This is a genomic window from Gemmatimonadaceae bacterium (genome assembly GCA_020851035.1).
In the GTDB taxonomy this organism is placed as follows: Bacteria; Gemmatimonadota; Gemmatimonadetes; order Gemmatimonadales; family Gemmatimonadaceae; genus JACMLX01.
The window spans coordinates 173,015-634,387 of the sequence record JADZDM010000021.1 but is presented as its reverse complement, the minus strand read 5'-3'; the positions used below and the strand labels follow the sequence as shown (position 1 = coordinate 634,387).

Sequence of the window (461,373 nt, the reverse complement as noted above, 5' to 3'; positions counted from 1 at the left end):
GTTAGGCCGCACGATGTGCTCCACGAGCGGTCCCCACTCTTACGGTGAGGTGATGCATGCGCCAGCGTCGTCAGATCCTGTTGTTGTCCGGCACCTTATCCGCGCTCGGAGCCTGCACGAACGCGGTCGCGCCGCCGGCCCCTGCTGCCGTCACCGTCACCGTGACCGTGCGCGCCGCGTCGGTGGACCCGGTCGTCACGGCGGCCGGCAGTGTGACTTGGGTGCGGTTCACGCTGCCGTTGCGCTTTGAAAACACAGGCGCGACGTCGGTGAGCGTAGAGCCGTGCGCCTCGTACATCGAATCGCGATCGGGCGGGACGTGGCGCTCGGCATGGATGCCCGTCTGTGCGACGGGAGGCGCCTCACTCCGAGACATTCTTCCGGGCGAGATACGGGATGCCGAAATCCAGGTGGCGGCGGCGCTCGCTGGGCCAGGCGCCCCGCGCTGGGACGCCGCCTCACTTGACGTGCCGCTCCGCTACCAAGCCGGCTATGTCTGGCACGGCGTCAGCGGCAGGATCCCGACGGTCGCGTCGAACGAGTTCACGCTCGGTTCGTCGCGCTAGGCTCCGTCGGGAGCAGACTCGAGCACCGACGTTCGGCGCGCAGGATCGACGGCGGTGGCGGGGCAAGGGTGCGGACGGCGTGCCACTCATCGCTACATATCGCGTGATTGGCAGCCTTCTTGAATGCGGGTTTCCAAAGCGCCGGTGTCTGTCGACCTTGCGCGCGAGCGCGGCCTAACGCCGGTTGCTGATGACGAAGCGACCAGAGTATTGTGATCAGGACAGCGGTCGGTTGGCCGCTTCGCAGCAGTACCATGATAGTGAGTCGGCCCTGCACTCTTGCGTCCGTGTATATACAGGCGTAGTTTTCCGCGGTGACCTTCGACTGGGATGCCGCGAAGAGCGATCGGAACCTGGCCCAGCGCGGATTCGACTTCGAATTCGCCAGCCAGATCTTCGCGGCGACCTATGTCGAGTTCGATGACACGCGCCGGGATTACGGCGAGCGCCGCGTTGTGGCGCTCGGGGTGGCCGATGCGATCCCACTCACCGTGGTCTTCACCGACCGGATCGCTGCTGACGGCGCAATTGTGCGCCGCATCATCAGCGCCCGGCTCAGCCACCGCAAGGAGCGCCGCCGCTATGCCGAAGCCATCCGCGAAGCCAGTCCGCCGCGCGACGACGACGAAGACGCCGTCGAAGGGGCGCGCTGACCTCGCGCGACTGCGCCGGACCTCCGACGCGGAGATTGCGCGCACCGCACCGCCCGAGCTTCGCGCCCTGCCGGACGATTTCTGGCAGGGGGCCCGCGTCGTGACGCCCGTGACGAAACAGGCGATTTCAATTCGCTTGGATGAAGACGTGATCGCGTGGTTCCGGGAGACGGGGCCGAAGTATCAGACCCGGATCAACGCCGTGCTGCGGAGTTATGTCGAGCAGGTCGGTGCGGCGGAGCGGCCGTCGTCGCGGAAGCGACGGGCCGTCTAACGCCGGTTGCTGCTGCCAAAGTGGCCAGAATGTGGTGCGCAGGATAAAGTTCTCGAGGCCACTTTGCAGCAGAACCATGTTCGTCAAGCAGAACGCGTCATGTGCAAATTGGCCAAACCTTTGAAGGAGCCCGCAGTGGTGCACGTTCGAAGGGTTGCTCGAATCGGCGTGGCCATTTCGGCCCTTGCCGCATGTTCCTCGGCGCCCAAGGAGGAAGGGACGCCCCTCCGCGTTCCGTCAGATGCGAAGGCCGAGTACTTCGTTCTTGAGAAGGGCGGCACTCCGGAACGGCCGACCATCCTGACCAAGCGTGTGGGTAGCAGCGGCACATCGTTCTCTCGCCGAGAAGTTGATTGTGCCGCCCAAACGGTGCGATATCTCGGTACGGGCGACACGCGCGAGCAGATGAACGCGAGCACGCCGGACGCCGCGATGGCGCCGATCGTTACGGGGGCTATCGCGGACTACGTTGCGAGGGAAGCGTGCCGTAAGTGAGGATGCGAATGGCGGCTATCTGCCCTCCTCGGCAATGGCGTGTACGCGTGGCTGCACGAAGCAACGGGCCGGCTAAACCGCGGGTTGCTGCTGACGCTGCGGCCGGGCTATTGTGATCAGGCGGGCCAGTGTTCGGCCACAGCCGCAGCAGCACCCTGCCTAGGCAGGCGGCAGCACGGGGCAGACTCTCGAGAGGTTCGGTATGAAACGTCGATGGCGCTGTCTCCTCCGGGGTATCGGCGCGATCGCGCTGCTCACGCGCGTGACGGGCGTCGCGGCGCAGGGCGCGCCGCCCGACGGCGAACCGACGCCCCACACGTACCGTCGCACGGCCGACACGGCGTTGCACGCCTATGTGTTCTCGCCCGCGCGCCGCGCGCCGTCGCGGCCGGCGGTGCTCCTGTTTCATGGCGGAGGCTGGACGGAGGGCGCCCCGGACTGGGTGTTCGACGCCGCGCGTCAGTTTGCCGCGAGCGGGATGGTCGCGATCGCGATCGAGTACCGATTGGCGAACGATACGCTGACGCCGCGCGACCAGCGCGACGATGCGTGTGCGGCGTTTCGGTGGGCGCGCGACTCGGCGCGCCCCCTCGGTCTCGATCCCACGCGGGTGGCGGGGTATGGCGTCTCGGCCGGCGGCCAACTGGTGGGGCTACTCGGAACGCGCGGCTGCGCGGATGCGCCGGGCCGGGCACCGCAGGGCGGACCGGACGCCATGGTGCTGCTCTCGCCCGCGCTGGATCTCGCACGGGACCCCTACTTCGTGCGGTTGCTGCGCGGGCGCGGCGTCGTTGCGGACTATTCGCCGGTCGCGCAGCAGCGGGGGCGCGGCGTCCCGACGCTGATCGTCCACGGGGAGCAAGATTCGTTGACACCAGCGGGCGCGGTCCGTCGGTTCTGCACCACGCAGCGCGCCGCCGGTGGTCGATGCGCCCTGCAGATCTACCCCGGGGTGGGGCATCTGCTCACGCGCAATCTGTCCAATCAAATGTCCGAGTACGATCCCGACCCGGCGTTGCGCCGGACCGGGCTGGCGGCGCAGGTGCAATTCCTGCGGACGCTCTGGCGACTGGGCCCGCCCGCCCGTGGCCGCTGACAACGGGGCGCGCGGGTACGCCCGCTTGGTCCCTCGGCAGCGGCGGAAGTGGCACGCGAAGCGCGCCTTCGTCATCCGAGAGCCCCGGTTTCGTCACGAGGTGCTGTGACTTTCGATGCCGCTCACGACCGGGCACGTGTCAAGCCATGGTTACTCGGACTTCCCATCCGTGACGGAGCGCTGGTGCTCGTGTCGTGGGATGTCTCGTCAGCGGTAGCCACCGACTGGGAGCTGTTCACTCATGCATGGGATTCATTCTGCCGTGACGCGTCGGACGATGTCACCGTCTGGGCGCCGAGCGCCGGGTGGACGTTGTGCTTCTGGCACTACGGTCATCTCAGGTTCGAGAGTGCGCTGCAGGCGGTCTAACCCAGATTCTTGCAGCCAATGCGCCCACGGTATCGTGAGCAGGAGTACGATCAGCGGGCCGCAATGCAGCAGGACCCCGGTTCGTCATGTGGCTGGCGGCTTTCGCGTGTCGCCAGGAGGCGTGCAGAGATGCAGCGTGTCATAGTTCTCGGCAATGCGGGATCCGGCAAGTCCACGCTCGCCACGAAACTTGCGCAAATCGTCGGCGTGCCGGTCGTCCATCTCGACGCCTTCTTCTGGCAGCCGGGTTGGCAGCCTTCGCCGCGACTGGAATGGGCCGAGCGTGTTCGAGCGCTGGCGGAGCAGGATGCGTGGATAATGGACGGCAACTACGCAGCGACCCTGCCGCTGCGTTTGGCGCGCACCGATCACGTGATCTTGCTCGACGTACCGCGGGTCCAGTGCATTTACCGGGTCGTGCGTCGCGGGATGAGGACGCGAGGCCAATCGCGGCCGGATCTTGCTGCAGGCTGCCGTGAACAGTGGCCAGAGCCGAGTTTCATTCGTTGGATCTGGCGCTTCCCCGTCGACGAACTGCCGCCGATGCTCAGACATCTCGCTGAGTTCGCAGCGCCTCATTTCGCGGTCACGCGCCTGTCGGCCTCGCAGGTGGCTCCGTTCTTGGCACAGGTCGCTGCGGGCACAGGATCCAGTGCCACGTTGGCAGCGCGCGAAGCCACTTGACCCGGATTGCTGCAGAGTCGACGAATGCGTCCAGCCCTTGCTGCAGTTCCGTCACGCTCGTCCACGCGCTGCGTCGCCTCCTGACGCAAGACATGCCCGTACTCGATCGTGCCGACCAGCCGCTGCTTCACCCCCGCGCGGTGGCGATGCTGCACGCGGTCCATGTCGCTTGTCCCCTCCCGGGCGGCGTGGCGAGGAGACCATGCTCAGGACGGGACACATGGCCCTGGCGTTCTCCTCGCCCGGGTCAACCTGACACCGAAATCGCGCGTCCAACTGCGTCTGCGCTGGTCACGCAATCGAGCGCGAACTCCGCGACATCGGCCCGGGAAATGCGGGACCACCAGTGCCACGGCAATCCGACGGCCGCACGAACTTTTCCGGTCGCGGCCCCGTTCGTGAGCCTGACTGGTCGCACAATGGTCCAATCGGTGTCGCTTGCGCGAATGATCGCGTCCTGCGGTTCCTTGTCGTTCATGACATCGCGGAGCACCCGCCGTACGGCCCAGCCGACCCCGAACGATCCCGTCTGCCGACTTTCGCCAACGGAGGTGGCGGAAATGACGATCAGTCGTCGAACGGCACATTCGCGCATGGTCTCCGCGATGAGGCGAGTGCCTGTCGAGCACACGGGAATCGTCGGCTGGCGGCGCGCAGCATCGCTCCTGGCATCCGGCATCGTACCAAGCGCCACGATGACCGCATCTGCGCCCTGTACCGCACGATGCGTGCTTCCTGGAATCATCACATCGCCGGTGACCACCGAACAACGCGCGGCCAGGTCGGGTGGAAGGCGCGCCGCCTCGCGCACAAACGCCTGCACGCGCCAGCCGCGCTGCAGCGCGCTGGCGACCAGTGCGCGCCCTGTGGCGCCGGAAGCACCAATCACGGCCACGGTGAGCCTCACGAATGCCTCATCCCTTGACCTGTTGGGTGATTGCACGGAACCGCGCATCCGTGCGCAACGACTCGAACAGTGGCTCGAAGCGTAGAAAGACGACGGTGGAACTCCGTGCCGACGCTGCCTCCTCGAGACAGGCGATCGCCGTGGACGTGTCACCAAGGGCGAGCCACGCGGCGGCGGTGTGCACGCCGATGGCGCCAGCCAGGGACGGTGACGCAGCCAGGTGCTCGAGGACAGCCCGTGCCTGTGTTTGTCGTCCAGCGCGCGCCAGCACGACAGCGCGAAAGGCCGTGAACATCGGACTGCCATGTGTCAATTCCACGAGCGTGTCCGCGTGCTCGAGCGCGTCGGCATGTCGTTCCGTCAACGAGTATGTGCGCGACATTGCCCAGTGCGCCACCGTCATCGCGGGGTCGAGCAGCAGCGATTGTTCCGCAAATGCTCGCGCCTCCTCGTATGCACCAACCACCGAGGCGCCGAGCGCCGCGTAGGCCAGCGACAGCGTGTTCACCGGATCGAGCGCGAGCGCCCGCCGGGACGCTGACAGTGTCGCCTCACGGTCACCACGCGCGCAGTGCACGTACATCGACGCAATGACGTGCACGGCGGCTTCGCACGGCCCAACACGAATGGCCTCCTGCAGGTGCGCGGCGGCCGCGTCCACGTCCCACTCCCATGTGGCAGCGAGCAGGCCTCGGTGGGCGTGTGCCAGGGGCAGCGATGCATCAAGTGCCAGGGCACGGTCGACCGCCACGATGGCGCGCGGCAGTGCGTCACGCGGCGGATAGCCCGCGTAGATCGGCAAGGTGATCCAGACATCTGCCAGGAGATCCCATGCCGACGCGAACGACGGATCGATCGTGGTGGCACTCTCGAGATGCTCGAGCGATCGCTGCAAGTCCTGCGGCGTGCGGCGCCAGAGGTGATGCATGCCGCGCAACCAGTGCTGGTGTGCCTCCACGCTTCGGCTGCGACGTCGTGCCGTCATCCAGCGGCCGTCCTCTGGGACGAGGATACGGAGGGCCCCGGCGACGTCGTACGTGACGCGATCGTACAACGCGAGGAAGCCATCGTCCGCAAACGAGTAGCGACGCGCCCACACCGTGCTGTCGCCCGCAACGTCGTGGACGCGCAGGACGAGTCGTCGCGAATCGGCGGCGCCGGTTCGCACTGTACCGGATACCACGAAGTCCGCACCAACGCGCCGTCCGAGCGTTGACTCGCCCGTCGCATCGCTCCGGAGCGCCGCACTCGATGCGCGGGCGAGTACCTCCAGGCCATCCAGCTCCGCGAGGGCCGCGATGAGCTCATCGGTGAGACCCTCTGCCTCCACGTCGAGATCGCCCTCATGGGTCAGTGCAAGCACTGGAGTGACGCAGACCCGGATGCGCGGACGCGCCATGACGACACCGGGCGCCGCGCTGGGACCTTGCGGTACCGTGAACTCGGGTGCGTGCTGCTTGCGTCGCAGCGCAGCGGTCGCCACTTGCACATCATCACCCGGTGCGACATCCAGCTCACGACGCAGCTGCTCCGTGAAGCGTTCCAGCGCCCCGAATGCCGCACGCTCCTCACCCGCCCGTTCAAACAATTCCACGAGTCGTGACGTCGCACGGGACTCGAGTGGCAGGAGCTGCACAGCGCGGCGTGCCCAGTGCAGTGCGCCGGCGGCGTCCCCGTTCGCTTCCGCATCCTTCGACAGGCGCTCGGCCGATTCTGCGACACGTTCGTGCAAACGACGACGGGTGGCGTCGAGCCAATCCATGAACGGGGCTGCGCCCGGCACCACCAGCCCTTGCAGGAGTTCTCCCCGGTAGAGCGCATTCGCGGTGGCGTGATCGCCTGCGTTGAGCGCGTCGGTGATGGCTTGCAGGTCTGACCAGCAGTGGGCCGGATCGACGAGCACACCTGTCCCGCGATTCGGGATAGCGGCCGCGCCAAGGACGCGTCGCAGCACCTGGAGCGCCTGGCGCAGCGCTGTCCGCGCCTGGGTCTCGCTGGCATCGGGCCAGAACACTGCCAGGATCTCGTCGCGCTGTCGCACACCAGCCGGGCCTGCCCCGATCAACCAGGTGAGCAACGCCAATCGCTTCGGGCGAGCCAGCAGCGCCGAGGGGGACACGTCGGCGGAACCGGTGACGCGGAGTGGTCCGAGCAGGTGCAGTTCGGTCACGCGTGAGGCGGGCGGGGAGGGCAGATCACGGTGCGATCACGGTGAGTTGGTAGCATAGCGCGGGATAGGCTCGCAGAGGAAGAGCACCCCGTCACCTTTCGCTGGAGGACACATGCTGCGCCAAATGTTCTACGGGCTTGCGCTATCGGCCGCACTACCCGTGGCCGCGCTCCACGCGCAGGCGTTCAACTTCACGACCTCCGGGGGGTTCGTCGGCAACCCGACGCGTGTCCCCCCTGCAGTGATCGATCACGGCACCGTCACCGGACCACTCAATCCCTTTGGTGTCACTCGTCAGGTGTCTCTACAGTTCATAAGCCCGACGGCGAACCCAACCGTACTCAGCGTCAGTGGCACCTTCACGTGGTTCACCGCCGACCCGCTCAACACGATTCTCGGGAACTACTCCGGTTTGGTGCAGCTTGGGGCGGCGGGCGCCTTCTCGTTCGCGAACACGCTCGTCACAATCATCGACGGCACTGGAATCTTTGCGGACTTGCGTGGGAGCGCCCTGGCTTCGGGTAGCGGTCAATTCTTCGGCGACCCGACACTACCGGTCGATGTATCCGGAACGTCTACGATCACCTGGATCGGGACTGCGACCACTGTTCCGGAGCCGGGCAGCAGCGCGCTCCTGTTGGCAGGCCTCGGCGCAGTGGCGGTCTTCGCGCGGCGGCGAGCCGGCGCGAGGTTCGGAACGATCGAACGAGGCCGAGCGGGATAGGAACTTCAATCGGGGCGGGTCGACTCTCCGTCGAGTATAGGGCGCGATCACCGACCGCGCGAGCTCCGTCCATCCGGCGGCGGGGTGCACGCCGCTCGTTCGCGCGCCTCGACGACCGTGGGATGGGGAGAGCGATGCCGGCAGGGCCCTCTCCGTCGCGCCGGTGGGACGGCGGCGCACACGGAAGGTCCCCGCGTCCGGCGCGCGTCGTGGCGCCGAGACGGCGGCGGGCGGCGCAGAGCGGGCGGGCTCGGCCTGACGCCGCAGCCCGCGCGAGCGGTTGGCAAACCATGCCATGATTCGGTGTTGTGAAGTGCCCGTTGTCCGGGATGTGCACGAGCACTCCGGAGTGCGGCCACGTCAGCATGCCGGCGGCTTGGTACTCATCGAACAGCTCCAGACGCAAGAAAAACCGAAGCACGGCGCGGCGGAACGCCTGGGCCAACCGGGCGGTGTCGTGCACTGGCCACGACACGAACGCCACGTCCGGTCGGAGCCGCCGTCGGTGACGAGCAGGTGCCGGTGCGGATGCCAGTTGCGCCGAGAGCCATGCGACTGCAAGCAGGCCACGATGCCGACCGCGAGGTATTGCTCGCCGCAGGCGAGGGCCGCGTCGGGCATGCGCGCTCCGGGACCCAGGACCGCCGAGCATACGCCCACCGAGCGCGCCGCCTGTCACCGTTCTGTTGCGCGCCGGGCTGTTTCGACGCAACGTCTGCGTGGCGCCGGCCCAACGATGCTCCCTTCGGAGGATGGAAGCCAAGCGGACCCCAGGTCACCGTTCCTTGCTGGACCGGCGTTGCGCTCAGTATGGGAGTTCGCCCCATCCACCGCCAATCGCTGCTGACGACGCGTCCGAGGTATCGTGAGCAGGAGCGGCATCGCGAGGCCGCATTGCAGCAGACCCCTGTGTCGGTAGAACGCTACGGCGTTCACTTCTCATCCATGCGTCAATTCGGACACTTTGGCATTCGAACTGACGCGAGACCTCACAGTGAACGGTGACGCCGCGCTCGAGGTGATCAAGGCCAAAGTCGGTGTTTGGCGCGAATCCGAGATCCCCGTCTCGCTCCGCGATCGCAGCGTGTTCGGCACCGAAGTGCGAATCGAAGCACAGGGGTTCCGGGTGATGGCGTTCACGAACCGGCGCGGGTCGTGGGCGCGTGCAGTAGGTTCGTTCGCTGAGCGCCCGGATGGTGTGACGACCATGACCGTTCGCATCGGCTGCCCGTCGGTGAAGTCGCCGCGCAGCTGAACCCTGACTCGTAAGCCAGTCCCGGCTGATGCCACCTTGGAGAGTGCATGGACATGGATGACCGCTGGCAGGCGGTTGACGCCTACTTTGCTGGCGCGGTCCTCGCGGCTGACCCGGCGTTGGCGTCCGCACTGGAGTCGAACGCAGCGGCTGGGCTTCCTGCGTACGACGTCTCACCGCTCCAGGGTCAACTGCTTGGCGTTCTCGTCGAGGCCGCGAATGCGCGACGCGTGCTCGAGATCGGAACGCTTGGAGGGTTCAGCACGATCTGGCTTGCGCGGGCAGTCGGTCCGAGTGGATCGGTCACGACGCTGGAACTCGAGCCCGACTATGCGCGGGTCGCGGCAGTGAATGTTGCACGGGCTGGATTGGCGGACCGCGTGAGCATCCGAATCGGACGGGCCGCCGAGTCACTTGCCGCGCTCGCCGCAGAAGGTGTGGAGCCATTCGATCTCGTCTTCATCGACGCCGACAAGCCGAGCAATCGTGAATATCTCTCCTGGGCCCTCAAGCTGTCCCGTCCGGGCACGATGATCCTCGTGGACAATGTCGTACGCGACGGCGCGGTCGCTGATGCCTCGAGTACAGATCCCGAGGTGCTTGGAGCCCGTGACGCAATCGCCCTGCTCGCGCGCGAGCCGAGAGTGCGCGCCACTGCTGTCCAGACGGTGGGCGTGAAGGGATACGACGGGTTTGCGATCGCCATCGTGCGGGAAGTCTGAGCGAACCGCTCGCGCAGACGCTTCGGAGCGCGCTGCCTGAAGTCAGAGTTGAAGTGTACGGACCAGTGTCGGGTGGCGCAGAGAGTTCCAGCGAAGTGTGATGGTCGCAGCGCTTGTGGGGCCGGCAAATGAAGTCGTCCGCGATCCGATCACAGTCCGCCTTCGAGAGGCGCTCCATGCGCGCGCGTCTCGGGAGGTACTGTCGCAAAGCCCTGAGGTAGGAGGGGAGCTTGTCGGCCCGCCCCGGTGCTGGCTCATCCGCCGGCACGACGGCCAGGGTGGTGGACTCCTTGTGCACATCGAGTCCGACGAAGATTGTTGCGGGAGAACGCCCGGACGGCACGACGGCCCGGGCGGAAACGGACATGGGCTGGTCCCCCGATCGGGGCGACACGCACGACCGTCGCCGGCGGCTCTGTTACCTCGGCTTGCATCCGAGGAGCGAACCCACGCGAAACCGGGGGGCCAGCTCAGTCGTATTTTCCGGGCGGCCCACCACTGTCGTAACAGCACACTGTCTCCATGACTGTCCGGGCACCCGCCGTGGTGCACCAGCCCCGAGGAAGCCGTGATTGATATTGCGCTCGACGCGACCATTCCAACGCTGCGCGTCGTCGATGTCTCGTGTTCGTTGCCTACGTACACGGCGCTGGGGTTCGCCCTCACGTGGCAGCATCAGCTGACACCCGATGCGCCGCGGCTGACGTCGCTGCAGCAAGGCGTGGCCCAACTCTTCCTGACTGAGCATGCGGTCGCCCCCGTCGGCGCCGTGGTGTACTTCGACACCCGGGGCCTTGATGCGCTCGTGGCGCGGGCCGCGGCCGCGGGGGTGCTCCCCACGTTCGGTCCCGAGAATCGCCCTTGGGGTAGCCGTGAAGCGTACTTCACCGACCCGGACGGGAACGTGCTGCGCTTCGGTGAGCGTCTCGTCTGACCGCGAGGGCGCCGGAGGTGCTTCTGTGCCCCCTTCGCGCGGGTGAACATCCGGGAACATGATCGAAATTTTGGTCCGGTAAACATGCTATACACCCGGGTCAGCTTTGGATGACTTTGTCGCGTTCGACGAAGCTGGCCAGCAGGACGGTGTGGAAGTAGATCGCCCACAGGCCATCATCGGCCGCTTCCATCCCAATCCGTTGGTCCGTCAGTGCATTGGCGAGGTACACCAACCGCTTGCCGAATCGGAACGTGCCGCCGCGCCGCATCAACGAGACCGTGCACGGGACGTTCGCGATCGCGGCGGATGCCGCGGTACGGCTTGGCCGCTACTATGGGACTCAGCGCGACCGTTGGTGTGCTGCTGATCTGTGTGACGCTTGGCTATGTCGAGCTGCATCTCAATCATGAGCGCGACCTCATCGGAAATCTCGGGATCAAACGGCGACAGCTCTTCGGCTACTTCCTCGGACCGGCACTCCTCGGCGAACTGGTCGTTCGTGGCGTGGCTGCGGCGGTATGACGCCCATCCTCACCGCCTATTGCGTGGCGAAGTCCTACGGCAATCGACGGATTCTCTCGTCAGCCACGCTCCGCGCCGAGTCCGGCCAGCTTCGTGTGCTCTTTGGACGGAACGGCATCGGAAAGTCGACACTGCTCAAGATCGCCGCCGGCCGTATCGCACCGGATGGCGGCTCTGTGCAGTTCGCCGGGCGCGCGTATCTCGTCCCGCATCACGCGGAACTCGCCGCGCTAGGACTGTTCTATCTTCCCGATCACGATCTCCTCTCACGCGCGTACACCGTACGGGTTCAGCTGGAGATGCTTCGCCGCCAGTTCGGCGGTGGAGATGTCGAGGCAGCGGCAGAGCGGGTTGGCATCGCAGCGCATCTCGACAAGCGGCCAACCCGGCTCTCGGGTGGTGAGCTCCGTCGCGCGGAGCTGGCCGCGGTGATCGTGCGCGAGCCGCGCTGCCTTCTCGCCGATGAGCCGTATCGTGGCATCTCGCCGAAGGATGCGGCTGACATGACGGTGGTCCTGCAATCGCTCGTGGCGTCTGGAACGGCAGTCCTGATCACGGGGCATGAAGTCCCCACGCTCCTCGCAGCGGCGGACCACATCAGCTGGTGCACCAACGGGACGACGTACGAGTTGGGTGCGCCTTCCGTGGCCGTCAATCACGAGGCGTTCCGGCGGGAGTACCTGGGAAGCGGGTGGTCTGGCGTGACCAGCCGGGAACATGATTGACTCTCTGGTCCGACAACATGCCTTCCACGTGGGTCAACCCTGGATGTCGTGGACCCGTTCGTCGAACGTGGCCAGCAGAAGCGTGTGAACGGAGATCCCCCGAAGGGCCACAGCTCGGCCATGGCGAAGCGGTCACTGAGGGTGTCTTGCGCGAACTTGGGCCGTTCATTCATGGGGTTCGTCTGCAACCCGGGCGTCGCGACCTCGCGCAGAGGAATGTCGCCGCGCAGAGTCGAAGGAGTGGCAGCCATGTACGCGGTTCCGAGTGTGACCTATGTTCCCGGACTGTATCCACTGCGGAGCCAACCCACGCAGGACCGGTGGGACAGTGCAGGCATGTTCCCCGCGCTTCACCTTCATCGCGGCACTCTTCACAGGACACAACGCTTTGGGGACCAGGCAATGAGGAATGGAGACGGAGCGAGCTTGGCGGATTCCGGTCACGCTTCCCGAGGACGGAATGCCGGCCAGCCGAGAAGTGCGAACACTCGGCTGCTTCTGGGCGGTCTTCCGTTGGCGCTGCTACTCGGGTGCTCTACGCTCACCCCGGGTACGCCCCGTGGTGGGCCGCCGGCATCCCCCGCGATCGAGCAGGCCCGGTTCGACGCATTGGTTCCGCGACTGCTTCGCGACTATCACAGCGCTGGCGTTGGGATTGGCATAATCAGGGGAGGCGAACTCGTCTGGACTGGCTACTACGGCGAGCAGGCTCCGGGTGTTCCTGTCTCTGCGAGCACGGTATTCAACACCGCCTCGGTCGCGAAGACGGTGACCGCAGAGACGATCATCTCGCTGGCTTCCAAGGGGTTGATCAACCTCGATGAACCGATAGCCGCGTACGTCAAGCACCCGGACCTGAAGGATGATCCGCGCTATGGTCTGCTCACGCCGCGTCTCCTGCTCTCGCATCGTTCCGGGCTGCTGAATTGGTCCTACGAGTACAAGGACGGGCGCCTTGCGTTCGTGCGTGATCCCGACACTCGGTTCGGCTACTCCGGTGCGGGCGTCGAACTGGCGGCTCAATACGCCGAAGCCAAGGGCGGGCACGACTTCGAGGCGCTGGCATCCGAGCACCTCCTCGGTTCACTGGGCGTGACGGAGATGTCGATGGGCCGGCTCCGAACATGGCTCGACGGACGGCTCGCCGTGCCGATGAATGCCAAGGGCGAGTACCGGCCCCTGGGCGAACTCAATGGCAGGTTTGCGGAGAACTCCGGTGGAAGGTGGAGCGCCGCCGACGACCTGCTGACGACCGTGGATGCCTACGCGACCTTCCTGACCGGAGTCATCCGCAGCAACTGGCTGACCACGGCGCAGGTAGCCGAGCGTTCGGCGATTCTCACGAGCCTCAGCGGCGATCCGACCTGGAACTGTGACTCCGGCCCCGAGGTGCGCTGCGCGGACGCCTATGGCCATGGGATCGGCTGGATGGTCTACCGGTATGGCGACCATACCGTCCTCAAACATGGTGGTAACGATGCCGGTGAGAACGCGTTGGTCTACTTCTCCCCGGACACGAAGAATGGCGCGGTGATCTTCGTCAATGGCGGCAATGGGATCTTCGTCACCGTCCGCGTCCTCGAATTGATCGGCGACGAGCCTCATGTCGCCGGATATTACCGGCAGCTCGTGAAGAAGCACTATGGAGTCTCCATGCCTCCACTCGCCGATATCGACTGAAGCAGAACGCATGCGAGTCTCACCGCGAGGCATCCGTCTCTGGCGATTCTGCGGCCACCGGAAGTGGCGACCGCGGGGTGAGGACGCCTGCATCGTGGGTGGTCGTGTCCGCGAGGTTCGGGCACTTCCGGCGCGACTTCAGCACCGCGCAACCGCACGAAGCACGTCACCCCTGGACCACGTTCGAGTTCGCTCAGACCTTCGCCACACCTTGCGATCAGTTGTCAGCATGGAACCGGAGCTCGGACGGGGGGACCCTCGCAGGGGTCGAGCGTGACGTACACGACACCCGCGCTGAACTGAATCACCGGACGTCGGCCGGCAGGTTACGGCAGCCAGACCAGGCGGTTGCGCGACTCGAGTTCGCGACCCTGATCGTCCTTCGGCACGAACGCGGTGTCCGCGCTGACGTTCACGATGAAGACGAATGACCTCGCGACGCCGAACCGGGGTGTCACGATCGACAGCGCCGCGATGAAGCGCCCGTCGGGCGACCATGCCGGAAACGAGGCGGTGCCGCCGGTGAGCACGGACACCAGCCCGCTGCCGTCCTGCTGCACCCTCCAGACCTCGTCATTCCGCACGAACGCGATCGACTTTCCGTCGGGGCTCACCGCCGGCATCGCGGCGTCCTCGACGGACGGTGCGATGCGGCGCACCGTCTGGAACCCGGGCTCGATGCGATAGAGTCCGCGCTTCGGTCCGGTTCCCGCCGCGATGATGCCGCCATCCGGGCTCCACGCGGCCTGCGTCAGGTACCGGTGCCGGGCAACGACGCGACCGTCCCGCGCCATGATCACGAGCTCGACACCGTCACTGACCAGGTCAGCCAGCCCGCCGGTGGTCGTGTGATAGCCTCCGGTGAGGGCGACGAAGTCACCGGCGTGCGAGATGGCTGGATACAGCTCGTCGAACTGGAGCTGGGGCTTGTCGATGAGTTGGGCCAGCGTGCGCGTGCCGCTGCGATCCGTGATCGACACCCTGGCACTCCTGTCGAAATGCACGATCTCGCCGCGCGGATTCTGATTGGCCGCACCATCCGGGAACAGGCGGCGGAATGCCCCGGTCGCGAGGTCGAACTCGCGGACCGCGCCTAGGAAGTGGTTGTATGCATAGGACTCCGTGACGAGGAGCTTTCCTCTCGTGCCCTCGTTCCGCGCTCCCACGCCCCTGCCGCCGGCGGGCTGCGGTGCCGTCGTCGTGGGCTGCGCCGGGATGCCGTTGGTTCCCGGCGCCGTCCCGGTGGACCTCGCGCCTTCAAGCGTGCAGATGAAGGCGATGCTGCCGTTCGTGAGCGTGAAGGCGTGCTCGCTGGCGGAGTAGCCCTCGCCGCGCATCGAGCGCATGTCACCAGTGAAGGTGAGCCCCGTGCGATCGGGGGTCAGCGCAGCGCGCCCGCCGCCGGGGCGGCGCGTGAAGCGATAGGTGCCGTTCGCCTGGAACACCAGCCCACCGAAGAACGCCGGCATGACCTGCACACGATCGGTCTCGGTCGCCACCCGCCCTGCGGCATTCTGCGTGGTGTAGCAGTAGTAGGCCCCGGGCGTCGGGCCCTGTGCGCGCGCGTGCCCGGCGCACAGGAGCAGCAGGATGGGCGCAGCCATCGTCGGTCGGCAGATGCGACGGTTCATGCGTGCGCTCGCGGTGCTGCAAGGCGAGGGAGTCGGCGCTCGTCGTTCTGCGCCACGGGCGCGCCGCGTCATGGGGCGCGGGAAATGACGAAGCTTCCCGGACGGCCATCCGTCCGTACCGTCCACCCATCCTGGAGTTCGACAATCCAGCCCGTGCCGCCGAGCGTGCCGCGGGCTCCATCGGCAAGTGCCGCTCCCGCCGCGCTCACGCGAATCATCCCGCCATCGTCCGACAGCAGCGCGCCGCCGGCACTGACCACGAGTCGCCCCCATTCCGCCTCGAAGCTCCCCGTCGGGTACACCGTCCCGAGTGAATCAAGCGGAATGAGTGTGTTCGGATCGAACGACCGTGATGCTGATGTCTGCCGGAACGTCAGTGTCGGCCCGCTGACCAGGAGCGTCACGAGGCGAGCATGCGTGGCGCGTTGCTCGCGCGCTCTCGCCCGTTCCTCGTCCGCGATCCCGGCATAGCCGTACATCGCACCGAGGGCAGCCAGCGAGTCGGACGGCAGCGCGTGGACGGGTGCGCGGATGGCCGCTGCGAGGCGCGCCGCCATCGAGCGCGAGGTCCGGACCGCGGTGTGCCATCCCGGTGCGACATCATCGAGCAGCAGGCCGAGGGCGGGCCCGGTGGCGTAGGCGGCACTGCGCACGAGGCTTGGCGCACGCTCGACGCTCCGCATCGCGTCCACCGTGGCGAGTCGCCCCAGCGGCACCGCTCCGTTGGCGATGCGCTGTCCGACGTACTCCGCCGTGCCCTCGAAGAACTCCAGCGCGTCCTCGGCGGCCGCGCTGCCCGGATGCTGGCGCTGCCGCTCGCGGCGGAACGCCATGGCCGCGCGGAGATGACGCCGCTGCGCCGGTCCCGACGTCGTGAGCGCGAATTCCAGTGCCCGGAGCTCGAGGCGCCACCAGAGGCGGCCTGTCTCGGTGCTCAGGTGCACGTTGTCGACATCGCGTCCGTCCCAGCGCTGCTCCGACTGCAGGCGATGCATCGACTCATGGGCGAGCAGTGCCAGCGTGCTCCACCGGCGTTCGGGGAGCGGGAGCATGATCACGGCCCATTGCCGGCCGTTCCACGCAAAGGCGGTGTTCGCGTACGGCGCGGATGCTGGCGCCGGCCCAGAATAGACGCCGGCGCTGTGCGTGAACGTGCCGTCAGGATCAGGGCGATTCGCAAACGCCTGTCGCGTGCCCCGGTCGATCAACACCACCGGACCACACAGGTCGCGACTCCAGGCGACGGCAGCGGCCGAATGGCAGGCGGTTGCGAAGTCGGCGAAGGCTGCGCGCACTCCTGCGCTGTCTGCCACCTGGCCATTCGCGAGAGACGGGCACAGGAGCGGCAGACAGACCAGGGACGCCGCGTGTCGGAGAGACGATTGCATTGGGGTCGCTGCCGTGTGCCAGGGCTCAGGGGAATCCGGGGGCGGGGGACCGCTTGTCAAGCCGCATCGGGTGCTGTGGCGCTCCAGTGGTGCCATGCGCCGGTGCCGGACGGGGATCCCAGCGGATCGCCCCGCGGGGGTCGAGCGCGAGCGTCAACACGCGTGCGCCGCTGGGATCACGGATCGCGACCGAGTCACCGGCGACGGTCACGCGCGACGGGGACACGGGGGACGAGTCCATCGTGACGTGCTCGACGCGCCCCCTCCGCATGGCCAGCGCAAACGTCCCGGCGGGATCCACGGCACGCACGGTGATCAGCGTGGGCGGAGACATCCAGCTCCGCGCGAACGAGCGGGTGGTGCGCTCGTGCGCGCTGGCGGCGACCGCGATCATGCAACACGGCACGGCGCCGAGGAGCATTCGGGTGACGAGAGCAGGCGAGGCCATCCATCGCGAGCGCCGGGACGGGAGCGCTGGCGCCAGGTCGCGGCTGGCGCCCGGTGCATCGAGCAGGCGGTGCACGCGTGCCACCAGGGGATGGGCCGTGGCGGTGAGTGCCGTGCCCGTGCCGATGGCTGCGCGTCGCACATCCGCGAGCGCCACCAGCGCTTCCGCCAGCGCCTGTGATGCGCCGCCCTGCTGCGCGACCACATCATCGCACGCGAACTCGCGGTCGTGTTGCGCCGTGCGAATGGTGTGGCGGACCGACGGATGCCACCAGAGCAGTGTCGCGGCGGCGAGTATCGCGACATTCGACCACCGGTCACCGCGCTGCAGGTGCGCGAGCTCGTGCAGCAGCAGGGCATCACAGTGCGCCTCGCTTCCGTACCAGCGGAAGCGGGGGACCACGATGATCGGCGTCACGCGACCGATCAGCATCGGAGAATCCACGGGCCCGGTGCCGATGAGCACGCGTTGTGAGAGCCCGAGCCGGCCACAGGCGTCGTCGAGTCGGCGTTGCAACGCCGGTGGCGCCGGCCGTACCGAACGCCGAACCCGGCGTTCCCAGCGCAGTCCTGCGCCGAGGCGAACCATCTGCCACACGAGACCCGCCAGCCACGCGACCCCGAGGACGAGCAACGCACCTTCGATGGCGCTGGCATCGAGCGCGTGCCGCAGGATGCCGGTGTCACCGCTCGCCGGCGCGAGCATGGCCTCGGCGGAAACCCGCCTCACCGCCTGTGCGACTTCACGGTTGAGGAGCAGTCCCGTAGCCGGCACGAGTGCGACTGCGGCGGCGAGTCGTCGGGTGAGCACGGCGTAGCGTCGCGCCGGGTCGTCGCTCAGCACGGCAGCGCCCGACACCGGTGCCAGGAGCGCCCACGCCAGGACGCTCAGCGACAGGGCTCCCCACCCGGCCAGCAGCAGCGGATACCGGTCCACGATCAGAGACATGCGCGCGACGTCATCGTGACTCGCGTGCCTTGAGGGTGGCAACCATGCGCTTCAGCTCTGCCAGTTCGCTCGCCGAGACCGGGCGTGCCTCGAGGGCACGCATGGCCAGTTCCGCCGCGGACCCGTTGAACGTGGCATCGATCAGGCGGCCGACGTGCTGTCGCACGGTGGCGGCTTCGGTGACGATCGCCTCGAAGACATGCTGCTTCCCCGTGTCGTCACGGCGCACGAGGCGCTTTGCGTGAAGGTTCTGCAGCAGCTTCAGCGTCGTGGTGTAGCCCACGTCCGAATCGTGATACAGCGTGTCATGCACCGCGCGCACTGTGGATGGGCCCTGGTCCCAGAGCACGCGCAAGGCGGCCAGTTCGGCTTCGGTCGGTGGCATGCTGGATCGCATGGCACCATCATGTACGATGGGCATCGTAGGTGTCAAGCCTCGAGCGCGGGTGCACCTGGCGGGGCCGGGGATCGCACGGGCTCCCCGGGGCCGACGGGGGCCGCTGGATCGCCACGGGAGGCCGCGGGCCAGGCCCGCGCGACCTCGGAGTCAGCGCCCCGGCAGGGAGCCTCCGTCTCGCGTCGTGAAACGCCAGCGCGCCGCAGGAACGTCATCCAGGTCACGCAGTGATGCACACCCTGGCACCAGGCGGAAGATCCGCGTGAGGGCATCCAGCGCCTCGCCCGTCCACGGATCATTCCGGCGGTCGGAGCGGCCGGCCAACGCCTGCACCGTGTCGCGCGTCACACACTCGCCCGTGCGGGCATGCACGTGTTCCGCAAATTCCCCAAGCGTTGCGCTCGGCTCCGGCCACGCGAGAATCGCATCGGCCAGCAGCCGACTCGCGAGTCGACACCGCCGTGGCAGCCGCAGGTCGCCGGCCTGACGGAGCAGCTGGGCAGGGCTGAGTGACTGGTTCATGTCGACGGTGTGCCGGCGTACGCGCAGCAGGTGGATGCGCGCCGCGGCGTTCCTCGCGGTTGAGTGCTCTCGGATGATGGCGTGCGCAGGTAGCACGGGAATACTCCATCGCGGCAGTATGGGTCACGCGAGCGCGCTCGCAGCCGAACGCGCCGGCACCGAAGCGGCAACGGGCTCCCCGGGCGGGGCCGTTCCGGGTGGACGGTGTGTGGCGCCGCGCGCATACTTGTCAGCGGCGTTGCGCGTCACTGCTGGCAGCCCGGGCACACCCACTCACCGTCTCGCGAGCGGCATGCGAATCCTGGTCACCGGTGCGTCCGGCTTTGTCGGGGGTGCCTTCGTGCGTCGCTTCGCAGACCGCAAGGATCTGCACCTGACCGGACTGGGGCGACGGGAGTGCAACCTGCCGCGCTACCACCGGGTGGACCTGACCCTGCCATTCGACCTGCCGGATACGCCGGACGTCGTGATCCACGCCGCCGCGCGGGCATCACCGTGGGGCACGCCCGCCGAGTTCGACCGGCAGAACGTCCGTGCCACGCAGCATGTGATCGACTTCTGCCGGCGGCGCGGCCATCCGCGACTGATCTATGTGTCATCCAGCTCGGTGTTCTATCGCAACGCCCATCAGCACGCGCTGACCGAGTCGAGCCCGATCGGTCCGACGTTCGTCAACGAGTACGCGGCGACGAAGTACCGGGGCGAGGAGCTGCTGCGCGGCTACGAGGGTGAGTCTGTGGTGCTCCGCCCACGCGCGGTTTTCGGGCCGGGGGACACGGTGCTCTTTCCGCGCGTGCTCGCGGCCGCACGGAAAGGAGTATTGCCACTCCTGGTGGGGTCGAGCGAGGTCGTCGTCGGCGACCTGATCTTCATCGACGTGCTGTGCGATTACCTGTTGCAGGCCGCCACCGCCATGGCCATCAGCGGCAGCTACAACCTGACGAATGCCGAGCCCGTGCCACTGCAGGCGCTGCTGCTCGACGTGCTTGCGCAACTCGGAGTGCGGGCGCCACGGCGCCGGCTGCACATCTCGACCGCGATGCGTGCCGCCGGTGCCCTGGAGTGGCTCTTTCGGGCGCTGCCGCTCCCCGGCGAGCCGCCGCTGACTCGCTTTGGCGTGGGTGTGTTCGCCTACTCGAAGACGTTCGATGTGGCGCGGGCGCTGGCCGACCTCGGCAAGCCAGGTGTGGGGCTGCGGGAAGGCGTGAGCCGCTTCGTCGCCTGGCAGCGGGCGCAATGGCGGCGCTGATTGCCGCGGTGTGCAGCGCCGCATACCTGCTGCTGCTGGCGCTCAAGGGCGCTGGCGTGTGGATCAGCATTCGCGAGAGTCGGCAGCGTGCCCGGCGCGCGGCACCGCCCCCGGCAGACTGGATGCAGTCGGTCTGCGTGCTGCAGCCGATCCTGAGCGGCGATCCGCGACTGCCGGAGGTGCTGGCCGACACTGTCACGGCATTGCCCCATGTGCAGTTTCTCTGGCTGGTCGACCGCAATGATCTTGTCGCGGGCCGCATCGTCAGTGCGATCCGCCGCGCGCACCCGTCCGTCGCCATCGACGTGCAGCACTTCGACGCGGCGCCTCCGGGCGTGAACCCGAAGCTGTACAAGCTTGCGCCTGCGCTCGACACGGTCGCGAGGCCCATCGCCGTCGTCCTGGACGACGATGCCAGGCTGAGCCCGCGGAGCCTGCAGCAGATGGTCACGGAGCTCGACGATGCAGATCTCGTGACCGCCTTGCCGTTCTATCGTGACCACGGCCGCGACCTGGGCGCGGGGGTGCTGGCGCAGTTCGTGAACAACAACAGTGCGCTCACGTACCTGTCGCTGCTGCCGGTGATGGCGCCCGTCTCGATCAACGGGATGTGCTACGCGGCGCGGACGGTGCAAGTCTCTGGTGCTGACTCGCTCGCGCCCGTGGTGAGATGCCTTGCCGATGACCTCGCGGTCGCGCAGCTCTTTCGCGGCCGGGGGCGGCGCATCGTCCAGTCCACCGCGCCGGTGGCACTGGAGACCAGTACGCCAACGTTCGGCAGGTACTGGCGGCAGATGCACCGGTGGTTCGTGTTCGCGTGGCTGCTGCTCCGAGATCAGGGGCGCGCGGTGCAATTGCTGATCGTGATCCTGCATGCGGCACCGCCAGCGCTGTTGCTGGTGATGCTCGTCGCCACCGTACTCGCGGGGAGCCCGTTGCCATGGGTCCTCACCGGCATCGTCGTGCTGCTGCGCGCCTTCGTGGTGATCGGAATCCAGCGTGCCCTGACAGCGCGCCATCGGCACCGTGTCGTGCTCTCGCTGGTGTCGGAACTGCTGCAGCCTTTGCACCTGATGCATGCCCTGCTGGATCGGACCATCACCTGGCGCACCCGGACGTACCATGTGCGCGCGAACCGGGATTTCTCGGCAGTGTGACATCGTCGGCCGGAGCACGGACCGTGCCCCCCGTCCGCTCGTGATGGCACGCCAGAGCGTTTCTGCCCCCGCCGGCCGCCCGCAACGGACCGTCTGTCGATGACGTCTGCGCTAATACCGCGCTGGTGTGGATGGCTATTCCGCCAGTCTCAATCAACGACGGCGCAGGCTCACACTCGGAACACGGCCTGGCGGCCGAAGGTCAGCGCTCCAACGGGTGACCACCCCCCGCGTCGAGCGGACCAGAGTCAGCAGGTGGCCGCCGTCCGCAACCGTCCGTATGCCATTGGCATTGGTGGTGCGGCCATCGGGGTAACTGCGAAAGGCAACCCGAAGGCCCTGACCCTGCATGCGCGCAGTGCACAGCATCTGCTCGCTGGTCTGGTACCCTTCCACCTCGATGCGACAGCCATCGTCGCCAAGGTGCAGCCGATACGTGAAGGTGATGGGTGACCCCCCAACGGTTCTTCCGGCGTAGTGCTCATAGCGATAGTCACCATACCAGGCGGCAGCGCGAGCGTTGCCCTGCGCTGGCGCGTCAACGGCAACGGTCAGGCTCGACAGGCTGACGAGGCCTGTGTAGATGGTGCGTCTGGCGCATTGGAGTCGAGTTCGCACGGTCCGCCGCCGCTGATGCGGTTGTCGGGACGGGAATTTCGATCGGTGTCGGTTGACGATTCGCCCAGAGTACGACGCGAACGCCCACCCCGCCATGGCAGGACGTGGTGTATGCCGAGCAGTACACACCGTCCATCGATCCGGTGGATCGGGACACCCGATTTCCGCTGGCGTCGATGAGCAAGTGGTTCACCGCCTACGCCGTGATGCAGTTGCTGGAGGCGGGCCGGGTGGACCTGGATGCGCCGGTGACGGCCCATCTCAGGCAGTGGCAACTCCCGGCTGGGCCGTTCGACGCACGGCAGGTCACGATCCGCCGGTTGTTGTCACACACGGCCGGGTTGACGGATGGACTGGGCTTCGGCGACTACCTGCCCAGCGAGGGTCGCCTTCGCCCAGGCGCAGGTGCGGTCCGATGCCGGTGCCAGCGTGCTGCTGCAACGGGCGGCCCTCGATCGCATGCGGCTCCCGCACGGCCGCAAGTTCGGGCTCGACATCCGGGGGCTTGGCGTGGCGCTTTACGCCCCGACGGCCAGCGGCGCGTTCGTGTACGGCCACGATGGCGCCAACGCACCAGCCATCAACACGTCGATGCGGATCAACCCGGACAATGGAGATGCCGTGATCGTGCTGGTCACAGGGCACCCCACGCTGGCTTCCGCGATCGGCAGTGAGTGGACGCTCTGGCAGACGGGAGTCGCGGACGTCCTGTCGACCGGTCGCGCCGTGCGCTCGCATTCGTGCCGTGGCTGCTCGGTCTCGCGACCATGGTCGCGCTGTGGGGGTGGCGGGTGATGCGCCACCGCCGCAGAATTCAGCCGTGACACACACCACCGAACAGAGGAACTTGATGCGACCAGTCCTCGGCGTGCTCGGCGTGATGGTGCTCGCGGCGGGTTGCGCGCATTCCCGGCCGCGGGACGCGCACCTGCCGGCCCGCGAGGCGCTTGCCGCGACGAGTGTCGCGATCCGCGCGGCGTTCGCGCGCGGTGATGTCGATGGCATCATGGCGTATCATCACCCCGATGTGGTGAAGGCCCTCAGCGCCGGGCCGCTGCTCGAGGGCAGCACTGCGGTGCGTGCGAACCTCGTCGCAACGCTCGGGGAGTTTCGCCTGGAGTTCGTGGAGAACCGCACCGAGAGCCTCGTGATCACGGGCGAGACGGCGACGGAGCTGGCGGTGTTCACGATTCGTGGGACGCCGAAGGCAGGTGGCACGTCCTTCGTGTCGCGCGGCCGCGCCATGGTGGTGTACGTGCGCTCGACCGCAAGTCCGTCCGGGTGGGCGTCAATCCGGGAGCTCATCCAACCCGGCGCGCCATAGCGTGCCCGGGTGCGATGTCGTGGCGGCGGCGATCGAGCCGGGCCACTGATCGATCGGGACGGAGCACCTCCTGCCGGCGCTCATCCGTGACGCGCCCGTGCGCTACGACCTGCCCGTCGGAGGCGCGGGCATGGCTGCCGGATCCCCAACGCAGATGAAGGCACCCCAGAAGCGCGGATCAGGATACGCGACCTTCAGCGCCAGCTGCGCGTCACGCAACGCCTCTGCCCGCGGCGTGCCCTGCTGCAGGCGCCGGTAGAAGTCGCACATCAGCTCCTGCGTCTGCCGGTCCGGCACCGGCCAGAGACTGACGATGAGCGTCGCGGCGCCCGCCAGCACGAAGGCGCGGCGCAGCCCGAACACCCCTTCGCCGGCCTGGTAGTCACCGAGACCTGTCTCACACGCCGAGAGCACCACCAGCTCCGTTGCCGTCAGGTCGAGGCCCGAGACGTCCTCGCCATTCAGCAGTGCATCCTCCGCCGCACCGGGCAACTGGCCGCGGGCCAGCCACGTGTTCGCCCCGGCCAGCGCCAGGCCGGAGCGAAGCATCGGGTTGCGCAGCCTGCCCATGAGCCGTGCCACCGGGGCGCCGTCGTCTGGCGCATCCTCGCGATCCGGCAGGAAGAAGCCGTGGGTGGCGAGGTGCAGGATACGCGGCGAGTGGCACGCCTTGATCACGCGTTCCACCGCATCGGCGCCGAAGTGGCACGACGCACCAAGCAGTGCGCCAACCTGCTCACCCTCACGGCGCGTGCCTGGCAGGCGACCGAACGACAGGCTGCCGCGCCTGGCCGATGCCTCGGAGGCGTTGCTGGTGACGGGTGCAGTCGGCGACAGCGACAGGTCGAAGTCCGGATCGGCGAGCACGATCGGTCGAGTCGCCACACCGGAGCGCGCGATGCCGAATCGCAGCACGTCGCGACCCGCACCGACGTAACTGATTGTGTAGTCGTCGATCAGGCGCCGACCTGCTGCCGTCGGAAGGATCTCGAACGGGAGGCGGTTCAGGGCACCGTCGGCCGAGATGAAGAGACGACGGATCTCACCCAGGTCCGGCCGCAGTGGATCGAAGAGTGCGGCGCGGAGCCACGCACCCGCTGCGGCGGACCGGGCGGTGCCCCCTCCCTGTTCCGGCCCACTCACGTCCTCCTCCTCGAGGACGTCGCGCGTCTCGCCATTCCCGGTCACCGACGTGCGCAGGCCGGCAAGCTGCGCCTCGATCGGCTCCACGACGCCGAGATCGTGCAGTGGCACGCGGCCCACGGTGCCGGCGACGAGCACGAAGGCCAGCAGGCGCGGCGCCTCACGCGATTCCCTCGCCAGGTCGACCGGCGCGAACTGCACGAACTCGACCAGCGCCGACCCTGCGGGGAGCGCGGCACGGACCGCGGCAACATCGGCGGTGCGAAGCCTGGCCGCGAGCGCCAGTTCGGGCACGTCACGCGAGAGCGCGATCTCCTGAGTGGTGCGCTGCGCCTCCAGCTCCGTCAGCAGGCGTGTGTGCACCTCGAGGCCTTCCTGACCCGGGCCTGCCAGCGCGAGCTGCGCGATGCGCTCGCGCAACGTGCGCAATGCGAGCAGTGCCTCCGCCTGCGCTGGATGATTGCCGGCGTGAATCGTGCTCCGCTCCGCGCTCAGCGCCTCCACGCCCATGCCCTTGCGGCGCAGCACGTGATCGACCGTGGCGTTCACCGCGGCCGCATCCTGCGGGTCCTGCCGGGAGACGAGTGTCAGCAGCGCATCCAGCGCCGACTCCTGCGCGAGCAGCCGACTGCGCTCGTCCTGTGCCGTGAGTGCAAAGAGCTGGCAGACCATCTCGAGCTCGCCGTCGAGTGCCTCGAGCGTGAGCTGGATGGCCAGTGCGGTGCGATCCGTCGCCGCGTAGAGGCCAGCGAGGCTGCGCAGGGCCGTCCGGATCCTGTGGTCCGTTCCGCGCACCGTGTGGCGCATCATCTCGAGCGCACGCGTGAGCTGCGGCTCGGCGTCGGCGAGGTGACCTTCCAGGCGGTTCAGGTCACCCAGGCCATGGAGGTGGTTGGCGAAGAGAGGATGGTGCTCGCCGAGCGCCGCGCGCAGGGCCGGCAAGGCGGCCTCGAACGTGATGCGTGCCGCCGCCCGGTCCCCACTCGCCAGCTGGATCACGCCGAGATCGCGCAACGAGCGCGCGTAGGCCGGATGCGCCGTCCCGACCGCTCCCTCGATCACGTCGAGCGACGCGCGCATCAGTCGCTCGGCTTCTGCACACTGGTCGCCCGCGAGGTGCACGGCCGCCATCTCGCTGAGCACCTGGCCGTACGCGAGCGAGTGCACGCCGTCCGCGGCGTAGAGGTCGCGGGCCTCGGACAGTGCCATCATCGCGTCTGCGAGATGTCCTGTCTGCCGGTGCAGGTTGCCGAGTCCGTTGAGGGCCTGGGCCAGGTTGTCGGCACGCCCAGGGACTGTCCGGAAGATCTCGATCGCCTGCCGGAACTGCCGTTCTGCCTCCTGGATGTCAGCCATCGCGACACTGATCTCCGCCGACTCCCACAGCGCATTGGCCAGCGAGGCCTCGCCGAGTTCCGGTGTCTCGAGGCAGATGGCAATCGCGCTGATGGCATGTCCCTGGGCCGCGTGAAGCTGCCCGAGCGCACGGCACAGCGATGCCAGCCGGCCGAGCGCGGAGACGCACTCGGCTGACCCCCGTCCGAAGAGCGACTCCGACAGCGTCACCAGCTGCGTCGCGGCTGACTGCCCGTCCGCATAGCGTCCGCAAGCCTCGAGCACGAAGGTGTACTGCGTGAGCATGTGGTGGTGGAACGCGGAGTCCTCTCCCACCCGGACCGCCACCGTGGCCATGTGCTCGTCGAGCACTGCCTCCGCGGCCCTGATCCCTGACGCCGAGAGGTGGTGGTCGACCAGCGCCCGGACCGCGCCGGGGTAGGCGTCATGCATGCCGCCGTCGAGCTGGCGCGAACTCTCGATGAACCGGGTCAGGTAGGGCGCGGCGTGATCGACCTCCCCCGCCTTCAGGAACAGGTCGGCGATGATGAATGTATCCGCGACGAGACGTGGGTCGGGGCCACCGGTGCCGAGCGACAGGATGCGGACGGACTCGGCGAAGTACTGGAGCGAGTCGGGTTCGCGGCCGGAGAGGCAGTAGCAGATCGCGACGGTGCGCAGGAGATCGATGCGGCGCGCGTCGTCCGGCTCGAGCAGCTCGTGCGCGATGGTGAGGGCCTGCTCGGCGCAGGGGACGGCTGCCGCGTAATCATCCGTCGACATGAGCGCGCGGGCACGGGCCCCGAGCGCCTCGGCGTCGGCGAGCGTCGGGTGCGTGGACCGGCCGGACCCGAAGGAGGCGCTCACGGTGTGGCTCGAGGGGGCGCCGCTTCGGGGCACGGGGGCATGGGTCGAAGATGCGGGAGTGCGCGCAGCGCTGGTAGCCATGGCGCGCCGGTGGCGCCGCGAACGATCTCCCACCCATCTTCCGGCATGCCCCTCACACCCGGTGTCGTCCACGCCACGATTGCCCGTCACTTCCTGTCCCACGGCACCGCGCCGTCGATCGCGGTGCTCGCCGAGACACTGGGGGTTGCGGTGGCGGTGATGGCGGAGGCATTGCGGGCCCTCGCGGACGATCACGGCGTCGTGCTGCATCCGGTGAGCGGCGAAATCTGGGCGATGCATCCATTCTCGGCCGCACCGACGGCGTTCTGGGTGGAGAGCGGCGGACGCGGCTGGTGGGGCAACTGTGCGTGGTGTTCGCTCGGGATTGTCGCATTGCTGCGGGCGGACGCCACGATCACCACGTCGCTCGGCGGCGAGTGCACGCAGGTCGTACTGCAGGTCCGCGACGGCGCGGTGACACCCGCGGGCTACTGCGTGCACTTCCCCATCCCCATGGCGCGCGCGTGGGACAACGTGACGTACACGTGCAGTACCATGCTCGTCTTCGCGTCGAGCAGTGCGGTGGACGCGTGGTGTGCCCGGCACGCGATGCCGCGAGGGGATGTGCAGGCACTCGACGTGGTGTGGGCGTTTGCACAGGCGTGGTACGGGCGTCATCTCGATCCGACCTGGACCAAGTGGACCACGGAGGAGGCACGAACCCTGTTCGACCGTTTCGGGTTCACGGGCCCGACCTGGGCGCTGCCGGTCACGGAGGAGCGCTTCTAACCTGCGCGCGACTTGGTGGAGATGTGGCGGCGACCGCATTGTGGTCATGCCGCGCCTTCGGACGGCCGTCAGGGCGCTCGACCACGCTTCCGGCGCGGGAGACCCGCGTGAGTGTCGCATCACAGTCGAGCCGTCCCGCGCGACGGGCTCGATGGCGGGCGGTGCGATGGACCAGGAGTGGTGGACGGGTGTTGTCGCCCGCAGCGCGTGCGTCGACGACACCGACGCTCGCCAGCGCACAGGTGGTGCGCGACTGTGGCGGTGTGCGGATGGTGCGGAATACCGCGCCCATGCACGCGACCAGACCTCCGACGCGCGTCACACGCGGAGACTGGGATCGCCGGGTGACGCAGTGGAGCCGGCGCGGTGCGGCGCGAGGTGGCCGTGCCACCCCGGGCGCTTCGCCGGGCATGGTCACTCGGGCGCTGTTCGCCATGATGCGGCCCGGTCCGCGTGACACGTGAGGGCGAGACGCGTGACCGCAGGGGCACGGTCAGGGTATGTGTCCGGGAGTTGCCTCGGTGCGGCCCTCGGCCGCGTGTCAGACCAGTACAGTGGAGCAGTGTATGCCCCGCAAGTCACTCAGTGTGTTGCTCCTGCTCGGCGCGCTTTCAGGCTGCCACGAGCCGATCGGCCCGGTGGTCCCGTCCGGACTGTTCGTCCTCGAACGCGTGTCGGGGGAGTCCGTCCCTGTGCTGGCGTATGTGGACGCGACGTATCGCTACATCCGTGTCGCCGACTCGCTGGTGGTGCGCGGCGACGGGAATGGGGAACAGGCCACCGTTCAGCGCGTGGAGCGCATCGACGGCACGAGTACGCCGAACACGGTCACGTGGCGTGTGCCGATCCGGTTCGATCGTGCGAATGGGACGATCCGTTTCGGGCGCGGCTGCCCGATCAACGCCAGTTGCGCCGTCGCGGATCCGGTGCCGGTCACGATCTCGGCAGGTGGCCTGGCGTTCACCATCGACGGCGGGCGGCATGAATACCGGAGCGCAGCGCCGGCGCCCTGACCGGCCAAGGTCGTGGCACACCCTGTCTGGCACTCAGGCAGGCAGCCATGATGTGTGTGCCCGTCGCGGGATGCGGACCTGACGCCCGTGGCCCGGGCGGGGTTCCGCCTGGGCGTGGTGGCAATGCGGTACGCGTCGCGCAACGGAGCTACGTTGTCGACGTCGCAAACCTCACCCACCGGCATGGAGCGCCCCGATGACGAAGGTCACCCCCTTCCTGATGTTCAACGACCAGCTCGATGCGGCCGTGGCATTCTATACGGCCACCTTCCCGGACTCGGAGATCCGGAACGTTGCGCGCAGCGGGAGCGACGGCCCGGTGACGTCGGCCGAGTTCGTCGTCGGCGGGCAGTCCTTCATGGGGTTCAACGGCGGGTCGTACTTCACGTTCTCCAACGGCGTCTCGTTCTACGTGGATTGCGCGAACCAGGCCGAGGTGGACCGGTACTGGGACGCACTCGTCGGGGCCGGTGCGACACCGATGCAGTGTGGGTGGATCCAGGACCCGTTCGGCCTCACCTGGCAGATCGTGCCGCGACGCTTCATGGAGCTGATCCGCGACACGGACCCGCGACGTGTGCAGGCGGTGATGGCCGCGATGATGACGATGGAGAAGCTGGATGTCGCGGCGCTCGAACACGCGGCCGACACGGCGTGACGACACCCCGTGGTGCACGCCGCTCATGTGCACTGCCTGCCGCGCCGCCGCGCCTCACCGCAGCGCGAAGAGCTCCTGATGGAAGCGCGCACCGACATCCAGGCCGGCACCGGCAAAGTCGCGCCGCAGGATGGTGCCAAGCGCCGCCGGCCCGCAGTACCAGATGCTCGTGCCGCGCCATGCCGGCACGGCGGCGCGGATCCTGTCACCGCTGAGGAAGCCATCGCGCCTGTCGACCAGCAGGTGCAGGTGGACGCCTGCGGCGCTGGCATCCGCGGTGAGCTTCGCGAAGGCGTCGGGATCCTCGTCCGCGGTGGCGTGAAAGAGGTGGATCGACTGGCCGGTTCGTCGCGCAGGGTCGGCAAGGAGCGCCATGCGCGCCAGGAACGGTGAGATGCCGATCCCGCCGCCAACCCAGACTTGGCCGGGGCAGTCATCCGCGAAGGTGAAGCACCCGTAGGGTCCCTCGATCGTCACGGGCTGGCCGACGTGGAGCGTGTCGCGCAGGTGGCTGGTGTGGTCACCGAGCTCCTTGACCACGAACTCCATCCGTCGCGTCGAGGGCGTCCAGGCCGACGCGAAGGTGTAGGGATGCGCCCCTTCGGTGGTGTCGGAGGTGACGAATGCGAACTGCCCCGGCTCGTGCCCGTGCCATCCCTCCGCCACGGTCACGGTGATGTCGAGCGTCCGCACGCCGGCGAAGTAGCGCATGGACTCGATGACCCCGCCGACCTTGCGGCCGGTCGCGACGCGCCCGCTGAGCACCAGCGTCGCCGCCACGACACCCGCTGCCATCAGCGGCACGACGAGCAGGCCCACGGGCGAGCGCCAGTAGGTGAATGTCGTGAGCACGACGGAGTGGCAGACGAGCCCGAGATAGCAGGCCGCGAGGATGCGGTGCGTCCTGCGAAAGAGCCGGTAGGGCACACGCTGCACGAGGGCCACGACGATCAGCAGCACCGATGCGTAGAACATCCACTCGCCAACCGACTCGGCGGCACCGCGATACTCCATCAGCCAGCGCTCGACCGGATCGGCGTGTGGCACGCGCGGGGCGTGTGCGCCACGCTCCAGCAGCCCCAGCGCGCTCGCCCATTTCGGCGCGTTGGAGGACATCCAGTGCAGCAGTGCCGTGACGAGGGCCGTGATGCCGAGCCACTTGTGCAGCCGGTACATCTTGTCGAGCCCACCCAGTCGCTGTTCCGGCCAGCGCGGTCGGGCCGCCATCACCATCGCGATGCTCATGACGGCGATCGTGAGGAGGCCGCTGTACTGGACGAGCAGGTTGCGGATCGGCACGAACCCGGTGACGGTGAACAGCGCCGGCTCGGCGGTCATCCAGGCGAGGGTGACCGCCGCGACGAGTGCCCACCACGCCCACGTGATTCGCTGCATCGGCGCTGCCTGGACCGGGATGCCGGGCGGGGGCACAGGCGCCGGTCCGGCGATCGGCGAGGGCCGTGCGCCGGTGTCGTCACGCGAGGTGCCATCTGATCGCCCTGCAGCGGCGTGTTGCCGTGCGTGCCTGATGCCGCTGCATCAAAGCTGCGGGAACATCGGTGGGCGCAGCAGCGTCGGATTGTACGTAAGGCATTCGCGTCCGCGCCACCGTCCGACACACGTCGCGATCGGCGGTTTTCAGCGCCCGGCGGCCCACAGGAGGAGAGTCGGCCCGAAGACCGGGCGTATACAGGCCGGCGCAGAAAACGGGTCGGGTGCTGCTGCAGGACTCGTCCCGGCGGCAGCGGCCCGACCCGCGCCTCCAGAGTGTCAGGCCGCGTTCGCTGCCGAGTGCTGCGGTTCGTGTTCGCGCGCGCCATGCACCGCGTCGAGCACGCCGTCTCTGACGGCCTGGGCGACGAGCTGCGATCCCAGCGGCGTGAAGTGGAACTGGTCGATGTAGGTGGCCGTGGACGGCTCGAGGTGCGCGTTGACGTTCACGGTCGGCACGCCGGCCCGCTCGGCGACGACGACGACGCGCTCGTCGAGCTGGCGACAGAGCTCGGCGACGACCTGGTGTGAGAAGAACGTGTCACAGGGCGTCATGTAGGCGTCGCCGATGCTGCCGTTCCAGAACTGCGCCACCTCCTCCTCGGAGTACTCCGCCTTCTCGAACCAGGGCTGCCGCACCACGACCACGTGCTCGACGTGCTCCAGTGCGCGGTCGACGAGGCTCTCGAGGCGCTCCTCGAAGCGTTCCATGACGAGCGACGCATCCGGCACATCGGTGATGGTGCGGGCCTCGGCGCGCATCCTCCGTGCGGCGCCGTAGCGCTTGCCGAAGTTCGTGCGGGTCCAGCCCTTCGCTTCGCGGTGCCGCCGATAGAGCGTGGCGAGTGCGAGCTGCTTCGGCTTCCAGCCGAACCGGATGTCCGGGCGCTCGGCGAACGCATCGTCGATCGGCAGCAGGTCGGGCAGCTCGTGCACGGGGGCACCGAGTGCGAGCCAGCGCAGGATGTCGCTCGCGCCGACCATCACGACCAGCACGTCGAGCCCATCCTCCTGCGGCAGCACCTTCGACAGCATGTAGTCGAGCGTGGCGCTGTCGATGCTGGACTTCCCGATGTTGCCAACGTGCACGGGACGGTCAGCGAGCTCGGGTGCCGACTGCAGCTGGCGCTGCATGATGGACGGCCAGGCGACCTCCTGGTCGAGCAGGAAGCAGCTCACGGCGCTGCCACCGGCGACGAGCACGCGGAAGGTCCGCGGGTCTGCCGGACGCTCGCCGCCGCGCTCGCCGTGCGAGTTCACGGCATGGGCAATGTGCTGGTCCAAGGTTGGAAGCGTCTCATGATGAAGGCTCATCCGGTCCACGCGGCCGGGAGCCAGCACCCGGTAGGGACTGCGGCGCACGTGGCGTCGCGCGAAGAGTTCTGCACAGACGGCGAGGGTGAGGCCACCCAGCATCGGGAGGAGGAAGCTCATCATTTAGCGAACCGGGCGCGAACCTGCGCAAAGGAGTTTCCGAGGTATTTATCGCCTCGAACGATGACGCCGAACCAGAGAGCGACGCAGAGAACAGCAGAAGTCGTGCCCGCTACGGCCAGCTCGACAAACGTCCGTGCATCCAACCCGACACGGAACGCGTAGAGCACTGCCATGACGGGGACGGCGGCGATGCCGGCCCGCCCATACACGTACCGGAAGTACGTCGCGAAGGGCAGTTGAATCGCACGGCAGGTGACGGACGCGAGGTAGATGGCATAGGCCGCATTCGGGATCGCGGTGCCGAGTGCGACGCCGGCGATGCCGTACTTCTGGGCAAGCGTGATGCTCAGAATGAGATTGCTGACGCCCGCGACGAGGAACCCCATGGCGGGCTTGTTGGGCATGCCGAGCCCGATGAGCATGGGCTGCGAGACGGCCCTGACCGGCAGGTAGACCAGGTAGCTGGTCATGAGGATCTGCAGGACGCGTCCGGCGGGCTCCTCGAAGGTCGGTCCGACCCACCAGGCGAGGAACCGCGGGCCGAGGACGATGAGGAAGAGGCCGCCGATCATCGAGAGGCCGAGGGCGATCTTCGACCACTTGAGGAAGAGCTCGCGCAGGCCGTCGTGATTGCCCTCGGTCTGGAGCCTGGTCGTCATGGGCATGACCACCGAGGCGATGCCGACCAGGAACTCGATGTAGTAGAGGGCGAGGTTGTTGGCGACGGCGAAGAACGCGATCTGCCCGACGTGGAGGAACCGGCCGATCACGAGGGCATCGGTCTGGTAGCTGAGCTGGGCCCCGACGCTCAGCACCATCACGAAGAGGCTGAACCCGAGGATCTCCCGGAGCGTGGTCCAGCGGAGGGCGCCGAACCGCAAACGGATGTGTGGGTACTTCCGTCCGATCATGGCCCAGGCGAGCGCGAACTCGAGCACCAGTGCCACGCCCTGAATGGCGGCCACCACGATCACGCTCGGCCACCAGCGGAGGAGGGCGAACGTGGCGACGAAGCGGAAGAGCGTCGTGGTCGCGAGGACCGTGTTGGAGCCAACGAACTCGTGATGCGCCGAGAAGATCGCGTACGGGAGCTGGAGGACGAAGCCGGCGGCGGTGGTGCCGATCACGATCGCGAAGGCGGCCTGCGCGTGCGACTGGAACTCCGCCGGGATCTCGAAGAGGCGGGTGAGGGCGAAGTAGAGGCCAACCCCGACCGCCACGCAGATCGCGCCGAGCAGGAGGTACAGGCTGGCGAAGCTGGCGATGTAGTCGTTGAGCTTTGCGTGATCCTTCTCGGCCGCCGCCTTGGCCATGAACCGCGCGCTGGCCGCAGGGACACCGAGGATCATGAGCGCCATGTACCCGGTGATCGAGCCGATGAGGATCCAGACGCTGTACTGCTCCGTGCCCAGCATCCGGATGGTGTAGGGCATCAGCACGAACGCCGTCGCCATCTTGAGCAGGGCCAGCGCCCAGTTGGCCCCGATGTTCTTCAGCATCGCGTCAGGAGTGCACGTGGCAGGACCTGTTCATCCGCACCGAGCGGTCCGGGGTGCGGGCAAGCCATGTACGTGCAGGCATCAGGCGGCGTTCAGTGAGTGAGTTCTAATTCTGGATGTTTCCATCTCTTGGTCGGCGGTGCACGAAGTGCGCCCGTGCCAGAGGGACGAGGCGTTGACACATCAGGTCACGAAGCCGCGAGGGACGGGTGACGCGGCGGGCGCGGCGTGACCGTACCGGACGGGGTGGTGCATCGCCGCCGGCATCGATGGACTTCCGGGTCTGGTGAATCAGGGACGGGCGCGGACGGCGGGCGCGACCTCGCGGCGACCGGCGTCGCGTGCCGGTTTCCGGCGCCCGAGGGGAGGTGGGATTTGCCGCTGGCCTGCTCGCACGTGTAGAGTGCGGACCGCAGTGATGCCGGGGAGCCACACCACCTGTGGCGTCCGAACTGCGACATCCATGTCCGCTGAACCGTGCCTGACCCGCTCCCCGTCCGACTGCGATTCCTGCTGCTGGCCGTGCTGACGATGGCGGTCGGGTTGTGGGTGCACCGCGGGGGCGGGACGTCGCCGGCAGTCCGGGACGTGCTCGGGGATGCCCTCTGGGCGATGATGATCGCCTGGGGGATGGGGACCCTCGCACCGGGATTGTCGCCGGGGCGTCGCGCGGTCCTGGCCCTGGCTGTCTGCGCGGCGGTGGAGCTCAGCCAGCTCCTGCACAGCCCCTGGCTGGACGCCGTACGGCGGACGGCGGCCGGCCGGCTGGTGCTCGGCAGCGACTTCGACGGGCGCGACCTGCTGGCCTACGCGGTCGGGGTCGGCGTGGCGTGGGGGCTGGAACGGACGCTCCGGTCGGGACGGCGCTGACGCGCGACCCGGCCGGCCTCGGCCTCGTAGCCTCGATCGGCACTCCACCCAGGACCCGCCCGCCGCGCACCGCCGCGTGTCACGAACGTGTCACGGCCGCGGCGGTCTGCGTGTGTCATCGGGGCGGAACGTCGTGCCGTCATGTCACGGCCCGGTAACAGCGCAGTGACAGCCTTCGCCCGTGCAACGGTCCTGTTACGTCTGTGTCACGATGACAGGACACTCCCGCCCCGCTCGTTGTCGCCGTTTTCTGGCAGCCGCTGGTCTCCTGTCGCTCGCCGCCGCCCCCGTATCCGGTGCGCAGGACTCGGTGCCGCGCACGGCGCCACCGCCGGCCAGGCCGTGGTACGAGAAGATCAGCGTGCGCGGCTACGGACAGGTGCGCTACAACCGCCTGCTCGAGACGAACCCGCAACTGGCCTGCGAGCAGTGCGACCGCAGCTGGGGTGACCTTGGCGGCGTGTTCATCCGCCGCGCGCGCATCATCTTCTCGGGCCAGGTGCACCGCCGCGTGTTCGTGTACCTGCAGCCCGACTTCGCCAGCTCGGCCGGCACCACCAACCATCTCGGCCAGCTCCGCGACTGGTACGCCGATGTCGGCCTCGATGCCCGCAACGAGTTCCGCGTGCGCATCGGCCAGAGCAAGGTGCCGTTCGGCTACGAAAACATGCAGAGCAGCCAGAACCGGCTGCCGCTGGACCGCGCCGATGCGACGAACAGCGCCAGCGCGAACGAGCGGGACCTCGGTGCGTTCGTCTACTGGGCGCCGGCGCGGGTGCGTGAGCGACTGCGCACGCTGGTGAGCGAGGGGTTGAAGGGAAGCGGCGACTACGGTGTGCTGGCGCTCGGCGTGTTCAACGGGCAGACCGCGAACCGTGCCGAGGCGAACAACGGGCAGCATGTCGTGGCGCGGGTGGCATACCCGCTCCGCGCCGGGCACCAGGTGATCGAGCCTGCGGTGGCCGCCTACACCGGCCGGTACGTCGTGACCGCCGACCAGCGCAGCACGGGCGTGAAGGGCCGCCGCGACTGGAACTACCGTGACGAGCGCATGGTGGCATCACTGTCGATCGCGCCGCAGCCGTTCGGGGTGCTGGCCGAGTGGAATGCCGGGCGCGGTCCCGAGTTCAATCCTGCCACCGACAGCATCGAGACGCGCCGGCTGCGCGGGGGATTCGTGACCGCGACCTACCGTGTGCGGTCGGGGACGCAGCTCTTCTTCCCGTTCGTGCGCTACCAGGTGTACGACGGCGGCAAGAAGCAGGAGCGCGATGCCCGCAGCTACCGCGTGCGTGACGTGGAGGCCGGGGTGGAGTGGCAGCCGTCACCGGCGTTCGAGCTGACGGCGGAGATGTACTGGGGTGACCGTCGCTTCGAGGACTTCCAGCGGCAGGCCAACACGCAGCGCGGACGGCTGCTGCGGCTGCAGGCGCAGTTCAACTACTGAGTGCTGCCCGCGGGCGGCCGGGACAGGTGCGGTGCGGCACGCTATCATCAGGTGTCCGCACGGGTCCGCGTCCCGCACCTGCCCTGACCGTCGACGACACCTGCCATGCCGTTGCTGCTGCGCACCGCCGCCTTCCTCCTGTGGACCGGCTTCGCCATCCACGACCTGACGCAGGCCGGCTTCGATCCCGCCGCGCAGCTCGGGGCAGGGTACGTGGCGCGCACGGAGCCGGCGCGCCTCACGATGCTCTGCGCCGAGTGTGCCGGTGCACCGATGCTCGACGTGCGGCTCGGACGGCAGGATGACGGCACCGAGGGTCGCGTGCGCGCTGGCACGACGACGATGGCGGACCTCGAGGCGGTGTGCCGGTCGCGGTCACCGTCCTGCCGCATCGAGGCGGTGCGTGTGGCGCCGGCGGTGGGATGGATGAGCAGCTACCGCTTCGGCGAGCAGTACGCACACACGGTGATCGTGCTGCGCGATGGCGACCTGCTGACGATCCGGTCCCTCGCCGCCGACTCCGTGGTGGCGCGGCGGAATGCGGACCTGCTGGTGGCGCGGCTGGTGCCGGCCATCGTGGGGCCCTGATCGCGCGACCGCGCCGGACGCGCACACTGCGGCAGGGGCACACCGCGTAGTTTCCGCCGCCATGCGCAGTCCATCCCTCCGCGTGCTGCTCGCCCTGGCCCTCGGCCTTGCCCTCGGCATGCTCGTTGCCTGCGGGGCCGGTGGTGCCTCGTCGACGCTGGTGGCGGTGGCGGACGTGGTCGGCACGCTCTGGACCAACGCCATCCGCATGACCGTGATCCCGCTGGTGACCGCACTGACGATTGCGTCGGTGGCCGACACCGCGGCCACGGCCGACCTGCGTCGCGCGATGGGCCGGGCCTTCGCGGTGTTCGTGGTGCTGCTGGTGGCGGGCGGCGTGCTGGCGCTGGTGATCGGTGAGCTGGCGTTCGCCGACTTCGTGCTGCCGGCCGACGTGGCAGCGCGGGTGCGTGAGACGGCGGCGCCGGCGGGACGCACGCCGACAGTGCCGACGCTGGGACAGCGGATCATGGAGATCGTCCCGTCGAACCCGGTGAAGGCGGCGGCCGATGGCGCGTTGCTGCCGCTGGTGGTGTTCGCGCTCGCACTGGGCTTCGGCGTGAAGCGGATCGCGGCAGACCGGCGCGCGGCGGTGATCACGCTCTGCCGCGGCATTGCCGACGCGTTGCTGGTGGTGGTGGGCTGGGTGGTGGCGGTGGCGCCGCTGGGCGTGTTCGCACTCACGTTCGCGCTCGGCGCACGGCTCGGTGTGTCGAGCGTGGGTGCGCTGGCGCGCTACATCGCGACGCTGTCGCTGGTGCTGGTGGTGTTCACGCTGCTGCTCTATCCGGCGGTGATGCTGGCGGTGGGAATGCCGCTGCGCCGCTTCCTCGCGGCGGCGGCACCGGCGCAGGCACTCGCGGCGGGATCGCGGTCGTCGCTGGGCGCGCTGCCGCTGATGATCCGTGCGGCACAGGAGAAGCTGGGTCTCGATGCCACGGCGAGCGGCTTCGTGCTGCCGCTCGCGGTGTCGATCTTCCGCGTGAACGTGCCGATGGCCTGGGTGGTCGGCGTGATCTTCCTCGGAAAGCTCTATGGCGTCGAGGTGAGCGTGGTGACGCTTGGCCTGGTGATCGTGACCAGTACGCTGCTGAGCTTCAGCGTGCCCGGCATCCCGTCCGGCAGCCTGTTCATCCTCGCGCCGGTGCTGGTGGGCCTCGGCTTGCCGGCGCAGGCGGTGGGGATCCTGATCGCGGTGGACGTGATCCCCGACATCTTCAAGACGACGGCGAACGTGACCGCGCACCTCGTTGCGGCTGCGGTGGCCAGTGGTCCGGCGGAACCGGCGCCGCGCGCGACTGCGTCCTGATCGCGCGCGGCGTGCGGCCGGCGGTCAGGGGGTGGGCATGGCCGCGTTGCACTCGATCTCGAGCTTGGCGCCCGGGACGACGAGGCCCTTCACGATGACCGTGGTGCGCGCGGGCGGGGCCGACGTCCAGAAGGTGCGATAGACCTCGTTCATGCCGGCGAAGTCGGCACCGTCGATGATGAACACCGTGCACTTGGTGGCGTGGGCCATGGTGGTGCCGGCCGACTCGAAGACCCGCTTGATGTTCTCGAGCGTGGAGCGGGTCTGGGCCTGGATGGTGGTGTCGGTGCCGCGAGAGGGGAGCTGGCCGGCGGCGTAGACCATGTTGCCGACGCGGATGGCCTGGGAGAGGATCGGTGATGGCGGGCCGATGGCCTCCCGCGCCTGGGCGCGAGCCGGCGCCGCGCCGAGGGCGATGACGGCGGCGATGACGGCAGCACGACGGATGGAGGAGAACGTGGAACGGTGCATGGGGCCTCGTGGTCAGCGGTGGTCGGTGCCGGCGGCGGCGGGGAAGGCGAGCAGGATCGAGGCGAGGGCCGTGCTGTCGGACGAGACGCGTCGCGTGCCGACCGGCAGTCCGTTCACCTTCATCAGGTAGGCGACGATCGACGCGTAGGTGCCCTGCGTGAGCGTGCCCGGCTTGTTCTGGGGCATGGTCGAGCGGATGCGCTCGAAGAGGTCGAATGCACTCTTGCCGCGCCAGGCGAGCCGGAAGTCGGGGTTGGTGAGGTTGCCGGTGGCGTGACACTCCATGCACACCGAGCGGAACCACTGTTCACCGACATCGAGCTGTCGTGCGGCGGCCGCGGCGAGCGAGTCGGCGTCGGCCTGCGCATCCTGCGCCCGGGCGATCGCGGGCAGCAGGGCGAGCGAGACCGTGGCAAGCAGCAGTCGGGAGGTGCGGCGCGGAGGCATCGGGCCGGAAGCTGGAGCGGGTCTCCACAGCGGGCAAGGCCACGCCGCGTGCGCCTCGGTGTCTGATTGCGCAGCCCTTCCTTGCAGGCGAGCTTGCCAGCCGGAGGTCTTTCCGCCGTACCGCGCACTCCAGCCAAGGACCCGCCTGCGATGTCGGACGCCCATGACCCGCTCGGCACGCCCGTGCCGCGCCGCGACTTCCTTCGCCTTGCCGGACTCGGCACCGGCGCACTGCTGGCCGGTGGACTGCCGGCGACCGCCGGCGCGGCGGCGGGCCCGGCGCCCGCCACGACGATGGGCGCCGGACGTGCCCGCGCCTCGAGCCACGTGATCGTGGTGGGTGCGGGGGCGTGGGGCGCCTTCACTGCCCTGAACCTGCGCCGCGCCGGCCACCGGGTGACGCTGGTGGACCAGTACGGCGCGGCGAACTCGCGCGCGACGAGTGGTGACGAGACGCGCGGCATCCGCTCGTCGTATGGTGATCGCACGGTGACGCCCGAGCTGTGGACCGACTGGGCGCGGCGGAGCATCCGCAAGTGGCGGGAGTTCGATGCGGAGCACGGGCGGCGGTTCGGCACGCGCTTCTACTACACCACCGGCGACGTGATCCTGCGCGAGAAGCCGGAGGCGTTCACCACGCGCACGCAGGAGCTGTGGACGGCGCAGGGGGTGCGGTTCGAGACACTGTCGGCCGAGGAGGCGACGCGCCGGTGGCCGCAAATTGCGTCGGCGGGGCACCAGGTGGTGCTGTACGAGCCGGATGCCGGCGTGGCGCGGTCGCGGGACGCGGTGCAGGCGGCGGTGGCGATCGGCCGGGATGCGGGGGTGGGGTTCCGCATCGGGCGGGTGACGCCGGGCGCGGTGTCGGGCGGCCGGATGGACGGGGTCACGCTGGCCGACGGCACGAAGTTGACAGCAGACTCATATGTCTTTTGTTGCGGGCCGTGGATGGAGAAGGTGCTGCCGGTGGCGATGAAGAACCGGATGCGGGTGCCGATGGGCCACGTGTGTTACTTCGGGGCGCCGGTGAACGACGAGCGCTTCAGCGCGCCGAACATCCCGAGCTGGAACGTGCCGGGCGTGACCGGGTGGGCGTCGCTGCCGGCGGACAGCTTCGGCTTCCGGGTGCGCGGCTCGATCGCGCCGCCGCCGCCGCCGCGCGCCGCAGGTGACGACGACACGCCGCCCCCGCCCCCGCCGCCGCAGGCCTCCCCCGACCCGCGTCAGCAGGATCCCGACCTCAGCTCGCGCTGGTCGAACCAGGAGCGCATCGACGGCTCGCGCCGCGTGCTGCAGAAGTACTTCCCTGCGATGGCCGACGCCCCGCTGCTGGCCACGCGCGCCTGCCACTACGAGAGCAGCGTGAACCGCAACTTCATCGTGGACCACGTGCCCGGGGCCGACAACGCCTGGATCGCCGGGCTGGGCCAGGCGGAGGGGTTCAAGTTCTCGATCGTGCTGGGCGAGTACATCGCGAAGCGGGTGACGGGTGATGCCGGTGACCCGGTGATCGCGGCGGCGTTCAGGTGGCCGGAGAAGGAGTACGAGCCGACGTTGCCTGGCCAGCCGCGGCGGGAGTGGGAATGATGCAGATCCTTCGGGCAGGTCTCGTCGCGACGCTGCTGCTGGCATGCGCGACACCGCGTGCCGCTGGGGCGCAGGGCGCCGCCGCACCGCAGAACGAGTTTCCCAACCCCTATCGCACCGTCGAGGGGTGGGCGAAGATGCCGGCGGGACGCACCTGGGGCAGCACCAGTGCCGTCGCGATCGACAAAGATGGCGAGAGCGTGTGGGTGGCCGAGCGCTGCGGGCAGAACAGCTGCGTGGGATCGGACCTCGATCCCGTGCTGCTCTTCGACCGCAACGGGACGCTGGTGCGGTCGTTCGGGAAGGGGATGGTGAACTGGCCGCACGGCATCCATGTGGACCGTGACGGCAACGTCTGGATCGTGGACGGGCGCGACAACAAGGCGGTGGTGCCGCGCAACGCCCCGGCGGGCACGCCGGCGCCACCGATGCCGTCACGGGTGTTCGGGCACCAGGTGCTGAAGTTCTCGCCGCGCGGCGAGCTGCTGCTGCGCCTTGGCACCGACGGCGGAGCGCGCGAGCCGGGCTACTTCTTCCAGCCGAACGCCGTCCACACGGCGCCGAACGGCGACATCTTCGTGGTCGAGGGCCATGCCTCGGGGCCTGACGCCAACGCACGCGTGCTCAAGTTCGACCGCACCGGCCGGTTCCTCACGAGCTGGGGGCGGAAGGGCACCGGCGTCGGTGAGTTCGACCAGCCGCACGCGCTGGCGATGGACTCGCAGGGCCGCCTGTTCGTGGCGGATCGCGGCAACAACCGCCTGCAGATCTATTCGCAGGACGGCCGGCTGCTGGACACGTGGCTGCAGTTCTCACGCATCAGCGGGTTGTTCATCGACGCGAACGACGTGCTGTACGCGGCCGACTCCGAGTCGGGCTCCATCGAGCCCGCGCGTCCCGAGTGGCAGCGTGGCATCCGCATCGGCAGCGCACGCACGGGCGCTGTGACGATGTTCATCCCCGATCCCGTCGCCCAGACGCGCAACACCAGCGCGGCTGAAGGGGTCGCGGTGTCGCGCAGCGGCGTGATCTACGGCGCCGAAGTCGGCCCGCGCGCGCTCAAGCGATACGAGCGGGCGCCGTAACTGCGACAGCAACAGCTTTGACGCAAAGGCGCAAAGGGACGCGAAGGATCCAAAGAGGTCGGTGCGCTGTCCAGCGGTCGCTTGCACTCGAAACGAAGGAGTTGAGGGGAAACTGCGGTGGCTGTTGCCGTTCCCAAAGCATTGACGAGGCCCCGATGCGCAGGGAGGATCGCTCCGCGCACCGGGGCCTCTGTCACAGGCACTTCTTTGCGTCCTTCGCGCCCCTTTGCGCCTTTGCGTCAAAGCCGTTCGCAGTTCGCAGTTCGCAGTTGCAGTTCAGGGCAGCCTGAGCGCGACGAGCGAGGTGGAGCTGCCGGCGCCGGTGGCGAAGACGATGTATTGCTTTCCCTTGTGCATGAACGTCATCGGCACGGCGGTGGTGCGGGACGGGATCTCGACGGCGCCGACCTGGCGGCCGGTGGCCTTGTCCACGGCGAAGAGCTGCGGGGTGGCGTTGGGCACGCCGCCGCTGCGCCCGGTGCCGTAGATGAGCAGCGACTTCGTGACCATGATCTGTGCCTGGCCGCTGGCGGGGCGGGGTGGGAGCGTGACGCCGGCGAAGAGCGGGTCGGTGCTGCGCACGGGGATCGTGCCGCCGTTCGGGGTCCACCACTTCTTGTCACCGGTGTTCATGTCGTAGGCGGTGATGCCGCCCAGCTCGCGCGGCTTGAGGATGGAGACGCCGCCGAGCATCGCCATGCTGCTGCGACCCTCGAACCCGCCGCCGCGCGAGGTGGGGGCGACGTAGCCCGGCGGCGGGGCGAGGGCGCCGATCAGGCCGCAGTTGTCGCGCGGGGAGCTGTAGCGAAACTCGCTGCACGGATCCTTCTGCAGGCTGATCGTCGAGAGCCCGCTGAGGGCGGCGACGTAGATCATGCCCGTCTCGGGGTCGAAGGCCGCGCCGCCATCGATGTTGACGCCGCCGGAGGCGCCGGGGGCGTACCACGAGCACTTCGGGCCGGTGGCCGCATCTGCCGCGGCACCCGGAATGAAGTACGGGCCCATGCGGCAGCGCTGCGCGAGCTTGAGCGCGGAGTCGCGGATGGCCGGTGTGTAGTCGATCAGGTCCGTCGCGAGCAGCCCCTGCTGCGAATACGGCGCGGGCCGGCTCGGGATCGGCTGCGTGGGCGACGTGCGCTCACCCGGCACGGTGCTCTGCAGCACCTTCGTCTCCACGATGGGCCAGATGGGCTGGCCAGTGACACGATCGAAGGTGTAGAGCCAGCCCTGCTTGGTGGGCTGGGTGACCGCCTTGCGGCGCTGGCCGTTGACGGTGATGTCGATCAGGTTCGGCGCCATGGGGGCGTCGTAGTCCCAGATGTCGTGGTGCACCATCTGGAAGTGCCACTTCCGCTGCCCGGTCTTCGCGTCGATGGCGACGAGCGAGTTGCCGAACAGGTTGTTGCCGGGGCGATGGCCGCCGTACTCGTCCATCAGCGGCATGCCGACGGGGATGTAGACCATGCCGAGTTCGGGGTCGGCGGAGTAGGTGGCCCACGCGTCGTTCTTGCCGACCCCCTCGGTGTTCACGGCCGAGCCGTTGGTCCACGTCTCGGCGCCGAACTCCCCCGGCTGCGGCACGAGGTTGAACTTCCACACCTGGCGGCCGGTGCGCACGTCGAAGCCGCGCACGAAGCCGGGGATGTTGCGCACGCGGATGGGGTAGTAGCCGTGGATCGACGAGTTGCCGACGATGATCATGTCGCCGACCATGATGGCCGGCGAGCTGGCGCCGATCTGGCCGTTCACGGGATCGATGCCGATGGTGCCGTCGGCGCCGGTCTTCGTCACCGGGTCCCAGGTCTCGCCTGGCTTCGCCTTGCGTGCGGGCGCGGCGTCGGAGATCACGAGCGAGCCGGAATCATCCACGGCCAGCGCCACCAGCGGGTACCCGAGGCCGTCCTGCAGGTCGACGACGCCGTTGGTGCCGAACTTCGGGTCGGGCACACCGGTCTTCGCATCGAGCGACACCATGTGGTAGCCAGGCGTGACGACGATGACGCGCTCCTCGGTGCCGTCGGTCCAGTAGGTGGGGCCGCGACCGGCGAACTGACGCGGCGCCTTCTGCCACCGGATGCCTTCCTCGAGCCGGTACATCCAGAGCGTCTCGCCGGTCTCGGGCTCGATGGCCATGACCGAGCGCCGGGTGGTGGCCACGGTGAACAGGCGGCCGTTGGCGTAGAGCGGCGTGGTGCGGTAGTACTCGTCGGGACCGAAGGTGCCCGCGTTCCACTGCCACGCCTGCTCCAGCCGGTTGAAGTTCGACGCGTTGATCTGGTCGAGCGGGGAGTAGCGTGTGCTGTGCGCGTCACCACCCCAGTAGCGCCACTCGCCGGTGGCGTTGCCGCGCACGAGGCCGGCCATTTCCGGCCGGGTGCCGCCGGGTGCGCTGGCGGGGCGCGGCCCCTGCGCGAACGCCGGGGCAGCGAGGAACGGGGCAGGTGCGACCGCGCAGGCTGCAACCGTGACTGCGACGGCGAGGAGACGCGTCTTCATCAGCGGGCTCTGGGTTCAGGGAACGGCGGGGACGGAGTCGAGACGGATACTCTGCAACGCGGCGGAGTCGGCGGCCAGAGGGACGGGCCCGGTGGGCATGCCGTTCATGCGCAGCAGGAAGGCCAGGGCGAGGGTGTATTCCTGGTCGCTGAGCGAGCGCGGCTCGTTCTTCGGCATCTCGCGCCGGATGTACGTGTACAGGTCGCCGAGCGACTTGCCGAACCACTTGTTCCGGAACGGCGGGCCGCTGTGCTGGGTGGGCGTGTGACAGCTCTGGCAGCGCATCGCGAAGAGGTCCTTGCCCTTCGTCGCCTGCGCGAGGGTGTAGACGCCGTCCATCGTGGTGCGCGTCGAGTCGCGGCGCGTGGCCGGGCGCACCCGGCCGGCCGCCTCCGCCTCGCGGGCGGAGCGCAGGCCGGAGAGTCCCGCCGCGCCAAGCAGGGCAGCCACGACCGGAAGAACGAGGCGACGGAGAGGGGCCACGGTGTGTGCGCGGGTCGTGTGGCGGGCCGGAGGGTCCTGTCAGGACCGGCGGGAGACGCGCAGAATCTGCCGCATGGACAGGGCCACGGCCAATGCCACGGCGGCGAGCAGCGACAGGCGCATGGCCACCAGTGCCGTGGCGGCGTCTGCCGCAGGCCATCCGATGCTGCCCCGGAAGCGGCCCAGCTCGGCCGCACGTGCCGTCATCCAGTGCCATGCCGTGTGGGCCACGATCACCGACAGCACGATGGTCAGCACCCGCTCCCGAGTGCGGCCGGCATGGCGACGAAGCAGCCACAGCAGCGGCACGGCGACTGCCAGCGCCGTGACCTGCCCGGCCTCGACTCCGAGGTTGAAGGCAAGCAGCGCGCTCACGAGGTTGCCGCCGGCGAATTGCAGCGAGTCGGACAGCGCGAACGAGAAGCCGAAGCCGTGCACGAGGCCGAAGGTGAAGGCGATGGCCCAGCGCGATGCCAGCCGCTCGTCGGTGAGCACGATGTTCTCGATCGCGACCCAGATGATGGAGGCCGCGATCAGCGCCTCCACCAGCGGCGGGAACCAGAGCCGGCCAGGCACCACGCCGAGCGCGGTGGCGGCGAGCGTGATGGAGTGGGCGACCGTGAAGGCGGTGATGGTGGTGACGAGTGACCGGAGCCCGCGGAGGCCGAGCACCAGGCAGCAGACGAACAGCAGGTGATCGTATCCCGCGAGGATGTGGAGGAAGCCCGCGCGTGCGAACCGGACGCCGGTCTGGTACCACGCCGGGTCGAGGGGGACCGCGCCGGGGTTGCCGTCATACACCAGGGTGCGTGTGCGGCCATCCGCCATCACCACCTGCAGCAGGCTGGTGGTGCGGATGCCGAGTGAGGCCAGTGCGGGGTGGAGCACGAGGCGCGCGCCTGGTGACGGCAGCGTGTACTCCAGCGCGACGTCGAGCAGCACCTGCTGCCACTGGATCCGCTGGGAATCGATGGGTGCGCGGGCGAAGGCGGCGCGCGCACTGCGTGGATCATCGAAGCTGCGGTCACTGGGCAGGGCCAGGCGCGTGCCGGTGATGCGTGGGGCGCCGAGCGTCGTGCCATCGGCGGTGATGTCGATGGCAGTCACGAGCCAGGTCTGCGCGGCGCCGGGGAGGAGGGTGCGCGCGCGCACGAGGTCGAGCGAGCCGTCGGCCCGCAACGGGAAGTCCACGTCGCGCATGGCCTCGAGCGGCACGCGCAGCAGGAGATGCAGCGTGCGGCCCTCGCGCTGGACGACGCCGCGGATGGCCACGCGCTCCGGGACCTCGTGGGCGCGCGCGGGTGTGGTGGCGAGGAGGAGGGCGATGGCCGCGCAGAGGCTGCGGCGGGCGACACACCAGCCCGCCGCGAGCCGCGATGTGATGCCGGGCCACTCTCTCTGGTGCATCATTGCGGTGAGATATAGCATTGCTCGCAGTTTCGCACCCAGTGGCGGTGGGGAATGCGCGCGGGGATCCTGCGTGGACGCAGCGGTCGGGCCCTCACAGCAGCACCGGAGCATCGCGATGAAAGCCAGGCGTATCCCACGGGCCGTGCCGATCCTCGGCGCGGTGATCGTCTCGCTGGTGCTCGGGCAGCGACAGCTGGCACGGGCGGTGGAGCGCCAGGCGGTGATGGCGCCGTCGTTCGAGGTCGATCCGCTCTGGCCGAAGCCGCTGCCCAATGGCTGGCTGCTGGGGATGGTGATCGGGCTGGGGATCGACTCGCGTGACCATGTCTTCATCGTGCATCGCGGCGGCGCCACGCTCAATGCCCGCACCGAGGCGGGGTATCCGCTGGTGGGGCCGTGCTGCTCGGCGGCGCCGCCGGTGCTGGAGTTCGATCCCGAGGGCAACCTGGTGAACTCGTGGGGCGGTCCGGCGGCGGGATACAGCTGGCCGAGCAGCAACCACGGCATCGCGATCGACCACCTCGACAACGTCTGGATCGGCGGCAACGGCACGCCGGATTCCACGCGTGGCATCGGGTTCGACTCGCACATCCTGAAGTTCGCGCATGACGGGAAGTTCCTGCAGCAGATCGGCGTGCCGGGCCGTCCGGCGGACTCGAAGTCGATGGACTCGTTCGGGCGCGTGGCGAAGGTGTCGTTCGACGTGCGCGCGAACGAGGCGTACGTGGCCGACGGCTACGGCAACCGGCGGGTGGCGGTGCTGGACATGAACACGGGGGCGATCAAGCGGTTCTGGGGCGCATACGGCAACGTGCCGAGCGACTCGAACTACGGCCCGTACATCCCGGAACGCCCGCTGATCCCGCAGTTCCGCACGCCGGTGCACTGTGCGGAGCCCACGCCCGATGGGCTGGTGTACGTGTGCGACCGCGTGAACAACCGCATCCAGGTGTTCCGCAAGGACGGCACGTTCGTGAAGGAGGTGCGCGTGGCGCCGCAGACGCGCGGTGACGGGGCCGTCTGGGACATCGCCTTCAGCCGCGACCCGCAGCAGAAGTACCTGTACCTGGCCGACGGCAAGAACGAGCGGGTGTACATCATGGATCGGGAGAGCCTGTCGATCCTGACCGCGTTCGGGGATGGCGGCCGGCAGCCGGGGCAGTTCTTCGCGGTGCACTCCATCGCCACCGACTCGCGCGGCAACATCTTCACGACCGAGACGTACGAGGGGAAGCGGCTGCAGCGGTTCGTGTACAAGGGGTTGAAGCCGGTGGTGAAGGCCGACCAGGGCGTGTTGTGGCCGCAGGCGCGGTGATGCCGCGGGGGGACGCGTCCAGCCCCGTCGCCGCGTAGCGCGCGATGCCGACCCTCGACGTGCAGGCGGTGCTCTTCGACCTCGATGGGGTGCTGGTGGACTCGACGGAATGCGTCGAGCGCACGTGGCGCACGTGGGCCGCGGCGCACGGACTGGATGGCGACCTGGTCGTGCGCCACGCGCACGGCCGGCGGACCGCGGAGACGATCGCACTGGTGGCACCACAGCTCGCGGCGAGTGCGGAGGTGGCCGCGCTGGCGCAGAGCGAGGCGGCCGAGGCGCGTGGTGTGTACCCGGTCGCGGGCGCGGCGGCGCTGCTGACACAGTTGCCGCGTGATCGCTGGGCGATCGTGACCTCGGGGGTGCGTGCGGTGGCCGAGTTCCGGATCGGGATCGGCGGGCTGCCGATCCCGCGCGTGCTGGTGACCGCCGATGACGTGTCGCGCGGGAAGCCGGACCCCGAGGGATACCTGCGCGCCGCGGCGCTGCTCGGGGTGGATCCGTCGCAGTGCGTGGTGGTGGAGGATGCGCCGGCGGGGCTGGCGGCGGCGCGGGCCGCGGGCATGCACGGGATCGGGGTGCTCGGCACCGTCGATGCACGTGAGCTCGGTGATGCCGGGTTCGTGGTGCGATCGGTGGCGACGCTGGTGGTGGCGGAGCTCGTGGCCGCGGCGGGAGCCGCGGCGGGACCAGCCGGGCTGCGGATCAGCACGACCGCCGATTGACGCGTTCGCCCGCGAGGGCGTAGCATGGGAGCAGGACTCCCCACCCCCGAGGCGACTGCCGGCACGTGCGCGAGGCCTGCGCAGGTGCGGCGGTGCGACTCCGCGCCCCACGAGGTCATGATGCCCCGCACGCTCCGCGCCCTGCTTCCCGCGGTGATGGCGCTGTCTGCCATCCTCGCCCCACCCGCCGGCGCGCAGGGACCCGCTGCGCCAGCGATCCCCACGTCGGCGTTCAGCCAGTTGCACTGGCGCACGGTCGGTCCGGAGGGGAACCGCTTCACCTCCGCCGCCGGCATTCCCGGCGATCCGCTCACGTACTACGTGGGCGCGGCCTCGGGCGGGGTGTGGAAGACCACCGACGGCGGCGTGAACTGGAAGGCGATCTTCGATGCGCAGCCGGTGCAGTCGATCGGGGCGCTGGCCGTGTCACGCTCCGACCCGAACGTGGTGTGGGCGGGCACGGGCGAGGCGCACATCCGGAGCCACATCTCGATCGGGCAGGGGATCTACAAGTCGGTTGATGCCGGCCGCACCTGGACGTTGATGGGCCTGGAGAAGACGGGACGCATCGCGCGCGTGGTGGTGCACCCGACCAACCCGGACGTGGTGGTGGTGTGCGCGCTGGGACATGCGTACGGGCCGCAGCAGGAGCGTGGCATCTTCCGCACGGCCGACGGGGGCGCGACCTGGACCCGGGCGCTGTTCGTTGACGAGCACACCGGCTGCTCGGACCTGATCGCGGACCCGAAGAACCCGCGGACGCTGTTCGCCGGCATGTGGCAGATCGAGATCCACACCTGGGGCCGGACGAGCGGGGGACCCGGGGGTGGCCTGTTCATCTCGCGCGACGGCGGCGTGACCTGGACGCGCCAGGTGGGACACGGGCTGCCGGTGAAGCCGGTGGGCAAGGTGGCGGTGGGGATCTCGACGTCGAACCCGGACCGGGTGTTCGCGATGATCGAGACCGGCGACGGCCTGCCCTGGGAGGGGCGCGAGACGGAGAGCGGCCAGCTCTGGCGCTCGGAGGATGGCGGGGCGAACTGGGCGCTGGTGAGCCGTGACCGCAACGCGATGGGTCGCGCGCACTACTACTCGCGCATGGTGGTCGCGCCCGACGATCCCGACGAGGCGTACTTCCTCACCGCGTCGTTCGCGAAGACGATCGACGGCGGCACCACCATCGCGGTCCTGCAGCGCAACGCGGCGCCTGGCGGCGACCATCACGACATGTGGATCGACCCGACGAATGCCCAGCGGATGATCGTGGCCCACGACCAGGGGCTGTCGATCTCGCAGAACCGCGGGGCGACCTGGTTCCGCCAGCGGCTGCTGAATGCGCAGATCTACCACGTGACGGTGGACAACGAGATCCCGTACAACGTGCTCGGCAACAAGCAGGACGAGCCGTCGTACCGCGGGCCATCGAACAGCCGCGTGCAGGGCTTCGGCGGCGATGGCGGCATCTCGCGCGGGATGTGGCACTCGGTGGGCGGCGGCGAGAGCGGCTGGGCCACACCGGACCCGACCAACAGCAAGCTGATCTGGTCCACCGCCTCGGGCTCCGGGATGGTGGGTGGCATCGTCGTGCGCTTCGAGGAGGAGCGGCGCCAGTTCCGCAACGTGGAGGTGTGGCCGCAGCAGTCGAACGGTCCTGCCGACGGCGTGAAGTACCGCTTCGTGTGGGATGCACCGCTGCTGATTTCCCCGCACGACCACAACACGCTCTACACGGGGAGCCAGCACCTGCACCGCACGCAGGACGGCGGCCAGAGCTGGCAGGTGATCTCCCCCGACCTCACGCTGAACGATCGCAGCCGCATGGGCAGCTCTGGTGGCCTCACGCCGGACAACATCGGCGTGGAGTACGCGGGGGTGGTGTACGGTATCGCCGAGTCACCGCTGGCGAAGGGCACGATCTGGGTGGGGACGAACGACGGGCAGGTGCAGCTCACGCGCGACAACGGCGCGACGTGGACCAACCTGACGCGGAACATCACCGGCCTGCCGGCGTGGGGATCGGTGCGCAGCATCGCGGCCTCGCGGTACGATGCAGGCACGGCGTATCTCACGGTGGATTTCCACCAGGTGAACAACCGCGACCCGTTCATCTACCGCACCACCGACTTCGGGCGCACCTGGAAGCTGATCGTCAATGGCATCCCGAAGAGCATGCTGAGCTACGCGCGGATCATCATCGAGGACCCGGTGCGGCGCGGCCTGCTGTACGCGGGCACGGAGAACGCGATCTACGTGTCGTTCGATGCCGGCGAGAACTGGGCCCCGCTGCAGAACGACCTGCCCCGTGCGCCGGTGTCCGGGATCGTGGTGCAGGAGCACTTCAGCGACCTCGTGATCTCGACCTACGGTCGCGGGTTCTGGATCATGGACGACATCACGCCGCTGCGGCACATGACGCCGGCGATCCTCGCGTCGGATGCGCACCTGTTCCCGGTGCGCGACGCCTATCGGTTCCGGCCGATCACGGCGCCGAGCACCACCTACGACGACCCGACCACGGGCGAGAATCCCCGCTATGGCGCGTCGATCAACTACCACCTGAAGGCGCCGGTGCCGGGGGGCGTGAAGGTCACGATCCTCGACGACAAGGGCACGGTGGTGCGGAGCTTCGCGGGGACCAACGCCGCCGGCGTGAACCGGGTGTACTGGGACCTGCGCCACGAGCCGTCGATGGAGGTGCGGCTGCTCACCAGCCCGTTGTACGCGGAGCACATCGTGACGGGTCCGGCGGGACGCGCGGCCCCCGGCACGGCGCGCCTGAGCGTGCTGGCGGGGCCCGGCCGGTACACGGTGCGCATCACCGCCGGCGCGGTGGAGCAGTCGCAGCCGCTGGTGGTGCGGAAGGATCCCAACTCCGGCGGCACCGAGGCAGAGATCCTCGAGCAGAACCGCGCACTGCTGGCGCTGCGGAAGGACCTGAACGACGCCGCGGATGCGGTGCAGCGGGTGGAGTCGGCGCGGGTGCAACTGCAGGGGATCATCCGTGCCGTGGAGGACTCGACCGTGCGGCGCGCGGCGATGCGCATGGCGCAGCAGCTCACGGACCTGGAGATGAACCTGGTGGACCTGCGCCAGACGGGCACCGGCCAGGACGGCGTCCGGTTCGCGTCGAAGCTGATTGCGAAGCTGGGCTACCTGGCCAACGGCATCGCCAGCAGCGACTATCGCCCCACCAACCAGCACGGTGAGGTGCAGGCGATCCTCGACACCGAACTCACGGGCCACCTCTCGGCGCTGGAGACGCTGGTGAGCCGGGACCTTGCCGCATTCAACGAGCTGCTGAAGCAGCGCGGCATCCCGAACGTCGTGATCCGGGGGCGCGGGCCGGTCTTCTGAGGGACCGCGCCGGAGGGTGACCGGACCCGGGTGCCGCGGATGTCGCGGTGCCCGGGTTCGTGCCTACGCGAGGTAGCCCTGCAGGCCGGGCACCAGGGTGTCGACGGCGGCCGGTGCGAACACATTGAGGTGGTCGCCGGGCACCATGATCATCTCGAGCTGCCCGATCCATGGGCCCCAGCCGTAGTCGGCCGGCAGGTCGCACCCCTCGATGTCGGCCGACGACTTGACCAGCAGCGCATTGCTCACGCGGCGTCGCGGCGCGTAGTCCACCAGCAGCTGCTGGTGGAGCTCGTTGAGGTAGAACGCGCGATCCTCGAGCGACGTGAGCGTGCCGTTCGTCCACGCGGCGCTGCAGCGACGGACCTTCTCCTGGTGCGCCCGCTCGTCCGAGCGCCGGGTGGCGATCCGGCCGAGGATCTTGCCGCAGCGCACCAGCAGCGTGTCGGAGCCGAAGCGCCGCCAGGCCACCGTGACGCGACGCGCGAACCCGTGACGGTTCTCGACGCTGGTGACGGGGTTGGCGGAATCGAAGATCACGAGCCGGACGGGAATGCCCTGCGCCTCCAGCCGGCCGGCGATCTCGAACGCGATGATGCCACCGAAGGAGTACCCGCCGATGCGGTATGGCCCCTCCGGCTGTTTCGCGCGGATCATCGCGAGGTAGTCGCTGACCAGGGTGTCGAGGTCGGGCACGTCCAGGTCACGCCGGTTGAGCGAGGGCGACTCGATGGCGTACACGGGGCAATCCACCCCTGCCAGCTTGGCGACCAGCGCATGGTAGAACATCACGCCACCGTCGCCGCCGTGGATCAGGAAGAGCGGTGCGTCGCGGCCATCCCTGCGCAGGGTGGCGAACAACTCGTTCGTCGGTGCCGATGGCGCCGCGTTGACCGGCGCGGCAGGGGATGTCACCGGCGCTGCCACGGGTTCGGTCGGCGCCGGTGCCGACGCCACCGTCGCAGCAGACTTGCGATCGATCTCGGTGGCCAGCGTGCGGATGGTCGGATGCTCGAAGAGCACGGCGAGCGGGCTCACGAACCCGAACTCGGTCTCGAGCCGGTTGAACAGCCTCAGTCCGAGCAGGGAGTGCCCGCCGAGGTCGAAGAAGGTGTCGGTGACGCTGAAGCGCTGCCGGCCGAGCAGCTCCGACCAGATCCGGTGCAACGCCCGTTCGGTGGCGGTGGCCGGCGGCTCGTCCGTCGTCGTCGTTCCGTCCGCCGCCGCCGTCGGCGCGGTCATCCCGGCCTGCATCTGCGCGAGCAGCGCACGGTTGTCCACCTTCCCCGTGGGCGACAGCGGCAAGGCTTCGACGAAGACGACGGATGCCGGATGCATGTGGCGCGGGAGCGCACGCTGCACGGCATCCATGATCTCACCGAGCGCCGACGCATCGCCGGTGCAGAAGGCGACCAGCGACTTGCCTGCCACCGCATCGTCCTGCACCACCACGCGGCACGCGCTCACGCGGGGATGCGCCGCGATCACCGCCTCGACCTCGCCGGGTTCGATGCGGAATCCGCGGATCTTGACCTGCTGGTCGATGCGGCCGACGAACTCGATCTCCCCGTCGGGGAGCATGCGGCAGCGGTCGCCGGTGCGGTACAGCGTCGGCGCGGTCGTGGTGGCGTCGGGATTGGGCACGAAGGCGGCAGCCGTGAGCTCCGGACGGTTCAGGTAGCCGAGTGCCAGGCCGGCGCCGCCGGTGCACAACTCACCGGCCACGCCGGCCGGCACCGGGCGCAGCTGCTCGTCGAGGATCACCACGGTGGTCCCGGGCACCGGCCTGCCGATCGGGATCGAGGTGCGCGACAGGTCGGCGCGCGTGACCTCGTGGAGTGTGGTGAAGGTGGTGTTCTCGGTGGGACCGTAGCCGTTGACGAGGCGTGTGGCCGGCATGAGGTCCAGCGCCCTCGCTACATGGCGCATGCTGAGCACGTCGCCACCGGCGAGCAGGATGCGCAGCGGGGAGAGCGCCGACGGCCGTTCATCGATCATGGCCTGGAAGAGCCCCGACGTGAGCCACATGATGCTCACGCCATACCGGCCGAGGCTCTCCGCGATCTCGTGGATCGTGAGGGTGCCGGGTTCGGGAATGGCGAGGCAGGCCCCGTTCAGCAGTGCACCCCAGATCTCGAGCGTCGAGGCGTCGAACGACAGCGGCGAGGCGAAGAGGAACACGTCGCTGCTGCTGATGTCGATGCACCCGGGCCGCTGCACGAGGCGCGCGATGCCGCGGTGCGGCACCATCACACCCTTGGGCCGCCCGGTGGAGCCGGACGTGAACATCACGTAGGCCAGGTCGTCGGGGCGGATGGTCGCGCGTGCCGGTGGCGGCGACTCCTCCGGCAGGAGGCCGTCGAACAGCCGCGACATCGTCGCCTCGTCGAGCGTGAGCGACGGCGAGGCATCCTCGCGCAGGTGGCGCTTGTGCTCCGCGGGATAGGCCGGATCGATGGGCACGTACGCGGCGCCGCACTTGAGGATCGCCACCACGGCGATCACGAACTCTGCCGAGCGCTCCACGTCGAGCATCACGCGCGACCCCGGCGAGACGCCTGCCGCGGCCAGCCGCCGGCCGAGCGCATTCGCGAGGCGGTCCACCGCCGCATACGAGTATTCCCGATCGCGCGAGCGCAGGGCGATGGACGCCGGCGCCCGCCGCGCCTGTGCCTCGAACAGCGAGACGACGTCGACGGTCTCGGTGCCGATGGACGGTGCCGCGGCCACGTCGGCCGGCGCCAGGTCGGGCACGCGGCTCGCGATCGGCAGTGCCGCCAGCGGCGTGGCGGGATCCGTGTGCACCACGGCCGCCAGCCAGTCGATCATCAGGTCGAGCCAGCCTTCCACGCGCGCGCTGCTGAACCGGTCGGCCCGGGCGTTGGCCAGCAGCGAGAAGCGGCCGTGGTCGTCGGTGGCGTAGAGGCTCAGGTCGAAGGTGGAGACGAGCTTCGGGTTCACCTGCAGCCGTGCGGCGATGCCGTCGCCGGTCCACGACGGCGAGGTGGTCTCGAGCGTGAACGTGACCGACACGGGCGGGAGCCGCCGGCCGGCCGGCAGTTCGCGCAGGATCCGCGAGAGCGTGGTCTGCTGGCGGTCGAGAGAATCGAGGATCAGCCCGCGGTTGTCGGCGAGGAAGTCACCGACGGAGATGCCGGGCGTGGCGAGGCAGGGCAGCGGCAGGAAGTGCACGCCATGCCCGCAGAGGCCCGGCAGGCCGGCGGCGGCCTGGCTGGCGACGGGGGTGCCGATGCAGAAGGCGTCCTGCGCGGAGATCCGCGCCAGCGTGTCGCGATACGCGGCGAAGAACAGCGTGTAGGGCGTGACGCGCCGCTCCCGGCAGAAGGCCAGCAGCGCGCGGCCAAGGTCGTCGGGGACGAGTCGGGTGGCGGCGCGGCTGGCGAACGAGGTCGTGCCGTCGCGCAGGTCGGCCGGCAGTGCCAGCGTCGGCGGGAGCGACGCGAGACGTTCCACCCAGTACGCGGTGTCCTCGGCCCGTGCCTGGACGACGTCGGGGAGCGCCTGCCGGTCGACGAAGTCACGGAATGGGGTTGCCGCCGGCACGTCACCCGGCACGCCGGTGGCGACACGGTACTGCGCGAGGAGGTCCTCGTAGATCACGCCGAACGACCAGCCGTCGCAGACGGCGTGGTGCGCGACGATGAGCAGCTCGTGGCTGGTGTCACCGAGTGCGAGCAGGTGGAACCGCACCAGCGGCCCCTCGTGCAGGCGGAACTCGGCGGTGATGACGCCGTCGCGGTACTGGCTGACCGCGTCGTCGGTCGCGTGGCGAAGGTCGATGTCGGTGACCGTCACCCCGCAGTGATTCGCCGGCACGAATCGCTGCGCACTGCCATCTCGCTCGAACACGGCACGCAGCGACTCATGGCGAGTCACCACGGCACGGACTGCCGTGTCGAGCGCACTACGGTCGAGCGTCCCGTCGAAGCGGATCGAGATCGACTCGTTGAAGGCGCGCGAGTGCTCCGCGCCCATTGCCGAGGTGACGACCAGTTCCTCCTGCTCCGGGGTGACGGGGGACACATCGCCGCCCGCCCCGCCGGGGAAGAAGCCGCCATCCTGCAGCGCGGTGATGCTGTCGCGGAACGCCGCCAGCACCGCCGCCACGTCATCGTCGGTGTGTGCGACCGAGAGGAAGCTCGGGCGCGTCTCCCAGATGTGCACGCCGCGCAGCCGCATGTGATAGAAGAACAGCGACGCGTACTTCAGCCCCGGGGCGAAGTTGATCATGAACATCGAGCTGAAGCGCGTGACCTTCACCGGCACGCCGGCGCTGTCGGCGAACGCGTTCATCGCGAGCACCAGCGCCTCGGTGCGGCGGTCGAGCGTCTCCTGCAGCGCCGGACCGCGCGCCTTGAGCTCCATCAGCACCGCCTTCGCCGCCGCCAGCACCAGCGGGTGGCGCACGAAGGTGCCGGCGAAGAACGTGACGCTGGCATCCGGCCCCGAATCGTCGCCGTAGTTCCACGCGCCGCCGTCCAGCGCGTCCATGTACTTCTTGCGGCCGGCCAGCGCACCGATCGGCATGCCGCCGCCCATCACCTTGCCGTAGGTGACCAGATCGGCGTCCACGCCGAACACCGCCTGTGCACCGTTGGGGTGGCAGCGGAAGCCCGTCACCACCTCGTCGAACACCAGGGCGATCTCGTGCTCGGCGGTGAGCGCCCGCAGCTGGTGCAGGAACTCGCGCGGCTGCAGGTCGGGACGCCGGCTCTGCACCGGCTCCACCAGCACCGCCGCCAGTTCATCCGCGTACTTGCGGATGAACTCCAGCGACTCGGGATTGCCGTACTCGAGGATCAGGATGTTCGCGAGCGAGTCATCGGTGATGCCCGGGGCGATCGGCGCGGTGGTGAGTTCACCGTTGCGCACCGTCGGGCGGCCCAGCACCTCGTCGAAGATGCCGTGATACGATCCCTGGAACACCGCGATCTTGTCGCGCTGACTCACCGTCCGTGCGATGCGGATGGCGGCGGTGACCGCCTCCGAGCCGGTGTCGCAGAACGTCGCGCGATCCTTGCCCGACACCTCGCACAACAGCTTCGCCACTTCACCCGCCAGTGGCGACGACGGGCCGATCTCGAAGCCGGTTGCCAACTGCTCCGCCACCGCGTTGACGACGAAGTCGGGGCGATGCCCGAACAGGCCGAGTCCGAAGCCGAGCGTGACGTCGATCCAGCGGTTGTCATCCAGGTCCCACAGCTGCGCACCCTGCGAGCGGGTCGAGACCACCGGATACACCATCTCCTTCCACAGCCGGTTGAAGCCGGCGCCCGCGCGCGGGTCGGCCAGCATCGCGCGGCTGTCGGCGATGTTCGCTTTCGACTTCGGCGTGCGCGCGGCGTAGGCCGCGATCAGCGCGTCGAGGTGCGCCTGCTGCTGCGCGGTGAGCGAGTGCGCCGCTGCGCCGCCGGTGGCGACTGGGCGGAACGGGCCGAAGGTGACCGGCGCGTTGCCCGCCTTGTGCAGCTGGCCGGCGGCGTAGCTCTTCCGTGCCGGCGCGGGAGCGACGGACGCGGACATCCCCACGTGCGCGCCGGGCATCAACTGCTGCAGCATCGCCTCGAGGCGCGCGACGCGGTCATCCAGGCTGCCGTCGCGTGCGACAGGCAGCGCGCCCATCGGCATCGTGAACGCCGGCATCACCGGCGCCGACTGCACCGGCTGGAACCTCGACGCGTCGAGCGTGGCATCCAGGAACCCGGCCAGCTTCTGCACCGAGTCGTGGTCGTCCATCAGGTGCTTGAAGGTGATGCGCGTGCCGAAGTGCCGGCTGAGCGTCGCGGCCGCCTGGCCGATCAGCAGCGAGTCGAGGCCCAGGTCCAGGAAGGTCGTGCCGATGGCGACGTCGTCGAAGCCGGTGACGCGCCCGATCTGCTCGCGCACCTCGGCCACGAGCCGGTCGCGGCGTGATCCAACGGGCGCCGGCGGACTGGCCGGAGCGGGCGGCGTGGCCGCGACGGTCGGGGTCACGGCCATTGGTGTGGCCTGCTGGCGTGCCGCGAGCGGCAGCACGAGGGTCCGGGCATTCGGCCAGAATCGCTTCCGTTCGAACGGGTACGTCGGGAGCGAAATGCGTCGTCGCACCTCGCCCGCGAAGTACGTGGACCAGCCGATGCGGCCACCGGCGGCCCAGAGGGTCCCAACGGTGTCGAGGAATGTCTCACGTGCAGTGTCCTTCGCCAGCGTGGTGATGGCGGGATAGTCGCCGCCATCGGTGATGGATTGCTTCGCGAACGTGGTGCAGCTGCGGCCGGGGCCCACTTCCAGCAGCGCGATGGTGCGATCGGCGGCGAGCGTGCGCACGCCCGCCGCGAACTGCACCGTGGCGCGGATGTGGCCGGCCCAGTAGTCGGGTGAGGCGATGTCGTCGGCGGTGGCCCAGGTGCCGGTCACGTTCGACACGAACGGCACCTGCGGCGCCGCGAACGTCGCGCCGGCCACCTCGGTGCGGAACGTGTCGACGACGGGCGCCATCATTGCGGAGTGGAAGGCGTGCGACGTGCGCAGGTCGCGGTGCGGCACGCCATCGCGCTCGAGGCGCGCCGCCAAGGCAGCGATCGCCTCGTTCGTGCCCGACACCACGGTCATGACGGGCGAGTTGATCGCCGCGATCTCCACACCATCGGCCAGCAGCGGGCGTACCGCGTCGGCGCCGAGTCGGATGGAAAGCATCGCGCCACCCGGCAGTGCGTTCACGAGCCGTCCGCGCGCCGCGATCAGGCGCAGCGCCGCGTCGAGCGGCAGCGCGCCCGACAGGCACGCCGCGGCATACTCGCCCACGCTGTGCCCCAGCATCGCGTGCGGCTGCACGCCATGGGCCTGCCAGAGCTTGCCCAGCCCGTACGACATCACGAACAGCGCCGGCTGCGTGATGCGCGTCTGGTTGAGCAATGCCTCGCCCGCCTCCGATGCATCGAACAGCAGCACGCGGATGTCGGCATTCAGCAGCGGCTGCAGGATCGTGGCACACGCATCCACCGCATCGCGGAAGACAGGCTGCGCCTCGTACAGCTGGCGACCCATGCCGGCGAACTGCGCCCCCTGGCCCGGGAACAGGAACGCCACCGGTAGGTCGCCCAGCGGTGAGGTGTGCCCCTGCGCGTCCGCGGCGCGCAGCTTCGCCACCGCCTCGGCCGTCGTGGCCGCCGTGATCGCGAACCGGTGCGAGAACAGCTCGCGGCCGGTGGCCAGCGTGAACGCCAGGTCGGGCAGCGAGGTCGCCGGGTGCCGCTCGAGGAAGTCCGCCAGCTGCTCGCGCTGCCGCTGCAGTGCCGCGCCGGTCTTCGCCGAGAGGAGGATCAGCTCCCGTTCACGCGGCGACGGCGACGAGGGCTCGCGTGCCGGTGCCTCCTCCAGCACCACGTGGGCATTCGTGCCACCCACGCCGAAGCTGCTGACACCCGCGCGCCGCGGCGCGCCGATCGAGACCCACGCCTCGTTCTGCGCCACGATGCGGAACGGCGACTGCTCGATGCGCAGCGACGGCAGCGGGCGCTGGAAGTGCAGCGTGGCCGGGATCACGCCTTCGCGCAGCGCCAGCGTGGCCTTGATGAACCCGGCCATGCCGGCCGCCGCATCGAGGTGGCCCACGTTGGACTTCACCGACCCGAGGCCCGCGAACTGGACGCGGTCGGTGTGCTCGCGATACGCCTGGACCAGCGCCTCGAACTCGATCGGGTCACCCAGCGCGGTGGCGGTGCCGTGGGCCTCGACGTAGCCGATGGTGTCGGGCGACACACCGGCCTGCTCGTACGCCTCGCGGATCGCGCCCGCCTGGCCTGCGACGCTTGGCGCGGTGAAGCTCACCTTGTCCGAGCCGTCGTTGTTGATCCCCACGCCCTTGATGACGGCGTGCACGGTGTCGCCATCGGCGAGGGCACGGTCCAGCGGCTTGAGGATTACCGCCGCGATGCCGTTGCTGAACACCGTGCCGGCGGCGCTGGCGTCGAACGGGCGCACGTGGCCGTCGGGCGAGGTGATGCCGCCGTCCTCGTGGTAGTAGCCGCGGTTCTGCGGGAAGGTGACCGACACCGCTCCCGCGATCGCCATCTCGCAGCGCCCGCCGCGGAGGGCATGGATCGCCTCGGCCATCGCCACCAGCGACGTCGAGCAGGCGGTGTAGATGTTCAGCGCCGGCCCGCTCAGGTTCAGCTTGTAGGCGGTGCGCGTGGCGAGATAGTCCTTCTCGTTGCCCATCATCACCAGCAGGTCGCCGAGCGACGCCCGCAAGCCGGTGTCGCCCTGCACGTACTGGTCGTAGTACGTGTTGTTGCTCATGCCGGCGAACACGCCGATGCGGTCGCGCACGCGTGAGGGCGCGTAGCCCGCGTCTTCGAGTGCGGACCAGGCGGTCTCGAGGAACAGGCGCTGCTGCGGGTCGGTGGCGGCGGCCTCGTTCGGCGAGATGCCGAAGAACGCGGCGTCGAACAGGTCGGGGTTGGCCAGCTGCCCGCGCCGCTGCACGTAGTGCCCCGCCGCGCGCATCGCCACCGGGTCCAGTCCCTCGGCGCGCAGCTCGTCATCGCTGAACGCGACGATCGATTCCACATTGCCGAGCAGGTTGCGCCAGAACTCGTCCACCGACGCGGCGCCGGGGAAGCGGCCGCTCATGCCGATGACGGCGATGTCGTCAGTGGCGGTCCGGTCGCGCGTGGCGCGGGCCACGCGCGGTGCGGCCTGGGGTGCAGGCTCCAGCGCAGCGGCCAGCTTCCGCACCGTGGGGTTGCTGAACACGTCCACCACGCTCAGCTCGCGATCCAGCTCGCGGCAGAGCAGCGCGTGCACGCGGATCAGCAGCAGCGAGTGCCCGCCGAGGTCGAAGAAGTTCTCGTCGATGCCGACGTCGCTGATGCCGAAGGCGCGCTCCCAGACCTTCGCGATACGGCGCTGGAGCGCGGTGATGGGCGGGTGACGCTCGGCGCTGCGCGGCACGTCGGCCAGCGATGGCGCGGTGACCGGGGTGATGGCCATCGCATCACGCAGGGCTGACACCGGCTGCGACGGCACGGCGGCCACGCGCGTGAGCACGTCGCACAGTGCGTCGAGCAGCGCGCGGGCGCCGGCATCGTCGAAGCGGCCGCCCTGGAAGATCAGGTCGAGGTCCAGCGACGGGCGACCCGGCTTCACCACCAGCGTCAGCGGGTAGTTCGTGCGCACCGGCGAGGTGAAGTCGCGGATGCCGACCTCCGGCGTCCACTGCATCGCGCTGTCGTCGATGGCGTAGTTCTGGAACACCAGCAGCGACTCGAACAGCTGCGCGCGGAGCGGCACCTGGCCCAGCTCCTGGATCTCGCGCAGCGGCAGGTGCTGGTGCTCGGAAAGCGCCACGGCGTCGGCCTGCAGGCGCAGCGCCAGAGCCTCGAACGGCTGCGCGTCGTCGAGCATGACGCGCACCGGGAGGTTGTTCACGAACGCACCGACCATCCGCTCCACGTCGTCCAGCTCGGCCGGCCGGCCTGAGAACGTGGCACCGAACACCACCTCGCTGCGCTGGGCCAGCTCCGCCAGCACGATCGCCCATGCCGCCTGCACGATGGCGTTGAGCGGACAACGCAGCCGCTTCGCGATGGCGGTGAGCTGCGAGGTGGTGCCGTCGCCGAGCGTGGCCGACAGCTCGCTGAACGTGGCGGTGCCGCGCGCCTGCGACGAGATGGCCGTCGGCTCGCGGAAGTGCATCAGGTAGTCGCGCCAGAAGGTGCGTGACGGTTCGAGGTCTACGGACTGGTACCAGCGCAGGTAGTCGCCGATCGAGGGGACCGGCTCCAGCGCGGGCTCGCGTCCCTCAGTGATGGCGCGGTACGCGGCCGAGACGTCGGCCAGCAGCAGCGGCCAGCTCCAGCCGTCGATCTGCAGGTGGTGATGCGTCCAGATCACGCGTGTCGGCGCGCCGGCCATCTCCACCAGCGTGAGGCGCATCAGCGGTGCCGCGTCGATGCGCAGCCCCTTCGCCGCGTCGGCGGCCAGCAGCGCCTCGAACTCGGCATCGCTCGCGATCTGCACCACCGACACCGGGATCGACACGCGCGGCCGCACCACCTGCACCGGGGCAACCATGCCGCGTCCGTGGAACTCGGTGCGCAGCGCGGCGTGGCGCGCGGCGGCGTGCTCGAAGGCGCCGCGCACGGCGTCGGCGTCCGCGCGCCCGGTGAGCGTCCAGTGCCACTGGTCCAGCGCCGCACCGGGCCGCGCCATCTCCAGCGTGTAGTAGAGCTGCTGCATCGGCGTGAGCGGCAGCACCGCCTCGACGTCGCCATCAATGGTCGCCTGCGATTGCGGCGCAGCGAGGGCGCGCGGTGCCGCAGGCTCGCCCGCTCCAGAGGCCAGGGTCCGCAACGCATCCGCGCACTGCTTCGCCATCGCGGCGACCATCGCCTGCGGCAGCGCGGCGAACGTCCACGTGAACTCGAGGCAGCCGTCCTTGATCCAGCTGTTCACTTCCAGCAGGTGCGCGCGCGACGAGCCGGCGTCGTACCACGACCCCGAGTCCTGCTTCGCGAACGCGAACAGCGTGCTGTCGGCGGTGACCTGGTCGAACCGGCCGAGGAAGTTGAACAGGACGTCGCGCGTCGGCTCGACGGGGCCGAGGAGGCCGAACGCGAAGCCGCGCTCCGGCACGGCGCGCATGGCGACCTTCGTGCGCTCGATCAGGTCGGCCAGCCGCGGGTCGCGGCCGGTGGTGAGCGCCAGCGGGTAGATGGTGGTGAACCACCCCACCGTGCGCGAGAGGTCGAGGGGTGACGCCTCGCGACGGCCGTGTCCCTCGAGGTCGATGGCGAGCGCATCCACGCCGGCCGACTGCGCGATTGCCCCAGCCACGCTGGCCACCAGCACCTCGTCGAGCTGCGCCCGCGCCGCCGGCACCGCGACGGACGTGAGCCGCTCTGTGTCTTCACGCGAGAGGCGCACGGTGATCGACCGTGACTCGCCGGCCGTGGTGGTCACGGCGGGCACGAACGGCTGCAGGCGGAAGCCACCCGCCTGGTGCGCCCAGTAGTCGCGTTGTGCGGTGATGGCGGGATCGGTTGCCAGCGACTGCACGTGCTGCGCCCACTGCACGAACGGGGTCGGCACCGGGTCCAGCGCCGTGCCGGTGAGCAGTGCCTCGAGGTCCTCGAGCAGGATGCGCCACGACACGCCGTCCACCGCGAGGTGGTGGATGGCGAGGTAGAGCTGGCGCCGCCCCGTGAACAGCACCACCGAGAGCATCGTCCCCTCGCCGATGCGCAGCGCGCGCTGGGCCTCGAGGCAGGTCGCGGTGAGCACGGTGTCGTCAATCGCCTCGGTCACCTCACGGAACGCGAACACCGGCGCGTCCTGCACCACCTGCTCACCCGTGCGGAACGCCGTGCGCAGTGCGGCATGGTGCCGAACCAGCGCCTCGAGCGCCGGCCGCAGCGCCGCTGTGGTGAGCGGCGTCGCGAGGTCGAAGAGGAACGACTGCGTCCAGTGATTCGGGTCGGGCAGGCGGTGCCGGAAGAACCAGTGCTGGATCGGCGTCAGCGGAGCGGCACCGCCGGGAGGCGCTGCCGCGACCGGTGCCGCGGCGGCGATGATGGGCTGGGCCACCAGCGCCAGCTGCCCCACCGTGCGGCGCTCGAACAGGTCGCGCGGCGTGAGCTTCAGCCCCGCGCGGCGCGCCTGCGACACGACCTGGATGCTGAGGATGGAGTCACCACCCAGCTCGAAGTAGTCCTCGTCACGCCCGACCCGGGGGAGCTTGAGCGCGCGGGCGAGGATGCCGGCGAGGATCGTCTCGGTCTCGCCCTGCGGCGGCTGGAAGGCGGCCCCGTCGCCGGGACGGACCACGTCCTCCGGGCGCGGGAGCGCCTTCCGGTCCACCTTGCCGTTGTTCGTGAGCGGGAACCGGTCCACGAACACAATCGCCGACGGGATCATGTACGGCGGCATGGACTCACCGGCGTGCTCGCGCAGCGCCTTCAGCGTGGCGGCCTCGCGGTCACCGACGACGTATGCCACGATGCGCTTCTCGGCGCCCGTGCCGAGCACCGTGACGAACGCCTCGCGCACGGCAGGGTGCCGCGCGAGCACCGACTGGATCTCGCCGAGCTCGATGCGGAAGCCCCGGATCTTCACCTGGTCGTCGCTGCGGCCGAGGTACTCCAGGTCCTGTGTCGGGAGGAAGCGTGCCACGTCGCCGGTGCGGTAGAGCGTCTCGCCGCCACGGAACGGGTGCGGCAGGAATCGCGCGGCGGTGAGTTCCGGCCGGTTGAGGTACCCTGCCGCGACGCCGGCGCCGCCGACGTGGATCTCTCCCGGCACCCCCACCGGCACCGGGTGGCCGGCCGGATCGAGGAGGTGGATCTCGAGGTCGGGGATCTGCCGGCCGATCACGCTGCCGCTGGCCAGGTCCGCGCGGCCGATCGGGCGGTACGTCACGTGCACCGTCGTCTCGGTGATGCCGTACATGTTCACGAGCTGCGGCTGCTGGTCCCCGTGCCGGTCGAACCAGGTCCGCAGGCTCTCCAGCTCCAGCGCCTCGCCGCCGAAGATCACGTAGCGGAGGGCCAGCGCCGACGGGGCCGCGGTGGAGCGCTCGTCGGCCGCGATGAGCTGCCGGAACGCCGATGGCGTCTGGTTCAGCACCGTGACCTGTTCGCGCACCAGCAGCGCGTGGAAGTCGTCGGGGGAACGCGTGACGTCGTACGGCACCACCACCACGCGTCCGCCGTAGAGGAGCGCGCCCCAGATCTCCCACACCGAGAAGTCGAAGGCGAACGAGTGGAACAGCGTCCACACGTCGTGCTCGCCGAAGTGGTAATACTGCTCGGTCGCCGTCATCAGCCGCGCGACGTTGCGGTTGGTGATGCGGCACCCCTTCGGCTTGCCCGTCGAGCCGGAGGTGAAGATCACGTACGCCAGGTCGTCGGGGTGGGAGGGCACGACCGGCGTGCCGCCGCTGCTGTCACCCGCGGCCTCGATCGCCTCGAAGGTGACGACCGTCGCCGTCGTCTCCGGGAGGGTGTGCACGAGGGCCTGCTGCGTGAGCAGCACCGGCGCCGCCGAGTCCTCGAGCATCCAGCGCAGGCGATCGGCGGGGTAGGCGAGGTCGATCGGGAGGTACGCCGCGCCGGCCTTGAGGATGCCGAGGATCCCGATCACGATCTCCGCCGATCGCTCCACGCAGAGACCGACTATGTCGCCGCGCTGCACGCCGTGCACCGCGACCAGCATGCTGGCCACGCGGTTCGACGCCACGTCCAGCTCGCGGTAGGTCCACGACTGCGACCCGAACGAGAGGGCGATGCGATCCGGGGTGCGCTCGACCTGCATGGCGTACCACTCGGCCAGCGTGCCGGGCACCGGATACTCGGTCGGCGATGCCCACACCGCATGCAGTGCCTGCAACTCGGCAGGCGTGGTGAGGCGGAAGGTGCGGAGCGCCGCATCGGGCGCGGCGGGGAACTGCACGAGCAGCGACCGCAGGTGGCCGAGCAGGCGCTGCACGGTGGCCAGGCTGAACCTCTCCTGGTCGAACTCGACCTTGAGGCGCAGCCGCTCGGTACCGTGGTAGGCGGCGACGGTGAGCGGGAAGTTGGTGCGCTCGTAAAGCTCCACCTCGCGCTGCGTCCACTCGCCGCCGCGTGCCTGCATCACCTCGCCGAGGTCGAAGTTCTCGAACACGAGGATGCTCTCGAACAGCGACTGCCCCTTCTCGATGTCGCTCCACGCCTGCACGCGGCCCAGCGGGGTGTGCTCGTGGGGCCGCATCGCAACCCACTGCGCGCGGAGCTCCGTGGCGAGCTGGGTGAGCGGCTTGTCCGGGTCCAGCGAGGCGCGCACCGGCAGCGTGTTGATGAAGAGCCCGATGGCGTCGTCCACGCCGTCGATCGACGACTTCCGGCAGGCGCGCGTGCCGCCGAAGACGACATCCGTCTCCGACGCGTAGCGGGAGAGCAGGAGCGCCCACGCCGCCTGCACCAGCGCGTGCACCGTGACCTCGGTGCTCTGCGCGAGTGACTCGAGGGCCGCCGTCTCGGAGGGGGAGAGGGTGATCTCCTCCTGCCAGTGCAGCGGGTCGGCGCCGCGATCGGGGAGCCCGTCCACCATGAGTGGCGTGGGCGCGGTGAAGCCGCGCAGCCGCTCCGTCCAGAAGGCCCGGGACCGCGACTCGAAATCCTGGCTGGCGCTCCACTCCGCGAAGCGGCGGAACTCCAGCCGCTGCGGCGCTGTCGGGGCGGCGATCCCGCGCCGGTGCGCGGCATGGCAGCGGAACAGGTCCTCCAGCAGCACCGGGAAGCACCGACCATCGACGATGGCGTGGTGCACCGTGAGGAGGATGCGCGTGTCGCCCGGCCCGTACTGCAGCACCGTGCCGCGGATCAGCGGCGCGTCGGCGAGGGAGAGGCCCTCCTGCCGATCGGCGAGCAGCTGCTGGCGGAAGTCGAGGGCGCGGGCGCCGGCCGGCACGGTGCTGCGGTCCAGGAATCGCACGGCAGGCTCCACGCCATCGACGATCTCCTGCCGCGGCTCCGCGCCGGTGTCCCAGAGGAAGCGCGTGCGGAGCACCGGATGCATCGCGGTGAGCGACGCGAGCGCCTGCGTGAACGCAGCCGGCTCGATCCGTTCCGGTGTCCGGCAGACGATCTGTTCGAGGTCCACCCCGCGGATGCCCCGGACCTCGTGGAACAGCATGCCCCCCTGCAGCGCGGTCAGCGGGTAGCCACGGCGCGGGCCGGCCGTGTCTCCCTCTCCCTGCTCCAGCGTTGGCGTGCGGTGTTCGAGTTCGTGGGGCATGGTGCGGTGAAAGCGTGAAGAGCAGGGCCGGACCCGCCGGCCTGCCCGCCTCGATGGGCGTGCGAGCCGGCGGCTGGACCGGGAACGGCAACGGACGAAACGCGGGAGCCGGCACGCCTGCGGCGACGCCCTGGGAGGCGGACGGTCCGCCTCCCCGGTGCTGATCACCCGACGTGACAGCGCGCAGGCCGTCAGTGCAGGGCGACCCTGTGTGGCTCGCCCTCCGGGTCCGACTTGCATCGTCGCAAGCAGGTCACAGGTTCGCGGTGGCGCGAATCCTGAGTCTCGGTACCGCCGACCTGCGGGTTGGGCGCCGGAGCGCCACCGATTCGTACCGCCCTCCAAAATTGACGTCCAAATCGCCCGATCGCTTGCGACACGAGAAACGTGACGCAAATGCGCGAATCCGGCCGGAGTACGCTTGCAGGCCACGACCAAGCGGATGAGCCCGCCAGACCCGGCGAAAGCTATCTACCTTTTCCCCCGACCGCTGGGGTCGGCCACGCGTGCCCCGCGGTTGGCCGGGGGATCAGGGCGAGTGTGCCCGGGCGAGATCCCTCGTCGGACCACCGTGCGCGTCGGTGTGTCCCATATAGTGAGACATTGAAAGCTCACGTCCACGTTCCATCCGGACAACCATGCCCAGAACACTCGAGCTCGTCCGGATCACGGGGGAGTGGGCGGACCGATTCCACGAGGAAGCCGCCCGGATCACGGATGTGCTCGGCAGGCTGGCGTTGGCGCTCGAGCACGTCGGGAGTACCGCGGTGCCCGGGATCGCAGGCAAGCCGGTCCTCGACGTCGCCATCGGCGTGAGCGACGAGGCGGCGGCAAACGCCTGCATCGAGCCACTGACGGGGCTGGGCTACGACTACCGGGGCCTGAACGGCAGCGATCCCCGGCGGCGCTACTACACGCTGACCACAGGCGAGGTGCGGTCCACGCAGCTGCACCTCTACCTGCTGCCGGCGGCGGGATGGGACGAGAAGCTGCGCTTCCGGGACGCGCTCCGCGCCGATCCGGCACTGGCCGCTGCCTACGCCTCGGAGAAATACCGGGTGGCTCGCCTGGTGGGGTGGGACAAGGGCGCCTACGCAGTGGCCAAGGAACCGTTCGTGGCCCGCGTCCTGGCTGGCTGGCGCCCGCCGGCGTCCTGACGGGCGTGCGGCGTCCGTGCCCTGCGCTCAGGCCGGGATCTGCGCGGGCAGGAGGACCTGCACCACCGTGCCCTCTCGCGGCGCACTGATCGTCACCACCCCCCCGCCGTGGGCGTCGGCGATGCCGAGCACTGCGGGAAGTCCGAGACCTGCGGCGTCGTACGCCCGGCGGGTGGTGAAGAAGGGCTCGAAGAGCCGGCGGAGTGTCTCCGGAGACATGCCCACACCGGTGTCTCTGACCGCGAGCTCGACATACGGGCCGGCCGGCAGGATGCGCGAGGCGGTTTCCACCGGGCCCGCTGCGTCTCGCATGCGGAGGGCGATGGTGAGCGTGCCCCCGGCGGGCATGGCGGCCACGGCGTTCTCCACCAGTTGCGAGACCACGAACGCGACCTGTTCCGGGTCTGCCAGCACCTCGTGCACCGGTGCGATTGCATCGGTGTCGAGCGTCACGCCGGCCGGCAGTGACCGACGCAGTGCCGGCACCAGTCCGAGCACTGCGGCCTGGAGGTCACAGCGCACTCGTGTCATGCGCTGGCGCCCGCTGAAGGCGAGCAGGCGGCTCGTGAGATGCACCACGCGCCCCGCCGACGCCTGGATCGTCGCGAAGTCCTCGCGCACCGACGCCGAGATCGCGGCGTCACGTGTCCCGAGCTCGGCGCAGCCGATCACCACCGTCATCGCGTTGTTGAACTCGTGCGCCACGCCGCCGGCGAGGAGCCCGATGGCGTCGAGTTTCTCGCGCTGCTGGCGCAGCGCCGCCGCCGTCTCCTCCGCCGCCAGTCGCGCGTTCTCGCGACCGGACAGGATCACGCGGGCCACCAGGAGCGCCGAGGCGATGACGAGCATCACACCGAACGGCACGATCCGCTCCGGCGGTCCGGCGAACACCGCCATCAGCAGGAAGATGCTCAGCGCGAGCGGCGAGGAGAGCGGGATCGGGTTGAGGTCGGCGAGCCAGTCGGGCTGGCGCGCCGGCGGTGCGACGGGGAGCGGGTCGGTCCGGATGAAGTACGCGGCGGCCATCATCGGCAGCACGCTCAGGAAGTAGATGGAGGCCGACCAGCCGTAGCGCACGGCGTGCGCGTACTCGAGCTGGTCCAGCACCAGCATCGGCAGGTACGACGAGATGCCAGCCACGAGGCACCAGAACGCCCGACGCGACGGGATGGGCACGCCGCGCATCACCAGCACGTTCAGGCCGACCAGCATGAGCACCTGCGTCACCGCGCCGGTGAGCACCGTCCATCGCGCCGCGTCCGGCACGGCCCTGAGGCTGGGCAACGTCACCAGCACCAGCATCAGCGTGCCGTAGCCCGCCAGCGAGATGAGCACGTCGATCACGAGGGTCGCCCAGCCGCCGGGCCGTTGGGCGAGCGGATACATGAGGACCGCCGCGACGAGGAGCGCGAAGGCGAGCATGGCCCACGTGACGCTCATCCAGACCGGCAGGATCGTGTAGCCGAACGAGTCGATCCACTCGAGGATGCTGACGATCGTGGAGACGGCCCCGATGCCGGCCAGCGCGATGAGCACCTGGCGCAGGCGCCGCGGCAGTTCGCTGCGGCGGCTGGCCCACCACTGCGTCCAGGCCTGGATGGCGATGCGGCCGATGAAGCAGGCACCGACACCGATGTCGAGCGCGCGGTCCGATTCCCATGGCCAGAAGGCCGGCACGCAGCACGCCACCAGCAACACGCCCGCCGCGAGCATCCACCAGGGTACTGGCGTGCGCCCGGCGTGCGGCCGGAGAGGCCGGCGGAAAGGCACGGCAGCAGTGGTCATGTAGATCTCGACGGGCAACATAGCTGCGGCCCACCGTACCTGCGCGACGACGTGGTCGACACGCGCCGGCACGGCGGGGCCGGCGCGTGGGTACACACCGCACGCGTGGCGGCAGCCGGGGCCGTGGTCGCTCGCCGACCGTGAACGCTTCCTGCGCACCGCCGATCGCGCCGCGCTGCAGGTGGCCAGCGAGCTGCCACTGGACGGCTTCACGCTGATCGCCGAGCACCGGGGATTCGCCGGCTGATCCCTGTGGTGCACGCGGCTACTGTTCGTGAGCGTCGGCATGCCGCGCGCGCGACCCCCGACAGGAGACCGATGACCGAACCACAGATCCGCTTCGTGGATGGCGCCTCGTACGAGCGCTTCATGGGTGCGTGGAGCCAGCAGGTGGGCACGGAGTTCCTGGCCTGGGTGGCCCCGGAGCCGGGATGGCGCTGGCTGGATGTGGGGTGCGGCAACGGTGCGTTCACCGAGCTGCTCGTGGACCGCTGTGCGCCCGCTGCCATCGACGGCATCGATCCCGCACCGGCGCAGCTCGAGTACGCCCGCGCGCGCCCGTCGCTGCAGCACGCCACGCTGCGGCAGGGCGACGCCATGGCGATGCCGTACGCCGGCGCCGCGTTCGACGCTGCCGTCATGCCGCTGGTGGTCTTCTTCGTGCCCGAGCCGGCGCGCGGCGTGGCCGAGATGGTGCGGGTGGTGCGGCCCGGCGGGGTGGTGGCTGCCTACGCGTGGGACATGGCGAACGCCGGCTTCCCGTATGCAGCGCTGCACGACGAGATGCGTGCGTCCGGCATGACGATCGGGATGCCCCCCAGTCCCGAGGCGTCGCGCGACGACCTGCTGCGCGCGCTCTGGATCGACGCGGGCCTGGTGGATGTCCGCACGCGCGAGATCACCGCCACGCGCCGTTACGCGAGCATGGACGAGTACTGGGAGATCATCTCGGGGTGGCGCACGATCGCGGCGCAGTTCGCCGAGCAGCCGGCCGGCGTGGTCGAGCGGCTGCGGGCCCGCATGGAGGAGGTGCTGCAGCCGTCGGCGGATGGCAGCGTCACGCGGACGGCGACGGCGAATGCGGTGACGGGGCGCGTGCCGGCATGAGGCGGCCGGCGGACGGTCGCACGTCACGGCGGTGCCACCACGGGTTCGACCACGCACGCTGAACCCTCCTGCATCGTCCTCGTACCCTGTCCCGAGCCGGTTGCGCCGTGCTGATCGCGACACCCCGGTGGAAGGAAGCGCTGATCCTCACCGATGAATCCGGCCGCACCTTCACGTTCGACTGCGGCTGGGGCGTGACACCGCCGGTGGTCTGCGTGCCGTCGGAGGCGGAGTGGTGCGCCTGTGTCCCGGCGTGGCTGCACGACCGGCGAAACGACGCTATCGTTGCCCTGCAGGCCGCAGGACATGCGGTGGCGGTCGGGGTGTATCCACGCATTCACGGGAACGGAGGGTCGTGACCATGCAGTTCGCGTACGCAATCCTGTACGTCCCGGATGTCGGCGCATCGCTGGATTTCTGGGAGACGGCGTTCGGGCTCACCCGACGCTTCCTGCACGAGTCCGGGGACTACGGAGAGCTCGAGACCGGTGCCACTGCGCTGGCATTCGCCGCCCACGGCCTCGGCGACATGAACTTCCCGGGCGGGCATGTGGCGGCACACGAATCCGCGAGACCGCTCGGCTTCGAGATCGCGCTGGTGACCGCGGACGTCGCAGCCGCGCACGCGCGGGCCGTGGCCGCCGGCGCGCGCGAGATGGCGGCGCCCGTGATGAAGCCGTGGGGACAGGTCGTCTCGTACGTGCGGTGTCCCGATGGCGTGCTGGTGGAACTGTGCACGGCGATGGCGGGGTGAGCAGGCGCCGCTGGTGCGGGGTCTCACCGCGCCAGCGGCGACCGGCACCGGCAGAGCCACCCGTTGACCCACCTGCCGGACCGGGCTACGGTGCGACATGCGCCTTCTCGTGCGGCACCGCAGCCTGTGGACCTATCCGTCGCCGGCGACGCTCGGGCCGCACCTGATCCGGCTGCGTCCGGCCAGCCATGCGGCGGTGCAGGTCCTGGACTACGAGCTGCTGGTCGAGCCGGAGGGCGCCCTCCACTGGCAGCGCGATCCGGTGGGCAACCACGTCGCGCGGCTCACGTACGCCAGCGGCGCCACCACCAACGCGCTCGACATCTCGGCCGCGTTCACCTGCGACGTGCACACGGTGAACCCCTTCGGCTTCCTGCTCGACGCTCCCGCCGCCGTCGCGCCGTTCTCCTATCCCGCGTCGTGGCAGCCGGAGCTGGCCCCGTACCTCGATCTCGCGCCGGCGTACCTGCGCGGCGGCGCGCTGCTGCACGACTTCCTCGCGACCGTGCCCGGCCAGGGTGACACGGTGCCGCTGGTGGTGGCGCTGAACGCCGCGATCCACCAGCACATCGCGTACGTGGAGCGTCACGAGGCGGGCATCTGGACGCCGGCCGAGACCCTCGCGGCGGGGCGCGGGAGTTGCCGCGACTCGGCCGTGCTGCTGATGGCGGTGCTGCGGACCCGAGGTCTCGCGACACGGTTCGTGAGTGGCTACCTGATCGAGCTTGCGAACGAACCCTCGGTGGTGGGCGCCACGCCGCACGGGTCCACCGATCGTGTGGCACTGCACGCATGGGTGGAGGTGTACCTGCCCGGCGCCGGCTGGATCGGGCTCGATCCCACCAGCGGGCTCCTCTGCGGCGAGGGCCATGTGCCGCTCGCGTGCACCGCCGATCCCGCGCTGGCCGCACCAGTCGAAGGCAGCAGCGACCTGGCGGAGTCGGGCGTGTCCTTCACCATGTCGCTGCTGCGCCTCGACGCCACCGTACTCACCCCCCACTGACGAGGTCACGCCACCGGCCGCAGTCCCGACGCACCCTCACCGCAGTCCCTTCGATCACCTGTCACGCGCACCACCGATGACGAGCCTGTTCGAGCGGTACCAGCCACACCCAGGGACGTATGACGAACTCTTCGAGGCACCTGGCGTGCCGCGCGCCGGATTCCAGCGCGTCCTGGCCGAACTCGGTGCGTCGTCGGCGGAGGAGTTCGCGACGTGCCAGGCACTGGCGGAGATGGCGATGCTCAACCAGGGGGTGACGTTCTCCGTCTATGCCGACGATCGCGGCACGGAGAAGGTGTTCCCCTTCGACCTCGTGCCGCGCATCGTCGCGGCGCAGGACTGGCAGGTGCTGGAGCGCGGGTTGACGCAGCGGGTGCAGGCGCTGGGGCTCTTCCTGGACGATGTGTACGGTCCGCAGCGCATCCTCGACGCGGGGGTGGTGCCGCGGGAACTGGTGCTGGGCGCGAAGGAGTACCTGTCGGTGGTGCACGGCGTGACGCCGCCGGGCGGGGTGCGCGTGCACATCTCGGGGATCGACCTGATCCGGGATCCGTCGGGTGTCTTCCGCGTGCTGGAGGACAACATGCGCACGCCGAGTGGCGTGAGCTACGTGGTGGAGAACCGGCTGGCCACCAAGCGCATCTTCCCGCGGCTGTTCGACGCGTCGTCGGTGCAGCGCGTGGACCACTACCCGGCGCAGCTCGGGGCGACGCTGCGCTCGGTGTCGCCGCGCGATCCCGACACCTCCACCGTGGTGGTGCTGACCCCCGGGTCGTACAACTCCGCGTACTTCGAGCACAGCTTCCTCGCGCGGCAGATGGGGCTCGAGCTGGTGGAGGCCCCTGACCTGTTCGTGGACGACGATCGCGTGTGGATGCGCACCACGCGCGGGCCGAAGCAGGTGGACGTGATCTACCGCCGCACCGACGAGGCGTACCTCGATCCCGAGGTGTTCCGGCCCGACTCGATGCTGGGCGTGCGCGGTCTGATGCGCGCGTGGGCACGGGGGCACGTGACGCTGGCGAACGCGCCGGGCAACGGGGTGGCAGACGACAAGGCGATCTATCCCTTCGTGCCCGACATGATCCGCTACTACCTGGGCGAAGTGCCGGTGCTGGAGCAGGTGCCGACGTACGTGTGCCTGCGCGATGCCGACCGGGAGTACGTGGTGGAGCACCTGCACGAGCTGGTGGTGAAGGCGGTGGACGAGTCGGGGGGCTACGGCATGCTCATGGGCCCGCAGGCGTCGCGGGCGCAGCTCGACGAGTTCCGGCGGCGCATCCTGGCGGAGCCGCGGAAGTACATCGCCCAGCCGCGGATCGAGCTGTCCACCTGTCCCACCTGGGACGGTGACCGGCGCTGCATGGAGCCGCGGCGCGTGGACCTGCGCCCGTACATCCTGACCAGCCGCGACGGGCCGTGGGTGCTGCCCGGCGGGCTCACGCGGGTGGCGCTGGTGGCCGGCTCGTACGTGGTGAACTCGTCGCAGGGCGGCGGGTCGAAGGACACCTGGGTGCAGAAGGAGGTCGCATGATCTCGCGCGTGGCGGATTGCTGCTTCTGGCTCGGGCGCTACATCGAGCGGGCCGAGGCCACGGCGCGGCTGCTGTACGTGACGCGGAACCTGTCGCTGGATGCGGAGCTCGAGGCGCGGCAGTGCTGGCTGCCGGTGGTCATCGTCAGCGGCGAGGAGGCGAACTTCGCGGAGCGGTTCGGCGCCGACGTGCCGAATGCGCAGGTGGGGGAGGAGGTGGAGCGCTACATGACGTGGGACGAGGCGAACTTCGTCTCGATCACGCGCTCGGTGGCGGCGGCCCGCGAGAACGCGCGGCAGATCCGCGAGGTGATCAGCCTGGAGGTGTGGGAGGCCGTGAACGAGCTGTACCTCTGGCTCGGCAGCGCGTCGGCACGGTCGGAGTATGCGCAGGCGCGGTACTCGTTCTACAAGCGGATCCGCCAGGGGTGCCAGGTGAGCGCCGGGCTGCTGCGCTCCACCATGCTGCACGAGCTGCCGCTCAACTTCATCTGGCTCGGGATGCTGCTGGAGCGCGGCTCGCAGACGGCGCGGGTGGTGGACGTGCACCATCATGCCCTGATGCTCCGCGAGCGCACCCACCAGGTGGTGGAGACGGCGCTCTGGCTCTCGCTGCTGCGGGTCTGCTCGGCGTACGAACCGTTCACGAAGCGGTACCGGGGCCGGGTGACCGGTGCGGCGGTGGCGGCGTTCCTGAGCTTCGAGCCGCTCTTCCCGAAGTCGATCGCCTACTGCCTGCACGAGGCGCGGGGCCGCTTCGCGGTGATCCGGCCGCCGGTGCAGGCGGAACTGCCGGGCGGCGCGTCGCAGGCGCGGCTGGCGGCGCTCGAGGAGTGGCTGGCCGCGCATGCCTCCGGGGAGTCCGGTGACGATATTCATGGGATCCTCACGCATGTCGTCGACGAGATCGCGGCGATCTGCAGCGAGGTGAGCCGGGAATTGTTCTGGCATGCCCCCGTCCAGGCCCAGGAGTCCGCGCAGTGACGTCCCCGTCCGCCGCCTGACCGTCAGATGCCCAAGTACCTCGCGATGTCGTTCGAGGGCGATTTCGCCCCGTCGTTCGACCTGCACTGCCTGCGGCCCGGCCGCCGGCCGCCGGACGGGTGGGGGATCGGCTACTACCCGGGAGGCGGGCCGTCGGCGGCGGTGCTCAAGGAGCCCACGCCGCCGCACGGCAGCATCCGCAGTGAGCTGATCCGGGCGTGGGAGCACCTCGAGTCATCGCTCTTCATGCTGCACATCCGCGTGGCCACGTGGGGGCCGATCACGGATGCCAACACGCAACCGTTCGCACGGAGCTGGGGCGGGCGTGACTGGCTGGTGGCGCACGGCGGGAGCCTGTCACAGAAGCTGCCGCCCAGGCCCCACGCGCGTTTCGAGCCGGTGGGCTCCACCGACACCGAACAGCTCTTCTGTGAACTGCTGGAGCGTATCGCGGGCCGCGGCTGGCGCAGCATCGGGGACTGCGATCCGGTGGTGCTGCGCGGCTGGTTCGCGGCGCTGAACGAGCGCGGCTCGCTCACCACCTGCCTCACGGACGGCCGCGACCTGCTGGTGTACGCCGACCAGCGGGGCGTGGGTGAGGTGCACGTGTGGGAGATCGTACCGCCGTACACGGCGCTCACGTTCGGCGACGAGGATCTCACGGTCGACCTGACGCAGCGCGGTGCGAAGCCGCGGAAGGGCGTGGTGGTGGCGTCCGACCCGCTCGAGGTGACCGGCATGCCAGACGCCCGGTGGCGCACGGTCACGCCTGGTCACCTGCTGATCATCCGGCAGGGGGCGGTGCGACACGAGGTGGCGCCCCCGGTCGCGCCGGATGGTGTGGCGCCGGTGCTCCCGTCACCCGCCGCCACCGGGGCCGCCGCGATCCCGCATCCCGTGGTCTCGCCGGTGCGGCAGCTCGAGGTCTGCCACCGCACCGTGTACCGCTACCTGCGGGCGGTGGAGCGGAGCACGCACAACCTGCGGCTGGCGCCGATGCACGACACCCGCCAGCGCGTGCTGCGGCACGACGTGCGGGTAGCGGTGGACGGCGAGCCGGTGGGCGGGCTGCACGACCGCGAGTACGAGGACGTGTTCGGCAACCATGCGCAGCGGCTGTCGATCGAGCGGCCGTACACGGAGCTCGTGATCGAATCACGCTCGTCGGTGGAGCTGCTCGATTGCGACCCGCTCGGCTTCCGGCCGCTGCGCGTGCGCTCGAGCATCCCGCTGCCGTGGATGCCGTGGCAGCGCCAGGTGCTGCAGCCGTTCCTGCTGCCGCCGGAGCTGCCGGAGAGTGAACTGAACGAGCTGCTGGACTACGCGATGAGCTTCGTGAAGCGCAACGACTCCGACCTGCTGGAGACGCTGCTCGACATCAACAGCTCGATCCACCGCGAGTATGCGTACCGGCAGGGCACCACGACCTTCAGCACAACCCCGTTCGAGGTGTACGTGAACCGGCACGGGGTCTGCCAGGACTTCACCAACCTGTTCATCTGCCTGGCGCGGCTGCTTGGCGTTCCGGCGCGGTACGTGTGCGGGTACGTCTACACCGGCCCGAAGCACGAGAACCACCTGCAGAGCGAGGCGACGCATGCGTGGGCGCAGGCGTACCTGCCGGACGTGGGGTGGCGCGGGTTCGATCCGACGAACGGGGTGCTGACGCAGACGGATCATGTGCGGGTGGCGGTGGGGCGGAACTACGTCGATGCGACGCCGACGTCGGGGACGATCTACGTGGGAGGGGGGTCGGAGACGCTGTCGGTGACGGTGACGGTGGAGCCGGCGGAGGCACCGGCCGCGGCGGGTGCCGAGGCATGCGTCGGCGCGGAGTGAGGCCAGCCGGGATGTCACGGCACCGCCTGCTCACGCCATGACGACGCGCCTTCCCGACACGCGGGACAGCCTGGTCATGGCGCTGGGGTCCGACCAGCCTGCCGACCAGGCGCGCGCCGTCGACCTGGTCGTGCGGGCGTACCGCGCCGCCGTCGTGGCCATCGCTCGCGGGAGTGGAGATGAACAAGCCGGTCCTGGGGTTGCTGCTCGGGTGTGCTCATCGGGTTCTTCGCCCGCAAGGTGAACAACACGGCGGCGGGGATCCTCTTCGGGCTCGTGATGGGTGCGCTCTTCGCATATCCGATCGCCATCCAGCGCATGCCGCCGAACAACACGGTGTACTTCTGGGAGATCCTGATCCCCGGGTCGCTGGTCGGCCTGATCGTCGGCTTCGCCACCCAGCGGTACGGAACCCGTCCCGCGCCACGAACCTGAGAGAGAGACACCATGGCTGATCCCAAGGCAGACACCGAATCGATGATCCGGAACCTCGAGGAGAAGACCGGAAAGGACCTCGAGACGTGGAAGGCGCTCGCGCGTGCGAGCGGAGAGTCGAAGCATGGACGGATCGTGTCGCACCTGAAGGAGTCGCACGGACTTGGCCATGGGTACGCCAACCTGGTGGCGCACATGACGCTGGAGTCGAGCGCCCTCAGCGCCGACGCCGGCGACCTGGTGGCGGAGCAGTACGGCGGTGCCAAGGCGGCGCTGCGTCCGTGGTACGACGCGCTGGTGGCCCAGGTGTGCGCGCTCGGCCCCGATGTGGAGCTGTCACCGAAGAAGGCGTACGTGAGCCTGCGCCGGTCGAAGCAGTTCGGGCTGATCCAGCCGAGTACGGCGACCCGACTCGACGTGGGGCTGGTGCTGAAGGGCGTGGAGCCGGAGGGACGCCTCGAGGCGGGCGGGAGCTGGAACAGCATGTGCACGCACCGGATTCGCATCGAGTCCGCGTCACAGATCGACGCGGACCTGCTGGCCTGGGTGCAGCGGGCGTACGCCGGCGCGTAGGGCGGGTCGAGTGCGCGCACGATCGGCGAGGTAGGGGCATCGCGGGTTCCCACGGAGCCACGAAGCCCACGGAGCGCACGGAGGAACGACAAGGGCATGACGGGAACGGCTCGAGCGACGCGATGTCCGCTCCCGTGAGTGCAGTTCCTCCAAGCATTTCTTCCGTGGCAACCGTGGGCTCGGTGGCTCCGTGGGAGCCGAAGTTGCCAGATTCTCTCCGGTGAGCCGAGCCATCGCAGCTGCTCGGAGCCTCCCGGCTCCGTGACCCCCGCTCCAGATTGGTCCCCCAGACCATCACGCGGAGCTGCCCCCAGTGACCCACCCCTTCTCACGCCGCGACTGGCTCAAGACTGCCGCCGCCGCCGGCGTGGGCGCACTCGTGCCGCTCGATGCCGCGCACGCCGAGCCCGGGCCCGCCGCGCCGCCGGTGACCTTGGAGACACCGCTCGCGTGTCCGGCGGCGACGGTCACCAGCCACGCCGCCACCGGCGACATCGTCGACCTGGTCTCCACCAGCGACGTCCACACCCCTGCCCGCGGCGAGTCGCTGATGCGCCTCAGCTACGACTCGCCCGAACCGGGCGTGGTCTTCGGCGCGCACCGCTTCTCGTTCCTGGTCTTCACGTCGGAGAACATCTACGCCATGGATCGGGCGACGATGCGCGCCACCGGCTCGGCCGACGCCCTCGAACTGACCTGCACCGGACTCACCTGCGCCGGTGGACAGGTGAAGGCCCCGGGCACCGTCACCGTCCGCTTCGCGAAGGCCGGCCGCACGATCGAGTGGGACATCACCGCCCGGATGGACCAGCCCATCCGCACCATCACCACCGTCATCCGCGACATGCCGCGCGGGAAGATCTCGATCGGCGGCAGTGAGCTGCGAGACGAGAAGGACGACGACGTGCTGGCCGGCTACACCTTCGGCGCCGGTGACCTGCATGGCGCGCAGACCCCCCGCAGCATGACCACGCCGGTCACGATCATCCAGGCCGGTGACAGCGACTTCGTCTGGCTCACCTGCGCCGACCCGCGCGTGCGCACGAAGCGCTTCTACCACCAGGCCGGCCCCACCGCCTACCGCACCGAGGCGATCTACGAGCACGATGCATGGAAGAACGACACGCGCGTGGTGGTGCCGCGCTGGCGCCTGGGTCACGCCGCGAGCTTCGACGACGCGATGGCGCCGCACATGCAGCACGTCGAGACCGCCTTCAAGCTGACGGCGTGGGAGGCCCGCACCGACGTGCCGGCGTGGATGCGCAACACCGCGCTCGCCGTCACGCTGCACGGCATGCACTACACCGGGTACATCTTCAACGACTATGCCCAGCAGCTCGCCATCCTGCGCTGGATCGCGACGCAGATCCCGGCCGAGCGCGTGCTGGTGTTCCTGGCGGCGTGGGACGGCCGCTATTACTGGGACTACCCGAACTACGTGGTGCCGCCACGGATGGGCGGCGAGGCGGGCTTCCGCACGCTCATCACCGAGGCGCGCAAGTTTGGCTTCAGGATGATGCCGATGTACGGCACCAACTCGGCCAACCGCAAGCAGCCGGTGTTTCGCAGGATCGCGAACGGGGCCACCGCGAAGCTCGACGGCGACGTGTACAACCTGAACTGGGTGGACTGGAACAACGACCGGCACCAGGACGGCTGGCTGGCCTACATGAACCTCGGCGAGGACTCGTGGCGCCAGCACCTCGAGGGGCGGATCGCGGAGATGATCGACCGGTTCAAGGTCGACGCGTACTTCCTGGACATCGTCGGCGGCCATGTGAACAGCACCAATGGCGACATGCACGAGGGCACACGCCGGCTGGTCCAGAACCTGCGGGCGACGTACCCGGACGTGGTGCCGGTGGGTGAGATGCCGTACGACGCACTCTACGAGTTCATCCCGATGTTCCAGGTGGGCCTGGGTGCACGCTGGCGCAAGTACGCGAAGGCGTTCCAGCACCTGAGCACCCCTGCGCCGGGTCGTGGCAGCACGGGTGTGCACGAGGCGGGTTTCTGGGAGAACAAGGCGCAGCCGCTGGGGCTGTCCCCGACGTCGATCCCCACGCTGCAGGTAGTGGACGACACCTTCGCGAAGCACAAGGAGAGCATGGCGGCGATCATCGCGGTGGCGAAGGTCCGGGCGGGCATCGCATGACGCCCGTGAAGAAGAAGTCCGCGGTACGGGCGTCGAAGGCGCTGCGCGAGGCGGTGTGCGAGGCGAACATCGCGTTGTTCCGCCTTGGCCTCGCGAAGTTCACCTTCGGTAACGCCAGCGGCGTGGATCGCGAGCAGGGGCTGGTCGTGATCAAGCCCAGCGGCGTGGGCTACGATGTGCTCACGCCGGCGATGCTGGTGGTGACGGACCTGAACGGCACGGTGGTGCAGGGCAGCATGCGCCCGTCATCGGACCTGGCCACGCACGTCGCGCTCTACCGTGCGTTCGGCGCCATCGGCGGTGTGGTGCACACGCACTCCCAGTACGCCACGGCCTTTGCGCAGGCGCGGCGCGAGATCCCGTGCCTCGGCACCACGCACGCCGACTACTTCCACGGCGCGATCCCGGTGACGAAGCTGATGACACCGCTCGCGATCGCCGAGGACTACGAGCTGAACACCGGTCACGCCATCACGCAGTGCTTCCGCACGCTGGACCCTGCCACCATGCCGGCGGTGCTGGTCGCCAACCACGCCCCCTTCTGCTGGGGCCGCGACGTGAGCGACGCGGTGCACACCGCCCGCTACCTCGAGGAGGTGGCGACGATGGCGTACCACACGCTCACGCTGTCACCTGACGCTGCGCCGGTCTCGCGAGAGCTGCTGGACAAGCACTTCCTGCGGAAGCACGGGAAGTCTGCGTACTACGGGCAGCCGTGATGCAGCTGTCGGCGCCTGTCTGAGAATCTTGAACGGCTTTGACGCAAAGGCGCAAAGGGCGCGAAGGACGCAAAGCACTGCAGGACGGTGCTCGCGGCAGCGATTCGTGATCGCGCGACCATCCCTCTCGAGGGGAACAGCAATAGCAACCAGACCAGCCGTTTCCGTTGCGCTTGCCGTTGCTGTTCCAAAAAAGACTGCACCATCACCCGCCGCCGAGAGGCGCGCCACGCGCAGAGCGCCTTAGCGTCCTTCGCGCCCTTTGCGTCTTTGCGTCAGGCAGTTCAGCGATGGAAGTCAGCGCACCGAACCACGAACCTGCGCACCGATGCGACGCAAGGCGGGAAGGACGTGCCCGACGGATGCAGGCGCCGAGTCAGGCGCACCGAGGCTGAAATACAGGTCGCGGTACAGCGGATAGAGCTGCTCGTACACCGCGACCTGTTCCGGCTGTGGCTCCACGAGGCGATAGGCGGGGCAGAGCGCGGCCTGTGCGTCGGCGATGGTGGCATGTGCGCCGCACGCCACCAGCGCGAAGATCGCCGAGCCGAGGCTCGTGATCGATGACGACGGCACCAGCACCGGCATGTTGAGCACGTTCGCATAGACCTGGTTCAGCACGTGCGCGTGCTGCGGGATGCCGCCGGCGTGGATCACGCGGTGCAGCGGCACGCCGTGCTCGCGCATCCGGTCGAAGATCACGCGGGTGTGGAATGCCGTGCCCTCGATGGCCGCGAACAGCTCGTCCTCGGCGGTGGTGTTGAGCGTCCAGCCCAGCGTCACGCCGCCGAGGTTGGGGTTCACCAGCACCGTGCGGTCGCCGTTGTCCCAGGTCAGGCGCAGCAGCCCCGTCTCGCCGGCGCGATGCGCCCCCAGTGCGTCCGACATTTCGCCCACCGTGCGACCACTGCGGGTGGCGATGGACTCGAAGATGTAGCCGCAGGCCGAGAGCCCTGCCTCGATGCCCATGTACTGCGGGTGCACCGACCCCGGCACCACGCCGCAGACACCGGGCACCAGTCCCGCATCCTTCGCGATCGCGATGATGCAGGTGGAGGTGCCGATCACGTTCACGATGTCGCCCTCGGCCACGCCGGCGCCGATGGCGTCCCAGTGGGCGTCGAACGCGCCCACCGGCACCGGGATGCCGGCCGTGAGGCCGAGGTGCTGCGCCCAGTGCGCGCTGAGCTGGCCGGCGATGTGGTCCGAGGTGCGGTACGGCCCATCGAGCTTGTCGCGCACGCCGGCCAGCAGCGGGTCCACCGCGACGAAGAACTCCTCCGGCGGGAAGCCGCCGAGCGAGGCGTTCCAGAGCCACTTGTGGCCCATGGCGCAGATGCTGCGCGGGACGTCGTGCGGTGTGGTGATGCCGCAGAGCGTGGCGGCGGCCATGTCGCAGTGCTCGAGCGCGGTGGCGAAGCGTGGACGCAACGCGGGGTTGTGGCGCAGCCAGTGCAGCAGCTTCGCCCAGCCCCATTCCGACGAGTAGGTGCCACCGCACCAGTCGATCGCCGGCACCTGCATCGCATGCGCCACCTCGGTGATGCGCGCCGCCTCGTCCTTTGCGCGATGGTCGCACCACAGGTAGTACTCGCCCAGCGGCTGCAGCGTGTCGTCCACCACGACCACGCTGGAGCCGGTGGTGTCGAGCGCAATGGACTGCACGGCGCTGCCGGGCACCCCGGCCGATGCCAGCGCCAGCGGCATCGCCTCGGTGAGTGCGCGCATGTGCTCCGCGTGCGACTGGGTCGCGAAGTCGGGGTCGTGACGGTCACGGCGCAGCGGGTAGTCCGCCACGCCGTGCCCGATGACGCCCATCACGCTGTCCACGATCGACACGCGCACACTGAGCGTGCCGAAGTCCACCCCGGCGACGATCGCCATCGTCAGCCGTGCCTCATCACATCCCAGCCGAGGTAGGTCGTGACGGCCTCGTGGACCGAATCGGCGACGTGCGAGAAGGTGCCGGCCACGTGGTGCTCGAAGCCGTTGCGGCAGATGTGCTTCAGCAGCGGCTGCAGGTCCCGGATCTCCACCACGCCGGCGCCGCCGAAGGTGTTCAGCTTGTCCCGCGTGAACTTCCCCTCGCCCACGTAGCCGCGGATGGCGCCGGTGCGGTCGTCGGTGCTGAAGCGCGCGAAGGTCATGTCGCCCGCCTTCACCTTGCCGACGATGGTGCCGAAGGTGTTCTCCTTGCCCACCGTGCCGGCGATGATCTCCTGGAAGTCCATGGTCGGCTTCTCGAAGAAGTCCTTCGGCAGGTTGCTGCAGTGGAAGCAGACGGCCTTGTCCGGGTCATCGCCGTAGTTGTTGTTCCAGTCCAGCAGCGCGGCTGGCGTCTGCGAGGCCAGTGTCAGCGCGTGCATGCTGATGGTGCCCATCACGTCGACCTCGCAGGCGCTGGGCAGGTTGGCGTTGCTCAGCATGCTCATCACGGTGCAGGGCACCACGCCGAAGTACTCCTCCATGGACGTCCAGCACTGCACGGCGCTGACCGTGACGTCCACTTCCTTCATCCAGCGGTCCATCACCAGGCCGAGCTTGGCCATCTTGATGAGGGCCTGGTGGGGGACGTCGCTGGTGTCCACGTAGGCCATCATCTGCTGCAGCTGCTGCTGCACGGCGCTGTCCGAGTCCTTCAGCCGTGCGATGCGGCCCATGATCTCCGACAGGTCGATCGGCTCGACGCTGATGCCGGCGCCCTCGAGGATCTTCTCGGAGTAGCGCACGGTCTTGAAGGCGGCCGGCCGGGCGCCGATGGCGCCGATGCGCGCGCCGCGCAGTCCGCGCACCACGCGGCAGGTGGCGGTGAACTGCCGGAGGTCACGCCGGAACGACGGCGAGTCAGGGCGCTGCGTGTGTTCCGACGTCAGCGAGTACCTGATGCCGTACTGCGACAGCACGTTGCAGACCGACATCTTGCCGCAGAATGCATCGCGGCGGTGGTCGATCTTCATCTTCGCCGGGTCGTCGGACGTGGCATGGACCAGCACCGGCACGTCCAGGCCGGCCAGGCGCAGCGTGTCGGCCACCGCGCGCTCGTCGCCGAAGTTGGGCAGCGTGACCACGACGCCGTCGATGCGGTCGCGGTGCTGGCGGAAGAGTGCGGCACAGGCCTTGGCCTCGTCGCGGCTCTCGATGGCGCCGTGGTTGGTGGCGGCGGCATCGATGATCACGGCGTCGATCCCCTCCTCCTCCAGTGCGCGGAGCATGTCGGTGCGTCCAGTCGCCGCCAGGTGGCCGGGAAAGAAGCCGCGGTTGCCGACGATCACGCCGAGGGTGACACGGCGGGCCGGTGTCGCGGGGCGCGCGGCGGCCTGCGTCGCGCGTGCGGTGGCGGCCTTGCCGCCGACGTTGGACTGCAGCTTGTGGAGACGCATGTCGCGGGATGGTATGGGCAGGGACTCGACCTCCATCACGCTACAGGCCGGCGCGTTGACGCGCCATTGCACGCCCGTAGCTTTCCGGATCGGTCAGCCTTCCCCTGTCACCACGGATGCTGTGGCCCACGCGGACCCCACCACGCCCTCGATGTTCAGCCGCGCTGCCGCCTCCGTGCTGCGGTCGCAGCAGTTCGGCCTCGTGCTGGTGCTGCTGGTGCTCGGCACCGCACTCACCATCGGCGCCGGGTCACACCCCGACCCGCGGACCGGCGAGGACGTCAACAACTTCCTCAACCGCTACACGCTGATCCAGATGGCGACAGACGCCAGTGCGTTCGCGATCATGGGTGTCGGTGCCACGCTGGTGATCATCGCCGGCGGCATCGACCTGTCGGTGGGCGCGATCTACGCCCTCGCCGGCGTGGGGATGGCGATGGCCCTGCGTGCCGTCGGCCCGATGGACCCGGCCGTCACCGTCCTGCTCGGCCTCGGCACCTGCCTGGCGGTCGCGCTGGTCTGCGGGCTCGCGAACGGCGTGATGATCATCGGCCTCGGCGTGCACCCGTTCATCATCACGCTTGGCACGATGTGGATCCTGCGCGGGGTGGCGTTCGTGATCAGCCGCGCCGAGAGCATCCTCGTGCCGGAGGCGCTGACGGCGGTGGCGAAGGCCCCGCTCGGCCTGGGCACGGCACTCTATCCGGTGCCGCTGCTCTGCATGCTCGGGGTGACGGCCGCCGGGGCGATCTACCTGTCGCGCACGGTGGCGGGGCGCCACATCTTCGCGGTCGGCGGCAACGTCGAGGCGAGCCGCTACTCGGGCCTCAACGTGCCGCGCATCACGCTCGGCGTGTTCGTCCTCTCCGCCCTCGCGGCCGGGTTCGCCGCCTTCATGGGCGCATCGTTCTATGGCTCGGCGACCTCCTCCGACGCCAACGGGTACGAGCTGTACGTCGTGGCCTCGGCGGTGGTGGGCGGCGCCTCGCTGTCGGGCGGCAAGGGCAGTGCGGTGAGCGCCATGCTCGGCGCGCTGCTGATCGTCATGATGCGGCAGGCCATCCGCACGCTCCACCTCGACCAGAACTACGAGTGGATCATCATCGGCACGGCGCTGATCGTGGCGGTCGTGCTCGACCAGCGCGGGTCCAAGTTCCTGTCCGACCGGCTGTCTGCCGCGCGCTAGCCTTCCCTCACGCCCTCACCCCGACTGCCATGCTGACGAATCCGTCCCGTTCACAGGTGCTGCGTCGCGTCGTGATGCTGGCGCTGCCCCTCGGCCTCGCTGCCTGTGGCGGCACGGGTGGTGATGCAGCGAAGCCCGCCGAGGGGGGCGCGGCGGCAGCCACGGGGAGGACGTTCACCATCGCGATGATCGCGAAGAGCTCCACCAACCCGGTGTTCCTGTCGGGTCGCCAGGGTGCCGAGGCGGCCGCGGCCGAGCTCTCGAAGGCACATGGCGTGACGGTGAAGATCGACTGGCTCACGCCGCCCAACGAGGATGGCGCGGTGCAGGCGCAGCGCATCTCCGAGGCGGTGAACTCGGGGGCCAACGCGATCCTGCTCTCGGCCAGTGACGCCGGGAAGGTGACCGGTGCGGTGAACGAGGCGGTCGATCGCGGCGTGCCGGTGATGACGTTCGACAGCGACGTGCCGAACTCGAAGCGCTTCAGCTTCTATGGCGGCGACGACCAGAAGATGGGCGTGCAGGTGATGGAGGAGCTGGCGAAGCAGCTCGGTGAGAAGGGCAAGGTCGCGATCATCGCCGGCAACCAGAACGCGCCGAACCTGCAGAACCGGGTGCGGGGGGTGCGTGAGACCGCCGCGAAGTATCCCGGCATCACGATCCTGAACGCCTTCTACCATGCCGAGACACCGCAGGATGCGGCGGCCGAGGTGCTGCGCATCAAGAATGCCTATCCCGACGTGCAGGGCTTCGCGATGATCGGCGGCTGGGCGCTGTTCACCCGCACGCTGCTCACCGACCTCGACCCGGCCCGCATCAAGATCGTCTCGATCGACGCGCTGCCGGTGGAACTGGCGTATGTGGATGCCGGCCTGGCGCCGGTGCTGTTCGCGCAGCCGACGTACAGCTGGGGCTACGTGTCGGTGAAGACGATCTTCGACCACGTGTACCTGAAGAAGGATGCGCCGCCCAAGGTGATGATGGAGCTGGTGCGCGTGTCGAAGGAGAACCTCGGCACGTGGGCGCGGCAGCTCCGCGACTGGGGCTTCACCGACGTCGACCCGAAGTACATCGCGCTGCCGAACTGACCCCGTGTCCGTCCCGCGCGTCCGCTTCCGGGGGATCACCAAGCGGTTCCCCGGCATGACCGCCCTGCGTGACGTCAGCTTCGACGTCGCGCCGGGCTCGTGTCACGCCATCTGCGGCGAGAACGGCGCCGGCAAGAGCACGCTCGGCAAGATCCTCGCCGGGCTGCAGGCCCCCGACGAGGGCACGATGGAGCTGGACGGGGCGGCGGTGCGCTTCCCGTCGCCGCGTGATGCGCTCGCTGCCGGCGTCGCGATGGTGCACCAGGAGCTGGCCTTCTGCGACAACCTGACGGTGGGTGACAACCTCTGCCTGCGCAACATCCCGCGGCGCGGCACCTTCGTGGACGCGCCGGCGATGCGGGCGCGCGCACTGGAGCTGCTGGGCGCCGTCGGCGCGCAGATCGACCCCGCACGCCCGATGCACTCGCTCAGCGTGGCCGAGCAGCAGATGGTGCAGATCGCGGCCGCGGTGGGTGAGGGCGCGAAGGTCATCATCTTCGACGAACCGACGAGCAGCCTCGGTGACGCCGAGGCGGAGCGGCTGTACGCCCTGGTCGGCCGGCTCCGGGAGCGTGGAGTGACGCAACTGTACGTGTCACACCGCATGCACGAGATCTTCGCGCTGTGCGACACCGTCACCGTGCTGCGTGATGGGCAGCACGTGTCTACGCAGCCCGCTGGTGCGCTGACCGAGTCGGCGCTGGTGGCGCAGATGATCGGCCGGGAGCTGGGCGAGTACCTTCCGTCCCACACGGCTGGCGCCCGCGGCGCGGAACGGCTGCGGGTGGCGGGGCTGTCGTCGCGGGGGCTGTTCCACGACGTGTCGTTCACGGTGCACGCGGGCGAGGTGGTGGGCCTGGCCGGGCTGGTCGGTGCGGGACGGTCCGAGGTCGCGCGCGCCATCTTCGGGCTCGACCCGCGCGCGACGGGGAAGATCTTCGTCGGCGGCCGCGAGGAGCGGATCGCGAACCCGCGCGATGCGATGCGGCTCGGCATCGGCTTCGTGCCGGAGGATCGCAAGAAGCAGGGCCTGGTGCTGGGCATGCGCAGCCGCGAGAACGCCACGCTGCCCACGCTCCGCCGCTTCGCGAGAGCGGGGTGGATCGACCGCGCGCGCGAGGCGAGTGCCGTGGCGACCAGCTTCCAGCGCGTGGGGCTGCGCAGCGGGCGCGAGTCGCCGGTGCAGTCGCTGTCGGGAGGGAACCAGCAGAAGGTGGTGCTGTCGAAGTGGCTGACGGCGCAGAGCGAGCTGCTGATCCTCGACGAGCCCACGCGCGGCGTGGACGTGGGCGCGAAGGCAGAGCTGCATGCGTGGATCGACCAGCGGGCCAGCGAGGGGGCGGCGGTGCTGCTGATCTCGAGCGAGTTGCCGGAACTGTTGTCGCTGTCGAGCCGCGTGCTGGTGCTCCGCAACGGCCACCTGCGTGGCGAGCTGCCGCGTGCGCAGGCGACGCAGGAGTCGGTGCTGCGCCTGATGGCCGGGCTGGACTGACGACCGTCAGCGCCAGACCAACGGGCCAGTGCTCCGGACCCCGTTCCCCGCAGCATCCTGCACGGGCACGACGCGACCATCCGGCATCACGACCTTCACCACGTCACCGTCGGCGAAGGCGAGGCTGCGGCCATCGGGGGACCAGGCGAGCGCGCCGATGCCCGGGGAGGAGCCCTCGGCGAGCCGTGCCGGCGGGTTGGCACCGCTGAGCGGCATCACCCAGATGCGGGTGCCGTTGACGAACGCCACGCGTCCGTCGGCGCTGACGGCCGGGCTGTGCGGTGCGTCGAATCCCGGGTCGATGCGGCGCACCGCGGATCCGCTCGCGCCGGAGAGGAAGATGCCGGTCGCGGCGTTGCCGGCCAGGCTGCCCCGTGCCTTCGCGCCGGCCATCACCAGCCGACCGTCGGGCGTCCACGCCGGCTGGGTGTACGGCGACCCGAACGCCGCGATCACGCGGCCATCGCGACCCACGATGAGCGGCTCGAGATCCGCGCTCGTCGTGGCGCCGATGATGGCGGCGGCGACCGACGTCGGTGGCTGGCTGCCGAGCAGCACGATGCGCCGGCCGTCGGGGGAGAAGCGCGGCGCCTGGTTGCCGGTGCCGTAGACCGGAACGGGGCGGCTGCCCGCACCATCCTCGTTGGTGATGCGCAACGCGCCCGTCGCATCGACCAGCAGCACCTCCGTCCCGCGCACGTCGAATTGCCAGGTGCTCGAGAGGGTGGCCTGCGTGCCATCGGTGAGGGTCAGCTTCTGCAGGCCGGTCCGTCCCGCGAAGTAGAGCGTGCCCTGGAGCGGCGTGCGTGCGGCAGGGGTGGCGGTTGTGCCGGCGGGAGCCTGCCGCTGGCCCTGCGCGTTGCCGCGGTCCACCGTCGTGGTCAGTGCGCAACTGAAGGAGATGGCGCGGGAGGCGAAGTCGAAGAAGAGGTCCTTTCCACGCGTGCCGTAGGTGTTCGCGAACGGGGCCAGCAGGCCGGCGAACGTGACCGCACCGCGTGCCGGGTCGAACCGGAATGCGGCGGCGCGCGCACGGCTCGAACTCATGCGATAGGTGCCGCCGCGTTCGATGATGAGGTTGCCGAACGCGGATGGCATGGACACGGCGGTGAGGGACTGCGCCCGTCCCGCATCGGGTATCGACGCGGACAGCTCGGTCTGCGTGCAGACGTACTCACCGGGAGGGGGGCCCGGGAGCTGTTGTGCGTGCACCGCGCCGACGGGTGCGAGCGCCGCGGCGGCGACGCATGCCGCCCTGCATGCGCCGGTGAGCAGCGGTCGTGGTCCCAGTGCCATCGGATCGGATCCTCCCTCGACTCGCCGGGTGTCGTGACGGGGCCGCCCCGTGCTGCGGGGCGGGGGGCGCGTTCCGGATGCTACCGCCGGGTGTGCCGAAAGTGCCAGCACCGCCCTTGGGGAGTCCACGTGCCGGCGCATACGTTGCTGGCTGGCTCCGTGCCCACGCCCGACCCCCCGGAACGTCGCTCATGATCACCCGGCTCATCCCCAAGATCTTCTACGACACCCTGGCCGAGGGCCTCGACCTCTGGGTGGACGGCCTCGGGTTCCGCGTGATGCACAACGACGGAACGCTGGCCGTGGTGGAGCGCGACGGCGCCAAGGCGTACATCGTCGAGAGCCCGGAGTACGCGGCGAAGGACCGCCCGGAGATCGCGCTCGAGACCGACGACATCACGGCCCTCCACGCCGAGATTGCCGCCAGGCGCCCCGACCTGCTGCATCCCGGCTCTCCTCGCGTGTCGCGCAAGCCGTGGGGCGCGCGGGAGTTCGCCGTGCTCGATCGCAGCACCGTGTGTGTCGTCTTCCGCCAATGGTGAGCCTGACATGACTGCTGAACCCGCCTACGACGCCCTGCTCGACGCGCTCCTCGACTCGTGGGACCGCAACAACACGATCCTCGTGAACCTCGTGCGCGCGCTGCCGGCAGGGTCACTCGACCTGTGCGTGACGGCGGACTCGATGAGCATCCACACGATGCTGATCCACATGCACTACTGCCGGCTGGTGTTCGTGGAGGAGGATGTGCCCGAGTGCGCGGTGCCGATGCGGAAGGCGGAGTGGAAGCTGGTGCGTGAGCCGGACGCGATCATCGCGCTGCTCGACGAGAGTGCCCGCGTGCTGCGCGAGGCGGTGCGCAGCCGCATCGCGTCAGGCAGGCCGATGGACCGGCACTACGACCACCCCCTCCTGATGCTGCAGCACTTCATCTGGCACGAGGGCTACCACCACGGCCAGGTCAAGCTGGCGCTGAAGGCGGCGGGGATGGCGTTCGACGACGAGGCGATCGGGCAGGTGACGTGGGACGTGTGGATGGACAAGGGGCCGGCGTGAGGCCGCGTCAGCGGCGGCAGGCGTTCGCCGGCGTGTAGCGCGCCCACACCGGGCGGCCATCCGGTCCCGTCCGGAACCCGTCCACCTCGTCGAAGAAGGTGCTGTAGTCCTCGACGGCGTTCCACTGCTCACCGAGCGTGAGCACCTGGGTGAACTGCCGCTCGAGGCACGGGCACCACTCCCGCCCCACCTGGGCGCCGCGCTCCGCCACCTCGCGCTGGCAGGCCTGCGCGATGGTGGGCGGCCATTCGGCGGCCGTGAGCACCGACCGGGGGGCGCGCTCCATCTGCAGCGTGGGCAGGCGCAGCGCGAGACGCCGCATGTTCTCCATGAACTGCTGCACCACCGGCGCCTCGCAGCCGCCCTCGAACAGGACGGCCATGTCCTCACGCATCGCCACCTCCACCTTCACCAGCAACGCCGTGGCGCTCAGTGCCTGCGCTGGGTTCGTCAGCGTCCGCAGCAGCGCCATCACGTCATCGATCGTGCGGGCGGAGAGTCCGCCCGGTGCCAGTGGCAGTGCCTGCGGTGCATTCGTCTCCCACCAGCGGAACGGCTCCGCAAAGGCGGACAGGATGAAGGTCGTGTCGCTGCCGTCACTGCTCCAGCGGTTGCCTGCCGCGTCGCGCGTGATCCACTTCGAGGTGATCATCGGGGACCCGCGTGGAATGAGGCGCCGGCAGCGGTTGGAGAATGCGCGGATGGTGCGGGAATAGATGCTGCCGAACTCCCACTGTGACGTGGCGCCGGGCCAGCTCCCGTCGAACACGGCGCGCATCTCCGGGCCGAGCTGGTAGCGCGTCCACGTCGTGGCAGGGAGGTACAGCAGTCCTGCGGCGGTGATGAGGCGCTGGCGCTCTGCCTCGCGGGTGCGCCTCGCGGTCCGGCGCGCCTCGAGCGCCTGCGCCTCGCGCGCATACATCGCCGCGCGGTTGGTGGCGTACACCGCCTGCTGCGCGGCGATGCCGCGTTGCACCGCCTGGATCGCCGCCAGCGTGTTCAGGTCGGTGGCGGACGCGCCCTCGGAGGTCCAGGTCCAGGCACCACCGGGAGCCGGGCGGCGCCCCACCCAGCGCTCCACGGCCACCGGCACCTCCACCGGTGCGCCGGTGCGGAAGTGACGTTCGCCGTTCCACGGGAACCGCGAGTCGGGCTGCCGGTCGATCGTGACTCCGCGCGCGAAGTGGTGCACGGTCACATCGATGAAGACTCCGCCCTGCTCACGCAGCACCGGCACGACCTGCGTGAGGAACCGGGTCTCGGTGCCCGCACCATACCTGGCGGTCCTGAGGCCGGACTGGCTGGTGCCGGTCACGTAGTCGAGGATCGGCTCGTCGGGTGCGATGGTGCGCACGACCGCGTAGTGGCGTCGATAGCCGACCTCGCCGAGGAACCAGATCGCGAGGTCCCCCGCAGCGCGCACCAGGACCGCGCCCGGGTAGCCGCGTGCGTCGAGTGTGCCCGCGGTGCCCGATGGCGCAGGTGCTGCCGCAGCCGTCTGCCCGGCGTAGAGCGGGTGCGCGGGGGTGACCGGTATCGCGACCATGTACCGCGTGCCGACGCGCGGGCGCGCACCGAAGAGCTCCTGGTGCAGCGCGTCCCGCAACACCTGTGTCGCACCGGCCACCACCTGCCTCGCGTAGTCCGTGCGTCGCAGCTGCAGTGCGAGTGCCGGGTGACTCACGGTGACCAGCCCCGCGTCCTCGACGAACACCGCGCCATCGCGCTGGCCGAACTGCACGCTCAGCAGCACGCACACCGGCGACGGGATTACAGCAGGCAGCGGAATCTGCGCGGCCGGAGCGCGTGCGAGCGGGGCGATGCCGTCGTACAGCAGTGGCATGCGCACGGCCGCGTTGCGCTCACGGGCCTGCAGGATCGTGGGGTGAGCACAGGGTGGCGCGGCCTCTGCCGACGCCTGGCCGCGCAGCACCGCGGCACGGGCGGTGAGCAGGAGGAGCAACAGGCAGGCCTGTCGCAGCAGGGCGCGCGTTCCCGGCATCGTGAACCCCGGCGAGAAGACTGCGGCACGATACCGCGATGCCTCGCCTGCATCAATCGCGCGAACGGCAGCGGGCTCATGCGAGATGCGGCGCCGCCGCGGTATCCGCACGCGGGGCACGACGGCTACGCACCCACCACCGCAGCGGCATCGAAGGAACATTCCGCCGCACCGCCTGCCCGAGACACGCACCGGAGCCATCCATGCCGACTGCGCCACGCACGCCCACGCGACTCACCCTGCTCGCCGCCCCGTTGCTGGTGGCGGGTGCACTCCATGTCGGCACACTGCGCCCCGGTGCCGCCGGCCTGTCGCATGGCGCGGGGATGAGTGCCGCGCGCGCCGCCCACACCGCAACCACGCTGCGCGATGGCCGCGTGCTGGTGGCGGGCGGGTTCACCGAGAAGGGCTCTGCGCGTGGCGCGGAGCTGTATGATCCGTCGACCGGACGGTTCGCACCGCTCCCGCCGATGGTCCACACGCGGCACAGTCACACCGCCACGCTGCTGGCGGATGGCCGGGTGCTGCTGGCCGGTGGGTACGCCGCCGGAGGGGTGCCGGTGGCCGACGTGGAGGTGTTCGATCCTGCAACGAACCGCTTCGCGGCCACCGGCGCGCTCACCGAGCCGCGCTCGGATCACATCGCGGTGCCGCTGCCCGGCGGCAGGATCCTGTTCGCCGGTGGGCTGGGGCCCGACTGGACCTTCCTCTCGAGCGCGGAGGTGTACGATCCGGCCTCGGGGCGCTCGACACGCACTGGCGCGATGAGTGTGCCGCGGGAGAGCCACGTGGGCGTGCGGCTGCGGGACGGGCGCGTGCTGGTGGTGGGCGGGCACGCCGGACGGCGTGCCGCGATCGTGCTCTACGCCTCGGCCGAGATCTACGATGCGACCACCGGGCGCTTCACGCGGACCGGTGACATGGCCTCGCGGCGCCACAAGCACGATGCCACCCTGCTCGCGGACGGCAGGGTGCTGGTGAATGGTGGCTCCGATGAACGCGACATCCGCGGCATGTACAACACCACGGAGATCTTCGACCCTGCCCGCGGCACCTTCTCGCCCGGGCCGGTGATGCACCGCGGGCGCTACAAGCACGCCGGTACCGCAACGCTGCTCGCCAACGGTCAGGTGCTGCTGGCGGGCGGCGCGCCGGAGGCTGAGCTTCTCGATCCCGTCACGCGACGTTTCGTGCTGGTTCCCGGCACGTCCACCATGGCCGGAAACTTCTCGGCGGTGGCCGCGCTGCAGGACGGTGCCGTGCTGATCACCGGCGGCTACGGCAACGGGCGCGGGCCACAGGCGGCCACCTGGCTGTTCCGCCCGTGAGGGTGTGTGCACCGACCGGCGGCGCCGTCTCGGCTGGGGATGAGGCACCGCGAGCCGTGTGACTGGGTGAATCGGGCGCGCGTCTGTCCCGCATGCCATGGTTCCCGGTGATCCCCGCCGAGCTGGCGCAGGCCGAGTCGGCGCTCGGCATCGCGCTGCCGATCCAGTATCGCACCGCGCTGCTGGCCCCGGGGCTGCGCCAGATGCTGCAGCATCCTGTGCTCGGGGCGATCGATCCTACGCTGCACATGCACGACTTCGTGCGGCTGACTGCGGAGGTCCGGCGTGACGTGCCGGAGTTTCCGGCGGATGGCGTGGTCGCGACGGTGCCGATGGGGCGCTACTTCAGGTTCTGGCTTCCCGATCCACGGAATCCCTCGCGGCTGGCGGACGTGATCTACTCGTGGGACACCGTCGCGCACCGCAAGGTGAAGGACTGCACGACCGATGCCTGGGTCCGCCTGAGTGCGCAGATCGTGCGGGAGAGTGACCCGCAGTTCTTCGTGCGCAGCGGCGCGGTGGTCCGCGAGCGCCCCGCACCCGAACCAGCCGTGCGATTCCGCGCGGGCGACGTGGCGCTTGCGGCGCTGCTTGCCGCCCAGGGTGCCGCGGCGGCCGTTGAGGTGGCGGGAGCGGCCGGCCGGTGGCTCCCCTGCGCCCGCATGCATGTCAGCGGCAGGCACCTCGTGCCGCGCGACCTGGGACAGCTGCCCGATGGCACGGGCGACCCCGCCGTGACCGTGGTGCCGGGGGAGTACGACGCGCTGGTGCAGGTGGCGCTGTCACCCGCTGGCGATGCTGTCGTGGTGTCGGCGCTGCGCCTGGTGCGCGCGGGCGTGACGGACCTGGTGGCGGAGCCGCACTCGGTGCTGGACGTCGACCTGGCGGCGGTGGCGGTGTTCGACCGGCAGGCGTTCTTCCGGCGGGTGCCGGTGGAGGCGCAGGATGCCGTGGCCGATGCACTCTGCGCGCCCCCATCGATGCCGTGCGTGGCGGTGGCAGGGCGGTCAGCCGAGGTGCTGCTGGTGCCTGCGGGCGCGGGGGACGGGAGCTATCCCGTGCTGGTGCTGCGACGTGAGGGGGCGGTCGTGGGGCTCGAGGTGCGGTTCACCGGGCGCGGCTGAGGCCCGCTAGCGCACCATCACCATCCCGGTCATGCCGGCGTGCAGGGTGCAGTCATAGGGGAAGTCGCCGGTCGCCGGAAATGCGCGTGCCACGCTGGTGTTCGTGCTGCTGGCGATGTTGGCCGGCGCGCCGGTGGTGCTGCGGAACGTCACGTTGTGTTGCAGCGCGCCGAACGCGAAGGTGACGGTCGCCGCGCGGGCGACGACGAGTGTCGGCGGGGTGAAGGTGTTGTCGGTGGCGCCGGCGCTGACACTCGCCGACACCGGCAGCGAACCGCTCACGGTGATCGTGGACGTCGCGGTGGCGGTGACGCCATCGCGCGTGAGTGACACGGTGACCGTCGCCGTTCCCGCCCCCACACCGAGCACCACCCCGGTGGGCGACGCTTCGGCCACGGCGGGATTCGAGCTGGTGTACACGTAGCCGGTCGCACCGGTGATCACGACGCCCCGTGCATCGAGTGCGGCGGCGCCGAGGCTGGTGGTGTTGCCCGCTGCGAGGCTGGCGGTGGCGGTACCGAGGCGAAGCGTCGACAGCGTCTGTGCCGGGTTGTTCACCGGCGGGGTGACGGTGCCGTTCCCGCCCCCGCCGCCGCAGGCGCTGGCCGCGAGCAGGGACACACAGGTCACGAGATGCCGCAGGTGCATGACACGTCTCCAGGTTGCAGGCGGTGTGAGTGGCGGGTGACTGCGCCGGCGGGTGGGCCAGCCAGGTGCAACCGGTGGACATGCGGTGCCATGCTGCGTGCGTGCCGTGGGTGCTCGGCAGGTGCGTCCCCACCGCTGACACCGCTGACGGCGCGGACGCCGGCGGCATTCCCGGCAGTGTCGTGCGCCGTGCGTGGAGCAGGCACGGAACATCGACAGACATTTCAGGTGTTCGGGAGTGGCGCCGATACAGCCCGCACGTGATTCTTCCGCACACGTCTCGTGCGGTGGTGGTAGGTTCGCGCCACGAGCGCCGCACGCCTGGCCGACGATGGTCACCGATGATGGAGTCAGAACACCATGAGCCCCCTCGCAATGGATCGCGACGCCGCACCGCCACCCCCCTTCGAGGCGAGTGCGCTGGCGGCATCGCTGAGCTGCACCGACCTGGAGGTCAGCCTCGACTGGTACCAGCGCGTGATCGGCTTCGCGATCGAGACGCGTCACGAGCGTGAGGGGCGCCTGTCCGGCGTGTCACTGCGCGCGGCCGGGGTGACGCTGCTGCTCACGCAGGACGACTTCGCGCAGGGCACGGATCGCGTGAAGGGCACGGGATTCTCGCTGCAGTTCACGACGGCGTTGCCGGTGGATGCGATCGCGCGGCGCATCGTGGATGACGGTGGTGTGCTGTCCACCGCGCCGACCGACACGCCGTGGGGGGCACGGGTCTTCCGTGTGAAGGACCCCGACGGGTTCATGCTGGTGTTCTCCTCGGGGGCGTAGGCCGCACGCGCGGCGCCTGTCCCTCCCGTCGCACAGCGAAGCATGGGATTCGCGCGCACCGCCTCTTCACGCACCGCCTCCTCACCCCGGCCGACATGTTCCCGAGCAACCTGCAGATCGTGCTGACCCGCCGCGCGGCGCGCGCCATGGTGGCCGCGGCACTGCTCACGGCGTGCAACTCCGATGGCGGGGACGCACCCGTCGACCCGGTGCCGCAGGGCACGATCGAGGTGCGGCTCACGCCGGCCAGCGTGACCCTGGCGGCGGGCAGCAGCGGGAGTGTCGGGCTGGGTGTCACCCGCGGTGGCGCCTTCTCAGGACCCGTGACGCTTGCCGCGTCGGGACAGCCGAGCGCCATGACAGTGACGTTCGGCTCGTCGCCGGTCGCGGCCGGCAACGTGTCGACATCGGTGACCGTGGTGGTGGGGGCGGCGGTGGCGCCCGGCACCTACGGCGTCACGATCACCGGCACGGGCAGCGGCGCCACTGCGCAGCCATCGACGCTGACCGTCCGTGTGAACTGACCCAGGTGCGCCACCCCGAACGCTCCCGCCCGTCCGTAACGGGGCGTACCGGAGTTGTAACGTGACATTGCAGCGGGAATAGTCGCCGCGACGGGTGTTCAGGTGCTCCAAGTCGTTCATGAGTAACGACTTGTGAGTGTGTCGACGGGGGCCGTGGCGATCGGCCATGCCCTTGCCTTGGTGGAATGCAGACGATCGCATCCCCCAACCGGCCGGCCCCATGACACAGCGCCACCTGCGCATAGCGCTCTACTCGCACGATACGATGGGCCTCGGCCACATGCGGCGGAACCTCCTGCTGGCTGAAGAGCTCGCCGCGAGCCCGCTCCGGCCCAATGTGCTGCTGCTCTCGGGATCGCGTGAGGTCACCCGCTTCGCCGTCGCGCGCGGGATCGACGTGATCAGCCTGCCGGCGATCTACAAGGACTCGTCGGCCACCTACCACGCCCGGTCGCTGGAGGTCCCGCTCGAGGACGTGATCGCCCTCCGCGCCGCGACCATCCTCGGCGCCCTCCGCGCCTACGAGCCCGACCTGTTCGTGGTGGACAACGTGCCACGCGGTGCCGTCCGTGAGCTCGATCCCGCGCTCGCATACCTCCGCCGCCGCGGCCGCACCCGCTGCGTGCTCGGCCTGCGTGACATCCTCGACGACGCGCAGCAGGTGCGGAAGGAGTGGACGCGCGCCGACAACTACACCGCCGTGCAGCGCAACTTCGACACGATCTGGGTCTACGGTGACCAGAGTGTCGCCGACCTGTCGGAGGAGTACTCGTTCCCTGACGACATTGCCGCGCGGATCCGGTACACCGGCTACCTCGACCAGCGCGCGCGTGTGGCGTCCAACGCCCCCGTCACGGCGGCCGAGCGGGTGGATGCGGATACGGTGCTCTGCATGCTGGGTGGCGGGCAGGATGGGCTGGCGCTGGCGGAGGTCTTCGCGCGCACGTCGTTCCCGGCGCCGCTGTGCGGCCTGCTGGTGACGGGGCCGCTCATGTCACCCGCACGGCGCGAGGGGCTGCTGCAGGCGGCGAGCGCCAACCCGCGGCTGCAGGTGGTGGAGTTCATCGGCAACCCGGCCGCCGCCATCCGCGCGGCGCACTCGGTGATCACGATGGGGGGCTACAACTCCGTGTGTGACGTGCTCTCGACGCGCACGCGCGCACTGGTGGTGCCGCGGGTGGTGCCGCGGACCGAACAGTTCATCCGCGCCGAGCGGCTCGCGGCCCGCGGGCTGGTGGACATGATGCACCCCGACGCGGTGTCGGCCGGCGCACTGGAGGCCTGGCTCGCGCAGCCGGTGTCGCGGGCGGCGTCACGCGGCGTGCGGATGCACACGCCCGAGGGGCTGCACGCCCTGCTCCGCGATGCGCTGGACACCGCACCGCGGCACACCATCGCCCGTCGCGGTCCGGAGGCCGTGGCCCATGCGAGCTGAGAGGCCGGCGCGCATCGCGTACGTCGTGAAGCGGTACCCGCGCTTCTCCGAGACCTTCATCGTGAACGAGATCCTCGCCCACGAGGCGGCGGGAACGGAGGTGTCGATCTTCTCGCTCTACGCACCGAACGACACCCACTTCCAGGACGCGATCTCGCGGGTGCGGGCCCCCGTGACCTACCTCACGGCGGACGGACTGCGCGGCGTGGACCTGTGGGGCGCCATCGAGGGGGCAGCCGCCGAGCTGCCGGCCATCTGGCGTACGATGGACCGGGCCCGCGGCTCCGACGCGCGCACGGTGCACCAGGGCGCCACCCTGGCGCGGGAGCTCGTGCGCCGCGGCATCACCCACGTGCACGCGCACTTCGCCACCATCGCCGCCGAGGTCGCGATGCTGGCGTCGGCGTGGGCCCGGGTGCCGTTCACGGTCACTGCGCACGCCAAGGACATCTACCACGAGACCGTCTCGCTGCCGCGGCTGCAGGAGGTGCTGGGGGCGGCGCAGCAGGTGGTGACGGTGAGTGACTTCAACGTCGAGTACCTCGCGCAGACGGTGGGCATCGATCGGGGTCGCCTGACGCGCATCTACAACGGGCTCGACCTCGAGCGCTTCGCGTACCGCGCCCCCGTGCAGCGCGCGCCGCGGATCGTGACGGTGGGCCGCATGGTGGCGAAGAAGGGGCTGGACGACCTGGTGCGGGCCTGCGCGCTGCTGCGTGCGCGTGGCGTGCCGTTCGAGTGTGCGATCATCGGCGGTGGCGCGGAGGAGCCGGCGATCCGTCACCTCGTCACCACCCTCGGCCTCGACGCCTGCATGCTGCTGCCCGGCCCGCTGCCACAGCCCCGTGTGATCGACGAGGTGCGCAACGCGGCCGTGTTCGCGGCCCCCAGCGTGGTGGCGGGGGATGGGGATCGCGACGGGCTGCCCACGGTGCTCCTGGAGTCGATGGCGCTCGGCACGCCGGTGGTGTCCACCGACATCGTCGGGATTCCCGAGGTGGTGCGGCACGACGACACCGGGCTGCTGGTGCCCGAGCGTGATCCGGCCGCGCTGGCCGATGCGCTGCAGGCCCTGCTGCAGTCGCCGGCGCTCCAGCTGCGCCTCGCGCGCCACGCCCGCGCGCTGATCGAACGCGAGTTCGACGTGCGACGCAACACCCGCCAGCTGCGCGCGCTGTTCGGCGGGCGGGTGGCCCATCCTGTCGCGAGGGCCTCCTGATGCGCATCGCGTACGTCTGCATGGACGCGGGCATTCCCGTGTTCGGGCGCAAGGGTGCGTCGGTGCATGTGCAGGGGGTGATCGCGGCGATGCTCCGGGCAGGCCACGAGGTACAGCTCTTCTGCGCCCGGGTGGGCGCCGATGCACCGCAGTGGGCGGCGCAGGTGGCGGTGCACCAGGTGACGGTGCCTGCCGCCGCGGACGCCGGCAGCAGCAGCCGGTGGATCGCGGCCGTGAACGAGTCGCTCGTGGACGCCCTCAATGCGCGCGGGCACTTCGACGTCGTGTACGAGCGCTATTCCCTCTGGAGTGCGGCCGGGATGCAGTATGCCCGGGCACATGGCGTGCCGGGCATCCTGGAGGTGAATGCGCCGCTGATCGAGGAGCAGGCCACGCACCGGTCGCTCGCCGATCGCGAGGGGGCGGAACGGGTGGCGTCCGAGGTGTTCGCGGCGGCGTCCAGCATCGTGGCGGTGTCGCACGAGGTGGCGGCGTACGTGAACGGCTTCCCGCGCCGTCGCACGGATGCGGTGGTGGAGGCGAACGGTTTCGACCCGGTGCGGTTCGCCGGGATCGAGCGGCAGGCCGACGAGCCGTTCACGATCGGCTTTCTCGGCACGCTCAAGCCGTGGCACGGCATCGAGACGCTGGCGGCGGTGTTCGCCGGGGTGCAGGCGCAGCTCCCGTCGGCACGGCTGCTGGTGGTGGGTGATGGCCCGGAGCGCGGCGCGCTGCAGGCGACACTCGGTGCGGCGCACGACGCCGGCGCGGTGGAGTTCGCCGGGGCCGTACCGCCGGAGTGGGTCGGGCCGTGGCTGGCGCGCATGGACGTGGCGCTGGCGCCGTATCCGGCGGATGCCCCGTTCTATTTCTCGCCGCTCAAGGTGGTGGAGTACATGGCCGCCGGCATCGCGGTGGTGGCCAGCGACATCGGGCAGATCCCGTCGCTGATCGACCAGGGGCGCACCGGGGTGCTGGTGCCGCCGGGCGACGTCGGGGCCTGCGTGGACGCGTGCCTCGCGCTGCATGCGGACCCCGCACGGCGTCGCGCGCTGGGCGAGGCAGGCCGGTGCGAGGCGATGGCGACGCGCACGTGGGACGCCGTGGTGGCGCGCATGCTGGGCCGGGCCTGCCGTGCGCAGCAGGCCACGCGGGTGAGCGCATGAGCCGCCGCATCGATCGCTGGGCGATGCTCCGGCTGGCGCGCCATGTGCGGGAACCGCTCCGGCGGGAACGATGGACGTTGCTGGTCGGCGCCGTCGCGCTGCTGGGCGAGGTGGCGTTGCGCGCGCTGGAGCCGTGGCCGCTCAAGCTGATCTTCGACCAGTTGCTGCCCGGCACCACGGCGCACACCACGCGCTGGGTGCCGGCCCTGCCGGTGGAGCAGCTCGCGTTGTCGGCCGCCGTGGCGCTGCTGCTGGTGGTCGCCCTGCGGGCCGTGAGCGGATACGTGCAGACGGTGGCGCTGGCACTCGCCGCCAACCGCGTGCTCGCCTCGCTGCGCGCCTCGCTCTATCGCCGGCTGCAGTTGCTGCCGCTGTCGTTCCACACGGCGGCCCGCACCGGTGACCTCACGGTGCGGCTCACCAGCGACGTGGGCATGCTGCAGGACGTGGCGCTGACGGCGGCGCTGCCGCTGGCCGCCGACGCCGGCATGCTGGTGGGCATGCTCGGCATGATGTTCTGGATGCAGCCGTCGCTGACGGCGCTGGCGCTGGTGCCGCTGCCCTTCTTCCTCCTGCGCTGGGCGCGCACGCATCGCTCGATCCGCGAGGTCTCGCGGGCGCAGCGCCAGCGCGAGGGGGCGATCGCGGCCACGGTGGCCGAGTCGTTCTCGGCCATCAAGACCGTGCAGGCCCTCTCGCTGGAGGAGGTGCTGGGCAAAGCGTTCACACGCCAGAACACGAAGAGTGCCAGCCAGGGCGTGCAGGCCAAGCGGCTGTCGGCGGGGCTCGAGCGCAGCGTGGACGTGCTGATCGCCATCTCCACCGGCGTGTTGCTCTGGCAGGGGACGCTGCGGGTGATGCGTGGCACGATGTCGGCCGGCGAGCTGGTGGTGTTCGTGTCGTACCTGAAGGCGGCGTTCAAGCCACTGCAGAGCTTCGCGAAGTACACCGGGCGCCTCGGCAAGGCCACGGCGGCGGCGGAGCGCGTGCTGGAGGTGATGGACCACGAGATCGGCATCGGTGACAGTCCAGGTGCCGTGGCCGCACCGCCGTTCCGGGGGACGATCGAGTTCCGCAACCTCTCGTTCGCGTATCCCGGCGGCCGCACGGTGCTGTCCGACACGTCGTTCCGGATCGAGGCCGGCGAACTGGTGGCGATCGTGGGGGCCTCGGGTGCCGGCAAGTCCACCATCGCGAACCTCCTGCTGCGGCTCTATGAACCGACGGCGGGGAGTGTGCTGGTGGATGGCATCGACGTGCGGGACGTGACCGTGAGCTCGCTGCGCGCGCAGGTGGGGATCGTGCTGCAGGACACGGTGCTGTTCGCCGGCACCGTGCGCGACAACCTCACGCTCGGTGCCACCCGCGTGGATGACGCCCTGCTCGACATGGCGCTGCGGGTGGCCAGTGCCGATGCGTTCGTGCGTGCGATGCCGGACGGGCTGGACTCGCGCGTCGGCGAGCGGGGCGTGACGCTGTCCAACGGGCAGCGGCAGCGGATCGCCATCGCCCGTGCGGTGCTGCGCGCCACGCCGATGCTGGTGCTGGACGAGCCGACGGTGGGCCTGGACGACGAGAACGAGCGCCTGGTGAGCGAGGCGATCCTGCGGCTGACCAAGGGGCGCACGACGCTGCTGATCACGCATGCGCTGCACATGGCGGCGCGCGCAGACCGCGTGCTGGTGGTGGGCGATGGCGGGATCGTCGAGCAGGGTGCCCCCGACGTGCTGCTCCGGTCGGGCGGCGCCTTCGCGGCCTGGTATCGCGAACACGCCTCCCGCATGCCCGATTCCCCCGTTCCCCTCCCGGTGACACATGCTCTCGCCATCTGACCGCGTCGTCGCCGTGCGCGACCGCGCGCTTCCCGGCCTCGCCACGGTGCTGGACGTCGAGGCGGCGGCCGCGCTGGTGGCCGCAATGCTGCCCGACCCGCCGGCGGGCGCGCCGCGCATGACCTACACGCGCTACAAGCCCGGGGCGAGTTGCCTGGTGTCGCTGCAGTACGACGATGGCGAGGCGGCCGCGTTCGTGACGCTGAAGGCGGTCGGCACCGAGGCGCACGAGAAGTGGGCGAAGTACCGGGAGAGCTCTCGGGTTGTGTCGTGTGCGGACGAGCGCATCGCGATCCGCCGATTCCCGAACGACGGCGAACTCGCCGGTCCGCGGTGGCTGCTCGACCCGGCGCGACGGGAACAGGTCCTGGCCACACTGGGCCTGCCGGCGGCGTGCACGTTCCGCGTGATCGCCTACAAGCCGGAGCGGCGGCTGGTGGCGATGGCGCAGGTGCGCGGCGAGCCGGTGGCCGTCATCAAGTGCCATGACGGAGTGGCGTTCGCGAATGCCCTGACGGCCCATCGCGCGCTGGCGCGCCTGCCGCACTTGCCCGTGAGTCCCGCCACGGCATGGGAGGCAAAGCGGGGCGTGATCGTCGCACCGTGGATCGGCGGCCGCCTGCTGGACCTGCGTGCCGATCCTCTGGACCACGTCAGCGCGGCGGGCGCGGCGCTGGCGGCGGTGCACGACGGGACGATGGATGTGCGGGCGGGGGAGACCGACGCCGATGCCAACGTCGGGCTGCACCGCGTCGCGGCTGCCGTGAGCGGCTGGTCGCCGGTGGTACGCGAGCCGCTGCGCCTGCTGGTGGGCCGGCTGGCGCAGTTGCGCGCCGAGTCGCCGGCACCGGTGACCCCGATCCACGGGGACTTCTACGCCAAGCAGGTGCTCGTGCACGACGGCACCATCTCGCTGCTCGACTTCGACGAGTGCACACTCTCCGACCCCCACATCGACCTCGCGATCTTCGCGGCGCACCTCGAGCGCGACGTGCTGCGCCGGGGGTGCACGCGCGAGCGCGCCACGGCCCTGGTCGCGGCGCTGCTGGACGGCTACGGCCGCAGCCGTGCCGTGGACATGCGGCGGTTCACCTGGCGCACCGCCGAGGCGCTGATGCGGCTCACGCCGCATCCCTTCCGCCACCGTGACCCCGACTGGCCGACGTTGACCGAGCGGCTGGTGGCGCGCGCGCAGTCGCTGCTCGACGGCATTCCCGGTGCGATCCGGCCGCGCCGCACCGGTAGCTGCACGCCGGTGAAGCCGGTGGAGCTGCGCGCGTGGGCCCGGCTCGGCGACGACACGGCATTGGCATTCGCGACCGCGCTCGCCAGTCCGGAGACGGCGACCCGGGTGCTCGCGCAACGGCACTCCAGTCCAGCCGTCGACGACGTGCAGGTTGCGTCGACCGCGCTGGTGCGGCACAAGGCCGGCCGCCGCTGCATGGTGTCGTTCGAGGTGTGTGACGGCGGCGCCACGTCCACCTGGCTCGGCAAGGTGCGCGCGCGGGGTGTGGACTCACGCGCCGCCATCGTGCACCGGATGTTGTGGGATGCCGGCGCCCGCGACGTGATCGCCGAGCCGCTCGGCGTGGTGGACGGCCTGCGGATGACCTTGCAGCGGCGCCTGCCCGGTGTGCCGCTGGTGACGGCGCTGGCGCAGGGCGGAAATCCGGGCACGCTGGCAGCGGCACTGGCACAGTCGGTGAGCCGTGTCCACGAGCTCGACGTGCATCCCGGTCGTGCCTGGACGCTGGACGACGAACTGCGCATCCTGCGCACCCGCCTTGCGTCACTGCGCCTGGCGCAGCCGGAGCACGCCCGTCCGCTCCTCTGGATCATGGAGCGGCTCGACGGTGTGGCCGCGCCGCTCGCCGCGCGGGACCATGTCGCCGTGCTGCACCGCGACCTGTACCACGACCAGGTGCTGGTGCACGAGGGCCGCTGCCTGCTGGTGGACCTCGACCTGGTCGCGACCGGCGATCCGGCGCTCGATTGCGGCAACCTCGTCGCGCACCTGCTCGAGCTCCAGTGGCGCGGCGGGATCGCGGCACGGGTGGTGTCCGAGTTCTGCGTCGCCTTCTCGGCCGAGATGGTCGTGCGCGCCGCCGGGAGCATCACCGAGGATGCGATCGTGCGCCATGTCTTCCTGGCACTCGGCCGGCTGCTGGAGATCGCCTCACGTCACACGGACCGCGCGGCGTTCCTGCCCGCCCACCTGTCGATGCTGGGCGACCGCCTGGCGGAGTGCGGTCCGCGACTCGAACTCGCGGCATTGATGGAGGTGCCGGCATGGCTTGCGGCCTGAGGTCGTCGTCGCGGATGCTGGTGGCACTCGTGCTCATCGCTGCCGGCGCCGCCAAAGTGCATGGGCAGGCGCGTGTCTCGCCGTCGCGGCGGGACAGTCTCGCCGCGCCCGCGGCGCCGTTCCATGCGCTGTCGGTCGGGTCGTACGTGCTGTCGCGGCTGGACGACAACGTGAACCGCGACCCGGTGGGTGTCTCGTCGGTGGGAGTGATCGGCGGCGGCACGGTGCGGCTGGCGAGTGGCGCGGTGCGCCCGCTGCTGCAGCTCGAGTACGATGCCGCAGTGCACCGCTACACGGCCACCACGCGGTTCAACCGGGTGAGCCAGCGCTTGCGCACCACACTGTCACGGCGGGTGGTGCGGTGGTGGACGCTCGAGCTGGTGACCGAAGGCGCGCTGAAGGGGTCGTCCGAGGACCGGGACGTCTCCAACCAGCTCCAGCTCGTGCCGACCACCGAGTTCCGGCTCGGCAGTGCACGCCGGCTCCGCCTCGGCGCAGCGCAGCGCTGGCGGCGCTTCCCGTTGGACTCGATGCAGGATGCCACGAATCGCTACGTCACCGCCGAGTTCCGCCACCGCTTCATGGATGGTGCCGAGTTCGAGACGGAGGCACGCATCGAGCGGAATCTCGCGGTCGGCGACCGGTTCGACTACCGGCGCTCCAGCTACTCGATGAGCTACGACATGCCGCTCGGCCGTGCGGTGCGCGTCGAGTTCGGCATGCAGTACCGACAGCAGCGCTACAGCGGCCGCTTCGCGGAGGTGGACGACCGCGATGTGCCGCGCGTGGACCACCGCCTGCAGCCGGCCGCGGCACTGCAGGTGCGCCTCGGGGCGTCGGAGCTGAACGTGTCGTACGAGCCCGAGTGGCGCCGATCGAACGATCCCGACAAGGCGATCTCGCAGAACCTCGTGATGCTCGGGGTGCGTCGCCGCTGGTTCTGATCCAGCTCAGTGGTACGGATACACCGCGAAGAACACCACCGACATCGCGGCCAGCACCCAGAGCGGCGGCGGTACCTCGCGCGCCCGGCCCGTGAGCAGCTTCATCAGCGGATACAGCAGCAAACCTGCCGTCATGCCCACGCCCACGTTGAACGTGAAGCTCATCAGGACGATGGTGAGGAAGGCGGGTATGAGCTCGGTGTAGTCGCTGAAGTCGAGCTTCGCGATCGGGGCCACCATCAGGATGCCGATGGCCACCAGTGCGATGCCGTAGGCGTGCGGCGGGATGATGGTCAGCAGCGGGGCGAAGAAGAGGGCGCAGAGGAACAGCGCCGCCACCACCACCGCGGTGAGGCCGGTGCGCCCGCCTGCCTCGATGCCCGCGGCCGATTCCACGAACGCACCGCAGGTGGTGGTGCCCACGAACGGGGCCACCAGGTTCACCAGCGCATCGGCCATCATCGGCTTCTCGATGCCCGGCAGGTTGCCCTCGGCATCCAGCCAGCCCGCGCGCGCCGAGAGCCCGATCAGCGTGCCGATCGTGTCGACGAAGGCGAGGATGAAGATGATCACCACGATCGGCAGCCCCTGCACCGACAGGGCGCCGGCGATGTCGAGCTGCCCCAGGATCGGCGCCAGGCTCGGCGGCGCACTCACGAACGTGGCCGGCAGCGGCGTGACGCCGAGCAGGAACGACAGCAGCGTGGTGACGAGGATGCCCGCGATCAGCGCGCCGCTCCAGCGTTTCACCAGCAGCAGCGCCGTGACCACGAACCCGGTGATGGCCAGCAGCGTGGTGGGCGCCGCGATGTTCCCCAGCGCGACGGGCGCCCCCGGCACGCCGAGCGACACCACGCCGACCTGGTTGAGGCCGATGAAGGTGAGGAACAGCCCGATCCCCACCGCGAAGCTGTGCTTGAGCGAGACGGGAATCGCGTTCGCGAGCCAGCTCCGGACCTTGAACACGGTCAGCACCGTGAACAGCACGCCGGCGAGGAAGATGGCGCCGAGTGCCGTCTGCCATGGGAAGCCCATGCCCTTCACCACCGTGAAGGCGATGAACGCGTTCTCGCCCATGTACGGGGCGATGGCGAACGGCTTCTTCGCGTACACCCCCATCACCAGCGTCCCGAATGCCGCCGAGATGATCGTGGCGGTCATCGACGGTCCGCGCGGGATGCCGGCCGCCTCGAGAATGGCGGGGTTGACGATGATGATGTACGCCATCGTCAGGAACGTGGTGAGGCCGGCCAGCAGTTCGGCACGGTAGCTGGTGCGGTTGCCGGCGAAGTCGAAGTAGCGGTGCATGCGGCCTGGGATGGCGTGGCGAAGGGACGTCGCTGAGGCGTGTTGGACGCTGTGGCGCGGCGGGCGGCGGCTACCGCGCCGGCAGCGCCCGGAGATAGGCGATCACCAGCGACGCCGAGTTCGCCGCGGCGAGCCGCCCGAACGTCGCGACCTCGTTTCGTCCCGGCCCGCCACCGGCCAGGTCGGAGAGTGACCGGAACGCGATGTACGGCACGCCATGCTCGTACGCCACCAGCGCCACCGCGGCCGTTTCCATGTCGAGGGCATCGGCACGGAAGGTGCGCCACGCGTACTCGCGATAGGCGGCGTTGTCCACGAACGTCGGTCCGCTCACGCCGTTGCCGCCGGCCACGACCTGCGGCGTGTGCTCCAGGCAGGCCCCACTGGCGGTGCACCGCGCCAGCGTGACCGACCGCGCCACCAGGCGCGCGGTGGCGAGCGCGCCGGAATCGACCGGGAACCAGAACCGCCGTTCGAGCGAGTCGGCCGGGGCGCCGGGGACCGCGACGGTCATGGCGCGGGGGAACATCATGCCGAAGTTCGGCACGCCCCCCGTCTCGCGGCCGGGATCGAAGCCGGTGGGTGTCTCGCGGGCGAAGACCTGCTCCTGGTAGGCACCCCACCGCGCCGGCACCGTCACGTCACCCACATGCAGCCCGGGATTCACGCCGCCGGCGATGCCGGAGAAGACGATGCTGCGGATCGAGAACCGGTCCAGCAGCGCCTGGGTGGTCATGGCGGCGTTGATCATGCTGAAGCCGCTCAGGAGGAGCACCACGTCCTGCCCGGCCAGGCGTCCGATGTAGTGTGTCCGGCCGTTGATGACGCGGGTGCCGGTGACCTGGGTGGCGGCCCGGAGCTGCTCCCACTCCGCGTCGAATGCCGACATCACGGCAATACGCGGCACCGCGTCGCGGGTGGGCGCGGCCGGCCGGACGGAGGCGCAGGCGGTGAGGCCGGCGACGGCAGCGACGAGGAGGGTGGCACGCAGGGGCGGGAACCGCAAGGCACGAACTCCGGGCGGGGTGTGCGTCCGAGCCCCGGTGCGGTGGCACCCGGGCGACGACACCACACGATAACGCCGCCCGGGCCGGGCAGCGCCGGCCGGCGGCGGACTGTTGCACCGTGTCACCTGTCTGGCGCCCGTGCCGGGCCATACGTTCGTGGCGTCAACGGTCGGTGCGGTGCCTGCGCGTCACGGGCCCGCGCCGCCATTCGGAGTGACGCACCCGCGGAGGGAAGGTCATGGCAGTCGCCAAGGTGATCGAGATCATTGCCGGCAGTGCAAAGAGCTTCGAGGATGCGGTGGCGCAGGGTGTCGCACGCGCCTCCGAGACCCTCGAGGGCATCTCGTCGGCGTGGGTGAAGGACCAGAGCGTGGTGGTGGAGAAGGGCAAGGTGGTGGAGTATCGCGTGACGATGAAGGTGACCTTCATGCTGCAGGGCGCCGCACCGGCAGCGAAGAAGAAGCGCTGACCTTCCATTCCCAGCACAACGGAGTCGGTACATGGCTCGCACGAAATCAGGGCCGATGGTGATCGGGATCGGCGGGCACGCCGTGCGGATCGATGCCAGCACGGGGAACGAGGTCTGGCGCACGAAGCTCAAGACCACCTCGTTCACGACCGTGATGGTGGAGGACGGCCGCGTGTACGCCGGTGCCGGGGGGGAGCTGTTCTGCCTGGACCTGCGCACCGGCGAGATCCTCTGGCGCAACAAGCTGAAGGGCCTGGGCATGGGTGTGATCGCGTTCAGCGGCGCATCCGATGCCGCGGTGCAGGCCGCAAACCAGCAGCAGCAGCGCGCGGCCATCGCTGCCGCCACCTGACCGGTTGCGCCGATGCCGGTGCACGGCAGCGGAACGGGACGATGCAGTCCCGTTCCGCTGCGCCGGAATGACACCAAGGGGACGGGGATCTTGATGTTGTTTCCGCGCACGACACCGACCGCCTCCGCGCCGCCATCGTGACTTCCCAGCAGGGCCTCGTCCGCAGCCTCGGCCAGGTCCAGGCCGTCGCGCTCAACATGAGCAACATGGTCGGCGCCGGCCCGTTCATCACCATCCCGCTCATCATCGCGGCGATGGGTGGCCCGCAGTGCATGCTCGGCTGGGTACTCGGCGCCGTGCTCGCGCTCAGCGACGGACTGGTCTGGAGTGAGCTCTCCGCCGCGATGCCCGGCACCGGCGGTACGTACGTCTACCTGCGCGAAGCCTTCCGGGGCACGATGCTCGGCGGGGTGCTGCCGTTCCTCTTCATCTGGCAGTTCATCCTCTCCGCGCCGCTCGAGATCGCGTCGGGATACATCGGCTTCGCGCAGTACGCCGGCTACTTCCTGCCCGGCATGACCACCACCACCGCGCGGCTGATCAGCACCGCCGTCGGCCTGATCGTCATCGCACTGCTCTACCGGCGGATCGCCTCGGTGGGCAAGCTCACGGTGGTCCTGTGGGCCGGCATGCTGCTGACGGTGCTGGTGGTGATCGTGAGCGGGCTCACGCACTTCAACGCCGCCCTCGTCCTCGACTTCCCGCCCGGGGCCTTCACCTTCTCGGTGGGCTTCGTGTCCGGCCTCGGCAGCGCGATGCTGATCGCGATGTACGACTTCAGCGGCTACTTCGACATCTGCTACGTGGCCGGCGAGGTGAAGAACCCGGCGAAGGTGATCCCGCGCGCGATCCTCTGGTCGGTGGTGGCGGTCGCACTGATGTACGCCCTCGTCAACCTGAGCCTGATGGCGGTGATCCCGTGGCGCGAGGCGATGAAGTCCACCTTCATCGTGACGGAGTTCATGCAGCGGCTGTACGGGCCGAAGGCGGCGGCGGCGGTGACGGTGCTGGTGATGTGGACGGCGGTGGCCTCGGTCTTCGCGCTGCTGCTCGGCTACAGCCGCATCGCCTGGGCTGCCGCGGCCGAGGGCGACTTCTTCCGGGTGTTCGCGAGGCTGCATCCCACCGGGCAGTTCCCGCACGTGGCGCTGCTGGTGCTCGGCGGGCTCTCGATCCTCTGCAGCTTCGTCCCGCTCGGGGACGTGATCTCGGCCCTGCTCACGTCGCGCATCCTCATCCAGTTCGTGGGACAGATCGCGGCGCTGCACGTGCTGCGCCAGCGCAAGGGCATGGAGTTCCCGTTCCGGATGTGGTTCTATCCCGTACCGTCGCTGATCGCGCTCACCGGCTGGCTGTACATCTTCGCGACCTCCGGCTGGGGCTTCGCCGGGCTGGGCGTGGCGACGGTGGTGGCAGGCGTGGCGGCGTATCATGTGTGGGTCCGGACACGGGGCAGTGCGGCGGGCGGATGACCGCCGCGACCGCCGGTGGTGCAGTCGCGGGTTCTCGCTGACAGGAGCCGGGATGACGGGACGCAGAGGACTGCTGACGATGGCGCGGCTTGTACGCGTGCTCGCGGCCGGAACGGCCGTGCCGGCGCTGATGGGTGCGCAGACCGTTCCCACGACCGATGCCGCAGCGTCGGCCGTGGCCGCCTGGCTGCACCTCGACGCGCCCCCCGGCGGCGAGCAGCGGGCGATCGCCGGGCTGCGCCCCGTGCTGACCGGCTGGAGCAGCGACGCGTTCGGGAACCTCGTGAGGCGAAGCGGCAGCGGGTCGCCGCGCCGCGTCGTGGCCTGTGCGATGGATGTGCCGGGCTTCGTGGTGAGCCAGGTCACCGACGACGGCTACCTGCGACTGCATCGCGCCGGTGTTCCGTCGCATCCGCTCTGGGACCAGTTCCACGAGGCGCAGCAGGTGCGCGTGCTCACGCCGCGCGGGGACGTCACGGGCGTGGTGGCCATCACGAACGGGCACTTCGCACGACAGCACCGCGGCGACACTGCCGTGGCCACCGTGGACCAGCTCTGGGTGGACGTCGGTGCAGGCTCTGCCTCGGGGGTGTCGGCGCTCGGCATTTCGCTGCTGGATCCCGTCGTGGCCACGCGTCCGGTGTGGACCTACGCCGGCCATGCGGCCGGTCCCGGCGCCGGTGCTCGCGCCGGGTGCGCCGCGGTGGCAACGGCCGCCACCGCGCCGGTGGCGACCGGGGAGACGATCTTCGTGCTCAGCACCCAGCGGAGCTTCGGCTGGGTGGGCCTGGCGGCGGTGCTCGCACGGGCCGGCGCGGTGGACGAGGTCACGCTGCTGGACGAAGGACGGGGCACCGCCAGTGACCAGCGGGTGCCCTCGGCGCGCCTGGGTGCGCTGCGGAAGGCGGCGCTTGGCCGCGTGCGCACGCGCGACAGTGTGCGCATCATCACACCGCAGGTGCGCTACGCCGGCTCCCTCGTCGAATCCGTCACCGGAGCCGAGGCGCAGGCGCTCCTGTCCCGCGCGCTGCGTGCCGCTGGCGCCACCATCACCACCATGCCCTGGGTCGCGCCGCCCGTGGACACCGTGCCGCGGGATGCCGCACGCCGTGATGCGTACGCGCTCACTGAGTCGGTCTTCCGCAGCATCGCCGACCTGCCCGGTGTGCCGGGCCACGAGTTCCGCGTGCGCGACGCGATCAGCGCGCTGCTGCCGTCATGGGCGAGGGCGGTGGCGGTGACCGACACCGCCGGCAACCTCGTGATCGGCGCCGGTCCCGAGCGGGATTCGGTGGCGTTCATCGCACACATGGACGAGGTGTCGTTCGAGGTGGAGGGTATCAACGCCGACGGCACCGTGCGCCTCACGCGGAAGGGCGGGGTGGTGCTGAGCGCCTGGGAAGGACAGCCGTCGTACCTGCACTTCGATCGCGACGCCGCGGGAACCGTCGCCCCGTCGCTGCGCGGCGTGTTCGTGCCGCGCGACTCGGCACGGGTGCGTGCGCCGGCAAGCCTCGTGGCGTGGTACGGCGTGGATTCCGCCGGGCTGGTGGCGCGCGGCGTGCGCGTTGGCATGGGCGTGACGGCGTACAAGCGTGCCGCACGGCTGGCCGGCACGCGGCTCACCGGTCGCGGCAGTGACGACCGCACCGGGAGCACCGCCCTCCTGCTGGCGATGCGGCGCATCGATCCCTCGGCGCTCAGGCATCGCGTGCTCTTCGTGTTCTCCACCCGCGAGGAGGGTGGCCTGTTCGGCGCCAGCGCCTTCGCGGCGGAGCACGGCCGCGGGTTGAAGCGGGTGTACAGCATCGACACCTTCGTGAGCTCCGACACCCCGCTCGAACAGCCGATGTTCGCGCTCACGCCGCTGGGGCGTGGCGCCGTGCTGCGCGGCCTCGACGACGGCTCGATCGTGCCGCCGGCGGAGCGGCAACGCATCATGCGCATCGCGGCGGCACAACGCATCCCGCTGCAGGTCGGCACCACCCACGGTGCGACCGACGGCTCGGCGGTGGCCGGCTTCGGCGCGCCGAACGTGGGCCTCTCCTGGCCGGGCCGCTACTCGCACACCCCGGGCGAGGTGCTCGACCTGCGGGACGTCGATGCACTGATCCGCCTGATCGCCGCCGTTGCCGTCGCGCCCTGAGCGCCACGCGCCGCTCGCAGACCCCTCCATCCTTCCCATGCGCCTTCCGCTGCTGGTCCTGCTCACCTCCGGTGCCGTCGTGCCGCTGCAGTCGCAGTCCGCCCCTGCCGACTCGCTGCCAGCCGCCGCCTTCGCACTCTCCGCGCGCCTGCCCATCGACACCAGCGTGCGCATCGGCACCCTGCCGAACGGCCTGCGCTACTACGTGCGCCAGAACTCGCGTCCCGAGGACCGCATCGAGCTGCGGCTGGTGGTGAATGCCGGCTCGGTGCTGGAGGATGCGGACCAGCAGGGGCTGGCGCACTTCACCGAGCACATGGCGTTCAACGGCACGCGCAGCTTCGCGCGCAACGACATCGTGAAGTACCTCGGGTCGATCGGCGTGCGCTTCGGCCCCGACCTCAATGCGCAGACGGGGTTCGACGAGACGATCTACATCCTGCCGGTACCGGCCGACAGCGCCGCGATCCTGCGGCAGAGCTTCCGCTTCCTCAGCGAGGTGGCCAGTGGCATCCTCTTCGACTCGGCCGACGTGGTGGCCGAGCGCGGCGTGGTGCTGGCGGAGTGGCGCACGGGGCTGGGCGCCGGGGAGCGCATCCGCGCGAAGCAGTTCCCGGTGGTGTTCCGTGGATCGCGCTACGCGGAACGGCTCCCGATCGGCAGGCCGGAGATCCTCGAGACGGTGCTGCCGGCGCCGCTGCGGCGCTACTGGCGTGACTGGTACCGCCCCGACCTGATGGCGGTGATCGCGGTCGGCGATGCGAACCCCGACTCGCTGGTCTCACAGATCCGGCAGCACTTCGCCGGCCTCGCGGCGCCGTCGGTGCGTCGGCCGCGTCCTGCGGTCACCGTGCCGTCGCATGGCGGCACGCTGGTGTCGATCGCGACCGACCGGGAGGTGCCCACGTCGTCGGTGAGCGTGCTCTGGAAGCGCCGGCCGACCGTCATCCGCACGGTGGCGGACATGCGTCGGTCGATGCTCGCCACGCTGCGCGACCAGATGTTCAACGAGCGCCTTGGTGAGCTCACGCGCCGGCCGGATGCGCCGATCGTCGCCGCGCAGGCGGGTGGCGGCGCGCTGGTGCGTGCGTCGGAGTACTCGTCGCTCGATGCGGTGGCCAAGGAGGGGAGGGTGCTCGAGGCGCTGGAGCTGCTGCTGACCGAGGGGGCGCGCGTGCTGCGGCACGGGTTCCTGCCGGCGGAGCTCGACCGCGCGCGCACGGAGCTGCTGCGCGACTACGAGCGTGCCTACGCGGAGCGCGACAAGACGCCGTCGGCTTCGCTGGTGGGATCGTACGCCGGTCACTTCCTCTCGGGCGAGGCGATCCCGGGCATCGCGTTCGAGTACGAGCTGGCGAAGCGCCTGCTCCCGGGGGTCACGCTGGCGCAGGTGAACGCCACGGCGACGGTGCGCTCGGGTGCGGCGAACCGGGTGGTGACGGTGACCATGCCGGAGAAGGAGGGGCTGGTGCCGCCCACCGAGGCCGCGGTGCGGGCGGTGTTCCCGAGAGTGGACGCCGCGACGATCGCACCGTGGACCGAGACCGTGGCCGATGGCGCACTGGTGCCACAGCCGCCGGTGCCGGGTCGCATCGTCGGGGAGCGCGTCGACGTGGCGCTCGACATCACGGAGTGGACGCTGTCGAACGGGGCGAAGGTGTACGTCCGGCCCACCGACTTCAACGCCGACCAGGTGCTGATGACGGCCTGGTCACCCGGTGGGATGAGTGTGCTCCCGGACAGCGACGTGTTCCGCGGTGCGATCGCCACCACGGTGATCGGCAATGGTGGTGCCGGTGCGTACTCGCAGGTGGACCTCGGGAAGAAGCTGTCGGGCAAGGCGGCGGCGGTGACACCGTTCATCGGCGACCTGTCGCAGGGGCTGAATGGCCGGGCCTCACCGAAGGACCTCGAGACGATGCTGCAGCTGGCCTGGCTGCGGCTCACGGCACCGCGCCAGGACAGCCTCGCCTTCCGTGCACTGCTGCAGCAGTTCGAGGCGGTGCTGAAGAACCGCGATGCGAACCCGATGGCGGTCTTCCTCGACACGGTCACCATGACACTCGGCAACGGCAGCCCGCGCGTCACGACGCTCTCCCCCGAGCGGCTGCGCGAGCTGGAGCCCGACCGGCTGCTGTCGATCTATCGCGAGCGTTTCGCCGATGCGGGCCACATGACGTTCCTGTTCGTGGGGAACGTGAACGCCACCGAGCTGAAGCCGCTGGTGGAACGGTGGATCGCGCCGCTCCCGGTGGCGCAGCCGGCCGCCTGGCGCGACGTCTCGCCGCCGCGGCTGGCGGGGCAGGTGGAGAAGGTGGTGCGGAAGGGCGTGGCTCCGCAGAGCCGCACGCTGCTGGTGATGAGCGGCGCGGGCGCGTGGAGCCGTGAGGAGTCGGAGACCTTCACGGCGTTGGGCGAACTGCTGGAGACGCGCCTGCTGGACCGGCTGCGCGAGGCGCTGGGTGCCACCTACTCGGTGAGCGTGAACGCGGTGTCCGCCCGCCGTCCGCGCGAGGAATGGCAGCTCCTGGTGGACTTCGGCTCGGCGCCGGCGCAGGCCGACACGCTGTTCGCCATCGTGCGCCAGGAGCTCGACTCGCTGCGCCGCGTGGCACCGTCGGCGGCCGAGGTGGACCGGGTGAAGGAGCAGCGGCGCCGGCAGCTGGAGCTGGCGCACCGGCAGAACAGCTACTGGCTGGAGACGCTGCGTGACCGGCTGGAGCATGGCGAGGATCCCGGGAGCCTGTTCGCGGCCGAGCCGATCGTGGCGGCGCTCACGCCGGAGCGGCTGGCGGCGGCGGCGAGGCGGTACCTGACGGAGCAGAACCGGGCGCGGTTCGTGCTGCTGCCGGAGACTCCACCGCGCCCGTAACCACGGGAGGGAGGTCGTCTGGCGTCCAACGCCGGCCACCTGCACCTTTTCCCCATGGCCACCGACGCGGATTTCGCGGATTACGTATGTGAACAGGCGCGCCTCCCGCACGCGCTCACCGTCCGGAAGATGTTCGGCGAGTACGCCGTGTACGTCCACCGGAAGGTCGTCGCACTGCTGTGTGACAACCAGGTCTACGTGCGTCCGACGGACGCCGGTCGCGCGGTGCTTGGTGCGGTCACCGAGGCACATCCGTTCGCGGGGGCGAAGGCGCACTTCCTGGTCACCGAGATCGATGACGGTGACCTCCTCCAGCGCCTCCTGCTCGCCACCGCCGACGCGATGCCGTTGCCGAAACCGAAGAAGCCGAAGGCGGCGGCGCGTGGTGCGGTGCCGACCGGTACGGCGAAGAAGGCACCAGCGAGGAAGGCGCCGGCGAGGAAGGCCGCAGCGAAGAAGGCCGCAGTGACCAAGACTGCCGCGAAGCGGTCGCGGTAGGTCTTTTGAGGTGGTGCTCTCGCGGGACGCCGGGGCTGGTGCGGGTGAAGGTCCGCTGGTTCCCACGGAGGCACGGAGACCACGGAGCGCACGGAGAAACGGCATGGGGGAACAACTCGCGCGCGGCAGCGCTCAACCCGAGCGAGTTGTTCCCTTCAATGCCTTTGTGTTGTCCTCCGTGCCCTCCGTGGTCTCCGTGCCTCCGTGGGAACCCACGACTTCCCACTCGGTCCGACCTCCGTGTTGTCCCTCGTGCCTCCGTGTGAACCCACGACCTTCCACTCCGTCCGACCTCCGTGTTGTCCCTCGTGCCTCCGTGGGAACCCACGACCTTCCACTCGGTCCGACCTCCGTGTCGTCCCCCATGCCTCCGCGGGAACCCACGACCTTCCACTTGGTCCAACCGCCGGACGCGCGCACCGACACCGCCCACTCACGAACCGGGCGCGTGGTGCTTGATTGCGGCAGCCTCCCTGCCCACCCCGGACGTCACCAGATGCGGTTCCCCTCCATCCTCGCCGGCGCCCTCAGCGCCGTGTTCGGCCTCCTCGCACTCCGGCTGCTCGTCACGACGCAGGGCATGCGCGGACTGCGCTCGCTGGACGAGGGCGCGCTGGTCGGGTCGGCGGTGTTCGCGCTCCTCGCCCTCCTCTTCGGCGTGCTCGCTGCCAGGCTCTGGCGCATGGCGTCCGCGAGCCGGCACGAAACGTGACAGCCGGGCGGCAGGCCACTATCGTCGCAGGAGTGCCAACGTGAAACCCTGACTCCCGCCCGCCCGCATGCCCGCCTCGCCACCGGCCGGATACTCCGGCACGCCACTCGCGAAGAAGCTCGGCATCGGCGAAGCATCGCACGTGCTGGGCATCGACGTGCCGGCAGGGTACCGCGAGCTGCTGGCACCGCTGCCCGAGGGCGTCGTCTTCGACCGGCGCATCAGTGCGCGCACTGACGTGGTGCACCTGTTCGTGACGAGCCGTGCCGAGCTGTCGCGCCGGCTGGGCTCACTTCGCACCGCCCTGCGCGCGGATGCCGCCGTGTGGGTGTCGTGGCCGAAGAAGACCGCCAGGGTGCCGACCGACATCACCGAGGACACCATCCGCAGCGTCGCGCTGCCGATCGGCTTCGTGGACATCAAGGTCTGCGCCGTGGACGAGACCTGGTCCGGCCTCAAGCTTGTCATCCGGAAGGAGCTTCGCTGACCCATGCCGCCGGCATCGTCCCCCGCGCCGACGATCGACAGCTACATCGCCGGCTTCCCGCCGCGCGAACAGGCCGTGCTGCAGGGTCTGCGCGCACGCATCCGGCAGGTGGTGCCGGATGCGGACGAGGCGATCAAGTACGGCATGCCGACCTTCGTGCTGCACGGCAACCTCGTGCACTTCGCCGGCTGGAAGCAGCATCTCGGCATCTACGGCATGACCCCCGCCGGCGACCTCGCGACGGCGATGGCGCCGTGGACCGGACCGAAGGGTGCGCTGCTCTTTCCCTGGGACGAGCCGTTGCCGCTCGAGCTGATCGAGCGCGTGATCGCCGCCGCCGCCGCACGCCGGCGCGCCACGTTCGAGGCCGGGCTCCACTGACACCGCCGCGCGGCACACGCCGCGCGCACACGGAATCGAGACATGTGCCGCAACATCAGGACCCTCTTCAACTTCGAGCCTCCCGCCACCGAGCAGGAGGTGCATGATGCCGCCGTCCAGTTCGTGCGCAAGCTGAGCGGATTCACTGCACCATCCAAGGCCAACGAAGCCGCCTTCGACCGGGCGGTGGACCAGGTCGCGCTCGCCGCGCGTGACCTGCTCGCGGCGCTCGTCACCACGGCCGCGCCACGGGACCGCGACATCGAGGCCGCGCGGGCGAAGGCGCGATCGGCGCTGCGGTTCGGGTCGCGCCCGTGACGGCGTGCCTCGCGCCGGCGCACTCCCCCGCGGGGCGATCCTGCCGGCGGCATCCGCAGACCTAGATTCCGGGATGCCAGTCAACCGATTGCTCGTCGCGGCCGCCCTCGCCCTCGGTGCGCCAGGCCTGGTCCTGCTCTTCGGTGCCGACGAACTGCTCACGCGCGGCGGACCAACGCCCTCCGGACTCGCGACCTGGCTGGTCGGCCTGCTCGGCGGCACGCTGGTGGCGCTGGCCCTCATGAACTGGTTCCAGCGGCACACCATGATCGGGGGCATCTACGGACGCCCGCTGCTGCTGGCCAACACCCTCGTGTTCACCAACGCCTTCTTCTCGAGCCTGCGCGCATGGCGCACCGGACGTGCTCCGGTGTACGCTGCGGTGGCGGTGGTGGCCGGGCTTCTCATGGTCGCGTTCGCCAGGAAGTTCTTCAGCACCCCGGCTGCGGCGCGGTCGGGAGATGCGGGCACCGCGTAGGGGGCGGCTCCTGACCCCTCCGGCGACACTGCGTCCTCACCTGCGAGGAGAGATCGGCATGCGACATCGTGCGATCGTCACGATCCTTGGCTGCCTTGCGGCCACCGTCCCGGCCGGTGGGCAAATCATGTCCAACCCGGGACAGTGGTACATCAACAACCAGATCTACTCCACGCGCGTGTTCAACGGCGTGGTGGCCAATTCCATGCTGGCGCGCAGCCGCGGCACCACCGGCCGGGCCGGTGCCCGTGGCCCGGCGACGCCTGCGCCGGAGCCGACGCAGTTCCGCGAGTCTGCGTCCACCACCATCCCGGCGATGCTCGCCGCCAACAGCAGCGGCATCACCCGGACTCCGGACGAGGCCCGCCGCCTCTTCACGTCGTACATCGACCTGTACAAGGCCACCGCCCGCAAGGACCGGTTCCCGGCCAACGACCTCGCCTACGCCTTCGAGTACTTCGTGGTGAACAACTGGCAGATCTACCACGACCTGGTGGATGTGCCATACGAGAAGGATCCGCGGGCCCGCCGCGCACGCGACGGCTTCGACCGGATCTCGGTGATGGCGCTGAAGAAGACCGAACAGGTCACGCCGTTCCAGGAGCGCGCCATCTACGAGCAATTCAGCGCACGACTCGGCGCCAGCGCCGACATCCGCGCCATGACCGATGCCCAGAAGCAGGAGGCCACCGAGCTCATGGCCACCCTCTTCGGCGTGAACTTCGCCGTCTACATGAAGGGCGTGGACGCGCTCGACGATGCCACGGCGCAGCAGGGGCGCGACATGGCGCGCCAGGGGCTCGAGAAGCTGCTCGGCGTGCCGATCACGAGGATCCACCTCACCAACCGCGGAATCGAGATCGATCCATGAGTGACGCCCTCGCCCTCCTGAAGGCCCTCGGGCACCCGATGGAGCCCGTGATCCTCGCCATCCGCGAGCTCATCCTTGGCGTCGATCCCGCGGTCACGGAATCGGTGAAGTGGAACGCGCCGAGTTATGCCACCAGCGAGCACTTCGCCACCTTCAACCTCCGCGCGAAGGGGGGCGTGCAGCTCGTGCTGCACCTGGGTGCCGCCGTGCGCGCGGGCACGGGGCTGCGCGATGCGGTGCCGGATCCACTTGGCCTGCTGGAGTGGAAGAGTGCGGACCGTGCGCTCATCACCTTCGCCTCCGGCGCCGACGTGCAGTGTCACGCCGCGGCGTTCCGCGACATCGTCGCCACCTGGATTACGTTCGTGCAGGCGCCGGCGACGGCACCGGCGAAGCGGCCGGGCCGGAAGTCATCCGGGGCGAAGACGCCCTGATTCCGTCCCGCTGCCCGCGCCATTCCCACGACAGCAGACCGGCATGCCTCGATACGTAGCGCTGCTCCGCGGTGTGAACGTCGGCCCGAACAAGCGGGTCCCGATGGCCGAGTGGCGGACCTTGCTCACGGGCCTCGGCTACACGGGGGTGCAGACGCTGCTGAACAGCGGCAACGCCGTGTTCGACGCCAAGGCGGCCCCCACCGCCACCATCGCCAGCCGCATCCGTGAGGCGATCCTCGACGGTCTCGAGCTGGACGTCCCCGTGATCGTGAAGTCCGCGGCGGAGTTCCAGGCGATCGTGGACGAGAACGTGCTGGCGGCCGGGTGCACCAACGACACGCGGCTGATGGTCTCATTCGGCGCGGATACCCGCGTGATCGCACCGCTGGCCGGCTTCCAGCAGTACCTCACGCCGCCCGAGGCCATCACGGTGACCGCCAATGCGCTCTACCTGTGGTGTCCGAACGGCGTGCTCGAGAGCAAGGTCGCCGCCGCGCTGCTGGGGCGGCAGGGGCAGAACGTCACCACCCGGAACTGGGCCACGGTGAAGAAGATCGCGGCACTGCTGGCATGACGCTCCCCGCACGCGACGCGGCCATCGACGAGCGCGAGACGCAGCGCGAGGCGATGATCACCACGCTCTACTACTCGTTCAACGCCCGCGACGTCGACACGCTGCTCGGCACCATGCACCGCGACATCACCTGGCCGAACGGCATCGACGGCGGCACGGTGTGGGGCCGCGACGCCGTGCGCGAGTACTGGGAACGCCTCTGGACGATGCTCGACCCGAAGGTGCGCGCGCTGGGCTTCGCGCACGACCACGACCGCGACACAGTGTCGGTGCGCGTCAGCCAGGTCATGCGCAACATCGCCGGTGAGGTGCAGCTCGAGCGCATCGTGCACCACGTGTTCAGCTTCACCGACGGCCGCATCGCACGGCTCGAGATCCGCGACTGAGCGCGCACTGACTCAGCGGCGCGCGCCACCATTGTAGCGGGCGAGGATGGCGCGCACCTCGTCGATCGGCAGCGCCTGGACGGTGGAGAACGCCCCCGTCACCGTCGTCGCGCGCAGCAGCGAGTTGTAGATCGCCTCCTGCGTGGCATCCACCACCGGCTCGAACAGCAGCGACGCCCGCTCGTTGCCGAGCTCCACCAGCGACACCGAGTCGGGTGGCGTGCCACTGGAGCCGATGCGGCCGTTGCGGCGCACCGCGGGGTGCGTGGAGAAGGCGATCACGTAGTCGCCCGACCCGTTGCCGGCGTAGCCACCGCTGCGGCCGATGCCGAGCAGCGCGCGTGCGGCCATGCGGCGCAGGTTGCGCTCGGAGACCGGCGCATCGGTGGCCACGATCACCACGATCGAGCCGCTCGCCCCCTGACCCTGGTTCGGCGTCACGCCGTTGCGCCCCAGCTCACGGCCCACCGGCACGCCCTGGATCAGCAGGTCGGTGCCAGCGCCGAAGTTCGACTGTACCAGCACACCCACCGTCCATGGTCCGCGCGGGATCACGCGCGAGCTGGTGCCGATGCCGCCCTTCCACTCGAAGGCCACGGTGCCGGTGCCGGCGCCCACGCTCCCCTCCGCCACCGGGCCGCCGCGCGCACTGGTGAGCGCGGCACGCACATCGGCGTCGCCGACGGGGATCGTGCGGATGGCGTTCAGCGCCCAGCCGTCGTTCGTCTCGCCCACCACCGGGTTGATCGAGCGCACCCGTTGCATGCCCGGCTGCTCCAGCATCCACTTCGCCATCCCTTCGGCCACCCGCCAGGCGCACAGGGTGCACGTGAGTGCGATCGGCGTCTCCAGTTCGCCCAGTTCGGCCACCTGGGTGGCGCCGATGAACTTGCCGAAGCCGTTGCCCACCACCACGGCGGCCGGCACGCGGCTCTCGAACGGGTTGCCGGCGTGTGGGAACACGACCGTGACGCCGGTGCGCACCGAGTCGCCGCGCACGACGGTGGCGTGGCCCACGCGCACGCCGGCCACATCGGTGATGGCGTTCAGCGGGCCGGGGCTGAAGTGGCCCACCACGATGCCCAGGTCACGGGCCCGGGGACGCTCCTCCTGCGCCGCCAGCGGCGCGGCCACGACGAGGACGATGCCCTGGAGGGCGATGGCGGTGGTGACGATACGGGTGCGGACGGTCATGGGGGCTCCGGCGGGACGGCGTCGGCGGCGGGGGTGCTGCCGCCGCGGAACGTCACCGGCCGCGGTGTCGTCGCGCAACCGCGCGTATGTTCTGCGCATGACCCGCCTCTCCGTGCTGCGCGGCGCGCTGCTGCCGCTCGTGGTGATCGCCGGCGCCGTGGTGCGCCTCCCGGCCCAGCGGCGTCCCGCGCCGCCACTGGATGTGCTGATCACCGGCGGCACCGTGTACGACGGCAGCGGCAACCCGGGGCGGCGGGTGAGCGTGGGCATCCGGGGTGACCGCATCGTGTTCGTCGGCACCGTACCGGCCGGCACCACCGCCAGCACGCGGATCGATGCCACCGGATTGATCGTGTCACCCGGCTTCATCGACCCACACACGCATGCCTACGAGGGGTTGCCGCGCCTCGGCCCCGACGGACGACAGAACGCGAGTTCACTGATGCAGGGCATCACGACCGTGGTGCTCGGCGCCGACGGGCGCGGCCCGGTGGAGGTGGCATCGGTCCTGGCGCAGGCGGAGCGCGCCGGGCTGGGCACCAACACCTATGCCTTGGTGGGCTTCGGCACCGTCCGCGAGCGGGTGATGCGCGCCTCGTCGGCGCCGGCGACGGCGGCGCAGGTGGCGGCGATGCGCACCCTGGTCACGCAGGCCATGCGCGAGGGGGCGTTCGGCGTCGGCTCCGGCCTGTTCTACGCGCCACAGAGCTACGCCAGCACCGACGAGGTCATCGCGGTGGTGTCGGCTGCGAAGCCGTTCGGCGGCGTGTACGACACGCACCAGCGCGACGAGAGCTCGTACAGCATCGGGCTGCTGGCGTCCGTGCGTGAGACCATCCGTATCGGCTGCGAGTCGGGGCTGGTGGCCAACGTGGGCCACATCAAGGCGCTGGGCGTGGACGTGTGGGGCAAGGCCGACAGTGTGCTGCAGATCATGCGCGAGGCGCGCGGGCGCGGCTGCGTGGTGACGGCGGACCAGTATCCCTGGACGGCCAGCGGCACGGCACTCGGCGCGGCGCTGCTGCCGCGCTGGGCGCAGGCGGGTGGCCGGGACTCGCTGCGTGCCCGCATCGCCGACACGGTGCAGCGCGCCCGGATCCTCGGGGAGATGCGCGAGAACCTGCGGCGCCGCGGCGGCGACAGCACGCTGCTGCTCACCGGCGGCAGCGGGTCGGCGCGCGCGCTGGTGGGCCGGACGCTGCAGCAGGTGGCGGCGTCGCGCGGGATGCCGGCGGTGGAGACGGCGCTCGAGATGATCCGCGACGGGCAGGACATGAGCGTGGCCAGCTTCAACATGACCGAGGCCGACATCGAGACGTTCATGCGCGACCCGTTCGTGATGACCAGCTCCGACGGCTCCGGGGGCCATCCGCGCCTGTACGGCACCTATCCGCGCAAGATCCGGCGCTATGTCCTGGACCGGCCCGTGCTCACGATGGAGCGCATGGTGCAGTCGTCCGCGGGGCAGGTGGCGGCCACGTACGGCCTGTCGGAGCGCGGGGTGCTGCGGGCCGGGGCGTTCGCGGACGTGATCGTGTTCGACCCGGCAACGATCCGGGACGTGGCCACGTACACCGAGCCGACACGGCTGGCGACGGGAATGCGGTGGGTGTTCGTGAACGGACGGCCCGCCGTCCGCGACGGGGCGCTGACCGGCATCCTGGCCGGACGCGGCCTGCGGCGCGTGGTGCGCCGGTAGCGGCGCGGCCGGCCCGGCCTGCCCGCTGTAGACTGTCGGTCCGCGCCGGCCCCCGTGGCGGCGCGGCCGGCGCCCGACCCACCCGACCTCCCGACGCATGTCACGCCCCTCCGCTGGCCGTTCCGCCCTCGCCTTCGTCGCCCCGCTGCTGGCGTCTGCCGCACTCGCCGCGCAGTCCATGCCCGCGCCCCCGCGCACGGGCAGCGGTGGCGCGGTGCCGGCGGCCCGAACCGGACAGCCACATGTGGTGACGATGGCGCCGGTGATCGACGGGAAGCTCGACGAGGCGGCCTGGAAGGACGCCGCGCCGTTCGATGGCTTCGTGCAGCGTGAGTCGCGCGAGGGGGAACCCGTCACCGAGCGCACCGAGGTGCGCATCCTGACCGACGGTGAGGCGCTCTACGTCGGGGCGTGGCTCTTCGACCGCGATGCCCAGGGGATCGTGCCCGGCGAGAAGCTGCGCGACGTGCTGCTCACCAACAGCGACAACTTCTCCTTCATCATCGACACCTATCTTGACCGGCAGAACGGCTTCGTCTTCGCGACGACGCCGGCGGGCGTGGAGTACGACGGCCAGGTGGTGCGCGAGGGTGAGGGAGGCGGCGTGCAGCAGGCGGGCCAGGCCCGTGTCACCACGGGCTCGCTTGGCGGCTTCAACCTGAACTGGGACGGCAGCTGGACGGTCGCCACCACGGTCGATGGCAACGGCTGGTACGCCGAGTTCCGCATCCCGTTCTCCACGCTCCGTTACGGCGGGGGGCGGGAGCAGACGTGGGGCTTCAACATGGCGCGCGGCATCCGGCGCAAGAACGAGGAGTCGCTCTGGTCGTTCGTGCCGCGGCAGTTCTCGCTCTACCGGCTCTCGCGGGCCGGCACGCTGGCGGGGGTGACGGTGCCGGTACGTCGCGTGGCGACGGTCACGCCGTACGCGCTGAGCTCCACCACGCGCAGCTTCGCCACCGAGACGCAGTACCGGCATCCCACCGAGTTCGGCATCGATGCCAAGTACGGGCTGACCCCGAGCCTCACGCTCGACCTGACGTACAACACCGACTTCGCGCAGGTGGAGGTGGACGAGCAGCGCACCAACCTCACGCGCTTTCCGCTCTTCTTCCCCGAGAAGCGCACCTTCTTCCTCGAGAACGCGGGTGTCTTCTCGGCCGGCACGCCGCAGGCGGTGGACCTCTTCTTCACGCGCCGAATCGGCATCGATGCGGTGGGGAACCCCGTGCCGATCCTCGGTGGCGGGCGGGTCACCGGGCGCGTGGCCGGCCTCACGGTGGGGCTGCTGCAGATCTTCACCGACGATGCGAGCGCCACGCAGCCGGGCAACTCGTACTCCGTGGCGCGGGCCACGAAGGAGGTCGGGCGCCGGTCACGGGTGGGCGTGATCGGGGTGCAGCGCATGGGGTTGGGCGACGCGGATGGTGACCACAACCGCACCTTCGGCATCGATGGGCGGCTCGGGCTCTCCGATGCGGTGACGTTCGACGCGTGGGGCGGCAAGACGCTCACGCCGGGCCGCGGGCATGACGACCTCGCCTTCAGCACGCTCGCGACGTACAGCACGCGCGACTGGAACAACTCCGTCCGCTACCTGCAGACGGGTCGCGACTTCAACCCGGAGGTCGGCTTCCTCAACCGGGCCGGCGGCTATCGCTTCATCGAGACCACCGTGCTGCGCAACGTGCGCAACCCGTCGTGGACGCACGTGCGGCAGTGGAACCCGCACACGTCGGTCCGCGGGTACTACGGGCTGGACGGGTTCCTGCAGAGCGGGCAGGTGCACATCGACATGACCGAGGTGACGTTCAACAACGGCGGTCGCGTGGGTCCCGAGGTGAACATCTATCGCGAGGGGCTGCAGCAGCCGTTCGAGATCGCGCCGGGCGTGGTGCTGCCGGCGGGATCGTACACCTTCGCCGTGTACGGCTTCGACTGGGACACGGACCCGAGCCGCAGTCTCTCGGTCACCACCCGCGGCGACTTCGGGCCGTTCTACAACGGCACCCGGAACGGGGGCCGCGTGGCGGTCACCTTCCGCCGCGGCGCCGCGTTCACGTCGTCGCTGGTGCTGGACCACAACGACGTGCACCTGGACCAGGGCAACTTCACCCGCACGCTCATCGGCACGCGCCTCGGCTACAACTTCACGCCGCGGCTGTTCGTGAACTCGCTGATCCAGTACAACAACCAGGCCCGGATCTGGACCGCCAATGCGCGGCTTGGCTGGCTCAACACCGCTGGCACGGGCCTGTTCATCGTGTTCAACGACGGCGAGGAGGCGAACTCCTTCTTCCGCTGGGTGCGGCCGCAGTCACGCTCGTTCGTGGTGAAGTACACGCGCCAGATCGGGACCGGGACCTGATCCGCGCGTTCTCGCTGCGCGGTGTGCGTGTCGGGGATTCGTGGTGGTGGGAGATGCCGGTTCCCATGAAGTCACGGCGGCCACGGCGGCCACGGAAAACAGCAACGGCCACTGAGGGGAACTGCGCGTGCGCATCCTGCGCTGCCTCACGCACGCATTTCCCATCAAGCCGTTGCAGTTCTCCGTGCCCTCCGTGAGCTCCGTGGCTCCGTGAGAATCACGGAGACCGCGAGCCTCACGGAGCCATCCGAACGAGCACGCCACGCTGGTGCCGCGACCCGGTGCGGTCGCGCGGAAGCGCCACTCGTGCCGCACCGGACGGAGCGTTGCCGCCGCAGTCCTGGCTCGCAATCTTGCGAGCGAGCGAGCCCGATCGGCTTCGGCGCAGGATTCCCCGGACTGCGGAGCGCGAGATGAGCGACAAGCCAGCGGTGATGGTGCGGGAGGTCACTGCGGCGGACGCCGGGGCCCTGGCCGCGATCTACAACCACTACGTGCGTGAGACGGTGATCACGTTCGAGGAGGAGCCGGTGACGGCGGCCGAGATGTGGCACCGGATCGAGGAGGTGCACCGGACCGGGCATCCCTACATAGTGGCCGAGGAGGACGGGGAGGTGATCGGCTACGCATACGCGTCGCTCTGGAAGAGCCGGAGTGCCTACCGTCACACGACCGAGTCGACCGTCTACCTCGCACCGGGCGCCACCGGTCGCGGCGCCGGCACCGCGCTCTACGCCGCGCTCCTCGATGCCCTCACCACGCGCGGGTTTCATGCCGTGCTTGGCGGCATCGCGCTCCCCAACGCGGCCAGTGTTGCGCTGCATGAGAAGCTGGGCTTCAGGAAGGTCGCCCATTTCGAGCAGACGGGCTTCAAGTTCGGTGGCTGGGTCGATGTCGGGTATTGGGAGCGGATCCTGTGATGTGGTTCGCGGCGGGCCGTTGGTCTGCGTCGATGGGAGATCGTGGTTCCCGCGGAGTCCCCGCGCCCCACGGATCCCGCCGAGGGAGCGCCTCATGCCGGACCCGTGCCCCCGGCGCTGCGCCGGACCCGGTCGAGCCGCCCTAGAGGTCCCGCTCCCAGGTCTGCCCCACGAGCTCCGGCCCGAACATCGTGTGCGGCTCCTCCGCGACCAGCGTGAACCCCTCGACATCGTAGATGTGCTTCGCCGCGTCGAGGTTGGCGTTCGTCCAGAGCGTCATCCGGCGGTAGCCGGCCTCGCGGGCGAACGACAGGCACTCCCGGACCAATTTGCGGCCGAGCCCGGTTCCGCGGGCCTTCGGGTCCACGAGGAGAAGCCGGAGTTTGCAGACCCCCTCGCGGTCCGGGTGCCGGACCAGGAACACCGAGCCGACGTTCTCGCCGGCACGTTCCGCGATCCAGACCCGGTCGGTGGACGGATCGGCCGTCAGGGCATACTCACCGATGACCTTCGCCACCAGATCCTCGAACGCACGCCCCCAGCCGTACTCGCGCTGGTAGAGCTGGGCGTGGCTCTGCAGCCCCCCGGCCCAGGTCACCCGTCTGCAGCCCGCGGATGATGACCGGCGGCGCACCCGGCACCGGGTCCGGCCCCAGGTCCCGACCGAGGATGTCTTCGATCGTTGTCATCGCCGAGACCAGCTGCTGTCGGTCTTTCGAGCTCAAATGGCGTATTTGTGTCGATATGCTGGCGTCAGTCACCGTCAGGAGTCGCTGGTACACCTGTTGGCCGTCCGGCGTCAGCCGGAGCTCCTGACGCCGGCCATCGGACGCCGACACCGTGCGTTCCACCAGACCACGCTCCTCGAGGGAGCGCAGCAGCCGGCTCAGGTACCCTGCGTCCAGGCGGAGCTCTCGGGTCAGGTCCGCCGCAACCGACGACTCGCGCGTCGCCAGTTCGTAGAGCAACCGCGCTTCGGTGAGCGACAGCGTCGAATCCAGGTGGCTCTCGTCCAGGGCACCGACCAGCCGGGTGTAGAACCGGTTGAACCGGCGCACCGTGGCAACGTCCCTGGCTGCTGCTTCTGCTGTCGGTTGGTGCTGCGGCATCGCGTCCCTCCGGTTCAGGCTTTCCCCGAAGCTGGGACAATCGCTTGCTTTTGTCAACCAACTCTGGTCGCGAAGCGCGAAGTGCCTGTGCCGCAAACAGTTGGGGCCACCGGCTGGCCGTGACCCGGAGCGGGTTTGGCCCGTCTCTTCCGGCAATGTCAGCCTCCGGCACCGCCACCCCACGGTCGTCTCTCTCCGTTGCGCCCAGCGCCGACGGTGGCCTGCTGGCGTTCCTGACCCAGTTGCACGTGGCGCTCAACCGGCGACGCACGTACGGCGCCGGCCACCCCATGGTCGTGCGCAGCGAGGAACTCGCGCTCGCGGCCCTGCACACCGTGCTGCACACCCGCTCCACGTTCACGATCGGCGTGGCACGGCACGAGCTGATGCTGAACGGCCAGGCCATGCCGAGCGCGATGAGCGTCACGAAGGAGCTGGCGGCGCGCCTGCATCGCCGCGGCGTCGGCGCCCTCACCTTCCACGACGGCGTGGACCTGCTGCGCCTGCAGGCGCTCCTGGCCTGGCTCGCGAACGAGCCGGTGAAGGATGCCGATGGCAACGTCCAACCGGACGAGTTGCCGATGATCACCGGCATCATCATCGGGCGCCTGGCCTACGACGCGCTGATGCTGGATGACGCCGAGAAGGTCGCGGATGCCTCGATGGCGGCGCTGTGGCAGGCACTGGCGCAGATCGCCTCCGACGGCACCGGGCGCCAGTACGGCTTCGGCACCTCGCGCAACTCCGAGGTCGCCGCGGCCGTGGGTGACGACGAGGCGGCGTTCAACACCATGCTCCGCGAGGAGGAGCAGGTGAACGACATCGCGCACTCGCTGCAGCAGATCGTGTCGCAGCCGGAGTTCGCGCGTCGCACCGCGGTGGCGCTGATGAACCTCGCCGCGCAGGGGGCGCAGGCACCGCCCGAACTCCGCTCGCGCATCGGGAAGCGCCTCAGCGACGTGATCGAGCGGCTCGGCGACTCCTCGTTCGCGCCGATCATCCGCGGCCTCGGCAAGCGCGCCGAGCAGCAGGAGTTCGTGCTGCAGGTGGTGGACGTGCTCCCGGTGCTGGCGGTGAGCAACTGGCTGCAGGTGGCGGCGCGTGCGTCCGAGCAGGAGCTCTCGCACCACCTCGTGCGCCTGATGATGAAGCTCTCGCAGCACGCGGTGCAGAAGCGCGAGGGGCTCACCGACGCCACCTTCCGCTCCGCCGCCAAGGAGCTGGTGGAGGGGTGGGGGCTGAGCGACCCCAATCCCGAGGAGCACGTGCGGCTCCTCGACCAGATCGCGCTCGTGAACGAGGTGCACCGCGCGCTGCCCGACGACCTGCCGGTGCACGAGGAGTCGGGGATCTCCGAGGCGGCGCGGCTGGTGCAGATGGCGCTCGAGATCGACGTCGTGGGCGAGGACACCTTCGCCGCCGTGGATGCGCTCAGCGCCAGCGGCGCCCTGCCGTTCATGCTGCACTGGCTCGACGACGCCGGCCTGACCGATGCCGCGCGCGCGATCCGCGCCCGCATCATGTCGCCCGACGCCGTCAAGAGTGTGCTGCAGCAGAACCCGGTGGACCACGACGCGGCGCGGGCGCTGCTCGGCACCATCGACATCACCATGGCCGACACGCTGCTCGAGGCGCTGTCGGAGGCGGAGTCGCGGGATGCGCGCGAGCTGATCCTCGAGCGGCTGCGCACCTTCGGCGAGCCACTCCGCGCCAAGCTGATCTCGCGGCTGGATGGTGCGAGCTGGTTCTTCGCCCGCAACCTGCTCAACCTCCTGCGTGACCTGCTCGCCGAGCAGAAGGGCACCAACGACGTCGGCGTGATGCTCAAGTTCCTCGACCACGAGAACACGCAGGTGCGGATGGTCGCGGTGCGGATGATGCTCGACGTGGACGCCGTGCGTGACGCCGCCATCCGCCGCGGGCTGCAGGACCACGACCCGCAGGTGGTGGAGACGGTGCTGGACTTCATCGACCGCTACCTCCACGTGCCGCACGAGGGGCGTCCGCACCAGCTCTCCAGCGGGGCGGCCAACCACCTCATGCGCTTCGTGGACACCGGCAGCCACAGCATGCCGCTGCGCGTGATCGCGATCCGCGCCGCCGCCACCACCGCGCTGCCGGCGGTGCGCGACTGGCTCCTGGACCGGGTGCTCACCCGCAGCACTTTCCTCCGCCGCCAGGTGCTCGCCAAGCCCTCCCTGCTGAACGCCACCGCGCTCAGCGCCCTGCAGCGGTACTACAGCACGGACCCGGCCGTCCAGCACGTGCTGGCACTCGGCAAGGCCGTGCGCGGCAATGCGCACTGGCGCGCGCCGGCCCCGGCCCCGATCAGTGCAGAGAGTGCGCGATGAATTCCGTCATCAACTTCCTCACCGCGCTCGGCCAGGCGCTGGCCACCATGTCGCTGTACGGCGACGAGCACCCCATGCGGCACACCGTGCTCGCGCGCACGCACGCGGCGATGCTCCGCATGCTCGCCGACCAGGGCACCATGAAGCTGTCGCTGATCGATGGCGACATCGTGCTCGGCACGCGGGTGGTGACCGAGCTGCGGGCCTGGGAGTGGAGCGCGCGCCTGGCGGCCGTCGGCATCCAGCGCATCGAGATCGATGCCGCGCAGCCCCCCAACGGCGTCGACCTGCAGAACTTCCTCGCCGCGCTGCGTGTGCGGCTGGTGATGCTCGGCAAGATGGCGCCGGCGTGGTCCTGCCAGGGCATCCGCATCGGTGCGCTGGCCGTGGCGACCGGTGACGCCGACGTCACCGAGTCGATGGCATCGGTGGTGGAGTCGCTCTCGCTCACGCAGCTCGAGCTCGAGGAGGAGACCGAGGCGGTGGGCTACGTGCACGACGAGGTCTCGGCCGGCCGCGCGGTGCCGATGGCCGAGGTCGAGGCGATCGTGCACGGGCTGGCGGTGACCATCCACCGCGAGCAGCACCTCGTGCTCCCGCTGCTGGACCTCAAGACCTTCGACCAGTACACCACCACGCACTCGTGCAACGTGTCGATGCTGTCGATCGGCCTCAGCGAGGAACTCGGCATGAGTGCCTCGCAGGTCCGCGCCATCGGCACCGCCGCGCTGCTGCACGACATCGGCAAGGTGAAGATCCCGCTCGAGGTGCTCATCAAGCCGGGCAAGCTGACCGACGAGGAGTTCGCCTACATGAAGGCACACCCGGTGGAGGGGGCGAAGATCCTCAGCCAGCGCGGCGGCGGCAACGCGCTCGCCTCCACGGTGGCCTACGAGCACCACATCTGGTTCAACGGGCAGGGCGGATACCCGTCGGTGAACTTCCGGCGCGAGGCGCACTTCGCGAGCCGCATCGTCCATGTATGCGACATCTACGACGCGCTCTGTTCCAAGCGGCCGTATCGCGACGCCTGGAGCCAGGAGCGCGCACTGAACCTGCTGCGCGGCCTGCAGAGCACCGAGCTCGATCCCGCCATCTATCCCGCCTTCGAGCGCATGGTGCAGCGCGCCGTCTCGGCCCGCGTCGCGTACGATCCGCAGGAGCTGGCCGGCGCATCGGCGGCGCCGATCGCGGCGATCGCGGCGGCGGCCGCCAGCGCGGCGTCGTCGCCGGTCACCGCACCGGCGGCCACCGTGCCGGACCTCGGTGCGTCCGTGCCCGCCTTCGAGCCACCCTCGACCGACGAGTAGCGTGACCATGACGCACGGTGCCACTCCCGCACGGTCGGACGGCGAGCTGCGTCCTGCGGCACCGCCCCTGCGCGCGGACCTGAGTCCGTACGAGCGCAAGGGCACGGGATGGCAGGAGGCGCTGGTGCGACTCGGCCACCTCCGCGCCCTGCTGCTGATCAGCGGCACCTCGGTCGGGTTGTCACTGGCGATGACCTGGTTCTTCGTGCTCGGTGACGACGTGACCGCCGAGCTGCGGCGTGACTCGATGCTGGTGGCACTCGGCATCCCGCTCCTGGTGGCCCCGGTGGCCAGCCACCTCGTGCTGTCGCTCGCGTTCGCCCTCGATGCCGCGCATCGCCAGCTGGCCGAGATCGCGCGGCGCGACGTGCTGACCGGCACGTACAACCGCCGGTACTTCATGGAGCGCTTCACCAGCGAAGTGTCGCAGGCGAAGGTGACCCTGAATCCGCTCACGATGCTGCTCATCGACGCCGACCACTTCAAGCGGATCAACGACGAGCACGGCCACACGACCGGTGACGAAGTGCTCCGGCATCTCGCGGCGGCCATCGCCAGCTCGATCCGGCCGCATGACTGCCTGGCGCGCTACGGGGGCGAGGAATTCGTCGCGGTGCTGCCGGGCACGACGCTGGAGGAGGCCTGCGCGGTGGCGGAACGGGTGACGCGCACGGTCTCCGACACGCCCATCACGCTGAGCAGCGGGTCGGCGCTCACCCTCACGGTGAGTGTCGGTGTGAGCGTGCGGCACACGGACGATCCCCGCGGGACCGCGATGTTCGACCGCGCAGACCTGGCGCTCTACCGGGCCAAGAACGCCGGACGCAACCGCTGGATGGCAGAGGACGCACCACTGGCGGCCGCCGCGGCGTAGTCGGCAGCGGCGCACGTCCGGGACACGTCGCGGCACGGGTCAGGGTCGCGCGGTCACCTTCCAGATCTCTCCGGCATCGGTGGCCACGTAGAGCGCGCCGTCGGGACCCTGCGTGAGTGCGCGGATCCGCGCCGACGGCAGCGGACCGGCAATCACCGACGTGGCGGTGGTGGCCGCGGCATCGATGTCGAGGATCTCGATCCGCCGGCTGACCATCAGGCCAACGGCGAGGCGTCCGTTCCACGTCCCCCACTGCGCGCCCGCCAGGAACTCGGCGGGACCGGCGCCCAGCGACACGGCGCCGGTGGACCACACCGGGCGCATCGCATCGGGAAAGCGCGTGAGGTCGGTCATGGGCATCGTCACCGGCGTGCCCGCATACCCGCAGTACGCATCGGGGCAGGTCAGTGCGGGGTGGTCCTTCGGATCCCAGCCGCCGTTGCCGCCGTTGCGCAGCGGCGTGACTTCATCGCTGTGGTTCGGCCCATGTTCCGCGATGAACGGCTGGCCGCTCCCGGGCCGGAACGTGATGCCCTGCACGTTGCGGTGGCCGTAGGTGTAGATGCGGCGATCGAAGCCGGCGGGTGGCGCATTCCCCGGTGCCGCCGCGCCATCGGTGGTCACGCGCAGGACCTTCCCGCCCAGCAGCGCCGGGCTCTGCGGGAGGGTGGCGTCATGGTTGTCGCCCGTGGTGACGTAGAGCAGGCGGTCGGGACCGAAGCGCAGCCGGCCGCCGCTGTGCGCGCCGGGCCCGTCGAGGGCGTTGCCGACATGCTTGTACGGGATGTCGGTGACGATGTCGGTCCGGCCGCCGGCGGTGCGCAGGTCGGCATCGAGCACCAGGCGCACGACGCGATTCCGCCGCGGCGTGGTCTGGGTGGAGGGCATGTAGACGTAGATGCGCCGGTTCGTCGCGAAGTCGGGGTCCAGCGCCACGCCGTGCATGCCGCTCTGGCTCTCGCAGAAGAAGTCGGGGGCCTCCAGCGCGGCGCCGGTGGTGCCGAAGAGCCGGGTGACCGTGCCATCGGGCCGCCGCACCGAGAGGCCGCGGCACCGCTCCGTGAAGAACAGCACGCCATCGCTGGTGAAGGCGATGTCCCATGGGCCCGACAGGCCTGAGGCAACGACGCTGTGTGTGAGGTCCGGCTCCACGCCGCTGCCGGGCGTGCCGGCATCGGTGGCGCGCGCGCTGCATCCGGCGACGGTGGCGACACCGGCGGCCAGGAGTGCCACTGGCATGCACGTCCTCGTCATGGTCCCTGCCTGGAGGTCGGGCGGTTGGTGCCGTGCCGGATCAGGGCCTGGAGGGCGACGGCGGCACCGGTACAACGCCGCCGGTGGCCTGTTTGGTCCACACCACGACCACGCCGCAGCCGCCCGACACCGTCAGGAACTCCGGCGGCACCAGGTTCGACCGGGGGTACACCTCGATCGCGGCCACGTTGTCGCGCTTCACGTAGTCGTCCAGCACGAACTCGCCATTCCCCGACGTCTGCACCTTGAGCCCGTCCACCACGATGTTGGCGGCGCATTCGGCGCCGTTGAAGGGCGAGCGCATCATGATCATCTGCCCCGACCCGCCCACGCCGGCCACCGACACGCCATTGATGCCGCGCAGCGCGTCACTCACGAAGACGGTGGCGCGTTCCTTCACCGTGTTCGCGTTGAGGATCACGCCCACGCCGGCGCGCATGCGGCGCTCGATGGCGCGCACCTCGGGGGCAAGGGTCTTGCCGGCCACCACGCGCACGGTGTCCAGCTCCACGCGTCGCACCGAGAGCCGCAGCGTGACGGTGACCGGTTCGCCCTCGCGCAGCGTGACGGCCTGCCGCTCGGGGTTGTGGCCGATGGCCCGCGCCTCGACGGTCTGGGTGCCCGAGGCCGCGTCGGCCACGGCGAATGCGCCGCTGTCGTTGGTGCGCACCTGGGTGCCACTGCCGATGACGCGCACGACCGCGTTCACGACCGGTTGGCCGGCCAGCGTCCGCACCTGGCCGCGCACCACCGCGCGACCGCGGCGGACGGTCGTGGTGAGGGGTGCCGGCGCGCCGGGGGGGCCGGGAGGCGTGCGCCCGCTGGCCGGCACCGGGGTGCCGGCCGAGTCGAGCAGCACGGTGAGCCGCTCGACCGAGCCGACGTGGAAGTCCTGCACGGTGTAGCCGGCCTCGGTCACGGGGAGCTCGATGGCGCCGGTGGTGTCGCCGGCGCTCCACGCGAAGGCACGCAGGGTGGTGCCGGTGGGCACGCCGCACATGGCGTAGCGGCCCGCCGAGTCGGTGCGCGCGACCATGCGACGCAGGTCGGTGACGAGCCGGCCACGCTGCAGCACCCATTCCGGCCACTCGACGTGCACGGCGGCACCCACCAGCGGGGCATCGTCGCTCACCTGGCGCACCTCACCCACCACGGTGCCCAGGTCGGCGGCCATCGGCGCACGGCAGCTCAGCGCGATCATCGTGCGCACCGACGGGGTCGTGAGCGGCACCTCCACCACCCCGGGCTCGGTGATGTCGATGCGGATGATCCCGGGCTCGACGCGCAGGGAATCGAGCACCGGGTGCAGGAAGGTGGCGAGCCAGGTGCCGGCGGTGACGCTGTCGTAGTGGAACTCGCCGGTGATGTCCGAGGCGGCGGTGCGGCCGATGGCGGGGTTGTCGGCGCGCACGATGCGGATGGTCGCGCGCGGGATGGGGCGCATCGCGACACTGTCGAACACCCGGCCCTGGAGGCGCGCAACGACGGGTGCGGCGCCCTGTGCCCGCAGGGTGGCGGAGACGGCCGGCAGGGTGACGGCGAGTGCCAGCACCCGCAGGAGTGTCGACGTCGGTGTTCGCATGGGGCCGGCGGTGTGCTGAAGTGGGCGGGGGGGTGTGACGACCCCCCCGCCCAACACTACTGCAGGACGGCGGTGGGTGGCAGACACGGGTGCGGTGCCGGCCCGTGTCCGCGTGCTGCCGGTCAGAACGCGAAGCCGATGTTCGCGCGCGCGGTGGGGAGCAGCGGGATGTTGATCGGGTCGAAGCTGCCCTCGGTGCCGAGGTAGCGCTTGACGCCCACGCCGAGCACCATCGCGAAGCGGCGGGTCGGGCCGAGCAGCCACTGGTAGCTCAGTTCCGTGCCGATGGTGGGCCGCGAGACGCGCACCGGATCACCTTCGAATGCGGAGGTGCCGCGTGCGGTGGCGACGCCGGCGGTGGCCGCCACCGAGAAGCCGACGGGGGCCTTCTGGTTCGGGTAGTAGCGCGCCTTGGCTTCAAGCGCGCGGTAGTTGTTGTAGTCGTTGATCCCGACCGCGCTCCACCCGGCGCCGACGGTGACGGTGGGAGAGACGGTCGTCTCGATGTCGCCGGCGAAGTACTCGGCGAAGAGCGCGAACGGGTTGAGGGCCACCACCGTGCGCCGCTCCGGCGGCGCGGCCTGCTGCGCCCGGGCCGGTGTCGTGGAGGCGAGCGCCACGAGGGCGCCCGCGAGGAGGGTGTGTGCGGGTCTCACTTGTACAGCTTGTCGAGCATCGGCTGCGTGATCAGCACGGTGCCGCGGTCGGTGCGCCGGAAGCGGCGCGCGTCGAGAGCCGGATCCTCGCCGACCACCAGTCCTGGCGGGATGACCACGCCGCGGTCGATGACCACGTTGCTGAGGCGGGCCGAGCGGCCGATGTCCACGTACGGCTGCACGACGGCGCCGTCGAGGTAGGCGTAGGAGTGGACCTTCACGCCGGTGAAGAGCAGCGTCTTGTGGATGCGGGCGCCCGACACGATGCAGCCACCCGAGACGAGCGAGTTGAGGGCGAGGCCGCGGCGGCCATCCTCATTGTGCACGAACTTGGCCGGCGCGGTGATCTCGCCGTAGGTCCAGATCGGCCAGTTGTGGTCGTAGAGGTCGAGTTGCGGGATGACGGTCGTGAGGTCGATGTTGGCCTCCCAGTAGGCATCCACCGTGCCGGCATCGCGCCAGTACGCCTCGCTCTCGGTCTCCGACTTCACGCACGAGGTGCTGAAGCGGTGGGCGACGGCCTTCCCGTGCTCGACGACGTACGGGATGATGTCCTTGCCGAAGTCGCGGCTCGAGGCCGGGTCGGCGGCGTCGCGCTTGAGCAGGTCGAACAGGAACGTCGTCCGGAAGACGTAGATGCCCATGCTGGCGAGCGCCATCTCCGGGTTGCCGGGAATGCCCGGCGGGTCGGCCGGCTTCTCGAGGAACGTGACGATGCGGTCGGTCTCGTCCACGTGCATGACGCCGAAGCCGGTGGCCTCCAGGCGCGGCACCTCGAGGCACCCGATCGTGACGTCCGCATTCTGGTCCACGTGCTGCTGCAGCATCAGCTCGTAGTCCATCTTGTAGATGTGGTCGCCGGCCAGGATGATCATGAACTCCGGGTGGTACGCCTCGATGATGTCGATGTTCTGGAAGACGGCGTCGGCGGTGCCCTCGTACCACTGGGTCTCGGAGACGCGCTGTGACGCCGGCAGGATGTCGAAGCTCTCGTTGCGTTCCGGGCGGAGGAAGTTCCAGCCGCGCTGGAGGTGGCGGATGAGGCTGTGTGCCTTGTACTGCGTGGCCACGCCGATGCGGCGGATGCCCGAGTTGAGCGCGTTGGAGAGGGCGAAGTCGATGATGCGTGTCTTGCCGCCGAAGTACACCGCGGGCTTGGCGCGGCGGTCGGTGAGCTCGTAGAGACGCGACCCGCGCCCCCCGGCCAGGACGTAGGCCATGGCGGTTCGGGCGATGGTGCCGGAGCGGAGCGGTGACGTCATGACGGGAGCACTCGCATTCAGGGAAGGCACGGGCGGTCTCGCTGGCCGTGCGTTCGTGATATTGGCCGCCGGCCCAGTCCGGCGGTAGGGTGTCCGGCTCACCAGTTACGCCGCATTGCATGCGCTGGCGATGGCCGTTCCGCGGGTACTATTGTGCCGCAGGCCCCCGCCGCCGTCAGGCACCGGCGCCTCCGGCTCCCGCGCCGGCCACCACCCGCCCTTCCCTGACGCGCCATGAACGTCCTTTTCGTTGCCGCGGAAGTCGCGCCGCACATCAAGACCGGTGGACTGGCCGACGTGGCCGGCGCACTCCCGGCCGCCCTCCGCGATGCCGGCCACGACGTGCGCGTCGTGATGCCGTACTACCGGCAGCTCCGCGAGCAGGGGCTGCCGGTGGATGGCCCGGTGGCCGCCAGTTTCCTCACGGTGCTGGAGCGGAACGAGGAACTGCGCGTCTGGACGATCCGTGACAGTGCCGTGCCCATCTACCTGCTGGACATTCCCGCCGCCTTCGAGCGCGGGAGCATCTACGGCGACGGGGACGACGACCGCCGCTTCATCCTCTTCGCGCGTGGCGTGCTGGCCCTGATGCAGCACCTCCGTGAGGTGGCGGGGTGGCAGCCCGACGTGGTCCACGCGCACGACTGGCACGCGGCACTGGTGCCGAACTACATCCGCACCACGCACGAGTACACTTTCGGCCACATCGCCACCGTGTTCACCATCCACAACCTGGCCTACCAGGGTCAGGTGCGGCCGGAGGCGATCAACATGGCCGGCCTCTCCGAGCGCGGCCTGGTGGAGAACGCGATGGGCCCCGGCATCGCGAACACCTTCAACTTCATGGGACGGGGGCTGGTCTACAGCGACGTGGTGACGACCGTGAGCCCGACGTATGCGCAGGAGATCATGACCCCCGAGTACGGCGAGCGCCTCGATGCCGTGATGCGCAGCCGCCGCGACCGCGTCACGGGCATCCTCAACGGCATCGACGGTGTCGCCTTCGACCCGGCCACCGACCGCGCACTCGCCGCCACCTACGACGCCGACTCGCCGTCGGCGAAGGCCACCTGCAAGGCGGCGCTGCAGCGCGAGGTGGGCCTGGCGGTCGCGCCGCGCGCCCCGCTGCTCGGCATCGTCTCGCGCCTGGTGGAGCAGAAGGGCCTCGACCTGCTGCACGCGATCATCCCCACCCTGATGGCGCGCACCGATGCCCAGCTGGTGCTCCTTGGCTCCGGTGCGCCGTACCTTCAGGATGCGATGCGGGGGCACGCGGCGGCCAATCCCGGGCGCGTTGCCGTGCGGCTTGGCTTCGACGCCGCGCTGGCCCAGCGGATCTACGCCGGCAGCGACATGTTCCTGATGCCGTCCCGCTTCGAGCCGTGCGGCCTCGGCCAGATGATCGCGCTTCGCTACGGCAGCGTGCCGATCGTGCGCGCGACGGGGGGGCTGAACGACACGGTGCGCGAGGGGTGGGAAGGGAATGGCTTCGTGTTCCACCAGTACGAGGCGCGCCACTTCATGGACGCGATCGACCGCGCACTGGCCGCCTACGCCGATGCGAAGAGCTGGACGATGCTGCGCACGCGCGGCATGCGCGAGGACAACTCGTGGACGAACGCCGCCGAGCGCTATGTCGGGGTCTACCGCTGGGCTCTGCAGCTCCGCGGGCGTTCTGCCTGAGCTTCGTTCCGCACGCGCGACGATCCAGGACGGCTTGGACGCACGAACAGCTCGAACAGCACGAACAGCTTGAACGCAAAGACGCAAAGGCGCAAAGGCGCGCGCGAAGGACGCGGAGACGTCCGTGCGCGTGGTGATCGTTGTGCGCGGGGTCAGACAGCATCGAGGGGAACTGCGGGGGTGCCGCAGTTCCCCTCGAGCCGTTCCTGTGCGTCTCCTGTGCGTCCTCTCAGGCCCTTTTGCGTCTTTGCGGTTGCGCTGATGCTCGTCGCTGTCGAGCGACTGGACAGGGACCGGCAGAAAGGCCCGGGTGGCGGAAGGGGTTGCCCTGGGCGGGCGGCAGGTTGTGCCCCGGCCACCTGTGAATCGTCAAACCATTGCCCAGGCCTTCCGAGCGGGCTGGTGTGCCGCTGCATGGTGGCATCCCGGACCCCGGGCGGGGGGTGCAGGCGAAGACACGGCTGGCGGCACGACCTCTGAGTACGAGAGCTAAACGCTTGAGGGACAAGAGGATAGACCGCGGCTCCGGATGGGTGAGCACGTCGACGGCTGGTGCCGGCCCGTGCAGGTCCCACCGACGTTGGCACGCTGAAGTGCTGAAGACCGAAGCATCCCCGCTGTTCAGTCACCCCTCAGGAGGTCCCATGAAGTTCGCACGCCTCATCGCTGCAGGTGCAGCACTGCTGGCCAGCGCCGGCACCGTCCAGGCGCAGGTCACGCAGAACTGCAACGGCACCGCCGTCGGCATCGGCGCCGGCTGCGCGGTCACCAACACCGTCACCAGCACGGTGCCCTACATCGCGCGCCTGATCCTCTCCAACGCCGCCACGTCGCTCACCGCGCCGGTGGCCGCCGACTTCGGCACCCTCGGGGGCGTGAACACCGCCGCCGCGATCACGCTCGAGGTCCGCTCGAACTCGCAGTACACGGTCACGGCCGCTGCGGCCGCCGCGAACTTCACGGGCGGCTCGGGCAACAAGCTCGCCAGCTCGCTCACGTTCACGACCGACGGCAGCATCTACAAGCCGGTCGCCGGCACCGGCTCGGTGCTCGGCACGGGTGTCGCCGCGACGGCATCGACCGTCTACACGATCGGCTACAAGACGCTCTACGACTGGGTGATCGACACGCCCGGTGCCTACACGCTGGGCATCAACTACACGCTGACCGCACCGTAAGTCCGCGCTCCGCAGCACGTCGCACCATGCGGCGTGCTGCGGGGGCGGCGGCGCCGGCCGCACCCCCCGTCTCCTCTCTGGCTCCGCGATGCCCACCCGCGTCCCACGCCTCCCCGCCCTGCTCGCCGCGCTGCTCGCGGCCGTCCTGCCCACCGCCACCTGCGCGGCGCAGGTCACGTGCACCGGTGTGCCCGGGTGCACCGTCTCGATCTCCGCGGCGCTCAGCAAGGCGTACGTCGCGAAGCTCGTGCTCTCGTCGGCGACCACGACCCTCGCCGCACCGGGCGCCAGCAGCTTCGGCGCACCCGCCGGCGTGAACACGCCTGCCGCCGTCACGCTGGCGGTCAAGAGCAATGCCGCGCACACCATCACGGTGGCCGCGGCTGCCCCCACCTTCAGCGGCGGCTCGGGCATCAAGCCTGCCAGCTCCCTGCGCTACAGCACCGACGGCTTCGCCACGCTCAAGGGCGTGAGCGGCACCGGCTCCTCGCTGGTGACCGCCGCCGCACCCACCGCCGGCACTACGCACACCATCGGCTACAACACGACCTACGCCTTCGTGCAGGACACGCCGGGCACGTACTCGCTGGCCGTCACCTACACGCTCACCGCCCCATGACCACACGCCACGTCGCGCGCCATGCGCACCGGTGCCGCACGCGCCGGTGTGTCGCCGCCGTGCTGGTGGCGCTCGCGACCGTGATCGTCGCCGCACCGGCCCGCGCCCAGATCGCCGTGGACCGGCTCGAGCTCTTCCTGCGCCCCACCGCACCGGACGGCCGCAGCGGCCTGCTGATGGTGCGGAACGAAGGCAGTGAACGCTCGCAGGCCGTGGTGAAGGTCGAGGACTGGGATCGTGCCACCGACGGCACCAATCGCTTCTTCGCCGCCGGCACGCAGCCCGGAAGCTGCGCGAGCGCCCTGCGCGTCTTCCCCTCCACACTCTCGCTCGCCCCGGGCGAGTCGCAGGCGATCCGCGTCGACATCGACTCCGCCAGCGCCGGCCGCATCCGCGCCGAGTGCTGGAACGTGGTCATCGTCCAGGCGCAGCAGCCGGTGAAGCAGGCGGGCGGGCGCACGCTGCTCTACACGCTGCGCACCGGGATGAAGGTCTACGTCACCCCTGACGGCCTCACGGCCGAGGGCGAGGTGACGGACCTGCAGATCGAGGCGGCCGCACGAGGTGACACGGGTGCGGCGCCGAAGGCCCGTGTCACCTTCCGCAACACCGGCGCCCTGCACGTCGCGGCCCAGGGGCGCCTCGAGATCCGGCGCGAGGACAATTCGCTGGTGGCGGTGGCAGCGCTGCCGGCGATGCATGCGCTGCCCGGCGCGGAGGCCGTGGTGACGGTGCGCCTGCCGGCCTGCCCGCCCGGCCGCTACACGGTCGTGGCGATCGTGGACTACGGCGGTGCCGAGCTGGCCGCCGGTGAGCTGGAACACGAGATCCCGTGATGATCGCCCGCCTGGTGCGCTCCGCTGCCGTGCTCCTGCCGGCGCTGCTGATGGCAGCGCCGCAGGCGCGTGCGCAGGCCAGCACCGTGGCGGTGGCGTACACGCCGCTGCTCGTCGGCAACCCGACCGGCGCCGACTTCGTCGCCGGCCGCGTGGTGGCCGGGTTCGCGACGATCACGGTCGGCGTCTGCGGCCGCGGCACCTGCCAGGTGCGCATGCGCGTGACCGCCTCGACCGGCAGCACCGCACTGCGGTACGTGGTGTCGGCCGCCACGCCGGCACTGGCGTCGTGTGCGAGCACCGTCACCACGGCCGCTGCCGGCACCACCGTGCTCTCGGTGCCCGCCGGCGCCACGGCCACGGCGCGCGTCTACTTCTGCTACAACCTGAGCTGGACGGCCTCACCACCGGCGTCGTACGCCCCGGTCGTCACGTTCCAACTGCGGAACGGGCTCTGACATGGCACGCTGGGTCATCGTCATCGGGCTGCTGCTCGCACTGCTCGCGGCCGCCACGGCCACGCTCGGCCGCGGGCTGCGCGAGCTACCGGCGCCCGTGGCAACGGGTGCGGCGGCGACGACCAGCTCCGCGACGACGACCACCGCGCCGGTCACCGCGCCGGGCACTGCGTCGCGGACCACTGCCTCGACGACCACCGCTGCGCCGCGTGCCGCGGTCCCGCTGGTGACGGCGCCGTCCACGCCGGCACGGTCGCGCGCCGGTGCGGTCGCGAGCGCGGCACCGCTGCTCCTGCCGATCGCCCGTGCGCCACGGGCGCTGCGCGTCCGGCGCGCTGCGTCACGCACGTCACGTGGCCGTGAGAACGCCAGCGGCCCGGCCGTGGCACCGGAACCGGCCATCGTCGCGCAGCCGGTGCCGACCGTGCTGCCCGACGCCACCGCCATCGCGCCGGTTGCAACGACCGCCGAACAGCAGGCCGACGCCATCTTCGCGAACGACGCGCCGGCCGAGGCCCTGGTGCGACTCTCGGCGTACCGTTTGCCGGCGGAGCGGGCGAGCGTGCTCATCGTGAACGTGCCTGTGCCTGAGGCGCTGCGCGCGGACTCCGCCGAGGGGCGCGCGGCGGTGGCCTACCGGATCGCCTCCGATGGTGCGGCACGCGTGGTCGGGCGGATGCGTGGCATGGTCGCTCCCGGCGGCAGTGTCGTGCGCGCCACGATCAGCGTGCGCCGCAGCGCCACCGCCGGGCGCAACAAGGCGGCCACGGTGGAGTTCCGCGACACGCGCGGCCGCCGCTACCTGGTGCCGGTGGAACTGAACGTGCTGGCGGAGCAGCGTGCGACACTCGCACTGGACGACGAGTACATCTCGGCCGTGCGCGGCGGCTGGACCGGCGTCGGTTTCCTGGTGCAGAACGGTGGCAATGCCCCCGATGCGCTGGGCCTGCACGTGGAAGTGCCGCTCGGATGGCGGAGCGTGGTGTCCGGCATGCCGCTGCAGCGCGAGATCGAGGCGGGGGCCACGGTGCGTGGACTGGTGCGGGTGTGGATCCCGTCGCAGTACGCGCCGGGACAGGCGCGCGTGCGCGTGGTGCTGCGCCGCGGCGCGCAGGTGGTCGACAGCCGCGACCTGCACGTCTCGGTGGATGATGCGCGCGGGCAGGCGCGGCCCGGACCGTCGGTCGGCCTCACGGTGGCCACGGCCTCCGGCGCCGACGGGTCGCGGGCGACGGGGTACGCCATGACCGTGGACGGATCGATCGCCGACTCGGTGTCGATCAGCGCCCGCGCGACGTTCAGCAGCAGTGGTGTCGGTGCCGCAGGCTACGGCCTGGCGCGCGCCGGCGTCGCCGACGGCCCGCCCTCGCTGGCCCTCCGCTCGCCGCGTGCCGGTGCGATGGCCGGCGCCATCGGCGTGCAGCGCTCGGAGCTCAGCGGCTACTTCGTGAACGGGCTTGGCGCTGCCGCCGACGTGAAGGTGGGACGCACGACCGTGGCCGCCTTTGGCGGACGCCCGTTCGGCTTCAACCAGCAGTCGATCTTCAGCGCCGGGGCGGGTCGGCTGGCGGGCCTGAGCCTGGCCCGCAACGGCGGCCGTCTCGGCGACCTGAGCCTGCAGGGCGTTGCGTTGCGGGACGAGGTGGGAACGCGGCAACTCTCCGCGCTGACGCTCGAGTCGCGCATCGCGTCGATCGGCGGCGGGGAGCTCACCAGCGAGGTCGGCTATCGTGCGCACGCGGATGGTGCCGGCGCCGGTGCTGCCGTGGCCTTCCAGCGTGTCGTCGGCGGCTCGCTGCTCGACCTGCGCGCGGTGCATGCGCCCGGCGGCAGCCTCGCCTACGCGCGGGCGACCGACGATCTCTCCGCGATGTTCTCCCAGCGGATCGGGAGCACGGTGCTGCTCTCCACCGGCGCCTGGCACCAGCGCGATCGCAACGCCGCCCTCGGCCGGTTCGCGGGTGATGGCTGGTTCGTGATGCCGACGATGGACGTGCCGCGGATCAACAGCACGGTCGGCGTCGAGTTGCGTGGCAGCCGGTTCGCGTCGGTGTCGCAGGCGGGCCGCTTCGCGAATGGCGAGCAGCAGGCCACGGCGATGTTCGACTCGCGGTACCGGGCAGGCTACCTGACCGTGCGCAGCGGCGTGGCGCGGCTGACGCGCTCGATCGACTTCACGGGGACCACCGTCCCGGCCGTCTCCGGCATGCGTGCCGACCTGCGCGCCGCCCTCGGTGTCACCTCGGATGGCGGCCGGTTCGAGGCCACCTGGGTCTCGCAGCAGTTCAGTGGCGGCGCGCGCTTCTATCCGCGCCAGCAGTCCGTCGGCGCCCGGGTGGATGGCCTGCGCGTGCCACGCCTCGCCGCCGCGGCCGTCACGGCGAATGCCGACGTGCAGCGCCTCGTGCTCGGCGCCACCACGGGTGCCAACTGGTCCGCGCGCGGCGGCGTGTCGGCCTCGCTGCCGGGGCGGCTGGGCCAGGCCTCGCTGCAGGCGGAGTACAACCCCTACCTGCTGTCGAGCGTCGGCGGGCGCAACGGGCTGCTGTACACGCTGCGGCTGAGCCGCGGATTCGCGATGCCGCGCATGACTGCCACGCAGACGCACCGCGTGTTCGTCGATGCCAACGGCAACGGGGCGCGGGACGGTGGCGAGCGGGGGGCCGCCGGCATCGCGCTCAAGTGCGGTGACATGGTGGTGGTCACCGATGCCGACGGACGCTTCTCGTGCCAGTCGGGCCGCGACGCCGTGCTGGATGTGCGGACGCTGCCGGCCGGTGTGGTCGCGCCATCCGCCAGCGGTCCGCGCGCGCGCAGCAGTACGGACTTCGCCCTCCGCCCGCTCGCCAGCCGCGTGGTGCGCCTCGTGCTGGCCGCCGGGGATTCGCTGCAGGTTCGCAGCAGCGACCTCGAGGCGATCGTCGTGACGGCGCACGATTCGTCGGGCGCCACCTGGGTGGCGCGCTCCGTGGGGAACGGGGTGTTCTCCTTCGATGCGCTGCCGGTCGGCCGGTTCGAGATCGAGATCGACGCGAGCGCGGTGGCCGAGCCGCTGCGCCCGGCGACGGCGCGTCCGGTGCTGCTGGTGCGGCCGGACGAGATGCCGGCCACGATGGAGATCGAGATGCGCACGCGGAGCGTGCGGGTGCGGCAGCTCGGGACGCGCCGCCTGCCGGCGCCCGGCTTGCCGGCGCGCGGCGACGGGGTGATGGTCGGCACGCCGGCGGTGACCCAGGAAAACCACACGAGGCAGCGTCAATGAGCCTGACCCGTCGCGTCGCCGTCGTCGTTGCCGTGCTCCTCGCTTCCGGCGCGGGCACCGCGCTGCAGGCGCAGGGCAGCTGCACCACTGCCGCCACGGCGTCGGCCACCTGCAACACGACTGTCACCGTCCCGATGGTCATCGGCAAGACGACGCTGCTGCAGACGTCGTCCGCCACCACGTTCAACCTGCTGCCGGCCAGCGGCGTGCTGACGGTCGCGGACTACGAGGCCGGCGCCTACGACGTGGCCACGGCAATCACGGTCACGGTGCGTGCGAATGCGACCTGGAACGCCACCATCGCTGCCGCCACGCCGTCGTTTGCCGCGCCGTGTGCCACCAAGCCTGCGGCGCACCTGCTCTGGGGCCGGAGCACCACGGTGCGGACGACGCCCATGTCGGTCACGCCGGCCGGGGTGTTCACCGCCACGTCGAACGCGCGCACCGCCGGCCGGTCGCAGGTGCTGTACTTCCGGATGTCGAGCCTGGGGTGGACCACCGATCCCGTCGGCCTCTGCTCGCTGGGTATGGCCTTCACCGTGCAGGCGCTGTGAGCGGGCTCGCCGTCCGGGTGGTGTGTGTTGCCATCGTGTCGGCGCTGGGCCTCCCGCGCCTCGGGGCGCAGGCGGCGGGGAGCGCCGTGCCCGTGCCGGCGGTGCCGCACGAGGCGAGCGTCGTCGTGGCCGGAATGTTCGTGATCTCGCCCGAGGCGCCGGTGCTGGTGCAGACGCCGCAGCAGGGACTGCTCTGCACGCCGGGAGCCTGCTACACCGGCGGCGTGATCGTGCGGGCCAACCAGCGCTGGCAGGTGCAGGTGCGGCTTCGCCCGACCGCCCCGGGCACGTTCACGGCTGCGTGGCTGTCGCCGTCCCAGCGGCAGCCGCTGGCACTCGGCCCCCAGTTCACCACGATCGCCACCGGCCTGCTGCCGTCTCCCAGCACGCCGCTGTCGCTGACGTTCCACGCCGCCAACCGCGCGTCGCGCACCGGCGGCGTGGTCCCGAGTGCCGCCCAGCTCTCCGCCAGCCTGGAGTTCCGGGTCGTCGCCCTGCCCTGAGGTGTGGTGCCGCCGCGGCACCATCGCACCACTGGTTGAGACTGCTGTGGGTTCGCCGCCACACAATGGATGAGTTCGTCGACTAAGCGGACGCAACAATTTGCGTTTCACGGCCCGTAAGTCGTTGCTGGAGAACGGCTTGGCTACGCCAGTGATATTGAAGAGTCCGTTGGTATGATCGTGGCATCCGGTTCAGGCATCCCCGAAGGATTGCCCGATCGCCCTGCCCCCGGAGCCCTGCATGCGCCTTTCGTCCCTGACACGCGTTGTCGCCGCCGCTGCCCTCGTCGCCCTCCCCTCGGTCAGCCAGGCGCAGATCACGACACACTCGTCGCTCGCCTCGCTGCTTGGCGCGACCAGCAACGCCGGCACCGACGACTTCGAGTCGCTCTCCATCACCGGAAGCACGCCGACGCCGATCACGCGCACGGCCGGCCCGCACACCTACACCGCCGCCGTGGTGAACAACTTCTTCGGCGCCGGTACGTCCGCGGACCACTGGCTCTCCTCCAACACCGCCACCGAGACCATCACGTTCAGCGGTTTCGGCACGAACATCCGCGGGATCGGCGCGAACTTCTTCGGCTCGGACCTCAGCGGCAACTTCCTGGCCAACACGAGCATCGTCGTCACGCTGAACACCGCCGCCGGGAGCCTGACGCAGACGCTCACCAACACGACGCTCGGCACCTTCCTCGGCTTCACGACCACGTCGAACATCCTCACCATGACCGTCGCCGCCGTGCAGCCGACCGGCGCGTTCGCCTGGCCGACGATGGACGACCTGGTGCTGGCCGAGGCGCCGACGAACGTGGTGCCTGAGCCGTCGACGTACGCGCTGATGGGCACGGGCCTGATCGGCCTGGGTGCTGCCGCCCGCCGCCGCCGCGCCGCCACGGCGTGAGTGTGGCCCGATGGGTGCACGGATGGATGAACGTGATTGACTGAGGTAATGCGGCACGGGGCTCCGACAGGGGCCCCGTGCTGTTTTCCGCCTGTGGGGGACGCAGCGCCATCATGATCCGCGCGCGTGTGCGTGTCATGACGGTGCCGTGGTCCGGGATCCGCCATGCGGTGCCGACGGATCCCCGTGCTGCGGGCGCGCCGGGGCGCGCACGCCCATGTCGCGCCGCGTCACACTCGTCAGGTGTCACCTGACTGACATGCCGACCGGGCGCGATATGCATTGGCTCCCGCCACGCCTGCCGTGGACCACGCCGCGAGTTCACTCCCGCGCGTCACCCCATGCCCCCGAGGAGCACGATGGAGCCTGCCGCGCTGAAGGACGAAGTCGCCCAGTTCCTGAACGGTCACCGCAAGGCGGTGTTCGCCACCGTCGACGATGACGGGCACCCGCACACCTCGCTGATGCTGTACGCCGTGGACGATGCGTTCAACGTGTACTTCGGCACCCGCCGCGCGTTCCGGAAGTTCGAGCAGATCATGGCGAACCGGAACATGTCGCTGTCGGTCATCGAGGAGGTGCTCGACCCGCTGATGGCGGTGGACATCCGCGGCACCGCGGAACTGCTCGAGGCGGAGGAGCGGCGCGAGTGGTTCGCGTACTTCAAGTCGAAGAACCCCAGCCGCTACTACGTGGAGGATGCGGAGGACTACGAGATGTTCCGCCTCCGCCCGACGATGATCCGCTGGCTCGACGCGACCTCGGGCGCGCTCACGATCACGAAGTTCGACGACTGACGCTCGCGGGCGGCGTGGCGCTTCGGGGTGGCGCGGCGGGTGGTTAACCTTCCGCCCGTCGCCCCTCCCGCCCGCACCGCACCCGGTATGATCACCCTCGGCATCGACATCGGCACATCCGGGGTCAAGGTGGCGCTCGTGGAGCATGCCACCGCTGCCGGCGATGTCGTGCTGGGCAGCGCCAGCGCGCCGCTCACGGTGCAGCGCCCGCAGCCTGGCTGGAGCGAACAGGATCCCGCCGAGTGGTGGCAGGCCACGCTGGAGTGTGTGGACGCGCTGCGCGCGCTGCATCCCGCCGCCACCGCCGCCTGTGGCGCGATCGGGTTGTCGGGGCAGATGCACGGCGCCACCCTGCTGGATGGCGCCGGTGCGGTGCTGCGTCCCTGCATCCTCTGGAACGACGGACGCAGCAGCGACGCCTGTGCCGCCTTCGAGGCGGCGTGGCCGCAGTCTCGCGCCGTGACGGGGAACCTCGCGATGCCCGGCTTCACCGCGCCGAAGCTGCTCTGGGTGCGCGAGCATGAGCCGGCGCTGTTCGCGCGCATCGCCACCGTGCTGCTGCCCAAGGCGTACGTGCGGCTGCAGCTCTGCGGCGAGGCGATCGAGGAGATGTCCGATGCCTCCGGCACGCTCTGGCTCGATGTGGGGCAGCGCCGCTGGAGCGCTGACGCGCTGGCCGCGACGAGCCTGACGGAGTCGCAGATGCCGCGGCTGGTCGAGGGGACGGAGCCGGCGGGTCGGTTGCGTGCGGCGCTGGCGGCGCGATGGGGGATGATCGTGCCACCGCTGATCGCCGGTGGCGCCGGCGACAACGCGGCTGGCGCGGTGGCCGTGGGCGCCGTGCAGGCGGGTGACGCCTTCGTCTCACTTGGCACGTCCGGCGTGCTCTGGTGCACCACCGACGGATTCGCACCGAACACCGATGGTGCCGTGCACGCCTTCTGCCACGCGGTGCCGGGCACCTGGCACCAGATGGGCGTGCTGCTCAGCGCGGCATCCTGCCTGGGCTGGTGGGCGGGGATCACGGGTCGCACCGAGGAGGAACTGCTGGCCGAGCTGGAGGGCCGCGAGCGGACGACGGCCGCGTTCATCCCGTACCTGAGCGGGGAACGCACGCCGCACGACGATGCGCGGGTGCGCGGCGGGTTCGCGGCGCTCGACGCCGCACACGACCGGGCCGACATGACGCTGGCGGTGCTCGAGGGGGTGGCCCATGCGATGCGGGATGCGCGCGACGCACTGGCCGCGGCCGGCACGCACCTCACCGAGGCCGACCTGCTGGGCGGTGGGGCCCGGTCACCCCGCTGGTGCCAGGTGATGGCCGACGTGCTGGGCATCCCGCTGCACGCGGTGACGCAAAGCGAGATCGGCTGCGCCGTTGGCGCGGCACGGCTGGCGGCGATGGCGTTGCTGGGCGGGGGCGCGTCGGCCGTGGCGCAGGTTGCCACGCGGCCGGCGCGGACTGCCACCTACCTGCCGCGCCCGGACGCCGTCGCGCACCACGATGCGCGCCATGCCGCGTGGGCCGCACTCTACCGGCATGCGCACGACTACCAGCGCCACCTGCCCTGACCGCAGATTGCGGTGCGCTGCAGCGCCCCTCCTTCCACCGACCATCACCATGCCTGCCACCGTCAAGGGTCCCGCCATCTTCCTCGCCCAGTTCGCCGGCGACGCGGCACCGTTCAACTCCTGGGATGCCATCACGCAGTGGGCGGCGGGGCTGGGGTACACGGGGGTGCAGCTTCCCACCTGGGACGCGCGATTCGTCGACCTGAAGAAGGCGGCGTCGTCGAAGACCTACTGCGACGAGCTGGCCGGGATCGCGCGGCGAAACGGCGTCGAGATCACCGAGCTCGCCACCCACCTGCAGGGCCAGCTGGTGGCCGTGCACCCGGCGTACGACGAGGCGTTCGATGCCTTCGCGCCGGCCAGCGCGAAGAAGAACCCGAAGGCACGCCAGAAGTGGGCGGTGCAGCAGATGCTCTGGGCGGCGAAGGCCTCACGCCATCTGGGGCTCGGCACCAGCGTGAGCTTTCCCGGCGCCCTGGCGTGGCCGTACCTGTATCCCTGGCCGCAGCGGCCCGACGGGTTGGTGGAGGCGGCGTTCGACGAGCTCGCGAAGCGCTGGCGCCCGATCCTCGATGCCTATGACGAGGCGGGATGCAACGTGGCCTTCGAGCTGCACCCGGGCGAGGACCTGCACGACGGCGTGACGTTCGAGATGTTCCTGGAGCGCGTGGGGCACCATCGTCGCTGCCACATCAACTACGATCCGTCGCACTTCGTGCTGCAGCAGCTCGACTACCTCGCGTTCATCGACATCTACCACGAACGGATCAAGGCCTTCCACGTGAAGGACGCCGAGTTCCGGCCCAGCGGACGGCAGGGTGTGTACGGCGGGTTCCAGCCCTGGCTGCAGCGCGCCGGCCGGTTCCGGTCACTCGGTGACGGGCAGGTGGACTTCAAGGCGGTCTTTTCCAGGCTGGCACAGTACGGCTACGACAGCTGGGCGGTGCTGGAATGGGAGTGCTGCCTGAAGCACCCGGAACAGGGCGCGGCCGAGGGGGCACCGTTCATCGCGAGCCAGATCATCCGCGTGACGGAGAAGGCCTTCGACGACTTCGCCGGCTCGGCGACCGACAGGAAGCAGATCCGGCGCATGCTCGGCCTCTGAGCCGGCGTGGCGCCGGCGGCATCCGCGAGACTTCACGAATCACAAGCGAGGGCGGGCGTGGCAATCGAGGCGAAGGACGGCGCGACTCCAGCGGAGGCGCGGCGCATCCGGCTGGGCATGGTGGGTGGTGGCGAGGGTGCGTTCATCGGCGGCGTGCACCGCTTCGCGGCGCGGCTGGACGGCCAGTTCGAGCTGGTGGCGGGCGCGCTGGCCTCCACGCCCGACAAGGCGCAGCGGTCGGGTCGTGCCCTCGGCCTGGCCGACGATCGCATCTACAGCGACTACGCCGCCATGGCGCAGGCCGAGTCGGCCCGCGTCGATGGCATCGAGGCGGTGTCGATCGTGACGCCGAACCACATGCACGCGCCGGTGGCCGAGGCTTTCCTGGCGGCGGGCATCCACGTCATCTGCGACAAGCCGCTGGCCACGACGTCGGGTGATGCACGGCGGCTGCACGCGCTGGCGACGCAGGCTGGCCTGCTGTTCGCCGTGACGTACAACTACACCGGCTACCCCATGGTGCGGCAGGCGCGGCAGATGGTGCACGAGGGGCTGCTGGGTGACCTCCGCGTGGTGCAGGTGGAGTATCCGCAGGACTGGCTCACGGAGTCGGTCGAGACGTCGGGGCAGAAGCAGGCCGACTGGCGCACCGACCCGTCGCGCGCGGGCGCGGGCGGCTGCATCGGCGACATCGGGACGCACGCCTACCAGCTCGCGCATTTCGTGACGGGCCTCACGGTGCGCGAGCTGCTGGCCGAGCTGAGTGCCTTCGTGGAGGGCCGCCGGCTGGACGACAACGCACAGGTGCTGCTGCGCTTCGATGGCGGCGCCCGCGGTGCGCTCTGGGCGAGCCAGGTGGCGCCGGGCAACGAGAACAACCTCCGCCTGCGCGTCTACGGCTCGAAGGGCGGCCTGGAGTGGCGGCAGGAGCACCCGAACCAGCTGCACTGGTCGCCGTTCGGCCAGGCGACCCAGGTGATCTCCCGTGGCACCGGGGCAGCCGGCGCGGCGGCGGCACGGGTGACGCGCATTCCGAGCGGGCATCCCGAGGGCTACCTCGAGGCGTTTGCAACCACCTACACCGAGATCGCCGCCGCCATCCGCGCACGTCGCACCGGCGCGCCGCCCGACCCGGCGGTGCAGTTCCCCACGGTCGTCGATGGGGTGCAGGGGGTCGTCTTCGTCGAATCCGTCGTCGCGTCTGCTGCTGCGGGTGGCAGCTGGGTGAGTGTGCCTCCGCTCTAGGGAGCCACAGCCTCGACGCAAGGCAGCTGTGTCGAAGCGGTTGCCCCGTCAGGGCCTGGGCATCGCCGCGACGGCCGCAGCGGTCGCAGCGAGGAGTGCGTCCAGCGCCGCGCGATCGAGGTAGGTGCCGCGCTGCACCAGCGCGTGGATGGCGCGCGTGGCGGTGATGTCGGTGAGCGGATTGCGGTCGAGGAGGAGGAGGTCGGCCGCCTTGCCGGTCGCGATCGTGCCATGGCGTGCTGTGCTGCCGAGGAAGGTCGCTCCGTTGATCGTCGCGGCGCGCAGCGCCTGCAGCGGGGTGAGGCCGCTCTCCACCATCAACTGCAGCTCGTCGTGCAGGCCAATGCCGGGGTAGTCGAACGAGTTGAGGAACCCGGCGTCGGTGCCGGCGAGGATCAGCACGCCGGCACGCTGCAGCATCGGCAGGCGGGCACTGGTGAACGCGTAGCTGCGGTGGCGCCGCTCGATGGCCGCTGCGTCAGCCTGTGCCGCGCGCGTGACACGGCCCTGATAGGTGGCCTGCAGCCCCGGCCCGATGTACCGCAGGTAGGGATCGTTCGCGTGGGTGTCCATGTCCAGGAACGCCAGCGTCCGGCTGATGTTGAGCGTCGGCGTGATGGCGGTGCCGCGCTCGGCCATCAGGCGGTACGTGCCCATCGCCGTGGCGGAGTCGAACGCGGCGATCACGTCGGCCGGCGTGGGGCGCCCCTCACGCTCGGCGCCGGCGCGCACGGCATACGCCAGGTGCTCGATGGAGCCGAGGCCGAGCGTGACGGCCTCGCGCACGGACACGGTGGCGGGGATGTGCGCGCTGCTGCGAAGGCCGCGGGTGCGGATCGCACCGAGTGCGTAGCGGAACAGCGCGGGCTGGAGTGTGTTGTCGGTGAGCTTCACGAAATCCACCCGCATGGCCTGCAGGCGGTCCAGCGCGCTGTCCACGCCGGCGCGGGTGTCGATCTCGATGTCACCGGGCCACACCGAGTTGATGCCCTCGATCTTCGGTCCGGAGGTGAAGAGTCTCGGGCCCGCGAGCGTGCCGGCCGCGATCGAGTCGCGCCACGCGAGCACCTGCGCGGACAGGTCGCCCGCGGCATCGCGCACCGCCACGATCCCGTGTGCCGTGTAGAGCGGCAGCAGGGCGCGGTTCTCCGCCACCAGCGAAGGCCCGCCACCGAAGTGCACGTGCATGTCCCAGAGCGCCGGGATCACGAACTTCCCCGTGCCGTCGATCCTGCGCGCGGCACGCAGCCCGCGCATGCTGCGCGCCGGGCCGATGCGCAGGATCGTGTCACCGCGGGTGGCGATCGACTGGCCGGCACGCACCCGCCCCGTGACCACGTCCACCAGGCTCACGTTGGAGACGAGCAGGTCGGGGGGCCGCGGCTGTGCACCGGCGCCGGTGGCCGCGCTGGCACCGAGGGCGAGCGCGGCAAGCCCGGCCAGGACGGGACGTTCGAGATGACGCGCGGGACGTCGCATGAATCAGGCGTGGCGGAAGGGAGCCCGGTGGCGCAGGGGGCAGTCGCGTGAATCAGGACGATGCGGTCGTGTATTGATTCGTGCCAGCCGTCGACCGGACTATTCCCGCCCGGCATGTGCAAGTCCCTGCCCCACAGGGACTTCGCATTCGTCATGACGGTGGAACACGTGGTGCGAAGGAGGCGTGCACCGGGGCCCGATCCCCGCCAATCCACCGCGCCAGGAGAACCCCCATGTCCGTCCGCACGACGTCCGGCCTCGCGGCCACGCTCATCTCGTTCACGCTCATCTCGTTCACGCTCGTGGCCTGTGCCGATGCCACCGCGCCGGCTGCCGACGCCGCCCCCCTGCTGAAGGGCGGGTCCGGCAGTGGCGGGGGCGGTGCGTCCGTCGGACAGATCCAGGCTGTGAGTGGCATTGCCACCTGCGACAAGGGTTCGCGGTACGCCATCACGGTGCGGAAGGGCTTCCAGAAGCGCGCCGAACTGGTGACGACCGCGAGCGCGTCCCCCGTCCCCACCGGCCCCGCAATCGCGCCGGGCACGCTGCGCGGCACATCCATCGGCGGGTACACGACGTTCACGATGAGGAACGACGCCAGCGGCGCGCTGCTCTACGGCCACGCGGCCGGCTATCCCTACGCCGCGCCGAGCTACACGCAGACCGAGTCCGCCGGCACGCTCCCCGTCGGCACCACGCCGATCCGCTTCGAGTGGATCAACCAGCAGCTCGACGGCGTGACCTTCCAGCCCGACCTCAGCACAATTCCGGTCTACGAGACGTGCACGCTGGTCCTGAACGTCGTCGCCCGCTGACCTGGTCCTGGCGCGGCGAACGGCTGTGACGCGAAGTCGCACAGGGCGGAGAGGACGCGAAGAGGTTCGTGTGTGTGTGGCAGGCTCCACTCGCACCGACCTCCTTGCGTCATTTGCGCAGTTTGCCGCTGTGCGTTGACGCTGTTCCAGCGATGTCGGCAAGGGTAGTATCCTGCGATGCAGAAGATCGTGGACTTCATCCTGGAGCTGGACAAGCTCAAGGGCGTGACGCGAAGGACGCGGCCGCTGGGACTGGATCGCCAGGAGAACTCGGCTGAGCACAGCTGGCAGATCGCGATGCTCGCCGCGACGCTGGCGCCGCATGCGGCCGAGCCGGTGCAGGTGGACCACGTGATCGCGATGCTGCTGGTGCATGACATCGGCGAGATCGACACCGGGGACACGATCTTCTACGCCGAGAGCGGGCTGGCCGAGCGGAAGGCGGCCGAGCGGGTGGCGGTGGAACGGATCTTCGGCCTGCTGCCAGCGGGGCAGGGGGCGCGATTCCTCGCGCTGTGGGAGGAGTTCGAGGCGGGGGAGACCGCCGAGGCACGCTTCGCCAATGCCGCCGACCGCGTGATGCCGGTGCTGCTGAACCTCGCCAACAACGGCCAGAGCTGGCGGGAGAACGGGATCACCGTCGATCGGGTGCGTGCGCGGGTGGCGCCGTCGATCATCGCCGGGTGCCCGTCGATGTGGGCCTACATCGAGGGCCGGCTGGCCGAGGCCGAGGCCGCGGGGTGGTTCGGGCAGGGGACGGGGGCTGGCTCGCCTGTGCCCTGACCATCGATTACATCGCAGGGCGTGGCAGGTCAGTCGTTCCCCCCACTGCGCCCGGATGGACTGATGACGATCCAGCGTCCCGCTCGTGACGAATCCTCTGCAACGCTGCCGCGCCGCGAATTCATCCAGGCTGCCGCGCTCGGGCTGCTCGGCGCGGGTGCGCTGCCGCTGGTGTCGTGCGCGAAGCCCGCGCCGGCACGTGGTGCGGACAGTGCTGCTGACCCGGAGCCACCGCGTCCCGGAGCCACCGCCGCCGTGCCAGCCGCCGGCATCGCACTGCAGCTCTACACGGTGCGCGACGCCATCAAGGCAGACCTTGCCGGCACGCTGCGACGTGTCAAGTCGATCGGCTTCGACCACGTGGAGACCGCGTTCTGGCCCGAGGGCGTGACGCTCACGCAGGCCGCGCAGGCGCTGCGGGACGCCGGCCTCACCGCCGTCGCGTCGCACATCGAGATCCCGCAGGGCGCCAACCGGCAGGCCATGCTCGACACCGCGAAGGCCTATGGCAGCACGCACATGATCTGGCACGGCTGGCCCGAGGACAGGCGCTACTCCACGCTCGAGGGGACGAAGGAACTCGCACGGATCTACAACGAGTCGAGCGTGATCGCGAAGGACAACGGCCTCACGTTCGGCGTGCACAACCACTGGTGGGAGTACCGCAACACGGTCGGCGGACGGCACCCGTACGAGGTGCTGCTCGAGGAGCTCTCACCGGATGTGTTCTTCGAGGTGGACACCTACTGGGTGAAGGTGGCCGGCCACGTGCCCGCTGCGGTCGTGGCCAAGCTTGGCGCGCGCGCGCAGTTCCTGCACATCAAGGACGGTCCGGCGGTCTATCATGACAACCTCGCCGCCGACAATCCCGACCCGATGTCGCCGGTGGGCAGCGGCACGCAGGACTTTCCCGCGATCGTGAAGGCGGCCGCAGGCAACACGAAGTGGATGGTGGTCGAGATGGACAAGGTCAGCGGCGACGTGTTCTCCGCGCTCGACCAGAGTTACAGGTACCTCACCTCGAACAAGCTGGTGCGCGTGGGGTCTCCCACCGCCTAGCGGCGCGGACGCGCACCCCGCGTGCGCGCCGCGACCCGACGTCGCCTGTCCGCCCATCGATGCCGTTCCACCGCCCGTCGGTCCACACCCACTCCGCTCCCCATCAGATGCGCGTGTCCCGCACGTACCTCGCCGTCCTGTGCCTCGCCGTCGTGGCCGCCTGCACGCCGGCCGACACGCCTCCACCGGCCGTGCTGCCGGGCCAGCCGCGGGTGCTCGTCTTCTCGAGGACGGCGGGGTACCGCCACGAGTCGATCGACACTGGCAAGATCGTCCTGATGCAGCTCGGCGCGGCGAACGGCATCGCGGTGGACACCACCGAGGACGCCGCGCTCATCACCGAGGATTCGCTGAAGCACTACTCGGCGGTGATCTTCCTCAGCCCGACCGGCAACATCCTGAATCGTGCGCAGGAGATCGACCTGCAGCGCTTCATCCAGGCGGGTGGCGGCTACGTCGGCATCCACGCGGCGTCGGATGCGGAGTACGACTGGCGCTGGTACGGGCGCCTGGTGGGTGGCTACTTCATCAGTCACCCGCAGATCCAGGAGGCGACACTGCGCGTGATGGACGCAAAGGACGCGTCCACCGCGCACCTTCCGGCGGAATGGAAGCGCACCGACGAGTGGTACAACTTCAAGTCGCTGGTGCCAGACCTGCACGTGCTGCTCACGATCGACGAGACCAGCTACACGGGCGGCGAGAACGGCGCGACGCACCCGATGGCATGGTACCACGCGTTCGACGGCGGGCGCGCCTGGTACACCGAGCTGGGTCACACCAGGGAGTCGTACGCCGACTCGCTGTTCCTGAAGCACGTGCTCGGCGGCATCAAGTACGCGATCGGTGAGCATCGCGCGCTGGACTATGCGAAGGCCACTGCCGAGCACCCGCCCTCCGACTCACTGTTCCGGAAGGTCGCGCTCACGATGGGCACGCTGGCCGAGCCCACCGAGATGGCCGTGCTGCCGAGCGGCGACGTGCTGATCGCACAGCGTGGCGGCGAGGTGGTGCTGTTCCGCGCGAAGGACAAGTCGGTGAAGCCGGCCGGCAAGGTCGCGGTGTACAGCAAGAGCAAGAACGGATCGAATGTCGAGGAAGGGCTGCTGGGCCTGACGATCGACCCGGGCTTCGCGACCAATCACTACGTGTACATGTTCTTCAGCCCGGCCGACACCAGCGTCAATCGCCTGTCACGGTTCGAGTTCGACGGGGACTCGCTGAAGATCGGCAGTGAGAAGGTGGTGCTGCAGTTCTACTCGCAGCGCGAGATCTGCTGCCATACCGGGGGCTCGCTGGCGTTCGGCCCGGGCAACCTGCTGTACATCTCGGCCGGCGACAACTCGACGCCGTTCGACGAGAAGGACGTGAAGTTCGCGAGCCATGGATTCTCACCGACCGATGATCGTCCCGGGCACGAGCCATTCGATGCGCGCCGTTCCTCGGCCAACTCGAATGACCTGCGCGGCAAGATCCTGCGCATCCGCATCAAGCCCGATGGCACCTACGAGATTCCGCCTGGCAACCTGTTCGCACCGGGCACGCCGAACACGAAGCCCGAGATCTTCGTGATGGGCAACCGCAATCCGTACCGGATTTCGGTGGACCAGAAGTCGGGGTTCCTGTACTGGGGCGAGGTGGGACCGGACGCTGCCGACGACACCCTCGCGACGCGCGGTCCGCGCGGCTACGACGAGGTGAACCAGGCGCGTGTGGCGGGCAACTTCGGCTGGCCGCTGTTCGTGGGCAACAACTACGCCTACCACAAGTGGAACTACGCCACCGGCGAGAGCGGGCCCGTGTACGACGCGGCCGCGCCGAAGAACGAGTCGCTCAACAACACTGGCATCCGCGACCTGCCGCCGGCGCAGCCGGCGTTCATCTGGTACCCGTACGGCGACAGCCATGACTTCCCGCAGGTGGGCAAGGGGGGCCGTACGGCGATGGCCGGCCCGGTCTATCACTTCGACCTGTTCACGGGCGCACGCGGCACCGCCCTCCCACAGTACTACGACGGCAAGTTCTTCATCTACGACTGGATCCGGCACTGGATCATGGCCGTGACGCTGCGTCCCAACGGTGACTACGAGGCCATGGAGCCGTTCGCGCCGCGCGACTCGTTCTCGGCGCCGATCGACATGGAGATGGGGCCGGACGGGCGGATCTACGTGCTGGAGTACGGCAAGGCGTGGTTCGCCAAGAACGCCGACGCCGGCTTGTCGATGATCGAGTATCGCGGCAAGCGCTGAGTTCCTGCTGCGACAGCAACGACAACGATAAGGCAACTGCAACTGCTTCAACGCAAAGGCGCAAAGGGGCGCGAAGGACGCAAAGCGATCTGCGCGCGCAGCAGAGTTCCTCGTCGTTCGGGGAAACGCTGTTGGAACTGCGAGCCAGCTCATGCAGTTCCTGCAGTATTTTCAGCATTGGGTCACGCAGGCCGTTGCCGCACGCACAGAGTCCTTTGCGTCCTTCGCGCCCTTTGCGCCTTTGCGTCAAAGCTGTTCATGGTGCACGAACCGCACCGACCCCAAGGCGCGCGAGCCTGGTGTTGAGCGCGGGGAGGTCGCGCTGGAGCACGCGCGCCCAGGCGGCTTGCGCGGTGGTGAGCTGGCGGGACGCAGCGGCGAACGCGGCGAGCATGGGGGCGTTGGGGGCGTGGTCGGCGTGTTCCTGGCCCCCGAGTTGACTGGCAAGGCTCTCGTTGATGCCGTGGAACGTCGCACGGCGCTCGGTGCCGACGGCGGAGTCGAGCGTGGCGCGGAACGAGGTGATCGCTGCCGTGACGTCACCGTTGGTGCCCGTTGACGCCTGCATCAGCGAGGCGCGGAGCGCAGTCACCTGCGCCTGCGCCGTGTACGCGGCACGCATGCGGTCGGTGATCTGAACCTGCAGTGCGTGTTGTGCCGTCAGCGCCGCCGCGGTGGCTCGCGAACGTGGATCGTTGCGCACCGCCGCGCGCGCGGTGCTGGTGACGCCGTTCGCCGGGAGACGCAGCGTGTACGTGCCGGGCAGGGCGAGCGGGCCTTCCGGCGTCGCGGGAGTGCGCCCCGGAGTGGCGTTGATCTCGAACCCGTGCGAGAACGCGGGCGGTGCATCGTGCCGCAGGTTCCAGTTCACGCGATGCGGACCGGCAGTGGTGGGAAGCGGGTGCAGGACCTCGACCCAGAAGTTCGGATGCGGAGGCCGCGCCGCCTCCGGCACCGGCGTGATCGCGTCGCTCGAGTAGTGCCGGATGATCGTGCCGGAGGCATCGAGCACATCCAGCGTCACCGCGCTGGCCGCGGACTCCAGCCAGTAGTCGATGATCACACCATCGAGCGGGTTGTCGGCATGCGGCACTTCCGGCGGGAGCGGCGTGTCGTCGTTCACGTTGCGGCGCACGCGTGTGGCCAGACCGGGTGTGAAGAGATGCACGGGCGATGCGGCGATGGCGGGCGTGACCTGCCGCAGCCGCGAGATGTCGTCCATCACCCAGATGCCGCGCCCGTGCGTGGCCACCAGCAGGTCGTTGCCCTTCACCAGCAGGTCGCGGACCGAGGTGTTCGGCAGGTTGTTCGCCAGCGACTGCCAGGTGTCCCCATCATCGAACGAGACGTAGACGCTGCTCTCGGTGCCGGCGTAGAGCAGCCCGCGCCTGACCGGATCGGGGCGCACCACACGTGCCAGGCTGCCGCTCGGCTCATCGACCGGCAGGCCGGTGATGATCTTCGTCCAGGTACGCCCGAAGTCGCGGGTGCGGAAGAGGTACGGCGTGTGATCGCCGCTGAACGCGTACTCCACCGCGGCGTAGGCCGTGCCGGCCACGTGCGGTGAGGCCTCGATCGACGAGATGTTGGCACGACGCGGGTCGGGCAGCGCGGCGATGCTCACGTCGGCCCAGGTGCGACCCCGCGTTGCGCGTGACATGGATCATGCCGTTGGTGGTGCCGACCCAGATCTCGCCCGCGCTCCTCGCCGATGCGGAGATCGACTCGATCGCGCCGCGGCCACCGTGGGTGCGCGCTGCGGTCGCCGAGTCCATGCCGGCGGGAATGCCAAGCTCGGGGCTCATGCGCGTCCAGTGCGCTCCGGCGTCGGTGGTGCCGGTCACGAAGTTCAGGCCGGCCAGCAGCAGGCGCTGGTTCCACGGGGCCCAGGCAAGCGGCAGGGAGCCCGACGAGCGCGCCTGCGCGGACGGATCGATGCCGGGGCTGACGTTGATGTGCTGCTCGCTGGGGTACGTCACCTTCACCACGCCGGTGCCGGTGGAGTACACCACCTGCGGGTCCAGCGGGTCGGGCACGATGCTTCCCCATTCCCAGCCGTTCACTGAGTTCCAGTCGAAGATCGTGACGGCGCCGTAGTTGCCGCGGCTGCGCGTCCGGATTGCGCCGGCGTCCTGCTGGGTGGCGTAGACCCAGTACGGGTAGGTGTTGTCGGCGGCGAGGTGGTACAGCTGTTCGGTGGACTGGTTGTACCATGGGCTCCACGTCGCACCGCCGTCGAGCGACACCGTCGCGCCCTGGTCCAGGCCCATCAGGATGCGCGAGCCGTTGGTGGGATCGATCCACAGCTGCTGCGGATCATCGCCGCCGGGCGCGCCCTTGATGCCGGTGAAGGTCAGGCCGCCGTCGGTGCTGCGGTAGGCGGCGGTGTTGATGGTGTAGACGACGTCGGGGTCCTTCGGGTCCACGTAGACGCCGCACGAGTAGCCACCCTGTCCGTTGCGGATGCGCGCGTCGTCGGCCGCCACCTGGCGCCACGTCGCGCCGCCGTCATCGGAGCGATGCAGGGCGGTGTTGGTGATGAGGTACACGCGCTGCGCGTCGGTGCCGATGGCCACCGCCAGCGAGGTGCGCCCCTCGAGGGCCGGGAGCCCGGTGCCCGGGAGCTTCCTCCACGTGACGCCGCCATCGAGCGACTTCCAGAGGGTCGTGCGCGTGGCGCTGGTGTCACCGGCCATGCGGGCGGTGCCGAACTGCCACGAGCGGTACTTGCCGACGGTGTAGCCGGGCGGGGTCCAGTGGCGCACGGTGGTGGCGAAGATCACGTCGGGCATGTCGTGCGCGCGCGCCAGCTTGGCGATGCCGGTCTGGTCGTCCAGGTACAGCGTCTTCGTCCATGAGCGCCCGCCATCGGTGCTGCGGAACACCCCGCGCATGTCATTGGCCGTGATGTGGTCGCCCAGCGCGCCCACCAGCACCACGTCGGCCGCGCGCGGGTCCACCAGGATGGTCTGGATGTGCTTCGTCGCCTCGAGGCCGATGGACGTCCAGGTCCGGCCGGCGTCGGTGGACCTGTACATCCCGTTCCCCAGGTCGAGCGTGCCGCCGGTGATCATGTCCCCGGTGCCGACGTAGACCACGTCGGGGTTTGACGGCGCGACCTCGACGGCACCGATGGACGACGTGGCGCGCACCGCGTCGAACACGGGGACCCAGGTGGTGCCGGCGCTGGTCGTCTTCCACAGGCCGCCGCCGGGGAAGCCGGCGTAGAACGTGCCGGCCTGTCCGATCACGCCGGTCACCGCGCTGACGCGTCCGGCGCGGAAGGGTCCGAGGTTCCGCCAGGGCAGTGACGCGGTGAGGCGCGGATCCACGGTGGCGCGCGGTGCCTGCGCATGGGCGTCAGCGAAGCCGCCGAACAGCACGGCGCCGAGCGTCAGCGTCGTGAGCCGGCAGGCCACACGATGGAACGGGGAAGGGGACATGCGAGGCATCCGGGTGTGGTGGCAGGGCGGTTCCGGCCTGGGCCACGCGGAACTTGCCCGCGCGCGCGGACGGCGGCAATCGACGTGTCGCCGTGCACGGCAACCCCCAGGACGTCGCACTGCGTCGCAGCCTGGTCCATCTTGTGGCGGGACCGACTTCTCCTGGGTGCTTCATGCGATCACTGCTGCTGGCCGCGCTGCTCGCGGTCGTTCCGGGCGCGCCACTCTGCGCGCAGGACATCACGCTGCCTGCGGGCGACCGAGTCAGGCTGGCCGAGGCGTTCCGCCTCGTGCGGTCGATCGGCGACAGCGCCTGGCGCGGCTGGGGCACCGCGCCGTTCGCGGTGCTGCTGCTCACCCCCGACGCGGAGTTCCTGCTCCACCACCCCGCACCGACGCCGGACTTCGTGCGCGCCGGATTCGATTCCGTGCTCGGTACGGAGGTGTACCGGCGCGCGCCCACCCTGCCACCAACGCTGCTGGCCACCTTCCCCGCCGTCGGGGGCGTGAACACGGTGGTCGTGGGCGGGGCAGGGCCCACCGGGCGGCGCTCCACGCAATGGGTGCTCACCGTGATGCACGAGCATTTCCACCAGCTGCAAATGTCGCACCCGTCCTACCAGCCTGCACTCAGGGCGATCGACCTCGCGCGGGGGGACGAGACGGGTCAGTGGATGCTGTCGTTCCCGTTTCCATATCAGGCGCCGCAGGTGCGCACGCGGTTCGCGGCGTTCACCGCCGCGCTCCTGGCCGCCGCGTTCGCGCCACCACCCACGGGCACGGCGTCGCCGGTGCCGGCGGCCGCGCTGGGTCAGGTGATCGCCACCCGCACCGCGCTGAAAGCCGCACTCACGCCAGCCGACTACCGCTACCTGGGCTTCCAGATGTGGCAGGAAGGGGTGGCCCGCTACATCGAGCTGCGCGTGGCCCGACTCGCCAGCCGGCTGGCCGAACCCTCCGCTGCCATGCGCGCGCTCCCGGATTTCACGAGCTATGCCGACGAAGCCGATGCGCTCGAGCACGAGATCCGCACCGCGGCGACCGTGCTGCCGATGGCGGTGGCACGGCGGGTGGCGTTCTATCCCGTGGGCGCGGCGTACGCGATGCTGCTGGACCGCGTGCGTCCGGCGTGGGCCACCGACTATTTCAGCGGGGCACTGACGCTCGATGGTGCGCTGCTGCAGGCGCCGGTGGCGCCACGGAAAGCGAGGCGACACGCGCGCGTCAGGTAACCCCCATGCAGGGTGCAACCCCTACACCGGTTACGTGCGCTGCCTGACTGTCGGTGAGGGACAGGTGCGGTAGAGTGACGGTACGAAGTTCAACCGTCACATGGAGTCCTGAATGCGCTTCCTTCGTTCCTCCCTCGTCCTGGGTGCCCTTCTCACCATCACCCTCCCGGCCGCCGCGCAGACCAAGGCCGCGGAAGGCCCTTGGATGATCCGCCTGCGCGCGTTGTCGCTGACGCCGGCCAACCAGTCGGATGCGATCCCGTCGCTCGGCGTCGCCGCCGACAAGATCACGATCAACAGCAAGATCTTCCCCGAAGTCGACATCTCGTACTTCTTCGCGCCGCACTTTGCCGCCGAGCTGGTGCTGACGTATCCGCAGAAGCAGGACGTGAAGCTCAATGGCAACAAGATCGGCACGTTCTACCACCTCCCGCCGTCGCTGCTGGCGCAGTACCACTTCCTGCCGGCCGGCGTGGTGCGCCCATACGTGGGCGTCGGCGTGAACGCGACGCTGATCATGAAGGACAAGATCGCCGTGCCGGGTGTCGGTGCGCTGACGCTCGACGACTTCTCGCTCGGCGTGGCTGGCCAGGTGGGTGCGGATGTGCAGGTGCGCCCGGGCCAGTTCATCAACTTCGACGTGAAGAAGGTGACGATCGGCAGCGACGTGAAGTCGGCCGGCACGACGGTCTCGAAGGTGAAGGTCGATCCCTGGCTGCTCAGCGTCGGCTACGGCTTCCGGTTCTAGCTCGCGCGTTCTGCGGGCATCCTGAACGGCTTTGACGCAAAGGCGCTAAGGGCGCGAAGGACGCAATGGTTCTGTCGCGCTCCACATGTTGGTGAAGCGATGGGTATGAAGGGCTGGGGGAACTGCAACGGCAACTGCAGTTCCCCCAGCCCGTCTTGTGGTGTGCCTCGCAGAAACCGACCTGTTGCGCGGACCTCATTGCGTCCTTCGCGCCCTGTGCGTCTTTGCGTCAACGCTGTTCAGCGATGCCCGACACTAGCGAAGCCAGGTGTCCCGGATGAGGCGGGCGAAGTTGCCCCCGAGGATCTTCTCGATCCGCGCCGCCCCGTGCCCGCGCTGCTGCAGCTTCTCGGCGATGCGCTCCATGCGCCGCGGGGTGTTGAGGTCCGAGACGAACATCGGCACGTCGGGGTCCTCACCCGGCGCGGCGATGCCGGCCTTGAGCCGGCCCTCGACGAAGGTGCGGTGCGTGCGCATGTACGCGTCGTCCACCACGTGCGGCGTGATCGAGAGGTCGCTCCCGATACCGACATGGTCCTCGCCGCACACGTTCACGGCATGCTCGATGTGGCGCAACAGGTCGTCGGACGTGGGCTGGCCCTGCATCGAGAGGAAGGGCATGAGGTAGAGGCCGATCACGCCGCCCTTGTCGGCCATCGCCTTCAACTCGGCATCCCGCTTGCTGCGCGGCCGGTCGGCGATGGCCCGGCACGCGGAATGGCTGATCGCCACCGGCCTCCCCGAGTGCGCGATGGCCTCGGCGGTCGTGCGCTGGCCGCAGTGGCCGAGATCCACGATCACGCCCTGCGCATTGAGCCGCTCGACCAGCTCGCGGCCGAGGGGCGTGAGGCCACCGTTCTCCGGCTGCAGGCAGCCGTCGCCGAACAGGTTGCGCACGTTGTAGGTGAGCTGCACGATGCGCAGCCCGAAGGCGTGGTACAGTGCGACACGGGACAGGTCACGGTCGATCGCCACGCCATCCTGGAAGCCGTAGATCAGGCCGAGCTTCCGCTCGCGCTTCGCCACCTGCAGGTCGCTGCTGGTGCGGATCTTCATCAGCACGCCGGGATGACGCTCGAGGTCACGCTCCCAGCGCGCGATGGTGGTGAACACCTCCTCCGGATTGCGGCCGCCGATGGTGAGGTTGATCGCCGTGATGCCGGACTCCTGCACATTGCGCAGCATCTCCGGTGTGAGCGCATCCACGGAGACTGGGGTGTTGAACGGCCCGGCGCTGGCCAGGAAGTCGATCACCATGGCCCCGTCGTACCCGGGCCACGCCGCCGTGCTGGCGGCGTGCGGCGCCGGTGTCGCGAGGTGTGACTCGATCAGCCCGGGCGCGAGCGCGAGGCCCGCGGCCACCTTCGAGAACTCACGGCGGGTGAGGGCGTCGCGAGGCGGTGCCGTGCCCTCGCGCGGTGCATCGGTCGACATGTATACCCCAGGGCAAGGGTGAAGTCGGGGCATCCCGCGTGCCCCGCCGGATCCAAAATGCCCCCTGACACCACATTGGCAACACTCTCAGGCGTCTGCGTCGCGATGGCATCTCGAACCGCGTTGACGCAAAGGCGCAAAGGGCGCGAAGGACGCAAAGCGGTCTGCGCAGACGGTCCGTGTCTGCGGCATGCGAAAGAAGGGCATTGGGGGAACTGCAGTTGCCGTTGCAGTTCCCCCAGCACGTTCACGCCACGCGCTTCGCCGACAGCTGCAGCGCGCCGGGACTCTTTGCGTCCTTCGCGCCCTTTGCGCCTTTGCGTCAAAGCCGTTTACGATCTCCGCACGGTCACGGAACGACCGTCGGCTTCACGACGGTCACCGTGATCGTGGACGGGTACCGCGCCGAGTGGTGCACCACGTTGTTGGCGACCACGCCCTGCGTCTCGCTGAAGTTGTCGCCCCCGGTGTTCAGGTTGCGGTCGAAGCGCGGGAAGTTGCTGCTCGACACCTCGATGCGCAGGCGATGGCCCGGGGCGAACCAGTTGCTGGTGTTCAGCGGCTGGAACGTGACCTTGTACACCTTGCCGTTCTCCATCATCACCGGCGGCTTGTCGTATCCCTCGCGGTAGCGCATGCGCTGGATGGACTCGTCCAGGTTGTAGGCGCGGCCGTCGGGGTAGACGTCGATCACCTTCACCGTGAAGTCCGTGTCCTTCGCGTCCGAGGACACGTAGAGCGTCGGGATGATCGGCCCACTCAGCTCCATGCCCTCGGCGAAGGGCTCGGAGGTGTACACCAGCACGTCGGGACGGGCCTCGGTCGGGCGCTGGTCCATGGCACCGGCGCGCACCGCGTTGCCCTGGCAGCAGACGTTTCCACCGAGCGACATCACGGGCTTCATCGGGTCGTAGGCGAACCGGTCCGGCTTGTCGCTGCGCTGCGGGGCGAGCGCCAGGCGCCCGTCGCCATCGAGCGTGTTGGCATTGCCGCCGCTGCCTAGGTGGAAGGTCAACGGTGACGCGTCCTTCACCGGCCACCGGTCGGAGGTCCGCCACTCGTTCTTCCCCATCACGTAGTAGTGCACCTTCGGGATGGTGTCCATGCCGCGGCTGCCGTTGTCCTTCAGGAACTGGTCGAAGAAGGTGTAGACGATGTTCTGGTAGCCGAGGCGGGCGTCACCCATGTCCCGCTCGCCGACCACGGTGTGCTCGGTGGCGCGCGTGTACGAGCAGTGGGCGACCGGGGCGATGATCATCCACTGGTTGCCGGCACCGGTGCCCTTCGCCGTCTGCACGACGTGGTTGTACATCGCGATGTTCGGGCCTGTCGACACGTCGTACCACGACATGAACCAGAGGCCGGGGATGTTGATCGGCATGTCCTCGTGCCACAGCCCGCCACGGCGCCAGGCGGGATCGTTCGGCGCGCGCCGGATCATCGCCCCGCCGGTGGCCACGGGCATCGAGTCGGCGAAGATGCCGTGCGGGCCGTCCAGGTTCTTGATCAGGTCCATGGTGGGCAGGTGCCAGAAGGCCTTGGCCCAGTCCACGGGGGGCAGCCGCTGTGCGAGGTCGAACGACTTCGACACGCGGATCAGCTCTTCCTGCGTGGTGCTGGCCGGGAACATCGGACGCACCTGGTTCTGCTCACCCATCAGCCAGTCGATGAAGAGCATCTGCACCGCCCCGCCGCGGTACCAGTTCCCCATCTCCCAGTAGGGCCCGATCTTGCCCACGCCGGCGCCGAACCCCTGCACGTTCATGGCGGCGAAGCCGGGGTTGCCGAGCGAGGCGACGGCCGGCTGCCACTCGGCGGTGGAGGAACAGCCGGTCGCGCCGACCTTGCCGTTCGACCAGCGCTGGCTGGTGAGGTACTTCAGCTCGTCATCGCCATCGGACAGCGGTGCGCCGAGGATGTCGTAGTTCCCCTCGGCGAAGAAGTGCCCGCGCTCCTGCATGTCCACCCAGGCGTACCCGCGCTTGATGGCGTAGAGCGCCGCACTCATGTCGCGCGGCACGCCGTTCTGCACGTCCCAGTAGTTGAAGTTGTACGGCGTGCGCGACCAGATCGCCGGGTACTTCTTCGTCGAGTCCCTGGGCACGTAGATGTCGGCCGGGATGCGGATGCCGTCGCGCATGCGGATCATCACCTTGCGGTTGACGACCGCCAGCGACTGGAGCTCGTTCTCGGTGGCCCAGCGCCTGGCCTTGATGCTGTCGGGGAGCGGGCCGCCGCCTTGGGCGATGGCCGGGGTGGGGACGGCGCCGAGCGCGAGCCCGGCGGTGAGGAGCAGCCTGCGGAGGGTGGATCGGGTCATCGGGTGGGCTCCGGCACGGTGGATGGGCGGGGACGACGGTCCCCGATCGCCAAACGTGCGCCGGTGCCCGGGCGCTGGACAGTCGGGGGAACGCCCGATGTCGGGGAATGACCGACTGGCTGCCGGTGTCCAACCGTCGCCCTGCCGTGACCGGCACACTCCACCCCAGAGGCTTCCATGCGCACCACGTCCCTCATCGCCCTCTGCGGGCTCACCGCCATGCAGGCGTGCGGTTCGTCCGACGACCCCACCACCACGCCCACCGATCCCGGCACCTCACTCGGTGTCGCCTGCGGCCTCAGCATCTCGGAGTTCAACGGCAGCACGCGGGTCAACGCCCCCAGCACCTCGCAGTGGACCTGCGCCGGCATCACACGCACCCTCACCGCGAACGGCATCCCGAACCACCCGGTGACCTCCGGCTCGTTCGCAACTGCCATGTCGGTGCAGTCGGTTCACGTGTCCATGCGCCTCGCGCCGGTGCTCCAGTCCAGCATCACGACCGGCCTGACGTTCGTGCCGGGCTACGCGCTGAACGGCGTGAAGCTCGATCCCGCCACCGCCGGCTCGTGTGCGCCGACGGCCACCTCCACCGCACCGGGAGCGGGCTGCAACGCGATCGGTGGCACCACGGATCCGTGGCGGCTCGAGGCGATCGGCGGCGCCTTCGTCTTCGGCACCGACGAGAGCAATGCCCACACGCAGCCGAACGGGCAGTACCACTACCATGGCATGCCGGAGGCGTACCTCACGAAGCTGAACAAGGGCGTCGCGATGACGCTCGTCGGCTTCAGCGTCGATGGCTTCCCCGTGTATGCCCGCTACGGATATGCGACCGCCACCAGCGCGACGTCCGCGGTGCGCGCGATGGTGCCGAGCTGGCGCCTCAAGGCGACGCCGGAGGCGGGCCGCCCGGCGGTGTCGATCTTTCCGATGGGCACCTTCACGGCCGACTACGAGTACGCGGCGGGCAGTGGTGACCTGGACGAGTGCAACGGGCGCACGGGCGTGACGCCGGAGTTCCCGAACGGCACCTACCACTACTACATCACCGACACGTTCCCGTACATCCAGCGCTGCGTGAAGGGCGCCGTCGGGGCCGGGTGATGCGCAACGTAGATCGGCTGGTGGCGCTCGCAGTCGCCCTGCTGCTTCGTGCGACACCGGCGCATGCGCACCTCATGCCGGCGCAGCAGGGCACGCTCAACGTGCGCGACAACGCGGTGTTCGCCGCCCTTTCGGTCCCCGTCTCGGCGCTCCATCGCTGGGACGCGGACGGTGACGGCCGCATGTCGCCATCCGAGCTCGACGCGCGGCGTGCCGAGATCCTGGTCGAACTCGATGCCGGCATCACCATCCGGTCGGATGGCACGGCGGGGCGGCGCGACCTGCTGCTCCCGTCCGTCGCGATCGACGAGGGTGATCCGCTCGCCGCACGTGGTGGCACGCACCTGCTGGTGCTGGTGCGCCAGTCGTTCGACACCGCGCCGGGCACCGTGCAGCTGCGCCTGTCGCTCTTCGGCCGCATCGCCGCCGAGCGCGAGTTCCTCGTGAAGGCATTGCACCGTGGCACCGGCCCCGAGGTGGCCATCATCACGCCCGCTGACGCCATGCACGACTACTTCGCGCCCGACTTCTTCGCGAGCGCGAAGGGCATGCTTTCGCGCCTCGTCGCGTGGTGTCACGGTCTGCTTGCGTCGTCCTGACGTTCGTGATCGGCGGGCATCTTTGAACAGCTTTGACGCAAAGACGCAAAGACGCAAAGACGCGAAGAAGCGCAAAGCACGCAAAGAGTCCTGTCGCACGGCATCTGTCGGCGAAACGAGGAGCCCAAGAAGGCTGTGGGAACTGCAACCGCAACCGCAGTTCCCACAGCCTTCTTCATGGCGTGGCACGCAAGACGTGGCACGTGGCGCAAACCTCTTTGCGTCCTTCGCGCCCTTTGCGTCTTTGCGTCAGAGCCGTTCACGATGCCAGACTGCGCTCGAGCCGTCGGGTCAGTGCGCCTCAGAGCCGTTCACGATGCCAGACTGCGCTCGAGCCGTCGGGTCAGTGCGCCTCAGAGCCGTTCACGATGCCAGACTGCGCTCGAGCCGTCGGGTCAGTGCGCCTCGACGACCGGCTTCGGTCCTGCGCCCGGCTTCCGCAGCAGCAGGATCGACGGCGACACCAGCAGGAACACCAGCAGCACGAAGAACCACGCGTCGTTGAAGCTGAGCATCATCGCCTGGCGCTGCACCTGCCCGTTGAGCGCCGAGAGCGCCGCCTGGTGCGCGGCCTGCGCATCCATGCCGCGCGAGAGGAATGCCTGCGCCATCATCCGCACCCGTTCCTCGGCCAGCAGGCCACCGGCGGTGACCGAGGCGATCAGGTCGCCGCGATGGATGGCGGTGTGCTTGGCCACCTGGTTGGCCAGCACCGCGATGCCGAAGGCGCCGCCAAGCTGGCGCGAGAGGTTGATCAGCCCCGCCGCCTGCTGTGCCTCGCTCGGCTTGATACTGGCGTAGGCGACGCTGTTGATCGGCACGAACAGCAGGCCCAGGCCGAAGCCGCGGATCAGCAGCGCCGTCTGTACGTCATCGGCGCCGGCGGCGGTCGTGAGTGACCCCATCTGCCACATCGAGATCGCGAAGAGCAGCACGCCGAGGGCGATCAGCACCCGCGGGTCGGCCTTGGGCTTCGCGCCGTTGAGCAGGGCACCGCACAGCAGCGCACTGGCCATCGTGGCCAGGCCGCCTGGCAGCATCACCAGACCGGTCTCGGTCGGCGTGAAGTGCAGGATGCCCTGCGCGAACAGCGGGAACAGGAACACGCCGCCGTAGAGCCCGAACCCGAGTGCGATGAACAGGAACAGCGACGATGACAGCTGCCGGTTCTTCAGCACCCGGAAGTTCACCACCGGGTGCGTGTTGCGCGGGTGCAGCTCCCACCAGAGCATCGTGCCGATCGACACCGCCGCCACGACCGAGAGGCGCACGATGAGGCCATCCTCGAACCAGTCCTTCGCGTTGCCCTCCTCCAGCACGTACTGCAGGCAGCCCACGCCGACGGACAGCAGCGCGATGCCAAGCCAGTCCACGTCACCGGTGTGCGCCTGCTGGTCCGGTGGGTCGCGCAGGAAGCTGCTCACCAGAAACATCGACACGATGCCGATGGGCAGGTTGATGAAGAAACACCAGTTCCAGGTGTAGTTGTCGGTGATCCACCCGCCAAGGGTGGGGCCAAGCGTCGGGGCCACGATCACGCCGAGCATGAACACCGCCTGCACCAGGCCCTGCTCCTCCTTCGGGAAGATCTGGCGCAGCGTGGCCTGTGCGGTGGAGAGCAGCGCGGCGCCGCCGGCGCCCTGCACGATGCGCCAGAACACCAGCTGGATCAGCGAGGTCGAGAAGCCGCACGCCACCGAGGCGACGATGAACAGCAGGATCGATGCCGTCAGGTAGCGCCGCCGCCCGAACCGGGACGCGAAGAACGCCGTCATCGGCAGGAAGATCACGTTCGCGAGGATGTAGCCGGTGCTGACCCAGCCGATCTCCTGCTGCGTCGCACTCAGGTTGCCGGCCATCTGCGGCAGCGCGACGTTGACGATGGTGGTGTCCAGCACCTCCATGATCGCCGCCGTGATCAGGCCGAGCAGGATCAGCCAGCGATACCTGCGCACGAACGCCGCGGCGTCGGCCGCGCGGGACTCGGGCGTGCTGATGGTCGCGGTCGCGTGCGGGGTGCGGGTCCGTCCGGGCATGCCGGAATGTACCCGCGTCCGTCAGCGCTCCGGCGCGCGCGCCCCGCGACCGGGAAACACACCGGAGACCAGTGCCCCGTCGGACACGACGGGCACACCGTGGACCAGCACGAACCGGAACCCGGCAGAGGGCAGCGCCGGCTGCGCGTACGTCGCGCGGTCGATCACCGTGGCGGGATCGAACACGGCGATGTCGGCATCGGCCCCCACCCGGAGCCGTCCCTTGCCACGGAACACGGGCGCCCGCCGCTCGAGCCGCCGCGCCGGCAGGAGCGTCATCTTCGTCACGGCCTGCATCAGCGTGAGTTGCTGCGTCTCACGCACATAGTGGCCGAGCACCCGTGCGAAGGTGCCCGCGGTGCGCGGATGTCCCTTGCCGTCCTCGATCCGCCCGTCGCTGGCAATCGCGGTCAGGGGACTCGTGATCGCCATCGCCTCCATCGCCGGCGTGTTCACGAACAGGATGACCTTCTCACCGGGATTCTTCCGGTTGCGCAGGAAGGTCTCCCGGGTCAGGCGCTCGCCGGTGCGCACCAGCATCAGCGAGCCGAAGACGCTGTCGGGCGCGTTCATGTACCGGTCGAGCAGCGGCGACGAGAGCTCCGTCGCACCGGCCACGTACGGGTACGCCTCCGTCGTCACGTCCAGGCCGCGCTGCCGTGCCTCGGCCACCATCGCGAGCGTGTGTGGGGTGTTGGACAGGCTGGTGCTGTTCAGGTGCACGATATGCAGCGGTGCGCCGGTGATCGCGCTGGCGCCGATCACCTCGAGGTAGCTCTCCACCGAGCTGCCCGGTTCCGCATCCCCCCACGAGCGTGTGTGCACGAACACCGGCGCCGCGCGGCTGGCGGCACTGCGGAACGCCTCGAGCACCTCCTGCCGCGTGGCGGCCGGCGTGTACTGCAGTCCCATGCCCACGCCCAGCCCGCCGGCGTCGAGTCCCCGCTCGATGAAGCGGCGCATCTCCGCCACCTGCGCCGCCGTGGCGACGACGTAGCCGGCCGAGTCGAGCGGGAGGAGCGTGTTGCTCGCGATGCCGGCGTCGTGCAGCACCGTCATGCGCGCCTTGATGTGGCTGGCGGCGGCACCGAAGTTGATCAGCGCCCGTCCCGCGCGGTCGGCATAGAACTTCGCCACGTCGGCGGTGCCGGCCTCGAGCTCCAGCGCGGTGGTGACGCCATCCATCGCCATCACGCGGTAGTTCTCGTCGTCCTGGCCGTGCGAGTGGAGGTCGATGAAGCCGGGTGAGACGACGAGCCCGCGGGCGTCGATCACGCGCCGCCCCGTGAGCGCCCCGGTGCTGATCGCCGCGATGCGCCCGCCGCGGATGCCGATGGCCCGGATGGCGTCGAGCCCCGACTCGGGGTCGAGCACGCGGCCGCCGCGGATGACGATGTCGAAGGGGGTCGGCTGGGCGGACAGCGTGCAGCCGACGACCAGCGCCGCAGCGACGCTCGCCACCGAGTATCCGGACAGGAACGTGCGCATGTGACGGCTCCATCGGTGAGGCAGCTGTCTCAGGACGTCGCCCGCCTGTGGCGCCGGCCTGGCCTGCTGGCGGTCTCGGTGACACTCGTGCCAAATCTATCCGTAGGTGGCGATGCCGGTGCTCTGGTCGCCGATCCCTCTTTTGCTCCCGTGATCATGGTGTCACGTCAGGCTGTGTCTGCGCCCGCGCCGTCGCTCTCGCTCGGCACCAGCGTCGCGCTCGCGCTTGGGTGCGGGGTGCTCCTTCGGCTGGTGGTGCAGCTCGAGCCGGTGGCCTGGCTGGCCTGGGTCGCACCGGTGCCTGCACTGGTGCTGGCAAGTCGTTCGCCACACGCGCGCACCCGCTGGCTCATGGTCCTTGCTGCGTTGGTCGCGCAGTCGGGGAACCTGTCCGCCTTGACGCGGATAATGCCAGCGGGCCTGGCGATCGGGGTCAGCGGGGCGCTGGCACTGGTGCTGGCCGGGATCCTGAACGCGGCGCAGCGACACCTGCGGCACGCGTCCGTGGTGCCGGGCATGCTCGCGTTGCCGTTGCTCTGGACGGCGGTCGACACCGTGATGGCCCACGCGCTGCCAGACGGCAACTGGAACAGCTACGCCTACACGCAGGTCGGGATGCTGCCGCTGCTGCAGGTCACGTCGATACTCGGAGTGCCGGGCCTGCTGTTCGTGCTCACGCTCGTCCCGTCGGCCATTGCGTTCGTGCTGCTGCACGGTCGTCGGCCACGGGGCACCGTCAGGGCGTGCATCGCCGTGATGCTCACGCTCGCCGTGACAATGGCGTTCGGCGCCGCGCGCCTCCGTCAGCGTCAGGCCGGCCCCTCGGTCACGATCGGCCTCGTGGCGATCGACGACGCGATCGGCCTGCAGGCCAGGGCTCCCTACATCGGGGCGATCCGGTCGGCGTACGCGGCCAGGGTGGCGGAACTTGCGGCGCAGGGAGCACGGCTGGTGGTGCTGCCGGAGAAGATCGCAGTCACGACACCGGCCGGTGCCGGCGAGTGGCAGCGGTACTTCAGCGACCTGGCCGCAGCGCAGCGCGTCGGCCTGCTGGCCTCGATTACCATCGATGGTGGTGGCCCGCCGGAGAACTTCGCGTGGCTGTTCGGTGCGGACGGCAGGCTGGACGATGCCTACCTGAAGCACCATCTCGCCCCTCCGGAACGCGCCTATCGGGCAGGCACGAACTTCGCCGTCCGCGACGTGAGCGGATTCCGGGCCGGACTGGCGATCTGCAAGGACATGCACTTCGCCTCGTTTGCCCGTGAGTACGGTGCGCGCGACGTGGCCGTGGTGCTGGTGCCGGCATGGGATTTCACCGTCGACCGCACGCTCGCCGCGCGCATGACGATGGTGCGCGGCGTCGAGAACGGCTTCATGGTGATCCGATCGTCGCGCGATGGGCTGCTGACGGTGTCGAGCGCGTACGGGCGGGTGATCGCGGAACGCCCGAGTGCCGGGATGCCCGGCGCTGGCCTGCTGGTCACCACCGTCGTCCCCCCGCCAATCCGCACCGTCTACACGCGCTTCGGTGACTGGTTCGGGTGGCTCTGCGTGGCCGGTGCGGCCGTGCTCCTCGTCGCCGGCCGCCGTCGTCTGCGTGCCCTGACCGGCTGAGTCAGGCCCGGTCGGTGTGCACCGACGTCGGCCCCGTCACCGCACTCCGCAGCGCATGCACCTTCTCCTCGCTGTCGAGCCCCGTCACGAGGTCCTTCAGCAGCCCGTCGTGGATGTCGTACACCAGGCCGTGCAGGATCGGGCGCTTCCCCTTGGCCCACGCGCGCTGCACCACCGGGGTGCGCGAGAGCTGGTAGACCTGTTCCACGACGTTCAGCTCCACCAGGCGGTTCACCCGCGCCGTCTCGTCGGGCAGCGCGTCCAGCTCCGGCAGGTGCCAGCGGTAGACGTCGCGGATCACGTGCAGCCAGTGGTCCACCACGCCGTGGCCCTGCGCCCCCGTGGCTGCCTTCACGCCACCACAGCCGTAGTGGCCGCACACCAGCACGTGCGTCACGTCGAGGAACTCCACCGCGTACTCCAGCGCCGCCAGCATGCTCAGGTCATTCGGGTGCGCCTGGTTCGCGATGTTGCGGTGCGTGAAGATCTCACCCGGCTTGGCTCCCGTGAGCACCTCGGTGGGCACCCGCGAGTCGCAGCAGCCGATGAGGAAGAAGTGCGGCTCCTGGCCGGCGGCCCGGCGCTCGAAGTACATCGGGTCGGTGGCGACGGCGTTGGTGGCCCACTTCCGATTGTTCGCGAACAGCTCTTCGTAGTGCTTCATGCTCAGTGCCTGTGGGTGGGCGTCGTCAGGGCGGCCGGGACGTTCACGAGCCGGTAGTCGATGTCACGGAGCGCGGCAGTGGCGGTGAAGCCGTGCAGCAGTTCCAGGACGTCATGGTCGAACCGTGTGGTGTGACTGCCGTCGATCTCGATCCGGCTCCCCTCCGGCAACGCGCTCAGGGTCCTTTCGAGGTTTGCCTTCGACAGGAATGTCGCCTGGTCCGGAAGGGCATAGCGCTTCAGCACGGTGCCCTGCGGACTGATCAGGCGCAGGGCCGGCTGCCGCAGGTACTGCGCCAGGATGAACGCCGCCGCCACCGACAGCCCGATCGCGATCCCGATCAGGAGGTCGGTCAGCACGATCGCCACCACCGTCACGGTGAACGGGATGAACTGCGCGCGCCCCTGGCGCCAGGCCGTGCGGAACAGCGCCGGCGCCGCAAGCTTGAACCCGGTGTGAATGAGCATCGCCGCCAGGGCGGCCAGCGGGATCAGGTTCAGCACCGCGGGAATCGAGAGCACCGCCACCAGCAGCAGCACGCCGTGCAGGATGGCCGACCACCGTGTCCGCGCGCCGGCGTCGATGTTCGCCGCGCTCCGCACGATGACGCCCGTCAGCGGGAGCCCGCCCACCAGCCCGGACAGCGTGTTGCCGACGCCCTGCGCCATCAGCTCCCGGTTCGTGTCCGATTCCCGCTTGTACGGATCCATCTTGTCCGTGGCCTCGAGGCTCAGGAGCGTCTCGAGACTGGCGACGATCGCCAGCGTCACCCCGAGCTTCCACGTGGCGGCCGCGGTCAGCGCGCCCCAGGACGGCGTGGTGAGGAACTCCGCCCACCCGGCGGGAGACGATGCCACCGGCAGCTGCACCAGGTGGGTCGACCGCACGGCGAGCGCGGGCCAGGACGCCTCGAAGAGCTGGTTCAGCGCCACGCCCAGCACCACCACCACCAGCGGCGCCGGCACGACGCGCAGCACTTTCAGTGCCGGCCGGCTCCACGCGATGAGCACCGCCAGCGACACGGCGGCAATGAGCACCGCGCCGAGCTGCGTCTGCTGGAACATGTGCGCCAGCGCCGTGAAGGTGTTCTCCGCGTTCGGCTGCGCGAACGACTCGTCACCCACGAAGTCGGCATCGAAGCCCACCGCGTGCGGCAGCTGCTTGAGGATCAGGATGATGCCGATCGCCGCCAGCATTCCCTTGATCACCGCACTCGGGAAGTAGTAGCCGATCACGCCGGCGCGGGCGACGCTCAGTCCCACCTGTAGCACGCCGCCGATGACCACGGCCACCAGGAAGTTCTCGAACGAGCCCAGGGTGCCGATGCCGGCGAACACGATCGCCGTGAGGCCGGCGGCGGGCCCGCTCACCATCAGCTGCGAGTTCGACAGTGCCCCGACCACGATGCCGCCGATCACGCCGGCCACGAGTCCCGAGGCGAGCGGGGCGCCCGACGCGAGCGCGATGCCGAGGCAGAGTGGCAGCGCGACGAGCACGACGACGAGCGAGGCCGGGAGGTCCGCCCGCCAGCTGTCGCGCAGGGACGGGGCGTCGTGATGACGAGCGGTCATGTGCGGGAGGACGATGGCGAGTGTCGGTGCAGCGGGACCGCAGCATGCAGTCGCGAAACGCGGCGGGGCGACGACACGACCGCACCGGGAGCGTGAAGGCGAGAAGGTAAGTACGCGGTACGGTCGCGACCGTTCCGGTCAAACCATTGTTACCGATGGCGGGGATTTGCGCGCGTGTCGTGCGCCGGATACCCGGGCACGGCTGCCGCACTCAGCCCGCGTAGCAGCCGATCGTCACGGGCAGCGGCGGCTCCAGTGCATCGTCCACGCGGACGCGGACGCGGTGCACCACGCCGGCCTCCACCCTCGCCAGGCGACGGTAGCCGATGGTCGTCCCGCGCTGCAGCTCGCGCCATGCCGAGCCATCGTGCACGTCGAGCGTGTACTGCGCCACCCGCTGGCCCTGCGCGATGTCCTCGCGCAGGTCGATGATCCCCACGCGGGCCGGCACCGGCAGCGTCACCTCGGCCGTGCCGCGACCCGCGATGTCGCTGCGCCACCTGCGCAGGCCGCCGCGCGTGAGATCGCGCGCGAACATCGCATCGAGCTGCGCCCGCATCGCGAGCAGGTTCGCCACGTCGGTGGCGTGGAACCGCCCGTCGCGACCCGGCGGCACGTTCAGCAGCAACTTGGAATTGCGCCCCACCGACGTGAAGTAGAGCTGCACCAGGTCGTCGGCCGTGCGCACCTTCGCGTCCTCGGCCGGATGGTGGAACCACCCCGGCCGGATCGAGACGTCGGTCTCACCCGGGCGCCACACCGTGCCGTCACGGTCGCCGTCCTGGAGCGAGCGCATGACCTCGTCGCCGCTCATCCCGGGCACCGTCACGATCCGCGGATCCACCGTGGACCAGTTGGTGGTGCCCGCCGCGCCGCGCTCGTTGCCGATCCAGCGCACGTCGGGCCCGGCGTCGGAGAACATCACCGCGTCGGGCTGGAGTGTCCGCACCGTCGCCCAGGTGCGCGGCCAGTCGTAGACCTGTCGCCGGCCGTTCGGCCCCTCGGCGTTCGCGCCATCGAACCAGACCTCGTGGATCCGCCCGTACTGCGTGAGCAGCTCGGTGAGCTGCGCGACGTAGACGTCGTTGTACGCCGGTGAGTCGCCATAGCGCGGTTCGTGCCGGTCCCACGGTGACAGGTACAGTCCGGGCCGGAGCCCCTCCGCGCGGCAGGCGTCCACGAACTCGCGCACCACGTCACCGCGCCCGCCCCGCCACGGACTGGATGCCACGCTGTGCGTGGTGGTCTTCGTCGGCCAGAGGCAGAATCCGTCGTGGTGCTTGGCGGTGAGGATCATCGCCTTGAAGCCGGCCATCTTCGCCGTGCGCGCCCACTGTCGCGCATCGAGCGCCGTGGGCTGGAAGATCGACGGGTGCTCGCTGCCGTCACCCCACTCCCGATCGGTGAAGGTGTTGACCCCGAAGTGGACGAACATCGCCAGTTCGTCGCGCTGCCACGCGAGCTGCGCGCGCGACGGGCGCGGGCGGTCGATGCCCCCGCCGAGGCGGGGCACGGTACCGGTGCCGAGCAGCGCGAGGCCGGCGGCGGTGGTGCGGAGGAAGTCGCGACGGGGGATGGGCATGGCTCGGTCAGCGGCGTGCGGTGGCCAGTGTGCGGATGGCCTCGACGAAGAGGTCCACCTCGTCGAGCCGGGTGAAGACGTTCGGGGTCACGCGGATGCACTCGAACTCACCGGCCACGAAGCGCGGCCGCACGTGGATGCCCCAGCGCTGCTGCAGCGTGTCGGTGAGCTGCTGCGCGCCGATGCCGTCGAGGCGCATCGCGCCCAGTGCACACGCCTGCTGCGGGTCGTGGCTGGTGAGCAGGTGCACGCCGGGCAGCGTCTCCACCGCGCGCATCCACCGCTCGCGCAGGAAGCGCAGCCGTGCCGCCTTCCGCTCGCCGCCGATCTCCTCGTGGAACCCGACGGCATCGCTCACTGCCGTGCGCAGCGCGATCGGGTAGGTGCCAATGGCCTCGAACTTCCGGATGTCGCCGTCCTGGGAGGGCTCGGCCGCCAGCAGCGGCCAGATCGTCGGGATGAGTGGCGTGCGCACGTACAGCAGGCCGTTGCCCACCGGCGCGCACAGCCACTTGTGCAGCGACGAGCCGTACACGTCGCACCCCAGGTCGTCGCGCGTGAAGGGGAAGTGCGCGAAGGTGTGCCCGCCATCCACGATGCTGGTGATGCCGCGCCGCCGCGCCTCGTCACAGATGCGCCGCACCGGGAAGATCTGCCCGGTGGTGTACGTCATGTGGCAGATGTGGATGACCTTCGTGCGCGGCGTGACGGCGGCGAAGATCCGCGCGACCAGGTCATCCATCGACGGCGGGGGCACGGGGAACGACACCAGCTTCAGCACCACGCCGTCGCGCCGTTCGCGCTGCCGCCATGCGGTGAGCATGCGCGGGTAGTCCTGCGTGGTGCTCACGATCTCGTCACCGCGCGACAGCGGGAGCCCCATCTGCACGATCTGCAGCGATTCGCTGGTGTTGCGCGTGAGCGCGAGCTCGCCGGGGTCGCACCCGAACAGCGCCGCCAGCCGCCGGCGCACCAGTTCCACCTCGGGGTAGAGCAGCTCGTCCACGTAGTACGAGGGGCTCATGTTGGTCAGCGTCCAGTAGCGCTGCATGGCGTCGGAGACGACACGGGGCGCGGGGCTGACGCTGCCGGAGTTCAGGTTGACGTGGTTGGCATCCAGCGAGAATGCGGCGCGGACCCTGAGCCAGTACGTCTCGTCCTCGGCGACGAGATCGGGTGCCAGTCCGGCGACGTGCCGGTTCGCCTCGGTCACGATGGTGCGGGCGGCAGCATCGAGGGTGAGCGGCATGCCGCCGAGAGCGGCCACGAAGGCGCGTCGATCCATGCCCGAAGCTATCCCGCCGCGATGGCCGGCACAGCGCGCCGGCCGGGATCCGGCGGGTGATACGACACACGCCACGATCCGGGTTGGCGGATCGTGGCGTGTGGTGTCCAGCGCTGGGCGGACGCGGACCGATGGGGCCGGCCCGTGGTCACTGGTGCGGTCAGTACCCGCTGGGGAGTGACCGCTTGATGTCGCGCTGGCCGTTGGCGACGCCGATGCCGACGCTCACACCGAAGGCGATGGCGGTCCCGGAGCCGATCAGCGGCAGCAGGGCGGCCAGCGGGGTGGCGATGATGGCGGCGCCGAGTCCGGCGAGGATCGGGGCCCAGCCCGACTGCGCTGCGTCGACGAAACGCAGCCGCTGGCGGACGAAATTGCGGGCGGCGGTGTAGCCGGCCCAGGTGACCGCCAGGCTGGCGGCAATGGCCAACAGTCCGAACATCGTGAGCTCCTGTGAAACGGGCGAGTGGTGCCTGGAGAACCATACGTGCGGTGTCGCGGGGAGTTTCGCGCGGGGGAATCCGGGTGGGGGCGAGTGGCGCTGGGGAACGACTCAGAGTCCTTTGGGCCGGCCTGACTCAGAGTCCTTTGGGCCGGCCTGACTCCGAGTCCGATGTGGCCGCCTGACTCGGAGTCCTTTGGGCCGGCCTGACACAGAGTCACGCGGCGGCCGGAGTCACGCGGCGCCGCACGTTGCCGCAGCACGTCGGGACGACAGCCAGCCGGCCGCCACTCCTGATATGCGTGTCTTGACACTCGGTGTTATAACACCCATATATGCACATATGACCCCCGACTTGCGCCACGAGATCCGGCAGGACCGAGCCTTCGACAGCCTCCAGCAGGAAGCCTTCCTCAACCTCGTTCGCTCGGCCGCGATCCTCGAGGACGCGCTCGACCGGGTGCTGCGCACCTACGGACTGAGCAGCGTGCAATACAACGTGCTGCGCATCCTCCGCGGTGCGGGCGCGGACGGGCTCTGCCGCAACGAGATCCGCGATCGCCTGGTGTCTCGCATGCCAGACGTCACACGCCTGCTGGACCGGATGCAAGCCGCAGGGTTGGTCACTCGCGTGCGATCGGCCACAGATCGACGCCAGGTGTCCACATACATCACCGATGCTGGCTCGAAGGTGCTTCGGAATGCGACCGGCCCTGTCGAGGCGGAACACGCCCGGCAACTCGCCGCACTCACCCCGGACCAGCTCCGTTCGCTCATCGATCTGACCACGCTCGCAAGAAAAGCAGCGGTCACATAAAAGCGACTCGCCTTTGGCCAGCGCCACGGGCCGACTCGAAAACCCACCTCCCACCGGATCCACCACATGGGCGCCAGCCTCGACGAACGCTTCGGCAACGGGAACGCCAGCGCGCCTGCCTCCGCCGGCTCCTACGGCATCCAGCCGCCCAGCTACCGGCTCCCGGACCAGACCCGCATCGCCGGCGTCACGCTCCAGGTCACCGACCTCGCCCGCTCCCGCGCCTACTACGAAACGGTGCTCGGATTCCGCGCACTCGCCCAGTCCGCCAACCGCGTCACCCTGGGCACTGCCGCCCCGGACTCCGATCCGCTCGTCACCCTCGTCGAACGGAGGCGTACCACGAGCGCACCGAAATCACTCGGCCTGTACCATTTCGCCATCCTCCTTCCCACCCGGGAGGCGCTCGGTGCATTCGTCCGACACCTCGGCGAGATGGGCGTGCGAGCCGGAGCCGGCGATCACCTCGTCTCCGAAGCCTTCTACCTCCAGGACCCGGACGACCTGGGCATCGAGGTCTACGCCGACCGGCCCCGCGACACATGGCAACGGCGGAACCGCGAGCTCGTCATGGCCACCGACCCCGTCGACGTCCCCGCACTCCTCACCGCCGCCACCGGAACCCGCTGGACCGGCATGCCCGCCGGCACGACGATCGGGCACGTCCATCTCCACGTCGGCCACCTCGACGAAGCCGCCCGCTTCTACAGCGATGCCCTCGGCTTCGATCGCATGGTCTGGAGCTACCCCAGCGCCCTCTTCCTCGCCGCCGGCGGCTACCACCACCACCTCGGCACCAACACCTGGGCCGGCCCCGCCGCCCGCCCGGCGGCACCCGATGCCCCGCAACTCCTCGAATGGCGACTCGAACTGCCGTCCGCCGAGGACGTCTCAGCGGCCGCCGCCAGCCTGAGGTCCGCCGGCTATGCCGCGGACACCGACGGCACCCACGTCACCACCCGCGACCCCTGGGGCACCGGCCTTCGACTCCTTCCGCGCTAGCTGCCACGGCTCAAACTGCATCTGCTTCGACGCAAGGACGCCAAGGTACGCGAAGAACGCAGAGTGGTCGGCGGTCCTGGCCAGCTCCACACGCACCAGGAGCATCGTCGCCAGTGGAACTGCGGTGGCGGCTGCAATTCCGGCAAGAGTACGATGCTGCAGTGCGCACGGAGGACTGCCACGCGCCGCGATCACCTTGCGTCCTTCGCGTCAAAGCCCTTGCAGTTGCCGTTTCGGACGCCAGTGCGGACCGCCTATTCGAGGTTGCGCAGCCAGACGTTCCGGAAACGCACCGGGTGTCCGTGGTCCTGCAGCGTGATCGGCAGCCGGTCCGGATGCGCGCTGTAGGGGGTGCGCTTCATGTAGGTCGTCGGGCCGACCGCCTCCATGTTGTCCTGGATCAGCACCCCGTTCAGGAACACCGTGAAGCGCGCCGCCGACTGCAGCGTGCCGTCCGCGGTGAAGCGGGGGCGGTGATAGACGATGTCGTAGACCTGCCACTCCCCCGGTGCGCGCGTGGCGTTCACCAGCGGCGGGAACTGGCCGTAGATCGAGCCTGCCTGCCCGTCGGCATACGTGACGTTGTCGCGGCTGTCGAGCACCTGGATCTCATACCGGTCGCCGCCGAAGAACACACCGCTGTTGCCGCGGTCTTGCCCCTTGCCCACCGGCGGGTTCGGTGACGACCACTCGATGTGCAGCTGCACGTCCCCGAAGCTGTCGCGCGTGGTGAGCGTCCCCGATCCCGGCACGGCGACGAAGGCGCCGTTCTCCACGCGCCAGCGGGCCGGCGCGCCGTTCGCCGACATCCAGCGGTCGAGTGACGTGCCGTTGAACAGCACCACCGCGTCGGCCGGCGGCGCGATCGTGTACGGCGCGCCTGGCTCCACCACGCGGGGACGCGGACGGTCCTCCGATTGCTGCGGCCACTCGCTCAGCTTCGACTGCGCGGTGAGTGACGCGCTGCAGAGCGCGATGGCGGCGAACGTCGTGGCTAGTTTCATGGCTGGACCCAGACGAAGAGGTGACATGCGGGGCGGTGAGGCAAGCGGCAGGGGCATGCGTGTGGGTGTGGGCACGGCGATGCGGGTTCCACGCGAGGCGCCTGCGGCGGCAATCTACCCGCCGGGCCGGCCGCGGATTGACCGCCGCGTCGCCCCGGTCCCGGCGCCTGGCCACGACCGCCGCTGCCGGTGAGCGCGAGCCCCGAGGCCACCGCTGGCGCCGCCTCGTCACCCGGGTCGAGTGCGCGCACCGGATTCACGCTCGCCGTGCTGTTCGGCCTCAACTTCATGAACTTCTACGACCGCCAGGTGATCGGCGCCGTTGGGGAGAAGATCAGGCAGGAGTGGTCACTCACCGACAGCCAGCTCGCCAGCCTCACCACGGCCTTCGTGCTGCTCTACGCGCTGGTCGGCATCCCGTTTGGCCGGCTGGCGGACACCGGCCGGCGTCGGGTGATCCTCGCCGGTGGCGTCGCCGTGTGGAGCTTGTTCACGGCGCTGTCCGGTGCGGCGGGAAGCTTCGTCGCGCATTTCTGCTGTCGCATGGGTGTGGGTGTCGGCGAGGCCAGCCTGGCGCCGGCGGCGAACGCACTGATCGCAGACCTCGTCCCCGCACACCGGCGAGCCCGCGCGATCAGCATCTTCATGCTCGGGCTGCCGCTCGGGCTGGGCGCGAGCTACCTCGTCAGCGGGATGGTCGCGCAGGCCACCGGCGGCTGGCGTCCCGCGCTGTACGTCGCCGCCGTGCCTGGCTTCGTGCTCGCCGTGCTGGCGTTGTGCATCCGCGAAGCCGCACCCGGGCACGTCGAGGCGGGCCCAGGAGTGGTCGCGCCTGGCGAAGGCACCTGGCAGGTGGTGCAGACGCTGCTGCGGATCCCGTCGCTGCGATGGATCATCCTGTCGGGCGCGCTGCTCAACCTCGTGCTGTACGCCGTCAGCGCGTTCTCCACGTCACTCTACATCCGCTATCACGGGCTCGACATCGAGCACGCCAACCGCTGGAACGCCCTCGTCTTCGGCGGCGGAGGCGGGCTCGGGATGCTGCTCGGCGGGTGGCTGGGTGACCGTGCCGGTCGACACGGTCCGGCGGGGCGTCTCCGGCTTGTCGCCGCCGGGGCCGCCATCGCGACGCCCCTCTTCTGGTTCGCCGTGTCGCAGCCCCGAGGGGCCGCCGCGGGGTACGGGCTCCTGCTGTTCGGCGGCGTGGTGGCGATCTACCCGTACTACAGCACCACCTACGCCGCCATCCACGACCTCGTGCCGGCGCGGATGCGCGGCACCGCCATGTCGGTCTACTTCTTCGTCTTCTATCTCTTCACCGCCATCGGGCTTCTCCTGTTCGGGCGGCTCAGCGATGCGATGGCCGCGCGGGCGCTGGCGGCCGGTGCCACCGCCGCGGAAGGGAGCGCCACCGGGTTGCACGATGCGATGGTCGTGATACCCTGGTTCTGCGCCGTGCTGGTGGCCGTGCTGGTCCTCGCTGCGCGGGCGGCTGCCCGGGAGACGGCGCCGCCGCCGCGTGCGGGTGCCCGGTCGCCGGGCCCGTAGCGCCCTCCGGTCCCGTCGCCACCTTTCACGACGCGCCATCCGTGCCCGTCGCGCGCTGGCGAGGCTGTCTCACTCCCGCATCTCCGCTGCCATGCCGAAGCCGTCGCCCGACGTCCCGCTCACACGCCGTGACTTCCTTGCCCGGACGGGCGCTGGCGCGGCCCTCCTTGCCACCACCGGGACGCTGGCCGAGGGGCTGCTGGCCGGCACCGCACAGGCCGCGGGCAGGCCGGTGATCGCCGGTGGTGCGCGGCAGTTCCCGATCGGGATCGAGATGTTCGCGGTGCGGAAGGAGATGTTCCGCGACATGCCGAACACCCTGCGCACCGTGAAGCAGATCGGCTACCAGGCCGTCGAGTTCTTCGCGCCGTACACGTCGTGGACGCTGCCGCAGGCGAAGGAGATGCGGACGATGATCGACGACATCGGCCTCAAGTGCTTCTCCACGCACAACGGCATGGCATCGCTCACGCCCGGCGAGACGATGTCGAAGGCCATCGAGATCAACCAGATCCTCGGGGCGAAGTACGTCGTGCTTGCGTCGCCGCCGTTCCCGTCGGCCACGCGTGACGGGTGGATGCAGTTCGCGGGACAGCTCACCGCCGCGGCCGACATCCTGCGCCCGCACGGCCTCTTCGCCGGCCTGCACAACCATGACGCCGAGTGGGTGGCGCTGGAGGGCGGGGGGCGCCCGATGGAGCTGATCGCGGCCAACACGCCCTCGGATTTCGTGCTGCAGCTGGACGTCGGCACGACGATGAAGGCCGGTGCCGACCCGGTGGCGTGGATCCGCGCCAACCCGGGCCGCATCCGCAGCGTACACCTCAAGGACTGGGCGCCGGGGACCGAGGCACAGGAGAAGTCGTATCGCGTGCTCTTCGGCGAGGGCATCTCGCCCTGGCCGGCGATCATCGCCGCGCTCGAGTCGGTCGGTGGCGTGGAGTTCTACCTGATGGAGCAGGAAGGCAGCCGGTTCGACGAGTTCGAGACGGCGCGTCGCTGCCTGGCCTCCTGGAAGCAGCTCCGCGGCAATCGCTGACAGCCGCGCGGCGTCCCGCGTGGCAGCGCCACGCCACGCGGGTGTGCACACCTGACCTGGGAACGACATGGCGATCCACGCCTGCCGGATCCTCGTCCTGCTGGCGGCAGGCGCCACGGCGGTCCGGGGACAGCAACTGACCAACGAGCACCTGCGCGCCCGCTTCGGCCCGCGCGGGTTGACGTCGATCACGGACGTCGTGGCATCGCACACCGATCACCTCGGGCGTGACGGCTTCGCGATCACCATCGGCGGCACCACGCTCGACAGCCGCACCCTGCCGGCACCGGAGCGCGAGCGCACGGCCGACGGGATGGTCTATCACTTCCGTGGCAACGCCTGGCAGGTGCACGTCACCTACGCGCTGCGGCCCGGGTGGCGCTTCGTCTCGAAGCAGCTGCGCATCACGGCGCTCGCGGCACGCACCTTCAGCGTCGACAGCGTCACGCTCCTCGACCTGTCGCTGGCCGCGCCACCCGTCAGCGTCTTCCGTCCGATGAGCCCGAAGCCATCGCTCGGCACGCTGGAGTACGGCGCGGCGCTGCGATCCGGCGCGCGGCGATCGCTGCTCGTCGTCGCGCAGAACCCGTTCCTCCGCGTCACGACCAGCGGCAGCGACGTGACGATGCGGTACGCACCGCAGCTGGAATGGCGCGTGCAGTACGGCACGTTCACGTCCGACCGCGCGCTGATCGCGCCCGTCGCGCTCAGCGGCCGCCGGATCGCCGCCGAGATGACGGCGGAGTGGAAGCCGCTGGAGCAGGGGACGCCGGGGCTGGATGAGGCCGAGGTGGCGGCGTTCACCGGCATGGTGCGATCGAGCTTCATCTACGAGCCGCAGGCGCCGCTCAATGTGTTCGTGGGCTGGTGTGCGAATGACTACCAGATCGACGTCGGCACCCAGGCGGGGCGGACGGAGTACCTGCGGCTCTTCGACCAGGCCGCCGCGGTGGGTGCGCAGTATGTGCTGTACGCACCATCGAACTCCGCCATCTCGCGGCGTGAGCAGAGCATGGACGACTGGAGCTGGGAGCATGTGCTCTGGCTCGGGTTGGGGCAGAAGATCCGCAGCGGCGAATGGAAGACGCGCAGCAGCCAGATCCCGCCAAGCGTGCAGCAGATGCTCGATGCGGCGAAGCAGCGGAAGCTTGGATTGCTCGCGTACGTCTATCCCGTCATGCCGTTCTCGCAGGACTCGCAGTGGCTGGTGCCGGCGCGCGGTGATGCGAAGCGCAAGGCGGCAAGCCTCGGCAATCGTGCGCTGCAGGACTGGCTGATCGAGGAGCTGGTCGCGTTTCACGATCGCACCGGTATCGCGGGCTACTCGTTCGATCACACGTTCCTCACCTACGAAGGCACGAGTCGCTATGCGCAGTGGTACGGATGGCGGCGAGTGATGGAGGAGTTGCGCCGTCGCGTGCCGGGCATCGTGCTGGACGGGCGGCAGGCGCATCACCTGTATGGGCCGTGGAGCTACCTGGCCGGCAGCTATCCGCATCCGACGTTCCACGACGAGCAGCCCGAGAGCTTCACGCCGTACCCCGACCTGCACTTCGATCGTGTGTCCGCCAACCGGGAGCGTTACACCGCGTATCGCTATCGCAACTACGAGTTCACGCCGAACGAGATGGTGCCCGGCTTCATGACGCACCAGACGCCGCGGCTGGACGAGACGGACGACATGCCGCAGGTCATGACGGCCGACCGCGGCAAGGTGATCCTGCCGTTCCGGGCGCGTGACTGGGACTACCTGGGGTGGAAGTACTCGGTGCTCAGCAGCATCGCGGTGGGTGGCTGGAACAACGTGATCAACCTGCTGCCGGGCCGTGACTCGGCGGAGTTCGCGCACTTCGGTGAGCGCGATCGCGGGTGGCTGCGCGGGTGGCTGGAGTGGACGGCGACGAACAAGGACCTTCTGCGGCATACGCGGCAGATCCTCGGGCAGCCGGCGCTGGGGAAGGTGGATGGCAGCGCGATGATCGACAGGGATCACGGCTTCATCTTCCTGTTCAATCCCGATCCGCGAGCGCTGGGTGCGCGGGTGCCGCTGGATGCGTCGATCGGCCTGCTTCGGGCGGGAGAGTATGCGATCACGGAGGTCCACCCGCGTGTCGCCCGCAGCGTCGCGCCGCGCATCCTCCGTGGTGACACGCTCTCGATGGATGTGCCGGGCGGCTCGGCGATCGTGCTCGAGGTGCGCCGCCGCGGCACCGGCGTTGTGAACGCGCCGTTGCGTCGCGCTGGGCGGGTCGTTCCCAGTTCGGGGAGCGACGGTGATGACATGCGCGGCCCCATGCACCCGGTCGTGCCGTGGGACTCGACGTTCACCGGTGGCCGGCTGACCGCCACCCTCCGCATTCCGCAGGCGACGCTGGACCGGCAGGCCGCGATCCGCCGGGAATGGCCGCTGCCGTGGACGGCAACCGACTCGCTGGTGCCGTGGCTGGTGCCGGAGCGGCTGCTGCTCTGGGCACCGATCGTCGGTGGTGATGACGCATCGAGTGCCGAGCTGCTGATCGACGGGCAGCGGGTCGAGTTCCGGCGTGCCTACACGTCCATCCAGCCTGAGAAGAGCACGTTCATCGGTTTCTGGGCTGACCTTTCGCGGCTCGCGCCGGACCAGCCTCACCGCATCGACCTCACTCTACCGCCGCTCAGGCGGGGGCAGTTGCTCGGGGTCTACCTCGAGAACGTCGCGCCGCAACCGTGATCAGCGTTGAATCGCTTGCTCGCGCAGTGGTTCGGTTGTCTGCGTTTGGCCGGCATCGTCAACATTGTTCACGCGGAGGGGCGGAGAGGCGGAGGGTGCCGTGAACGTTCGGGGTCGTCGATGTCGAAAGAGACGATGTTGATTGACGATGTCACTGATCACGTCATCGGCGCGGCGATCGAGCTGCACCGGGATGCGGGTCCGGGGTTGCTCGAGTCGTTCTACGAGGCGGCGCTCGCGTTGTATCTCGAGCGCCGCAGGCTCAGGTCGCGACGGCAGGCGGCGGTGCGATTCGAGTTCGCCGGTAAGCTCTTCGACGAGGCCTTCCGCGCCGACTTGATCGTGGAGGATGCCGTCATCGTGGAGGCGAAGTCGGTCACGAAACTCGATCCCGTCTTCGCCCGGCAACTGCGCACCTGTCTCAAGCTGACCGGCCTCTCCGTCGGCCTGGTCCTCAACTTCGGTGGCAGCTCGCTGATCCACGGCCTCCGTCGTGTCGTGAACAACCTCGTCCCCTCACCAGATTCGCGTCTCAGAATCAACCAAAGAAGAGAGGCGGAACGGTAGCTGAGTTCTCGTGATCGCGCACCGACAACTCGAGCAACTCGAAACCCTCCGCCCCTCCGCCCCTCCGCGTGAACACTGTTGACCCACCCTCAAACCGCACCGACCCGACGAATCAGCGCTCCACCCCGAACGTGAACACGGTCCGCGACACGTGCTCCGCCCCAGGCTTCAGGATCGTGCTCGGGAACGCCGCCTGGTTCGGCGAGTCGGGAAAGTGCTGCGTCTCGAGGCAGAAGCCGTTCCGGTACTTGTAGACGTGGCCTGACTTCCCGGTGATGGTGCCGTCGAGGAAGTTGCCGGTGTAGAACTGGACGCCCGGCTCGGTGGTCTCGACGTGGAGCGTGCGTCCGCTGGTCGGCTCGTACACGTGCGCCGCCGCTGAGAGCCCCTCGCCGTTGCGGGTGAGCACCCAGTTGTGGTCGTAGCCGCCACCGTTCTTCAGTTGCGTGTCGGTGTCGTTGATGCGCGCACCGATCGCGGTTGGCTTGCGAAAGTCGAATGGCGTGCCGGCGACCGACTGCAACGCGCCAGTGGGAATCAGCGTGCTGTCCACCGGCGTGAACCGGTCGGCGTTCAGCGTCACTTCGTGCTTCAGCACGTCACCGCTGCCGTCGCCGGCCAGGTTGAAGTAGCTGTGCTGCGTGATGTTCACCGGCGTCGCCTTGTCGGTCGTGGCGTGGTATTCGATCTGCAGCTGGTTGCTGTCGGTGAGCGTGTAGCGCACCGTGACCTGCAGCGTGCCGGGATACCCTTCTTCGCCATCCTTCGATGTGTAGCTGAACTCGACCGCCTGGCCGCCTGCAACGGTCACCGGCTTGCCGGTCCACAGCACCTTGTCGAAGCCCACCACGCCACCGTGCAGCGCATTGGGGCCGTTGTTGGTGGCGAGTGTGTGTGTGGTGCCGTCGAGCGTGAACTTTCCCTTGGCGATGCGATTGCCGTAGCGGCCCACGATGGCGCCGAAGTACGGCGTCGTCTTGAGGTATCCGTCGAGGTTGTCGTAGCCGAGCACGATGTCGGCGAAGGCGCCGGTCTTGTCGGGTGTCTTCAGCGACGTGATGATGCCGCCGTACGTGATGGCGCGCAGCTCGATCCCGTTGGCGTTCTTCAGCGTGTACTGCGTCACCGCCTGGCCGGACGGCAGCGTGCCGAAGGGTGCTGTCTGGACGCCGGCGGGCGTTGGTGTGGAGCTGGCTGCCGGGGCCGCGTTGTCGGTGGATGGTGCCTTGTCGGCGGGCATGTTGCGGCAGGCAGTCAGGGTGAGGAGCAGTGATGCCGCGCACAGTCGGGCGGTCCGGAACGTCACAGTGGCACCTGCGTGAAGGTGAGTTGCATCGTCGTGAAGCCGTCGGCATTGGCGCCGGACGCTGGGAAGGTGAACGTGGCGTCGCGTTGGCCGGCGCGTCCCGCGGCCGCCGGCGGTGCGGTGCCGCCACCGCCGCCCTGCGCCCGCACTCCCATGCCGGCCGAGGGATCCGGTGGCATGATGGCCAGCGTGCCCCGGCTGCCGGCCAGACCCTCGACCGTGACGGTGTACTGGCCGTCCACCAGGCGCTCGCTGATCACGCGCTGATGTTGTGAACGGGCCCCCGGCCGCGGGGCGGCGGGGCGGATGCCGACCAGTCGCCATCCGCCGGTGTACGGCACGTGGAGCTCCGCCGTCGCGGCGTCGAAGCGCCTGCGCACCGTGGCATGCACGTCGCCTGGCGTCTGCACCACGGCATCGGCGGGCAGCGACACGGCGGCACCGAGGGGAAGGGCGGGCGAGAACTCGACATCGAGCGGCGTCGCGAGCGTGCGCGGTCCCGTCCACGCCACCCAGGGTGGGCGCGGCGACTCGGACAAGACCAGCCGCAGCCCGGTGCCGTCGCGCACGATCAGGAGGCTGATCCGGTCCGGCCCGACCGGGATGTTGTCCACGCGCACCGTGTCCCAGTCCGCCGGCAGGTGCGGCGCGATGCGCAGCCGCCGCCGCGGCGCATCCACGTCGATGCCGAGCAGCCCGCGGATCAGTGGCGTCAGCACCATCGACGTCGCGAAGAACTGCTGTGGCACGGCGGTGTCGAGGGGCTTGTACAGGCGACCCGAGAGCACCTCCGGATTGCGCCCGCGGGCGAAGTCGAACCCCGTGCGTGCGATCGCCTCGAGCGCGAACCGGCCCGCACTCGCGTTGTGGTACGTGTACTGGGCCAGCGCCGTGAACCCGGTCACGAACGGCCACACCGCGCCGTTGTTGTAGTGGAGCGGGTCGAACAGCGTGCTGGCCGCGCTCAGCGGGCGCGCCCCCCAGTCGGTCATCACGTTCGACGAGGCGATCTTCGTCGCCATCTCGGCGCCCCGCACCTCGTCCAGCACGCCGAACGCCATCGCGGTGGCCGCCCACGCCGTGACGTTCGGGTTGAGCGAGCCATCCTCGAGCAGCGCGAAGGCGTACTGGCCCAGCTGCGGCATCCAGAACTTCGCCTCGAGCGTGGCCAGTGCCTTCGCGCGGGTCGCGCGCGCCTGCGCGGCAAGGGCCGGCTCCTTCATCACGTCGGCCATCCGTGCCACGCGCTCCAGCGACGCGGCCCAGACACCACTCATGTAGATGTCCGACAGGATGCCGACCTGCAGGTCACCCAGCTCCAGCGCCCCGGCGCCGGCACTGGGGTTCTCCATCAGGCCATCGCCGTTCCGGTCCGTGGCCAGCGACCACTGGTAGGCCCGCTTCAGGTTCGGCCACAGCTCGCGCAGCAGCGCGGTGTCGTCGGTCTGGCGCCAGTACTCGCTGAACGCGAGGATCCAGAACGGGCTGGTGTCGCCATGGTAGAACGCGTAGGGATAGCTGAACCAGTCCACGCGGCCGGCACTCTGCGAGATCTCGTGCGTGATCTTGCCGTCGGCGCGCTGGTACTTCGCGAAGAAGCGCAGCACACCGTCCCGCACCAGCGCGGACTGGCCGGCACCGCTCATCGCGAACGAGTTGATCGCGGCATCACCGCCGAAGAACCAGCCGAACCCCGGCCGGTCGCTGGCGCCACCACTCAGGCCGTAGCCGGCGATGAGGCCGCATCCCATGTCGGGATTGCAGGCCATCGACTCGTCGAGGTTGACCTTCGCATACTCGACGGCGCGGTTGAGCAGTGCATCCGGCGTGTGCACCGAGAGCTGCGTGTTGGCGATCTCGAACTGGTGGTCCTGTCGTGCGCGCCACTCGCGCTCGGCCGCACCGGGGGCCAGCAGCGACTGGTACAGCGCCAGCGCCGAGTCGCGTGACATGGCCCCGCCGGCCAGCACGACCGGGATGTACGCCACGCGGGTGTTGATGTTGCCCCCGGGCGGCTCGCCAAGGCGCGGTGCGGTGTAGCGCGCGCCCTCGCCGCCCACGCCCAGCACGAACTGCGGTGGCGCCGCGGCCAGCATGTGTGCGGGCACGTCCGAGGCCTGCGTGATCGCCGGGGACCCGAGGAAGGCGTTGACCGTCCGCTTCGACTCGGAGAAGAGGAACGCCTTCGCCGCCTGGTTCCAGACGAGGTACTGGCCGCCGAGTCCCGCCGGCCACATGTAGTGCACGTCGGGGGTGAACGACGCGATGATGTCCATGGGCCGGATCGCGTCCACCTCGAGCAGCATGATCACCGCCGGCTTGTCCAGCGGCACGAAGATGTGCTGCTTCACCGTGAACTGCTCGTACGTGTACTCGATGGTCACACCTTCGGGCCGCTCGATGACCGCGGTGGCGATGGTGTGGCCGGCGATCGGTGCGGTGTACTTCGGCACGCGGAACGAGAGCTCGAAGTCGTGCAGCCACTTCACCGGCCAGCTCCACAGCTCCAGGCGCCCGTCCTCGGTGCCCATCGCAATCGCGCGACGCCCGACGGCAGCGAGGTAGGTGCCGGGCCGGGCGGGGCCGGTGAGCGCCGTGAGCGGGTCGGCACCGATCGCGAAGTACGGAATGGTCGGCTCCGCCGCCGTCGTGGCCGCTGCGGCCTGTGCGCCGGCGGTGTGGTGCGGGACGCAGGTCGCGAGCGCGAGTGCACAGGCGAGTGCACAGGGGAGTGCCGGAGGCCGGCGGTGATTCGATCGAAGCGGTGTCATCGGAATCGGGAGGCTGGGGCGCACCGGGCTGGCCGGAGAATGTGCCACGGCGCAGTGCGGCGGAAGGCGGCTGCGTCTGGCCGCCACCGATGCGCGCTGCAGATTTGGTCCATGCCTTTCGTCACGCGCTGCCGGACCCTCCTCGCCATCCTGCTGCTGGCCAGCCAACCGGGCTGCCGCCGCGACGCACCGGCCCCGCCGCCGCGCACCTCGGTCGAGATCAAGGGGACCGCGGCCGAGCGCATCGCGGCGGTGCAGAAGATGCTGCGGGTGCCGCCGGCGCTCGCGGCAACGATCCTCGATGCCCAGGCGATGGAGGAGCGGGTGGGGGATGGGCGGCTGGGGCCGGCGGACTTCGCCGGCTTCCAGGTGATCCGCGTGGCGCCGGGCCACGTGGCGGAGTGGCGCACCCGGCTCACGCCCGTCACCACCGGCACCGATGCCCCCGCGTTCGTCGAACCCTCCACCCCGGTCTCGTGGTGGGTGAGCGGGCCGGAGTTCGCATCGCTGGACTTCTTCGCGCCGGAGGCGCTCACGGGGCGCACCACCGGCTGGATCGGCGTGCACGCCGCCAGCGGGACGATCTACATCTACTCGTTCACGATGTGACCGCCGTGCTGCGGCGGTGCCCGGGCGTCGCGTGCCACACCGACGCCGCCAGCCTTGCCGCACTGTTCCGCGCGGGGTAGCGTGACCCTGCCTCGACCGTCGACGGCCGCGGCACGGCCCGACCACCCGAACGCGGACTCCCGATGCGCTCCCTCCGCCGTCTCCTGGCGACCAGTCTGGTCGCCGGCCTCACTTCCGGTGCCGCGCTCGCGGCGCAGGCCCCCCGGCCGAACCCACGGGTCGAGGCGCTGAAGGCCGAGCTGGCCCGCACGATCGACGCCCGCGCGCAGCTCGCCCAGCGCATGGTCGACCAGGTGTTCTCCTTCGGCGAACTCGGCATGCAGGAGTTCGAGACCTCGAAGTACCTGACGGGCGTGCTGGAGCAGAACGGCTTCACGGTCGAGCGCGGGGTGGCCGGCATGCCGACGGCCTGGGTGGCGAAGTGGGGCAGCGGGTCGCCGGTGATCGCGCTCGGCTCGGACATCGACGGCATCCCGCAGGCGAACCAGCGCCCGGGCAGCGCCGGCCGCATCCCGCTGGTGGCCGGTGCGCCGGGCCATGGCGAGGGACACAACAGCGGCGTGCCGCTGAACATCATCGCGGCGCTGGCGGTGAAGGACATCATGGTGCGCGAGAAGATGTCCGGCACCATCGTGCTCTGGCCCGGCGTGGCCGAGGAGCAGCTGGCGGGCAAGGCATACCTCGTGCGGGCCGGCGTGTTCAACGGCGTGGATGCCAACCTCTTCGCACACGTCGGCGACGAGTTCGGCGTCGCGTGGGGCGACGAGTCGGCGCTGGCGCTGATCTCGGCCCAGTTCCGGTTCAGCGGCACGGCATCACACGCCGCAGGTGCGCCGTGGCGCGGCCGGAGCGCGCTGGATGCGGTGATGTCGTTCGCGAACATGTGGGAGTTCCGCCGCGAGCACATGGAACTGGCGACACGCTCCCACTACGTGATCACCGACGGCGGCGACCAGCCGAACGTGGTGCCGGCCACGGCCTCGATCTGGTTCTTCTTCCGCGAGCGCGACGTGGAGCGGGTGACGCGCATGTACGAGGAGGCAAAGGTGATGGCCCGCGCCGCCGCGGCCGGCACCTTCACCCAGCTCGACACGGTGCAGGTGATCGGGTCGGCCTGGCGCCCGCACTTCAACAAGCCCATCGCGCAGGCGATGCACGCCAATGCCATGCGCGTCGGCATGCCGGCGTGGAGTGCCGACGACCAGGTGATGGCGAAGTCGGTGCAGCGCCTGATGCAGCAGCCAGACAGCGGGCTGGTGACGCGGGTGGCCCCGCTGCGCTCACCCGCCGAGACACCATCCGGCGGCACCGGCAGCGACGACATCGGCGACGTGTCCTGGACCGTGCCGAGCGTGACGCTCTACTACCCCAGCAACATTCCGGGGACGCCGGGCCACAACTGGGTGGATGGCATCGCGATGGCGACCCCGATCGCACACAAGGGCGTGGTGGCCGGCGCCAAGGTGCAGGCGATGACCCTCCTGGACCTGATGATGCAGCCGACGTTGATCCGCGATGCGAAGGACTACTTCGTGAACGTGCAGACCCGGACGACCAAGTACCACCCGCTGATGGCACCCTCCGACCAGCCGGCGACGTGGCTGAACGCGGAGAAGATGGCGCGGTACCGGGAGGCGATGCGGCCGTTCTACTACGACCCCGCGCGGTTCAGCAGCTACCTGGAGCAGCTTGGGGTGAAGTATCCGGCCGTGGCTCCTGGCGTGATTCCCTGATGCCGGTTGTGGGAAGGTCGCCGGTGGCGACTGTCGTACGCGCGGGCGTCGTGACCGGCGTGTCGGATTTCCTCTGGGCCTGCGCGCTCAGCGTGGGTGTCTACGGTTCGACGTTCGCGCAGCTGTGGCAGGGCGTGGCCAGCGTGCCGCTCGGTGTGGCGGCACGCGATGGTGGCGTGGCGACGGTGGTTGCCGGCATCGCGCTGCATTTCTGCGTGGCCTTGGCGTGGACGACGCTGTTCGTGCTCCTGTGCCGCGCGCTCCCGGCGCTGCAGCAGGCGATCCGCTCTCTCCCTGGCGCGCTGGCTGTGGCGGCGGTGTATGGGCCGATGATCTGGGCCGCGATGTCGCTGCTGGTCATCCCGCTCTTCACGCACCGGCCGCCGACGGTGGCGCTGCGCTGGTGGATCCAGCTGGCCGGTCACTTTGTGTTCGTCGGCGCGCCGCTCGTGCTCACGGTGCGGCAGGCGGGAGATCGTGGTGCCTTGTCTCCGTGAGGTCGGCGCGCGTCGGGGGATCGTCAACAGGATTCACGCGGAGAACGCGGAAGACGCGGAAAGGGTCACGACGCTGGGCGGCGGTCAGGAGTGTGGGAGTCGGATTTTCCGGGGAACAGCAGTCGCGGTGACCTGAGGGGGTCTTTCCCCGGCGCGTCGCCCTTGTAGTCGTTGACGACGCGCCTCGTCTGGCCGGCGATGGAGTAGGCTCCGAAATTGATGACGAGCCCGACCTCGATGCCGGTCAGGCGCAGGTACGTGAGCAGCTGGCGGGTGAAGACGGGTTCGAGTCGGGCGGCGGCCTTGATCTCGACGATCACGCGATCGTCGATGATCAAGTCGGGGCGAAAGGCCTCGTCGAGACTCATGCCGAGGTATCGCAGGCGAATAGGCTGCTGCCGGCGCACGTGCAGCCCGCGCTTCTCGAGGACGCAGGCCATGACCGCCTCGTACACCGATTCCAGCAGGCCAGGACCAAGCTCGCTGTGTACGGCAACCGCAGCGCCAAGCACATTGTCAGTCACGTCATTCACGTGCATGTATGTCTCCACCGTGCGGGATGGACTTTTCCGCGTTTTCCGCGTTTTCCGCGTGAACATTGTTAACGATGCCGACCCATAGCCGAAACCCGGATTCGCGCACAGCGAATCAATCGAACCCACTCGGAGTTGCCATGCGAGCGTTGCTCCGGACGCTGCTTGCGATGACGCTCTGTGCCACCACGCCCGCAGTCGCGCACGCCGCACCGCCGGTGGTGCGTGAGTACGAGAAGGTCTTCACGACCTACCCCTTCAGCGACCCGAACCCGATCCCCGTGGTCGGGCGCATCTATCCGTACTTCCGCTTCGATGGCTTCACCGACACGCCCGTGCGGCAGTCGTGGAAGGTGGTGGAGCTGGAGAACGACTACCTGAAGGTCATGATCCTGCCGCAGGTGGGTGGCAAGATCTGGAGCGCGATCGACAAACGCAGCGGGCGCTCGTTCATCTATGCGAACAGTGTCGTGAAGTTTCGCGACATCGCCATGCGCGGCCCGTGGACCAGCGGTGGCATCGAGGCGAACTACGGCATCATCGGGCACACGCCGAACGTCGCCACACCGGTGGACTACGTCACGCGCACCAACGCCGACGGCAGCGTGAGCTGCATCATCGGCGCGCTCGACCTCCTCACGCGCACCCCCTGGCGCCTGGAGGTCCGGCTCGGCGCGGATGACGCGGCGTTCAGCACGTCGTCGTCCTGGTACAACGCGTCACCACTCGAGCAGCCGTACTACTCGTGGATGAACGCCGGCATCCCGGTGGACGGGAAGCTCCAGTACATCTACCCCGGCACCAGCTACCTCGGCCACGGGGGCGAGCATGGACCGTGGCCGGTCGACAGCGCCGGTCGCGACCTGTCGTGGTACGACAACAACAGCTTCGGCGGATACAAGTCGTACCATGTCTTCGGCACCGCCACCGACTTCTTCGGCGCGTACTGGCACGACCGGGACTTCGGCATGGTCCGCTGGTCGCCGCGCGACGAGAAGGCGGGGAAGAAGATCTGGATCTGGGGGCAGTCGCGGCAGGGGATGATCTGGGAGGACCTGCTCACCGACACCGATGGACAGTATTCGGAGGTCCAATCCGGGCGCCTCTTCAACCAGGCCGCGGAACAGAGCACCTTCACGCCGTTCCGGCATCGCGGCTTCGCGCCGCACACCACGGACCGGTGGACGGAATGGTGGTACCCGGTGTCCGGCACGAAGGGCATGGTGGCCGCAGGGCGCACCGGCGCGCTGAACGTGACGACACGTGGTGCGGCCATCGTGCTGACGTTCTCGCCGACGGTGCCGGTGGCCGACACCCTGCGCATCTACGACGGGGCGCGGCTGGTGCGCACCAGGTTCGTGTCGCGACAGCCGCTGCAGCTCTGGGCCGACACCATCGCCACCGCCGACGTGCAGCCGAACGCACTGCGCGTGACGCTGGGTGACGTGCTGCTGGACTGGCGCGCGGACCCGCGTGCCGGTGCACTGGCGCGGCCGCTGGATGCGCCAGCGGCGCTGGACTGGAGCTCGGCGGTGGGGCTGCACGCGCAGGGGCGCCAGTGGATCCGGCAGCGTGAGTACCTGAAGGCCACCGCGTACGCGGACAGTGCCCTGGCCCGCGACCCGCACCTGGTGCCGGCGCTGGCCGACCGCGCCATGCTGGCGATCCGTGCCGGCCAGTACGCCGACGCGCTGCGCCTCGCCCGCACCGCGCTCAGCGTCGACACGTACGATCCCGCGGCCAACTACTGGTACGGCCTGGCGAACCGCTGGCTCCGCAACACCGACGACGCGCGGGACGGCCTCGAGATCGCGGCCAACTCGCCCGAGTTCCGCGGTGCCGCGTGGACCGAGCTGGCACGCCTCTCGCTGGCCGAGGCGAACACCGTCGCAGCGGAGTCCTACGTGGCCAAGGCGCTGGCGGTCGACGGGGCCAACCTCGACGCGCTCGGCATGGCCATCGTCGCCGCACGCCGGCGTGGGGATTCCGCAACACGCGACCGGCGGATCGCGGCCCTCGAGGCGGCCGATCCGATCAGCCATCAGGCCCGCGTGGAGCGGATGCTGGCCTCGAACGATGCGGCGTTCGCGTCGAGACTCGCCGCCGGTATCCGCGCCGAGCTGCCGGAGCAGGTGCTGCTGGAGCTGGGGTCGTGGTACGCGCAGGCAGGGGAGGCGGCGGTGGCGGGCCGCGTGCTGGAGGCCGCCGGTGACCACCCCGAGGCGCTCTACCTGCGGGCGTGGCTCCGCAGCGAGACCGGTGACGCAGGAGGCAATGCCCTCATCGAACGCGCCGGCAGGCTGTCGCCGGGCTACGTGTTCCCGTTCCGGGCCGAAGTGGTGCCGGCGCTGGAGCATGCCGCGCGCATCTCGCCGCACTGGCAGCCGCGCTACTACCTGGCCCTCGCCCGCTGGGGACAGGGGAACCTGCGCGACGCCGCGCGGATCCTCACGTCGCTCGCCGACCAGCCGGACTACGCGCCGTTCTACGCCGCGCGCGCCACGCTGCCGGAGCGCAGCGCCGCTGATTGCCAGCGTGACCTGGAGCGTGCCGCGGCGCTCGAGCCCGCCGAGTGGCGCTACGGTAAGCTGCTGGCCGATCACCTCATCGCGAACGGGAACGCCGCCGCGGCGGTGGAGGTCGCGGCTCGGTATCACGCGAGATTCCCGGCCAGCTACATCCTCGGCCTGACCCACGCCAAGGCGCTGGTGGCGGCTGGGCAGTACGCCGCGGCCGACGCGCTGCTCGGCCGGCTGTCGATCCTGCCGTATGAGGGAGCGGCAGATGGACGCCTGTTGTATCGCGAGGCGAAGCTGATGCTTGCCGCGCAGGCGATTGCGGCGGGACGGTGGCGCGACGCCTCGCGCCAGGTTGCGGCCGCACGCGAGTGGCCGGAGCGCCTTGGCGCGGGCAAGCCATACGCCGCCGACGTGGATGAGCGCCTCGAGGACACGTTGCAGGCACACGTGAAGGCACGGCGCGTGAACCGCGACGCCCCGGCGATGGTCCAGGCGGCGCTGCATCCGGGTACGCAGGTCACGGGCGGCGCCGGTGCACCGTCCGACAGCCTGCGCCATGGCGTCGGCACCTGGATCGCCGACTCGCTCGGCAATCACCGCGCCGTCGTGCGGGTGGCGAACGCCGCCGACGCGGTGGTCGCACACATCCCCTGGCGCCGGCGCGATGCCACGCCGCAGTCAGTGAACCTGGTGGTGATCCAGGCCGCCACGCAGCAGCGCATCCGCAACGTCGCCCGCCTCGACATCACGCGCGAGGCCGGCGATATCGCCTTCCAGGCGCCGGCGGCCGGCGAGTACCACGTGTACTACCTGCCGTACACTGGCACGTTCAAGTCCAACTACCCGAAGATCACGTACCGTGTGGTCGAGCCCACGGCTGAGCCCACGTGGCTGTCGGCCCATGGGCTGAACGAGGGTGCGGTGCGATCGGGCGCGCTCAACGAACTGCCACGTGCGACGATGGTCGGCTTCGATGCCGTGAACGAGTTCTCGCGCTTCACGCCGATGGAGTACATCGCCACCGCGTCGGAACTGGCGGCGCTGCGTGGCGCGCATCCCTCGGCGCCGTTCCTGGCGTTCGCCGAGGACCGTGCGCTGTCCATCCGCATGACGCGCGACATCCCGGCGGCGTGGGCGCAGCGCGGGGCATTCACGCCCTTCACCGGCACTGCGCGACGCGGGGAGTTCTACACCTTCCAGGTCGGTGTCTGGGCGCACCGCGGGCCGCTCGACTCACTGCGCTACCGTATGAGCGCACTGCGGCGGAAGGGCGGTTCGCAGGTGATCCCGTCGCGCGCCATCACGGCCTTCAACCTCGAAGGGACTGACTGGTCGGGGCGTCGCTTCACGCGTGCGCTGCACGTGGACTCGTCACGGGTGCAGGCGCTCTGGTTCGGCGTGGACCTGCCCGCGGCCATCACGCCGGGGGACTACGAGGGTGACCTCCGGCTCGTGACCGCAACCGGCAGCGCGCCACCGGTGCGCGTCACCATCCGGGTGGGCAGCGGGCTGGTGGCGAACCATGGCGACGATACCCCGGCGCAGCTCACGCGCCTCCGCTGGCTCAACTCGCAGCTGGCAGCGGATGACAGCGTGGTGGCGCCATACGTGCCGATGCGCGTGTCCGGCACGACCATCTCGCTCCTCGGCCGCGCGCTCACCTTCGGCAACGATGGCATGCCCGTGAGCATCCAGTCGTTCTTCTCGCCGGGCAACACCAGCATCGGCACCACCCCGCGCGAGATCCTCAGCGCACCGATCCGGCTGGTCGTCCGCGACTCGGCTGACCGCGCGGTGGCCTGGACCGGCGCCGACCCGGTGATCACGAAACGCGCCCCCGGTGCGGTGGCCTGGGAAGCACGGAAGTCGGCCGGAGCGCTGCGGCTGCAGACGAACGCCGTGCTCGAGTTCGACGGCACGGCCGAGTACACGGTGGCGCTGAAGGCGAGTGCGCGGACGTCGTTGCGCACGGTGACGTTCGAGCTGCCGCTCCGCGCCGACGCGGCGAGATACATGATGGGCCTGGGCCAGAAGGGCGGCTACCGCCCCGAGGATTTCCACTGGACCTGGGACGTCGCGAAGCAGAACCAGGACGCCGCGTGGCTCGGTGACGTGAACGCGGGCATCCAGTTCACGCTCAAGGACGAACACTACGTCCGCCCGCTCAACACCAACTTCTACCTCTCCAAGCCGCTGGTCGCGCCACGCTCGTGGGCCAACGACGGCAAGGGGGGCTGCGACATCGTGCGCACGGGCGATCGCGTGCTGGCGTCGTGCCACAGCGGTGCGCAGGTGATCGAGGCCGGCGACTCGCTGCGCTTCGACTTCCGGCTGATGATCACGCCGTTCAAGCCGCTGGACACCGCCGGCCAGTGGTCCACCCGCTTCTTCCACGCCTTCGTGCCGGTGGATTCGGCGAAGCGGCGCGGGGCGAACACGCTGAACGTGCACCACGCCAACCGCGTCAACCCGTGGATCAACTACCCGTTCATCGAGACGGCCGGGATGCGGGCGTTCATCGACTCGGCGCACGCGGCGGGCATGCGCGCCAAGATCTACTACACCGTGCGCGAGCTCACCAACCATGCGCCGGAGCTCTTTGCGCTGCGGTCGCTGGGTGACGAGGTGCTCTCGCACGGCCCGGGTGGTGGATACTCGTGGTTGCAGGAGCACCTGGGGGACGACTACATCGCCGCCTGGCACGTGCCGGAGATCACGGACGCGGCGGTGGTGAACAGCGGCGTGTCACGCTGGCACAACTTCTACATCGAGGGGCTGGACTGGCTGGTGAAGAACGAGCGGATCGATGGCCTGTACCTGGATGACGTGGCGTTCGACCGCATCACCATGAAGCGCGTGCGGAAGGTGCTGGACCGCGGCAACGCCAGCGCACTGCTCGACCTGCACAGTGCCAACCAGTACAACCCGCGCGACGGCTTCGCGTCGAGTGCGAACCTCTACCTCGAGCACTTCCCGTTCATCAACCGGCTCTGGTTCGGCGAGTACTTCGACTACGACGCGCGTCCCGACTACTGGCTGGTGGAGGTCTCGGGCATCCCGTTCGGCCTGATGGGTGAGATGCTGGAGAAGGGTGGGCACCCGTGGCGTGGGATGACGATGGGCATGACCGCGCGCCTGCCGTGGGCGGGCGACCCGACGCCGCTCTGGAAGGTGTGGGACGAGTTCGGCATCCAGCAGAGCCGGATGCACGGCTGGTGGTCAGGTGCCGCTCCCGTCACCACCGGGGATGCCGACATCCTCGCCACCACCTGGACGAAGCCCGGCTCGGCGATGGTGTCCCTCGGCTCGTGGAAGGCCGACGACACTCCCGTGCGGCTCACCATCGACTGGCAGGCCCTCGGCCTCGACCCCGCGCGTACCCGCATCCGGGCGCCAGCGATCGCGAACTTCCAGGCTGCTGGCACCTACGATCCTGGCGCGCCCATCACGGTGCCTGGCAAGAGGGGGCTGCTCCTCATCCTCGAGCCTTCGCGCTGAACGGAGATCGTGAACGGCTTTGACTTAATGGCGCAGAGGGCGCGAAGGACGCAAAGGGGTAAGTGCGCTTGGTCACGCTTCCATGCGCGTGGGAGCATCGCCTTGCTGTAGGAACTGCAACCGCCGCCGCGGTTCCCCTCAATAATGATGCTCCTCATGCGCGTGGAGACTGCCCCCGACGCAGAACTCTTTGCGTCCTTCGCGCCCTTTGCGCCTTCGCGTCACGCCGTGGTAGTTGTTCTTCTGGTAGGACTACTGGATGGTCGCAGGATCCATCCAGACGACCTCGAAGTGATGCCCGTCGGGCGTGTGGAAGCTGGTGCTGTACATGAAGCCATGGTCCTGCGGCGGCATGGCGGTGGTGGCGCCTGCGGCGAGGGCGGCGTCGGTCAGGCGCGTGACCTCCTCGCGGCTGTCGCAGGAGAACGCGTACAGCGCCTCACTCACCCGGGTCGTGTCGGCCGGTTCGCGGTCGGTGAAACGGCGGAAGAACGGGTCGGTGAGCAGCATGAAGAACGCGTCGTCATTCACGACCATGCAGGCCGCGTTCTCGTCGGTGAACTGCGGGTTGAAGGTGAACCCGAGTGCGCCGAAGAACACCTTCGACTGCTCGAGGTCGGACACGCGGATGTTGACGAAGAGCTTGCGGGCTGCCATGACGGGACTCGGCGTGAGCGTGATGGGGTAGACGACCGGCACGGGCATCGGGATCTGGTCTGGGGGAGCGCGCCCCGCAGCGATGCGCGGCGTGCCTTCGACCCCCGGGCCGGCCGGAACTCATCGGCCGGCCAGCTCCTCCAGCCGCATCGGCACGTCGAACCTCGGGAACAGGTGGGCCGTGTCGAGGAAGAAGGTGCTGTGTGCGATGCGGTCGCCGTCGAGATCCAGCACCACCAGCGCCCATGGGTCCGCGCCGCCGTTCCGGTACTGCGCGAACGCCGGCTGGCCGTTGGCGGCGGTGCGCACGAGGCGTGAGCCGCGGCATCCCGCACCGCGGCCGAGCAGCCAGCGCGCGATGCTGTCGGGCCCCTGCAGCCAGAGCGCGTAGGGTGGCATGCACATCGTCGCGTCCTCGCGCATGAGCGAGGCGAGCGCCGCCACGTCGTACGCCTCGAACGCGTCGAAGTAGCGCTGCACCAGTGCCTCCTGCGTGGCGGTCAGCGCGGCCGGCACGTACTGCGAGTCGCGGGCCCGCTGCGGGAGCTTCATGGCCAGCGTGGCGCGAGCGCGCTGCAGCGCGCTGTTCACCGCCGGCACGGTCATGTCGAGGCATTCCGCCACCTCGGCCGCCGACCAGTTCAGCACCTGCGTCAGCAGCAGCGCGGCGCGCTGCCGCGGCGGCAGGTACTGGATCGCCGCCACGAAGGCGAGCCGGATGCTCTCGCGCTGCACCGCAACCTCGTGCGGGTCCCCATCGGCCGGGATCGCGCGCGCATCGGGCACCGGCTCCAGCCAGTGCGTGCGTGGCAGCTCCACGAGGGTGTCGTCGACGGTGCCGACCGGGCCCATCTCCATCGGCATGACCCGCGGCTCCCGGTCGGCGATGGCGTCGAGACAGACGTTGGTCGCGATGCGGTGGAGCCAGGTGCTCATCTTCGAGCGGCCGTCGAACCGGTCGAGCGCACGCCATGCCCGCAGCATCGTCTCCTGCACCGCGTCGTCCGCATCCATGACCGAGCCAAGCATCCGGTAGCAGTGGCCGGTGAGCAGTGTGCGGTGCGCCTCGAGGAGGGCTGGGGTCGTCATGGTCGATGGGCCGGGGAGTCGCGGGAATCTGTTGGACGCTGCGTGCGGCGTGAAATCATCGGACGCGGCTCCGCGTCCGACAAGTCAGCCGTACGGCACCCGGTGCCTCAGAGCTGCGAGTACGCCGTCGGCACGAGGAAGCGGCTGGTGATCTTCGAGACCGTGTCGTCGTACTGGTGGTCGGCCACCAGCGCCTTCCAGGCCGGGTGCTCGCCGAATGCCTTCCAGGCGGCTGCGGCCGCAGCACGGTCGGGGGTACAGAGCATGTACGTGAGCTGCGGCAGGTCGCGGCCGGCCAGGGCCTGGCCGTAGAACACCGGCGATTGCTGCAGCGACTGCATCAGCTCGATCTCGCCGGCGTTGAACATCGCCACCTTCTTCAGCGCCTTCAGCTCGGAGAAGCTCTCGTAGATGCGCAGTTCGAACACCCGCGGCTGGTTGCCCTCCGTCAGGCGGGGTACCGCGAGGCGGGGCATGCCGGCGAAGGCGAGGAACACCCAGCTGTCGATGCGGTCGAATGCGGGATTCTCCTTCGTGGGCGCGCCCAGGTAGTCTGCACCGGCGGCGATCACCGCCGGGTCCGTGTTGATCGCGGCCGTCACCGCGCCGATCGACTCCATGCTGCGGTGCGCCATCAGCACCCAGACCGCCGGACCGTCCGGTGCATCGGGCTGCGTGAACACGCCGACGTTCCGGATTCCGCGCCGATTGAGCGCCGGGATCAGCGCCGACCGGAGGTAGCCGTCGAGCCGCGTCTGCGGTGTGCCCGGCCGCAGGCGATAGGCGCGCAGCTCGTAGTACTCGCGTGCATCGCGCGCATCGACTGGCGCAGAGGCCTGCGCGGCGGCAGCTGGCAGGGCCGCCGCCGCAGCGGCGATCGCGGCGGACTTCACGAAGGTGCGACGATCGGACATCTCGGGCTCTCATGGAGGCGGTTGGCGTGCCGGCAGGTGTGCCCTGCGGAGGGCGCAAGCTACCGGCATGCTGCAGTGCCGGTCGGTGCGCTGGTGCTCCCGCGCTCGACTGCCGTCGAGGGGAGACCACCTTCGAGAGGACGGGGATGCTGAACCGGTCATGCCCCGCTCATGACCCGCTCACCGCACCACCGGCAGCTGCACCTGGCACCCCTCGATGCCGAACTGCAGCCGCTGCGATCCGGCGGCGGGCACCCGCTCGAATGCCCCGGCGTCGGCGCCGGCCACCGACAGCCGCAGCGACCACCCTGCCGGCAGCGCGAACGCCGTCGGACGGATCCGCACACGCGCCACGCCCCCACGGATCCGCTGCACCCCCTCGGTCAGCAGCCGTACGCGCCGCGCCGGATCCACCGACTCGAGATAGACGTGCAGCGCCGCCTCGGGTACGTCGAGCGCGACGGGGCAGGTGAACTCCGCGGCGCCGAACACCGAGAGCGGTGCCTCGAGCGGCGCGCTGTGCCACGAGAGCAGGCCGCGGGCATCGGCGCGCTCCGGCGCGTCCACGGGGCGCGCCAGTCCGGTCGTCCAGCGCGAGTTGCGGCCGGTGGAGGCCGCCCAGTCCACCACCAGCGTGCGAGGCGACGCGGCGCCTGCGGTCACCGCCGATGCGGCGGTGAGCCGCTCGCGCACCAGGTGCAATGTGTCGGACCGCGTGTCCGGCCATCGGTCGCCGGAGTGCCAGCGCTCCGCGCCGGCCACGTACCACGACAGCCGTGGTGACGAGGCCGTCGTGTCGGCCGGCAGCAGGTGCCGGCGGAAGAAGGCGACCACCGCCTCGACGTCGACCGTCGCACGCTCGCTGTCGTTGCGGCGCAGCGGGCTCGCGTTCGTCTCCCCTTCATGGGCCCACGGCCCGATCACCGCCTCCGCCACCGGCATCGCGGCCTGCGCGCGGAACACGGCATCGGCCGTCGCGCCATCCCACCAGCTCCCCCAGATCCCGACCACCGCCCGCGTCGTCGCCAGCTCGGACGTGTGACCGGCGGGACCCAGCGAGTCGGTGGGCGGGGCGTCGGCGCCGAAACGATCGTCACCGCTGCGGACCGCGGCTGCGCGACGGGCCACCGCCGTGGCCGGACGCGCCGACATGCGGGCGTGCAGGGCAGCCCCCTTGGGGTCGTCCGACGTGGGCGACACGCCCCGGATCCCGAATCGCGCCAGGCGTGGGAACAGCTCCGGCACCCTGCCATGATCCAGCGCATCGACAGACCGGCTCCACGCATCCACGAAGCCGATGTTGCGCACCGCACCGGGTGCGATGATCTCGTCCACCAGGTTCCACTCGATCTCGCGCGCCAGCACGGCGCGCAGCGCGGGGCGACCGGTCGTGGCGGCGAGCAGCGCCGTCGTGCCCTCGTACGACGCACCCGTCGCACCCACCGCGCCGTTCGACCAGGGCTGCGCCACGATCCAGTCGATGACCGGACCCATGTCGCGCACCTCACCGGCCGACCACGGCCATGCCCACGTGCCGGTGGATGCGCCGGTGCCGCGCACGTCGGTCACCACCACGCCGAAGCCTGCCGCCACCAGCCGCTCCACGGTGGCATCGCGCGGGCCCATCGGCACGCGGTTCGACCGCCCGCCACCGCGCAGCTGGAAGCTGCGCCAGTACCGGGCCTGGATCAGGATCACCGGCACGCCATTCGGCGGCACCTGCGGCGGCAGCACCACGTCGGCCGCGATCCCGACATCATCCGCCCCCGGGATGACGGGCCGCGTCACCGTGGCCGGCACCGCGCGACACCCGGCGACCGCAGCCACCGCGCACACGCCCAGCAGCACGCGACGGGCGCGGCCAGCCAGGATTCCGGAGAGTGAATTCATTATATGTTTGCTCATATATAGGATAGATCACATAATATCCGCACCCTATATTACGGGCAACTCCTCCCCCGATCCATGTCCCTGCGGTACGCCGTACTCGGTTTCCTCTCCATCAGTCCGTACAGCGGCTACGACCTGAAGCGGTTCTTCAACGCCTCGGTCCGCCATTTCTGGTCCGCTGACCAGGCCGCCATCTACCGGACGCTTGCCGAACTCGAGGGCGAGGAGCTCGTGGTCTACGAGCGGGTCGAACAGCAGACTCGGCCGGACCGGAAGGTCTATCACATCACGCCGGCGGGGGTGCGCGCGCTCGACGCATGGCTCACGCAGCCGGCGCCTTCGCAGGTGCGCCGTGAGCCGCTGCTCCTCAAGCTGTTCTTCGCCAGCCGCGTGCAGGGCGATGACCTCGCCGCGCTGCTTGGCGCCGAGCTGGCCGCCACCGACGCCGAGCTGGCGAGCTTCCGTGCCATCCTCGCGTCGATCGAGCAGGACACGGCCGCGGTCGAGCGGGATGCGGGCACCGCCGAGGCCATCGCCGCGCACGCCCGACTGCTCGTGGGGCCGCTCATCACGCTCTCGAACGGCGTACGGCTCGGTGTGGCGTATCGCGACTGGCTCCGCAGCCTGCTGGCAGCGCAGGCCGGCGGCACGCTGACCGCGTCAGCGCTGCTGGCCGACCTGCACGGGCAGCTCGACGGGGCGTAGTCGGCGCGTGCGCCGCGTGGCCCGGCTACTGCGCTGGCGCGCCCCGTCGCTGCCCATCCCACCCCGGCCCGTACACCGCCCGTCCCGGCTTCGCGCCGGTGTGCCGGTTGTTCCGCCACACCCCGACACCGTTCACGAACACGTCCCGCACGCCCACCGAGAGCTGGTGGGGCTGCTCGAAGGTCGCCTTGTCGATCACGGTGGCCGGATCGAAGACGACGATATCGGCGAAGCTGCCTTCCTTGATCAGCCCCCGGTCCCGGAGGCCAAGGATCTGCGCAGTGGACCACGTCATCTTCCGCACCGCCTCCTCGAGCGTGAAGAGGCGCTCGTCGCGGGCATACTTGCCGAGTACGCGCGCGAAGGTGCCGTAGGAGCGGGGATGCACGAGGGCCGTCGTCGTGTCGGGATCGTGACCACCGGCGTCGCTGCCGAGCACCACCCACGGGCGTGACAGCATCGACGAGACGTTCGCGTCCGACATGCCGAAGGTCACCTTGCCGAGCATGTTCTTCTCGCCGACCACCAGCGTGATGACGGCATCAACCCAGTCCATCTTCAGCGCCGTGGCGATGGCATCGAGCCGCTTGCCCTCGAACTGCTTCCACTCGGGCGTCTTGAACCCGGCGATCTGGTAGGCGCCGGGCGGGTTGTCCTGGCAGTAGCTGATCACGCCCGTTGTCAGGTCCGTCATCTCGCGCCGGATGCGCGCGCGCAGCGTGGTGTCCTGCAGCCGCTCGATCAGCTTGCCATCGGCGTGCACCCAGCCGGGAATGCAGGCGGAGAGGCTGTTTCCCGATGCGGGGTACGAGTACATCGTGGCCTTCACATCCTGGCCGGCCGCACGCGCCGAGTCGACCTTCGCGATGGCCGGTGCCGCGAGGGGCCAGTTGCGCTGCCCTGAGGCCTTGAAGTGGTAGATCACCACTGGCACGCCGCCGTCGCGGCCGATCCGGATCGCCTCGTCCATCGCCGGCAGCAGCGCTCCCTCCTCACTGCGGATGTGCGTGATGTAGGTGCCGTGCAGCGGCGACATCGCCTTCGCGGTCTCGATCAGCTCGGCCGTGTTGGCATAGCTGCCTGGCGGGTAGATCAGTGCGCTGGAGATGCCGAAGGCGCCGTCGCGCATTGCGTTCCGGACGACGGAGCGCATCGTGTCGAGCTGCGCTGGTGACGCCGCGCCCTCCACGCGGCCCATCGCGTACCCGCGGACCGTGGTGGCACCGAGGTAGCTGCCGGCGTTGACGGAAATGCCGTTCCGCTCCATTGCCGCCAGCCACTGGCCGAAGCCATGCTCGCCGCGGAAGGTCCTCACCCGTTCCAGCATCAGCGCATCGTCCGGGTCGCCGCCGGCGAAGAGTGAATCGACGTTGGCGTTGGAGGGTGCCGGCGTGGTGGCCTCTCCGAGGATCTCGGTGGTCACCCCCTGTGACACCTTGCCGATGACGCGGCCGTCGGCAAACAGCAGCGCGTTCCACGAGTGCGACTGGATGTCGATGAAGCCGGGGGAGACCACCAGCCCCTTCGCATCGACGGTGGTCTTCGCCGCTGCTCCCGCCAGTGCGCCTGCCGGTGCGATGGTCGCGATCCGGTCACCACGGACGCCGACGTCACCGTAGTAGAACGGGTTGCCCGTGCCATCCACGATCCGGCCATGCGTGATGACGAGATCGTAGGCGGCCGACGTGTCCGCGGTGCGACTGGTGGCGCAGGCGGTGGTGACGGCGAGGCTGGCGAGGGTGAGCGCGCGGCGTGTGGCGCGGCACCGTCGGCTGGCGGTCGGGACGCTGGGAGTCATGGGGACACCTGGGGGTGGCGGACCGGCGGAGGTGCGTGGTGGGCTGAGTCTAGCGTCGGGTGCGGCGGTCTGCGCACCTTCCGGCACCCCCATGTCCTCCATCCCCGGGAGCCGGTTTCATGCTGCGCCTGCGCTGTGCGATGCTGTTCGTGAAGGAGATGGCCCCGATGCTCGCCTTCTATCGTGATGCGATGGGGTTCGCCGTGCTCGGGGATGCGTCGGACCCGAACTGGGTGGAGCTGGATGCCGGTGGTGCGACGATTGCACTCCATGTCATCCCACCCGCCCATGCGGCGGACATCGTTATCACCGCGCCGCCGGCGGCACGCGAGGATTCCCCGGTCAAGCTGATCTTCGAGGTGCCCGACGTGGCGGAGGCCCGTGCCCGTCTTGCGTCGCGGGGCGCCGTCATGCACGCGCTCCGGTCGTGGGGCACCTGTGACGGGCTCGACCCGGAGGGCAACGTCTTCCAGCTCGCACCGTCGCGTCGCTGACGGTATGGCCCGAGGCGGGCATGGTGCCGGCCGTCGTTCCACGCTACGCTCCCGCATGACCACGAACTCCCTTCCCGGCGGGACCTCGCGCCGCGCGTTCGTCTCCGGCATCGGGGCGGCGCTGGCCGCGACAGCACTGCCGCCGGGACTGGGCGTGGAGGACACGGCACCATCGCGGGGCCTCGCGCCGGACGCGCGCGACTTCCTCCTGGACCGGGGCCTGACGTACCTGCAGACGGGTTCACTCGGCCCGTCGCCGCGCCCGGTGATCGACGCCACGATGCAGGCCTGGCGCGAGCTCGAGCGCAACCCGGTGCTGTACGGGTATGGCGCGCACGAGCAGGCGCTCGAATCGGTTCGAGCGAAGGCCGCCAGCTTCCTCGGTTGCACCACGGGCGAGCTGGTGCTCACCAACTGCACCACCGAGGGGATGAACTGGGTGGCCGAGGGGCTGTCGCTGGCGGCGGGCGATCATGTGCTGACGACCGACCAGGAGCACCCCGGCGGGCGCGCCTGCTGGGACTGGGCGGTGCGTCGCAAGGGCGTCGTGCTGGATGTGGTGCCCATCGGTCCGACGGATCACGATCCTGCCGTGATCGTCGCGCGCGTCGCCGCCGCCATCACGCCGCGCACGCGGGTGCTGTCGTTCTCGCACCTGCTCTCATCCACCGGACTGCGCATGCCTGTGGCCGAGCTCTCGGCTCTCGCGAAGGCACACGGATGCGTTGTGGTGGTGGATGGTGCGCAGGCTGTCGGCGCCATCGACGTGAACGTGAAGGCGCTCGGGTGCCACGTGTACGCCACGAGCGGGCACAAGTGGTTGCTGGCACCGAAGGGCACAGGGCTGCTGTACCTCAGCGCCGACCTGCCCGCCGGCACCATCGACCCGGTCGTGTTGCAGGGTGGACGCAATGCGTACACGGCGTCCACGGGCGTCTGCTCGCTGCCGAGCGTGCACGGGCTTGGTGCGGCCATCGGCTACGTCGAGCGCATCGGCATCGCGGCGGTCGAGCGGCACAACCTCGCACTGCGCGCGCGCCTCGTGGCCGGCCTGCGCACCCTGCCGCGCCTGCGCCTTGCGAGCGTCGAGTCAGGACCGATGGCATCGCCGCTCACGTCGTACGTCCTGCCTGACACCGTGACGGCGCGCGCCCTCTACGAACGCCTCCTCACCCGGCATCACGTGGTGGTGAAGGTGGTGCCCGGCCAGTGGTTCAACGGTCATCGCATCTCGACCCACCTCTTCAACACCGCGGCTGATGTGGATGCACTGCTCGCGGCGCTGTCGGTGGAGTTGGGCTGACGTGCCGTGGGGGAGGTTCTCCTTCTGGTCCGGGGCGTCGGGCGGGGTGGGGGTGGTGGGTTCCCACGGAGTCACGGAGCCCACGGAGCGCACGGAGGGCTGCCACAGCGATTGAAAGGAACTGCGTGCGCGTGGGCAGAGTACCGCCCCACACGTGCGGTTCCTCATCGTCCTTCTCCGTGCGCTCCGTGGACTCCGTGGCTCCGTGGGAACAGGTCACTTCCCCCGCGCACGCCGCAACGCCGTGGGAACGAGTCGCTTCCCCCTGCGCACGCCACGGCGCCGTGGGAACAAGGCACTTCCCCCACGCACTGACCACCCGAGCCCCGCAGGCCCCGCTCCCGGACCCCGCCATGGCACCCGACTACAAGAACAGGTCGCAGACGTACTTCGCGGTGGCGTTCGTGTGTCTCTGCTTCGTCGCGGAGACCCTGAACTTCGCGCGCGGGAATCCCTACCGTGCGACGGTCGTCGTGCTCACGCTCCTCGGCGTGCTGGGCGTGTACTCCCTCGGCGCAGGCATCTACTACCACCGCAAGGCGAAGGCGCAGCCACGACGCTGATCGTGTGGCGTGCCGGCGTGTAAATTCCGCCGGATGCCAGCCGCCGCCCACCCGGAGGGAACCGTCGCCCTGCAGATGCACGGGATCCGCAAGGCGTTTCCGGGGGTGCAGGCGCTGGCGGGTGTCGACCTCGTGGTGCGCTGCGGGGAGGTGCACGTGCTCCTCGGCGAGAACGGCGCCGGGAAGTCCACGCTGATGAAGGTGCTGAGCGGGTCCGTGGCCCGCGATGCCGGTCGCATCGAGGTCTTCGGCCGGGATGTGGACCTCGCGTCGCCCCGTGCGGCCCGGGATGCCGGGATCGCGATCATCCACCAGGAGCTGGCGCTGGTGCCGCAGATGACCGTGGCCGAGAACGTCTTCCTCGGGCGGGCCCCGGCGCGGTTCGGCGTCGTGGACCAGCCGCGGATGGTGCGTGAGGCCACTGCGCTGCTGGCACAGCTTGGCGCGACCATCGACCCGAACGCGCTGGTCGGGTCGCTCAGCATCGCGCAGCAGCAGCTGGTCGAGATCGCGCGGGCGCTCTCGTTGCGCGCGCGGATCCTGATCATGGACGAACCGACTTCCGCCCTCACCGAGCGTGAGACGGAGCGCCTCTTCGGGACCATCGAGGGGCTCACCGCCACCGGTACCGCGATCATCTACATCTCACACCGGCTCGACGAGATCTTCGCCATCGGTGACCGGATCACCGTGCTGCGCGACGGGCGCCATGTCGCCACCCGCGACGTGCAGGCCGCCGACCGCCGCGAGCTCGTGCGGCTCATGGCTGACCGCGACGTGGAGGAGCTCGTGCCCGCCGGCACGCACACGCCGGGCCGGCCGTTGCTGCGCGTGGAGGGGCTGTCGCGCGGGGAGGCGCTCAGCGACGTCTCCTTCAGCGTGCGGGCAGGTGAGATCGTGGGCTTCTACGGCCTGCTCGGTGCGGGCCGCACGGAGATCGCGCGCGCCGTGTTCGGACTCGAGCCGTTCGACCGCGGCACGATCCTCGTGGATGGGCAGCCGTGCGAGATCCGGTCGCCGCAGGATGCGATCGCGGCGGGGATCGGCTTCGTGACGGAGGATCGCCAGCGCGAGGGGCTCGTGCTCGAACGGTCGGTGCGCGACAACGTGGCGCTGCCCATCCTGTCGCGGCTCGCACGCCTCGGCGTGGTGCACACGCGTCGCGAGCAGCAGGCGGCCGACACGGCCGTGCGCGACCTGCGCATCCGGACCCCGTCCACGCGCCAGCTCGCGCAGCACCTCAGCGGTGGCAACCAGCAGAAGATCGTGCTGGCGAAGTGGCTGGCCACCGGCGCCCGCATCCTGTTCCTCGACGAGCCCACCCGCGGCATCGACGTGGGCTCGAAGCAGGAGATCTACCAGCTGATCCAGGACCTGGCCCGTGCCGGCGTGGCGATCGTGCTGATGTCGTCCGACCTGCCCGAGGTGCTGGGGCTCGCCGACCGCGTGCTGGTGATGCGCGCTGGGCGCATCGCGGGACAGTTCACGCGCAGCGAGGCGACCGCGGAGCGAGTGATGGCGTGCGCGGTGGGGTCGTGACGCGATGATCTCCCGCACCACCCTCCGCCGGATCATCGCCGGACGAGAGGCCGGCACGGCGCTCGGGCTGCTGGTGCTCTGCGTCGGCCTCTGGATCGCGACGCCGTACTTCGCCACCGCTGCGAACCTCGCCAACGTGGCCGAGCAGAGTGCGATCGTGGGGGTGATCGCGATCGGGATGACCTGCGTGATCCTCACCGGTGGCATCGACCTCTCGGTCGGCTCGCTGGTGGCGCTGGCCGGTGTGGTGATCGGCGTGGCGCTCCGGCGCGGCATGCCGGTGACGGTCGCGGTCGCGCTCGGCCTGGTGGCGGGCACGGTGAGCGGTGCGCTGAACGGCCTGATGGTCACGCGCGGGAAGCTGCCGCCCTTCATCGCCACGCTCGGCATGATGAGCGTGGCGCGTGGTGCGGCGCTGATGGTCTCCGACGGGCGCCCGATCTCCGGCTTTCCCGGCACGCTGCGGGCGCTCGCAACGGGTGAGGTGCTGGGGGTTCCCGCCCCGGTGGTGCTGATGCTGGCGCTGTACGCGGTGGCGTACGTCGTGCTGACGCGCACCGTGCTGGGGCGTTACCTCTACGCCATCGGCGGCAACGAGCAGGCGACCGCACTCTCGGGCGTGAACGTGCCGCGGTACAAGACCCTCGTGTACGCCATCAGCGGCCTTTCGGCGGCCATCTGTGCGACCCTGCTGGTGGCGCGGCTCAACTCGGCCCAGCCCATCGCCGGCATGGGCTACGAGCTGGACGCCATCGCGGCCGTCGTGATCGGCGGGACCAGCCTCCTCGGTGGATCGGGGTCGGTGATGGGCACGCTGATCGGGGCGCTGATCATGAGCGTCTTGCGCAATGGCCTCAACCTGCTCGGCGTCTCATCGTATCTTCAGCAGGTGGCGATCGGGGTCGTGATCATCGCCGCCGTCCTGATCGACATGGCGCTGCGGCGCCGTGTGCAACGCACTCCTCGCTCCGCCCGGTAGCCCGCATGCGCCCTGCAGCGCTGTCCTTCCGTCGCCTTGCGCTGCTGGCTGGCGCCTGCCTGCTCCCCGTTGCGTGCAACCGCGGGGCACCGGCGGCGAAACCCACCGTCGCGCTGGTCGTGAAGACGCTGAACAACCAGTTCTTCATCGACATGGAGGCGGGGGCGAAGGCCGCGGCCGACAGCCTCGGGCTGGACCTGGTGGTGCAGGCGCCGGATCGCGAGATCGACGTCGAGCGCCAGATGCAGATCGTGGAGAACCTGATCCAGCGCAAGGTGCAGGTGCTGATGCTGGTGCCGAACGGCTCGAAGGAGATCGTGCCGGCGATCGTGAAGGCGAACGCGGCACGGATTCCGGTCGTCACGGTGGACACGCGGGTGGATGCGGCCACCCTGGCCGCGGACGGAGGCACCGTCGCGACCTTCATCGGCTCGGACAACGAGGATGGTGGTCGCATGGCGGGTGCCTACCTGGCCGAGCGCCTCGGCGGGACCGCGAAGGTGGCGGTGCTGGAGGGCGTGCCCGGGCACGAGACGGCCGATGCGCGGCTGCGCGGCTTCCGGAAGGCGATGGCCGCCGCCCCCGGCATGACCGTCGTCGCGTCGCAGCCGGCGAACATGGAGCGTGACCAGGCCTTCAACGTCACGCAGAACATCCTGCAGGCGCACCCCGACATCACCGCACTCTTCGCCTGCAACGACGTGATGGCCCTCGGAGCGCTCGAGGCGATCGCCGCGGCGGGGAAGGGCGGGGCCGTCAGCGTCGTGGGCTTCGACGCGCAGGACGATGCCCGCACGGCGATCCGCGAGAAGCGGATGGCGGCCACCATCGCGCAGAACCCGCGCGAGATGGGACGACTGGCCGTGATCACCGCCATGCGGCTCATCCGTGGTGAGGCCGTGCCGGCGGAGCAGCCGGTGCCCATCAGCCTCGTGAAGTGACCGAACCCAAGACCGAGGAGTGCCCGCATGCACCAGATGATCCGCCCCGCTGACCCCGCCGCCGCCGCGCCTGGCCTGTCACCGATCGTCGCCGGCGCCTGGCGCATGGGCGACTGGCACTGGACCCCGCAGGAGCGCCTCCGCTGGATCGAGCAGTGCCTCGACCTCGGCGTCACGACGTTCGACCATGCCGACATCTACGGCGGGTACGCCGTCGAGCAGCTCTTCGGCGAGGCGCTGGCGCTGGCCCCGGGGCTCCGGCAGCGCATGCAGCTGGTGACCAAGTGCGGCATCTGCCTCACCCTGCCGGCGCGGCCGGCGCACCGGATCAAGCACTACGACACGTCGTTCGCACACATCGTGGGCAGCGTGGAGCATTCACTGCGGATGCTGGGCACCGAGCAGCTCGACCTGGTGCTGATCCACCGCCCCGACGTGCTGATGGATGCGGATGTCGTGGCCGAGGCGTTCACGCACCTGCAGTTGCAGGGCAAGGTGCGGCTGTTCGGCGTGTCCAACTTCACGCCCTCGCAGTTCGAGTTGCTGGCCAGCCGGGTGCCGCTGGTCACGAACCAGGTCGAGCTGCATCCGCTGCACCTGGCGCCGCTGACGGATGGCACGCTGGACCAGGCGCAGCGGCTGCGGCTGTCGCCGATGATCTGGTCGCCGCTGGCTGGTGGCCGGCTCATGACGGACGAGGGCGGCGTGGCGCACCGCGTGCGGGTGGCGCTGGCGGCGGTGGGTGCGCGCCACGGGGTGGGTGTCGCCACGATGGCGTTCGCGTGGCTGCTGCGGCATCCGAGCCGGCCGATTCCCGTCGCCGGTTCGCGGCGCATCGAGGCGATGCAGGAGGCGGTGGCGGCGCTGGGGGTCACGCTCGATGCGCAGGACTGGACCGAGATCTGGATGGCCGCGAGCGGGCACGAGGTGGCGTGACGTGAACCAGCCGGGCGCTGCGGTGTTGACTTGATGTTGGTGTCGACGTAGCTCCAAGGCGGGCCGGCGTGCACATCCCAGGAGGGCCGTCCATGACCACGAAGGCGCAGTCCGCAGCGGTGCTGCTGTCGCTCGGGCTGGGCGTCCTCCTCGGCACGGCCTGTGGCTTCGGTGGCGGTGGTTCGGAGTCCCCCAGCGGACCGATCACCGTGCCGCCGCGGACCAGCAACCCCGCCGGCATGGCCGCGGTCTTTGCCACGGCCAACCGCAGCGATGGAGTCTGCGCTGCGGCGCGGCCGTTCTATTGGGAGATCGGTGACCGGAGCGGCCTGATCACCGGTGGCTCGGTGGACGGGCCGTCGGGGGCGACCGCGAGCCGGACCGTCGTGCTGCCGGTTGGATCGGCGGGTGAGTGGCTCTATTCGGCCTTTGTTGCGTCACGCCGCGGATACGTGCTGACGCCGCAGGATGTCGAGTTCCTCACCATGCGCAGTGGCTTCGTGAGCGCCTCCGACGCCTGTCGCGCGAGTACCACCATCGGCAGCTGCGCGGCAGCGGGTGGCAACGCCGTGCGGGACGCCGCCGCCGTCGGACGGTTCGGGTACGGTGGGTCGCACCTGCAGCAGCATGCGAGCCAGCCGGCTCCCGGGATGGACTTTGCCGCGAAGGACAACGTGGCGCTCGAGATCGCAATGCGTTCCGCACTCGGTGTCGGGACGGCGCTGTCGGTCGCCGGGCAGCGCATCCCCGAGGACATCGCGATCAGCCCGACCGGCTATGCGAGTTTTCTGCGCAAGGTGCTTGCCGGTGAGCTGCGTTTCGGCGCGTTGCTGGGCACCAACCTGACCTGCACCGATCCCGCGACCTGTGCAAGCGCGGTGCCAACGGCAACGCCGCTACCCGTCACGCCCGGTTCGCGCTGGTCGTACTCGGTTGGTCACTGGGTGGAGAATGATCCCGTCACCGGGGACGGGGCATACAGCAACCCGGGAGCGCGCGGCTTCTATCCGTGGATCACGGCGCGCGCTGACATGTATGGCATGGTCGTGCGTGCAGACTCCGCGGGGGGTACCGCTGCGTCGGTGCGGTGCGGCAGAGTGCTGCGGGCGGCGTGGGTGACGGGCGTGGTGCAGTAGGTGCAAGCCGCGTGGCGATGGGCGCCCGTCCCGTCCCGTCGCCGCCCGCTTGTCGGCTTTCGGTGGCGCGAAAAGGGGTCTGCGCGAAAAGGGGTCTGAGTCACGCGGGTCCCTCGGACTCTGAGTCGTTTGCCGTGGGAAAAGGGGTCTGAGTCACGCGGGTCCCTCGGACTCTGAGTCGCTTGCCGGGCCCTCTGCGGGAGCCATCGAGTCCGCATCGTTGGGATTGGCCACGCGCGAAAATGGCCATGGTCGCCGCGGCGGACGCATACTCGATTCGCCTGACGACCGGGCGTGCGCCGCGCTAGACTCTGGCGATGCACCGGCGCCGGTGCCGTTCCTCCACCCCGGTTCGTGACGACCATGACGCTGCGGATTGCCGTTCGGTGCCTGCTCGCGGGCTTGTCCCTCTGCGCGCTGCCCCTGCGCGCCGACCCGTACCCGCGCCAGCCGATCGACGTGGAGCACTACCGCTTCGTGCTGACGCTGGCTGACAGCACCGACCGCATCCACGGCGACGCCACCATCCGGGTCCGCGCGGTGGGCGCCGGCCTGGCCAGCGTCTGGTTCGACCTCGCGTCGATCACGCCGGCGCGGCAAGGCAAGGGCATGCGGGTGAGCGCCGTCACGGTCGCGGGCGCACCAGCCGACTTCCAGCACGCCGGCGACCGCGTCACGATCACGCTCGGGCGCAGCCTGGCCAGCGACGAGGTGATCGAGGTGCGCCTCCGCTACGCTGGCCTCCCCGCCGACGGGCTGTACATCAGGCCGACGCCCCTTGGCGATCGCGCCTTCTTCTCCGACAACTGGCCGGACAAGGGCCACCACTGGATCCCGCTCATCGACCACGTCGCCGACAAGGCGACGATGGAGATGTCGGTGCTGGCACCGTCGCACTACCAGGTGATCTCGAACGGCCGGCGCATGGAGACGACCGACACCACGGCCGGCCTGCGACGCACCGTCTGGCGCGAGTCGGTGCCGATCTCGCCCTGGCTCTACGCGCTTGGCGTGGCAGCGTTCGCGGTGCAGCAGGTGGACGACTACGCCGGCATCCCGATCGAGACGTGGGTGTTCGCGAAGCAGCGCGACGCCGGTTTCCACGACTTCGCCGTCCCCACGCGTGATGCGCTGGCGTTCTACAGCGAGTACGTCGGCCCGTTCTCGTACGAGAAGCTGGCGAACGTGCAGTCGAACTCCGTCAGCGGTGGCATGGAGGCAGCGTCGGCCATCTTCTACAGCGCCGGCAGCGTGGCCGGCACGCGCCCGGTGCGGTGGCGCAACGTGGTGATCCACGAGATCGCGCACCAGTGGTTCGGCGATGCCGTCACCGAGCGTGACTGGAACGACGTCTGGCTCAGCGAAGGCTTCGCGACCTACTTCACGCTGCTGTTCATCGAGCACGCGTACGGGCATGACGAGTTCGTGGCTGGACTGCACGCATCGCGGAAGACGGTGATCGAGGTCGATGCGAAGACGCCGGACAGGCCGGTGATCCACCGCGACCTGACGGACATGGCGCAGGTCACCAGCGCGATCACCTACCAGAAGGGAAGCTGGGCGCTGCACATGCTGCGCAGCGAGATCGGTGACGATCGCTTCTGGGCGGGCATTCGCGACTACTACGCACGGCATCGCGACCGCAACGCCACCACCGCCGACTTCCGCGCCGCGATGGAGCGTGCCTCAGGCCGCGACCTGGGCGCGTTCTTCGAGCAGTGGCTGCGGCGCGGTGATGTGCCAGCGGTGACCGGACGCTGGCGCTGGGATGCCGGCGCGAAACAAGTCGTGCTGACGCTCCATCAGGCACAGGCAGGTGCCGAGTACGCGCTGCCGATCGAAGTCGGCATCACGATGGCGGATGGATCGACGCGCATCGAGCGCGCCGACCTGTCGGCTCGCTCTGCCGAGTTCAGGTTTGCTGCCGGCAGCGCACCACGCTCGCTGGAGCTCGACCCAAGGGTCCGCCTGCTTGCGGCCCTGTCCCTCGACCCACGCTGACATGCACATTCGGCGACTCGTTCCGTTCGTCCTGCTTGCTGCATGCACGCCGTCGCTGGTGGCGCGCAACGACGCTGGGGCGGGGCTCGCGACATCGTCGGCGCTGAGCGCGGCCGACCTCCGCACCCGCCTCTTCGCCATCGCGCACGACTCGATGATGGGCCGCGCCCCCGGTGACGCCGGCAACTACAAGGCCACGGCCTACATCGCCTCGGAGTTCGCGCGCCTCGGTCTACGACCCGCCGGCGACGATGGCGGCTGGTTCCAGGTGGTGCCGTTCTGGCGACGCACCGCCGACCGGCGTGACACGATCCGGGTGGACGGCTACGCGGCGAAGCTGGGCACCGACTATGCGCCATCACCGGGCAACGCGCGCAGCCGCGACATCGATGGGCGCCAGGTGGTCTACGCCGGCCTTGCCTCGGATCCGTCCACCTGGATCGATGCGGCAACGGCTCAGGGCAAGGCACTGCTCTTCAGCGTGATCCCGGTGTCCCAGCGCACGGTGGCCACGCGCCGCACCGACCTCAACGCCGTGCGACTCGCCCCGCGATTCGCGGGCGCGGCGACGATCTTCGTGTCGGAACTGGACGCGGCTGGCGCATCGTCCGCCGCCGCGTATCTCACCGGCAACCTGGTGCTCGATACGACCTGGCGTGACGTGCCCACGATGGCGCTGGTGACGAACGCCTTCGCCGCCAGGCTGCTTGGTCGTGCGCTGGATGAGGCCACACCGGGCACCCTGGGCCGCACGCTGCGCGGCGCCATGCGCGTGGGTGTGTTTCCGCTGGAGTTCACCGCGCGCAACGTGGTCGCGGTGCTGCCGGGCTCCGACCCGGGCGTCAACGGGCAGTTCGTGTCACTCACGTCGCACAACGATCACGTCGGATTCGACCACAATCCCGTCGACCACGACTCACTGCGCGCGTTCAACGCGGTGGTGCGACCGATGGGTGCCGATTCGCCGGCGCGCGATGCCACGCCGGAGGAGGCGCGGCGCGTGAAGCAGATCCTCGACTCGCTGCGCGCCATCCGTCCCACCGCACGCCCCGACTCGATCCGCAACGGCGCTGACGATGACGGCACCGGCACCGTCGCCCTGCTGGAGATCGCCGAGTTGCTGAGCCATGGACCGCGCCTGCGCCGCTCGATCCTGTTCGTCTCGCACACCGCCGAGGAGTTCGGACTGCTCGGCTCGCGGTGGTTCACGGACCATCCGACCGTCGCCCGCGACTCGATCATCGGCGAGATCGACATGGACATGATCGGCCGCGGCAGTGTGCACGACCTCCCGGATGCCGGCCCGACGTACCTGGAGGCGATCGGGCTGCGACGGCTGAGCACCGAGTTCGGCGACGTGCTGGCGGCCGCCAATGCGAAACAACCGCAGCCGTTCGTGTTCAACATGACGTTCGACGCACCGAACCATCCGCTCCAGTACTACTGCCGCGCTGATCACTACTCGTATGCGCGCTACGGCATCCCGGCGGCGGTGTTCTCACGGGGCGAGCACATGGACTACCACCAGGTCACCGACGAGGCACAGTACATCGACTACGATGCGCTGGCGCGTGTGGCGACGTTCGTGAAGGATGCCGCGATTTCACTGGCGACGCGGGCGGATCGGCCACGGCTCGACAAGCCAAAGACGGACCCGAACGCCCCCTGTCGGCAGTAGCGGCGGTCGCTGTTGATTTGGAGATCGTGAGTTTCACGCGACTCCGCGTGAAACTGACGGTCTTCCACCGCGAGCGACCGTCGCGATCAGCGCCTCGGAATCGGCTCCCCGAGTGACGCCTGCGCTCGCACGTACTCGGCCGCCGCGGCGTGTGTCGCGTACCATGCACGCGGGCCGGCGACGGCGCGGATGTGCGCCAGCAGCAGCTCGAGCGCGATGATGCGCGAGCGATGCCCCGACACATGCGGGTGCATCGTGAGCAGGAACATCCCGTGCTCGGCGTACGCCTTGTCGAACTCGTCCATCCAGACCCTCGCCACGTCGCGGGGGTTCATGTAGGTGTTGCCGCGCGGGTCGAACAGCGGCGCGTCATCCAGGATCCACTCCACCGGGAGCTCGACGAGGCCAGTGGGCGCGCCATCCTGCAGCAGCTCGTACGGGCTGTCGTCGGCCATCAACGAGCTCTCGTACCGGAAGCCCATGTCGCGCAGGATCGAGAGCGTGTTCGGGCTGAAGTTCCACGAGGGCGCGCGATACCCGACCGGCGTCGTGCCCGTGAGCTGTGTGAGCTCCGCCACCGCCTTCGTGAGCAGCGCGCGCTCGGCACTGTCGGGCAGCGTCGCATTCAGCTCGTGGATCCAGCCATGCACGGCGAACTCGTGCCGGCCGCTGCGCCGGATGGTGTCGGCCATCGATGGCGTGAGCGCCAGGCTCACCGACGGGATGAAGAACGACGCGGGAATCCGATGTGCATCCAGCAGGCGAACGAGGCGCCCGAGTCCGCGTCGCGCGCCGTACTGCGCCGAGGCGAGGGTGCCGACGGTCGGCTCGCCGAAGCGGAGGGGAATCGTCTCGTTGTCCACGTCGAACGAGAGCAGCACGGCCACCTGCGCACCGCCGGGCCAGGTGCGCGGCTGGAGTGACCGGCCGGCGCGCACGGCATTCACCACCGTGCGGACGGAGTCCATGGTCCATTTCCAGCCCGGCCGTGCCGGTGGGGGAGCAGCCTGGGCGTGCAGCACGAGCGGGACGGCGAACAGCAGGGTCAGTCGGCGCAGCATGCGGGCTCCGGACACGGAAGTGGGGACGTGCGTGAGGCTACGACCTGCACCGGCTACCGCAGCGCACCGAGTTCGCGGAGGCCCTGCCGCATGGCGCTCACGATGTGGTCGGCATCGGCGCGTGTGAGCACCATCGGCCCGCGGATCTTGATCACGTTGTGGTGCGGCCCGTCGGTGCCGACCAGCACGCCGCGCTCGCGCATGCGGTGCACGACGAACGACGCCTCGCTGGCCGCCGGCTCGAGTGTCCCGCGATCGCGCACCAGCTCCACGCCGAGGAACAGCCCGGAGCCGCGAACGTCGCCGATGAGCGGGAATTCCGGCATCAGCGCGGCGAGGGACGCGCGGAGGTGTGCGCCGACCTGACGGGCATTCGCCTGCAGTTGCCGGTCCCTCGTCTCCTGCAGCGTGGCCAGCCCCGCCACGCAGGCGGCGGTGCTGCCACCGAAGGTGCTGAAGAACTCCATGCCGTTGTCGAACCGCGCGGCAATGGCGCGCGTCGTGATCACCGCGCCCATCGGGTAGCCGTTCGCGATCGGCTTGCCGAGCACCACGATGTCCGGCGTGACGCCGTGGGCGTCGAAGGCCCAGAAGTGGGTGCCGATGCGACCGAACCCCGTCTGCACCTCGTCGGCGATGCACACCCCCCCGGCAGCGCGCACGCGGGCATAGGTGTCCGCGAGGAATCCGTCGGGCAGCATGACCTGCCCGCCCACGCTGGGACAGGTCTCCGCGATGTAGCCGCAGAGCCGCCGCCCGCGGGCGTGGATGCCGTCGATCACCTCACCGACCCGGGCCGCGAACCACGCCCCCGGATCCCCCGTGATCCCGCGTGTGCGGTACGTGTCCGGGATGGGCGACGTGTGCACCCAGTCCGGTGCGCCCTGCCCGCCGGGACCGTCGTGCTTGTAGGGGCTGATGTCGATCAGCGTGGTGGTGTGGCCGTGGTAGGCCGCCTCCATCACGATCAGGTCCTTCGCGCCGGTGTACGTCCGCGCGAGCCGCAGCGCCAGCTCGTTCGCCTCGCTGCCCGATGCGGTGAAGTAGCAGGTGCAGAGGTCGGGCGGGAAGAGTGCCGTGAGCTCCGTCGCGTAGTGCGTGAGCTGCGACTGGAGGTACCGGGTGTTGGTGTTGAGCACGCCGAGCTGCCGGGCCACCGCCTGCGTGACGCGCGGATTCGCGTGGCCCACGTGTGCCACGTTGTTGTAGCCGTCGATGAAGCGGTGCCCGTCCTCGTCGTACAGGTACTGCATGACGCCGCGCACCGCCTGCAGCGGACGGGCCCCGTACGACACGCTCAGGTTCGCGCCGACGTGCTCGCGGCGCTGGGCAGCGATCTCGCCGGTGGAGTCGCCGGCGGGGGCGACGATCCACGGCGCGAGGCCCAGGACCAGGTTCGGGTCCGGGCAGAGGCTGTGCCACACGCGGCGCTGGCTCGCGCGGCAGGCGCCGTTGACGTTGCATGGCACGTCGAGCATGTCGGTGATCACCTGCACGTGCACGTGCGACCACCAGTCGCCGTTCGTCGGTGCGCTGCCGATGCGCGCGAACTCCGCGCCCCGCGTGACGGTGCCACCGATCACCAGCCCGTCGAGGGAGTCGGGCGTGAGGTGACCGTACAGGGTGAAGAACTCCACCGGCGTGGCGTCGTCCGTGACGTGCCGGAGCACGACCACCGGCCCGTAGTCGTGATGGCTGTCGGCGAACTCGAACCCGTGCACGACGCCATCCAGCGGGGCGAAGAGCGGCGTGCCCGGCGCGGTGGACAGGTCGATCCCGAGGTGGATCGTCCGTGGTTCCGGTGCCGCCGGCTCGTCGGGCCAGTGGTAGATCAACCGCGCCTCGTCGTAGCCGCCCACGCCGTATGCGGCACCATTGGCCGCGAGCAGGGCGCGGATGCGCGCGTCGAGCAGCACGGGCGCGTTGCCGGCGGGGTCGCCGTCGAGCAGGGCACTCCCGACGCTGAAGTCGAGCGGGATCGGGCCACCATCCCGCATCGCGTCGCCGAGGAGCGGTGCGAAGCCTGGCTGGTGCCGCGCCAGCCATCGCACCACCTGCGGTGCGTGTGGCACGGGGGGCAGCCCGCAGGCATCGCGCAGCAGGTAGTGCGCGAAGCGCGGATGGATCGAAGCCAGGCGCGGCAGCACGCGCGCGATCGGCCCCTGGCTGATGCCGAGGTACGCTTCATCCGGCCGCTCGGACCACTGCTTCGCGGCCACGCAGGCACTGGTGCAGAGCCGCATGGCCAGCAGCGGGAAGAGCGCGCGGATCTCGGGTTCGGTGAGCGGGTGTACCGCATGGTAGCCCGCCGCCACCTCGGCGGCCGCCGCGAGCGGATCGTCGGGCGACTGCAGCGCGATGTAGGCCATCGCGATCGCGAGGTCGTTGACCACATGGCTGTGAACCATGTCGCCGAAGTCGATGACCCCCGTCACGCGCTGCGCGCGCCCGTCCACGAGGAGGTTCCAGTCGTTCGCGTCGGAGTGGATCATCCCGCGCCGGAGCTGCGGGAGCAGCGGCACCACCTCTGCGGCGTGCAGCGCGGTGAAGTGCGCGATGTGGCGTCGCAGTGCTGCATCGGACACCAGCGGGAGCAGGTCCGGCACCACGCGCCCCGCGTTGGCCAGGTCCCAGTGGAAGTCGCGGTGGAACGCCGGGTGCGCGAAGGAGGCGAGCGCCTCGTCCACCGCGGCCAGCGCCCTGCCGATGTCCTGCCGCAGGCTGGCGGTCTGGTACCGGGTGGCGCCAAGCGGCGTGCCCGGCAACGCCGTGATCAGGCGGACCATGTGGCCGTCGTGGTGGCCGATCTCGTCACCGGTGAGCGTGCGCACCACGCGCGGGGTCAGGCCGGTGTGCGAGAGGTGCTGCATCACGGCACACTCCGCCTCGAGCACCGCGCGCGCCTCACCGGCGTTGGCGACCTTCAGGATGTGCCGCGCGCCATCGCCGGCCAGCAGCATCACGTTCTGGTCGCGCTCACTGGGGAGCGGCGTGGCGGTGGCGGCCAGGCCGTAGAGCTGCGCCGCGAGCGCGCCCGCGTCGGCCGGGGAGAGGTTGGGAACGCCGTGCATGCGGGAGCGGGTGGTGCGAAGGCCGTGTCGCACGTGGCGTGGCGCGAGGTGCGGCCCCTGCGTGGTGTGCGCGAACCCCGGAAGCTACCGCCCTGCGCCACGCACGCCGCCTCGCCTCCGCCCCTACCGCGTCCAGATCCCGATCGTGCCGCAGGGGTTGGACGGTCCCATCGTCAGCTCGGCCGGCACGCCGCCGATCCCGTTGTAGACCTCGATGCCGGCCAGGTCGAGGGTGTTCACCATGTCGTCGATCCCCATGCCGCTCAGCTGCGGTGCGGGGAAGCCGTTGATGAACACGCCCATCAGGCACCCGCCGCGGCCCGTCACCATCGACGAGCGGCGGGAGTCGAAGTTCACGCGCACGCCGGGGATCATGCGCAGCAGGTCGGTGGTCTGCAGCGGGTGCCGTTCCAGGATCTCCTTCTCCGTCATGATCCGCCCCCACCCCGAGCGACGCTCCGCACGCTGCAGGAAGCCGCGCATGCGCACCGGCATCCGCGTGGCGCGCACCACCACCAGCCCCAGGTTCTGGCCCGCGAACTGGCGCACCACGATGCGCGCGCGGGTGGCGGTGCTGTCGGTGAGGTCGGCGAAGAGGAAGGTCGGCGAGTAGCCCACGCGGCGCACCCGCACGATGTGTCGCCGTGGCGGCAGGTTCCGGAACGCGAACCGGCCGAGCGAGTCGGAGCGCTGCTCGAGCAGGGCGGTCACCACCTCGATGGTCGCGTCTCGCACCGGTGCACCGCTGGAGTCGACCACGGTGCCGAGCAGGGACCGTCGTTCGGTCGGGTTCGGTATTGCCTCGACCACCACGCTGGGCGTGGTGTCGCTGGTCACGTTCGCCTCGATCTCGCCGAGCAGCAGGCCGTCGCGCTCGAACCGGACGGTGATCCGTCCCAGTGGCACCGGCACGAGCAGGAACCGGCCGACCGAGTCGGAGGTGGTCTTCGTGGTCTTGTACGAGACGATGACATCCGGCAGCGCGCGGCCGGTGCTGTCCCGGACGGTGCCGCGGAGCATCGGCACCGTCTGCGCGATCAGGGGGGCGGCAGCGCAGAGGAGGGCGATGGCGGGGACGGCGAGGCGGGCGGCGCGCATGCGCATCGGTGGCTCCCGGAGGGAAGGTGTTGTCCGCTGCATCCTACCCGGGCTGGACGGTCCGGTGCCGGAAGTCCGCGGCGACCTGCGCCCGATCGGCCCGCCGGTGTCACGCATCGGGGATGCCCGTCGGCTCAGCCCGCCGCGGCGACGGCGGACGGCACGCGGCGGGATGGTACGTCGGCGGGGGCACGGTCGTCAGTCCGGTGCCTGGCTGCGACCGCCCGGACGTCCGGGCGTGTCCACGCATGCCACCCCACGCTCCCCGCCCCGCCCGTTCCTCGCCATGCCTGCCGCACCCAGCGTCTCCTGCGCACCACTGTCCGGACGCCAGGCTGCCTTCGACACCGCCGCCAGCGCCCTCGCGCCGGCGGCGTGCGACGGTGTCGGCACGACGCTCCTGATCGGCGGGGACGCCGGCTCCGGCAAGACGCGACTGGTCGAAACGCTCGCAGGGCAGGCCGCCGCGAGCGGCTTCCGCACCCTCACCGGCACCTGCTTCGACGCCGACCAGGCGCAGCCGTACGCGCCCATCCACGACCTCGTCAGCTCCCTCGCTGCCGTCCGGTCGCCGGCCGCCGCCGCACAGGGGTTCGCACCGGCCGCGGCCGACCTGGTCACCCTCTTCCCATGCCTGCGGCACCTCTTCCCGGACACCGCGCCACTGACCTCACTCGGCCCGGAGGACGACCGGCACCGACTGCGCCTCGCGCTCAGTGCGGCGATCGAGGGGATGGCGCGGGCGGAGCCGCTGCTGCTGGTGCTGGAAGACGTGCACTGGGCCGACGAGGCGACCCTCGAGCTGGTGCAACACCTCGCTCGCCACGTGGCGGGCATGCCGGTGGTGCTGGTGCTCACCTGTCGTGCCGGTAACGCGGGCCCCGCGCTCGCGGCGCTGAAGGGGGAGCTCCGGCGTGCGCCGTCCGCACGCGTGATCACGCTCGACGCACTCGACGTCCGCGAGGTCGGGGCGCTGGTGGAGGCCATGCTCGGTGATGCGCTGCCGCTCGATGCGCAGGTGGCGGACACGCTGCACCGCGTCACGTCGGGGAACCCGTTCTTCGTGCGCGAGGCGGTGGCGGCACTGCGGCTGACCGGCGACCTCGTTGCCGATGACGGGCGCTGGACGCTGGGCGAGACGGCGCGTGTGCCACGGAGCGCGGCCGATGTCGTCGCGCCGCGCGTCGCGATGCTCACCGATGGAGCCCGCCGCGTCGCGCTGCTGGCCGCGGTGGCGGGTCGCCGCCCCGACCTGGCGCTGCTGCAGGCGATCACGGGGTATGACGACGTGACGCTGGCGGCGCGCGTGCAGGAACTCGTCGACACTGACCTCGCGATGCGGCTCCCCGACGGTCGCCTTGCCTTCCGGCACGCGCTGCTCCGCGATGGCCTCCGCGCGCAGCTTGGCAGGCGCGAGGAGCTGGTCCTGCACCGGATGATCGCGCGAGCGCTGGAACTGCGGTCCGGCGAGGATGACCCTGCCGTGGACGTGGCGCTCGCGGCACATGCCTACGCCTGCAACGACTGGGGTGTGGCGCGCCGGTGCAGTGCGCATGCCGCGGAGCGTGCGTGGGCGCTGGGCGCTGCACGCGAGACGCTCCACCACCTCGACCGCGTCGTCAGTGCCACCGTCCGCGCCGACGACGCCCCAACCGCCGCCGTGCTCGCGTCACGCGCCCGTGCGCACGAGGCCCTCGGCCAGTTCGACGATGCCCACACCGACTTTGCCGCGTCGGTGGACACGGCCCGCGCGACCGGCGACCGCCATGCGCTGTGGGCTGCGCTGCACGCCCTTGGCGGGCTCTGGGCGACGCGCGACTACGAGCGCGCCGGCCAGTACCGGCGGGACGCGCTGGCCCTGGCCCGCGCGATCGAGGATCCTGCGCTGGTGGCCCGAAGCCTGAACCGCATCGGCACCTGGTACGTGAGCCGCGAGGATCCTGCCTCCGGCATCCCGCATCACCAGGAGGCGCTGGCACTTTTCGACCGCATCGGTGACACGCGCCGCGTGGCGGAGACGGTGGAGCTGCTGGCGATGGCGCACCACATCGCCGGGTTCGCGATCGAGGCGGCCGAGCTGTATGCGCGGTGCATCGTGCTGCACACGCAGCTGGCGGACCGGCGCGGCGTGGCCGGGGCGATGGCCATGCTCGCCGTGTGCGGTCCGAGCCATCACTCGTCGGCGGCCGAGGTGGCGGTGAGCGGGCATGCGGGCGAGCTGCTGGTGCACGAGCGCGCCATTGCGCTCGCCACCGGCATCGGCTGGCGTGGTGGCGAGGTGCGGGGACGCTACCTCGCGGCGGACTGCCTGGCCTGGCGCGGGGAGTACTCGCGTGCGCTGCAGCTGGCGCGCGAGGCGCTCGCGATGGCCGGCGACCTGGCGAATCCCGAGTGGCAGTGTGGTGCGCTGCGCGTGCTGGGCGTGATCTCGCTCGAGCTCTGCGCGCTGGACGATGCGGTGGAGCAACTCCACGCGGCGCACGAGATCGCGCGCGGGATCGCCTCGGCCACGTGGACGCGCTGGACCGGGGCTCCGCTGGCCATCGCGCTGGTGCGGGCGGGCCGGCGCACCGAGGCGGTGGCAGTGCTCGACATCGTGGACCACAGTGTGCGACGCCCGCACGGCAACACCGCCTTCCCCGACGACACCCTCGGCACGCGTGCGCTGGCCATCGCGCGGGCGGAGCATGCGCTGGCCCGCGACGATGGCACGGCGGTCCTGGCGCTCCTGCCGCGCGACGCGTTCCGGAAGGTCCCGCGCGCCCAGCTCCTCCGCGCGCAGGCGCACCTTGCGCTCGGTGATGTCGCGCTGGCGGTCGATGCACTCGATGCGGCCGAAACGGAGGCGCAGCGGCAGGGCGCTGCACCGCTACTCTGGCGGATCGAGGCCGTGCGGGGCTCGATCGCGCTGCACGAGAAGCAGCGCGCTGCGGCGCGACTCGCCTTCGAGGGAGCGCGCTCCATCGCGGCGCGGCTGGCCGGGGCCCTCGACGCCACCGAGCTGGCGCAGTCGCTGCTCGCCGGGCTCGACCTGGTGGCGCCGGACGCGCGCGTGCGCCAGACGGAGGCGTCCGTGTCGCGTCGGGTCGCACGCCCGCCGACGGCGGCACCGAGACCGAAATCGAAGGCGAAAGCGAAAGCGAAGGCGAAGGCGAAGGCGCGGACTGGGTCAGGGCGGCGCGGCTGACCCGGGCCGCGGCGGCTGGACGAGCTGGAGGCTAGGCCTTCGGGGTGAAGTGTCCGAGGAACTGCCGCTCCTGCACGCTCAGGCTGCGTTCACCGGTGGCCTTGATCTTGTCGACGATGCGCTGGACCTCGCCGCGATTCAGTTCGTGCACGCTGGTGAGGTCGATGGCGTTCCAGTCGCCGATCGGGATGGCGTGTGGCGCCGGTCCCTCCACCTTCTTCACCCACTGTTCCTTCGGCAGGGACTTCTGGATGGCGAGCAGGTAGAAGAAGGCACCGACGTAGCCGCCGAGGTGGGCGAAGTGGGCCGTGCTGCCGCCGCCGGAGAGCCCGCCGAAGACGGAGATGACGGTCATGATCAGCACCAGCAGCCGTGCCTCCACCGGGATCACGCCCCAGATGAAGATGCGCTCGCGCGGGAAGAACTTGGCGAAGGCGAGCTGCACGCCGAAGATCGCGCCCGAGGCGCCGACGATGGGCGAGTACGGGGTGAAGACGAGCGAGAGGAGGCCGCCGCTGATGCCGGCGATGAGGTAGAGGGTGATGAACCGGGTGCCGCCGAGTCGCAGCTCGACGCGCGGCCCGAAGATGTAGAGCGCCAGCATGTTGAACGCGATGTGCGAGAACCCCATGGTGCTGTGCGCGAACATGTAGGTGAGGATCGTCCACGGGCGCTGCAGCAGCAGGGCGGGGACCAGCGCCAGCTGTCCGGTGGCCCCCTTGAGGGAGAGCTGCAGGAAGTAGACGAGGATGTTGGCGATCAGAAGCCGGGAGACCCAGGGTGTCATGCCGTACATTAACGGAATCGCGGGCGGGCGATCACCGGCCGGATGGTCGGGCCGCGCCGATCTGCGCCGGCGTGTCACGGTGGCCTGGTGCCGTCGCGTCGCTTCCCCGTGGTCCAGTGGCGGTCTTCTCCATGCGCATCACGATCATCGTCGAATCCGACCGGCCGGAGGCGCTGGCGTGCGTGGATGCCTGGATGGCGCGGTGGCGGGAGCGGCTGGCGTCGTGCAGCGACAACCGTGGGTGCGGGTGCTGCGTGCACATCTGGGAGGTGGAGGCGCCGGACGAGGCGGTGGCCGAGCTGCCGGCGGCGGTGTGGTCGGTGGGGTGAATCCGGTCCGCGCGCGTGGGAACGGTACCGCTGTTGGCGGGTCGCGCAGAGGGCAAACGACTCAGAGTCAGGCCCCCTGGCCTGACTCTGAGTCGTTCTTTACACTCGTGCACATCCGGGAGGTGGACGCACCGGCGGAGACGGTGGGGAACTGCCCGGGGAGGTGTGGTCGGCGCGTGAGTGAGCCGTGTGCACGGGGACGGGGATCGTGAACACCCCGCGTCAGGGCGGCGTGATCTCCGCCACCGCGCGCACGCGGACGGCGCTCCGGAACACGGGCGCGCCGACGATGACCTGCGCACTGTCCAGCCAGGCGTTGGTGACGGGTGGGCGGGCGACGCTCCACACCGCGGGCCGCAGCGTCCACACCACCTGCGCGGCTGTGAAGCCGGGCATCCCGAGGCTGTTGGGATAGCCCTCGACGCCGCTGCGCAGCGGCAGCAACTGCCGTCCATCGCCGGAGAGCAGCGCAAAGCGGAGCTGCAGGTGGTTGAGGCCATTGGGCAGTGGCCAGGGCGACTCGTCGCGACCGCCCAGCATCAGCCAGCGTTCGCCGAGGTGGATGCGCGGCCCCGCCGTGTCACCGCTCGCGCCCGAGAGCCGCACCGTGCGCACGCGCCCGTCGGCGAGCGCCGCCCGCTGGCCGCGCGTGGGAAAACGGTCGATCTCGTGCACGTCGTACGTCTCGAGCCGTCCCTCGACGATGAACCGTGCGACGCCGTGCACCTCCCGGCGTGCGCGCGTGCTGTTGTTGACCCAGACGGCGGCGTAGCGCGTGATTGCAGCGGGCGCGGGCTGGCCGCCGATCACGACCGGCGTGCCGGCGCGTAGCGTCACGCCTCCCATATGGCCGTCGGCCCGCTCGAGCGCGCGAGGCCCGGTGATCTCGAGCTGTTCACGTGTGCCGTCCCGCAGCTCCGCGATGACGACGCCATCGTGCAGCACCCGCAGGCGACCGTGATCGTCATCGGTGGTGGTGAGGGCGATCTCGAGGCGATCCTCGGTCACGGGATCCCAGTGCGCCTGTGCACGGACCGACGCCACGTCCAGGCCGTGCGACGAGAGTGGGCCGGCGTAGATCTCACGCGCGACCATCAGGCCCGGCGCCGTCAGCGCGAGACCGACGGCGGTCTGCAGCGTGCGAGAGGCCTCACGCACGCGGTACAGGCGCACCAGTGCCCAGACGAGTGCGCCTGCTGCCAGCAGCCACGCCGCATGCGGCACGGCATTCGCGATCCGATGACCGAAGTCGACCGCTGCGGTGGACCGTCGAGCGATGATGGCTGCCCATGACCCGAAACTCAGGTAGAGGCTCGTCACGATGATGAAGTGCGGCCGGCCCCCACGCGAGAGGCCGAAACCCAGCCCAACCGAAGTGAGCGCGAGCATTGCGCCGAGCAGGCGTGGCATCGTCGCGATGATGCTCGGGATGCTCGCGCCCCACACCTGCGAGAGCGCGACGAATGTGCCGGTGACGAGCGCCATCGTCGTCACGATCGCCAGCAGCTTGGATGCCGCCACCGCTGACGGTTCAAGCGGCAGTGTGCCCCAGAACTCCAGCGGCGTCGCGGGGTTGTCCGAGAAGACGACCGCCAGCGTGACCGCCGGCGCCGCGTACAGGAACAGCATGCCGGGGACGATGCCGCCCATCCCGAGGTCTACCCCGCCAGGCAACGCGAGACTGGCGTTGATCAGCGCAGCCACCGCCACCAGAAGGTACAGCGCCCAGAGATTCCGGCAGTCCTTCCGGAACACATGCCACACCTGTCCGCGCCACGTCATGCCGACGCTCGCCGTTCGGCCGGCAACTCCCGCCGCGCCAGTGTGGTGAAGAGCTCCCGCACCGACGGCTCCTGCACCTGCACGTCCGCGCCGGGAAACCGCGCCCGCAGCATCTCCGGGTGCAGCGGAACCACGCTCGCGTCGGCAAGGAACGACAACCGTCGCGCGCTGCGTTCCACGCCAAGCCATGCACGCTCGTCCCCACCGGCATCGAGCACCGCACCCGTCGCGCTCACGGTCACGCGCTGGAACCGTTCGCGCAGCGCATCCATCGCACCGCTCACCACCATCCGCCCGCCGGCGATGATGCCGAGGTGGTCGATCATCGTCTCCAGCTCGGCCAGGTCGTGCGAGGCGACCAGCACCGTCGTGCCGGCGTCGGTGGCCGCCCCGAGCAGCCCGCGCACGAGGTCATCGCGCACCAGCGCATCCATGCCGGTGAAGGGCTCGTCCATCACCAGCAGGCGCGGCCTCGCGGCCAGCGCGCAGAGCAGTGCCGCCTTCATCTGCGATCCGCGCGAGAGGACGCTGACGCGCTGCGATGGGTCGAGCGAGAAGCGTTCCAGCAGCGCCTGCAGCAGCGCCGCATCCCAGCGGCGGTGCAGCGGCGCGACGTAGTCCAGCACCGCACGCAACGTCATCCGCTGCGGCAGCTTCACCGCCTCGGCCACGTAGCTCAGCACACCGGCCACGATCGGGCTGTCGGCGAGCACCGGCTTACCGAAGACCTCGATGCGGCCGGCCGACGGCACGCGCAAGCCGGCGCAGCATTGCAGCAGCGTGGACTTGCCGGCACCGTTGACGCCGATCAACCCGTAGATCGCGCCGGTGGGGACCGCCAGGTCCAGCGCATGCAGCGCATCGGTGCCGCGCTTGTAGTGGTACGAGCAGCCCGCGACGTCGATGGCGTTCATGCGCGCCGCCGGGCCGCGCTCGTGCCACTGCGTGCCTGCGGCACCGGACGCGCGCCCTCGTCGCCGAAGAGTCGACCCCACTGCGCGTCGACGGCATCGTGCAGGTCGGCCACATCCACGCCCAGCCGGCGCGCCTCCACCAGCAGTGCCTCGACCCCCGCCGCCAGCAACCGACGGCGCTCGTCGGCATGGCCCTTCGGCGCCCGCGCCACCAGCGTGCCCACGCCCGGCTGCACCACGAGCAGGCCGTCGCGCACCAGCTCCGCCACCACTTTCTGCGCCGTGTTCGGATTGATCTTGAGCGCCTGACTGAGTTCCCGCACCGACGGGAACGCATCGCCCGGCACCAGCACGCCGCCGAGGATGGCCTTGGTGGCGGCGTAGACGACCTGCCGGTACGGCGAGTCGCCGGGGGCGATGCTGACGTCGAAGGGGAGCATGTGGTGTACTATATGATCTAGTACACACAAGGTGTCAAGCGATCCCGAAACGCACCCCTCGGCGCGCCCGGTCGCGGCGGCGTTCGCGCTACGAATTCGATGATGCCGCGCGCTTTTGCTGACGGGTTGGGACCGGCTGCCAGAGGGAAATGACTCAGAGTCCCGCACCAGCATTTCACTCTGAGTCCTTGTGAAGGAGTCCTTGTGAAGGCGCACAAATCCCGCCCCCCTGACCTCACACCGTCGGCAGCACGTACCCGTTCTGGTACCGCGCCCCGATCATCGCGTTCGCCTCGGCGTCCCCCGTGAACCGCCCGGCGGCCGCATCCCAGTGCACCTTCCGCCCCGTCCGCAGCGCAATGTTGCCCATCGAGGCGTTGATCGCCGCCACGCTCCCGGTGTCGATGCCGCACGCCAGCCCCGACGCATCGTTCTTCCGGATCGCCTCCACGAAGTTCAGCGTGTGCCGGTCCAGGATCTCCTCGTTGTTGTACTGCATCGGCAACGCCGGCGTCCGGTACCCGCGGACGCCATCCACCGTCACCACCTCGGGCAGCACTTCCCACCCGCCGCGGTTCACCACCAGCGTGCCGTTGTTGCCCACGAACGCGATCCCCTCGGGCCGCCCGTACGGCCCGCCGTCGATGCCCGTGGCGTGCTCCCACAACATCGTGAAGCCGTCGTACTCGAACACCGCCTGCAGCGTGTCCGGCGTCTCGCTGGCATCGTCGGGATACGCGAACTTGCCACCGCTCGCCACCACCGACTTCGGCGCGCTGACGTTCATCGCATAGAGCGCGATGTCGATCTCGTGCACCCCCCAGTCGGTCATCAGGCCGCCGGCATAGTCCCAGAACCAGCGGAAGTTGAAGTGGAAGCGGTTGGGGTTGAACGGCCGCTTCGGCGCGGGGCCCAGCCACATGGCGTAGTTCACCCCCGCCGGCGGCGCGCTGTCCGGCTGCACCGCCACGGGCTTCATCCACCCCTGGTACGCCCACACCTTCACCACCCGGATCTTCCCCAGCTTCCCCGAGCGCACGTACTCGATCGCGTTCGCGTAGTGCGTGCCGCTGCGCTGCCACTGGCCCACCTGCACCATCTTCCCGTAGCGACGCGTCGCCGCCTGCATCACCTGGCACTCCTCGATCGTGTGCGCGATGGGCTTCTCCACGTACACATGCTTGCCCGCCGCCAGCGACTCCACCATCGCCAGGCAGTGCCAGTGGTCGGGCGTGCCGACGATCACCGCATCGATGTCCTTCGACTCGAGCATCTTCCGGTAGTCGTCATACGTGCGCGGCACGGTGCCCTTCAGCTTGCGCGCATCCTCGGAACGCTGCGTGAGCACGCTGCGGTCCACGTCGGCCAGTGCCACGAGGTTCACGCCGGGGATCTTCAGGTGCGAGCGCGCATCGCTCCAGCCCATGCCCTTGGCGCCGATCACGGCCAGGTTGACCTGGTCCGACGGTGCCACGCGACGCTGGCCGCCCTGGGCCTGCGCGGCCGGCGGCAGGGCGGCGCCGAGCGTGGCGCCGGTCACGGCGGCGGCCGACTGCTTGATGAAGGTGCGACGGGAGGAAGCCACGACGGTGCTCTCGGCTGAGGAGTCGGTCACGCTGAGGGGAGCGGGGAAACGATCCGGGGCGGGACGGCGATAGTCAATGCATGGGCAGGGCACGGCGCCGGCGTATCTTGCGTCGGGTTTCCCGCCTGGCTCCTCACGGGGTTTCCGCACCGGTCCACATGCGTCGCTTCCTCTCCGGCCTCTGCGCCGCCGTCATCGCACCCGCACTGCTCGCGCTCCCGACGCGCGTCGCGGCCCAGCGCGGCCGCCCCGCCCCCGACTCGGCCACCCGCGCGGCGGTGGACTCGTTCGTGGTCACGATGCGCGACATGGCGGCGTGGGCCGTGCAGACGCCGGCGGCACACATCCCCGTCGGCGGCCTGCTCGATGCCGCGGGCAACGTGTCGTCGGTGGTCGGCAGCGGCAAGGAAGAGCCGTACACACGCGAGCCGGCGCTGGTGGAGTTCCGCACACTGCTCGGCGCCGCGGGTCGTACGCAGCGCAGCCCGGCGATCGGACTGGGCTACCGCATCCGGCGCACCACGCCGTCCGGTCCGCAGGCCGACGCCATCATGGTGGAGTTCGAGCATCGCAGCGGGTATCGCGCGAACGTGATCTTCCCGTTCACACGCACCGAGGCGGGTGACGTGGTCTTCGAGACGGAGCAGTTCATGGCCGGAACTCTGCGCGAGCTCGCGCCGAAGCGTGACGTGGCAGCCGTCACGCGCACGCGGCCACTCGTCGTACCTCCTGCAGCGGCCGAGGGCGACTTCCAGGTCATCACCAGCGGCACCACGCGCCTCGAGCAGGTCGCGCGCCTCATCGTGCGGGCTGCGCCGTACCCCACCTTCATCACCACCGACGCCACCGGGCGCCCGCAGGCGCGCACCGTGCAGCCGCTGGCGCCCGACAGCACGTGGACCGTCTGGTTCGCCACCAACCCGCGCACCCGCAAGGTGACCGAGATCCAGCGTGACCCGCGCGTGGTGCTGCACTACTTCGACCAGGCCACGCTGAGCTACGTCTCGCTCATCGGCCGCGCCCGCGTGGTGCGCGACCGCGCCACCAAGGCCGCGCACTGGACGCCCGCCTGGGACGCGTTCTATCCCGACCGTGACGCCAGCGTGGTGCTCATCGCCGTCCAGGCCGAGCAGCTGGAGGTCGTGAGCTCCACGCTCGGCGTGAGTGGCGACTCGGCCACGTGGCGGCCGCCGACCCTGCGCGTGCAGCCAACCCGTCCCGTGCGGGCACGCCCGCGCTGACGGGCGATGCTGGCGCGCCCCGCACCGCCGATCAGGGGGCGATGGTCCGCAGCTCGAACACCGGCGCGATCTTCCCGCCGCTGGCGGCCTCCAGCCTGAACGTCACCGTCGCCTTGCCGCGCGTGATCGCATCGGGCAGCGGATACCGCACGCGGTAGAACCCGGCGCGCGCATGATCGGGCGCATAGTGCGCCACCAGCGTGCCGTCGCCCGTGATGTCGAACGGGCCAAGCGGCGCCGGCAAGCCCGGCTCCACGAAGTAGGTGGCGACGAGCTCCGTCGGCTTCGTCGCGCTCACCGGCAGCGTGAAGCTCATCCACCCCGCGCCGTTGCGCTGCGTGCGCCCCTCGCTGCGCGCAACCGGGCGCGTGTCCGGGTCGCTGCGGTACGACGCGGCGCTCTCGCTGGCCGTGTCACCCAGCACCACGAAGCCCACCGTCGCAGCCAGCACCGCTGCCTCGGCCTCGCGCGCTGCGGTCATCGCGGCAACACGCGCGTCGTACTGTGCGGGCGTCACCACGTCGAAGTACACCGCGTAGCGCTTGCCGTGCGTGCGGTGGAAGGGTGCCAGCGTCAGCGCGGCGGCGGCGCCGGTCGCGAAGGGCACCCGGGTCACGCCGCGTGTGCGGAAGTCACCGGTCGGGGTCACCGGCTCCAGCAGCGCCTCGGGCGCGCGGGTGTCGCTCACCAGCATCGGCACCACGCTGGCCGGCGTCGTCTGCGCGCTGTTGTCGGTGTCGGGATGCCGCGGGCCGTGGTCGGCCGCCAGCGCCAGCGGGCCCCACATGATCGCGCTCACGGTGGGGTCGTCCGGCGTGGGCTCCAGCCGCAGCGCCTTCGGCAGCGACAGCGTGACCAGGTCGCCCACGCGCCACTGGCGCGTGATGCGCACGTAGCTGCTGGACGGCTCGGTGGACTCATTGCCGGGACCGCCTGCGCGCCCACCCGCCACCAGGTCCGTCAGTGACGCCAGCGGCGGCTGGGGCAGCGGCGTGCCGTTCACCGCGATCGTGAAGCCGTCTCCCGCCCACCACGGACGCCGCACCATCAGCGTGAAGGTGGCCGGCGCCGGCAGCGTGACCCGGATCGTGGCGCTGTCCCCATCGGGAAATGACGTCGTGAGGTCCATTCGCGCGCCCTTCACCGTCGTGCGTGCACTCGACGGCACGAACTGGTTCAGCCACACCGTGTCGTCGGACTCGTACCACACGCCGTGCGCGTGCAGGGCGTGGCTCTCCATGCCGCTCCCGACGCAGCAGGTGAAGTCGCGCTGCATGTCCTGGTACTCCTGCTGCTCGGCGCGGCCCACCGGCACCATGTACGACATGCGCCCGTCCGACGGGTCCATCGAGGCGAGGATGTGGTTGAACAGCGCGCGCTCATGGAAGTCGGCGTACGACGCGTCCGGCCGGAACGCGAACAGCCGCCGCGTCAGCTTCAGCATGTTGTACACGTTGCATGTCTCGGCCGCGCGCCCGTCCACCCGCGCGGCGAGATGGTCCGGCTGCCCGAAGTACTCGTTCAGCCCATGGCCGCCGGTGGCGTAGCTGTGGTGGCGTACCACCCGGTCCCAGAAGAACGACGCCGCGATCAGGTCGTCGGCATCGCCGGTGTAGCCGTAGCGGCCGGCCGAGCCGATCAGCTTCGGGATCTGGCAGTTGCCATGCTTGCCCGTGAGGTTGTCCTGGTGCCGCCGCATCGGGTCGATCACGGCGTGGTGCTCGAATCGCCGCGAGAGCGCCAGCCAGCGCGCCTCGCCGGTGTCGGCGTAGAGGTCCACCAGCACCTCGTTCATGCCACCGAACTCGGTGTTCAGCATCCGCTGCACCTGGGCGTCGTCCATCGGGGCCAGCACCCCCTCGGCCCAGGCCGCGAAGCCCACCTCGAGCTGCAGCGCGCGCGCGTTGCCGGCGTGCCGGTACGCATCGCGCAGGCCGGCGAACGTCTTGTGCAGCGTGTACCAGGGCGACCAGAGCCCGTTGAGGTCGAACGACGCGGCGCGGATGTCGCCCGTCGACACCGCCGCGAACGCCTCCCGCAGCCCGCCGATCGCACCGAGGTAGCCATCGCGGTTGGCCTGCTGCACGAGGTCCAGCTCCTGCACGATGTAGTTCGCACGGTCCAGGAATCGCCGGTCACCTGTCGCCTCGTACATCAGCGACACACCGGAGAGATGATGCCCCGCGATGTGGCCGGTCAGGTTCTTGCCGTCGCCATCCCACCCGGTGTACGGCTCGGCGCGTGCGGCGAGGCCGGCGCGGGTGCGGTAGTACGCCAGCATCCGGTCCGGCTCGAGCGCGAGCAGGTATTTCGCCGTCACCTGCTGGGCGGCGAGCAGCGGACCGCCGGTGAGGCGCACGCGGTCCAGCGGCACCGGGCGGGCACGCTGGAGACGGCGTTCCGTCTCCTTCGGTGTGGCCCCGGCGCTGGGCGGTGTGACCGCACGCGCGTCGGCCGCCGCCGGCAGGGCGAGCGCGGCCGCGGTGGTGGCCGTGGCCTTCAGGAACGTGCGGCGATCGTGGGACATGGCCGGAGTGGCGAAGGTACGCGGTCGGGAACCCCGGCGAAGCATTCCCGCGGTGCCGGGCCCTGACAAGTCGCGACACGCCGGACGCGCGCGCCGGTCCGCGTGGCATACTTCCGCGATGAAGACCACCCCCCCGATCCCCCGCTGCCTGCGCCTGCCACGGGCACTACGCCCCGGTGTCGTCGTCCTCTCGCTGCTGCCCTGTGTCACGGCGACGGCGCAGGCACCCGACCGCTCGTGGATGTTCGGCCCGTTCGACAAGCCACGATCGGTGAACCCGGTGATTTCGCCGAGCCCCGCCGCCACCCTGCGCTCGCCCATGACCGACAGCGTGGTGCAGTGGGAGGCGTACGCCACCTTCAACCCGGCCGCGGTGGTACGGAACGGGCGTGTCTTCCTGCTCTACCGGGCCGAAGACGCCACCGGTGCGGCGCAGATCGGTGGGCACACGTCACGGCTCGGGCTGGCCGAGAGTGCGGACGGGCTCCGTTTCACTCGCCGGCCGCTCCCCGTGCTGCAGCCGGACCGTGATGCGCAGGCGCGATACGAGTGGACGGGCGGCGTGGAGGACCCGCGCCTCGTCGAGTCGGAAGACGGGCGCTACATCCTGACCTACACACAGTGGAATGGCGACGTGCCGCGCCTCGCGGTCGCGACCTCGACCGACCTGGTGACCTGGCAGAAGCATGGGCCGGCGTTCGCGAAGGCCGCAGACGGCCGGTTCCTGCGCACCGAGAGCAAGTCCGGGGCGATCCTCGTGCGGCAGGTCGGCGACCGGCTCGTGGCCACCCGCGTGAACGGCCGGTACTGGATGTACTTCAACGTGCCGCACATCCAGGTCGCCACGTCGGACAACCTGATCGACTGGACGCCGCTTCAGGACGATGACGGCAACGCCCTCCGGGTGCTCTCGCCGCGCGCCGGCTACTTCGACTCCTGGCTGGTGGAGGCGGGGCCGCCGGCCATCCTCACCGACCGCGGGATCGTGCTCCTCTACAACGCCGGCAACCTGGGCACCAACGGCGATCCCTCCTTGCCGAAGCGGATCTACACCGGCGGGCAGGCGCTCTACGATGCCCGGAATCCCATCCGCCTGCTCGATCGCGCCGACACGCCCTTCATCCGGCCCACCGAGGACTACGAGAAGACCGGACAGTATGTGGAAGGGACGACCTTCACCGAGGCGCTGATCCCGTTCCGGGGACAGTGGCTTCTGTACTACGGCACGGCCGACTCGCGGGTCGGGGTGGCCGTCTCGCGGCCGGCCAGGACGCCGTAGCAAGCACAGTAAATCCCGAAAAGTGAGACTTGCGGGCTCAGATTTCGGGATTTGGGCCCTGCCAGCCTCTTTCCCTCCTCGAGACACCACATAGATTAGAGACTTCTTACTCGTCATCACCCGATCAGGTGAGCGGGCCGCAGGTGCTGCAGCCCGCAAACGAACCGGATCCGACGCCATGTCCTCGCTCCTCAACGAAGCCGCGAGCCTCCTCACCCCCGAGTTCGTACAGGGTGCGGCGCACGCGTTCGGGGTGCCACCCGACGGCATGCGGAAGGCCCTGGCCGCCGCCCTGCCGACGGTGCTTGGCACCGCCGCGGACCGGAGCGCCGACGCGGCGTTCATGCGCGAGTTCCTGCAGTCCGCGACCCACGCCGCCAACGCGGGTGAGGCGTCGACGGCCGCGGCCGGGCTCGCGGAATCGCTGGCCAACGGCGGGCGCTCCTTCCTGCTCGAACTGGGCCACGACACCGCCGTGACGCTCCTCGGCGGATCGGGCGATGCCATCGCCGGGATGGTCGGGCGGATGGCGGATGACGGCGAGGCAGGCGCTGGAATCGTGGACGTCACGGCAGGGCTGGCCCTGAGCCTGATCGGCAACCGGGTTCGCAGCGAAGGCCTCGATGCAGCGGCGCTCGCCGGCCTGCTCGCGGCCGAGAAGGAGCGCTTGATGCGCGCGGTGCCGGGACCCATCGGCGGGTTACTGCAGATCAGCCAATTCGCCAACCGCAGCCCTGCGGCGGGGCGGACTCCCACCCCGACCCCCACCCGCAATCCGCGCCTGCCAGCCCCCGTGATGCCGCTCTCCGCCGCGGCAACGGTCGGGAGCGCGATGCCTTTCGTTGCCGGCATCATCCTCGGCCTCGCGGTGCTCGCGTGGCTCTACCTGAAGCGCCCCGAGCCCATGTCGACCGCCACGCGGGCATCCCTCGCCGGCGTCGTGCCGCGGCCCTGAGGCCGGTCCGCGTCACGCCGCCATCGGCGGCCTGACGGCGCCTGTCGCACGCCTGTCGAGGGTCGCGGTCGTGCAGGCCGCTGGCTCCGTAGGTGATTCACCTGGCGCACCGCCCCGCGGCGCCGGAAGCACGGCGCTGACTCAGCGGGCCGCGCACAGCGCATCGTACGCCACCGACGTCATCGATCCACCCATCACCGTGCCGAACGCCGGCTGGCCGCTCCGGCTGTGGCTGGCCACGCGTCGCCAGAGGGTGTCGGCGTAGTACCAGTTCTCGAGGATCTTCACCTGGCGCGCGGAGCAGTCCAGCGTGAGCCGCGTGCGTGAGCTCCACCAGTCGCCACCCGGCGCGCGGACCGCCTTCGCGAACTTCACGCGCACCACGCCGTCGACCAGTGGCGACTGGCGACGCACGGATCGCGGTTCCACGAGCACGGGATTCCCGGCGGCGGTCCGACCGATCTCACGCGGCGCCTGCGCCCCTGCAGCGGCGGCGAGGAGCACGAGTGCGGCGGCGAACATGATGTGTCGCATATGGTTGCGTGATGATATGAACGTTCTCATGAACACCCCCCCGGACATGGAATGGGTGCCGTGCCACAGCCTGTCCCACGGACTGCGCCGGCGCAAGGTCAGCGTGCTCTCATGATGGGCCGTGGCCATTCAGGTCACGTGGCGCACGACCGAGAATCAGGACACGACCCGCGCATTCCTGCGCGACCACCACCCTGGCCCGAGCACAGATCGATGGCATTCCCCGGATTCGGCAGTTCAGCGGCGCTCACGAAGCTCCAGGCGGCGTTCACCGAGGTGAAGGAACGCTCCGACGTGCTCGACGATGCCTGCGGTGTGGGGCTCTGGGCGGCGGTGCTCCACAACGCCGACGCGCTCGACCCGCGCAGCACGTGGGTCTGGTCACCGGAGTTCCGCCGGCTGATCGGCTACAGCAGCGCGGCGGACTTCCCCGACGTCTGCCAGTCGTGGTCGGACAAGCTGCACCCCGATGACGTGCCGGCCACCTTCGCCGCGTTCGGGGGCCACCTCACCGACACGTCGGGCAGGGCCCGCTACGACGTGACGTACCGCCTGAAGATGAAGGACGGTGTGTACCGCTGGTTCCGGGCCACCGGCGGCTGCAAGCACTCGGCAGACGGCCGGACCATCCGTGCCTGCGGCTCGCTCACGTACATCCACGAGCAGAAGCTGGTGGAGGAGAAGATCGCGCGTGACGCGGCGCAGAACGAGGTCGTGATCGCGGCGCTGGCGGAGGGGCTCACCGCGCTCGCCGATGGCAACCTGCTGCATCGCATCACCGCCGACTTCCCCCCGGCCGCGCAGTCGCTGAAGGCGAGCTTCAACACCTCGATGGAGCGGCTGCACGCCACGATCGCGCAGGTGAGTGCGGCCTCGTCCGAGGTGCGCAACGCCGGCGGGGAGATCACCAACGCCAGCCGCTCGCTGGCCGACGGCGCCACCCGCCAGGCCTCGAGCCTTGCCGACGTCTCACTGAACCTCGATGAGCTCACGTCGATGGCGGGCACCAATGCCGAGCATGCGCGCAGGGCGAACATGCTGGCCGAGGAGGCACGTGCCCACGCCACCGATGGCGAGGCGCGGATGGAGACCCTCACGGCCGCCATGCGCGACATCAAGGCCTCCACCCAGGAGACGGCGCGCATCATCAAGACGATCAACGAGATCGCGTTCCAGACCAACCTGCTGGCGCTGAATGCGGCGGTCGAGGCGGCGCGTGCCGGTGATGCGGGGCGTGGCTTCGCGGTCGTCGCTGACGAGGTGCGTGCCCTGGCCCTGCGGGCGGCGACCGCGTCGCAGAGCACCGAGGAGATGATCGAGAAGAGCGTGGCCGCCACCGAGCGCGGTGTCGTGCTCAACGACGAGGTGCTCGGCAGCCTGCAGAAGATCTCGGGCCAGATCGCGCAGGTGGTGACCGTGGCCAGCGAGATCGCGACGGCGAGCGTGAGCCAGGTGGAGAGCGTGACGCAGATCACGCACGCGGTGGCGCAGGTGAACACGATCACGCAGCAGGTGGCGGCCAGCGCCGAGGAGTCGGCGAGCGCGGCCGAGGAGCTGAACGCGCAGGCGGCCACGCTGAACGACACGGTGTCGACGTTCGAGCTCGATGTGGCGGAGGCACACAACGTCGGGCGCGGTCGACCGCCGCGTCGTCACCAGGCGGTGGCGCGGTCACGCCCGCCGGCGTACGCGGGCTGACACCGCCGGGGCCCGCGTCACTTCGTGAGCGCGAGGCGGATCGCGTCGTACTGCGGGGCGCGCGGCTGGCGCCGCCGCAGTGCGTTCGCCGCCGCGTCCCCCGGGAACGACTCGTCGCGGGGATCCCAGACCACCGGCCGGCCCAGCTTCATGCTGATCCACGCCGTCGCGCAGGCCTGCAGGCTGCGCACCGACTGCTCGATCGGTGCGACCGGGTCGCGACGCGCCGCGATCGCCTCGAGCCAGTTCCGGTAGTGGTTGTCGCTCGGCGCCCAGCGCACGGCGCCGGCCGGGTGTGGCTCCGTGAGCAGGCGCGGATCACTGGCGTCGAGGGCTTTCGCGCCGTCCGGCGTGGCGGCACGCGGGTCGCTGGCCGTGACGGGCACGTCCCCGCGCGCGCAGAACACCCAGCCGTCACTGCCCTCGAAGCGCAGGCCGTTGGTGTACCGGTCGTCGAGGATCACCGTCGCGCCGGTGGCATACTCCATCTCGATGTGGTAGCCATGGTGCACCGTCCACACGTCGCGCCGCATGAAGTCCGCGCGGGCACTCACCCGGGTCGGCCCGCTGAGCTCCATGCCCATTGCCCACTGCGCGATGTCGATGTGGTGCGCGCCCCAGTTGGTGATCATGCCGAGCCCGAAGTCCTCGGTGGTGATCCACCCCGGCCGGCCGTACCCGGACTGCGGGTGCACCCGGTCCTCCATGTACGGCTGCTCCGGCGCCGGCCCGAGCCAGGTGTCGTAGTCGAAGCCGGCCGGCACCTGCTGTGGGACCGGGGGGCGCCCCTTCGGCTCGTCACGACCGATGCCGATGCGGATGGTCCTGAGCGTCCCGATGCGCCCGTTCCGCACTGCCTCGCTCGCGATGCGGAAGGTCTGCCAGGGCGTCGACGAGCGCTGCTGGCTGCCGGTCTGCAGGATGCGCCCCGTCCGGCGCACCGTGGCCCGCAACGACACCGACTCCTCGATGTCGTACGTCACCGGCTTCTGCACGTACACATCCTTGCCGGCCAGGAGCGCGTGCGTGGCCAGCAGCGCATGCCAGTGATCGGGCGGCGTGATGATCACGGCATCGATGTCGGGGCGGGCCAGCACCTCGTGGAAGTCGTGGTACGCCTGCACCGCCACGCGCTGCTCACCCCGCGCGCGATAGAACTGCTCGACCTCGGCCTGCGCCGCGGTACGACGGGTGGCGTCGAGGTCACACACCGCGACCACGCGGCAGAGGTCGTGCACGATCGTGCCGCGCAGGTCCTCCATGCCCATCCGCCCGCAGCCAACCTGCGCCACGGTGATGGCGCGGCTGGGTGGCGTGCCACCGCCGAACAGCCAGGTTCGCGGGATGTACGTGGGGAGCAGCAGCGACGCCGCGCCGGCCGCGGAGGTGCCCAGGAACTGCCGTCGCGACGGGGCGTCGGTCACCGGAGCCCCGTGGTGTCGGCGGCTGGCAGCACGCGCAGCTTGATCGAGCGGAAGGAGACGTCGTTGCCGTGGTCCTGCAGGAGGATGCGGCCGCGGCGCGCCTCGCCGAATGCGGGCCAGACGGCGTACTTGCTGTGGCTGACCAGTGCGCGCCACTGCTGCGTGCCGCGCTCGTACGCCACCGTGCGGAAGCCGTTCAGCCAGTGCTCCACGTGGCGGCCGCGCACCACGATGCGGGCGCGGTTCCATTCGCCGATGCCGTTGACGCGCTGGCTGACCGGCGGGATGAGGTCGTAGAGGCCGGCGTTGGTGCGGTTGCCACCCAGCCCGAGCTTCGCATCCGGGTGCACCGCATCGTCGAGGAGCTGGAACTCGCAGCCGATCGCGCTTCCCTCGCCCTGGTTCAGGGCGGTGTTCACGAAGTACTTGATGCCACTGTTCGCGCCGCGGGTGAGCCGGTACTCCACCTGCAGCTCGAAGTTCTCGTACTCGGCCTCGGTCACGATGTCGCCGCCATCGGCCGACTCCTTTCCCTCGGCGCCCAGCACGGAGAGCGTGCCGTCGCGCACGGCCCAGCCGTGGTCGGGGAAGGTGGTGCGCTTGGCGCCGCGCCAGCCGGCGGTGGTCCGCCCATCCCACAGCAGCATCCAGCCCTCGGCGTGCTCCCGCGGGGACAGGGTGTTGGCGACGTGGTTGTACTGCGGCGTGCCGGCACGCACGGGGGTGCGGGACGCGGGGAGGTTCGCCGTGCGGATACGGATGTTGCGGAACCGGATCGCCGCGCCGGCCATCGCGGTGTCGGTGCCGATGTTGTGCACCTGCAGCGCGATGATGCCACGCGGAGTGAGGTCGTCGAGGATGTCAGCGGCGGGGACACCGTTCACCCAGGTGCGGATGGAGTGGCCGATGGCCTCCACGCGGAAGTGATTCCACTGGCCGCGCCGGAACGCCCGCTGCGCGGCGGGCTGGCTGTCCAGCGTATGCAGCCATCCGCGGCGCGATTCGTCATAGATGCCGCCGGTCCAGCGCCGTGGCGACGGATCGATCTCCACCTGGTAGCCGTGCACGCGACCCTCCTTCACGGCGGGGTCGACGATGCTGCGGATCTGCACGCCACCGTTGAGTTCGGTATCCTGCTGCGTCTCGTACTCGAGGATGAAGTCGCCGAAGCTGTCGCGCGTGCAGAGAAAGCTGTTCGGTGATCCGAGCACGGCGCGCCCGATGATGGTGCCATCGGCCGCCTCGTATCGTGCGGTGCCGTTGCACTGGTGCCATCCCTCAAGCGACCGGCCGTCGAACAGGACACGCCATTCGCCGGCGCGCTGGGCCCCGGCATCCATGGCCACCGCGCATGCCACGGCGGACCAGAGGCCAGCCTGACGGAGATGCCTCCCGTTGTACGCCGTCGGCACCGCGTGGCCACGTGTTCTCATGACCCGATGCTACCGTGCGTGTCCGGGTGATGCCAAGGCCGCGGCGCGGTGTGGCGACGGCTTCGACAACCAAGCACGGGGTGGTGCAGGTGGCCGCACAAAACGTTACGAGCTCTGCCGTACTTCGGACGCCCCATGGTGCCGGTGCCGGCACTCGCGCACAACTCGTTTCCTGCCATCGACTTGCGCGCTGGACGCGTGTCACGCGAACGGCACCGCTCCGGTTGGGATATTCTGATATGACACGCTGGCGCGAAAGATGCAAAAGCAATCGTCAGCAGACATCCGGGTGCATTGTTGATGCGCAGTAATCCGGATGTTCGCCCAGCGCGCAGAGAATTTGGCCGCAGGTTCGTTGCGGAACGGCCTGCGGTTTGGAAGCGGCAGTCAGCGTGGCGGGAGGGTCACGATGGCTGCCGTTTCGCGTGCGCGTCTGTCAGCCCGTCGCGCCCGGCGATGTCCGGTGGCACTCGCGGCACGGGCGTCGGCGAGTGGCGGCGACCGTGTGCCGTGCGCCGCGTTGCATCATCCGACGGATGTCCCGAAGAGGCGACCCACGAGGGCCGTTGCGCCCATCGCCACAGCGCCCCAGAAGGTGACACGGACGGCACCCCGCAGCATCGGCGCGCCGCCCATCCAGGCTGCCAGTGCACCGAGGCCCACCAGCAGTGCGATCGTGACCCCGGTCACTGCGAGCGAGACCGAGGCCAGCGGCACGAACAGGACGATCAGCAGTGGTGGCAACGCACCGACGGCGAAGGCCGCCGCCGACGAGAGTGCGGCCTGGATGGGTCGGGCCTTCGTCATCTCCGAGTGTCCGAGTTCATCACGCAGGTGCGCGCCGAGTGCGTCCTTCGCCATGAGCTGGTCGGCGACCTGTGCGGCGAGCTCCCTGGTGAGGCCGCGCGCCTCGTAGATCGCCGTCAGCTCCGCGCGCTCGAAGTCGGGCTGCATCTCGAGTTCCTTCCGCTCGCGCTCCATGTCGGCCATCTCGGTGTCCGACTGCGAGCTGACTGACACGTACTCTCCGGCCGCCATCGACAGTGCGCCGGCCACCAGGCCGGCGAGGGCTGCCAGCAGCACCGGCGCCCGATCCGACTGTGCCGCCGCGACGCCGACCACGAGGCTGCTGGTGGAGATCAGGCCATCGTTCGCGCCCAGCACGGCGGCGCGAAGCCAGCCGATGTGCGAGGTCCTGTGTCCTTCGGTGTGGACGAGCATGACAACCCGGTTCAGGAAGCGGACGACTGCATAGCGCGCGCTGCAGTCGCACCGGTACGCCGATGCGGCATCCTACCTCCTTCCGCAGTTGGATGTCTGTCGGGCAGCCGGAGGGGAGCGCCGTGGGCCGGTGGGGCGCAGGATGCGTGGAGTCTGACCGCCGTCACGCATCCCGTCCGAGCGAGGAGGCAAGGGGGGAGGTCCGCCCTTGCGTAAGCCGGGGCGTCGCACAGATTGGTCTTATGGTTTAATCAAACAGTTAACACGATGGCAACTGGCAGAATGGAGACGAGGCGTTCGAGGGTGACCCGGTCAGCGCGGGGGGCGGATCTCGACACGGAGGCACGCATCCTGGAGGGGGCCCGCAGGGTCTTCATCCGGCGTGGGACGGCCGGTGCGCGGGTCCAGGAGATTGCGGCCGAGGCCGGTGTGAACCAGGCGCTGATTCACTACTACTTCGGGTCGAAGGAGGCGCTGGCCGAGCGAATCTTCCTGGAGGCGGCGGGGCGCCTGTTCCCGGCGTTGGCCGTCGTGGCGGACCCGACCGCAAGCCTCGAGGAGCTGATCCGGCGGTTCGTGCAGGTCTACATCGACACGGTCCGGGCGACGCCATACCTCCCCGGGTACCTGCTGGCCGAGGCGCAGCAGAATCCGGCGCGGCTCGAGCTGCTGATGCAGCGGGCGGTCGGATCGGCACCGGCGTCGGTGGCGGGCCAGGCCATCACACGGCTGCGGACGCTGATCGACGCCGAGGTGGCGGCCGGGACCATGCGGCCTGTCGCGCCCCGCTTCCTGTTCATGAACGTGATGTCGCTGGTCGCCTTCCCGTTCGTCTTCCGGCCCATCATCTCGACGGTGCTGGGGGCGAGCGATGCGGAGTTCGAGGCAATCCTCGACGAGCGGCGCCGCGAACTGCCGGGGTTCATCATGCGAGCCCTGCGAGGCTGAGATGCATTCATCGAACCACAATCAAATCATCAAAGCGACAGTTACGGTCGCGCTCATGCTCACGGCGACGACCGCACTCGCGCAGGTACCGCGTGACACGCTGTATCTGGACGAGCTCCAGCGCGCTGCAGAACAGGCCGACCCGCGCGGGATCCAGCTTGGGTTGTTGTCCCGCCAGTCAGCGAGCCGCCTCGAGACGCTGCGGCGCGAGCGGCTGCCAGCCGTGGGAGTGACGGGAACGGCCCAGTACGTTTCCGATGTCGTGTCGGTGGGGGCACTGATGCCGTCGCTGACGGTCCCGGCGCCGCCGCACGACCAGTACGACCTGTACCTCACGGTCCGACAGCCCCTCATCGATCCGACGCGTGCCGGTCGTGCCGCAGTCGAGAGAGCCGGTGAAGCCGAGTCCGCTGCCAGGGTCCGGACGGCGCTCTGGCAGCAGCGCGTGGCGGTGAACGAGGCGTTCTTTGGCGCGCTGCTGCGATCCAGTCAGCTCAGCTCGCTGGATGCCGCGATCGGCGACCTCGACGCGCGGCTGACGATGGCGCGCACGCGGGTCTCGGCCGGAGCCGCCCTGCCGAGCGAAGCGCTGCTGCTGGAGACCGAGCTGTTGCGCCGCCGGCAGGCGCGAGACGAGATCGTCAGTGAGCGAAATGCGGCCCGCGAGGTGCTCGGCCTCCTCACCGGGCGCAGCATCGTGTCGACGGTCGTCCTGGCATCGCGCGTCGCTGCCGGCGGCGCATCGGCCGGAACGACGGACACTCCGGGTCGCGATCGACCCGAGTTCGCGCAGTTCGACCGGGCGCGTGCCACGCTCGACGCCCGCCGCGCCGCGACCAGCGCGCAGGACCTGCCGCGCCTGTCGGTCTTCGGGCGGACAGGGTATGGGCGGCCAGGATTGAACGCCCTCAATCGCGCCTTCGACGCCTACTTCCTGGCGGGCCTGCAGGTCGAGTGGAGTCCGTGGACGTGGGGGCGCACCCGCCGCGAGCTGGAAGTGCAGGCACTGCAGGCGGAGCTCATCGGTGCCGACGAACGCGCGTTCCGCGACGCGCTGCGCCGTGCCGGCGTCACGCAGCGGGCGCAGATCGGCGCGCTGGCCGGTGGGCTCGCGGCCGACGACTCGATCGTCGCCCTGCGCGCGCAGATCCTCCGCGAGACGCGCGTGCGCCACGACGAGGGCGAGGTCAGTGCCGCCGACTACATCGCCCGCCTCACCGAACATCTCTCGGCGCAACTCGACCGCGACGCACGCCGCGTCCGGCTCGAGGAGGCGCGTGCACGCTACCTCACGACCATGGGGCTCGAGGTCCGCTGATGCAGATCATCCATGCAATGCTATCGGGCGCCCGTGGCCGGCGCGTCATGCTGGCGGGTACGCTGCTGCTGGTGGCCGCGTGCACGAAACCGGCACCTGCCGACGCCTATGGCAACTTCGAGGCCGAGGAGGTCGTGGTCGGCGGCGAGGTGGCGGGGCAGCTCACCGCATTCGCGCCGGTCGAGGGGCGCGAGCTGGCCGCGGGTGCGGTGGTCGCGCAGGTGGACACCGTGCCGCTGGCGCTCGAGCGAGCACAGCTCGTGGCGCAGCGGGCCGGGCTCGTGGCCAGGCGGCGGGAAGGCACTGACCAGCTCACGGCGCTGCAGGTGCAGCGCGAGATCGCGACACGCACGCGTGCCCGCGTCGAGCGCCTGTTCGCCGCACAGGCGGCCACGGCGATGCAGCGCGACCAGGCCGAGCGGGACGTGCGAGTGCTGGCGGCGCAACTGGAGGGGGGCCGCGCCGCCATCGATCGCAGCCGCGCGGACATCGACGCCCTCGAGGCCCGCATCGCCAGCCTCTCCGATCGCCTGGCGCGGACCACGGTGCACAACCCGGTGGGTGGCACCGTGCTCGCGACCTACGCCCGCACCGGCGAGATGGTGGGGGCCGGACAGCCGCTCTACCGCATCGCGAACCTCGACACGCTCACGCTGCGTGCCTGGGTCACCGGCAGCCAACTCACGTCGTTCCGGCTCGGCACGCGCGTGGCGGTGACGGTGGGCGACGCCGGCGCGCCCGAGTCCTTCACCGGCGACGTGACGTGGGTGTCGTCGCGGGCGGAGTTCACGCCGACGCCGGTGCAGACGCGCGAGGATCGTGGTGACCTCGTGTACGCGGTGAAGGTGCGCGTCGCCCATCGCGATGGTCACCTCAAGGTCGGCATGCCGGCCGACGTCACGCTGTCCGCCGCACCGGTGGCCGCGTCCACGCCGTCGCGATGACCGCGCCCACCGTGATCGTGCGCGACGTCGTGAAGCGCTACGGCGCCGTGACGGCGCGGGCCGGCGTGTCGTTCGAGGTCGGGGCGGGCGAGCTGTTCGGGCTCGTGGGGCCGGACGGGGCGGGGAAGACCACGCTCTTCCGCATCCTCACGACGCTGGTGCTCCCAGACGCCGGCAGTGCGAGTGTGCTCGGCCGCGACGTGGTGCGCGACCTGTGGGACATCCGGTCGCGCGTGGGCTACATGCCCGGCCGCTTCGCGCTGTACGCGGACCTGAGCGTGGAGGAGAACCTCGCGTTCTTCGCCTCGGTGTTCGGCACCAGCGTGGCCGAGGGGCGCGCGCTGATCGACCCGATCTACCGGCAGATCGAGCCCTTCCGCGACCGTCGTGCCGGGGCGCTCTCGGGTGGCATGAAGCAGAAGCTGGCGCTCTGCTGTGCGCTGGTGCACCGCCCGGAGCTGTTGCTGCTCGATGAGCCGACGACCGGTGTGGATGCCGTGTCGCGTCGTGAGTTCTGGGACCTGCTGGCCGAGCTGCGCGGGTCGGGGCTCACGATCGTGGTGTCGACGCCGTACATGGACGAGGCGGCGCGCTGCGACCGGATCGCGCTGATGCAGGATGGCGGCGTGCTGGCGATCGATGCGCCGGCCGATGTCGGCCACCGGTTCCCGCGGCCGCTGCTGGCCGTGCGGGGGACGCCGCGCGCGGCGCTGCTGCGGGCGTTGCGCGCGCACCCGCACGTGGCGTCGGCGTACCCGTTCGGTGAGTCGGTGCACTTCAGCGACACGCGCACTGGGCTGCCGGTGGCGGCGCTGGTGGCGGAGCTGCATGCGCACCTCGCGGCAGCCGGCATCGGCGGGATCGGCATCGACCCGGTGGCACCGGGGATCGAGGATGCGTTCATGGAGCTGATGGGCACGCGCGAGCCGGCCGCCGCGTGACCGACACCGGAGCGGCACCGTCCATCGTCGCCCGCGGGCTGACGCGGCGTTTCGGGAGTTTCACGGCGGTGGACGATGTCTCGTTCGCGGTGCAACCCGGCGAGGTGTTCGGCTTCCTTGGCGCCAACGGTGCCGGCAAGACCACGGCGATCCGGATCCTCACCGGGCTGCTCGCGCCCAGCGACGGGGAGGCGACGGTGGCCGGCTTCGACGTGCGCACGCAGACCGACCAGGTGCGGGCACACATCGGGTACATGAGCCAGCGCTTCTCGCTCTACGACGACCTCACCGTGCGCGAGAACATCGAGCTGTACGGCGGGATCTACGGCCTGGACGATGCCACCATCCGCGTGCGGCGCGAGCGGATGCTCGGCGAGCTGCAGCTCGACGCGTCGGCGACGGTGCTGGTGCGCGCGCTGCCGCTGGGGTGGAAGCAGAAGCTCGCCTTCTCGGTCGCGCTGCTGCACGAGCCGCAGGTGGTGTTCCTCGACGAGCCGACCGGGGGCGTGGATCCCGTGACGCGCCGGCAGTTCTGGGAGATGATCTACGAGGTGGCGGCGCGCGGTACGACGGTGTTCGTCACGACGCACTACCTGGACGAGGCGGAGTATTGTGACCGGCTCTCGATCATGGTGGACGGGCGGCTGGCGGCGATCGGCACGCCGGGCGAGTTGAAGGCGACGTTCGGCGTGGTGACGCTGGACGAGGTGTTCGTGCGGCTGGTGCGGGGGCCGGCGGTGCCGGTGCCCGGGTGATGTCGCGCCGCGGCGGGGCCTGGCAGGCGCTGATGGCCTTCATGCGCAAGGAGGTGCGCCACCTGCTGCGGGACCGGCGCACGCTCGCCATCCTGCTGCTGCTGCCGCTGGCGCAGCTGCTGCTGTTCGGGTTCGCGGTCCGGACCGACATCACCAGTGTGCGCGTGGGGGTGGTGGCGCCGGCGCCGGATGCCGCGGCGGCGGCGCTGCGTGCCCGCTTCGAGCATGGCGGGCGCTTCCTCCTGCTGCCGCCGATCGCGACGGCGGCGGCGCTCGAGCCGCTGTTGCGTGCCGGCCGGGTGGACGTGGGGGTGGTGCTGGAGCCGGCGATGGCGGCGTCACTGGCGGCGGGCCAGGCGGTCCGGGTGCTGGTCGTGGCGGATGCGGTGGACCCGAACACCGGGACCATGATGCAGAACTACGCCAGCGCCGTGCTGCGCGACTGGCAGGCGTCGCTGGGCGCCGCACCGGGGGCGGTGACGCTCGAGACGCGGGTGCGGATGCGCTTCAATCCCACCCTCGAGAGCGTGAACCTGTTCGTGCCCGGACTGATCGCGCTGATCCTGACGATGGTCACCTCGCTGATGACGGCGATCTCACTCTCGCGCGAGAAGGAGCAGGGGACGTTCGAGCTGCTGCTGGTCTCGCCGCTGCACCCGTGGCAGATCATCATCGGCAAGGTGCTCCCCTACCTCGCGCTGGCGATGGCGAACGTGGTGACGGTGCTGCTGGCGGCGTGGCTGGTGTTCGGGGTGCCGTTTCGCGGGAGCGTGGTGCTCCTGCTGGCAGCGAGCATGCTGTTCGCGCTGGTGGGGCTGGCCGTGGGCGTGCTGATCGCGGCGGTCACCTCCTCGCAGCTGGCCGCCATGCTGGCGGCACTGGGCGGGATGATGCTGCCGAACACGATGCTGTCGGGGCTGATCTTCCCGGTGGCGAGCATGCCGCGCCCGTTGCAGTTCGTGACGGGCATCGTGCCGGCGCGCTGGTTCATCGAGATCGTGCGCGGCATCATGCTCAAGGGTGTCGGGGTCTCGCTGCTCTGGCCGCAGCTCTCGGTGCTGCTGCTGATGCTGGTGGTGCTGCTGGCGCTGGCGATCCGGCGCACCTCGGTGCGGCTGTCCTGATGTGGCGCGCGCTGCGGGTGCTGCTGCGGAAGGAATTCCTCCAGATCCGGCGGGACACGGTCATCCTGCGCATGCTCTTCATCATGCCGATGATCCAGCTCCTGGTGCTGTCGAACGTGGCGACCTTCGAGGTGAAGACGGCGCAGTTGTGGGTGGTGGACCAGGACCACACGCCGGCGGCGCGGGCACTGGCAGACCGGTTCACGGCCAGCGGCCGGTTCGCGGTGGCCGGGTGGTCGGTGGTGGCGGCGCCGGGCGAGGATGCGCTGCTCTCGGGCGCGGCGACTGCGATGCTCGTGATCCCGCCGGGATTCGCGCGCGACGTGGTGCGGGACCGGCATGCCGTGCTGCAGCTGGTGCTGAACGCCGAGAACGGGTCGCAGGCGGGGGTGACACAGGCGTATGCCGCGGAGATCATCTCGCGGCATGCGCGCGAGCTGGGGGGAGAGACGTGGCAGCCGGCTCGGCGCGGTGGCGTGGTGCACGGCGCGGGGGATGCGGCGCCCGTGCGCGGAAGGCCGGTGATCGAGGTGCGGACGCGCTCACGGTACAATCCCTCGCTGGACTACCGCCGCTTCATGGTGCCCGGGATCCTGGTCCAGCTGATCACGCTCATCGGGACACTGATGACCGCGCTGAACATCGTGCGCGAGAAGGAGGCCGGGACACTCGACCAGCTGAACGTGACGCCGGTTCGGCCGGCGGTGTTCATCGCCGCCAAGCTGCTGCCGCTGTGGGTGATCGGGCTGGTGGAGTTCGCGGTCGGCGTGCTGGTGGCTGCCGTGGTCTTCCGCGTGCCGATGGAGGGCAGCCTGCCGCTGCTGTTCCTCGGCGCCGGCGTGTTCCTGCTCGCCGCACTCGGCGTTGGGCTGTGGGTCTCGACCGTCTCCGACACGCAGCAGCAGGCGCTGTTCGTGACGTTCTCGCTGATGATGGTCTACATCCTGATGAGCGGGCTGTTCACGCCGGTCCGGGCGATGCCGTCGTGGGTGCAGGTCGTGGCGCAGCTCAACCCGATGATGCACTTCATCGCGATGGTGCGCGCCGTGCTGCTCAAGGGGGCGGGCATCGCCGATGTGTGGCGGCAGCTGCTCGCGCTGGCGCTGCTCGGCACCGGCATCCTCGCGCTGGCGGTGGCACAGTACCGGAAGCGGGCGGCCTGAGTGGCGCGGCACACGGGTGGCACGAGACACGGGTGGCACGAGACACGGGTGGCACGAGACACGGGTGGCACGAGACACGGAGACTCGTGCGGGTCGCGCGGGGGCGGTGTGGCTCGGGCAATCCTGGTTCCCACGGAGCCACGGAGCCCACGGAGTGCACGGAGAACGACAACTGCCTTGTAGGGGAACTGCGTGCGTCGACGCGGCCCTCGAGTCGCGCGCGCAGTTCCCCCAAGTTCTTCTCCGTGCACTCCGTGGTCTCCGTGGCTCCGTGGGAACCAGCGATCTTCCCCCCCCGAACCGTACATTCGCGGCACGCACGTTTCGCATGGGCACACCCCGCACTGGCGCACCCCGGCCACGACGTTATGCATTGACTGCTGCGCGGCGTCATCGCCCGCGGCATGGACCCGCGGCGCAGAGGTGAGGGCATGACCCCGTTGCTGAACATGCGTGACTTCGAGGACCGTGCGCGCGAGGTGCTGCCGCAGCCGGTGTACGACTACTACGCCGGCGGCGCCGGCGACGAGATCACGGTACGTGAGAACGAGGCGGCGTGGCAGCGCGTGCGGCTGCTGCCACGCGTGCTGGTGGACGTGTCGGCCTGCGACCTGCACACCACCGTGCTCGGACAGCCCATCACGATGCCGGTGATCACGGCACCCTGTGCACTGAACGCCCTCGCGCACGACGACGGGGAACTGGCGGTGGCCCGGGCGGTGTCCGCCGAGGGGATCGCACAGGTGCTCAGCACGCTCAGCTCGTACTCCCTCGAGGCGGTGGCGCAGGCGGCGCCGGCACCGCGCTGGTTCCAGCTCTACGTGTACCGGGATCGTGAGGTCACGCGTGCGCTCGTGCAGCGCGCGGAGCGGGCGGGATACGCGGCGCTCTGCGTGACGGTGGACGTGCAGCGCCCCGGCAACCGCGAGCGCGACCACCGCAACGGCTTTCGCGTGCCCGCACACATCCGTGCCGCGAACTTCGACGCGGCCATCGAGGACACCGAGTCCGGCTCGGCCCTCCTCAAGTACATCAACGACCAGTTCGACCCGTCGCTGAGCTGGGAGGCGTTGCGCTGGCTCTGCAGCATCACATCCCTGCCGGTGGTGGTGAAGGGCGTGCTCGCCCCAGCCGACGCGCGGCGCTGCCTCGAGCACGGCGCCAGGGCCATCGCCGTCTCGAACCACGGCGGGCGGCAGCTCGACACCGTCATCGCCTCGTGTGACGCGCTCGCGCCGATCGTGGATGCCGTCCGCGGCGAGGCGGAGGTCTACGTCGATGGGGGCATCCGCCGCGGCACCGACGTGCTCAAGGCGATTGCCCTCGGTGCGCGGGCCGTGCTGCTCGGCCGGCCGTACCTCTGGGCGCTCGGCGTGGATGGCGAGCGCGGCGTGCGGCGGGTGCTGTCGCTGATCCGGGACGATCTCGCGCTCTCGATGGCGCTGGCCGGGGCGCCGAGCCTCGCGTCACTCGATCGGTCGCTGATCGTCTGAGGAGTGGCATGCACCCCGGCGCGCGTCCGGAAACAGACGGCGCGACCGGGTGGGCGAGCGACACGAGCGGCTCGAGTGTAAAGGATGAGCCCGCTAGGGTCGAGACTGGCAGGGAGTCCTGCCAGGCGCACCGCGGCGCCGACGTGCGGGCTTCTCCCCTGTCGCCCGACTCCCATGCTCATCGCCGCCGCGCTGCTCGCCGCCACGCTCCAGTCCCAGCAGGTCACCGATTCCACGCGCGACCTGCCCGCCTCGCCCGGCACCCTGGCTCCCGACCGACCGGGGTTCACCACCGGCCCGTCCGTGATGCCGCGCGGCTTCAGCGAACTGGAAGCCGGCACGTCGCTGCAGCGCCAACCCGGGTTCCAGCATCTCGCGATCGGTGAGTCGCTGCTCCGGATCGGACTCAGCTCGCGCGCCGAACTGCGCGTCGGCTTCAGCTCGCTCGACTTCGATCGTGCCGGCGGCACCGTGACGCACGGCTTCGAGGATGCCTCGATCGGCACCAAGGTGCGCCTCCGGTCGGCGCCGGCGGGTGTGTCGCTGCTGCCGGCCGTCTCCATGATCGCAAGCTCGAACATCCCGACCGGCGGTGCCTTCGGGCGCTCCGGCGTCGAGCCGCAACTCACGGCGTCGCTTGGCTGGCAGCTCCCCGCGAAGCTCGCGCTCGTCACCAACACCGGCGTGGCGAGCCGCGTGGCCGGCGACGGGGCGCGCACGCGCGAGTTCGGCGGCGGTGCGAGCCTGTCGCGCGCCCTGACCGGCACGCTGAACACGTACGTCGAGTACAGCGGCACGCGCCGGAACGGCCCGGACTCGCAGTACCTCAACACCGGGCTGACGTTCGTTCCCGCCGCCCACCTCCAGCTCGACACCTGGGTGGCCCGCGCCATCTCCGGCACACCGTCCAGCTTCCAGCTCGGCGTGGGCGTGTCGCGACGCTGGTAGCGGAGGCGGTTGCCGCGGCGCTCCGCACGCGCCGCGGCGTGTGACCCCCCCCGGGGCGCCGCAGTACCCACGCCGGATGCGCAGTGTCGCGCATCATGGCACCGGCAACGGGGGGAGTCATGCGGGACGTGCAGCGGTGTGGGCGGATGGTGTGGGCAGCCGGCGCGATCCTCGTCGCGGCGTGCAGCGGGAGCACGGAACCCAATCCCGTGCCACCCCTGATCACCACCCTCCCGCGTGCGCTCTCGGGTGCCGAGCAGGTGGCAGCCACGGCCACCACGTCGTTCGGGCTCACGCTCTTCCGCAGCGTCAATGCGCAGACCGCGCGCGACCAGAACCTCGTGCTCTCGCCCGTCTCCGCATCCCTCGCGCTGGGGATGCTGCTCAATGGCGCTGAAGGGGAGACCCTGGCGCAGGTGCGCAGCACGCTCGGATTCGGGAGCACCGGGCTGGGCGAGGTGAATGCCGCCTACAAGGCGCTGATCCCGCTGCTCGGCACGCTCGACCCGTCGGTGACGATGACGTTCGCGAACGCGGCCTGGTTCGATCGTGGGTCGCCGCCGTCCACCACGTTCTCGCAGCGCGTGGCGGAGACCTTCGGGGCGACGGTCGACACCGCGTCCCTGGTGGATCCGGCGACGGTCACGCGGATCAACGCCTGGGTCTCGGCCGCGACGAATGCCCGGATCCGCACGATCGTCGACGGGTTCGATCGCCTCGACATCGCGATCCTCGTCAACGCCACCTACTTCAAGGGAAAGTGGCGTGCGCAGTTCGCGCCGTCCGCCACACGCAGCGCACCGTTTGCGACCGGGATCGGCGCGTCGGTCCCGGTGCAGATGATGAGTGCGCCCGCCGGACTGGCACGGGCCACGCTGCTCGGGGACGGGACCGTCGTCGGCGAGCTGCCCTACGGGGGCGATGCATTCGTGATGACCATCGTCATGCCGCCGCTCGGCCGGATCGAGGCACTGGTGGACACGCTCACGCCGGCCGGCTGGCAGGCGACCGTCGCCGGGCTGCCCGCGGCGAGCACCACGATGCTGGTCGAGCTCCCGAAGTTCCGGCTCGAGGTCACCCGTCAACTGCAGCGTGCGCTCTCCGACATCGGCATGCCGCGCCCGTTCGCGACCGCCGACCTGAACCCGATGTTCCGCGACCCGAGCACCGAGCGGTTCGTGTCGAGCGTGCTGCAGAAGGTGTTCGTGGACGTGAACGAGGAAGGCACCGAGGCGGCGGCCGTGACCGCGATCACGATCCGGACCACCTCGGCCGGGCCGATCCCGGCGCTGGTGATCGACAGGCCGTTCCTCTTCGCGATCCGTGACCGCCTGACCGGCACGGTGCTCTTCCTCGGCAAGGTCGTGAAGCCCGTCGCCGCCTGACGGCGGCCGGCCGGGCGGTCGCCGCGCCGTCGGGCCGCCGCCCGGCGCGTGCTCCGGCGGTCGCGTCATTGCGGGCGCCTGTGCGCGCGGTGTATGCTGCGAGCGCTGCAGGGGATCGTGCCAATCTGCGCCCTGTGAGGCGCCCGGTGCCGGGTGCGGGAGCCCGCGCCCGGAGACAGGCCACGGTGACGGCGCCGTGCACCCCCTGAGCCTGTGCCGGCCTCACCGACGCCTCCACGACCATGCTGCCACCGCTCCTCCGCCTCCTTGCCGCCGCACCGATGGCCGTCCTGCTCGGGTGCGGCAGCGCGGCGGCGGCGAGCAGCGCGGATGCCACGGTGCCGGAGCCGATGAGTGATGCCCCGTCGATCGCGATCGGGACCCAGACGGCGGTGTTCGCAGGTGGGTGCTTCTGGGGCGTTGATGCCGTCTTTCGGCACGTGAAGGGGGTGACCGGCGTCGTGTCCGGGTATGCCGGCGGCACCCGCCAGACGGCGATGTACGAGGAGGTCGGCACCGGGACCACCGGGCATGCGGAGGCGGTGGAGGTCACGTACGATCCGGCGGTGGTCTCCTACGGCACGCTGCTGAAGGTCTTCTTCACCATCGCCCACGACCCCACCCAGCTGAACCGGCAGGGGCCGGATGTCGGGTCGCACTACCGCTCCGCGATCTTCTTCGCCAACGACGCGCAGCGGACCGCCGCGGTGGCGTACATCGCGGAGCTGGGCAAGGCCCGGGTCTTCCGGCAACCGATCGTGACGTCGCTGGAGCCGTTGCACGGCTTCTTCGCGGCCGAGGCGTACCACCAGGACTACCTGGCGCAGCATCCCGACCAGCCGTACATCGTGCTGAACGACCTGCCGAAGCTGGAGCTCCTCAAGCGGCGTCTCCCGGAGCTGTTCACGGGGAACTGAGGAGGCCCTGCGGCCGGCGCACGCCGGCGCGCGGGATCGGACGTGGCGTGCGTCGCGGGGCCCACTGGTTCGCACCGGTCCGGGAGGGCATCGTACAGGAGCCGTGGCGCGCACACTGCCCGGTCATTCTCCCGTCCGGCGGCCGGTTCCCGTGCCGCACAGGTCACCACACAGCTCGACTCCGATGACTGTCCACGTTGCCCGATTGCTCCTCGGTGGCGCCCTCGCCCTCGCGACCGCCCCGATCTCGACGCATGCGCAGGGAGCGCCGCCCGCGTCGCCGCGCGCGGACAGCCTGCGCATGGCGTCGCGTCTCGACACCGATGGCCAGCACATCGCGGCGCGCGTGATCTTCCAGCGACTGATCGACGGGGCCCCGGATCCCGCCGCGAAGGCGGCCGCGCAGCGTCGCATGGCGCTGTCGCACGCGTTCGAGGGCCAGTGCCGGGAGGCGGTGCGCTACGAGGAGCTGGTCATCGCCTACTGGAAGACGCGCGAGGCTGCCGAGCCGCAGAACGCGTTCTACCAGCAGGGGGAGATGGCCAACGAGGCGGCGCGGGTCTGCATCGATGCGGGCGACATCGACACCGCCGAGCGCATGTATCGTCGCGGGACGGAGCTGGGCCTGCGCGAACCCACCCCGCGCACGCACCCGGTGTCGCTGTGGGAATTCAGGCTGGCGCATGCGCGGGCGCGCATCGCGGCACGGCGCGGCCGGGCCGCCGAGGCGAAGCAGCAGGTGGAGGTGGCGAAGTCGCTGCTGGACGCAGACACCGCCATGGCATCGCAGCAGGCGCGGTTCTACCCGTACCTCGTCGGCTACGTCGCGCTGTACACCAACGACCTCGCCACCGCCGAGGCGGAACTGTCGCGCGCGCTGGCGATGCCGGGCAACACGAACGACCCGTTCCTGCATGCGCTGCTGGCGATGACGTACGAGAAGAAGGGTGACGCGGCGGCTGCCGCGCCGCTGGTGCAGAAGGCGTATGACCTCTCCACCGGCCACAACCCGCCAGCGGCCTTCGCGCGTCCGTGGGCGCGGAAGAAGCTGGGCACACGCTGAGCATCGCCGGCAGCAGCACGCGACCCCATGCGCTCCACTGCCTCGAAGCCCGCCACCATCGACGAGTATCTCGCGCGCCTGCCCGCCGCGCAGGCTGCCGCGCTCACGGCGCTGCGCCGGCAGATCCGCGCGGCCGCGCCGTCGGCCGAGGAGACGATCAGCTATGCCATCCCCGCGTTCCGGCAGGATGGCATGCTGGTCGGCTTCGGTGCGACGAAGAAGCACTGCGCGTTCTACACCATGAGCTCGACGCTGGTGGCGCGCTTCGCGGCCGAGCTGGCGGCGTTCGACACGAGCACCGGCACGATCCGCTTCACGCCGGACGCGCCGCTCCCGGCGGCGCTCGTGAAGAAGCTGGTGCGGGCGCGGATTGCCGAAAACGCCGAGGTGGATTGACCCGCCGCGGGGATGCAATGGTGACCTGGCGGGCGACGGTCCGTCTCCCGTGATGAGCCGCCGCCCCGTGTCGATCCTGTTGCCGTTGCTGCTGCCGCTGCTGGCCGCCTGCGGCGACGGCGGCGCGGCGACACAGCCGGTGCCGGTGGTCACGCCGGTGATCGTGCATGGCGATGCCGCGACCGTTGCGCGTGAGCTGGGCCGCGGGGTGAACCTCGGCAATGCCCTCGAGGGGCCGTCGGAGGGGGCGTGGGGTGTGCGCCTCAGCGACGCGCTGTTCGACGCGGCGAAGGCCTCCGGCGCCACCACGATCCGGCTCCCGGTGCGGTTCAGCAACCATGCGGCTGCCACGGCGCCGTATGCGCTGGACGAGGCGTTCATGCTGCGGGTCGACTGGGCGGTGGATGCGGCACTCGCGCGCGGCCTGCGCATCGTTCTCGACATGCACCACCACCGGCAGCTCGACGGCGATGCCCTCGATGCCGGCGAGTTCGCGGTGGCACCGGCAGTGATCGAGGCACGGTTCGTCGCGATCTGGCGGCAGCTCGCCACGCGCTATCGAAGCCGTCCCGTGACGGTGCTGTTCGAGCTCTACAACGAACCGCATGGCGACATGACGGCGGCACGCTGGAACATGCTCCTGGCGCAGGCGCTGGCGGCGATCCGCGCCGTCGACACCGCGCGGTACGTCGTGATCGGTCCCGTAGGGTGGAACAACGCCTCGCAGCTCGACAACCTCGCGCTGCCGTCGGTGGACCAGCGCCTGCTCGTGACCATCCACAACTACGAGCCGTTCACCTTCACGCACCAGGGCGCCGGCTGGGTGGGGCTGCAGGACCAGGTGGGGGTGACCTGCTGCAGCCTGCCGCAGCTGGCCCAGCTCGAGGCGCCGCTGGACCGCGCGCAGCGCTGGCGCGAGGCGTCGGGACGCCCCGTGTGGATCGGCGAGTTCGGCTCGTACGACAGGGGGCCGTACGCATCACGCGTGGCATACACGCGTGCGTTCCGCACCGCGATGGAATCGCGTGGCATGACGTGGGCGTACTGGGAGTTCGCGGCCGGCTTCGGCTTCTTCGATCCCGCTACCGGCGACTACCGGGTGGCACTTCGCGACGCCCTGTTCGGCGAGTGACCGCGTGGTGGGACGCCCGAACGTCCCCGGCGCGCACGGTCGTTGCGCAGGCGGGGGCGGCACCGGGGTGGCATGGCGGCGTGGCGACTGTCGTGCACGCGCGACATTGACGCTGACGCTGCGCCCGGGCTGATTCTTCCCGCTCCCCTCGCGCCGGCCCGTCGTGATGGGGGACCGGTCCACGCGCGGTGTGCGGCGTGGCACCGCCGCCGTTCCTCCCCCGAATCGCCCGCGCCCGCCGTGACGACACTGCGCTTCGCACACATCGCCGCCGTGGTCCGCGCCAGCCTGCTGCTGGTGCTGCCGGTGTGCACCGCGGCAGCGGAGGCGCAGGCGGTGGGCGGCAGCACGGCGCGCGCGACGTGGCAGGTCGGTGCCTACCTCGGCGCGGCACGCAGCTCACCGGGCAACGGCGTGCTGGGGACGATGCCGGCGCGCGACCACGTCATGCTGGGCCTGCAGGCGGGAACGACCGTGCTGCGGATGGGTCGTGTGTCGATCAACTACATCGCCCAGCTGCTGCCGCTGGTGGTGGTGAGCGACCGCCAGGCCGCCCGGTTCGACGCCGACCTCGATGAGGCAGGGCTCCCGCGCCTGCCTCGGCGGGCGTATGCGTTCGGCGTGGCCCCGTTCGGGCTCGAACTCTCCACGCCGGCGGGGCGGCGGGTGAGCGCCTTCCTCACCTCGGCGGGCGGCGGCTTGATCTTCTCCCGTGCGTTCCCCGACGTGACCGGGCGTCGCACGAACTTCACGCTCGAGGCGGGCGGCGGCGTGCGCATCCGCACCGGTCGTGACCAGTGGACGCAACTCGGCTACAAGTACCACCACCTCTCCAACGCCGGCACGGCATTCGCGAATCCGGGGCTGGACGGCAACCTCGTGTACGCGGGATACCAGTGGACAGCGCGCCTGCCGCGATGACGTGGCGACGGATCGCACTCGTCGGTAGCCTGTTCTGCGTCGGCTGCCAGGACGCGGCGCCGGTGCAGGTGGGTGCGGCATCCGTGCACGCGAGCGGGCACATCACGGTGGACAGCATGCGTCGCGAGATCGCGATCCGCCTGGACCGCCAGGCGTGCGTGCAGCCGATCGGCGTCAACTTCCGTGATGCGAGCGGGCTCGGTGTGCTGGTGATCCAGACGCCGTTCTCCGGCTGGGCCGTGGGCACCTACACGCTGCCGCGGGTGCGGTTCTCCACGCGCGGCTACCTGAATGTCTCCGGGATCGGCTCGAGTTTTCCGCTCGTGCGTGGCACGACCACCATCACGCGTGCCGACAGCGTGGCGGTGGATGGCCACATCGACTGGACGGTGGGCCACCCCGTGGTGACGGGCGCCATGGACACGGTCCGCTCGCGGGTGCGGGTGGTGGGCCGGTTCCACGCGCTGCGGCAATCCTGCGACTGACCGCTGGTGAGCGTGTTCACGATCCCCGTCCCCGTGACCGCGGGGATGAAGTCCCGGTCCCCGTGACCGGTCAGCTGGGTGTCGGCGCGACGACCGATGCCGTGGCCGGTTGGCCGGCCGGCGCGGGCACGCGTGCCGCGGTCGCCGCCGCATCGCGCGCTGCGCTGCGGCGCCGGACGCGGCGGCTGACGCCATCGAAGTAGGTGTACACCACCGGCGTCACGTACAGCGTCACCAGCTGCGAGAAAGCCAGCCCGCCCACCACCGCGATGCCCAGCGGCCGGCGCGACTCGGCGCCGGCGCCGGCCCCGAGGGCGATCGGCAGCGTGCCCACCAGCGCCGCCATCGTCGTCATGCTGATCGGGCGGAACCGCACCATGCAGGCCTCGAAGATGGCGTCGAAGGCACTCGTGCCCTCCCGCTTCTCCGCCTCCTGCGCGAAGTCGATCATCATGATCGCGTTCTTCTTCACCAGCCCCACCAGCAGGATCACGCCCACCCAGGCGTAGACGCTGAGCTCCGTCTTCGTGAGGATCAGTGCGAGGAACGCGCCGAAGGCCGCGAACGGGATGCCGCTGAGGATGGTGATGGGGTGGATGAAGCTCTCGTAGAGGATGCCGAGCACGATGTAGATCACGAAGATCGCGACGATGAAGAGCACGCCCAGGCCGCGCTGCGTGTCCTGGAAGGCCTGTGCGGCGCCGGCGAAGCCGGTGGTGATGCCATCGGGCAGCACCTCGCGCGCGGCGCCCTCGACCTGCTCCACGGCCTCGCCCAGCGCCACCCCCTCGCGCAGGTTGAACGACAGCGTGACCGACGGGATCTGGCCGGTGTGGTTCACGAGCTGCGGACCGATGGTGGTCCTCGTGGTCGTGACGCTGCTCAGCGGCACCAGCGTGCCGCTGCGCGACCGCACGTACAGCAGGTCCAGCGCTGAGAGGTCGGTCTGGAACTCCGGCAGCAGCTCCATGATCACCCAGTACTGGTTGTTCGGTGTGTAGATCGTGCTCACCTGGCGCGAGCCGTAGGCGTTGTAGAGTGCCTGCTCGATCTGCTCGGCGGTGACGCCAAGGCGCGCCGCGTGGTCGCGGTCGATGGTGAGGGAGGCCTGCGGATTGCGGATCTGCAGGTCGGTGGAGACGTCGGTCAGGCCGCTGAGTGACTTCATCCGGGTCTCGAGCGCCTGCGCGGCCGGGTAGAGCGCGTCGAGGTCGGCACCCTGCAGCGTGTACTGGTAGAGCGCCTTCGCCGAGCGGCCGCCGAGCTGGATGATCGGCGTGTTCTGCCAGTACACCGACATGCCGGGGATGTCACTCGTCTCCCGCGACAGCATGCGCACCATCTCGTCGGCCGGCGGGCGCTGGTCGCGCGGCTTGAGGCGCACCGTGAGGCGACCCTGGTTCGGCAGCCCGGTGGAGTTGCCGGAGCCGGTGCCGATGTTCGACAGCACCGCATCGACGTATGGGTTCTGCCGCACGCGCTCGGCGGCCCGCTGCTGGTGCTGCACCATCGCCTCGAACGAGGTCCCCTGCGCCGTCTCGGTGCTGGACCGCACGCGCCCCGTGTCCTCGCTGGGGATGAAGCCCTTCGGCACCATCGCGTAGAGGACGAACGTGCCCGCCAGCGTCACAGCGGAGAACACCATCACGCTGCGACGGTGCCCCATCGCCCAACGCAGGGTGCGCTCGTAGAAGCGGAGCACCGCCTCGTAGCCGCGCTCGAAGAGGTCGAACAGCCGGTTGTGGATCTCCTGCTCGCCATGCGACCCGCCGCGCAGGAAGCGCGCGCAGAGCATGGGGATCAGCGTCAGCGAGACGAAGCCCGACACCAGGATCGCCGCCGCGATCGTGACCGCGAACTCGTGGAAGAGCCGCCCCACGATGCCGCCCATGAACAGCAGCGGGATGAACACCGCCGTCAGCGAGACGGTCATCGAGAGGATCGTGAAGCCGATCTCCTTCGCGCCATCCAGCGAGGCCTGCAGCGGCGTCTTTCCCATTTCGATGTGGCGCACGATGTTCTCGAGCATCACGATCGCGTCGTCCACCACGAAGCCCACGGCCAGCGTGAGCGCCATCAGCGACAGGTTGTCGAGGCTGTAGTCCAGCGCCCACATCACGCTGAACGTCCCCACCAGCGACATCGGCAGGGCGAGGCTCGGGATGATCGTGGCCTGCACGTTGCGCAGGAACAGGAAGATCACCAGCACCACGAGGCAGAGCGTGAGGACGAGCGTGAACTTCACGTCGGCCACCGACTCGCGGATGCCCTCGGAGCGGTCGAAGAAGGTCTCGATCTGCACCGAGGCCGGCATCTGCGCCCGCAGCACCGGCAGCAGCGCGTTCACCGCCTCGGCCACCTCGACGGTGTTGGTGCCCGGCTGCTTCTGCACCGCCAGCGTGATCGAGCGGGTGTCGTTGAACCAGGCGGCCACGCGGTTGCTCTGCACGTCGTCCTTCACGCGGCCCACGTCGCGCAGCCGCACGGGATTCCCGTTGCGGTAGGCGATGATCAGCTCGCCGAACTGGGCCGCGTTCTCGAGCTGCCCGTCGGCCTTGAGCGTGTAGGCCTTGTCGGCCCCCCAGAGCACGCCGGTGGGAAGGTTGACGTTGCCCTGGGCCGCCGCCGTCGCCACCTCGTCGATGCCGATGCCACGCGCCGCCAGCGCGCGCGGGTCCACCTGGATGCGCGCGGCGTACTTCTGGCTGCCGAAGATCGTAACCTGCGCCACGCCGCTGATGGTGCTGATGCGCTGGCCGAGCACCGTCTGCCCGTACTCGTCGAGCGCCGAGAGTGGCAGCGTCCGCGAGCGCAGGTTGAGGTACAGGAACGGCTCGTCGGCCGGGTTGGTCTTGGTCAGCGACGGCGGCACGATGCCGGGCGGCAGCTCGCGCATCGTCTTCGAGATCGCGGCCTGCACGTCCTGCGCGGCGGCATCGATGCTGCGGTCGAGCGTGAACTGCAGGGTGATGCTGGTGGCACCGAGCGAGCTGCTGCTCACCATGTTGTCGATGCCGGCGATGGTCGTGAACTGCTTCTCGAGCGGCGTGGCCACGGCGGCGGCCATCGTCTCCGGACTGGCGCCGGGCAGCGACGCCGCCACCGTCAGCGTCGGGTAGTCCACGTTCGGCAGGTCGCTCACCGCGAGCTGCCGGTACGACATCGTGCCGAAGGCGAGGATCGCCAGCATCACCAGCGTGGTCATGACCGGCCGCTTGATGAACAGGGCTGTGAAGTTCACGGCGTGCTTCCTCCCCGGGTTTCCACCGGCCGGGCCGTCGCGCCGTCACGGACCGGGGCATCGCCGCGCACCGGGGCGGGCGCGTCCTTGACCGCCACCTTCGAGCCCGGCGCCAGCTTGCCCTGGCCATCGGTCACCACCCGCTCACCCACCGCGATCCCCTTCTCGATCACCGTGCGCTCCCCCACCTGCCGGCCGGCGGTCACCGGGCGCACCACGGCCTTGCCCTGGCCGTCGAGCGTGAACACGAACGTGCCGCTCTGGCTGGTCTGCACGGCGGTCGTCGGCACCATCACGGCGTCAGTGTCACTGTAGAGCTCCAGCTCCACGCGCACGAACTGGCCCGGCCAGAGCTGGCGGTCGCCGTTGTCGAAGCGCGCCTTGAGCACCACGGTGCCGGTGGTGCTGTCGACACCGTTGTCGACGAAACTCAACGACCCCACTGCGGCGGACCCATCGCCGTTGCTGTGGATGGCACGCGCCGCCAGCGCCTTCCCCCGGGCATACCGCTGCACCGCCGGGAACTCGCGATCCGGCACCGCGAAGCGCACCAGGATGGGCCGGATCTGGTTGATCACCACCAGCGGCGGCGCGGCACCGGGACGCACGAGGTTGCCCGCGCGCACCAGCAGGCTGCCGGTCTTGCCGCTGATGGGCGCGCGGATAGTGGCGTTGTCGAGGTTGAAGCGTTGCGTCTCGACCGTCGCCCGGTCCGCCTCGACCACGGCGGCGAGGGCGGCCGCGTTCGCCGCAGCCTGGTCGGCCTGCGACTTGGTCACGTAGTCCCGTGCCACCAGCGCCGCGAAGCGCTCGGCATCGCGCTTCGCATTCTCGGCCTGGGCGATGTCCCGCGCGAGCAGGGCGCGCGACTGCGCCAGCGCCGCCGCGTAGGGCCGCGCATCGATCGAAAAAAGCACCTGTCCCTCGGTGACCTCGTCGCCCTCGCGGAAGTGCACCCGCGTGAGCTGGCCCCCCACCTGGCTCTGGACGGCCACCGACTGCATCGGTTCCACCACCCCGTTCGCGGCCACCACGTACGGGGCCTCTCCCCGCTCGGCGACTCCCATCGTCACCGCCACGGGTGGCTTCACCGGGGCCGCCGGCTTGGCGCAGCCAGCGACGGTGAATGCCGCCGCCGCGAGCGTGGCGAGCGGCAGAGTCGGGTGCACGTACGGTCTCATCGGGGCGTCCCACCGGTGGAGTCCTGCGAAAATCGGAAGCCGGCGGGGCCGGCGGGAGTGAGCGCACCGGCGTCGCGCGCCAGTTGCGCGAGAGCGGAGAACCAGGTCCAGCGCGCGGTCACGGCCTGCGCCCGCGCATCGGCGAGCGCATTCTGCGCCAGCAGCACGTCGAGGATGTTGCCGACCCCCTCGGCGTAGCGCCCGCGCGCCACCTGCTCGGATTGCGTGGCCGTGGCCAGCAGCGCCTGCGACGTGGTCACGCGCAGCGCAGCCGTTCGCAGCGCGTGGTACGCGGTGTAGACCTGCGCCGCCGCCAGGACCCGCGACAACTCGGCGCGCGCGGCGGCGGCGGCGGCGTTCTCGCGTGCAGTGACCACGTCGTACTGTCGGGCGTTGCCGCTGAAGATCGGGATCTGCAGGCCGAGCGTGAGGGCGTAGGTCTGGCCCTCGAGGGTGGCGACGTTGGCGAAGTTGCGGCCCGCCGTGCTGCCCATCGTGAGCGTCGGCCGCAGCGCCGAGCGGGCCACCGTCACCTGCGCCTCACCCTGGCGCACCAGGGCACGCGCGGCCGCGAGGTCGGGACGATCCCGTTCTGCGCGCGCGATGAGCGAGTCCACGCTCTCCGCCAGCGGGCGGATGGGGAGCTCGGTGCTGTCGGCGCGCACCGTGAACGGCCGGTTGGCCTCGATGCCCATCGCCAGCGCGAGGGTGGCGCGGGCGGCCTGCAGTGCGCCGTCGGCACCCTGTGCGGTGAGCTCCGCCTGTGCCAGTGCGGTGCGCGCCTGGAGGACGTCGGCGATGGTCGCCAGGCCCACCTCGTGCCGACGGTCTGCCGCCTCGAGGTTGCGGCGCGCGGTGGTGACCGTGGCCTGTGCGGCCGCCAGCACGCCGGTGGCCGCCTGGTGTGCGAAGTACGCCTGCTGTGTCTGCAGCATGACGGCCTGCAGGTTGGCATTGTGCGCGAAGTCGGCGGCGAAGAGGGCCTCGCGTGCCGCGCGCGAGGTGCCGGTGCGCCCGCCGAAGTCGAAGAGCAGGTATTGCAGCGAGACGGACGGCACGAGCGTGCGGCGATCGGCGGGCAAGCGGGCCGGGTTGGCCGAGATGGCGCGTGCGGGGCCGCCGGTGACGTCAGCCGTGATGGTGGGGAAGAACCGGCCGTTGGCGGAGCCGTATGCGGCCGCGGCGGCCCGGGCCTGCGCCCAGGTGAGCCTGGTCGCGGGGCTGTTGCCGAGGGCCAGGTCCACCGCGTCGGCCAGGGTCAGGTCGCCGGGGCCGGACGGCGTCGATGGTGGCGCACCGTGGGTCGAGAGGGCGACTTCGCCGGCGCTGAGCCGTTCGCCGGCCCGGGGTGCCGGGGCCCACGCACGGGCCGGCGACGGGCTGGTCGCCGCCACGCCGCCGACCGTCGCCGGTGGGGCCGTGGCGCATCCAGAGGCAGCAAGTGCGACGGCAATGAGCACCGTCGCACGGAAAAGAGCGGGAGTCGGGAGGGCGGGACGCCGCATGAATCGTGGTGAAGGGTGTCACGTAGCCGTCACCTGAACTTACCGGCGTGCGTTCCGGCCTCGATGGCTCTCCTCCACCTACGCCCGCGGCGCGGGCAGCGTTGCCGGCCGTGCGTCACTGCGCCGCGCGCACACTCCCGGCCGGCAGGTACCCGGAGCGCCCGTCGTCGAGCTGCACGCGGTAGGTGCCGGCCGCCGCGCCCATGACCCGGAGGCTGTCGGCGGGCCGGAGTGCGCCGGTGGCGGCGGTCCCGCCGCCGGGGGTCAGCGCGAACCGCGACGGCGCGCCGCGGCGCAGCGTCGCCCGTCGTCCGAGCAGGGCCGTATCGGCGGTGACGGCCAGCGCCGCATCGCGCACTTCCCAGACGAACGGGAGCGGGTCGATCGGACCCTCCGGGCGGCGGTAGATGCCGAAGTGCAGGTGCGGCGGGGTGGTTCGCGCGTTCCCGGTGTTGCCCACGAATCCGACGGTGTCGCCGCGGCGCACCCGTTGGCCCGCAACCACGTTGTGCCGGTCGAGATGGGCGTAGTACAGCACCTGGCTCCGGCGTTCGTCAGCCAGCCAGACCACGTTGCCGCCGAGCGGATTCGGGTCGATGCTGCGCACGACGCCGTCCGCGCCCGCCAGCGCCGGCGTGCCGCGCGGCGCAAAGATGTCGATGCCGTGGTGCGCGCGGCGGCCGCCGTCGCGGTCCACCCCGAACAGGCTCTGGATGGCAGCGTTCGAGCGCCCCGAGACGGGAAAGGCCAGCGTCGGCTCCACGCGGAAGGAGAGCTCGAAGCGGCCGCGGCGCAGCAGTTCCGGCTGCAGCCGGAGCGCGAACATGCCGGTGCGCGGCGCCTCGACGTCGAGCGTGAGGGCCGGCGCCGCGCTGTCGGCGGGTGTGGCCGGCCCCGCCGACGCGAGATGGTCGAAGGGGCGGAGCGAGTCCGTGCCGACCTCGAACAGGTCGAGGTAGAGCCGCGACGCCTCTCCCTCCGCCCGCAACTCGACGCGCAGCCGTTCGCCGGCCCGCAGCGGAAAGCTGTAGGCCACCGCACGCGCCTCGTCACGCGAATAGACCCCGATCTCACGCCTCGGCAGCGTGACCTGGTACGGCGAACGCAGCGCACTGTCGCCGGCCGCCAGCCACTCGCGTCCCATCGCAGTGGAGTCCAGTCCCGCGTCGCGCAGCGACCGCGCGTACCGCTCGTGCGCGCTGCGCGGCTCGGACCGCAACCCGCGAAGCGATCCAGCCGGTCCGCACGCGGCGAGACCAGACACGAGCGTGACACCGGCGACGAGCACGGACTGGATGCGCATGGGCTCTCTGGTGCCGGTGTGCTGCGGATGTGCTGCGATGTGCCGCGGACGTGCGGGCGGTGAACCAACTTCTACAGCACGGTGCCGCCCACATGTTCCGCCACCCTCGACAGCGTCTGCCGCGGACGCGAAGTTGGCGCATGCACACGACGGGCCGCCGCGCCCGGCTGCGTGTCCACATCTCGCCCGCTGCCCGTGACCACTCCGTACGTCAGCGCCTATGCCAGGTCCATCAGCGATCCCGAGGGATTCTGGGCCGAGGCCGCATCTGCGCTGCACTGGGACCGCCCCTGGGATCGCGTGCTGGACGACAGCGCCGCCCCGCTGTACCGCTGGTTCCGCGGCGGGGAACTGAACACCTGCTTCAACGCCATCGACCGGCACGTGAACGACGGTCGCGGCGCGCAGGCGGCCGTGATCTGGGACAGCCCCGTCACGCAGCAGCAGCGCACGATCAGCTATCGCGAGCTGCGCGACGAGGTGGCGCGGTTCGCCGGCGTGCTGCAGTCGCTGGGCGTGGCCCGGGGCGACCGGGTGGTGATCTACATGCCGATGGTGCCGGAGACGCTGATCGGCATGTACGCCTGCGCGCGCATCGGGGCGGTGCACTCCGTGGTGTTCGGCGGCTTCGCGCCGCAGGAGCTGGCGGTGCGCATCGATGACGCGCAGCCGAAGGTGGTGCTCACCGCCAGCTGCGGCATCGAGGTGCAGCGCGTCGTGCCGTACAAGCCGCTGCTGGACGAGGCGCTCACCCTCGCCACCCATGTCCCGGCCGCCTGCGTGGTGCTGCAGCGCTCGGTGCACCCGTGCACGCTGACGCCTGGGCGTGACCTGGACTGGCGCGAGGCGGAGGCCGCCGCAGCACCGGTGCCCTGCGTGCCGGTGCAGGCCACCGATCCGCTCTACATCCTGTACACCTCGGGGACGACCGGCAGTCCCAAGGGCGTGGTCCGCGACAACGGCGGTCACGCCGTCGCGCTGCTCTGGTCCATGAAGCACGTGTATGGCGTGGAACCGGGCGAGGTGTTCTGGTCGGCCAGTGACTTCGGCTGGGCGGTGGGCCACTCGTACATCGTGTACGCGCCGCTGCTGGCCGGCTGCACCACGGTGGTGCACGAGGGCAAGCCGGTCGGCACGCCGGATGCCGGCGAGTTCTGGCGTGTGATCGAGGAGCACGACGTGCGGGTGCTGTTCACGGCCCCGACGGCGTTCCGCGCGATCAAACGCGAGGATCCGACCGGGGCGCTGCACGGGAAGTACGATCTCTCGCGCTTCCGCGCCTTGTTCCTCGCTGGCGAACGCCTCGATCCCGACACGTACCACTGGGCCCGGGCCCTGCTCCAGCGCCCGGTGATCGATCACTGGTGGCAGACGGAGACCGGCTGGGCGGTAGCCGCCAACTGCATCGGGCTCGGCATGTTCCCGGTGAAGCCCGGCTCGCCGACCATGCCGGTGCCGGGGTACGTGGTGGAGATCCTCGACGAGGACGGCGCGCAGCTCCCCGCCAACAAGGAGGGCGCGGTCGCGATCCGCCTGCCGCTGCCCCCCGGCACGCTGCCGACGCTGTGGCGCAACGATGCGCGCTACATCGAGACGTACCTGGCGAAGTATCCCGGCTACTACCTCACCGGTGACGGCGGCTACACCGACGAGGACGGCTACCTGTTCATCATGGGGCGGGTGGACGACATCATCATCGTGGCGGGGCACAACCTCTCCACGGGGTCGATGGAGCAGGCGCTGGCCAGCCACCCCGACGTGGCCGAATGTGCGGTGGTGGGGGTGAAGGACCCGCTCAAGACGCAACTGCCGCTGGGCTTCGTGGTGTTGAAGTCGGGGGTGAGCCGCCCGCATGCCGCGATCGTGGACGAGCTGGTGCAGCTGGTGCGCTCGCAGGTGGGGCCGGTGGCGAACTTCCGGCAGGCGCTGGTGGTGTCGCGGCTGCCGAAGACCCGGTCGGGGAAGGTGCTGCGCAAGACGATGCGGGCCATCGCGGATGGCGAGGCGTGGACGATGCCGCCGACGATCGACGACCCCGCGGCGCTGGACGAGATCGCCGCTGCGGTGGCGACCCGGGCGCGGGCGGCCGGCCCGATCTCACCGAGCGGCGGCTGAGTCGCACCGGCCGTTCAAGGGGACGGGGATCTTGAACGGAAAGCGGTTCAAGGGGACGGGGATCTTGAGTTCAAGGGGACGGGGATCTCGAGTTCAAGGGGACGGGGATCTTGAGTTCAACGGGCCGGGGATCTCGCGTTCAAGGGGACGGGGATCTCGAGTTCGAGGGGACGGGGATCTTGAACGCCGTGCAGCCCCTCGCTCCACGATCGCCACCGCATACCGCCGCGATACGCGCTGTATCGGCACGTTACAGCCCGGCCCGGCTCCGGTGGTGAACGGAGTTGTCCAAGTCATTGTCCGGCAAGCACTTGTGTGATCCGTGCCGGTGGGAACCGTTCGTGCTCAGGTGGGGGGCGTGGCGTGCCGACCGGTGCGCCGAACCGATCCCACTCTGGAGTCACCATGAAGCTCTCCGTCCGCGCCGCCCTCGCCCTCCTCGTCCTCGCGAGCACCGCCACCGCCTGCACCGACTCCTCGTCATCGCCGCTCGAGCCGGTCTCGCTGAAGGGCGGATCGGGTGGCGGTGGTGGTGGTGGTGGCGGTGGCGGGAAGGGCGGCGGCACGCCGGCGCCGGTCGTGCCGGTCTATGCGGTGATCGACCGTGTCTCGGCCGCAGCCACCTGCACGGCCGGCTCCAGCATGACGGTGTCACTCCGCAGTGGCCGCGACAACCGGATCGAGGCCGTCATCGTGGGCACGGCAGCCGCGGCGCCGACCGGGCCGGCGGTGTTCCCCAGCCTCTTCCCGCAGACCTCGCTGGGCGGCTACGAGACCTTCCGCATCGCCGACGATGCGCAGGGCGTGACGGCGATGAGCTTCGGCGGGACGCAGGGCCTGAGCACGGTCGGCTACACGATCACGAACCTGGGCCGCGGCGTGCAGCCGGGCACGTACACCTTCACCTTCACGGCGACGAACTACCAGCAGAACGGCGTGATCGACTACATCTACCTGCAGACGCTGCCGCCGCACGAGACCTGCACCGCGACGCTGACGACCACCGCGCGCTGAACCAGGCGACGCGGGACACCTGCGGGGCGTGCGGCTTCGGCCGTACGCCCCGCTGACGTCTCGCCACGCACGGGCCGGCACATCCGCATGCAACTTGCAACGCTGCGCGCCGGGCGTCGCGCGGAACGGGTGCGGCATGACGGCGGTCACGCGGAGGTGGGATGCGGCAGGGATGGCTTGGCCTGATGCTCGGCGCCGTGCTGGCGACGGCTGCACCGGCGCAGACACTCGACGTGAATGACCGGACCTTCCTCGTGTCGGCCGTGGCGGTCATGGGCTACGACATGTTCGCGGCCCGGTGCACGGCGCAAAACGCCTTCACGCCGGCCGAGCAGGAGAAGGTGAGCACGTGGCAACGCGTGAACGAGGTGGCGCTGGTCCGGGCGCGGGTGGCCGAGCTCGAGCGTGACGAGGCGCTGCATGCCCGGTTCGAGCAGTTGCGCGCCGGGTTCGAGAAGCAGTTCGCGAGCTACGAGGATCGCGCAGCCTGCGCCGCCGCGGTCTCGCTGGTTGGGGAGCGGCAGGCCCAGTTCGCGGCGAACTCACCGGAGATGCTGCGCGCGCTGCGGGCTCGCAGCGGAGCCACTGTGGCAGCAGGGGGCCGGAACGCGGGCGCCGGGACGGAATCTCCCCGCAGCACCCCGTCGTCGTCGCCCCCCGCCGCCCCGCCGCGGCCCGCCGACCCCGCCGCGCGCGCCGCGACGTCGGCGCTCGTCCAGCGCATCGAGTCCTTCGGCTTCGACACCCGCCCCGAGATGGGCATGGGCGGCTGGATCGGGATCAAGGTCTATCCCGTGGTGCTGTTCCGCGACGGCACCGCGCTGACCGATGTGGCAGGGCTTGGCTTTCCCGGCGGGATCGACGCGCACCGCCGCGCCGATGCCGGTGACTGGACGCGCTGGCGCCGAGCAGGCGGCGAGGTGCAGTTGCTGAAGGACGGCAAGTGGGACAAGCTCGAGTTCCAGCGCACGTACGGCACCCTGCCGCGTGACTTCCGGCTGAACGGTCGCTTCCGGCGGTCGGCCGGGACCGGCAACATCGCCATCGGCGGCACGGCATCGGTGACGGTGGTGTCGCAATACCTGTTCGCCCCCGACGGGCGCGTGGTGCGGGACGGCAGCACCGGGTCCACCGCCAGCGCCGGTGACATCAGCGTCGCGACCAGCGGCGCATCGCCGGCGCAGCGGGGGCGCTACACGATCGATGGGATCACGCTGAACATCCGCTACGACGACGGCAGCGAGGAACGCCGGATCCTGGTCACCGATCCCACCGACCCGAAGAGCGTGATCTGGCTGGACGGGGACAGCTACGTGCGTCGCTGACCGTGGTGCACGACGGTGCGGCTCAGCCGTCGGTGTTCCGCATTTGGTCGGCGAGCGCCTGCATCCGCTGCTGCAGGAAGGCGCGGAGCGCAGGGTCCATCTCATGATCGTCCAGCGCGCGATTCATGCACCAGAGCCACTCGTCGCGCTCGACCGTGCCGATGGCGAACGGAAAGTGGCGGCGGCGAAGCATGGGGTGGCCGTACTGCTCGACGTAGAGCTGCGGCCCGCCGGTCCAGCCGGTGAGGAAGAGGCGCAGCTTCTCTCGCGAGGCCTTGAGGCTCGTCGCGTGGAGCGCGCGGACGTGCACGGCCTCCGGCGCGCTGTCCATCAGGTCGTAGAACCGGTCCACCAGCGCACGGATGCCGGCTTCTCCGCCCAGGTCCTCGTAGTGCGTTGGTGCAGTGTCCATTCCGGAATGATACGCGGTGAGGTGTGCCCGGCGGCATGCTGCGGGCGCCAGCCGCGACAGCTATTCTGTAGCCGGGAGCGGCGGCGCAGGCGGACTTCTGCGGAGAGCAGCGGACGATGGCGGTGAAGAAGGCAGCGGTGACACGGCGGACGGCGGCGACGGCACCGGCGCGCAAGGGCGCCGCCGGCACGGGCCAGGCGACGAAGGGCTCGGCGAAGCCGCGCGCGGGAGGGAAGGTCGCTCCGGCGAGCGGCGCTGCCGCCCGCCCGAGGGCCGGCGCGGCGTCGCGCCCCGCGGCCGCCTCCGTCGCGAAGAAGGCACCACAATCGGCACCGTACGAGCAGGGGAAGTGGGCGCACGTCTTCGCCCCGCGTGCGCCCGGCGAGACGCGGTACTGGCTGCTCAAGTCGGAGCCGGACGTCTTCTCGTTCAGCGACCTGCAGGCGGCACCGAAGCAGACGACCTGCTGGGACAGCGTGCGGAACACGGGGGCGCGCAACTTCCTCCGCGACGGCATGAAGTGCGGTGACCTGGCCTTCTACTACCACTCCAACGCCGAGCCGTCGGCGATCGTCGGCATCTGCGAGGTGGTGCGCGAGGGGTATCCCGACCACACGGCGCTGGATCCCACGCACCCCTACCACGATGCCGAGTCGGTGGCGGAGACGCCGACCTGGTTCATGGTGGACGTGCGTGCGGTGGAGGCGCTGCCACGCCCGGTCACGCTGCCGGAGATCAAGGCCAGTGAACGGCTGAAGGAGATGGCGCTGATCAAGGTGGGTCGCCTGTCGGTCGTGCCGGTGACGGCGGACGAGTGGGCGATCGTGCTGGAGATGAGCCGCGGCGCCTGAGCGGCACGCGTGCGTGCGCGGCGCGACGCCGGCACACGCACGCCGACGTCTCAGATCTCGCCCTTGCGGGCGAAGTCCGCGATGTGGTCCGCCGCGCGGAACGCCAGTGCCTGGATGGTCATCGTCGGCTGGCCACGGCCGCTGGTGACGAAGCTGCTGCCGTCCACGATGAACAGGTTCCGCACCTCGTGGGCGCGATGGTACCGGTCCACCACCGAGGTCGCGGGATCGTTGCCCATGCGCGCGGTGCCGAGCAGGTGCACCGCGTTGCCCGGCGAATCGGGGATGGGCCCCGAGTGCACCGCCTTCGCGCCGGCGGCCGTGAGCAGGTCACGCCCCAGCGTCCGGAAGTGCGCGAAGAGCCGCATGTCATGCTCGTGCTCGCGGAAGGTGATCCGCATCGCCGGCACGCCCCACGCATCCTTCAGGTCGGGATCGAGTTCCACCCTGTTGGTCGCCTGCGGGAGCTGGGTGGTGTGGCCAAGGCACTCGATCGAGTTGCGGAACCAGGGACGCATCCGCTGCTTGAAGGCGCTGCCCCACATCGGGCCGGTGTCCTCCGGCATGCCGAGCGTCCACATCAGCGCCGGCACCGACATGCGGAAGTCGTAGCCGCCGCCGCCGATCAGGCCGAGCGTCTCGTCCAGCTCATACGGCTCCTGCGTGATCCGCGTCACGACCGGACCCTTGTGCGCGGACACCTCGTGCTCGAACTCGGCGGTGGACGAGACATTCCCGTTCGTCATCAGGTGCCGGCCGACCATGCCGCTGCCGTTGGCCAGCCCGTCCGGGAAGCGGTTCGAGATGGAGTTGAGCAGCAGGCGCGGTGTCTCGGCGCCGTTCGCACAGAGCACCACGGCCTTCGCCTGCTGGACGATCTCGCGCCGGTCCTTGTCGAAGTAGACGACACCGGTGACGCGTCCGGCGTCGTCGGTGTCGATCTTCCGCACGTAGCTGTGCGGTCGCAGTTCACACCGGCCGGTGGCCAGCGCCTCCGGCACCATGGTCCAGTTGGCTCCCGACTTGGCGCCCCACTCGCAGGGAAAGCCCAGGCAGAAGCCGCAGTTGTGACAGGGCTGGCGACCCTTGTACTCGCGCGAGAGGATGGCCATCGGTGCGGCCTTCGACGCCCAGCCGAGCTTCTTCGCGCCGACCTCCAGCAGCACGCCGGGGCCGGTGGCGTTCAGCGGCGGCAACGGGAACGGCTTCGAGCGCATCGGCTCGCGCGGGTCGTCGCCGACCTCACCCGACACGCCGACGGCATATTCCACCGCCGTGTAGTACGGCTCGAGTTCCTCGTACGTGATCGGCCAGTCATCCAGCGCGGCGCCGGGCACCCCGCCGCGCGCCGACCGCTCGCGGAAGTCGATGGGGCGGAAGCGCCAGAAGTTGCCCGTGAAGTGCAGCGTGGTGCCGCCCACGGCGCGCGCGTAGGCCGCGAAGTTGTGGAGCTTCGCCGTGTCGGCGGCCGACTTGCGATACGTCTGCGGCGAGACGGCGGGATCGTTCGTCCAGCGCGGCCACGCGAACGCCCCGAGTTCGTCGTGCTCCATGTCCTCCACACCCACCGAGCGTCCCTGCTCGAGCAGCACGACGGCATACCCGCTGCGCGTGAGCTCGCGGGCCACCGACCCACCGGCGATGCCGGAGCCGATGACGACGAAGTCCACCGCGTCGGTGGTCGGGTAGGACGGCTGCCGCACCTGTGGCGCCGCGGCGGCGCCTGGCATCGACATCGGCGCCTGCATTCAGAGCACCCGGCCGAGCAGTGCCTGCTGGTTTTCGGGGCGGTCATACCAGCCGAACGGTGCGCTGTGCTGCATGGCACGTTCCTGCCCGATGAAGTCCCACCCGACGTAGTCACGGTTCCCACCGTACTTCGGCAGCGAGAGGAAGCCTGCGAGTGTCGCGAAGCGGATCGCCTGGAAGAACGGTGTCTTCTCGATGCCGCGGAGCATGGCATCCTGCTGCGCGGCGGTGAGCGACGCGAAGGTTGCGGTGCTGCCGTGCTGCCTGGCGACAGCCTCACCCAGCGCCGCGAGCCCCTCGGCAAAGAGCGGCGCCTGCTGCTTCGCGAAGCCCTTCAGTGACTGGTCGATGAAGCTCACCACGCCGGCCTCGCGTGCGCCAGGCGTGTCGTCGGTGGGCAGGATGCGCGCGGTGATGGCATCGACCTGCGCGGCTTGCGCGGCGGTGAGATGCACCAGCGGGGCGGAAGCCGGCGTTCCGTCGCTGCGCGCGCAGGCGGTTCCGGCGGCCAGCCAGGCGGCGCCGAGTGCCGCGAGTCCAACGAACTCGCGCCGCGAGACCGGCGGCGGAGCCTGCTCCCAGTCGTTCATGTCCATCCCCGCGGTGAAGGGAGCACGCCACTCGCGATAGGCTACTTTTTCAACGTAGCCATCTCCGCAAGTGCAGGCGACGGGAGGCGCACTGCGGATTGTCATGGCAGCTTTCTTGGCATCACGATCCGCTGTCGGGCCCGCTCAGGTGCCTGCTCCGCCGTCCGCACATCACCTTGCCACCCGGTGCCCTTCATGCGCGTCAGAATCCGCTGCGCCGCCGCATTGCTCGCCCTCGTCACTGCCACCGCAGCGCACGCGCAGACCCGTGCCGACATGATGCGACTCGCGCCGGCGGCGCGACGCATCACCGCGGCGGCCCTCGCGGATTCGGTGCCGTACAAGCGGCTGGGTGCGCTGGTGGATGGATTCGGGCACCGGCTCAGCGGCTCCGCCGCACTCGAGCGCGCGATCGACTGGATCCTGGCCGAGATGCAGCGCGATGGCCTGGAAAACGTGCGGGGCGAGCCGGTGATGGTGCCGCACTGGGTGCGTGGCAACGAGTCCGCGTCGTTGGTGACGCCACGCGAGGTGCCGCTGCACATGCTGGGACTCGGCGGCAGTGTGGGCACCGGGCCGGACGGCGTGACCGCCCAGGTGCTGGTGGTGCACTCGTTCGACGAGCTCGAACGCCGCAAGGCGGAGGCGGCCGGGAAGATCGTGCTGTTCAACGTGCCGTTCCCGGCCGACTCGGCGCCGTTCGCAGGCTACGGCGTGGCGGTGCAGTATCGCGGGTCCGGGGCAACGGCGGCAGCGAAGGCCGGCGCGGTCGCGTCGCTGATCCGTTCGGTGGCGACCTTCTCGATGCAGACACCGCACACCGGCGGCATGCGCTATGACGCCACCACGAAGCGCATCCCGGCGGCAGCGCTCAGCGTGGAGGATGCCGAGATGTTGGACCGCATGCAGGCGCGCGGGGAGACGGTGACGGTGAAGCTGGTGATGCAGGCCGAGATGCTGCCGGATGCGCCGTCTCGCAACGTGGTAGCGGAGCTGCGTGGGCGGGAGCGTCCCGAGGAGGTGGTGGTGATCGGCGGCCACATCGATTCGTGGGACGTGGGGCAGGGGGCGATGGACGATGGCGCCGGGTGCGTGGCGGCCTGGGAGGCGGTGAAGCTGCTGAAGCGGCTCGGCCTGCAGCCGCGCCGCACGATCCGCGTGGTGCTCTGGACGAACGAGGAGAACGGCGGGCGCGGTGGTGCCGGCTACCGCGACGCCCATCGGAGCGAGCTGGCGCAGCACTTCGCTGCCATCGAGACCGACAACGGCATCTTCGCGCCGAAGGGATTCCGCTTCCAGGGCACGGCGGCTGCGGCGCGACGTGCCGCGCTGCTCGCGCCGCTGACGCGGATCGCGGGTGCCCCGACGGTGGCGCCGGGCGAGGGTGAGGCCGACGTGGGGCCGATCCTCGAACTCGGCGTGCCCGGCTTCGCGCTCGACGTCGATGCCTCGCGGTACTTCTGGTACCACCACACCGCCGCCGACATGCTCGCGGCGGTGAACGAGGCCGACCTCCGTCGCAGCATCGCGGCGATGGCGGTGCTGGCCTATGCGCTGGGCGAGATGCCGGGGACACTGCGGTAGCGACGGGTCTTCCCCGCGGAACCAGGGAGCGTCCGACCGCCTATGTACACGGCCTGTCTCTATTGCTCGCACGCCCTCGGCACGAACGCCGTGATCGAGGAGTTCCCGATCGGGCGCCGGCTGGCGTTCGACGGGGCGAAGGGGCGCCTGTGGGTGGTGTGTCCGTCGTGCCAGCGCTGGTGCCTGGTGCCGATCGAGGAGCGATGGGAGGCGATCGAGCGGTGCGAACGCACCTTTCGTGATGCACGCCTGCGCGCCTCGACCGATGAGATCGGGCTGGTGCGAGTGCGGGAGGGCCTGGAGCTGGTGCGAATCGGCGCGCCGCTGCTGCCGGAGCTGTCGGCGTGGCGCTACGGTCGCGAGTACTCCGCGCGACGAAGGAAGGCGATCGCGGTGGGGCTCACGGCGGCGGGCGTCGCGGCGGCGGGTGGGGCGCTGGCCGTCGGCACCGGTGTGGCCGGGGCGTGGTTCGGGCTGCTCGCGATGGGCGTGACGCCGGTGATCCATGTCACCGCCCTGGGGGGATTCGCGCTGTACTCCGCGATCGACAGCGCGCGGGCAGTGGAACTCACGCATCGGGGCAAGAGGCTGGTGGTCTACGCGGCCGACCTCCGACAGACGCACCTGGTTGCGGGTACGGATGGTGCCGGCTGGGGCCTGTACCTCAGGCACTCGTACGGTCACCTCGAGCTGTCGGGCGACGACGCCGCGCGCATGACGGCGCGGCTGCTGGCGCGCGCGAACGGTGCCGGTGCAGCTGGTCACATGGTGTCCAGTGCCGTGCGCCGCCTCGTGGAGTCGCCGTCGCTGGCAGCGTTCCTCGCGGAACACGCCGCGTACTCCACCACGCTCGCCGCCGACTTCGCCGAGCGGAAGCGCGAGTGGAACCGTGCGATGGATCGCAACGCGTTCACGGCCGGGAAGTTCGACGAGACCGCGAACCCGGCGGGCCTCTCGCGCCTGGCGCCCCCGCTGCGGCTGGCGCTGGAGATGGCGTTGCACGACGCGAGCGAACGGGTGGCGCTGTCCGGCGAGCTGGCACCGTTGCTGACGGCGTGGCGCGAGGCGGAGGAGATCGCGGGGATCGCGGACACGCTGCTCGTGCCGCCGGCAGTGGCGGCTTCGCTCGAGCGGTTGCAGCGACGGCGCACCGGCGATCCGTCGCGCTAGGTCCGGCCGCGTGCCTCCGTCGTCGCCACGTTCCGGTGGCGTCGCACCGCAGTCTCGCGCAGCATGGCCCGGAAGGCGTGAGCCGTCTCCACCGCCGCCACACGCGCGGCAGGCGCGATCGTGGTCAGGTGCATGAAGGCATGCGGGAGCCCGCGCGCGCGTCGCGTGCGAACGTCCACGCCTGCGGCGCAGAGCCGCTCGGTGAACGCCACCGCCTCGTCACGCAGCGGATCGAACTCCGCCGTGGCGACGAGCGTGGGGGGGAGCAGGTGGAGGTCGGGATCCCGGACCGGACTGGCACGCGGGTCGAGCCAGCGTGTGGTGTCGCCCGCGACATAGATGGTCGCGAACGCATCCATGTCGGCCGCCGTGAGGAGGAACCCCTCGCCGAAGGTGTGTCGCGACGGGAGGTCTGCCGTGAAGTCGGTGGCCGGATAGACCAGCAACATCGCCGCCGGCGTGCGCTGTTCGCGTGCGAGCGCGAGCGAGGCTCCGATGGCGAGGTTGCCGCCACCGCTGTCACCGCCGATGCACACGCTCCCCGGGTCGGCGCCGAGGCTCGCCGCGTGGTCCTGCGCCCAGCGCATCGCGGCGCAGGCGTCGGCGAGCGGCGCCGGGAAGGGGTGCTCGGGCGCGAGGCGGAACGCGATGTTGAGCACCTGGATGCCGGCTTCAGTGCAGAGGATGCGGCACGGTTCGTCGTGCGTGTCGAGGTCGCCCAGCACGAAACCGCCGCCGTGCAGGAAGAGCAGCAACGGCACGGGTGTGTCGGTGTCGACCAGCGGCGGCAGGTACAGCCGTGCGTCGAGCATCCCGTCGCCGCCGGGCACCTGGAGGTTCCGCACGGAGCGCACGCGGGTGGGGCGCGCGCCGGAACTCTCGGCAATCGCCTGGATCTCGCGGCGATAGCGGCGGCGTGCCGCCTCCGGCGTCGGTTCCACCAGCAGTTGTGGCGGGCGCCGGCGGCGCGCGGCGAGCAGGAACTGCACGTGCGGGTCGAGCGTGGATCCCTCCACCACCGCCGGCGCCTCACCGATCAGGCGCAACAGCCAGCTCCCGGGCAAGCCGGCGAGCAGGCGCGCGAGGCGGCCCTCCACGCGTTCGCGGGTGGTCAGCGACTCCGGCCAGAGCACCTCACCGGTCATGGCATCACGACGCCGCGGCGCGGTCCACGAGCAGCCCGGCGCGTCGGCACTCGTGGATCACGGTGGCCGGCCAGCCGGGCTCGTACGTGGAGGTGGCGCGCATCCACTGCACGGTCTCCTGCTTCCCCTTGCCCCATGCCACCATCACCGCCTCCCGTGCGTCGGCGATGGTGGCGATGCCGACCGTGACGCCATATCGCGGCACGTCTGCGAGCGTGCCGAGCGCGGGGAAGGTCAGCAGGTTGTCGCGGCGGGTCTCCTCCGAGAGTTCGACCACGCGGGAGCGGCTGTCGCGCGCGCTGCCGGGCGGATTGAAGGCGACATGGCCGTCGCTCGCCCCCGACGCGAGGAGGAAGAAGTCGATGCCGCCGGCTGCCTCGATCTGCGCGTCGTAGTCGGCGGGGTCGCGCGGATCGGGGTACCACACCGAGGCCTCGCGCAGGTGCGCGCCGGCGCCCGGCAGCGCGGCGTTGAGCTGGTCCACGATCTCGGTGCGGGTGAACTCGTGGCAGGATGGCGCACCCGGCTCGAGGGCGTAGGCGTAGCCACCGTCCTCCTCCACCAGGTACTCGTCCATCATGACGAGGGTGACGTGTGCGAGCGACTGCGGCGTGCGCGCGAGCTGTGCCGCCATGGCCGCGTACACGGGCCGCGGTGTGCGCCCGGTGGGCAGGCCGAGGAGGTAGCGGCGTCCCTCGCGGGCCGCCTCGGCGATGCCGGCCAGGATGCGCCCCGCCACCAGCGTGCCGATCTGCTGTGGCGTGTCGAGGACGCGAAACGGGGTCTCGCTCACCCGCGCGTGAGCGCGGCCTGCGCGAGCTGCGGGTTCTTCCAGAGGTCGATCGGCTTGGTGATGCCCATGGGCCGGAACGGCAGCTCGACCTTCCGGCCGAGCCCGGCCGAGGCATAGGCGGCGTAGAGCACCTCCTGCACCACGCGGCCCGTCTCGCCGTCAGCGATGGGCGTCTCCGTGCCGCGCACGCAGCGCGCGAAGTGCCGCATCTCCTGCGGGAAGCCGTAGTTCCAGTGCTCCTCGAACACCGGCCAGGTCCAGCCGGTGGTGGCACCGGCCTTCTCCACGGAGTAGCCGAAGCCGGTCTCGGAGTACGTCGGCATCGCATTGCCCATCAGCAGGTCGGCGTAGCACTGGCCCTTCTCGCCGTAGATCTCGATGGTGTCGTCCATGCCACCGGGCTTGCTCCACGAGTTCTCGACCACCCCGGTGGCGCCGCCCTCGAACTCGATGATGCAGAGCGCCTCGTCCTCGCCCTGCGTGCGGTGGCCGTTCACCTGCGTGCTGAGGTGCGCGTAGACGCTCTTCACCTTCGGCTTGCCGAGGAACCACCAGCAGAAGGCGATGCCGTGGCAGCCCAGGTCCATCAGCGCGCCGCCGCCGGACTGGTTCACGTCCCAGAACCAGTCGCTGTGCGGGCCGTTGTGCTTCTCGCCCTGCTTCACGAGGTGCACGCGTCCGAACGCCCCCTCGTCGGCCATCTGCTTCGCCTTCACGTACTTCGGCGTGAAGAACAGCTCCTCGGCGTACATCAGCAGCACGCCGGCCTGCTGGCAGGCGGCGAGCATGGCGTCGGCCTCCTCGAGCGTGACGCAGAGCGGCTTCTCGCAGACGACATGCTTGCCGGCGGCCGCCGCGGCAATGGTCATCCCGGCATGGAGGCGGTTGGGCGCGGTGATCGACACCATCTCGATGGCCGGGTCGCGCAGCATCTCGCGGTAGTCGGTGTAGTGCCCCGCGATGCCGTGCCGCTCGGCGAACGCCTTCGCATTCCCCGGCGTCGGCGACGCCACCGCCACGACCTCGGCCTCCTCGGGCATCATCTTCACCGAGTGGGCGATGCAATCGGCCTGGAAGCGAGAGCCGATGATGCCGATCTTCACCTTGGACACGTGCTCATCTCCATTCTACCGTGTAGTCGTTCGTGCCGTCGTTTCCGTGGAAGCTTTTCAACTGCTTTGACGCAAAGGCGCAAAGGAACGCGAAGGACGCAAAGGGTTCGAAGCGCGAGGCTGCGTCCGTGGTCGTGCGCAGCAAAGATATTGAAGGGAACAACGACAGCGGTGCCGCGCGCGCAGTTCCCAAGGAAATCGATGGTCGTCCGGCGCAGGGTGTAGCAGCAGGCGCAGAGCTCCTTGCGTCCTTTGCGTCCTTTGCGCCTTTGCGTCAAAGCTGTTCAGCGATGCCAGCATTGCAGAGATGCTCAGGCCCACGCCGGCTGTCCGGGAGCGAGCGTGACACAGCCCTTGAAGCCACCGGGCTCCATGACGTAGCGGAGGGCCTTGGTGGTGCCGGTCTCGCTCGCGAAGTAGGCGCGTTGCGCCAGGTCTCGCAGGGCATGGAACCAGTGCGTCTTGCCTGCGCGCTCCGCCTCGCCGTGGACCTCCGTCAGCAGTCGTTCGCGGTCGGGCCGCGCCATCGTCTCGAAGGTGTACGCGCGGGTGCGCAGGGCGACGATGCCCTCCATGACCGCCTTGTGCGACGCGGCGTCGTAGCACTCGCTCAGCAGCATGTTCATGATCGGGCCGCAGCCCGCCGTGCGGGCGCCGGGCGAGGCGGGCGTGTCGGGGAGGAGCGTGTCGGCAAAGGCGACCAGCAGGTCCTCGTCGGCGCCCGCCAGCGAGCAGCAGCCGCTGATGACCACCTTGCTGCTGTCCGGCGTCGCGGCGGGCTGGCGCGGGCCGCAGCCGGGGAGCGCGCCGAGCACCACCACACCGCCGAGCAGGGTGCCGGCGGCCTTCACGGCCTCCCGTCGGTTCATGGCAGCCATGCGCGTGACCTCACCTCAGAGTGCCTGTTTCGCCAGCTCGTCCACGGCATGGTTCACCGCGCGGGCGGTGAGCGCCATGTAGAGGATCGACGGACTCTGGTTGCCGGTGCTGGTCATGCACGCTCCATCGGTCACGAACACGTTCGGTGCGGCGTGCAGCTGGTTGAAGCCGTTGAGCATCGACGTCTTCGGGTCGCGGCCCATGCGGCAGCCCCCCATTTCATGAATGTCGAGGCCCGGCGCCTGGTGGTTGTCCCGCGTCTCGACCTTCACGCAGCCGGCCACCTTCAGCATCTCCTCGGCCTGCGTCCGCCAGTCGCGGATCATCTTCTCGTCGTTGTCGTCATAGCCCACCGACGTCACCAGGCGCGGGATGCCCCACTGGTCCCTGAGCGTGGGGTGCAGGCGCACATGGTTGGCGTGCTTGGGGATGGTCTCGCCCTGCATGTACATGTAGAGGCCCCACGGTCCCGGGCGCGCCTGCGCATCCTTGTATTCGCCGCCCGCCGCGGCGCCGGTCCACTGGCCGCGGGTGCGATAGCCGCCGGTGAATGTCGTGTAGCCGCCAACGAAGTCGGTGTCCTGCTTCCCCAGGTTGCGGAAGTTCACCAGGATGCACTCGGTCGGGTTGCGACCGGTGACGTACTGGTCCTCGTATCCCGGCAGCTCGCCGTTGGCCGATGCGCGGTAGTTGTGGTGCGCGACGTAGTGGCCAAGGATGCCGTGGTCGTTGCCCAGGCCATTCGGGAAGCGCTTCGACGTGGAGTTCAGCAGGATCAGGTTCGAGTTCAGCGCCGAGGCGTTGACGAAGATGATCCGCGCGAAGTACTCGGTGACGGCGTGTGTGTTCGCGTCGATCACCCGCACGCCGGTGACCTTGCCCTTCGCATCGTCGTGGATGATGGACTCGACCACCGAGTCGGGGCGCAGCGTGAGGTTGCCGGTGTTCTTCGCCCAGGGCAGCGTGCTGGCGTTGCTGCTGAAGTACGCGCCGTAGGGGCAGCCCCGCATGCAGAGGTTGCGGGCCTGGCAGGTGCCGCGCCCCTGCTTCAGGTGCAGCGCGGTGGGCTTCGAGAGGTGGGCCCAGCGCCCCTGCACCACGTGACGGTTGCCGTAGTGCTTCAGCAGCGCATCCTTGAGGTGCTGCTCGGCACAGTTGAAGTCGAACGGCGGCAGGTACTCGCCATCGGGCATCGCCTCGAGGCCGTCGCGCGTGCCGCAGACGCCGATGAACCGCTCGACGTGGCTGTACCAGGGGGCGACGTCGTCATAGCCGATGGGCCAGTTCATGCCGTAGCCCAGCTTTTCCGGCGATACGAACTCGTGCTGGCTCCAGCGCTGACACGCACGCCCCCAGAGGATCGACTTGCCGCCGACCTGGTAGCCGCGGATCCAGTCGAAGGGCTTCTCCTGCTCGTACGGGTGATCGGCGTCCTTCACGAAGAAGTGCGCCGTGTCCTCGCCGTAGCCGGCGGCCTTCGAGATCAGTGGGTTGGGGTCGAGCAGCGAGCGCGGTGTGGCGCCCTTGTGCGGGAGCTCCCACGGCTTGAGGTGCGCGGTGGTGTAGTCCTTGACGTGCTCCACGTGGCGGCCGCGTTCGAGCACCAGCGTCTTGAGTCCCCTCTCGCAGAGTTCCTTCGCGGCCCAGCCGCCCGAGATGCCGGAACCGATGACGATGGCATCGTATGTCGGGGAACCCTGGGACATGGTGGCGGGCACGGGAGCGCGGGGGAGGGTGTGCGGCGTGACGGGAACTTGTCACGGAGTCGCGACGAAGCACAGCACCCGCGGCATATGGTCGAGGCAGTTGGCCGAAACGCAGACCGCCAACCGGACCTCGAGGTCCGGTTGGCGGTGGAGACCGCAGGAGCGGTGCTGCCGATCAGGGCTTTCGGCGCGGCGGTGCCGGCGGGGCGACGATCGTCATTTCCGGCTCGTCCGAACGGGCGCTTTCGCTCGGGCCCGAGGTGCCGCGGCGGCGGGCTGCCGGTGCGCCACCCGACCGCTCGAGGCGGATCGTGTAGCTGCCGGTCTTGCCGGCGCCGATCGTGTTGGCACGGATCAGGTACTCGCCGGCGGCCTCGAAGGTGTGCTGGATCCGGGAGTGGTTGCCACCGGCACCGTCGTCGTCGTGGGCCGTCTCGGACCACTCGCCGTCGGTCATCTGGCCGAGCACGAGGTAGCTGTCCACGGCGCTGGAGCGCATGGTGATCGTGACCGTCTCGCCGGCGCGGGCCGTGATGCGGTACAGGTCGAAGAACGAGCCGTCGTCCGCCTCCTCGTCGGTCTCGGTGAGCTCACCGGTCACCGGCGCACCGGCGGTGATGGCCACCGGGGTCGAGGGGCGCACCACGCGCTCCGTCACGACCAGCGTGTAGGCACCGAGGGCGCCGGCATCCAGCCCCTGGGCGCGGATGATGTACGTGCCATCCTCGGGCACGGTGTAGCGCAGGCGGGCATCCTTGTCGCCGCCGCCGTCATCGTCGGTCTCGGTGATGTTGAGGGAGTCACCCTGCATCTGGCCGATGCCCACCACGGCGTCGAACTCGGTGGACTTCATGTTGATCACGAGGCGCTGCCCCTTGCGGGCGGTGATCCGGTAGAGGTCGAAGTATGCGCCCTTGTCGTCCACCGACGGGTCGGTCTCGGTGAGGTCGCCGCGGTAGGTCTCGGCCAGCGCGACGTTCCGCGGCGGCGTGTTGATCACGGCCGGCAGCGTGTCCATGCGGACGGTGAAGTTGCCGACGCCCTCGACCTTCAGCGACTGCGCCACGAGGTAGTAGGTGCCGGGATCCTTCGGGGTCCAGCGCAGGCGGGCGTTCGAGTTGCCGGCGCCGTCGTCATCGCTCGCGAGGTAGTCGGTGAGGCCGTTGACCTGCCGGGCCACCGAGAGGTACGAGTCGAAGTCGTCGGCGCGCATCACGATCGTGTAGCGCTGGCCGGGCTTCACGTCGATGCGGAAGACCTTGAACCGGCCGCGCTCATTGATCGTGGGGTCGGTGCGGGCGAGCGTGCCGTCCTGCGTGCGCCCGAGCGTGAGCGGCGGGGCGTCGATGCCCTGAGCGGAGACCGGGGCGGCGGCCAGCGCCACGCTGCCGGCGATCAGGAGAGTGCGGAGGGTCTGTGGATGTGCCATGGCTTGGTAGGGGGAGATTGGACCGTCTGATCGTATCGGATCGTGCGCCGGGCGACAACGGCCGGGAGAAGCGGCAGTCCCGGGAGTTGACACACCCCGATTGCGCCGTTGTCCCTCCCAGGCAGGTTTCCCGCCATGCGATCCGCCCTCGTCATCCGATTCCTGCTCGCCGCCAGCTGCCTGGCGTCGTCCGTCGCTGTCGCGCAACCTCCGGCCAGCCGCACCGGGGCCAGTCGCCGCGGGATCGACGTGATGCAATACGTATTCCGCGTGGAATTCCCGCGTACGGGGTTCCCCGACACGGTGCGCTTCAGTGCCGCCACCACCGCGCGGCGTGCCCCGGGCATCGATGCACTCTGGCTCGATCTCGCAGCCGCGATGCAGGTGGATTCGGTGCACCTCGGTGTGGCACGGGTGCCCTTCACCCGTTCAGGTGACAGCGTGCGCGTGGCACTGCCCGGCGCCGGTGGTGACACCATCTCGGTGACCGTGCACTATCGCGGCACGCCCACCGACGGCCTGATCATCCGTCGCGATCCCGCCCTCGGCTGGACCGCCTTCGGCGACAACTTCCCGGACCGGGCGCGCCAGTGGCTGGCGGTGGTGGATCACCCCTCGGACAAGGCGCTGGTGGCGTGGGACGTCGTCGCGCCGGCCACGCATCGCGTGATCGCCAACGGGGCGCTGCTCGAGGAAACACCGCTCGCCGCGGCGGACGGTGGCGTGCGCATGGTACGCACGCGCTGGCGCACCGAACGTCCGATCTACACCGCCGTGATGGTCATCGGCGTGGCCCCCTTCGCCGTGCTGGAGCTGGGCCCCACGGCCTGCGGCCTGGCGGAGCTGCCGGGGTGCGTGGCCCAGTCGGTGTGGACCACGCCGGCGCAGCGCAGCACGGTGCCCGGCAGCTTCGAACGCGCCGGCGAGATCGTGGCGCTGTTCGCGCGGCTGGCGGGGCCGTTCCCGTACGAGAAGCTCGCGCACGTGTCCTCGTCCACGCGGTACGGTGGCATGGAGAACGCGGGCGCCATCTTCTATGCCTCGCCGCTCTTCCGGCCAGGAAGCCCCGGTGAGTCGCTCATCGCCCACGAGACGGCGCACCAGTGGTTCGGCGATGCCGTCACGGAGCGCGAGTGGCCCGACGTCTGGCTGTCGGAGGGCTTCGCGACGTACTTCGCCGCGCTCTGGACCGAACATGCGCACGGGCAGGCAGACTTCCGTTCCGAGCTCGCGCGCATGCGGGAGCAGGTGCTGCGGGCGCCGGTCACCGCCAGCACGCCGGTGATCAACGAGGAACTGAGTGACCTGCGGAACGTGCTGAACTCGAACGTCTACCAGAAGGCCGGCTTCGTGCTGCACATGCTGCGGCGCGAGATCGGTGACTCGTCGTTCTTCCGGGCCATCCGTGCGCACTACGTGGCGCACCGGCACGCCAACAGCAGCACGGCCGAGCTGCAGGCGGCGTTCGAGGCAGAGGCGGGACGCCCGCTCGACTGGTTCTTCACGCAATGGCTGCGTCGACCCGGGTTCGCGGAGGTCACACCGGGATGGTCGTGGGATGCGGCGCGCCGCACGGTGGTGGTGACGGTCGCGCAGGGAACGCGGTTCGCGCCGTACCGGCTCTCGCTCTCGGTGGACGTGACGGACGCGGATGGCCAGGTGCGGCGCGTGCGGCTGGCCGTGCCGGCGCAGGCCACTGCCACGCTCGACGTGCCGGGCCCGTTCAGCGCGCCGCCGCGGCGCGTCGAGTTCGATCCTGACGTGTCGATCCTGGGCGTCGTGAGCGCGCCACCGGCGCGGCCTGCCACGCCCGGCCGCGGTCGCCGGTGACCGCGGTGATGACACACGCGGACCCGGCACGTCGATGACCCTGTGGCTCGACGCCGACGCCGCCCCGCGCGACGTGAAGGAGGTGTGCTACCGCGCCTCCGAGCGCCTGGCGCTGCCCACGATCCTGGTGGCCAACATGCGCCTGCAGCTGCCGGTGGGCCACGCGCACCTCTCCGCCGTGCGCGTCGAGGGTGGCCCCGACGTGGCCGACCGCTACATCGCCGAGCATGCGATCGCGGGTGACGTCGCGGTCACCGCCGACATCCCGCTGGCCGCGCTGCTGGTGCCGAAGGGCGTGGTCGTGATCGATCCGCGTGGCGAGGAGTACACGGCCGAGACCATCGGCGAGCGCCTGTCGGTGCGCAACTTCATGGAGGGGCTGCGGAGCAGCGGGGTCGAGACCGGCGGCCACGCCAGCTACGGCGCGAAGGACAAGCAGCAGTTCTCGAACGCGCTCGATCGCGCCCTGACGCGCGTGCGCAGGCGCTGACCGCCGTCAGACGAGGCTGGGCGCGTCCGAGTCGATGGCCGCGCTGTCGCGCAGGAGGGTGGCCAGCCGCGACGTGAGAGCACTGCCCGAGAACGGCTTCGCGATCACGGCGCGCCCCGCGAGGCCATCCACCAGTGTGCCCAGCTGCTCCTCGGCGTACCCGGTCATCAGCAGCACCGGTGTGCCGGGAAACCGGTCGCGCACGCGCTCGGCCACTTCCGGGCCCGTGCAGCCGGGCATCATCACGTCCGAGAGCACGAGATCGAACGGCGTGGTGGCGGCATCGAGGATCGCGATCGCCTCGGACCCGTCGCCGGCGGTGCGCACCTGGTAGCCGGCATGGCGCAGGATGCGCTCCACGATGCGGCGCGTCCCGCTGTCGTCCTCCACCACCAGGATCGACCGGCCGCCTCCCGTGGCGGGCACGAGCTCCGCCGCCCCCGACACCAGCGTGGCCGCGTCGTCCACCGCCGGCAGCTCGATGGTCACGCAGGTGCCCTCGCCGCGCGCGGAGTGGAGCCGCGCGGTGCCGTCGCTCTGCTCGGCCATGCCGTGCACCGAGGCCAGGCCCAGGCCCGTGCCCTGGCCACGCGGCTTGGTGGTGAAGAACGGCTCGAACGCGCGCGCCGCCACGTCCGGCGACATGCCCACGCCGTCATCCGTCACGGTGAGCTGGATCTGCGACGTTGCCTGCGCGTCGAGCACCCGCGCGACCCGGATCGTGCAGGTGCCGCCATCCGGCATCGCATCGCGTGCATTCGACACCAGGTTCACCAGCACCTGCTCGAACTGTGCCGGATCCACGCGCACGCGACAGTCCGGCGCCAGCTCGAGGCGCAGGCGCTGGCGATCGCCCGCCACGCGCTCCAGCAGCCGCTCGAGGCCGCGCACGTGCGTCGCGACGTCGATGATGCGCGGTTGCGTGACCTCCCGACGGGCGAAGGCCAGCAGCTGGCGGGTGAGCGCCGCGCCACGGTCGCGGGCGGCGATGATCTCGTCGAGCAGTGCCGTGCGTTCCGCGGGATCCTTCTCGAAGCGCAGCATCTCGGCCGAGCCGCTGACGGCGGTGAGGATGTTGTTGAAGTCGTGCGAGAGGCCGCCCGCCAGCCGTCCCACCGCATCCAGGCGCTGCGAGTGCGCGAGCTGCGTCTCCATCAGCTGGCGCTGCTCCTCCGCCCGCACCCGTGCGGTGACGTCGCGCAGCAGGAGCTGGTGCCGGCCGCCCTCCATCGTGCGCCACGCCGCCTCGACGTGCACTGGCGCCCCGTCCGCCGCGTCGAGCTGCACCGCGACCGGCACCGTGATGTCGCCGCGGCTCCCTGACGCGATGCGGGCGAGCGAGGGACCGGCACCATGCAGCACGGTGGCGAGGGGCGCACCGACCAGCGCCGCGCGCTCCCGTCGCAACAGCGTCTCCGCCATCGGGTTCGCCAGCACGATCCGGTCCTGCGGGTCCACCACGAGGATGCCGTCGGGCGCGAAGCGGATGGTGTCGGCCAGGTCCTTCTCGTTGGCGAGCATCGCGCTGAAGACATGCATGAAGCTGGCGACGCTGAGCGAGAGCAGGCTCCAGCCCACCAGCATGGCGACCGCATGTAAGACGAGCCAGTAGATGCTGCTGCTCGTCACGCCGGTGGCCTGCATCGGGGGCGAGAACCAGTGCGTGACGGCGGTGGTGGCGATCGTCACGATCGTGGCCCAGAACGCGATGCGCCGCCCGAAGAGCAGGCCGATGCCGATCGTCAGGATCGGCAGCACCACCACCGAGGGCGATGGAAACTCGGTGACGGTGAGGAAGGCCGTCTCGATCTCGATCCAGCTGGCGAGAATCGTGATCGCCGCACCCGCCAGCGGGTCCCGTCGTGCCGCGATCAGCATTGCCGCCAGGACGACGACCGTCATGATCGCATCCCGTCCCACCACAGCCTGCGCCACGCCGGACTGCTGCGCATCCACGACCGCGAGGAGGGCGTAGCTGAGGGCAGTCAGGCCGGTGAGGCCGAGCACCCACCGGCGGAAGCCGGTCGGGGCGAGGCGTCGCGCATCGGCGAGGGAGAGTCTGTCACGCACGCGTGACAATGTGCAGAAAGTCGCATTCCGTCGCCATCGGCACGGCGACGATTCGTGCGTCGCCGACGCCTGTGCGTGCTTCCGGCAGGTGATACAGCACGGCGGAAGGCCGCAGCGTCGCGACCCCCCGCCTCACTGTCCGGCGTGCGCAGGATGGCGCCCGCTCACACCGCCGGGCGTTCCCGCCCGCTGCGATCACCACCGCGTCCGCCACCCTGGCTGCCACCACGCTGGCCACCACCCTGCTGCGGCTGCCCGCCCCCCTGCGGCCGCCCCTGCGACTCGGCGCGACGGGGATTGATCATCGGCGCCTCGCGGCGATCCTGCTCCTGGCGGGCGCCCCCGGCGGGACCGCGATCCTGGCCGCGGCCGGCGTCACGGGACCGGTCCGGCACGCCGTAGCCCTGGCGGGCCTCCTGTGGCGGCGCCTGTTGCTGGCTGCGCGACGGCTGCCCGCCCCGGGTGTCGTCACGACCCCACGTCCCGGCGCGGTTCACGCCGCGATCCCAGCCGCTGCGATCGGTCGCCGGCGCACCGGCCTGCCGGCCGTCGCGTTGCGGCTGTTGCGACGGCTGCTGCGGCGACTGGCGATCACGGTTCCAGGCATCCTGGCCGCGACCGGCGTCACTCCGCCCGCGGCCGTCACCGGCGTCGGACCGCGACCGGTCGGGCGTGGTGCTGCGGCGACCGGCATCGTAGCGCGGGCCATCGTCGTAGCGCACGTCACTGCGGCGCGAGTCACTGCCGCGCGAGTCACTGCCGCGCGCGACATTGCGGCGCGAGTCGCTGCCGCTGCGGTAGACCGAGCCGCCGTCGCGCCCGAAGCGGGTGTCGCGGTGCACGCCGGGATAGCGGTCGACGTTGCGGTACTCCACGCGGCGCCGGATGACGTCACGGTTGATGTAGACGTTCCGGTAACGCGGGTTCACGTAGACGTTGGTCACCTGGATGTACGGTCGCGAGCGTGAGCGCCAGCCGCCGGCATACCCGTGGTACGACGTGTCCCAGCCGTTGTAGTAGACGCTGCGCGTGCGCCAGTTGCAGTCGTACGACAGCCAGCCGCCGATGGGGAAACCGATGCCGAACGACCAGAACGACGAGTAGTAGCTGACGCCGAAGATCGGGCGGGTGTAGACGACGTACGGATCATAGACCGGCACGTAGATCACCCGCGGCTGTGCCGGCGCGATGACGTAGTCTTCCTCGTCGCGCGTGACCACCTGCTGCGGGGTGGTGCGCAGGTTGCCCTGGGCGTCCGCCATCCGGCGCAGGCGCTGCACGGCGGCCATCACCTCGCTCGACTGCATCGCGTAGGCGCGGCCCAGCGCGGCGGTCCAGTCCGGCTTGTCGGCCATCATGTTGAGGGCGGACGGATAGTGCGCCACCGCCTTGACGCTCACGTCCCACGCCTGGTCGTCGATGTCCGAGGTGCCGTTGCTGCGCACGAATCGCGCGGCCTCCTCGACCTGGTCGGGGAACGTCGCCGCCACCAGCACCTGCGCCAGCAGGGCGTCTGGGTACAGCGCGATCGATCCGACGAGGTTGTCGAGCTGGTCCGCAGAGTAGCGGTCCAGCTCGTCAGAGTACTCGACCTGCGGCCTGCTCTCCTGCGCCACAGCCGGGATGGCCTGGGCGACGGTCACGAGCGAGGCGGCGGCGAACAGGACGAACGGTCGACGGATCATGGTGCCACTCCGGGTAAAGACAGGAACGGCCCTGTCGAAAGTCTCCGGACGCATGTCCCATTCCCGCAGCTAACTAGTTGCAGGACAACATGTTGGCGATTCAGCGCCGTCCCTGTTTCTCGTTTTCAGGACAGTGCGGTGCCCAGCGTGGACAGTGGCTCCCGCCGCCGCCGCGACAGGATCCTGGCACTGATCAGCGCCACCAGGATCCCCACCGGCGCCGGCTCCAGCAGCGTGATCCCGAAGTTGTAGAGCGGATTCCGGTACATCACCGCGAACTCCGCCATTTCGCTCCGCGTCTTCTCGATCTCCGCGGCCGACGCCCCACGCTTCTCAGCGGCGATCACCGCGGCCTGCCCGTACTTCTCGGCGAAGTCGGGGAGGAAGGTGCGGTACACCACCTGCCAGGTGGCCGCGTAGCAGATCGCGCCGATGAGCGCGATCAGCAGGCCCACCCGTGCTGCCTGCCAGAAGCGCACCGATCCATCCAGCACCGTGTCACGGTATGACCGGATCCCGAAGTGGATGAACAGGAAGCTGACCAGCATGGTCGTGTAGCCGATCACCATGCCCAGCGGCAGGCTGGGTTCGATGCCGAGCATGGTCGGCACCGCCACGGTCACCGTGAGCAGGGCCGAGAGGATACCGCCGGCGATGAAGCCGTACTTGAGGACTGTCTGACGCATGGGACGCTCCGGGAGAGAGAGGAAGTGAGCGCCACGGTAGGTCGCAGCGTCAGCCCGCGGCGTCACCCGTTGGCATGATTTTTCGCCGTCGCCGGGAAAATCATCCTTTCGGGGGACCGTCAGAGGGGCCTACGGGATCAGTCCGGCGCTTTGGCCTGCCTTCACCGCCTGTGTGCGCCGCCGGGCGCCGAGCTTCTCGAAGAGGCGACCGGAGTGCGTCTTGACCGTGTTCTCGCTGACGAAGATGCGGTCGGCGATCTCCTTGTTGCTGAGCCCGGCGGCCATCAGCTCGAGGATCTCGAGTTCACGCTTCGTGATGCCGAGTGACTCCCGCCGGCCCGGGTCCGGGGTGAACGGCACCGGCGCGGCGGGCACGTGGACCTGGACCTCCTGCACGACGACGCGTTCCGGCCGCCCGGTGAGCGTCATCCCGAACCAGAGGCCGATGGCGACGAAGACCACCGCGACCAGGACGCCGTAGACCTCGAAGGCGTGGGCAAAGATCAGGTAGCGGTATCGCGCGAACTGGAGCAGCACGATCAGCACGCCGCCGATGGCGCCGTAGAGCAGCGCATGGCGGACGAGGGTCCATCGCGACGAGGGCGGGGCGGCGGGTGGGGTCACGACGGAAAGGTGCCCCTTCGCTCACTGCACCGGGAAGGCGTCGGCGACGTAGCGCTCCTGGGCGGACGGGGTATCCCCGTGGCGGGGCGTGAAGCGGCCGGTGCCGTCCAGCTCCCAGGCCGTGCCGTCGTCGAGGTAGCGCTCGAGGAGGGTGTCGAGGAGCTCGCGGTAGTACGGATCGCGCACGGGGACGAGCACCTCCACCCGGCGCCGGAGGTTCCGCGGGCGGAGATCGGCGGAGCCGATGAGGTAGTCGGGATCGCCGCCGTTGAGGAACCGGTACACGCGCGAGTGCTCGAGGAAGCGACCCACCACCGAGCGGACGCGGATGGTCTCCGAGAGGCCGGGCACGCCGGGGCGCAGCACGCAGATGCCACGCACGACGAGGTCCACCTGCACGCCGGCCTGCGAGGCGCGGTACAGCGCGCGCACCACCTCGCGGTCCGCGAGTCCGTTGACCTTGATGGTGACCCGTGCCGGGCGGCCGGCCTGCGCGTGCGCCGTCTCGCGCTCGATGCGTTCGAGTACCCCGGGCAGCAGCGTCTCGGGCGCGACGAGCACCTCGCCGGCGGGGGGCCGTCCGGGCGTGGCCGCGCCTGCCAGCGCGTCGAGCACCGACGCGACGTCCCGGGTGAGCGACGGGTCGGCCGTGAACAGGCTCAGGTCCGTGTATTGCCGGCCGGAGCGCGGGTTGTAGTTGCCGGTGCCGATGTGCGCATACCGCATGGCCATGCCACCCTCGGTCCGCTCGACCAGCGCCAGCTTGGCGTGCACCTTGAGGCCCGGCAGCCCGTACACCACGCGGCCGCCCGCCTTCTCGAGCGCGCGCGCCCACTGCACGTTGTGCTCCTCGTCGAAGCGCGCCTGGAGTTCGACGAGCGCGAAGACCTGCCTGCCGGCGCGCGCGGCCGCCACCAGCGCCTCGACGATCGGTGACGGCGAGCCGACGCGGTAGAGGGTGCACGCGATGCGGGTGACGGCGGGATCGCCGGCGGCATCCTGGAAGAACCGCACGACGCTGTCGTCGAACGAGTCGAAGGGATGGTGCAGCAGGATGTCGCCACGCGCCATCATGTCCAGCATCGAGATGTCGTCGTTCAGCCCGTCGCAGGATGCCATCGGCGGGAACTCGGTGCCGGCGCCGCGCGGCAGGGGCAGCGCCGGCAGGCAGCGCAGGTCCAGCAGGCCGTGCACGACCTGCACCTCGGTCACGGTGGCGGCCGTCGCGCGACCGGCGGCGTCGCGGTGGAGGTTGTCGAGGATCAGCGCGGCGACCGGCGGTGGCGTGCCCGCCTCCACTTCCACGCGCACGGCCGGGTTGTACGGCCGGCGCTGTGTCGCGAGTGCCACGGCGTCGAGCAGCCCGCCGGCGTCCTCGTCCTGCAGGGGCAGCTCGCCGCCACGGGTCACGCGGAAGAGATACACGCCGTCCACGTCGGCACTGGGCAGCAGCAGCTCGGCATTGGCGCGCAGCACCTCCTCCACGGGAATCAGCGTCCCGTCGCGACCGGGCACCGGCAGCAGGCGCGGCACGTCGGTCGGCAGCTCGTGCTCGACGAGGTGTGGTCGCGCGTCGCCCGGCGTCTGGTAGACGATCCCGATGAAGAGGCCAAGATGGGGAAGGTGGGGCAGCGGCACACCGGGGCTGCGCGTCACCGCCATCGGGGCAAGGCCGGGGTGGATCTCCTCGCGGCAGCGGTCGCGCAGCGCCGCACGTTCCGCGTCGGTGATGTCGTCCCAGCGCACGAGCCGCACATCGTGCAACTCCGCCGCCGCCAGGCAGTCGGCCGCGCATGCCGACTGTGCGTCGACGAGTGCCGCGAGTCCGGCCTCCACCGCCTGCAGCCGGGCCGCCGGGGTCAGGCCGTCGCCCTCGTCGGGCAGGGTGTCGGGATCGTGACCGGCGCGCGCAGCCTCGCGGAGCTCGGCCATGCGCACCATGTAGATCTCGTCGATGTTGCTGGTGACGATCGCGAGGAAGCGCAGCCGCTCGAGCAGCGGGGTTCGGGGATCCTGCGCCAGCGCGAGCACACGCCACTGGAATGCCAGCAGGCTGAGTTCGGGGCTCAGGAACGCGGGGTCCTCGGCGCTCACGCCGCCCGCCGTCCGGAACGGCCGGGGTGCACCGGGATGTCCCGTCGTCCGGTTGGTCGCATGGACGCTAATGTACGTGAGTGCTGCAGTGTCACAACCGACATTCGCGGGACAGGCTGGGTTGCGAGACTGCCGGATTCGCGGGGCGGGTGTGCTGTGGGAGATCGTCGGTTCCCACGGAGCCACGGAGCGCACGGAGGTCACGGAGGAAGGGCTGAAGGAACTGCGGGTGACAGGCAGCGGTCGTACGATCTTGCTCGGTACTCCCAGAGAAGCCGGTGCAGCGCCGGAATACCCGTCCTGCACCGCCATTCCCCAAATGCTTTTGCTCTACTCCGTGCGCTCCGTGAACTCCGTGGCTCCGTGGGAACCTGCGATACCTCCCAGGACACCACCCCAGCGAGCCACACGCGTGTCCCGAACCACGATTCCCTTCGATCCCGGACCCCGCAGCGTCCCGAACGCCTGCACCACCGCACACCGCACGATGCACCGGAGCGCGAGGCCTGAATGGACCGACGTGAACTGATCGGATGGATGATGGCGACCGGCGGACTGGCGGTGTTCAGCCAGCGGTCCGCGGCGGAACTGCTCGCGATGGGGGCCGACGCGCATCGTGCGCCGCAGGTGCCGCAGGCGCGCGTGATGGATGCCCACGCCGCCCTGACCGTGCAGGTCGCCGCAGCGCTGATCATCCCGGCCACCGACACGCCCGGTGCCACCGAGGCCGGCGTCGCGGCGTTCATCGAGCGGATGCTCGACCAGTGGTATCCGGCCGACGACCGTGACCGGTTCCTGGCCGGCGTGGCGGAGCTCGATGGTCGCGCGCGGGCGCGCGGGCAGCCGGACTTCGTCACGGCGGGCGCCGCCGACCAGGTAGCCATGCTGCAGCACTTCGACGACGCGGTGACGGCGCTGCGCGAGGCGCGCGATCCGTCGGCGAACCAGCGTTGGTTCGCGATGCTCAAGTACCTCACCGTGTGGGGCTACTGCACCTCGGAGCCCGGGATGCGGGACACGCTGCACACGTGGCCGATGCCGATGCACTATGACGGCAATGCGCGGGTGGGCGCATGACCGCGCCGATCGCACGTGACTGGGACGCGATCGTCATCGGCAGTGGCATGACCGGTGGCTGGGCGGCGATGGAGCTCACGCGGCTGGGCCTCCGGACGCTGGTGCTCGAGGGCGGCCGGCCACTGGTGGCGGAGCGTGATGCACGCGAGCATGTGGCCCCGTTCGAGATGCCGTTCCGCGGGCTCAACGACCGGCGGGCCATCGGTGAGCGGCAGCCGGTGCAGCAGCGGTCGGTGAGCTTCGACGAGATCAGCCGCCGCTACTGGGTGGATGACGTGGACCACCCCTACTCGACGCCCGAGGGTGCGCGGCGATTCGACTGGTTCCGCGCCCGGCAGATGGGTGGCAAGTCGACCGTCTGGGGACGGCAGGTGTACCGCATGAGTGACCTCGACTTCGAGGCCAACCTGCACGACGGCATCGGCGTGGACTGGCCCATCCGCTACGCCGACCTTGCGCCGTGGTACGATCACGTGGAGCGGTTCATCGGCGTGTCGGGGCAGGCGGAACAGCTCGCGCAGCTTCCGGATGGGCAATTCCTGCCACCGATGTCGCTCAACTGCGTGGAGCAGCATGTGCGTGACCGGATCGCGGCGCGCTACGGCCGCGAGCGCGTGCTCACCATCGGGCGCGTGGCGGTGCTCACGGTGCCGCACAACGGCCGTGGCGCCTGCCACTACTGCGGCCCCTGCGAGCGGGGCTGCACCACGCGCTCGTACTTCAGCAGCGTGAATGCCACCCTGCCCGTGGCGCAGGCCACCGGGCGGATGACGCTCCGGCCGTTCAGCGTGGTGCGATCGCTGGTGCTCGATCGCCGGCGCCGCCGCGTGCGTGGGGTGCACGTGATCGACGCGGAGACCGGCGAGGAGCACGCCTTCACGGCGCGGGTGGTGTTCCTCTGTGCCTCCGCCCTCGAGAGCGCCCGGCTGCTGCTCAACTCGGCGTCGCCGCAATTCCCGGACGGACTCGCCAACGGCAGCGACCAGGTGGGGCGCAACGTGATGGACCACATCAAGTGGGGTGGCGCCACGGGACGGGTGGACGGGTTCGATGACCGGCGCGTGATCGGCGCTCGGCCGAACGGCATCTACGTCCCGCGCTTCCGCAACGTGGCGGACCGGCACCCCGACTTCACACGCGGCTACGGTTTCCAGGGTGGCGCGGGCCGCGGGGGATGGGAAGCGGCGGCCCGCGCCCCTGGACTTGGCGCGGCCTTCAAGCAGCAGCTCACCCGCCTCGGGCCGTGGAGCATGACGTTCAACGGCTACGGTGAGATGCTGCCGCGGGAGTCCAACCGCGCCACGGTGCATCCCACCCTGCGTGACCGGTGGGGCATCCCGTCACTGCATGTCGAGGCGGCGTGGAGCGCGAACGAGCTCGCCATCCACCGCGACATGGGAGTGACGGCGTCGGAACTCCTGGAGGCGGCCGGCGCGCACGACATCCGTGTGCACACGCACGGCCCGAGCACGCCCGGCAACGCCAACCACGAGATGGGCACGGCGCGGATGGGTCGTGACCCCAGGACCTCCGTGCTCAACCGCTGGAACCAGGCATGGGAGGTGCCGAACCTGTTCGTCACCGACGGCGCCTGCATGGCGTCGAGCGGATCGCAGAATCCGTCGCTGACCTACATGGCACTCACCGCGCGGGCGGTGGCGCATGCCGCCGGCGAGCTGCGGCGCGGGAGGCTCTGATCGCGGCAGCGCGCGGCTGATGGTGGGGAGAGTACACTCCTGCAGGCGCGCGCACGGCGTGGCGGTGATTGCCGCCGGGCACGACAGCGGGCGCCAGCACGGAGACGGGGATCATGGCAGGATCGACGGTGGGAGTGATCGGGACAGGCTGGGTCGGCGCGAGTGTCGCCATCTCGGTGCTGCAGGCCGGGTTCGCGACGGAACTCCGGCTCTCCGACGCGCGTGCGGAGCTCGCGGAGGGCGAGGCGATGGACCTGGCGCAGGGCGCCGCGTTCTACCCGTCGGCGAGTGTGCGCGCCGTGTCGCTCGACGAAATGCGCACGACGGATGCGGTGGTGATCGCCGCCGGACGCGGTGGCACGCCGGCGCAGTCACGACTCGAGCTGCTGCAGGGGAACGTCGGCATCGTGCGCGAGATCGGGGCGGCGCTGCGCGGCTACGAGGGCCTGATCGTGATGGTGACGAATCCGGTGGACGTCCTGACGTATGTGATGCGCGGCAGCTCCGGCCTGCCACCGGAACGGGTCATCGGCACCGGCACGATGCTCGACACCGCCCGGCTGCGGCAGGCGATCAGCGAGGAGATCGGCGTGGACCCGCGCTCGGTGCATGCACAGGTGGTAGGTGAACATGGTGACTCCGAGGTGGTGCTCTGGTCGTCAGCGCACATCGCCGGGCTGCCGCTGCGCGAATGGCCCGGCTGGACGCGCGAGCGGGAGCCGGTGATCGCCGAGACGGTGCGGAAGGCCGGGTTCGAGATCCTGCGGCGGAAGGGGGCCACCAACCATGCCATCGGGCTCGTCACCGCGTCGCTGCTGCGCTCTTCGTTGCGCGGCGAGCGGCGCATCGAGACGGTGTCGCGTGTGCAGTCCGGTGCCGCAGGCGTCGAGGGGATCGCGCTGTCGCTGCCGGCGATCCTGGATGCCGGTGGCGCCGTCCAGGTGGTGCCGCCGGTGTTCTCGGCCGAGGAGCAGGCGGGGCTCGCACGGTCGGCGCAGGTGCTCCGGGATGCGCTGGCGTCGGTGAGCTGAGGGCAGCGACACGGGGCGTTGGTTGGTGCGTGTGCGGGTGTTGTTCCCACAGAGCCACGGAGGCCACGGAGCACAGAAACGGCATTGGGAACCGCTCGCGCGAGGCAGCGCGCGGGTCCGCACGAGCAGTTCCCAACGAAGTTGTTGCAGTTCTCCGTGACCTCCGTGCGCGCCGTGGCTCCGTGAGAACCGTGGGAGCCGATTCGTGCATCGGTCCAGTCGGCGCGAGCCAGTCTCAGACCGGCGACCAGGTGTGCACCGGCGCACCGGTGTCGGCGCGTGCGGCGTAGGCGGCAACGAGGGCAGCGAGCGCGGCCGGGCGTGGCAGGTATGCCCTGAGCGCATGCAGCGCATTCCGCTGCCAGCGTGCGCCGGTCTGGCCGGTCGTGACGCGGTCGGCGATCACGCCGAGGAGGCGGGTGCGCTCGCCCGCGTCGACACCGAGCGTCGTGAGCCCGCGCTCGGCCACGGGGAGCAGGGCCAGCGCGAGGGTCCGGAGGTTGCACTCCTGCGGAGACACGCCACTGACCGCAGGCCAGAGGATCCGCGCGTCGATCCCGTCGCGCGCCGCGCGATAGAAGCTCGTCTCGGCCAGCGCGAACGGCATGCCGTGGACCAGCATGTCGATGTCGTCGCGCAGGCCGACGGTGAGGCCGAGCATGTACGCGGCGCTGGCCAGCATGTCGGTGACCGTGGGTCCACCGGGCAGCGCGCGGAACTCGATGCGCAGGTGGCCGTCCCCGGTGCAGTCGTAGATGGCGCGGTTCCAGCGCCAGACGGTACCGAGATGCAGGCGCAGCTCCGCCAGCCTGGGCACCGGGGCGTCGGGGGCGTCCTCCTCGTCGTCGCAGACGGGGAAGATCGGCGGGTGCATGCGCACGGCGTCGGCGAAGAGCTCGTGCGCGCTGCGTCGCACCCAGCCGTGCCCGAACGCCACGCGCGCCGGCCGGTGCCAGGCGAGATCGCCCGCCGTGCGGGCATCGACGCTCTGCTTGAAGACGGCGATCCGCGTCTCGTCCCAGAGCAGGTGGTCGAGGAACACCGGCGAGTTCCCGCCGACACCGACGGCGATGATGGTGGCGAGCTGCGCTGCGTTGTAGGTGTCGGCGTACTCTGACGCGGGGACGCGCAGGTGCACCTGGAAGGAGGTGTTGGCCCCCTCCAGCATGACGCCGTCATCCTCGATCGCGAGGGGTTCCTCGCCGACGATGCGAATGTGGGCGGGGGCACCGCGCAGGCGCGTCACGGCGCGTTCGAGCGCGCGGTAACGCGGCAGGTCGGTCATCGCGGTGTGCGTCACGTCGGCGTGCCGCACCGACGGAAGGATGCCGATTGGCAGCACGCGCGCATCGTGTCGTGCGGCGACGGTGCCGAGTGCGTGCAGGAGGGTGTGCATCTCCGCGCCGAGTGCGGTGAACGGCGTGCCGGCTGCGGGTTGCGGTGTGAGGTTCAGCTCGAGGTTGAAGCGCGCGATCTCGACCGTGGCACGCGGGTCCGCGAGCTCGGCGAGGACGGCGAGGTTGCACGGCTGCGGGCACCAGTCGGGTCCGACGAGGGGCAACTCGAGTTCGGCGCCGATGGTGGCGGGGCCGTCACCGAAGCCGGGACGCCGGCAGGTGCGTGCGAGATGCGCGACCTGCTCGGCGAGGCGCGCCGCGAAGCGCGCGTAGTCATCGTCGCTGAAGGTGTCCCGCGTGATCGCGATCGACATCGAGGCTCCGGGCGCGGCGTCAAGATGCGCCGCGTCACGGAGCGTCCCGCGTCGGCGTCACCCCTGGGCGTGGCGCCAGGCGGCGGCCGCGTCCACGAACTCCTTGAAAAGGTGCCGTGTGTGCGGGTCCGTCAATTCGAAGACCTCTGGGTGCCACTGGACGCCGACGATGAACGCGTTCTCGTCGTCGAGCTCGACGGCCTCGACCAGCCCGTCCGGGGCGACGGCGGTGGCGGCGAGGCCGCGGCCGATGGTCTTCAGCCCCTGATGGTGCATCGAGTTGACGCTGAAGCGGTCGACCTCGAGGGCGTGACGGAGGCGCGATCGTGGCGCGATGGCGACTTCATGGGCGAGGTGATCGCGATCGAAGCCGCTGGTCGGGAAATAGTCGTGCTTGATGGCACCGTCGTACTGGGCGTCGAGATCCTGCCAGAGAGAGCCGCCCTGCGCGACGTTGAGCACCTGGGCGCCTCGGCAGAGGCCGAGGTAGGGCTTCTTGTCGGCGACCGCCCACTGTGCCATGAGCATTTCCGTGCGGTCGCGGGACGGGTCGACGTTGCCGAGCTTCGGGTGCGGGGTCTCGCCGTAGGTGCTGGGGTCCATGTCGACGCCGCCAGGGACGAGGATGCCATCGACCCGCTCGTAGAGTTCGCGCAGCGTATCCTCGTCGTCGTCCAGGAGGGGGACGAGGCAGGGCACGGCGCCCACGAGCGACACGGCGACGTAGTAGCGCTGGTTCATGACGACCGACTGCGGCAGGCCGGCAGGGATGCCGTCGATGGACTGCAGGGTCTGGGTCGTGACGGCGATGAGCGGGCGGTAGCGGGCCATGTGCAGCGGGATGAGGGACGGCGTGCCTCTGACGGCCGGTTCAATATACCTGTATCGGCACGACGATTCGCCTCCCGTATGGTTGCGCTCGCTCGAGGTCGCTTCAGGCGGCGGCGGCGCCCAGGGCGTGGCGCTGGACCAGGTCGGCGGTGACGGGGGTGAGCGCCGCGACATCCTCCTCGCCGGTCCGGATGCGCACGACCCGCTCCAGGGGGACGACGAAGATCTTGCCGTCCCCGACGCCACCGGTGCGGGCGGCGGAGACGATGGCGGCGATGGCCGGTTCGACGAAGGGCTCGGAGCAGGCCATCTCGATCTTCACCTTCTCGTGGAACTCGATGACGACCGAGGTGCCGCGGAAGTGTTCGACCACCTCGGTTTCCCCGCCGTGCCCGCTGACGCGGCTGAGGGTGATGCCGGTCACGCCTGCGCGGAAGAGGGCTTCCTTCACGTCGGCGAGGCGTTCTGGGCGGATGATGGTGGTGATGAGCTTCATGGGCTGGCTCCGGGGGGGTGACAGGCGGGTCCGGCTGCGCGGTCGGGTTCCGGGGGCTGACTCCGAGTCCGATGCGGGGTGGTGACTCTGAGTCGAATCTGCTCCGAACCGGGGTGATGACTCTGAGTCGAATTTGCCCGAACGGAATTGCGCGGCCGCCGGAATTTTGCAGATTCTGCAGTCGTGTTCAAGGTTGCATCGCTTTTTCGTGGTATTTCTGCGTCTTTGTCGGGAGCTTCGTGCGAGATGCGCAGTTTCCGTAAGCGAACTCGGCAATTGTATGAGGTAGCGCCTTCGCGTGGAAAGGCGCCTCCGTGAGAATCGTCCCGGCGCCGATACGTCACTCTTCATGCTGGGGCGCCTCCCGACCTTCGGGTCGACTGACACCACCGGCACCGGCTGGCGACGCGGTCGGCCGTAGACGCCCCGCCGTGCCCTCCCGCACGGCGGGGCGTTCGGCGTTCATCCCGGGGGGGCCCGCATGGCGCCGCAATCGTCGGCCCGCGCCGTCCCCGGCACCGGGTTCGTCGCACGTGCTCGCGATGCGGCGTCGGCGCACCGCCTGATCCTCCGCTCGTGCATGGCTCCGCCGCGCCGCAGGTCGCCTGCGGCGCGGCGTTGTGGTTGCCTGCCCTGGGCGCGAGGATTGTCCGTGCCTCCCGCCGCTGCCGGCGTACAGGTGCTGCCCGCCCACGCTCCCCCGCCAGGCCTCATGTCTGCCACCCGACGTCTGTCCCGCGCCGCGCTCCCGGCGCTGGTCCTGCCGCTGCTCCTCGCAGCCGCCCGCCCGCTCGAGGATCCTCCCATCCGCGGCTTCACCACTGCCAGCGCGCGCACGCAGCGCGAGTGGGAGACGCGCTTCCGGGCGATTCCCGAGCCGGCACGCATGCGCGAGGCGATGCGGCGGCTGGCCGCCCGGCCCCACCACCTGGGCTCACCGTACGGGAAGGACAACGCGGAGTGGTTGCGCGACCAGTTCGCGTCGTATGGCTGGGACGCACGCATCGAGCGGTTCGACGTGCTCTTCCCGACACCGCGGGTGCGCGTGCTGGAGATGGTTGCGCCGTCACGCTTCCGCGCCCGCCTCGAGGAGCCGGTGCTGCGGGAGGACCCGAGCACCAGCCAGCGTGCCGAGCAACTGCCGACCTACAATGCGTATTCGGGCGAGGGTGATGTCACGGCGCCGCTGGTGTACGTGAATTACGGCGTGCCGGCCGACTACGAACTGCTGGAGCGGCGCGGCATCTCGGTGAAGGGCGCCATCGTCATCGCGCGCTACGGCGGATCGTGGCGCGGCATCAAGCCGAAGGTGGCGTACGAGCACGGCGCCGTGGGCTGCCTGATCTACTCCGATCCCCGCGATGACGGCTATGCCGAGGGGGAGACGTATCCGGACGGGCCGTACCGCCCGAAGGATGGTGTGCAGCGTGGCAGCGTGCTGGACATGCCCACGTATCCCGGTGACCCGCTCACGCCGGGTGTGGGTGCATCCCCCGGCGCGACGCGGCTGGATCGCAAGGATGCGGTCACCATCATGAAGATCCCGGTGCTGCCGATCTCGTACGCCGATGCGCAGCCGCTGCTGGCCGCACTCACAGGCCCGGTGGCACCACCCGAGTGGCGCGGTGCGCTGCCGATCACCTACCGACTCGGCCCCGGTGGCGCCCGCGTGCACCTGCGCCTGGAGTTCGACTGGAAGCAGACGCCGCTCTACAACGTGATCGCCACGCTGAAGGGGAGCACGCTGCCCGACGAGTGGGTGATGCGCGGCAACCACCACGACGGCTGGGTGAACGGTGCCGAGGACCCGATCTCGGGGATGGTGGCGGAGCTGGAGGAGGCGCGGGCGCTGGGCGAGCTGGTGAAGCAGGGATGGAAGCCGAAGCGGACGATCGTCTACATGGCGTGGGACGGTGAGGAACCGTCGCTGCTCGGCTCCACCGAATGGGTGGAGGAGCACCTTGCCGACATGCGCGCGAAGGGGGTGTTCTACCTGAACACCGACGGCAACGGTCGCGGGGTGCTCGGCGCGGCGGGGTCACACGCGATGGAGCGCTTCGTGACCGAGGTGGCCGGCGAGGTGACCGACCCGGAGACGAACGTGTCGGTGCTGCAGCGGCAGCGGATGGCGGGGGTGATGGGGGGCAACGCCGACGCGCGCACGCAACGTGACCTGCGCATCGACGCGCTGGGGTCGGGGTCCGACTTCACGCCGTTCCTGCAGTTCGCCGGCGTGCCGACGCTGAACATCGGCTTCGGTGGCGAGGATGGGGGCGGCATCTACCACTCGATCTACGACACGTTCACCTGGTACACGCGCTTCAGCGACACGTCGTTCGTGTACGGGCGCGCGCTGGCGCAGGTGGCCGGCATGATGGTGATGCGTGTGGCCAGCGCCGACCTGCTGCCGGCGGAGTTCAGCGGGTTGTCGGGCACCGCCAAGCGGTACCTGGGTGAGGTCACGTCGCTGCGCGAGACGACGGCGAAGGAGATCGAGGAGCTGAACCAGCGGATCTCGGAGGGCTTCTTCAACATCATGGCCGACCCGCGACGCCCGGAGAAGGCGCCGGTCGCGCAGGCACCGGCGCCACACCTGAACTTCGCCGCCATCCAGAACGCCACCGACTCACTGGCGCGCGTGGCCGAGCGCTACGAGCGCGCCTACGGCTCGCTCCCCGCCAGCAGTGCCACCGGCGCGGCACTGGCGCAGGTGAATGCGCTGCTGCGGCAGACCGACCAGGTGCTGCTGATCCCGGGCGGGCTGCCGAAGCGGCCGTGGTATCAGCACGCGCTGTACGCGCCGGGTTATTACACGGGCTACGGCGTGAAGACCATGCCGGGCGTGCGCGAGGCGATCGAGCAGAAGGACTGGAAGCTGGCGGACGAGCAGATCACCAAACTCGCCGCGGCCTTGCTTCGCGAGTCAGACCTCATTGCGCGGGCGGCTGCGCTGCTCGAGCGGGCGACTGGGTCGAAGCCGATTCCGTGATCGTCGTGGCACCGGCATCTTGAACAGCTGCAACGCAAAGACGCAAAGGGCGCAAGGAACGCAAAGGGTGCTGGCGCGCGGCGACCGTCGCTCGCGCGAGGAACATCGAAAATGAGGGGAACTGCGGTTGCAGTTGCAGTTCCCCCAGCCTTCTCGACGCCCCGTGCTCCGCAGAGAGGCGCGAACCGCGCAGAACTCTTTGCGCCCCTTGCGTCTTTGCGTTGAAGCAGTTCAAGACACTGAACCATCACCGAACGAGGACGTGTGCGCATTGAGCATGTGGCACTCTGGACCGAAGATCTCGATCGCAGCGCGAAGTTCTATGTGACGTACTTCGGCGCCGAGGCCGGTGTGTTGTACCGGAACGACGCGAAGGGGTTCGCGTCGCGGTTCCTGGTGTTCACCGATGGCGGGGCGCGGCTGGAGATCATGACCACCACGACGCTGGACCTGGTGGCGGCGGTGCCCGGGGCGCAGCGGCTGGGGATTGCGCACCTTGCCGTCTCGGTGGGCAGCGAGGCGGCGGTGGATGCGCTGACGGCGCGGATGCACGGCGACGGCGTGCCGGTGGTGGACGGGCCGCGGCGGACCGGTGATGGGTACTACGAGAGCGTGGTCCTGGACCCGGATGGCAACCGGGTCGAGGTCACCGCCTGACGATCACGGCCTGACGATCACGGCCTGACGACCACCGCCGCGCGTCAGCGGCGGGTCACCATGCGCAGCATCGTGGTGCCCCAGACGGAGGTGTCCGTGGCCACGCGCAGCGTGAACGGCGCGCGCGTGGCGAGGGTGGAGCCCGGCTTCGGTGGCTTGCTCTCCGGCGCGAAGAGGTCCGGCAGCAGGAGCGTGTGCGGCAGGAAGTCGTCCTTCGCGGCGAAGAGCTTGAGCAGGTCGACGCAGGTCTCGCGGCCCTCGGGGATGGAGATGGTCGTGGGCTTCGCGTACACCTGCCTGATGTCGCCGGCGGCCAGCCAGCCATCGAACATCACGCGACACGCGAACCGGTCCGTGAGGTCGTACAGCGCGACGTACAGCCTGGCGTTCGATGTGTTGCGCAGCCGGAACTGCACGCGCGGCGGTGCATCGCCGGCGTAGGACAGCGCGATGCCTTCCAGGCCCGGCTCGAGCGGCGCCTGGCCGGCGCGCAGGGTCGTCTCGCCGGGCAGCGCCGGCAGCACCTCGATCAGCACGGTGTCGTTGAATGTCGAGCCGGGTGCGCTGCGGTCCCGCGTGCCGTGCCAGCGGGCGAGGTGTGTGCACGCGTTGGTGAGCCGCGCGAGCCCGGTCGCATCCACCGCGACCTCGGCTCCCGACAGGGGCGTGCCGTCGGCGCCGTGCAGGCGCGCCGTTCCACCCTCCACCTGCACCGTCACAGCGGTCGGGTGGCCATCGGCCCGTTCCACCAGCGCAGACCGGCCCGCCGCGCCGGTGAGCGCGCTGCGCACGGCGGCGACGCCGGCCGTATCGGGACCGGCGACCGTCACCTGCAGCGCCGGCGGCGTCATCGCGCTGATCGTGCAGTGGTACTGCGTGCCGGTGTCGAGTGCGGCGGCGCTGCCGCCCACCGTGATGGCGGACCGGTGCACGTCCACGCTGGTCACCGTGCCGGTGGCGAGCGGCGACACGCTCGGCCGTCCACCCACCAGTGAGCCGCGCGGATGGATGTCGATCGTCGTGCCACCGGCACCGCCCGCCGGCGCCACGATGCCATCGATGGCGCCGGATGACAGCCACCAGGTCCCGTCCGCATGGTCGAGCGTGAGCTCGATGCGTCCGGCGGTGCCACCCAGGAACAGCGTGGCGGCGCTGGCGGTGCCGGAGACGGTGATGTTCGGCACCTGGTCCTTCGCGTTCGCGCGGACCCGCGCGCGGATCACGGTGATCAGGTCGGCGTAGGTCGCCGTCGGTCCCAGCGCCGTCACCGCCTCGACGAACGCCATGGTGAACACACCCCGCCGGGGCGGTGGACTCACGGGAAACTCCTTCGCGAGCTGGTCGTCCCTGCACGCCGCAATCGCGATGTGGGCCGGTGCGGGCTGCTGCCCCGACGCGAGGAGCGCGGGATCGTAGAGCGTGCGTGCCGCCTCGTGGTAGTCGGCCAGCGTGCGCGTGCGACCGGTCGCGGCGGCCGTCATCCGGGGCACGCCGTTGTCGCCCACCGCCACCGCCGCGCCATCGCCGCCGCTGCGCGTCGCGTCGCCGGAGTGGCACGAGTCGAGCACGACCACCACCTGTGCACCCGTCGCGGCCACCCCGTGAATCAGCGCGCTGAGTTCCTTGTCGGCGATGTCGAACGTGTCACCCACGCGTGCATCCACCGGCACGATGGTCTGGTTCCTGCCGCCGATCGCGAGCCCGCGCCATTCCTCGGGGCTCGCCTCGTCCGAGCCGTGGCCACAGAAATAGAACAGGGCGATGTCTCCCGGACCCGCCTGGCCGAGGTGCGCGGTGAAGCCGGCGATGATCGCCGCGCGGGTGGCCTCGGCGTTGCGCAGCACCTGCAGTGCCAGCCCGTCGGGTGCCGTGATGCGCGAGCGCAGCAGCGCCTCGACCGACTCGATGTCCGCCACGCAGCCGTGCAGCGGCGAGATCGCGGTGTACTCGTTGATGCCCACCAGCAGCGCGTGGATGCGTGGCATGGTCGTCCGCGGGACAGGCGACCGGGCGGCCGCGTGATGAAGGAGGCCGTCAGGCCAGCCAGGTGGTGATCTGCGCCGTCGTGCGCGGGAACTGGAAGAACCCGGTGTGCGGCACGCCATCCTCGTCGCTGAAGACGACCTGCCCGTCGATGGGGAAGAAGCGCGAGCCGTTCGCAGCGTAGACGCCGTCGGTGGGCACCACGAGGTCGTTGCGTGCGCCCTTGAACACGCGACCGGCGAGTTTCTCGGCGAGCACCCCGAGCGCACCGCCCCGCGCGCTGGAGAAGTCGGAGGCGAGCGCGTAGTACTTCGTGTCGTGGCCCTGCGTGCCCTCGGCGAGCCAGGTGCCGAAGTCGCCGGACGGCTGCATGGCGCGCAGCCCCGCGAGCCCGGACCAGAGCCCGGTGGCCACCAGCTTCACGCCGGTCAGCACGAGCCCGAGGGCATCGGTGACGCCGTTGGTGGGCACGAGGTTCAGCAGGTTGGTGCAGGTGTCGAGGAAGTCGCCGATGCATGCCTCGTCGGCCATCGCGGTGCCGGCGTTCGGCGAGCCGACGAACACGATCGCGCCCACGCGGATGCCCCGCGTGCCGAGGTCGAGCGCGTCCTGCCGCTCGGCCAGCACGCGGCTGACGAGGCCACCGCGGGAGTGGCAGATGATGTCCACGTCGAGCTGCAGGCCATCGGGGATCAGCGAGAGCAGCGTCTCGACGTTCTGCCGCGGCGAGTGGGTGAGCGTGGGGTGGTCGAAGGCGAACACGCGTCCCTCGTACTTCACGTGCATCGCCTCCACGAACTCGCGCGGCAGGCCGCCGAACGCGGTGTGCGTGCGGCTGTTGGTGCCATGGATCATCAGCAGGGCACGGCCGCGGCCGAGGGCTTCCCAGTCGGCGGTCGCGAACTCCCGCGCCTCACCGGTCGCGTAGTCGGTGGGCTGGAAGGTGCGCACGCGATACGGCGTGCGATCCAGCTCGATGCGCTCGCCGACGGTGCTGGCGGCGTAGGCGACGACCGCCTTCCCGAGCGGGAAGGCGTAGATGTTGATCAGCTTCTGGCCGAGTGCCAGCAGCACGCCGCGACTCGCGGGTGAGTCACCGGGCGCGCTGGACGGCGTGGCGTCGAAGGTGAAGGTGCGGGTGCGCAGCGTGGGCACGCTGCCATCGCGCGTGGCCGGGGCCGCGTCGCGGTCCGGCGCGAAGTGCCAAGAGACGAGGCCCGAGGCGTCGGTCACCATCGCGACTTGCGCGTAGCCCTCGCCCGGGTCGGGCACCTGCACCGTGAGCTGCGGCGGCGTGGCGGTGCCGTCGCGCGCGGCCGGCGTGGCGGCGGCGTCGGTGAGCACCAGTGACTGCTGCGTGATGGCGCCATGTGTCGCCAGCGCCCGCGCCAGGGGCGAATCGGGCGCGGTGATGGCGGCCACGTCCGGTGCCGAGCCAAGGCCCCTGATGGTGCCGGTCATGCCGCGTGCGGTCACCGTGGCACCCGCGACATCGGCCGCTCCCCGGCCGTCGAGCGCGATGCGGCGACGGAGCGTCGTCGTGAGCGTGACGGTGGTCCAGTCAGTGGCGCTGACATGGCCCGTGAACGCCTCACCGCGCGTGGGATGGTCGAGGCGCGTGAGCCCCGAGAGGTCCACCTGCTCCTTCGACGCGAAGAGCTTGAACGACTGCACGGCATCGTCGCCAGTCCATGTCACGTCGAAGCCGCCACCGAGCGCCTCGGACAGGTCCCAGGTGCCGCCGGCGGCGAGCTGGTTCGCGGCGCCTGGCGTGAGCGCGTCGATCCCCCCCTCGGGGTTGAACGCGAACAGGTTCACGAAGACGGCATCCTGCAGCGTGCTGGTGATCCGGAGCGTGAAGTTGTCCCCGGTCTCGAGCACGGGCATGCCGCGCCTGCTATCGGCCCGCGCCGGTGTGAAGGTCCTGCCGTCGTCGCTGCGCAGCAGTTCGAGTGTGACGCCGCCCGCCATCCGGCTCTCCGGGGCGGTGTTGGTGAGCGCCAGCACCTGGGCGACGGTGGTGGCCGACATCGGGGCGGCGCGGGTGCCGGCCACGATGGCGCCGTCGGCTGCCTCGCCGGTGATGCGGGCACGCGCCGTGATGCCGGTCACGCGCGTCACCTCGACCGTGCCGAGCGGCTCGACCGCGTCACCGGCCCTGGTGCCCTGCGGGAAGATCCGGTGCTGCGACCCGACCGTGAGCCCGTGGATGGCACCGCCGCCGAGCAGCACCTGCCGGGTGCTGCGCTCCAGCACAGGGACGGACGGCAGACCGGGGGATGTGCGTACCCCGAAGATCTCCAGATCCGCATCGCCCTCGAGCTGCGGATGCTGCGCCGGGTTGTTCCCGGTGACGGCGGCGGCGACGCGCTGGAACACGTCACGCCAGGTGGTGCCCGGCGCGCAGGCCATCAGTTCACGCGTGAGTGCCCAGGTGAGGGCGCCGTGGGTGATGCTGCCGTCGCCCGCGACATCCACCTCCTTCGATTCCTCGTCGTCGCGCGAGCCGGCGATCAGCACGTACCGCGCGGCGGCGCGCGCGGACTCGTCGGTCGCGGCGTGGCGGCCATAGTCCTTCGCTGCGCGCGGTCCGGGCGGGACGGGTGTGGTGCTCCGGGCCGTGCCGCGGCCGGCATCGCGTGCGATCGTGCCCGAGTGACAGCAGTCGGCGACGACGACGGTGTGCCTCGTGCGGCGGGCGAGGGCTGTGAGCCGTGCCCCGAACTCGTCGTCGTAGATGTCCTCCCGCGGATCCTCGCAGACGCAGAACGTGCTCTCCGAGCCACTGGCCTCGCTCAGGTCTGGGCTCGGGGCGAGCGCGCCGTGGCCGGCGTAGTAGACGAACGCCGTGTCACCGTCGCGCGTGGCGTCGATGAGGGTGTCGAGGGCGGCGAGCAGGCCCTCCCGCGAGGCCTCGCGATCGCGGAGCAGCGTGACGTTCGCCCGCTCGAAGGCGAAGCGCTCCTGCAGCACGGTCGCCACCAGCTCGGCGTCGGCGATGCAGCCGCCGAGGGGCCGGTTCGAGTAGGCGTTGATCCCGACCAGCAACGCGCGGCGCACGCTGCCGGATGGTTCAGTTGGCATCGTCTGCGTGTACCGGGTTGTGGGTGATGACGGTCGCGCGCTCCCGCTACTTCCGAGTGCCGGCCTGCTTCGGGACCGTCTTCGCGGCGGCCTTCCGGGCAGGCGCCTTCTTCGCAGGCGCCGTCGCGCCGCCGCGACCGGCCCCCTTGTTCGGCGCGGGTGCGGCGGTGGTGTCCCGACCGGCCCCCTTGTTCGGTGCGGGTGCGGCGGTGGTGTCCCGACCGCGCCCCTTGTTCGGCGCGGGTGCGGCGGTGGTGTCCCGACCGCGTCCCTTGTTCGGTGCGGGTGCGGCAGTGGTGTCCCGACCGCGTCCCTTGTTCGGTGCGGGTGCGGCGGTGGTGTCCCGACCGCGTCCCTTGTTCGGCGCGGGTGCGGCGGTGGTGTCCCGACCGGCCCCCTTGTTCGGTGCGGGTGCGGCGGTGGTGTCCCGACCACGCCCCTTGCTGGTTGGTGCGCCTGCGCGTGCGATCGCCATGCGAAAACCCTCGGGGGAGGAGAGGGAACTACGAGCCGGTGCCCTGCGGCGGATTGCGCAGCGCAGCCAGTCGATTCCGATAATGCGACTCGGAGATCGAATTGCCAAGCGACTTCGCCGCCGCCGCCCGGAGCTCGAGGCTCGCCGGCAGGTAGAGCGCGAAGATGAGTGACGCACGCGAGTCGAACACGCTCGCGACGTCGATCGCCTCCGCGTACGCCTTGCGCGCGAGAAGCAGCCGCGACAGCGCCAGCCGTTCCGCGCCGAGCGGTGCGAGTTCCTCCCACTGCAGCTCCGACGCGGGCGCGCTGCGCGCCAGCAGCGACCTCAGCGCCGACTCGGCTCCGGACGTGTCGCCCCGGGCCAGTTGCACGAGTGCGGTCAGTGACGCTCCCCGCACGCGCGCATACGCCGAATCCTCGGGGAACGCACGCGTCAGCAGCGCGGTGGCGATGCGCGCGGCGATGTCGGGCCGTCCCCGCGCGAGCTCCAGCGCGCCGAGCTCCCAGAGCCGGCGCGGGTACGGGTACTGCGCATACGCCGCGCCGTACTGCGCCTCGTCTTCCTGCGCGATGGCCTCGGCGCGCGGCAGCAGTGCCGGCGCGTACGGGGCGACGAGGAGATAGATGGACTTCCCGGCGCCCCACCTGGTGACGAACGCATCGATTGCGCTCGAGGCTGCGTCGGGTGCATTGCGCTGCAGCGCCAGTGCCTGGACGCCGATGAGGGCCGCAAAGCGTCGCGGATCGGCCTCGGGCGTGCTGCCCGTGTCCACCGCGAGGATGGCGTCGAAGGCCGCCTTCGCGCAGCCCGGTCGCGCGCTGGCGAGCAGATCACGGCCGGCGGCGAGGGTCGCGAGTGGCTGGCGCCGTGCCCGCTCGGTCCAGTTCACGCCCGCAGGGCCGCGACGGACGCACGCGTCCACGATCAGCAGCGATCCCAGCAGCTCACTGTCCGGTTGCGCGGCGAGGAAGCGAGCCATGAGCGGCGTGGCGCCCGCCGTGTCGCCGGTGACGAGCCGGTGCTGCAGCGGGTGGAACAGGATCGCCGCCGACGTCGAGTCGCGCTGTTGCGCCATGGCGAAGGCGCGCTCGGCCAGCGAGTCGGGATTCCCGCGGAGCGGAAGCAGGTGGACGTACGTCTCACCGAGTTGCATCCAGGCCACCGTCATCTCGCTGTCCGCCGCGATGGCCGACGAGAGGTAGGTGGCGGCGGAATCGGCCCAGCCGTCGATGTAGGCGGAGACACCGAGTGCGAAGTTGCGATAGCGTGGCGGGAGCGGCTGCGCGAGGGCGAGGCGCACCATCGACGCCGCCTCGGTGCTGCGGTGTGCCCAGCTGGCTGCCTGCGCGCCGCGCAGCGCCGCGAGTGCGAAGGTGGAGTCGAGTCCGACGGCCTTGCGGAAGTGTGCGAGCGCGTCGGGCATGCGCGCACGGCGGTAGGCCGCCTCGCCGAGGAGGAAGTTCGCGACCGCACCGGGCCGGCGATCCTTCCACTCCGCCTCGAACCGGGGGTCGGAGCCGGTGATCAGCTTCGGCAGGATGCGGCTCACGGCGCGCAGTCCCTGGCGCCAGGGGTCGGCGGCTGCGCCGGTGGCCGACTCGGTGGAGAGCAGCGTGTCGGCCCGCGCATCCCAGAGCGACAGCGTCACGGACACGGAGTCGGCGCCGTGCCGGGTGAGTCGGCCTTCCACGAAGGTTGCGCAGCGACGCGTGCGCGCCAGCCGGCGCGCCTTGTCATGTGTGAAGCTGCGGATGTCGGCGCGCGAGGCTTCGTCCATGACGGACCAGCCGTCGATCCAGCGCAGCGGCTCAGCAGCGTCGAGTGCGTTGCCGATGATCGTCGCCACGTCTTCCCCCATCGAACGCGCCCCGCCCAGCCCCTCGGCGGCCACGAAGGGATAGACCATCACGCGGGTGGCATCGAGCGACCCGCCGGGCGACGCGGCCGTGCGCCAGACCGTGAACGCGGAGAAGCCCGCCACCATCGTGCCGGCGATGACGGCCGCCTTCCAGGTGCGTGCGCGCCGGACCGCGGCCGGGCCGGCCGTGACGGCGACGGCGTCGTGCAGCGTCGGGTCCTTCAGTGCGGCCCTGAACGCCTCGGCATCGGCGAAGCGGTCCACCGGCGTCTTGGCCAGCGCCGTGAAGATCGCCGCCTCGAGTTTCACCGGCACCGTGTCGCGCACGGTGCGGATGCTTGGCACCGGGTCCACGAAGTGCCGCGCCATGACGCCGCGTGCGGTGGGCGCGGTGAACGGCGGTGCCCCGACGCACATCTCGTACATCACGCAGCCCAGGCTGTAGAGGTCACTGCGCCCATCGAGGTGCGCCTCGCCTGCGGCCTGCTCGGGGCTCATGTATTCGGCCGTGCCGAGGGCGAACCCCGACTCGGTGAGCTTCCGGTTGTCGGTGCGCTCGACCGCCTTGGCGATGCCGAAGTCGGCGAGCTGCGCATGGCCGTTGGAGAGCATGACGTTCGACGGCTTCACGTCCCGGTGCACGAAGCCGAGACGGTGGGCGTACATGAGCCCGTCGAGCACGTCACCGGCGAGGGCGATCGCCTCCTGCACCGGCAGCGGCCCGGTGCGCTTCAGCCGCTGCTCGAGGGTCTCGCCCTGGATGTACGGCATGATGTAGAAGGGGACGCCGTTGTCACTCCCGGCATCGAGCACCGGCACGATGTGCGGGTGCTGCAGCGTCGTGGTGATCTGGATCTCGCGCAGGAACCGTTCGCCACCGAGCTGGAGCACCAACTCGGGCCGGGGGGCCTTGAGGGCGACGAGGGTGTCGCGGTTGAGGTCGCGCGCGAGGTAGACGGTGGCCATGCCCCCCTCGCCGATCTGCCGCTGGATCTCGTACCGGCCGGCGATGATCCCGGCGAGCCGGACCGCGCTCTCCGGCGGAGGATCACCAGGGAGATTGGGCGTCGTCACAGTGCCAAGGATATGTGCGTGTCGACGATCGAGCCACGGCACCCGCGCGCGCTCCGACGGCGGAGACCGGGCGGGCGCGAGATGCGTGGGGCTGGCCCGGCGGACATGCCCGGGTCGTCATTTGCGCCGTCTGCCGGGGGCCGCGCGGTGTCCGGTCGCGTGGCGTGTTCGTGACGGCGTGGTGACGCGGCGCCGCGGTGTTGCGGTGGTGCGGTGGTGCGGCCGTCGGCGTCCTCGCGGGTGATCGTCACGCCGCCAGGCTGCGCACACCACTAGATTCAATGCAGGCATCGCGTCGTCGTCTCGTGGGCTCAGAATCTGGGACTGCAATTCGCTCGCTGCCTTGGGTGGTACAGGCACCAGTGGCACGGCCGCGCGAGTACGCGCACGCAACACACGGCCAGTGCACCACGTCGTCACAACGCGCAACGCACGACACGCTGCGCATGTACGTTCCCGTGCATGGCGCGCACTCTTGCACAGTCCGCCGTTTGGGTCGTAACATTTCCAGTCGCTGACCGAGTGATGGTCTCACGTTCTGGGATCAGTGCTGCATGGATACTTTATCCGCCATGCCGCGACACTCAACCGGACGACAGCATCGCGCAGCTAGGGTGCGCGACCATGCGCAACAGTGACAGGGGATTCCTGTCGAGTGCAACCGTCCGGTGAGGTTGATGTCAACCGCAAGAGCGAGCATTCCGCAGTACGAGTTGTGCGTGGCGCCGACTGGTGCGCGCGGGCCGGGTGAGGCAGCGGTGGGCGTGGTGACGGCGTGTTTCCGCGCGCTGGTGCCGTCACGATGATCGAGAAACTGAACGCCATCCTCGCGCTGTTCACGCCGGAGCGGCCCGAGTGGGCGGCGGCCGACGTGGCGAACGCGCTGTCCATCCCACGCAGCACCTCGTACCGCCTGCTCTCCCGGATCAGCGGGGCCGGCTTCATCGACACGGATCGCGCGAGCGGCCGCTACCGGCTCGGGCTGCGCGTGGCGTCGCTCGGCGTGATCGCGCAGCGCTCGACGGCCCTGCAGCGCGCGGCGTACCCGGTGTTGCAGCGCCTGGCGTGGGAGTCACAGGAGACGGCGGCGCTGCTGGTGCGCCTCGATTCGCACGCGGTGCTGTCCGCGATGGCGGATGGGCCGCGGTCACCGGTGTCACCGCTGCTGGGCGAGCGGACGCCGTTGCATGCCACGGCCGGCGGTCGCGCGATCCTTTCGGCGCTGCCCGATGAGGAGCGGCGCACGATGCTGCGCGGTTCGCTGGCGTCAGCCACGGCCACGGCGATCCCGGATCCAGCGGCGCTCGATGGCGCGCTGCTGGATGCGAGGGAGGCGGGTGTGTCCGTGATGCGCGGGGGGGCCTGGCGGGATGGCGATGTCGGTGTCGCGTCCCCGGTGAGAAATCCCGGGCGTTCAGTCGTCTCCTCCGTGATGCTTGCCGGTCCGGCATCGCGCCTGACCGACGCCCGGGTGCAGGAGCTCGGCGCGCTGGTGGCTCAGGCCGCTGCAGAGGTGGCGCTGGCCTACCGGGCGCTCGAAGCCACGTTGCGGTCGGATGACGTGGGGGCGCGGGCGGTCGCGGGCTGAGTCGTGCGGCAGGGGCTGGCGCTGGTGCGGTGCCGGGCTGGCGCATTGATGCAGAGACACCGATGTTGGTGCGACGCTGCGGATGCGATCCTGGAAACCGGATTGCGTCCGCATTTTGTGCCATTCATCGAGACAGCGTCTCGCTGAGTGGGACATTCGGTCGCGTGGGCAGCGGCGATGGTGACGTCGCCGCCGAGCAGGTCTTGCTGGGAGGCGCTCACGCGCAACCGCCGCACCCCCGGGTGTGTGCGTGCCAAGGGGTTCGACCCGGGAGGCAGACTTGTTCGACAAGCTCAACGCGATCCTGTCACTCTTTTCCGACGAGAAGCCGGAGTGGGCGCCGGCGGCGGCCGCGCGGGCGTTGCGGTTGCCGCGCAGCACGGCGTATCGCCTGCTGGCGCGGATGGCGGGCTCGGGCCTGCTCGACCAGGACGACGACAGCGGCCGGTACCGCCTCGGGATCCGGCTGGCGGCGCTCGGCTCGCTGGCGCAGCGCTCGAGCAGCCTGCAGCGTGCGGCGGCGCCCGTGCTGCGGGCACTGGCCGGGGAATCGCGGGAGACGGCGAGCCTGATGGTGCGTGGCGGGGCCGAGGGGGTGACGGTCCTCATTGCCGCGAGCCAGCAGCCGCTGATGGTGCCGGGCCAGATCGGTGGACGCGTTCCGTTGCACGCCTCGGCAGGGGGCAAGGTGCTGCTGGCGTTCATGCCGGACGACCTGCGCAGCACGCTCTTCACCGATCTCTTCACCGCGCAGACATCCACCACGATCACCGATCCCGCGGTGCTCACCCGGCACCTGGCCGACATCCGCACGGCGGGGTATGCGACGGGCCGGGGGGAGTGGATCGACGGCGTCTACGCGGCGGCGGCGCCGGTGCGCAGCTTCACGGGCGAGGTCATCGGGGCGCTCTCGGTGGGTGGGCCGCGTGCCCGTGTCACGGACGAGCGGCTGCAGGTGCTGGTGAAGCTGGTGACGGCCGCGGCGGCGGAGGTGTCGTCAGCGGTGGGCCACGTGCCACGGTAGCTGGTGGGATGTCGCTGTGAGGCAGGCATCGTGACGCATCGGTGCGCGCGACGTCATGGGTGGCACACGATGCCCACCCGCAGCCGCCCGCTCGTGCCCGATCGTCGACCGCGCCGTCCTCGCCACCGCAGCCGTCCGGGACGGCGCGCACCCGGTGCCCCCGGAACGCGCCGTCGTCACCCCTGTGGGGGCGCGCCGGCATGACGGGCGCGCCGGCGGTGACTGCCGTGTATCCCGCGGTGCCGCAGGCACTGCTGCACGAGATCGACGCGGCGCATGCGCGCACGCGTGACGCCTTCCGCCGGTGCGACACGGCAGCGTATTCGGCCTTCCTCGCGCCGGACTTCACGTGGCATGATCCCGACGGGCGCACCCGCACGGCGGAGGAGATCGGGCGGGACGTACAGGTGCAGTTCGCGCGGCTGGTGGGCTTCGACACCCGCTTCCGGCGCGACGAATCCTCGCTCGAGGGGTTGTGTGTCACGGAGAGTGGCACGCAGGTCGCGCGGATCGACCTCCGCGTGTTCCTGGTGTTCGCCGTGCGCTGGAACATCGAGCGTCGCGGCACCTACACCTGGAAGCGTGGCCCGGACGGCTGGCGCCTGCTGGCGGTGCGGCTGACGTCGGAGCAGACGCGATTCGGGGGGCTGCGGTTCGTGGGCGTGCGGTGATCGACGCGGCGCGTCGGATGCCGGCTGGTCGCCGGGCTGCCGTCGCGACCATCTTCCACGCATGTCCCGCCGCTGCGTCCGCACCATCGCGTGCCTCGTTCTCTCGCTGCTGGCTGCGTCCGGTGGTGCCGGAGCGCAGCGCCTGCGGCCGGACGCCGCGCAGGCGTCGGGGTCGCAGCTCACGATCACGGTGCAGGGTGTGGCCTATACGCTGCGGCTGCCGCCGGCGGTGCGGGTGGACATGGACACCCTCGAGGTGCTCGACGCGCGCGAGGTGGCTGGTGCACAGTACCTGCTGCTGAGCGTGAACGGGCCGTCGAAGCGGAAGGGGTTCGGGGCGGGCGCGTGTGGCGCCGGCTACGAGACGGCGATCGTGTGGCTCCGGCTGGTGTCGTGGCGGCTGGTGGCGAGCCGGTCGGAGCTGGTGGAATCGTGCTGGCAGAACCGGATCATCGAGGTCCCGCTGACGTGGGCGGGGGACAGCGGAACGTTGACGTACCAGCAGCTGGGGGCGGGGGCGGGTCGCCGGGTGGTTTGCTACGACCGGGGGGCGCCGGAGCTGGGGGTGGTGGTGACGGGGGGACGGCGGTAGTCGGGCGTCGCAAAGTTCAAGGGGACGGAGATCTTGAGTTCAAGGGGACGGAGATAGCGGCTTCAAGGGGACGGGGATCGTGCACGCGGACGCGGATCCTGCGCGTGGCTGGCCCCCCTCCGCTCACGGTCCCCGTCCCCTTGAAATGGTCGACCCGGTGGTGATGCTTCGCTCCACACCTGCCGCCCCCCGCCCCCCTGGAACCGCCGCATGCCATCCCGCGTCCGCAGCCTCGCCACGCTCGCCCTGCTCCTCGCCCCCGCCGCGCTCACCGCGCAGGCGCGCCGCGCCGCGGCGCCGAAGGAGTACGTCATCGTCCACGGCGCCTGGGGCGGCGGGTGGGACTGGAAGGCCGTGGACTCGGCCCTCACCGCGCGCGGGCACCACGTGCACCGCGTCACGCTCACCGGGCTCGGCGAGCGGGTCCACCTGGCCTCGCCGCAGGTCGGTCTGCAGACCCACATCAGCGACGTCGTCAACACCATCCGCTTCGAGAACCTGCGCGACGTGATCCTGGTCGGGCACAGCTACGGCGGCATGGTGATCACCGGGGCCGCCGACCAGGCCGCGGATCGCGTCCGTCGCGTGGTCTACGTCGACGCCTTCCTCCCCGACTCGGGTGAGAGCCTGGCGATGCTGGCGCAGGCCGAGTTCAACCAGATGGTGGCGTCGAGCGCCCGCGACGGGATGATCGTGCCGGGCTGGGTGCCGGCCGACGCGCCGGCACCGAAGGATGTGCCACACCCGCTCAAGACGCTGAGCGACACCCTCGTGCTCACCAACCCCGCGGCGCGCCGCATCCCGGGCCACTACATCCTGACGATCGACAAGGGCGCGACCACCGACTCCTTCTCACCCTCCGCCGCACGCGCGGCGGCGCGGGCGTTCCGGGTGGACACGCTGGTCACGGATCACACGCCGGAACGCTCGGCCATCCCGGCGCTGGTCCGGCTGCTGCTCGCGGCGCGCTGAACTGCACTGCCTGACGCACAGGCGCAAAGGGTGCGAAGGACGCAAAGAAGTCTGCGCAGAAGACCGGCCGGCGTGAGCGTGGGCGCTCTGCGGATTGAGGGGACTGCGCTCGCGGAGCCGCGTCCGTCGCCTTCATCGCCGCTGTTGCAGTTCCCTCAAGAGGCTGTTGCAGTTCTTTGCGTTCTTCGCGCCCTTTGCGCCCTTGCGTCAACGCAGTTGCAGTTGCCGCTATGGCCTGACCGTCTGAATCTCGATGCGCGACGGCGCGGCGGCAGAGCGGTGGACGGCGTGCGTCTGCGCGCGGAAATCGGCCTCGGTGGCCTCGAAGATGTTCGGCACCCAGGTCTGCGGGTTGCGGTCGATGATGGGGAACCAGCTGCTCTGCACCTGCACCATGATCCGGTGGCCCCTGAGGAAGCGGTAGGCCTGCGTGTGCAGGTCCACGGTGATCGGCGTCACGGTGTTGGGCACCAGCGGCTTCGGCTCCTCGAAGCTCTCGCGGAAGCGGCTGCGGAAGACGTCGTTGGCGACCATCAGCTCGTAGCCGCGCACCTTCGCGGGAGTGGCTGGCGTGTCGGGGTAGACGTCGATCAGCTTCACGACCCAGTCGGCATCCTGGCCGGTGGTGCTCACGAACAGCCTCGCGGTGATGTCGCCCGCCAGCACCACGTCCTCGGTGAGCGGGGCGGTGGTCCAGTGCAGCACGTCCTTGCGGTCCGCGATGAAGCGCTGGTCCTGCAGCAGCCACGTGTACCACCGGGACCCGGTGGACGCGTAGGTCGCCTCGATCGGGCGGCGTCGGTACGGCACGGGGTCGGCGGGATCACTCACGAAACGGTCGGCGGCGTTGCCGCGTGCGGTGGGCGGCGTGAACGTCAGGCGGCCGCCGGGCTGGAAGTAGAGCGAGCGGGTGGTCGCACCGGGGGCGGGCCACGCATCGTATGCCTTCCAGGTGTTGCTCCCCGACTCGAACACCAGCGCCTCCTTCACCGGCGACTTGCCGTGGTCCTTCAGCCACCAGGCGAAGAACGGGGCCTGGATCTCCTGCCGGAAGTACGTCGCGGTGGGCGTGCCGAAGTCGATCGAGTCCAGCGCCTGCCCGGTGCCGCGACTCCACGAGCCGTGGATCCACGGGCCCACCACCAGCGTGTTCCGGCTCAGCGAGTCCCGCTGCTCGAGCGTGCGGTAGATCGTGACCGGGCCGTAGAAGTCCTCCTGGTCCCACCAGCCGGCCACGTGCAGCGTGGGGACGGTGACGCGCGTGAGCGAGCGGTGCATCGACTGCCGCTTCCAGAACGCGTCGTAGTTCGGGTGCTGCGCGAAGTCGCGCCAGGTGGGGAGCACCGTGTCCCGCAGGATGTTGGCCTGGATGTTCCGCAGCGGACCGACCTTCAGGTACCACTCGTACGTGTCGGCGGGGGTGAACCGGTACTCGCTGTTCTCCTTGGTCGCCTCGGTGAGGTACGCGTACTCGAAGCCGTAGCTGAGCCGGAACGCGCCGTTGTGGTGGAAGTCGTCGCCGAGGAACATGTCGGCCGGTGACGCCTGCTCGCTGACGGCCCGCAGTGCCGGGTGCGGGTCGAGCATGGCCATCGCTGCGGTCCAGCCGTCGTACGAGACCCCGAACATGCCCACCCGGCCGTTGTTGTTCGGGACGTGCTTCACCAGCCAGTCGATGGTGTCCCAGGCGTCAGTGCTCTCGTCGATGTCCGTGCTCCCGGCGGCGCGCAGCGGGCGTTGCATCACGAAGCCGCCCTGCGACCGGTACCGCCCGCGGATGTCCTGCATCACGAAGATGTACCCCTCCTCGGCCAGTTCCTTCATGCCGGCCATCAGCATCTGCGGCGTGGCGTCGGCGACGCCGTAGGGGGTGCGCCGGAAGAGGATGGGCAGCGGCATGGTGGCGCCGGCGGGGACCAGCATCTCCGTGTGCAGTGTCACGCCGTCGCGCATCCGGATGTCCTCGACGCGGCGCGTGTACTGCGCGGGGTCGAAGCGTGGCGGGGCGTCCTGCGCGCCGAGGGGCAGCGCGACGATGAGCGTGACGATCGCGAACCAGCGGCTGGGGCGCATGCGCGGCGGGGTGGGGCGGAGTGGGCAGGGACGTCGCGGCGGGCTATCGTACCAGAGACTTAGCGGCAGCGCGAACGAAGTCCAGCGCGTGCCGCGTGCCCCGACTTCCACACTCCGTCCCGTGCCCCTCACCGCCTCGCTGCGCGCCGCGCGCCGCATCGCCGCCGTCGCTGGAATCAGCGGCCTCATGCCAGCCGCCGCGCTGTCGCAGGTGTCCCTCCAGCTCGCGTCGCCGGACGGCCGCAATGTCGTCACCGTCGCGGTCGGCGGTGGTGCGCTGACCTACGCCATCGCGCGCGACGGCGTGCCGGTGATCACGCCGTCGCGGCTCGGCTTCGAGTTTCGCGGCGCACCGGCGTTGCGCGACAGCCTGCGCATCACCGACACCACGCGTGCCGAGCACGACGCGACCTGGACGCAGCCGTGGGGCGAGGTGGCGCGGGTGCGCGACCATCATCGCGAGCTGCGGGTGCAGGTGTCCGAGTCCGGGCCGCCCGGGCGCCGCTTCGCGGTGGTGTTCCGCGCCTTCGACGACGGCGTCGGCTTCCGCTACGAGCTGCCGGAGCAGCCGGCGCTGCGCGACTTCGAGATCAGCGAGGAGCTGACCGAGTTCACCTTCGCCGACAACGCGCACACCTGGTGGATCCCGGCCAACCGGAAGGCGATGGACCGCTACGAGTTCCTCTACAACAACTCGCCGCTGAGCATGATCGACTCGGTGCACACGCCGCTGGTGCTGGAGACACACCGCGGGTTGCACATCGCCATCCACGAGGCGGCGCTGGTGGACTACGCGACGATGGACCTCGCGCGGGTGGGTGAGCGCACGCTGCGCCCGTGGCTGCAGCCGTGGGCCGACGGGGTGAAGGTGCGCGGGCGCACGCCATTCGTGACGCCGTGGCGCACGATCCAGCTCGCGGACAGGGTGGCCGGCCTGGTGCCGTCGGTGATCGGCCTGAACCTGAACGAGCCCAGCCGCATCGCAGACACGCACTGGATCACGCCGATGAAGTACGTCGGCATCTGGTGGGGGATGCACGCGGGGCTCTACACCTGGCCCGAGGGACCGACCCATGGGGCCACGACGGCGAATGCGAAGCGGTACATCGACTTCGCGGCGGCCAACGGCCTCGGTGGCGTGCTGGTGGAGGGGTGGAACCAGGGGTGGAACGGCGACTGGATCGGCAACGCGAACTTCTCGTTCACGCAGCCCTTTCCCGACTATGACCTGGCCGGCGTGGCGGCGTATGCGAAGGCGAAGGGGGTGATGCTGATCATGCACAACGAGACGGCGATGGGCATCGAGAACTACGAGCGCCAGCTCGACAGCGCCTTCGCCCTCTACCGCGCCCTGGGCATCCGTGACGTCAAGACGGGGTACGTGAACGACCTGACGCCCGAGGGCCATTCGCACACGGGCCAGTACATGGTGCGCCACTACCGGAAGGTGGCCGAGGTGGCGGCGCGGTACGGACTGACGGTGAACGCGCATGAGCCGATCAAGGACACCGGCGAGCGCCGGACCTGGCCGAACGTCGTGAGCCGCGAGGGGGCGCGCGGCGGTGAGTACAACGCCGGCGGCCCCGATGGCGGCAACATCCCCGAGCACGAGTCGGTGCTGTTCTTCACGCGGCTCCTCGGCGGTCCGATGGACTACACGCCCGGCATCTTCGACATCCTGCTGCAGCGTCCCACCGGCAGGCCGCGCACCGCCGACCAGCCGCGCGTGCGCACCACGCTCGCCAAGCAGCTCGCGCTGTACGTGGTGTTGTACTCGCCGGTGCAGATGGCGGCCGACGTGATCGAGAACTACGCCGACCAGCCCGCCTTCCGCTTCATCCGCGACGTGCCGGTGGACTGGGACACGACGCGCGTGATCGACGGGAAGATCGGCGACTTCGTGGTCGTCGCTCGCAAGGCGCGCGGCACGGCGGACTGGTACCTCGGCGCGATCAGCGACGAGCACGCACGCACCTTCGACGTGGCGCTGACGTTCCTCACGCCGGGCAGGCGCTACGTCGCCGAGATCTACGCCGACGGGCCGCAGGCGGACTGGCTCACCAACCCGCTGCCGGTGACCATCTCCTCGCGTCCCGTCAATGCTGCCTCACGCCTGCGCGTCGTGCTGGCGCCTGGTGGCGGGCAGGCAGTCCGTCTTCGTGCCGTGAACTGAAACAGCTTCAACGCAAGGACGCAAAGCGGCCTGCGGCCGCCGCAAAGAAGCCGACGCCGTGCGCGCTGGGCAGCGCTCTGCGTAGCGTGTGGCCAAGGGAATGCGTTGGGAACTGCCACGGCAACAGCAGTTCCCCAAAGGCTTCAATTTCGCGACGGGCAGGCGCCGGAGCAGCGCACAGACCGTTGCGCTCCTTTGCGGCGGCCGCAGGCCGCTTCGCGCCTTTGCGTTGAAGCGGTTCAGCGATGCCGAAACTGTCGCAGGACGACGCCGTCGAGCACCTCGAGCGGCGTGATGCGGAGGACGTCGGCAAGCGTGGGCGCCATGTCGACGACGCGCACCGTGTCAGCGTACTTGCCCGGCGTGAACGGTGCGCCCCAGAAGATCACCGGCACCCACGCATCCTGGTCCCACGGGGTGCCGTGCGTGGCGTAGTTCACGCCGGCCCAGTAGTTGAAGCGGTCGAGCGTGGTGACGAAGCGCACGGGGCCACCGGGCCGGTACATGTGCAGCCAGCGGCGGGCGAGGTCGTCGCGGACGGTGTCGGCGGTGGCGAGGTCGCTGAGCATGTCCACCCGGTTCACGCCGGGAATCGCGCGCAGCTCGGCCGCGAGGGCCCGGGCGACCGAGTCCACCGACAGGCCGGCCGTGACGAAGCTCGTCGTGTCGCCGACCATCAGGCCCCCGTCGGCGAGGGCCACCTGCAGCGTGTCCACGCCGCGCGCGGCGAGCCGGGCGAGGGTGGCGGTGAACGGGGCCGCGATGCTGACGTGTCTCGCGCCGGGGTTCGGGGTGACGGTGGAGCGGCCGTCGGGGAACGGCGAGACGCCGTGGTCACCCGTCAGGGCCAGGATCACGCGCGTGGAGTCGCGCAGCGCGAAGAGCGAGTCGACGAATGCGCCGAGGTAGCGGTCCACGCGCAGCAGCTGGTCGTGGAGCTCCTTCGACTCGGGCCCGTAGCGGTGGCCGATGGCATCCGTGCTGGAGAGCGAGATCGCGAGCAGGTCGGTGCGGCGCGGGTCGCCGCCGAGCTGCAGCTCCCGCACGCCGGCGAGTGCGAAGCGCAGCGTGAGCTCGTCCATCATCGGGAAGTTCGCGAGGATGCCCGCCGCCATGGTCGGGTCCTCGGGGATCGGGTGCGGGAAGGTGACCTCACGCCCCATCGCCTCGGCCGGCACGCTGTCGGGCTCTGCGTAGGCGGAGTCGGCGAGCAGCGGCGTCCACGAGGTGCCGGCGTAGTCCAGCGGGTGTTGCTTCGCATTGAACGCCCGGACCCATTTCGGCAGCGTGCTCCCGTAGTACGCACTCTGCGTGAAGGTGCCGTTGCTGGCGTACCAGAAGACGTTCCCCTTCGCGCGCCCGATCGGCAGGATGGCGGCGCGGTCCTTGCGCGAGACGGAGAGGAAGCGCGTGTCGCGGTTCGTGGCACGCATCCAGTCGAGCAGCGTGGTCCCGCGGAAGCGGAACGGGGAGGCACCGGGGTCGGTGCTGCCGATCAGCGGACTTCCCGGGTCGTTGACGCCGGCGCTGTTCGCGGCGATGCCGGTGTGCACGGGGAACCGGCCCGACATCGTGGCGGCGTGGCCTGGCGCCGTCTCGGTGTTGGCATGGTCGTGCATGGCGTTGGTGAAGTGTGCGCCGGCCACGTCGAAGCGGTGGAGCCCGCCGGTGAACTGGCGTCCGAAGCGCGTGAAGTAGTCGCCGCGGAGCTGGTCGATGGTGATGAAGACCACCAGCGTGGGCTTCGGCACCGGCGGTGCGGCAGGGGCGCTGGTGGCCTGCGCGCGGGCGCAGGCGGCCGGCGCGAGCAGGAGCGTGACCGCCTGCGCGGTCGCGAGGATTCGGCGGATCATGGGAGAACGGTACACCGGAGGGGGGCGGAAGGGGCTGCCGGTTGCCCTCACCCAGCGCACCGCACAGCTTCGGCGGACAGATCCACCCCAGCTCCGGTGCGGCCGATGATCGAGCAAGACGCCCAACGTCCACTCCTGCGGGTCGTGATCCGGGTCGTGGCCTGGTACGTCGCCACGGCCGCCGCGTGGTGGGCCATCGGCCGCTACGCCCCGGTGGACTGGGGACTGCTCGGCGGCAACGAACTGGGCGCACTGCTGGGCGGCGCCGGCCGTGGCGCCATCGCGCCCACCGGCCAGGAGTCGGGGCCGGCCCTCGTGCCGACGGTCGTGGCGATGCTCGCCGCCTTCGCCACGGCGCTGCCGGTGACGTGGATCTACACGTACACGCGACACAAGAAGGGCTTCCAGCAGTCGGTGGTGCAGACCTTCCTGATCCTGCCGGTGATCGTGGCCGGCATCGTCGTGCTGGTGAAGCACTCGCTGGCGCTCGCCTTCTCGCTGGGCGGGATCGTCACCGCGGTGCGCTTCCGCACCACGCTCGACGACAGCAAGGATGCGGCGAACATCTTCGTGGTGACGGGCATCGGCCTCGCCGCGGCGGTGGACCCGACGGTGGCGTTCGCGATCTCGGTGATCTACAACGTGCTCATCCTCTGGCTCTGGGCGTCCGACTTCGGGCGCGCCCCCGCCCTCGAAGGACGGCTGGCGGGACAGCGGCTGGATCGCGTGCTGCAGCATGCCAATCGCACCGGCATGTTCGTCGCGAAGCTCGACGACGAGGTGCTGAAGGACCTGGCGCCGGAGCAGCTCGAGGCGCTCGCCGATCGCGCCTGGCGCCGCCGCAAGCGCAATGCCCCGGACGCGGACGGGGACGAGCGTCCCGAGTACACCCACATGCTGCGCGTGCACACCAGCGACGTGGAGGGCACGCGCGGCGGGTGCGAGGCGGAGTTCGCCACGCTCTTCACGCGCTGGAAGTACATGGGCCGCGCCAAGGGGGGCGACGGCTTGAAGGTGCTGGAGTACGGCGTCGCGATGCGCGAGGACGTCACGCCGGCGGTGGTGGCGCAGGCGCTGCGCGAGATCCCCACCGCGGACGTGCGCGCCGTGGAGCTGAAGAAGTGACCGCCGGGATCATGCGGTGGGCGGTGGCACGCCGGCTGGCACTGCTGTGCGTGGTGCTGGCCGCGACCGCGCAGGCGCAGGGCCTCTTCCGCGACACGAAGCCGCTGCTCGTGACGATCACCACCGACCTGCGCGCGGTGGTGCGCGACCGGGACAGCACGAAGTTCGCCCCGCATCCGGCCACGCTCACCTATCGCACCGATTCCACGTCGCCGCCGCGATCCTTCCCGGTGACGCTGCGCGCCCGCGGGCACTTCCGCCGGCAGGCGCGCAACTGCGGCTTCCCGCCGCTCAAGCTGGAGTTCGCGCGCGCCGACGCCCGCACCACACTCTTCCAGGGCAACGACGAGCTGAAGATCGCCACCACCTGCCGGCCGGGGAGTGCGGACTACGAGCAGTACGTGCTGGCCGAGTACGCGCTGTACCGGCACTACCAGGCGGTGAGTCCGCGGCACTTCCGCACCCGGCTGGCGCGGATCACCTACCACGACAGCACCCGGGCCAGTGACGACGTGGTGTCGTGGGCGTTCTTCGTGGAAGAGGACCGTGAGGTGGCGAAGCGGTTTGCGAGCGTGGTGGACACGAGCCGGGGGGCGCTGTTCCGTGACCTCGAGCCGCGCCAGCTCGCGATCACGTCGCTCTTCCAGTACCTGGTCGCCAACACCGACTGGTCGATCTCCGCGCTCCACAATGTCTCGCTGCTGCGCGACTCCACCGGCCAGGTCCACCCGGTGGCGTTCGACTTCGACTGGAGCGGCGCGGTGAATGCGCGGTATGCCAGGCCCGACGCGCGCCTCGAGATCCAGAGCACCACGGTGCGCCTGTATCGCGGGCCCTGCCTCGATGCGGCCGCGTGGCGGCCGACGCTCGCGCGCTTCCTCGCGGCGCGGCCGGCCATCGAGGCGGTGTACGACTCGCTGCCCGGCCTCGACCCGCAGCGTGCGCGCACCATGCGGGCGTATCTCGGCGAGTTCTACCGCACGATCAGTGACCCGAAGCTGGCGCAGCGGGCGCTTGGCAGCACCTGCCTGCCCGAGGGGAACTGACCGGCGACACCGACGCGATGCCGGGGCGGCGCGGGACCGGTAGCTTCCGGGAACCATCTGCCTGCCGCGTCCGGCCCCTCCCGCGCCCCCGCTCCTCGTGTCTCCTGCACCCGGCCTGACCCTCGTGACGGCGCGGCGCCTGACGCCGCTGCTGCACCACGTGGCGGACCTGCTGGCCTCCGATCCGCTGTCGCCGCTGGAACGCGAGATCATCGTCGTCCAGAGTCAGGGCATGCGGCGCTGGCTCACGCTGCAGCTGGCCGACCTGCAGGGGTGTGCGGGCTCGATCGACATGCCGTTCCCTGCCGCGTTCATGCACGACCTCGCCACCCGCCTCGGCGCCGACGGTGCGACGCGCGGACCGCAGGACGAATTCGCGCGCGACGTGATGACCTGGCGCATCGATGCCGCGCTGCGCGAGCTCCCCGACGATGCGGTGTTCGCCCCGTTGCAGGCGTACCTGCGCGGGAGCGACGACCGGGCGCGATTCGGGCTGGCCGAGCGCATCGCCGGTCGCTTCGACGACTACCAGCTCTATCGCGCCGACCTGCTGGCGGCGTGGGAATCGGGCGACGACACCCCCTTCACGGCGCACGCCGCCTGGCAGGCCGCACTCTGGCGCACGCTCTGCCGGGATGCGGGCGAGGGTGCCCGGCACGCCGGTGCGCGCCTGCACGAGGCGCTGCGCCGGCTGGAGGCCGGTGGACCGCGCGGGATCCGTCGCGTGACGGTGTTCGGCGTGAGCACGCTGCCGCCGATCTTACTCGAGCTGTTGGCCACGCTCGCCGAGCACGTGCCGGTCACGATCTGCTCCGCATCGCTCACTCCCGATACCCCGCACCCGGTGGCCACGTCACTCGGCATGCAGGGCCGCGAGTTCGTGGGGATGCTGCGCGAGCGTGGCGCGACGCACGTGGCGCTGCCCGACGCGAGTCCCGACACCATGGGGCTGCTCGGCCGGTTGCAGTGGGAGCTCGCCGGCGGCGGGGATGGCACGGCGCCGCTGGTGCTGCGTGCCGACGACCCGTCGCTGCGCATCCACAGCGCGCATGGCGAGGTGCGGCAGCTCGAGATCGTGCGTGACCAGCTCCTCGATGCCCTCGCGGCCGACCCGACCCTGCGGCCGCACGACCTGCTGCTGCTGGTGCCCGATGCGGCACTGTGGGCACCGCTGGTGGATGCGGTGTTCGGCGTGACGGATGCGGATGTCCCGCGCATTCCGTACCGGATCGCCGATCGCCCGGCGCGCGGTGAGGACCCTGCGGCCGAGGCGCTGGGGATGCTGCTCGAGCTGCAGGGGTCGCGGTTCGGGCACACCGAGGTGTTCGAGCTGCTGTCGCGTGCATTGGTGCACGAGTCGGCGGGACTGACCGAGGCGCAGGTGGATGCGCTGCGCACGCTCACGTCGCGCGCGAACGTGCGCTGGGGCTACGACGCCACGGCGCGCACGTCAGTCGGCTTGCCGGCGTACGACGAGGCCACCTGGCGCGCGTCGCTCGACCGACTCGTGCTGGGCATGGCCATGGGCCAGGTGGACGACCTGGTGCTTGGCGTGCTGCCGTCGGCGGGGGACACGGCGGGTGATGCCGGTGCCGTGGCGCGGCTGGCCGCGTGGATCGACCGACTGGCCCTGATGCTCGACGGGTGGAACGCGTCGCGGCCGGTGGCGGCGTGGGTCGAGGCGATGCGCGAGGCGGTGGCGTTCACGATGGGCCCAGCCGCCGAGGATGACCCGCAGGCCATCGCGTCGGTGCTGTCGCTGCTGCTGCGCCTGGACCAGGTGACGGACGGTGCGAGCTACGACGACGTGGTGCCGTTCGGCGTGGTGCGCGACTGGTTGCAGCAGGAGCTCGAGGGCGATGGCTTTGGCAGCGGCTTCCTGACCGGCGGCATGACGGTGGCTGCGCTCAAGCCGATGCGCAGCCTGCCGTTCCGCGTGATCGCGGTGCTGGGGCTGGACGAGGGCATCTTTCCGCGCCGCGAGCGTCGCACGGCCTTCGACATGCTGGAGCACGAGCATCGCGCCGGCGACCGCGACCTGCGCAGCGACGATCGCCAGCTCTTCCTGGACCTGCTGCTGGCGACCCAGGACCGGATGATCCTGTCATACACGGGGCGGGCGGTGAGCGACAACACCCCGTCTGCGTCGTCGGTGGTGCTGGACGAACTGCTCGACCACCTCGACCGGCGCTCGGGTGGTGCCGCGCGGCAGGTGGTGCGCGTGGAGCATCCGCTGCAGCCGTTCTCGCACCGCTACTTCGAGGCGGGGCGCGATCCGCGACTCTTCACCTTCTCCACGGCGCACGCCCGCAGCGCGCAGGCCAGCCGCCAGGAGCGCCAGACCGAGCCGAAGTTCGTGACGGCGCCGATCGTGATGCCGCCGCCGGCCGCGACCGCGACCTTCGAGCTGTCGATCCGTGACCTGGCGGAATGCTGGTGCGATCCGTCGCGCTACTTCTGCCGGCATGCGCTGGGGTTCACCATCGGCGCCGACGACGGCGACGAGACCGGTGACGACGAGATGCTGATGCCGGACCGGATGGAGCAGGGCACGATCCGATCGGACATGCTGAAGGTGGCGCTCTCTGACGAGGCGGACGCCGACCAGCACATCCGCCTGCTGCAGGCTGCCGGTGGACTGCCACCCGGCGCGCTCGGCACGGCGTGGGGCGCGGCGTTGCATGAGCCGGTGCAGGAGGTGCTGGCGATGCTGCCGGTGGGCTACCCGGTGCAGGTGATGCCGGTGTCGGTGGCGTATGCTGACTGGCGGGTGAGCGGCACGCTGGACGGTGTGCGCGGCGACGTGCGGTACCTGCTGCGTGCCGGCGAGTTCCGCGCGAAGCACGAGATCCGCGCGTGGATCGAGCACATCGTGATGTGCGCCGCTGCCGAGCAGGGGGTCGGCGGCGCGATCCCGCAGGAGACGGTGCTGCTCGGCGTGGAGAAGAAGAAGGGGTGCGAGTTCGAGCGCTTCGCCGCGGTCCCGGAGGCCACGGCGTTGCTGGCCGAGCTGGTGGAGTGTGCGCGGCAGGGGCGCGAGTTTCCGCTGCCGTTCTTTCCGAACGCCGGAGCGGCGTGGCTGGCGGCGTACGTCAACAACGCCAACCCGAAGCGGCGCACCGAGCGCAACGCGCGCGAGGATGCGGTGGCCGCGTACTCGCGCAATGACGAGTACAGCCTGCCGGGCGACAGTGCCGACGTGCACGTGGACCTGTGCTTCCGCGGCGAAGATCCGCTGGACGAGCGCTGGCACGAGTTCGAGCACCTGGTGACGACGCTGTTCGGACCGCGCCTCCCGGGAGGCGTGGCGTGACGGCGCCCGTGCCCGGTGGCGTGATGCTGCCGTTCGATTCGCTCACCGTGCCGCTGCTGGACGGCGTGACGCTGGTCGAGGCGAGCGCCGGCACCGGCAAGACGTTCGCCATCACGCGACTGGTGCTGCGCCTGCTGCTGGAACAGCGCGTGGCGTCGCTGTCGGAGATCCTGGTGGTCACCTTCACCGAGAAGGCCACGCAGGAGCTGGTCACGCGCATTCGCACCGTGCTGCGGCGCACCGATCGCATCTTCAGCGACGCCGCGGCGGTCGCGGCACCGGGCGAGGACGACCTGTTCGCGCTCCGCGACCAGCATGGTGAGGCGGGCGCACGGATCATCCGTGATGCCCTTGGTTCGATGGACGACCTGGGCGTCTCGACGATCCATGGCTTCTGCCAGCGCGTCCTGGCCGAGAGTGCGCTGGAGACGCGGGTGCCGTTCCGCACCACGTTCGTGGAGGACGAGACCGAGCCGCTGCTGCGAGCCGCGCTCGACTGGACGCGGCTGCGCGCGCTCGCGGATGTGGACGCAGCGCGACAGCTGGTGGCCGCCGCGCGCCCGCTGCACGACCTCGTGAAGGCGTTCGTGGTGCCGTTCCGCCGGCAGGCCTCCACCACCCTCGAGCTCGAGGCCACCGACCCGTCGCAGCTGCTGGCGGCAGACTTCACGCGCACGGTCAGCGGGGCGTTCGATCGCGAGAAGCAGCGTCGCCACCTGTTCGGCTTCGACGACCTGCTGCGCAGCCTCTCGCGTGTGCTGCGCGACGAGGGCCCCGATGGTGCGCTCGCGCGGCGGATCCGTAGCCGCTATCGCGCTGCACTGATCGACGAGTTCCAGGACACCGACGACACGCAGTTCCCGATCTTCAAGATTGCATTCGACGGCTGCCCGCTGTTCCTGATCGGCGACCCGAAGCAGTCGATCTACCGCTTCCGCGGCGCCGACATCGGCGCCTATCTCGAGGCGTCGGTATCGGCCACGCACCGCTACACGCTGCTGCGCAACTTCCGCAGCACGCCGGCCACCGTGAGGGCCGTGGGGCAGCTGTTCACCCGCGCGCCGCGCCCGTTCCGCTACGAGGACGACCGGATCGGGTTCCCGCTGGTCACTGCGGCGACCGCACCCGAGCCACCGGCCGCCCTCGCCACCGATGGCCGCGCCGCGCTGCACTGGTGGTGGGTGGACCGATCGCTCAACAACGACAAGCCGGTGAGCAAGGACACCGCCCGCTCGATCATCCTGCGGGCGACGGCGAACGAGATCGTGCGGCTGCTCGGGGCGAAGGTGCCGAGCCGGTGCATCGCGGTGCTGCTGCGCGCCAACAGCGAGGCGCGCGAGATGAAGCGCGAGCTGGATGCCGCCGGTGTGCCGGCCGTCATCAGCGGCGCCGATGACGTGCTCGACTCCGACGAGGCCAATGAGATCGCGCGACTGGCTGCAGCGATCGCCTCGCCGTACGACCACCGCGACGTGGCGTCGGCGCTGGCCACGCGGCTCTGGGGCAGCGATGCGAGCGAGATCGCCGGCGCGGTGGGTGACGGCGGCGAGCTGGAATGGAGTCGCATCACCGACCGGTTTGCCGCCCTGCGCGAGCTGTGGCGCTCGCGTGGCGTGTCGGCGGCGCTCGGCGCCGTGCTGGCGGAGCGGCGCACGGCCGAGCGCCTGCTCGCCACGCCCGATGGCGAGCGACGCATGACCAACGTCCGTCACGTGATCGAGCTGCTGCACGACGCGAGCGCCACCGACGGCGTGAGCCTCGAGTCGGTGGGGGCGTGGCTGGCGCGCGAGCGCACCGTCGCCAATACGCCGGGACGACGCGAGCTGCGCCTCGAGACCGACAGCGAGGCGGTGCAGCTGCTCACCATCCACAAGGCGAAGGGGCTGGAGTTCGACATCGTCTTCTGCCCGACGCTCTGGAACAGCTACGGCGAGCGTGCCGGCCCGTTGGGCCTGATGCCCGCCAGTGCACGCACTGCCGACGGTGATGCGGTGCTGGACCTGGGCTCGGCGCGCCATGCGGCGCGACTGGCCGCGATGCGCGCAGAGGACGAGGCGGAGATGCAGCGCGTGGCGTACGTGGCGCTGACGCGTGCGGTGCACCGGTGCTACGTGGCGTTCGGCGAAATCGGACGTGGTGATCCCGTGAGCGCGACAGCGAAGAAGGCAAAGGCGAGCGGTGCGGCGGTGGCCGGTGCGCCGGATGCCGCCAGCAAGTCGGCGCTCGGCTGGCTGCTGCGCCCGGAGCAGGACGGTGTCTCGCGCCTGGACGTGCTGCAGGCGCTGGTCGCCGACTCCGACGGCACGATGAGCCTCGAGTCACTGGACTGGCAGGAGGTGGAGTATGCCGAGCCAGCGGGCGACGACGCGCCGGACCGCGGTGCGACACCGCTGTCGCTGCCGCGTGGACAGCTGGACACGTGGCGCCTGAGCAGCTTCACCGGACTGGTGTCCGATGCACACACCGAGGCGACGCGCGACGTGGCCGATGTTGCCGTGCTGCCCGAGGTGGTCACGCCGCCCACGGGGTTCCGCGCATTCCCTGCCGGCACGCAGGCCGGTATCGCGCTGCACGACATCTTCGAGCGGCTCGACTTCACGCGCGCCGACGATGACGCGGTGCGCACGATGGTTGCGCGCTCGTTGCTGGCGCACGGGCTTGCCGGCGGCGACGACATTGCCGAGTCGCGGCTGGACGACGTGGTGGCGATGGTGCGCCGGACGTGCAGCGCGCCGATCCCCGGTGCCGGCTTCGCGCTGGCCGATGTGCCGAAGTCCGCCTCGCTCCGGGAGTGGCGGTTCGACCTGTCGGTGCAGACCACGTCGGTGCGGCGCGTCGCCGACGCGCTGGAGGCGCACGGATCACCGCATGCGCGTGCCTACGCGCCGGTGCTCCGCACGCTGCGCGAATCGTCACTGCCGGGCTACCTGGGCGGCGTGATCGACCTCGCGTTCGAGCATGAGGGGCGTTGGTGGATCGTGGACTGGAAGTCGAACCAGCTCGGTGCCGCCGACAGCCGCTACGAACCCGGCGTGATGGGTGAGGTGATGATGCAGGCGCACTACACGCTACAGTACCACATCTACCTGGTGGCGCTGCATCGGCTGCTGCGCGTGCGCGTGCGCGACTACGATCCCGCACGCCACTGGGGCGGCGTGGCATACGTCTTCCTCCGCGGCATCGATGGCGAGGGGGAGCGTGGCTGGTTCCGCGACACGCCCACGCCGGCGCTGCTGCAGGCGCTGGACGACGCACTGGGGCGGCGCACATGAGTGACGAGACGGTGACCGTGCCCGACGCGCTGGTGCTGCTGCGCGAGCTGCCCGACGTGGACCCGGCGGATGCGCAGCTGGCCGGCACGCTGGTGCGGCGTGGTGCCGAGTCGGGTGAGCGCGGGGTCGCGATCCTGCTGGCGGCGCTGCTGGTGAGCCGCGCGCTGCGCGACGGGCACAGCGCGATCACGCTGCCGCAGCTCGCGCGACAGGCGGGCGACCTGCAGGGGGCGGCTGGTCATGCGGGGCTGGCCGCGCTGCCGCTGCGCGACGAGTCGTGGTGGCGCGCACAGCTCGGCGCGTCGCCGCTGGTCGGCGATGGCACCACCCGCGCGCCGCTGGTGCTGCACGGCGCCCTGCTGCAGTTGCATCGCTACTACGCCGCCGAGCAGCGGATCGGCGGCGCGATCGTGCGGCTGCTGCGTGAACCGCTGGTGGACGGGGTGCCTGCGTTTTCGATCATCACCGGCGGTCCCGGCACCGGCAAGACGACGCAGGTCGCGCGGACTCTGGTGGCGATGGTGCAGCAGCGGCCGGGCGTGCGCGTGGCCCTCGCCGCTCCCACCGGCAAGGCGGCCGCGCGACTCACCGAGTCGATCCGCCTGCAGGTCGCCGCCGCTGGCGCAGCGCTGCAGGCCGACGACGCCGTGCTGCGCGCGCTGGGGGGCCTCGAGGCCAGCACGCTGCACCGGTTGCTGCGCTACAGCGGCGACAGTGACACCTTCCGTCGCAACGCCGCCGAGCCGCTGGAGCACGACCTCGTGGTCGTGGACGAGGCGAGCATGGTGGACGTGCTGATGCTCGACGCGCTGCTGAACGCGCTGCGTCCCGGGGCGCGACTGATGCTGGTGGGCGACCATCACCAGCTCTCGAGTGTCGAGGCGGGCGATGTGCTTGGCGTGCTCTGTCGTGCGGCGGAGGAGGCGGGGCCCGGTGCCCCGCTGCACGATGCCGTGACGCGCCTCACCACCAGCTGGCGGTTCGCGTCGCAGGCGGGAATCGGCGCGATGGCGACGGCGCTGCTCGACGGTGATGGTGGTGCGGCGGTCCACGCGGCGCGCGACGCGGCGCACGGCGACGTCGACCTGATCGAGCCCGCGAGCGTGCGCGATGCGCTGATCGCGCCGGTGATCCCGCACCTCGAGCGCTGCCTGGCGGCGACCACGGTGGAAGCGGCGCTGGATGCGCTGGAGGCGTTCCGCCTGCTCGCGCCGGAGCGCGAGGGGCGCCTGGGGGTGCGCGCGCTGAACGTGGCGGTGGAGCGATGGCTGGCGCGCCATGGTCGCCCGGTGACCGAGGCGTGGTACCACGGCCGCCCGGTGCTGGTGACCGCCAACGACTACGCCACGCGCGTGTTCAACGGCGACATCGGCGTGACGTGGAAGGAGGACGGGAACGTGGCCGTGCACTTCCGCGGCATCGATGGCGTGATCCGCAAGGTCGCGCCGGGGCGCCTGCCGTCGGTCGAGACGGCCTGGGCGATGACCGTCCACAAGTCGCAGGGCTCGGAGTTCGACGACGTGGTGGTGGTGCTGCCGCAGGACGAAAGCCGGGTGATGAGCCGCGAGTTGCTCTACACCGCCGTGACGCGCGCGCGGCGCTGCGTCACGCTGCTGGGCACCGAGGCGGCAGTGCGCGCGGCAGCCGCGCAGGTGGTGCGACGCACGAGCGGGCTGGCGGCGCAGCTGCAGGGCTGAGCCGTACCGAGTGGCGTCGGGAAGGGAATGCCGCGAAACTCACCCGTTCCCCGGGGCGTACCGAGCTCAGTACCGCCGGTGGACGCCCTCGACCTGGAGCCCGTCATGACCCGTCGCCCGACCTTCCGCACGCCGCTGCTGGCCCTCTCGCTGTGCGCCCCCGCGCTGCTCGAGGCACAGGCCGCGCGCCTGCCCGCCGCCGCGCAGGTGCGCCGCGTGGCCGACTCGCTGGCCCGCGCCTTCATCGCGCACAACGATGCGCCAGGCACGGCGATCGCCATCGTGCGCGGCACCGACACGCTGCTGTTCCACGGCTACGGCAGCGCGAACCTGGAACTCGGCGTGCCGGTGGCCGTGACCTCGGTGTTCCGCGTCGGGTCGGTCACCAAGCAGTTCACGGCGTCGGCCGTGATGCAGCTGGTGGAGATCGGGACGCTGTCGCTCGCCGATTCCATCGGGCAGTGGGTGCCGAACCTGCCGGCCACCTGGCGACCGATCACCATCACGCAGCTGCTCAACCACACCAGCGGCATCCCGAGCTACACCGAGGCCGGTGAGTCGTGGATGAAGCGCTGGGGCGAGGAGATGACGGGTGCCGACATCGTCGCGCTGACCGCAGACAAGCCGTTCGACTTCGCGCCGGGCACCTCGTGGAAGTACAACAACACCGGCTACGTGCTGCTCGGCATGCTGCTCGAGGCGCGCATGGGGCACGGCTGGGGCGACGAGTTCACGCGCCGCTTCTTCACGTCGCTCGGCATGACGCGCACGCGCTACTGCGAGGTGCAGCCGCTGATCGCGGGTCGTGCGGCGGGGTACTCGCGAAACGAGAAGGACGAGTGGGTCAATGCGCGCTACCTGGCCATGTCGCAGCCGGCCGCGGCCGGCGCGCTCTGCTCCACGATTGGCGACATGCTGACGTGGAACCGGGCGCTGCATGGGGGCACGGTCGTGACGCCGGCGAGCTACACCGCGATGACGACGCCCGCCGGTTCCGCCGTGCCCCGCGGCTACGGCTTCGGGCTCGGCGTGGATTCGGTCGACGGCCATCGCGTGATTTCGCACAGCGGCGGCATCCCCGGTGCGCTCACCGCCAACATGTGGGTGCCCGAGGCGCAGCTGTCGGTCACCGTGCTGACGAACGGCGACTTCCGGAACCCCGACCCGCTGGCCAAGCAGCTGGTGCGCGCCGCGCTCGGCCTGCCGCTGGACGTGCCGCCCCGCGGCGTGACGCTCACCGCTGCCGCACTCGCATCGTACACCGGCGAGTTCGACGTCACCATCGACGGCCCGCACGTGTTCAAGATCTACGTGCAGGACGGGAAGCTGTACGGCATGATGGACGTCCAGACCCCGGAGTTGCTCATCCCGCTCGGCAACGACACCTTCGCGGTGACATTCAACAAGGATGTCCGCCTGACGATCACCATGGACGGCGGCAAGGCGGCGGCGCTCACGTTTGGCCGTCCTGACTCCGTCGGCTGGACCGGGAAGCGCAAGCCCTGATCCGTTGCGTCATGCCGCTGCGGTTGCTGTCACTGCACGCACCGCCCCCGCGGATCCGGCTTCGGCTTGTCCACCACCACGCGGTGGTCCAGGTTCGCGAGCGCCGTGGCGGTGCCGTGGACGAGGCGCGAGATCTGCGTCATGCGGTCGTAGTCGATGTACTGCGGCTCGTCGGTCACCTGGTGGTAGTCGGCGTGGCCGCCGGTGGTGAAGAAGACGATCGGGATGCCGTAGCGCGCGTACTCGTAGTGGTCGCTGCGGCAGTAGATGTTCTGCGGGTGCCCGTCGGCGTCGATGCTGTAGTCGAAGCGCAGTCCCAGGCGGTCGCGAAGGTTGACGCGCTCCACCATGTCCCCGAGCTCCGTGGACAGCCGCCGTGCGCCGACGAGCTGCACGTAGCCGGGACCACCGTGGATCGGCTCGCCGGCCTTCGTGACGCCGGTGAAGTCGCCGGCCCCACCGCGGCCCACCATGTCCATGTTGAGCTGCGCGACGATCGACTCGCGCGGCACCGTGGGATGGTCGGTGAAGTACGCCGACCCGAACAGCCCCATCTCCTCGGCCACGTGCCAGACGAACAGGATCGAGCGCTTCGGGCGCGTGGGGGCGGTGGCGAAGCGCTCCGCGATCTCCAGCACGCTCATCGACCCCGAGCCGTCGTCATCGGCGCCGTTGTAGATCGAGTCGAGGCGGGCGCCGCGCACGGCGCGCAGTGAGTCCTTCATGGCGTTGATGCGGGCCCAGTCGGCGGCAGTCGGGTTGGGCCGGCGGTTGTCGGCGCCCTGCGGCGCGGCGATCCGCATGAACGCGTAGAGCGAGTCATGGTCGACCGGCTGGTCGGTGGTGCCGACGTGGTCGTTGTGCGCGCCGATCGCGATGTACTCGTTGCGCAGCACCGGGTCCGACCCGCGCAGGATCGCGATCACGTTGCGGCCCGGCGCATCCTGCATGTCCACCAGCACCTGGCCCTCCACCGCCGCGCCGGCCTGGCCGGTGCGCGCGGAGTCCACGTCCACGCCGAGCATCGCGCGGGCCATGCCGGTGCTGATGTAGAGGTACGACGGCACGCGGGTGGTGTCGGGAGCACCCTTCGGCATCACCAGCGAGCCGCGGTAATTCGCGTCCACGAAACCGGGAGGCGCGTAATCCATGCTCACCACTGCGATGGCGGCGGCGGTGAAGTAGCGCCGGGTGAGGATCTGGCGGTTGATCAGGAGGTGTCCAGGCTTGCCGCTGGCATCGCGGCCGGTGCGCATCACCACCACGCGTCCCTCGGCCAGGTGCGGGGCGAGGTACGACGCCGTGTCACCGAAGGTGCCGCCATAGATCGCGAGGGCACCGGCCAGCGGGCGCGCGACCGTACCCTGGTCGCGTGGCGCCCAGTCCTTCCACAGTTCGTACATGGTCGTGCCGACGCGCAGCCACGACGTGCCGGCGATCGCACGCGTCATCAGCGCCGACTGGAACCAGGTGCCGTTCTCGCCCGCCGGCTCCAGGCCCAGCTTCTGCAGCTCGGCCGCGATGAAGTCGGTGCCCTTGTCGTTCCAGGCCGTCCCGGCCTCGCGACCCATCATGCTGTCATCGGCGAAGCGGTAGAGCCGCGTCATCAGGTCGCCGGGGACGATGGCCGGCACGGTGGCTGGGCCGACGTACGTGCGCGGCAATGGCGCACGCACCGCAGTGGCACGCCGTGACGGTGCCTGGCGGCCGGTGCGCGGCACCTGCGCCAAGGCACCGGAGGCCAGCAGCAGGGTGAGCGTCGCTGCGGTGGCGAGGCGGGTTCGTGAGGAACGCATACGATGTCGGATCGGGGAGGAAGGCGGGGTGGTGACAGAGCGCAGGGCTCGCCGGGAAAACAGAATGCCGTTCACGGGGATCCCGCAACCGGCGCTGCCCCGGTGGCGTTGGACGCCGGCCGGGGCAGCCTGGTTGCTTCCGTCACTGTGCGCGGGTGCCGCGCCGGCCCTACGACGCCAGCGCGTAGAACAGGTCCACGTACGACTTCACGGCGCCATCCATGCCGGCCACCCTGGGATTGGCCGACTCGATCAGCCAGTACTCGTCCGGGGCATGCGCGCCGGCGCCGTGGCCGAGTCCGAACTGGCCGGCGGGCAGGTTCAGCGGTGCCCCGGTGAACGTCACGCCAGGCCAGCTGCCGGCGAGGCGCGGCCAGAGCAGCGGATCCACACCGGACTTCCGGTACGTCGCGAGCTGCGCCTGGACCAGCTTCGAGGCCGGGTCGGTCTCCGTGGGATCGTAGCCACCGCTCATGTTCACCTCGATGTCGCCGAAGCCCTTCTTCGCGAGATGGGCCTTCACCAGCGCCAGCGTGCCGAGGGCCGTCATGTCCGGCACCAGCCGCATGTCGATCTTCGCGACGGCGCGGTGCGGCAGGATGGTCTTGCCGCCCTGGCCGGTGTAGCCCGCCACCAATCCCTCGATGTTGATGGTGGGCTGCGAGACGAGGCGCACCAGCGAATCGTGCCACGATTCGTCGGCGAACCAGTGCTGCACGCCGAGGGCCCGCTTGGTCCCCGCCTCGTTCTTCTTCGGGATCGAGGCCTCGAGGATCGCGCGCTGCGGCGCGGTGAGGGGCTTCACCCGGTCGAAGAACCCTTCCACCGCCGGCGTGTGGCCATCGGCCTGCACCAGCGTGTTGAGGGCCTGCACGAGGTGCCAGGCTGGGCTGTCGAGCTGCGCGTTCAGGCTGGAGTGCACGTCGAGCCGCGGCCCGCGGCCCCACTTCTCGCCGGTGGACACCAGCTCCAGCTCCACGATCCCCTTCGCGCCGAGGTTCACCTCCACTGCGCCATCCAGCGACTGGCTGCCGAGCGGGATGATGATGCCCACGCACTTTTTCAGCGCGGCCAGCACGTCGGGGCGGTTCACCACCTGCGGGAAGTTCGGTGAGCCGATCTCCTCCTCGCCCTCGCAGACGAGCGTGATGTTCACCGGCAGCGTCTTTCCGGCCGCACGGAACGCATGCAGCGCGGCGAGGAATGCCGTCTGCGGCCCCTTGGTGTTCGTCGCACCGCGGCCGACGCAGATCTTCCCCACGCCGGGTCGGTCCACCAGGCGTCCCTCCAGCGGCGGCGAGCTCCACTCGGCGGGGTCGTACTGCTTCACGTCGTACATGAAGTAGACGCCGAGCGTGGTGGGAGCACCGACGTCGAAGGTGGCGAACACGCCGGGCTTGCCGGCTGTCGGCACGAGCTCGACGCGCTGGAACCCCGCGTTCCGCGCGAGCTGGGCCATGTACTCGGCGCCCTGCGGATAGCCGCGGTTCTCGGCGGCGATGGCCGGAAGCGCGATCCAGTCCTGGAGCATCTTCACCGTCGCGTCGTGCTGGCGAGGGATCTGGGCGGCGACGGCGTCCTGGTCGGGGCCGTCCATGCCGAGGACGGGGGTGGCGCCGAGGGAGATGGCGGCGGCACTCGCGAGGATTCCGGCGACGAAATCGCGCCGGGTGACCTCCGCGTGCGCATCGTCCTGCGGTCCAGCATGGTTCGTGGGCATGCCTGCTCCAGGTGGGGTCGTGGGGTGGGGCGTAGTGCCGATACTACGAGTGGTGCCGGGCCGGCGCTGGCGTGTGCGGCGGGCCGGACGGTGGGCGAACGCCGGGCGTGACTTGACGTCCAATATATTCGTCTATATGTATATGTGAACGTAATTGAGCTGGACGCCGCCCCTGGGTGGCGCCGGATGCACCCCCTCGCTGCTGCCCCGGAGTCCGCAATGCCTCGCTCACCCGTGCTCCTCCTCGCCGCCCTCGTCGCGCTGCCGGGCCTGGCCCGCGCGCAGGCGGCGCCGACGGCACCGGTTGCACCGCTCTCGCTCGCCGATGCGCTGCGGGAGGCCGACGGGCACGCCTTCGGCAACCGCCTCGCCGCCGCCGCCACCGACCAGCGCCGCGCCGGCGCCCGCCTGCCGCTGAAGGGCATCCTGCCCAGCGCGCGCGTGGAGTCGGGACTGGTGCGCACCACCGACCCCATCGGCGCCTTCGGGGCCACGCTGCGCCAGCGCAGCATCAGCGCTGCGAACTTTGATCCGGCGCGCCTGAACGCCCCGGCCCCGGTGAGCACCGTGCAGGGCGCGCTGGTGGTCGAGATGCCGTTCTTCAACGCCGACGCCTGGCTCGGCCGGCGCGCGGCCCGCGCCGCCGTCAGCGCCACGGAGTCGGGTGGCGCGTGGACCGCCAGCACCATCCGCGCCGACGTCGTGCGCGCCTGGTTCGGCGCCCTCCTCGCCGACGAGAAGGTGCGCACGCTCGACGCCGCGCAGCAGGCGGCGCATGCCGCCACGCAGCAGGTGGAGTCGATGGTGCGCCAGGGCGTCGTGACCAAGGCCGATGCACTGCAGGCCTCGGTGCACGAGCTGGACCTCACCGCGCAGCGCCTCGCGGCCGCGGATGCCGCCGTCACGGCCCGCGCTGCCCTCGGCATGTTGCTGGGCCGCAGCACGCAGGCGGCGCCGGCGATCACCGGCGCGCTGCCGTCCGACAGCGCGCTCCGCGCATTCGCTGCCCGCGACACGGGGCCCGCCGCCGGCGCGACGCAGCGCACCGACGTCCGCGCGGCGCTGGACGGTGTGCAGGCGGCGTCGGTGGACCTGCAGCGCGCGCAGAGTGCCTTCCTGCCGCGCCTGAACGGCTTCGCCCGCTCCGACTGGTTCACGCCGAGCACGCCGTTCGGCGGCAAGGCCAGCTGGACCCTCGGCGTGATGGCCTCCTGGTCGCTGCCGTCGATGGGCGGGGAGCTGGCCGAGGTGCAGGCGGCACGCGCGCGTTCGCGCAGTGCGTCCGCCGGCCGTGATGCGGCGCTGGCCCAGGCACGCCTGGAATCCGACGCCACGCAGCGTGCGCTGACGGTGGCACTGCTGCGGCTGGATCTCGCGGCGCAGGCCGGTGTGCAGGCGCGCGAGGCGCAGCGACTGGTCGCGCGACGCTACGCCGGTGGCCTGGCCACGGTGGCGGAGCTGCTCGGCGCCACCGCGGGCGCGACGCAGTCCACGCTCGCCCACGCCGCCGCGCGCTTCGCGGTGATCGACGCCATCGCGGCACGCCGCCTTGCCATCGGTGCCGATCCCGGCGCCCTCGCCTCACTCGTCGCCACCCCATGAGCGCCGCTGCCATGCCCTCCCCACACGCCGCCACACCTCACCCTGCCCACGGCCACGGCCCGATGACACATCGCACTGCTTTCGCCCGCACCGGCGGCACGCTCCTCCTGCTCGCCACCACGCTCGCCGCCTGCTCCAAGGCACCCGAGACGGCGCACGCCCCTGACGCGGCCGCTGCGCCGGCGCGCCAGGCCGGCGCGGCGCTCACCGTGCGCGACACGATGATCGCCGGCGTGGTGGAACTCACCGGCGTGGCCGAGCCGATGCGGCAGGCCATGCTCTCCTCGAAGCTGATGGGCACCGTCATGGCGGTGCACGTGCGTGAGGGTGACGTGGTGCGGCAGGGGCAGGCCCTGCTGGACATCGACGCGCGCGACCTCTCGGCCCGTGCCACGCAGGCTGCCGCGGCGCTGGCCGATGCGCGCGCGATGCACGCCGACGCCGGCACGCAGGCCGCGCGGATACGCGCCCTCTACGCCGACAGCGCGGCCACGCAGGCGCAGTTCGATGCGTCGCAGACGGGGCTGGCCCGCGCCGCCGCCGCCGTGCGCGCCGCCGAGGGCGGCGTGGCGGAAGTGGATGCGATGCGGAGCTACGCGACGGTGCGGGCGCCGTTCGGCGGCGTGGTCACGTCGCGGATGGCGGATCCCGGCGCCTTCGCGGCACCGGGTGCACCGCTGCTGGTGGTGCAGGACGTCTCGTCGCTGCGCATCACGGCGAGTGCCGGTGGTGACGTGGTGCGGACGGTGCGCCGCGGGCAGGTGCTCAGCGCCACCATCGCCGGTGAGCCGGTGAGTGCCACCGTCGAGGGGGTGGTGCCGGGATCGGTGGGCAACCTCTTCAGCGTGAACGCGCTGGTGGGCAACCCGTCGGCCACCCGTCGTGCCGGCAGCAGCGCCGTGCTCCGCATCGCCGGCGCCGAGCAGCGCGGGCTCCTGGTGCCGGCGCGCGCGATCGTGCGTGACGGGGACCTGACCGGGGTGATGGTCCGCGGTGCCACGCGCGACGAGCTGCGCTGGGTGCGGCTCGGGACCGCGCGCGGTGACCTCGTGCAGGTGACCAGCGGCCTGACGGCCGGTGAGACCATCGTCGTGCCGCAGGCGGCGAAATGAGCAGCGAGCCGACGACGGGCATCTCGGGGCGCATCGCGAGGGCGTTCCTGCACTCGCGGCTCACGCCGCTCGCGATCCTCGCCTCGCTGGGCCTCGGGTTTCTCGGCATCATCGCCACGCCGCGTGAGGAGGAGCCGCAGATCTCGGTGCCGATGATCGACGTGATCGTCGCGCTGCCCGGGGCGACGCCGCAGGAGGCCGAGAACCTGCTGGCCCGCCCGGTGGAGCAGCGGATGCTGGCGCTGCCCGGGGTGGACCACGTGTACACCATGTCGGGCGACAACTACGCCATGATCACGGTGCGGTTCCGGGTGGGCGAGGACCAGGAGCGCAGCGTGACGCGGGTGCAGGCGGTGCTGGCGGCGTCGGCGGCCGAGGCCCCGCCCGGTGCGCTGCCGCCATCGGTGCGGGCCCACAGCATCGACGACGTGCCGGTGCTGACGCTCACGCTGCATGGCGCCGGCAGCGATGCCAACCAGCTCCGGCAGGTGGCGCTGCACCTGATGGACGAGATCCGCACGGTGCCCGAGGTGGCGGCGACGACGGTCACGGGCGGGTCGCCGAAGGAGCTGCAGGTGCTGGTGGATCCGGCGCGGCTGGCGGCCACCGGCACCACGCCGGGTGAGGTCGCGGCGGCGCTGCGCGGGGCGAATGCGCGGCTCCTGGCTGGCGAGTTCACGTCCAACGACAGCGTGCTGCGTGTGGCCGTCGGCGCGCCGGTGACGTCGGCGCTGGACGCCGCCGGCATCGTGGTCTCGTCGCGCAGTGGGGCGCCGGTGTACCTGCGCGACGTGGCCACCGTGCGCGAGGACTACGCCGATGTCACGTCGTACGTGTCGCACCGCGCGGGGAAGGGGGCGGCGGTGCCGGCGGTGACGATCGCCGTCTCGAAGCGGAAGGGGGCCAACGCCACCGCTGTGACCCATGCCGTGCTGCAGCGGGTGGACGAGTCGAAGGGCCGGCTGGTGCCGGCCGGGATCGAGGTCAGCGTCACGCGCGACTACGGCGAGACCGCCGGCGAGAAGGCGAGTGAGCTGATCCTGCACCTCGTGATCGCGACGCTGAGCGTGGCGCTGCTGATCTGGCTCTTCCTCGGCTGGCGCGAGGCGGTGGTGGTGCTGGTGGCGGTGCCGGTGACGCTCGCGCTCACGCTCTTCACGTACTACGCGCTGGGCTACACGCTGAACCGCATCACGCTGTTCGCGCTGATCTTCTCGATCGGCATCCTGGTGGATGACGCGATCGTGGTGGTGGAGAACGTATACCGCCACCTCGTGATGGGCGACCGGTCGCCGGAGCAGGCGACGGTGGATGCCGTCGACGAGGTGGGGAACCCGACGATCCTGGCCACGTTCACGGTGATCGCGGCGATCCTGCCGATGGCCTTCGTGAGCGGGATGATGGGGCCGTACATGCGGCCGATCCCGGTCGGCGCCTCGGTGGCGATGCTGGCGTCGCTGGCGGTGGCGTTCATCGTCACGCCGTGGCTGGCCTACCGGCTGCTGAAGGGGCACGTGGCCAACGCGCACGCCTCCACGGCGCACCCGCCGGAGGAAGGCGGGAAGATCGACCGCATCTACCGGCGCATCATGCTGCCGCTGATGCAGCGGCCCGGCCTGCGGAAGGGGTTCTATGCCGGCGTGCTGGTGCTGCTGCTGGGCAGCATGGCGCTGGTGCTGCTGCGTGCGGTGCAGGTGAAGATGCTGCCGTTCGACAACAAGAGCGAGTTCCAGGTGGTGCTGGACTTCCCCGAGGGCACCACGCTGGAGACGTCGAACCGGGCGGCCTCGGAGATCGCGGCGTTCCTCGGCACGGTGCCGGAGGTGGTGAGCACGCAGGTGTACGCCGGTGCCGCCTCGCCGTTCAACTTCAACGGCCTGGTGCGCCACTACTTCATGCGCAGCGGTGCCAACGTGGCCGACGTGCAGGTGAACCTGCTGCCGAAGGGGGACCGCAAGCGGCAGAGCCACGCGATCGCGGTGGCGGTGCGGCCGTCGGTGGACTCGATCGCGTCGCGGTACGGGGCCTCGGCGAAGGTGGCCGAGATCCCGCCCGGCCCGCCGGTGCTCTCCACGCTGGTGGCCGAGGTGTATGCGGCGGACGATGCGTCGCGGATCGAGGCGGCGGCGGCGGTGAAGAAGGTGTTCGAGGCCACGCCGGGCGTGGTGGACGTGGACTGGACCGTCGAGGCGCCGCAGGGGGAGCGCAGCTTCCGCGTGGACCGGGACCGGGTGGCGGCGTCGGGGGCGAGCGTGGAGCAGGTCACGCAGGTGCTCTACCTCGCCCTCTCGGGGGCGCCGGTCGGCATGATGCGCAGCGAGACGGCACGCGAGGCGGTGGCGATCGTGCCGCGGCTCGCGCTCGCGCAGCGGTCGAACGTGGAGGCGCTGCTGTCGCTGCCGGTGGCCACGGCGCGCGGCCCGCAGCCGCTGGGCCAGTTCGTGACGGTGGTGACCGGGGCGCGGGCCTCGGTGCGGATGCGCAAGGACCTGCGGCCGGCGATCTACGTCACCGGCGACGTCGCGCGCGAGATCGAGAGCCCGGTGTATGCGATCCTCGCCATGAACAGCCAGCTCGACACGCTGACGGTGCGTGGCGCGAAGATCGAGCGATACAACGCCGTGCCGCCGGTGACGGTGCGCGAGACGGCGATCAAGTGGGACGGGGAGTGGCAGGTCACGATCGAGGTGTTCCGTGACCTCGGCATCGCCTTCGCCATCGTGCTGCTGCTGATCTACGTGCTGGTGGTTGGCTGGTTCCAGAGCTTCACGATCCCGCTGGTGATCATGGCGCCGATCCCGCTCACGCTGGTCGGCATCCTGCCGGGCCATGCCATGAGCGGGGCGTTCTTCACCGCCACCAGCATGATCGGCATGATCGCGCTGGCCGGCATCATCGTGCGGAACTCGATCCTGCTGGTGGACTTCATCCAGCTCGAGGAGGCACGCGGGCGCCGGGTGGCGGATGCGGTGCTGGAGGCGGGGGCGGTGCGATTCCGGCCGATCGCGCTGACGGCGGCCGCGGTGGTGGTGGGTGGACTGGTGATGGTCCTCGACCCGATCTTCCAGGGCCTGGCCGTGGCCCTCATCAGCGGGGCGATCGTCGCAACGGCACTGACCATGGTGGTGGTGCCGCTCCTGTACTGGGAACTCGTGCGCCGGAGGGCGGATGTGCAATGACAAGGTGATCCGGCGGTTCGCCGGGACGTTCATCCTGCTGTCGGTGGCGCTGGGGTGGTTCGTGCACCCCGGCTGGTACGGCTTCACGGCCTTCGTCGGCCTGAACCTGCTGCAGTCGAGCTTCACCGGGTTCTGCCCGCTGGAGCGGATGCTCGGCGCCGGACGGTTGTTCGGCTGCAGCAGCCGGTAGGATCGGCTGCAAGGCAACGCGGGGCGGTGAGCAACAGCTCACCGCCCCGCGTCGTGTCTGCATCCCGGCGCCGTGGCGCCGCGGGGTCAGCGCCCCGCGATGACCTTCCGGCGCTCCGCCAGCTCGCTTTCCAGCCGGCCGCAGACCAGCTCGCAGAGCTTCAGCACGTCGCGGTCGGCGAGGGAATAGTGCACGTACACGCCGTCCTTCTCGCGTGCCACCAGGTTGTGGCCGAAGAGCACCGCGAGGTGTCGCGACACGTTCGCCTGCGCCATCTGCGTTGCCGCCGCCAGCTCGTTCACGGTGCGCGGGCCGCCGCGCAGCTCCTGCAGCAGGCGCAGCCGCGCGCAGTCGCTGAGTGCCTTGAAGCGGTCCGCGACGAGGTCGAGCAGTTCGGGGCCCATCCGCTTGGTCGCCATTCCCACCTCCACGTGAGTGCATACATGCGTAGGCATGAATATATAGGCCCCGGCGCCCGGCGGCAGAGGGGGGCGACGACGGGCGGGCGGTTGCCGAACCTCCCCGGTGACGCTACGTCTCTCAGGGCGCGCCAGCCGCGGCCGGCGCCGATGCGCACGCGACCCGCACCCCGGTCCTCCGACTCCCGACGCCCGCATGGTGCCCGACGCCCCCGAGACCCGCGACCGCTACCGGTACCTGACCACCATCGACACCCGGTGGATGGACAACGACGCGTACGGGCACGTGAACAACGTCGTGCACTACAGCCTGTTCGACACCACCGTGAACCGCTGGCTGGTGGAGCAGGGGCTGCTGGACGTGGCAGGGAGCCCGGTGATCGGGCTGGTCGTCGAGACGGCCTGCCGGTTCTTTGCCCCCGTCACCTTCCCCGACCGGGTCACCGTCGGCCTGCGCGTGGTGCACATCGGCACCAGCAGCGTGCGCTACGAACTGGCGCTCTGGCGCAACGACGAGCCCCTCGCCTGCGCGGCGGGCCGGTTCGTGCACGTGTACGTCGATCGTGCCACGCGGCGCCCGGTGCCGATCCCCGCCCCGGTGCGTGCCGCGCTCGAGCTGGTGCGCGCCACCGCGGTCGCCACCCCGCCCGCGACGGCCGCCTGAGCGCCCCTCACCCACCCTGCCGCACCGTGACCCGCATGCCTCCACGCACCCCGCGCACCCCGCGCACCCCGCGCACCCCGCGCACCCTGTACGCCGCGCTCACGATCCTGGTTGCCGCGCTCACGTTCCCCGGTGCCGCCGCGGCGCAGGGCGCCGGCGCGCCGGGCGCACAGCCGTCCGGTCCCGTGATCCAGAGCGCCGGGCCGTCGTTCCGCGTGGATGACCCGACCTTCGTCGTGCCGGCCAGCCACGAGTTCAAGGCGGTCTTCGAGATCCGCGTGGGCGGCGGTGACACGGTGAAGGTCAACGAGCAACTCGTCACCGCGGCGCGCTTCTACAACCTGCACGTACGGCACGGCTACGCCGAGCGACAGGTGCAGGCCGCCGCCGTCTTCCACGGCAGCGGATGGACCGCTCTGCTCAGCGACGCGGCCTTCGCCGCCCGCTTCGGCGGCAAGCCGAATCCGAGCCGCCGCCTGGTGGAGGAACTGCTGCAGCACGGTGCCCAGCTGGTGCTCTGCGGCCAGACGGCGGGTCGCGCCGGCGTGAAGCGCGAGGAGCTGCTGCCCGGCGTGACGGTGGCGCTGTCGGCGATGACCGCGCTGGACTTCCTGCAGTCCCAGGGATTCCGGTACATCCCCTGGTGACCTGACGCGTCAGCGCACGCAGGGCGCTGGCGGCACGCGATCGGCGGGATCGCCGCGTCGCGTCGCGATCACGGGGGCCTGGCTGGCGGTGGACCACGGCAGCGTCGGCCACCAGCGCTCCGCGTCATCGCCGGCGAGGCTCGCGGGTTCGACGCTCGCGCCGGGTCGCGGCGTGATGATGGCCACGCCCAGACAGCGGCCGGCGGCCAGCACGCGCTCGGCGGGTTCCGTCCAGCCGTGGCTCGCGAGCTTGAACAGCGCCCAGTGCACCGGGATCATCGCCTTCGCCCGCACGCGGCGGCTCGCCTCGACGGCCTGCTCCGGTCCCAGGTGCCAGTCCGGCCAGGCGGCGTCGTACTGGCCCGACTCGATCAGCGCCACGTCGAACGGGCCGTACCTGGTGCCGATCTCGCCGAGCGTCTCGTGCAGGCCGGTGTCGCCCGAATAGAAGGCACGGTGCGCCGGACCGAGTATGGCGTAGCCCGCCCAGAGCGTCTGATCGGACTGCGGTGACAGGCGTCCGGAGGCGTGGCGCGCGGGTGTCGCCACGATCTCCAGCGCGCCGACGCGCACCGGCTGCCACCAGTCCAGTTCCACGATGCGTGCAGGCGGAATGCCCCACGACTCGAGGTGCGCCCCGATGCCCAGCGGCACGATGAACATCGTGGTCCAGCCACGCATCGCCTGGATGGTGGCGCGATCGAGATGGTCGTAGTGGTCGTGCGAGATCAGCACGGCGTCGATCGGCGGCAGGCTGTCGAGCGCGATCACCGGCGGGAACCAGCGTTGCGGTCCTGCCCAGGTGACCGGTGACGGACGTGTGCTCCAGATCGGGTCGGTGAGCAAACGCACGCCGTCGATCTCGATCAGGCTGGACGAGTGGCCGAACCAGGTGACGCGCAGTCCCGACGCGGGGACCGCCAGCAGCGAGGACCGGGTCGGATGCACCACCGGCACGCCGGCGCTGTCGGGCACGGTGGCGGGTGGTGGATCGAGCAGGCGCGAGATGGCGCCGCCCATGTCGTTCCACATCGGCCCTGGATTGTGGAACCGGCCGTCGTGCCACTGCGGGGACTGCGTCATGTGCGACAGCCGTGCCCCCTCGGCGCCGTCGCCGAACGACTGCCATGCGCTGGCGACGGCCACGCCCCCTGCGAGCAGGAGTGTGGCCGCGATACGCCCGAGAAGTCGTCGCCAGCGCCGTGGCGGCCGGTCAGCCACGCGCGATGCTGTTGCGGCGCACCGCGCCTATTGCCGTTGGAACCGACGCGCGAGCTGCTCCATCCGCTCATCGCCTGCGAGCTCGGCCGCCTGCCGGATCTCCTCGGCATACGGGCGCAGCTTCGGCTCGCCCCAGTAGTAACCGGTGGCGCGCTCGGCGAGTTGCGTCTCGTCCACGCGGGTGGCTTCCAGCAGCGCGCGCGCAGCGGCGCGGTCGAAGCCCGGATCGTCGCGGTCGGGCAGGTCGTAGTGGCGGCGGGGCATCTCCCCTTCCGCGTCGTCCCTCAGGAACGCCATCGACATCGGTGTCTCTCCTCTGTGCCGTCGTCGGGCACGCTGGGCGCGCGCCGTCCCGGCAGCGTCGATCCCGTGAAATCTAGTGGCGTGCAATCGAAGTTCGGAGAGCACACAGCCGGATGGGGCGCCTGGTTGGCCAGGCGAAAACCGCAGCAATACCGGCGGTATAGAGAGGATCTTCAACGCCGCCAGCCGGAATGCTCCGACCGGCGACTGCTTCCGGAACTTCGATTACACGCCGCTGGTGTTCGCCGGGGCCTGGTGCCGGTGAGCCAGCACGCACATGCCACCGCTCGCGGCCGCTGGCGCGCCCGTATACTCCGGTGCGCAGGCGGACCGGCAACGCGGCCGTCGCCGGCGCGCGGTCTCCTGCCCGGGGTGCATGCATGGCGCAGTCGGTGGCGGACATCATCATCGTCGGTGCCGGACTGGCGGGCCTCGTCGCAGCCGCCGAGGCGGCGGATGCCGGACGCTCGGTGCTGCTCCTGGACCAGGAAGGGGAGCAGAATCTCGGCGGGCAGGCATTCTGGTCGCTCGGCGGGCTCTTCCTCGTTGACTCACCCGAGCAGCGGCGCCTTGGCATCCGCGACTCGCACGCGCTGGCGCTGCGTGACTGGATGGCCACGGCGGGCTTCGATCGCGACGACGATCACTGGCCGCGCCGGTGGGCGGCGGCGTACGTGGACTTCGCCGCCGGTGAGAAGCGCGCCTGGCTGCATGCACAGGGCCTGCGCTGGTTCCCGGCAGTGGGATGGGCGGAACGTGGTGCGGCCGGCGCCGGTGCCTCCGGCAACAGCGTGCCGCGGTTCCACGTGACGTGGGGCACCGGGCCGGCCGTGCTCGAGCCCTTCGTGCGCCGCGTGCGTGCCCACGCGGCCGCGGGGCGTGTGCAGCTGCGGTTCCGGCACCGGGTGACGGCGTTGCAGGTGACCGGTGGCGTGGTGCACGGCGTGAGCGGCGAGGTGCTCGAGCCCACGACGGTGGCGCGTGGCGCGGCGAGCACGCGCACGGTGGTGGGCGACTTCACCCTCCACGCCGGCGCCGTGATCGTGACGTCGGGTGGCATCGGCGGCAACCATGCGCTGGTGCGGCAGCACTGGCCGGTGGCGCGCCTTGGTGCACCGCCGTCGTTCATGCTCTCGGGGGTGCCGGAGCATGTGGACGGCCTGCTGCAGCAGGCGGTGCACGCCGCCGGTGCGCGGCTGGTGCACCCCGACCGGATGTGGCACTACACCGAGGGGGTGCGCAACTGGAGCCCGATCTGGCCGGCACACGGCATCCGCATCCTGCCCGGGCCGAGCAGCCTCTGGCTCGACCCCGAAGGCAAGCGACTTCCGTATCCGAACATCCCGGGTGCCGACACCCTCGGCACGCTGCAGCACATCGGCACCCACGGGCACCCCTACACCTGGTTCCTGCTCAACCGTGCGATCATCCGGAAGGAGTTCGCCCTCTCCGGCAGCGAGCAGAACCCCGACCTCACGGGCAAGAGCCTGTCGCTCACGCTGCGCCGGATCGGTCGCGCGGTGCAGGCGCCGGTGCAGGCCTTCATGGACCGGGGCGCCGACTTCGTGGTGCGGCGCACGCTGCCCGAGCTGGTGGAGGGCATGCGCGCCGTGGCGGGTGATGGCCGGCTGGATCACGACACGGTGCACCGCGAGGTGACCGACCGGGACGCGCAGGTGCACAACGTGGCCGGCAAGGACCCGCAGCTCGCCATCGTGCGGAATGCACGGGCACTGCTGAGCGAGCGGCTGGTGCGGGTGGCGCCGCCCGCGCCGCTGCTCGATCCGGCCGACGGCCCGCTGGTGGCCGTGCAGCTGCACGTGGTGACGCGGAAGTCACTCGGCGGACTGGAGACCGACCTGCAGGCACGGGTGCTTGGCGCCGACGGCCAGCCGATGCCGGGACTCTACGCGGCCGGCGAGGTGGCGGGCTTCGGTGGCGGCGGCGTGCACGGCTATCGCGCGCTCGAGGGCACCTTCCTCGGCGGATGCCTGTTCAGCGGCCGGGCTGCGGGCCGCGCGGCCGCGGGCGACGTGGGCGCGTGACGCCTGCCCGGCGTGCCACTGGCCGATCGAACGGCAGGCGGCTGCGGGACGGCGGTCGTAACTTTCACCCGGCCCCCGTTCCGTCGCGGGCCAGCCCTGTCCCGCCACCGTTCCACGCATGACCGACCAGCGACGTCTGAGCGATTCGGAGGTGTCTGCCGTGCTCGCGCGCGCCGCCGAGGTGAGCGAGTCGTCGGGGCTGACGGTGGCGCAGGTGCACGAGATCGCGCGTGACGTCGGCCTCTCCCCGGATGCCGTGACGCGCGCGCTGGAAGAGTCGGCCAGCGGGGCGCTGCGGCCGGCCACGCTCGAGCGCTCGGCGGGGCTGCCGGTCGGTGTGGCGAAGGAGGTGCTCCTGCCCGGCGTGCTCGGCGACGAGGCCTGGAGCGTGCTCGTCTCCACGATGCGTGCCACCTTCGCCGCGCGAGGCACCGAACATCGCGACGGCAGCGTGCGCGAGTGGCGCAATGGCGCGCTGCGCATCGCGGTGGAGCCGATCGACGGCGGACACCGGCTGCGCATGTCCACGCGCAAGTCGAGCGCGCTGGTGGCCCCGTTGATCGGCGGGCTCGGCGCGTTCATGTCCGCGGCGACCCTCGCCGCCGGCGGGACGGTGCGGCCTGGCCTGGCCCTCGTCGCGGCAATTCCCGCGGCCATCGGCGCGGTGCTCCTCGCATCGCCGTTCATCAGCCTGCCGCGCTGGGCACGCGAGCGCAGCGACCACTTCGACCGGATCGCGCGCGAGGCGATCAGCCTGGCGAAGGCAGCGACGGATCGACGTCTTCCGTCCAGCGCACCATCCCGCCCGCCAGCGACGACAGACGGCTGAAGCCGGCGGCCTGCAGCGTCCGCACCCCCTCGCTGCTGCGCATCCCGCTGCGACAGACGAGCACGATCTCGCGCGAGGCATCCAGCGTGTGGGCGGCGTCGGCGAGCGTGCGCAGCGGGATGTGGCGTGCGCCGGCGATCTGCGATACCGCCACCTCGCGCGGCTCCCGCACGTCGACGAGGTCGATCGCGTCACCGCGGGCGAGGCGGGCGGCCAGTTCGGCCGGCGTGATCTCGGGAACGGCACCGGTCGTGCTGCCGATGGCGGGCGTGCCGCAGAACCGGTCGTAGTCGATCAACCGGTCGATGGTGCGCGTGCCGCAGGCGGGGCAGGCGGGATCGCGCGAGAACTCCACGGTGCGGAACTGCATCGTGAGGGCATCGATCATCAGCAGCCGCCCGGCCAGCGTCTCGCCCACGCCGGTGATGAGCTTGATCGTCTCCACGGCCTGGATGGTGCCGATCAGGCCGGGCAGCACGCCGAACACGCCGCCCTCCGCACAGTTCTGCACCATGCCGGGTGGTGGCGGCTCGGGATAGAGGCAGCGATAGCAGGGTCCGTGCGGCGTGGCGAACACCGACGCCTGCCCGTCGAACTGGAAGACCGACCCATGCACGTTGGGAATGCCCAGCAGCACACAGGCGTCGTTCACCAGGTAGCGGGTGGCGAAGTTGTCGGTGCCGTCGATCACGATGTCCCAGCGGCGCATCACCTCCAGCGCATTCGCTGCCGTGAGCCACTCGCGGTACAGCGTGACCTGCACGTGGGGGTTGAGGTCGTGCAGCCGGTCGCGCGCCGAGTCGAGCTTCGGGCGGCCGACATCCTTCGTGCCGTGCAGCACCTGCCGCTGCAGGTTGGTCACGTCCACCACGTCGCCATCCACGAGGCCGATGGTGCCGACACCGGCGGCGGCCAGGTAGAGCGCGGTCGGTGAGCCGAGGCCGCCGGCGCCGACGAGCAGCACGCGCGCCGACTTCAGCCGTCGCTGGCCGTCGGTGCCGATCCCCGGCAGCGACAGGTGGCGCGCGTACCGCTGCCGCTCGTCAGCCGAGAGGGCGGGCAGCACGTCTGGCGCTGGTGCGGGACCGGGATCCATGGGCGGCACGATGAGTTTCGCGGCGAAATGACGTCCAAGGCTGGCGACTTGTGGTGTGAGGCGCAATCGTGGCGGTGCGGCTGTCGGGCATGACGGGCCGGTCTCCGCCACGATCCTCGATCCCGATGTCTGCGACAACCTGCTGCCACGGAGCACCAGCATGAGCCGCGTACGTGTCCTGGTCGGAACGAAGAAGGGGGCATTCATCCTCACGTCCGATGGCGACCGGAAGCAATGGAACGTCGCCGGTCCGCATTTCCCGGGCTGGGAGATGTATCACCTCAAGGGTTCGCCGGTCGATCCCGATCGCATCTGGGCCTCGCAGTCGGGGGGATGGTTCGGTCAGCTCATCCAGCGCTCGGACGATGGTGGCCTGACCTGGACCGCGGTGGACAACCGCTTCGCCTACGACGGCGTGCCCGGCACGCACCAGTGGTACGACGGCACGCCGCATCCCTGGGAGTTCAAGCGGGTCTGGCACCTCGAGCCGTCACTCACCGATCGTGACACCGTGTATGCGGGGGTGGAGGACGCCGCGCTCTTCAAGTCCACCGACGGCGGTGCGAGCTGGGTGGAGCTGTCCGGCTTGCGCACGCACGGTTCGGGCGCGCAATGGCAGCCCGGCGCCGGCGGGCTCTGCCTGCACACCATCGTGCTCGACCCGGTGAACCCGGACCGCATCTACATCGCGATCTCGGCCGCAGGGGCGTTCCGCACCGACGACGGCGGCGTGACCTGGAGGCCGATCAACACGGGGCTGCGCTCCGGCGAGATCCCCGCGCAGGACTCGGAGGTGGGGCACTGCGTGCACCACATCACCATGCACCCGTCACACCCCGAGCGGCTCTTCATGCAGAAGCACTGGGACATCATGCGCAGCGACGATGCGGGGGATCACTGGCATGAGGTGAGCGGCAACCTGCCCACCGACTTCGGCTTCCCGATCGAGGTGCACGCGCACGAGCCGGAGACGATCTACGTGGTGCCGATCACCAGCGACGCGCACCACTTCCCGCCCGACGGTGCGCTGCGCGTGTATCGCAGCCGCACCGGCGGCTCCGAGTGGGAGGCGCTGGGCCATGGGCTACCGGACCGGGACTGCTATGTGAACGTGCTGCGGGATGCGATGGCGGTGGACACCATGGCATCGTGCGGCGTGTACTTCGGCACCACCGGTGGGCAGGTCTACTGCTCCAGCGACTCGGGTGACACCTGGATGCCGATCGTGCGCGACCTGCCGGCGGTGCTGTCGGTCGAGGTGCAGACGCTGCCATGATCCGGGTCGTGCTGCCGTCGCCGCTGCGTGCGTTGGCACAGGCCGGCGCGGAGATCACGGTGGCAGTGGAGGCGCCGGTGACGCTGCGTTCCGTGGTGGATGCCATCGAGGCACGCTACCCCATGCTGCGGGGCACCATCCGCGATCATGACACGCAGCAGCGCCGCGCGTTCGTGCGCTTCTTCGCCGAGCAGCGTGACCTGTCGCACGGGTCGCCGGATGACGCGTTGCCGGAGAGTGTCGCGGGTGGCCGGGAGCCGCTGCTGATCATCGGTGCGATGGCCGGCGGTTGAGCCGGCTGCCGCGCCAGTGCCGGGCGCGCCAGCGGCGGCGCGCGAGATCCGATGGATGGCAGGGAGCGTAGAGGCGGGAACGGCTTCCGGACGGCGGCCGTGGCGCGCCGGCTGACGGAGAATCGGCTGGTCGCGTCCGCTGTCGCCGTCTCCACCTCGTCAGGAGCGCACGCGCCATGCCTCGTCTTCTCACACGCACCATCCCGCTCGCCGTCCTGCTGCTCGCCTCCGCGCAGGCGGCCGCCGCAGAGGTCACGGCCTATGGCATCACCACCGCGCCCGGTGGTGTGCAGCAACTCGTCCGGCTCGATCCGAACACACCGGGCGCCGTGAGCACCATCGGTGCCACCGGTGTGCGCCTCACCGGCATCGACTTCCGGCCGGCCACCAACCAGCTCTACGGCTACGATGGCGACAAGCTCTACACCGTGAGCCTCACCAGCGGTGCGGCCACGGAGGTGTTCGACGTGGCGAACACGGCGGGGAACGTCGGCTTCGACTTCAATCCCACGGTGGATCGCATCAGGCTGGTGGGCAGCGGGGGCACGAACTTCCGGCTCAATCCGATGAGCGGCGCCACGCTGGTGGATGGCGGCTACACCTTCGCGATGGGCGACGTGAACGTGGGCCGTGTGCCGTCGTTCACGGCAGTGGCGTACACCAATTCCGACACCGATCCGGGCACCGGCACCACGCTGTACGGCATCGACCCGACGCTCGGCCAGCTCGTGAAGATCGACAACCCCAACGGTGGCACCATCAGCACCGTGGGCAGCCTGGGGCTGGCGGCCGGCGCATCGATCACGGGGTTCGACATCGTCACGATCGGCGGGATGAACACGGCCTGGTTCACGGCGATGGCGAGCGGTGCCATGACGGGGCAGCTCTACACCGTCGACCTCGGCACCGGTGCGGCCACGCTGGTGGGCGACGTCGGGACGCCGGGCGGGCTGGACGGACTCGCACTGACTGCGGTGCCGGAACCGTCGAGCTGGGCCTTGATGGCGTCGGGGCTGGCGGGACTTGGCGCACTGTCGCGACGTCGCCGACGGGCAGGCGCGCGCTGAGTACGTGGCACTCGCGCGGTGTCCCCGTGGCACATCACGTGAGCACGGTGGACCGGCGCCACGGGGACTGAATTTCCCTGACGGCAGGGGGAACGCCTGACAGGTTCCGGCGTGCGTGTCACCGATCTTGTGGTGACACGCTTTTCCCCTTTCCCGGGTGGAACATGTTCCTCGCACGTCTCACACGCCTCGCCGTGGTGTCGTCCACCGCCGTGCTGGCGGCCTGCGCATCGGTCAGCGCCGGCGCGGATTTCGATCCTGCGATCCGGCTGGACCAGTATCACTCGTTCGACTGGGGCGCCGGCGATACGATGCCCGCGGGCGACGTGCGGCTCGACAACAACCCGTTCTTCGACTCGCGCGTGCGCGCAGCCGTGGAGCTGGAGATGGCGGCGAAGGGGGTGCAGCGCCGCACGACGTCGCCCGACCTGCTGGTGCACTACCACGTGAGCGTGCGCCAGCGGGTGGACGTGGTGCGGACGGACGAGGCGCGTGGCTACACCGATCCGTGGATGCGGCAGGGGAGCACGGTGGTGGAGTTCGACGAGGGAACGCTGCTCCTGGACGTGGCCGACGCCCGGACGAAGAAGATCGTGTGGCGCGGCTGGTCGCAGACCGACGTGACGGGGCTCCTCGACAACCCCCGCGAGATGGAGAAGCGGGTGAGCGAGTCCATCCGTCGGATGCTCTCGCGCTACCCGCAGGCCGGTCCGGCGGGCGCGCAGCCCTGAGGTCGGCGCCGGTGATGCGCTGATCGCGCCGCCCCGGTCAGGTCCCGGGGCGGCGCCATGCCGCGCCGCTCGCGGCGCCCGGTGCACCCACGCACATTCGCGGGGATCCTCGCCACACGGCTCCCGGGCCGTGCCGGCGGTGCGCCACTCCTCCGGAGCGTCCGGCATGCGCAGGCTTTTCTTTCTTGGCATCGCATTCGCGCTGCAGTCCGCTGCCGTCGTGGCGCAGGCCCGCAGCTTCACCTCGCCGCTCTCGCTCCGCAGCGACGACCCGCGCCTCGTTGGTGCGTTCACCTGGGCCCGGGCGCAGGCCACCGCCTACGCCGTCGACGGTGATGCCGTGGGGCCGTGGTTCGAGGCCGCACTGCCGGGCCGCGCGGCGTTCTGCATGCGCGACGTGGCGCACCAGGCGGTGGGCGCGCACGCGCTCGGCATGCAGGTGCACCTGCGCAACATGCTCGGGCGCTTCGTCGCGTCGATCAGCGCGGAACGCGACTGGGCGGGCTACTGGGAGATCGATCGCCACGGCCAGCCCGCGCACGCCGACTACCGCAACGATCGCGACTTCTGGTACAACCTCCCCGCCAACTTCGACCTGCTGGACGCGTCGTGGCGCATGTACCTCTGGTCGGGCAACCGCGACTACGTCACCGACGGTGCCTTCCTGCACTTCTACGACCGCACGGTCACCGAGTACGTGGCGCGGTGGCAGCTGGGCCCGGAGTCGGTGATGACACGGCCGCGGATGATGAACGCCCCCACGGCGAACGACCCCGACGCGCGCTTCAGCGGCAACCGCGGCATTCCCGGCTACAACGAGGAGACGGACGACTTCACCGTGGGCCTGGACCTGCTGGCCGCACAATACGCGGGATTCGCGGCCTACGCGCGCATCCGCGAGGTGCGCGGTGACCTGGCCGGCGCGCGCACCTGGCTGGCGAAGGCCGGTGAGGTGAAGGCGCTGGTGAACGGCCGCTGGTGGGACGAGCGCACGCGCACCTTCCATGACTTCCTGTCCACCAGCCAGGTGCTGGGGCATCGCGGGCCCAATGCGTGGAACTCGGCTGCGTTGTACTGGCCGGTGGCGGCAGAGGGGCCGCAGACGCTCGGTGCACTGGAGGCGCTGCGGGAGCAGGTCCGCACCTCGCCGCCGGCCCCGATCGAGGAGCAATCGCATCACCCGGAGGTGCTGTACCGCTACGGCGCCGCCACCGAGGCGTACGCCGAGCTGCTGTCACTCAGCGCCGGGTCGCGGGCGCGGCGCGAGTATCCCGAGGTGAGCTTCTCGGTGGTGGGTGCGATCGTGACCGGGGTGATGGGCATCGGTGTCGACCCTGTCGTACCGGGCCACGAGACGGAGCTGCTGCGCTACTTCGACAATCCCGCCATCATGACACTTGCGCAGCTGCCGCCGGCAGCCTCGTTCGTGGAGCTGCAGCACCTGGGCGTGCGTGGCAACGACGTGACGGTGCGGCATGAGGGCCGTCGCTCCACCGCCTTCACCAACCATCGCGGGCCGGCGCTGGTCTGGCAGGCGGCGTTCGCAGGGCGTCACACCACGCTGCAGGTGAATGGTGCCAGCGTGAAGGCCACGACCATGCTGCTGCCGGCGGGACGTGAGGTGAGTGTGGCACGGGTGGTCGTCGCGCCGGGCACCACCGGGCGCGTCTCCGTCGGGCGCTGAGCCACGGGTCGACTCAGGCGCGGGGCGGCATCCGACCCTCCGTGTCAGGCGACGGGGTGGAGTGTGCCCGCCTTCAGGCCGCTCGAGCACCGCGTCACACCGTCCAGTCGCCAACGCCCGCCGAGCGCCCGCTGTACGAATCAGGGAACGGACGTGTCACCGGTCGCCTGTGGGTGCAATCCAGGTGGAGGTGTGCCACGGATCGACCGCCGCCCGCAGCATCGCGGGCCTCAACGGATTCGGATCATGCTCAGTCTCATGGACAGCCGACTCGGCCTGGCCCTGCGCGCCTGGCCGGCGCTCCGGTCGGCCTCGCGCCGCCAGCACCACACCTTCCACTACGAGCAGGTGCTCGGTACCTCGTTCGAGCTGCAGGTGACGGCCGCCAGCTATCGCGCGGCACAGCGCGCCGAGTCGGCGGCGCTGGCCGAGGTGGACCGGCTGGAGCCGATCCTGAGCGCGTGGTCGGGCACCAGCGAGCTGGCCTGCTGGCTCATGACGCGCGACTGCGATGTCTGCGTGTCGCCGGAGCTGGTGGAGGTGCTGCGGGCCAGTGAGCAGTGGCGCGTGCTCACCGGCGGCGCCTTCGATCCGGCGGCACAGGCCGTGATCACGGTGCTCCGCGACCACGCCGACTGCGCGCTGGACGAGGAGACGTTCACCACGCTGCTGTCCGCGATGCACGTCCCGCGCTGGAGCCTGGACGTGGCGCGCGGCACGGCGCGTCGCCGCACGCCGCTCGCGATCTCGCTGGATGCCATCGCCAAGGGGTACATCGTGGCGCGTGCGGCGGCCCGGGCGCGTGACGTGGCCGGCGTGGGGAGCGTGCTGCTCAACATCGGCGGCGACATCCAGCACTGCGGTGACGACACCATGTCGGTGGGCATCGCCGATCCGCACGCGCCGGCAGAGAACGCCCCACCGATCGCGGTGGTGCGGCTGCACAACGCGGCGCTGGCCACCAGCGGCGGCTACCGGCGCGGCTTCGTCACCAACGGGCGTCGCGTGTCGCACATCGTGGACCCGCGCACCGGCCAGCCGGCGGAACACATCGCCAGCGCCTCGGTGCTGGCGCCCAACTGCGCCACGGCCGACGCCCTCTCCACCGCCTTCAGCGTGATGTCACCACGCGAGAGCCTGGCCCTCGCGGACACGCTGCCGGCCATCGGGTGCCTGCTCGTCACGCACGACGGGCGCCGGATCACGAACGCCACCTGGGATGCTGCGGCCACGCCGCTGCACGCGACCGCCACGACGCACGGGAGCTGACCATGTCCGATGCCACGCACTCGCGTCACCTCCTGTCGCAGGCGCCCGTCGGCCGTCGCGGGATGCTCGTGCAGCTCTCCGGGCTGCTGCTCGCGGCCACCGGCCTCTCGGCATTCCGTCGGGGCCGGGTTGGGGGCGCCGGTGATGCCGGTCCGGTGTGGGACGACCGCTTCGAGCTGGCGGTGGATCTCGAGATCGCGCCGCAGGAGGGCGCTCGCTACCACCGGCCGTACGTGGCCGTGTGGGTGGAGGATGCCACCGGCCGGCCGGTGCGCACGCTGAGTCTCTGGGTGAACACCACCGGGCGCGGGCCGCGCTACATCCGCGAGCTGCGGCGGTGGATGTCGGGGGTGGATGGCGCGAGCCAGGACCTGATCGCCACCACGTCGAGCGCCACGCGGCTGCCCGGCCAGTACAGCGTGACCTGGAACGGGCGCGACGATCGCGGCCAGCCCGTGCTGCAGGGCACGTACCGCGTGTACATCGAGGCCTCGCGCGAGCATGGCGGCTACGGCGTGATGCAGCAGGAGCTGGCGCTCGGCGCGCGCCCGGTGGCGGCCGATCTCGGCACCAACGAGGAGATCCGGAGGGCGCATGTCGAGTACCGTCGCCGGCGATAGACCTGCGGCCGGCGCGGCGGTGGTGGAGCGGTCGGCGCGGGTGATCGGTCGGCGGCGCGCCGTGCGGCTGCGGCTGCGCGGCGTGCTGCATTGGCTGCACGTGTACGTGTCGCTGGTGAACCTCGTGATCGTGCTGTTCTTCGCGGTCACCGGGGTGACGCTCAACCATCCCGACTGGCTTGCGACGGAGCGCACGGAGACGCTGAAGGGCACGCTGCCGGCCACGTGGCACACGGCGAAGGGCACCGACTGGCTGCTGGTGTCGGAGTTCCTGCGTACCACGCATGGCGTACACGGCACGGTGGCGGATCGCACGGAGGATGATCGGCAGGGGGCGCTGACGTTCCGCGCGCCGGGCTACACGGCGGCGACCTTCATCGACCTGTCGCGCGGCACATACGAGCTGACGGTGTCGTCGCAGGGGGCGATCGGCGTGCTGAACGACCTGCATCGCGGGCGTGACGCGGGGACCGTGTGGGCCTGGCTCATCGATGCCGTGGGCGTGTTCCTGGTGCTGCTCTCCCTGGCGGGGTTCGGGTTGCTCTTCTACCTGAAGAAGGTCCGGGTGCCGGGGCTGCTGGCGCTGCTGGCGGGATCGCTGATCGTGGTGGTGCTGGGGATGATGGCGGCGTGAGGGTGGGCGGCAGCGCCCCGGGTCGGAACACGACCCGGGCTATGAGTGCACTGTCACCGAGTTTCCCGGAAATGAGTGCACTGTCACCGCATTTCCAATGAGTGCACTGTCACCGGATTTCCCTGAGTGCACTGTCACCGGATTTCCCGGAAATGAGTGCACTGTCACCGAATTTCTCGCTGAATTCCTAGCCGTCCGCTGCCCCCACCCCCGCCACGAGCGCCGCCGGATCCAGGAACCGGTCCAGCACGTTCCGCATCACCTGCGACACCCCTGCATCGTCCAGCGCCCCCACCCACGCCATCGAGCCGGTGGTGAACACCATGCCGCCCCCGTCCACTGGGACCAGCGTCACATCCGCCCGCACCTTGGGGTCCGGCGCGTAGGGCTCGTGGGACAGCAGCTCCTCGAGCGTGCGCAACGTCACGGCATCGTGCAGCCCCTGGGACGACGCCAGCACGACCGACTCGCGCGGCGAGCCGAGTCGCAGGTCGTGGCGGTCGATCTCCTGGCCGGCCGCGCCGCCGCCGAACCGGCCGCTGGTGCCGATCTGCTCACCCTCGACGCCCTGCAGCGCGAACGCCGTCCACCCGGCGCGCGCCTCCGGCCGCACCCGGTACGGCGCCGACCGCTCGAACCCCTGCCCCGCGAAACCCACCCCCACCACACCCTGCGGCGGCCGCCCCAGCCGGCGCCACAACCCGCCGGGCGCACCATCCAGCTGGTGGTGCGTGCACCCGGGCTCCGCGATCCACGGTCGCGTGCCCCCTTCCGCCCGTCGGCACTCGATCACGCCCGGCAGCGACGCCAGGCTGCTGATCTTCCAGTAGAACCCGTTGCCGCCGGTGTAGAGCAACCGGCCCCCCTGCTGCAGCCACTCCTCCAGCGCATCGAGCATCCGCGCCGACCAGTACTCGGGATGGTTGCCCGTGACGATCACGCGATGGGCCGCGAGCGCCGCGAGCCCCTCGGCATCCACGTCCTCGTCGGTGAGCACGTCGAAGTCGTAGGCGTGGCGCTGCAGCCAGTCGGTGAGCAGCCGGTCCGACTCGAAGCCCCACGGGCGCACGCCGGGCCGGATGGTGAGGATGGGGCGGTGCCGCGACACGAGCGACACGCCGGAATGGTCCGGATGCCGGCTGTAGAGTGATGGCCCGAACTCGCGGTGCGCCTTGCGCTGGTGCTCGCTCGGGTGATCCGCCCCCCAGTACGGCGGGCCGAGCATGGCATTGGGCGCGTTGCCGTACGCCAGGTAGGTGTACGTGGGGGCGAGGTACGCGAGTGCGCGTGCCGCCGCCGCCGATGGCGCGCGCACCCAGAACGGGATCACGTCCAGGTCGTCGCTGGTGCGGCACCGCACGCGCAGCCCGTACACGCCCGACGCCAGCGTGGCGGGAAGCGTGAGTCTGACGGTGGGCCCCCACCCCGCGTCGCGGAGGTCGTCCTGGTGGAAGTGCACGGCGGCGAACCCCGCCGGATCACGCGCGGGATCCAGCACGCCGGCCGTCCAGAAGGCGCCGGGCACGAGGCGCGTGGGTCCCTGGAACAGCGTGCCGTGCAGCGCCAGCGGTCCCACGTCCACCAGCCGGTCGCTGGCACACTCGCGGGAGGCATCCCAGGCGGCCACCAGTGCGGGATGCGCCGCCGCGTGTGCCCCGGGTGTCGCGTGGAGTGCCTGCGCTTCTCCTGCGGACAGCGCGGTCCGGTGGACGGCGGGGGCATCCACCAGCCCATCGAAATGGCCGGCGGCCCGGCCGTGCACATCCGGCGCCGCCGCCAGCCACAGCGTGGTCGCGGCATCCAGTTGCGGCACCCACGGCGTGCGCGCGGTGTGCGCCGTGGCCGTCCGGCGGCGGTGTGCGGAGGTGGTCAGCGTGCAGCCGTCGCGCTGCACCACGAGCACCACACTGCTCCAGCGGGCGAGGACCAGCGGTGCCACGCATCGCGTCACACCATCGGCATCCAGCAGCCGCACCTCGTCCACGCCGTTCCACTGCAGCGCCGCCCGCGCACCACCATCGCCGGCGATCGCGACGATGGTGCCGGCATGCGCAAAGGTGGGCCGCACGAGCAGCGACAGCGTGCACCCGGCCGGGCCGGCGAGGGCCGGGATGGGCGCACGCGCGAACGAGCCGATCGCCGTGTGCTGTGGCGCGGCGGTGACGCGTGCCGACGGCGTGCCCGCGACGGCCGGCCCGGTGGCGTAGTGGCCGGAGAACCGCGTCAGCTCGACGATGTCGGCCGTCACCTCGCGGGACGGGTCCGAGTGCACGAAGGCCGTGATCGTGTCGCCGGCGCGCACGCTCCAGTGGTCCAGGTATCCGATGATCTCAGTCATGGGTGTTGGCGGTGAGCTGCGCCGTGAGCGCCTGTCGGTCGACCTTGCCCACGCCGAGGAGCGGCAGGGCATCCACCTGCATCCAGCGTTTCGGGACCTTGTAGTTCGCGAGCTGGTCGCGGCACCAGCGTTCGAGCACGGGCCACTCTGCGCTGCGGCCGTCGCGCGTGACGATGGCCGCCGCCACCGTCTCGCCGAACGCCGCGTCGGGTGTGCCTAGCACCACCGCCGTAGCCACCTGCGGATGCGCCATCAGCACCCGCTCCACCTCGCCCGGCATCACCTTGTGCCCGCCGGTGTTGATCAGCTCCTTCAGGCGTCCCGTGAGCCGCAGCGCCCCGTCGGGCCGGCGCGCGCCGAGGTCACCGGTGCGCAGCCAGCCGTCGGCGGTGACGGCGGCGCGGGTGGCACCGGGATCGTCGAGGTAGTGCGTGAACAGCTGCGCCCCGCGCACCTGCACCTCGCCCTCGTCTCCCGCGCCCGCGCTGCCGTCGAGTGGCCCGAGGCGCAGCTCCATGCCGGGGACCGGCCATCCCACCGTGTCGCAGGTGGTGGCGGTGTCGTCCTGCAGCCCGGTGAAGCACACCGACCCGCACACCTCGCTCTGGCCGTACATGCCCTGCACGGTCACGTCGAGTGCGCGCAGCCGCTCGCACACCGTGGCCGGCAGTGGCGCACCGCCGGAGAGGGCGTGCACCAGCCGCCCGCGCGCGGCGGCGGCGAAGTCCGGTGCCTCGAGGCAGCGCTGGAACAGCATCGGCACCGCCGCCAGCCGCACGTCGGACGTCGCGTTCAGGCGCTCGATGATCGCCGCCGGTGAGAAGACGGGGACGAAGTCCACCGTCTCGTGTGCCCACCAAGTGGCGGTGGTGATGTTCACGATGCCGCCGATGTGGTTGGCGGGGAGGGCGTTGATGGTGCGGCGCGCGTGGCTGCGCATCGCGGCCGCCTGCGTGGCCGAGGCGGCGGCGATGCCGCGGTGCGGCAGCACGGCCACCTTCGGTCGTCCGGTGGAGCCGGTGGTGAACACCAGCAGGGCGGGGCGGTCGCCACGCGGCTCGGGCAGCGCGGCCGGCAGGGCGGCAGCATCGGTGCGGCGCCGTGCGTCACGCAGCGACGACGGCGTGAGCACCACCGCGGGTGACGTGCGCGCGAGCACGTCCCGCACCTCGCGATCGGTGTAGCGCGGGTTGATGCCGACGTAGGTGGCATCCAGCCGCCAGGTGGCGAGCAGCACGGCCGCGAAGTCGAGCGACGAACCGCCGTGCCACGCCACGCGGTCGCCGGCCCGCACGCCGTGCCGCTGCAGGAGGTGGGCGGTGACATCGGCCTGGCGCAGCAATTCCCCTGTCGACCACACCTCGTCACCCTGCTGCGCCGCCGGATCGCCGGGGGCGCGTTCCGCCCACGCCGTGAGGTGGGCGAGCAGCGGGATCGCCGGCATGTCGTGTCGCTCGCGCCGGTTACGGGGCGCGTCGTGCGGCGCGACGGGCGGCGGCCGCCAGCCGTGGTGCCACCGGCGGTGCGGCGCCCGGCTCGGGGTCGGCGGCGTACAGCGCGCGGTGCCAGATCAGGCTCAGGAACCGCGCCAGGTCGTCGTCGGTGGGGGCCACCGTGGCCACCAGGGCCTGCAGGTGCGGGTCGTTGCCCGAGAAGAGCTTGCGCGTGACCTCGTCCATCATCGCGCCCATCGCATGGGCGATGAGGTGGATGCCCGCTTCCTCGGTGGCGGCGCTCGGGAAGCGGCGCACCACGTTGCGCGCGATGCGGCGGTACCACGCATCGCTGGCGTTGGCGAACAGGGCGGCGAACTCCGGCACGTCGTCGGAGAGCTGCAGCAGGCAGCGCATCAAGCCGGCGTTCTCCCGGGCGAGCGCGATCCAGGTGCGGTTGGCGGAGTGGATCGACTCGAATGCGGTGGCGGCAGTCGCCACCTCGCCACGGGCGAGGAAGTCGTCGAGGAACTCGCGCAGCACGTCGGTCATCAGTGCCTGCTTGTTCTCGAAGTAGAGGTACAGCACCGGCGCGGTGACGTCGGCCCGCGCGCAGATCTCGGCCACGGTCAGGTCGCGATACCCCACTTCGTCGAGGAGCTGCACGGTGGCGAGCCGGATGCGATCGCGGGTGCGCTCACCCTTGCGCCGCGTGCCGTCCTGCGTCTGGCGCTCGGCCACCCACTCCGGAAACCGGCGCGACGCCGACGCCTGCGGCGCGTCGGTGGTGGCGGTGCTGGCGGCGGTGGTGCGGGCGCGCGTCATGCGGGCCGCGCGCGCCAGGCGTCGGCGAACGGGGCACGGGCGTGGCGCAGGGCCACCATCGCCAGCGGCACCGTGAGCAGCGGGAGCAGGGCCAGCGAGTAGCGCACCGCGGCGTCCTGGTGAAAGAGGTGGTCGGTGCAAAGCGCGATCAGCAGCGGCCCGCAGGAGAGCCCGATCAGGTTCGAGACCAGCAGATACAGCGCGATGACCTGGCCGCGCAAGTGGACCGGCGTGACCAGCGCGAGTGATCCCGACGCGATGCCGTAGGGGAAGCCAAGCCCGAACGCGAGTGGCAGGTCGGCGGCGATGGCGGTGGCGAACGTGGGTGCCAGCGCGAAGACCGGCACCGCGACGCCGAGCAGCGCCACGCCGGCCAGCGCCACGCGGATCGGACCATCGCCCTCGCCGCGGGCGAGTGCGCGGTCCACCAGCGCCCCGGACGCCATCACGCCGGCGGGCGCCGCGATCATCAGCACGCCGCCAAGCCAGAGCCCCGCCGTGGCGGTCGTCACGCCGTGCGAGCGCACCAGCACCGACGGCATCCACGCCATCGCACCGTAGGCCAGCACGGTGATCGCGGTGAAGGCGAGCACATGCCAGCCGTAGAGCCGGCGGTGTGCCAGGATGAAGGCGAAGGTCTCCTGCAGCGACGGCGCGGGCGGCGCGTCGGCGCGGGTGGTGGTGCGGCGAGGCTCGTGCACCCGCAGCAGCATGAGTGCGATCAACACCCCCGGCGCGCCGACGGCCATGAACACCAGCCGCCACGGCGAGAAGCCGGCGAGCGGGCCGAGCACGCTGCGGTCCATGCCGTCCAGTGCGCGCAGGAGGGCGCCGCCGATGAACAGCGCCGACGCGCTGCCGATGAAGATGCCCGACTGGAACAGTGCGATCGCCCGCGCCACCAGCCGCTGTGGCATGCGCTCGGCCAGCAGGCTCACGGCCGCCGGCGCCAGCGAGGCCTCGCCGACGGCCACGCCGGCGCGCGCCACCGCCAGCCCGCCCACCGAGGCCGCGAGGCCGCTCGCCACCGTCATCCCGCTCCAGAGCGCCACCCCGCCGGCCATGAGCGTCGGACGGTCACCACGGTCCGCCCATCGCCCCAACGGCAGGCCCATCACGGCATACAACGTGGCGAAGGTGAGGCCGTGCAGGAGGCTGATGACCGTGTCGCTGATACCCAGTTCCGCCCGGATGGGGGCGACGAGCAGCGTGAGGAGGGTGCGGTCGATGAACGAGAAGGTGTTCGCCAGCATCAGGAGTGCCGCCAGTGGCCACGGCGGCGGTGCCGACGAACGCGTGGACGTCATGCGTCGGCAGCCGGTGCGGCCGGGCTGCCCGCCACCCACAGCGTGAGCCATTCCGCGGTGAGGGCGGGCCGCGCCTCACCCTCGATCTCCACCAGCACCGCCATGCGCAGCAGCTCGCCGTCGTGCCGTCCGCGGCGCTCGAGCAGCGTGAAGTGGGCGCGGATGCGTGAGTCCACGGGCACCGGCGAGACGAACCGGATGCGGTCGAAGCCGTAGTTGAGCGGGTAGCTGGCGGCCTGCGTGGTGCCGGCCAGTGCGTTGTCACTCACCTCGTGGAAGAACGAGGTGAGCATGGAGAGCGTGAGGAAGCCGTACGCCATGGTGCGGCCGACGGGGCTGTGTGCGCGGCACCAGTCCGGGTCGGTGTGCAGCGGCTCGAGGTCGTCGGTCAGGGCGCCGAATGCCGTGATCCGCGCCTGGTCGAGCCGCAGCCAGGCCGAGGTCCCGATGCTGGCGCCGGGGGTCCAGTTCGCCGGTGAGGAAGGTGTCTGCGTCATGACGGAAGGGCGGCCGGCCGCGGCTTGACAGTGCGAAAAACTGAACGAGATTCAGAAATACGTTAACTGCCGCCAGCGATCGGAGGAAGGGTGCACAGCGAAGGCCAGCTCCCGAGGGTTGCCATCCGCAGGCCGGCGGCGCGCGCGCTCCTCGGCCTTGCCGTCTGTGGTGGGCTCACTGCACCGGTGGCCGCGCAGCGCGCCGCTGGAATCGAGGTCCGCTTCACCGAGGGCGGCGTGGCGCACGTGCGGGCCGGCACCCTGCGCGGGGCCGGCGAGGGATATGGCTGGGCCTTCGCGCGTGACAATCTCTGCCTGATGGTGGACAACGCCATCACGCTCGCCGGTGACCGCAGCCGCACCTTCGGCGCCGACAGCGGCTACGTGGACGGCTTCCTCGGGTCGCGCGTGGGCAACGTGGACAACGACGTCATGTATCGCTACCTGCTGGCGCCGCCGGCGGTGGCGGCCGTGCGTGCCGCGGCGTCGGCCGACGTGCGCGCGCTGGTGAGCGGGTACGTGCGCGGCTTCAACCGCCATGTGCGCGATGCGGCGCTGCCGGGGGAGGAGTGCCGGCGGGCGCCGTGGTTCCGGCCGATCACCGAGGACGACGTCTGGCGGCGCATCACGCAGATGCCGCTGATCGAGACGTCGATCATCGTGATGCGCGAGATCGCCGCCGCGCGGCCCCCCGGCACCACCGCCGTGCCGCGCGACGGGAATGCCGCGGCGGCGGCGCTCCGTCCGTCGAGCGCCGCGATCGGCGGATCGAACGCGTGGGCGGCCGGCAGCGGCGTGCTGGGGCGGGGCAACGGCGGCTTCAGCTTCAGCAACCCGCACTTCCCCTGGTACGGCACCGAGCGGCTGCACGCCCTGCACCTCACGGTGCCCGGCCGGCTGGATGTGTTCGGCTCCACGCTGTACGGCATCCCGTTGCCGCTGATCGGGTTCACGCCGGCGGTGGGCTGGTCGCTCACGCACACCACCGACAAGCGCAGCACGCTCTACGAACTCACGCTCGATCCAACCGATCCCACGCGGTACAGGGTGGGCGACGTGACGGAGCCGATGCGACGTGTGGACATCGTGGTGCCGGCGGGGCGCGATTCCGTGACGCGCACGATCTGGGAGACGCGCTACGGGCCGGTGATGACGATGCGCGGGCTCGAGTGGACACGCGAGCGCGCCTACGCGTTCGCCGATCCCGAGCGCGGCAACGTGCGGATGGCGGACCAGTTCCTCTCGTTCGCACGGGTGGGCAGTGTGCAGGCGATGCTGGCGTCGCTGCGCTCGCGGCTCGGATCGCCCTGGTCGAACGTCACGGCGGCCGACCGGCAGGGCAATGTGCTCTACTCGAACGTCTCCGTCGCCGGCTTCATCACCGACGCCCAGTTGGAGCGATGCCGTGTCACGAGCCCGGCGCGGATGTTCGAGAACCTCGCCGACCTCACGGTGCTCAACGGCGCGGACCCCTCGTGCGCCTGGACGCGCGACCCGCGCGCGCCGCAGGCCGGGATCATTCCCGGCGCGTTGCGGCCGGCGTTCGTGCGGCAGGACGTGGCCTTCAACTCCAACGACAGCCACTGGTACGCCACGCTGGACGTGGCCGGGGTGCTCGAGGGCTTCCCGAAGGTGATCGGCCCCGAGCGGACCATCCGCGGTGAGCGCACGCGGGTGGCGGCCACCTACGCCCGCGCCTTCGCGCCAGCGTCCGGCACCGCGCTCACGCCGGCGTCGTGGGAGGCGATGTTCTTCAGCTCGCGCAACCTGCTGGCGGAGCTGGTGCTCGACGACCTGCTCGCGGACTGCCGCACCACGCACACGGTGCGTCTCGCGGACGGCAGCGACGCCAGCCTCACCGACGCCTGCCGCGCGCTGGGGGCGTGGGATCGCCATGACCGGCTGGACTCGCGCGGGTCGATGTTGTTCGCCGAGTTCGCGCGCAACCTGGAACGGATCCCGATGACCGGCTTCGCGCCCGCCGCGCGGTACTGGCGGGTGCCGTTCGATCCGGCGGATCCGGTCGGCACACCGGCGGGTTTCGTCGTGACCGACGAGACACGTCGCGCGCTGTCGCGGGCGGCCGCGCGCATCACGACGGCCGGCGTGGCGCTGGACGCCCCACTCGGGGACGTGCAGTCCGTGACACGTGCCGGACAGCGGCTGCCGATGTCGGGGGCCAGCTTCACCTACCACGAGATCTCGCCCGGCGCGCTCACGCCGGGCAAGGGGATCACCGACGTGCGCCTCGGTGACAGCTACATCCACGCCGTCACGCTCGGCAACCATCCGCCGCGCGGCCGGTTCATCGTGACCTACTCGCAGTCCACCAACACCGCCTCGCCGCACTTCGGCGACATGACGGCGGCCTTTGCCGCGCAGCGCTGGTTGCCGGTGTTGTTCACGGCGGCGGACATCGCCGCCGCGCAGGTCGGCCCGACCATCCGGTGGTGACCGTGCGCGTCGCCACCCGATTCCATTCAGCCAGGAGTGCGTCCGTGAGAGGTTCTGTTCCGTATGCCATACGCACGCGTGTTGCCGCGCTGTCACTCGCGCTGGCGCCGCTGCTGCCACAGATGCTGCCAGCGCAGGGTGCCGGTGCCGGCAGCGCGGTGGTGGACTTCGACGCGGCGATGCGCGGGCTGAACTTCGCCCCCGCCACCACCGACGCCACCCCCGACGGCGCCACGGCCGGGAACCGCATGATCGATGCGGATGAACTCGCGCTGCTGGCGGCGATCCTCGCCAACCCGTCGCTCGACCTGCGCCGTGGCGGCGGCGTGGATCACGCGAGCATCCGGGCGGCATTCGCGCAGGCGCGTGCCTCAGCCACCGCGGACCTGGCGGCGCTCTCCGGCCGCTATCCCACCGCGATCGACGTGGCCGCCGGGTACGCCATGCTCGGGAAGCTGTCGTTCGACGCGTTCAGCACGATGACGAAGGGGTTCGGGGCGCCGCTCACGGGCGACTACACGCTCGCGCTGGCCGTCGGGGCGAAGCTGGCGCACGATGGGGATGCCGATGGCGACGGGGTGAGCAACCGCGCCGAGTACGCGGCGCAGATCGGCAAGGGGCGCGCCGCCTACGTGGCCGCGGCGCTCGATCCGGCGGTGCGCGTGGCGGGGACCAGCGCCGCGTCGCCAGCGCCCGCCGCCGCCGCCGCGGTGCCGAAGAAGACGCTCGGCATCGTGCTCTATCCCGGCTTCGAGGTCCTGGACGTGTATGGGCCGCTGGAGATGTTCGCCTATGTGCCGGAGTTCAACATCGTGATGATCTCCGAGAACGGTGGTGCCGTGCGCTCGGCGCAGGGTGTCTCCACCATGACCGACTTCTCGTTCGCCACCGCACCGCCGCTGGACATCGTGATGGTGCCGGGGGGCGTGGGCACGTACACCCAGCTCGAGAACCCCGCGATGCTGAACTACCTGCGCGCACAGAACCAGCGCACCGAGCTCACGGCCTCGGTGTGCACCGGGTCGGCGCTGCTGGCGAAGGCGGGCATCCTGCGCGGGCACCGCGCCACCACCAACAAGGCGTTCTTCTCGCTCTCGGTGGACCAGGACCCCACCGTGAACTGGATCACGAGCGCGCGGTGGGTGGAGGACGGCAAGATGATCACGTCGTCCGGCGTCTCGGCCGGCACCGACATGGCCCTTGGCCTCATTGCGCGGTACCACGGCCGCGAACATGCGCGACACCTGGCGAAGAGCCTCGAGTACATCTGGCACGAGGACTCCACGAACGACCCGTTCGCGATCCAGGCCGTGCCGGCGCCCACGAAGAAGCCGGCCATGCCGCGGTGACGGGCCGGCGGTGTCCAGCGCGACGCCGCTCACCGGGGTGGAAATGCAACGCGGACGCACCGCCAGGGGCAGTGCGTCCGCGTCGTGTCGGTCGGCAACGGGTGCCGCCGCCCGGGCAGGTCAGTTCGCCGGCACGTTGTAGCCCGAGCCCTGCACCTGCGACGGAGCCTTGGGCCCGCGCACCCCGGTGACAGGCTTCGGGGCCGGCGCGGCCACTGCGGGCGCCGCGCTCACTGCGGCCGAAACGGTCAGGTACCCGGACTTCTTCCGGGCTTCGGACGGCCCGGTGACGCCATCGCTGCTGCACGCGGCGAGGAGGGCCAGGCTGCCAGCGACGAGCAGTCGCTTGGCGATGATCGAGAACGGCTTCATGTGATGTGGGGCAAGAGGGTTCATTGTGCGGTCTGTCGACTTACCGCGAGCCAATGGATGAGCACGTTATGTGCCGAGCCCAACCATTTCGTCCGCCCCCTCAATCCCGGGCCCGGCCAACGTGGGCATGGGCTGCGGCTGCGCCCCGACGCATCGGCCTAAGCTGTTGTGAAACATCAGCTTGGAGTTGTGCCGGCTTGCCCCGGCGTCCGTCCGGCATGGTGTGTCCGGTCCGCGCTGCACTGGCAGCGTGAGGACCACGTGCCGGCAAACAGGCGTTCCTGCGGTGCATTCTGCGAAGTTCTGGCGATCCGCAGCGACTGCCCTGGGCCGGATCGCATGCGTTTCCTTCCGGTCAGGGCGACCCCGACGCGCACCGGGACGACGCCGATCAATCCCCTGCGTCAGTGCGCGGCCGGGCGAGCAGTGCGGCGTACCGGGCCGTGAGCGGCGCATACGCCAGCCCCTCGGCGAGGGCGGCGAAGCGTGGCACCTGGTCGTGTGCGGCGCACACTCCCACGGCCGCCAGCGGTCCGGCGACGTCGGCCACCAGCCACGCCGCGCCGTACGTGTCGGACGCCTCGGCCAGCGCCAGGCCGCTCTCGAAGCGCTGGCGGGCGGCGGAGGCGTCGCCACACTGCAGGTGCACCCGGATCGCGAGCGCCTCCAGCAGTTCGCGCCCCTGGAACCACCAGGTGGCCCGGTCGCGCACGCGCACCGCGCAGGATTGCAGGCAGCCGCGCGCGTCGGACACCCGACCGAGGTCCAGGAACGCCAGCCCCTGGCCGGCGCGTGCGCCAAGCTCCACGTCGAGCTGGTCCATCGCCGTCGCCACCACGGCGGCGTCACCGTACAGGCGCACGGCGCGCTCCCGGTCTTCCCGGTCGCGGGCGAGGTTGGCCTGGTTGTAGAGCGCGGCCAGGCGGTGCGGCTCGTTGTTCAGCAGCGCGAACCGTTCCATCGCCTCGGTGAAGCAGCCGTCGGCCTCGTCCAGTGCGCCGACCTTCATCTTCAGCACACCGAGGTTGAGGGCGGCGAGGCCGGTGATGTCGGGGGAGTGGGTGGTGCGGCCCAGCTCCAGCGCGGTGGCGTAGGCCTGCGCCGACTCCTCGTTGGCGCCGAGGCGCGACTGCGCGATGCCCACGTTGATCTGCGCCCGCGCCTGCCCGATGAGGTCCCCGATCCGCACGAACATCACCAGCGCACGGCGATAGCAGGACAGCGCCTCGTCCACCTCGGTCTCCAGCAGCGACGACCCGAGGTACATGAGCGTCTTGGCCAGCACACCCGGCTCACCCACCCGCTCGGCCACCTCGAGGCTGAGGCGCGCGAGGCGGCGCGCCTCCGCGGGATCGCCGCGACGGGCCTGCGCCCGCGACAGCATGCCGAGCAGTTCCACCTCCTCCTGCTCGTCGCCGAGCTGCACCGCCTCGGCGAGCAGCTTCTCGACCGCATCACAGGTCTGCTCGAGGGCCAGACCGCGCAGGCTGCGCAGTCGTTCCCGCACGCGGCGCACGCTCACCAGCGCGCCTGGCTCGCCCATCGACACATGCTCGGCGATGATCAGGTCGCAGAGGGACTCGGCTTCCTCGTAGGCACCCGCCAGCTCGAGCGCCAGTGCGTGGCGGAAGCGGCAGTGCATGCGGGCTTCGGCGGTGGCGGCGTGGCGTTCCGCCATCGCGTACGAGGCGGCCGCCTCGTGGTGCGCGTACACGGCAACGGCGCGCTCGGCGGCGCGCATCGCGTACTCGTACGCCTTCTCGCCGTTGCCGGCCGCATCGAAGTGTGCGGCGATGGCGGAGACCGCGTCGGGGTGCAGCGCCTCCATCGCGGTCGCCACCAGGCCATGCATCCGCGCCAGCCGGCGGCGGTTCACGCGGCGCCGGATGGCATCGCCGATCAGGCCGTGCGAGAACGAGTAGCGATCCGCCGCGCGGTCGCCGGCCGATTCCAGCACGTGTGCGGCCACACCCTCGTCGATGGCGTCGAGCAGCTCGTCCTCGCTCATGTCACCGGCGGAGAGCACCAGGTCCACGTCGAAGGTCCGGCCGACCACGGCGGCCACGGTCAGGTGCTGGCGCGCCGTCTCGGAGAGCCGGTCGATGCGGGCATCGATCAGGTCGGAGACGGCGGTCGGCAGCTCGAGCTCGGGGTTGTCCTTCCACTGCCAGCGCCGCTCCGCGTGCCACACGCCGCCGTTCTCCTGCAGCGCGCGCAGCACGTGCACCACCAGCAGCGGGTTGCCCTCGGTGTAGGTGTGGATGAAGCGCAGGAACTCGCGGGCGATCTCGCCCTGGTGCAGGATCGTCTCCAGCCACGACGAGAGCTCGTCGGGCGAGAACCGGTTGAGCGCCAGGTCGCTGAACCGCTCGTCACGCGAGAGGTGGCGACGGCGCTCGGCGATGCCGGCCAGGTCCTCCGACCGCATCGTCATGCAGATCAGCAGCTTCTCGTCGCTGAGGTTGTGCCGCACGTACTCCGTGGCATCCCAGGTGGAGCTGTCGGCCCACTGCACGTCGTCGAGCACCACCGTGAGCGGAGCCACCGCGCTCGCCTCGCGCAGGTACTCGGCCACCTCGGCGAGGAGGGCGTACTTGCTGCCCGCCGGTGACGCCTGGTCGGTCGCGGCGCCGAGCGCCGGCACGAGGCGTGGCAACTCCTTCCACTCCCGCGGCGGCACGATGCCGAGGGCGTGGATGGCCGTGATCACCTCCGCCCAGGCACCGTACGGCGGCTTCACGTCGCTGGCGAGGCAGCGGCCGAACACCATCGTGCCGCCGCGCAGGCGCACCTCGGGCTGGAGCTGCCGCACCAGCGAGGTCTTGCCGATGCCGGCCTCGCCGACGATCGCCACCAGCCGCGGCCGGCCGGCGCAGGCATGCTCGAGCTGCGCGAGGAGGCTGCGCAGTTCGCGCACGCGGCCCACGAACCGGTCGAACCGCAGCGTCGCCTTCTGGGTCTCGCCATCCGCCTCGGTGGCACTCGCCACCTGATTCCGGCCGCGGCGCTTCGCGAGGTAGAGCGCGCGGTCGGCGGCGGCGAAGACGGCCTCCAGGTCCGACTCGCCGGCATCCGCGGTCGCGACGCCGATCGAGAGCGTGACGCCGATGGTGCCCTCGCGCCGTTCGCGGATCGCGAGCCGGTTGGCGGCCACCGCCTCGCACAGTCGCTCGGCGAGCTGCCGGGCCTCGGCCAGCGGCGTGTCGGGGAAGAGCAGCACGAACTCGTCGCCGGCGTAACGCCCGACGATGTCCTGCCGCCGCACCGAGTCGCGCAGCAGTCCCGCCACCGACCGGAGGACGTCGTCGCCCTGCAGGTGCCCGAAGGTATCGTTCACCGACTTGAAGTGATCGACGTCGATGACCGCGAGTGACACCGACTGCGCGCGCGTGGCGGCCTCGTCGAGCACCTGCGTGGCCTGGGCGAGGAATCCCTTGCGCAGCACGAGGCCGGTGAGGTCGTCCAGCGGCGCGGCGCTGTCGGTGACGCGTGCGTCGGGCCGGCGCGGCGCGGCGCCCTCCACCGTGCGCGGTGCCGAGGTGCGCGCGATGTCCTCGAAGAGCGCGAAGAGCGCCGGGTCGAACTGCCGGCGCACGTCGTTGCGCATCACCTCGATGGCCGCCTCGTGGGGCAGCGCCTGCTTGTAGCTGCGGTCGGAGGTGAGCGCGTCGTACACGTCGGCCAGGCAGACGATGCGCGCCCAGAGCGGGATCCGCTCGCCGCCGAGCGCGTCGGGGTAGCCGGTGCCGTCCCAGTTCTCGTGGTGGTGCCGCACGATGGCATTCACGTCGTACGGGAAGTTGATCTCGCGCAGGATGTCCGCCCCGGCGCCGGGATGCAGCTTCATGACGTCCCATTCGTCGGGGGTGAGCCCGTCGGTCTTGTTCAGGATCTCGGACGAGATCACGATCTTGCCCACGTCGTGCAGCAGCGCCCCGATGCGGAACCAGAAGATCATGTCCTCCTCCACGCCGGCGCGGCGGGCGAGGGCGCAGGCAAGGTCGGCGACGCGCTCGCAGTGCCCCTGCGTGTAGGCGTCCTTCTCCTCGATCGACTCGCCCCACTTCCGCACCACCTCGAGCACGTCCCGCTCGAGCCGCCGGATCAGCGCCGTCACCGCCGCCATCTGCTGGTTGGCGCGCAGCTGCGTGAAGAGCTGGTGGGCGCCGTTCAGCGACTGCAGCAGCTCGCGGGTGCGCCCCTGTCCGCGGTACAGCTCCGCGCGCTCACGCGCGATCTGTGCGCGCAGCAGCAGGTCCTCGCGCCGGGCGGCGATCTCCTCGGCGCGCACGAAATGCCGCTCCGCCGCCTCGGGATCGTGGCAGGCGATGGCGATGGCGCCGAGCAGCTTCTGCACCTCGCCGTCGGCGTGGGTGTCGCCGTTCGGCGCCAGCCGCGACTGCGCCTGCCGGCAGAGCGCACGCGCCTGCGTGCAGTCGCCCCGCTGGTGCCAGGCATCGGCGAGGTTGATCTCGATCATGGTGGCGGTGTTCACGTCGCCCACCGACAGCGCCAGCGTGTGTGCCTCCGTCAGCTCCACCTCGGCGGCGTCGCAGTCCCCCTGGTCGAGGTAGAGCCGCCCGAGGTTGTTCTGCGCGATCGCGGTGTCCCGCGGGTGCCCCAGCGAGCGGTAGGCCGCGATGCTCGCGCGGTAGTGGTGGAACGCCTGGTCGAACGCGCCGCGCGCACTGGCCACCACGCCCAGGTTCTGTGACGCGACGGCGGCGAGGTGGGCGTCGCGCACCTCGTGGGCCGCGTCCAGGGCCGAGGTGTAGAGCGCCACAGCGCCGTCCAGGTCACCGCGCTGCCAGGAGATGTTGGCGCGCACGTTGCGGCAGTGCCCGAAGCCGGCGCGGTCCGCGATCGCCGTGGCAAGCTGCTCGGCGGCGTCGAGCGACTCCAGCGCCTGGTCATAGGCGGCGTCGGCCTGGTGGGTGCGCGCGATCCAGCGCAGCACCGACACCCGGCGGCGCGCCTCCAGGTCACCATCGAGCTGGCCCAGCGCCCGCCGGTAGGCCTCCCGCGCGAGCGCCGTCTCACCCCCCTGTTCATGCGCCTGCCCGGCGGCGATCAGGGACTCGACCGACTCCGTCTCCCCAGCCGCCACGAGTTCCCCGTCGACCAGTGCATGGGCACCGGACGAGCGGAAATCCGGCGCTGGATCGGTCGTGTCGTTCATGGGCGGGGACGGGGCGGGGTCGTGCGCGCGGCGGGTCGCACCTGGGGGGGCGGGCAACCGGCTGCACCCGGGGGCATCGGGGCAGAGTCTCGACCGCTGAAGGACTCCCGACGCGCCGTGCCCGTCACAGCGCTCGGCGGCGTTCCAGGCGGTCGGCCACGGCGGCCGCACCGAGCACGGTGGCGACCAGCAGTGCCGAGGGGACCGCCGTCAGCCACCAGGCCGATCGGAGGTAGGGCAGCCCGTCCTGCAGCATGCCGCCCCAGCTCGCAGCCGGCGGCCGGACGCCGAGGCCGATGAACGACAGACTGGACTCCACGGCGAGGATGTCGGCCAGCAGGAGCGCCCCCGACGCCGCCATCGGCTGCACCAGCTGCGGCAGCACGTGGCGCTGCAGCAGGCGCCAGCGCGAGGCGCCGATCGACCGCGCTGCCTCCACGAACGGCCGCGCGCTGATCTCGCGCACGAGCACGTACACCAGGCGGCTGGTGCCCGTCCACGCGGTGGCGCCGAGCACCAGCGCCAGCGTGACGGTCCCGAGGGGGCCGAGCAGCACCGCGACGCCAAGGAAGAGGAGCATCCGGGGGAGGCTGCGCACCACGTCCACCACCGACATCAGCCCGTCGCCGAGGCGGTCGCCCGCCAGTGCGGCGCAGGTGCCCCACAGGCCGCCGATCACGGTGGCGAGTGCGGTGGCGATGGCCGCCACGCTGAGCGACGTGCGCGCGCCGAAGACCGCGCGGCTGAGCACGTCGCGCGCGTACGGATCGGTGCCCAGCCAGTGTGCGGCCGATGGCGCGGCGTTCTTGAGGCGCACGATGTCGAGTTGTGCGGCGGGGTCGTACGGGGCGAGCCACGGGGCGAGCGCCGCCGCCGCCGCCACCAGCACGAGCGCCACCGCGCCGCGGGACAGGCGCGCCTCACGCATCGCTGCCGCCGGCGGTGCGCTGGCGCGGATCGGCCAGGCGCACGGCGAAGTCGATCAGCAGGCTGCTGCCAGCCACCAGGAGCGAGATGACGACGATGGCACCGCTCACCACGGGCGCGTCACGCTGCGCCACGGCGTGCACGACTTCGGCGCCGAGGCCCGGCCAGGCGAAGACCACCTCCACGATCACCGACCCGCCCACCATCGCCGGCAGCATCAGCCCGATCACGGTCACGAACGGCGCCACCGTGGTGGGCAGGGCGTGGCGCGTGAGCACCGCGACGTCGCTGCGTCCCTTGGCGCGGGCGGTGCGGATGAAGTCCTGGCCGGCGCACTCGCCCACGGCCACCCGCTGCTGCCGGGCCACTGCGGCGCCCCAGCCCAGGGCGAGCGTCAGCGTGGGCAGCACGAGGTGGCGCAGCGCATCGGCGAGCCGCTCGGCCGGCGTGCCGACGAGGTGCGTGACGGGATCGTGCATGCCGCCCACCGGGAACCACCGTGCGCCGTAGGCGAGCAGCCCGATGAGCGAGATGGCGAGCACGAACTCCGGCACGGCGTAGAGCGCCGTCAGCGCGCGGCCCAGCAGCCGGAACGTGCGCTGCCGCGGGCGCCATCCCTGTGCACTGCCGATCACCAGCCCGAGTGCCACGGCGGCGAGCAGCCCGCAGCCGGCGAGGGTGAGGCTGTTGCGGAGTGCGCCGCCGAGGATGCGCACGACCGGCTGGTCGGTGATGAGCGAGTGGCCGAGGTCACCGCGCAGCGCGGCGCCGACGAAGCGCCGGTACTGCGTCGGCAGCGGCTGGTCGAGCCCTGCACGGGCGCGCAGGCGTGCCTGCGCCTCGGCGCTGCGACCGGCCTGCGTGACGTCCCCCGTCAGCGCGTCGCCGGGGGCGAGGTGCACCAGCGCGAAGCCGAGCGTGACCGCGACGACCATCACCGCCACGGCGTGCAGCAGCCGGCGTACGAGGAAGGTGGCCATCGCCGCGCGTCAGCGCGCGCCGGCCCCGGACACCTGCCAGCGCGGGAGCGCCGCCCACCACGCGTCGGCACGCATCCCGACCGGTGTCACGCGGGTGCTGATGGCGGCAAAGTTGCGCGGCTCGTAGAGCCAGATCGCCGCCGCATCATCCACGATGTCCTGGTAGGCGCGCCGGTAGAGGGCGCGCCGCCGGGCCGGATCGAAGGTCGTAGCGGCGCTGTCCGTGGCGGCGTCGAAGCGCGGGTTGGAGTAGCGGCCGTAGTTGGCCTGCACGTCGCTGCCGCGCGCGGTGGCCCAGACCTGGCGGATGGTCGCCGGGCTCGGGTCGGTGCGCCAGGCGTTGAGGGCGGCGTCGAAGTCACCCTTCCCCAGCCGCGCGGCGTAGACCTGCGCCTCCACCGCGTCCACCTCCACGGCAATGCCGAGTGCGCGGAACTGGGCCTGGAGCAGCACGGCCACACGCTTGCGGGTGGTGCTGGCGGCCGGCACCATCAGCGTGAATTGCAGCGGCCGACCGGCCCGGCGCCGCAGGGAGTCACCGGTGGCGCGTGTCCAGCCCAGCGCATCGAGTGCGCGGCCGGCGGCGGCGGTGTCGAGGGCGATCTGGCGCATCGTGGTGTCCACGCCATCGGTGGCCCGGGTGAACGGGCCGAGCGCCACGCGGCCGAGCGAATCGAGGGCGTTGGCGACGATCGCTGCGCGGTCCACCGCCTGCGTGAGCGCGACGCGCAGGGCACGGTCGGCGAAGAGCCGCCGCGCGCCGGCCACCGTCCGCTCGTGGTTCAGGAGCATGTAGGCGTAGTCCAGCGACTCGTACTCCACGGCACGCGCCGTGGTGGACTTCCGGACCTGTGTGTACGCGTCCCCGCGCACCGACTCCAGCACGTCGGCCTGCCCCGCGAGCACGCTGAGGCTGGCCGCGGTGGGGTCTGCGGCCACCACCCAGATCAGGCGGGAGGCGGCCGGCGCGCCACGGTAGTTGGCAGTGTCGGCCTCGAACATCAGCGTGCCCTGGCGCGTCCACGAGGTGAAGCGATAGCGCCCCGACCCGACCGGGTGGTCGGCGAAGGGGGAGCGCAGCAGCGAATCGCGCGGCACCGTGCCCAGCAGGTGCTCCGGCATGATGGCGAGGTTGTACGCGACCTGGAAGAACTGCTCCGGGTGCCGCGCATGCCACCAGACCACGGCGGTGAGCGAGTCGCGCACCGTGACCGAGTCGATGCCGGTGAAGTTGCCGGCGTGCATGGACGCGACGACCGGGTCGGTGAAGAGGGCGAACGAGAACGCGACGTCCTTCGCCCGGACCGGGGTCCCGTCGTGCCAGCGGGCGCGCGGGTCGATGCTGAAGGCGATCGAGAGCGAGTCGGGGGCCCAGGTCCACCGGGAGGCGAGCTGCGGCCCGAAGCCGGCGTCGCCGATGGTGACGATCGGGGTCTTCGCCTCGGCCAGGAAGTCGAACAGCATGTCCACCGCCTGCTTGCCCTGGGTGCTGCCGACCAGCGGGGGGATGAGCGCGTCGGCATCGACGGCGGTGGCGATCGTGATCACGCTGTTGCGCGACGCCGACGAGGTCTCGCCGGACGGGGAACAGCGCGTGAAGGCGAGCGCGCACAGGAGTGCCGCCGCGGCGCGCGCAACTGCGCGATGGGGGGTGGGTCGCATGACCGTGAGTCTCGGTTCGTCCGGGTGGGGCCGTCAGCCGACTGCGGCGGGCGCGGGTGGGCGCCTGCACGTCCCAGAACGACCGAGCGGCGCATCGGGTCACCGCGCGGGCGGTGTCACAGGCGAGCTCGACTGTTCCTCGGTCGGTCTTCGCGTGCGGGGGGGGCGCAGGTTCGCGTGCCGGCCGCGGCGGGGTAGGATTCGCGCGTGATCCCACACGCCCACCTCCGATCGTGATGAGCGCCCGACGGATCAACATCGGCGTGCTTGGCTGCGGGCCGATCGCGCAGGCCGCACACTTCGAGAGCTGCACCAAGGCGCGCAACGCCACGCTGCACGCCATCTGCGACGTGGCCCCCGACCTGGTGGCCCGCATGGCCACGACGCATGGCGCAGCGGTGGGCTACACCAGCTACGACGCCATGCTCGCGGACCCGGTGGTGGACGCCGTGATCATCGCCGTGGCCGACGCGCTGCACGTGCCGGCCGCGATCCAGGCGCTGCGCGCCGGCAAGCACGTGCTCTGCGAGAAGCCGCTCGGTGTCTCGGTGGCGGAGGTGCTGGCGCTGCGTGACGAGGCGCGCATGCAGGGGCGGCAGGTGATGGTCGGCCACATGAAGCGCTTCGATCCCGGCCTGCAGGCGGCGCGCGCGTTCGTGCAGCGTGAGATGGGTGCGATGCTGGCGTACCGTGGCTGGTACTGTGACTCCACCCATCGCTACGCCGTGACCGACGCGGTGCAGCCGCTGCTCGTGCGCAGTGCGCTGGCCCGCAAGCCCGCGGTGGACCCGAAGTCGGACCTGGCGCGCTATCACATGCTGGCGCACGGCAGCCACCTGGTGGACACGGCGCGCTTCTTCTGTGGTGAGATCACTGCCGTGACGGCGCGCCTCACCGAGAAGTTCGGCGCGCGCTGCTGGTTCATCGACACCGAGTTCGCGAACGGCGCCGCCGGCCACCTGGACCTCACCGTGGCGGTACGCATGGACTGGCACGAGGGGGTGCAGGTGTACGGCGAGTTCGGCAGCGTGCTGGCGAAGACGCACAACCCGTGGCTGTTCCGCTCATCGGAGGTGGAGATCTTCCGCGAGCACGACGCGTCGTTCACGCGGCCGCTGGGTGCCGATGCCCACGTGTACCGCCGCCAGCTCGAGGCCTTTGCCGACGCGCTGCTGGCCGGTGGTGACGTGACCGGCACCGGGGCGGCCGGCATCGATGATGGTGTGGCCTCGGTGCGGGCGATGGTCGCCATCATGCAGTCGGCGGCCAGCGGACGGCGCGTGGCCCTGGGCGCGGTCGATGGGCCTGTCTGACGCGCGTGGGGCGCGTGCGGCGAACACGGTGCCGGCACTGGGCATCTTCGCGAAGACCTTCGTCGGCGCCACGCCGCGCGATGTGCTGCGGCAGGTGCGCGCGGCAGGCTACGTGTGTGCGCAGTACAACATGGCCTGTTCCGGACTCGGCTCGTTGCCGGAGTCCGTGCCGGCGCCGGCGGTGACCGCGCTGCAGGAGGCCGTGCGTGGGACCGGCGTGTCGCTGGCGGCGCTGTCGGCCACCTGCAACCTGATCCATCCAGAGGCGGCGGTGCGGGACGCCGGCATCCGCGCGCTCTCGACGCTCGGCGGGGTGGCCGGCGCGCTGCACATTCCCGTGCTCACGCTCTGCTCGGGTAGCCGGAACCGGGCGGACCAGTGGGCCTGGCACCCGGACAACGCCGGTGTGGCGGCGTGGCGCGCGCTGCACGACAGCCTCGACGCCGTGCTCGCGGTGCTCCCTGCGCACGGCGTGCAGGTGGCGATCGAGCCGGAGCCAGGCAACGTGGTGGACGGCGCCGTGTCGGCGCGGCGGCTGCTCGACGAGCGTGGCGATGCGAGGATCGGCATCATCCTCGACCCGGCGAACCTGGTGGGGCCGGTGCTGACGGCGCCGGATGCCGAGCGACGCGACCGGCTGGCGGCGGCCGTGGAGCTGCTGGCCGGCGCGATCGTGCTGGTGCACGCGAAGGACCGTGGTGCCGACGGGTCGGTGGTGGCGCCGGGCGATGGCCTGGTGGACTTCGACGCGTTCTTCCAGGCGCTGGCCGGGGCAGGGGTGCAGGCACCCGTGATCACGCACGGGATCGGGGCGGGTGATGCGCCGCGCGTCGCGACCTGGCTGCGGGAGCGACTCGCGCTGGTGTGATGCGGGCTCGGTCCGACGGCCGTACCGTGCGCGACCGGCGCGGGCCCCGCCGAATGGGACTCGCCACTACTGTGCAGGCATCTCCCGTGACCGCGCCGATCCGCGCGGTTCCGCCTTCCGACTTCGATTCCCGCTGGCGCCAACCATGTCGCACGAGCTGCTGTTGTCCCGTCGTCCGGTGCTGGGTCTCCTGCTGGGTGCGCTCGCGACCGCCGCCGTGTCGGCGGTGCACGCCCAGCCCACGGCACCGCCGGCACGTGCGGCGAGCTGCCTGCCGCAGGGGATGTTCGCGCCGCCGGCGACCTATCGCGCCACGGAGGTGCTGGCGGATGGACGGGTGACGTTCCGCCTCTGCGCGCCGGAGGCGGCGAGCGTGTCGGTCACGAGCAGCGACGTCGGGCCGGCGATCCCGATGGGGATGGGGGGTGGTCCAGCGGGCCTGTCGCTCACGAAGGATGCGCTGGGGCTCTGGAGCGGCACGACGGCGGTGCCGGTGGGGGCTGGCACGTACCGCTACAACTTCAGCGTGAACGGGGCGCGGGTACCGGATCCGCACGCGACGCGATTCTCCGAGGAGTACCGGGGCACGAATTCCGTGCTCGAGGTGCCCGGTGCGGCGGGGGCGTTCCAGGCGTGGGATCCCGCGGTACCGCACGGTGCGGTGAGCACGGTGGAGTACTGGTCCTCGACGCTGAAGGTGAAGCGGCGCGCGCATGTGTACACGCCGCCCGGCTACCTGCGTGGCAGCGAGCGGTATCCGGTCTTGTATCTCGTGCACGGTGCCGGTGACAGCGACGACAGCTGGACCTCGGTGGGGCATGCGCACTACATCCTCGACAACCTCATCGCCGCCGGGACGGCGCGTCCGATGATCGTGGTGATGCCGTTCGGGCACACGCCGGAGCGCCCGGGGGCCGACATGCTGGTGAACACCGACTTCGGTGCCGACCTGCACACCGACGTGATCCCCTATGTCGAGGCCAACTTCCGCGCCCTGACCGGTCGCACGGAGCGGGCGATGGCGGGCCTGTCGATGGGTGGCGCGCACACGCTGAACTTCGGCCTCACGCGCCCGGACCGGTTCGCGTACGTGGGCGTGTTCAGCATGGGGCTGATCGACACCACGCAGGCGCGGGCGTACGAGGCGCGGAATGCGGCGGCGCTGCGCCGTGGTGCGTCAGGGGCGGAGGCGTTCCGGCTGGTGTACTACGCGATGGGGTCGGACGACTTCCTGTACCGCACCGTGGCGCCGACGCGTGCGGTGCTCGACCGGGCGGGGGTGACGTACAGGTACCACGAGAGTGCGGGTGGGCACACGTGGCTGAACTGGCGGGACTACCTGGCGGACTTTGCGCCGCGGGTGTTCCGGTAGGGGGGGGCGGCGGTGTGGCCGCCGGCAGCGGGAGTCGTCCGGAGCGGCGGGCGATCGGTGCGGTCAATGCGTCGGTGGGCGCCAAGGCGCGGTGACAGCCGTGCGGCAAAGGACTCCGAGTCAGGCGTCCGCTCGCGACTCGGAGTCATGTGCGCATCGAGCGCGATTTCGATGCTCTTGCCGAGGATTGATGCGGCGGGACCCGTTCTCCGTACTGGGAAAGGACTCCGAGTCAGCCGTCCGGTCGCGACTCAGAGTCCTGCGCGCATCGAGCACGATTTCGATACGCGTGCCGGGAAATGATGCGGCGGGCTGCCGACGCCGTACCGGCAAAGGACTCCGAGTCAATCGTCGGATCGCGACTCAGAGTCGGACTCGTGTGTCGTACCTGGAGGAACCTGACTCAGAGTCAGCGCGCTTAGAGTCAGCGCGCTCGGGTGAGCGCGCCGCTCCTGACCCACAGGCGTGGCCCGATGCCGCGGTGGAGGCGGACTCCGCGCCGCGGGTGTTCCGGGAGGGGCGTCACGCCGACGCCGCGCCGGGTCCCGCATGACGTCCAGAAGCAGCCTCGGCTGACCGCGGACCGGCGCCTCCGGGCGGCGTGAGCCGGTTGGTCACGAAACCGGGTGTTCTGAGGCAACGGGGTCATCCTGCCCCGGTCAGGCCCTCTTTCATCCGGAGTACCCAATGCTGCGTCGCGCCACCGCTTTCCTCATGCTGGGAGTCGCCTCGCTGGGCGTGCTGCCCACCGCCGCCGTGGCGCAGATGCGCACGGTGACGGTCACGGTCACGAACCTCGCCAACCCGAACAGTGTCAGCTTCGCGCCGCTGCACCTTGGCTTCCACCGCGGCGTGTTCGATGCATTCAACATCGGCACCACCGCTGCGCCGGGCATCGTGTCGGTGGCCGAGGGTGGTGCTGGTGGCCAGTGGCAATCGGACTTCGCGGCGGCCGATCCCACCGCAAACCGCGGCACGATCGGCGGTGCCCTGCTGCCCGGACAGACGCGCTCGCAGAGCTTCGTCGTGAATGCGGGGCTCAACCAGTTCTTCTCCTTCGCCTCGATGGTGATTCCCAGCAACGACTTCTTCATCGGCAACGACAACCCAACCGGCTTCCGGCTCTTCGACAGTGCCGGCAACCTGATGCTGAGCAGCATCACGCAGACCTCCAGCCAGATCTGGGATGCGGGATCGGAAGCCTTCAGCGTGGCCGGCGCCGCATTTCTCGTGAACGGGGTGAACGACGTCCGCACGCCCCAGAACGGCACCGTGGGCTTCAACTTCGATGAGCTGATGCGCTTCGATGGCGAGATGACGGCCGCCGGGTACGTCTTCACCAGCGGGCTGGCGTCCAACCAGCCGATCTACCGCATCGACTTCACGTCGGTGGCTGTCGTGCCGGAGCCGGCCACGGTGGTGCTCTTCGGCTCCGGGCTGGTGCTGCTGGGCGGCGTCGCGCGCCGCCGGCGCACGGCCTGAGCGCGGGCCGGCAATCGTGAATGGCGTCACGGCGGTAACGGGCGTGTCATGACGCCTGTGCCGAATGCCGCTGCGGCCGCCCGGCAGGTGGTCCCGCATCGCCGGCAACCGGCGGTGCGGGATCGGCTCGTCGACGTCGCGGCCACCACACCGCACGTAGCTTCAGGGCAGATGCGCCAGACGGCCGGTGGCGGCCGTGCACCGCGGTTGGTGCTGGTGCCGGGCGGGCAAGCCGGCGGCGCTGCCTTCGTTCGTGAGGAGCCGGTGAACGCAGTGGACGATTCGGTGACGGGCCTGGTCCGCGCGTGGAGCGCGGGCGACGCGATGGCGGGCGATCGGCTGTTCTCACGCGTGTACGGCGAGCTCCGTGCCATCGCGCGCCGCCTGCATCGTGATCCCGGCAACGCTGGGGACCCCACGCTCGACACTACGGCGCTGGTGCACGAGGTGTATCTCCGCATGGCGGGCTCGGACGCGCTGGAGGTGGTGGACCGGGCGCACTTCTTCGCGGTGGCCGTGCGCGCCTCCCGCCAGGTGCTGAGCAACTACGTGCGAGACGCACAGGCCCTGAAGCGTGGTGGTGTCGCGGTGCCGATGCCGCTGGAGGGCGTGGCCGAGCACGAGCTGGCCGCCGCCGACCACGAGACGGCGCGCATCGAACGCGCGGCCATGCTGGAGGAGGCGCTCACCGCACTCGAGGCGCTGCACCCGCGGCCGTGCCGCGTGGTGGAGTGCCGCTACTTCGGTGGACTCTCCATCCCCGAGACGGCGCTGGCGCTGGACATCTCGGAGGCCACCGTGAAGCGGGACTGGGTGGTGGCGCAGGCGTGGTTGCATCGCGCGCTGCGCGACTCGCCCCCGCGCGACGACGATGCCCGCTGAGTCGCCGCCGCCGGATGGCGCGCACTGGGAGCGGATGAGCCGCCTGTTCGAGACACTGCTGTCCCTGCCGCCGCGCGAGCGGGCCTCCTTCCTCGACGCGACCTGCGGCGGCGACGTGGCCCTGCGCAGCGAACTCGCATCACTCGTCGCCGCACACGATGGCGCGCCGGCGTACCTCGACGCCTTTCACACGGCGGTGCTCTGGCCCGCGCTCACGAGCGGCGTCGCCGCCGCCCCGTCGCCGGCGGAGCCATCGGCCCCCGCCACCCCGGGTGACGCCCTGCCGCGCATCGAGCTGGCGCCCGGGATCGAACCGGGGATGCGGATCCGGCATTTCACGGTCCACGAGCGCCTCGGGAGCGGCGGTGCGGGTGTCGTGCATCGCGGACGCGACACGCTGCTCGACCGCGATGTCGCGCTCAAGTTCCTGGCACCGCGGCTGAGCGGTGATCCGGTCGCGCGCGCGCGCCTGGTGGCCGAGGCCCAGGCCGCGTCGCGACTCGACGATCCCCACGTGTGTGCCATGCACGCCGTCGAGGCCACGGCCGACGGCGGCCTGTGCCTGGTGATGGGTTTCTGCGCCGGTGGCACGCTGCGCGACCGCTTGCGCCAGGCACCGATTCCGCCGGCGTCGGTGCACACGATCGCGTTGCACCTGGCGCGCGGGCTGGCCAGCGCCCATCGCGCCGGCATCGTGCACGGCGACATCAAGCCGGCCAACGTGGGCTTCGGCGAGGGTGACGTGGCGCGCCTGCTGGATTTCGGCATCGCCGCCTACGTCGACCGCGACGGCGCTGGCCAGCGCGGATTGCACGGCACCCTGCCGTACCTCGCACCGGAACTCTGGCGTGGTGGCGCGCGCGGGCCGCGCAGCGACGTCTGGGCGCTGGGCGTGACCTTCTTCGAGATGGTCACTGGCCGGCGACCGTTCCCGTCGGCAGACCCCGAGACACTCGCCGCCGCCATCTGCGGTGGGCAGGTGCCGGTCATGACACACGCCGATGGCACCCCCGTGGCACCGGCGCTCGACGCGCTGATCCGACGCATGCTGCGCGTCGATGCCGCCGACAGGCCGGCCGACGGGGCTGCCGTGCTCGCGACACTCGAGGAGCCACCGGCGTCGCCTGCGGCGCCGCTCGCCCGGACGGACGCCCCCCGGCCGCGCGTCCGCCGCGCCGTCGGCATCCTCGTTGCCGGCGCCGCGGTGCTGGTTGGCGGCCGGACGCTCTGGTCGACGGTGCGCGCGACAGCCGTACCGGCGCTGGAGGTGGCGCGGACGGCGGGACCGCTGTCGTCCATTGCCGTGCTGCCGTTCACCACGCGCGGCGGCCGCGACATCGGGTACCTGACACACGGGATGATCGACCTGCTCACCCCCGCGTTCGACGCCACGGGCCTGGTCCGCGGCATCGATCCCAACACCGTCATCGGCGCCGCCGGTGACGGGGCATCGCGCACGCTCGATTCGGCATCGGCGCAGGCACTCGCCTCACAGGTGCGGGCGGATCGCTACGTCATGGGCAGCGTCGTGGGCAGCGGGGCAACGCTCACGATCCGTGCCACGCTGCGGCAGCGCGATGGGCGCGAGGTCGGCCGTGCCCAGGCCACCATCCCCGAGTCGGGCGGACTCGCCACGGCAATCGACGCCCTCGTGCGACAGCTCATCGCCACCGAGCTGCTCGCGCCGGGAGACACGGTCGCCGGCATCGCGGCGGCGACGACGCAGTCCACACGGGCCCTGCGCCTCTACCTGGATGGTGAGCGCGACCTGCGCGATGCACGCCCCGCCTCGGCGGTCGCCCACTTCCAGCAGGCGGTGGCCGCCGACTCGCAGTTTGCGCTGGCCTGGTATCGACTGGCGCGTGCCGCGCGCTGGAACACGGTCGATTCGCTGAGTGTGCTCGCCGCGCGCCGCGCGGCGGCGCTCGCCGGCACCCTGCCGCCGCGCCAGCAGGCGCTGGTCCGCGCGTATCACACCCTGCGCTTCGGCAGCCCGCTCGAAGCCGAGCGACAGTTCGCGCAGATCGTCGCGGACTATCCCACCGATGTCGAGGCCTGGATGCTGCTCGGTGAGGCGCAGTTCGGCAGCAACCCGTTCTACGGGCGGCCGCTGGCCGCGTCGGGCGCGGCGTTCCGTCGCGTCATGGCGCTCGATCCCCGCAACCGGGAAGTCACGGTCTACCTGATGGACCTGGCGGCCGCCGCACGCCAGACGGGGCAGCTGGATACGCTGTTCACCATGTACTTCAGTCCCAACAGTGCGGGTGAACAGCCGGGCATCCGCGCCGCGTACCTCGCCTTGCACCGCCGTCGCATCCCGGGGGCGGCGCGTGTGCGCGGATCGAGCCCGCTGGATGACGATCCCGCCAGCGCGCGCGTGGCGCTGCTGCGCGTGAGCAGCGATCCGGCGGACCGGCGCGATGCGCGCGTCCTGGCCGACCTCGTGGCCGCAGCGCCTGATGCCCGATACGACGGGCTGCAGGCGCGCGCGGCGCTCGACATTGCAGAGGGCAACTGGAACGCGGCCCAGGCCAGCCTGCGCGACGCGGCCACCATCGCCCCCGATGACGCGGCGGACCTGCGTGCGCTCATGGTGCTGGCCCCTGCCGTGCGAGCCGGTGCCGACACCATGGCAACCATCCGCCGTGACCTGCTCGCACGACGGACCGGCGCCGCCCAGTACCTGTCTCAGGAACTCACCCCGACAGAACGCGAGGACATCCGGCACTACCTGGCCGGCGTGCTCAGCGCCCGGCTCGGCGATGCGTCGGGGGTGACGGCGGCGCGTGCGGCGCTCGACCGGCGCGCGAGGTCAGCCTCACGGGTGGCGGCGGCACTGTCGCAGGCCGTTGCCGGCCACTGGTTGCTGCGGCAAGGTGATGCCAGCGGTGCCGTGTCGGCGTTCGCGCGCAGCATCCCCGACTTACCGGCACGGCTGCGCCGCGTGCATCCCGCGCTGGAACAACATCTCGACCGGCTCGCCCGCGCCTCGGCGCTCGAACGACTCGGGCGGCACGCGGAGGCGCTGGGCTGGTATCGATCGGTGGGCGAAGGCTTCGGTGTGATCGGCGTGCCCTTTGCCGCCGCCTCGGATTCCGGCGTGGTGCGGACCACGCGCCCGTAGGGGCGACGCGCCGACTCGCCGCCCGCGTGTCGCCGCGAGCGCCGAGGAGCCGGCGTCAGCGCCTCACCGCCCGATCCACCGGCTGAACTTCACCAGGAACACCTGGCGCCCGGGATCCGCAAAGCTGCGACTGGCCTCCGACACCACGTTCGACCGCACGTCGTCGAAGGCCTGCTCGCGCTGCTGCGACCAGACGAGGAACAGCGCCGACCCGGGCCGGTATTCCCACCGCAGCACGGCATTCCCGCGCAGCGCACGCACCGTGAAGTCCTGGTTCGCAATCGTGAACGGCACCGCCGGCCCGCTGCCGTCGGGATCCACGCGCAGCGCGCCGCCGCCCAGCGGCGTGACGGTCCCGCGGTCCACGCCGTATTCCGCGAAGTCGAAGCGGCGTGGCGTGGTGAACTCCTTGAAGCGCGTGAACTTCCCCGACGACGCGAACGGCTGCAGGAAGAGCTGCAGCGACAGCCAGGGCGAGAAGGTCCAGTCCAGCCGCGTGTCGAGCCGGACCTCGCGCTGGTGCACGTTGGCGAACACGTAGCGCGCCGCCGCGGTGGAGGCGGCCAGCAGGTCGGGCTCGGCCTGCACGTACTGCGCCGTGATGTGCTCGTGTGCGTAGGTCGGCGCCACCCGCACGCGCGCCTGCGGCGCCGGCCGCCAGTCGAACGCCAGGTCAGCACCGTACCGCCGGCGCCCCGAGGCGTCGGCCTCCCGGGTGAGCTCGCCGCCCATGATCACCGCCTTGCGCGGATCACTCTCCACGCTGACCTGCGTGACGAGCAGCGCCGGTCGCAGCGCCAGCGGCCCGCCGCGCAGCAGCCGGTCGTTCTGCGTCTCGGGGGAGTACGACCCGAAGGTGTTCACCGACCAGAAGTTCAGCAGCGTGGCGTCGGCGCTCCAGCTCACGCGTTCCTCGATGCGCTCGCCACCGAAGTTGTCGGAGACGGTGGTGTACACGCCGAACTCGTAGTCGCGCGCCACGCTCGACTGCAGCGGATTGCGATAGGTGGTGTAGGTGGAGACGGTGCGGAAGTCGGAGCGGAACTGGTAGCCGATGTCGTTCACCTCGAAGCCGGGACTCGTCTCCTCGTACGTCACCGACGCCAGCACCCGGTCGCCTGCGCTCTTGGCCAGGGTGACGGCGCCGTAGTGGCCGGTGAGCGACGTGCGCGTGGGGTCGTAGCCGAGGTGTGACGCGTCGGGGCGCTGCAGGCTGCGGTAGTTCGCCCGCTGCAGCCGGGTGATGGCGTCGGCATCGCCGCGCACGTCACTGCGCGCCAGCACGCCGCTCACCGTCCAGGTTCGGCGCTGCCACGCGGACTCCCAGTCGAGGCCCACGATGGTGGCGGCACCGGGCAGCCGCGTGGTGAGCGCCGTGTCGCGGCCAAGGTCACGGTGCACGTCGGAGATGAAGCCGCCGATGCCCGCGTTCCCGCCACGGAGCAGCTTGCGCACGCGGCTCACGTGGTAGTTCGTGAGCGGCTCTGCGGCCTCCTGCCGCACGCGGCCGAGCGTGTCCGCCACGTCGGCAGTGGCGCGTGCGGTGACGGCGTTGAGGGCGCCCACCTGCCACCCCGATGGCGTCGTGCCCGAGAGCTTCAGCGCGCCGAGGATCGGCGTCTGGTTCGCCACGCCGACGGCATCCACGTCTTCCCCGCCGGGCACGCGCTGCGGCGGCCGCCCGATGCGGCGCGTGTAGAAGAACCGCGGCGCGTCATTGTCGTTGAAGGTGCGCGTGGAGCCGAACGCGAAGCCATCCTGGTTCTCGAGGAAGAACGGCCGCCGCTCGGGAAAGAAGATCTCGAAGGCGGAGAGGTTCACCACCGCGGGGTCCGCCTCCACCTGGCCGAAGTCGGGATTCACGGAGGCGGTGAGCGTGAGGGACTGCGGCAGCTTGAGCCGCACGTCGCCACCGGCGGCGATCGCCCCCTTCCGCGCCGGCACGAACCGGTTGCGCGCCGACGGCGGCTGCAGCTCGAGTTGCGTGCGCACGTAGGGGATCACCTCCACCCGCGACGCCGGCCGCAGCGAGTCGAGGCCGGTCAGGTCACCGAAGCGCGACACGATGCCCGGCGCATCGGCCGGCGTGGGCGCCCAATAGTCCTCCTCGCCGTGGCGCGCGATCTCGCGCAGGAAGTTGATGCCCCAGGGCCGCGTGGCGCCGACATCACCGCGCACGTCGTAGCGGAGCTGCGAGAGCGGGATCCGGAACTCCGCGGTCCACCCCGCGCTGTCCGTGCGCGCCGCGACGTTCCAGACGGCATCCCACAGCTCGTCCTCCTCCTCGTCGTTGGAGAGGTACGCGTCGCGCAGCACGCCGCGGGGGTTCACGCTGAAGATGAACGCGGTCCGGCGGTCACCGTAGCTGTCGAAGCCGACCGAGAACCAGTCCGAGAAGATGTCCGATGCATCCCGCCGGCCGAGTTGCTGGGCGATGGAATCGGGCGCGGTGTCGAAGTTGCGGACGCCGACGTAGATCGCGTGCTGATCGTAGGCCACGCGCACCTCGGTTCGCTGCGAGGGGGCGGCCCCGCCCACCGGCGATCGCTGCACGAAGCCCCCGGCCGGTGCGGCCGTTCGCCAGATCGCCTCGTCCAGGCGCCCGTCGATCACCGGCGCCGTCGTGACCCAGGACGCCTCGAGGCGCGGACGCGGCGCGGCGGCGGTGGTGGCAGCCGGGGTGGCCTGCGCGTGCAGGAGCACACCGACGGGCAGGAGAACGGGAGCGAGGGCGCGAAGCAGCAGACGCACGGAGCAGGGCGCGAAGCGGGAGGGAGGCGATCCGGGATCGACAATCTACGAGGGGAGCGGCGCGCGCCACCCGTGCCGCAGCGCACGGTACCGACATGTGGCGTGACACCGCTGTGCAACGAGCACCGGTCCGGCGATAGTTGTCTGATGCATCGCATCATCGACACGCTGGCGGAGAGCCCCCTGCTCCTGCTCTTCGCCACCGTGGCGGTCGGGTATCCGATCGGCCGCCTGCGGTTCCGGGGCGTGCGTTTCGGGGTGGCGGCGATCCTCTTTGCCGGCCTGACGATCGGTGCCCTCGACGAACGGCTGCGACTGCCGGAAGTGGTGCAGCAGCTCGGCCTCTGTCTCTTCGTCTACAGCGTGGGGCTGGCGAGCGGGCCGGGCTTCCTGGCCACGCTGCGGCGGCACGGCATCCGCAACGGCGCGGTGGTGCTGGTCGCACTGTTCGCGGCGGCCGGCGCCACCTGGATCGCGTCACACCTGCTCGGCCTGAGCACCGGCATGACGGGTGGCCTGTTCTCCGGCTCCGTGACGAACACGCCGGCGCTGGCGGCCGTGCTCGAGAGCCTGCGGGGGCAGGGCATGACGTCGGCGTTGGAGCAGGCGGGCCCGGTCGTCGCCCACTCCGTGGCCTATCCCCTCGGCGTGCTGATCCCCATGATCGCCATCGGCGTCGTGCCGCGGCTCTGGCGCGGCGAGAAGCCGAGCGACATCCGCACCTCGCAGTCGTGGCCGGCGTCGTCGCGCGGGCGCGCCGGCTCGGGGTCGCTGATCGTCGGCACCATCGAGGTCACGCGCGCGGACGCGGTCGGCGTCCCGCTCGAGCAGCTCCGGCACGACGCCGCGGCCCGCGTGCAGCACGGGCGCGTGAAGCGCGTGGACGGCACCGTCGAACTCGCGACCTCCACCACCGTGCTCGCCCTCGGTGACCTCGTCACCGCCGTCGGCGAGTCGAAGGAGGTGAGCAAGCTGGTCGAGCGGCTCGGCACACGCAGCGTCGAGGCCATCAACCTCGACCGCCGCGAGCTCGACGTGCGCCGCATCTTCGTGTCGAACACGCGGGTGGTGGGGCACTCGCTGCGGGAGCTGGACCTGATGCAGCAGTACGGCGCCACGATCACCGCCATCCGCCGCGGTGACGCCGACTGGATCCCCGATGGCGACACCGTGCTGCAGCTCGGCGACCGGGTGCGCGTGCTCACGCGCCGGGAGAACCTGCAGGCCGTCAGCGCCTTCCTCGGCGACTCGTATCGCGCGGTGAGCGAGTTCGACGTGCTGACGTTCGCGTTCGGCATCGTGCTGGGCGTGGCGGCGGGCATGGTGCCGATCCCGCTGCCCGGCGGCATCACGGTGCGGCTCGGCCTCGCCGGCGGGCCGCTGGTGGTGGCGATGGTCCTTGGCGCGCGCGGGCGCACGGGCCCGTTCGTGTGGGGCATCCCGTACGGCGTGAGCCTCACCATGCGTCAGCTCGGATTGCTGCTCTTCTTCGCCGGCATCGGCACGCGCAGCGGCTTCGCCTCGCTGCAGGCGCTGCATGACCCGGCCACGCTCGGCCTCCTCGGCGGCGGGCTCTTCGTGACGTCGGTGACGTCGCTCTCGATCATGCTCAGCGGCCGGTACCTGTTCGGCATTCCGGAAGGGATCCTCACCGGCGTGATCGCCGGCATCCACACGCAGCCGGCGGCGCTGAGCGCGGCGCTCGAGCAGCGCCTCGACGAGACACCGAACGTGGGCTACGCCGCCGTCTTCCCGCTGGCAACCGTCGTCAAGCTGATCCTCGCGCAGGTGCTGACGCGACTCTGAGACGCACGGCGGGGGCGGGTGACGCTTGCATCCGCCGCACGCGCCCCGGATATTGGCGGTCAGGCGTCGCGGGACGCCGCCGGTCCGCGGAAAGGGCAGCGCCCACCCCCGATGTCGCTCGACTTCCATGCGCCCTCTTCGGGCCGATGGTGCGGACGCCGGCCGATTCGAAGGAGGCGTCCCATGGTGTCCCCGTTCCGCCGCGCGCTGCCCGCGCGTGCCGACCTCGCGCAGCAGAAGGCCCAGGCGAAGGAGCTGCTGCACGCGTTCACGCAGGGCGATCCGGAGGCGCGCGCGCGGGTGCGCGACGTGCTTCCCGACAAGCCCCGCATCGTGCTCGCCGACGCACAGTTCGTGCTGGCGCGGGAGTACGGCTTTCCGGGCTGGACGGCGCTCCGGCAGCACATCCTCGACCGGATTGCCGCCGCCCGCGCGCCGCATGAACAGCTGCACGATGCGATGCAGCGACGCGACGCGGCGGCCGTGCGGCGGCTGCTGGACCAGCATGCCGAGTTCCGGCCACTGATCAATTCGCCGCTGTTCCCGTTCAACGCACCAGCGCTGGTGGCCTGCGCCGGCGATGCCGCGATGGTGGAGGTGCTCCTGGCATGTGGTGCGGACCCGAACCAGCGCAGCGGGTGGTGGGCTGGTGGCTTCCATCCGCTGCACGTGGCCACCGGGGCCTCGGCTGCGCTGCTGCTGGCGGCCGGCGCGATTCCCGATGCGTGCGCGGCCGCACACCTCGACGACGCCACGCTGCTGGCGTCGATGCTCGCCGCCGACCCCTCGTGTGTGGCCGAGCGCGGCGGCGACGGACAGACACCGTTGCACTTCGCGCGATCACGGCGCGTGGCGGACCTGCTGCTCGCCGCCGGCGCCGACATCGATGCCCGCGACGTGGACCACCGTGCCACGCCGGCGGAGTGGATGCTCGACCGGTCGCCGACGGGCGAGCGGCATGCACTCGCGCACCACCTCGTGGCGCGCGGGGCCGCGACGGACATCTTCCTCGCGGCCGCGCTGGGCCTCACGGATCGCGTGACGACGATGCTGGCGCTCGATCCCGCGCTGCTCGACGTGGTGACGGGGCGTGGCCGGTATGGCGAACAGCCGCCGTCCAGCCACCACATCTACCTCTGGTCGATCGGGAGCCGGCGCACGCCGCTCGAGACGGCCGACCAGTTCGGCCATCCGGAGACCGTGGCGGCGATGCTGGTGTTCGCCACGCCGGCGCAACAACTGCGCCTGGCCTGCCGCCAGGGTGATGACGCGGCGGCGCACGCGCTGGTGGCGCAACATCCCGGGCTGGTGGCGTCGCTCGACACCTTCGACCGCGCCGCCGTCACGGATGCCGCTTGGAACGGCGACTCGCGAGCCGTGGCGCTGATGCTCGACCTCGGGTTCGACCCGGCGACGCCGGGGCATGACGCAGGCACGGCGCTGCATTGTGCCGCGTGGCAGGGCTCCGCGCCGACGGTGGCCGCGATCCTCGCACACGCCTCGGGCCGGGCGCTGGTGAACGACCCCGATGCACACCATCGCAGTACGCCGCTCGGATGGTGCTGTCACGGCTCGTTGCATGGCCCCCGTGACGGGGATTTCGCGGCCGTGGCGCAATTGCTGCTGGCGGCGGGTGCGCGGGTGGAGGCCACCGAGGCGTCGGATGCAGTGGACGCGGTGGTGGCGGGGTGGGTGGCGTAGCCGGCGCCGGGTTGCCCCGTCGCATCGATGCCGGCGCCACCGGGTGACTCCGGTGGTGCCGGCGTCGAAGCGCGGGACGTGCGCTCAGCTCCCGATCAGGCTCCCGCGCAGGATCACCAGCTGCGTGTCCGTGACGAGTGCCAGCCCGCTGGTCCCCCAGCGCACCATGCGCCGTGATGCGTAGCCGATCGCAGGTGACGGCGTGCTGGTGAGCGGGCTCAATGACGCGAAGGTGTAGGTGCGCAACGTCGCATTCACCGCCGCATACGCGCGGCCCTGCGTGACATCGGCCACCACCTGCATCGGGTAGCCGGGCACGCTGCCGGGCAGCGTGCCGATCCGTGCGAAGGTTGCGGCATCGAGCACGTCACCATTGCTGAAGTAGAGCCGGCCGGCGGCATACTGGAAGTCGTTGATGGACCCCGGCACGACGGAGGTGCGCAGGTCGAGCACCGTCATGCCATCCGGGGCGAGACGGTATCGCCGCAGCGGAGCGTCGGAGCTGTTGTGGTTGTACCCGATCGCCTCGGTCGCGGAGATGACCTCGATGCGCGACGATTCGCCGTCGGAGCCCGGCGTCACCGGACGGGCGACGGCGTCGTCGTACACCTGGGGGGCGATGTGGTTGCCGGGCGTGCTGCGGGTCACGAGGACGGCGCGTGGCGACCCGGGAATCGGCGCAAGGTCCAGCGCGCGCGCGTCAGGCGCCCCGATCGTGATCGACAGGTCCTCCGTGCCGGAATCCAGGTCGATCCGGCCGACGGTCGGCCGACCGGTGTACGCGACGTACAGGTACCGACCATCCGCTGATGCGGCCAACGCCCCCGGTTCCGACGCGAGCGCGATCCGCGCCGTGATCGCGCCGGTGGCGGGGTCCACGGCCAGCACCGTGTTCGTGGCAGGACCGCTGGCGACCGACACGTACAGCCGGTTGCGCGACGCCACCCACGCCACGTCCCTCGCCAGCATGTCGAGCGTGATCGGCGGGTCCAGCGTCGCAGTGCCACCCAGGATCCCGTAGCTCGATGGCGTGCTGCTGCGTGCGCCGGTCCGGACGACGACCGTTGCTGCCTGTGGCACCGCGAGTCGCGCGGCGTCCACGGTGACGTCGAGCTGCAGCGCGGAGACGTAGTGCGTCGGCAGGACCGCGCCGTTCCACAGCACCTCGGACGTGGCGTCGAATCCGCTGCCGGTGATCGCCACCGACGTGGTCGCGGAGCCGGCGACGAGGGACGCGGGCGCGAAGCTGCCGATCACCGGTGGCGCGGTCCGCACCGCGACGGGCAGTGCCGCGGAGGCGCCGGCCGTCGGCTCAGGGTTGCGGGCGGTGAGCAGCAGTGTGCCGGGGGCCGCCACGTCACCCGCGGCAAGCGTCACGACCGCGAGGCTGTCGCTGCCGAAGGTTGCCGGACGCTGGGAACCGCCCACCAGGAACGTCGTGCGAGGCGTGAAGCCGATGCCGGTCACGCGCACGTCGCGAAACTCCTGCCCGGTGAGCATCGAATCCGGGTACACGCGCTGCAGCACGGGCACCCGATTGGCGACCGTGAACGGGACCGCGTTGGAGCTCCCGCCGCCGGGAGGGGGATTCTCGACGCGGAGCGTGTAGGCGGCAGGGTCGACCCCGATGCCCAGCCGGACCTTCAGCGTGGTGCGCGTCTGGGCGAGGACAGGCAACAGGCGCCCGGACGAGAGCCAGACCTGGCTGTTGAACTGGAAGCCGGTCCCGGTCACCGTGATCGTGTCACCGGGAAGCTCCGGGACCACCGGCGTCATCGCGCCCGATGTGATGGCGGGCAGCGCGTTGCCGACCACGAAGTAGAGTGTGTCGCTGGTGCCGCCCCCGGGCGGGGCGTTGGTCACCGTGACCGAATAGCCCGTGAGCGACGAGAGCTCCACTTCCGTCATCGTGAACCGCAGCGAAGTGCTGCTCACGAAATCCATGGTGCGAGGCACCTCTGCCACGAGCAGGCGTGACTGCGGCGTGAAGCCGCTCCCGGTGAGGGTCACCGTCGTCGCCCCACTTCCCATGGCGACCATCTCCGGACCGAGGGAGACTGCCCGGGGGCGCGGGGCCTTGTCCTCGTCGCCGCCGCCACAGCTGGTCAGCGTGATGGTGCACGCCACGAGGAGCGCGAGGCGCGCGTACGCGGGAGCGGCTGCGGCCGCGCGGGCGCGGAGGGACATCGGGGATCTCGGGCCGGGAGGGAGTGCGTGGCGCTGGCTGGACAATGCGCCCGTCGTGCCGCTCGCACCAGATCCCCGGCGCGGCGGTCCCGCGCAATGAGTCAGTGTCCGTCGGCGGCGTCCGCGTCGCGCGAGACGCAGAGCCCCTGCGCCGCCTGCATGCTCACCCAGCCTCCCGTCACGTTCCGCACGCCCTCGAACCCCGCCGCCTGCAGGATGCGGGACGCCACATGGGCGCGCATCCCACCGCGGCAGTGCACCACGATCGCGCGGTCGCGCGGCAGCTCGTTCAACCGCCCCCGGAGCTCGTCCACCGGCACATGCAGTGCATCGCAGAAGTGCCCCTCGCTGAACTCGGCCGCGGTGCGGACATCCAGCACCACCGGCGGGGCCGCCGACGCCAGCTCCGCCTGCAGCGCATCGGCGGTGATGAGCGGGCTGTAGCCGGAGAGGTCGTTGCCGGCGACGAACGCGGCCATGTTGAGCGGATCGTTGGCCGACGAGTAGGGCGGGGCATAGGCCAGGTCGGCGGTGGCCAGGTCGTGCACCGTCATGCCGCCGAGGAGCGCCATCGCGAGCGCGTCGATGCGCTTGTCCACGCCATCGTCGCCGAACGCCTGCGCACCGAGCAGCCGCGCCGTGTCGCGATCGTACACCAGCTTGAGCGAGAGTTCGCGCGCACCCGGGTAGTACTTCGCGTGGCTGCCGGCATGCACCACCGCCACACCCGCCGTGAAGCCGGCGTCGCGCGCGGTGCGCTCCGTGAGGCCGGTCATTGCCGCGGTGCTGTCGAACACCTTCACGACGCTGGTGCCGAGTGCACCGGCGTACCGCATCGGGACGCCGAGCGCGTTGGATGCCGCGATGCGGCCCTGCCGGTTCGCCGGGCCGGCCAGCGGCATGCGCACGCGCCGGCCCGAGACGCGGTGCTCGACCTCGATCATGTCGCCGGCGGCGAAGATGGCCGGGTCCGAAGTCTGCAGGTGGTCGTCGACGAGCAGCCCGCCCGACCGACCGATCGCCAGCCCCGCCTGCGTCGCGAGGGTCAGCTCCGGGCGCACGCCGACCGACAGCAGCACGAGGCCGGCCGGAATGCGCCGACCGTCCGTCAGCTCCACCGTGGTGTCCGAGGCGTGCACCGCCACCACGCCGACGCCGGTGAGCACCGTCACGCCGTGCTGCCGGCACGCCCCGGCGACCTGGTGCCCGAACTCGGGATCCATCACGGACATGACGGTCGGCTGCAGTTCGACGATCGTCACCTGCAGCCCGCGCGCGTGGAACGCCTCGGCCATCTCGAGACCGATGAACCCGCCACCCACCACCACGGCGCTCCGGGGGCGCTGGGTGGTGATGAACGCCTGCAGGCGGTCGGTGTCGGGCACGGTCCAGAGCGTGAAGACGTGTGGTGCATCACCACCCGGGAGCGACGGTCGGATCGGTGTGCCGCCCTGCGCCAGGATCAGCCGGTCGTACGGCAGCCAGCGCTCTCCCTCGGGGCCGCTCACGCGGAGCCGCCGATCATCCCGGTCGATCTCGAGCGCCTCGGTGTGGACGAACGCGTCCACGCGATACCGGCGCGCCAGGCTCTCTGGCGTCTCGAGCAGGAGCTTCGAACGCTCGGTGATCTCGCCAGCGATGTAATACGGCAGGCCGCAGTTGGCGAAGCTCAGGTACGGCCCCCGCTCGACGAGTGTGATCTCGGCCCGTTCGTCGAGACGCCGGGCGCGGGCCGCGGCCGTGGCGCCACCAGCCACACCACCGACGACGACGATACGCCGCGGGGCGCCGTCGGCCGGCGTGGTCACGGGGTGTAGTCCGGGCGGGCCGATGCCGTCGCGCCGCCATCGGTCACGCGGCGATACCCGAGCTGCCGCAAGGTGTCGGCGGCCATCGCCGAGCGGGCGCCGCTGGCACACACGAGGAGGATGCGGGAGTCCTTGCGGATCTCCGGATGGCTGGTGATCTCGGCGGCGATGTCACCGACGGGGATGCAGATGGCACCGTCGAGGTGGCCGAACCAGAACTCGACCTTGGAACGCACGTCGATGACGACGTCGATGGGCTTGTTGCGGAAGGAAGGCATGGGAACGGGGACGGCGGAGGAGTCAGGAGTGTGGAGCGTGCGGCGCCGGGCCCGTCGGGTGCGGTCCGCCCCGGGTGCGGGCAGGCGGTGACGGGGGGCTGGCGTTTTCACAAACGTATACATATACTGGAATATACTCATACGCAACCAGGCCATCCTCGACGGGCTGCCCGGGGGGGTGGATGGGGCCGGCAGTCGGGCAGGCGGCCCGGACGGCAGCGGGGGGTCGCGGCGGCGGGGCCGCCCGGCACGGGGCAGGGCAGCGCGGGGTTCCGCGAGGGAGGTTGGCATGGCAAGGGTCATCGTGCTGGGCGCCGGCGTCGCCGGCCACACCGCCGCGCTCCACCTGCGCCGCAAGCTGGGCCGGGAGCACGAGGTGGTCGTGGTCACGCCGAACTCCCGCTGGAACTGGATCCCGTCCAACATCTGGGTCGGGGTCGGGCGGATGACAGCGGAGCAGGTGGTGTTTCCGCTGGCGCCGATCTACCGGCGCAAGGGCATCACGCTCCACCAGGCGAAGGCGGTGGCGGTGCGGCCGGAAGGTGATGCCGCGGACCCCACCGGCGCGGTCGAGATCGAGTACACCGACGCGGCCCGCGCCGGCACCCGGGCGACGCTCCGCTACGACTACCTGGTCAACGCCACCGGGCCCCGCCTCAACTTCGCGGCGACGCCGGGGCTCGGGCCCGAGGGGCACTCCCTCTCGGTCTGCACCGCAGACCACGCGGTGCACGCGGCTGCAGCACTCGCCACCGCCATCGCGCGCATGCGCCGGGGCCAGCGCCAGACCCTGGTGGTCGGCATGGGCCACGGCGGTTGCACCTGCGAGGGCGCGGCGTTCGAGTACGTCTTCAACGTCGACCACGAACTGCGGCAGGCCGGCGTGCGTGACATGGCCGACATCGTCTACCTCACCAACGAGTTCGAGCTCGGCGATTTCGGCGTGGACGGCATGACCTTCGTGCAGCAGGGCTTCCACACCACCAGCAAGCTCTGGACGGAGTCCCTCTTCCGTGAGCGCGGCATCCGCGCCATCCTCGGCGCGCACGTGGAGCGGGTGGAGGACGGGGTGGTGCACTACGAGCAGCTCGACGGCACGCGCCACACGCAGGGCTTCGACTTCGCGATGCTGCTCCCCCCGTTCCGCGGGGCCGACCTGGTGGCGTACGATCGGGCCGGCGCCGACATCACGGCGTCGCTGTTCGCCCCGAGCGGCTTCATGAAGGTGGACGCCGACTACACGGCGCGTCCGTACGACGCGTGGCGCGCCGCAGACTGGCCGGCCACCTACCAGAGCCCCGGCTACGCGAACGTCTTCGCCGCCGGCATCGCCTTCGCGCCGCCGCACCAGATCTCGCGGCCACGCAAGAGCCCGAACGGCACCGTCATCGCGCCCGCGCCGCCGCGCACCGGCATGCCGTCGGGCGTGATGGGCAAGACGGTGGCACTCACGATCGTGGATCGCATCCAGCGCGGGAGCGCCGTGGCGGCGCACACCGCGTCGATGGCGAACATGGGGGCGGCCTGCGTGGCGTCCGCCGGCGCCGGATTCCGCGACGGGTCGGCGGCCGCGATGACGATGTATCCCGTGGTGCCGGACTACCAGGCGTACCCGGGCACGGGCCGGAGCGTGAAGGACACCATCGGCGAGATCGGCCTCGCCGGACACTGGCTCAAGCTGATGCTGCATCACCTGTTCATCTACAAGGCGAAAGCCCTGCCCGGCTGGCAGTTCATCCCGGAGTAGCCCATGTCGTCACCCACACCGCCGGATGATGCCGGCCTGCTCGATGCGGATCGCGCCATTGCGGCTGCGCCGTTGCCGACGGCAGAGACCATCCGGGCTCGTCAGAGCCTGCTGGGACAGGCCGTGCGCTTCGTGATCCTCAACCTCAGGATCATGCGCATGGTGCTCAAGGGTAACCACTGATCCCAACCAGCGCATGCGTCAAAACCCGTAGTGAGAATCCCTGACTGGCGATCCCGCCGACCGCGGTCACACTCCGCGATGACGCGTGCGGATCACGGAGTGTGCCCTCCTTCCTTCCCGGAGAGAATACCGATGCGCCTGACTGTCACCGCGCTCCTGCTCATTCCTTCGTTGCTGCACGCCCAGGGTGCCGAGACGCTGGGCAAGGCCGTCGCCGAGATGGACCGCCTCGATGCGATGCGCTCGACCCTCGCAGCGACATTCGCCCAGTCCGGTGCACCGGCCGACCTCGAGGCGTTTGGCCGGGTCTGCAAGCCGGTCGGCATGGCCATGCAACAGGCCGCCGTGACCAACGGCTGGACCGCACGCCAGGTGGCGGTGAAGAACCGCAACCCCGCCAACGCTGCAGATCCCGAGGCTGTAGCACAGATGCAGCGGTTCGAGACGGACTCGGCGCTGCGCGCAGTGCTGCTGAACACCACCATGAATGGCCGGCCCGGGGTGCGATACCTGCGGCGCATCACGGTCGAGTCGTCGTGCCTGCTCTGCCATGGTGCGCTGGCCTCGCGACCGGCGTTCATTGCCGCGAACTACCCGCAGGACCGTGCGTTCGGGTTCAAGGTCGGCGACCTCCGCGGCGCGTACAGCGTCTTCATCCCGGCAGCGCCGTAGAGACCGGCGCGATTTCCGCACCCCCGCGGTCCAGTCTCTGGTTCTTCATCCCGGCGAGTCGAAACGCCATCGCATGCACCAGTCCCGCCTGTCCTGGATGCGCGCCGCCGGTGTCGGCGCGGGCGCGTTCGCCGTGCTCGCGCTGGCCTTTCTCTTCGTGCCGCACTGGATCCTGACGGGCCTCACGGCGCCCGCACGCGGCGTTCGCGTGTGGATGGCGACGGCATGGATCGCGCTCGTGTTCGGTGCATCGTGCGTGGCGGGCTGGCGCGCGACGGCACGCCCGGGCAACACGGCATGATTGCCCCCCGCAGCGCCGCGGCGGACATCGCGACCGGCTCGCCTGCACCGTGCCGCGCGGCCTGCCCCGTGGGCACCGACGCCTCGGCCTACGTGGCGCTGCTCGACGAAGGCCGCATTGCCGATGCATACGACGTCGCGCGCCGGTTCAACCCGTTCGCCTCCGTCTGCGGACGCGTCTGCTCGGCGCCGTGCGAGCGCGCCTGCCGCCGCGGCGTGGTGGATGCTGCGGTCTCGATCCGCGCGCTCAAGCGGGTGCTCTGCGACGCCCATGGCGCGGAGCAGGGTGCGCAGTCGCGGTGGCAGCATGCCATCGGGGTGCTGCCCGCGGCCACCCATGGCTCCGTCGCCATCATCGGTGCGGGGCCGGCCGGCCTGGCCGCAGCGCACGACCTCCGGCGCTCGGGGCTCGCCGTCACCGTCTTCGAGGCGATGCCGGCCGCCGGCGGGATGATGCGCTTCGGCATCCCCGCCTTCCGGCTCCCCCGCCCGGTGCTGGACGCCGAGATCGGCGCCATCGCGGCGCTCGGCATCGAGATCCGGCTCGGATGTGTCGTGGGACGTGACGTGGTGTTCGCCGAGCTGCTGGCGCAGCACGACGCCGTGCTGGTGACGGTGGGCTGTCAGCAGGGACGGACGATGGCCGTGCCAGGCGCCGAGTTGCCGGGTGTGGTGCGCGCGGTGGACTACCTGCGTCGCCACAACGGGCAGCCGGCGACGGATGGCGCCTTGGAGGGTGACGACGCCAGCGGGGCCCTGGTCGTGATCGGCGGCGGCAGCGTGGCCTTCGATGCCGCCCGCAGCGCATGGCGGGCGCAGACGACGACGGCGTACGACGGGCAGACCGTGGTCGATGTCGCGCGGAGCGCAGTGCGTGGCGGCGGGGGGACCGTCACGCTGGTGGCACAGGAACGGCGCGCCGATCTCTCGGTGCCGGACGAGGAGCTGCACGAGGCGGTGGCGGAAGGGGTCACGCTGCGCGACGGCTTCGGCGTGCTCCGCATCCTGGGGACAACCGCTGTCACCGGTGTCGAGGTGGCGCCGGTCCTCTCGCTTCGTGACGCCGATGGCCGCTTCAATCCCACCCTGGATCCCACGCGGGCCGAGTCCATCGCCGCCGGCACCGTGGTGCTGGCCATCGGCCAGCAGTCGGACACCGACTTCCTCGCCGGCACGGACGGCCTGGTGCGCACGCCGTGGGGTGGCATCGCCGTGGATGCCGGCGGGCGGTCGACGCACCCGAAGGTGTGGGCCGCCGGTGACGTCGCGACCGGTCCGCGTGACCTGATCGATGCCGTCGCCGCCGGTCAGCGCGCCGCCGCGACCATCGTGCGTGCGCTGGGAGCAGCCGACGGCACCGCCACCGTGCCACCCGCCGTCTGCACGGCGCCACCCATGCGCAGCAGCACACGGTTCTGGAGCGGCTACGCGGCGGAGCCGCGCATCGCGTCGACCGTCCTGCCCGCGTCCCGACGGAGCGCGACGGCGGAAGTGGAATGCGCGCTGACCGACGCTGCCGCGCGACATGAGGCGTCGCGGTGCCTTCGGTGTGATGAGCACATGCAGTTTGCTCCGGAGCGGTGCATCGCGTGTGCCCTCTGCGTGGACGTCTGTCCGCAGGCATCGCTGGCGCTGCTGCCCCGTGCGCCGGGCACGCTCGCGATGGTGTTCGACGATGATACATGCATCCGGTGCGGGCTCTGCGTGCATCGCTGCCCCACGGATGCGTTGCACTTCACGCTGGCGCCGGTGCTGGTCGCGCCGGCACCGTCCGCCACCGCCATCCAGCCCGGAACCGTACATGCCAGCCACTGAGACGGATCGGCCTCCGGTGCCGCGCCGCGGCCTGATGGCGCGGCTGCGGGGGAGCACCCTCTACCGGTCCGTCGTGCGCACGCCGGGGTCGGACTCGCCGAGTGGCCGCGCGCTGCATGCGTTCGGGAACGTGTTCCTTCACATCTATCCCGTCCGGATTCCCCGCGGCCTGCTGCGCTTCCGGTCCACCTGGCGGCTCGGGTTCATCTCCAGCGTGCTGTTCGCGCTGCTGTTCATCACCGGCCTGTACCTCATGTTCTTCTACACGCCGGCCGTGAGCATGGCGTACGGCGACATGCAGCAGTTGCGCGCGCAGGTGGGATTCGGGCAGCTCATCCGCAACGTGCATCGCTGGGGTGCGCACCTGATGGTGCTGGCGGTGGTGCTGCACCTGGTGCGGGTGTTCGTCCATGGGGGCTACAAGGCGCCGCGCCAGTTCAACTGGGTGATCGGCGTGGGCCTGCTGGTGGTCACGCTCGCCTATTCGTTCACCGGCTACCTGCTGCCATGGGACCAGCTGGCCTACTGGGCCGTCACGGTCGGGTCGGGCCTCGTGAAGTACGCGCCCGGTGTGGGCAACGTGCTCCGCGACTTCCTCCTCGGTGGCGAGACCATCGGGCAGGCGGCGCTGCTGCGCTTCTACGTCATTCACGTGGCCGTGCTGACGGTGGCGTTCGCGCTGCTGATGGCCGTGCACCTGTGGCGCATCCGGAAGGACGGGCTGGTGGTCGGTGATACCGGTGTGGCGCACGATGTCACCGCCCGCGTGGACGACCGGATCGCGCTGCCCGCCGCGGAGCAGGCGGATGGCGTGGCACGGCTGGACGACAGCCGCCGCGTGCTGGGTGTCGTGCACGTCGACGAGGTGCCCGGCCGCAGCCGCGACCCCGACGACGAGGTGTTCTCGTGGCCGGCGCTGATCATCCGGCACCAGGTCATCGCGCTGGCGGTCTGCGCGCTGGTACTGGCGCTCGGCATCGCGTTCGAGGCGCCGCTGCGCGACATCGCGAACCCGAACCTCACCCCCGAGCCGTCGAAGGCGCCGTGGTACTTCGTGGGGCTGCAGGAGCTGCTCGCGCACTTCGATCCGCTGGTGGCCGGCGTGCTCGCGCCGGGTGCACTGGTCGCCGCGCTGGTGGCGCTGCCGTACGTCGATCGCAACCCGTCGCGCCGTCCGGCGGACCGGAAGGTCGCGCTGGTGCTTTTCTGGGCGGTCTTCCTCGGCTTGGTGGTGCTGACGATCATCGGCGCCTTCTTCCGTGGCCCGGGCTGGGCGTTCGTGCTGCCGTGGGAACACCTCTACTTCGAACCGTGAGCGGGAGCGCCTGATGGACCAGACCCGTCGTGACCTGCTGGAAGCCGGGTGGACCGTGGGTGGTGGGCTGCTGATCGCCGCCGCCGGATGGACGTCGTTCGTGGCACTCAAGCCGCTGGCGTCGGCGGGGGGCGGCGGTGTGCTGCCGTTGCTCGAACCCGATGCGTACCCCGAGGGCTCGGCCACCTTCGTGCGCCAGGGGCGGCTGTTCATCACCCGCACCGGCGGCGAGCTGCATGCGATCTCGCAGAAGTGTCCGCACCTGGGATGCGCGGTGCCGTTCTGCGAGTCGTCCGGGCAGTTCGAGTGCCCCTGTCACGGCTCGGTGTTCAATGCCGCCGGCGAGTGGATCAGCGGGCCATCGCCGCGCGGCATGGATCGCCATCCGCTGCAGGTGACGGACGGACGGCTGCTGGTGAACACCGCCGTCCTCGAGGAAGGGGCACCGCTTGGCTCGCGGAAGTTCGACGGGCGTGCGCGTGGGCCGCGCTGCACCACGGAACCCGCGGACTGACGATCGATGCCCGTGACGCACCGCGCACCGCGCCCGCTCGACTCGCCGGACGACGCACGCGCGCTCGACCGCTGGCACGTGGCCGGGCTGCTCTGCATGCTGGCGCTGATCCTGGCCTTCCCTGTCTACAACCTCGGGGAGCCGGCGCGTCGTGCGCGGGCGCAGGAGGAGATGGCGCGCGCGAACGTCCGTCTCGGGCGCACGATGTTCGCACAACACTGCGCGTCGTGTCATGGCGACGAGGCCCGCGGCGGCCGTGGGTCGCCCACGCTTGCGGCACGTGAGTTCCTCGGCTCGGTCTCGGACCGGCAGCTGCACTGGCTCATCAGCGGCGGCATCCCCGGGTCGGTGATGTCGGCGTACGACATCGACCTCGGTGGCCCGTTCACGGCGCAGGAGATCGCGCGGCTGGCGGCGTACCTGCGCTCGCTGGAGGCAGGCGCGCCGAGCGTGTCGGGGTGGTTCACGGGGGCGCTGGCACCGCCGCGCAGCGTCGCCGCAGCCCACGCGGGGAAGTCGGGCGGCGGGGAAGGCCGCGGGGAGCGGCGCGGACAGGCCGGGAACGACGACGCGCCCGGGCGCGGTCGCGACAGTCTCGCACCGACCGTGCTGGCGTCGGCCGGCGTGGCCGAGGTGTATGCCACACGGTGCGCGATGTGCCACGGCGTGCGTGGCGAGGGGACGGCGATCGCGCCGGTGCTGCGTCCGATGCGCGCGCCACTCGTCGCGGAGCCGGACCTGGCGTACCGGAAGATCACGCACGGCGTGCCCGGCACCGCGATGGGGGCGTTCTCGACGAAGCAGGGCGGCGCACTGGACGAGACGGCGATCCGGGCGCTGGTGGCGTGGATGCGCGAGGCAACGCCGCCGCCGCGCTGAAGTTCGAGGGGACGAACTTCAAGGGGACGGAGATCTTGACCTCCGGAGGGGACAGGTCGGTGACTGCACCCCGCGCCGGGATCGCCGCGGCGTTACCGGCCGGCCCCCGCCTCGGCGATCAGCGGCTCCAGCCCCTGCACGATCTCGTCCACCGTGGCTTCGTACGGGAACGAGCGACGCAGCACGCCCTTCGCATCCAGCACGTACAGCGTGGTGGAGTGCGACACCGAGTACTTGCCGGCCGACTGCGGCGTCGGCACGATCTCGTAGGACGCCCCGTACTGCGCCACCACCGTGTCGATCTCCTGGCGCGTGCCGGTGAGGCCGAGCGCGTCGAGGTCGAACAGGGCCAGATCGGCCTTCAATGCCGCCGGCGTGTCGCGGTCGGGGTCCACGGTGATGTAGAGCGTCTTCACCTTCCCCTGCTGCGGACCGAGCCGCTTCGTCACCCGCGAGAGCTTCGAGAGCGTCGTCGGGCAGACGTCGGGGCAGGTGCTGTAGCCGAAGAAGATCATCACCACCGTGCCGCGCAGCGACTGCAGCGCGAATCGTTGCGCGTTGTGGTCGGTGAGGGTGAAGTCACCACCGGCCGCCACCGCCACCGCCACCGCCGCCGCCGCCGCCGCTGGCGTTGGCGCGGCATCCCTGGCCTTGCAGCCGGCCGCCATCATGGCGGTGGCTGCAAGAACAGTGACCAGCGGGACGCGGCGGGTCCCCCGTCGCGGCGCGCCGGTCATGGCATGCTGCCCATGGCGCGGACCGGCGCGACGAACGAGACCCGGGCGCCGCTGTCGAGCGTCAGCGTCACGTGCACCGAGTCCCCCGCCACCAGCGGGCGCTTCAGCCCGAACAGCATCAGGTGCAGCCCGCCGGGGCGGAGTTCGGCCTTCCCGTTCGCCGGCACCACGATCGACGACACCGGCGACATGCGCATCATGCCGTTCTCGCGCTTCATCTCGTGCAGTTCGAGCGTGTCGCTCACGTCGGTGGAACCGCTCACGATCGAGCGGGCGGTGCCGGAGGTGTTCTGTGCGGTGAGGAAGATCGCGGTGACCTTGCGACCGGCGGGCGCCTCGCGCACCCAGGCGCCGGTGGCGGTGACGGCGGCGGCCGGTGTGGCCTGCGCCGACAGCGCGCCCGCGGAGACGGCCGACAGCGTGGTGACGAGTGCGAGCGCGCGCATCGAGCGGCGCATGATGGTGTGGTGCGTGGTCATGGACTGGATTCCCGTGGTGGCAGTGGTTGACGAAGCGACAGGACGTACAGGGCGAGCGAGCGTCGCTCGGTGGTGGAGAGGTGTGCGTACAGCGGCATCTGGCCGCCGTTCGGGATGCCGGTGGCGAGGAGCTGGGTGATCGTGGCCTCGTCGCCCTCGGTGCGGAAGTCACCCGCGCGCCGGAAGTCACGCGGCGGTGGCGCGAGCGTCGCGGCGACGGGACCGTCACCGTGACCCTCCGGCCCGTGACAGCTGCCGCAGCCGTTCTCGCGGTAGAGCGCGCGGCCGCCGGCCACCGATGCCGCCGTGGCCACGTGCGCGACGCCAGCCGCATTCGCCACCAGCGCCGTGTCCAGGTCCGCGTAGTCGAGCACGCGCGCCGTGGCAGGCAGCACCGCACCGGTGGTGATGCGCAGCGAGAGCTGCACCGTGTCACCACGCGCCAGCGGACGCCGCAGCTTGCCGACGGAGACGAAATAGCCCCCCGGAGCGAACCGCACCGACGCTCCCGCCGGCACGCCCACCGAATCGATGGCCTCGTACAGTGGCGTCGACGACGGCGCCGTCCCGATCGCCGGCGCGCGGTGTGCGGTCGGCGTCAGGAGCGACGTGCTGAACGCGCCGTGCACCTGCACCTCCGACACCGCCACCGGCTGCGCGCCGGTGTTGCGCACGGTGAAGTAGAGCGCGGCGGGCACCGACGCGGTGGGACGCGTGAGTACGGCGCGCTCCACGGCCAGCGGCGGTGGTGGCGCGGCGCAGGCACCGGCGAGGTGAACCAGCGTGAGGCTGAGGCAGGCGCGAGGGACGGACATCGGGTACCGGAGACAGAGAACGACGGGCCGTCATTCCACGGGGCCGATGGCACACGCGACGGCAGCGGGCTGCCGGCGGGATGGCGGTGGAATGCGTCGTCCGTGCCGTGTGTCGGCGCGGATCGATCCGGCGTGCGCAGCGGCGATGCGGATGGCATCGGCGACGGCACGACGGGCGACGGTCAGGGGCTGCGCGTGACGGGCGGCCCGTTCGCGAACGGCAGCAGGCGGTCGCGCGATGCGAGAGGCGGCGCCACCGCCAGCGGTGTGACGACGGGCACCTCCGTCACCGTCACCCGCGCCAAGGCGGGCGCTGCGGTCGTCGGAGCCACCGCGATCACGCCGCAGCAGTCGCCGGCACAGGTGCAGCGGTGTGCCGCGTCGGGGCGGTCGTCCGGGGCGCGGGTGTCGGTGGCCTCGTCCCGGTCGCCCGCCGCCGCGTGATGCGCCGCCGTCATCATCCCGTGCGCGGCCGGGTGCCGGCCGGTGCCCCCGTCAGCCGGCGCGCCGCCATGCATCGCGCACGGCGCGGCGGCGGCGGACACAGCGCCGGAGAGCACCGTCCAGACACCCAGCGCGGTGGAGAGCGCAGCCTGCAGAACCGACCGGCGGAACATGCCTGCAAGGTACCCTCGAAACCGTGCCGTGATACATCGGGTGTTCCCCCTCGCGCGGCGGCGGACACCCAACGGGCGCCCGGGGCGCGGAGTATTCTCCGGAGCCGGAACTGCGACGCGTCCCCCCGCCAGAGGCCCCATGCCGTACAACCGCCGAGACTTCCTGAAGACGAGCGCCGCCGCGACGGCGCTCGCCATCGCCGCTCCCGAGAGTGTCCATGGCGCCGCGCGCCCGCCGGCCCGCTGGCGCGAGACCGAGGCTGACGAGCTCATGGCGGCCGCACTGGGCGCCGCGCGGGCGGCGGGTGCCAGCTACGCCGACGTGCGCATCGGCCGCTATCGCAGCCAGAACATCGGCACCCGCGAACGGCAGATCACCGGCGTCTCCGACTCCGAGTCGTACGGCATGGGCATCCGCACCATCGTGAACGGGGCGTGGGGCTTCGCATCCACCAGCGTGATGACGACCGATGGCGTGGTGAAGGTGGCGCGGGAGGCCGCGCGCCTGTCGCGGGCCGCCAGCTCGGTCCAGAGGCGCCGCGTCGAACTGGCGCCGACGCCGGTGGTGAAGGGCACCTGGCAGACGCCGGTGCGCCGTGATCCGCTCGAGGTCGCCATCGAGGACAAGGTTGCCATGCTCCTCGCGGCCAACGACGCCGCCCTCAAGGTGCCCGGCATCCGCTTCGTGAACTCGGGGCTGCAGCTCCTCCGCGAGATCAAGCAGTACGCGAACTCCGAAGGCACGCAGACCACCCAGACCTTCATCCGCGTCGGCCCGTCATTCTCGGCCACCGCGGTGGGCAACGGCGGCTTCCAGCAGTACGGCGAGGAGCTCGCACCGCGCGGCGAGGGCTGGGAATACGTCGAGTCACTGAACATGCCGGGCAACGCGGCGAAGTGGGCGGCCCTCGCGGTCGAGAAACTCGGCGCACGGTCGGTGGAGCCGGGACGCTACGACCTGATCATCACGCCGGAGAACCTCTGGCTCACGATCCACGAGTCGATCGGACATCCCACCGAGCTCGATCGCGCGCTCGGGTACGAGGCCAACTACGCCGGCACGTCGTTCATCGCCCCGCCCGAGGCGCAGATCGGGAAGCTCAAGTACGGACGCCCGCTCATGACCATCCAGGGCGACCGCACGCAGGAAGGGTCGCTGGCGCGCTGTGCGTGGGATGATGAAGGGGTCGCTGCCGATGCGTGGAAGATCGTCGACAAGGGCATCTTCACGGACTACCAGACCACGCGGGAGCAGGCCGGCACCATCAGCCGGCTCACTGGCGTGACCCGGTCGCACGGCTGCTCGTTCGCCGACTCCTGGGACTCGGTGCAGTTCCAGCGGATGCCGAACATCTCGCTGTTGCCGGGGGAGCAGAACCGTTCGCTCAACGACATCATCGCCGCCACCGATCGCGGCATCGTGATCCGGAACCGCGGCTCGTGGTCCATCGACCACCAGCGCTACAACTTCCAGTTCTCCGGCCAGGCGTACTACGAGGTGCGTGGCGGCAAGATCACCGGCATGCTGAAGGACGTGGCGTACCAGTCCACGACGCCGGTGTTCTGGAACTCGATGGACATGATCGGCGGCAAGGACTCCTACTATCTCGGCGGGTCGTTCGGGGACGGGAAGGGCCAGCCGGCGCAATCGAACTCCGTGAGCCACGGCTGCCCGCCGGCGCGCTTCCGCGGCGTGAACGTGGTGAACACGGGGAGGGAAGGCTGATGCGCGGCGCACCGAAGTCCCTCTTCACGGCACCACTCGACGGGGAGTTCCTGACCCGCGACCAGGCGAAGGCGCTGGCCGACCGCGTGCTCGCCTTCGCCAAGGCCGACGAGACCCGCGTGAACATCGCCAGCGGCTGGACCGGCAACACCCGCTTCGCCGGCAACGAGATCACCACCAGTGGCGGCAGCACCAACACCACGGTCACGGTCACGTCCACCGTCGGCCGGCGTCGTGCCAGTGCGCAGACCAACATCCTCGACGACGCGAGCCTGCGGCGCACGGTCGAGTCGGCGGAATCGCTGGCGCGGCTCAGCCCCGAGAATCCGGAGATCGTGCCGGAGCTCGGTCCGCAGGAGTACGCCGCCGTCAACGGCTACTTCGACACCACGGCGGGCCTGGATCCCGAGCGGCGGGCGGCGGCCACGAAAAGTGCGATCGAGGCCTCCGAGGCGGCCGGTGGCGCCGGCAGCAACATCTTCGTCGCCGGCTTCCTGGAGGCGAACGCCGGTGCCAGCGCGGTGGCCACCAGTCGCGGGCTCTTCGCGTACCATCGCGCCACCAGCGCGAACCTGGGCATCACGGCGCGCACGCCGGATGGCACGGGGTCGGGGTGGTCCAACGCCGGCGCGCGGGACTGGAGCCGCATCGATGCCGCCGCGCTCGGGCGCACGGCCGCGCAGAAGGCCGCCGCCAGCCGCAACCCGCGCGCGATCGAGCCGGGCCTCTACACCGTCGTGCTCGAACCCGCCGCCGTGGCCGACATCATGGGCAGCCTGCTCGGCACCTTCAACGCCCGCGCCAATGATGAGGGCCGCGGCACCTTCAGCAAGTCGGGTGGCGGCACCAAGCTCGGTGAGAAGATCGCCGACGAGCGCGTGACGATGTACTCCGATCCCGCCGACGCCGACCTGCTCGCGCAGCCGTTCGCGGCTGACGGCACGCCGGTGCGGCGGGTGACGTACATCGAGAACGGCATCCTGAAGGAATTCGCGTATGATCGCTTCTGGGCGCAGAAGCAGGGCAAGGCGCCCACGGGAGGCGGCGGGGGATTCGGCGGTGGGGGCGGCGGCGGGTTCGGTGGTGGTGCGGTGAAGTTCGTCGGTGGCACGCAGACCACGGCCGAGCTGATCGCGGGCACCAAGCGCGGCATCCTCGTCACGCACTTCTTCTACATCCGTCCACTCGACCAGCGCACGGTGATGCTGACCGGGCTCACGCGCGACGGCACGTTCCTGATCGAGAACGGGAAGATCACCGCGGCGGTGAAGAACTTCCGCTGGAACGAGAGTCCGCTCTTCCTCCTGAGCAAGATCGAGGAGATCGGGCGTGCCGAACCGGTGGGCGCGGGGCGGGTGATGCCGTCGCTGCGGGCGAAGGACTTCAACTTCACGAGCCTGTCGGACGCGGTGTAGGGTGCGCTCGTCGGTGCGGGGTGGGCTGGCGTGACCGGCGGCGCGGCCACGGGGTATGCGAGGCGGTTGGCGCGCCGCATCACGGGGGCGCCTCGCACCATGCCCACCCGGTCCCGGCTCATGACGGTGTCCCGTCTCGCCCAGCGTGCAGTCCTTGCAGTGACACTGCTCGTGGCCGGATGCGCCGGCCACGGGGATCCGCTGTCGCCGGGCGAGATCCGCGCGCTCGCGATCGCGCGTGATCGATGGCACCACAGCGCGGCTCGGAATGCGTACCGGTACGAGGTGCTGCAGTCCTGCTTCTGCCCGCCGGAGGTCTCGCAGTGGAACACCATCACCGTGATCGATGGGGTGGTGGTGGGGGTTGTCGACCAGGGTGGCACCACGGTGCCGGCGGAACGGTGGTCGTCCCACCTGACCGTGGACGGGCTGTTCGCCGCGCTCGACCGGGAGCCGGACGACTTCCTGGACGACATCATCGTGCGGTTCGACCCGACCGATGGCTACCCGCTCGAGATCAACTTCATCGCGTCGCCGCAGGTGATGGATGGTGGCGGGGCGATCTTCGCCCGCAACCTGCGTCCGGTGGTGCGACCGGGTGGCGGCTGAGGCCTGGCGCGGCAATCCGGGGTGCGGACGCGGGTGCGTTGGGGTGCGCACGGTGTATCGTGTCGTGGTCCCTGCCCGGCAATGTCCGGACGAGGACATCACTCCCAGCTCCCTCATTCCCCGGATCGACCATGCCTGAGACGGGTGCGCGTCGCACCGCCATCCTGCCGTGTGCGTCGTGCGGCACGCTGAACCGCGTGGACTTCGCGCGCGCTGACGCGCGGCCGACCTGCGGGTCCTGCCACGCCGCGCTCGCGCTGGACACCCCGCTCACGCTCACCGATGCGAACTTCGACCGGGTGACGGCCTCGTCGGCCGTCCCGGTGATCGTGGACTTCTTCGCCGAGTGGTGCGGGCCGTGCAAGATGATGGCACCGGTGTTCGCCGAGCTGGCGCGGCGGCAGGCGCGACAGGCGCTGGTGGTGAAGGTGGACACCGACCGCAACCCGCAGGTGGCGTCCCGGTTCGCCATCCGCAGCATCCCGACCATCGCCGTGCTGCGGGATGGCCGCGAGGTGGCGCGCCAGGTCGGCGCGGCGCCGATGCCGGTGCTCGAGGACCTGCTCCGGCGGTAGGGAGGGGGCGGGCGGCACGCTCGCGGAGGCGCCCCCGGCCCGGCCCCGGGCCTGTCGCCCGCCGAGTGGGGGGCGGGCCCGCGAGGGAACAAGGTCGGACCGGTCGTGACCGCCGCGCGGGCCGTGGCGCCGCGTGGTACCGCACCCCATACTGCGGTCGCAATCCTCCCCAACCAGGCGGCCGAGATGACGTACTTCCACATCAACATCATGTGGGCCATCGTGCTCTTCGGCGTCCTGCTCTGGACGACCGTGTCGGTGGTGCTCAACGCGGCGCTGCGACGCGGCATGGGAACGATGGGGATGGTGCTGAGCTACCTGGTGCTGGCCTGGATGCTCTTCGACCTGCCGCTGCGCGACGCCATCACGACCTGGATGTTCTTCGCCCTGCAGGGCGGAATCGTGATGTTCTTCTACGAGCTCTGGGCCCGGCGGCACTTCGCGGGTCGCGAGCGCACGCCGCACCCGCTCATCCGGCTCGACGGCATCGTGCGCTGGCCGGCGATGATGCCGGACGCCTTCGGGCTCGTGCTGAACGACCTGGGCATCCTCGGCGCCGACGACCGCAGCGAGACGCACCAGGAGGACACGCTGCGGATCACAGCCGAGCAGGCGGTGGCGGCCCCGACGCAGGCGACGCACTGACGCGGTGGGCGTGCGTCGTCGCGGCGAGGTGTCGCCGGGTCACTGGCACCGGGTGAAGGCCGGCAGGTGCCCCTCGAGCGAGGCGCGCCGGTTGTTCGTGAAGACGATCCGCACGTCGTCGGGCAGGTCCAGCGCCAGCAGCGTGTCGTAGAGGGCGATGTTCGAGACTTCGGCGGTCGCGGCGGCGGCGCAGGCGTCCGGCACCGACGCGAAGCCAGGCACGTTGGCGGCGGTCCACGCGCTGGCGGGCACCGCGATCCCGTGCGTGGTGAGCGTGCCGGCGAGGGCGGTGGCGTGCCGCTGCTCCGCCGTCACGATGTTGGCGAACGGGAGCACGGCGCCGAAGTCGGACAACACACGCCGGTAGACCTGCCCGGCGTGATACTCGTCCTGCAGGGCGGCCGTGACAGCGGCGGCCACCTCGGGGTTCAGCGTCGAGGTGGCGGGTTCGAGCGTGGTGGTCGCGCTGCTGCACGCCGTGATGGCCGGGAGCAGCAGCAGGGCGGCGCGGATGCGGAGTGACATGGTGGGTCCCCGTGGAGCAGGATATTCGCAGATGCCTATATTCATATACACTTGAATCCTGTCCGCGTTGGGGGCGGTGGCCGGGGCGGCTGGTTCGAGGGGACGGGGATCGTGAACGGGGGTGCGCAGCGGCGCGGATCCGTGCCACGCGCATGGTGCGGTCGCGGTGACCGCGCGACGAAGTCACGACTGCTGCGCGATGACTCCGAGTCCGGCGCATGGCAGTGACGCGGCTCCGGTGTTGGCACCGATTGCCTGCGCGGTCACGAGGACCGTGACTCTGAGTCCTCCTACGGATGGAGCCCCAGACTGGAGGGCTCTGACTCTGAGTCCTACGGGCGGCGCCCCAGACTGCGGGGCGCCGACGCCTTGTGTCAGTCGCGTCCGCGTCGCGTGAGCAGCACGCCGACGCCGGCGCCGATCGCGACGCCGGCGGGCATGAGCACCGGGATCATGTGGAAGACGACGCCCAGCCCCGCGCCGATGGCAAGGCCGGCGGCCGCGCCGAGGGGGATGTAGGCCGGACGCCGCGGTGCGGGAGGGGTCGCGCGGTCGGTGGAAGACGGCTGTGCCATGCGGGCGATCCTGGACGGGGGATGGTCGGCGGGCGCCGCGATGCGCGAGGCGGAACTGCCGCCCGGGGCGACGGACGCGAGCGTGGGCAACGGTCGCGCGGTGCGAATTGAAGAGAGGGTGGCAAGATCCGCGCCGTGCGTGTGCCCATGCCCGCGGGACGCGCTGCCGCGTGCCCGCACGCGGTGTGCGCGCGCATCCGCACGCGCGTTCGCACGCGCCACGCGGTGCGACGCCACGGCTGCCGCGCGCGCCGCGAGCGAACCCGGCCGCGCGCCGGCGATAGAGCCGGGGCTCTATCTCTGGAGCTCGAAATCTATTGATAGACGTGGGCTTCACCGCCACGACGACTGTGAGATTTCCCTTATGCCACAAGGGTTTCTGCGGTCGCGCACGCTTCGGCACGTTTCGCAACCATACCATTTGACACGCGCAAAACTGCACGCTTACGTTGGCGCGTCCGACCGCTGTGCGCCGCGTCCGCGATGCACACGATCCGGACCGCGCCCGTGCCACATCCCCACCCGGTGTGGACGGCGCACCACCTTCTGTCCACGAGGACAACACCATGGCGATCGAGAATGCGAAGGCCTTCATGACGCGTCTCAGCGAGGATGCCACGTTCCGGCAGGCCGTAACGACGGCGCCGACGCCCGAGGCGAAGCGCAAGGTGATCGAGGCGGCCGGCTACGGCGGCTTCACCGAGGAGGACGTGCAGGCGGCGGCACCGGAGTTCGGTGCCGAGCTCTCCGATGCCGAACTCGAGGCGGTCGCCGGTGGCCGCGTCGTGGAATGGGTCGGCGCGACGGCAGCGGTCGTGGGTGCTGCCGCAGCGGCCGGCGCGGCCTGACGTTCCGGGTCGGGACGGCGCTTCGGCACGATCGCGGCAACGCGATGGTGCCGGGGCGCCGTGACCCCGCCCTGCAGCTCCGGTGGCGCGAGGCACGCACCACCGGCACGACATTCCGACAGGCAGGGGGCAGCGATGTGCGGGATCTCGGTGATCTGGTCGTGGAATGCGCTGACTGCCCCCGCCCGCCTGCATCGCATGGTGGCCGCGCAGCAGCATCGCGGCCCCGATGGCGCCGGCCTCGCTGTCTGGGATGACGAGCCCGCCGCACCGACCGGCGCCGCCCGCACGCACTGGACCGGCCCGGTGCATGCCACCTGGCCCGCACCGGCCCACGGCATGCGCTTCGGCATGGGCCACAACCTGCTCGCCATCCAGGACCCCGATGACGCCGCCCGGCAGCCGATGCGTGACCCGTCCGGCCGCTGGTGGCTGACCTACAACGGCGAGATCTACAACTTCCCCGAGCTGCGCGCGGACCTGGCGCGCGACGGCGTCCACTGCACCACGCACTCCGACACCGAGGTGCTGCTCGCGCTCTGGGTGCGGCACGGCGTGGGGTCGCTGGCACGGCTGCGCGGCATGTTCGCGTTCGCACTCTACGACGCGCAGGACGACACCCTCTGGCTCGCGCGCGATCCGTTCGGGATCAAGCCGCTGCACGTCGCGCGCCTCGCCGACGGCAGTGGGGTGGTGGTGGCCTCCGAGTTGCGCGGCATCCACGCGTCGGGACTCGTGCCGCGGGCCTGGGACCCCGGCGCCCTGCGCGCCTTCCTCGCCGCCGGCGTGAACCGGCCCGGCCCCACCGCGACCTGCTTCACCGGCGTGCAGGAGCTCGAACCGGGGACCGTGATGCAGGTCCGGCCCGACGGCACCAGTGTCCACCGCTTCCACACCCTGGCGGACATCGACATCGCCGACGCCACCATCGACCGGATCGAGCCGCTGCGCGACCGCTTCGAGGAGTCTGTCCGCCTGCACCTCCGCAGCTCCCGTGAAGTCGGCGTCTGCCTGAGCGGCGGCCTCGACTCGGCCAACATCGCCTATGCGGCCTCGCGCATGGTCGGCGATGGCGCACTGCAGTGCTTCACCGTCGGTGCCGCGGAGTCGCGCGACGTGCGCCTCGCCGTCCAGGCCGCGCGCAGCTGCGGCGTCCGCCATCACCTGCTCACGTCGCCCACGACCGTGGCGATGCGGGACGTGGCCGACATGATCACGGCGTGCGAGACCCCGAACCACACCTGGGGCCCGATCAACCAGTACCTGCTGCTGCGCCGGATTGCCGGCGAGCATGGCGTGAGCGTGCTGCTGAATGGCCAGGGAGGCGACGAGGCGCTCTCGGCGTACGCCTGGTTCGTGCCGCCACTGGCCGATGCGATCGCCCGGCGCGACGGGCCGGAGGCGGCGGCGACCTGGCGTGCCGCCTGCGCCGCCCGTGAGCCGATGGCGCCGTCGGTCACCGCGGCCGCGCAGGCCATGTACCACTCGCGCCGCGCGTGGATGGGCACCTTCGACGGCGGTGCCTGCGCCGCGCTTGGCCTCGATCCACGCGAGGTCGTGCGGTCGGATCCGGTGCAGTACTTCCTCAACGATGCGCTCGACTGGGCCGGCACGCGACGGCAGCAGCTCACGGTGCGCGAGCTCCCGCACCTCCTCCGCCAGGAGGACCGCCTCGCGATGTGGTTCTCGATCGAGAGCCGTGTGCCCTTCGTCGATCCGGCTTTGGTCGACCTCTGCGGACACCTCGACCCCGCGTTCCTCTACCACGACGGCTACGCGAAGTATCCGCTGCGCGTGATGCAGCCGGCGCTGCACGCGCCGCTGCGCTGGGAGACGACGAAGACCGGCTACTGGGCGCCGCACTCGTCGATGCCGCCGCTGGCGGCCGGCACGGCGGCGCTCTGGGATGCATCGGCCGGCATGCTCGCGACGGCGGGACTGCGCACCAATCCCGCCGCCGTCGCGCGCCTGTCGCCCCTGGCGGCGTGGCGCTTCTTCCAGGTCCTCGCGCTCTCGCATGCGCTCGACGATGCGGCGCTCGCCTCGTTCACCCTTCCGATGGCACCGACCCAGGCCGCATGATCATGATGCCCGTCGCCACGGCGACCACGATCGAGCCCGCATCCCCGGCACAGGACGGTGGCCGCACGCCGCCGGTCCGCGTGCGTGGTGAGCGGTTGCGGGCCGCCAAGGGCCAGCGCGACGGCACGCATCGCACGGTGTCGCCGGCGGAGACCTTCGAGCGCATCCGCCCGCACCTGCCGTCCGCGGGCATCACGCGGCTGGCCGACGTCACGGGGCTGGATCGCATCGGCCTGCACACGGTGCTGGCCTACCGGCCCAACAGCCCGACGCTCTCCAATGCCTCCGGCAAGGGAATGTCGCTGATGGCGGCCACGGTCTCCGGGGCGATGGAGGGCCTCGAGCTGCACCACGCCGAGAACCTGCGCCTGCCGGTCACCACCGCATCGTGGCGTGCGCTCGCGGACCGCGGCCCGGTGCTGCCGCTCGACCGGCTGCCCCTCATCCGCAATGCGCACTTCTCGCCCGCGATCGCGGAGTGCTGGGTGGACGGCTGGGACCTGATGGGGCAGGAGGCGGTGCCGGTGCCGTGGGCGTCGGTGTCGATGCTCGCCCATCCGCCGGCGCGGGGCAGCCGCCTCGGCGCGTTCCCCGTGAGCAGCAACGGCCTCGCGGCGGGCAACCACCTGCTGGAGGCCACCTGCGCGGCGCTGCTCGAGCTGGTCGAGCGTGATGCGATCGCCTGCCACTGCAGCGTGCGGCAACTCACGGGACGTCCGTATCCGAAGGTCGACCTCGGCACGGTGACCGATCCCCACGTGCTCGCGCTCCTCGACCGGCTGGAGGCGGCGCGCACGGGCATCGTGCTCTACGACGTCACCGCGGACACGGGCGTGCCGGTGTACGTCGCCACGCTCTACGACCGGCGCGACCGCCACGTCGGCATCTACGGCGGGTACGGCGCGCACCTGGATCCGTCGGTCGCGATGCTGCGCGCGATGACCGAGGCCGCGCAGTCACGCCTGATCTACATCGCCGGCTCCCGCGACGACTTCTTCCGGCACCAGCACCTGGCACACCGCGCGAACGACGGGGCGGAGTCGATCCGGCAGCTCGAGGCGGCGCCGGCGACGGTGGCCGCCCGGGTCGGGTCCGCGGCCACCGACAGCTTCGAGGGCGACGTGCACCTGCTGCTGGAGCGGCTGCGGGCTGCGGGACTCGCGCAGGCCGTGCTCGTGGACCTCACCCACGAGGAGATCGGCGTGCCGGTGGCGCGCGTCGTCGTGCCCGGCCTCGATGGCTACCCGTTTCACGCCCATTACCAGCCCGGCGCCCGCGTCCGTGCCTTCGCCGCGCGGGCGGCGGCGGACCCGGCTGCGCCGCTCCTTCCACTCGCGAGACCCGCATGACCGCCACTGCCCTGCTGCGCGCCGACCCGGGCGTGACGCCAGCCACCCCGACCGCCGCGCCGCCGATCCGGTTCCGCGGGGCGGTGCACACCGCGCGGAAGGAGTTCTTCGAGGGCACGCAACGCGTGCGCGCGCCGGAGGAGACGCTCGCGATCATCCGGCCGTACTTCCGGCGCCTCGGCCTCACGCGGCTCGCGAACATTACCGGGCTCGATCGCATCGGCATCCCCACCGTGCTGTCGGTGCGGCCGAACAGTCCCAACCTCTCGGTGGATGCCGGCAAGGGGTTCACCCTCGCGGCCGCGATGGTGTCGGCCGGCATGGAGTGCATCGAGCGGTACGGTGTGGAGGCCCCCAGCTTCCCCGAGTTCACGGGCTCGTGGGAGGAGGTCTCGGCCGAGCAGGTCACGATCCCGTTCAGCGCACTGCCGCTCTCCAAGCGCGCCATCCTGCGGCCGACCTGGCCCCTCCGCTGGACGCACGCGTGGGACGTGGCGGCGCAGCGCGATGTCGCCGTGCCGTCACTGCTGGTCACGATGGATTCCGAGGCCACGTCGAAGGGGCATGACAATCCCTTCAAGACCGGCTCCAACGGGCTCTCCGCCGGCAACAACTTCCTCGAGGCGCTCAATGGCGGGATCCTCGAGCTGATCGAGCGTGACGCCGTCGCGTGCCAGCGGCACGCCTGGGATGTGTGCGCCCGGGCGATCCCGCGCGTGCGGCTGGACACCATCACGCACCCGGCGGTGTGTGACCTGCTGGCGCGCTTCCGGCATGCGGGGGTGGCGGCGGTGCTGTTCGACTGCACCGTCGACACCGACGTGCCGGTGTACATGGCCTACCTGTTCGACGAGCGCACGCGCCACATCGGCATCTACCGTGGCTACGGCGCACACCTCGATCCCGGGATCGCGATGGTGCGGGCCCTCACCGAGGCGGTGCAGGCCCGGCTGATCTTCATCGCCGGCTCGCGCGACGACTTCTACCGCCACCACTACCTGCGGCTGCGGCAGAGCGACCACGAGGACGCACTGGCACGCATGCGCGCGATCCCGGAGACCGTCGATGCCCGGACGCGCGCGTCCGCGGCCACGCCCACCTTCGAGGGCGACGTGGGCGTACTGCTCGCCCGGCTGGCAGCGGTCGGCATCACGCAGGTCCTCGCCGTCGACCTCACGCCGCCCGGCATGGACGTCTCGGCGCTGCGCGTCGCCGCCCCCGGCCTCGAGGGCTACATGTTCGATTCCTATGCGCCTGGCGCCCGCGCCAAGGCCTTCCTGCGCGAGGTGCAGTGATGACATCACCCATCGTCGTCTTCCTCGGCCCCTCGCTGCCGCTGCGCGATGCCATGGCCGAACTCGACGCCGTGTTCCTGCCGCCGGCACGCCAGGCGGACATCATCACGGCGGTGCGCGTGCACCGCCCCCGCGCCATCGCCCTCATCGACGGCGAGTTCGGCCAGTCGCTCTCCGTCTGGCACAAGGAACTGCTCTACGCCATCGACCGTGGCATCCCGGTGTACGGCGCCAGCAGCATGGGGGCGCTGCGCGCGGCGGAAGTGGCACCCTTCGGCATGATCGGCGTGGGGCGGATCTACGACATGTTCGCCGACGGCACCCTCACCGACGATGACGAGGTGGCGCTGTCGCATGGGCGCGACGAGACGGGCTACCGCGCGTTCTCGGTGCCGATGGTCAACATCCGGGCCACCCTCGCGGCGGCCTGCGCCGCCGGCAGGATCGATGGTGCCGATCGGGACCGGCTCATCGCGCTGGCCAAGTCCGCCTTCTTCCCCGAGCGGACCTGGGCGCGGCTCTGGCGGGACGCGACCGCCGCCGGTGTGGCGCCCGACGTGATCGATGCCGCGCGGCAGTTCGTTGCGACCGGTGCGCTGGACCTGAAGCGCGATGACGCGCTCGCGCTGCTGCGCCAGTTGCGGGCGCTGCCGGCGGATCCGTCGGCGGACACGACCGCCGCCGCGCGGCCGGAGTTCGAGTTCAACCGGTCGCACCTCTTCGAGGCGCTGTACCAGCGCGACCGCCAGGTGGCGCATGGCGAGACGCTCGTGCCGCTGGCGGCCGTGGGTGATTACGCCGCGCTCCACCATCCCGACTACAACGCGCTGAACGAGCAGGCGATGAACCGGGCGCTGGTCGGCGTGCTCGCGGAGGAGCTGGAGATCACGGCCACCGATGCCGACGTCGCCGAGGCCGAGTCCCGCTTCCGGCTCGCCCGCCGCCTCACCTCGCAGGCCGCCCTCGATGCCTGGTGCGAGGCGAACGACGTGGACCGGCGGGAGTTCACCGCGCTGATGCGCGAGCTGGCCACCACGCGCGTGCTGCACCGCTGGCTCACGACCCGGAAGTTCATGGAGCGCACCACCCGCATCGTGCTGGATGAACTGCGGCTGCGCGGCGACTACGCCCGGATGAAGGCGATGGCGGCGCAGCAGGAGCAGATCCTGGCCGACCACCACCAGCTGTTCACGGAGACGAGCTACAACGAGCTGCGCACCCGCGACCTCGTCATCGAGCACCTCCGCGCCACGCCGTGCCGCATGGACGCGCCGTACAAGACGTGGGCCGACGATGCCGGGTTCCACTCGTCCGGCGACCTGCGCATCGAGCTGCTGCGGGCCCGGCTGGCCCGGCAGTTCGTGAAGGACCTCGCCACGGAGAGCATGCACGGGACCGCGGCGCAGCCCGCCTGAGGCCCCGTTCCATGCGCGCTCGACCGATCCGCATCCTGCGGGTGGCGCGGCCCACCACGCTCGTCACGGCGGCGGTGTTCGAGGAGCTCTTCGCCGAGCACCTCGGCGCCGAGTTCGTGCTGCAGCGCGCCGCGCTCGATGCGTGGTGCAACGGGGTGTTCGCCGGTGGCGCACACGCACCGCTGGCGCCGGCGGCGGTGCGGGCGTTCGCGGCGGCCACGCAGGGCGTGGACTTCCTCTGCCCCAGCTACGAGGCGGTGGCGCTGTTGCCGCTGCTCGCCGAGTTGCGCAACGCAGGCGCGCCGCACGTCTCGTTGCTGGTCATCGCGCATTCGCCGGCATCGTGGCCACTCGAGTGGGCGCTGCTCTCCGGCCTCCTGTCCGCCGGTGACCGCATCATCGCGCCGTCCGGGAGTGCGCGTGACGTGATCCTGCTGATGGCGCCCACGCTGGCGCCCTTCGTCCGCGTGATCCCCCATCCGGTCGCGGGCCGGCCCGTCAGCCCGGCACGGCGCGTGCTGCGCGGCCCCCCGCGCCTCGTGAGCCTCGCGCGCCTCACGCCGGCGAAGCTGCTGCACCGGCAGCTCGATGCCATGGCGCTGCTGCGCACGCGCGGCGGGCCGATGCCGGTGCTGGACGTGGCCGGCGAGGTCACCGACGCGGGCGGCAGGACGCTGCCGTACGTGCGGTCGCTGCAGGCCCGCGCCGAGCGCCTCGGCATCGGTGAGGCCCTGCAGTTCACGGGCGTCATTCGCGGCGACGCCGCGCGGGATGCCTTCCTCGACGGCGCGTCGGCACTCGTCAACCTCTCCGTCACGCTCGAGGAATCGTTCGGCAAGGCACCGGCCGAGGCGCTCGCCGCCGGATGCCCGGCGCTGGTGACGCGCTGGAACGGGCTGCCGGAGACGGTGCGTGATGCCGGTGCCGTGGTGCCGGTGGTCCTGGCCGGCGAGGCACTCGCGACGGTGGATGTACAGGATGCCACGCTGGCGTCGGTGCTCGAGCAGCTGCTCAGCGCGCCGCCCTCGCCGGCGACCATCCGCGCCGCTGCGGCGTGCTTTGCGCCCTCAGTGGTGCGGCGTCGGTATCGCGAGGTCCTGTCCGACGCGCTGGACGAGCGGGCGGGTGGGATGCCTGGCGTCGGCGCCCCGCGCGACGGCACCGACTGCGGACGGGTGCTGTCGGCGGGATTGCTCGCGTCGGCACCCCTCTCGCAGTTCACGTGGAGCGCGCTGCGGCAGCTCTCGCATGACGGCGCGCCGGCCGTGCTGCGCCGCGTCGGGATGACGGCCGGTGCACCGGACGGCACGGCGATGCACGCGGAGCCCGACATCGATCGCCTCCGCGCAGTGCTCACCCTCTCCACGCGGGTGCCGCTCGAGCACTTCTTCGCCGGGATCAGGCTCGGCGACGATCCTGAGACGCCGGTGCCGGCGGAGCCACCGGTGGCGACGGCGACGTTCCGGAGCCGGCTCGCGGCAGCCGCGGAAAGCCCCGGACAGTGGCGACCGCGCATCGCCTGCCTCTTCGAACTGCTCGGCCAGGAGGGGCCTGCAGCGCTGGAGATGCTGGCGCGCGCGCTGCCGGCACTGCGCGCGGAGGGGCTCGACAACATCGCGACGCGGTACCTGACCGTCGAGTGGCGTGTCGGCACTGGCGACGTGGATGGCGCGCTGGCGGAGTGCCTGAGCCAGTTCGGGCGGCTCATCCCCGGCGAGTCGGGGGCACCACGCCTGCACCAGCTCGCGCGCGTCGCCCGTGCGGCGCGATCGAACGCGACCGCGGTCGAGCTGCTCGAGGCGTGGCTGGCGCGATTCCCCGATGCGCCCGATGCGGGCGGCGTGTGGTTGGAGCTGGCGCTCCTCTGCTGCGCCGACGATCACGCGACGGCGAGTCGTGCGGTGAACCACGCATCGCGCCTGCTCGGTGAGGTACCCGCCGTGTCTGCCGTGCTCCGGCGCCTCGCGATCGGCGTGGCCACCCACCACCGTGCGGCCGTCGCGAGTACTCCGGTGCCTCGCACCGCGCAGGCGGCGCCATGCTGACGTCCGCCACGGCACCCGCGCGCACCGGCGGCACGGCACCGTCGCCGGCGGCATGCGCGGCAGCACCGGCATCCCCCGCAGCGCTGGGCATCGGGGAGCTGCCACCATCGGTGCGCGATGGTGTGCGCCTGCTCTGCGGCGACCCGTGGCAGGCCACACCCGTCGGCCGGTCCGGCGCGACGCTGCTGCTGTCCGGCACCCGCGGTCGCTGCATCCTCAAGCTGCTGCCGGCCGACCTCGCCGGCGTGGACATCGCGGTGGTGCTGCAGTGTGTGCGCGCCGCCGGCGTCGCTGCGCCGGCGCTGCTGGGGCTCTGGCAGGAGTCGTCCGGGGCGGAGGCCGCGGCGGGCACTGCGGCGCCGCGATGGGCGGCCTTCGAGTTCGTGGCAGGCCAGGTGCCGCGCCCGGGCAGTGCAGGGTGGTCGCAGCTCTGGTCCGGCGCCGGCCACACGCTGCAGCAGCTCGCGCGCGTGGAACTGCCGGCGCTGCCCGGCGTGCTGCCACGCCCTGCCGAGACATGGCGCCACCGCGTCGCGACGCTGGACGCCTCCGGCGGCGTGGCAGCACTGCGTGCGCGACTCGATGAGACGCCGCCGTCACCGCTGCGGTTTGCACATGGCGATTTCGCACCGCAGAACATGCTCCTCGCCGGTCCCCGGCTGGTGCTGCTCGACTGGGAAGCCTTCGGCCACGCCCCGGCGGGATTCGATGCCGGCTGGGTGTGCGCGCTGAACGCGATCGGCGCCGGGCCGCAGTTCGCACCACGGCAGCTCGAGGCGTGGCTGGCGCCGCTGGAGCTGTCGCCCGCCGAGGTCTGGAGTGGCACCGGCATGGGGTTGCTCAGGCTCCTGTGGCGCGCCAGCGGCTGGGCGCGCCGCGATGCCGCACTGCAGCCCGTCGTCGACCGCGTGGCGCTGGCGATCGCGCGGCACGCCGTGGTGGCGGCATGACCATCGCCGCGCCGGGCATGCGCGCCCTCGTCATCCGTGGCGGAGCGGGTGACGGCGTCCGCACGGCGGCCATTGGCGTCACCTCGGTGCACGGCATCGAGGTGACGTGCGGATTCACGACGCCCGCCCCGCCACGGTTCGAGCCGTCGGGCAGCAGTGCGCACAAGGTGCTGGTGCGCGTCCGCGGCTTCTCGTGCAACTATCGCGACCGCCGCCGTGTGCTGCAGATGTCGACCATCGGGCCGGCGGCGCACTTCCTGGTGATCGGATCCGAGTTCGCCGGCGAGGTGGTGGCCGTGGGCGATGCGGTCCGCACGCTGGCACCGGGCATGCGCGTGCTGGGTGACAACCACTATCCCGCAGACCATCCGCCGGCGGGACGCGTCGGTGTGCCGAGTAATCGTGCCTCGGCGGAGTACCTCGTGCTGCGGGAGGACCAGCTCTGCCGCGTGCCGACCGGGATGAGTGATGCGGAGGCCTCCGCCTTCAGCATCGGGGCGCAGACGGCGTACAGCATGGTGCGGAAGATGGGTGCGCGACGTGGCCAGGCGGTGCTCGTCACTGCCGCGCGATCGAACACCTCGCTGTTCCTGATCGCCGCGTTGCACGCCGCCGGCGTGCGCGTCGTCGCGACGACCACCGCGCCCGGCGCGACGGCAGCCCTCGCGGCGCACGGCGCATCGCGGGTGGTCACGCTGCCCGCCGCACCACATGACGCGGAGGGACTCGACGCCCTGCGCGAGGAGGCCGCCGCGCACGGGGGCTTCGCGGCCGTCGCCGATCCGTTCTTCGACCTGCACCTCTGCCGCCTGCTGCCACTCCTCGCGCCGTCGGGGCGCTACGTGACCTGTGGATTCCACGGACAGCACGACGCGCTCGCGGCCCCAACGTCCACCGTCGACTACGGCGTGGCACTGCAGGTCGCGATGCTGAAGAACGTCGCGATCATCGGCAACTGTGCCGGCGTCCATGCGGACCTGACCGAGGCGCTGGCCGACTGGGAGGCCGGCCGGCTGCCTGTGCTCCTCGACCGGGTGCTTCGCACGGCCCGCGAGGACAGCGATCCAGCGCGGGCGGCGGTGGCGGCGGAGTTCGTCTCCCGCAGCTTCGATGCGCCGGCGCGGCTGGGCAAGGTCGTCGCGCTTTACACGGACTGAGCGTGCTCGCGATCGCATCGGTGGACACCCGCGGGGAGGTCGCGTCACGGCTGGCCGGCATCGTGGCGCGAGGGGCGGCGCCGTGCGAGCGGGTGCCGGAACGCGGCCTGTCCCCCGTGTGCGGAGCGACGGGTGACGTACACCCGGCCACGGCACGCGAGCGCGCGTGGCTGGCGGGTGCGGGCCTGCCCGCCGACGGGTTGCCTGCGCTGCTCGCTGCGCTTGGCACCACACACGCGGCGTGGCGACGATCGCTGCACGACGTCGAGGTGACGGACGCCACCCGCCTGCCTGCGTGGGCGCGGGAGTTCCGCCGGCTGGTGAGCGCACTCGGCCGGCATTCGGGGCATGCCGGCCGGACGTCCTGCGGCTCGTCGAACCGGTCGGTGTCGGTCGCGATGGCCGGCGGCGATCCCTGGTCGCGGCTGCTGCTCGAGCGGGCCGCACTCCTGGTGCGCGGCGCCGACGTCTTCGATCCGGTGGTGGTGCCGGCGCTGGCGGCGGATGTGACCGCACGGCTGGCCCCGCTGCTGGTCACGCTGCGTGGCGACGACGCCCCGGACACCGTAAACGCGTGGCTGCACCGGTTCGAGGCGTTCCCGGTGGCGGCGCGATTGGTGAGCCTGACGGTGCACCAGTGGCAGGAACACCTGCTGCAGCTGCGCGAGCGGCTGCTGGCGGATTCGGCCCACCTCGCGGCGACCTTCGGCGGTGGTGCGCGCACCGGGCGCGTCATCGGATACCGGGGTGGGCTGAGTGACCCGCACGACGGTGGGCGGATGGTCTGCCGGCTCGACTTCGAGTCCGGGCCCTCGCTCGCGTGGAAGCCGCACGACATGTCGGGGGCCGCGGCATTCGGCGCGCTGCTGGGCTGCGCCGCGCGTGATGGGGTCGTGCCGGCGCCGCAGATGCCGCGGACACTCGCCGGCACCGCGCATGGCTGGCAGGAGTGGATCGAGCCTTCGCCCTGTCCGGACCCGGCAGCCGTGGCGCGGTACTTCGGCCGCGTCGGCGTGCTGAGCCGCCTGCTGCAACTGTTCGACGCGACGGACTGCATCGCGGAGAACGTCATTGCGTGGGGTGAGCACCCGATGCTCATCGACCTCGAGGGGCTGCTCTCGGCACGGACGCGCCTCGCGGAGGACACGCCGGCTGGGGATCGGCTGCTGGCCGAGCAGGTGTGGGACACGCCGTTGCGCGTGGGGCTGATCACCGCGCAGGTGGTGGGCGCGCCTGGCCGGCGTGCCGCGGATCTCGGGGCGATGGCGACGGCAGACCGGCGTCGCGCGCCGTTCGGCTCCGCGGATGACACCTTCCCGGATGCCACCGCCTTGCCGAGCGGTCCCGGTGGCGCGTGGTCGGGGATCGCGCCCGGCGACCACCTTCCGGCGCTGGTAGATGGATACGTGGCAGCGGCGGCATGGGCACGCGGCGCGGGCGCGGGTGCGATCGACGAACTGCTGGCTGTCACCGCGTCGGCGCCTGCTCGCCTCATCTTCCGCAACACGCACCTCTACGCACGTTTGCGCACGGCGAGCCTGGCGCCGTCCTGCCTGGCCGATGCCTACGCGCGCGAGGCGTCGCTGGCGCGGCTCTGGCGCGCACACTTCACCAGTCGCGCGCCGGCGGCGGTGGTGCGCGCCGAGCTTGCTGCGCTGCGCGACATGGACATCCCCGTCTTTCATGTGCAGGCCGGTGACGACGCGTTGCGGGATGGCCGCGGGACCTGCGTGCCGGGGTTCGGCGAGGGCACGGCGATCGGACGGGTGCAGGCGCGCCGGCAGGCGCTGCAGCAGTCGGGCCCCGATACGGATGCGGACGCCGTGCGCCTGGCGCTCTTCGTCCGCGATCCGACGCAGGAGAACCCGGCGCAGCCGGAGCGGGGCCATGGCGTGACCGTGTCGGCTGCAAGCGGCCGTGCGCGCTGGCGTGACGCGGCGGCCGAGTCCGGTGCGAAGCTCCTCGACGCGGCGTACGCCCGCGGTGCATCGCCGCACCTGTGGACCACACTGCTCTACACGCCCGCTGTGGACGCCTGGAACTTCGGTCCACTCGGCGCCGACCTGTTCAGTGGCGCCGCTGGTGTGGGTGTGGTGCTGGCGGACCTCTTCGCCGCCACCGGTGACACGGCGTTCCGTGACGGTGCGCACGCAGCGGCGGCGGCGATGGGTGGGTTCGGCACATTGGCTGCGCACGGCACCTGCGGCGTGGCCGGCGTGTTCCATGCTGCGCTGCGGATGGAGCGTGCGCTGGGCGTGAGGCTGGTGGTCACGGATGGTTGCTGGGCGGCGATGCAGGCCGCACCCGCGCCGACCTCGTGCGACATCGCCACCGGATCGAGTGGAACGGCCCTTGCACTGCAGGCATCGGTTGCGCTGGTCGACGCGATCCGGCCGGAGATGGCCTCGTCGCTTCGCATGCACGCGTCGGCGGCCGCGCAGGCCCACGCCGGGCTGTCCGGGCGGAGTGGGCTCCGGGCGTCGCATCCGGACGGTGCCGTGAGCCTTGCCACGCTGCCGGGGCTTACCGTCGCCGATCGGCTCGTGTCGTCGCGATGCCGCGGCGAGCCACACGTGGTGCCCGTGGTGGAGGGGCTGTCGCGCACCTGCGGGGCTGGTGACGCACTCGGACTGGCCGTCCTGGCGGGCGGTGCGGACGGGAGTTCCCGGAGCGCCGCGCACGTGTGTGCGAGTCGCGCTGCGGTGCGGGCGCTCGGGACGTTGCACGGTGGGTCGCCGTGTGCCGCGCTCGATGCACTCGTGATCCAGGTGGCGATGCGTGAGCTGACCGGCGCGCGACACTGGCGCGATGCAGCGCAGGACGTCGCAGGTGCGATCGTGGCGCGCGGCCGCGCTGGCGCGTGGCTGTCGCCGTCGATTGCGCCGGACCACGTGCTGCTCTCGGCGATCGTCGGACTCGCGGCAGTGGCGCACGCGCTGTTGCGGCTTCACGACGGTGCGTCGGCACCCGGGCTGCGCGTTCCCGCGGACTGATACGATGCCGGCCTGGGCCGCGTGACCGGCCGGCGGCACGGCCGGGCCCGGCAATTGGATCACATTGTGACTGTTTAATGTATTTGGATACGCTGGTCTCTTTTTTGCACTTGCGGGCCGTGTTGACCGGAAACATGTTGGCACTGCAGGCGGCGCCGTGATGCCGCTGCGGCGGACCGTCCCACACCGGGCGGTTTCGCGACCCTGGATGCACTCGTGGACACCTCGAGGTCGATCGTGCAGGCTCGCGTTCAGATCCCCACCCCGTTGCGTTCCTTCACGGCCGGCGCGAGCAGCGTCACCGTCGAGGACTGTGCGACGGTGCACGAGGCGCTTGGGCAACTCACCACGCGCTTTCCCGACGTGCGGCGTCACCTCTTCAGCGACGGCGGCGAGCTCCGGCACTTCGTGAACGTCTACGTGAACGAGGACAACATCCGCGACCTCGATGGCCCCTCCACGAGCATGACGGCCGGCGACACGCTGACCATCGTGCCCAGCATCGCCGGCGGAGCGCGCTGACCCGTGCGATGGCGACACGCATCACACCGACCGCGCTGGCCGCGATCCGCTCGGCCGCAATCCGGGCGTACCCCGACGAATGCTGTGGTGCGCTGCTTGGCACCGACGGCAGTGACGCTGACCGGCTGATCACGGCGGTTGCGCCGGCCGGGACGGCGGTGGATGGGATGCAGTTCCGCATCGACGCGAGCGAGGTGTGCCGGGTGGAGGCACAGGCGGTGCGGGAGGGAACGACAGTGCTCGGCTTCTACCACTCCCATCCCGACGCGACGGTGCGCCCGTCACGCACGGACCGGGACGGAGCCTGGCCCTGGTACACGTACATCATCGTAGCCGCCCCCCTCGGGATCGAGGTCGCCGCCTGGCGACTCGTCGATGACCGCAGTGGCTTCGTCCGAGAATCGCTCGAAGAGGAGTCGTGACGCATGTCAGCACCTGCGATGCCCCGGCCCGCCGGCGTCACCGACGCCGCGACGTCCATGCTCTCCCCCGAGGAGATCGCCCGCTACAGCCGCCACCTGATCCTGCCCGAGGTGGGGATGGCGGGGCAGCAGCGGCTCAAGGAGGCGCGTGTGCTGCTGGTGGGCACGGGTGGCCTTGGCTCACCCCTCGCGCTCTACCTCGCGGCGGCCGGCGTCGGCACGCTCGGCCTGGTCGACTTCGATGTGGTCGATGCCAGCAACCTGCAGCGGCAGGTGATCCACGGCACGAAGGACATCGGCCGCCCCAAGCTGGACTCGGCGGCGGATCGCCTGCATGACGTGAACCCGTTCGTGCGGACTGAGCTGCATCACACCCGCCTCGACCGCGGGAATGCCCTCGACATCGTGCGCGAGTACGACATCGTCGTCGACGGCACCGACAACTTCCCCACCCGCTACCTCGTCAACGACGCCTGCGTGCTGACGGGCCGCACCAACGTGTACGGCTCGATCTTCCGCTTCGAGGGGCAGCTGTCGGTGTTCGGTGCGCCGGGCGGTCCCTGCTACCGCTGCCTCTTCCGCGAGCCGCCCCCCCCGGGCCTCGTGCCGAGCTGCGCCGAGGGCGGCGTGCTGGGCGTGCTGCCGGGCATCATCGGCACCATGCAGGCCACGGAGACGATCAAGCAGCTGCTCGGCATCGGCGACTCACTCTCGGGCCGCATGCTGCTCTTCGATGCGCTGGGCATGTCGTGGCGCACCCTGCGCGTGAAGAAGGACCCGGATTGCCCGGTATGTGGCACCGCGCCGACGCAGCGCGAGCTCATCGACTACGTCCAGTTCTGCGGCATGACGCCACCGGCCGGTGCCGACGCGGCCATGCGGTCGATGCGCCCCCGCGAGCTGGTCGCCCGCTTCGGCGCGGGCGAGACCCTCACGCTGCTGGACGTCCGCGAGCCGGGTGAATGGGAGATCGTGAACCTTGCGGAGCACGGGGCGCGCCTCATCCCGCTCGCCACGCTGGGCGAGCACTGCGGGGACCTCGATCGAGAGGCCCTGACGGTGGTGCACTGCAAGGCGGGGGGCCGGAGCGCGCGTGCCGTGCGGCAGCTCGAGGAGGCGGGCTTCACGCAGGTGTGGAATCTCGACGGGGGGATCCTGGCCTGGAGTGACGAGGTGGATCCCGCGAAGCCGAAGTACTGAGTCACCCCGCCGCCGCCCACCCTCATCAGGCCCACGGACATGCAGCGCTCGCTCGCCCCGCATCCCGGGACATTTCCGTCGTCGACCGGCCCCCGTCTCTTCGATCCCGCGGCGCTCGACCAGCTCGAACTCGCACACCGCATCGGGCGCCTTTCCGTCGAGCGGTGGGGCGAGCGTCGCGCCGTGACCATCGTGGGACGGCACCAGGTGCTGGAGAGTGCGCTCGAGCAGCTCGCGGCGTACGCCCGCGTCAACGCGCCGGTGCTGCTCAGCGGCGAGACGGGCACCGGCAAGGAACTGTTCGCGCGCGCACTCTACCTGTTCTCGGCGCGCCGCCAGCGCCCCTACGTGGCGGTGAACTGTGCGCAGTTCGCCGACAGCCAGCTCACCGTCAGCCAGCTCTTCGGCCACAAGCGCGGCAGCTTCACCGGCGCGGTGGCCGACCAGCGTGGCATCTTCGAGGAAGCCGATGGCGGGGTGGTGTTCCTGGATGAAGTCGGTGAGCTGTCAGCGCACAGCCAGTCGATGCTCCTCCGGGTGCTCAGCGAGGGGGAGATCGTGCCGATCGGCACCGCCGTCGCGCGACCGGTCGATGTGCGGATCATCGCGGCGACGAGCCGCGAGCTCGAGCCGATGGTGGCGGCGGGGACCTTTCGCGCCGACCTGTACTTCCGGCTGCGCTACCTGCAGCTCCACGTGCCGCCGGTGCGGGAACGCGGGGACGACTGGTCGCTCATTGCCGAGCGCCACCTCGCGCTCCTGGGAGCGAGTGGGGACAGCAAGCGACTCGCGCCCGAGGCGCACGCGCTGCTCAGCCGCTACCCGTGGCCCGGGAACGTGCGCGAGATCAAGAGCGTGATCGACACCGGCTTCTGCCTGAGCGAGGGTGACGTGATCGTGGCGCGAGACTTCTCGGCGGCGATGGAGCGGATCTCGCAGCTGGACCAGCTGGCGCGGATTCCCGTGCGCAGCGAGGTGCCGGCCGCCCCGGAGCGCACGGCGGAGGCCCTGCTCGCCCGCATGACGTCACAGGCGGAGTCGTTCTGGGACGTGATCCATCGACCGTACATCGAGCGTGAGCTGAACCGTGGCGAGGTCCGTGCCGTGATCGCCTGCGGCCTGGCGAATGCACGCGGCAGCTACAAGCGCATGCTCGCCGGCTTCGGCCTCGGCGAGAACGACTACCTGAAGGTCATGGACTTCCTGCGCCACCAGAACCTCAAGCCGAACGCCGGCTGAACGTCGCGGCCTCGAGGTGCGCCAGCCCACCGGGCGCGGCGAGCACCTCGACGCCCAGGCGTGCGATCGCGACCAGCACCGTCGCGGCGGCGGTGACGGACGGCGGGGCACCGGCCGTGAAGTGTCGCGCCGTGAACTGCTCCAGCGTGCCCGCGGCGCTGACGATCACGTCGTGCAGGACCGTGCGTGCCGCGTCGGGAAGCGGCTCCGTTCCGAGGTAGTTCTCCAGGCGCCCGCCCGCCCGGTAGGCCGGGGCGTTTTCGAGGCCCATGAACCGGAGGAACCAGGCAGCCGGGAACGTGCCCTGCGCGTGCAGCAGGCCCGCATGGTCGGCCAGCAGCTCATCGAGCACGGTCTGCCGCATGGCACCGAACATCCGGCGCGTGACGTAGTGTGCACACTCGTGGTCCAGGCGGATGGCCACCGAGAGTCGGAGCCACTCCGGTGTCTCGAGCCCGAGGCTGGCCGCGGAGACGTTGCTGTACGGGCCCGTGCTGAGCAGCATGAACCGGTCCTGGTAGCCGGACTTGTCGGCGGAGAACCGGCGGAACTCCGCCGCCCATTCCTCCGGTGAGGCCACGTCGCCACGTGCCTCGACCGTCCGTGCCCAGTCGCGCCGGTGTCGTGCCACGCGATCCCAGTTGTTGTAGCCGGCCACCAGGCAGGCGCCCATCGAGGGTGGCACGGGCACGGGCTCGTTGCGGTGAACGAACGCGCGCACCAGCGACTCGAAGTCCGTGCGTTCCCCGACCACCAGCACCGGCAGGCGTCCCACCGCGGTCTGGTGGAGCCGGAGCTGGATCGCGGCGGGGGCAACCAGCGTGAGACCGCCGCCGGGTTGGGACGGGGGCTGTCCGCGACGCGTGGCGGCGAGGTACTCGTCGCGCGTCGACATGCCCGCCTCGATCCCGAACGCGAGCTGCACGAGCCGTGAGCGGAGCACCGCCACGATGCCGCCGGCCTCCGTTGCCTGTGCGTCGTAGTCGGCCCAGGTGCGCACGAACGCCTCATCGTCCCACGGCAGCGTCACGGGCTGCGTGGCCACGCCGGGATCGAGCGCATCGAATGGCGCGCCGAGCACTGCGAGCAGGGCGGGCAGCGCGTGCTCGTCGGCGCCCCGTGCCCGCAGCACACCCTCGCGCGTGGCGAGCGGCGTCGCGGGCGGTACCCCGCGCCACCAGTCGCCGGACGCCGGGGCGGCGGTGGTGTCCAGCACCGCCGTGCCGGTCACCGTGGAGTCGCGTTGAGCGGCGAGCGCACGGCCACCGTCGCGCCGGCGGCCTTCGGGCCGGTGGCGGCCGGGGGGGCGAGATACTGGAACTGCCCATTCCGCACCACCGTCGTCACCACGCTCACGGTCGACCGGTCACCGCCGGGACTGAAGGCGACCGTGCCGGTCACTCCCGGCCAGTTGCTGACGGCGTGCATCGTCTTGACGAGATCCGCGGGGCCGGCGGTCGGCGCCGTGCGCAGGGCATGCCCCAGCACGCGCATGGCGTCGTAGCCAAGTGCGGAGCCGACATCGGGCGTCGCGCCGAAGCGCGCACGGAAGGCCGTCACGAAGCGCTGCACCGCCGGAGACGGTTCGTCGGGATGGAATGCCGACGCGATGATGGCCCCCTCGGCCGCGGCGCCGGCCGTCGCGAGCAGCTCCGGCGAACTCATCGCATCGCCACCGAGGATCGGCATCGTGAGCCCGAGCTTCCGGATCGCCGCCACCAGCGTGCCCGCCGAGGGCACCTCGCCCGCGATGAAGAGCGCATCCGGCGCCAGCAGCTGCCAGTCGCGCAGCGTCGACGCGAAGGTCTGTTCGCTGACCTGGTCGGTGGGATCGTAGGATTGCCGTGCGATGACATTCACGCCGACGTTGCCGGCCCGCTCCTCGAAGGCGTTGGAGAGGCCGCGCCCGTAGGTGTTGCGCATGTAGTAGATCGCCACACGCTTGTAGCCGCGTTCCGCCGCCACGTCGGCCATGCGGCGGCCGACGTCCTTGTCGGTGAACGTGGTGCGGAAGACGTGCCGCAGCCCGCGGCCGGTCAGCGCCGGATCGGTGGCGGCGGGGGAGATCAGCAGCACCTCGGCCTCGTCGTAGATCGACGCCGCAGGGATCGTCACGTACGACTGCAGGTGGCCGATCACGGCGAGCACGGAGGGATCGTTGGCCAGGTGCTGCGCGATGAGCCGGCCGACGTCCACCGAGCCACTGTCGTCCTCCCGGCGCAGGCGGACGTTCCGCCCGCGGATGCCGCCGCTCGCGTTGAGCTCCTCGACCGCCAGTTCGAGGCCGTCGCCATAGCGCACCTGGCGCAATGCATGCCAGGGCCACACCACGGCGACGACGATGTCACCGGCGTCGTCGCTGCTGCGGGCGGTGCGCGCATCGGCGGGCGAGGCGCCCTGGCAGGCCGTGAGGAGCAGGACCAGTGCGGCGCCGAGGGCGCCCCTGGCGCGGCGGGTGTGCCGCGGGGAAGCCGGTGATGCGGGAGGCATGGGTCGGATCACGGAAGGTGGGGGGCGGCAGGCACGGAGGGAGCGGAGGGTGTGGTCAGGCGATCTGCCGGCGTGCGAGCTGCGCGAACAGTCCTTCCTGTGCGAGCAGTTCCTCGTAGGTGCCCGACTCGGCGATGGCGCCGCGGTCCACGACGCAGATGCGGTCCGCGTGCTGGATCGTGCTGAGGCGGTGCGCCACCACGATGCGCGTGGCCTGGAGTCGGTCGAGGCTCTGCGTGACGATGGCCTGGGTGCGGTTGTCGAGCGCGCTGGTGGCCTCGTCGAAGAAGAGGATGCGCGGGCGGTGCACGATGGCGCGGGCGATCAGCAGGCGCTGGCGCTGGCCGCCGGAGAGCGTGCCGCCTCCCTCGCTGACCACCGTGTGCATCCCCATCGGCATGCTCTTGATGTCGTCGTCGAACCCCGCCATCCGCGCCGCCTCCCACGCGTCGGCGATGGTCGCATTGGCCGAGCCGACGATGTTGGTGAAGATGTCGCCCGACATCAGCCGGCCGCTCTGCAGCACCACGCCGATCTGGCGGCGCACGGACTGCACGTCGAGGCCCGCCAGGTCCTGCCCGTCGAAGTAGACCGAGCCCGATTCGGGGGCCTCGAAGCCCAGCAGCATGCGCAGCGCCGTGGACTTGCCGGAGCCCGAAGCGCCCACCAGCGCCACGTACTCTCCCGGCTTCACGTGCAGCGTGAGGCCGCGCAGCACCGGCGCGGAATCGGGGCCGTAGCGGAAGTGCACGTTCTGCAGCTCGAGGCTGCCGGTGAGGATGCCGGGATCGGTCTTCGCGTCATCCACCTCGGGCAGCGCGGTGAGGATCGGGCGCGCCAGTTCGTAGAGCGGGATCACGTTGAGCGACATGAGCAGCGCGGTGCTGGTGAGCAGCACGTTGGTGAGGCAGCTCGCGAAGGCCGCCACGAAGGCGAGGAAGTCGCCGGTGCGGATCTCGCGGCTCTCGTTGATGAGCGGGTCGGCGATGGCGAAGATCGTGCCGTAGCAGATCAGCGGGAACGCGGCATTGAATGCGGCCACCCAGATGCCCACCGAGCGCACCCGGAACTGCAGCGCGCGCTGGCGGCTGAAGGGCGTGGCCCAGGCGGCGAACGCCTTGGCCTCGGAGCCGGTCACGCGCAGCTTCGAGATGCTGCTGAGGAGCTGGAGCACGAGGCCGGAGACGCGCGACTGGAGCGCCGAGACCTCGCGCTGGTGGCGCAGCTGCAGCCAGCTGCCGCAGGCGGTCACCAGGAGCGCGAAGAGGATCAGCCCCGTCGCCCACCACGCGAGCTTTCGGCTGTACCAGAACATCAGGATGAAGTTCGACAGGCCCATGATGCCGCCGATGATCGCGGTCACCGTCGTGCCGGCGATCACCTGGCGGATGCCATCGATGCCCATCGCGCGGTTGGCGAGCTCACCGGCGGTGTAGGGCCGGAAGAACGACATCGGCAGGCTGAGCAACCGGTCCCAGACGGCGCTCTGGATCGCGTTGCCCATCGTGCCCTCCACGCGCAGCAGGGCAATGCCGCGCGCCAGCTCGAACATCGCGGCCGCGAAGGCGGTCACGAGCAGCACGATCGTGAGCTGCAGCAGCTGTCCGCGCTCCGCACCCGGCACGACGTCGTTGAACAGCCGGCCGGTGGTCCACGACGGCAGCAGGCCGAGCGTGGCGGCCGCGAGGCTCACGAGCACGATGGTGGTGATGTCGCGCCGGCAGCCGCGGGCCCCGAACGCGAGCACGTCGCGGATCCCGAGGGCAGTGGCGGCGAACGGCCGGTAGAAGGTGTAGCCGAAGGGCTGCAGCGTCTCGGCCACCGCCGGCGTCACGGGGACCGGCACCGCCCCCGGTTCGTGCAGCTCGTACTGGCCGGCGCGGGGGCAGAGCAGGGCGACCGGCGTCTCGCCCTCGGTGCGATAGGCCAGCAGTGGCCCGTTGTCGTGGCGCCACCAGTCGTCGCGCAGGGCCACCCGTCGCGTCCGGAAGCGCGATGCGCGGGCGATCGCGGCCAGGGGATTGCGCGGCTCCGGTGATCCGTCGCGCGCCGGATGCGGGCGCACCTCGATGCCCAGCGCGGTCGCGACGATCCGTGTCACCACCAGCAGCGGATCCTCGATGCGTCCATCGCGCGAGGCTGCCGGCACGCGCAGCCCCGTCGCCGGCCGCAGGGCGCTGACCAGCTGGTCGCATGCATAGGAGACGGCCATCCGGTTGCCGGCGGTCTTCCGGTGCAGCCGCTCGCGGTCCGCCTCGTCCGCATGCTCCGCCACCACGCCGGCCGCGCCGATCACGAGCGAGTGCAGGCGTGCGAGCCCGCGCCACACGGTGCCCTCGGCCACGACGTTCGCCGTCGGCACGATCGTGAGCTTCGCGCCGGCCGGCACCTCGAGCCAGGCATGGCGCGACAGCGGCACGTCACCGGCGCCGTTCACGGTCGTGCTCGCGTGCCCGAGGAAGAGGGAGCGGCCGTTGCCGTGCCGGATCCAGCGCACGGCGTCGTGCGGCCGCACCGTGCTGTCCTCGGCCACCTCCAGCGTCGAGACGTCGTCGAGCGTCTGGCTCACCTGTGGTGCGAGGTCGCGCGCGATCCCCTCGCTCACCAGGTCCACCCACCGATCGACCATGTCGGCGACGGCCTGCGCGCCGGCGAGGGTGCCGGTGATCGCCTGCAGGTCCACCTGCGACGCCCGGGCCAAACGCGCGCCGTTGGTCGGCACCGCCATCAGCCGCCAGCCGGCCTCACGCGATGCGGCGGAATCCTCCGAGGTGCCGATCAGCGGATCGTTGACGTTGGCGCGGAAGAGGTGCGTGCGGCGACCCGAGGGGGCGCCGTTGCGCAGCCCGACCACGAAGACATCCACCTCACCCGCCTGCACCACCCAGACGTCCTCGCTGTCGAGCGGGAACGCCGCGCGCGCGCCGCTGCCCACGACCGCCGTGACGGGATGGAACGGGTAGGCATGCACCGGGAACGGCGTGCGTCGCGTGGTCACGGGGTGGTCTCGAAGGGCGTCACGGTGTCACTCATGGCCGATGAGGTCGCGGTAGGGGCCGGGCACGGCGGCCATCTCGTCGTGCGTGCCGCGCTGGGCCACCACGCCGCGCTCCAGCACGATGATCTCGTCGGCGTCACGGATGGTGCTGAGCCGGTGGGCCACGATCAGGCAGGTGCAGCCCCGCTGCCGCAGCTGATCGTCGATCCGCTGCTCGGTGGACGGGTCGAGCGCGCTGGTGGCCTCGTCGAGCACCAGCATCGAGGGGTTGCCGACGAGTGCGCGCGCGATCTCGAGGCGCTGGCGCTGGCCGCCGCTGAAGTTGCGGCCTCCCTCCTCGACGTGGCTCAGGTAGCCCTTCGGGCGCGCGATCACGTCCTCGTGGATGCAGGCGTCCTTGGCGGCGCGCATCACGTCGGCATCCGGCACGCCGCTGTCCCACATCGTGATGTTGTCGCGGATCGTCCCGTCGAAGAGGAAGATCTCCTGGTCCACGGCGGCCACCGAGTTCACGAGCAGTGCGCGGGCCACCTCGCCGCGCTGGAACCCGTCGAACATGATGTCGCCGGACCACGGCGTGTAGAGCCCGCACACGAGCTTCGCGATCGTCGACTTGCCCGACCCCGAGCCACCCACCAGCGCCACGCGGCTGCCGGGCTGCAGGGTGAGGCTGAAGTCGCGGATCAGCGGCGGGTCCAGCCGGCTGTAGCCGAAGGTGATCCCGCGCAGTTCCAGCGCGCCGCTGAGCTTCCACTGCGGCGACCCGCTCACGAGGTCCACCGGCGTCAGCTCGTCGGCGGGCGGGCGCGTGGCGCTGGCCGGCTGCGCCCGCCCCGGATGCGGCGAGGCGTCGGGGGCGTCGGGGTCGGCATGCCGGTCACGCGGCGCGCCGAGCACGTCGTCGAGCCGGTTCATGTCCCCCTTCACCTCCTGCAGCGTGCTGCCGAGCGTCACCAGGCGCGTCACCGGCGACAGGAACATCGACATCAGCGACTGGAAGGCGATCAGCATGCCCATGCTCAGCGCGCCGTTCATGACGCGCAGGCCGCCGATGCCGAGGATCAGCGCCGTGTTGATCGCCACCAGCAGCGGCGGCACCGCGGCCAGGAGCTGCGTGTGGAGCTGGAACTGCTGGTGCGAGTTCACCACCTTCGCCTGGTAGCCCGACCAGCGCTCGAAGAAGTCCGACTCGGCGCCCGACGCCTTCAGCGTCTCGATGGTCTGCAGGCCACCCATCGCCGCCCCCATCGCCTTGCCGCGCTCCTGCCCGAGCCGCTGGTTCAGGTCCACGCGCTTCCGCGAGACGAACCGCAGCGCGAGGAGGTTGAACGACGCCATCGTCACGCCGATCGCCGTCAGCAGCAGGTCGTACTGCAGCATCAGCGCGGCGTAGAAGATGATCACCGTCACGTTCAGCAGCGTGGTGGCCAGCTCGCCCGAGAGCAGCTTCGCGATCTTGTCGTTGATCGCCACGCGCCCGCCGATCTCGCCGGCGTAGCGCTGCGTGAAGAACTCCACCGGCAGACGGAGCACGTGCCAGAGGAAGCGGCCCGACGTGTCGACCGCGAGCTTCGTCTCGAAGCGGAGCAGGTAGTACTGCTGCAGCCAGGTGAGGCCGGCGCTGATGAGCGCCGTGATCCCGATCAGCACCAGCAGGGGCCGGAGCCAGTCGCGCGCCCCCTTGACGATGATCGCATCGACGTAGACGCGCTGGTACGTCGGGCCGACCACGCCCGGCAGCACGAGGGCGAGGCCGGCCAGCACCACGAAGACCAGCGCCAGCCGCGCGCCGGTCAGGCGCCGTCCGAGCGCGGCCAGCAGGCTGGGTGACGTGCCGCCGCGGGTGAACTCCGGGCCGCGCTCGAAGGTGAGCGCCACGCCGGTGAACGCCTGATCGAACTCCTCCTCGGTGACACTCGTCGGCCCCATGCCGGGGTCGTTGATGTACGCGCGACCGGCCTTGAAGCCCTCGAAGACCACGAAGTGGTTGAAGTTCCAGTGCACGATCATCGGCACGGCCATCGTGCGCAGCTCGCCCGGCTCCTTGCGGAAGCCCTTGGCGTTCATGCCGTACGTGCGCGCGGCGCGCAGCACGTTGTTCGCCTTGCTGCCGTCCCGCGACACGCCGCACGCCATCCGCAGCTCTTCCAGCGGCACGATGCGCCCGTGGTGCGCGAGCACCATCGCCAGCGCCGCGGCGCCGCACTCCACGGCCTCCATCTGCAGCACCGTCGGCGTGGACACGCGGACGTGCGGCACGGCGGGCGCCGGCGCCGCAGGATCGCGGTGCGGGGCCCGTGTCGGGCGCCAGTCGAGCGCGCGCCGGCCGATGCTGCGGCGCGCCGTGTCGCGCGCCGTGGGCGGCTCGAGCAGGTCGGCACCCCCGACCCCTCCCGCCGCCTCGCCCAGCGCCTCGTCGGACAGCGCGCCGTCGTCAGCCGGTGCCGCGTCGTCGGGCGTCATGCGCGATCCTGCGGCTCATGGAGGCGCGCCATCACAGCCCCAGCGCCCGACGCAGGATCGGCATCACCATCTCGATCGGCCGGCGCGAGGCCACCTCGATGTTGCCCAGCGCCAGCGTGCCGCTCTGGATCCGGATCGGTGGCCCCCCGGATGACGACCACTTGTAGCGGCTGACCGTCGCCGGATCCACCAGCAGGTCGGCGCGCACCTCGTACGGCGCACGCCCCTGTGCCAGCCCGCTCACGAGCTGGTCGTTCTTCAGCACGCGCAGCATGCCCTTCGGCGTGGCCGGGAAGTCCGACACGTACGTCACGCGCCCGAGCATCAGCCCGAACTCCTCCTGCTTCACCGTCGAGGGCGCGATCTGGATCGTCATGCCGGGCTTGATGCGCTTGCCATCCACCGGCGGCACGAAGATCACCGCCTCCAGGTCCTGCACGGCGCGGCCGGACAGGTCCAGGCTCATGATCGGCTCGCCCCGCCCGATCACGTCGCCCGTCTCCACCATCAGCTCGAGGATGCGGCCGGTGTAAGGTGATCGCACCACCGAACGCTCCTGGAAGTCGCGCTCGAGCTGTGCCACCCGCTGTTCCTGCTCACGCACCTTGAAGGCGCTGGCCGAGGAGTCGCGATCCTGCCCGTCGCGCAGCTCGAGGGCGCGTGCGGCAAGCTTCGTGAGCTCGCTGCGATGGCTGCTGAGCGTCTGCTCCAGGTTGTCGTACTGCTGCCGCGACGAGAGCAGGGTGCTGCGCGTGAGCAGTCCCTGCCGCACGAGCTTCTCCTGTGCATCGATCTTCTCGGCGAGGCCGCGGGCGGCGCGCTCGGTGGCCTCGATCGACTGCTGCGTCATCACGCGCTGCTGGTCGACGTAGCGCGACTGCAGGCCCAGGTCCTGCGTGCCACTGCTCACCAGCTGGCGATGCCGGGCCCGCAGCTCCGTCAGCGCCGACTGCGACTGCAGCAGCTCGTTCGACAGCTCCGGCTGCTCGAGGCGTGCCACCACCTGCCCCTCGGACACCGTGTCACCCACCGTCACCGCCATGTCCACCACGCGGCCGCCGGCCCCCGGCACGACCGTCAGCACGCCCCCCGTCTTCACGAGGATGCCGTTCCCCGTGACCTTCTCGGGCAACCGGCCGGCGAAGCTCCACACCACGCCGGTGACGAGCAGCAGGTAGAAGGCGGAGAGCGCGATCCAGCCGCGCGGCGTGGTGACCTGCGTGAGCTGGTCCAGCTGCTCCGGTGAGGAGAGCCGCTCCAGCGCGATCTTGCGGAAGACGGGCGGGTTCATGTGACGCGGGGCATGGGATGCAGGCCGTCAGGGAGGACAACAGGTCGTCATGGCGGCGTCACCGCCGTTGCAGCATCCCGCTCCGCCGCGTTGCGGCCCGACGCGCCGAACCCGCCGGCGGCGAAGCGGACGTCGGCGATCGCGGTGGCGTACGCCACCCGCGCATTCACTTCGTTGAGCAGCGCATTGGTCAGTGCGTCCTGCGACTGGAGCACCTCGAAGATCGTGGACGAGGCGAGCCGGAACCGCTGCATCTCGTTGTCGAGCGCGTCGCGCGAGAGGCTCACCGCGAGGGTGGCCTCGCGGAGCGCCGCCCGGCGTGTCGTGACACCCTGCGCCGTGACCAGCACCGAGGCCTCGACCTGCCGCGCAATGTCACGCTCCGCGATCTCTGACTGCCGCAGCACGCCCTCGGCCTGCAGCGCGGTGCCGCGCGCCGCCAGGTTGCGCGTCGGGAGCTGGTACTGGATGCCCAGCGAGAGGTTCGGGCGCGCGGACTGTGCGCCGAACGGATCCAGCAGCCGGTTGCCGCCTGGCGCGAGGCCGGCGTAGCCGATGGTGCTCACGAGGTCGAGGCGCGGGCGCAGCGTTCCCGCCGCCGCCTCCGCATCGATGCTCGCGGCCATCCGGCGGCGCTGCGCCGCCGCGACGTCACTGCGCTGCTGCAGCCCGTCGCGCACCAGGGCCGCCAGCGCGGCGCCCGAGAGCGAGTCGTCGGCCGCGGGGAGTGGCGGCAGGTCGGTGGCCGGCGGCGGCGCGAGGATCGCGTCGGTGGCGGGGAACCCGGCCGTGACCACCACCTGGCGCCACGCCTCGAGCTGCGTCTGGCGCGCCGCCAGGCTGGCCACGCGGCGCGTGGCGAGGTTCGCCGTCACCTGCTTGAGGTCTGCGGGCGCGCGCTCGTCGGCGGCGATCAGCACCTCGGTCTCGCGGACATGCTGCCGCGCGCGCGCTTCGGCATCCTCGAGTGCCGCGCGCGTGGCCGCAGCCCCGACGTAGCGCCAGTAGGCCACCACCACCGCGTACACCGTCTGCGCGCGCGTGAAGCTCACCTCGAGCGATTCCGCGGTGAAGCTGACCTCGGCCGCGCGCTCGCCGGCGCGCACCACACGCCCCAGCCGGTCGCGCAGCAGCGGGATGGCCACGCCGAGGCCGAGCGTCGCCGAGCTCGACGCGGCGAGCGGCGTGCCCGCCACGCGCCGCTGCACCAGCCCCACCTGCGGCGTGAGCACGAAGCCTGACCGCAGCCGCCGCGACACGCCCGCACTGTAGTGGTTCGACGACGTGCCAAGGATGCTGGTGCCCACGCTGCCGACGTCGTCGGGCTTCGTGAGGCTCAGCTGGTGATCCTGCACCATCGAGGCGTCGGTGGCCAGCACGTTGTCGAATGGCGCGCCGGCCGCGATCACCGCACCACGCGCAATGTCGGCACGCCAGAGACTCAGGCGGATCGACGGACTGGCGCTGAGTGCGGTCGCGATGACGCGTTCGAGTGTCATCGGCCCGTCGATTGCCGCCTGCGCTGCCGCGCCGCTGGTGCCAAGCGCACCGACGAGCAGCAGTGCCGCGACGCGCCGCGGGACGGTGGTGGCGCGATGCATGTGGCTCATGACACGACCCGCAACCGCTGTGCCGCCGCGTAGGCGTTGCCCAGCGCGTGCAGGCCCATCGGGAGCAGCACCGACCCGCTGGCGGCGCGTGCGGCCCCGAGGAAGAGCCCATCGATGAAGATCAGCGACAACGCGGCCACGCCGTACTGTCCGTGCAGCACCGCGAACGCCGCTGCCGAGAGCACCACCGCGCCCCACACCCCCGCCGCGCCGCGACTGACCTGGTCGAACATCAGGCCGCGAAAGACGAGTTCCTCACCCACGGGTGCCAGCACGACCATCGCCACCACGCGCAGCGACAGCTGCACGGCGGGGGACGAGAGGTCCCATCGATCGATCGTGAGGCCCAGCTGCGTGCGACTCACCCATTCCTCCACCGCGATGAGGATGCAGAACGCCACCGTCCAGATGACCGCCATGCGCGCCGTGGGCAGGCGCAGCGCCAGCGTCTGGCGCAGCGGAAGCCCGCGCACCCGACAGACCACCAGCACGATCGCGATGGCGAGCAGCGGAGCCACGACCTGGAGCATCGTGGCCCGCCCGGGACGGCTCACCAGGTGCCGGATGGCGGCGGGGGATTGCCACCGCCGTCCCAGCCGCCGTCGGTCCCGCCGGCGATCGTCTCGAGATCGGCATCGCAGAGCTCACCGTCGGGCGACGTGTAGTCCGGGAGCACCACGAGGGAATCCACGCTCGGATCACGCTCGATGAAGCGCACGCGGAAGGTCGGCGGGATCACGATCCCGAGCGCATCGTGGATCGCGCTCTTCGGGTCGACCAGCAGTCGCTGCCGGAAATCCCGGTCGGTGGACGCGCGCGCCAGCACGGCTTGCAGCGCACGTGAACGTTCTGGCGATTCGTGCGAATTGGTTTGGCCCACGATCACTCCGGACATGTTTGACGAAGGGTGCCCCCCGTCCCGGTGCAATCGGCATGCCGGCTGATCGCGTCATGCAAGACGTTGCAGCGCATGGAGTTGGTGCGCTCAGGCACCGCCTGCGCCGCGCGCGCCGCGGACGCAGGAGTCCATCGGATAGAGCGCTGGCTCTATTGCGCGGCCGGCACGCCGCTGCCCGCCGGCAGGTGCGTCCACGCCAGGTAGGCCTTCGCGGCCAGCGGCTCGCCGGGGACGTGGATGAGCTTCAGGTGGTTCACGCAGCGGGCGGCGACACTCGGCCAGAGCTCATGTGTCATCGCGATGCGCTCCGCCCCCGGCCATCGCCGCAGCGCATCGCGGTACGCCGCACCCACGATCCGGCGCGCGACGAGGTCGTCGAGGAAGTCGCCATCAGGCAGTGCACCGCGATACTGCGGTGCGCGCGGGAGCGGCAGTTCCAGGCCGAGCCGCGGCCGCACACCATCGACCGAGACGTCGATGTTGAGCACGCCAACGCGCGGCACCCCGCCTTTGCGTGCGCACACCGTGTCGATCTCGGCGCCCACGGCGGCGGCGTCACCGGGCCAGCCGATCCGCCGCAGGTACGGCTCGATGTCCGCATCGGCCATCCGCATGGCGCAGAGGCGGACCGTGTCGGCATGGCGGCCCGCGAACGATCCCACGTACATCACGTCGGCGTGCGGCGGGAGGGCGCCCACCGCACGGGTCACGGCGCGGATGAGCGCCGGGGGTGGTTCGTGACCGAGCAGGTGGGGCAGGGTCTGCAGCAGGGCCGCGCAGCGCACCGCGGGTGCGTCGTCGAGTCGCGCCGCCGCGGTCAGTTCGATGAAGATGCCGGGTAGGGACGACACGGGCGGTGGTGCTGACGGGATCGGCACCGGGACGTCGAACTCGAGCCAGAGCTGCGAGATGATGCGGGAACCCGTCGATGCGTCGCCCCACCAGCGTGCCAGTCCCGGCACGGGAGACTCGTGCTCCTGGAGCACCGGCGTCGTGAGCAGCAGGTCGCGCTGTGGCCGCCGGATGCGCGTGCTCACGTCGACCTGCGCGCTGTGGCGCTCATCGAGGCGCACCTCGAAGTACAGCCAGTTGCTGAGCGCGGCCGGCATCTCGGCGAAGCGCGCCGCGGCCTCGCGGATCGCGGCGGAGGGCGCGAGGATCGCGGGCAGACGCCGTGCCGCGTGCTGCACCGAGGCATCGAGCCCGAAGAACGGGTGTGCGTGAGCCACCGGCGCGCTCATGGGTCGTGCACGGGCTGCGGCGTCGGTGTCGCACGGCGGTGGCGCGGCACCGGCATCACGGCACCCGCGACCAGGCGGCAATCATCGGCGCGAGCAGGATCACCGTGCCGGGTGACCGTGCGCAGGCCGCTCGGAGGCGTGCCGGCAGCGTCTCGAGCGCGAGCTGGGAAGGCGTGGCGATGGCGAAGTGCTCCATCAGTGGCTCCATGACGCGCAGCTGCTCCGCGAGGTAGTCGCATGCGGGCCACGCGGGGCCACAATCGACCGGCGACTCGCAGCGCACCTCGGGCGCCGGCAGTCCGGCGCGCTCCAGCAGTTCGGGCAGGCGCACGCCGATCTCGCGCTGCACCGACGAGCGCACCCGCGCCTCATCCATCCAGGCAACCACCTTCTCGACTTCCGGGACCGGTGGAAAGACGCGGATCGGCACCGCCAGCACCTTCTCGAGGAAGACCACCCGGCCCCCGGGGGCGAGGCGCGGGATGAGGCGGTGCAGCGTCTCGATCGGCGCGCGCAGCTCGCGCAGCACGAAGCGACCGGCCACGGCGTCGAACGGCATGGTGGCATCGCGAGGTTCGATGCCACCGTGCCCGACGCTCACGTTCGTGATGCCCTCGGCACGCAGTCGCGCGGCGCAGCCGGCGGCGTCGGCCTCACTGCGCGCGAAGGCGGTGACGTGGCCGCGCGGCCCGACCAGCATCGCGAGGTGCCGCGCGAGCGAGCCACCGTCCGAGCTCAGGTCCAGCACGCGCATGTCGGGACCGATGCCGGCTTCGCGCAGCAGGCGACGGCTGGCAGGTCCGTAGAGTGCGTCCTGGACATCGCGGCGCGATCCGTCCAGCGCCGCGTGCCCTGCCGGCGTCGTCAGGCTGGTCAGGGTCACCTCCGTGTGAGCGGCATGCCGGCACCGCGTCGACTGATGGCTGCACTGAAGCTGCCGCAACCTGCGCCGTGGTGCCGGTGGCGGCAAGCTGCCGTCGGAAACAGGCGTGTGACATCTGTCGTCCAGGCGGGTGCGGGACGCACGGATCATGTGCCGGTGTCGTGCGACCACGGCGCGGTGCCGCATGGCACACGCCGTGCCATCGACGCCCGCGCTGCAAACGCGCGCGCGTTCCACGCACGTGACACGCACGCCGCACTCAGCGCCTGTGACTGCGCGGACAGCACGGCGCGTGCGTCGTGATCCCCGACGCGATGGTGTCGCGGCACAGTGCGGCGGTCATGGCGGCCCGGTGCACATGAGGGCGTGCAGGTGCCGGTTCGCGCAGTGCTGCCGTATGGTCGCGCACGGCGGGCATCTCAGAACGCGGGAAGAGCGACGTGAATCCTGCCTGCTGAGACGAACACGTCACTTCTTCAGTGCGGTCGCGCTCGCCAGTGAATGGATGTGGCTGTCTGGATATCTGGGCGACGGGCCATTCTGCGCCTTGAAGATGCACTGGCGACTAAGTAGACACTTACGCTCGGCCATGCCCCGGTTCGCACGAATGCCCGGGCAGGCGAACGCAGGGAGACGTAGAAACGGCCTCATCCTTCCGAGACGAAATCACGCGTGCCGTCGTGATAGCTCCGGGGCGGATGACCGCCGCTGTTGTTCTGGTAGCCACGCCGATGTGACCACCTCCACACTGTCCCTCTCTCCCATGGCACGTGTACGTCACCCCCTGATCAGCGTCGTCATTCCGTGTTTCAACGAGGCCGAGGTGATCATGGCCACGTTCGAGAGGCTGATGCACGTGCTCGGGAACAGGCCGGAGTTCACGGTCGAGCTCATCTTCGTCGATGACGGCAGTTGCGACGGCACCACCGAACTGCTGCATGGACTGCATCAGCGGTGCGAGAAGGTGCAGGTCCTCACCTTCGCCAGGAACTTCGGCCACCAGGTCGCGGTCAGCGCGGGACTCGATCATGCGCGCGGCAATGCCGTGGTGCTCATCGACGCCGATCTCCAGGATCCGCCGGAACTCATTCCACGCATGGTGGAACGGTGGATGGCTGGCATCGACGTGGTCTATGGCGTGCGCCAGGAGCGCATGGGCGACTCCCGCTTCAAGCGTGCCACGGCGGCCCTGTTCTACCGCCTCCTCAACCGGATCAGCGAGATCAGCATCCCGGTCGACACCGGTGACTTCCGGCTCATGGACCGCAAGGTGGTGGACATCATCAACCGGATGCCCGAGCGCGACCGGTTCATCCGCGGCATGGTCGCGTGGGCCGGCTTCAGCCAGGAGCCGCTGCCATACGCACGCGAGCCGCGGTTCGCCGGCACCACGAAGTATCCGCTGACGAAGATGCTCACCTTCGCGCTCGACGGGATGTCGAGCTTCTCGACCGGCCCGCTGCGGATCGCCACCTGGTGCGGCTTCGCCGCGGCGCTCATCGCCTTCGGCGGCATGAGCTACGCGATCACGGCGCGCATCTTCACGAATGCCTGGGTTCCCGGCTGGGCGGCGCTGTTCGTCGCCGTGATGTTCCTTGGCGGCATCCAGCTCATCGCCCTCGGCATCATGGGCGAGTACATCGGCCGCATCTTCATGCAGTCGAAGGCGCGCCCCCTCTACGTCGTGCAGGAGCACCTGCGGGCATACGTCGGCGCCGACCAGATCTCGATCACGAGCGGCCCATGAGCGACGCCGCGACGCCGCGGCCGCTCCCGCCCGCGCAGCACGGGGCCCACGCGGCGGCGACGCCGGTGCCGCATGACCCCAATGCCGAGTTGTTCGACCAGTACGCCGACAACTACGACGCCGTGGTCGCGAAGTCGGTTGCGATGGTGGGCGGTGACGTGGCACACTACGCCAGGCGCAAGGCGGACGTGCTGCGGCAGGTGCTCGCGCCGGGACGGCACCGCATCCTCGACTTCGGCTGCGGCGTGGGTGCCCTCTCGTTCTCCCTCTGCACGGTCTACCCGGACGCCGAGGTGACGGGCACCGATACCTCGGCGGACTCGATCGAGCGGGCGGCGGCCACGGCGGCATCCACGGGCCAGCCGCGCGCGCGGTTCGCGCGTGGCACCGAGTCGGCGCTGCCGGCAGGCATCGGCACCTTCGACGCGGCGGTGGCGGCGTGCGTGTTCCACCACATCCCCCCGGCGGCGCGGGCGGGCTGGATGGCGCGGATCTTCGACGCCCTGGACCGCGACGGCATCTTCATGATGTTCGAGCACAACCCGGGCAACCCGCTGACGCTGCGCGCGGTCGATGCCTGTCCGTTCGACGCTGACGCGGTGCTGCTCACGCACCGCGAGACGGTCGGGTTGTTCGAGGCTGCGGGCTTCGTGGACGTCCGGGTCATCCACTACCTGTTCCTGCCACCGGCACTCTACGGGCTCAGGCCCGTCGAACGACTGCTGCGCTGGCTGCCCATCGGTGGCCAGTTCGCGGTGGTCGGACGACACCCGTGACGCTCGGGAACGACCCGGGCAGCGCACCGCGGCAGCGGACCCGCCTGGCGCCGCTGGTCATCCTGGCTGGGCTCGCGCTGATGGCGCCGTTGATGCGCTTCGACGCGAACGACGACCTCCAGATGATGCTCTGGGCCAGCGGCGCAGGCGCGGGTCGTGAGCGCTCGGCGGACCTGATGTACGTCAGTCCGGTGCTCGGCACGGCCATGAACTGGGCGTATGCGTGGGTGCCCGGGATCGAGTGGTACGGCATCTGCCTCGTCGGCGGTGTCCTCGTCGCCGCGCTCGCGATGTGGACGGCCATCCGCACGCTGGTGACGGGCGGTGGCGCTGAGGTCCTCGCGGCGGCCGGCGCCGTGACGATCCTCGCATTCGGTGCGCTCCACCTGCAGTACACGAGGGTCTCGATCCTCCTCGCGTTCGCCGGCGTCGCGCTCGCGGTGTCGCGGGTCCGGCCTGCGGCGGCGCACACGTGGCGAGACCCGCGGCTGCTGGTCGCGCTGGCCATCATCGCGCTGGCGGCGATGTACCGCGTCGACGGCGCCGTGCTGGGTGTCCTGCTCGCGCTGCCGATCCTGTTCGCGCAGGCCATCCGGCACCATGATCGCATGACGGCGATCACCGGCACCGTGCTGGTCGGCGCCGCCCTGCTCGGCGTGGTCGGTGTCCGGACCTACGGAGTGTGGTTCATGCGCAGCACTGCCGAGCGTCGTGCGAGCGCGGAGCAACTCGCACTCATCGCGCCCATGACCGATCTCGGGATGCACCGGCGGGTCTGCGCGCCCCAGGCATGTGCGGACCTGGTGAAGGTGTGGAGCGTGAACGACATCCGGCTCCTCGACCACTTCATGACGGATGACCCCCAGGTCTTCTCGAACGACAACCTGAAGCTGGTGCACCGCCGCCTCTTTCCGTCCGGCGCGACGCTCGCGTCGCGGCTACGGCTGCGGTTCGCCGGTGTCGCGGGCCGTCCTGTCATCCCTGCACAGGGTGTCGTCGGTGCGCCCGCGATGGCTGCCGGCGCGGTTCCCGCCGCACCCGCTGCGGCGTCATCGCCGCCGGCCCCAGTCGCGGTCGGGTCGAAACTGGGCCGGCTGGTGCTGAACGTCGCCTTCCTCGCGCTCTGCCTCGCCTTGGTCCTGGTGGCGGCGATCGTCCGGACGCGCGCCGGCGTCACCGCCCTGGTCCCGGTGTGTGTCGGTGGTGGTATCGTCGCGTTGCTCGCGGTGCTGACCAAGTTTCCACCTGCGCGGGTGTACGAGCCGGTCTGGCTGGCGACCGCGGTGTCCACCGTCCTCGTCGTGGTGCTGCTGCAGCCGTCGCGGCGCGCCGTCACGGGTGCCACGCTCGCGCTGGCGCTCGCGTCCGCGTGCACGCTGCTCGATGCCGCGCTCGGTGCGCCGCGGCACTGGCGTCAGCGCCGTGCGGCGACCGCCACACTTGGTGCACTGGCGCCCGAACTGCTCGTGACGTCGCTGTCGTCGGCCCCTGCCCAGGACTGGTGGTCGCCGATCGGCGGCAACTCGACACTGAATCGCCACGACTGGCTCATCCTGGGTTGGAGCTCGAACCTCGCCGGCAACCGGCGGGCGGCCGCCCGTGCCGGCCTGGATCGCCCGCTGATCGCGGCCGCCTGCGGCGAGCGGGCCTCGTTCATCGGTGACACGGCCGACGCCCGCAGCATCGTGCGCTTTGCCGAGGAGCATGGCGCCCGGCACTGCGAGATGGTCGTCGTGGACAGCGTGCCGAGGGCCGACAGGGCGGACTACCCCTGGTTTGTGTGGAAGGGTCGCGCGGTGCCGTAGGGGCGGCGGGCGGCGGAGACGTCCGTTATCCGTCGCGTGTCCCCCGTGGTGCGCACATCCGAACCACATCCCGTCGCCGGATCAGCGCAGGAATGCCACGCGAGACTCACGTCTGCGCGATGCCCGCGACGCCCGGCAGTGCGCGTGCGCGGGTCACGGCGTGCCGCCCGACCGCACCGGGAGCGTCCGCTGACTCCAATCCTGGTACGAGCCATCGTAGAACCGCGCATCGTACCCGAGGAGCCGCGCCGCGAACCACGTCGCGCTGGCTCGATACCCGACCCAGCAATACGTGACGACGGTATCCGTCGGCCTCGCCCGCGTCGCGTACAACCGGCGCAGGTCGTCCCGGCGCCGCAGCTCCAGCGGCCGCTCGGAGGAGAACAGCGACTGCCACTCCAGCTGCTGCGCGCCAGCCAGGTGCCCCGCGCTTGGCATGCCGCTCCGGTTTCCGGTGCCGTTGTACTCGCCCGTGGTGCGCGTGTCGACCAGCGCCAGCCCGGGCGTGCCCACGCGTGGGCCAAGCCAGTCGGACGTCACGATCAGCGCCGGCCTGGGCGCGACGGTGATGGATCCGCGCGTCGGTGCGGGTGGCTCGCCCGTACTCAGCGCGTATCCCTCCCGCTTCCAGCGCGGCAGCCCGCCATCGAGGTATGCGGCATTGTCGTGGCCGATGCTCGCCAGCGTCAGCAGCAGCCGGGTGGCCATCGGTGCTTCCTCGGCGTACGCGACGACGCGGGTCCGGTCGGAGATACCCAGCCCCTCGAACAGCTGCTTCAGCGAGTCGGCGCTCGGCAACTCGGTGGAGAGCCCGTCGCGCCTGACGACCATCCGCACGTACGCCATTTCGCGCGAGCCGGGGATGCGCTCCCGTCGCACCCCAGCGCTGTCCACGACCTCGATCACCACCACATCCTGATCGGCGAGGTGCTTCGCGAGCCAGGCCGGCGTCGTGACGAACCCAGATGCCGGATCGGTGGCCGGTGCTGCGCGACGCTGGGCGTGGCCGACGGTCATGGACAGCAGCGACCCGGAGGCGAGGATCGCGGTGGCACGGAATGGCAGCATCGTGGAGCCCAGGCGGAGGAAGTGGTGACCTGCCTCAATACTGGACGGCAATCGGCCGGGGCGCGACTGGCTGCTTTGCCGAGATTCGCTATAATCTGGCCATGCCTGCTCCTCTCGCCGTGGCGGTGCTGGTCGTCCCCTCCGTCGTCCCGTTCGATCTCGGGGTGCCGGCCCAGGTGTTCGGCTACCCGCGCCCCGACCTTGGCGTGCAGCGCTACACGTTGACGGTCTGCGCGGACACGCCGGGGCCGATCCCCACGAGCACCGGGTTCTCGATCCTCGTCGAGCACGGACTCCGCGCGCTCCAACGGGCCCACACCATCGTCGTGCCCGGTGTGGATGACCTCGAGACCCCGTTCCCACCGGCTGCGCTGCGCGCCCTGCGTCGCGCGTGGGATCGCGGCACGCGCATCGTCTCCATCTGCTCGGGCGCCTTCGTGCTCGCCGAGGCCGGGCTGCTGGCCGGTCGCCGCGCGACGACGCATTGGATGGACGTACCGGAGTTCCGCCGACGGTTTCCCGGCACCACCTGCGATCCGAACGTGCTCTACGTGGATGACGGCCAGGTGCTCACCTCGGCCGGGATCGCCTCCGGCATCGACCTGTGCCTGCACGTCGTGCGCGCGGACTATGGTGCGGTCGTCGCCAACGCCGTGGCGCGCCGCATGGTCGTCGCACCGCATCGGAGTGGTGGCCAGGCACAGTTTGCGCAGCGGCCGATGGGACCCGAGACGCTGCCGCGCCCGCTCGACGCAACGCGCCGCTGGATGCTGGAACACCTGCACGAGCCGATCACGCTCGAGCAGATGGCGGCGCGCGCAGGGCAGAGCGTGCGGACGTTCTCGAGGCATTTCGCGAGCGAATCCGCGACGTCGCCGGTGCGCTGGTTGCTCACCCAGCGCCTTGCCGCCGCGCGCCAATGGCTCGAGGAGAGTGACGAGCGGATCGAGGACGTGGCCCGCCGGTGCGGGTTCGGCACGGCGATCAACATGCGGGTGCACTTCAGTCGTGCACTGCGCACGAGCCCCGGCGCATACCGGCGTGCCTTCCGGCTCAGGAATTCGGGAGGCGATCGCGCATGCGACAGATGATGGTCCGCGTGCATCGATGGGTCGGACTCGCCGCCGGACTCTACCTCGGCATGCTCGGGCTCTCCGGCGCCGGCGTCGTGCTCGCGCCGTACCTCTTTGCCCTCGAGCGCGGGATTCCCGCCCAGCCGGCTGAGCGCGCCGACGCGGCGTATGTCTCACCCGACACCTGGCTGCAGAAGGCCGAGGCCCGCTTCGGCCGGCTTCCGCCGATAGAGAGCTTCAATGCGCCCCTGGCGACACCGATGCGGATCGGGGCGCCGACGATGCAGTACTCCACGATGCGAGACGGTGAGTTCGCCACCGGTGTGGTGGTGGTCGAGCCCTACACGGGTGCACCGCTCGCGCACTTCATCGCGCAGGACGGATGGTCGCTCGTCCCGCTGACCCTGCACATGGGGTTCTTCCTGCCGTACACCGTCATGTGGAGCGTGCTCGTGCTCCTGGCCTGGGTGCTGTCGGGTCTCGCCGTGTCTGGTGTCGTCGCCTGGTGGCCACGACGGCGCCGCGTGCGCGCGCCCCGGGCGGGGGGCGTCCGTGGCACGGCCGGTCGGGCGCGACACCTGCACGGTGCGCTTGGGGCGTGGACGGCACTCCCGCTCGTCGCGCTGGCGCTGTCCGGACTGCTCATGTCGGACAAGGCACTGGCACGGTCCGTCGCCCTCCGGCTGGGCGCGACCCGGTCGGACATCACGGCGCCAGGCTGCAGCGCGCACACGGTAACGCCCGGCCAGGTGCTCGCGACGGCCCGCTCGGTGTTGCCCGGCACCGAACTCGGCACGCTCGACGTACCGGCGGACTCGATCGGCGTGTATCGCGTGACGCTGCGACGGCGTGGGTCGACGATGCCGGTCCGTGGGGCGGGTGTCGTGACCATCAGCACCTGTGGCACGGTGCTCGGTGTCGTGCGGCCGGAGCGTGCTGCCGCCGGGGATTGGCTGCTGGCCGGGCTGGTCGATGTGCACAGTGGCCGGATCGCAGGCTGGACAGGCGAACTGCTCGTCTTCGTGTCCGGCGTCGCGCTGGTGATGCTCCCGGCGCTCGGGCTCCTGTCCTGGGGAGGGCGGATCCGGGAGCGTCGACTGCGGACGCGCGATCGTGGAGGCCAGCCGTCCGGTTGAAGGAAGGTGGACGTCGTGGTGCGTGGACTCTGGCGCGCGTGCACTGCGTCCGTCGGTGGAGCGTCACGAGCCTCGGCGGACACGGGGGGCAGCAATGAATGCCACCACGCGTGGTGCGCCACTGGACCGACCGGTGTCGCGCTCGATCGCGACGCTGCGCGGCATGGCGACGCGCTCGCGGGTCGACGCCTTGGACCGGCATGCGTGGTCCAGCGGGGTGTGCGTGACCTGCCTGCGCCCAGAACCTGCGTGCTGGCGCGAACGCGCGAACGGATCCGGCGGCGCGAGTCTGGCGTAAGTGAGGGATGCCGAGATCCGCCATGGTTGCCACCCTCCCCGTCACCCTCCTCGCCGCACTCGTCACCGCCGCGTCGGTCGCGGCGCAGGCCGTCAACACCAGCGGAGTCGAGCGCGACGCCGGCCAGCCGCATGCCTGGCGGCTGGCGTACGACAATGACTTCTTCACCGCCACGGACCGGTACTTCACCCAGGGGCTCGTGCTCGAGGTGATCGATCCGCGTCTCGCGCGCCTGCCCATCGCGCGGGCCCTTTTCGCGCCCCGTGGCAGCGTGTCGCGCGTCGGCATAGCCTACGAGGACGACGGGTACACTCCGAGCGACCTGAAGGCGCCAGGCATCCTGCATGGCGACCACCCGTACGTGGGGACCAAGCAGTTTCGCGTGATGCAGCTCGCCACGGACACGCTGCACCGCCGTCGTGTGACATCGGCGCTGACGCTGGGCATCATCGGCCAGGGTGCCGGCGGCGCGGCCATCCAGACCTTCATCCATCGCCACACCGGCAACACCACGCCGCGCGGCTGGGTGCACCAGGTGCGGAACGACGCGATCGTGAACTACGAGGTGGGGATCGAGGAGCAGGTCGCCCGTGCCGGCGATGCCGTGCTCCTGACGACATCGGGGGTGGCCCGGATCGGCACCTTCAACACCGCGGCCACGCTCGCCACCACGCTCATGCTCGGCCGCATCGGCACGCCGTTCAGTGTGGCTCCTGATCGACGCCGACGCGTCTGGGTGTACCTGAAGCCGCAGCTCAACGTGGTCGGGTACGATGCGACGTTGCAGGGTGGGGTGTTCAACCGGTCCAGCCCGTACACCATCCCGGCGCGCGACATCGCGCGGTTCGTCTTCCGGCACCAGGTCGGCGTGGTGTACCGCTCGGGATCGCGATTCATCGAGTACTATCGCACCGACGCCACGCGGGAGTTCCGCGGCGCGCTGGCGCACCGGAGCGGCGGATTCCTCATCGGGGTGCGGCGCGGGGGGTGAGGCACCCCGGTGTGTGCGGCGGCCGACGGTCCCGCCGCCGCGCGCTCCGACGCGGCCGCACTTGTCGGTCGTACTTCACCACCGCGCGCAGCCGGTATGGGCCGTGGACGTCGCCGGCATGCGCCACGCGCGCCGACGTGACTGCGGCCGGCGGCGGCTGTGTAGCGATGAGTCTTTGTAACGATGACTCTGAGTCAGGGAGGTGCAAAGGGGACAGAGTCAGCACCGCAGGTGCCGTCCGGATGACTCTGAGTCACGGGCACAGAAAGGGGACAGAGTCCGGGCACAGAAAGGGGACAGAGTCCGGGCACAGAAAGGGGACAGAGTCCGGGCACAGAAAGGGGACAGAGTCCGAACCGTCGCACGAGGCACGAGAGCGCCATGCCCCGTGGGTACGGTGGCACGGCGCTCTCGTGGCACGGAGGAGCGGGCAAGCCGATCGTGTCGATGTCCGGATGTTGCTGGCGTCGTTTCAATGCGGCCGCGTATCCTGGTCCTTGTGCCGCCAGCGTCGTGGGGGCGGCGGGATCGTGCGACCGAGCACACGCTCCAGGTTGCGCCGGAACTCCTCCCCTCCCAACACGCCGCCGCGCCTGGTGGCGGCACGAATGATCGGACGCGCCCGGTTGCCGTTTGGCGCGGCGCAGATGGCCCGATAGGCGCTCGCGCGCTGCGCGGGTGTATCGCCAAGCCCCAGATACTCTGGGTGGGGCGTGATCAGGTCGTTGGCCTGACCACAGCCGAGGTGCGCGTAGCTGCTCCACTCGTAGTCCGACGGCGCCTTCACCATGCCTGCTGTCACGGGATTGAGCTCGATGTAGCGGCAGCACGCCAGGAAGTACGCAGACGTGTCGACTACGACCGAACTGTACCGTCGTTCCCACAGCGTACCGCTGCGCCTGTGCCGGGTGTTGAAGTAGGGGACGTACAGGCGTCCGAGCAGCTGGATCATGCGTCCCGCCGCAGTGACGCTGGGAGGTGTCACGAGAAAGTGGGTGTGGTTCGACATCACTGCGTAGGCATGAATCGCACACTTCGTGTGGAGGCTCGCGCGACGCACGCATGCCAGGAACCTCGCCGAGTCGTACGGATCGGCGACGATCGGGGCGCGGTCGTGTCCGCGCTGGGTGATGTGCATCGGCAGGCCTGGGACCACTAGGCGCAGGCGGCGCGGCATGGCGGCCTCGAAGAGTGTGCCCCTTGGCGCATCGTGCGACGGCACGCGTTGGCTGGGAGGCGGTGAGACACGCGGCGAAGGTGTTACGGCGATCTCCGTAGCGCACACCATTCACGCCCATCCTGTTCCGAAACTGCGCAAGAATTCGGCGTACCGCCCTCGCACCGCGAAATGACTCAGAGTCACGCACCCCTCCGTGACTCAGACCCCTTTTCGAACTGCGGGATCTGGTCCACCGCCCTACGGGATCGCCGCCTCGCGCTCCGCCGCCGCCGCACTCGCCCCGCCGTACTCCACCACCGCGCGCAGCCGGTACCTGCCCTTGAGCGTCGCCGGCAGCGCCACTCGCGCCGTCATCACGGCGCCCGGCAGCGCCTGCAATGCCGGCAGCGGCAGCGTCGCGAGCACGCTGTCGTCCGCGCGCCGGATCTCGACGCGCCCCTCGCCGCGCAGGTGCCGCTCGCCGGTGTTGCGGAACGTCACCGCCGCCTGCCTCGCGCCGCTGCGCGCCGCATCACTGTGCGCGGCCTCCGACGCCTCCACCTCGACCGCACTCACCTCGCCCAGCGCCCGCGAATCCGACGGCTCGGCATACACCTTCATGCCCGTGCGCACGGTCGCCAGGACCACGCGACCGGTCTCGTCCCGCACACGCTCGACTGTCTCGACCAGCACGAGGCTCCAGCAGGCGGAGTTGACGGGGCCCTCGACGCCGACCTGCACCGCGCGGCTCTCACCACGGGCGAGCGTGAACTCGAGCGGTGCGATGGTGAGCACCGTGGCGCAACTGCCCGGCTGCGTGCCGGCCTCGTAGAAGCGATGCGCGCCATCCGCGGCGCGGTCCCAGTCCTCGGTGCGGATCACCGCCTCCGCACGCGCCGGGCCGGTGTTCCGCACGATCATCACGCCGCTGCGCCGTGCCGCGCTGTCGGGGCGCAGCACGAGCTCCGTGCGATCGAGGCTCACCTGCGCCTGCACCGCGGTCGCGGCCAGCAGCGTCGCGAGCGCGGCGGCCAGGCGAGGGCGGCGGTGCGGTGCGCTGGACGGGATGGCGAGGCTCGGCGGCGCGACGGAAGGCATGCGTCGCACCAGGAGCGAGTCGCGGGCCGCCCGGCAGCGGCGTCGGCGCGTTCCGGCCAGTGTCGCGCAACTCGGTGTGGTGCCGTCGGTTGCCGCGCATGCCGCGGCGCGCGACACGGGCGGTGGCGGTGGCATGCGCCCTGCGCACAGGCGCGGCGGCCGACCGCCTGCCACAGGTCGTCACCTGTTTGCGACACCACCGGTGCGAGGCGCGGGCGCCGTCACGTCGCACCGTCGCATGGAGGCGCCGACCCCGTGCATGTCCTACGGCCGCACCCGCACAGCGCGGAAGTGCGCGACCGTCCCGGCGTCGATCCAGAGTGCAATCGCGCCGCGCCCAGCCGAGCCGGTCTTCACGTCAGTCACGACCAGCGTCGGCTGCCGCTGTCCGTGCACGAAGAGGCGCGCCGTGTCGCCGCGGACCTCGATGCGGATGCGCGTCCATGCGTCCGGCACGAGATCCACGTACGCCTCGTACCGGCTCGGTGTCTCCGCCCGCATCCGGTTCCACGTCCAGTCCGGATGCGAGATGTACTGCACCGCGTGGTTGCGTCGCTCCTGCTCCGGTGCGCGCCCGTTGGTCGGCCGCAGGTAGAACGCGTCATACGTGCGCATGTCCGGCTGCACGCGGAACGCGATGCCGACGAACCCGCGTGCGCCCGCCGGCGCGTTGGGCGCCGGCGCGCCAGCGACCTCTGC

The 461,373-nt window shown here is 70.7% G+C and carries 358 protein-coding genes (1 of these 358 running past the window's edge); 224 read left to right on the top strand and 134 right to left on the bottom strand.

The genetic code is table 11. From position 1 onward, the window contains the following. The first annotated feature begins 56 nt into the window (after window positions 1-56). From IT355_15355 to IT355_15335, 5 genes are all read left to right on the top strand, one after another. Entirely contained in the window at window positions 57-566 is a 510-nt protein-coding gene (locus IT355_15355; protein ID MCC7054647.1) for a hypothetical protein, read from the top strand. A gap of 314 nt (window positions 567-880) precedes the next feature. After that, entirely contained in the window at window positions 881-1,219 is a 339-nt protein-coding gene (locus tag IT355_15350) for a BrnT family toxin (GenBank protein ID MCC7054646.1), read from the top strand. After that, a complete protein-coding gene (locus tag IT355_15345) occupies window positions 1,149-1,493 on the top strand; it encodes a BrnA antitoxin family protein (protein ID MCC7054645.1) in 345 nt (114 codons plus the stop codon). The genes IT355_15350 and IT355_15345 overlap by 71 nt, the downstream gene beginning before the upstream one ends. Before the next feature lie 757 nt (window positions 1,494-2,250). After that, window positions 2,251-3,084, top strand: coding sequence for an alpha/beta hydrolase (locus IT355_15340; GenBank protein MCC7054644.1), 834 nt, complete (start codon window positions 2,251-2,253; stop codon window positions 3,082-3,084). A 498-nt stretch (window positions 3,085-3,582) separates the two neighbouring features. After that, window positions 3,583-4,137 carry a hypothetical protein gene (locus tag IT355_15335; protein MCC7054643.1) on the top strand — a complete coding sequence of 185 codons (555 nt, stop codon included), beginning with the start codon at window positions 3,583-3,585 and terminating at the stop codon, window positions 4,135-4,137. A 247-nt stretch (window positions 4,138-4,384) separates the two neighbouring features. On the opposite strand, the gene IT355_15330 is transcribed toward IT355_15335, so the two are convergent. Both IT355_15330 and IT355_15325 read right to left on the bottom strand, forming a co-directional pair. Further along, window positions 4,385-5,044: an NAD(P)H-binding protein gene (locus IT355_15330; protein MCC7054642.1), complete on the bottom strand. Its 660-nt coding sequence runs from the start codon at window positions 5,042-5,044 to the stop codon at window positions 4,385-4,387. Between the two features lie 7 nt (window positions 5,045-5,051). Next, complete coding sequence (locus IT355_15325; protein MCC7054641.1) at window positions 5,052-7,214, bottom strand: hypothetical protein; 2,163 nt, start codon at window positions 7,212-7,214, stop codon at window positions 5,052-5,054. Window positions 7,215-7,326: 112 nt separating this feature from the next. Here IT355_15325 and IT355_15320 point away from each other — a divergent pair, with 112 nt between their 5' ends. Further along, window positions 7,327-7,938: a PEP-CTERM sorting domain-containing protein gene (locus IT355_15320; GenBank protein ID MCC7054640.1), complete on the top strand. Its 612-nt coding sequence runs from the start codon at window positions 7,327-7,329 to the stop codon at window positions 7,936-7,938. A 360-nt stretch (window positions 7,939-8,298) separates the two neighbouring features. Here the strand turns inward: IT355_15320 and IT355_15315 are convergent, their stop codons facing one another. Further along, window positions 8,299-8,559: a transposase gene (locus IT355_15315; protein ID MCC7054639.1), complete on the bottom strand. Its 261-nt coding sequence runs from the start codon at window positions 8,557-8,559 to the stop codon at window positions 8,299-8,301. Between the two features lie 343 nt (window positions 8,560-8,902). Between IT355_15315 and IT355_15310 the strand changes: the two genes are divergently transcribed. The 3 genes from IT355_15310 to IT355_15300 all read left to right on the top strand — a co-directional run bounded on the left by IT355_15310 (window position 8,903) and on the right by IT355_15300 (window position 10,849). Further along, window positions 8,903-9,193 carry a hypothetical protein gene (locus IT355_15310; GenBank protein ID MCC7054638.1) on the top strand — a complete coding sequence of 97 codons (291 nt, stop codon included), beginning with the start codon at window positions 8,903-8,905 and terminating at the stop codon, window positions 9,191-9,193. A 47-nt stretch (window positions 9,194-9,240) separates the two neighbouring features. Then, window positions 9,241-9,915, top strand: coding sequence for an O-methyltransferase (locus tag IT355_15305; GenBank protein ID MCC7054637.1), 675 nt, complete (start codon window positions 9,241-9,243; stop codon window positions 9,913-9,915). Between the two features lie 568 nt (window positions 9,916-10,483). Further along, window positions 10,484-10,849 (top strand): VOC family protein, encoded by a 366-nt coding sequence (locus IT355_15300; GenBank protein ID MCC7054636.1) that lies wholly within the window; start codon window positions 10,484-10,486, stop codon window positions 10,847-10,849. Window positions 10,850-10,949: 100 nt separating this feature from the next. Here the strand turns inward: IT355_15300 and IT355_15295 are convergent, their stop codons facing one another. Further along, window positions 10,950-11,120 carry a hypothetical protein gene (locus IT355_15295; GenBank protein MCC7054635.1) on the bottom strand — a complete coding sequence of 57 codons (171 nt, stop codon included), beginning with the start codon at window positions 11,118-11,120 and terminating at the stop codon, window positions 10,950-10,952. Window positions 11,121-11,209: 89 nt separating this feature from the next. Between IT355_15295 and IT355_15290 the strand changes: the two genes are divergently transcribed. From IT355_15290 to IT355_15280, 3 genes are all read left to right on the top strand, one after another. Next, window positions 11,210-11,374 (top strand): hypothetical protein, encoded by a 165-nt coding sequence (locus IT355_15290; protein MCC7054634.1) that lies wholly within the window; start codon window positions 11,210-11,212, stop codon window positions 11,372-11,374. Further along, on the top strand, window positions 11,371-12,099 hold the full coding sequence (locus IT355_15285) for an ATP-binding cassette domain-containing protein (protein ID MCC7054633.1): 729 nt from the start codon (window positions 11,371-11,373) through the stop codon (window positions 12,097-12,099). Before IT355_15290 ends, IT355_15285 begins: the two co-directional genes overlap by 4 nt. A gap of 513 nt (window positions 12,100-12,612) precedes the next feature. Further along, window positions 12,613-13,779, top strand: coding sequence for a beta-lactamase family protein (locus IT355_15280; GenBank protein ID MCC7054632.1), 1,167 nt, complete (start codon window positions 12,613-12,615; stop codon window positions 13,777-13,779). Window positions 13,780-14,105: 326 nt separating this feature from the next. Here the strand turns inward: IT355_15280 and IT355_15275 are convergent, their stop codons facing one another. The 5 genes from IT355_15275 to IT355_15255 form a co-directional block, all read right to left on the bottom strand. Further along, window positions 14,106-15,383, bottom strand: coding sequence for a PD40 domain-containing protein (locus IT355_15275; GenBank protein ID MCC7054631.1), 1,278 nt, complete (start codon window positions 15,381-15,383; stop codon window positions 14,106-14,108). 95 nt (window positions 15,384-15,478) lie between these two features. Then, on the bottom strand, window positions 15,479-16,705 hold the full coding sequence (locus IT355_15270; protein ID MCC7054630.1) for a hypothetical protein: 1,227 nt from the start codon (window positions 16,703-16,705) through the stop codon (window positions 15,479-15,481). A 118-nt stretch (window positions 16,706-16,823) separates the two neighbouring features. Beyond that, on the bottom strand, window positions 16,824-18,194 hold the full coding sequence (locus tag IT355_15265) for a M56 family metallopeptidase (protein ID MCC7054629.1): 1,371 nt from the start codon (window positions 18,192-18,194) through the stop codon (window positions 16,824-16,826). Window positions 18,195-18,204: 10 nt separating this feature from the next. Then, window positions 18,205-18,579 (bottom strand): BlaI/MecI/CopY family transcriptional regulator, encoded by a 375-nt coding sequence (locus tag IT355_15260; protein ID MCC7054628.1) that lies wholly within the window; start codon window positions 18,577-18,579, stop codon window positions 18,205-18,207. A 162-nt stretch (window positions 18,580-18,741) separates the two neighbouring features. Beyond that, window positions 18,742-19,113 carry a hypothetical protein gene (locus IT355_15255; protein MCC7054627.1) on the bottom strand — a complete coding sequence of 124 codons (372 nt, stop codon included), beginning with the start codon at window positions 19,111-19,113 and terminating at the stop codon, window positions 18,742-18,744. A 340-nt stretch (window positions 19,114-19,453) separates the two neighbouring features. Between IT355_15255 and IT355_15250 the strand changes: the two genes are divergently transcribed. The 5 genes from IT355_15250 (at window position 19,454) to IT355_15230 (ending at window position 23,461) form a co-directional block, all read left to right on the top strand. Further along, window positions 19,454-20,362 carry an NAD-dependent epimerase/dehydratase family protein gene (locus tag IT355_15250; protein ID MCC7054626.1) on the top strand — a complete coding sequence of 303 codons (909 nt, stop codon included), beginning with the start codon at window positions 19,454-19,456 and terminating at the stop codon, window positions 20,360-20,362. Continuing rightward, window positions 20,350-21,519, top strand: coding sequence for a glycosyltransferase (locus IT355_15245; GenBank protein ID MCC7054625.1), 1,170 nt, complete (start codon window positions 20,350-20,352; stop codon window positions 21,517-21,519). Before IT355_15250 ends, IT355_15245 begins: the two co-directional genes overlap by 13 nt. Before the next feature lie 255 nt (window positions 21,520-21,774). Further along, window positions 21,775-21,972: a hypothetical protein gene (locus IT355_15240; protein MCC7054624.1), complete on the top strand. Its 198-nt coding sequence runs from the start codon at window positions 21,775-21,777 to the stop codon at window positions 21,970-21,972. A 272-nt stretch (window positions 21,973-22,244) separates the two neighbouring features. Beyond that, window positions 22,245-22,811 carry a beta-lactamase family protein gene (locus IT355_15235; protein ID MCC7054623.1) on the top strand — a complete coding sequence of 189 codons (567 nt, stop codon included), beginning with the start codon at window positions 22,245-22,247 and terminating at the stop codon, window positions 22,809-22,811. Between the two features lie 176 nt (window positions 22,812-22,987). Continuing rightward, window positions 22,988-23,461, top strand: a complete 474-nt coding sequence (locus IT355_15230) for a DUF4440 domain-containing protein (protein ID MCC7054622.1) — start codon at window positions 22,988-22,990, stop codon at window positions 23,459-23,461. A gap of 102 nt (window positions 23,462-23,563) precedes the next feature. On the opposite strand, the gene IT355_15225 is transcribed toward IT355_15230, so the two are convergent. Next, complete coding sequence (locus IT355_15225) at window positions 23,564-26,806, bottom strand: CHAT domain-containing protein (protein MCC7054621.1); 3,243 nt, start codon at window positions 26,804-26,806, stop codon at window positions 23,564-23,566. A 126-nt stretch (window positions 26,807-26,932) separates the two neighbouring features. On the opposite strand from IT355_15225, the gene IT355_15220 reads away from it, so the two are divergent. The 3 genes from IT355_15220 (at window position 26,933) to IT355_15210 (ending at window position 29,287) form a co-directional block, all read left to right on the top strand. Beyond that, window positions 26,933-27,616: an alkylmercury lyase family protein gene (locus IT355_15220; protein MCC7054620.1), complete on the top strand. Its 684-nt coding sequence runs from the start codon at window positions 26,933-26,935 to the stop codon at window positions 27,614-27,616. Window positions 27,617-28,182: 566 nt separating this feature from the next. Continuing rightward, window positions 28,183-28,629, top strand: a complete 447-nt coding sequence (locus IT355_15215; protein MCC7054619.1) for a hypothetical protein — start codon at window positions 28,183-28,185, stop codon at window positions 28,627-28,629. Between the two features lie 196 nt (window positions 28,630-28,825). Further along, the gene (locus IT355_15210) at window positions 28,826-29,287 is read left to right on the top strand and encodes a VOC family protein (protein ID MCC7054618.1); all 462 of its coding nucleotides are present in this window, start codon (window positions 28,826-28,828) and stop codon (window positions 29,285-29,287) included. A 54-nt stretch (window positions 29,288-29,341) separates the two neighbouring features. On the opposite strand, the gene IT355_15205 is transcribed toward IT355_15210, so the two are convergent. The 3 genes from IT355_15205 to IT355_15195 form a co-directional block, all read right to left on the bottom strand. Beyond that, on the bottom strand, window positions 29,342-30,682 hold the full coding sequence (locus IT355_15205) for a ferric reductase-like transmembrane domain-containing protein (GenBank protein MCC7054617.1): 1,341 nt from the start codon (window positions 30,680-30,682) through the stop codon (window positions 29,342-29,344). Window positions 30,683-31,057: 375 nt separating this feature from the next. Further along, window positions 31,058-32,215: a hypothetical protein gene (locus IT355_15200; GenBank protein MCC7054616.1), complete on the bottom strand. Its 1,158-nt coding sequence runs from the start codon at window positions 32,213-32,215 to the stop codon at window positions 31,058-31,060. Continuing rightward, window positions 32,212-33,714, bottom strand: coding sequence for a polysaccharide biosynthesis protein (locus tag IT355_15195; GenBank protein ID MCC7054615.1), 1,503 nt, complete (start codon window positions 33,712-33,714; stop codon window positions 32,212-32,214). The genes IT355_15200 and IT355_15195 overlap by 4 nt, the downstream gene beginning before the upstream one ends. A 477-nt stretch (window positions 33,715-34,191) precedes the next feature. On the opposite strand from IT355_15195, the gene IT355_15190 reads away from it, so the two are divergent. From IT355_15190 to IT355_15175, 4 genes are all read left to right on the top strand, one after another. Continuing rightward, window positions 34,192-34,584 carry a DUF2809 domain-containing protein gene (locus IT355_15190; protein ID MCC7054614.1) on the top strand — a complete coding sequence of 131 codons (393 nt, stop codon included), beginning with the start codon at window positions 34,192-34,194 and terminating at the stop codon, window positions 34,582-34,584. 211 nt (window positions 34,585-34,795) lie between these two features. Next, the gene (locus tag IT355_15185; GenBank protein MCC7054613.1) at window positions 34,796-36,031 is read left to right on the top strand and encodes a porin; all 1,236 of its coding nucleotides are present in this window, start codon (window positions 34,796-34,798) and stop codon (window positions 36,029-36,031) included. Between the two features lie 105 nt (window positions 36,032-36,136). Next, window positions 36,137-36,619 carry a hypothetical protein gene (locus IT355_15180; protein ID MCC7054612.1) on the top strand — a complete coding sequence of 161 codons (483 nt, stop codon included), beginning with the start codon at window positions 36,137-36,139 and terminating at the stop codon, window positions 36,617-36,619. A 61-nt stretch (window positions 36,620-36,680) separates the two neighbouring features. Beyond that, on the top strand, window positions 36,681-37,928 hold the full coding sequence (locus tag IT355_15175; protein ID MCC7054611.1) for a cation:dicarboxylase symporter family transporter: 1,248 nt from the start codon (window positions 36,681-36,683) through the stop codon (window positions 37,926-37,928). Between the two features lie 24 nt (window positions 37,929-37,952). On the opposite strand, the gene IT355_15170 is transcribed toward IT355_15175, so the two are convergent. Next, the gene (locus IT355_15170) at window positions 37,953-38,399 is read right to left on the bottom strand and encodes a RidA family protein (protein MCC7054610.1); all 447 of its coding nucleotides are present in this window, start codon (window positions 38,397-38,399) and stop codon (window positions 37,953-37,955) included. 12 nt (window positions 38,400-38,411) lie between these two features. After that, the gene (locus IT355_15165; protein ID MCC7054609.1) at window positions 38,412-38,846 is read right to left on the bottom strand and encodes a cytochrome c; all 435 of its coding nucleotides are present in this window, start codon (window positions 38,844-38,846) and stop codon (window positions 38,412-38,414) included. A gap of 150 nt (window positions 38,847-38,996) precedes the next feature. On the opposite strand from IT355_15165, the gene IT355_15160 reads away from it, so the two are divergent. Then, window positions 38,997-40,433: an FAD-dependent oxidoreductase gene (locus IT355_15160; GenBank protein MCC7054608.1), complete on the top strand. Its 1,437-nt coding sequence runs from the start codon at window positions 38,997-38,999 to the stop codon at window positions 40,431-40,433. Next, window positions 40,433-41,518: a hypothetical protein gene (locus IT355_15155; protein MCC7054607.1), complete on the top strand. Its 1,086-nt coding sequence runs from the start codon at window positions 40,433-40,435 to the stop codon at window positions 41,516-41,518. The genes IT355_15160 and IT355_15155 overlap by 1 nt, the downstream gene beginning before the upstream one ends. A gap of 276 nt (window positions 41,519-41,794) precedes the next feature. On the opposite strand, the gene IT355_15150 is transcribed toward IT355_15155, so the two are convergent. From IT355_15150 to IT355_15140, 3 genes are read right to left on the bottom strand one after another with little or no spacing between them, the layout of a single operon-like run. Beyond that, window positions 41,795-44,014, bottom strand: a complete 2,220-nt coding sequence (locus IT355_15150; protein ID MCC7054606.1) for a PQQ-binding-like beta-propeller repeat protein — start codon at window positions 44,012-44,014, stop codon at window positions 41,795-41,797. A 15-nt stretch (window positions 44,015-44,029) separates the two neighbouring features. Then, window positions 44,030-44,497: a c-type cytochrome gene (locus IT355_15145; GenBank protein ID MCC7054605.1), complete on the bottom strand. Its 468-nt coding sequence runs from the start codon at window positions 44,495-44,497 to the stop codon at window positions 44,030-44,032. 39 nt (window positions 44,498-44,536) lie between these two features. Continuing rightward, window positions 44,537-45,907, bottom strand: coding sequence for a HupE/UreJ family protein (locus tag IT355_15140; protein ID MCC7054604.1), 1,371 nt, complete (start codon window positions 45,905-45,907; stop codon window positions 44,537-44,539). 115 nt (window positions 45,908-46,022) lie between these two features. Between IT355_15140 and IT355_15135 the strand changes: the two genes are divergently transcribed. The 3 genes from IT355_15135 (at window position 46,023) to IT355_15125 (ending at window position 51,301) form a co-directional block, all read left to right on the top strand. Further along, entirely contained in the window at window positions 46,023-47,222 is a 1,200-nt protein-coding gene (locus IT355_15135) for a hypothetical protein (GenBank protein ID MCC7054603.1), read from the top strand. 44 nt (window positions 47,223-47,266) lie between these two features. After that, entirely contained in the window at window positions 47,267-47,947 is a 681-nt protein-coding gene (locus IT355_15130; GenBank protein ID MCC7054602.1) for an HAD-IA family hydrolase, read from the top strand. Between the two features lie 117 nt (window positions 47,948-48,064). Next, the gene (locus IT355_15125; protein MCC7054601.1) at window positions 48,065-51,301 is read left to right on the top strand and encodes a hypothetical protein; all 3,237 of its coding nucleotides are present in this window, start codon (window positions 48,065-48,067) and stop codon (window positions 51,299-51,301) included. Between the two features lie 63 nt (window positions 51,302-51,364). Here the strand turns inward: IT355_15125 and IT355_15120 are convergent, their stop codons facing one another. Further along, on the bottom strand, window positions 51,365-66,079 hold the full coding sequence (locus IT355_15120) for an amino acid adenylation domain-containing protein (GenBank protein MCC7054600.1): 14,715 nt from the start codon (window positions 66,077-66,079) through the stop codon (window positions 51,365-51,367). Between the two features lie 638 nt (window positions 66,080-66,717). On the opposite strand from IT355_15120, the gene IT355_15115 reads away from it, so the two are divergent. Continuing rightward, a complete protein-coding gene (locus tag IT355_15115; GenBank protein MCC7054599.1) occupies window positions 66,718-67,236 on the top strand; it encodes a GrpB family protein in 519 nt (172 codons plus the stop codon). Between the two features lie 27 nt (window positions 67,237-67,263). Here the strand turns inward: IT355_15115 and IT355_15110 are convergent, their stop codons facing one another. Then, a complete protein-coding gene (locus IT355_15110; protein ID MCC7054598.1) occupies window positions 67,264-69,021 on the bottom strand; it encodes a hypothetical protein in 1,758 nt (585 codons plus the stop codon). Between the two features lie 318 nt (window positions 69,022-69,339). Between IT355_15110 and IT355_15105 the strand changes: the two genes are divergently transcribed. The 10 genes from IT355_15105 to araD all read left to right on the top strand — a co-directional run bounded on the left by IT355_15105 (window position 69,340) and on the right by araD (window position 80,123). Next, complete coding sequence (locus tag IT355_15105; GenBank protein MCC7054597.1) at window positions 69,340-70,128, top strand: class I SAM-dependent methyltransferase; 789 nt, start codon at window positions 69,340-69,342, stop codon at window positions 70,126-70,128. 355 nt (window positions 70,129-70,483) lie between these two features. Then, window positions 70,484-70,882: a VOC family protein gene (locus IT355_15100; GenBank protein MCC7054596.1), complete on the top strand. Its 399-nt coding sequence runs from the start codon at window positions 70,484-70,486 to the stop codon at window positions 70,880-70,882. Between the two features lie 97 nt (window positions 70,883-70,979). Further along, on the top strand, window positions 70,980-71,885 hold the full coding sequence (locus IT355_15095; GenBank protein MCC7054595.1) for a transglutaminase family protein: 906 nt from the start codon (window positions 70,980-70,982) through the stop codon (window positions 71,883-71,885). 76 nt (window positions 71,886-71,961) lie between these two features. Then, the gene (locus tag IT355_15090) at window positions 71,962-73,419 is read left to right on the top strand and encodes a circularly permuted type 2 ATP-grasp protein (protein MCC7054594.1); all 1,458 of its coding nucleotides are present in this window, start codon (window positions 71,962-71,964) and stop codon (window positions 73,417-73,419) included. Continuing rightward, a complete protein-coding gene (locus tag IT355_15085) occupies window positions 73,416-74,402 on the top strand; it encodes an alpha-E domain-containing protein (protein MCC7054593.1) in 987 nt (328 codons plus the stop codon). Before IT355_15090 ends, IT355_15085 begins: the two co-directional genes overlap by 4 nt. A 27-nt stretch (window positions 74,403-74,429) precedes the next feature. Next, window positions 74,430-76,241: a class II glutamine amidotransferase gene (locus IT355_15080; GenBank protein ID MCC7054592.1), complete on the top strand. Its 1,812-nt coding sequence runs from the start codon at window positions 74,430-74,432 to the stop codon at window positions 76,239-76,241. A 213-nt stretch (window positions 76,242-76,454) separates the two neighbouring features. Next, window positions 76,455-76,676, top strand: a complete 222-nt coding sequence (locus IT355_15075; protein ID MCC7054591.1) for a hypothetical protein — start codon at window positions 76,455-76,457, stop codon at window positions 76,674-76,676. A gap of 12 nt (window positions 76,677-76,688) precedes the next feature. Beyond that, on the top strand, window positions 76,689-77,249 hold the full coding sequence (locus IT355_15070) for a DUF4287 domain-containing protein (GenBank protein MCC7054590.1): 561 nt from the start codon (window positions 76,689-76,691) through the stop codon (window positions 77,247-77,249). Between the two features lie 313 nt (window positions 77,250-77,562). Further along, entirely contained in the window at window positions 77,563-79,404 is a 1,842-nt protein-coding gene (locus IT355_15065; protein ID MCC7054589.1) for a hypothetical protein, read from the top strand. Beyond that, complete coding sequence (gene araD, locus IT355_15060) at window positions 79,401-80,123, top strand: L-ribulose-5-phosphate 4-epimerase AraD (GenBank protein ID MCC7054588.1); 723 nt, start codon at window positions 79,401-79,403, stop codon at window positions 80,121-80,123. The genes IT355_15065 and araD overlap by 4 nt, the downstream gene beginning before the upstream one ends. Before the next feature lie 297 nt (window positions 80,124-80,420). On the opposite strand, the gene IT355_15055 is transcribed toward araD, so the two are convergent. Continuing rightward, entirely contained in the window at window positions 80,421-82,007 is a 1,587-nt protein-coding gene (locus IT355_15055) for a ribulokinase (GenBank protein ID MCC7054587.1), read from the bottom strand. Between the two features lie 2 nt (window positions 82,008-82,009). Then, window positions 82,010-83,503, bottom strand: coding sequence for an L-fucose/L-arabinose isomerase family protein (locus tag IT355_15050; GenBank protein ID MCC7054586.1), 1,494 nt, complete (start codon window positions 83,501-83,503; stop codon window positions 82,010-82,012). A 151-nt stretch (window positions 83,504-83,654) separates the two neighbouring features. On the opposite strand from IT355_15050, the gene IT355_15045 reads away from it, so the two are divergent. Genes IT355_15045 through IT355_15035 form a run of 3 tightly spaced genes read left to right on the top strand, consistent with a single transcriptional unit; the run spans window position 83,655 to window position 87,269 of the window. After that, window positions 83,655-84,689, top strand: a complete 1,035-nt coding sequence (locus tag IT355_15045; GenBank protein MCC7054585.1) for an ABC transporter permease — start codon at window positions 83,655-83,657, stop codon at window positions 84,687-84,689. A 29-nt stretch (window positions 84,690-84,718) separates the two neighbouring features. Next, window positions 84,719-85,777, top strand: coding sequence for a substrate-binding domain-containing protein (locus tag IT355_15040; protein ID MCC7054584.1), 1,059 nt, complete (start codon window positions 84,719-84,721; stop codon window positions 85,775-85,777). A gap of 4 nt (window positions 85,778-85,781) precedes the next feature. Continuing rightward, complete coding sequence (locus tag IT355_15035; protein ID MCC7054583.1) at window positions 85,782-87,269, top strand: sugar ABC transporter ATP-binding protein; 1,488 nt, start codon at window positions 85,782-85,784, stop codon at window positions 87,267-87,269. Between the two features lie 6 nt (window positions 87,270-87,275). Here the strand turns inward: IT355_15035 and IT355_15030 are convergent, their stop codons facing one another. Beyond that, window positions 87,276-88,373, bottom strand: coding sequence for a PD40 domain-containing protein (locus tag IT355_15030; protein MCC7054582.1), 1,098 nt, complete (start codon window positions 88,371-88,373; stop codon window positions 87,276-87,278). Between the two features lie 383 nt (window positions 88,374-88,756). Here IT355_15030 and IT355_15025 point away from each other — a divergent pair, with 383 nt between their 5' ends. Together IT355_15025 and IT355_15020 are read left to right on the top strand one after the other, a co-directional pair. Continuing rightward, window positions 88,757-89,107 carry a hypothetical protein gene (locus tag IT355_15025; protein MCC7054581.1) on the top strand — a complete coding sequence of 117 codons (351 nt, stop codon included), beginning with the start codon at window positions 88,757-88,759 and terminating at the stop codon, window positions 89,105-89,107. 7 nt (window positions 89,108-89,114) lie between these two features. Further along, window positions 89,115-89,621, top strand: a complete 507-nt coding sequence (locus tag IT355_15020; GenBank protein MCC7054580.1) for a damage-inducible protein DinB — start codon at window positions 89,115-89,117, stop codon at window positions 89,619-89,621. A 7-nt stretch (window positions 89,622-89,628) separates the two neighbouring features. Here the strand turns inward: IT355_15020 and IT355_15015 are convergent, their stop codons facing one another. Then, window positions 89,629-91,623 carry a hypothetical protein gene (locus IT355_15015; GenBank protein MCC7054579.1) on the bottom strand — a complete coding sequence of 665 codons (1,995 nt, stop codon included), beginning with the start codon at window positions 91,621-91,623 and terminating at the stop codon, window positions 89,629-89,631. Window positions 91,624-91,826: 203 nt separating this feature from the next. Here IT355_15015 and IT355_15010 point away from each other — a divergent pair, with 203 nt between their 5' ends. Together IT355_15010 and IT355_15005 are read left to right on the top strand one after the other, a co-directional pair. Then, the gene (locus IT355_15010; GenBank protein ID MCC7054578.1) at window positions 91,827-92,951 is read left to right on the top strand and encodes a hypothetical protein; all 1,125 of its coding nucleotides are present in this window, start codon (window positions 91,827-91,829) and stop codon (window positions 92,949-92,951) included. A gap of 92 nt (window positions 92,952-93,043) precedes the next feature. Then, window positions 93,044-94,075 (top strand): hypothetical protein, encoded by a 1,032-nt coding sequence (locus tag IT355_15005; GenBank protein MCC7054577.1) that lies wholly within the window; start codon window positions 93,044-93,046, stop codon window positions 94,073-94,075. Between the two features lie 6 nt (window positions 94,076-94,081). On the opposite strand, the gene IT355_15000 is transcribed toward IT355_15005, so the two are convergent. Further along, window positions 94,082-94,723 (bottom strand): hypothetical protein, encoded by a 642-nt coding sequence (locus IT355_15000; protein MCC7054576.1) that lies wholly within the window; start codon window positions 94,721-94,723, stop codon window positions 94,082-94,084. Between the two features lie 360 nt (window positions 94,724-95,083). Here IT355_15000 and IT355_14995 point away from each other — a divergent pair, with 360 nt between their 5' ends. The 8 genes from IT355_14995 (at window position 95,084) to IT355_14960 (ending at window position 104,931) form a co-directional block, all read left to right on the top strand. Further along, window positions 95,084-95,506 (top strand): VOC family protein, encoded by a 423-nt coding sequence (locus IT355_14995; protein MCC7054575.1) that lies wholly within the window; start codon window positions 95,084-95,086, stop codon window positions 95,504-95,506. 95 nt (window positions 95,507-95,601) lie between these two features. Beyond that, window positions 95,602-96,030: a hypothetical protein gene (locus tag IT355_14990; GenBank protein MCC7054574.1), complete on the top strand. Its 429-nt coding sequence runs from the start codon at window positions 95,602-95,604 to the stop codon at window positions 96,028-96,030. 220 nt (window positions 96,031-96,250) lie between these two features. Continuing rightward, entirely contained in the window at window positions 96,251-97,465 is a 1,215-nt protein-coding gene (locus tag IT355_14985; GenBank protein ID MCC7054573.1) for a hypothetical protein, read from the top strand. After that, window positions 97,455-98,684, top strand: coding sequence for a glycosyltransferase (locus IT355_14980; protein ID MCC7054572.1), 1,230 nt, complete (start codon window positions 97,455-97,457; stop codon window positions 98,682-98,684). The genes IT355_14985 and IT355_14980 overlap by 11 nt, the downstream gene beginning before the upstream one ends. Then, a complete protein-coding gene (locus tag IT355_14975; GenBank protein ID MCC7054571.1) occupies window positions 98,684-99,850 on the top strand; it encodes a glycosyltransferase family 4 protein in 1,167 nt (388 codons plus the stop codon). Before IT355_14980 ends, IT355_14975 begins: the two co-directional genes overlap by 1 nt. After that, the gene (locus IT355_14970; protein ID MCC7054570.1) at window positions 99,847-101,682 is read left to right on the top strand and encodes an ABC transporter ATP-binding protein; all 1,836 of its coding nucleotides are present in this window, start codon (window positions 99,847-99,849) and stop codon (window positions 101,680-101,682) included. The genes IT355_14975 and IT355_14970 overlap by 4 nt, the downstream gene beginning before the upstream one ends. After that, the gene (locus tag IT355_14965) at window positions 101,666-103,987 is read left to right on the top strand and encodes a phosphotransferase (GenBank protein ID MCC7054569.1); all 2,322 of its coding nucleotides are present in this window, start codon (window positions 101,666-101,668) and stop codon (window positions 103,985-103,987) included. Before IT355_14970 ends, IT355_14965 begins: the two co-directional genes overlap by 17 nt. Next, window positions 103,972-104,931, top strand: a complete 960-nt coding sequence (locus IT355_14960) for a hypothetical protein (GenBank protein ID MCC7054568.1) — start codon at window positions 103,972-103,974, stop codon at window positions 104,929-104,931. Before IT355_14965 ends, IT355_14960 begins: the two co-directional genes overlap by 16 nt. Window positions 104,932-104,937: 6 nt before the next feature. Here the strand turns inward: IT355_14960 and IT355_14955 are convergent, their stop codons facing one another. Continuing rightward, window positions 104,938-106,239 carry an NCS2 family permease gene (locus IT355_14955; GenBank protein ID MCC7054567.1) on the bottom strand — a complete coding sequence of 434 codons (1,302 nt, stop codon included), beginning with the start codon at window positions 106,237-106,239 and terminating at the stop codon, window positions 104,938-104,940. Between the two features lie 70 nt (window positions 106,240-106,309). Then, on the bottom strand, window positions 106,310-107,245 hold the full coding sequence (locus tag IT355_14950) for a 5'-methylthioadenosine/S-adenosylhomocysteine nucleosidase (protein ID MCC7054566.1): 936 nt from the start codon (window positions 107,243-107,245) through the stop codon (window positions 106,310-106,312). A gap of 239 nt (window positions 107,246-107,484) precedes the next feature. Here IT355_14950 and IT355_14945 point away from each other — a divergent pair, with 239 nt between their 5' ends. The 15 genes from IT355_14945 (at window position 107,485) to IT355_14875 (ending at window position 119,699) form a co-directional block, all read left to right on the top strand. Next, a complete protein-coding gene (locus IT355_14945) occupies window positions 107,485-107,715 on the top strand; it encodes a dodecin domain-containing protein (protein MCC7054565.1) in 231 nt (76 codons plus the stop codon). A gap of 31 nt (window positions 107,716-107,746) precedes the next feature. Then, window positions 107,747-108,067 carry a PQQ-binding-like beta-propeller repeat protein gene (locus IT355_14940; GenBank protein ID MCC7054564.1) on the top strand — a complete coding sequence of 107 codons (321 nt, stop codon included), beginning with the start codon at window positions 107,747-107,749 and terminating at the stop codon, window positions 108,065-108,067. Window positions 108,068-108,204: 137 nt separating this feature from the next. Beyond that, window positions 108,205-109,539 carry an amino acid permease gene (locus IT355_14935; GenBank protein ID MCC7054563.1) on the top strand — a complete coding sequence of 445 codons (1,335 nt, stop codon included), beginning with the start codon at window positions 108,205-108,207 and terminating at the stop codon, window positions 109,537-109,539. A 52-nt stretch (window positions 109,540-109,591) separates the two neighbouring features. Continuing rightward, window positions 109,592-111,685: a M20/M25/M40 family metallo-hydrolase gene (locus IT355_14930; GenBank protein MCC7054562.1), complete on the top strand. Its 2,094-nt coding sequence runs from the start codon at window positions 109,592-109,594 to the stop codon at window positions 111,683-111,685. 37 nt (window positions 111,686-111,722) lie between these two features. Then, window positions 111,723-114,557, top strand: a complete 2,835-nt coding sequence (locus IT355_14925; GenBank protein ID MCC7054561.1) for an insulinase family protein — start codon at window positions 111,723-111,725, stop codon at window positions 114,555-114,557. Between the two features lie 54 nt (window positions 114,558-114,611). Beyond that, on the top strand, window positions 114,612-115,055 hold the full coding sequence (locus IT355_14920; protein ID MCC7054560.1) for a TfoX/Sxy family protein: 444 nt from the start codon (window positions 114,612-114,614) through the stop codon (window positions 115,053-115,055). Window positions 115,056-115,551: 496 nt separating this feature from the next. After that, entirely contained in the window at window positions 115,552-115,767 is a 216-nt protein-coding gene (locus IT355_14915; GenBank protein MCC7054559.1) for a hypothetical protein, read from the top strand. 67 nt (window positions 115,768-115,834) lie between these two features. Beyond that, window positions 115,835-116,254 carry a DUF3052 family protein gene (locus IT355_14910; GenBank protein ID MCC7054558.1) on the top strand — a complete coding sequence of 140 codons (420 nt, stop codon included), beginning with the start codon at window positions 115,835-115,837 and terminating at the stop codon, window positions 116,252-116,254. Window positions 116,255-116,257: 3 nt separating this feature from the next. After that, window positions 116,258-116,635: a DUF1801 domain-containing protein gene (locus IT355_14905; GenBank protein ID MCC7054557.1), complete on the top strand. Its 378-nt coding sequence runs from the start codon at window positions 116,258-116,260 to the stop codon at window positions 116,633-116,635. A 42-nt stretch (window positions 116,636-116,677) separates the two neighbouring features. Next, window positions 116,678-116,953: a DUF2277 domain-containing protein gene (locus tag IT355_14900; GenBank protein ID MCC7054556.1), complete on the top strand. Its 276-nt coding sequence runs from the start codon at window positions 116,678-116,680 to the stop codon at window positions 116,951-116,953. Between the two features lie 73 nt (window positions 116,954-117,026). Beyond that, window positions 117,027-117,431: a hypothetical protein gene (locus tag IT355_14895; GenBank protein MCC7054555.1), complete on the top strand. Its 405-nt coding sequence runs from the start codon at window positions 117,027-117,029 to the stop codon at window positions 117,429-117,431. Between the two features lie 58 nt (window positions 117,432-117,489). After that, on the top strand, window positions 117,490-118,302 hold the full coding sequence (locus tag IT355_14890) for a hypothetical protein (protein ID MCC7054554.1): 813 nt from the start codon (window positions 117,490-117,492) through the stop codon (window positions 118,300-118,302). Then, on the top strand, window positions 118,299-118,736 hold the full coding sequence (locus IT355_14885; protein ID MCC7054553.1) for a DUF1801 domain-containing protein: 438 nt from the start codon (window positions 118,299-118,301) through the stop codon (window positions 118,734-118,736). The genes IT355_14890 and IT355_14885 overlap by 4 nt, the downstream gene beginning before the upstream one ends. A 43-nt stretch (window positions 118,737-118,779) precedes the next feature. Then, window positions 118,780-119,313: a DUF1697 domain-containing protein gene (locus IT355_14880; GenBank protein MCC7054552.1), complete on the top strand. Its 534-nt coding sequence runs from the start codon at window positions 118,780-118,782 to the stop codon at window positions 119,311-119,313. After that, window positions 119,310-119,699, top strand: a complete 390-nt coding sequence (locus IT355_14875; GenBank protein ID MCC7054551.1) for a nuclear transport factor 2 family protein — start codon at window positions 119,310-119,312, stop codon at window positions 119,697-119,699. The genes IT355_14880 and IT355_14875 overlap by 4 nt, the downstream gene beginning before the upstream one ends. A 12-nt stretch (window positions 119,700-119,711) precedes the next feature. Here the strand turns inward: IT355_14875 and IT355_14870 are convergent, their stop codons facing one another. Beyond that, window positions 119,712-120,893, bottom strand: coding sequence for a P1 family peptidase (locus tag IT355_14870; GenBank protein ID MCC7054550.1), 1,182 nt, complete (start codon window positions 120,891-120,893; stop codon window positions 119,712-119,714). A gap of 97 nt (window positions 120,894-120,990) precedes the next feature. On the opposite strand from IT355_14870, the gene IT355_14865 reads away from it, so the two are divergent. The 3 genes from IT355_14865 (at window position 120,991) to IT355_14855 (ending at window position 125,880) form a co-directional block, all read left to right on the top strand. Next, window positions 120,991-122,592, top strand: coding sequence for an amidohydrolase family protein (locus tag IT355_14865; GenBank protein MCC7054549.1), 1,602 nt, complete (start codon window positions 120,991-120,993; stop codon window positions 122,590-122,592). A gap of 97 nt (window positions 122,593-122,689) precedes the next feature. Then, complete coding sequence (locus IT355_14860) at window positions 122,690-124,960, top strand: carbohydrate binding family 9 domain-containing protein (protein ID MCC7054548.1); 2,271 nt, start codon at window positions 122,690-122,692, stop codon at window positions 124,958-124,960. Between the two features lie 413 nt (window positions 124,961-125,373). Beyond that, the gene (locus IT355_14855) at window positions 125,374-125,880 is read left to right on the top strand and encodes an N-acetyltransferase (GenBank protein MCC7054547.1); all 507 of its coding nucleotides are present in this window, start codon (window positions 125,374-125,376) and stop codon (window positions 125,878-125,880) included. A gap of 142 nt (window positions 125,881-126,022) precedes the next feature. Here the strand turns inward: IT355_14855 and IT355_14850 are convergent, their stop codons facing one another. Together IT355_14850 and IT355_14845 are read right to left on the bottom strand one after the other, a co-directional pair. Further along, window positions 126,023-126,397 carry a GNAT family N-acetyltransferase gene (locus IT355_14850; protein MCC7054546.1) on the bottom strand — a complete coding sequence of 125 codons (375 nt, stop codon included), beginning with the start codon at window positions 126,395-126,397 and terminating at the stop codon, window positions 126,023-126,025. After that, on the bottom strand, window positions 126,378-126,989 hold the full coding sequence (locus IT355_14845; GenBank protein MCC7054545.1) for a winged helix-turn-helix transcriptional regulator: 612 nt from the start codon (window positions 126,987-126,989) through the stop codon (window positions 126,378-126,380). The genes IT355_14850 and IT355_14845 overlap by 20 nt, the downstream gene beginning before the upstream one ends. Window positions 126,990-127,144: 155 nt before the next feature. Here IT355_14845 and IT355_14840 point away from each other — a divergent pair, with 155 nt between their 5' ends. The 3 genes from IT355_14840 to IT355_14830 are packed head-to-tail and all read left to right on the top strand — an operon-like array spanning window position 127,145 to window position 131,524. Continuing rightward, window positions 127,145-129,340 (top strand): hypothetical protein, encoded by a 2,196-nt coding sequence (locus IT355_14840; GenBank protein ID MCC7054544.1) that lies wholly within the window; start codon window positions 127,145-127,147, stop codon window positions 129,338-129,340. After that, the gene (locus tag IT355_14835; protein MCC7054543.1) at window positions 129,337-130,650 is read left to right on the top strand and encodes an HD domain-containing protein; all 1,314 of its coding nucleotides are present in this window, start codon (window positions 129,337-129,339) and stop codon (window positions 130,648-130,650) included. Before IT355_14840 ends, IT355_14835 begins: the two co-directional genes overlap by 4 nt. A gap of 7 nt (window positions 130,651-130,657) precedes the next feature. Continuing rightward, window positions 130,658-131,524: a GGDEF domain-containing protein gene (locus tag IT355_14830; GenBank protein ID MCC7054542.1), complete on the top strand. Its 867-nt coding sequence runs from the start codon at window positions 130,658-130,660 to the stop codon at window positions 131,522-131,524. 39 nt (window positions 131,525-131,563) lie between these two features. Here IT355_14830 and IT355_14825 read toward each other — a convergent pair whose 3' ends face one another. The 4 genes from IT355_14825 to glgC form a co-directional block, all read right to left on the bottom strand. After that, window positions 131,564-132,763: a PQQ-dependent sugar dehydrogenase gene (locus IT355_14825; protein ID MCC7054541.1), complete on the bottom strand. Its 1,200-nt coding sequence runs from the start codon at window positions 132,761-132,763 to the stop codon at window positions 131,564-131,566. Between the two features lie 55 nt (window positions 132,764-132,818). Continuing rightward, the gene (locus IT355_14820; GenBank protein MCC7054540.1) at window positions 132,819-134,360 is read right to left on the bottom strand and encodes a carboxypeptidase regulatory-like domain-containing protein; all 1,542 of its coding nucleotides are present in this window, start codon (window positions 134,358-134,360) and stop codon (window positions 132,819-132,821) included. 122 nt (window positions 134,361-134,482) lie between these two features. Further along, window positions 134,483-135,016, bottom strand: coding sequence for a hypothetical protein (locus tag IT355_14815; protein ID MCC7054539.1), 534 nt, complete (start codon window positions 135,014-135,016; stop codon window positions 134,483-134,485). Then, window positions 135,013-136,278: a glucose-1-phosphate adenylyltransferase gene (glgC, locus tag IT355_14810; protein MCC7054538.1), complete on the bottom strand. Its 1,266-nt coding sequence runs from the start codon at window positions 136,276-136,278 to the stop codon at window positions 135,013-135,015. Before glgC ends, IT355_14815 begins: the two co-directional genes overlap by 4 nt. 234 nt (window positions 136,279-136,512) lie before the next feature. Between glgC and glgA the strand changes: the two genes are divergently transcribed. The 13 genes from glgA (at window position 136,513) to IT355_14745 (ending at window position 150,994) form a co-directional block, all read left to right on the top strand. Then, a complete protein-coding gene (glgA, locus tag IT355_14805; protein MCC7054537.1) occupies window positions 136,513-137,961 on the top strand; it encodes a glycogen synthase GlgA in 1,449 nt (482 codons plus the stop codon). A gap of 644 nt (window positions 137,962-138,605) precedes the next feature. After that, window positions 138,606-139,139, top strand: a complete 534-nt coding sequence (locus IT355_14800; protein ID MCC7054536.1) for a hypothetical protein — start codon at window positions 138,606-138,608, stop codon at window positions 139,137-139,139. Window positions 139,140-139,227: 88 nt separating this feature from the next. After that, window positions 139,228-139,758, top strand: coding sequence for a hypothetical protein (locus IT355_14795; protein ID MCC7054535.1), 531 nt, complete (start codon window positions 139,228-139,230; stop codon window positions 139,756-139,758). After that, entirely contained in the window at window positions 139,755-140,594 is an 840-nt protein-coding gene (locus IT355_14790) for a molecular chaperone (GenBank protein MCC7054534.1), read from the top strand. Before IT355_14795 ends, IT355_14790 begins: the two co-directional genes overlap by 4 nt. After that, a complete protein-coding gene (locus IT355_14785) occupies window positions 140,591-141,052 on the top strand; it encodes a hypothetical protein (protein ID MCC7054533.1) in 462 nt (153 codons plus the stop codon). The genes IT355_14790 and IT355_14785 overlap by 4 nt, the downstream gene beginning before the upstream one ends. Window position 141,053: 1 nt before the next feature. Then, window positions 141,054-144,314, top strand: coding sequence for a hypothetical protein (locus IT355_14780; protein ID MCC7054532.1), 3,261 nt, complete (start codon window positions 141,054-141,056; stop codon window positions 144,312-144,314). Further along, window positions 144,311-144,868 carry a hypothetical protein gene (locus tag IT355_14775; GenBank protein ID MCC7054531.1) on the top strand — a complete coding sequence of 186 codons (558 nt, stop codon included), beginning with the start codon at window positions 144,311-144,313 and terminating at the stop codon, window positions 144,866-144,868. The genes IT355_14780 and IT355_14775 overlap by 4 nt, the downstream gene beginning before the upstream one ends. Then, window positions 144,865-145,371, top strand: a complete 507-nt coding sequence (locus IT355_14770; protein ID MCC7054530.1) for a hypothetical protein — start codon at window positions 144,865-144,867, stop codon at window positions 145,369-145,371. Before IT355_14775 ends, IT355_14770 begins: the two co-directional genes overlap by 4 nt. Before the next feature lie 241 nt (window positions 145,372-145,612). Then, window positions 145,613-146,275, top strand: a complete 663-nt coding sequence (locus IT355_14765; GenBank protein MCC7054529.1) for a PEP-CTERM sorting domain-containing protein — start codon at window positions 145,613-145,615, stop codon at window positions 146,273-146,275. Between the two features lie 359 nt (window positions 146,276-146,634). After that, complete coding sequence (locus tag IT355_14760; GenBank protein ID MCC7054528.1) at window positions 146,635-147,072, top strand: pyridoxamine 5'-phosphate oxidase family protein; 438 nt, start codon at window positions 146,635-146,637, stop codon at window positions 147,070-147,072. Between the two features lie 87 nt (window positions 147,073-147,159). Then, window positions 147,160-148,644: a xylulokinase gene (gene xylB / locus IT355_14755; protein ID MCC7054527.1), complete on the top strand. Its 1,485-nt coding sequence runs from the start codon at window positions 147,160-147,162 to the stop codon at window positions 148,642-148,644. A gap of 49 nt (window positions 148,645-148,693) precedes the next feature. Then, the gene (locus IT355_14750) at window positions 148,694-149,749 is read left to right on the top strand and encodes a sugar phosphate isomerase/epimerase (protein MCC7054526.1); all 1,056 of its coding nucleotides are present in this window, start codon (window positions 148,694-148,696) and stop codon (window positions 149,747-149,749) included. Window positions 149,750-149,806: 57 nt separating this feature from the next. Then, on the top strand, window positions 149,807-150,994 hold the full coding sequence (locus tag IT355_14745) for a Gfo/Idh/MocA family oxidoreductase (GenBank protein MCC7054525.1): 1,188 nt from the start codon (window positions 149,807-149,809) through the stop codon (window positions 150,992-150,994). A 48-nt stretch (window positions 150,995-151,042) separates the two neighbouring features. Here IT355_14745 and IT355_14740 read toward each other — a convergent pair whose 3' ends face one another. Then, the gene (locus tag IT355_14740; GenBank protein ID MCC7054524.1) at window positions 151,043-152,473 is read right to left on the bottom strand and encodes an amidohydrolase family protein; all 1,431 of its coding nucleotides are present in this window, start codon (window positions 152,471-152,473) and stop codon (window positions 151,043-151,045) included. Window positions 152,474-152,706: 233 nt separating this feature from the next. Between IT355_14740 and IT355_14735 the strand changes: the two genes are divergently transcribed. The 4 genes from IT355_14735 (at window position 152,707) to IT355_14720 (ending at window position 157,379) form a co-directional block, all read left to right on the top strand. Then, entirely contained in the window at window positions 152,707-153,288 is a 582-nt protein-coding gene (locus IT355_14735; protein ID MCC7054523.1) for a hypothetical protein, read from the top strand. Between the two features lie 177 nt (window positions 153,289-153,465). Continuing rightward, entirely contained in the window at window positions 153,466-154,071 is a 606-nt protein-coding gene (locus IT355_14730; GenBank protein MCC7054522.1) for an HD domain-containing protein, read from the top strand. A gap of 63 nt (window positions 154,072-154,134) precedes the next feature. Further along, window positions 154,135-155,130: a sugar phosphate isomerase/epimerase gene (locus IT355_14725; GenBank protein MCC7054521.1), complete on the top strand. Its 996-nt coding sequence runs from the start codon at window positions 154,135-154,137 to the stop codon at window positions 155,128-155,130. Window positions 155,131-155,237: 107 nt separating this feature from the next. Further along, window positions 155,238-157,379 (top strand): ThuA domain-containing protein, encoded by a 2,142-nt coding sequence (locus IT355_14720; protein ID MCC7054520.1) that lies wholly within the window; start codon window positions 155,238-155,240, stop codon window positions 157,377-157,379. A gap of 1,433 nt (window positions 157,380-158,812) precedes the next feature. Here the strand turns inward: IT355_14720 and IT355_14715 are convergent. After that, window positions 158,813-160,822, bottom strand: coding sequence for a hypothetical protein (locus tag IT355_14715; protein MCC7054519.1), 2,010 nt, complete (start codon window positions 160,820-160,822; stop codon window positions 158,813-158,815). Between the two features lie 173 nt (window positions 160,823-160,995). Here IT355_14715 and IT355_14710 point away from each other — a divergent pair, with 173 nt between their 5' ends. After that, on the top strand, window positions 160,996-162,054 hold the full coding sequence (locus tag IT355_14710; protein MCC7054518.1) for a hypothetical protein: 1,059 nt from the start codon (window positions 160,996-160,998) through the stop codon (window positions 162,052-162,054). 112 nt (window positions 162,055-162,166) lie between these two features. Next, a complete protein-coding gene (locus tag IT355_14705) occupies window positions 162,167-162,802 on the top strand; it encodes an OmpW family protein (GenBank protein MCC7054517.1) in 636 nt (211 codons plus the stop codon). A gap of 255 nt (window positions 162,803-163,057) precedes the next feature. On the opposite strand, the gene IT355_14700 is transcribed toward IT355_14705, so the two are convergent. Further along, window positions 163,058-164,236, bottom strand: a complete 1,179-nt coding sequence (locus IT355_14700; GenBank protein ID MCC7054516.1) for a membrane dipeptidase — start codon at window positions 164,234-164,236, stop codon at window positions 163,058-163,060. Window positions 164,237-164,585: 349 nt separating this feature from the next. Further along, the gene (locus IT355_14695) at window positions 164,586-166,556 is read right to left on the bottom strand and encodes a CocE/NonD family hydrolase (GenBank protein ID MCC7054515.1); all 1,971 of its coding nucleotides are present in this window, start codon (window positions 166,554-166,556) and stop codon (window positions 164,586-164,588) included. Window positions 166,557-166,733: 177 nt separating this feature from the next. Here IT355_14695 and IT355_14690 point away from each other — a divergent pair, with 177 nt between their 5' ends. Both IT355_14690 and IT355_14685 read left to right on the top strand, forming a co-directional pair. Continuing rightward, complete coding sequence (locus IT355_14690; GenBank protein MCC7054514.1) at window positions 166,734-167,663, top strand: YHYH protein; 930 nt, start codon at window positions 166,734-166,736, stop codon at window positions 167,661-167,663. Further along, a complete protein-coding gene (locus IT355_14685) occupies window positions 167,663-168,262 on the top strand; it encodes a hypothetical protein (GenBank protein MCC7054513.1) in 600 nt (199 codons plus the stop codon). The genes IT355_14690 and IT355_14685 overlap by 1 nt, the downstream gene beginning before the upstream one ends. Before the next feature lie 395 nt (window positions 168,263-168,657). Here IT355_14685 and IT355_14680 read toward each other — a convergent pair whose 3' ends face one another. Beyond that, on the bottom strand, window positions 168,658-170,298 hold the full coding sequence (locus IT355_14680) for a DHA2 family efflux MFS transporter permease subunit (protein MCC7054512.1): 1,641 nt from the start codon (window positions 170,296-170,298) through the stop codon (window positions 168,658-168,660). A gap of 21 nt (window positions 170,299-170,319) precedes the next feature. Next, window positions 170,320-171,786 (bottom strand): amidohydrolase family protein, encoded by a 1,467-nt coding sequence (locus tag IT355_14675; protein ID MCC7054511.1) that lies wholly within the window; start codon window positions 171,784-171,786, stop codon window positions 170,320-170,322. A 174-nt stretch (window positions 171,787-171,960) separates the two neighbouring features. Between IT355_14675 and IT355_14670 the strand changes: the two genes are divergently transcribed. Next, window positions 171,961-173,403, top strand: coding sequence for a hypothetical protein (locus IT355_14670; GenBank protein ID MCC7054510.1), 1,443 nt, complete (start codon window positions 171,961-171,963; stop codon window positions 173,401-173,403). A 1-nt stretch (window position 173,404) separates the two neighbouring features. On the opposite strand, the gene IT355_14665 is transcribed toward IT355_14670, so the two are convergent. From IT355_14665 to IT355_14645, 5 genes are all read right to left on the bottom strand, one after another. After that, window positions 173,405-174,067 carry a carbonic anhydrase gene (locus IT355_14665; GenBank protein ID MCC7054509.1) on the bottom strand — a complete coding sequence of 221 codons (663 nt, stop codon included), beginning with the start codon at window positions 174,065-174,067 and terminating at the stop codon, window positions 173,405-173,407. A 2-nt stretch (window positions 174,068-174,069) separates the two neighbouring features. Next, on the bottom strand, window positions 174,070-175,638 hold the full coding sequence (locus IT355_14660) for a SulP family inorganic anion transporter (GenBank protein MCC7054508.1): 1,569 nt from the start codon (window positions 175,636-175,638) through the stop codon (window positions 174,070-174,072). A gap of 211 nt (window positions 175,639-175,849) precedes the next feature. Continuing rightward, window positions 175,850-177,220 (bottom strand): alpha-L-fucosidase, encoded by a 1,371-nt coding sequence (locus IT355_14655; GenBank protein MCC7054507.1) that lies wholly within the window; start codon window positions 177,218-177,220, stop codon window positions 175,850-175,852. 7 nt (window positions 177,221-177,227) lie between these two features. Continuing rightward, on the bottom strand, window positions 177,228-178,469 hold the full coding sequence (locus IT355_14650; protein ID MCC7054506.1) for an aminotransferase class V-fold PLP-dependent enzyme: 1,242 nt from the start codon (window positions 178,467-178,469) through the stop codon (window positions 177,228-177,230). Window positions 178,470-178,665: 196 nt separating this feature from the next. After that, on the bottom strand, window positions 178,666-178,947 hold the full coding sequence (locus IT355_14645) for a hypothetical protein (protein ID MCC7054505.1): 282 nt from the start codon (window positions 178,945-178,947) through the stop codon (window positions 178,666-178,668). 355 nt (window positions 178,948-179,302) lie between these two features. Between IT355_14645 and IT355_14640 the strand changes: the two genes are divergently transcribed. Together IT355_14640 and IT355_14635 are read left to right on the top strand one after the other, a co-directional pair. After that, window positions 179,303-179,764 (top strand): MarR family transcriptional regulator, encoded by a 462-nt coding sequence (locus IT355_14640; GenBank protein ID MCC7054504.1) that lies wholly within the window; start codon window positions 179,303-179,305, stop codon window positions 179,762-179,764. Between the two features lie 66 nt (window positions 179,765-179,830). Then, entirely contained in the window at window positions 179,831-180,766 is a 936-nt protein-coding gene (locus tag IT355_14635; GenBank protein MCC7054503.1) for a VOC family protein, read from the top strand. Window positions 180,767-181,020: 254 nt separating this feature from the next. On the opposite strand, the gene IT355_14630 is transcribed toward IT355_14635, so the two are convergent. Further along, complete coding sequence (locus IT355_14630) at window positions 181,021-181,770, bottom strand: DUF1080 domain-containing protein (GenBank protein MCC7054502.1); 750 nt, start codon at window positions 181,768-181,770, stop codon at window positions 181,021-181,023. 189 nt (window positions 181,771-181,959) lie between these two features. Between IT355_14630 and IT355_14625 the strand changes: the two genes are divergently transcribed. The 4 genes from IT355_14625 to IT355_14610 all read left to right on the top strand — a co-directional run bounded on the left by IT355_14625 (window position 181,960) and on the right by IT355_14610 (window position 187,634). Then, window positions 181,960-183,318, top strand: coding sequence for an MFS transporter (locus IT355_14625; GenBank protein MCC7054501.1), 1,359 nt, complete (start codon window positions 181,960-181,962; stop codon window positions 183,316-183,318). Between the two features lie 91 nt (window positions 183,319-183,409). Beyond that, window positions 183,410-184,357 (top strand): sugar phosphate isomerase/epimerase, encoded by a 948-nt coding sequence (locus IT355_14620; protein ID MCC7054500.1) that lies wholly within the window; start codon window positions 183,410-183,412, stop codon window positions 184,355-184,357. A 67-nt stretch (window positions 184,358-184,424) separates the two neighbouring features. Next, window positions 184,425-187,067, top strand: coding sequence for a hypothetical protein (locus IT355_14615; protein ID MCC7054499.1), 2,643 nt, complete (start codon window positions 184,425-184,427; stop codon window positions 187,065-187,067). A 6-nt stretch (window positions 187,068-187,073) separates the two neighbouring features. Next, the gene (locus tag IT355_14610) at window positions 187,074-187,634 is read left to right on the top strand and encodes a GxxExxY protein (GenBank protein ID MCC7054498.1); all 561 of its coding nucleotides are present in this window, start codon (window positions 187,074-187,076) and stop codon (window positions 187,632-187,634) included. A 112-nt stretch (window positions 187,635-187,746) separates the two neighbouring features. Here the strand turns inward: IT355_14610 and IT355_14605 are convergent, their stop codons facing one another. Both IT355_14605 and IT355_14600 read right to left on the bottom strand, forming a co-directional pair. Further along, window positions 187,747-188,940 carry a galactose mutarotase gene (locus IT355_14605; protein ID MCC7054497.1) on the bottom strand — a complete coding sequence of 398 codons (1,194 nt, stop codon included), beginning with the start codon at window positions 188,938-188,940 and terminating at the stop codon, window positions 187,747-187,749. Then, window positions 188,937-191,711, bottom strand: coding sequence for a hypothetical protein (locus tag IT355_14600; protein MCC7054496.1), 2,775 nt, complete (start codon window positions 191,709-191,711; stop codon window positions 188,937-188,939). Before IT355_14600 ends, IT355_14605 begins: the two co-directional genes overlap by 4 nt. Window positions 191,712-191,822: 111 nt before the next feature. On the opposite strand from IT355_14600, the gene IT355_14595 reads away from it, so the two are divergent. From IT355_14595 to IT355_14585, 3 genes are all read left to right on the top strand, one after another. Next, window positions 191,823-192,320, top strand: a complete 498-nt coding sequence (locus tag IT355_14595) for a hypothetical protein (protein MCC7054495.1) — start codon at window positions 191,823-191,825, stop codon at window positions 192,318-192,320. Between the two features lie 143 nt (window positions 192,321-192,463). Continuing rightward, entirely contained in the window at window positions 192,464-194,074 is a 1,611-nt protein-coding gene (locus tag IT355_14590; GenBank protein MCC7054494.1) for an amidohydrolase, read from the top strand. A 23-nt stretch (window positions 194,075-194,097) separates the two neighbouring features. Then, entirely contained in the window at window positions 194,098-194,571 is a 474-nt protein-coding gene (locus IT355_14585; protein ID MCC7054493.1) for a hypothetical protein, read from the top strand. 65 nt (window positions 194,572-194,636) lie between these two features. Here the strand turns inward: IT355_14585 and IT355_14580 are convergent, their stop codons facing one another. Next, window positions 194,637-195,110, bottom strand: coding sequence for a GxxExxY protein (locus IT355_14580; protein MCC7054492.1), 474 nt, complete (start codon window positions 195,108-195,110; stop codon window positions 194,637-194,639). Between the two features lie 134 nt (window positions 195,111-195,244). Between IT355_14580 and IT355_14575 the strand changes: the two genes are divergently transcribed. Further along, window positions 195,245-201,121, top strand: a complete 5,877-nt coding sequence (locus tag IT355_14575) for a DUF5107 domain-containing protein (GenBank protein MCC7054491.1) — start codon at window positions 195,245-195,247, stop codon at window positions 201,119-201,121. A gap of 252 nt (window positions 201,122-201,373) precedes the next feature. Here IT355_14575 and IT355_14570 read toward each other — a convergent pair whose 3' ends face one another. The 4 genes from IT355_14570 to IT355_14555 form a co-directional block, all read right to left on the bottom strand. Beyond that, entirely contained in the window at window positions 201,374-201,826 is a 453-nt protein-coding gene (locus IT355_14570) for a glyoxalase/bleomycin resistance/extradiol dioxygenase family protein (protein MCC7054490.1), read from the bottom strand. Window positions 201,827-201,898: 72 nt separating this feature from the next. Next, entirely contained in the window at window positions 201,899-202,867 is a 969-nt protein-coding gene (locus tag IT355_14565; protein MCC7054489.1) for a sigma-70 family RNA polymerase sigma factor, read from the bottom strand. Window positions 202,868-202,974: 107 nt separating this feature from the next. Then, complete coding sequence (locus IT355_14560; protein MCC7054488.1) at window positions 202,975-203,781, bottom strand: NIPSNAP family protein; 807 nt, start codon at window positions 203,779-203,781, stop codon at window positions 202,975-202,977. A 180-nt stretch (window positions 203,782-203,961) separates the two neighbouring features. Beyond that, on the bottom strand, window positions 203,962-205,671 hold the full coding sequence (locus tag IT355_14555; protein ID MCC7054487.1) for a CocE/NonD family hydrolase: 1,710 nt from the start codon (window positions 205,669-205,671) through the stop codon (window positions 203,962-203,964). Between the two features lie 75 nt (window positions 205,672-205,746). Here IT355_14555 and IT355_14550 point away from each other — a divergent pair, with 75 nt between their 5' ends. Then, complete coding sequence (locus IT355_14550) at window positions 205,747-206,376, top strand: PadR family transcriptional regulator (protein ID MCC7054486.1); 630 nt, start codon at window positions 205,747-205,749, stop codon at window positions 206,374-206,376. Window positions 206,377-206,401: 25 nt separating this feature from the next. Here the strand turns inward: IT355_14550 and IT355_14545 are convergent, their stop codons facing one another. Continuing rightward, entirely contained in the window at window positions 206,402-208,174 is a 1,773-nt protein-coding gene (locus IT355_14545; protein MCC7054485.1) for a D-aminoacylase, read from the bottom strand. Between the two features lie 119 nt (window positions 208,175-208,293). Here IT355_14545 and IT355_14540 point away from each other — a divergent pair, with 119 nt between their 5' ends. The 10 genes from IT355_14540 (at window position 208,294) to IT355_14495 (ending at window position 219,744) form a co-directional block, all read left to right on the top strand. Continuing rightward, on the top strand, window positions 208,294-208,668 hold the full coding sequence (locus tag IT355_14540; GenBank protein MCC7054484.1) for a hypothetical protein: 375 nt from the start codon (window positions 208,294-208,296) through the stop codon (window positions 208,666-208,668). 55 nt (window positions 208,669-208,723) lie between these two features. Continuing rightward, window positions 208,724-209,971: an aminotransferase class V-fold PLP-dependent enzyme gene (locus IT355_14535; protein ID MCC7054483.1), complete on the top strand. Its 1,248-nt coding sequence runs from the start codon at window positions 208,724-208,726 to the stop codon at window positions 209,969-209,971. A gap of 353 nt (window positions 209,972-210,324) precedes the next feature. Continuing rightward, on the top strand, window positions 210,325-210,534 hold the full coding sequence (locus tag IT355_14530) for a hypothetical protein (protein ID MCC7054482.1): 210 nt from the start codon (window positions 210,325-210,327) through the stop codon (window positions 210,532-210,534). Between the two features lie 33 nt (window positions 210,535-210,567). Further along, a complete protein-coding gene (locus tag IT355_14525; protein ID MCC7054481.1) occupies window positions 210,568-212,073 on the top strand; it encodes a sugar ABC transporter ATP-binding protein in 1,506 nt (501 codons plus the stop codon). Window positions 212,074-212,077: 4 nt separating this feature from the next. Continuing rightward, window positions 212,078-213,052: a ribose ABC transporter permease gene (rbsC, locus tag IT355_14520; protein ID MCC7054480.1), complete on the top strand. Its 975-nt coding sequence runs from the start codon at window positions 212,078-212,080 to the stop codon at window positions 213,050-213,052. Between the two features lie 5 nt (window positions 213,053-213,057). Further along, on the top strand, window positions 213,058-213,993 hold the full coding sequence (locus IT355_14515; protein MCC7054479.1) for a sugar ABC transporter substrate-binding protein: 936 nt from the start codon (window positions 213,058-213,060) through the stop codon (window positions 213,991-213,993). 27 nt (window positions 213,994-214,020) lie between these two features. After that, window positions 214,021-214,929, top strand: a complete 909-nt coding sequence (locus IT355_14510; GenBank protein MCC7054478.1) for an aldo/keto reductase — start codon at window positions 214,021-214,023, stop codon at window positions 214,927-214,929. A 92-nt stretch (window positions 214,930-215,021) separates the two neighbouring features. Continuing rightward, window positions 215,022-216,065 carry a hypothetical protein gene (locus IT355_14505; GenBank protein ID MCC7054477.1) on the top strand — a complete coding sequence of 348 codons (1,044 nt, stop codon included), beginning with the start codon at window positions 215,022-215,024 and terminating at the stop codon, window positions 216,063-216,065. A gap of 354 nt (window positions 216,066-216,419) precedes the next feature. Then, window positions 216,420-218,066 carry a M1 family metallopeptidase gene (locus tag IT355_14500; protein ID MCC7054476.1) on the top strand — a complete coding sequence of 549 codons (1,647 nt, stop codon included), beginning with the start codon at window positions 216,420-216,422 and terminating at the stop codon, window positions 218,064-218,066. A gap of 1 nt (window position 218,067) precedes the next feature. Beyond that, the gene (locus IT355_14495; GenBank protein MCC7054475.1) at window positions 218,068-219,744 is read left to right on the top strand and encodes a M28 family peptidase; all 1,677 of its coding nucleotides are present in this window, start codon (window positions 218,068-218,070) and stop codon (window positions 219,742-219,744) included. A gap of 86 nt (window positions 219,745-219,830) precedes the next feature. Here the strand turns inward: IT355_14495 and IT355_14490 are convergent, their stop codons facing one another. From IT355_14490 to IT355_14480, 3 genes are all read right to left on the bottom strand, one after another. Beyond that, window positions 219,831-220,805, bottom strand: a complete 975-nt coding sequence (locus IT355_14490) for a polysaccharide deacetylase (protein MCC7054474.1) — start codon at window positions 220,803-220,805, stop codon at window positions 219,831-219,833. A 53-nt stretch (window positions 220,806-220,858) separates the two neighbouring features. Further along, window positions 220,859-223,876: an aminotransferase class III-fold pyridoxal phosphate-dependent enzyme gene (locus IT355_14485; protein MCC7054473.1), complete on the bottom strand. Its 3,018-nt coding sequence runs from the start codon at window positions 223,874-223,876 to the stop codon at window positions 220,859-220,861. Window positions 223,877-223,999: 123 nt separating this feature from the next. Then, window positions 224,000-224,980 (bottom strand): TonB-dependent receptor, encoded by a 981-nt coding sequence (locus tag IT355_14480; GenBank protein MCC7054472.1) that lies wholly within the window; start codon window positions 224,978-224,980, stop codon window positions 224,000-224,002. A gap of 280 nt (window positions 224,981-225,260) precedes the next feature. Here IT355_14480 and IT355_14475 point away from each other — a divergent pair, with 280 nt between their 5' ends. After that, window positions 225,261-228,161: an AAA family ATPase gene (locus tag IT355_14475; GenBank protein ID MCC7054471.1), complete on the top strand. Its 2,901-nt coding sequence runs from the start codon at window positions 225,261-225,263 to the stop codon at window positions 228,159-228,161. A 31-nt stretch (window positions 228,162-228,192) separates the two neighbouring features. On the opposite strand, the gene IT355_14470 is transcribed toward IT355_14475, so the two are convergent. Continuing rightward, window positions 228,193-228,948, bottom strand: a complete 756-nt coding sequence (locus IT355_14470) for a rhomboid family intramembrane serine protease (GenBank protein MCC7054470.1) — start codon at window positions 228,946-228,948, stop codon at window positions 228,193-228,195. 116 nt (window positions 228,949-229,064) lie between these two features. On the opposite strand from IT355_14470, the gene IT355_14465 reads away from it, so the two are divergent. Next, entirely contained in the window at window positions 229,065-229,277 is a 213-nt protein-coding gene (locus tag IT355_14465) for a hypothetical protein (GenBank protein MCC7054469.1), read from the top strand. Between the two features lie 222 nt (window positions 229,278-229,499). Here the strand turns inward: IT355_14465 and IT355_14460 are convergent, their stop codons facing one another. From IT355_14460 to IT355_14445, 4 genes are all read right to left on the bottom strand, one after another. Continuing rightward, on the bottom strand, window positions 229,500-231,059 hold the full coding sequence (locus IT355_14460) for a hypothetical protein (GenBank protein MCC7054468.1): 1,560 nt from the start codon (window positions 231,057-231,059) through the stop codon (window positions 229,500-229,502). After that, a complete protein-coding gene (locus IT355_14455) occupies window positions 231,056-231,973 on the bottom strand; it encodes an ABC transporter ATP-binding protein (GenBank protein MCC7054467.1) in 918 nt (305 codons plus the stop codon). Before IT355_14455 ends, IT355_14460 begins: the two co-directional genes overlap by 4 nt. After that, window positions 231,970-232,413 carry a GntR family transcriptional regulator gene (locus IT355_14450; protein ID MCC7054466.1) on the bottom strand — a complete coding sequence of 148 codons (444 nt, stop codon included), beginning with the start codon at window positions 232,411-232,413 and terminating at the stop codon, window positions 231,970-231,972. Before IT355_14450 ends, IT355_14455 begins: the two co-directional genes overlap by 4 nt. A 235-nt stretch (window positions 232,414-232,648) precedes the next feature. Continuing rightward, window positions 232,649-234,028, bottom strand: coding sequence for a Gfo/Idh/MocA family oxidoreductase (locus tag IT355_14445; GenBank protein MCC7054465.1), 1,380 nt, complete (start codon window positions 234,026-234,028; stop codon window positions 232,649-232,651). 128 nt (window positions 234,029-234,156) lie between these two features. On the opposite strand from IT355_14445, the gene IT355_14440 reads away from it, so the two are divergent. After that, window positions 234,157-235,239: a pyridoxamine 5'-phosphate oxidase family protein gene (locus IT355_14440; protein MCC7054464.1), complete on the top strand. Its 1,083-nt coding sequence runs from the start codon at window positions 234,157-234,159 to the stop codon at window positions 235,237-235,239. Between the two features lie 31 nt (window positions 235,240-235,270). On the opposite strand, the gene IT355_14435 is transcribed toward IT355_14440, so the two are convergent. Further along, entirely contained in the window at window positions 235,271-237,766 is a 2,496-nt protein-coding gene (locus tag IT355_14435) for a glycoside hydrolase family 127 protein (protein ID MCC7054463.1), read from the bottom strand. 118 nt (window positions 237,767-237,884) lie between these two features. Between IT355_14435 and IT355_14430 the strand changes: the two genes are divergently transcribed. Continuing rightward, window positions 237,885-239,045, top strand: a complete 1,161-nt coding sequence (locus IT355_14430) for a hypothetical protein (GenBank protein ID MCC7054462.1) — start codon at window positions 237,885-237,887, stop codon at window positions 239,043-239,045. Between the two features lie 178 nt (window positions 239,046-239,223). Continuing rightward, window positions 239,224-240,000, top strand: a complete 777-nt coding sequence (locus tag IT355_14425) for a hypothetical protein (protein MCC7054461.1) — start codon at window positions 239,224-239,226, stop codon at window positions 239,998-240,000. 141 nt (window positions 240,001-240,141) lie between these two features. Here IT355_14425 and IT355_14420 read toward each other — a convergent pair whose 3' ends face one another. Continuing rightward, a complete protein-coding gene (locus IT355_14420; protein ID MCC7054460.1) occupies window positions 240,142-240,534 on the bottom strand; it encodes a hypothetical protein in 393 nt (130 codons plus the stop codon). 213 nt (window positions 240,535-240,747) lie between these two features. Between IT355_14420 and IT355_14415 the strand changes: the two genes are divergently transcribed. Continuing rightward, the gene (locus IT355_14415; GenBank protein ID MCC7054459.1) at window positions 240,748-242,232 is read left to right on the top strand and encodes a methyl-accepting chemotaxis protein; all 1,485 of its coding nucleotides are present in this window, start codon (window positions 240,748-240,750) and stop codon (window positions 242,230-242,232) included. Between the two features lie 17 nt (window positions 242,233-242,249). On the opposite strand, the gene IT355_14410 is transcribed toward IT355_14415, so the two are convergent. The 3 genes from IT355_14410 to IT355_14400 form a co-directional block, all read right to left on the bottom strand. Then, window positions 242,250-243,656 carry a Gfo/Idh/MocA family oxidoreductase gene (locus IT355_14410; protein ID MCC7054458.1) on the bottom strand — a complete coding sequence of 469 codons (1,407 nt, stop codon included), beginning with the start codon at window positions 243,654-243,656 and terminating at the stop codon, window positions 242,250-242,252. After that, complete coding sequence (locus tag IT355_14405) at window positions 243,653-245,089, bottom strand: DUF1080 domain-containing protein (protein MCC7054457.1); 1,437 nt, start codon at window positions 245,087-245,089, stop codon at window positions 243,653-243,655. The genes IT355_14410 and IT355_14405 overlap by 4 nt, the downstream gene beginning before the upstream one ends. 525 nt (window positions 245,090-245,614) lie before the next feature. Continuing rightward, window positions 245,615-246,310, bottom strand: coding sequence for a VIT family protein (locus tag IT355_14400; protein MCC7054456.1), 696 nt, complete (start codon window positions 246,308-246,310; stop codon window positions 245,615-245,617). A 303-nt stretch (window positions 246,311-246,613) separates the two neighbouring features. Here IT355_14400 and IT355_14395 point away from each other — a divergent pair, with 303 nt between their 5' ends. The 16 genes from IT355_14395 (at window position 246,614) to IT355_14320 (ending at window position 262,243) form a co-directional block, all read left to right on the top strand. Further along, window positions 246,614-247,258 (top strand): TetR/AcrR family transcriptional regulator, encoded by a 645-nt coding sequence (locus IT355_14395; GenBank protein ID MCC7054455.1) that lies wholly within the window; start codon window positions 246,614-246,616, stop codon window positions 247,256-247,258. A 55-nt stretch (window positions 247,259-247,313) separates the two neighbouring features. Further along, complete coding sequence (locus tag IT355_14390) at window positions 247,314-248,576, top strand: TolC family protein (protein ID MCC7054454.1); 1,263 nt, start codon at window positions 247,314-247,316, stop codon at window positions 248,574-248,576. Continuing rightward, window positions 248,576-249,520, top strand: a complete 945-nt coding sequence (locus tag IT355_14385; GenBank protein MCC7054453.1) for an HlyD family efflux transporter periplasmic adaptor subunit — start codon at window positions 248,576-248,578, stop codon at window positions 249,518-249,520. Before IT355_14390 ends, IT355_14385 begins: the two co-directional genes overlap by 1 nt. After that, window positions 249,517-250,461: an ABC transporter ATP-binding protein gene (locus tag IT355_14380; protein ID MCC7054452.1), complete on the top strand. Its 945-nt coding sequence runs from the start codon at window positions 249,517-249,519 to the stop codon at window positions 250,459-250,461. Before IT355_14385 ends, IT355_14380 begins: the two co-directional genes overlap by 4 nt. Next, window positions 250,458-251,216, top strand: coding sequence for an ABC transporter ATP-binding protein (locus IT355_14375; GenBank protein MCC7054451.1), 759 nt, complete (start codon window positions 250,458-250,460; stop codon window positions 251,214-251,216). The genes IT355_14380 and IT355_14375 overlap by 4 nt, the downstream gene beginning before the upstream one ends. Next, on the top strand, window positions 251,216-252,340 hold the full coding sequence (locus IT355_14370; GenBank protein ID MCC7054450.1) for an ABC transporter permease: 1,125 nt from the start codon (window positions 251,216-251,218) through the stop codon (window positions 252,338-252,340). The genes IT355_14375 and IT355_14370 overlap by 1 nt, the downstream gene beginning before the upstream one ends. Continuing rightward, window positions 252,340-253,503, top strand: a complete 1,164-nt coding sequence (locus IT355_14365; GenBank protein ID MCC7054449.1) for an ABC transporter permease — start codon at window positions 252,340-252,342, stop codon at window positions 253,501-253,503. The genes IT355_14370 and IT355_14365 overlap by 1 nt, the downstream gene beginning before the upstream one ends. 431 nt (window positions 253,504-253,934) lie before the next feature. Continuing rightward, window positions 253,935-254,996, top strand: coding sequence for an alpha-hydroxy-acid oxidizing protein (locus tag IT355_14360; GenBank protein MCC7054448.1), 1,062 nt, complete (start codon window positions 253,935-253,937; stop codon window positions 254,994-254,996). 174 nt (window positions 254,997-255,170) lie between these two features. Further along, window positions 255,171-255,944, top strand: coding sequence for a transporter (locus tag IT355_14355; GenBank protein ID MCC7054447.1), 774 nt, complete (start codon window positions 255,171-255,173; stop codon window positions 255,942-255,944). Between the two features lie 146 nt (window positions 255,945-256,090). Next, complete coding sequence (locus IT355_14350) at window positions 256,091-257,329, top strand: serpin family protein (protein ID MCC7054446.1); 1,239 nt, start codon at window positions 256,091-256,093, stop codon at window positions 257,327-257,329. A 242-nt stretch (window positions 257,330-257,571) separates the two neighbouring features. Next, window positions 257,572-258,246 carry a peptide-methionine (S)-S-oxide reductase MsrA gene (gene msrA, locus IT355_14345; GenBank protein ID MCC7054445.1) on the top strand — a complete coding sequence of 225 codons (675 nt, stop codon included), beginning with the start codon at window positions 257,572-257,574 and terminating at the stop codon, window positions 258,244-258,246. A 184-nt stretch (window positions 258,247-258,430) separates the two neighbouring features. Then, window positions 258,431-259,309 (top strand): hypothetical protein, encoded by an 879-nt coding sequence (locus IT355_14340; GenBank protein ID MCC7054444.1) that lies wholly within the window; start codon window positions 258,431-258,433, stop codon window positions 259,307-259,309. Between the two features lie 27 nt (window positions 259,310-259,336). After that, on the top strand, window positions 259,337-259,705 hold the full coding sequence (locus IT355_14335) for a DUF1801 domain-containing protein (protein MCC7054443.1): 369 nt from the start codon (window positions 259,337-259,339) through the stop codon (window positions 259,703-259,705). A gap of 52 nt (window positions 259,706-259,757) precedes the next feature. After that, complete coding sequence (locus IT355_14330) at window positions 259,758-260,837, top strand: glycoside hydrolase family 5 protein (GenBank protein ID MCC7054442.1); 1,080 nt, start codon at window positions 259,758-259,760, stop codon at window positions 260,835-260,837. 240 nt (window positions 260,838-261,077) lie between these two features. Then, window positions 261,078-261,758 carry an acyloxyacyl hydrolase gene (locus tag IT355_14325; GenBank protein MCC7054441.1) on the top strand — a complete coding sequence of 227 codons (681 nt, stop codon included), beginning with the start codon at window positions 261,078-261,080 and terminating at the stop codon, window positions 261,756-261,758. After that, window positions 261,755-262,243 carry a hypothetical protein gene (locus IT355_14320; GenBank protein ID MCC7054440.1) on the top strand — a complete coding sequence of 163 codons (489 nt, stop codon included), beginning with the start codon at window positions 261,755-261,757 and terminating at the stop codon, window positions 262,241-262,243. The genes IT355_14325 and IT355_14320 overlap by 4 nt, the downstream gene beginning before the upstream one ends. Before the next feature lie 70 nt (window positions 262,244-262,313). Here IT355_14320 and IT355_14315 read toward each other — a convergent pair whose 3' ends face one another. From IT355_14315 to IT355_14300, 4 genes are all read right to left on the bottom strand, one after another. Beyond that, entirely contained in the window at window positions 262,314-265,484 is a 3,171-nt protein-coding gene (locus tag IT355_14315) for an efflux RND transporter permease subunit (protein ID MCC7054439.1), read from the bottom strand. Next, window positions 265,481-266,653: an efflux RND transporter periplasmic adaptor subunit gene (locus tag IT355_14310; protein MCC7054438.1), complete on the bottom strand. Its 1,173-nt coding sequence runs from the start codon at window positions 266,651-266,653 to the stop codon at window positions 265,481-265,483. Before IT355_14310 ends, IT355_14315 begins: the two co-directional genes overlap by 4 nt. 8 nt (window positions 266,654-266,661) lie before the next feature. Continuing rightward, window positions 266,662-268,059 (bottom strand): TolC family protein, encoded by a 1,398-nt coding sequence (locus IT355_14305; GenBank protein ID MCC7054437.1) that lies wholly within the window; start codon window positions 268,057-268,059, stop codon window positions 266,662-266,664. Between the two features lie 226 nt (window positions 268,060-268,285). Beyond that, on the bottom strand, window positions 268,286-269,473 hold the full coding sequence (locus IT355_14300; GenBank protein MCC7054436.1) for a M23 family metallopeptidase: 1,188 nt from the start codon (window positions 269,471-269,473) through the stop codon (window positions 268,286-268,288). A gap of 189 nt (window positions 269,474-269,662) precedes the next feature. Between IT355_14300 and IT355_14295 the strand changes: the two genes are divergently transcribed. The 3 genes from IT355_14295 to IT355_14285 all read left to right on the top strand — a co-directional run bounded on the left by IT355_14295 (window position 269,663) and on the right by IT355_14285 (window position 273,927). Further along, on the top strand, window positions 269,663-271,588 hold the full coding sequence (locus IT355_14295) for a propionyl-CoA synthetase (protein MCC7054435.1): 1,926 nt from the start codon (window positions 269,663-269,665) through the stop codon (window positions 271,586-271,588). Window positions 271,589-271,993: 405 nt separating this feature from the next. Continuing rightward, the gene (locus IT355_14290; GenBank protein ID MCC7054434.1) at window positions 271,994-272,602 is read left to right on the top strand and encodes a hypothetical protein; all 609 of its coding nucleotides are present in this window, start codon (window positions 271,994-271,996) and stop codon (window positions 272,600-272,602) included. Window positions 272,603-272,763: 161 nt separating this feature from the next. Beyond that, entirely contained in the window at window positions 272,764-273,927 is a 1,164-nt protein-coding gene (locus tag IT355_14285) for a hypothetical protein (protein MCC7054433.1), read from the top strand. A 22-nt stretch (window positions 273,928-273,949) separates the two neighbouring features. Here the strand turns inward: IT355_14285 and IT355_14280 are convergent, their stop codons facing one another. Beyond that, window positions 273,950-274,339, bottom strand: a complete 390-nt coding sequence (locus IT355_14280) for a group II truncated hemoglobin (protein MCC7054432.1) — start codon at window positions 274,337-274,339, stop codon at window positions 273,950-273,952. A 116-nt stretch (window positions 274,340-274,455) separates the two neighbouring features. Here IT355_14280 and IT355_14275 point away from each other — a divergent pair, with 116 nt between their 5' ends. Beyond that, window positions 274,456-275,190 carry an EVE domain-containing protein gene (locus IT355_14275; protein MCC7054431.1) on the top strand — a complete coding sequence of 245 codons (735 nt, stop codon included), beginning with the start codon at window positions 274,456-274,458 and terminating at the stop codon, window positions 275,188-275,190. A gap of 50 nt (window positions 275,191-275,240) precedes the next feature. On the opposite strand, the gene IT355_14270 is transcribed toward IT355_14275, so the two are convergent. Then, on the bottom strand, window positions 275,241-276,938 hold the full coding sequence (locus IT355_14270; GenBank protein ID MCC7054430.1) for a GMC family oxidoreductase: 1,698 nt from the start codon (window positions 276,936-276,938) through the stop codon (window positions 275,241-275,243). Then, entirely contained in the window at window positions 276,939-277,535 is a 597-nt protein-coding gene (locus tag IT355_14265; GenBank protein MCC7054429.1) for a gluconate 2-dehydrogenase subunit 3 family protein, read from the bottom strand. 189 nt (window positions 277,536-277,724) lie between these two features. Between IT355_14265 and IT355_14260 the strand changes: the two genes are divergently transcribed. Together IT355_14260 and IT355_14255 are read left to right on the top strand one after the other, a co-directional pair. Further along, window positions 277,725-279,113 (top strand): M20/M25/M40 family metallo-hydrolase, encoded by a 1,389-nt coding sequence (locus tag IT355_14260; protein ID MCC7054428.1) that lies wholly within the window; start codon window positions 277,725-277,727, stop codon window positions 279,111-279,113. Window positions 279,114-279,155: 42 nt separating this feature from the next. Beyond that, window positions 279,156-280,283, top strand: a complete 1,128-nt coding sequence (locus tag IT355_14255) for a hypothetical protein (protein ID MCC7054427.1) — start codon at window positions 279,156-279,158, stop codon at window positions 280,281-280,283. On the opposite strand, the gene IT355_14250 is transcribed toward IT355_14255, so the two are convergent. The 6 genes from IT355_14250 to IT355_14225 form a co-directional block, all read right to left on the bottom strand. Then, on the bottom strand, window positions 280,280-281,428 hold the full coding sequence (locus IT355_14250) for an alpha/beta hydrolase (protein ID MCC7054426.1): 1,149 nt from the start codon (window positions 281,426-281,428) through the stop codon (window positions 280,280-280,282). The genes IT355_14255 and IT355_14250 overlap by 4 nt on opposite strands. Window positions 281,429-281,432: 4 nt before the next feature. Beyond that, complete coding sequence (locus tag IT355_14245; protein MCC7054425.1) at window positions 281,433-282,221, bottom strand: 6-phosphogluconolactonase; 789 nt, start codon at window positions 282,219-282,221, stop codon at window positions 281,433-281,435. Beyond that, a complete protein-coding gene (locus tag IT355_14240; GenBank protein MCC7054424.1) occupies window positions 282,218-283,333 on the bottom strand; it encodes a Gfo/Idh/MocA family oxidoreductase in 1,116 nt (371 codons plus the stop codon). Before IT355_14240 ends, IT355_14245 begins: the two co-directional genes overlap by 4 nt. Window positions 283,334-283,644: 311 nt before the next feature. After that, a complete protein-coding gene (locus tag IT355_14235; GenBank protein MCC7054423.1) occupies window positions 283,645-284,211 on the bottom strand; it encodes a gluconate 2-dehydrogenase subunit 3 family protein in 567 nt (188 codons plus the stop codon). Window positions 284,212-284,226: 15 nt separating this feature from the next. Next, the gene (locus IT355_14230) at window positions 284,227-285,918 is read right to left on the bottom strand and encodes a GMC family oxidoreductase (protein ID MCC7054422.1); all 1,692 of its coding nucleotides are present in this window, start codon (window positions 285,916-285,918) and stop codon (window positions 284,227-284,229) included. A 175-nt stretch (window positions 285,919-286,093) separates the two neighbouring features. After that, a complete protein-coding gene (locus tag IT355_14225) occupies window positions 286,094-287,347 on the bottom strand; it encodes a PPC domain-containing protein (GenBank protein MCC7054421.1) in 1,254 nt (417 codons plus the stop codon). A 135-nt stretch (window positions 287,348-287,482) separates the two neighbouring features. On the opposite strand from IT355_14225, the gene IT355_14220 reads away from it, so the two are divergent. Both IT355_14220 and IT355_14215 read left to right on the top strand, forming a co-directional pair. Further along, complete coding sequence (locus IT355_14220; protein MCC7054420.1) at window positions 287,483-289,177, top strand: M1 family metallopeptidase; 1,695 nt, start codon at window positions 287,483-287,485, stop codon at window positions 289,175-289,177. Between the two features lie 34 nt (window positions 289,178-289,211). Then, window positions 289,212-289,667, top strand: a complete 456-nt coding sequence (locus IT355_14215) for a YaiI/YqxD family protein (protein ID MCC7054419.1) — start codon at window positions 289,212-289,214, stop codon at window positions 289,665-289,667. A 6-nt stretch (window positions 289,668-289,673) separates the two neighbouring features. Here the strand turns inward: IT355_14215 and IT355_14210 are convergent, their stop codons facing one another. The 5 genes from IT355_14210 to ppk1 form a co-directional block, all read right to left on the bottom strand. Further along, window positions 289,674-291,737: a response regulator gene (locus IT355_14210; protein MCC7054418.1), complete on the bottom strand. Its 2,064-nt coding sequence runs from the start codon at window positions 291,735-291,737 to the stop codon at window positions 289,674-289,676. Window positions 291,738-291,901: 164 nt separating this feature from the next. After that, a complete protein-coding gene (locus tag IT355_14205) occupies window positions 291,902-293,422 on the bottom strand; it encodes a DUF3300 domain-containing protein (protein ID MCC7054417.1) in 1,521 nt (506 codons plus the stop codon). 125 nt (window positions 293,423-293,547) lie between these two features. Beyond that, on the bottom strand, window positions 293,548-294,108 hold the full coding sequence (locus IT355_14200; protein ID MCC7054416.1) for a DUF4199 domain-containing protein: 561 nt from the start codon (window positions 294,106-294,108) through the stop codon (window positions 293,548-293,550). A gap of 129 nt (window positions 294,109-294,237) precedes the next feature. Continuing rightward, the gene (locus tag IT355_14195) at window positions 294,238-294,537 is read right to left on the bottom strand and encodes a response regulator transcription factor (protein MCC7054415.1); all 300 of its coding nucleotides are present in this window, start codon (window positions 294,535-294,537) and stop codon (window positions 294,238-294,240) included. A gap of 216 nt (window positions 294,538-294,753) precedes the next feature. Continuing rightward, window positions 294,754-296,826, bottom strand: coding sequence for a polyphosphate kinase 1 (gene ppk1 / locus IT355_14190; GenBank protein ID MCC7054414.1), 2,073 nt, complete (start codon window positions 296,824-296,826; stop codon window positions 294,754-294,756). Window positions 296,827-297,336: 510 nt separating this feature from the next. Here ppk1 and IT355_14185 point away from each other — a divergent pair. The 3 genes from IT355_14185 to IT355_14175 all read left to right on the top strand — a co-directional run bounded on the left by IT355_14185 (window position 297,337) and on the right by IT355_14175 (window position 300,631). Continuing rightward, on the top strand, window positions 297,337-297,903 hold the full coding sequence (locus IT355_14185) for a gluconate 2-dehydrogenase subunit 3 family protein (protein ID MCC7054413.1): 567 nt from the start codon (window positions 297,337-297,339) through the stop codon (window positions 297,901-297,903). Continuing rightward, complete coding sequence (locus tag IT355_14180; GenBank protein ID MCC7054412.1) at window positions 297,900-299,600, top strand: GMC family oxidoreductase; 1,701 nt, start codon at window positions 297,900-297,902, stop codon at window positions 299,598-299,600. Before IT355_14185 ends, IT355_14180 begins: the two co-directional genes overlap by 4 nt. A gap of 113 nt (window positions 299,601-299,713) precedes the next feature. Further along, window positions 299,714-300,631, top strand: a complete 918-nt coding sequence (locus tag IT355_14175) for a hypothetical protein (protein MCC7054411.1) — start codon at window positions 299,714-299,716, stop codon at window positions 300,629-300,631. Window positions 300,632-300,866: 235 nt separating this feature from the next. Here the strand turns inward: IT355_14175 and IT355_14170 are convergent, their stop codons facing one another. The 3 genes from IT355_14170 to IT355_14160 all read right to left on the bottom strand — a co-directional run bounded on the left by IT355_14170 (window position 300,867) and on the right by IT355_14160 (window position 303,669). Further along, entirely contained in the window at window positions 300,867-302,342 is a 1,476-nt protein-coding gene (locus tag IT355_14170) for a hypothetical protein (GenBank protein MCC7054410.1), read from the bottom strand. 57 nt (window positions 302,343-302,399) lie between these two features. Further along, window positions 302,400-303,173: a gamma-glutamyl-gamma-aminobutyrate hydrolase family protein gene (locus IT355_14165; protein ID MCC7054409.1), complete on the bottom strand. Its 774-nt coding sequence runs from the start codon at window positions 303,171-303,173 to the stop codon at window positions 302,400-302,402. Between the two features lie 103 nt (window positions 303,174-303,276). Continuing rightward, window positions 303,277-303,669 carry a P-II family nitrogen regulator gene (locus tag IT355_14160; protein MCC7054408.1) on the bottom strand — a complete coding sequence of 131 codons (393 nt, stop codon included), beginning with the start codon at window positions 303,667-303,669 and terminating at the stop codon, window positions 303,277-303,279. A gap of 712 nt (window positions 303,670-304,381) precedes the next feature. Here IT355_14160 and IT355_14155 point away from each other — a divergent pair. Next, a complete protein-coding gene (locus IT355_14155) occupies window positions 304,382-306,658 on the top strand; it encodes a M28 family peptidase (GenBank protein MCC7054407.1) in 2,277 nt (758 codons plus the stop codon). 264 nt (window positions 306,659-306,922) lie between these two features. Then, entirely contained in the window at window positions 306,923-307,315 is a 393-nt protein-coding gene (locus IT355_14150) for a VOC family protein (GenBank protein MCC7054406.1), read from the top strand. 44 nt (window positions 307,316-307,359) lie between these two features. Here IT355_14150 and IT355_14145 read toward each other — a convergent pair whose 3' ends face one another. The 4 genes from IT355_14145 to IT355_14130 are packed head-to-tail and all read right to left on the bottom strand — an operon-like array spanning window position 307,360 to window position 315,792. Continuing rightward, window positions 307,360-309,300, bottom strand: coding sequence for a caspase family protein (locus tag IT355_14145; protein MCC7054405.1), 1,941 nt, complete (start codon window positions 309,298-309,300; stop codon window positions 307,360-307,362). Between the two features lie 49 nt (window positions 309,301-309,349). Next, a complete protein-coding gene (locus IT355_14140) occupies window positions 309,350-312,382 on the bottom strand; it encodes a caspase family protein (GenBank protein ID MCC7054404.1) in 3,033 nt (1,010 codons plus the stop codon). A 46-nt stretch (window positions 312,383-312,428) separates the two neighbouring features. Next, entirely contained in the window at window positions 312,429-312,857 is a 429-nt protein-coding gene (locus IT355_14135) for a hypothetical protein (protein MCC7054403.1), read from the bottom strand. Window positions 312,858-312,885: 28 nt separating this feature from the next. Beyond that, window positions 312,886-315,792 (bottom strand): protein kinase, encoded by a 2,907-nt coding sequence (locus tag IT355_14130; GenBank protein ID MCC7054402.1) that lies wholly within the window; start codon window positions 315,790-315,792, stop codon window positions 312,886-312,888. 802 nt (window positions 315,793-316,594) lie between these two features. On the opposite strand from IT355_14130, the gene IT355_14125 reads away from it, so the two are divergent. The 5 genes from IT355_14125 to IT355_14105 all read left to right on the top strand — a co-directional run bounded on the left by IT355_14125 (window position 316,595) and on the right by IT355_14105 (window position 320,639). After that, a complete protein-coding gene (locus tag IT355_14125; GenBank protein MCC7054401.1) occupies window positions 316,595-317,380 on the top strand; it encodes an IclR family transcriptional regulator in 786 nt (261 codons plus the stop codon). A gap of 280 nt (window positions 317,381-317,660) precedes the next feature. Then, entirely contained in the window at window positions 317,661-318,404 is a 744-nt protein-coding gene (locus IT355_14120; GenBank protein MCC7054400.1) for an IclR family transcriptional regulator, read from the top strand. A gap of 200 nt (window positions 318,405-318,604) precedes the next feature. Continuing rightward, on the top strand, window positions 318,605-319,075 hold the full coding sequence (locus tag IT355_14115) for a nuclear transport factor 2 family protein (protein ID MCC7054399.1): 471 nt from the start codon (window positions 318,605-318,607) through the stop codon (window positions 319,073-319,075). 61 nt (window positions 319,076-319,136) lie between these two features. Then, window positions 319,137-319,667, top strand: a complete 531-nt coding sequence (locus IT355_14110; protein ID MCC7054398.1) for a hypothetical protein — start codon at window positions 319,137-319,139, stop codon at window positions 319,665-319,667. 210 nt (window positions 319,668-319,877) lie between these two features. After that, window positions 319,878-320,639 carry an alpha/beta hydrolase gene (locus tag IT355_14105; protein ID MCC7054397.1) on the top strand — a complete coding sequence of 254 codons (762 nt, stop codon included), beginning with the start codon at window positions 319,878-319,880 and terminating at the stop codon, window positions 320,637-320,639. Window positions 320,640-320,867: 228 nt separating this feature from the next. Here the strand turns inward: IT355_14105 and IT355_14100 are convergent, their stop codons facing one another. Next, window positions 320,868-322,712 carry a CocE/NonD family hydrolase gene (locus IT355_14100; GenBank protein ID MCC7054396.1) on the bottom strand — a complete coding sequence of 615 codons (1,845 nt, stop codon included), beginning with the start codon at window positions 322,710-322,712 and terminating at the stop codon, window positions 320,868-320,870. Window positions 322,713-322,833: 121 nt separating this feature from the next. On the opposite strand from IT355_14100, the gene IT355_14095 reads away from it, so the two are divergent. Next, the gene (locus IT355_14095) at window positions 322,834-324,885 is read left to right on the top strand and encodes a glycoside hydrolase family 97 protein (protein ID MCC7054395.1); all 2,052 of its coding nucleotides are present in this window, start codon (window positions 322,834-322,836) and stop codon (window positions 324,883-324,885) included. A 239-nt stretch (window positions 324,886-325,124) separates the two neighbouring features. On the opposite strand, the gene IT355_14090 is transcribed toward IT355_14095, so the two are convergent. Next, window positions 325,125-326,738: an alkaline phosphatase family protein gene (locus tag IT355_14090; GenBank protein ID MCC7054394.1), complete on the bottom strand. Its 1,614-nt coding sequence runs from the start codon at window positions 326,736-326,738 to the stop codon at window positions 325,125-325,127. Between the two features lie 105 nt (window positions 326,739-326,843). Between IT355_14090 and IT355_14085 the strand changes: the two genes are divergently transcribed. From IT355_14085 to IT355_14060, 6 genes are all read left to right on the top strand, one after another. Then, window positions 326,844-327,863, top strand: a complete 1,020-nt coding sequence (locus tag IT355_14085) for a DUF4956 domain-containing protein (GenBank protein ID MCC7054393.1) — start codon at window positions 326,844-326,846, stop codon at window positions 327,861-327,863. After that, window positions 327,860-328,909 carry a hypothetical protein gene (locus tag IT355_14080; protein ID MCC7054392.1) on the top strand — a complete coding sequence of 350 codons (1,050 nt, stop codon included), beginning with the start codon at window positions 327,860-327,862 and terminating at the stop codon, window positions 328,907-328,909. Before IT355_14085 ends, IT355_14080 begins: the two co-directional genes overlap by 4 nt. 97 nt (window positions 328,910-329,006) lie before the next feature. Further along, window positions 329,007-332,222 (top strand): exodeoxyribonuclease V subunit gamma, encoded by a 3,216-nt coding sequence (locus IT355_14075; protein ID MCC7054391.1) that lies wholly within the window; start codon window positions 329,007-329,009, stop codon window positions 332,220-332,222. After that, the gene (locus IT355_14070; protein ID MCC7054390.1) at window positions 332,219-335,494 is read left to right on the top strand and encodes a UvrD-helicase domain-containing protein; all 3,276 of its coding nucleotides are present in this window, start codon (window positions 332,219-332,221) and stop codon (window positions 335,492-335,494) included. The genes IT355_14075 and IT355_14070 overlap by 4 nt, the downstream gene beginning before the upstream one ends. Next, window positions 335,491-337,191 (top strand): exodeoxyribonuclease V subunit alpha, encoded by a 1,701-nt coding sequence (recD, locus tag IT355_14065; GenBank protein ID MCC7054389.1) that lies wholly within the window; start codon window positions 335,491-335,493, stop codon window positions 337,189-337,191. The genes IT355_14070 and recD overlap by 4 nt, the downstream gene beginning before the upstream one ends. A 105-nt stretch (window positions 337,192-337,296) precedes the next feature. Further along, entirely contained in the window at window positions 337,297-338,697 is a 1,401-nt protein-coding gene (locus IT355_14060) for a beta-lactamase family protein (protein MCC7054388.1), read from the top strand. Window positions 338,698-338,726: 29 nt separating this feature from the next. On the opposite strand, the gene IT355_14055 is transcribed toward IT355_14060, so the two are convergent. Beyond that, the gene (locus IT355_14055; GenBank protein ID MCC7054387.1) at window positions 338,727-340,493 is read right to left on the bottom strand and encodes a M28 family peptidase; all 1,767 of its coding nucleotides are present in this window, start codon (window positions 340,491-340,493) and stop codon (window positions 338,727-338,729) included. A 169-nt stretch (window positions 340,494-340,662) separates the two neighbouring features. Then, window positions 340,663-342,213 carry a M20/M25/M40 family metallo-hydrolase gene (locus IT355_14050; GenBank protein ID MCC7054386.1) on the bottom strand — a complete coding sequence of 517 codons (1,551 nt, stop codon included), beginning with the start codon at window positions 342,211-342,213 and terminating at the stop codon, window positions 340,663-340,665. A gap of 219 nt (window positions 342,214-342,432) precedes the next feature. Here IT355_14050 and IT355_14045 point away from each other — a divergent pair, with 219 nt between their 5' ends. From IT355_14045 to IT355_14030, 4 genes are all read left to right on the top strand, one after another. After that, a complete protein-coding gene (locus IT355_14045; protein ID MCC7054385.1) occupies window positions 342,433-343,815 on the top strand; it encodes a TolC family protein in 1,383 nt (460 codons plus the stop codon). A 62-nt stretch (window positions 343,816-343,877) separates the two neighbouring features. Continuing rightward, window positions 343,878-344,927 carry an efflux RND transporter periplasmic adaptor subunit gene (locus IT355_14040; protein ID MCC7054384.1) on the top strand — a complete coding sequence of 350 codons (1,050 nt, stop codon included), beginning with the start codon at window positions 343,878-343,880 and terminating at the stop codon, window positions 344,925-344,927. Continuing rightward, entirely contained in the window at window positions 344,924-348,106 is a 3,183-nt protein-coding gene (locus tag IT355_14035) for an efflux RND transporter permease subunit (protein ID MCC7054383.1), read from the top strand. Before IT355_14040 ends, IT355_14035 begins: the two co-directional genes overlap by 4 nt. Further along, complete coding sequence (locus IT355_14030) at window positions 348,096-348,296, top strand: DUF2892 domain-containing protein (GenBank protein MCC7054382.1); 201 nt, start codon at window positions 348,096-348,098, stop codon at window positions 348,294-348,296. Before IT355_14035 ends, IT355_14030 begins: the two co-directional genes overlap by 11 nt. A gap of 86 nt (window positions 348,297-348,382) precedes the next feature. On the opposite strand, the gene IT355_14025 is transcribed toward IT355_14030, so the two are convergent. Beyond that, the gene (locus IT355_14025; protein MCC7054381.1) at window positions 348,383-348,715 is read right to left on the bottom strand and encodes a winged helix-turn-helix transcriptional regulator; all 333 of its coding nucleotides are present in this window, start codon (window positions 348,713-348,715) and stop codon (window positions 348,383-348,385) included. Between the two features lie 196 nt (window positions 348,716-348,911). Between IT355_14025 and IT355_14020 the strand changes: the two genes are divergently transcribed. Continuing rightward, complete coding sequence (locus tag IT355_14020) at window positions 348,912-349,379, top strand: acyl-CoA thioesterase (protein ID MCC7054380.1); 468 nt, start codon at window positions 348,912-348,914, stop codon at window positions 349,377-349,379. Window positions 349,380-349,414: 35 nt separating this feature from the next. Next, complete coding sequence (locus IT355_14015; GenBank protein ID MCC7054379.1) at window positions 349,415-350,026, top strand: DsrE family protein; 612 nt, start codon at window positions 349,415-349,417, stop codon at window positions 350,024-350,026. 9 nt (window positions 350,027-350,035) lie between these two features. On the opposite strand, the gene IT355_14010 is transcribed toward IT355_14015, so the two are convergent. Both IT355_14010 and IT355_14005 read right to left on the bottom strand, forming a co-directional pair. Next, complete coding sequence (locus IT355_14010; protein ID MCC7054378.1) at window positions 350,036-351,109, bottom strand: MBL fold metallo-hydrolase; 1,074 nt, start codon at window positions 351,107-351,109, stop codon at window positions 350,036-350,038. A 165-nt stretch (window positions 351,110-351,274) separates the two neighbouring features. After that, window positions 351,275-351,544 (bottom strand): hypothetical protein, encoded by a 270-nt coding sequence (locus IT355_14005; GenBank protein ID MCC7054377.1) that lies wholly within the window; start codon window positions 351,542-351,544, stop codon window positions 351,275-351,277. Between the two features lie 386 nt (window positions 351,545-351,930). On the opposite strand from IT355_14005, the gene IT355_14000 reads away from it, so the two are divergent. Both IT355_14000 and IT355_13995 read left to right on the top strand, forming a co-directional pair. After that, the gene (locus tag IT355_14000) at window positions 351,931-353,595 is read left to right on the top strand and encodes an FAD-binding dehydrogenase (protein ID MCC7054376.1); all 1,665 of its coding nucleotides are present in this window, start codon (window positions 351,931-351,933) and stop codon (window positions 353,593-353,595) included. Between the two features lie 118 nt (window positions 353,596-353,713). Further along, a complete protein-coding gene (locus tag IT355_13995; GenBank protein MCC7054375.1) occupies window positions 353,714-354,424 on the top strand; it encodes a hypothetical protein in 711 nt (236 codons plus the stop codon). Here the strand turns inward: IT355_13995 and moeB (IT355_13990) are convergent. Beyond that, window positions 354,345-355,520, bottom strand: coding sequence for a molybdopterin-synthase adenylyltransferase MoeB (gene moeB, locus IT355_13990; protein ID MCC7054374.1), 1,176 nt, complete (start codon window positions 355,518-355,520; stop codon window positions 354,345-354,347). The genes IT355_13995 and moeB (IT355_13990) overlap by 80 nt on opposite strands. A 160-nt stretch (window positions 355,521-355,680) precedes the next feature. Between moeB (IT355_13990) and IT355_13985 the strand changes: the two genes are divergently transcribed. The 8 genes from IT355_13985 to IT355_13950 all read left to right on the top strand — a co-directional run bounded on the left by IT355_13985 (window position 355,681) and on the right by IT355_13950 (window position 363,094). Next, window positions 355,681-356,796, top strand: a complete 1,116-nt coding sequence (locus IT355_13985) for an exo-alpha-sialidase (GenBank protein MCC7054373.1) — start codon at window positions 355,681-355,683, stop codon at window positions 356,794-356,796. Continuing rightward, entirely contained in the window at window positions 356,793-357,089 is a 297-nt protein-coding gene (locus IT355_13980) for a MoaD/ThiS family protein (GenBank protein MCC7054372.1), read from the top strand. The genes IT355_13985 and IT355_13980 overlap by 4 nt, the downstream gene beginning before the upstream one ends. A 176-nt stretch (window positions 357,090-357,265) precedes the next feature. Further along, window positions 357,266-358,156 (top strand): DUF4394 domain-containing protein, encoded by an 891-nt coding sequence (locus IT355_13975; protein ID MCC7054371.1) that lies wholly within the window; start codon window positions 357,266-357,268, stop codon window positions 358,154-358,156. A 164-nt stretch (window positions 358,157-358,320) separates the two neighbouring features. Continuing rightward, a complete protein-coding gene (locus IT355_13970) occupies window positions 358,321-358,887 on the top strand; it encodes a DUF4136 domain-containing protein (protein MCC7054370.1) in 567 nt (188 codons plus the stop codon). A 166-nt stretch (window positions 358,888-359,053) separates the two neighbouring features. Beyond that, entirely contained in the window at window positions 359,054-360,571 is a 1,518-nt protein-coding gene (locus IT355_13965; protein ID MCC7054369.1) for a hypothetical protein, read from the top strand. Between the two features lie 246 nt (window positions 360,572-360,817). Then, entirely contained in the window at window positions 360,818-361,840 is a 1,023-nt protein-coding gene (locus tag IT355_13960; protein MCC7054368.1) for an FAD:protein FMN transferase, read from the top strand. A gap of 2 nt (window positions 361,841-361,842) precedes the next feature. Next, window positions 361,843-362,460 carry a DUF2271 domain-containing protein gene (locus IT355_13955; protein MCC7054367.1) on the top strand — a complete coding sequence of 206 codons (618 nt, stop codon included), beginning with the start codon at window positions 361,843-361,845 and terminating at the stop codon, window positions 362,458-362,460. After that, the gene (locus tag IT355_13950; GenBank protein MCC7054366.1) at window positions 362,435-363,094 is read left to right on the top strand and encodes a PepSY-associated TM helix domain-containing protein; all 660 of its coding nucleotides are present in this window, start codon (window positions 362,435-362,437) and stop codon (window positions 363,092-363,094) included. Before IT355_13955 ends, IT355_13950 begins: the two co-directional genes overlap by 26 nt. Window positions 363,095-363,281: 187 nt before the next feature. Here the strand turns inward: IT355_13950 and IT355_13945 are convergent, their stop codons facing one another. Genes IT355_13945 through IT355_13925 form a run of 5 tightly spaced genes read right to left on the bottom strand, consistent with a single transcriptional unit; the run spans window position 363,282 to window position 369,494 of the window. Continuing rightward, window positions 363,282-365,432: a hypothetical protein gene (locus tag IT355_13945; GenBank protein MCC7054365.1), complete on the bottom strand. Its 2,151-nt coding sequence runs from the start codon at window positions 365,430-365,432 to the stop codon at window positions 363,282-363,284. Further along, window positions 365,425-366,876: an acyl--CoA ligase gene (locus tag IT355_13940; protein MCC7054364.1), complete on the bottom strand. Its 1,452-nt coding sequence runs from the start codon at window positions 366,874-366,876 to the stop codon at window positions 365,425-365,427. The genes IT355_13945 and IT355_13940 overlap by 8 nt, the downstream gene beginning before the upstream one ends. Window positions 366,877-366,895: 19 nt before the next feature. Beyond that, entirely contained in the window at window positions 366,896-367,690 is a 795-nt protein-coding gene (locus IT355_13935; GenBank protein MCC7054363.1) for a TetR/AcrR family transcriptional regulator, read from the bottom strand. Next, entirely contained in the window at window positions 367,687-368,997 is a 1,311-nt protein-coding gene (locus IT355_13930; GenBank protein MCC7054362.1) for an MFS transporter, read from the bottom strand. Before IT355_13930 ends, IT355_13935 begins: the two co-directional genes overlap by 4 nt. Next, complete coding sequence (locus tag IT355_13925) at window positions 368,994-369,494, bottom strand: Nodulation protein N (GenBank protein MCC7054361.1); 501 nt, start codon at window positions 369,492-369,494, stop codon at window positions 368,994-368,996. The genes IT355_13930 and IT355_13925 overlap by 4 nt, the downstream gene beginning before the upstream one ends. A 90-nt stretch (window positions 369,495-369,584) precedes the next feature. On the opposite strand from IT355_13925, the gene IT355_13920 reads away from it, so the two are divergent. Both IT355_13920 and IT355_13915 read left to right on the top strand, forming a co-directional pair. Beyond that, on the top strand, window positions 369,585-371,948 hold the full coding sequence (locus tag IT355_13920) for a penicillin acylase family protein (protein ID MCC7054360.1): 2,364 nt from the start codon (window positions 369,585-369,587) through the stop codon (window positions 371,946-371,948). Between the two features lie 44 nt (window positions 371,949-371,992). Beyond that, window positions 371,993-373,297, top strand: a complete 1,305-nt coding sequence (locus IT355_13915; GenBank protein ID MCC7054359.1) for a DJ-1/PfpI family protein — start codon at window positions 371,993-371,995, stop codon at window positions 373,295-373,297. A 120-nt stretch (window positions 373,298-373,417) separates the two neighbouring features. Here IT355_13915 and IT355_13910 read toward each other — a convergent pair whose 3' ends face one another. The 5 genes from IT355_13910 to IT355_13890 all read right to left on the bottom strand — a co-directional run bounded on the left by IT355_13910 (window position 373,418) and on the right by IT355_13890 (window position 382,417). Next, window positions 373,418-373,669, bottom strand: a complete 252-nt coding sequence (locus IT355_13910; protein MCC7054358.1) for a hypothetical protein — start codon at window positions 373,667-373,669, stop codon at window positions 373,418-373,420. A 391-nt stretch (window positions 373,670-374,060) separates the two neighbouring features. Then, window positions 374,061-378,848: a diguanylate cyclase gene (locus IT355_13905; protein MCC7054357.1), complete on the bottom strand. Its 4,788-nt coding sequence runs from the start codon at window positions 378,846-378,848 to the stop codon at window positions 374,061-374,063. A 124-nt stretch (window positions 378,849-378,972) separates the two neighbouring features. Further along, window positions 378,973-379,776 carry an ABC transporter permease gene (locus tag IT355_13900; protein MCC7054356.1) on the bottom strand — a complete coding sequence of 268 codons (804 nt, stop codon included), beginning with the start codon at window positions 379,774-379,776 and terminating at the stop codon, window positions 378,973-378,975. Continuing rightward, window positions 379,769-380,755 carry an ABC transporter permease gene (locus IT355_13895; protein ID MCC7054355.1) on the bottom strand — a complete coding sequence of 329 codons (987 nt, stop codon included), beginning with the start codon at window positions 380,753-380,755 and terminating at the stop codon, window positions 379,769-379,771. The genes IT355_13900 and IT355_13895 overlap by 8 nt, the downstream gene beginning before the upstream one ends. Window positions 380,756-380,764: 9 nt before the next feature. After that, entirely contained in the window at window positions 380,765-382,417 is a 1,653-nt protein-coding gene (locus tag IT355_13890) for a peptide ABC transporter substrate-binding protein (GenBank protein MCC7054354.1), read from the bottom strand. Window positions 382,418-382,653: 236 nt separating this feature from the next. Between IT355_13890 and IT355_13885 the strand changes: the two genes are divergently transcribed. From IT355_13885 to IT355_13860, 6 genes are all read left to right on the top strand, one after another. Further along, complete coding sequence (locus IT355_13885; GenBank protein ID MCC7054353.1) at window positions 382,654-383,730, top strand: Gfo/Idh/MocA family oxidoreductase; 1,077 nt, start codon at window positions 382,654-382,656, stop codon at window positions 383,728-383,730. Beyond that, entirely contained in the window at window positions 383,717-384,598 is an 882-nt protein-coding gene (locus IT355_13880; protein ID MCC7054352.1) for a sugar phosphate isomerase/epimerase, read from the top strand. The genes IT355_13885 and IT355_13880 overlap by 14 nt, the downstream gene beginning before the upstream one ends. 145 nt (window positions 384,599-384,743) lie before the next feature. Then, the gene (locus tag IT355_13875) at window positions 384,744-385,970 is read left to right on the top strand and encodes a hypothetical protein (protein MCC7054351.1); all 1,227 of its coding nucleotides are present in this window, start codon (window positions 384,744-384,746) and stop codon (window positions 385,968-385,970) included. 687 nt (window positions 385,971-386,657) lie between these two features. Next, window positions 386,658-387,452, top strand: a complete 795-nt coding sequence (locus IT355_13870; protein ID MCC7054350.1) for a PEP-CTERM sorting domain-containing protein — start codon at window positions 386,658-386,660, stop codon at window positions 387,450-387,452. 171 nt (window positions 387,453-387,623) lie between these two features. Continuing rightward, window positions 387,624-388,334, top strand: coding sequence for a sigma-70 family RNA polymerase sigma factor (locus IT355_13865; protein MCC7054349.1), 711 nt, complete (start codon window positions 387,624-387,626; stop codon window positions 388,332-388,334). Continuing rightward, window positions 388,324-391,458, top strand: a complete 3,135-nt coding sequence (locus IT355_13860; GenBank protein MCC7054348.1) for a protein kinase — start codon at window positions 388,324-388,326, stop codon at window positions 391,456-391,458. The genes IT355_13865 and IT355_13860 overlap by 11 nt, the downstream gene beginning before the upstream one ends. Window positions 391,459-391,521: 63 nt before the next feature. Here the strand turns inward: IT355_13860 and IT355_13855 are convergent, their stop codons facing one another. Beyond that, on the bottom strand, window positions 391,522-394,209 hold the full coding sequence (locus IT355_13855) for a carbohydrate binding family 9 domain-containing protein (GenBank protein ID MCC7054347.1): 2,688 nt from the start codon (window positions 394,207-394,209) through the stop codon (window positions 391,522-391,524). Between the two features lie 147 nt (window positions 394,210-394,356). Between IT355_13855 and IT355_13850 the strand changes: the two genes are divergently transcribed. After that, window positions 394,357-396,015: a hypothetical protein gene (locus tag IT355_13850; GenBank protein MCC7054346.1), complete on the top strand. Its 1,659-nt coding sequence runs from the start codon at window positions 394,357-394,359 to the stop codon at window positions 396,013-396,015. 183 nt (window positions 396,016-396,198) lie between these two features. Further along, a complete protein-coding gene (locus tag IT355_13845; GenBank protein MCC7054345.1) occupies window positions 396,199-397,716 on the top strand; it encodes a hypothetical protein in 1,518 nt (505 codons plus the stop codon). An 84-nt stretch (window positions 397,717-397,800) separates the two neighbouring features. Here IT355_13845 and IT355_13840 read toward each other — a convergent pair whose 3' ends face one another. The 3 genes from IT355_13840 to IT355_13830 all read right to left on the bottom strand — a co-directional run bounded on the left by IT355_13840 (window position 397,801) and on the right by IT355_13830 (window position 401,989). Then, complete coding sequence (locus IT355_13840) at window positions 397,801-399,903, bottom strand: IPT/TIG domain-containing protein (GenBank protein MCC7054344.1); 2,103 nt, start codon at window positions 399,901-399,903, stop codon at window positions 397,801-397,803. 101 nt (window positions 399,904-400,004) lie between these two features. Further along, window positions 400,005-401,711 (bottom strand): FAD-dependent oxidoreductase, encoded by a 1,707-nt coding sequence (locus IT355_13835; GenBank protein MCC7054343.1) that lies wholly within the window; start codon window positions 401,709-401,711, stop codon window positions 400,005-400,007. Beyond that, entirely contained in the window at window positions 401,708-401,989 is a 282-nt protein-coding gene (locus IT355_13830) for a rhodanese-like domain-containing protein (protein ID MCC7054342.1), read from the bottom strand. The genes IT355_13835 and IT355_13830 overlap by 4 nt, the downstream gene beginning before the upstream one ends. 289 nt (window positions 401,990-402,278) lie before the next feature. Between IT355_13830 and IT355_13825 the strand changes: the two genes are divergently transcribed. The 8 genes from IT355_13825 to IT355_13790 all read left to right on the top strand — a co-directional run bounded on the left by IT355_13825 (window position 402,279) and on the right by IT355_13790 (window position 409,414). After that, window positions 402,279-403,736, top strand: coding sequence for an FAD-dependent oxidoreductase (locus IT355_13825; GenBank protein ID MCC7054341.1), 1,458 nt, complete (start codon window positions 402,279-402,281; stop codon window positions 403,734-403,736). A 3-nt stretch (window positions 403,737-403,739) separates the two neighbouring features. Further along, window positions 403,740-403,919 (top strand): hypothetical protein, encoded by a 180-nt coding sequence (locus tag IT355_13820; GenBank protein MCC7054340.1) that lies wholly within the window; start codon window positions 403,740-403,742, stop codon window positions 403,917-403,919. Between the two features lie 132 nt (window positions 403,920-404,051). Next, window positions 404,052-404,591 (top strand): DUF3365 domain-containing protein, encoded by a 540-nt coding sequence (locus IT355_13815; protein ID MCC7054339.1) that lies wholly within the window; start codon window positions 404,052-404,054, stop codon window positions 404,589-404,591. 73 nt (window positions 404,592-404,664) lie between these two features. Then, the gene (locus tag IT355_13810; GenBank protein ID MCC7054338.1) at window positions 404,665-404,892 is read left to right on the top strand and encodes a hypothetical protein; all 228 of its coding nucleotides are present in this window, start codon (window positions 404,665-404,667) and stop codon (window positions 404,890-404,892) included. Beyond that, on the top strand, window positions 404,889-406,706 hold the full coding sequence (locus IT355_13805; GenBank protein ID MCC7054337.1) for an FAD-dependent oxidoreductase: 1,818 nt from the start codon (window positions 404,889-404,891) through the stop codon (window positions 406,704-406,706). Before IT355_13810 ends, IT355_13805 begins: the two co-directional genes overlap by 4 nt. Then, the gene (locus tag IT355_13800) at window positions 406,693-408,021 is read left to right on the top strand and encodes a cytochrome b N-terminal domain-containing protein (GenBank protein MCC7054336.1); all 1,329 of its coding nucleotides are present in this window, start codon (window positions 406,693-406,695) and stop codon (window positions 408,019-408,021) included. The genes IT355_13805 and IT355_13800 overlap by 14 nt, the downstream gene beginning before the upstream one ends. A 13-nt stretch (window positions 408,022-408,034) precedes the next feature. Then, window positions 408,035-408,535, top strand: coding sequence for a ubiquinol-cytochrome c reductase iron-sulfur subunit (locus IT355_13795; protein MCC7054335.1), 501 nt, complete (start codon window positions 408,035-408,037; stop codon window positions 408,533-408,535). Window positions 408,536-408,541: 6 nt separating this feature from the next. Further along, a complete protein-coding gene (locus tag IT355_13790) occupies window positions 408,542-409,414 on the top strand; it encodes a cytochrome c (GenBank protein MCC7054334.1) in 873 nt (290 codons plus the stop codon). Between the two features lie 92 nt (window positions 409,415-409,506). Here IT355_13790 and IT355_13785 read toward each other — a convergent pair whose 3' ends face one another. The 4 genes from IT355_13785 to IT355_13770 all read right to left on the bottom strand — a co-directional run bounded on the left by IT355_13785 (window position 409,507) and on the right by IT355_13770 (window position 412,062). Next, the gene (locus IT355_13785) at window positions 409,507-410,151 is read right to left on the bottom strand and encodes an SCO family protein (GenBank protein ID MCC7054333.1); all 645 of its coding nucleotides are present in this window, start codon (window positions 410,149-410,151) and stop codon (window positions 409,507-409,509) included. Further along, window positions 410,148-410,630: a copper chaperone PCu(A)C gene (locus IT355_13780; GenBank protein MCC7054332.1), complete on the bottom strand. Its 483-nt coding sequence runs from the start codon at window positions 410,628-410,630 to the stop codon at window positions 410,148-410,150. Before IT355_13780 ends, IT355_13785 begins: the two co-directional genes overlap by 4 nt. Continuing rightward, the gene (locus tag IT355_13775) at window positions 410,627-411,445 is read right to left on the bottom strand and encodes a copper chaperone PCu(A)C (GenBank protein ID MCC7054331.1); all 819 of its coding nucleotides are present in this window, start codon (window positions 411,443-411,445) and stop codon (window positions 410,627-410,629) included. Before IT355_13775 ends, IT355_13780 begins: the two co-directional genes overlap by 4 nt. Before the next feature lie 182 nt (window positions 411,446-411,627). Next, on the bottom strand, window positions 411,628-412,062 hold the full coding sequence (locus IT355_13770) for a hypothetical protein (GenBank protein MCC7054330.1): 435 nt from the start codon (window positions 412,060-412,062) through the stop codon (window positions 411,628-411,630). Between the two features lie 139 nt (window positions 412,063-412,201). Between IT355_13770 and IT355_13765 the strand changes: the two genes are divergently transcribed. The 5 genes from IT355_13765 to IT355_13745 all read left to right on the top strand — a co-directional run bounded on the left by IT355_13765 (window position 412,202) and on the right by IT355_13745 (window position 417,032). After that, window positions 412,202-413,788 (top strand): TldD/PmbA family protein, encoded by a 1,587-nt coding sequence (locus IT355_13765; protein ID MCC7054329.1) that lies wholly within the window; start codon window positions 412,202-412,204, stop codon window positions 413,786-413,788. Then, window positions 413,788-415,203 carry a TldD/PmbA family protein gene (locus tag IT355_13760; protein MCC7054328.1) on the top strand — a complete coding sequence of 472 codons (1,416 nt, stop codon included), beginning with the start codon at window positions 413,788-413,790 and terminating at the stop codon, window positions 415,201-415,203. The genes IT355_13765 and IT355_13760 overlap by 1 nt, the downstream gene beginning before the upstream one ends. A 99-nt stretch (window positions 415,204-415,302) precedes the next feature. Further along, window positions 415,303-415,812, top strand: a complete 510-nt coding sequence (locus IT355_13755; GenBank protein MCC7054327.1) for a hypothetical protein — start codon at window positions 415,303-415,305, stop codon at window positions 415,810-415,812. Window positions 415,813-415,943: 131 nt separating this feature from the next. Beyond that, window positions 415,944-416,387, top strand: a complete 444-nt coding sequence (gene trxA / locus IT355_13750; protein MCC7054326.1) for a thioredoxin — start codon at window positions 415,944-415,946, stop codon at window positions 416,385-416,387. 186 nt (window positions 416,388-416,573) lie between these two features. Then, the gene (locus IT355_13745; protein ID MCC7054325.1) at window positions 416,574-417,032 is read left to right on the top strand and encodes a hypothetical protein; all 459 of its coding nucleotides are present in this window, start codon (window positions 416,574-416,576) and stop codon (window positions 417,030-417,032) included. A gap of 39 nt (window positions 417,033-417,071) precedes the next feature. On the opposite strand, the gene IT355_13740 is transcribed toward IT355_13745, so the two are convergent. Further along, a complete protein-coding gene (locus IT355_13740; protein MCC7054324.1) occupies window positions 417,072-417,557 on the bottom strand; it encodes a hypothetical protein in 486 nt (161 codons plus the stop codon). Between the two features lie 374 nt (window positions 417,558-417,931). Then, on the bottom strand, window positions 417,932-418,132 hold the full coding sequence (locus IT355_13735; protein MCC7054323.1) for a hypothetical protein: 201 nt from the start codon (window positions 418,130-418,132) through the stop codon (window positions 417,932-417,934). Between the two features lie 566 nt (window positions 418,133-418,698). Between IT355_13735 and IT355_13730 the strand changes: the two genes are divergently transcribed. The 13 genes from IT355_13730 (at window position 418,699) to IT355_13670 (ending at window position 435,649) form a co-directional block, all read left to right on the top strand. Further along, entirely contained in the window at window positions 418,699-418,980 is a 282-nt protein-coding gene (locus IT355_13730) for a Nif11-like leader peptide family RiPP precursor (protein MCC7054322.1), read from the top strand. 135 nt (window positions 418,981-419,115) lie between these two features. Then, entirely contained in the window at window positions 419,116-421,062 is a 1,947-nt protein-coding gene (asnB, locus tag IT355_13725; GenBank protein ID MCC7054321.1) for an asparagine synthase (glutamine-hydrolyzing), read from the top strand. After that, a complete protein-coding gene (locus tag IT355_13720; protein ID MCC7054320.1) occupies window positions 421,059-422,411 on the top strand; it encodes a YcaO-like family protein in 1,353 nt (450 codons plus the stop codon). Before asnB ends, IT355_13720 begins: the two co-directional genes overlap by 4 nt. Then, window positions 422,408-423,706 carry a YcaO-like family protein gene (locus IT355_13715; protein ID MCC7054319.1) on the top strand — a complete coding sequence of 433 codons (1,299 nt, stop codon included), beginning with the start codon at window positions 422,408-422,410 and terminating at the stop codon, window positions 423,704-423,706. The genes IT355_13720 and IT355_13715 overlap by 4 nt, the downstream gene beginning before the upstream one ends. Further along, window positions 423,706-425,121: a hypothetical protein gene (locus IT355_13710; protein ID MCC7054318.1), complete on the top strand. Its 1,416-nt coding sequence runs from the start codon at window positions 423,706-423,708 to the stop codon at window positions 425,119-425,121. The genes IT355_13715 and IT355_13710 overlap by 1 nt, the downstream gene beginning before the upstream one ends. Window positions 425,122-425,132: 11 nt before the next feature. Continuing rightward, entirely contained in the window at window positions 425,133-427,166 is a 2,034-nt protein-coding gene (locus tag IT355_13705; GenBank protein ID MCC7054317.1) for a glycosyltransferase family 4 protein, read from the top strand. Next, window positions 427,160-428,116: an aminoglycoside phosphotransferase family protein gene (locus tag IT355_13700; GenBank protein MCC7054316.1), complete on the top strand. Its 957-nt coding sequence runs from the start codon at window positions 427,160-427,162 to the stop codon at window positions 428,114-428,116. Before IT355_13705 ends, IT355_13700 begins: the two co-directional genes overlap by 7 nt. After that, window positions 428,113-429,273, top strand: coding sequence for a zinc-binding alcohol dehydrogenase family protein (locus IT355_13695; protein MCC7054315.1), 1,161 nt, complete (start codon window positions 428,113-428,115; stop codon window positions 429,271-429,273). The genes IT355_13700 and IT355_13695 overlap by 4 nt, the downstream gene beginning before the upstream one ends. A gap of 2 nt (window positions 429,274-429,275) precedes the next feature. Then, the gene (gene lanM, locus IT355_13690; GenBank protein ID MCC7054314.1) at window positions 429,276-432,266 is read left to right on the top strand and encodes a type 2 lantipeptide synthetase LanM; all 2,991 of its coding nucleotides are present in this window, start codon (window positions 429,276-429,278) and stop codon (window positions 432,264-432,266) included. A gap of 237 nt (window positions 432,267-432,503) precedes the next feature. After that, window positions 432,504-432,788, top strand: a complete 285-nt coding sequence (locus IT355_13685; GenBank protein MCC7054313.1) for a MoaD/ThiS family protein — start codon at window positions 432,504-432,506, stop codon at window positions 432,786-432,788. Between the two features lie 8 nt (window positions 432,789-432,796). Continuing rightward, complete coding sequence (locus IT355_13680; protein ID MCC7054312.1) at window positions 432,797-433,210, top strand: M67 family metallopeptidase; 414 nt, start codon at window positions 432,797-432,799, stop codon at window positions 433,208-433,210. 18 nt (window positions 433,211-433,228) lie between these two features. Beyond that, complete coding sequence (moeB, locus tag IT355_13675; GenBank protein MCC7054311.1) at window positions 433,229-434,410, top strand: molybdopterin-synthase adenylyltransferase MoeB; 1,182 nt, start codon at window positions 433,229-433,231, stop codon at window positions 434,408-434,410. Window positions 434,411-434,449: 39 nt separating this feature from the next. Further along, window positions 434,450-435,649 (top strand): sigma 54-interacting transcriptional regulator, encoded by a 1,200-nt coding sequence (locus IT355_13670; protein MCC7054310.1) that lies wholly within the window; start codon window positions 434,450-434,452, stop codon window positions 435,647-435,649. Here IT355_13670 and IT355_13665 read toward each other — a convergent pair. The 10 genes from IT355_13665 to IT355_13620 form a co-directional block, all read right to left on the bottom strand. Next, window positions 435,630-436,880, bottom strand: coding sequence for a hypothetical protein (locus IT355_13665; GenBank protein MCC7054309.1), 1,251 nt, complete (start codon window positions 436,878-436,880; stop codon window positions 435,630-435,632). The genes IT355_13670 and IT355_13665 overlap by 20 nt on opposite strands. Further along, window positions 436,877-438,139: an ABC transporter substrate-binding protein gene (locus IT355_13660; protein ID MCC7054308.1), complete on the bottom strand. Its 1,263-nt coding sequence runs from the start codon at window positions 438,137-438,139 to the stop codon at window positions 436,877-436,879. The genes IT355_13665 and IT355_13660 overlap by 4 nt, the downstream gene beginning before the upstream one ends. 55 nt (window positions 438,140-438,194) lie before the next feature. Beyond that, window positions 438,195-441,137: an NHLP bacteriocin export ABC transporter permease/ATPase subunit gene (locus IT355_13655; GenBank protein ID MCC7054307.1), complete on the bottom strand. Its 2,943-nt coding sequence runs from the start codon at window positions 441,135-441,137 to the stop codon at window positions 438,195-438,197. Window positions 441,138-441,164: 27 nt separating this feature from the next. Beyond that, window positions 441,165-443,600 carry an NHLP family bacteriocin export ABC transporter peptidase/permease/ATPase subunit gene (locus tag IT355_13650; protein ID MCC7054306.1) on the bottom strand — a complete coding sequence of 812 codons (2,436 nt, stop codon included), beginning with the start codon at window positions 443,598-443,600 and terminating at the stop codon, window positions 441,165-441,167. 31 nt (window positions 443,601-443,631) lie between these two features. Further along, window positions 443,632-444,891, bottom strand: a complete 1,260-nt coding sequence (locus IT355_13645; protein ID MCC7054305.1) for an NHLP bacteriocin system secretion protein — start codon at window positions 444,889-444,891, stop codon at window positions 443,632-443,634. Between the two features lie 47 nt (window positions 444,892-444,938). Then, window positions 444,939-446,501, bottom strand: coding sequence for a TolC family protein (locus IT355_13640; protein ID MCC7054304.1), 1,563 nt, complete (start codon window positions 446,499-446,501; stop codon window positions 444,939-444,941). Then, entirely contained in the window at window positions 446,498-447,055 is a 558-nt protein-coding gene (locus IT355_13635) for a CPBP family intramembrane metalloprotease (protein MCC7054303.1), read from the bottom strand. Before IT355_13635 ends, IT355_13640 begins: the two co-directional genes overlap by 4 nt. Beyond that, window positions 447,052-447,381: an NHLP leader peptide family RiPP precursor gene (locus tag IT355_13630; GenBank protein ID MCC7054302.1), complete on the bottom strand. Its 330-nt coding sequence runs from the start codon at window positions 447,379-447,381 to the stop codon at window positions 447,052-447,054. The genes IT355_13635 and IT355_13630 overlap by 4 nt, the downstream gene beginning before the upstream one ends. A 167-nt stretch (window positions 447,382-447,548) precedes the next feature. Then, a complete protein-coding gene (locus IT355_13625; protein ID MCC7054301.1) occupies window positions 447,549-448,628 on the bottom strand; it encodes a hypothetical protein in 1,080 nt (359 codons plus the stop codon). Window positions 448,629-448,695: 67 nt separating this feature from the next. Beyond that, a complete protein-coding gene (locus tag IT355_13620; GenBank protein MCC7054300.1) occupies window positions 448,696-449,523 on the bottom strand; it encodes a methyltransferase domain-containing protein in 828 nt (275 codons plus the stop codon). Between the two features lie 763 nt (window positions 449,524-450,286). On the opposite strand from IT355_13620, the gene IT355_13615 reads away from it, so the two are divergent. From IT355_13615 to IT355_13605, 3 genes are read left to right on the top strand one after another with little or no spacing between them, the layout of a single operon-like run. Then, on the top strand, window positions 450,287-451,270 hold the full coding sequence (locus IT355_13615) for a glycosyltransferase family 2 protein (protein MCC7054299.1): 984 nt from the start codon (window positions 450,287-450,289) through the stop codon (window positions 451,268-451,270). Beyond that, the gene (locus IT355_13610) at window positions 451,267-452,046 is read left to right on the top strand and encodes a class I SAM-dependent methyltransferase (GenBank protein ID MCC7054298.1); all 780 of its coding nucleotides are present in this window, start codon (window positions 451,267-451,269) and stop codon (window positions 452,044-452,046) included. Before IT355_13615 ends, IT355_13610 begins: the two co-directional genes overlap by 4 nt. After that, a complete protein-coding gene (locus tag IT355_13605; protein ID MCC7054297.1) occupies window positions 452,043-453,851 on the top strand; it encodes a hypothetical protein in 1,809 nt (602 codons plus the stop codon). Before IT355_13610 ends, IT355_13605 begins: the two co-directional genes overlap by 4 nt. A gap of 153 nt (window positions 453,852-454,004) precedes the next feature. Here the strand turns inward: IT355_13605 and IT355_13600 are convergent, their stop codons facing one another. Next, a complete protein-coding gene (locus IT355_13600; GenBank protein MCC7054296.1) occupies window positions 454,005-454,919 on the bottom strand; it encodes a sulfurtransferase in 915 nt (304 codons plus the stop codon). 101 nt (window positions 454,920-455,020) lie between these two features. On the opposite strand from IT355_13600, the gene IT355_13595 reads away from it, so the two are divergent. From IT355_13595 to IT355_13585, 3 genes are all read left to right on the top strand, one after another. Continuing rightward, complete coding sequence (locus IT355_13595) at window positions 455,021-456,010, top strand: helix-turn-helix domain-containing protein (protein ID MCC7054295.1); 990 nt, start codon at window positions 455,021-455,023, stop codon at window positions 456,008-456,010. Next, the gene (locus tag IT355_13590; GenBank protein ID MCC7054294.1) at window positions 455,998-457,128 is read left to right on the top strand and encodes a PepSY domain-containing protein; all 1,131 of its coding nucleotides are present in this window, start codon (window positions 455,998-456,000) and stop codon (window positions 457,126-457,128) included. Before IT355_13595 ends, IT355_13590 begins: the two co-directional genes overlap by 13 nt. 320 nt (window positions 457,129-457,448) lie before the next feature. Then, complete coding sequence (locus IT355_13585) at window positions 457,449-458,417, top strand: lipid A deacylase LpxR family protein (GenBank protein ID MCC7054293.1); 969 nt, start codon at window positions 457,449-457,451, stop codon at window positions 458,415-458,417. 472 nt (window positions 458,418-458,889) lie between these two features. On the opposite strand, the gene IT355_13580 is transcribed toward IT355_13585, so the two are convergent. From IT355_13580 to IT355_13570, 3 genes are all read right to left on the bottom strand, one after another. Continuing rightward, window positions 458,890-459,594 carry a transposase gene (locus IT355_13580; GenBank protein MCC7054292.1) on the bottom strand — a complete coding sequence of 235 codons (705 nt, stop codon included), beginning with the start codon at window positions 459,592-459,594 and terminating at the stop codon, window positions 458,890-458,892. A gap of 240 nt (window positions 459,595-459,834) precedes the next feature. After that, entirely contained in the window at window positions 459,835-460,674 is an 840-nt protein-coding gene (locus tag IT355_13575; protein MCC7054291.1) for a hypothetical protein, read from the bottom strand. Between the two features lie 264 nt (window positions 460,675-460,938). Further along, a protein-coding gene (locus IT355_13570) for a hypothetical protein (protein MCC7054290.1) crosses the window boundary here: on the bottom strand, window positions 460,939-461,373 show its 3' portion. The gene runs 273 nt beyond the window's last position; only the last 435 of its 708 coding nucleotides appear in the window; its start codon lies beyond the right edge, outside the window; its stop codon occupies window positions 460,939-460,941.

Coding starts and splice junctions, on each gene's coding strand:
- IT355_14270 (MCC7054430.1), bottom strand. CDS start 276,938: ATGCAGGCGCCGATGTCGATGCCAGGCGCCGCCGCGGCGCCACAGGTG.
- IT355_13660 (MCC7054308.1), bottom strand. CDS start 438,139: ATGCCTCCCGCATCACCGGCTTCCCCGCGGCACACCCGCCGCGCCAGG.
- IT355_14415 (MCC7054459.1), top strand. CDS start 240,748: ATGGCATTCCCCGGATTCGGCAGTTCAGCGGCGCTCACGAAGCTCCAG.
- IT355_14015 (MCC7054379.1), top strand. CDS start 349,415: ATGCCTCCACGCACCCCGCGCACCCCGCGCACCCCGCGCACCCCGCGC.
- moeB (MCC7054374.1), bottom strand. CDS start 355,520: ATGGATCCCGGTCCCGCACCAGCGCCAGACGTGCTGCCCGCCCTCTCG.
- IT355_13925 (MCC7054361.1), bottom strand. CDS start 369,494: ATGACGCAGACACCTTCCTCACCGGCGAACTGGACCCCCGGCGCCAGC.
- IT355_14455 (MCC7054467.1), bottom strand. CDS start 231,973: ATGAACGCCATCGACGTCGCGGGCTGCTCGTACCACTACAAGCGCGGC.
- IT355_13865 (MCC7054349.1), top strand. CDS start 387,624: ATGCGCCAGACGGCCGGTGGCGGCCGTGCACCGCGGTTGGTGCTGGTG.
- IT355_14515 (MCC7054479.1), top strand. CDS start 213,058: ATGCGCCCTGCAGCGCTGTCCTTCCGTCGCCTTGCGCTGCTGGCTGGC.
- IT355_13830 (MCC7054342.1), bottom strand. CDS start 401,989: ATGCCTTCCTTCCGCAACAAGCCCATCGACGTCGTCATCGACGTGCGT.
- IT355_14955 (MCC7054567.1), bottom strand. CDS start 106,239: ATGCACCGCTACTTCGACTTCGCCGGCAACCGCACCAGCTACCGTGCC.
- IT355_14600 (MCC7054496.1), bottom strand. CDS start 191,711: ATGACACCGCTTCGATCGAATCACCGCCGGCCTCCGGCACTCCCCTGT.
- IT355_15335 (MCC7054643.1), top strand. CDS start 3,583: ATGCAGCGTGTCATAGTTCTCGGCAATGCGGGATCCGGCAAGTCCACG.
- IT355_13910 (MCC7054358.1), bottom strand. CDS start 373,669: ATGAAGCCGTTCTCGATCATCGCCAAGCGACTGCTCGTCGCTGGCAGC.
- IT355_14780 (MCC7054532.1), top strand. CDS start 141,054: ATGGCACGCTGGGTCATCGTCATCGGGCTGCTGCTCGCACTGCTCGCG.
- IT355_13945 (MCC7054365.1), bottom strand. CDS start 365,432: ATGACTGAGATCATCGGATACCTGGACCACTGGAGCGTGCGCGCCGGC.
- IT355_14490 (MCC7054474.1), bottom strand. CDS start 220,805: ATGCTGCGCCGACTGACCCTGCTGTTCGCCGTCCCGCTCGTGCTGCAC.
- IT355_14835 (MCC7054543.1), top strand. CDS start 129,337: ATGAATTCCGTCATCAACTTCCTCACCGCGCTCGGCCAGGCGCTGGCC.
- IT355_13810 (MCC7054338.1), top strand. CDS start 404,665: ATGCACCAGTCCCGCCTGTCCTGGATGCGCGCCGCCGGTGTCGGCGCG.
- IT355_14910 (MCC7054558.1), top strand. CDS start 115,835: ATGCCCGCCTCGCCACCGGCCGGATACTCCGGCACGCCACTCGCGAAG.
- IT355_15005 (MCC7054577.1), top strand. CDS start 93,044: ATGCCATGGTTCCCGGTGATCCCCGCCGAGCTGGCGCAGGCCGAGTCG.
- IT355_13900 (MCC7054356.1), bottom strand. CDS start 379,776: ATGCGTGAGGCGCGCCTGTCCCGCGGCGCGGTGGCGCTCGTGCTGGTG.
- IT355_13715 (MCC7054319.1), top strand. CDS start 422,408: ATGACCGCCACTGCCCTGCTGCGCGCCGACCCGGGCGTGACGCCAGCC.
- IT355_15170 (MCC7054610.1), bottom strand. CDS start 38,399: ATGCACCGTTCCACGTTCTCCTCCATCCGTCGTGCTGCCGTCATCGCC.
- IT355_15165 (MCC7054609.1), bottom strand. CDS start 38,846: ATGCCTCCGCGCCGCACCTCCCGACTGCTGCTTGCCACGGTCTCGCTC.
- IT355_14995 (MCC7054575.1), top strand. CDS start 95,084: ATGAGCCCCCTCGCAATGGATCGCGACGCCGCACCGCCACCCCCCTTC.
- IT355_14880 (MCC7054552.1), top strand. CDS start 118,780: ATGCCTCGATACGTAGCGCTGCTCCGCGGTGTGAACGTCGGCCCGAAC.
- IT355_14730 (MCC7054522.1), top strand. CDS start 153,466: ATGCAGAAGATCGTGGACTTCATCCTGGAGCTGGACAAGCTCAAGGGC.
- IT355_15155 (MCC7054607.1), top strand. CDS start 40,433: ATGCAGATCCTTCGGGCAGGTCTCGTCGCGACGCTGCTGCTGGCATGC.
- IT355_15080 (MCC7054592.1), top strand. CDS start 74,430: ATGCCCAAGTACCTCGCGATGTCGTTCGAGGGCGATTTCGCCCCGTCG.
- IT355_14140 (MCC7054404.1), bottom strand. CDS start 312,382: ATGCCAACTGAACCATCCGGCAGCGTGCGCCGCGCGTTGCTGGTCGGG.
- IT355_13955 (MCC7054367.1), top strand. CDS start 361,843: ATGTCCGATGCCACGCACTCGCGTCACCTCCTGTCGCAGGCGCCCGTC.
- IT355_15040 (MCC7054584.1), top strand. CDS start 84,719: ATGCTGACGAATCCGTCCCGTTCACAGGTGCTGCGTCGCGTCGTGATG.
- IT355_14510 (MCC7054478.1), top strand. CDS start 214,021: ATGCACCAGATGATCCGCCCCGCTGACCCCGCCGCCGCCGCGCCTGGC.
- IT355_15265 (MCC7054629.1), bottom strand. CDS start 18,194: ATGTCTCTGATCGTGGACCGGTATCCGCTGCTGCTGGCCGGGTGGGGA.
- IT355_13995 (MCC7054375.1), top strand. CDS start 353,714: ATGACCGACCAGCGACGTCTGAGCGATTCGGAGGTGTCTGCCGTGCTC.
- IT355_14545 (MCC7054485.1), bottom strand. CDS start 208,174: ATGACTCCCAGCGTCCCGACCGCCAGCCGACGGTGCCGCGCCACACGC.
- araD (MCC7054588.1), top strand. CDS start 79,401: ATGACGCCCGTGAAGAAGAAGTCCGCGGTACGGGCGTCGAAGGCGCTG.
- IT355_14530 (MCC7054482.1), top strand. CDS start 210,325: ATGGCACCCGACTACAAGAACAGGTCGCAGACGTACTTCGCGGTGGCG.
- IT355_14275 (MCC7054431.1), top strand. CDS start 274,456: ATGGCGGTGAAGAAGGCAGCGGTGACACGGCGGACGGCGGCGACGGCA.
- IT355_14685 (MCC7054513.1), top strand. CDS start 167,663: ATGCGCAACGTAGATCGGCTGGTGGCGCTCGCAGTCGCCCTGCTGCTT.
- trxA (MCC7054326.1), top strand. CDS start 415,944: ATGCCTGAGACGGGTGCGCGTCGCACCGCCATCCTGCCGTGTGCGTCG.
- IT355_13845 (MCC7054345.1), top strand. CDS start 396,199: ATGGTGTCCCCGTTCCGCCGCGCGCTGCCCGCGCGTGCCGACCTCGCG.
- IT355_14055 (MCC7054387.1), bottom strand. CDS start 340,493: ATGCGTTCCTCACGAACCCGCCTCGCCACCGCAGCGACGCTCACCCTG.
- IT355_14970 (MCC7054570.1), top strand. CDS start 99,847: ATGAGCCGCCGCATCGATCGCTGGGCGATGCTCCGGCTGGCGCGCCAT.
- IT355_15345 (MCC7054645.1), top strand. CDS start 1,149: ATGCCGAAGCCATCCGCGAAGCCAGTCCGCCGCGCGACGACGACGAAG.
- IT355_13940 (MCC7054364.1), bottom strand. CDS start 366,876: ATGCCGGCGATCCCGCTGCTCGCCCACCTCACGGCGTGGGCGGAACGC.
- IT355_14840 (MCC7054544.1), top strand. CDS start 127,145: ATGTCAGCCTCCGGCACCGCCACCCCACGGTCGTCTCTCTCCGTTGCG.
- IT355_15215 (MCC7054619.1), top strand. CDS start 28,183: ATGCCCCGCAAGTCACTCAGTGTGTTGCTCCTGCTCGGCGCGCTTTCA.
- IT355_14710 (MCC7054518.1), top strand. CDS start 160,996: ATGCGATCACTGCTGCTGGCCGCGCTGCTCGCGGTCGTTCCGGGCGCG.
- IT355_14040 (MCC7054384.1), top strand. CDS start 343,878: ATGACACATCGCACTGCTTTCGCCCGCACCGGCGGCACGCTCCTCCTG.
- glgA (MCC7054537.1), top strand. CDS start 136,513: ATGAACGTCCTTTTCGTTGCCGCGGAAGTCGCGCCGCACATCAAGACC.
- IT355_14050 (MCC7054386.1), bottom strand. CDS start 342,213: ATGCCCACGAACCATGCTGGACCGCAGGACGATGCGCACGCGGAGGTC.
- IT355_14740 (MCC7054524.1), bottom strand. CDS start 152,473: ATGCGACGTCCCGCGCGTCATCTCGAACGTCCCGTCCTGGCCGGGCTT.
- IT355_14765 (MCC7054529.1), top strand. CDS start 145,613: ATGCGCCTTTCGTCCCTGACACGCGTTGTCGCCGCCGCTGCCCTCGTC.
- IT355_14980 (MCC7054572.1), top strand. CDS start 97,455: ATGCGAGCTGAGAGGCCGGCGCGCATCGCGTACGTCGTGAAGCGGTAC.
- IT355_15095 (MCC7054595.1), top strand. CDS start 70,980: ATGCGCCTTCTCGTGCGGCACCGCAGCCTGTGGACCTATCCGTCGCCG.
- IT355_14030 (MCC7054382.1), top strand. CDS start 348,096: ATGTGCAATGACAAGGTGATCCGGCGGTTCGCCGGGACGTTCATCCTG.
- IT355_14775 (MCC7054531.1), top strand. CDS start 144,311: ATGAGCCTGACCCGTCGCGTCGCCGTCGTCGTTGCCGTGCTCCTCGCT.
- IT355_14920 (MCC7054560.1), top strand. CDS start 114,612: ATGGCCACCGACGCGGATTTCGCGGATTACGTATGTGAACAGGCGCGC.
- IT355_14300 (MCC7054436.1), bottom strand. CDS start 269,473: ATGCGCATCCAGTCCGTGCTCGTCGCCGGTGTCACGCTCGTGTCTGGT.
- IT355_14735 (MCC7054523.1), top strand. CDS start 152,707: ATGTCCGTCCGCACGACGTCCGGCCTCGCGGCCACGCTCATCTCGTTC.
- IT355_13585 (MCC7054293.1), top strand. CDS start 457,449: ATGGTTGCCACCCTCCCCGTCACCCTCCTCGCCGCACTCGTCACCGCC.
- IT355_13645 (MCC7054305.1), bottom strand. CDS start 444,891: ATGAACCCGCCCGTCTTCCGCAAGATCGCGCTGGAGCGGCTCTCCTCA.
- IT355_14570 (MCC7054490.1), bottom strand. CDS start 201,826: ATGCCCGTGCCGGTCGTCTACCCCATCACGCTCACGCCGAGTCCCGTC.
- IT355_14330 (MCC7054442.1), top strand. CDS start 259,758: ATGAGCCGCCGCCCCGTGTCGATCCTGTTGCCGTTGCTGCTGCCGCTG.
- IT355_15185 (MCC7054613.1), top strand. CDS start 34,796: ATGACAGGACACTCCCGCCCCGCTCGTTGTCGCCGTTTTCTGGCAGCC.
- IT355_15295 (MCC7054635.1), bottom strand. CDS start 11,120: ATGCGGCGCGGCGGCACGTTCCGATTCGGCAAGCGGTTGGTGTACCTC.
- IT355_14930 (MCC7054562.1), top strand. CDS start 109,592: ATGACGGGACGCAGAGGACTGCTGACGATGGCGCGGCTTGTACGCGTG.
- IT355_14855 (MCC7054547.1), top strand. CDS start 125,374: ATGAGCGACAAGCCAGCGGTGATGGTGCGGGAGGTCACTGCGGCGGAC.
- recD (MCC7054389.1), top strand. CDS start 335,491: ATGAGTGACGAGACGGTGACCGTGCCCGACGCGCTGGTGCTGCTGCGC.
- IT355_14405 (MCC7054457.1), bottom strand. CDS start 245,089: ATGAGAACACGTGGCCACGCGGTGCCGACGGCGTACAACGGGAGGCAT.
- IT355_13890 (MCC7054354.1), bottom strand. CDS start 382,417: ATGCGACCCACCCCCCATCGCGCAGTTGCGCGCGCCGCGGCGGCACTC.
- IT355_13760 (MCC7054328.1), top strand. CDS start 413,788: ATGCGCGGCGCACCGAAGTCCCTCTTCACGGCACCACTCGACGGGGAG.
- IT355_15305 (MCC7054637.1), top strand. CDS start 9,241: ATGGACATGGATGACCGCTGGCAGGCGGTTGACGCCTACTTTGCTGGC.
- IT355_14845 (MCC7054545.1), bottom strand. CDS start 126,989: ATGCCGCAGCACCAACCGACAGCAGAAGCAGCAGCCAGGGACGTTGCC.
- IT355_14565 (MCC7054489.1), bottom strand. CDS start 202,867: ATGACGACCCCAGCCCTCCTCGAGGCGCACCGCACACTGCTCACCGGC.
- IT355_13590 (MCC7054294.1), top strand. CDS start 455,998: ATGCGACAGATGATGGTCCGCGTGCATCGATGGGTCGGACTCGCCGCC.
- IT355_15140 (MCC7054604.1), bottom strand. CDS start 45,907: ATGATGCACCAGAGAGAGTGGCCCGGCATCACATCGCGGCTCGCGGCG.
- IT355_14695 (MCC7054515.1), bottom strand. CDS start 166,556: ATGACCCGATCCACCCTCCGCAGGCTGCTCCTCACCGCCGGGCTCGCG.
- IT355_14800 (MCC7054536.1), top strand. CDS start 138,606: ATGAAGTTCGCACGCCTCATCGCTGCAGGTGCAGCACTGCTGGCCAGC.
- IT355_15220 (MCC7054620.1), top strand. CDS start 26,933: ATGCCCCTCACACCCGGTGTCGTCCACGCCACGATTGCCCGTCACTTC.
- IT355_14725 (MCC7054521.1), top strand. CDS start 154,135: ATGACGATCCAGCGTCCCGCTCGTGACGAATCCTCTGCAACGCTGCCG.
- IT355_13870 (MCC7054350.1), top strand. CDS start 386,658: ATGCTGCGTCGCGCCACCGCTTTCCTCATGCTGGGAGTCGCCTCGCTG.
- IT355_13615 (MCC7054299.1), top strand. CDS start 450,287: ATGGCACGTGTACGTCACCCCCTGATCAGCGTCGTCATTCCGTGTTTC.
- IT355_14010 (MCC7054378.1), bottom strand. CDS start 351,109: ATGACGCAGTCCCCGCAGTGGCACGACGGCCGGTTCCACAATCCAGGG.
- IT355_14550 (MCC7054486.1), top strand. CDS start 205,747: ATGTCCCTGCGGTACGCCGTACTCGGTTTCCTCTCCATCAGTCCGTAC.
- IT355_13705 (MCC7054317.1), top strand. CDS start 425,133: ATGCGCGCTCGACCGATCCGCATCCTGCGGGTGGCGCGGCCCACCACG.
- IT355_14225 (MCC7054421.1), bottom strand. CDS start 287,347: ATGGCACATCCACAGACCCTCCGCACTCTCCTGATCGCCGGCAGCGTG.
- IT355_14795 (MCC7054535.1), top strand. CDS start 139,228: ATGCCCACCCGCGTCCCACGCCTCCCCGCCCTGCTCGCCGCGCTGCTC.
- IT355_14430 (MCC7054462.1), top strand. CDS start 237,885: ATGAAGACCACCCCCCCGATCCCCCGCTGCCTGCGCCTGCCACGGGCA.
- IT355_14590 (MCC7054494.1), top strand. CDS start 192,464: ATGCGCTCCCTCCGCCGTCTCCTGGCGACCAGTCTGGTCGCCGGCCTC.
- IT355_14875 (MCC7054551.1), top strand. CDS start 119,310: ATGACGCTCCCCGCACGCGACGCGGCCATCGACGAGCGCGAGACGCAG.
- IT355_14390 (MCC7054454.1), top strand. CDS start 247,314: ATGCTCACGGCGACGACCGCACTCGCGCAGGTACCGCGTGACACGCTG.
- IT355_14535 (MCC7054483.1), top strand. CDS start 208,724: ATGACCACGAACTCCCTTCCCGGCGGGACCTCGCGCCGCGCGTTCGTC.
- IT355_13580 (MCC7054292.1), bottom strand. CDS start 459,594: ATGCCGCGCCGCCTGCGCCTAGTGGTCCCAGGCCTGCCGATGCACATC.
- IT355_14655 (MCC7054507.1), bottom strand. CDS start 177,220: ATGCCCATCCCCCGTCGCGACTTCCTCCGCACCACCGCCGCCGGCCTC.
- IT355_14425 (MCC7054461.1), top strand. CDS start 239,224: ATGTCCTCGCTCCTCAACGAAGCCGCGAGCCTCCTCACCCCCGAGTTC.
- IT355_14435 (MCC7054463.1), bottom strand. CDS start 237,766: ATGTCCCACGATCGCCGCACGTTCCTGAAGGCCACGGCCACCACCGCG.
- IT355_14750 (MCC7054526.1), top strand. CDS start 148,694: ATGCCTGCCACCGTCAAGGGTCCCGCCATCTTCCTCGCCCAGTTCGCC.
- IT355_14100 (MCC7054396.1), bottom strand. CDS start 322,712: ATGCGCCCCAGCCGCTGGTTCGCGATCGTCACGCTCATCGTCGCGCTG.
- IT355_15055 (MCC7054587.1), bottom strand. CDS start 82,007: ATGGCGATCGTCGCCGGGGTGGACTTCGGCACGCTCAGTGTGCGCGTG.
- IT355_14905 (MCC7054557.1), top strand. CDS start 116,258: ATGCCGCCGGCATCGTCCCCCGCGCCGACGATCGACAGCTACATCGCC.
- IT355_13745 (MCC7054325.1), top strand. CDS start 416,574: ATGACGTACTTCCACATCAACATCATGTGGGCCATCGTGCTCTTCGGC.
- IT355_14870 (MCC7054550.1), bottom strand. CDS start 120,893: ATGACCGTCCGCACCCGTATCGTCACCACCGCCATCGCCCTCCAGGGC.
- IT355_14690 (MCC7054514.1), top strand. CDS start 166,734: ATGCGCACCACGTCCCTCATCGCCCTCTGCGGGCTCACCGCCATGCAG.
- IT355_14575 (MCC7054491.1), top strand. CDS start 195,245: ATGCGAGCGTTGCTCCGGACGCTGCTTGCGATGACGCTCTGTGCCACC.
- IT355_14915 (MCC7054559.1), top strand. CDS start 115,552: ATGCGGTTCCCCTCCATCCTCGCCGGCGCCCTCAGCGCCGTGTTCGGC.
- IT355_13595 (MCC7054295.1), top strand. CDS start 455,021: ATGCCTGCTCCTCTCGCCGTGGCGGTGCTGGTCGTCCCCTCCGTCGTC.
- IT355_14185 (MCC7054413.1), top strand. CDS start 297,337: ATGGACCGACGTGAACTGATCGGATGGATGATGGCGACCGGCGGACTG.
- IT355_14660 (MCC7054508.1), bottom strand. CDS start 175,638: ATGACCGCTCGTCATCACGACGCCCCGTCCCTGCGCGACAGCTGGCGG.
- IT355_14320 (MCC7054440.1), top strand. CDS start 261,755: ATGACGTGGCGACGGATCGCACTCGTCGGTAGCCTGTTCTGCGTCGGC.
- IT355_14175 (MCC7054411.1), top strand. CDS start 299,714: ATGGCAGGATCGACGGTGGGAGTGATCGGGACAGGCTGGGTCGGCGCG.
- IT355_15110 (MCC7054598.1), bottom strand. CDS start 69,021: ATGACCACTGCTGCCGTGCCTTTCCGCCGGCCTCTCCGGCCGCACGCC.
- IT355_14025 (MCC7054381.1), bottom strand. CDS start 348,715: ATGGCGACCAAGCGGATGGGCCCCGAACTGCTCGACCTCGTCGCGGAC.
- IT355_13575 (MCC7054291.1), bottom strand. CDS start 460,674: ATGCCTTCCGTCGCGCCGCCGAGCCTCGCCATCCCGTCCAGCGCACCG.
- IT355_15180 (MCC7054612.1), top strand. CDS start 36,137: ATGCCGTTGCTGCTGCGCACCGCCGCCTTCCTCCTGTGGACCGGCTTC.
- IT355_14450 (MCC7054466.1), bottom strand. CDS start 232,413: ATGCTCCCCTTCGACGTCAGCATCGCCCCCGGCGACTCGCCGTACCGG.
- IT355_15085 (MCC7054593.1), top strand. CDS start 73,416: ATGATCTCGCGCGTGGCGGATTGCTGCTTCTGGCTCGGGCGCTACATC.
- IT355_14960 (MCC7054568.1), top strand. CDS start 103,972: ATGGCTTGCGGCCTGAGGTCGTCGTCGCGGATGCTGGTGGCACTCGTG.
- IT355_13700 (MCC7054316.1), top strand. CDS start 427,160: ATGCTGACGTCCGCCACGGCACCCGCGCGCACCGGCGGCACGGCACCG.
- IT355_14560 (MCC7054488.1), bottom strand. CDS start 203,781: ATGTCCGATCGTCGCACCTTCGTGAAGTCCGCCGCGATCGCCGCTGCG.
- IT355_13885 (MCC7054353.1), top strand. CDS start 382,654: ATGAGCGCCCGACGGATCAACATCGGCGTGCTTGGCTGCGGGCCGATC.
- IT355_14555 (MCC7054487.1), bottom strand. CDS start 205,671: ATGAATTCACTCTCCGGAATCCTGGCTGGCCGCGCCCGTCGCGTGCTG.
- IT355_15050 (MCC7054586.1), bottom strand. CDS start 83,503: ATGCGTCTCCACAAGCTGCAGTCCAACGTCGGCGGCAAGGCCGCCACC.
- IT355_13720 (MCC7054320.1), top strand. CDS start 421,059: ATGATCATGATGCCCGTCGCCACGGCGACCACGATCGAGCCCGCATCC.
- IT355_14160 (MCC7054408.1), bottom strand. CDS start 303,669: ATGAAGCTCATCACCACCATCATCCGCCCAGAACGCCTCGCCGACGTG.
- IT355_14665 (MCC7054509.1), bottom strand. CDS start 174,067: ATGAAGCACTACGAAGAGCTGTTCGCGAACAATCGGAAGTGGGCCACC.
- IT355_13820 (MCC7054340.1), top strand. CDS start 403,740: ATGTCGTCACCCACACCGCCGGATGATGCCGGCCTGCTCGATGCGGAT.
- IT355_13610 (MCC7054298.1), top strand. CDS start 451,267: ATGAGCGACGCCGCGACGCCGCGGCCGCTCCCGCCCGCGCAGCACGGG.
- IT355_13695 (MCC7054315.1), top strand. CDS start 428,113: ATGACCATCGCCGCGCCGGGCATGCGCGCCCTCGTCATCCGTGGCGGA.
- IT355_15150 (MCC7054606.1), bottom strand. CDS start 44,014: ATGAAGACGCGTCTCCTCGCCGTCGCAGTCACGGTTGCAGCCTGCGCG.
- IT355_14165 (MCC7054409.1), bottom strand. CDS start 303,173: ATGGCCCGCTACCGCCCGCTCATCGCCGTCACGACCCAGACCCTGCAG.
- IT355_13800 (MCC7054336.1), top strand. CDS start 406,693: ATGCCAGCCACTGAGACGGATCGGCCTCCGGTGCCGCGCCGCGGCCTG.
- IT355_13935 (MCC7054363.1), bottom strand. CDS start 367,690: ATGACGCGCGCCCGCACCACCGCCGCCAGCACCGCCACCACCGACGCG.
- IT355_14900 (MCC7054556.1), top strand. CDS start 116,678: ATGTGCCGCAACATCAGGACCCTCTTCAACTTCGAGCCTCCCGCCACC.
- IT355_14485 (MCC7054473.1), bottom strand. CDS start 223,876: ATGCACGGCGTTCCCAACCTCTCCCCGGCCGACGCGGGCGCGCTCGCG.
- IT355_14470 (MCC7054470.1), bottom strand. CDS start 228,948: ATGACACCCTGGGTCTCCCGGCTTCTGATCGCCAACATCCTCGTCTAC.
- IT355_14790 (MCC7054534.1), top strand. CDS start 139,755: ATGACCACACGCCACGTCGCGCGCCATGCGCACCGGTGCCGCACGCGC.
- IT355_14700 (MCC7054516.1), bottom strand. CDS start 164,236: ATGTCGACCGATGCACCGCGCGAGGGCACGGCACCGCCTCGCGACGCC.
- IT355_15255 (MCC7054627.1), bottom strand. CDS start 19,113: ATGAACCAGTCACTCAGCCCTGCCCAGCTGCTCCGTCAGGCCGGCGAC.
- IT355_14890 (MCC7054554.1), top strand. CDS start 117,490: ATGCGACATCGTGCGATCGTCACGATCCTTGGCTGCCTTGCGGCCACC.
- IT355_14420 (MCC7054460.1), bottom strand. CDS start 240,534: ATGCGACACATCATGTTCGCCGCCGCACTCGTGCTCCTCGCCGCCGCT.
- IT355_14680 (MCC7054512.1), bottom strand. CDS start 170,298: ATGCCCGGACGGACCCGCACCCCGCACGCGACCGCGACCATCAGCACG.
- IT355_14215 (MCC7054419.1), top strand. CDS start 289,212: ATGACCCTGTGGCTCGACGCCGACGCCGCCCCGCGCGACGTGAAGGAG.
- IT355_15160 (MCC7054608.1), top strand. CDS start 38,997: ATGTCGGACGCCCATGACCCGCTCGGCACGCCCGTGCCGCGCCGCGAC.
- IT355_13825 (MCC7054341.1), top strand. CDS start 402,279: ATGGCAAGGGTCATCGTGCTGGGCGCCGGCGTCGCCGGCCACACCGCC.
- IT355_14400 (MCC7054456.1), bottom strand. CDS start 246,310: ATGCTCGTCCACACCGAAGGACACAGGACCTCGCACATCGGCTGGCTT.
- IT355_15025 (MCC7054581.1), top strand. CDS start 88,757: ATGATCACCCGGCTCATCCCCAAGATCTTCTACGACACCCTGGCCGAG.
- msrA (MCC7054445.1), top strand. CDS start 257,572: ATGCTGCCACCGCTCCTCCGCCTCCTTGCCGCCGCACCGATGGCCGTC.
- IT355_13770 (MCC7054330.1), bottom strand. CDS start 412,062: ATGTTCCGCCGGTCGGTTCTGCAGGCTGCGCTCTCCACCGCGCTGGGT.
- IT355_14460 (MCC7054468.1), bottom strand. CDS start 231,059: ATGACGTGGCGCGGACAGGTGTGGCATGTGTTCCGGAAGGACTGCCGG.
- IT355_14235 (MCC7054423.1), bottom strand. CDS start 284,211: ATGGCTGCCATGAACCGACGGGAGGCCGTGAAGGCCGCCGGCACCCTG.
- IT355_14885 (MCC7054553.1), top strand. CDS start 118,299: ATGAGTGACGCCCTCGCCCTCCTGAAGGCCCTCGGGCACCCGATGGAG.
- IT355_14260 (MCC7054428.1), top strand. CDS start 277,725: ATGCGCGTCAGAATCCGCTGCGCCGCCGCATTGCTCGCCCTCGTCACT.
- IT355_13850 (MCC7054346.1), top strand. CDS start 394,357: ATGCATCGCATCATCGACACGCTGGCGGAGAGCCCCCTGCTCCTGCTC.
- IT355_14200 (MCC7054416.1), bottom strand. CDS start 294,108: ATGCGTCAGACAGTCCTCAAGTACGGCTTCATCGCCGGCGGTATCCTC.
- IT355_13975 (MCC7054371.1), top strand. CDS start 357,266: ATGCCTCGTCTTCTCACACGCACCATCCCGCTCGCCGTCCTGCTGCTC.
- IT355_14110 (MCC7054398.1), top strand. CDS start 319,137: ATGTCCCGCCGCTGCGTCCGCACCATCGCGTGCCTCGTTCTCTCGCTG.
- IT355_14365 (MCC7054449.1), top strand. CDS start 252,340: ATGTGGCGCGCGCTGCGGGTGCTGCTGCGGAAGGAATTCCTCCAGATC.
- IT355_14645 (MCC7054505.1), bottom strand. CDS start 178,947: ATGTTCGGACTGTTGGCCATTGCCGCCAGCCTGGCGGTCACCTGGGCC.
- IT355_15000 (MCC7054576.1), bottom strand. CDS start 94,723: ATGCACCTGCGGCATCTCGTGACCTGTGTGTCCCTGCTCGCGGCCAGC.
- IT355_14720 (MCC7054520.1), top strand. CDS start 155,238: ATGCGCGTGTCCCGCACGTACCTCGCCGTCCTGTGCCTCGCCGTCGTG.
- IT355_15195 (MCC7054615.1), bottom strand. CDS start 33,714: ATGCTGAAGAACATCGGGGCCAACTGGGCGCTGGCCCTGCTCAAGATG.
- IT355_14865 (MCC7054549.1), top strand. CDS start 120,991: ATGACCCGCCTCTCCGTGCTGCGCGGCGCGCTGCTGCCGCTCGTGGTG.
- IT355_15175 (MCC7054611.1), top strand. CDS start 36,681: ATGCGCAGTCCATCCCTCCGCGTGCTGCTCGCCCTGGCCCTCGGCCTT.
- IT355_14335 (MCC7054443.1), top strand. CDS start 259,337: ATGCGCTCCACTGCCTCGAAGCCCGCCACCATCGACGAGTATCTCGCG.
- IT355_14630 (MCC7054502.1), bottom strand. CDS start 181,770: ATGAAACTAGCCACGACGTTCGCCGCCATCGCGCTCTGCAGCGCGTCA.
- IT355_14020 (MCC7054380.1), top strand. CDS start 348,912: ATGGTGCCCGACGCCCCCGAGACCCGCGACCGCTACCGGTACCTGACC.
- IT355_14480 (MCC7054472.1), bottom strand. CDS start 224,980: ATGCGCATGCGCGCCGCCCGCCTCGCCGTCCCCGCCATCGCCCTCCTC.
- IT355_14650 (MCC7054506.1), bottom strand. CDS start 178,469: ATGCCGCTCACCCTCGATGCTGCCGCCCGCACCATCGTGACCGAGGCG.
- IT355_13680 (MCC7054312.1), top strand. CDS start 432,797: ATGGCGACACGCATCACACCGACCGCGCTGGCCGCGATCCGCTCGGCC.
- IT355_13640 (MCC7054304.1), bottom strand. CDS start 446,501: ATGAGCCACATGCATCGCGCCACCACCGTCCCGCGGCGCGTCGCGGCA.
- IT355_14620 (MCC7054500.1), top strand. CDS start 183,410: ATGCCGAAGCCGTCGCCCGACGTCCCGCTCACACGCCGTGACTTCCTT.
- IT355_13970 (MCC7054370.1), top strand. CDS start 358,321: ATGTTCCTCGCACGTCTCACACGCCTCGCCGTGGTGTCGTCCACCGCC.
- IT355_14820 (MCC7054540.1), bottom strand. CDS start 134,360: ATGCGAACACCGACGTCGACACTCCTGCGGGTGCTGGCACTCGCCGTC.
- IT355_14525 (MCC7054481.1), top strand. CDS start 210,568: ATGCCAGCCGCCGCCCACCCGGAGGGAACCGTCGCCCTGCAGATGCAC.
- IT355_15275 (MCC7054631.1), bottom strand. CDS start 15,383: ATGGCTGCGCCCATCCTGCTGCTCCTGTGCGCCGGGCACGCGCGCGCA.
- IT355_14060 (MCC7054388.1), top strand. CDS start 337,297: ATGACCCGTCGCCCGACCTTCCGCACGCCGCTGCTGGCCCTCTCGCTG.
- IT355_15230 (MCC7054622.1), top strand. CDS start 22,988: ATGCGACCAGTCCTCGGCGTGCTCGGCGTGATGGTGCTCGCGGCGGGT.
- IT355_14635 (MCC7054503.1), top strand. CDS start 179,831: ATGGGCGCCAGCCTCGACGAACGCTTCGGCAACGGGAACGCCAGCGCG.
- IT355_13965 (MCC7054369.1), top strand. CDS start 359,054: ATGCGCAGGCTTTTCTTTCTTGGCATCGCATTCGCGCTGCAGTCCGCT.
- IT355_15120 (MCC7054600.1), bottom strand. CDS start 66,079: ATGCCCCACGAACTCGAACACCGCACGCCAACGCTGGAGCAGGGAGAG.
- IT355_13895 (MCC7054355.1), bottom strand. CDS start 380,755: ATGGCCACCTTCCTCGTACGCCGGCTGCTGCACGCCGTGGCGGTGATG.
- IT355_14615 (MCC7054499.1), top strand. CDS start 184,425: ATGGCGATCCACGCCTGCCGGATCCTCGTCCTGCTGGCGGCAGGCGCC.
- IT355_13985 (MCC7054373.1), top strand. CDS start 355,681: ATGAGCCGCGTACGTGTCCTGGTCGGAACGAAGAAGGGGGCATTCATC.
- IT355_14715 (MCC7054519.1), bottom strand. CDS start 160,822: ATGTCCCCTTCCCCGTTCCATCGTGTGGCCTGCCGGCTCACGACGCTG.
- IT355_14000 (MCC7054376.1), top strand. CDS start 351,931: ATGGCGCAGTCGGTGGCGGACATCATCATCGTCGGTGCCGGACTGGCG.
- IT355_14990 (MCC7054574.1), top strand. CDS start 95,602: ATGTTCCCGAGCAACCTGCAGATCGTGCTGACCCGCCGCGCGGCGCGC.
- IT355_14380 (MCC7054452.1), top strand. CDS start 249,517: ATGACCGCGCCCACCGTGATCGTGCGCGACGTCGTGAAGCGCTACGGC.
- IT355_14255 (MCC7054427.1), top strand. CDS start 279,156: ATGTACACGGCCTGTCTCTATTGCTCGCACGCCCTCGGCACGAACGCC.
- IT355_13755 (MCC7054327.1), top strand. CDS start 415,303: ATGCCCACCCGGTCCCGGCTCATGACGGTGTCCCGTCTCGCCCAGCGT.
- IT355_14830 (MCC7054542.1), top strand. CDS start 130,658: ATGACGCACGGTGCCACTCCCGCACGGTCGGACGGCGAGCTGCGTCCT.
- IT355_14925 (MCC7054561.1), top strand. CDS start 111,723: ATGCGCCTTCCGCTGCTGGTCCTGCTCACCTCCGGTGCCGTCGTGCCG.
- IT355_13795 (MCC7054335.1), top strand. CDS start 408,035: ATGGACCAGACCCGTCGTGACCTGCTGGAAGCCGGGTGGACCGTGGGT.
- IT355_13980 (MCC7054372.1), top strand. CDS start 356,793: ATGATCCGGGTCGTGCTGCCGTCGCCGCTGCGTGCGTTGGCACAGGCC.
- IT355_14230 (MCC7054422.1), bottom strand. CDS start 285,918: ATGTCCCAGGGTTCCCCGACATACGATGCCATCGTCATCGGTTCCGGC.
- IT355_15260 (MCC7054628.1), bottom strand. CDS start 18,579: ATGCCACCGACCGAAGCCGAACTGGCCGCCTTGCGCGTGCTCTGGGAC.
- IT355_14675 (MCC7054511.1), bottom strand. CDS start 171,786: ATGCGCACGTTCCTGTCCGGATACTCGGTGGCGAGCGTCGCTGCGGCG.
- IT355_14005 (MCC7054377.1), bottom strand. CDS start 351,544: ATGGCGTTCCTGAGGGACGACGCGGAAGGGGAGATGCCCCGCCGCCAC.
- IT355_14475 (MCC7054471.1), top strand. CDS start 225,261: ATGCCTGCCGCACCCAGCGTCTCCTGCGCACCACTGTCCGGACGCCAG.
- IT355_14985 (MCC7054573.1), top strand. CDS start 96,251: ATGACACAGCGCCACCTGCGCATAGCGCTCTACTCGCACGATACGATG.
- IT355_14115 (MCC7054399.1), top strand. CDS start 318,605: ATGACGGGCGCGCCGGCGGTGACTGCCGTGTATCCCGCGGTGCCGCAG.
- IT355_14760 (MCC7054528.1), top strand. CDS start 146,635: ATGGAGCCTGCCGCGCTGAAGGACGAAGTCGCCCAGTTCCTGAACGGT.
- rbsC (MCC7054480.1), top strand. CDS start 212,078: ATGATCTCCCGCACCACCCTCCGCCGGATCATCGCCGGACGAGAGGCC.
- IT355_14180 (MCC7054412.1), top strand. CDS start 297,900: ATGACCGCGCCGATCGCACGTGACTGGGACGCGATCGTCATCGGCAGT.
- IT355_15015 (MCC7054579.1), bottom strand. CDS start 91,623: ATGCCGGGAACGCGCGCCCTGCTGCGACAGGCCTGCCTGTTGCTCCTC.
- IT355_13730 (MCC7054322.1), top strand. CDS start 418,699: ATGGCGATCGAGAATGCGAAGGCCTTCATGACGCGTCTCAGCGAGGAT.
- IT355_13780 (MCC7054332.1), bottom strand. CDS start 410,630: ATGACCACGCACCACACCATCATGCGCCGCTCGATGCGCGCGCTCGCA.
- IT355_15045 (MCC7054585.1), top strand. CDS start 83,655: ATGTTCAGCCGCGCTGCCGCCTCCGTGCTGCGGTCGCAGCAGTTCGGC.
- IT355_14205 (MCC7054417.1), bottom strand. CDS start 293,422: ATGATCCGTCGACCGTTCGTCCTGTTCGCCGCCGCCTCGCTCGTGACC.
- IT355_14540 (MCC7054484.1), top strand. CDS start 208,294: ATGCTGCGCCTGCGCTGTGCGATGCTGTTCGTGAAGGAGATGGCCCCG.
- IT355_14290 (MCC7054434.1), top strand. CDS start 271,994: ATGAAGCTCTCCGTCCGCGCCGCCCTCGCCCTCCTCGTCCTCGCGAGC.
- IT355_13880 (MCC7054352.1), top strand. CDS start 383,717: ATGGGCCTGTCTGACGCGCGTGGGGCGCGTGCGGCGAACACGGTGCCG.
- moeB (MCC7054311.1), top strand. CDS start 433,229: ATGCCCCGGCCCGCCGGCGTCACCGACGCCGCGACGTCCATGCTCTCC.
- IT355_14340 (MCC7054444.1), top strand. CDS start 258,431: ATGACTGTCCACGTTGCCCGATTGCTCCTCGGTGGCGCCCTCGCCCTC.
- IT355_14045 (MCC7054385.1), top strand. CDS start 342,433: ATGCCTCGCTCACCCGTGCTCCTCCTCGCCGCCCTCGTCGCGCTGCCG.
- IT355_15135 (MCC7054603.1), top strand. CDS start 46,023: ATGAAAGCCAGGCGTATCCCACGGGCCGTGCCGATCCTCGGCGCGGTG.
- IT355_14265 (MCC7054429.1), bottom strand. CDS start 277,535: ATGGACATGAACGACTGGGAGCAGGCTCCGCCGCCGGTCTCGCGGCGC.
- IT355_13735 (MCC7054323.1), bottom strand. CDS start 418,132: ATGGCACAGCCGTCTTCCACCGACCGCGCGACCCCTCCCGCACCGCGG.
- IT355_14350 (MCC7054446.1), top strand. CDS start 256,091: ATGGTGTGGGCAGCCGGCGCGATCCTCGTCGCGGCGTGCAGCGGGAGC.
- IT355_14495 (MCC7054475.1), top strand. CDS start 218,068: ATGCACATTCGGCGACTCGTTCCGTTCGTCCTGCTTGCTGCATGCACG.
- IT355_14895 (MCC7054555.1), top strand. CDS start 117,027: ATGCCAGTCAACCGATTGCTCGTCGCGGCCGCCCTCGCCCTCGGTGCG.
- IT355_14945 (MCC7054565.1), top strand. CDS start 107,485: ATGGCAGTCGCCAAGGTGATCGAGATCATTGCCGGCAGTGCAAAGAGC.
- IT355_15210 (MCC7054618.1), top strand. CDS start 28,826: ATGACGAAGGTCACCCCCTTCCTGATGTTCAACGACCAGCTCGATGCG.
- IT355_15115 (MCC7054599.1), top strand. CDS start 66,718: ATGCCCAGAACACTCGAGCTCGTCCGGATCACGGGGGAGTGGGCGGAC.
- IT355_13840 (MCC7054344.1), bottom strand. CDS start 399,903: ATGTCCCTCCGCGCCCGCGCGGCCGCAGCCGCTCCCGCGTACGCGCGC.
- IT355_13600 (MCC7054296.1), bottom strand. CDS start 454,919: ATGCTGCCATTCCGTGCCACCGCGATCCTCGCCTCCGGGTCGCTGCTG.
- IT355_14860 (MCC7054548.1), top strand. CDS start 122,690: ATGTCACGCCCCTCCGCTGGCCGTTCCGCCCTCGCCTTCGTCGCCCCG.
- IT355_13650 (MCC7054306.1), bottom strand. CDS start 443,600: ATGACGCCCGACGACGCGGCACCGGCTGACGACGGCGCGCTGTCCGAC.
- IT355_14370 (MCC7054450.1), top strand. CDS start 251,216: ATGTCGCGCCGCGGCGGGGCCTGGCAGGCGCTGATGGCCTTCATGCGC.
- IT355_14195 (MCC7054415.1), bottom strand. CDS start 294,537: ATGACGCTCACCGGGCGGCCGGAACGCGTCGTCGTGCAGGAGGTCCAG.
- IT355_14975 (MCC7054571.1), top strand. CDS start 98,684: ATGCGCATCGCGTACGTCTGCATGGACGCGGGCATTCCCGTGTTCGGG.
- glgC (MCC7054538.1), bottom strand. CDS start 136,278: ATGACGTCACCGCTCCGCTCCGGCACCATCGCCCGAACCGCCATGGCC.
- IT355_14125 (MCC7054401.1), top strand. CDS start 316,595: ATGATCGAGAAACTGAACGCCATCCTCGCGCTGTTCACGCCGGAGCGG.
- IT355_14440 (MCC7054464.1), top strand. CDS start 234,157: ATGCGTCGCTTCCTCTCCGGCCTCTGCGCCGCCGTCATCGCACCCGCA.
- IT355_15105 (MCC7054597.1), top strand. CDS start 69,340: ATGACCGAACCACAGATCCGCTTCGTGGATGGCGCCTCGTACGAGCGC.
- IT355_15090 (MCC7054594.1), top strand. CDS start 71,962: ATGACGAGCCTGTTCGAGCGGTACCAGCCACACCCAGGGACGTATGAC.
- IT355_14135 (MCC7054403.1), bottom strand. CDS start 312,857: ATGGCGATCGCACGCGCAGGCGCACCAACCAGCAAGGGGCGTGGTCGG.
- IT355_15010 (MCC7054578.1), top strand. CDS start 91,827: ATGCCGACTGCGCCACGCACGCCCACGCGACTCACCCTGCTCGCCGCC.
- IT355_14355 (MCC7054447.1), top strand. CDS start 255,171: ATGCTCATCGCCGCCGCGCTGCTCGCCGCCACGCTCCAGTCCCAGCAG.
- IT355_15020 (MCC7054580.1), top strand. CDS start 89,115: ATGACTGCTGAACCCGCCTACGACGCCCTGCTCGACGCGCTCCTCGAC.
- IT355_14940 (MCC7054564.1), top strand. CDS start 107,747: ATGGCTCGCACGAAATCAGGGCCGATGGTGATCGGGATCGGCGGGCAC.
- IT355_13785 (MCC7054333.1), bottom strand. CDS start 410,151: ATGACCGGCGCGCCGCGACGGGGGACCCGCCGCGTCCCGCTGGTCACT.
- asnB (MCC7054321.1), top strand. CDS start 419,116: ATGTGCGGGATCTCGGTGATCTGGTCGTGGAATGCGCTGACTGCCCCC.
- IT355_13765 (MCC7054329.1), top strand. CDS start 412,202: ATGCCGTACAACCGCCGAGACTTCCTGAAGACGAGCGCCGCCGCGACG.
- IT355_13670 (MCC7054310.1), top strand. CDS start 434,450: ATGCAGCGCTCGCTCGCCCCGCATCCCGGGACATTTCCGTCGTCGACC.
- IT355_14580 (MCC7054492.1), bottom strand. CDS start 195,110: ATGCACGTGAATGACGTGACTGACAATGTGCTTGGCGCTGCGGTTGCC.
- IT355_15070 (MCC7054590.1), top strand. CDS start 76,689: ATGGCTGATCCCAAGGCAGACACCGAATCGATGATCCGGAACCTCGAG.
- IT355_13775 (MCC7054331.1), bottom strand. CDS start 411,445: ATGTCCGTCCCTCGCGCCTGCCTCAGCCTCACGCTGGTTCACCTCGCC.
- IT355_13960 (MCC7054368.1), top strand. CDS start 360,818: ATGCTCAGTCTCATGGACAGCCGACTCGGCCTGGCCCTGCGCGCCTGG.
- IT355_13930 (MCC7054362.1), bottom strand. CDS start 368,997: ATGACGTCCACGCGTTCGTCGGCACCGCCGCCGTGGCCACTGGCGGCA.
- IT355_14170 (MCC7054410.1), bottom strand. CDS start 302,342: ATGTCGATCGCGATCACGCGGGACACCTTCAGCGACGATGACTACGCG.
- IT355_14360 (MCC7054448.1), top strand. CDS start 253,935: ATGACCCCGTTGCTGAACATGCGTGACTTCGAGGACCGTGCGCGCGAG.
- IT355_15205 (MCC7054617.1), bottom strand. CDS start 30,682: ATGCAGCGAATCACGTGGGCGTGGTGGGCACTCGTCGCGGCGGTCACC.
- IT355_15315 (MCC7054639.1), bottom strand. CDS start 8,559: ATGCCCGACGCGGCCCTCGCCTGCGGCGAGCAATACCTCGCGGTCGGC.
- IT355_15130 (MCC7054602.1), top strand. CDS start 47,267: ATGCCGACCCTCGACGTGCAGGCGGTGCTCTTCGACCTCGATGGGGTG.
- IT355_13860 (MCC7054348.1), top strand. CDS start 388,324: ATGCCCGCTGAGTCGCCGCCGCCGGATGGCGCGCACTGGGAGCGGATG.
- IT355_13790 (MCC7054334.1), top strand. CDS start 408,542: ATGCCCGTGACGCACCGCGCACCGCGCCCGCTCGACTCGCCGGACGAC.
- IT355_14285 (MCC7054433.1), top strand. CDS start 272,764: ATGCGGCAGGGATGGCTTGGCCTGATGCTCGGCGCCGTGCTGGCGACG.
- IT355_13815 (MCC7054339.1), top strand. CDS start 404,052: ATGCGCCTGACTGTCACCGCGCTCCTGCTCATTCCTTCGTTGCTGCAC.
- IT355_14035 (MCC7054383.1), top strand. CDS start 344,924: ATGAGCAGCGAGCCGACGACGGGCATCTCGGGGCGCATCGCGAGGGCG.
- IT355_14965 (MCC7054569.1), top strand. CDS start 101,666: ATGCTCTCGCCATCTGACCGCGTCGTCGCCGTGCGCGACCGCGCGCTT.
- IT355_14250 (MCC7054426.1), bottom strand. CDS start 281,428: ATGACCGGTGAGGTGCTCTGGCCGGAGTCGCTGACCACCCGCGAACGC.
- IT355_14280 (MCC7054432.1), bottom strand. CDS start 274,339: ATGGACACTGCACCAACGCACTACGAGGACCTGGGCGGAGAAGCCGGC.
- IT355_13740 (MCC7054324.1), bottom strand. CDS start 417,557: ATGTCACTCCGCATCCGCGCCGCCCTGCTGCTGCTCCCGGCCATCACG.
- IT355_14595 (MCC7054495.1), top strand. CDS start 191,823: ATGCCTTTCGTCACGCGCTGCCGGACCCTCCTCGCCATCCTGCTGCTG.
- IT355_14385 (MCC7054453.1), top strand. CDS start 248,576: ATGCAGATCATCCATGCAATGCTATCGGGCGCCCGTGGCCGGCGCGTC.
- IT355_14105 (MCC7054397.1), top strand. CDS start 319,878: ATGCCATCCCGCGTCCGCAGCCTCGCCACGCTCGCCCTGCTCCTCGCC.
- IT355_13805 (MCC7054337.1), top strand. CDS start 404,889: ATGATTGCCCCCCGCAGCGCCGCGGCGGACATCGCGACCGGCTCGCCT.
- IT355_15200 (MCC7054616.1), bottom strand. CDS start 32,215: ATGATGAGCTTCCTCCTCCCGATGCTGGGTGGCCTCACCCTCGCCGTC.
- IT355_15125 (MCC7054601.1), top strand. CDS start 48,065: ATGATGCCCCGCACGCTCCGCGCCCTGCTTCCCGCGGTGATGGCGCTG.
- IT355_14505 (MCC7054477.1), top strand. CDS start 215,022: ATGACCACGAAGGCGCAGTCCGCAGCGGTGCTGCTGTCGCTCGGGCTG.
- IT355_14705 (MCC7054517.1), top strand. CDS start 162,167: ATGCGCTTCCTTCGTTCCTCCCTCGTCCTGGGTGCCCTTCTCACCATC.
- IT355_15355 (MCC7054647.1), top strand. CDS start 57: ATGCGCCAGCGTCGTCAGATCCTGTTGTTGTCCGGCACCTTATCCGCG.
- IT355_14085 (MCC7054393.1), top strand. CDS start 326,844: ATGATCGAGCAAGACGCCCAACGTCCACTCCTGCGGGTCGTGATCCGG.
- xylB (MCC7054527.1), top strand. CDS start 147,160: ATGATCACCCTCGGCATCGACATCGGCACATCCGGGGTCAAGGTGGCG.
- IT355_14155 (MCC7054407.1), top strand. CDS start 304,382: ATGTCTGCCACCCGACGTCTGTCCCGCGCCGCGCTCCCGGCGCTGGTC.
- IT355_14220 (MCC7054420.1), top strand. CDS start 287,483: ATGCGATCCGCCCTCGTCATCCGATTCCTGCTCGCCGCCAGCTGCCTG.
- IT355_13905 (MCC7054357.1), bottom strand. CDS start 378,848: ATGAACGACACGACCGATCCAGCGCCGGATTTCCGCTCGTCCGGTGCC.
- IT355_15285 (MCC7054633.1), top strand. CDS start 11,371: ATGACGCCCATCCTCACCGCCTATTGCGTGGCGAAGTCCTACGGCAAT.
- IT355_14145 (MCC7054405.1), bottom strand. CDS start 309,300: ATGCCACGCATCCACGCGCTGCTGGTGGGCATCAACGAGTACACCGCG.
- IT355_13710 (MCC7054318.1), top strand. CDS start 423,706: ATGACATCACCCATCGTCGTCTTCCTCGGCCCCTCGCTGCCGCTGCGC.
- IT355_13950 (MCC7054366.1), top strand. CDS start 362,435: ATGTCGAGTACCGTCGCCGGCGATAGACCTGCGGCCGGCGCGGCGGTG.
- IT355_14825 (MCC7054541.1), bottom strand. CDS start 132,763: ATGCCAGTGGCACTCCTGGCCGCCGGTGTCGCCACCGTCGCCGGATGC.
- IT355_15245 (MCC7054625.1), top strand. CDS start 20,350: ATGGCGGCGCTGATTGCCGCGGTGTGCAGCGCCGCATACCTGCTGCTG.
- IT355_15320 (MCC7054640.1), top strand. CDS start 7,327: ATGCTGCGCCAAATGTTCTACGGGCTTGCGCTATCGGCCGCACTACCC.
- IT355_13875 (MCC7054351.1), top strand. CDS start 384,744: ATGTCGCACGAGCTGCTGTTGTCCCGTCGTCCGGTGCTGGGTCTCCTG.
- IT355_14090 (MCC7054394.1), bottom strand. CDS start 326,738: ATGATCCGCCGAATCCTCGCGACCGCGCAGGCGGTCACGCTCCTGCTC.